The sequence below is a fragment of the Arthrobacter sp. TE12231 genome, from assembly GCF_054062895.1.
On the sequence record NZ_JBSSFS010000001.1, the window covers coordinates 3,774,388 to 4,228,709 of the forward strand.

The window sequence follows — 454,322 nt, forward strand, 5'->3', positions numbered from 1 at the left end:
CCCTGCGCCCAGGTCACGAAGTCCTCCACGGTGGGGTGGTGGCGGATGTGCTGGTAGCGGTCGGTAACCATGGCCCCCCGCCGGTTCCAGCGGCGTCGTCCGATGATGTGGACCTCCTTGGCCAGGAACGCGTTGGCGGTCCTGACCACGGTGCCGATGTTGAGATCGTGCTGCCAGTTCTCGATGGCGATGTGGAAGTTGTGGCGTCGGGAGTCCAGGTCAGCGACGATCGCTTCGTGCTTCCAGTAGCGGTACTTGTCCACCACGTTGCGCCGGTCGCCGTCCGCCAGGAGGTCCGGGTCCCAGTGCTCGCCCTCCGGCAGATCGCCGTCCCAGGGGCCGACGCCAACCTCCGGCTTGGGTTCTGTCTCTGTCGCAGTCGCTGCCGCAGTCTCTGCCGTCGAGTCGGCCGAAGGGTCGGCGTCAGGCGTTGCACCGGCGGCGCGGGGGATCTCAGGTTCAGTCACGCCTCAACATTAGACTGGACTCTGGAAGCGGCACACTTACGGCGGAGGACACCATGGCAGAAGAGCGCGAAGACCAGCTGACAGAGTCAGAAGAGGCACGTTCCCGGGCTTCGATGTACCGCAGCGGCCAGGAAATCGAGTGCTGGCTGACGGACATGGACGGCGTGCTGGTCCACGAGAACCAGCCCATCCCGGGTGCCTCGGAGCTGATCCAGCGTTGGGTGGATACCTCCAAGCGGTTCCTCGTACTGACCAACAACTCGATCTTCACGCCCCGGGACCTCGCGGCCCGGCTGAGCTCCTCCGGCTTGGAAATCCCCGAGGAGAACATCTGGACCTCGGCCCTGGCCACGGCCCAGTTCCTCAAGGACCAGGTCCGCGGCTCGGAGTCGGGGAACCGCGCCTACACGATCGGCGAGGCAGGGCTCACGACGGCGCTCCACGAGGCAGGCTTCATCCTCACCGACCAGAACCCGGACTTCGTGGTGCTCGGCGAGACCCGCACCTACTCCTTTGAAGCCATTACCATGGCGATCCGCCTCATCCTGGCCGGCGCCCGCTTCATCGCCACGAACCCGGACGCCACCGGCCCGTCGAAGGACGGCCCCATGCCCGCCACCGGCGCCATCGCTGCCCTCATCACCAAGGCCACGGGCCGTGAACCGTACATCGTGGGCAAGCCCAACCCGATGATGTTCCGTTCGGCCATGAACCAGATTGACGCCCATTCGGAAACCACGGCCATGATCGGCGACCGCATGGACACCGACATCATCGCAGGCATGGAAGCGGGACTGCACACGGTGCTGGTGCTCAGCGGCATCACGCACCGTGACGACATCGCCGCGTACCCGTTCCGGCCGAACCAGATCCTGAATTCCGTGGCGGACCTCAAGAACCAGATCTGACCCCTTCAGACCACGGCTTTCTTCCCGCCGCCGGTGGGCAGCGGGAAGAAATCGTCCTGGAGTTTTTCGACGATGGGGCGGTAGACGAACGGGCTCCAGCCGGGGCTGGCGTGTTCCGGCTTGGCCCCGTCGGTGCGCAGATTGTCCGAGACCATGTTGGCTTTGAAGGTCAGTGACCACGCGTCCCGGGCGGTCTCGTAGTCCACCGTCTGGTCCCGGGGGTTGCCGATGAAGGCCATCTTCGTGCCCCCGAGCTTGCCGACGAACCTGCCGGCGTCAAAGTGGTAGATGAAGGCGGATTCGGACTGGATCAGCACGCTGGAAGGCGCGATGGGCGACAACTGCTCCAGCGTCTGGTCCAGGATCTGGCTCCAGCTGCGCTCATTCTTGTGCAGCATCCTCTCGCCGAGCTCGTAGCCGCCGCGCAGGACGGTGGGGAAACGGAAGCCGCTCTCGTAGAGCAGCACCACACCCTCGAACCAGCTCTGATCCAGCACGTCATACCGGCTCGCAGGGCTGGAGTCGAGCAGGATGAACGCCACTTCGACGCCGTGGAGCTCGCGCAGCCGGGCGGCCACCTGGGTTGCCACCATGCCGCCGAAGCTGTGGCCGTAGAAATAGAGGGTGGTGAGCTGGTGGGCGCGGACGTGCTCGATCACGGCGATCACCACTTCATCGATGTCCAGCCCCTCGTTGGAATACCCGACGGCGGCCAGCTGGCCCCGCTTGTTCAGCGAACCGCGCAGGGCGTTCAGGATCCACAGTGCTTCTTCCCAGCTCGTCTTGTAGCCGGGGAACAGTATCCAGCTGGCGTGGGGAAAATACCGTTCCGCGACATCGTCCTTCACTTCAAGGATCCGGTTGACGCGCCGCTCCTCCTGCACGCGCTGGGTGAACAGCATGTCGGCCGCCAGCAGTGACGCGGACCCGGCGCCGACCAGGAACGTGCGCCGGGAAAACCGCTTGAGTTCGACGGCGTGGCGGAGCAGGCGGGCCTCGGCAGAACCGGGGCCTCGCGGATGGTTCGGTTCCATCTCTGCCGGCACATCACTACCGTAACCACGCTCCGGCGGGGAAGAGAAACGGCGCCCTTCCGTAGGACTGGAACGCCGTACAGAAGGCCAAACGGAGCGCAGTACTCAGTGACGTTCTGGGCCCCGTTGGCGCCGTCCCGGACCCCGTCGGGACCCCGTCGGCACCGACATCCGGGCCCTTGACCGGCTACGCGGGTTCGGGCTCGCGGCCGACCTCGCGGCGGCTGATTTCCATGCCGATCTCGTCATAGGTCGCCAGGAGTTCGGCGCGGGCCATGCGGGCGGGGTCGTCCAGCAGGCCGAACACGGAGTCACTCGCGGCGAGGAGTTCGTCGTCGGAGAACCGGGTCAACCGCCTGGTGCCCGAGGCGTCCACTGAAGCCATGAGCTCCCCGGACATGTCCAATGTCTGCAACGCGGCGGGGTCATCAAAGCGCGGGGTCAGTTCCAGGGAAACGCCGCTGCCGGACGCCGGTATGCCGGCGGTCTCCGAGCCGGCGCTTCCGCCGTCGATCGCGTTGAGGTCGTTGCGCAGGCCGGCCAGCGCCGACGATTCCACGAACGCGGCGCGGCCGAGGTCGACGCGGATGTGCGCGGTGATGCCCATCCGGCGGACGCGCTGAATGATCTGCATCAGGGAAGGGCGGGAGATCTGCGTGAGGCTCCCCCGGACGTCAATCCGGACGACGTCGGAAACGACATCGAGCTTGACGTGGGCTTGCAGTGACTGGTCCATAGGTACTCCAAAGAAGGATGTCTATGGCCGACGGCTCAACCGCAACCAGCGTATCCGCACCGCTGGTTGGGCACAAGTCATAGGAGACTGCCGGTTTAGCCGGCCTGGCGCCGGCCCGGCTCCTCGTAATGGGTCCGGGTATCGGTTCCGCCCACGGACTGCACGAGCGAGGTGGCGATGTCGCGCAGCTTCACGTTGCCGTTGCTGGAGGCATCCGTGAGGATCCGGACCGCGGTTTGCTGGTCGCAGCGGTTTTGCGCCATGACGATCCCGATCGCCATGTCGATGACGGTCCGGGACTCGAGGGTGGCGCGCAGGTTCGTGGCGCTGTCCGTGTGCAGGGAAAAGCGCACGGCCATGCGCAGGGCTTGGGATATCTGCCGGGTGTAGTCGCGCGCCCGGTCCGCGACGTCACCGTCGAACTTGCGCGGCACGTCCGAGTACAGGTTCAAGGCGGCCTGGGCTTCGCCCTGGAGATGGAACGGCACGGAGAGCACCGAACGCAGCCCGTGCGAGGCCACGGCGTTGGCGTAGTCCGGACCCCAGCGGTCTTCCTCAAAAAGGTCCGGCACGTAGACCTCGCGCTCCTCCTGCGCCGCCGTCAGGCACGGCCCCTGGGCCAGCCGGTACTGGATCTCGTCCACTTCCCGGGCAGACTCACTGCTCCAGCCGATCGTCGCGGCCTTCCGGTCCCGCAACAAGGTGATCCCGCACAGCGCGTCGTCGCCCTCACCGGCCACCTGGTGCGCGGAAAAACGCGCGAGTTCGTTCAGGAACTCTTCAAAGTCCGCACTGTCCAGGATCAGGTTCTGGACCTGGTCGACAGTGCTGATGGACTCAGTCGTCAAATCTTCATTGGGCGGAAGCATGGCGCGTTTCTCCAGAGGCGGGTACCGATGGGGGTATTTAAGAAATGATAAGTCACCCCCAAAGCACGGTCCATACGTGTCCGCCGCCGGTGAAACGCCTAACTCAGGCCCAGTTCGTCCTTGCCGAACGCGAAGAGGTACGGAACACCGGCTTCGGCTTCGATCTTTTCCTTGGCTCCCGTGTCGCGGTCCACGATCACGGCGACGGCCACAACGTTGCCTCCGGCCTTGCGAACGCCCTCGACGGCGGTCAGCGCGGAGCCGCCGGTGGTTGACGTGTCTTCCAGGACCAGGACCCGGCGGCCCTCGACCGAGGGGCCTTCCACCTGGCGGCCCATGCCGTAGGACTTCTGCGCCTTGCGGACGACGAACGCGTCCACCGGACGGCCGGCGTCGACGGCGGCGTGCATGACGGCCGTGCCCACCGGGTCTGCCCCCATGGTGAGCCCGCCGGCGCAATCAAAGTCGATCCCGGCGTCGTCCATCAGGGAGAGCATGACCTGCCCCACCAGCTTGGATGCCTCGTGGTGCAGGGTGATGCGGCGCAAGTCGATGTAGTAGTCCGCCTCCGCGCCGCTGGAGAGGATGACCTTGCCGCGGACGACGGCCAGCTCCTTGATCAGTTCCAGGAGTCGGGCACGGGCAGAGGCAGCGTCGGCTGCGAAGTCACGGGTGGCAGTCATGGGTCCCAGTTTAGTGGCTGGTCCGCCGCGGATTCCCAGCCGGGCGCCCATATGTCGGGGGCCGGGACCTTTTACTCTTGGCGGCACCGGCGCACGGGAGTCCGATGGAACCATGACGGCAGGAACCGAACCATCCATCCGCTGGCCTGCGATCACCAAAGACATCGGCAGTTTCCGGATCCGGCCGAACCTGGTGGATTATGACGCGGCCTGCGCGGCATTTACCTGGGATGAGGGCCGCCGTGCACTGTCCGGGCTCCCCGGGGGCCGCGGCCTCAACATCGCCTACGAGGCCGTGGACCGGCACGCAGCCGGCAGCGGCGCCGGCCGGGAGGCCCTGCGGTTTGTCCGCGCCGATGGCAGCACCCATTCACTGAGCTACGCCGAACTCGCCGAACAGACCAACCGCTTCGCCGGGGTCCTCCGCAGCCTCGGCGTCGGCCGCGGGGAACGGGTGTTCTCCCTCACCGGCCGCGGGCCCGACCTGTATATCGCCGTGCTCGGCACGTTCAAGAACGCGAGCGTGTTCTGCCCGCTGTTCTCCGCGTTCGGCCCCGAGCCCGTGCGGCAGCGCCTCACGCTGGGCTCCGGCCGGGCGCTGGTCACCACGCGGGCGCTGTACCGCAAGAAAATCGCGCAGCTGCGCGGGCAGCTCCCCGACCTGCGCCACGTCCTGCTCATCGACGCCGACGGCGATCCCGAGCCCGGGACCCTGGACCTCGCAGCCCTCATGCGCGAAGCCCCGCCGGACGGGGACATCGCCGCCACCCAGCCGGAGGACATGGCCCTGCTGCACTTCACGTCCGGCACCACCGGCACCCCGAAGGGCGCCATCCACGTGCACGACGCCGTGACCGCCCACCACGCGACCGGCACCTTCGCCCTGGACCTGCACCCCGATGACGTCTACTGGTGCACGGCCGACCCCGGCTGGGTCACGGGAACCTCGTACGGCGTGATCGCGCCCTTGAGCCACGGGGTGACGGCCATCGTGGACGAGGAGGAAATGGACGCGGACCGGTGGTACCGGATCCTCGCCGAACAGGGGGTCACGGTCTGGTACACGGCCCCGACGGCCCTGCGCATGCTCATGAAGGCCGGGGCCGACCACGCCGCGGGACACGACCTCTCCGCCCTGCGCTTCGTCGCCAGCGTCGGCGAGCCGCTCAACCCGGAGGTGGTGGTGTGGGGGCAAGAGGCCTTCGGCCAGCCGGTGCATGACAACTGGTGGCAGACCGAAACAGGCGGCATCATGATTTCCAACTACGCCGCCACCGAGATCCGGCCCGGCTCCATGGGCCGGCCGCTCCCGGGCGTAGAAGCGGCCCTCGTGGTCCGGGACGCGGACGGCAAGGCCGTCATCCGCGACGGCGAAGCCGTGCTGGTCACGGCCCCGGACACCATGGGTGAACTGGCCCTGCGGCCCGGCTGGCCCTCCATGTTCCGCGGCTACTTGCATGAGGAGGAACGCTACCGCCGCTGCTTCGCGGGCGGCTGGTACCTGACCGGGGATCTCGCCAAACGCGACGCCGACGGCTACTACTGGTTTGTGGGCCGGGGCGACGACGTCATCAAATCCTCGGGGCACCTGATCGGCCCGTTCGAGGTGGAGAGTTCCCTCATGGAGCACCCCGCCGTGGCCGAGGCCGGCGTGATCGGTGTCCCGGACCCGGTGGCGGGCGAAGTGGTCAAGGCCTTCGTTGAGCTCCGGAGCGGCTGGGAGCCGTCCGGGGAGCTGGCGCTGGACATCATCGGCTTCGCCCGCAAGCGGCTGGGTCCGGCCGTCGCGCCGCGGCTGCTCGACTTCACCACCGCGCTGCCCAAGACCCGCAGCGGAAAGATACTCCGGCGCCTGCTCAAGGCCCGCGAGCTCGGGCTGCCCGAGGGTGACACCTCCACCATCGAGACTCCCCCGCCGAACGCTACCCCGCCTGACGCGGCTGGCACAGGGCTGGAACCGAAATGACCGGCACCCCAGGCCCGGGCGGGGGCGCCGTGGACGCGGCCCAAGGCCGGCACCTGCTGCTGCAGATGCTGCGCGTCCGCCAGCTCGAAGAGAAATGCGTCGAGCTCTACAGCGCCGCCAAGATCCGCGGCTTCCTGCACGTCTACATTGGCGAGGAGGCCGTTGCCGCCGGTGTCCTGGCGTCCCTGGGACCGGAGGACGCCGTGGTCGCGACGTACCGGGAGCACGGCCACGCGCTGTTGCGGGGCGTCTCGGCCGGGGCGATCCTCGCCGAAATGTACGGCTACGTTGAAGGGTGCTGCCGCGGGCGCGGCGGCTCAATGCACCTCTTCGACGCCGCCACCCGGTTCTTCGGGGGGAACGCGATCGTCGCCGGGGGCCTGCCGCTCGCCGTCGGCCTGGCGCTCGCCGACAAGATGGCGGGACGCTCCAATGTCACGGCGTGCTTCTTCGGCGAAGGTGCGGTGGCCGAAGGCGAATTCCACGAGAGCCTGAACCTGGCGGCCTTGTGGCAGCTGCCTGTGCTGTTCTGCTGCGAGAACAATCTCTATGCCATGGGAACCGCCCTGGCCCGGTCCGAATCTCAGACGGACATCGCCCTCAAGGCCGCCGCATATGAGATCCCGGCGTGGGCCGTGGACGGCATGGATGTCCTGGCCGTCCAGGAGGGCGCACGGCGCGCGGTGGACGCCGTCCGCTCCGGCGGTGGCCCGCATTTCCTGGAGCTGCGGACCTACCGCTTCCGGGCCCACTCGATGTTCGATCCCGAACGCTACCGGGCCAAGGACGAGGTTGCGCGGTGGATGGAGCGGGACCCGATCACGCTGCTGCGGACCGCGCTGGAGTCCGCGGGCCAGCTCTCGGCCGCCGAGTGGGAGCAGCTGCAGGCGGACGCGCAAGCGGAAATCGCGGCCGCCGTCGACTTCGCCGAGGCCGGAACACCGGAGCCGGTGGAGGAACTGACCCGCTTTGTGTACAGCGAGCGCGACACCGGAGACGGTGCCGGCCCCGGCACCGGCACGCAGCCTGCAGGGAAGGAAACCGGCGCGCCATGAAGTCCAGCTACCGCGAAGCGCTCCGCGCGGGCATCCGCGACGCCATGATCCGCGACGAACGCGTGTTCCTGATGGGTGAGGACGTGGGCGCCTACGGCGGCTCGTTCGCGGTCAGCCTGGGCCTGCTGGAGGAGTTCGGCCCGGACCGGATCCGCGACACCCCGCTGTCCGAGTCCGGGTTCGTCGGCGCCGGCATCGGGGCCGCGCTTGGCGGCATGCGCCCGATCGTGGAAATCATGACGGTTAACTTCAGCCTTCTGGCCCTCGACCAGATCGTGAACAACGCCGCCACCTTGCTGCACATGTCCGGCGGGCAGTTCCACGTGCCGCTCGTGATCCGGATGACCACGGGTGCCGGCCGCCAGCTCGGCGCCCAGCACTCGCACAGCCTCGAGGGCTGGTATGCGCATATCCCGGGCCTGCGGATCCTCGCCCCGGCTACCCTCGAAGACGCCCGCGGCATGCTGTGGACTGCGCTTCAGGACCCGGATCCCGTGCTGATCTTCGAGCACGGCTCGCTGTATAACGTCCCCGGGGAACTGGCCGACGACGCCGGACCGGTAGACATCGACACGGCCGCCATCCGGCGCCCCGGCAACGACATCTCGCTGATCACCTACGGCGGGACCCTCCCCGCCGTGCTCGACGCCGCGGAACAGCTCGCGGCCGACGGGATCGATGCCGAGGTCCTGGACCTGCGCACGCTCCGCCCGCTCGACGACGCCGCCATCATGGCATCCGTGACCCGGACCCACCGGGCTGTGGTGGTCGATGAAGGTTGGCGCAGCGGCAGCCTGTCGGCCGAGGTGAGTGCCCGGATCACCGAGCAGGTGTTCTTCGACCTCGATGCGCCGGTGGGCCGGGTCTGCAGCGCCGAGGTGCCGATCCCCTACGCCAAGCACCTCGAGCTGGCCGCCCTGCCTTCCGCGGCACGGGTCGTCGCCGCCGCCAAGGAGACGGTGGACGCCGGTGGGTGACTTCCTCATGCCCTCGCTCGGGGCTGACATGGAGCACGGCAAGCTGGTCGAATGGCTCGTCAAGCCCGGTGACTACGTGCGCCGCGGCGACCTCGTGGCAGTCGTGGACACGGACAAGACCGTCATGGATGTGGAGTCCTTCCAGGAAGGCGTCGTGGCAGACCTCCTGGTGGGCATCGGCGAAACCGTTCCGGTGGGAACCCCGCTGGCCCGGATCACCCAGACCCCCGCCGAGGTGGGGGCACCGGGGCATGAGGCGCCCCCGGCGCGGGCGCCGTCCAAAACCCCCGCTGTCAAGCCTCACGCTCCGGAAGCACCGGCGGCCACGGCCGGTTCCCCGATCGCGCCGCCGGTGCGGCATCTGGCGCACCGGCTGGGCGTGGACACCGGCAGGATCCATGGCACCGGCAAAGCCGGCGCCATCACGCGGGCGGATGTGGAACATGCCAGGGCGGCCCGGCCCGCCAGCGCGGCCAGGGTGCGCTCCACGCCGCGGGCCCGGCGGCTCGCGGCGGAACTCGGGATCGAGCTTTCCGCCGTCACCGGCACCGGCCCGGACGGCGCCGTGACAGTGACCGACGTGCAGGACGCCGCAGCAGCCGTTCCGCCGGCAGGCCCCGCGGAGGCGCGTCCCGAAGCCGGTCCCCCGGGGGCCGTCCTCCCGGAGGCCGCCGTCGCGGTTTCCGGGCCTGAAGCCGCACCCGCTGTACCGGAAGCCGCACCCGCTGCTCCGGAACCGGAAGCGCCGGCTAAAGGGAAGCCGTCGTCGGAGGCCCGCGAGCGCGTGGCAAGCCTGCGCCGCGCCATCGGCGCCCTGATGACGCGTTCGAAGCAGACCATCCCGCACTACTACCTCAGCACCACGCTGGACCTCCGGGCCGGCGTCGAGTGGATGCAGTCCGTCAACGCGCACCGGCCCGTAGCCGCCCGGCTGGTCCCCTCCGCGCTCCTGCTCAAGGCCGCGGCGCTCGCGGCCAAGGAAGTCCCCGAAGTGAATGGCTTCTACGACGGCGGGGGGTTCCGGCCCAGTGCGGCGGTGCACCTGGGCGTTGCGGTGGCCCTGCGACAGGGCGGCCTGGTGGCCCCCGCCATCCACGACGCCGACACCCTGCCCCTGGACGTGCTGATGGAGCAGTTGCGGGATCTTGTCAGCCGGGCCCGGGCGGGGCGTCTGTTGCGCGCCGAGATGGCCGATCCAACCCTGACGGTGACCAACCTCGGAGACCTCGGCGTGGACAGTGTCTACGGCGTGATCTACCCGCCCCAGGTCGCGATGGTGGGTTTCGGCCGCGTGACGGAACAGCCTTGGGCCCAAAACGGGCTCCTCGGGGTCCGGCACGCTGTCATTGCGACGCTCTCGGCGGACCACCGGGTCAGCGACGGGTTGCGCGGCGGCCGCTACCTGGCCCTGATCAACGAGCTGTTGCAAGAGCCCGAGCATCTGTGACACCCAACGCCAGGAAAGCGGAGGAACCATGAACGAACAGGACGCCCGGGCGGCCGTGCACGCCGCGATCGGCGAAGTGGCCCCCGACGTCGACTTCGACGACGTCGACGAGGACGCCCGGCTGCGCCAGGACCTGGAACTCGATTCGCTGGACTTCCTGCGGCTCGTGGAAACCATCGACAAGGCCACCGGCGTGGACATTCCGGAGCGCGACTACCCGGCCGTTGCCACCGTCAAGGGCCTGATCGGCTACCTCGCGGCACGCGGCTAACCCCCAGCGACTGCTCCGTAACCGCCCTTTTGGAGGCTCTAAAGGGCGGTTACGGAGCAATCGACGGCGGCGAGGGTCGACCCATAGGACCTGTCCTACCGCAAGACGACGGTCCGGTTGCCGAGGAGCAGGACCCTGCCCTCGCAGTGCCAACGCACGGCATTGCGCAGGGCGGCGCACTCGGCATCCCTGCCCACCGCCACGAGGTCGTCGGCGGTGTAGGTATGGTCCACGTCGATGACCTGCTGCGAGATGATCGGGCCCTCATCCAGCTCGGCATTGACGTAGTGGGCGGTGGCGCCCACGGTCTTCACCCCACGGTCGTAGGCCTGGTGGTAGGGCTTGGCCCCCTTGAAGCTCGGCAGGAAGGAGTGGTGGATGTTTATGGTCCGTCCCGCGAGTTTGGCTGATAGTCCGTCACTGAGGACCTGCATGTAGCGGGCCAGGACCACGAGTTCCACGTCGAATTCGTCAACGATTTCCAGAAGCCTGGCTTCGGCCTCCGGCTTGGAGTCCTTGGTCACCGGCAGGTGGAAGAACGGGATGTCGTGCCACTGCACCAACCCCTCCTGATCGCGATGATTGGAGACCACGGCGACGATTTCCACGGGGATGTCGCCGGTCCGCGCCCTGAACAGAAGGTCATTGAGACAGTGGCCCATCCTGGACACCATGACCAGGACACGGCGTTTGCGGCCGTGCGGCTCCAATTGCCAGTTCATCTGCCATTTCTCCGCCAGGACCGTAAAGTCGCGGCGCAGCTGCTCGGTGCTGAAGGACTCCGGGGCAGAGGAGAAGTGGACGCGCATGAAGAAGTGCCCTTCCCCGCGGTCTCCGTACTGTTTGTTGTCGATGATGTCGCAGCCGTGGTCCAGCAGGAACCCCGAGATCGCGTGGACGATACCGGGAGACTCCCGGCAGTCGAGAGTGAGCACGTGTTCAGACGTGGCTGTATGTTCCATGGGTTCCTGGGGCGAACCCGTCGTCGGTGTGGTGTTCATTGCTCAGGCTTCCTGTTCCATGTCCCGGGCGAGTTCGGCCTGGAACGTCGCGTAGCGGGCTAGGTGCGTGGGGCGGCGGCGCAGGATGTACCATGCGATGCCGAGCAAAATGAACCAGACCGGGGTGAATAGCAGGGCCGTGAGCGTGTCAGGCTGGGTGGTCAGCGTCCAGAGCACGAAACCGAAGAAAGCGAAGACAACCCAGACCATGGCAATGCCGCCGGGCATCTTGAACTTGGAGGCGTCGTGCAGCTGCGGGCGGCGCCGGCGGAAGGCGATGTAGCTGGCCAGGATGATGGACCACACGAAGACAAAGCAGACAGCGGACACGGTGGTCACCATGTCGAAGGCCTTGCCGATGTCCTGTCCCGCGTACATCAGCACCACGCCGGAGAGCAGCAGTACGCAGGAGAGGAACAGGGCGTTCTGCGGGACCTTCCGCCGGGAGAGCCCGCCGAACACGCCGGGAGCGTCACCTTCCTGGGCCAGTCCGTACACCATGCGTGAAGTGGAGTAGATGCCGGAGTTGGCCGAGGACATCGCCGAGGTCAGGACCACCAGGTTCACCACGGTGGCGGCGGCACCCAGGCCGGCCAGTGAGAACATGGCGATGAAGGGGCTGTGGCCGGCCTGGAACTGGGTCCACGGAATGACGGACATCAGGATGATCAGGGCGCCCACATAGAAGAGCAGCACACGGATGGGAATGGAGTTGATCGCCTTGGGCAGATTCTTCTCCGGGTCCTTGGCCTCGGCAGCCGTGGTGCCCACCAGCTCAATGCCCACAAAAGCGAACACGGCAATCTGGAAACCGGCCACGAAGCCCATGAATTCATTCGGGAAGAAGCCGCCGTGACTCCACAAGTTGCTGAAACTGGCCGGTCCGGCGTCGGAGCTGAACCCGCTGAAAATCATGAACAGACCCACCACGATCAGTGCCGCGATGGCGATAATCTTGATCAGCGCGAACCAGAACTCCGTCTCGCCGAACGCCTTCACCGTGGCCAGATTCAGCAGCAGCAGGATGGCGATGGTAACCAGGCCGGGGATCCACAAAGGTAGCGCCGGCCAGAGTTCCTGCGAGTAGCCCGCAATGGCGATGACATCCGCAATCCCGGTGATCACCCAGCAGAACCAGTAGGTCCAGCCGGTGAAGAAACCTGCCCAGGGGCCCAGTAGGTCCGCGGCAAAGTCGCTGAAGGACTTGTAGTTCAGGTTGCTCAGCAGCAGTTCGCCCATCGCCCGCATGACAAAGAACAGCATGAAGCCGATGATCATGTACACGAAGATGACGGAGGGTCCGGCCGCCGAAATCGTCTTGCCCGAGCCCATGAACAGGCCGGTGCCGATGGCGCCGCCGATCGCAATTAGCTGGATGTGCCTGTTGCTGAGCTGCCGCTCAAGGTGCGGTTCCTGGTGGGAAGTTACGACTCTAGTTGTCACGTGTTGCCCTTCGAATCAATGCCGGCTGAAGTGCTGCTGGGGTTAACGCTTGATCAGGCCCGTCAGGGACCGCGTCAAGGTTGTTGAAGCTGTAGAGATGGATGCCCGCGATGCTGCCGGGCTGGCTTTGCAGACCCGTCACCAGACTCTGGGGCGAGTACCTGTCCCCGCTCAGGAGCTTGCGCGCCAACGGCCCCTTGCGGCTGAGGAACTTCAGGGAACTTCCGACGCCGATCTGCGCGGCGAGGGAAACCAGCTTGGTCCGCGGGACGGCCCCGGCCACCCCGGCCCAGACGGGCAGTTGCACGCCTTCCCGGCGGAGGAGCGCCGCGTAGTCAAGGATTTTCGGCGCGGAGAAGCACATCTGCGTGACGACATGCGTGGCCAGGTGCTGCTTGGCCAGCAGGGCGTCCACGAGGTCCAGGGCACCCACAGCGGGGTGTCCCTCCGGGTAGCCCGCAACGCCTGCCCGCATCACTCCGCCGGTGTACTGCGCGATGTCTTCCAGCACCGGGAGGGCGGACCCGTACGGACCCGCCTGCTGCTTCCGGTCTCCGCCGATCACGAACACCTCACCGATGCCGGCAACATTGCAGTCGCGGAGGATTTCGGTCAGCTCGACACGACCAGGCAGGCTCCGCGCCGCGAGGTGCGGAATGACGGAGTAGCCGTGCAGGCTAAGCTGCACCGCGGCACGCATGGTCCGCTCGATGCCGTGGTGGGGCAGGCACGTGACGGTAAGCGTGGTGCTCAAGGGCACCAGGGCCGTGACCTGCTCCACGATTCCCTCTGAAGGGATGATTTCGATTCTGGTGGGGATCATCGTTAGTCCTCTGCAGGTGTCAGACGCCGGCGTGCGCGGCGAGGATGGAGCTGGCTTCCTGGCGGGTGCTGCCGGAGCTTTCGATGTGGGCGAGTTGGGCCGGGATTTCCCAGCCCTTCTTGCGCATCGCGGTGGCCCAGAGCCGGCCGGCGCGGTAGGAGGAGCGCACCAGGGGTCCGGACATGACGCCCAGGAAGCCGATCTCGTCCGCTTCCTGCTGCAGGTCCACGAATTCCTGCGGCTTGACCCAGCGGTCCACCGGCAGGTGCCGTTCGGACGGGCGCAGATACTGGGTGATCGTGATGAGGTCGCAGCCGGCCTCGTGCAGGTCCCGCAGGGCCTCGGAAATCTCGTCGCGGGTCTCGCCCATGCCCAGGATCAGGTTGGACTTGGTCACCATGCCGTGCTTCCGGCCCTGGGTGATGACGTCCAGGGACCGCTCGTAGCGGAACGCGGGACGGATCCGCTTGAAGATCCGCGGCACGGTTTCGACGTTGTGGGCGAAGACCTCGGGCTTGGAGTCGCAGATCGCCTCGATGTGCTCGGGCTTGCCGGAGAAGTCCGGGATCAGCAGTTCGACGCCGGTGCCCGGGTTCAGCTCGTGGATCTTGCGGACCGTCTCGGCGTAGAGCCAGACGCCCTCGTCGGCGAGGTCATCGCGGGCCACCCCGGTCACGGTGGCATAGCGCAGGGCCATGGACTGCACCGAGCGGGCCACCTTGGTGGGCTCGAAGACGTCCACCGGGGAGGGCTTGCCGGTGTCGATCTGGCAGAAGTCGCAGCGGCGCGTGCATTCGGAGCCGCCGATCAGGAAGGTGGCTTCCTTGTCTTCCCAGCATTCGAAGATGTTGGGGCAGCCGGCCTCTTCACACACCGTGTGGAGGCCTTCCTTCTTGACGAGGTTCTTGAGCTGGACGAACTCGGGGCCCATCTGGACCTTGGCCTTGATCCATTCCGGCTTACGCTCCACCGGTGTGGCCGCATTGCGCTGCTCAATGCGCAGCAATTTCCGGCCATCTGGAAAGGTGGGAGGGGACGACTGAATGGCCATGAAGGAACTCCATAATTCAGGTGGCATTTTGGGTGCCACGATGATTCGGGTTCCTCCCCGCTCTGTATTGGACCTGAGAGTTTCCGCAGACCCTGCTGTTACAGGGTGCCGCTTGCACCGTCGGTGAGTCCGGTGACCGGACTGCTTTCCAGAGTTGCCTCGCCGCGGCGGTACGTGGGCCTGAGAGATTCCTGGGGAGGATTTGCTCCTACGGCGCCTGCTGAACGTACCGGCAGGACTCTCCCGCCGCAGATCAAAAGCATGTATGACTTGTCGTGATACTGATCACACGGTAGCCCTTGACTGGACCGCACGCAAAAATTACGTCACGCGAGTCACATATTTCCTCGCCCGGCCAGCGTCCCTCTGCCATTGTGGGATGGCGGTGAAGCGCCCAATGGGGCAGTATGACCGCCCAGCGCGGCTAGGGCTGCGGCTGCGGTCGGGGTTCGGCGCGCCGGGCGAATGCCGGGGCATGCTCGGGCCGCGGACCAAAGGCAATAAACCGGGGAATGATGGTGCGGACCGCTGGAACGCGCCGGGCCACGAACAGCGCCGCGGCTGGAACTTTTGTCCGCTTCCCGGACATGATCGGGCCGAAGATTGCCCGCTGCATCACCCTCTGGGCAGTCTGCACAATGACGGTGGGCAACCGCCGCCGTCGTTCGACTTTCTTGAGGTCTGCCGTGGTCACATGGCCCCGGAGCAGTGCGGGGGCAAGGGACTCGGCGGCGGCCGCGGCGTCCTGGATCGCGAGGTTGATTCCGACGCCGCCGGCCGGGGACATGGCATGCGCGGCGTCGCCGATGCACAGCATGCCGTTGATGTACCACCGGTGCAGCCGGTTCAGGCGCACGTCCAGCCAGTGGAGGTCATCGAGGGAACGGATGGCGTCAACGCGGTCGGCGAGGTCCGGGCGCAGCGCCGCGACCCGGCGTCGGAATCCCTCGACGCCTTCCGCGCGGATCCGGGCGTCGGTGCCTTTCGCGGCGAGGTAGCCCATTTGGTAGTAGTCATTGCGGAACAAGGCCAACAGCGCCTCGCCGGGTCCGAATGCCGGCACGAGCCCGGCCACCTCGCCTGCTTCGGAAGGGTTCCGGGGCAGCCGGAACCACCAGGTGTCGAAAGGCACCGGAAACTCCTTCGGCGCGAGGCCGGCCTCGGTGCGGAGCACGGAATGGCGTCCGTCCGTCGCGACGACCAGGTCCGCCAAGAGTTCGCCGTGAGTGCCGTCCGGGGTCCGGAAGCGGATTCCGCGGACACGGCCCCCGTTGCGGACCAGCCCGGTGGCGGTGTGGCTCATCAGCAGGGTGAACCCCGGTTCCTCGGCCGCGGCGGCGCCGAGGAAATTCAGGAAATCCCACTGCGGCATCATGGCGATGTAGTTGTACGGCGGCGGCAGCGCATCAAAATCACCCATGGTCACGGGCGGCCCGCCGGGAACCGGAAAAGCAACATTCTTCAGGCGACTCTGCGGCAGCCGGCGGAATTCCTGGCCGAGGCCGAGTTCGTCAATCAGCCGGATGGTGGAGGGGTGCACCGTGTCGCCGCGGAAATCCCGCAGGAAGTCCGCATGCTTCTCCAACACCGTGACCCGCACCCCGGCCCGGGCCAGGAGCAGGCCCAGCATCATCCCCGCAGGCCCGCCGCCCACCACCGCGCATCCGGTCTTCTCCATGGCCCCCACGCTACGCCTGCGACGGGCGCCGCGGGAGTGGTTTTCGCGTCGGTTTTTCGTGTGCGCTACGGCTTCAGACTGGCGCTACGGGGATCCGCGTAGCGCCGGTCCGAAACCGCAGCGGCGGCCCGGCTGGAGGGCTCAGAGCCGGGTCAACAACTACAACGTCATCTGGCGGGCTCAGCACTGGGTCTTGCAGAACTGCGACGACTAGCCGGCCGATAGCCAGCCTCCGCGCGTAGGAACTGCCCCGGCATCTGTCATGGGCCCGGGGCTTTTCTTTACCCGCGAGGGCGGTCGGGGCCCATTCCGGCTCCAGGAATTGCTCGGGGGAGAACAGCAGTGGGCACAGCGCCTGGGGTTCTGATCAGGGTGATGATGACGGCATGGCTCATGGCGCCGCCGGTGTGGTGCCCAAGCGCGCCTCCTCGGCGGCGTGGGTGTGTTACGGGTGCGGGAAAACTGCGGAAACATTGCGTGTAGACTCACGGCACCGCACATGGGGTGCGGAGCAGCATTCTTTGGGGGGAACGTGGCTGAGAAACTCACACATTTGGATGACCGACACGATCGGGTCGTTGAGCACTACGAAATGCCGGCGCTTATCGAGCGGATCCAGAATGTGTTGGATGTCAACGGCGTCCTGACCGTTGCGGACTACCGCAGAGAACTTACGGCAGCCCGCAACGATGCGCAGGAGCACTCGGCCAGCTACGACGCCTAGGACACGTAGGCGAACGGGATATTGCCGACTCCCTGCGGACTGGTGCCATTCAGTCGGCAGAGAGCCTGCTCTAAAACCTCTAGAATCCCAGGTAAAAGGGCTCAGAGCCGGGTGTCGAAGGAGTCGCAGAAGACGTTCTCGTTGAACGTGCCCTGGAACTCCGATTTGCCCTGGATCTTCTCGATGGCAGCCCGGATGGCCTCCGGCGTGCCCGCGTGGGCGTGGATGGCCGTCTTCACCATCGGCACGTCAATGAGGTGGTTGGGCTGATTGAGCGAGACGAACACCGTGGGCACCTCGGTGGCGTACCAGGGGATCTCGGCCGCCATGGGCGTTGACCACTTGATCCGGATGGCCGCCTCCTGGGCGAAGCCTTTCACGTTGGCGAAGACGAACGCGGCGTCGTACTTCTGCGCGTAATCCCCCGTGGCTTCCTCGGAGATGACGGACATGAAGTTCACCCCGGTCTCGCCGGCAATCTGGCGCTGCTCGGCTGTCTTGAAGACATGGACTTCAAAGCCGGCTTTTTCGAGCTCGTCGCGGACCACGTCCAGATAGGCCAGCGGGTCGGCACGGGTGAAGTCCGCGCCGCCCGAGATGCCGTAGAGGCGGATGCGTTTGTGCGTCCGGGGCGTGATGGGCAGGTTGCTGGCAGTGTCCTTTACCAGGGTGACGGTCTTGTCGGCGATCTCCGCGGCAATCGCCCGGTGGGCCTCGCTCCCGATCAGCTGCAGCGCTTCGACCGGCGGGACGAGGGATTCCCGCGCGGCCTTGTGCAGGCCGAGTGAGGCCTTCAGTCCCAGAATCCGGCGCAGGGCGTCCTGCAGCCGTGCTTCCGTGATGACCCCGGACTTGTACCCCTCGAGCATGTACCCGAAGTCCTCGGCCGGGTTCCGGAAGAACAGGAACATGTCGCACCCGGCGGCAATGGTGGCAGGGACGAGCTCGCTGCGCTTCATGGCCTGGGTGAGGCCGATCATCTGGGACGCGTCGGTCAGGACGAGCCCGTTGAAGCCGAGCTCGCCGCGGAGCAGGTCCTGCAGTAGCTCGGGCGCCAGGGTCGCGGGCAGGATGTCCTCCGCCGCCAGCCCGGGGCGGAAATGCCGTGACAAGTCCGGCGCACCGATGTGGCCGACCATGATCGACTGCACCCCGTGCCCGATCATCTCCCGGTACACGTGCCCGTAGGTCCGGTTCCACTCCTCGTAGCCGAAGGTGTTGTAGGAGGTGACCACGTGCTGATCGCGTTCGTCCAGACCATCACCCGGGAAGTGCTTCATGGCGCACACGGTGGGCGATTCGCTGATGCCGTCGAAGTATTCCTTGGCCCGTTCCACCACGATCTCCGGGGTGTTGCCGAAGGCACGGGTGGAGATGACGGTGTTCCGCCAGTTGTAGTGGATGTCCACGATCGGCGCGAAGGCCCAGTTGCAGCCCAGCGCCGCGGTCTCCACACCGGCCACGCGCCCCATCTGGCGGGCGATGTCCTTGTCCGGGTGCGAGCCCGCCTGCAGGTGCGTCGAGACGAACGTCCCGTCGTCGCAGCTTCCGGCTCCCCCCATTTCCGGGTTGGAGGCCACCAGCAGCGGGATGCGGGTCTTGGATTGCGCGTAGCGGATGTGTTCCTGCACGGCGGCGGCGGGGCCGGGCCGGTAGCGCATGCCGCCCACGTGATACTGCTCCAGGACACCGTCGAGGTATTCCTGGGAGTAGTCGTTGTTGTGGTTGATGAACAGCTGCCCGATCTTTTCCTCGAGCGACATCGAGTCGATGGTCGAGTCCACCCATGCAACGGCGGCGTCGTCGAGGTTGAACGGAGCGGCCTTCAGGTCCACAAGGAACCGGGTGGCATCGACCTGCCGGCCGCCGAGGGCCGCTACAGCTTCGTCAACGATCTGCTTCACTGGCGTGGCGATGTCCACTACAACACTCTTTTCGTCGGCCTGGAGTTCTTCGAGGGTTTCCAACTGCGATTCCAGCAGTGAGAGCGGCATGAAGTGCCCCGGACGCGCGGCCATGCGGCTGCTGAGCAGTTCCCGGCTCCCGTGCAGGTGCACGAACACCACGGAGGGATCGCCGCTGCGGATGATGTCCCGGTAGGCGCGCTTGAGCGCGCTGCACGCGATGATCAGGCCAGCGTCCGACGCCGCGAAGCGCCTGCCGATTTCGGCCAGCCACGGTGCCCGGTCGTCGTCGTTCAACGGAGTGCCCGAAGCCATCTTGTCGATGTTCGACTGCGGGTGCAGTGAGTCGCCGTCGAGGAATTCCGCGCCGAGGCGCTCGGCGATGGCCGCGCCCACGGTGCTCTTGCCGCAACTCGTCACACCCATCACCACAATGTGGCGGGGGGCGGAGCCGGCGGGGTTCAGCTCACCAGTCATGAACGGTGCCGTCGACGAGGCGGTTGTAGGGCAGGTAGGCCTGCTGGTACGGGAAGGCCGCCGCGGCTTCCTCGTTGAATTCGACGCCGATGCCGGGCTTGTCGCCCGGGTGCAGGTAGCCGTCCACGAACGTCATGGACTGCTCGAAGACCTCGTTGGTCTTGTCCGAGTGCTGCATGTATTCTTGGATGCCGTAATTGTGGATGGCCAGCCCGACGTGCAGCTGCGCGGCGAACCCGACCGGGGAGATGTCAGTGGGGCCGTGGAAGCCGGACTTGATCTGGTACTGCGCGGCGAAGTCCATGACCTTCTTCAGCGGCGAAATCCCGCCGAAGTGCGTGGACGCGGCCCGGACGTAGTCGATCAGCTGTTCCTTGATGATCGTCTGGTAGTCATACACGGTGTTGAAGATTTCACCGATGGCCAGCGGGGTGGTGGTGTGCTGGCGGACCAGGCGCAGGGCCTCCTGGTTTTCGGCCGGGGTGCAGTCCTCGAGCCAGAAGAGGTCGTAGGGTTCCAGCGCCTTGCCGAGCTTGGCGGCCTGGATCGGGGTCATCCGGTGGTGCCCGTCGTGCAGCAGCGGGATTTCCGGGCCGAACTCGTTGCGCACGGCCTCGAACACGGTGGGCAGGTGGCGCAGGTAGGCGCGGGTGTCCCAGTCCTCTTCCTGCGGGAACGCCCCACGGCCGGCGGGCTCGTAGTCGTACCGCTCCCCCGAGGCCTGTGCCTGCGCGGCGACCCCGTAAACGGCCTTGATGCCGGGGATGGCGGTCTGGATCCGGATGGACTTGTACCCGAGCTCCAGGTGCTCGCGGACGGAATCGAACAGGGAGGGAATGTCCGCGCCGGAGGCGTGGCCGTAGGCGCGCAGCCCGTTCCGGGACGCGCCGCCGAGGAGCTGGTAGACCGGCATCCCGGCCAGCTTGCCCTTGATGTCCCACAGGGCCATGTCGACGGCGGCGATCGCGGCCATCGTGACCGGGCCGCGGCGCCAGTAGGAGCTCCGGTACAGGAACTGCCAGGTGTCCTCGATCCGGTGCGGGTCCTTGCCGATCAGCAGCTGCGCGACGTGCTCCTTCAGGTAGGCGGCCACGGCGAGCTCGCGGCCGTTGAGGGTGGCGTCGCCGATGCCGGTGACGCCGTCTTCTGTGGTGATCCGCAGGGTCACGAAGTTCCGGGAGGGGCTGGTCACGAAGACTTCAGCGGCAATGATTTTCACAACAGGTCCTTGTCTGGGTGGTGGGTGGCTTAGTTGCTGGGGGCCAGCGGTGCGGCATCGGCGGGAACGGTGCCGTCGGCGTCGTTCCGGGAGGTTCCGACGGCGATTCCGACGGCGCTGCCGGCACCGGCGGTGCGGCGGGCCTGGATTTCGGTGAGGATCCGGGCGTGCATGGTGTCGGTGAGCGTGTACTTGGCCATCACGAGCACGGCCAGGATGGTCATGATGGCAGGCAGTGCGCCGGCGGCCAGCTGGATGCCGAAGACGGCGTCGGGGGTCTGGACGGCGCCGGATTTGTAGCCGCCCAGGGCCAGGGCATAGGCCGCGAGCGCTCCCCCGACGGCCTGGCCGGTCTTGCGGGTGAAGGAGAACAAGGCGTAGGTGATGCCCTCGGTCCGGACGCCGGTCTTCCATTCGCCGTATTCGACGGTGTCGGCTTCGAGGGCCCACACCACGATGTTGACCGCGAGGACGCCCACGAGGCTGATGACCAGGCCGCTGAAACCGATCCAGACCTGGCTTGCCGGGGTGAAGAAGACGATGGCGCCCCCAATGACCGTGACCAGCGACGAGAAGATGTAGACGCGCTTCTTGCCGATGTTCCGCACCAGCTTCGGCATGAAGCCGGCCAGCACGAAGGTGAGGACGAGTTGGATGATGGAGAGCGCGGGGTACAGGTCCAGCCGCCCCAGGACATCACGGAGGTAGTAGAGCTGGACCGAAGTCAGGGCCAGGTAGCCGGTCAGGAAGAAGAAGGAGCTCAGGCACAGCATCAGCAGCGGCCGGTTGCCCCTGAGCGTGTCCATGCTCTGCTTGAACGTGACGTTGGGGACGGCGCGGTGGACCCGCTCCTTGGTGGTCAGGACGGTGAACAAGTACAGGGCTGCACCGATGACGACGAAGATCAGGGTGATGGTGGTGAACGTGGCCTGCAGGTTGGCGCCCGGCTTGATCAAAGGGGCCACGAAGATGCCCAGGGCGGAGCCGACCAGCATCCCGCCGATCATCCGGGCCGAGCCCAGCTTGGCGCGCTCGGCCGGGTCCTGGGTCATGGCGCCGGCCAGCGAGCCGTAGGGGATGTTGACCAGGCTGTAGGCCAGGCCCAGGGCGGCGTACGTGACGTAGGCGTAGAGCAGGGTGCCGGATTCGCCGAGCGCCGGGATGGAGAAGGTCGCCACGCTCAGCAGCAGCAGCGGGATGGAGCCGAACATGATGAACGGGCGGAACTTGCCGAACCGCTTGCTGTAGGTCCGGTCCACCACGCGGCCGGCGAAGACGTCGGCGAAAGCGTCGAAGATCCGCACCACCAGCAGCAGGGTGCCGGCGGCCGCGGCCGAAATCCCGGCCACGTCGGTGTAGTACACCAGCAGGAACATGGTGGCGGTGGTGAATGCGAGGTTGTTGGCAGCATCGCCGGCGCCATAGCCGATGATGCTGAGCTTGGAAAGCTTTTTCATAATTGGGCTCCTTTACCCGTTGCCGGACTCAGACCCTGGTCCGGGCCCGGCGAAAAAATGTGCGGTAAGGCCTACGCCTCGGAAGTGTTGTTCGGGGTTCCGGCCAGCGCCGTCCACCGTTTGCGCAGGGCATAGGCGGCGGGCTTGGGCCGCCTGTCCCGGGTGAAGACGCCCTTCTTGTTGCCGTCCACGCGCATGATGCCGTTGGAGGTCTGGAAGTCCGCGAAGTTCCAGACCTGCTCGCCCACCATGGCGTCCACGCGGTCGAAGACCCGGTGGTACATGGCCAAGAACGCGGCCTGGTATTCCTCGCTCCAGGGCTGTTCATAGATCGAGTGGAAACCGGGCATGGTGTCCGGTCCGTACTCGGTCATGATCATGGGCTTGCCGTACTTGGCGTCCCACTCGCGCAGTTCCTTCTCGAGGGACTGCTCGGCTGTTTCGAGGTCGCCGTTGTTGAGGTACCAGCCGTAGTAGCGGTTGAGCAGGACGACGTCGAACAGGTCCCCGAGCAGTTCCTTGTCCGGGGTGTCGAACATGACGTTGACGTAGCCGACCGGCCGGGTGGGGTCCAGCCGGCGGGTCAGTTCCGCGAGGGGCGCGAAGTATTCGCGGGCGCCCTCTTCCGAGCCGTTGGGTTCGTTGGCGATCGACCAGATGACCACGGACGGGTGGTTCTTGTCGCGGGCGACGAGCTCGGAAATCGCCTGCCGGTGGCTGGCGGCGGTGTTGGCGTCCACACCGCCCTCGACGTAGGTCTTCTTGGCAATGCCGCCGAAGACGGCGCCGAAGCCCAGGTGCAGCCCGACGGCGGCGGTTTCGTCGATCACCACGATCCCGTGCCGGTCCGCGAACTCCATGACTTCCTCGGCGTAGGGGTAGTGCGAGGTCCGGAAGGAGTTGGCACCCACCCAGTCCAGGAGCTGGAAGTCGTTGACCATCTGGGCGTTGCTGTGGCCCTTGCCGATGGCCACGTGGTCCTCGTGCATGCCGAAGCCGGTGAAATAGAAGGGCTCGCCGTTGATGAGGAATTCCTTGCCGTGGACTTCCACGGTGCGGACCCCGACGGGCAGGGTGTAGCTGTCCAGCAGCCGGCCGCCGTCGCGGATCTCGGCGGTGAGGCTGTAGAGGTAGGCGGCACCGGGCTTCCAGAGCACGACGTCGGCGATCGTCAGGGTGCCGCGGGCGCCGTCGGCGCGGGCAACCTCTGCGCCGTCGGCGTCCCGGAGGGAAACGGTGACCGTTTCACTGCCGGTTCCGCCGGCGGTGGCGATGGAGTACTCGACGCTGCCGGCCGATGCCTCGAAGCCGGTGACCACGGTGATGTCATCGACGGTCACCGCGGGGGTGCTGAACAGCCAGACGCTGCGGTGCAGTCCGGCGTAGTTGTAGAAGTCGTGGAGGTAGCTCTGCTGGCGGCGGCCGTCCTCCGTGACGGTGATGGTTCCCGGCGGAATCGTGGCCTGGGTGAGCTCGTTGTTGACGGAGATGGTGAGGCGGAAGACCTGCCCGGGCGTCACGTGCTCGGTGATGTCCGCGCTGAACGGCATGTAGCCGCCGGTGTGCTGGGCCACCAGGGTCTCATCAACCCACACCATGCCCTCGTGCGTTGCGGAGTCGAGGCGGACGTGGATGCGCTCCCCGGCCCAGCCGCGCGGTACGCGCACGTCCCGCTGGTACCAGACGTAGCCGACGTGGTCCCTGATGGCTTTGTCCGGGAAGACGTCGTTGTAGCTGGCCGGGACACCCATTTCCAGGTCCGAGTCCAGCGGCGCCCGGAACCATTCGTCCCGGTGGCTGGAGCGGTCAAAGTCCACCTTGAAGCGGTACAGGCCGTCGAGATTGACGATCTCGCGGGTTTCACTGGCCTGGGGCTTGAGCATCGTGGGGAATCCTTACGCGTCGTTGCGGGGCGGGCCTTCCGGTGCGGCTGGCGGTGCCGGTTGCCACCCGGTGGCTTCTTCGTCTGGATGTAATCCTAGTCACTTGGCAATCTTTTGGCAAGCGGTTGCCATAAATTTCTAGTAGACCCGGTCTGCCCCGCGTCCGGCACAGCATTGCCCGGGAACCGGCAAGGGCCGGCGCCCGGGCAGCAGTGCCTGCAGAAGGTCCCCTTACTCCGGGACAGCCGGCCCGGAGAAGGTTCCCCGGAGGTTCTCGACGAGCTCGGCGACGGGACCGCCGGCGGGTGCCGCAGTGTCCACGAGGCCCGGGGACAGCAGGGCGAGCAGGGCGCGGGTGCTCTCCGCGCCGCCAAGCGCGTTGGCCGCGGCTACCTCCGCAGCGAGCGGGTCCTGGAACTGGGCCGCCGAGGCGCTGAAATCCATCCAGGCGGCGATCATGCGGGCAGCCGCTGCGCCGGAATGGCCCCGGGCACGCTCGGCCAGCAGCACGGGAACCGCGCGCATGCGCAGCTTGGTGCTTCCGTCCCTCGCGATCTGGGCCAGGTGGTGCGCGATCCGGCCGTTGCCGAAGCGCTCCAGCAACGCGGCGCGGTACGCGGGAATCTGCAGGTCGGGGCCGTGCAGGTTGGCTTCGGCCTCGTCCCAGAACCGTTCCACGGCGTGCCGGCAGAGCTCGTCCTGCAGGGCCTCGGCCACGGTGGCGTGGCCGCGCAACTGCCCGGCGTAGGTCAGCAGCGAGTGCGCGCCGTTGAGGAGCCAGAGCTTGCGGTTTTCATACGGCTCAATGTCGTCCACGAACACGGCCCCGGCGTCCTGCCAGCGCGGGCGCCCGGCGGGGAAGTCGCCGCTGAGGACCCAGTTGCGGAACGGCTCGGCCACCACGGGCGAGGTGTCCCGGTAGCCGCAGGCGGTCTCGACGGCGGCGATGTCAGACTCCGTGGTCCGCGGCGTGATCCGGTCCACCGAGGTGCTGACAAAGCTGATGTTGGCCTCGATCCAGGCGGCGAGCCCGGCGTCCCAGGCGGCAGCCAGGCCGGTGACGGCCCGGCGCGCGACGGTGCCGTTGCTGGCGAGGTTGTCGCAGCAGACCACGGCCAGGGGTCCGGCCCCGGCGGCGCGGCGGCCGGCGAGGGCGAAGACCAGCCGGCCCAGCGGCGTCGCGGGGCTGCCGGTCCCCCGCGCGAGCACGGCGAGGTCCGTCTCGACGTTGGGGGCCCGGAGGTCCAGCCGGCCGTCGGTGCCAAGCCGATAGGCGGCCTCGGTGATGGTCAGGGTGATGATGGCGGTGGCGGGTGCGGCCACGAGTTCGGCGAGCCGGCCGACGTCGGCCCCGTCCACGGCAGCAACAATGCTGCCGATCACCTCGAAGGAATCCCCCGCGTCGCCGCGCTCCACGAGCGTGAACAGGCCGTCCTGCTCCGCCAGCGCCAGGGCCGCGTCCGGGCGCCGGCCGGTGAAGGAGGCGATCCCCCATTCCGCGGCGTCGCCGGCCCGGTGGGTGTACCACGCCTGGTGTGAGCGGTGGAAGGCGCCGAGGCCCAGGTGGACGATCCGCACCGGGGCCTTGGCCGCGGGACGAAGGCTGCGGTTCAGCCGCGGCAGGTCTGCCGCCGGGTCCCCGGTAACCGCCGCGGCCGCCGGATCTGCCAATCCTGCGGGGCCAGCGGCTCCGGCATTTTCTGTCATGGTCATAGCTTGAAAACCCTTCGCGGGGAGCCGTCGACGAGGTCGACGATGATGTCGTGGGCGCGGTCCTCGCTGATCCGGTGTTCCGCCACGAGGCGGGCCAGGAAGGAGGCCTCGATCCGGCGGGAAGCATTGTGCCGGGCGGGGATGGAGCAGAAGGCGCGGGTGTCGTCGATGAACCCCGAGGACCGGGAGAACCCTGCGGTTTCGGTCACGGCGGACCGGAACCGCAGCATCGCATCCGGTGCGTCCAGGAACCACCACGGGGCGCCGAGGTACACCGAGGGGTAGAAGCCTGCCAGGGGTGCGAGTTCGCGCGAGTAGACCGTCTCGTCCATGGTGAAGAGCACCAGGTGGAAGTCCTTGCTGTTGCCGAAGTCCTGCAGCACGGGCCGGATGGACTCGGTGTAGTCGATTGCAAAGGGGATGTCATGCCCCGTGTCCGCACCGAACTTGCTGAAGGTCTCCGTGTGATGGTTGCGGAAGGACCCCGGGTGGATGGTCATGACCAGGCCGTCCTCCACCGACATCCGGGCCATCTGGTACATCATGTGGGCCTCGAAGTCTTCGCGCTCGGCGGCACTGGCTTCGCCGGAACGGGCCCGCTCGAAGAGCCGTTCCGCTTCTGCGGCGTCCAGCTTGAGGGTGCGCGGGGTGCGCACGCCGTGGTCGGCCGACACAGCGCCATGCTCCACAAAGTAACGACGCCGGTTCTCGAGGGCGGTGAGGTAGCCGGCAAAGCCGCTGCCGCCGTCGCCCGCTGCCGCGATGAGGCGTTCAACGTTGCCGCCCCAGGCGGGGTTGGCCGGGTTCAGGTAGGCGTCGGGCCGGAAAGTCGGGAGCACGCGGCCATGGAAGGTGGCATCCCCTGCCAGGGCCTTGTGGGCCGCCAGGTCATCCAGGGGATCGTCCGTGGTGGCCAGGACCTCGATGTTAAAGTCCTTGAAAAGCTGGCGGGGGCGGAAATCCGCCTCCTGGAGCCGGGCGGAGATGGCGTCGTAGGAGGCATCTGCGGTGGCGGCGCTGATCTCCTGGTCCAGGCCAAAGACGCTGTGGAACTGGTCGCGCAGCCAGTAACCCGAGGCGGTGCCCTCGAAGAGCGGCCATGCCTCGCAGAACGCACGCCACACGCTGCGCGATTCCGGTGCCGCGGCGGACGGGTCCGTCTGGGCGCCGGCCTGCGCGCGCAGCTGTTCGAGCGGCACACCGCTGGCGTGGATCAGGCGGGTGACGTAGTGGTCCGGGCTGACCAGCAACGCCGCCGGATCGGGGAAGGGCGTGTTCTGCTCGAGCACGGCGGCATCGACGTGTCCGTGCGGGGAGATGATCGGAAGGTCCTGGACCCGGCCCAGGAGATCGCGGGCGATGCTTCGCGTTCCGGGATCCGCGGGCAGGAGCCGGTCTGGGTGGGCAGAAATCGACTGTGACATAGCTCAATGGTCGTCCCGCCCCTGCCGCTTGTCAACCGGTTGCCAAAAATTGCCAAAGGATTCCACGGGGCGTTTTCCGCGCCTAGTACGGATCCCCGCGGCGGAAACGGACGTCCGCTGCCAGGATCCCGGCCGCGGATTTCCAAAAGTGGCGCGGCATGCAGAAAGGGCAGCGGATTGCGAGGCGTCGGCGCCTACTTGGCCGCGATCAGCCTGCCGCTGGAACCGCGCAGCACGAGCTCGGTTTCCACCCGCAGCGTCTCCGGGGTTTCCGCGCCGGTGCCGGCGAGGTGGTCCAGGAGGATCGTTGCCGCGCCGGACCCGCATTCGCCCAGCGGGGAGCGCACGGTGGTCAGGGGCGGGGTGGTGAAATCCGCCCCGAAGATATCGTCAAAGCCCACGATGCTGATCTGGTCCGGGACCATGAGTCCGGCGGCCTGGAGTTCCCGCATCAGGCCGATGGCCAGGAGGTCGTTGTACGTCAGCACGGCCGTCGCGCCGCTGGCCAGGACCTCGCGCGCGGACTGCCGGCCGCCGTCGACCGTTGGCTTGCTGGATTCGAGCCGCACGGCTTCCAATCTGGACCATTCACAGGCGGAGCGGACTCCGTCCCAGCGCTGCGTGGACATCCAGGACTGGGACGGCCCGGCCACGTAGGCGACCTTTTTGTGCCCGTTCGCGGCCAGGCTGCGGACGGCCTCGCTGATCCCCTTGTTGACGTCCGGGACGACGCACGGCACACCGTCGACCTCGCGATTGATGACCACCACGGGCTTGTCGCGGGCGAGGGCGCGGATGTCGTCGTCGTCCATGCGCGGGCTGGCGAGGATGAGCCCGTCCACGGTGGCCATCATCCGCCGGGCCGTTGTCAGCTCGGTGACGGCGGACTCGGCCGAATCCGCGAGGACCAGGGTGTAGTCGCGGGCGGTGGCAGTGGCGCCGGCGCCGCGGATGATGTCGAAGAACGTGGGGTTCGTGATGTCGGCGACGATCAGGCCGAAGGTGCTGGTCCGTCCCGTGGGCAAGGCACGCGCGAACGGGTTCACGTGGTAGTTGAGCTCGGCCGCGGCGTCCTCGATGAGTTTCTGCGTCTTGGCGCTGACCCGCCCCGGCTTGCTGAGGGCCCGTGACACCGTGGACGGGTTGACTCCGGCGACCCTGGCGATGTCGTAGATGGTGGCGCTGGATTTCCCGTCCCGGGCGTGCTTCTTGACCGGTGCTGGTGTTGCGGCAACGTCGGGCTTCGCGGGTTCAGTCACCGCCCCATCCTACCGATGAAACCGGGCCCAAGTAGCTCGCAGCAGGGGCCGTTTTGAGCCCGCATAACGGCCCCTGCTGCGAGTCAGTTGGGCTGGGTGCACTAGGCGCGCTCGGGGAACTTCCCTTCCCCGGCGATCCGCTTGTTGAGCTCGGTGAGGAACTCGTCCTCGTCGAAGTCCAGGCCCACTTCGCGGCCCGTCCAGCTGGAGAGGTGGATGGCGTTGGCCAGCCGGACACCCTTGATGCCGTCCGAGCCCGGCGCCAGCAACGGGGTGCCGTCCAGGATGTTGGCGGCGAAGTTTTCCAGGACACCCGCGTGCTGGGCGCCCCAGACGGACTCGAACTCGATGACCTCGGTGCTGTAGTACGCCTCAGGGTTCAGCTCGCCCATGAAGAGCTTCCGGACGTCATCCATGTCCATGCCGTCACTGAGTTCCCGCTCCGGCTTGTGCAGGCGGGTCACGGTGGCCGTTTTGGAGTTTTCGACCACGATCTTGCCCTGGTCGCCCAGGATTTCGAAGCGGTCGGTGCCCACGAGGTCGTGTGTCGCCGTGACGAAGACGCCGGTGGCGCCGTTGCCGTAGTCCACCACTGCGGTCACCTCGTCCTCGACGGCGATGTCACGGCGGAAGCCGTAGGCAACCTTGGAGTAGACAGACTTCGGCACGCCACAGATCCACTGCCACAGATCCAACTGGTGCGGCGCCTGGTTGACCAGCACGCCGCCGCCTTCGCCGCCCCAGGTTGCCCGCCATTCGCTTGAGTTGTAGTAGCCCTGCGGCCGCCACCAGTTGGTGATGATCCAGTTGGTTCGGCGGATCGCGCCGATTTCGCCGTTGTCGACGATTTCCTTGAGCTTCTGGTACAGCGGGTTATTGCGCTGGTTGAACATGATCGCGAAGGACAGTTCCGGCTTGCCGGCGGCAAACTCGTTGAGCTCCTTGACCTGCTTGGTGTAGACGCCGGCGGGCTTCTCCACGAGGGCATGGATGCCGCGCTTGAGCGTCTCGATGCCCATCTCCGGGTGCAGGAAGTGCGGCACGCAGGTGACGACGGCGTCGACGTCGCCGCTGTCCAGCATGGCGATGTAGTCCTCGTAGAACGGAACGTCCGGGTATGTTGCCGAAGCACGTTCCTTCTTCGCCGGATCAATGTCGCAGATGGCGCCGATCACCATATTCGGGACCAGTCCGTCCGCGATGAACTTCGCGTACATGCCGCCCTGCTGGCCCAGGCCGATGATGCCGAGGCGTACTTTCTTACCCATGTGGGGGTTCTCCCTAATCTAGAAAAGGTTCGAGTGGCCCATGGCCACGAGGTTGTCGTAGGAGGTCTGCAGCGCGTCCCACACCGTGCGCCCATAGAGTTCGTCCTGCTCCACGAGCAGGTAACGGGCGCCGGCGGCCTGCGCGGCCGGGATGATGGCGAGGAAATCCAGGTTGCCCTCGCCCACTTCGGCGAACTGGACCACATCCTTGAAATCGGCCATGAAGCCCTTGAAGTCCCCGGTTTCCAGGAAACCAAAGGCGCGCTCGGGCAGCTGGCCGATCCGGTAATCCTTCAGGTGCACCATGGCCGTGCGCCCGGCATACTTTTCCAAGGTGCGGACCGGGTCCAGGCCGCCGCGCTGGACCCAGTGGACATCGATTTCCAGGCCCATGGCCGGTGAGTTGGCGGCGATGATGTCCAACATGGAGGTGCCGTCAAACTTCGCGAACTCGATGTGGTGGTTGTGGTAATACAGGCCGATCCCGTGCCCGGCCAGTCGCTCGGCGTATTCGTTGGCCTGCTTGGCGAAGTCCACCACGGCGCCGATCGACTTCATGGCCGGGAACGGCAGCATGCCGATCCGCAGGAGCTTGGCGTCAAGACGCTGTGCGTCCTCGACAATCTTGTCGAAGTGGTCCTTCAGGGAATCGGCGGCCATGCCCTTGGGGGTTTCCATGGCCACCGAGAGGGCGGCCACGTCCATGCCGAGCTCGGTCTGCGCGCGGTCCAGTTCCACCACGTTCTCCGGCGTCATGGGGATCTGGGAGACCTCGACGGCGTTGTAGCCGATTGCGTTGACCTTCCGGAGCGTCTCGAACGCCCCGAGTTCGGCAAAGCTGTCCTTCAGCATCATCGCCTGCACGCCAATTCTGGCTGTTGTTGTCACGCCTGTTCCTCCATTGCCTGCCGGATCCTCGAAGAGAATCCGGCCGTTGTGTTCGTTTGCCGTTGTGTTCGTTTGTCGTTGTGTCCGTTTGTTGTGGTCTTTGCCTGAAGCGGCCCCTCAGGCGGGGACGCCCGCTTGTTCGTGCTGCATCCGCTGCGCTTCGAGCAGGCGGTGCCGGTCCGCGCGGCGCTGTTCCTGGCGGTCCGGGTCCGGGACCGGGGACGCGAGCAGCAGCCGCTGGGTGTAGGGGTGGTCGGGGTCGGTGGTGACGACGCCGGCCGGGCCTTGTTCGACGATCTCGCCGTGGTACATCACGGCGACGCGGTGGCTGATGTGCCGGACGACGTCGAGGTCGTGCGAGACGAAGAGGTAGGACACGCCGGTGTCCTTCTGGATCTGCAGGAACAGGTCCAGCACCCGGGCCTGGGTGGAGAGGTCCAGCGCGCTGACGGGCTCATCGCAGACAATCAGCTTCGGCGAGAGTGCCAGGGCCCGGGCGATCGCCACGCGCTGGCGCTGCCCGCCGCTGAATTCGCGCGGCAGCCGGTTGATGGCATCGGAGGGCAGGCCCACCTGGTCCAGGAGTTCCTTCACGCGCTTCTTGGCCTGCGCGGCTTCCATGCCCTGCACGCCCAGTGGTTCGGCGAGGATGTCGCCGATTTCCAGTGCGGGGTTCAGCGAGGTGTACGGATCCTGGAAGACCACCTGTAGCTCCCGGCTCAGGACCCGCCGGTCCTTGCGGGTGGCGTGGCTGATGTCCTTGCCTTCGAAGCTGATCTTCCCGGCGGTCACCGGGGCCAGCCCCAGGATGGCGCGGCCCAGGGTGGTCTTGCCGGACCCGGACTCTCCCACCAGTCCCAGGGTTTCGCCCCGGCCGATGGAGATGTTGATGTCCGTCAGGGCGCGGAAGGGCTTGGCCCGGAACTTCTTGCTGGGGTACTCCACCACGAGCTGCTCTACGGTGAGCAGCGGCGCGTTCTCCACGGTGCTCATGCGACGGGCTCCTTCTGCAGGGTGGAAACGAGCGTGGACATGGGTTCCTTGCCTTCGAGCATCGACGCCAAAAGCGTTTGTGTATAGGGTTCCTGCGGATTGCGGAGGATGTCGCGGACGGATCCTTCCTCCACGAGCCGGCCGTTCTGCATGACGGCCACGCGGTCGCAGAGGTCCGCCACCACACCGAAGTTGTGGGTCACCAGGATGACGCCGATGTTCAGGCGCTGCTGGAGTTCGCGCAGCAGGTCCAGGACGTCCGCCTGCACCGTGACATCCAGGGCCGTGGTGGGCTCATCGGCGATCACGAGGTCCGGTTCGCAGCTGATGGCTCCGGCGATCAGCACGCGCTGGGCCATGCCCCCCGAGACTTCGTGCGGGTAGGCGTTGAAGGTCCGGTCCGGGTTGGCGATGCCGACGTCCGTGAGCAGTTTCAGGGCCCGTTTCCTGGCCTCGGCCTTGGAGATCCCGAGGACGCGCACCATGGGCGTCACCAGCTGGTAGCCGATGGTGAAGGCAGGGTCCAGGTTGCTCATGGGCTCCTGTGGAATGTAGGAAATCCGTTTACCGCGCAGCTTGGACAGCCGCTCCTGGCTGACCCGTTCATCGCCCGGGGCAACGGTGTAGTTGCCGTCGAACTGGATGGAGCCGCCCACAATGCGCGCGTTGTCCGGCAGCAGCCCCAGGATGGAGAAGGCGGTCTGGGACTTGCCCGAGCCCGATTCGCCCACAATCCCCAGGATCTCGCCGCGGTCCACGTGGAAGGAGACGTCGTCAACGACTTTCTTGATGGAACCGTCTGCCTGGGGATACCCGACGCCGAGATTGGTCACCTTGACCAGGTGGTGCTCGGTTCCGGCGACGACGGTGGCCACCGGCTTCCGGGACGTCCGCACGGCGGCGGGTGCCGCCGTCGTGCCTTCCGGCGCGGCCTTCTTCTTGCGGTGGTTGATCTTCTCGCCGTCTTCCAGGGCGTCGCGGAGGGCGTTGCCGAGCAAAACCAGGCCGCCGATGGTCAGCGCCATGGCCAGTGCCGGCCAGAAGAGCAGGGTCGGGTTCAGGTAGACGTTCTTGAAGCCCTCGGAGAGCATGACGCCCCAGGTCGCCTTGGTGGGGTCGCCAAGGCCCAAGAACTCCAGGCCGGACTGGATGGCGATGGCCACGCCGGCAATCGCCGCGGTCTGGATGATGATGGGGGCCCGAACCACGGAGAAGATGTGGCGGGCGATGATGCTGAGGTCCGACAGCCCGGAGACGCGTGCGGCGTCAACATAGAGCTCGTTGCGCACCGACTGCACGGCCGTGCGGGTCAGCCGGAAATAGGACGGGCTGATCAGGACGCCGAAGGCGATCATGGACATCCACACCGAGGGGCCGAAGGCAGCACGGATGGTCAGTAGGACGATGAGGCCGGGAAGGCTCATGAGGATGCCGACCACCCAGTTCGAGGCTGCCTCGAACTTCCCGGCGTAGTAGCCGGCGATCAGGCCGGCCGGCAGGCCGATGGCAATGGCCACGCCCGCGCAGAGCAGGGCGGAAAGCAGCGTCAGCTGCGCCCCAAACAGAAGCCGGCTCCAGACATCGCGCCCGGCGCTGTCCGTTCCGAGGATGTTCACGGAGTCCGGAGCGGCGAGGGTCTTGGCAATATTGGCGTAGTTCTGGTCAAAGGGCGCCAGGACGGGCGCCAGGATGGCCAGGACCGCGATCACCGTCAGGATCGCGATGGCAGCGATCCCCAGCGGGTTCCTGAACAGGCGGCGAATGACGGTGGAGCGGACGACGGTGCCGCTCTGACCTGCGCCGGCCTGCCCTGCGCCTGTCTGAACCGGCGGGGCGGCCGGGGCCGGGGCGGCGGCAGCCGCAGTTTCTAAAGAATCGCTCATGACACACGCACCTTCGGGTTGAGCCAGCCATTAAGAATGTCCACCAGCAGGTTCACCACGATGACGACGACCACCGTGTACATCACGACGCCCATCACCACCGGAAGATCCGACTGGCCGGTGGCGGCGACTGCCAGCGGGCCCATGCCGGGCAGGGCGAAGATCTGCTCAATGATCACGACGCCGCCCAGCATGCCGATCAGCTGGAGGCTCAGCACGGTGAGTCCGGCGGGGGCGGCACTGCGCAGGACGTGCTTGAAGAGAATCTCGCGTTCGCTGATGCCCCGGCTGCGCAGGGTGCGGACGTAGTCCCGCTCGAGTTGTTTGATGACGGCGCTGCGGATCTGCTGCGCGCCTCCGGTGACGCCGTTGATCAGCAAGGCGATCACGGGAAGCGCCATGGAATAGACCCACGCGTCGGGTCCGGAGTCAGGCGAGATGGTGCTGGTGGCCGGGAAGAGGCCCAGCTGGATGGCCAGGAGGGTGACCAGGATGACGCCGATCACGAACCCCGGAACGGAGTCGCCGATGATGGCGCCAACCTGGACCACCCGGTCCACCCAGCCGCGCTTGACGGCAGCAAGGACGCCAATGAGGGCGGCGCAGATTGCGATCAGGATCATTGCGGCGAAGACCATGGTCATGGTCACCGGGATCCGGCTGGCCAGGGAGTTGGCCACCGGTTCCGAGCTGAACCAGGAGGCTCCGAGGTTTCCGCTCAAGGCATCGGTCACCCAGGCGAGGTAGCGGGCCACCAGGGGCTGGTCCAGTCCGAGCTCGTGTTCTTTCATCGCCACCTGCTCAGCGGTGGCCTGGTCGCCCAGGATGTTCCTGGCGATGCTCCCGCTGGAGATGTACAGCAGGAAGAAGGTGAGCGCCGAGACAACACCCAGCACCACCAGCCCGCTGCCCAGCCTTTTCGCAATGAACCTGATCATGGCGTCCTACTTGGCGGGTGAGTAGTTGTAGATGGACGGAACGGCCTGCTGGATCTGCGGGGTCACGTTCACCTTGGCGTTGTGGTAGTACATCTGGTTGACCCGGAACAGCGGCGCGAACCACGCCTGCTCCACCACATACTTGTTGACGTCCTGGGCCAGCTTCCCGACATCGGCGCCGCCGTTGCGCACGGCGTCAATCTTGGCGTCGAGCTCCGGCGTCGCGTTCTTGAACGGGTTGTAGAGCCCCTTCGTGGAGACGATCTGGTTGATGGCAACCGTCGGCTCACCCTGGAAGAGCGAGAAGTACATGGTGGTGAACTTCTGGGAAGCCACATCGGACGTGAAGGTGTTGGTCAGCGCGGCGCCCACCTTGAGGGTGATGCCCACGTCTGCCAGCTGCTGCTGGACGACGGAAATCTGGGTTTCGAACCCGGGGACGCTCGGGACTTCCAGGGTGACGCCGTTTTCGTAGCCGGCGTCCTTCAGGAGCTGCTTGGCCTTGGCGGGATCGTAGGTGTAGTAGTTCTCCAGCGCCGGGGTCCAGGCCCCGCTGGCCTTGCCAAACGGCTGCGAGGTCGGCGTGCCCTGTCCCAGCATGACCTGGTCCAAGATGGTCTTGCGGTCGAAGGCGTAGTTGATGGCCTGGCGGACCCTGACGTCCTTCAGCGCCGGGTTCTTGGCACCGTCACGGTCCATCAGGAGCAGCCCCTGCCAGTCAACCTCGTTGGCGGCCAGCTGCATCTTGGCGCCCTCGGCCTGCTTGCCGGTCTTGGGGTCCAGGAGGGTGGCGTCCACCTGGCCGGAGACCAGGGCGTTGGTGCGGGCGGTGAGATCGGTCAGGATCTTGAAGGTCAGCTTGGAGTACTTCTGCAGATCCTTGTTCCAGTAATCCTTGCGTGCCGTGAAGACCGTCTGGGAATCCTTGACGGACGCGGCCTTGTCCATCACGTAAGGTCCGGAGCCGACCGGTTCGGTCTTGATGCCCTCGGTGCCGAGCGCCTTGGGGCTGCCCATCAGGCCGGCGGCCTGGCTCAGGAAGTATTCCAGGGCCGGGTCCGGGGTAGTGAGGTTGATGTCAATGGTGTCGGCGTCCACAACCGTCACATCCTGAACGGAGGACAGCTGCGCCATCTGCGGGCCGTTGGCCGTCTTGAAGTGGTCGATGTTGGCCTTGGCGGCCTCGGCGTCGAACTTGGCGCCGTCGCTGAAGGTGACGTCCGTGCGCAGGTCCACCGTCAGCTTGGTGTTGGTCGCGTTGTACTTCCAGTCCGTCGCCAGCATGGGGCTGAGCTTTCCGTCCGGTTCCCGCAGGATCAGCGTGTCATAGACCGCCTGGTACGGCTGGAGAAGGTGGCCCACGTGCGCCTGGGCGGGATCCCAGGACCGGACGTCCTGGATGGTGCCCAGCGTCAGGGACGTGGCGGGGGTGCCGGCGGCCGCGCCGCCGGCCGCAGCGCCGCCGCCGCCACAGGCTGTGAGCGCGAGGGACGCGCTGAGGATGAGGGCAGCTGCTGCTGCCTTGGGACCGAACTTCATTGTTGGCTCCTATCGCTTGACGAGGTCCGTGTCACGGGACGCTTGCAGCGGCACTGTGGCCTGGACCACAGTGCCGCTTGTGGGTTCAGCGTACGTTGGGTTGCCATATCTGGCAACCGGTTGTCATTAACTTTCGGCTTTGTTGCTTTACAACGCGTTTGAAGGCGCAGCACGACGGCGGAATGGCGCCACTTAGCGGGCATGCGGGGCGCTCCGGAGCTCTTGGGGACCGGCGGTTCCGGGTAGGAGCCCGCGGCCCGCGCCGGGGTGCTCCGGGCGCCCTCTGCTTAGGAGACCTTGGCCTCGGAGCCGGGGTAGGACTGCCGGTACAGTTCCTTCACGATCCGCAGCGACTTCGCCCCTTCGGCGGCGTCAATCCAGAACGGGCCCGGTTGCGCCAGCCCGGCATAGAAGTCCGCGATCAGCAAGGCATGCGAGACGCCCCAGTAGGAGCGCCCGCCCGAGCCGATAGCGCGTTCGCGCACCACCTCGCTGCGCCCGTCGGCGTACGTCACCGTCAGGTCACCGCGCAGGCTCAGTGCTGCCGTTTCGGTGCTGATATCCAGGGTGACGGGTGCGTTGACCGCGTTGGCGAGGGTGGCATAGAAGACGCTGCGCGCGCCGTTGCTGTGGAGGGCGGCGAACTCCGCCGTGTCCTCCACCTCGATGGCTTCTGCGAGGGCGCGGGTCGAGGCGCTGCCGGAGAGCGACACGATGTCCCCCACCAGCCATTGCAGCAGGTCAACGGTGTGGATGGCCTGGTTCATCATGAGGCCTCCGCCGCCACCGCCCCAGCTTCCGCGCCAGGGCCGGCTGAGGTAGTAGTCGGCGTCACGGTGCCACATGACGGTGGCCGAGGCCCCCAGCACGTTGCCCAGCCCACCGGAGTCGAGCAGCCGCCGCATTTCCTGCACCGGGGCGTTGTAGCGGTTTTGGAAGCACAGGCCAATCCGGGCCGTGCTTTCCGCGGCAGCGGCCAGTAGCCGCTCGCCCTCGGCCAGGGTGTGCGCCAGGGGCTTTTCGAGCACCACGTGGATGCCGCGGCGCAGGCAGTCGATCGCGATCGCAGCATGCTCGTGATGCGGGGTGGTGATGTGCACGACGTCCGGGGCGGCCGCCTCCAGCATGTCGCGGTAGTCCTCGAACGCCGGGACCCCGTGAGCCGCCTGCGCCGTGGCGCGGCGCTCCGGATCCGTGTCGCAGACGGCCACCAGTTCGGCGTCGTCCATCCCGGCAAGCGCGTCAAAGTGAACGATCGACACGTCGCCGCAGCCGATGATTGCCGCCTTTGGCATCCGTAGCTCCCTCATTCGTCTAGTGCTTCATCCATTGGCTGATTCATTCGTTGGGTGCTGCTGCGCTCCTGCTAGATGAGGTCGATGTGGTTTGTCGCGGCCAGCCCGGCGAAGGCGCGGGCCGCGGAACCGAAGGCAACCGGGCCGGAGAATCCGCCCAGTTCATGGGCGCTGGCCAGGTGCGGCTCCAAGGAGGCGAAACCGCGGTAGCCGTCGGCTTTCAGGGCCGCGACGGTTTCCTTCAATTCGCCGTCGCCCTCCCCGGCCGGGACCACTTCGCCGGTTCCCGCCAGCGCATCCTTGACTTGGAAGTATTCCAGGTAGGGGCGCAGCATGGCGTAGCCGTCGGTGAACGGCTTGACGCCGACCTGGACGAAGTTCGCGTTATCCCAGGCGAGGCGCAGGGACGGCGAATCGACGGACTTCATGATGTCCAGCACCCGCTCGGGCGTATCGCCGTAAATGCCCTTTTCGTTCTCATGCAGAAGCACGACGCCGGCCTGCGCGGCGAGCGCCGCCAGCGCCGCCATGCGGGTCATCACGTCCTCGCGGATCTCTTCCTGGCTCTGTCCCTCGGCCCGGTAGAAGGAGAAGATGCGGATGTACTTGGTGTCCAGCGTCTTGGCGGCCTCAATGATCCGGCGCAGCCGCTGCACCTCATGCTCAACCGGAAGGGACACCTCCACCTTGCCGATGGGGCTGGCGACGGCGGAGACCTTCAGGCCCTTGGCGTCCAGAACCGCTTTGAGTTCGACGAGCTGCTCCGCCGAAAGCTCGGAAACGTTGGTTCCCCAGGCGCTGCGCACCTCAATGTGCTTGGCGCCGATCGCCAACAGCACTGCTGCCTGGACCTCGGGATTGGGGTCAACCTCGTCGCCAAAGCCGGAGAGGGTGAAGCTGGTTGATGCTGACGCTGTTGTCAATTTGGGCTCCCGATTCAAGTGCCCCGCCACCGGGGCAGGGTGAGTCAGTTCACAGTGATGGTCTCGATGCGAGTCTAACCGGACTGCCAATTCTTGACAACCGATTGCCAAACGTTTGCAACTGTGCCATTCTTTGTTCACGACGCCCCCATAGCACGGCTCACTCGGCACGGTTACCCAGCAACGCGCGCCGTGATCCGCGCCTGGTGGTTTCCGGCAGATTTCCTTGTGTGCTCAAAAACCTAATGCGCGGAAACCCGAACATCACTGCCCAGAGACACTTGCTCAGAGAGGAGCCCCGTGTCGACGCATCCGGACCAGGCCGAGCGGCCCGCAACCATCCATGACATTGCAGCGCTCTGCGGCGTGGCGGCCTCCACCGTTTCCCGGGCGCTCTCGACGCCGGAGCGGGTCAACGTCCGGACCCGCGCGCGGATCGAGGAAGCGGCCGCCATGCTCAACTACACACCCAACAGCCAGGCCAAGGCACTCAGTTCCGGCCGCACCGGCGCCGTAGGGGTCCTGGTACCCGACATCACCAACCCCTTCTACTTCGATCTCATCCGCGGCACGCAGCTCCAGCTCAAGGCCGCCGGGTACACCCAGCTGCTGGTGGACACGGAGGAATCCGATGAGGTGGAAGCCAGCGCCATGGAGCAGCTCCGCAAGGGGGCCGACGGCATCATCGTGGCCGCCTCCCGGCTCAGCGACGAGGTCCTCCTGGCGGCGGCGGCGAAGATCCCGGTGGTTGCGGTCAACCGCGACGTTCCCGGAGTGCCCGCAGTCATCATCGACACCCCCTCCGCGACCAGCCAGGCACTGGACCACCTGATCTCGCTGGGGCACACCCGGGTGGCCTATGTGGCAGGTCCCGTGTCGTCGCAGTCCAGCGAACGGCGGTGGACGGCCTTGTCCGAGGCGGCCGAGGCGCGCGGCGTGGAGGCCCATCGGCTCGGGCCCTTCGCCCCGACAACACAGTCCGGCGCCGCCGCCGCGGATGCCGCCGTGCACAGCCGGGTCAGCGCCTGCATCGCTTTCAACGACCTCATTGCCATCGGGATGCTCCAGCGGCTGCGCGAGCGCGGGATCCGCGTCCCGGAGGACATGAGCATTGTGGGCTGCGACGACATCTTCGGCGCGGACTTCTGCAATCCGCCGCTGACCACCATGGCCTCCCCCATCGAGCAGGCCGGCCGGGTGGCCGTGTCCATGCTGCTGGCCCGGTTGAATCCCCTGGCCGGCGGAGCACGACGCAGCCGCTCGGTCATGCCCACCCACTTGACGGTGCGCGGTTCCACCGGCCCGGCTCCGCAGGATCGATAAGCAAGGCCGGCGATCGACGGCGCCGGAGCCGCACGGCATTCGTGGTTTTCGCGCCGCTTCCGGACGCGTGCACCGATTCCGGCAGTGCGCACCGGGGATCCGCGTGGCGGTTGTCCGAAAGCGCAGCGGCGGTCCGGCAAAGCCGCGCAATTCCGACCCCGGTGCGGCGCCTGACCCGCCGTCCCGGCTGCAACAGTTGAGCGTGGTTGACACCGCTGACTAGGCTGTGAGGCATGCGTGAACTCCAGGCGAAGATCATCGAAGAAATGGGCGTGCAGCCCCGGATCGACCCGGCCGGGGAGGTGCGCAAACGCGTGACGTTCCTGAAGGAATACCTGACGGCCACCCACACCAAGGGGTTTGTCCTGGGCATCTCGGGCGGCCTGGACTCCTCCCTGGCCGGGCGGCTGGCCCAGCTGGCGGTCGAGGAGCTTGAGTCCGAGGGCGTCGAGGCGAATTTCGTAGCCGTCCGGCTCCCCTACGGCGTCCAGCACGACGAGGACGATGCCCAGGCGGCCCTGGACTTCGTGCGCGCCAAGACCGAGTGGACGTTCAACATTTCGGCCGCGGTGGACGGCTTCGAGGACGAGTTCGAGAAGACGGTCGGCACCGGGATTTCCGACTTCCACAAGGGCAACACCAAGGCCAGGACCCGGATGATCGCCCAGTACGCCCTGGCCGGCGAGCACAATTACCTTGTGATCGGCACAGACCACGGTGCCGAATCCGTCACCGGATTCTTCACCAAGTACGGCGACGGCGGGGCCGACATCCTGCCGCTGTTCGGGCTCAACAAGCGCCAGAACCGCGCGCTGCTGGCCGAACTCGGCGCGCCGGCCCGGATCTGGGAAAAAATCCCGACGGCGGACCTTCTGGACGGGACGCCCGGCCGCACGGATGAGGATGAACTCGGCCTGAGCTACGACCTGATCGATGACTACCTCGAGGGCCGCGAAGTGCCGGACGCCGTTGCCGAGCGGATCGAGGGAATGTACCTGCGGACCCGCCACAAGCGCACGGTTCCGGTCACGATTTTCGATACTTGGTGGAAGTAGCCGGCACCCCCAAGGGCTGATGCGGCGCCGGCAGTCACCTGCCGGCGCCGCAGAATCCAGTCTGCCCTATTCCGGCCCCCTACTCCCGGACTTCGACGGTGCCCACCATGCCCATGAAGTCATGCAGGGCGCAGATGTACTTGAACTCGCCGGCCGAATGGAAGGTCACGGTGAAGTGGCTGCCTGGCGGCATCAGCCCGGAGCTCAGGTCCCCGCCGGTGAAGTGAGCGGGGTCGCCGAGCGGCGCGAAGATGTTGGCCGGTTCCTTGCCGAACGTGACGGTGTGCGGGGCTCCCATGCCGTTGTTCACGAATGTCACGCTTTCACCGACCTTGATGCTGATTTCCTGGTGCACAAACCGCATCACCATGGAGGTCCCGTTGTCCGTGCCGGCGATGACCGTGTGGTTGGTGGCTTGGTCGCGGGCCGCGTCCCAGGACTTGTGTCCGTCGCGCAGGATGCGCTGTTCCTGTTTCTTGGCGTGGCGGTCGTACTGCGACTGCGTGTACGGGTAGTCAGTTCCTGCGTCCCGGACATGGACCATGCCTTTCATGGCCATCCCGTGCACCAAACAGTAGTACGTGAATTCACCGGTGTGCGGGAATTTCAGTGTGTACTTCGCGGCTTCCTTAAAACCGCTATTGGACACGTTGGACATGACTCCGGAGCTGAAATATGAGTGCCCGTCGTAGACGTTGCTGCCCTGTTTAGAGATCTCTTGCGGATCCGTGGGGTTGAACGGCTGTGTGGATTCCAGTGATTGGCCGGCGGCCAGGAACGTGACGGTGTGGATCTCGGCGGAGTTGGCCTTCCACGTCACCTTGTCGCCGGCGTTGATGTAAATATGCTCGGGCAGGAATGCCATGCCTTGAATCGCCTGGTCTTCGGATTCGGACCCGACCTGCACGGTCCACGTTCTTGACGGCTTGCTGCCGGTCGCCTGGGCGGCGCCGCTGAGTGCCAGAGGCAGCACCAGTGCCATCCCGGCAGCTATCAGGAGGCGCACAAGGCGCGGCATTGCATGTATTGCGGGGTGAGGAGCCATACGACTCACTCCTTTGGGGGGATTCCAAATGTACGGCCGGGGACCGGCCTGGTGTTCGTTTCACGGCCGACGTCGACCACGGCGCCGGCCGGCGCCGGCGGAGGGCGCGTCCGCCGGACCGTTCCTCCCCGGGACCCCGTGGCGGGGTCGGGGAGTACGGCCGCCGGACCGTGCCCGCTGGCCGGGCACTGGCGATCATATCGGTGCGGGTAACCTCAGCTCACAGAGCGGCAGCTGAAGTCTCCGGATGCAGTTATCATCGTGCTCCGCGGCCCTTGTTTTGTCGAGGCGTCCGGGCCGGCCCATAAAGCACAGCGACACTCCGATGGGTCCTAGCGGGTGCCTTGCAGCTGCGTCGAGATGCGGTGGGCCTCGTCCATGAGCAGCCGTCCCAGCTGCGGGCGACGGTCTTCCCGGAAGCGCGGCTCGATGCCCGTCAGGGAAAGGGCCCATGCGGGGCGGCCCCGCTGGTCGAAGACCGCCGCACCCATCCCCCAGCTTCCTTCCAGGATCAGCCCCGGGTTGACCGCATAGCCGGCCTGCCGCGTGGCTTCGAGGTTCTCACGGACAAGCGCTTCCGTGTGCCCGGCCGCGAAACTGCCCGCGTGGGCTGGCCAATCCGAGAGCAGTTCCTCCTGCTCTTCCGCCGGCAGGAACGCCATGATGGCGGTGCCCGCGGAGGCGACGCCGAGCGGAAACCGCACGCCCTCGTGCAGCACGAAGGACCGGACCGGGAAACTTCCTTCCTCCCGGAGCAGGCAGACCGTTTCGTTGCCGCGGCGGATGGAAAAGAAGGCGCTCTCGCCAGTCTCCTCGGCGAGGCGGCGGAGGCTGGGCCGGGCGATGTCCTCAAGCGGGAAACGGGCCGAGGCCACGGACCCCAGCAGCAAGATCTCCGGACCCAGCACCCAGTTGCCGCCCTGCGGGTCCTGGTCCAGCAGGCCCTCGGACGCCAGAGACGAAAGCAGCCGGTGCACGGTGGGCCGGGTGAGCCCGGATTCCCTGACGAGTTCCACGAGCGGGGAGCCTTCCGGTTTTCTTCCGACTATGCGCAGCAGCGACGCGACGCGGCTGACGACTTGTGCGCCCTGGACAGGTAATGAAGACATGTTCTTTCCTCGGATTTTGCGTTAGACCCACTCAAACTATCCATATTGTGGACGCTCACCAGTGTACCGTCCACACTGTAAAAACGGCATGGATGAGGCCAAAATCATCCATTGACAGCCGTCATTTCGGCACCGTAGGCTCCAACAGCAGGGTAACGGTCCACAAAGTGGATTGCGTCAAGAGCTCAATGAGGAGATGCGATGTCAAAGGTGAAATCCGGAGCGGCCGCGGCGCTGCAGGACGTACTGCGGGACGGCATGACGCTCGCCGTCGGAGGCTTTGGCCTCAGCGGCATCCCGGCTGACCTGATCGAGGCGGTGCGCGATTCGGGCGTCAAAAACTTCACCGTGGTGTCCAACAACATGGGCGTGGACGGCAAGGGCCTCGGCATCCTGATCGAAGCCGGACAGGTCCGCAAGGTGATCGCCTCCTACGTCGGGGAAAACAAACTGTTCGCCGAGCAGTACCTGGCCGGCAAACTGGAGGTGGAGTTCACCCCGCAGGGCACACTTGCGGAGCGCCTCCGTGCCGGCGGCGCCGGCATCCCGGCCTTCTACACGAAGACCGGCGTGGGCACCCTCGTCGCCGAGGGCAAGCCGCTCGCCGAGTTCGACGGCGAAACATATGTTCAGGAACGCGCCATCAAGGCCGATGTCGCCCTGGTGCACGCGCACACCGCTGACACCGACGGCAACCTGATCTACCGCTACACCGCGCAGAACTTCAACCCGGTGGTGGCCACGGCCGGCGCCGTGACTGTCGCCGAAGCCGAGGTGATCGTGGAGCCCGGCCAGCTGGACCCGAACCACATCGTCACCCCAGGCGTGTTCGTCCAGCGCCTCGTCCAGGCCAGCGCCCGCGTCAAGGACATCGAACAGCGGACCGTCCGTCCCCGCACTGTAGCTGCCGAAACCGCCGAAGCCACATCCGTGCCGGCCTGAGCGCCGCCCTACTTTCTTCAGGAGAACCATCATGGCTTGGACCCGGAATGAAATGGCTGCCATCGCGGCCGAAGAATTGAACGACGGCGACTACGTCAACCTTGGCATCGGCATCCCCACGCTGGTGGCCAACAACCTGCCCGAGGGCGTCCGCGTTGTCCTGCAGAGCGAGAACGGGCTGCTCGGCATGGGCCCGTTCCCCTATGAGGGCGACGAAGACGCGGACCTCATCAACGCCGGCAAGCAGACCGTCACCGTCCTGCCCGGCGGCAGCATCTTCGACTCCGCCACATCCTTTGGCATGATCCGCGGCGGCCACGTCAAGGTCGCGATCCTGGGCGCCATGCAGGTCTCCGGGAACGGCGACCTCGCCAACTGGACCATCCCCGGCAAGATGGTCAAGGGCATGGGCGGCGCCATGGACCTCGTCGCCGGCACCCCGCGCGTCGTGGTCCTCACGGAGCACAACACCAAGGACGGCACCGCGAAGATCGTCAAGGAATGCACCCTGCCGCTCACCGGGCTCAGTTGCGTGGACCGCATCATCAGCGACCTCGCGGTGTTTGACCTTGTGAAGAATGAACAAGAAACAGGCGGCGGGCGGCGGCTCACGCTCACCCGCCTCGCCCCCGGCGTCACGGTGGAAGAAATTCGCTCGAAGACCGAAGCCGACTTCGACGTCGCGCCCGAAGCACTTGAAGTAACCGAAGAGACAACAGCATTCGAAGGAGCCACGGCATGAGCCTCAAAGACCAGTTCGGCAAGGACGTCCTGCTCACCGGCTGGGGCCACAGCCGCTTCGGCAAACTCACCGACGAGACCCTCGAGTCCCTCATCGTCCAGGTCGCCACCGAGGCGATCGGCAACGCCGGGATCGAGCCCGGCCAGATCGACGAGATCTACCTGGGCCAGTTCAACTCCGGCATGATGCCGCTGGCCTTCCCGTCCTCGCTGGCACTCCAGGTCTCGGACCAGCTCGCCAACGTCCCCTCCACCAGGGTTGAGAACGCCTGTGCCTCCGGCTCGGCCGCGTTCCAGCAAGGCACCAAGTCCCTCCTGGCCGGCACCGCCAAGACCGTCCTGGTGATCGGCGCCGAAAAGATGACCCAGGCCGGGGCCGACGTCGTGGGCGCGGCCCTGCTCGGCGCCGACTACGACATGGCCGGCAAGACCTCCACCACCGGGTTCACCGGACTCTTCGCCGAGGTCGCCAAGCACTACGAGAAGCGCTACGGGGACGGCAACGGAAAGCTCGGCGACGTCCTGGGCACCATCGCAGCCAAGAACCACCGCAACGGCGTGGACAACCCCTACGCCCAGCTCCGCAAGGACCTCGGCGAGGAGTTCTGCCGCACCGTCTCGGACAAGAACCCGATGGTGGCCGATCCGTTGCGGCGCACCGACTGCTCCCCCGTGTCCGACGGCGCCGCCGCCGTCGTCCTCAGCGTCGCCCCCACCGGGGGCGCCACCGCGCCGGTGCGGCTCGCCGGGTTCGGCCAGGCCAACGACTTCTTCCCGGCCGAGCGCCGGGATCCCACCGAATTCGCCGCCACCCGGGTCTCCTGGCAGCGCGCCCTGGGGATGGCCGGCGTCGGCCTGGAGGACCTCGACTTCGCGGAAGTCCACGACTGCTTCACCATCGCCGAGCTGTTGATGTACGAGGCCATGGGACTGACCGAACGCGGCCAGGGCGCCCGGGCGCTCGAGGAAGGCTGGGTCTTCAAGGACGGCAAGCTTCCCGTCAACGTCTCGGGCGGCCTCAAGGCCAAGGGCCACCCGGTCGGCGCCACCGGCGTCTCGCAGCACGTCATCGCCGCCATGCAGCTCACCGGCACGGCCGGCGCCATGCAGTTGGCCAGCCCGCGTCGGGCCGCGGTGCAGAACATGGGCGGGGTCGGCATCGCCAACTACGTCAGCGTCCTCGAAGCCGTCTAAGAAGAACCAACGCGGGGTCAGATGCAGCCCATTCCTCATGGCTGGATGGACCACATCTGGCCCCGCGTTGCTTGTGGTGGGGGCGCCGGCGGCAGGAATCCGCGGGAAGGGGCGGCCGCTTGTCACCGCTGTCTTTGATGCCGCGGTTCCCATAGGATTTCAGAGGGCTAAATGCATTCCCGGCGACCGCCGGACCACAAGGAGGTGGCGGATGCCGACAGGACCACCCAGTGCGTCAAGCAAGTTCCGCGCGCCCGAGCCTGTTGGCCAGTGGGTTCACCGTGCGCGGCTGACCGAGATGCTCCACTCGGACCGGAAACGGCGGCTCGCGTTGATCCACGCCCCGGCCGGTTTTGGCAAGTCGACCCTTGCCGCCCAATGGATGGAAAGCCTCGCGTCCCAGGGGCTCGTCACCGTCTGGTTGTCCTTGGACCGGGACGACAACAACACCATCTGGTTCCTTTCCCATCTGCTCCAGGCAATCCGCAAAGCCCGGCCCGGACTCGAGGAGGAGCTGCAGCAATTGCTGGAGGAGCGCCCCGACGACGCTGAGCAATACGTGGTTCCCGCCCTCATCAACGCCATCGATGAGGGCGGCGAGGACATCGTCATCACCCTGGATGACTGGCATCTGGTCACGGAGCCCAGAACCAGGGCGGTAGTGGAACGGCTGCTCGATGCCGGCGGCTCACATCTGTCCTTCATCATCACCAGCCGCACCCGCTCAGGCCTGCCACTGGGCCGGCTTATGGTGCGGGACCAGCTGCTCGAAGTGGACGCGGTCGCACTGAGGTTCGATGAAAACGAATCCCAGGACTTCCTGGTCGGCATCAACCGGCTCGATCTGGATGCGGGAGACGTGGCCAGCCTCCACCGGACGACTGAGGGCTGGATCGCCGCGCTGCAACTGGTCTCCCTGTCACTCAGGGACCACCGCGAGGCCTCAGAACTGATCGAACGGCTCTCCGGCAGGCACGCCTCGATCGGTGAATATCTGGCCGAAAACGTCCTCGACACCCTCGACCCCGAAACGCTGGATTTCCTGCTGACGACGTCGGTTCCGGAACGGCTGTGCGCGGGGCTGGCGTCCGCCCTCTCGGGAGTCGAACTGGGCCAGGCGATGCTGGAGAAGATCCAGGCGCAGGATCTTTTCCTGCAGCCCCTCGACGAGGACGGCACGTGGTACCGCTATCACCACCTGTTTGAGGACTACCTGCGCCGACGTCTGGAGCGGGATTACCCGGGCCGGACCAAGGAACTGAACCTGATCGCTGCCCGCTGGTATTCGGAAAACGGATTCCCCAGCGACGCGGTGGACCATGCCCTCGCCGCCGGGGACGTTGAGCTCGCGGTGGAGATCGTCGAATTCCGCGCCATGTGGCTAGTGGAACACTCCAGCATGTCGACCCTGTTGGCTCTCGTCGGCAAGATCCCGGCTGACCATGTGGCCGGGCAAGCCCGGCTCCAGACGGCGATAGCCTGGGCCCATACCCTGCTTCACCAATCCGCAGCGGCGCAGAGTGCCTTGGACCGGGCTGAAGCCGTGATGCCCGCCGATGCGACCCTGACCGAACACGACCGCTTTGAACTGGGCGTCGAAGGGCTCGTTGTGCAGAGTTGCATCGACATGTATGGCGACAGAGTAAACCACGTGGATGAACTGGACGAGAAGTGCTTCGCCCAGGCGGATCTGCTCCGGCCCTGGATCGTGTCGGTGGCAGCGAACGTCTCCACGTTCAAGAAGATCCACGACGGCGATTACCCTCTCGCTTTGGAACAACAGCGCTGGGCCGCGAAGTTCCACGGTCTCACCTCGGGGCCCTTCAGTGGCGTGTACGGACAGTGTTTCGCGGGGCTTGCCGCCTACGCCCTGCTCGATCTGGACAGCGTGGACCAGCACTTCACCGCGGCTGTGGAACTCGGCCGGCGCAAGGCCGGGCGATACTCGCACGCGGCGCGGCTGGCGGGAGCAATGATGGGCCAGCTCCTCTATGAACGCGGCGAACTCGACAAGGCCGAGAAGTTACTGGAGGAAACCCGCGAGCTGGGCTCCGAAGGCGGGGTGGTTGACTTCATGTTGTCCACATACGGGACGCTGGCAAGAATAAAAGCACTTCGGGGGGACACTCCGCGGGCCCGGGAAATACTCGATGAAGGCGATCTGGTGGCCGACAGCCTCGGCCTGGACCGGCTCAAATTGGTCATGAATCTGGAACGCGTGCAGTTGGGCATCAGCCCCCGGACCATCGACGCCGAACCCCACAATGCCGTGCTGGGCGCGGCAGTTGCCCAAGAAGCGGCGGACACTACCGGGCCACGGCTGGAAGGGCTGGCCGAGGCCAGGCACCAGATCCAGCTGGCCACGCAGCTGCGGTCCGCCATGGCTGACGCCGAGCACGAGGGACCGGCCTCCCCCAGGCCACTGGCCACGGTGGAAGGCGCCCGCCGCCTGCTTTCACGGGCCGCAGCCTATTTGGGGCCGAGGGCGGAGCTAAATGCCCGTATCCTGCTGGCGGCCGCTCTGGAACAGGCGGGGAACCGTGAGGAAGCCGAAACGACGCTCTGGCCTGCACTCGAGACGTGTTGCCGGCTGGGCCTGGTCCGGCCCGTCCTCGATGGCGGCTCAGGCTGCCTGGATCTGGTGCGCGCCACCTCGGCCAGGCTGCGGCGGGAGCCCGGCCCGGAGGTGAGGAGCCACGAGTTACCGCGTTTCCTCAGTATCCTCATCCGGCTGGATTCCCAGGCCAAGACGAACCGTGATGCCCGGTGGTCTGCAGAGGCCGTCTCTCCCCCCACGGGCGCGGGCACCACCGTTCCGGAACCGGGCTTGTCGCAGCGCGAACAGATGATCCTGCGTCTTGTCGAGAAGGAAAGGTCCAACCGCGAAATCGCCCAGGAGCTGCATCTGGGCATCAACACCGTCAAGTGGTATCTCAAGAGCCTGTTCAACACTCTCGGCGTCAGTGACCGAAGGGCCTGCGTCATAGAGGCCCGACGGCGGCATCTGCTCCCGCCGAAGTAACCCGACGTCAGTTACCCCAGGGTTTCCAGTCTGGCCAGCACGCCCTCCGGCGATGCGGCGCTGGGGATCTCGCCCAGGTAGAAGTCCCCGGCCGGGAGTTCCGCATCCGACCCCAGCCAGAACCCTGCAGGAATATAGGCGCCAACCGCGGCGTCCCCGTGCAGACGCGCCTGATCGTCGTCGAGCTGCCCCAGCGTCCAACGGTAGTTGCCGGCCAGATTGGCAATCGGAGTGTAGGTCTCCAGCGGAACGTGCACGCCGCGGGAGGCACCGGCAGAGGTTCGGTTGTCCAGCAAGAGTCCCGCGACGGGCAGCCCCGCGAACGCCCGCAGCCAGTCGCTGACATACATGGAGGCATTCTCGGCGTTGTCGGCGTCGAGGGCGCTGGTATCGTCCGCGCCCGAAAAGTGGTGCGTGTCCGTGAGCCACATCATCGGCGACGGGATGCGAAGCACCACAGGCTGGCGGGCTGTCTTGGCGAACAAGGTAACGAAGTCCAGCACCGCCCGGTTGAGGTCCTCGTCGCCCAGCAAAGTCCTCAGCGCGAACCCTGTCCGGGATCTGGCCGCCATGCCGGTCTCAAGCCTGGTGTTGCCGGCGGTCAAATGACCGTACAGCCGGTCCAGGTCCAGGAGCGCCACGTCCGGCCGGAGCAGCCCCTGTGCCTGGGCGAAGAAAGCGGCATACGCCGTGGCGTTGTCCCACGGGACGGGACGGCCACGAAGAATCACGGAAGCTGCGTACTCGTGGTGGTCGAACACCATGGCTTTCGGCCGCCCCGACGGAGGGGAGGCAACAACGTTGGCGAGGGTGGTGGCGGTGGAAGTGGTCATGACGTCTTTCTCCATACTTTGGCTGATATAGGCCTTAAGCGCCGCACCGTCCTGGCTGGGGAGGATGCGGCGCTGAAGGCTTCTGGGGTTGCTGTGTCGCAGCCCGGGACGTGCCGTAACGGGCTAGGACTTACGGTGGACAACTTCCCCGTGCTTCTGCTCGAGCTCGCGGATTCGGTCCTCCAGGGCGCTGATCTTCACTTCCCTGCGATCCGGAAGCATGATCAGCGGCAGCTTGTCGATGGTCGCCTTGACCCGTTCCGGTCCGTTATTCGTGAAGTGCGTGGCGGTGAGCTCCTCCGTGTCGTCGCCCCAGGACCCGTAGTAGAGCAGGTCCTTCGGGGGCTCGGTTTTCACGTAGCCCTCAAGGAACTCCTTGTACGGCTTGCCGCGGGCGATCCGGGCCTGCCGTGAGTCGTGGCGCTGCCGGGTGGTTGCCTCCTGGTCCACCACAAACGTTTCAGGATCCCAGACGACGCCGTAGATGCTGGTGGCGACCTTCGGTGAAATGCGGCCGAGTTCCAGATCCTTGGCCACTGCTTCCGGATCACGTTCCAGAACGTCGCCGTACCCGCCGCCGGAGCCTTGGGCGATCATGTACATCTCGCCGTCCTTGGCGACGTCGAACTGCAACCCCATATGGGAAGTGGTGTATTTACCGCCCTCGTAGGGCTGCTCGTTCATGATGCGCTCCATGGACAAATCGAATTTGCTGGAGTCCTTGCGGATGACGTCGTAGATGTTGATGCCCTTCACCATGGCCAGCGGTGTCGTGCTGCAGCCGTAGCCGCCGAACATTCCCGTGACGGACGAGAACTTGGATCCCGAGGTAACGGTCATGAAGCCCCACATCGGCGTTCCCTCGGCGGCGACGATCATCTCATAGCCCATGCCGCCGCTGTTCTTGCCGAAGCCCTGGTTGTCGCGGACGATCCGCTTGCTGACCAACTGCATGAAAGGAACTTCCTCTTCCATGACTTCCTGTTCGGCAGTGTCAGCCATGGCACAGAACAGCGGTGAGACAGCGTCTTCACCGTCACGGAATGCCTTGGCACCCCCACCCATGCCGTTGAGGTCGGCACACAGGTTTCCTACCTGGTCGCCGTGCTGGGTCAGGCCTCCCCACAGGAAGGTGTTGATCTGGTTGAACCACGGAGCCAGGACATTGGAGAACTTCTCCGGGTTGGAGAACTGCATCTTGGCGAAAGCTGTTTGCAGGGCCGAGAATCCGCGGAACGACGCCTGCAGCGATTGCCCCATCGGAGCATCGTAACCAGCGTCTGCCCACGTGTGTTCATCCGAGATGATGTCGATAGGAGACATCGCCGAGGTGCAGCGGGGCAGGTCAGGCCACCAGAACGCCAGGATTGCCTGCATCATCATCGATTTGACCGAGCACAGCGGGGAGTTAATGGCCCGGTTGAGGATTTCGGGACCCGTGCCCCTCAGGTCCACCGTCATTTTGTCACCCTTGACCGTCACCTTGCAGGCGAACTTGATCAGGATGTTCTCCTTGAGCGTGGAGTCCATGAACTGGTTAAAGGACACGGTCCCGTCCGGCAGTTCACTGATGCGGCGCTTGACTTCCTGCTCCACGTCTTCAACGGTGACCCGCAGGGCAGCGACGAAGGTCTCCACTCCCACTTCGTCGATGATGCTGTCGACGCGTTCCTGGATGCGCTGGACGGCGCCGATCTTGACCTTGAGGTCAGCCAGTTGCAGCTTGGGGTCGCGAACCGAGTGCTGCAGGAATGTCAGCAGGTCCCGGCGCAGATCTCCCTTCTCGACGATCTTGAACGGGGACATCCGGAGTCCGTCGTCGAACGGGGTCTCGGAACCTGACGGCATTCCGCCGGGCTCGCAGGCCCCGTTCTCGCCTTCGTGGATGGTCGCGGCGACCCAGGCAATGATCTTTCCCTCGCGGAAGATCGGCATGATCATGGACTGGTCCGTGTTGTGGACGTTTCCGTACCGGGCGTCATTGTGGATGAACCCATCGCCGGGGTTGATCCCCACCGTCGGCTCGTCCTTCCAATACTTCATGATGTAGCGGATCGGGTGGTGCAGGATCGCCGAGAACGCGATCACGCCGTGGCAGGACAGGTAGGTGACATCCCCTTCGGCGGTGTAGATCGCCGTCGTCAGGTCCCCCCATTTGGCGCCGGGAGCGGCACCCATGGCCTCGCACATTTCGTAGCCCTCATCCAGGGCGCCGGCCAGACGCTTGCGGATGCGGTCCACCTTGATGGGGTCCACGCCCTTGGAGATGCACTCTTCCTCGTAGGCGGAGCGGGAAGTGATCTGGTGGCTTCGCATGATGGCCGGGTCCGGGCCGAGAAAGAGGGTTGTTTCGTCCATGAATTGGTCCACCCACTGCTGCTCCTGGGCAGTCAGCGGCTGGGAAGCGTCGTCGGCTTCGCCGGACGTGCTGGGTTCATTTGCTGTAAGCGTCATTGCTGTCGAGCTCCTTCAATGGGATTAGCTGGAAGGCCTGGATGGGATCCGTGAGGCACGGGATCAGTCTTTGAGGAACCACACGGCTCCCTGGGATGTCGGTTCCAGGCGCCATCCCGGTTCCACCAGATACGTGGTGTTTTCCGTGGTGACGATGGCCGGGCCGTGGATGACGTGTTGGTGGTGGAGGGCCTCGGCGTCGTACACCGGGGTGTCGACGGCCCCGTCGATCTTCACGAAGTGGACCTGCCGGGTGCCGACCGGGCTGGGCATGGTCCTGTCGTGTCCGGAGTCGATCGAATCGAACTTGACCACGTCCCCGTCCACGTAGGATGACACCCGCACGGTCTGGGCACGGATGCCGGCCTCGGGAGCCTGGCTGCCGGCACCGTAGCGCTTGCCATAGATGTCCGAGAACGTCCGGATCAGGTGAAGCACGTCGGCGACGCCGTTCACACGGTTGATGTCGAAAACGACGGCCGTGGTCACCAGCTGATTGCCGTAGCGCATGTCCATTTCGAGGCTGTAGCGGATGTCGGCGGCGTCGTACCCCTGGCGGATCAGGTCTTCCTTGCCCTTGGCTTCCAGCTCCTGGATGACGTTGTTCAGCTCGTCGTAGCTCTGGTAGAGGCTGCGGTCCGTGGGGTTGTAAAGCACCACATGGGAGCCTCGCTCATGGATGTGGAGGGGTTTCATGTTGCCGGCGCCGCAGGCCGAGAACACCGAGGAAAAGGGCGGCGCGAGGATCCTGCGGATGCCGGCGTGATCGGCGATGCCGCAGGCGTGCAGGGGTCCGTTGCCGCCATAGGCCAGCATGGTGAAGTCTTCCGGAAGGTATCCCCGGACCCGCAGCTCTTTGGCCATTCCGATCGCCATCTGCTCGTCGACCGCATTCTTGATGATCTTGGCGACCTGGATGGTATCCATGTTCAGGTCATCAGCGAGGACCTCGTCGATTGCGTAGGCGGAGCGCTTTTTGTTCAGCTTGATGTAGCCGTTGGCGTAATTGTCCGGATCCAGGTACCCCAGGACCAGGTCAGCGTCCGTGACTGTCGGTCGGAGGCCGCCGCGGTCGTAGCACGCCGGGCCTGGATCCGAGCCGGCTGATTCCGGCCCAATCTGTACCGCGTGGTGGATGCGGTCATAACTGGCAATCGAGCCGCCTCCCGCGCCCAGCGTCAGCAAGTGGATCATGGGAACCGATACCAGCCAGCGGCCGATGGTCGGCTGGAAGTCGTAGTGCTTGACTCCGCCTTCCGGGACCAGGCCGATGTCGAAGGACGTGCCGCCCATATCGGTCGAAATCACGTTTCCCAGGCCGGTGCTGTCGGCCAGGTGCTGTGCGGCGCCGACGCCGGCGATGGGGCCGGAATGGATGGTCTGCAGGGCATCAGTCGAGTTGGACTGCGCCATGCCGCCTGAGTTGTGGATGACAAGCATGGGCTTGTCGTAACCGGACGAACGCAGGTTGTTGGACAGCTGCCCCAGCGCGTGGAACATGATCTCGTGCAGGAATGCGTCCACGATCGTCGACGTCGCACGGACGTACTCGCCCTTTCGGCCCGACACCTGGCTTCCCAGCAGGACGGGGATGGCTCCGAGCTCGTGGGCCGGGTACTCGTCCAGGATGATCTCCAGGATCTGCTGCTCATGGACCGGGTTCTCGGTCGAGTTGACCAGGGAGACCACGATCGCTTCCGCACCGGCGTCCACGAGTTCGCGCACCTGGGTGCGGACATCGTCCTCCATCAGCGAAACGACCACCTTGCCGGCGGAGTTGATTCGCTCCTTCACCGAGCGGATCAGGGCGCGGGGAACGAGCGGATCAGGGCGGGTGGCATCAGGCATGTTCTGCTGCTTGGAAGGGTCCAGTCCTTCACCGTAGCCACGGCCGCGGGACAACGGGATGGTGTCCTCGAAGCCGTGGGTGACCAGTGCCCCCACCCGCGGGCCTTTGCCTTCGATCAGGGCGTTGGTGCCGAGCGTCGTGGCATACCGGACGGAATCGACTTCCTTCAGGACGAGGTCCCGGTCCAGCCCGGCGCGTGAGCAGGCGAGGTCGAGTGCTTCGTTGAAGCCTTGGGCCAGGTTGTGGTGCGTTGTGAGCGCCTTTGCTTCAACGTACTGGTCTTCCCAGGCAAAAAAGCAGTCAGTAAATGTGCCGCCGATGTCGACGGAGATTCGTTTCATGACCAGTGGTCTCCTTTATTCCAAGTACTAGCTGAACGAATGGGGGGAATGGTTGTGGGTGTTGTACGAGCCGAGGGCCGGGGTGAAATCAGCAACAGCCTCTTCCCCGGGTCCGTAATTGATGACGACCTCAGGCTTGGTGCCCCGCTTGATCCATGTTTCGCGAAGCGAGTCGATGTCCCACAGCATGTCCACCGTGGGCGGGTGTCCCGGCGGTACGTACTCCGTTTCCAGTTGCGTCCCGCAGCCCGGGCAGTAGAACTCGAGAATCCGGCAGAAAGTGGGGTCCGGAGCGAACGTGAATTCGTACTTCTCCGGGTCCAGGATCGACTGGTGGATTTCCGTGGGGTCCCGGTCGTAGACCAGTGTCCCCTCCTTGTAGTTGCCTCTGGCCTCGCCGAGGTCCTGGTTGCATACCCTGCAGTTCCACCGCTCGGTCTCGAGATCGATGATCAGATATTCCGTCATTGGAATTCGCATAGCGTGTCTCACCTGTTCTTGCTGGTTGTGTGGGGTCACTTCTGGAGGGAGTCTGTGAGCATGAGGTCGCCGGAGACCGTCACGTCGAAGACCCAGCCATGGGGCACGCGGGCCGTGAAGTAGGGGCCTTCGACGATTGCCGGGCCCGACGCCGATGCTCCGGCCGTTTGGCTGTCCAGGTCGAAGACCTGAACCTCGTCCACTTTGTCCACGGCGGAGCGAACCTTTCGGGTGGAGGCGGCGACGGCGGCCGTCGTCGCCACTGATTCGGCCCGCCTGATTGATGCGTGCGGCAGTTCGTACCGGGCGGTCAGGGTCAGCATGGTGTTGTGTTCGCTGGTGCCGGGCTGCGGATCGGAAGCCAGGTACGGCAACTCAGAAACCAACTGCCCCTCGGCATCTTCCAGCACCACGTTCCATTCGAGCCGGCAGTCGTCAATTTCGTGGCCCTCCTGGAACATGTCCCGCGCAGCCCGGGCCAGCAGCATCGCCTTGGTTGCACCGAAGTCCTGCGCGCCCATTCCCGCGACATTCGCCTCATAGGTCTGCGCAACGTCGGAAAAGCCGATTCCGAAGGCTGAGAAGACTGCCGCCATCTTGGGCACCAGGACACGGCGAACGCCGGCGATCCGCGCGGCACCGCAGGCGCTCATGGGTCCGGCACCACCGAATGCGGCCACCGTTGTGGCATCCGCATCCTCGACGTCGGCGGCAAAGGACTGCGCCATGCGTTCGAAGTAGGCTGCTTCCATCCGGATCAGGGCGTCATTCAGGGTGATCCCCAAAGGTTCTGCGATGACTTCGGTGATGACGGCGCGGGAGCGTTCCGCGTCCAGACTGAAGCCTCCATCGAGGTACGTGTCCGGATCGAGCACCCCGAGCAGGAGATTTACGTCCGTGATGGTGGCCTGCTTGCCCCCAAAACCAAAACAAGCAGGGCCAGGGGCGGCTCCGACGCTCTCCGGGCCGACTGTGATGACGCCGTCGCGGACGGCGATGACGGAACTGCCGCCGACGCCGCTGGAGTGGACGTTGCTCATCTCGAAAGACACCGGGACACCCTGGATGGAGCCCCTGCGGTCCGTCGAGATGGTCGAGTTCTTGACCGAGCCGACGTCCGTGGTGGTGCCGCCGACGTCGATCATGAGAACGTGCGCGAGGCCATAGGCCTCCGAGAGGGCCTTGGTTCCTTCCAGCCCGCCGCGGGGGCCGGAGGAGTAAGTCTTCAACGCGACGGACTTGGCCACCCGTGACGAAGCTCCGTCATTGCGGTAGATGAGGAGCGGGTTTTTAACTTTGTGGTCCCGCAGCCGGTGCTCGGTGCTGTAGAGGAACCGCTCCATGGTGGGATGCAGGAAGGAGTTGATGATTCCGGACCACACCCGGCGGGCCTGGACGGTGTCGGGCGTGAATTCCCAGGAGAACAACATGGGTACCGAGCCCAGCAGGTGGCGGGGGAACTTCCGGAGCAGAACGCCTTTGACGGCCTTCTCCTTGTTGCGGTCCGCCATGGCGATGACAAGCCGTGCGGCGCCGTCGGTCGTCAGCCGGTTGACATGCTTCACAATTTCCTGGGCGAGCTCCTCCACGTCCTGTTCAGCGTTGATGACTGCCACCCGCGTGCCAACGAGGTCTTCGAACAGCTCAGCTGCCGCCCCGCTATTGCGGAGCTCGCCGGCCAGCGTGGGGCTGTCTGTGAGGATGCCAATCCGGGGACCCTTGCGCTCCACGAGGGCATTGGTTCCCTGGGTGGTGGAGTACCGGATGTGACGGGTTGAGTGCAGAAGCCCGGGGAGATCCTCTTCGCCGAAGATCTCCTTCGAAGCTTTGGCCATGCCGTCGAAGAGACACTGGGAGAGGTCAAAGGGCGTCGTGAGGGTCTTCGTGAACGAAAAATTCTCACCGTCCCAGACACAAATATCGGTCAGCGTCCCACCGTTGTCGATGTTAATGAGCCGTTCCATTGATACTCCTTTGTATGTTGAGGCGCGGTGACACCAGCGGCGTATTCCTCAACTTGTGACTGTGATCCAAGCCACACCGAGGACTGGTCTCAGTGTGGCTCAGCAGCCGGAGTGGCCCGCAACCACCTGACCGGGTGGACTATGCGGGGCCGGAGCGACTACCCGGGTGGGCGGGCGTGGGCATCACGAATTACGTCAGCGGGCTTGAAGCCCGCCAAAAAGCAACGCGGGGATACGGCCGATGCCGGGCGGCTTAATGGGCCGGTTCTGACCCCGCGTTGCTGGTGGTGCGGGTCGGGTGTCGGGGTCAGGCGTAGTCGTTGTAGAAGCCGCGGCCGCTCTTGATCCCGAGCCAGCCGTTGGCGATGTACTCCTCCAGCATCGGGGCCGACTTGTTCTCCATGCCGGCGAGCTCGCAGTAGTGGTTCTCGATGTCCAGGACGACGTCCAGGCCCACCTCGTCCATGAAACGGAACGGCGTGGTCTCGGATTTGAAGACGTCGGCGAACAGTGCGTCCACGTCCTGGGGGTCCGCGACGCCCTCGGCCACCACCAGGAGGGATTCGCGCTTGATCGCTGCCCAGATCCGGTTGAAGATGAAGCCGGTGCTTTGCCTGCGCACCCGGTGCGGCATCAGCGCGTACTTGGGCAGCTCGGCCATGAGCAGCTCGATGATCCGCGGATCGGTGTGGCCGCTGGACATCAGCTCCACCGAACGCACCGCCGGCGGCATGTAGAAGTGCATGTTCAGGACCCGCTCCGGGCTGCCCACGCCGCCGATGAATTCGGAGGAAGCAAACGAGGACGAGTTGCTGGCCAGCACGGCGTCGGGGGCCGCCAACTGGTCAAGGTCGGCGAAGAGGGCCTGTTTGAGGCCGAGCTTCTCCGGAACCGCCTCGACCACGAGCCACGCATCGCGGAGGGCATCCACCAGGTTGTCCTTCGCGGCGAGCCGGACCGCCGGGTTGCCCCCGAGCTCCTCCACGGCGCGGTGGCGCTGCGTGGCGATGTACTCGATGGCGGCCTTGGCCACGGCGAGGTCCGTGTCGAAGACACGCACCTCGGCACCCTGGAGCGACAGCATCAAGGCGATGCGCCGGCCCAGGGTTCCGCCGCCGATGATCGTGATGGGCCGGTCCGCGATGTTGGCGGGGAGCGTGTAGGTCATGTCGATTCCTTTCAGGAGGCTGCTGACGGCGCAGCGGCCAAGTTGATGCGATTCGTACGGGTGCCCTTGGCGATCAATACAAGGGCAGGGACAGCGGCAAGCACAAGGGCCAAACCGTAGATCAGCGTGGTGTTTTTCATGCCGGCGACCGGGACCAGCAGGCCCGCCGCCACGGCCGGGACGCTGAAGCCGAGATAGCAGATGACGTAGATGCTGGAGAGCATGCCAATGCGCTCGTGCGGGCCGCACAAGGGCAGCGTCATGCGCATCGCACCGAAGTAGCCGCTGCCGAACCCAACGCCGGCGACGGCCGTGCCGCCGAAGTACAGCGGCGCGGAGCCAAGCTGGACCGCCAGCACGGTGAGCAGAATGCCCGAAATCAATGCGATGACGCCGGTAAGCAGGGTTTTCCGGTCCGACCAGCGCCGGACCACGAGGATGGCCAGGGCACCGGGCACGAAGAGCGCGACGAGCGCCAGGCCGCCGACGAGGACCGAGCCATCCTTCGTCATGGCGTGCGCCAGGACGGGCCCCAGCGAGAGGTAGAAACCGGCGAGCGCCCACGTGGCCGCCGCGACAGGCATGGTGGCGGCCATCGTCCGGCGGGCGGATCTGGGAATCCTCGCCTCCGGAACCAAGGAGCGGATGGCGCCCGGCGCCTTGCGGCCCGCACTCGGCAGCCACACGAGGGCCGCGCCCAAGCCGAGGAGCAGCGCGGCCACGAGGAAGTACACGGCCTTGGTGGGCTCGGGCAGGAACCGGACCAGCGACGCCGAGCCGAGCGCCCCGACGGACAAACCCACCGGGGACGCCGCGCTGTTCACTAGAGATCCGCGGCCGTTCCCGCCGGCGCCTTCGAAGGCAAGCAGCGCCGCCCCGGCGGCCCCCATGGCCGCTCCCGTGGCGATCCCCTGCAAGGCCCGGGCGGCGACGAGGACTCCCGGCCCGGAGGCAAAGGCGAAGGTCATCATGGCCGCGACCTGAAGCCCCACCGCGCCCAGCAGGACCGGACGGGTGCCCACGTGGTCCGCGAGGGATCCGACAACCAGCAGCGTCAGGAGCACCGCCACGGCGTAGACGGCAAACACGACCGTCACGGCCGCCGGGCCGAGCCCCCATTCCCGGGCGTAAAACTCGTACAACGGCGACGGAGCAGACGAGGCCCCGATGAAGACCGTCAGGAGGGCCGCGTGCAGCCAGAACGCGGTACGGGTGTTCTTCAAAGCTCTTCCCTACCTACTAAAAGCACAATCTGTGCATTAAGAGTCTAGTATCCTCACGACCACCTAAAGCGAATAATCTGCATTAAGCTGGTGTGATGATGGCTACAGCGACACCCCGGCCCGGCGGACGCAGCGCCCGGGTGCAGCAGGCAGTACACGAAGCTGTCCGCGCCCTGCTGGAGGAGCACGGCGGGGACCGTGCGGCCCTGTCGGTGCCCGTCGTGGCCGAACGCGCCGGCGTGAATTCATCGACCATCTACCGACGCTGGGGAGATCTGCCGCGGCTCCTCGCCGCCGTCGCGTCCAACCGGATGCTGCCCGAGCAGGTGGAGGACACCGGGACCCTGGAAGGGGACATGCAGGCCTGGTTCGTGCCCTACGTCGAGGAGTTCTCCTCGTCGCTCGGCCGCCAAGTGCTGCGGGACATGCTCGCCGACGGCGCGGTGACCCGGGACTACTTCGCCCTGATGCAAGGCCATGTCGAGGAGATCAGGAACCTCGCCCGGGCACGCGGAGAAACCGCGCCGGCGGCGCAGGAGATCATCGACGTCGTGGTGGCCCCGGTGATCTACCGGATCCTGTTCAACCACGAATCCGCCCCGGAACTGCGGGTTCGGGACAGGATCGCCCGGCTGCTGCGCCCCGAGGAGACCTCGGCGGACCAGGAGGACTAAACTCGGTCCCAGCCCACCCACCATCATGCGAGGAGCACCCATGCGCGCCACCATCATCCACGGTCCCGGCGACATCCGAGTCGAAGACCGCGACTACCCCACGGTCCAGCTGCCCACCGACGTCGTCGTGAAGGTCACCGCCTCCTGCGTCTGCGGCTCGGATCTGTGGCCCTATCGCGGGGTCAAGCCCACCCACAAGCCCTCCGCGATCGGACACGAGTTCATCGGCACGGTCGAAAGCGTCGGCGCGGACGTCAAAGACCTCGCCGTGGGCGACTTCGTGATCGCGCCGTTCGTAGTCAGCTGCGGCCAGTGCCCCCAGTGCCTCAACGGCGTCACGGTGGCCTGCGACCACCTGGCCGGCTGGGGCGGCAAGGATGACACCGGCTTGAGGATCGACGGCGCCCAGGGCCAGGCGGTCCGCGTGCCGCTCGCCGAATCCACGCTGGTCAAGGTTCCGGGCGTCACGGATCCGGACGATGCCCTCCGCGCCAGCCTCCTCACGCTCTCCGACGTCATGGCCACCGGCCACCACGCGGCCCTCGCCGCGAAGGCAGGCCCCGACCGGACCGTGGTGGTGGTCGGCGACGGCGCCGTCGGACTCTGCGGCGTGCTCGCCGCCAAGCGCCTCGGCGCGGAGCGGATCATCGCGATGTCACGGCACGCGGACCGTCAGGCGATCGCCCGCGAATTCGGCGCCACGGACATCGTCGCCGAACGCGGGGACGACGGCGTCGCCAAGGTCCGCGAACTGCTCGGCGGCGTACTGGCCGACTCCGTGCTGGAGTGCGTGGGGACCAAGGAATCCATGGACCAGGCGCTGCACAGTGTCCGCCCTGGCGGCGCCCTCGGCTTTGTCGGCGTCCCCACCGGCGGCGCCGAGGCTCCACTGCGCTTCCTGTTCGACACCAACATCTCGATCGCCGGCGGCATGGCCCCGGCACGGACGTACATCCCGGAACTGCTGGCCGACGTGCTGGACGGCACCATCAACCCGGGCCGGGTGTTCGACTCGGTCATGCCCCTCGAGGAGGCACCCGAGGCCTACCGTGCCATGGACGAACGGCGCGCCATCAAGGTCCTGCTGACCCCGTAGCCGGGCTCTCGACGGCGGCGCCCCGGGTCCCTGCGCGGCTGCGTGCCCCTGCTCTTGCGGCTGCCCTTGCACGTGCAGGAGCGAGGGTCTAGCGTGAAGCGCATCAGCATCCGCCGCCGTCGAGGAGCCGTCATGGCCAGGTTTGTGCAGATCATTGAATTCCAAACATCCCGCATCGAGGAGATCGAGCAACTCGGCCGCCCGTCACGAACCGAGGGGTCCACTGCCCCGACCTTCGGACGCATCATGGCCACCGCCGACCGCGACCGCCCCGGTACTTACCTCACCATTGTTGAATTCGAGTCCTACGAGTCGGCCATGGAGAACTCGAACAGGCCCGAAACCTCAGAGTTCGCCGCGAAGATGGCCGCCCTGTGCGACGGCCCGCCGGTCTTCCGCAATCTCGATGTGATGTGGGAGGACACCGGCGAGACCGACGCCGGACAGTAGGCCTGCAGCCTCACTCTGCAGAAAGGCCCTGCCGCCGGAAACGGAGCCGGCAGCCGGCCGTGAATTGAATACGCGGACAGGACGTGGGACAGGGAAATGGGGTCTGCACAGGGCAGAGCGCCGGAAACTCTTGTGGCGGATCTCAGTGAACTGGGTTCCGCTCCCCTGCCGCTCGTGGGCGGCAAGGCCATGAACCTCGGCAGGCTCGCGGCGGCCGGATTCCCCGTGCCGCGCGGCTTCTGCCTCACCACCGTCGCCTACAAGAAGGCCGCCCCGCCGGGACTGGAGGCCCTGGCGGCCCGGCTGGACGCCGAGCTGCCGGGATGGTCCCCCGACGGCGGAACAGCCCACCCGGCTTTGGACCGCCCCGATTTGGACCATCTCCAGCTTGATTTGGGCGAACTGGCGAGGCAGGCCCGGGAAATGATCGTGACCGCCCCAATTCCCGCCGATGTCGATGCCGCGGTCCGCGCCGCCTATGCCTCGCTGGGCAGCGGGGCCGCCGTCGCGGTCAGGTCCTCCGCCACCGCCGAAGACCTGCCCTTCGCCAGCTTCGCCGGACAGCAGGATTCCTTTCTCAACATCTCCGGGGCAGATGCCGTCGTCGAGTCGGTGCGGCGCTGCTGGGCCTCCCTCTGGACCGAACGCGCCGTGGCCTACCGTTCCGCCAACGGCATCAGCCACCGCGACGTCGGGCTCGCCGTCGTCGTCCAGGACGTCGTCCCCGCGGTCACCGCCGGCGTGCTGTTCACCGCCAACCCCGTCACGGGCACCCGGACCGAAACGGTCATCGACGCGAGCGCCGGACCGGGCCAGGCGGTGGTCTCCGGCAGCGTAAACCCGGACCATTTCGTCGTCGAGACGGCCACGGGACGCGTCCTGCTCCGCTCTCCGGACGGGGCTGGGGCCGAGACTGGGGCTGGGGCCGGCCGGGCCCCGAGCCTGGACGACGCCCGGGTCCGCGAACTCACGGCGCTGGGTGACACCGTCCAACGGCTGTTCGGTGCACCGCAGGACGTGGAATGGGTGATCGACGCGGGCAAGATCTGGCTGACCCAGTCGCGGCCCATCACCACGCTGTATCCGTTGCCGGACCCCGCCGCCGCCGAACCACTGGGCACTGAATCGGGGGCCGCCGCTGACACACGCGTTTACCTGTGCGGCACGCTGTTCCAGGGCTTGACCCGGCCACTCACCCCGCTGGGACTCTCCGTGCTCGGCTCAATGCGGAACCGCAAGGGACCGTGGAAGTACGTTAACCCGGGGCTGCGCATGTACGTGGACGTGACGCCCGCGATCCGGAACAAGTACGGCCGCCGCTACCTACTGCGGATGCTCCCGCTGGCCGACGGGAGGACAGGCGCGGTCTTCCCGGCGCTGCTGGAGGATCCACGGTTCGGCCTGCGCCAGCGGCGGCCCCGGCGGAAGCCCGGACCCGGCAGCGCTGCAGCCCGCAGCACGGAAGCAAGGGGCAGCGTGGCCCTGGTGGGCCGGCTGATCCCGGCCCTGCTGCGGGCCGGGGTGCGGCCGGCGGCGGAACTGCGCCGCGCCTTCGACTACGGAAAGCAGCTCGAGGCCGACCTCGTCCTGCCGGAACCCGCCACTGCGTTTGGCCGGCTCGATTACGCCGAGCGCATCCTGGACCGCACCGTGGACGGGCTGATCCTGGCGACGCTGCCCGGGCCCTCCGTTGGTTACATCATGCTGGCGGCCGCCCGCAGACTGTTGCGCGGCATCGCGAAACCGCGGGAACTCGAAGCGGTGCTCCGGGGGCTGCCCAACAACGTCACCACCGAGATGGATCTTGAACTTTGGCATCTCGCCGTTACCATCGGAGCGAATGCCGCGTCCCGTGAGGTATTCCTGGCCCACAGCCCGGAGGAACTGGCCGCCCGGTACGCGGCCGGCACCCTCCCCGCCGTGGCCCAGACCGGCCTGCGCGGGTTCCTGGACCGCTACGGCCACCGCGCCGTGGCGGAAATTGACCTCGGCATGCCCCGGTGGTCGGAGAAGCCGGACCACATCCTCGGCATGATCTCGAACTACCTCCATGTGGAGGACCCCGAACAGGCCCCCGACCGGCAATTTGCCCGCGCGGAAGAACACGCCGAAGCCAGAATCCGCGACCTCGTGGAACGGACCCGGGCGCGCAGCCGGCTCCGGGCCCGGCAGGTGGAGTTCTGCCTGCGCCGGACCCGGCAGTTGTCCGGACTGCGCGAACTGCCGAAGTTCTACATCGTCCTCGCCCTCGCCGAGATGCGCCGCCAGCTCAACAAGGTGGGTGCCGAACTGGCCCGATCCGGTTCGATCGCCGCCGCGGACGATGTCTATTTCCTGGAATTCGACGAGATTCGCGTAGGCCTGCGCGGCGCTGACCTTCACGGCATCGTCGCGGACCGCCGGCGACTGTACGATACGGAACTGCGACGCCGGCGCATCCCGCGCCTGCTGCTGTCCGACGGCACCGACGTCGAGGCCGCCATGCTGGCGAAGTCTCCGGCGTCCGGCGCCCTCGCCGGGACACCGGCCTCGGCAGGCACCGCCACCGGACGGGTCAGGGTCATCATGGACCCCGTGGGCGCCCACCTCGAGCCCGGCGAAATCCTCGTGGCACCATCCACCGATCCCGGCTGGACTCCGCTGTTCATGACCGCCGGCGCCCTGGTCATGGAGATGGGCGGGGTGATCTCGCACGGAGCCGTGGTGGCCCGCGAATACGGTATCCCGGCCGTGGTGGGCGTGCCGGACGCGACCACCCGCTTGCGGACCGGCCAGACAGTCACCGTTGACGGGGCCGCGGGCACCATCGTCGAAGAGCCTTGAACCGGCGGCAGCGGGCAATCATCCAGGCCCCGAACCGGCCATAGCGTGAGGGCAGGCTGGCCTCACAGCTGTAGCACGGGTGTGCCAGATAGAATCGATGCATGACCGCCCCGGCCCGTTGGCCAACGCACCATGATTCATCCTTTCAGGCGGCCCGGCCACGGAGAGCGCAGCACCGCAACACCTTCACTCTGGCCCGCAAGGCCAGGAAGGTCCTGCGCCGGGTTCCGGTGTGGACCTGGCGGGTGCTGATGCGCTGCGTTCGCGCCAGCGAGACCGCCCGCTTCAACGCCGACCCCATTACCGGCGTCGCATATGTCCACGACATCGATTTCGTGGGCGACGGCATCCGGGCTCACCGCCTCGACGTCATCTCCCCGTCCCCTGCCGGCGGCACCGCCGCGGCCGATGCAACCGCGCCCGGCGAGTCCGGCGCCGTGCTCCCCGTTTACGTGTACTTCCACGGCGGCGGCTGGACCTCCGGGGACAAGTCCTCGCTGACCAAGTACTGCGCGAGCCAGGCCGAGGGCGGCATGGTGGTGGTCAACGTGAACTACCGGAAGGCGCCGCGTTTCCACATGGCCCATGTCCTGGCGGATGCGAATGCCGCGCTGGCCTGGGTCCGGCAGAACATCGCCGGCTATGGCGGCGACGCATCGCGGCTCGTACTGGGCGGCGACTCCGCCGGCGGCCAAGTCGCGGCGCTCCTGACCGCTGCAAGCTTCCGTCCGGAACTGGCACGGCACCACGGTCTGCTACCGGCCGTCCCTGCATCCGACTTCAAGGGCCTTGTCCAGCACTGCAGCGTGGTGGACTTTTCCGTCTTCTTCGAAAAGGGCTTCGTGCTGAGCCTGAACTTCGTCAGCATGCTGCTGCCCGCGCTCCGTTCCGGCGGCCAAAACGCGGGCATCGGTGGACGCCTGCGCCGCGGCTTGGGCGGCCTGTTCGGTCTGGGATACGGCACCGGCCACTTGGAGGCCCTCCGCAAGGGCGCGGGTTTCCTCTCGCCGATCGAGTGGCTGGATTCCCGCTTCCCGCCGGTCTTTGTGACCACCTCGGAACGGGACTTCTTCTACGCCGCCAACGTGAACTTCATTGCCCGCTTGCGCGAACATTCCGTCCCCGTGGACAGCCTCATCTACGGCTGGGACAACTCCAACACCGAACACACCTGGCAACAGAACTTCCGCTACCCGGAATCACAGGAGGTTTACCGCCGGCTCCACGCCTTCGTGCGCAAAGTGGCGTGAGCGCCGCCGCTCCTGCCCAATCCGACCCGGCCCGGGCCGGACCGGGCTATGTTTAGTCCATGGTGTCCGCCGACAGCAACGCGCAGAGCGAGCAGGAACCCGAGGGATTCGGATCCGCGCTGGTCGATGAAGCCGCCCGCCGGGACGCCGCGCTGGGCGACGTGGACTGGGCCTCCTTGCCAGAAGGCGCCGTCCGGGGCGCCTTCGAGGCCCCCAGCGGAAGACTCGCGACCATCTCCATGGGCACACCGGGAAACCCCCGGGTGCTCCTGATTCCGGGGGCGACCGGTTCCAAGGAAGACTTTGTGCTGATGCTCCCCGGACTCGCCGCGGCCGGGTACTTCGTCCTGAGTTGCGACATTGCCGGCCAGTTCGAGTCCGCGGCGGCGGGCCCCGAAAACCTCGTGCCTCCCCGCGCCCACTACGACTACGACTTGTTCACCAATGACCTGATCGCCATGCTCGACGCCGAGGCCGGGCCGGCGCACGTCGTCGGGTATTCGTTCGCCGCGATCGTCGCCCAGTTGGCCTTCACCCGGCGCCCGGAAAAGTTCCGGAGCCTCACCCTGATCAGCTGCCCGCCGGAGCCCGGCCAGAGTTTCCGCGGCGTCCAGCGCGTCGGCCGGGTCAGCCGCTGGGTCCACCCTCGGATCGGCGCCGCGCTGATGATCTGGGGCATCCGCATCAACGTCGCGCACGTGGCGCCCAACCGGCTTCGGTTTGTGCGGTACCGCTTCCGGTTCACCCGCCGGAGCTCTGTGAGTGACATCATCGGGCTGATGCAGCATGCACCGGACCTTCGGGCGGCACTGGCCGCCGCGTCGCTGCCGAAGTTCGTCACGGTCGGCGAACATGACCTCTGGCCGCTTGCGCTGCACCGCCGCTTCGCACAGTCCATCGGCGCGCGGATCGCGGTCTACCGGGGCGGGCACAGCCCGAGTGAGACCTCGCCGTACCAAATGAGCCGGGACCTGATCGCGCTTTACGGTTCCGTCTGACGCGAGTGGGTTCGTTCCCATTGCCGCCGGCGCCGGCGGCGCCGGAAAGGTCCCTCCTGCCGGAATTCGATGCCGAACGTCGTCCACGCCATCGACAACCGGCGCCCGACGGAGTGCCAGCTCGCCAGCGGCCGCGCGGAGACCCGCACGCGCAGCCCGGGGTCAGCGATCACCTTCACGTCGGGCGGAATCTGGTAGGAAATGTCGAGATCATCGTGGACCGGCGGTATGCCCCGGTGAACGGAGCCCCGGATCCGGTCCCAGACGTCGGACCGCAGGGCGAAATTCGAGCCAAACAGCGGAGGATGACCCAGCAGCCACCCGATGGCCCAGAAATACCCGGGAATGTAGACGCTCCCGCCCACCCACCGGGCGAACCGGGTCTCGCCATAGAAGTCGCCGGGGCCGGACACGGCGGACAACGGTCCTGCCTTCTCGAGAATTGCTTCAACCCGTTCGAGCCAGTCGGCGGGCGGGATGGAGTCGGTGTCCAGCCGGGCAATCAGCTCGGAGCAGGCTTCATCGAAGCCGTGTGCCGTGCAGGCGGCGATGCCCGGGAGTTCGACGGCGAGCCGCCGCGCCCCCGCAGCGGCGCAGACCTCCGCGGTGTTGTCCGTGCTGGCGTTGTCCACGACGACGATTTCGTCGGCCGGGCGGGTCTGGCCGGCGAGCGCAGCCAGGCACGCGGCGAGCATGCCGGCGTCGTTCCTGGTCGGGATAACCACCGAGATTGTTGTCATCGTGCCCCGACTATAGTCCCGGGACGGGACGAAATGCCCCCGTCGGCCTCTTGCACCATGGCCCCCGGCCCCGTACGTTGGGGGACAGCGGACGAATGTCTCCGCAGCCGTTGGCCTCATGGCCGCCGGAGATCAGCAGCATTTCAGAAGGATAAAGGCATGGCTACAGGCACAGTTAAATGGTTCAACGCCGAAAAGGGTTTTGGCTTCATTGCCCCGGATGACGGGTCGGCCGACGTTTTCGCCCACTACTCGGCAATCGCAACCAGCGGCTACCGCTCGCTGGACGAGAACCAGAAGGTTGAATTCGACGTCACGCAGGGCCCGAAGGGCCCGCAGGCTGAGAACATCCGCCCGCTCTAAGTACACAGGACAAGCCCCGGCCGCCCGGCCGGGACACCGTCCCCGAAGACCACAACAACCCTCCGGAGGATTCCTCCGGAGGGTTGTTTGTGTGCGGGAGCGTTTATGCCCGATGGCAACTATCTGCCTGAGCGTCAGCCGACATGGACCCAGGGGCGCCGCGTGACGTCAGGCTCGGCCTCGCGCAGCACTTCACGGGTTACCGGGGCGATTTCACCTTCGCCGAAGGCCAGGAACCGCATGAGGTTGGTGATGGGGTTACCCTCCGTCCAACGGAAGTAGATGTGCGGCATCAGCCCGGTGACGTCGCGGATGTGCAGCAGTACGGAGGCGATCGTGTTGGGAACCACGGGCCCATGGACTTCCAGGATCTGGTACCCGTGCCGGATCACCCCGCGGACCTCGAGCTCGGTCTCGAAGTCCGAAGAGTCGTCGACCACCACTTCCAGGAACAGGGCCTGGTAGTCCAACGGCAGGTGGCTGACCTCGATGGCCGACGTCAGTTTGTCCCGGTACGCCTCAGCACTGAGCCGCAGCGGTTCGTGGGCGATGATCGCGATGGGCCCGGTTTCGTTGGCAGCCAGGAATTCCAGGGCCGGGGTGTCCATGCGCACATGGGTGGCGTGGAGCTCGAAGGAGCGGCGGATGCGCGAGAGCAGCGAGATGACGATGATCCCGAGGATGAACAGCGCCGCGATCCGGATGCCTTCGGGGCGCTCGAAAATGTTGGCCACCGTGGTGTAAATGAATACGACGGCGATGATCCCGAACCCGATGCTGCGCTTGCGCTGCCGTTTGCTGCGCGCCGAGAAGGTCACGGCGACCGCGGCAGAGGTCATCAGGACGAGGACGCCGGTGGCGTAGGCGCCGCCCTGGGCGTCGACGTCGGCGTCGAAGAGCCAGGTGATCAGGAACCCCACGAGCGTGAACACCAGGACCAGCGGCCGGACGGCGCGGGCCCATTCCGGCGCCATGCCGTACCGGGGCAGATAGCGGGGAACCAGGTTCAGGAGCCCGGCCATGGCGGAGGCGCCGGCAAACCACAGGATGGCAATGGTGCTGATGTCATACACGGTGCCGAAGCCCGCGCCCAGGTATTCGTGGGCCAGATAGGCCAGGGCGCGCCCGTTCGCCTGGCCGCCCGGCTGGAATTCCTGTTCCGGAATGAGCACCACGGTGGTGAAGCTCGTGGTGACGAGGAACGCACTCATGATGACGGCGGCCGTGGTCAGCAGGCGGCGGGCGCCCTTGATCCTGCCCTCGGGGTTCGCCTCGGTGTCCGTGGCGTGGCCGCGGATCTGCGGCATGACCGCGACGCCGGTCTCGAAGCCCGACAGGCCCAGGGCCAGCTTCGGGAAGACCAGCAGCGCGATGCCCACGACCATCAGGGGGTTTCCGTGCTGGGTGGTCAGGGCCAGCCACCAGTTGTCGACCGCCACCGGGTGCGCGATGACCTCGAAGATGGTTGTGATAACCACAATGACGTTCAGGCCGAGATAGAGCCCCACGAGGACGACGGCGACGCCGATCGCTTCCTTGAAACCGCGCAGGAACACCGCGGCGAGCAGGGCGAGCAGGAACAAGGTGACCGGGACGTTCTGGCCCTGCATCCAGGCGGGCGCAAACGGGTTCTCGATGGCGTGCGCGGTCGCGTCAGCTGCGGAGAGCGTCATGGTGATCATGAAGTCGGTGGCCGCGAACCCCAGCAGGACCAGGACCAGGAGTTTTCCGCCCCACCTCGGCAGGAGCCGCTCCAGCATGGCGATGGACCCTTCGCCGCGCGGGCTTTCGCCGGCCACCCGGCGGTACACGGGCAGTGCGCCCAGCAAGGTCACGGCAACCAGGACCAGAGTGGCCAACGGCGAAATCACACCGGCCGCGAGCGCGGCGATGGCGGGCTGGTAGCCCAGCGTGGAGAAGTAGTCCACACCGGTCAGGCACATGACCTGCCACCACGTGTGCTTTTTCAGGTGGCTGTCACTGACGGCCCCCGGCCCCTGGTGGGTTCCCTTGCTGTCCTGCAGCCCGAACAGGAGCCAGTTCCTGAAGTGGTCCCCGGCGCCGGGCCGTGGCGCGGAGGGGTCTGCCGGGGGTCGGCTGAGCGTGGTCATTTTGTCCTTTCCACACGACGCACCGCGCCGCTTCCGTCCGCGACAGTACCAGCCCCCGCAACCGCCGGCGCCGTCCAGCGCCGTCCAGCGGACAATCCTGACGGTTCCTTAACGCGGCGCTTGTGTACCCGGCCTGACTCCCCGCGGCCGCCCTTCCTGCTGGCCCGGACGAGCCGCCGCATTAAGATAACGCAAATTCTGGGGCCGCCTGCATATGGAAAGCATTAAGGCCCGATCCGGTCGGGCTTCGGCGGTGATGTCATGAAACAAGGGGACACTGCGGCCACTGTGGTCGCGGTCAGATCCTCGGCAGGAGCTAAACAAAATGAACACCAAGTCCCGGCGGATGCGGGAAGCATCAGGACTTCCGGCCGGTGCCGGTGGCGCTCGGGATTTCGTCGCCGTCGACGACAGCGGGGATTTCTCCTACCACCGATCGGAGGAGGAACTATTGACGGCGTTTGAATACGTCGGGGAAGCTGCATGCATCATCGACCGCGGCGGCAGCTCTTACCGCCTGGTGCTGGATGGAAATCGTCACCTGTCCGTTGGGCCCGCGCTGGGACCGGTGGAATTCCATTGGCTCCGTCACGCGTGGCTGGACGCTCAAAATGCCCATCCGGACGAGCACCGGCTCCGGCGCTTCTACCCCGTCACGAGCGACGAAGTGGTGTCGGACTTGTTCGAAACCCTTGCCTTGGAACGCCCGAGGGAACCGGCCGAGGGAGCATGGTCTCTGGACATCCACGGCTTTGCCTCGCGGCCGTCCAGCCTCGGGGAACTCGATCGTCTGCTCGCCCGGCAGAAACGGCTGGTGCACGTCCACGTGACGGACCCGTTCGGACACATCTACCGGCCGGCGCGACACCGGAGTCACTGGTATCTGCCGGCATCCGCCGGAGCCATCCTTTACGTCGAAGTCCCGGCCCCGGTCACGGCCCGCTGACCGCGGTGCCCTGCGGGCCGGCCCGGCGTTAAGGATCCGTCAAGATCGTTCCCGGGTCGGGAACGGCGTCCGGCTCCGGTGTTATCGTCGGCACTAAACACGATGGTGGGCATCGCGCGGAGAGGCACAGATGACCACGATGAGCAGACCGCCTTCGGATCCCTCAGCGGTACGGCCGGGAGCCGGGGACAACTTCAGAAGATGGCTGCTTTTCGGCCTGCAGGACGCCAAAGGTGTCCATCAGGGACCCGGCGCAGTGAGCGACTCGCATCTGAAGAAGCATGCGTGGTGGCAGGTCATGTGCCTCACCGGCGTTGATTACTTCTCAACTTTGGGCTACCAGCCGGCCATCGCAGCCTTGGCTGCGGGCGTAATCTCGCCGCTGGCGACCATGGTCCTGGTGGCTGTCACCCTGCTTGGGGCCCTACCGGTTTACCGCCGGGTTGCCGGTGAGAGCCACCGCGGCGAGGGCTCCATCGCCATGCTGGAACGGCTGATGCCGCGCTGGGGCGGGAAGTTGTTCGTGCTGGTCCTGCTGGGGTTCGCGGCCACCGACTTCATGATCACCATGACGCTCTCCGCCGCCGACGCCACCGCACACGCGATCCAGAACCCCCTCGTTCCGGGCTGGATGCAGGGCCAAAACGTGCCGGTCACGCTCTTCCTGCTCGCCCTGTTGGGTGCCGTCTTCCTGCGCGGGTTCAAAGAAGCGATCGGCGTTGCGGTCGTCCTGGTCGGCATCTATCTGAGCCTGAATGTCGTGGTCGTGATCACCACCATCCTGGAATTATTCACTCACCCCGTTGACGTGGCTAACTGGTGGCTCGCCCTGACAACCTCGCACGGGAACCCGTTCATGGTGGTCGGGATCGCCCTGCTCGTCTTCCCCAAGCTGGCCCTTGGCCTGTCCGGCTTCGAAACCGGCGTGGCCGTGATGCCACAGATCCAAGGACGCCCCGGTGACACCGAAGAGAAGCCCGTAGGCCGGATCGAGGGCGCCCGCCGGCTGCTGACAACCGCCGCCGTCATCATGAGCGCCTTCCTCATCACGACCAGCTTCACCACGGTGATCCTGATCCCGGCACAGGAATTCCAGCCCGGCGGCCAGGCCAACGGCCGCGCCCTGGCCTACCTGGCCCACGAATATCTGGGAAACGGATTCGGCACCGTCTACGACATCAGCACGATCGCCATCCTCTGGTTCGCCGGCGCTTCCGCAATGGCCGGGCTCCTGAACCTCGTGCCCCGCTACCTGCCCCGCTACGGCATGGCCCCCGGGTGGGCCCGGGCCGTCCGGCCGCTGGTCCTGGTGTTCACCGCCGTCGGGTTTCTGATCACCTGGCTCTTCAACGCCGACGTCGACGCCCAGGGCGGCGCCTACGCCACCGGCGTCCTGGTCCTGATGACCTCAGCCGCGGTTGCCGTGGCGCTGTCCGCCCGGCGCGGGAAACAGCGCAAACGCACCATCGGGTTCGGCATCATCGCCGTCGTTTTCATATACACCACAGTGGCCAACATCATTGAACGCCCCGAAGGCATCCGGATCGCAGCGTTCTTCATCGTGGGCATCATCGTGATTTCGCTGCTTTCGCGCATCCGGCGTTCTTTCGAGCTCCACGCCACCCATGTCCACATGGACCGGCAGGCTCTGGAGTTCATGTCCTCCAACCTGGAAGGGCCCATAGCGATCATCGCCCACGAACCGCTGCGCCTCAGCGCCGAGGCGTACCGGGACAAACTGACGTCTGCGATCGAGGTCAGCCACCTGCCCGTGGACTACCAGGCATTGTTCCTGGAAGTGACCGTGGACGATTCCTCCGACTTTGAGACGGCTTTGGAGGTCCACGGTGTGACCCGGCACGGCTACCATGTCCTGGAAGTCCACGGACCCGTCGTGCCGAACACCATCGCCTCGGTGCTCCTGCACATCCGGGACGTGACCGGGCTGATGCCGCACATCTACTTCCGCTGGACCGAAGGGAACCCGGTCACGAACCTGCTGCGCTTCCTCGCGTTCGGCGAAGGCGAAATCGCCCCGGTCACCCGCGAAGTGCTCCGCGAAGCAGAACCCGATGTCACCAAACGGCCCTGGGTCCACGTCGGCTGAGCGCCGCGGCCCGGAGGACAAGACGGGCTCCGGCCGCAGCCAAACAGGCCGAGTACGGATGCAGGACGGTCCGGAATTTCCGCGCACATTAAGGCTGCGTCAAGATCCCTCCTCAGGGCGTTAAGAAACCATCAGGAACCGGCCTTCTCCTTCTGGAGAGGAGTTGACTTTCAGTAGCCCCGCAAACGGGGCACAGATGAAAGGAACCTGCTATGGCCGACCTGGCTGTTATCGGAATCCTCATGGTGTCCATGGGGTTCGTCATGTGGATCGGCCACGTCCTGGCCGGGATGGTCGGGGGTGCCGATGACAGGCCGGAGGGTGGACGTTGAGCGCGGACGCGATCATGTGGCTCGTTCTGTTGCTGGCCGGGCTGTGCCTCTTCGGCTACCTCCTGGCGGTCCTGATCCATCCGGAAAAGTGGTGAACGGATCATGACCTTCAACTCCGCATCCTTTGTAGTCCAGGTGGCGGGACTGCTCATTGTCCTCGCAGCCCTGCACAAGCCCTTCGGCATCTATCTGGCCCGGGTTTTCGAGGGCACGACGTCCAGCCGAACCGAGCGTCTTTTCTACCGGCTCGCCGGGATCGACGCCGGCACCGAGCAGAGCTGGTCCGTCTACCTGCGCAGCGTCCTGGCGTTTTCCGCTGTCTCCATCCTGGCCGTGTTCGGCCTGCAGCGGCTGCAGGGCGTCCTGCCCGGCAGCGGTTCCCTGCCCGGCGTCGACCCGTGGGTGGCCATGAACACGGCCATTTCCTTTGTGACCAACACGAACTGGCAGACGTATGTACCGGAGACCACGCTGGGCATCTTCGTGCAGATGACTCTGCTGGCAGTGCAGAACTTCCTCTCGGCCGCGGTCGGCATCGTCGTCGTCGTCGCCCTCATCCGCGGCATCGCCCGAACCAGGACGCAGCGGCTGGGGAACTTCTGGGTGGACCTAGCCCGGACCACTTTCCGGATCCTGCTGCCGATCGCGTTCGTCGCGGCAGTGGTGATGGTCCTCGGCGGCGTGGTGCAGAACTTCTGGCCCACCGACGTCACCAACCAGGCGTCCGGGATCCACCAGACCATTCCCGGCGGCCCGGTCGCGTCCCAGGAAGCCATCAAGGAGCTCGGGACCAACGGCGGCGGCTACTTCAACGCCAACTCCGCCCACCCGTTCGAGAACCCCAATGCCCTCATCAGCTTCTTCGAGGTGTTCCTGCTCCTGCTCATCCCCTCTGCCCTGCCCTACGCCTTCGGCCGGATGGTGGGTGACCAGAAGCAGGGCTACACGGTGGCCGCGGTGATGGGCGCCCTGTGGCTGGCATCGGTTTCCCTGATGGGATGGGCCGTGGCTTCCGGCCAGGGAACCGCGACGGCGGCGGCCGGCGGCCTGGGCGAAGGCTTTGAACAGCGCTTCGGACCGGTGCAAAGCGCGATCTTCGCCACGTCCACCACGCTGACCTCCACCGGCGCCGTCAACGTCGCCCATGATTCCCTGCCCCCGCTGGCCGGCGGTGTGGCCATGGTGAACATGATGCTCGGCGAAGTCGCCCCGGGTGGAACCGGGTCCGGGCTCTACGGGCTGCTGATCCTGTCCATCATTTCCGTCTTCATTGCCGGGCTGATGGTCGGGCGCACCCCGGAGTACCTGGGCAAGAAGATCGGCCCGACGGAAATGAAACTCGCCGCCATGTACATCCTCGTCACCCCGACCGTGGTCTTGGCCCTGGCCGGCATTACCGTCCTGTTGCCGGACGCCATGGCCAACGCCCCGGCCACCGGCCCGCACCAGTTCAGCGAAGTGCTTTACGCCTTCACATCAGGGGCCAACAACAACGGCTCTGCGTTCGGCGGCATCACCACCTCGGGCCCCTACCTCTCAGTCATGATGGGCCTGGCGATGCTGCTGGGCCGATTCCTCCCGATTGTCCTGGTCCTCGCCCTGGCCGGCTCCCTCGCCCGTCAGGGCAAGGTTCCCGCCTCCGCCGGCACCGTCCCCACCCACGGTCTCCTGTTCGGCGGGCTGCTGCTCGGCGTGACAGTGATCCTGACCGCCCTGAGCTACTTCCCGGCCCTTGCCCTGGGCCCCCTCGCAGAAGGACTCCTGAAATGACCCGGTCTAGCACGGCATCAGCCTCGGACCTCGCCGCCCAGACCTACGCCGACGGCAACCCCCTCGGCACCCCCGGCGAGCACAAGCACCACACCAAAGCCCCGGCAAAACTGACGATCACGTCCGTCGCCGCCGCCCTGCCACTTGCGGTCCGGAAACTTTCCCCGCGGCAGATGATCCATTCTCCGGTCATGTTCACCGTGTTGGTGGGGGCCGCCCTGTGCACGGCGATCTCCCTGTACAGGCCGTCGGTGTTCGGCATCGCGGTCACGGCCTGGCTGTGGCTCACCGTGCTCTTCGGCACCCTGTCCGAATCCATCGCCGAGGGCCGGGGCAAGGCACAGGCCGACAGCCTCCGCGCCAGCCGCATAGGCGTCCAGGCCCGGCTCCGGCAGCCCGACGGCAACACCCGGGACATCCCCGGTACGGAGCTGCGACTCAATGACATCGTGATCTGCGAAGCCGGAGACGTCATCCCCTCGGACGGCGAAATCATCGAAGGTCTCGCCAGCGTCGACGAATCGACCATCACGGGTGAATCAGCCCCGGTGATCCGCGAATCCGGCGGTGACCGGTCCTCCGTCACCGGCGGCACGAAGGTCCTCTCGGACCGGATCGTCATCCGCATCACTGCCGAGCCCGGCCAAACGTTCATCGACCGGATGATCAAGCTCGTCGAGGGCGCCGTGCGGCAGAAGACCCCTAACGAAATCGCCCTCCACGTCCTGCTGGTGTCCCTGACCATCGTGTTCCTTGCCGTCACCATGTCCCTGGCCCCGTTTGCCGCCCTGGCCGGCGCCACGCCGTCCCCGATCGTGCTGGTGGCCCTGTTGGTCTGCCTGATCCCCACCACCATCGGGGCGCTGGTCCCGGCGATCGGCATTGCCGGCATGGACCGGCTGGTCCAGCACAACGTGCTGGCCACCTCAGGCCGTGCCGTGGAGACCGCCGGAGACATCACCACACTGCTGCTGGACAAGACCGGCACCATTACCTACGGCAACCGCCGTGCAGTCAATTTCTTCCCCGCCGATCATGTGGACAGGACCCAACTCATCGAAGCGGCCCGGGTCTGCAGCCTGGCCGACGAAACCCCCGAGGGCCGCTCCATTGTGGACCTCGCCGCGGACAAGGGCGTGACCGGGGCCGATCTGGCCGCACTCGAACGCAGCTCCGGCAATTTTGCCGTGGTCCCCTTCAGCGCCAGCACGCGCATGAGCGGACTGGACCTTGACGGCCGGCAGATCCGCAAAGGCGCCGCCTCCACGGTGACGGCCTTCGTTGCCGAATACGGCGGGCACTCCCCGGCGGAAGTCGACCACCGGGTAACGGAAATCTCGGCACAGGGCGGAACGCCCCTGCTCGTCGCCCAGGTGGGAAAGGACGGCCGCGCCGAGATCCTGGGGACCATCCACCTCGCCGACGTCGTCAAACCCGGCATGCATGCCCGCTTCGCCGAACTGCGGCAAATGGGCATCCGGACGGTGATGATCACCGGCGACAACCCCATCACTGCCAAGGCCATCGCCGCCGAGGCCGGGGTCGACGATTTCCTGGCCGAGGCAACCCCGGAGGACAAACTCGCGGTCATCAAGAAGGAGCAGGCGGCAGGGCGGCTGGTGGCCATGACCGGGGACGGTACCAACGACGCCCCGGCCCTGGCCGCGGCGGACGTCGGCGTCGCCATGAACTCCGGCACCCCGGCCGCCAAAGACGCTGCCAACATGGTGGACCTCGACTCCGACCCCACCAAGCTCATCAACATCGTCGGCATCGGCAAACAGCTGCTCATCACCCGCGGCGCCCTGACCACCTTCTCCGTCGCCAATGACGTCGCCAAGTACTTCGCGATCGTTCCGGCCCTCTTCACCGCCGCGTTCCCGGGGCTGGGACTGCTGAACATCATGGGACTCGCCACCCCGTCCTCGGCCATCCTGTCCGCGGTGATCTTCAACGCCCTGATCATCATCGCCCTGGTGCCGCTCGCGCTCCGCGGCGTCAAATACCGTGCCGTCTCCGCCAACCAGGCACTGGGGCGGAACCTGCTGATCTACGGGCTCGGCGGGCTCATCGCCCCCTTCATCGGCATCAAGATCATCGACCTCATGATTTCCCTCATCCCCGGAATCGGCTAGGAACATCCCCATGAACACACTCACCGGCTACCTCCGGCAGGCAGGCACCGCCGTCCGGTTCTTGCTCTTCGCCACCTTGGTCCTCGGCGTGGCCTACCCCCTGGCCGTCTTCGGCGTCGGACAGCTCATCGCCCCGTACCAGGCCAACGGCTCCATCATCAAAGACAGCGCCGGCACCCCGGCCGCGTCGGCCCTGATCGCCCAGGCATCCGCCAACGACGCCGGAGCCCAGGACCCGCGCTGGTTCCATGCCCGGCCCTCGGCCGTGAAATGGGACCCGGCATCGTCCTCGGCCAGCAACCTGGGCCCCAACGACCCCAAACTGGCAGAGGCCATCGCTGCCAACCGCGCGGCCGTCGCGAAGGCCGAAAACGTCCCCGAAGCGGCCGTTCCTGCCGATGCCGTGACCGCCAGCGGCTCCGGACTGGATCCGGACATCTCGCTGGCCTACGCCCGACTCCAGATACCGCGCGTTGCCGCCGCCCACGGGCTCAGCACGGAGACTGTGACCGCCCTCGTCGCACAACAGACCAGCGGCGGCGCCGAGGCATTCCTGGGGCAGCCCGCGGTGAACGTGACGGTCCTGAACCTCGCAGTCGCCGCCGCGTCGCCTGTGTCCGCCTCCAAGTGACAGAATGACGACATGGCACGTGGAACGCTGCGGATCTTCCTGGGGGCCGCGCCCGGCGTAGGTAAGACCTACGAGATGCTGGAGGAAGCCCACCGACTCCGCGAGCGAGGCGAAGATGTGGCGGTAGCGTTCGCGCTCGACCACGGCCGCGCCGACACAAGGGCACTCATGGCCGGCCTCGAGGTCATTCCGCCCCGGCAGCTGCGCTACCGGGGGGCCGAGTTCGAGGAAATGGACCTGGACGCAGTTCTGGCCCGTGCCCCCAAGACCGCGGTAGTGGACGAGTACGCCCACTCCAACGTCCCGGGCAGCCGCAACCAGAAGCGCTGGCAGGACGTGGATGAACTTCTCAACGCCGGGATCAATGTCCTATCAACGGTCAACATCCAGCATCTGGCGTCCCTGGGCGACGTCGTCAGCGCCATCACCGACGTCCGCCAGGCAGAAACCGTGCCGGACGACGTCGTGCGCCGCGCCGACCAGATCGATCTGGTCGACATCCCGCCGGAACTGCTGCGCCAGCGGCTCAGCGACGGAAAAATCTACGCCTCGGATAAGATTGACGCGGCCCTGTCCAACTATTTCCGCCTGGGCAACCTCGGCGCGCTGCGCGAGCTCGCTTTGCTGTGGCTGGCCGACAGGGTGGACGAAGGGCTGGCCAAATACCGGGCCGAACAGGGCATTGAAGCCAGCTGGCCAGCCCGCGAGCGCATCGTGGTGGGCCTGACCGGGGGCCCTGAGGGCGAGGCACTCATCCGCCGCGGGGCCCGTATCCTGACCAGGGTCAGCGGCGGGGACCTTCTGGCCGTCCATGTGCGCGCCGCCGACGGTGTCGCTTCGGAGTCACCACAGGCGCTCGAACGGCAGCGGCGGCTGATCCAGGATCTGGGCGGCAGCTACCATATCGTATCCGGAGAAGACCCTGCGGCCGCACTGCTGGACTTCGCCCGCAGCGTCAACGCCACCCAGATCGTGGTCGGTATTTCGCGCCACAAGAACCTCGCGGGCGTGGTGGGCGGTCTCTTGGGTGGCGGGGTGGGGACGCGGGTGGTGCGGGGCTCCGGAGACATCGATGTCCACATGGTCTCTCACCCCCTCGGCGGCCAGGGCACGGGGGTGCCGCACCCCCGCGATCTCGGCCGGGTTCGGGTGGCAGTAGGCCTGATCTTGGCGGTCCTGTTGCCTGCGCTGCTGCAATTGCTGCTGCTGGCCCTGAACCCGGAGCGCAACGTGGCCACAGCGATGCTGGTCCAACTGACCGGCTCCGTCGTGGTGGCCCTGGTTGGCGGACTATGGCCGGCGATCCTCGCCGCGCTGTGGAGCAGCCTCCTGGTCAACTACTTTTCCACCCCGCCGGTCGGCAACTTAACCATCAGTGATCCGCAGAACTTGTTTGCCCTGCTGGTGTTCGTGGGCGTCTCGGCGGCCGTCGCCGTCGTCGTCGACCTTTCGGCCCGCCGCTCGAAGGAGGCTGCGCGGGCCCGTGCCGAGGCAACGACGCTGGGTGACCTGACCCGCGGCGCCGCCGGGTCGGAGGACACCGTTCAGGCGCTGCTGGAGCAGGCGCTGGGTGTTTTCCAAGTCCGGGGCACTGCCTTGTTCAGCCGCGAGGCTGGCGCCGGGTACGGCGCCGGAAGCACGGCCAGCGGCCGGCCGTGGCGGCTGCTCGCCTCGGCTGGAGAGATCCCGGCTACTGCCGAGAGCGCTCGGGGGGACGCCGCCACCGGCGACAACGTCGAGGAGATTGATGCCGCCACCCGGCTGGTCCTTTACGGACGGATCCTGCCAGCAAGCGACCGGCGCCTCCTGGGGGCCTTCGGCGTCCATTTGGCGGCCCAGCTTGAACGCCAGCAGCTGGTTGTCAGCCGCCGGGAGATGCTGCGCCTTGCCGAGAGCAACACGATGCGCACTTCCATTCTCCGCGCCGTGTCCCACGACCTGCGCACCCCGCTAGCCGGGATCAAACTCGCCGTCGGTGGCCTGCGCCACGACGGCGTCCGCTACACCCCGGAAGAGGAGCAGGAGCTGCTGGCTACCATCGAGGAGTGCTCGGACCGGCTGGACGCCCTGGTGGGGAATCTGCTGGACATGTCCCGGCTCACCTCGGATGCCGTCAATCCCCTCCTCAAACCGGTGCGCTGGTTCGAAGTGATCCCCGGAGCCCTCGGCGCCGTCCCTCCGGGCAGGGTGCGGGTGGACCTGCCCGCCAACATGCCGGAGATCGACGCCGACCCGGGAATGCTGGAACGTGTCATTGCGAACATCGTCGAAAACGCCGTGAAATACGCCCCGGACTCAGATATTGTCCTGGTGGGGACGGCCGGCGGCCTCAGCTCGGCGACACTCGAAGGGCACCCTGCGGGCGAGCTGCGGATCATCGATCATGGTCGCGGCGTCCCGGCGGAGAGTGTCGTCGAGATGTTCCGTCCGTTCCAGCGGCTCGATGACACGCCGCAGGCCACCGGGATCGGACTCGGACTGGCCGTGGCGAAAGGATTCACCGAAGCAATGGGCGGAACGCTGGCCGCGGAAGAGACGCCAGGTGGCGGTTTGACGATGGTCATCCGGCTTCCCCTGTCCACGGGCGTGCCGTTCGACGCACGCCCCGCCCAGGCTCCGCTCGAGCCGCAGTCGGCCGTGGGGCGCCGCCATGCACTGCCGCTCAGGCCTGGACCGGACGCCGGATGACCGCCGTCCTGGTGGTCGATGACGACCCGCACCTGCTGAGGGCACTCCGAATCACGCTGCAGGCCCACGGTTACTCGGTGACCACTGCGGCAGACGGGCGTTCTGCCCTGCTGAGCGCATCCCAGCACCCCTTGGCGCTGGTCATCCTGGATCTCGGTCTGCCGGACATCGACGGCACCACAGTCCTGCGGGAGCTCCGGTCCTGGAGCCAGGTCCCGATTCTGGTGCTCTCAGCCCGCCACGGCTCCGAGGACAAAGTGGAAGCGCTCGACGCCGGCGCGGACGACTACATCACGAAGCCGTTCGGCCTCGACGAGCTGCTGGCCCGGATCCGTGCCCTCCTGCGCCGCAGCGTTGACCAGGAGCAGGCACCCGTGGTGACCGCCGGGGCCTTCACCGTGGACCTGGGCAAACACCGTGTCATCCGCGACGGCCAGGATGTGCGGCTGACCCCCACCGAATGGAACATTCTGGAGGTGCTGGTCCGGAACCCGGAAAAGCTCATCACACAGCAGCAGCTGCTCTCCGAGGTCTGGGGTCCGGCGTACGCCAAGGAAACCAACTATCTCCGGGTCTACATGGCCCAGCTGCGGCGCAAACTCGAACCGGACACCGCCAACCCGCGCCATCTGCTCACCGAGGCCGGCATCGGCTACCGGTTCATGCCCTGAGAGTTTTTCCTGGCTGTGCTTGCTCAGAGCGACTGCTGAGTTTTCGCATGCCGCGGCCGGCAATGGATACTGGGGCAATGACAAATCGCAGCCCGCTCAACTGGGACGATGCCGGCCCGTCGCCGCTGCCGGAGATCCCGGCGCAACTGCAGGCCGTCCTCAACGGAATCCCGGCCATGGTGGGCTACTGGGATACGGAGCTCCGCAACCGCCTGGCCAACGACGCCTACGGCACGTGGTTCGGCATTGAACCCGGTCGGCTGTACGGCATGCATATCGGCGACGTGCTCGGGGAGGCAGTCTTCGAGGCGAACCGGCCGCACATCGAGCTCGTGCTCGCGGGAGAGCCTCAGAAGTTTGACCGGACCCTCGTGGATGCCGCGGGCGAATCGCGCTTCACCGAGGTGACGTACACCCCCGATGCCCGGGACGACGGCGCGGTACGGGGGTTTTTCGTCCAGGTCACGGACATCACGGAGCGGGTGCTGGCCGATCGGCGCAGGCAGCAGGACATGGACCGGTACCGGGCCCTGGCGCGCAGCGTCCCCGGTGTCTTCGTGCTCCTCTTCGACGCTGATCTGCGGTACCTGATCGCCGAAGGGCAGGAACTGGAGACGTTTGGCTACCGCACGGAGGAGCTGGAAGGCCGGCGCATCCAGGACGTGCTCAAGGGCGATCTCGCCAGCGAGCTCGAACCGCGCTACCGTGCGGCCCTCACCGGCCGGGAAGTCTCCTGGAGCCGTCAGATCGGCCACCGCACCTACCGGCTCAAAGCCGGACCGGTGTACTCCGACGACGAGGCCACGGCCGGCATGGTCGTGGCGGTTGACGTCACCGAGCGCCTGCAGCAGCAGCAGGTCTGGGAGGCCCTCCACGAAATAGCGACCGCTGTCGCCCGCAACGCCGCCCCCGCCGACATCTCCGAGCGGGTCGCGGCCATCGTCCTTGAGCTGTTCAATGTGGACTCCGCCGCCGTCGTCCGTTTCACGGGTGCATCGTCGGCGGAAATCGTCGCCATGGCCCCCGCCCTCCCGCCGACGCTGAGCCGCCGGCACATCTTTGCCCCGACTGACGAGTCGGCCACCGTCCGGGTGGCGTTGACGGGCAAGCCTGCCCTCGTTGTTTACGGGCCGGAGGGCGGACCGGCGGCGGAGCAGATGCGCGCCGGCGGCTTCCAGTCCGCGGCGGCGGCGCCGGTCCGGGTCGGGGGAAGCCTGTGGGGCGTGGTGACCCTGACCTCAAAATCCCGCACGGGTGTCACGGAAGCCATGATGGCGCGGCTGGCCCAGTTTGCGGAGCTCGTCGAGATCGCCATCGGCAACTCGGAGGCACGGACCGACCTCGAACTGCAGGCCACCACGGATGCCCTGAGCGGCCTGCCCAACCGGCGGGCCCTGGAACGGCACCTCGCCGAACAGGTTGCGCTGGCCGGGACGCGCGGCACCAGCCTGAGCGCGGTCGTCCTGGATATCGACCACTTCAAAAGGGTCAACGACACCTACGGCCACCTTTTGGGCGATGTCGTCCTGGCCGAGGTCGCGGCGAGGCTCCGGAGGGTCGCCCGGAGCCAGGACATCCTGGCCCGCTTCGGCGGCGAAGAGTTCGTGTGGCTGCTCCCGGAGACGAACGGCGCCGAGGCCCTGCAGGCGGCGGAACGGGCCCGGGAGGCCATCGCGTCCGAGCCGTTCGGGGACGTCGGCTTCCTGACGATCTCCGCCGGCGTCTGCGAGCAGCGCGACGCCGCGGCCGGGACCCTCCTGGACTGCGCGGACCGGGCTCTCTACGAGGCGAAAAACGCCGGCCGCAACCGCACCTCACGCTACGGCCACGCCACCCGGACCGCCCGTGCCGGGGACGGCCCGGGCGGACTCCGCGCCTAGCTCAGCGCTTAAACGAAGGCCGACTTTCCGGTCACGGCCCGGGCCACGATCAGTGAATTGATCTCGTAGCTGCCCTCGTAGGTGTACAGGATCTCGGCGTCGCCAAAGAGCTTGCCCATCTCGTAGTCGCTGCTGATCCCGTTGCCGCCCATGAGCGACCGGCCCATCGCCACCGAGGCCCGCGCCAGCCGCGTGGTGGTGGACTTGGCCATGGCGGCCTGGACCATCTCCAGCTTGCCCTCCTCCTGGATCCTCGCCAGCTGGGCCATCAGGGCCAGCGAGGCGGTGGCGTTGCCCAGGATCTCGGCGAGCTGCTGCTGGATGAGCTGGAAGCGGGCCAGCTCCTTGCCGAACTGCCGGCGCTGCAGCGAATAAGAACGCGCGACGTCGAACGCGGCCAGCTGGATGCCGGCGCCCTGCCAGCCCACCCAAGCGCGCGAATCACGCAGAAGCTCGTTGGCCTTGGAGAAGTCGGTGGCCCCCGGCAGCAGGTTGGCTTCCGGGATGCGGACCTCATCCAGGACGATGTCCGCGTTCTGCATGATGCGCAGGCCGATCTTGTTGGCGATCTTCGTGGCGGTGTACCCGGGCCGGTCCGTTTCCACGATGAAACCCTTGATGTGCTGGTCGGCGACGTCGCGGGCCCAGACGAGGGCGAAGTCCGCGATGGTGCCGGCTCCGATCCAGCGTTTGGCGCCGTTGATGACCCACTCGCCGTTCTCCAGCCGCGCCGTGGTTTCCAGCCCGCCAGCGATGTCCGAACCATGGTCCGGCTCGGTCAGGGCGAACGCCCCGAGCTGGGTGAAGGCGGTGAGGCCGGGAAGCCAGCGGGCCTTCTGCTCCTCGGAGCCAAGCTGATCGATCATGCCGACAATCAGCTCGTTGTGGATGCCCACGAGTGCCGAGAGGGAGACGTCGGCGCGGGCCACCTCGACATACATGAGGCCCTTGAAGAGCTTGGACGTGCCGTCCGTCTGTAACCCGCCCAGGCCGTACTTGCCGAGTTCCGCGAGCAGCCCGAAAGGGAACTCCTCGCGGTTCCAGTAGTCGATCGATGCCGCCCGAATCCGGGACTGCAGGAATTCCCGGACCTCCTGGTAGCGGAGCTGTTCGTCCGGCGGCAGCAGGTCCACGATGTACATGAGGTCGGCGTCGGGAAACGGCGGCTCTGCCGCGGAGGCCGCTGCAACCGTTCCGGCTGGGGCTGATCCGGCTGTGCCTGATTCGGCTGTGTCTGATTCGGCTGTGGCCGACTGTCCGTTGACACGTCCTGATGACTGCACGGGCACGCATCCCTTCGTCATGCGCCGCCAGCAGAGCGACGCCGCTCTTCCAAACCCTTGGATGTCCTAGTATATTGCAGAGTGACGGGGATCACTAGGCGGGCGCCGCGGCGGCCCGGCGGGATCCCAGGCAACGGCGTTGTGCCACGGACCGCCCGGAACGGCTGCGCCAGCGAACTTCGAAAGGTGCACCATGACCGTAACTGAGGAATTCCGGGCCGCCAGAGACCGGCTGCTTGCCCTGCGCGGGGACTATGAGGCCGCCCGCAGCGAATTCCAGTGGCCGCGCTTCGAGGAATTCAACTTCGCGCTGGACTGGTTCGACCAGCTCGCGGCAGACCCGGCCAAGGCGGACAACCCGGCCCTAGTGATTGTCGAGCAGGACGGATCAGCGACGCGGCGCAGCTTCGAAGACCTCGCCCGGCGCTCGTCCCAGGTGGCCAACTGGCTGCGGAGCCAGGGCGTGCGGCGCGGGGACCGGATGATCATCATGCTCGGCAACCAGGTGGAGCTCTGGGAACTCATGCTGGCCGGCATCAAGCTGGGCATCGTCATGATCCCCACCACCACCCTGATGGGGTCCGCGGACCTCCAGGACAGGGTGGAGCGCGGCGGCGCGGCCTGGGCCGCCGTCGGAAGTGCCAACATCGCCAAGTTCGTTGACGTCGCGGGTGACTACACGCTGATCGAAATTGCCGACGCCGCCGCAGAACCGGCCGGACCACAGGACACGGCGCTGCAGTACGCAGACGCCGCCGCGGCCAGTGAGGATTTCACCCCGGACGCCCCCACCCTGGCCGACGAGACCCTCCTGCTCTACTTCACCTCCGGCACCACGTCCAAGGCCAAGCTGGTGGAGCACACGCACACCTCCTACCCGGTGGGTCACCTCTCCACGATGTTCTGGATCGGGATGGAACCGGGCGACGTCCACCTCAACGTCGCCTCCCCGGGCTGGGCAAAGCACGCCTGGTCCAACGTGTTCACGCCCTGGATCGCCGAGGCCTGCGTGTTCATCTACAACTACGAGCGCTTCGACGCCAAGGCCCTCATGGAGCAGATGGACCGCGAGTCGGTGACGAGCTTCTGCGCCCCGCCCACGGTCTGGCGCATGCTCATCCAGGCCGACCTCACGCAGCTGAAGAACCCTCCCACCAAGGTGGTGTCCGCCGGCGAACCGCTCAACGCCGAAGTGATCGACCAGGTCCACCGCGCCTGGGGCCAGACCATCCGGGACGGCTTCGGGCAGACCGAATCGACGGTGCAGATCGCGAACACCCCGGGCCAGCCGATCAAGATCGGCGCCATGGGCAGGCCGCTGCCCGGCTACGACGTCGTGCTCGTGGACCCCGCCACCGGTGAGGAGTCTGACGACGGCGAACTCTGCCTGCGTCTGGACCCCCGCCCCGTGGGGCTCATGAAGGCCTACTACGGCGACCCGGAGAAGACCGCGGAGGCTTTCCGCGACGGCTACTATCACACCGGCGACATGGCCAGCCGGGACGAGCGCGGCATCATCACGTATGTGGGCCGGGGCGACGACGTCTTCAAGTCCTCCGACTACCGGCTGTCCCCGTTCGAGCTGGAGAGCGTGCTGATCGAGCACCCGGCGGTGGCGGAGGCCGCCGTCGTCCCGTCCCCCGACCCGCTCAAGCTGTCCGTGCCGAAGGCGTTTGTGGTCCTGGCCGCCGGGCACCAGCCCGGCCCGGAGCTCGCCGAGGACATCCTGCGGTACTGCCGCGAACACCTGGCCCCGTTCAAGCGGATCCGCCGCCTGGAGTTCGCCGAACTCCCGAAGACCATCTCCGGCAAGATCCGGCGCGTGGAGCTCCGCCACAGCGAGGAAATGCGCCACGGCGGCGGACCCGTTCCGGAGGGCCTGGGCATCGAGTATTCCGAGGCCGATTTCCCGGGACTCAAGGGGCAGAGCTGACCGTGGGAACGCCGCTGCCCCGAGATCCGATCGCCGACGCCCGGCTGAACTGGGAGCGCCACGGCTGGGCCGACGTCGCCGCCCCGATGGCGGCCATCACCGCCATCATGCGGACCCAGCAGATTCTGCTGGGCCGGATCGAAGCCGTGCTCAAGCCGTTCGGGCTCACGTTTGCACGGTATGAGCTGCTGGCATTGCTCAGTTTCGCACGCAGCGGCGCGTTGCCCATGAATAAGGCGAGCGCGCTGCTTCAAGTTCACCCCACCTCGGTCACCAACGCCGTGGACCGGCTCGAGAATGCCGAACTGGTGGTCCGTTCCCCGCATCCGACGGACGGCCGGACCACGCTGATCGAGCTCACCGCGGAGGGCCGCGCCCTGGCCAAACAGGCGACGGCGGTGCTGAACTCCGAGGTCTTCGGCCGCTCGGGCTTCGCAGACCAGGACGTGGACCAGCTGATCCGGATCCTTGGCACGTTCCGCCGGAACGCCGGGGACTTCAGCGATTAGAGGACCGGTCAGCCGCCGACGCCGGCAGGGACGGGCCTGCGGTCGAGATGGATGCCGGCGATCATGCATCGCACGGACCCTCCGGCCAGTTCGATCGTGGGAACGTCCACGGGCAGGAGGGTGCAGCTTCGTTCGATGACGGCCTTCTGCTCCGCCGTCAGGGTTCCCAGGGCCCGACGGGAGAGCGCCAGCACGCGGCCTTCGACGCCTTGCAGCTCGATCGCGTTGCCTGCGAAATTGCTGATCTGGTGGGGGCTCAGCTCGATGACCCTCCGTCCCCCGGCGGCAAGCCGTTCCATCACCTCACGCCGGCGCACCGCCGAGGGGATCAGGTCCGCTCCGACCATTGCGAAGCCCGTCGCCACAGTCATCATCACGTTCGTGTGATAGACGGCAGTGCCGTTTACGTCGACCGCGTCGAACAGCATGGGCTCATAGCCGAAGTTCGTACAGAACCGCTCCAGCGCCACGGGATCGGCGCGGCGGGAACGTGCGGCATAGGCCACACGGGCGCCGTGGTCCAGGACCATGGCTCCCGTTCCCTCCAGAAAGACGCTGTCCATTTCCAGCCCGGAGTAGTCGATGACGTCCTGCACCCGGTAATGGGTCTTCAGGAAGTCCAGGATGTCGCTGCGGCGTTCGTGCCGGCGGTTGGGGGCGTACATCGGGAAGATCCCGATCCGGCCACCCGCATGGGTGGAGAGCCAGTTGTTGGGGAACACACTGTCCGGGCGGGTTTCGTCATGGTCCTCGAAGAGGTGCACCGTGACACCGGCCGCCTCCAGCGCCGCGGCCAGCCCCGTCACCTCGTGACGGGCGGCGGCGGCCAGCGTTTGCCGGTCCCCGGAGTGAGCCTGCGTCTGGAAGGCCGTCTGGAAGGCATTGTCCACTGCCGTCGCCTCGTTTGGCATGAAGTTGTGCGGCCTCACGAGAACGACGGCGGAGGGGGCTTGAACTGACATCGCAGGCTTACGAGCCAACCGGGGAAAGGGCGCCCACGAGGCCGAACAGGTTCTTCGGGTCCTCCGGGCTGGCAACGAGGTCGATCTCCACAAAGAAATCGGTGCCGGCGACGGCGTCGCGCACGAACCGCAGGGCGGAAAAGTCCTCAATGGCAAAGCCGACCGAGTCGAAGATGGTGACCTGTGCATCGCCGGTTCGTCCGGGTGCTTTGTCGGTCAGGACCTGCCAGAACTCCGTGACGCGGAAGTCGGCCGGCATGTGCTGGATCTCCCCTTCGATCCGGGTCTGGGGGGCGTATTCGACGAACACGTCGCCGAGTCCGAGGATCGCCGGTTCAAGCTCGGTCTTCCCGGGGCAGTCCCCGCCGATTGCATTGATGTGGACGCCCGGTTCAATCAGGTCCGCCGTGAGGATGGTGGCGTTGGCCTTGTCCGCGGTGCACGTCGTGATGACGTCGGCTCCCCGCACCGCATCCGCGGCGGATGCGGCGATTGTGATGTCGAAGCCCAGCGGCGCCATGTTGGCCACGAACTTCTTGAGCGCGGCGGGATCCGTGTCCCATACCCGGAGTGTGGAGATCCCCAGGGCACTCCGGAACGCGAGGGCCTGGAACTCGGACTGGCTTCCGCTGCCGATCATCGCCATGACGCGCGAGCCGGCACGGGCGAGCTTCTTGGCCACCATGCCGGACGTCGCTGCGGTGCGCAGCGCTGTCAGGACTGTCATCTCGGTGAGGAACGTGGGATAGCCGTTGTGGACGTCGGCCAGGACGCCAAACGCTGTCACGGTCTGGAAACCGCGTGCGGGGTTGGACGGGTGGCCGTTGACGTACTTGAAACCATAGGTCTCGTGATCGCTCGTGGGCATGAGTTCGATGACGCCGAACGGCGTGTGGCTGGCGATCCGGGGCGTCTTGTCGAACGACTCCCAGCGCCGGAAGTCGTTCTCAACGTACTCGATCATGCCGGAAATGATGGTCTCCGGTCCGCGTCCGGCTGCCCAGCGCACCATGTTGTGGACATCGACAAAGCGCGTCATCGCGCCTCCTCATTCTCTAGTTAGTTGCTGATGCCACAACTCTAGGATTCGGCGATATGCAGTCTCAATTGCCAAACAGCAAGCTTTTTGTTGTGCAACTAATCATAATGACGACGCTGGTTGCATATTTTGTTGGCTGGATCTTCTGGGCCCCGTGATCCCTAGCGCAGCACAGAACTCAGCAGGAGGCTCGTTTCGCTGTTGACAACGCCGTCCACGCCGCGGATCCGGCCCAGGACTTGGTCGAATTCGACAAGACTCTCGGTGCGGAGCTCAGCAACAAGGTCCCACCCTCCGTTGGTGGTGTGCAGTGCCGTGATCTCGGGAAAGCCCCTGAGCTGGCGGATAACCCTGTCTGTCGTCCTGCCTTCCACAGCAATCAAGGCAACGGCGCGGATCGCCAGCGGGTCGAGTTCATCGCGGACTCGGACCGTGAATCCGACGATGGTCCCGGATGCCACAAGCCGCTCCAGCCGGCTGTTGACGGTAGCCCGAGCAACGTCTAGCCGGCGCGCCAGACTGGCCACCGAGGCCCTGCCGTCCTCACGGAGGGCAGAAAGGAGCCGGCGGTCAAGATCATCAAGGGCGGTCATTGTCATAATGTACGTCGAGCTTCACTATTCTGCGACTTCCATCAATGAAAAGTGAAGCCGCTGACCGTTGCGTCGGCATATCGCCCACACCTCGGTCCCGACCTATCGCCCCTATTGCCCGGGATCTGAGCGGAGTATCGTGGATCCGGGCAGGCCGGTCCCGTCCCGTCCCGCAGGAATCCCACAGGAAACAGTGCTCACAAGCGTCATATCGGCGACCGCTTAGGAGGGCCCATGCCTTCAGCTCCCGTCCCCATACCGCAGCCTCCCCCGCGGCCGGTAGTCGGCAACTTGCCCGATATCGACTCCAGCAAGGGCATTCTGGGGCTGGTCGAGGTGGCCGAGCAGTACGGCCCCATCGTCCGCATCCAGTTCTTCAACCGCAGCATCATCGCTCTCTCCTCCCAGGAGCTCGTCAACGAAGTGTGCGACGAATCCCGCTTTGGCAAGGTGCTCGGCGTCGCGCTCCGGGAGGTGCGGCAATTCGCCGGCGATGGCCTGTTCACCGCGGAAACACGGGAGCCCAACTGGCAAAAGGCGCACCGGATCCTGATGCCGGCGTTCGGACCGGCGGCGCTGAAGCGGATGTTCGTGGGCATGGACGACATCGTCGAGCAGCTGCTGCTCAAGTGGGAACGGCTCGGCCCCACGGCCCGGATCGATGTTCCGGACAACACCACCCGCCTGACGCTGGACACGATCGCCCTGTGCTCGTTCAAATACCGGTTCAACAGTCTCTACCGGGAGGAGATGCATCCCTTCGTCGGGGCCATGGTCCGTGCCCTGGTCGAATCCGGGGACCGGGCCCGCAGGCTCCCGGTGCAGAACAAAATCATGCTGCGCCGGCGGCACCAGCTCGAGGAAGACAATGCTCTAATGTTCGAGGTCGCCGAGCAGATGATCAGCGACCGGCGGCGCAATCCCAGCCCTGCGGGCAGCGAGGATATCCTCGACACCATGCTCAACGCCGCTGACCCGGTGACCGGCGAGCGGCTGTCCGATGAGAACATCCGCTACCAGATGGTCACCTTCCTCATCGCCGGCCATGAGACCACCAGCGGCCTGCTGTCCTTCACCCTCTACGAGCTGATGCGGCATCCGGCAGTCCTGGCCAAGGCGCACGCCGTGGTGGACGAGGTCCTGGGCACCGAAAGCGCCAGGTTCGAGCACCTGCCCCGGCTGGGATACCTGGACCAGGTCCTCAAGGAAACCCTCCGGCTTTGGCCCACCGCCCCCGCGTTCAACGTGGCCCCGTTCGAAGACACGACGCTGGGCGGACGCTACGAAGTCCCCGCGGGGCAGCCGATCCTGGTCCTGCTCCCGCGGCTGCACCGGGACAAGGCGGCGTGGGGCGAGGACGCCGCCGTCTTCGACCCGGAGCGGTTCTCGCCCGAGCGGGCCGCGACCATCCCGGCCAATGCCTGGAAACCGTTCGGCAACGGGCAGCGCTCCTGCATCGGGCGGGGCTTTGCCCTGCAGGAGGCCATGCTATTCCTGGCCAAACTCCTGCAGCGCTTCGACATCACCGCGGCGGACCCGGGCTATGAACTGCAGATCAAGCACACGCTGACGATGAAGCCTGAAGGGCTGTTCATCCATGTGCGCCGGCGGGACGTCCGGATCGACGCCGCCAGCCATGCCGCCGTCGAACATGCCCGGCAGGCGGAAACGCCGAGCGCCGCCCCCAACGGCATCCCGATCCGGGTGCTCTACGGTTCGAACGCCGGCACCTCCCAGGACTTCGCCCAGCGCATTGCCAACGACGCCGGACGGCGCGGCTACAGCCCCACCATCGGCCCGCTCGACGAGGCAGCCGGCGGACTGCCGACGGAGGGGCTCGTCGCGATCGTGGCCTCCTCCTACGAGGGGCAGCCGCCGGACAACGCCCGGAAATTCCTGGCCTGGACCGTAGGCCTACCATCGGGCAGCCTCAGCGGGGTGCGGTACACGGTCTTCGGCAACGGCAACAAGGACTGGGCGCGAACGTACCAGCAGGTGCCCAAGGCCATCGATTCCCGGCTCGAGGCCGCCGGCGCCGTGCGCGTCTATCCCCGGGGCGAGGCCAACGCCCGCGGCGACTTCTTCGGCGATTTCGACGAGTGGTATGCGGGATTCTGGCCCGCCGTCGACGCCGCCCTCGGGCAGCGGACCAGCCCACCGGCCGCGCAGCCCCAGCTTGAACTTCAGTTCGTGGGCAACGTCCGGGACCCGCTGCTGCGCCAGAACGGCCTCGCCCTCGGCACCGTCGTCGCCAACCGGGAGCTGGTCGATCTGGCCAAGCCCGGCGCCCGGTCCAAGCGGCATGTCGAGATCGCTTTGCCCGAAGGGATGAGCTACCGGACCGGTGACTATCTGGCCGTGCTGCCGCTGAATCCCAGCGGACTCGTCCAGCGCGCCCTGGCCCGCTTCAACCTCGACTACGACTCGCACGTCCTCTTGAGCATGGAGCGCGGCGACACGTTCCTGCCCACCGGCGCGCCTGTGGCCGTGGGCGAACTGCTGAGCAGCTACGTCGAGCTGGCGGTCCCGGCCACGCGCACGCAGCTCGAGGACCTGGCCGATGTCGCGGCGGATCCGGCACACCGCAGGGAACTTGAGGCCCTGGCACAGGACCGCGAGCGCCATGCGGCCGAGATCCTCGACAAGCGCGTCTCCCTCCTGGATCTGCTGGAAACGTATCCGTCGTGCCAGCTGTCGTTCACCTCGTTTCTGCAGCTGCTGACCCAGCTGACACCCCGGCGGTATTCCATTTCCTCGTCCCCGCTGTGGAGCCCCGACCACGCGACCCTGACGTTCGCCGTCGTCCAGGCGCCCGCCTGGTCGGGTCGAGGCGTCTTCGAAGGCGCCTCCTCGACCTATCTCGCCCAGGCCAGGCCGGGATCACGGATCGCGGTGACCGTCCGTCCCTCGAATGCGGCCTTCCACCCGCCCGCATCCTTGGCGGTCCCGCTCATCATGGTCTGCGCCGGGACCGGGCTGGCGCCGTTCCGCGGCTTCATCCAGGACCGGGCGCTGCGGGCCCAGGCCGACGGTTCGGCGCCGGCACCCGCCCTGCTGTTCTTCGGCTGCCGCGCCCCGGACACGGATTTCCTGTATCACGACGAACTTGCGGCGTGGGCGGACGAAGCTAACCTGGACCTCCGGCCGGTCTTTTCCACCGCACCGGAAGACGGCATGAAATACGTCCAGGACCGGCTCTGGGCCGACCGGGCAGACGTCGTCGAGCTGGTCAAGCAGGGCGCCACGGTCTACGTCTGCGGCGACGGCAAGCACATGGCGCCGCAGGTGCGCGAGACGTGCGTGCAGATCTACCGGGAGGCCACCGGTGCCTCCCTGGCGGACGCCGAGGCGTGGATGGACGAGGTCGAACGCACCCACGGCAGGTACGTGGCCGACATCTTCACCTGATGATGCGCAGCCGCTCCCGCAGCCCGGCTGCGAGTCCGGCTATGGTCAGGAGGTCGAACAGGCCGCCGCCAATTTTCGCGAGACGGCGGCGTTTGACCCCGGCGAGCCGGAGCCGGAGATGTACCCGGGTCCCGGTCCGGGCGCCCGGACCTTCACTCGGCTGCGGTCCAATGCCCGGCGCCGGCCGCAGCACGATCGCCCAGCTGACCGCCAGCGCGCCGCGTTGCGAACGGTGCACCAGGACCTGTGGCGGGTCCACGGCCACGATCTCGAAGGTGGCCCCGGGGCCCCCCAGTCGGCAATGACGTCTCCCACGCTGAGGTCCTGCAGCTCCGGGTCAACGGTCCGGAGGGCCCTGCGCCTGGCGGGGATCAGCGCTTCCGCCCAGCCGGGCAGGTACCAGCCGGAACGTTCCTTGCCCAGCTGGACGATCCACGGCCAGACGGTCTCGGGCGGGGCCGGCAGGTCGAAGGCTCGGTCCATCACCACGTCCGGGGCGGGGACCAGCGCATCGCCCGGCACGAGGGCCCGGACCTCGTCCGGGGACGGACCGACTCCCAGGAATCCGGTGTTCATGCGTGCCTTCCTGCCAGCGCTTAGCGGTGGTTGAACTCCGGCTGCCGCTTCTCAGTGAAGGCCGCCATGCCCTCTTTCTGGTCCTCGGTGGCGAACAGCGAGTGGAACACGCGCCGCTCGAACAGCACGCCCTGGGCCAGGCCGGTCTCGAAGGCCGCGTTCACGGCTTCCTTGGCCACCATCGCCACGGGCTTGGACTTGGAGGCGATCACCGTAGCGGCCTTCAGTGCCTCCTCGACGACGTCGGGGGCCGGGACCACCCGGGACACCAGTCCGGCACGTTCGGCTTCCTCGGCGCCCATGAACCGTCCGGTCAGGATCATGTCCATCGCTTTGGATTTGCCCACCGCGCGGGTGAGGCGCTGCGAGCCGCCCATGCCCGGGAGGACGCCGAGGTTGATTTCCGGCTGGCCGAACTTGGCGTTGTCCCCGGCGATGATGAAATCGCACATCATGGCCAGTTCACAGCCGCCGCCGAGGGCGAACCCGGACACGGCAGCGACCACGGGGATCCGGAGCCGGGTGAAGTCCTCCCAGCCGCGGAACCAGTCCGCCGCGTACATGTCCATGTAGCCCTTGGACTGCATTTCCTTGATGTCCGCGCCGGCGGCGAAGGCCTTGGCGGAGCCGGTCACCACCACCGCTCCCACGTCCGGGTCCTTGTCCATCGCGGTGACGGCCTTCACGAGCTCGTCCATCGTGGCCTTGTTGAGGGCGTTCAGGGCCTCCGGCCGGTTGAGCGTCACGAGGCCCACGCGGCCGCGGCGCTCCACCAGGATGTTCGCGTACTGTTCCGTCATGCGTGTTCCCCTTAGCTGGTTCTGAGCCTGCGTGGCCCTGAGCCTGTCTGACTCCAGATGCTGCTGCCGCCCGGGACTAGTGCCCGGACGCGCCGGATTCTGATTTGTCGCGGATGTCGGTGATGATGCCGGAGAAGTCCCGCCCGGCACCGCCCTCCGCGGCAAAGGTATCGTAAATTTCGGAGGCGAGCGGACCCAGGCGGGCCGCGACGCCGGTGCTCTGGAGCGCGTTGAGCGCCAGTTTGAGGTCCTTGGCCATCAGTGCCCCCGCGAATCCGGGCTGGTAGTCCCGGTTGGCGGGGCTCGTCGGGACCGGCCCCGGCACGGGGCAATTGGTGGTCAGCGCCCAGCACTGTCCCGAGGCTGCGGAGGCGACGTCGAACAGCGCCTGATGGGTCAGCCCGAGCTTCTCGCCCAGCACAAAGGCCTCGCTGACAGCGATCATCGAGACGCCCAGGATCATGTTGTTGCAGATCTTGGCCGCCTGGCCGGCACCGTGCCCGCCGCAGTGGACCACACGCTTGCCCATGACGTCCAGCAGCGGCTTGACGGCCTCGAAATCTTCAGGGAGGGCACCGACCATGAACGTGAGCGTGCCGGCCTCGGCGCCCACCACACCTCCGGAGACGGGGGCGTCGACGGCGTGGTGCCCGGCCGCGACCGCGAGCTCCGCGGCCTCGCGGGCCTCGTCCACGTTAATGGTGGAGCAGTCAAGGAACATGGTGCCCGGCGCCGCGGCCTCCAGCAGACCGGGCTGGCCGCCGGTGCCCCGGTAGGCGTCGAGCAGGTGCTGCCCGCTGGGCAGCATGGTCAGCACGACGGCGGCCCCCGCCGCGGCCTCGACGGCCGTCCCGGCGGTCGGAATGCCGTGTTCCCGGGCGGCGTCCAGGGCCGCCGGGACGACGTCGAACCCGGTCACGCTATAACCGGCCTTGACCAGGTTAACGGCCATCGGGCCGCCCATGTGGCCGAGCCCGAGGAAAGCGATGCGGCCTTCCCGTGGTGTGGTCTCAGGCATTGTTCTTCTCCTTTGAAGAGAGCTTCAGTTCACGGTCGCCCAGCGGCGCAAAATAGGACTCGACGTCCTCGTTCGTCACGTCTGCGAGGGTGGCGGGCTGCCAGTGTGGCGTGCGGTCCTTGTCCACCACCTGCGCCCGGATGCCCTCGCGGAAGTCGGGGCCGGCAAGGAACCGCAGGCCCACCCGGTACTCCTGTTCCAGGGCCTCCGCCAGGGTCAGCCCGCGGACCCGGCGCAGGGATGCCAGCGCCACTTTCACGGCCGTCGGTGATTTGGCTGTAATCGTGTCCGCGGCCTCGGCGGCTGCTTCTCCCCCAATAGTGCGCAGTCGGCGAACGATCTCCCCGGCGTCGTCACTGGAGTAGCAGGCGTCGATCCACCCGCGCTGTCCGGCGAGAACAGACTGCGGAGCCGGTTCGGCGAACCGTGCGACGACGGCGTCCGCCGGTTCGGTTTCGAGCGCCGCCGCCAGCTCCGGCAGCCGGGCCGAAGGCACGAAGTGATCTGCAAGGCCCAGGAACAGCGCGTCCGCCCCGCTCAGGTGGGCGCCGGTCAGGGCCGCGTGCGTGCCGGTCTCCCCCGGTGCGCGGGACAGCAGCAGGGTGCCGCCGACGTCGGGCACGAACCCGATGGTCGTTTCCGGCATGCCCGAGCGGGTGCGTTCGGTGACGATCCGCACCGAACCGTGCGCGGAGATGCCCACCCCGCCGCCGAGGACCAGCCCGTCCATGAAAGCGACGTAGGGCTTGGGGTACTCGGCGATGAGCAGGTTCAGCCGGTATTCCACGGCCCAGAAGTCCGCGGTGGCATCCCCGCCGTCGAGCATGTCCCGGTAGATGGCCACGATGTCGCCGCCCGCGCACAGGCCCCGGTCGCCGCCGCCCCGGACCAGCACCGCCGCGACGGCGTCGTCCTCGGCCCAGACCGTGAGCTGGTCCAGCATCGCGGCAGCCATTCCGGCGGTGAGCGCGTTGACGGCCTTGGGCCGGTTCAGCGTCACGACGCCGAGGCGGCCGCGGCGCTCGAACAGGACGTCGGCAGTCTCGTCGGCCCCCTGGCCAACCATCAGCTGCCTTCCGGCATGACGAAGCTGGCGCCCGTGCGGATGCCGGAGGGCCAGCGGGTGGTGACGGTCTTGGTCTTCGTGTAGAAGCGGAAGGCGTCGGCGCCGTGCTGGTTGAGGTCGCCGAAACCGGAGGCTTTCCAGCCGCCGAAGGTGTAGTAGGCGATCGGCACCGGGATGGGAACGTTGATGCCCACCATGCCCACCTGGACCCGGCTGGCGAAGTCGCGGGCGGCATCGCCATCGCGGGTGAAGATGGCCACGCCGTTGCCGAACTCGTGCTCGCTGCACAGGCGCAGCGCCTCGTCGTAGTCCTCCGCGCGAAGCACGCTGAGCACCGGGCCGAAGATCTCTTCCTTGTAGATCTTCATGTCCTTCGTGACGTTGTCGAACAGTGTGGGACCCACCCAGAAGCCGTTGTCGTAGCCCTCTACCTTCAGGCCGCGTCCGTCAGTGACGAGGCTGGCCCCCTCCTCGACGCCGGAGGCGATGTAGCCTTCGATCCGCTCCTTGGCGGAGGCCGCCACGACGGGGCCGAAGTCGGAATCCTTGGCAAGGCTGTGGCCGACCTTGAGCACGGCGATGCGCTCCTGCAGCTTCGCCACGAGGGCATCGGCGGTCTTCCGGCCGACCGGGACGGCCACCGAAATCGCCATGCAGCGCTCGCCCGCGGAGCCGAAGCCTGCCCCGATGAGGGCGTCCGCGGCCATGTCCAGGTCCGCGTCCGGCATGATCACCATGTGGTTCTTGGCCCCGCCGAAGCACTGGGCGCGCTTGCCGTTCGCCGCGGCGGTCGCGTAGATGTACTGGGCAATGGGCGTGGAGCCGACGAACCCGATGGCCTGGACGCGGGGATCCGCGAGCAGCGCATCCACCGCTTCCTTGTCCCCGTTGACCACGTTGAAGACGCCGTCGGGCAGGCCCGCCTCGGTGAAGAGCTCGGCCAGCCGGAGCGGCACGGAGGGGTCCCGCTCGGAGGGCTTGAGGATGAAGGCGTTGCCGGCGGCGAGGGCCGGGCCGGACTTCCAGAGCGGGATCATGGCCGGGAAGTTGAACGGCGTGATGCCGGCGACGACGCCGAGGGGCTGCCGCATCGAGTGCACGTCGACGCCGGTCCCGGCGCTGTCCGAGAACTCGCCCTTGAGCAGGTGCGGGGCGCCGGCGGCGAATTCCACGACTTCGATGCCGCGCTGGATGTCACCCTTGGCGTCGAGGAAGGTCTTGCCGTGTTCGGAGGACAGCAGGGTGGCGAGCTCGTCCATGTTCTGGTTGACCAGGTCCACGAACTTGAGCAGGATCCGGCCGCGCCGCTGCGGATTCATGGCGGCCCATGCCAGCTGACCCTTCTCCGCGCTGGCAATGACGTTGCCCACCTCCTCGGCGCTGGCCAGCGGCAACCGGGCCTGGACCTCGCCGGTGCAGGGATCGTACACATCGCTGAACCGGCCGGAGGTGCCGTCCACCCGCTGCCCGTCAATGTAATGGGATAGCTCTCGAACCATGACCGAATGCTCCTTTGCATGTGACCTAGATCATCTCTCCAGCCGAATATACTCGGACTTCCTACTAATTTCCAGAGGACCGGTCGGAGGCGGCCGCTTCGTCCGCGGGCCAAGTTCGGTAAGTTAGGGACTGTGAAGATTGCTACCTGGAATGTGAACTCGCTCCGTGCCCGCGCCGACCGCGTGGAGGCTTGGCTTCAGCGCACTGACTGTGACGTCCTGGCCATTCAGGAAACGAAGTGCAAAGACGAGAACTTCCCATGGGAGCTCTTCGAGAACCTGGGCTACGAGGTGGCGCACTTTGGCCTGAGCCAGTGGAACGGCGTCGCCATTGCCTCCCGCGTGGGGCTCGACGACGTCGAACGCACCTTCCTGGACCAGCCGGTGTTCGGCAAGAACGGCAAGGACGCCGTGCAGGAGGCCCGGGCCATCGGCGCCACCTGCGGCGGCGTCCGGGTCTGGAGCCTCTACGTCCCCAACGGCCGCGCCCTCGACGACGAACACATGCCCTACAAGCTCAACTGGCTGGACACACTGAAAAACCATGCCGGAACCTGGGTCAAGGACGACCCCCAGGCACAGATTGCGCTGATGGGCGACTTCAATATTGCGCCTCTGGATGAGGACGTCTGGGACATCGACTACTTCCGCTCCGAGGGCCTCACCCACGTCAGCGAGCCCGAGCGCAATGCCTTCCATGCCTTTGAGGAGGCGGGCTTCCAGGACGTGGTCCGCCCGCACGCCCCGGGGCCCGGCGTCTACACCTACTGGGATTACACGCAACTCCGCTTCCCGAAAAAGGAAGGGATGCGGATCGATTTCATCCTGGCCTCCCCGGCGCTGGCAGCCCGGGTGACCGGTGCGATGATCGACCGCGAGGAACGCAAGGGCAAGGGCGCCTCGGACCACGCCCCGGTGATTGCGGAACTGGCGGACTGATGGCTGCCGCCGAGGGAAGCGTCGTGATCCGATGACGGGGAACATCTACCGCGGACAGGCCGGACTGCCGTTCTCGTCCGCGCTCCGGATCTACGAGCCCCTCGAGGCATTCCCCGCGCAGCAGCAGGAAACCCTGCGGGCAGCCGGCGCCGGGCAGGGATCGCGCGCCGCCGTGGAGAACGCCGAGCTGATGGCGTCCCTGGGCCGGATCACCCGTCCCGACGGGGATCCGTTTCCCACCGGCCGGACCGACCTCGTGCGCGTTGTCCCGGCCCCGGCCAAGCAGGCCTCGGCCGGCGCAGCGCACGACGCCGCGGAGTCCGGCAGCGGCACGGCCACGGCGGACCAGGCCGACCGGCTGTTGTATTGCCCCAGCCAGCTGGTCCTGCGCGCGGGGCTGGCGGCCAATGCGCTGATGGAAGGCATCCACGGGCCCCTGGCCCAGCTCCTGATTCCGGAGGAGCAGCGGGACAAGCATCAGGAGCGCATTGATGAGGTGCGGGCCCACGATGGTGTGAGCCGGGTCCACACCCGGGCGTCCACGTGGGGTATCCCGTTCAGCTGGTTCTGCCTTTTCCAGGAATCGGACCCCACCGACGTCGTGGAGTCCGAGGGTCACATTGTCACGGTCCGTATCCGCGCCGGCATCGGCAAGGCGCTGGAGCGCGTGAGTTATGCGGTGGCGCATCTGGCCATGGCCGCGCCCGATCTCGACATGCTCGAGGACCTGACCCAGCTCACGGAGTGGCTTGAGCTATTCCACCCGGATTCCGTCGTGGAACTCGATTACGGCGCTGTGGCCGACAAGGTCTACCCGGACGATTCGCCGTTGGACGTGCGCCTGGGCATCGAGTGCCTGGCGGAAGGCGACATGACCGGGGCCGCCGCGGCCTACCGACGGCTGGCCTCGCGCTGGGTGCCGATCCGGCAACTGGCCCGCGCGTCCTAGATCCGAGGGACGGCCGCCGTGCCGGCCGGCGCTAGGCGGACAACACTAGGCAGACGGCGCTAGGCGGACGGCTCCGGCCGGCGGTGCGGCGGCGCCGTCGTCCTCCGCACGATCAGGCGGTGCGGCGCGACCGTGGACTGCACGGCCCCGGCGATTCCGTCGAGTTCGTCCAGCAGCATCTTGGTGGCGAGTTCGGCCTGTTCGTCCGGTTGCTGCCCCACCGTCGTGAGCCCCATGGCCTCGGCGAAGTCGTGGTCGTCGATGCCGATGACGGACAATTGCTCCGGCACCTTCACCCCGGCCTTGTTGGCCTCGAAGATGACGCCCATGGCCATCTCGTCCGAGGCGCAGAAGATTGCGGTGGGCTTGGGTCCGCTCCGGGCCCACAGGCGCCGGAACGCCTCCTGGCCGCTGCGAACGGTAAAGTCCCCCCACTCGTCCCATTCCGGCCGAACAGGCAGCCGCGCTTCGCGCATGACGTCCTGGAAGGCCTGGATCCGGACCCGGGGGACGTCGAAGTTGAGGTCGGTTTCGTCGTCGCCGTGCAGGAGCGCGATATCGGTGTGGCCGAGCCCGATCAGGTGCCGGACCGCGGTGGCCGCAGCGGCGTAGTCGTCGATGCCGATGTAGGGGCATTCCTCGACGTGCCCGCCCACGACCACGAGCGGGATATCGATCTTCTGCAGGTGCTCGATTTCCTCATGGGTGAGCGCCATACAGAGGACAAGCAGGGCGTCGATCTGTTTGTAGACCATGGTCTTGCTGAAGAGCCGCTCACGGTGGCTGCCGTGGCCGCCGAGGTTGAAGAGCGAGAGGTTGTACTGGCGGGCGTGCAGCTCGCGGTCTGCGCCCTCGATGGCCTTGGAGAAGAACCAGCGGCTGACGAACGGTGCCAGCACACCGATGGTCTTGGTCCGGCCTGTCGCCAGGCCGGACGCCGAGGACGAGGCAACATAGCCCAGGGATTCGGCGATGCCGAGGATCTTCTCCCGCGTCGCCGGGGAAACGCGGGGCAGTCCGCGGACGGCCCGGGAGACCGTAGCCGTGGAGACGCCGGCGGCGGCAGCGACGTCCTCGATGCTGACGCCGGAGTGGCCGCCGCGCTGCGCCCGTTCTACCCGTGCCACTTGTGTCCCCTTACTGACGGTCCGTGGATCCCTGACGGCTGTCCGCAGACGTGCTGCGCCCCGCCTCCCCCGCGGCAGTTGAATAAAAGTGCTGGCCTCGCGGCCTAGCCGCGCCTGCTGGCTGTCCGGCGCGGCAGGCGCCGGCGCAGCCGGATCATCCCGTAGAGGGCCAGCAGTGCGACGAGCAGGCCCAGGGCCCAGCCGAGGGCGTCCTGGGCGGTCACCTCCATCCAGACGGTGACTACCAGCAGAACCAGGGCCCAGAAGCCGAGGAACCCGATGATGATGTCGAAGTCCTCGCCGGAACGCACCTTTCGACGCGATGCCGGCACATGGCCCTGGTTCTGCTCGTCTGTCACGACGCCGCCCTCACTCGAGGCCATCCTCACTTGACGGCGCCGGCGGTCAGGCCGGCCACGATCTTGCGCTGGAACACCAGCACCAGGATGACCAAGGGGATGGTCACGATGGTGCCCGCCGCCATGATCGCGGTGTACGGGATCTGGTTGGGCTGGGCGCCGGCGAAGCTGGCGATGGCCACAGTAACGGGCTGCGTTGCGTCGCTCGAGAGCTGGCTGGCGATCAGGAATTCATTCCAAGAGGAGATGAACGCCAGGATGGCGGTCGTGAAGATCGCCGGCGCGGCCAGCGGCATGATGACCTTCCGGAAGGCCTGCCCCTGTGTGCAGCCGTCCACCCTCGCCGACTCCTCGAGCTCCCACGGCATCTCCCGGAAGAAGGACGTCATGGTGTAGACGGTCAGCGGCAGCACGAACGAGATGTTCGGGATGATCAGGGCCTGGTAGGTGCCCATCCAGCCGATGTTGGTGAAGAGCTGGAACAGCGGCGTGATGAGAGCGACGCCGGGGAACATGGAGGCCCCCAGGATGAAGCCCAGCACGAGGTACTTGAACTTGAAGTTCAGCCGTGCCAGCGCGTACGCGGCGAACACGCCGATCAGCAGCGACACCACGGTCACGACGGAACCGATGAACAAGCTGTTGAGCAGGGCTTGGCCGAAGTGGTTGCCGAACGAGGTGTCGAATGCGGTCTTGAAGTTGTCCAGCGTCACGTGGGTGGGCAGGATCGAGGTGTCGTAGGTGTAGCCGACGTCGCGGAACGCCGTCACTACCATCCAGTAAGCCGGGGCCAGGCACCAGATGAGGATCACAACCGCACTGATGTAGGTCCGTCCCTGGGCCCACTTCTCGCGGTTCTGCGCGGTCTTCCGGCCCCGGTCCTGCTCTGCGCGCAGCTCGGTTGCGGCGGTCGTCGCGGCGGTCATTTCTTCCCCTTACCTGCGCCGGTCTGCTGCTCCACCACGTTCGCCCCGAGGAAGCGTACAAAGATGAAGGCCACCAGAAAGATGATGATGAATGTGATGGTGGACAAAGCCGCCGCCGCGTTGAAGCCCTGCCTGATCTGGTTGATCACCAGGATGGACAGCGTGGTGGTGTTGTTGGCTCCGCCCGTCAGGATGTACGGGAGGTCGAACATGCGCAGCGCGTCCAGGGTGCGGAACAGGATAGCCACCATGAGCGCCGGCTTCACCAGCGGCAGGGTGATCATCCGGAAACGCTGCCAGGCGGAGGCGCCGTCGACCTTGGCCGCCTCGTACACTTCCGCGGGAATCATCTGCAGGCCGGCCAGAATCAGCAGCGCCATGAAGGGAGTGGTTTTCCAGACGTCGGCGATGATCACGGCCCACCTCGCCGGCCATTCGCTGCCGGTCCACAGGATGGACGTGTTGAAGAGTTTGTTGCCGATGCCTTCGAAGGCGAAGATGAACAGCCACAGCTTGGCCGTAACGGCGGTGGGGATGGCCCACGGCACCAGGACGGCTGCGCGGACCAGGCTGCGGCCACGGAAGGCCCGTGCCATGATGACGGCCATCCAGAAGCCGAGCACGGTCTCGAGTGCCACCGTGACGATGGTGAAGAAGAACGTGGTGGCGGTGGCGGACCAGAACTGCGCACCTAGGGTTCCCGGCGGGCAGTCGACGGTTCCGCCGGACGGAGCCGGGCACTGCTGGAAAATCCAGTTGTAGTAATTCGAGAAGCCGGCCGGGCCACCCTCTACGAAGAGACCCGTGGCGGGGTCCAGACCAGCGTCCTTCTGGAAAGACATCACAATGGCGGTGATGATCGGGTACACGATCACCACTGACAATGCGAGGATGGTCGGCGCCAGGAGCCAGGCGGCCCAGCGCCCCTGCGTCGCGATGCGGTTGTCCTCTCCCACACCCTTGGGTGCGTGGTGGATCGGAGCACCGCCCGACGCCGGTGCCTTGACCGACGTCGGGCCTACTTCAGTTGCCATGATGAACCTACTGTCCCGCGCTAGCGGACTCGATGGACTTCTGCATGTCGGACAGGGCAGCGTCTACGGTCTTCTCGCCCTTGATGGCCGAGTAGGCGTTTTCCTGGATGGCCTTGGTGACGGCCGGGTAGAACGGGGTGACCGGGCGCGGCACGGCGTTCTCGATCGAGGTCTTCAGGACCGGAAGGTACGGCAGCTTGGCGACGAGGTCCTTGTCTTCATAGAGCGCGCCGAGAACCGGGGCGAGCGAACCCTGCGTGGCGAAGAACTTCTGCGTCTCTTCCGTGGTGAGGAACTTCAGGAAGTCCAGCGCCGTGGCCTTGTTCTTCGAGTAGACGCTGATCGCGGCGCTGTGGCCGCCGAGGGACGAGGCGCCCGGACCGTCCTTGCCCGGGAGTGCGGTCATGCCCAGGACGTCCTTGACCTTGGATGAACCTTCCGTGGTGGCCAGGTTGTACACGTAGGGCCAGTTGCGCAGGAACAGCAGCTTGCCGTCCTGGAACGCCTGGCGGCTCTCTTCCTCCTGGAAGGTGATGGCTTCCTTCGGGATGCTGCCGTCGGCGTAGGCCTTGGCCAGGTTGGCCATGCCTGCCTTTGCCTCAGGGGTGAGCAGGCTGGGCTTGCCGTCCGCGTCCAGCACGGCCCCGCCGGCGGAGTTGATCGCCTCGGAGGCGTTGACGGTCAGCCCCTCGTACTTCTTGAACTGGCCCGAGTAGCAGCCCATGTTGTTGGCCTTGGCGATGGAGCACATGCTCATCATCTCGTCCCAGGTCTTCGGGGGCGTGGGAACCAGGTCCTTGCGGTAGTACAGGATGCCGCCGTCGGAAGATTCCGGTGCCGCGTACAGCGTGTTCTTGTAGGACGCGGCGACGACGGTCGGCTTCAGCATGGCCGAGGTATCCAGCGCCATCTTGTCCTTGAGCGGCTGCAGCCAGCCCTTTGCCGCGAATTCGGCGGTCCAGACGACGTCGACGCTGGCAACGTCATAGCCGGCGTCCTTGGCCTGGAAGTGCTGGACGAGGTCGTCGTGCTGCTGGTCCGCCTGGTCGGTCTGCTCCTTGAAGGTGACCTTCTCATTCGGGTGGGCGGCGTTCCACTTTTCGATCAGCGGCCGGACCACGTTGCTGTTGTCCTTGCCCTGGACATACGTGATGGGACCGCGCCCGTCCAGGCCCTGCGAGGCAGCGTCGCTGCCGCCACTGGAACTGCCGCCGCCTCCGCCGCCACAGGCCGAAAGGGTCAGTGCCAAAACGCCTGCTGTGGCGACGGGAAGTAGGAAATTGCGGGTTTTCATACTGGAGTGCTCCTCGCTGAGTACCGGTAAAAACGGCCGTGCAGTTGGTGTGTCGACCATCACAGTAATCAACAGTCTGCGGGGAATGCAAGCGTTTACATGAAACCTTAATACAAAGGAGACTTAGTAGTTCCGCTGGGGCCCCCGGCCCTGGGGGCGGCCAACCCGCCGGTTCGGCCGCCCCGCACGCCCGGTTCAAGCGCCTACCGGGTACGTTGCGTCCGCCTCACGGCGGTTTTATCGGACGCGCTCGGCCCGGCCAAACCGCGACCGCGTCCCGGAGCCGATATGGATCAGGACCGGGGTGCGCTTGCCGATGACGGCGTCGAGCGCTTCCACGAGTGCGGAGACTTCGGCGGCGAGCGCGTGCGGCGCGACGCCCTGGCGCGGCTCAACCCGGATCTTCAGGGCAGGTTCCCCCCGGATCTCGTAGGCGGCGACGGTGACTCCCGCCAGGTCGGGCCGGTCCGCGAGGGCCGCGCGGAGCGCCTGTTCCGCCACTCCGCCGCTGATCCCGACATTGCCCGGGACGCCGCCCGGGTCCTCCTCGGCCGCGATCAGGCTGGTCCGGCCTTTGCCCTGCTGGGCGACCCAGGCGACCATCAGGGCCAGCACCAATACGAGCGCACCGCAGATGGCAAACCACAGCCAGCTCCCCTGGTGGCGGGGGAACTGCGTCCGTTCGAACAGGTCGAGCCAGTATTTCAAGACGCCGCCCGCCCACTCGTGCCACCAGACGCCGACGGCGGGGACGCTCGCGAGCAGCATCAGCAGGACGCCGATGGCGAGCAGCTTGATGCCGAGGATGCCGATCAGGATGCGGTTCAGGACTCTGGGAGTGTTGTTCATGCCCCCACCACCCCTGACGTGGCCACATGGATCCGAACTTCCGGAGTGGGCGAGGGGCCCATGTCCTGCAGCTCCCGCCGCACGGCCTCAAGGACGGCGTCGGGGCGCAGCGGCACACCTGAGGTGGGCCGGACGTTAACCTCTACCCGGTTCCGCGAGACGATCACCATCACCTGGCCCTGTGTCACGTTGGCGGCCAGCCGCGCCCGGCGTGCCAGGGCCGCCGCGATCACTTCATCGTCGACTACGACGCCGGCCCGGCGGTCCGCGAGAAGGTGCCGCGCACGGCGTCCCGGCAGGACGGCATTGAGGAAGAAGAACAGGCCCGCCATGGCCACCACGGCGCCGGAGACGCCGAGCAGGAGCGGCGGAATCCCGGCCGGGAGGGCGACGGCACGCTCGGCCGCGGTCTGCGGATCTATGAGCCACGGCGGTTGCCCGAAGGCACGGACCGCCGTTTCAAGCAGCGCGTACCCGCACACCACAATAACCAGGGCGGCCGCCATCACGGAGACAACGGCACGCGATGAGTGGGTCTCCCGTTTGAGGATCCGTGCCATGCCGGCCGCACCGGAGCCTGGCATTCCGCTCTCCGTCACCGCGCCGGCGCCGTAAGGGCCCGAGCCGACAGTGGCATCCCGGGTATCCTGGCTCAACGCACCCGCCCTCCCCCGTGTACGGTGGCCCCACTGATGCGGATGTCTACCCGACTCAGCTGTGCCCCGGTCAACGCGGTGACCCGGTGCAGGATTTCGGCCTTGGCGGCGACGGCTCGGTCCCAGATGGCGCCGCCGAACCCGGCCACGCGCGCGGGGTCCCGGAGAACCGTGGTGAGGGGCGGGATCCCGATCGGCGTGACCAGCGAGAGCGCCAGCAGCCCGTCATCATCCGACCACTCGGCACGCACGCCCTGGGCCGGTACGCCGAGCGCCTCACCCGCGGCCGCCCGCGCCACGCTCGTCAGGGCCTGGGTGCTGATGCGGTTGTGCCCGGCCACCGCGGCGCCGCGGATCGGCGCCCCAGCCGTGATGCTCATGAGGAAGAACGCCGGCCCGTGAGGGCATCAAACACGCTGCGCAGGTCCAGTTTCCCCGCTGCGGCCCGGCCCAGCAGCGCGCCGATACCCATGAAGAAGAGAGCGCCAAGGAAGCCCCAGGCTCCGAACTGGAAGGACATGAAGGCCACGAAGGCGCCCATGGCGATTCCCACAACCGTCAGATTCACTGGATTGCCTCCCTTACCGGCCGGACCTCGCCGGCGACGGCCGGTTTGGCCGGACCGGGCACATAAACGTCGTTGATCTCGATGTTTACCTCGATCACTTCAAGCCCCACCAGTTCCTCCACGGCGGAGTAGACGGCCGCCCGGATCTGGTCGGCGAGAGCCTGCAGGGGGGTGCCGTAGACCGCGACGAGGTCGATGTCCACGGCGACCTGCGTTTCGCCGACTTCGACGCGGACCCCCGCGCCGTGATCGGCGCTGCCGACGGCGTCGCGAATGGCACCGAGGGCCCGCGACGGTCCGGATCCCAGTGAGTAGACACCGGGTACCGCGCGGGCGGCGATGCCAGCGACCTTGGCGACGGCGGCTTCGGAAATGACCGTGCGTCCGGTGCCCGCCAGCGCGGGCCCGTCCACAGGACTGGCTACTTGACTGGGCGCTTGGCTGGGCGCCGGGCCGGGCGCCGGGCCGGGCGCCCGGCCGGCCATGGGACCCGCCACCGGCTGAGAATCTTGGTATTCCATGGAGCACTCCCCCTTCTCTTTGACACAACCCTAGTCCCTGCCTTGGGCCGTGCGGGGGAATCTTGCCGCGCCCGGTTACCCCGGCCGCCGCGAGGGCCGGAACTGGGAGGTGCGTGGCGACCGCGGCGGCAACGGCGGATCCGGTGGGCCTACTTACAGTTGGTGGCGATCCACTGGGTCACGGGCGCCATGGCGGCCTGGAGCTTTCCGCTGGAGAACACCGTCTGGTCGGTGACACCGGCGATTGCCACGTCCTTGAGGTTGGCGAAATCGGCCTTAAGGCTGTCCGGAACGCGCTCGGCGGTCTCGGCCAGCTCCGCCGTGGACTGTTGCAGCTCCGCCGTCTTGCCCTGGGCGGCCGACAGCGGCAGGAGGGTGGCGCCGGTGGCCTGCTCCGAAATCTTCGTGCACGCCTCGGCGGCGCTGGCGAAACCGCCGAAGGGTCCGGACGTCGCGGTGGGGCTTGGCGTGGCGGACGCGGGCGCCGGGGCCGTGTCTGTGGCGGACGACGGAGCGCTTGCGGATTGCGGTGCCGAGCAGCCGGTGAGGGCCAGAGCGGCGAGGAGGGCGGTTGCGGCGAGAGGACGGGCGATATTCTTCGAAGTCACGTTGCAGAATCACTTTTCGGTTGAGATTGCGCCGCCGGCCCGGACAGGGCTGCCGGCGGCCTTGGTGTTCTTTCCCCAGCGTGCGAGTCTAGCCCGCCCGCCTGAACGGCCCGCAAACGGGCTCCCGCCGTCGGCCTCCCGCCGGCCCATGCGCCGATTGCTCCATAACGGCCCTTTTGACCCCCCAGAAGGGCCGTTATGGAGCAATCGCTAACCCATCGACGAGGGTGAGATGGGGTTAAAGAAGAAAAGCACCAGTTCTAAAAGAACTGATGCTTCCCAGTGGTGGCTCCGACCGGCGTCGATCCGGTGACCTTTCGATTTTCAGTCGAACGCTCTACCAACTGAGCTACAGAGCCTAGGTGACATGTCACCTTGACGGCCGGAATTTCTTCTGGCAATCAGAGCGACCCTGACGGGACTTGAACCCGCGACCTCCGCCGTGACAGGGCGGCGCGCTAACCAACTGCGCTACAGGGCCTTGCTTGTTTACTGCTTGTACTGCGTGTTTCTTGCTCACTGCGGTATCGCTACCGCAATTTTTCAAGGCCTTTAGCCTACCAGACTTTTTCATCCGGTTTGACCACTTCCTTGCGTACCCCCAACGGGATTCGAACCCGTGCCGCCGCCGTGAAAGGGCGGTGTCCTAGGCCGCTAGACGATGGGGGCCAGGACGCCATCCGGTTGAACACTTCTGGGCAAAAATTAAGGGCCGAAGCCTTTCGTTTTTGTCCTTTCGGGTTCCTCCGAACTGGACTATAAAACTATAAGGGCAGACCCCCGGTTTATCCAAAATCGGCCAGGAACAGCCATCGCCGGGGGCCGCGCCGCCCGCCCGTCCGCCTTGGAACGCCTGGCGGGAAAGCCCGCCCGGTCACGCGCGCGGGCCGGCTCAGCTCAGCAGGAGCACCGCGAGGGTGATCATCACGACGGCGATCCCCGCGTCGAGCACCCGCCACGCCGCCCGCCGCCGGAACACGGGCGCCAGGAACCGGGCCCCCGCGCCCAGTGCAGTGAACCATGCGATGCTCCCGAGTCCGGCCCCGGCAGCGAACCACCAGCGCCCGGACTCGCCGTGAGCCGCGGCGAGGGACCCGAGCAGCAACACGGTGTCCAGGTAGACGTGCGGGTTCAGCCACGTGAAGGCCAGGCAGGTGCCCAGTACGGCTCCCCGGGCGCCGCCCGGCCTGTCTCCGGAGTAGTCCATCTGTTCGCCCCGGACCGCACGCCGGGCCGCGAGCGCCCCGTAGGCGAAAAGAAACGCTGCGCCCGCCCAGCGGATCACCACGAGGGCGGCGGGCGCCCGGTCCAGGAGGACGCCGATGCCCGCCACGCCCAGCAGGATCAGGACCAGATCCGACGCTGCGCAGACTGCCACGACCATGGCGACGTGCGAGCGCTGGATGCCCTGGCGGAGGACAAAGGCGTTCTGCGCGCCGATGGCAACGATGAGGGACAGTCCGGCGGAGAGGCCGGAGAACAGAGGAAGGATCACCGTTCCACGGTAGGTGTCCGGCTCGGATGAAACCAGTTAAAGTTTCTTCCCGAACATAAGATGATCTAATGATCGACATTTCCCCTGAACAGGCCCGGACGCTGGCCGCCATTGTCACTCACGGAAGTTTCGACGCCGCGGCCGCCCACTTGTCCGTGACGCCCTCGGCCGTCAGCCAGCGTATCCGCGCCCTCGAGACGGCCGTCGGCAGGCCGGTCCTGACCCGGGCCCGGCCGGCCGGTCTCACGGAGTCCGGCCAGGCTGTGGTGCGGTTCGCGAGGCAGCTTGAGCTGCTGTCGGCCGACCTTGCCGAGGAGCTGCAGCCCGAGGAATTCTCGGGGCGGACGCGCCTGACGCTGGTGATCAACAGCGATTCCTTGCACACCTGGGCGCTGGCCGGTCTCGCGGCGGCCAGCGACAACATCCAGCTGGAGATCGTGCGCGAGGACCAGGAGCACTCGCTGGATCTCCTGCGCGCCGGCGCCGCGGCTGCCGCGATCACGGCTACGGCGACGCCCGTGCCCGGGTGCTCGTCCCGCAAGCTCGGCATCATGCGCTACCTGCCCGTATGCGCGCCGGACTTCAGCCGCCGCTGGTTCGATTCCGGCGTGAGCGCGGCGGCCCTGGCCAAGGCCCCCGTCCTGGTTTACGACCGCAAAGATGATCTGCAGGACCGCTGGCTGCGTCGGTTCAGCCGCACACCGCCCCAGGCACCACGGCACTACGTACCGGCCGCCCAGGAGTTTGGCGATGCCATCCGTTGGGGCATGGGCTGGGGGATGATGCCGGAGATCGAAATCGGCGAAGACCTCCGGAACGGAACGCTCGAGACGCTCACTCCCGGCGCGCATGTGGACGTCGCCCTCTACTGGCAGCAATGGCGGCGCGGCTCGGCGGCGCTGACGGAGGTCGCGGGCGCGGTCCAGGCGGCGGCCCGCGTCCTCCGCTGAAGCCGCCTGCCGTCCCAAGCCATGTACCTTGGCGGCACTTTGGCAGAAGTTTGGCGGAAAACCGTCTAGACGTGACCGATTTCCGCCAGCTGAGGCCGGGGGCGAGAGGCTAGATTTGCAGCATGGCAACAACCGCCGAAACAGGCTCTCCCAGTCCGGACCACACCCAGCCGGCCGGCACGCACGACGTGCCCAACCAGGCGGTCACCCCCGCCCCCGTCCGGGCGGTCGCCTCCGCCACCGTCCAGCCGAAGGGCCCGACCGGCACCCGCCGCCCCGGAACCCCCGGCCAGCCGGCCCCGATCAGCAGGCTCGGCATCGCCGCCGTCGTCGTCACCGTGGTGCTGTGGGCTTCCGCTTTCGTGGGCATCCGGGCCGTGGGCCCGAGCTTCTCCCCCGGCCCCCTGACGCTCGGGCGGCTGGCCGTCGCCGCCGTCGTACTGGGCCTCCTGGTGGTGCCGAAGCTCAGGGGACTGCCCCGGGGCCGCGAATGGTGGCCCATCCTGGCCTACGGCGTCATGTGGTTCGGAGGCTACAACGTGGCGCTCAACGCCGCCGAGCACATGCTCGACGCCGGCACGGCCGCCCTGCTGATCAACGTCAACCCCATCCTGGTCGCCGTGATGGCCGGTGTGATCCTGAAAGAGGGCTTCCCGCGCTGGCTGATCATCGGCAGCCTGATCGCTTTCGGCGGCGTGGCCGTGATCGCCCTCGGTTCCGGCCAGCGGTCGACGGCGGACGTGGCCGGCGTGCTGCTCTGCCTGCTCGCGGCCGCGCTGGCCGCAGTAAGCGTGATCGTGCAAAAACCGGTGCTCCGGAAGTTCCCGGCCGCCCAGGCCACGTGGTTCGGCATTATGGTCGGCGCCATCTGCTGCCTGCCCTTCAGCGGCCAGCTGATCAGTGAACTGCAGGCCGCTTCCCTGCCGGCCACGCTGGGACTGGTGTACCTGGGCATCTTCCCCACCGCGATCGCCTTCACCACGTGGGCCTACGCGCTGTCCCTGATTGACGCCGGACGCCTCGCCGCCACCACCTATCTGGTCCCGGGCACCACGATCCTGATCTCCTGGCTGGTACTGGGCGAGATTCCGACCATCTGGGGCCTGGTGGGCGGCGTGATCTGCCTCGTGGGCGTGGGGCTGACGCGGCGCCGGTCCCGCTAGAGTTTCCCCATGACCCCGTCCCTGCCGCCCGGCCTGCCGATCATTCCAAACAGCGGGGACGACGGTGACGGTCCGGAAGGCGGCCCGTTCCCGATGTCCGAGGACGACTTCGAGGCCGCCGTGAGCGACGCCCTGGACCGGATCCCGCCCGAACTGGCACATACCATGAGCAATGTCGCGATCTTCATCGAGGACGACTACACCCCGCAGCCCGGCGAGGACCCGGACACCGTGCTGCTGGGCCTCTACGAGGGGGTTCCCCTGACCGAGCGGGACTCCTGGTGGGACGCAGGCTCACTGCCGGACCGGATCACGATCTACCGCCAGCCCATCCTGGAGATCTGCGCATCCCGGGAGGACGTGATCGAGGAAGTCACCGTGACAGTCGTGCATGAGATCGCGCACCACTTCGGCATCAGCGACGAACGCCTGCACGAGCTCGGCTGGGGCTAGCCTTAGAGGCATGGGACACGACCACAGCCACTCGCACGGCATCACCGCCACCGGGAAACATCGGAAGCGCCTGATCGCCGTCCTGGCCATCACGCTCGCTGTGGTGCTCGTGCAAACCATTGGCGCCGTCATCTCGGGCTCCCTGGCGCTGCTCGCCGACGCCGGCCACATGCTCTCCGACGCCGCCGGCGTCTTCATCGCCCTGCTGGCCGCATGGATCGCCACCCGGCCCGCCAGCGACCTTCGCACTTACGGATACCAGCGCGCCGAGGTCTTGGCCGCACTGGCAAACGCCCTGGTCCTGATCGTCATCTCGGTGGTGATCTTCACCGAAGCGATCCGCCGGCTCGGCTCGGCCCCGGAGGTCCACACCGACGTCATGCTGTCCGCTGCGATCCTCGGCGCCGTCGCCAACCTGGTTTCCCTGCTGATCCTGCGCGGCGCCCAGAAGGAGAGCCTCAACGTCCGCGGCGCCTACCTGGAGGTCCTGGGCGATCTGCTGGGATCCTTTGCCGTCATCGCGGCGGCGCTGGTCATCATGATCACCGGATACCAGGCAGCAGACACCATCGCCTCGATCCTCATTGCCCTCATGATCCTGCCGCGGGCCTGGCACCTGCTGCGCGACGTCGTGGACGTGCTCCTCGAGGCCACCCCCAAGGGCGTAGACGTCCGCATGATCCGCGAGCACATCCTCTCGGTGGACGGCGTGGTCTCCGTCCACGACATCCACATCTGGACCATCACCTCGGGCGTCCCCGTGTTCTCCGCGCACGTGGTGGTGGAGGACGCCGCGCTCGGCGCCCGTGGCGCCGACCGGGTCTTGGACAAGCTCACCGCCTGCCTGGGCTCCCACTTCGACACGGAACACTGCACCTTCCAGCTGGAACCCGCCACCCATTCGGAGCACGAAGCGCACCAGCACGCCTGAGCGACGGGAGCGCGTTAACCCGGGGCAGGCCGCCGTCGCCGCTGGTGTTCAGGCCGCTGGTCCGGCCGCTGCCCCGGGCGCCGTTTGCTGCATGCGTTCCTCCCTGCGCTGCCCCGGGCCCGGCTGACGCGCCGCCGATAACCTGTCCCCGGCCGGACACACCCCGCGCAAACGTGGCTAAATGACACCAATGTTGTTTATGTTGTTGGTGTGACTCGTGTTGCCAAAGTGGTCTTTGGCACGTAGCCTCATGCCTGCTGGGTGATCCGCAGAGGGGCTTCTTCACGTGCCAAATCCAACCTCGCTCATTCCAGCCTGAGACTTCAGCGAGGTTTGCCCATGAGCTGGACCGGATCCGGTCGCAAGACGGCTGTGCTGTGCACCGCCGTCGTCCTCCTTGGAACGCTCGCGCTCCCGGCGCAGGCCTCTGCACTGACTCTTGGGCAGGCACGCGGATCCCTGCCGGCCACCGGCCGGGTTCCGGCGTCGCCGGAGATCCCCTCGCCGGAAGAGATTGCCGCCGCCAAGTCCAGTGAAAGCGCGACGGCGGCGGAGGTCACCAGGATCGACGGGCTCCTGGCCGATGCCTCGGCCGCCCAGGAAACCAGCCTGGGCGCATCCCTGCAAGCGAACAACGCCTACGGCGAGGCCCTCGTGGAGCTCGCCACCCGGCGTGACGCGGCAACTGTCGCAGCAGCCAGGGCTGCCGCCGCCGAGGCCGAACAGGCCAAGACCCGCAAGCAGGTCGGCCAGCTGGCCGGCGATTTGTACCGCAACGGCGGCCTGAATCCGGCCCTTAGCAGCTTTGTCAGCGGCACCGGGCAGGCGCTCGAAGATGCCGCCACCCTGGAGGCCGTGACGGCCGGACGCGCCCGGGCCTTCCAGTCCGCGGAAACCGCGGCCGCCGCCGCGCAGTCGTTGACGGAGGCCGCGGCAGATGCCAACCGCGCCGCCGACGAGGCGGCCACGACGGCGGAAGCCCGCAAGAGCGACGCCGACCGCGCGACGGCTGCTCAGCGCCAGGCCGTGGCAGATGCCAAAGCCCAGCGGTCCGCCCTGGTGGATCAGCTGGCAAGCCTCAGGAACACCACCGCGGCGCTGGAGTCGGCCCGGGTGGACGCCCTCGACCGGCAGCGCCAGCAGGAACGGCTGGCGGCCCTGACCGCCGCTGCCGGCTCCGCCCCGCAGCCGGGCACCGGCTCCCAGCCTGCTTCAGGTTCCCAGCCGGCCCCGGCATCACCGGGAGGAGGCGGTTCGGCCGCCCCGCAGCCGGCCGCGCCGGCCCCCGCCCCGGTCGAGGTGCCGCCCGCTGCCGCCCCGGAGCCCGCTCCTGCTCCTGCTCCTGCTCCGGAGCCCGTTCAGGCACCGGCACCGGTACCCGTACCGGTTCCTGTGCCCGTCCCGGCACCGGTCCCGGTTCCCGCGCCGATTGCGGGCGGGTCAAACCAGACGGCCATTTCGGTGGCGCTTGGCAAGACCGGATCGCCGTACTTCTACCAGTACGGCGGAACCGGGGCCTACGGGTTTGACTGCTCGGGCCTGGTGCAGAATGCATTCGCCGCGGCCGGCAAGTACCTGCCGCGCACGGCCTCCCAGCAGTTCGCGCAGGCCCCTGTTCACGTACCGCTCTCCCAGGCCCGTCCCGGCGACTTGCTCGTCTGGGGTTCACCTCCGGGGTTCTACCATGTGGCCATCTACCTCGGCGGCGGCCGCGTGGTCCAGGCGCTCAATCCCGACGCCGGCATCACCGTCACCGATGTGGCCGCCATGTCCGGGATGCAGCTCTATGGCTACGCGGCCCGCTACTGAGAGCCGCTACTAGGTCCCGCTAGCCGGGTCCTTCGGTTGGTCCCGCTCGTGGGGCCACGCCCCTGGGCGCCGGGTTTTGAGACGCGAGGGCCTGGTCCCGGAGCTAGGAGAGCACGTCCTTGGTGATGAAACGGCCGTAGGCCAGCGCACCGAAGACGGCGACGTAGCCGGCCTGCAGGACGGCGTTGGCGGCGAAGGAGTCCCAGGAGAGCGGCTGGCGGAGGAGATCGCCAAAGTCCAGCCAGTAGTGGCTGAACAACCAGGGATGCAACCACTCAAGTTGCGGCAGCGCGTCCAGGACCTGCGCAACGACCGAGAGCACCACGGTGGCCGCCATGGCCCCGACCGGAACGTCCGTCAGGGTGGAGATGAAGAGTCCGATCGCGGACAAGCCCAGCAGCGAAACCGCCAGATAGGCGGCGATCAGCAGCAGCCGGACCATGGCCTCGCCGGTACCGATCGTGTCGCCGGAGAGCAGGGTCACGGGTCCCACGGGGAAGAGCGCCGCGCCGATGCCTGCTCCGCCCAGTGCCACGACGAGCGGGGCAACGACCACGAACAGTGCCGCGCCGGCATATTTGATGAGCAACAGGCGGACCCGCCCGGCCGGAGCCACCAGCAGATACCTGAGGGTTCCCTGCCCGGCCTCGCCGGCGATCGTGTCTCCGGCCACCACGCCGACAGTCAGCGGCAGGAACAGCGGAACGGAGACCACCATCGCCGTGACGCCTACGAACAGGCCGTTCTGGGTGATCCTGTCCAGGAAGGCGGGCCCCCGGCCGGCCGGCACGGCCGAGGAGACCCGCACGGCCACGGCAATCAGGATGGGGATGGCCGCCAGCGCGCACAGCATGGCCCACGTCCTGCGGCGGCGGAACAGCAAGCCGAGTTCAGAGGCCAGCAGGCCCCCGGTCACGGACCGGCGTCGGCCCGGCAGGCTCGCCGCCGTAACGTCGGTGGCGGCGTCACCGGCCGCTCCGCTGGGGGCGCCGGCCGGGCTGCCTGATGGAGCCCCCGACGGGCCGCCCGCGGATGAGCCGTTACTGGACAACGTCGAACCCCTCCCCCGTCAACGCCACGAAGCGGTCCTCCAGGCTGACCTGTTCGGTCGCGAAGCCGCGGACCCGGACCCCCGCTGCCACGAGGGCGGCCACCACGGCTTCGGGTTCCACGGCTTGCGGCCCCGCGTCCCCGGCCCCTGCCGTTTCCCGGGCCGCCGGGGCCGGCGCTGCCGCCGGTGCAGGCAGCGGCGCGAAAAGGACCGCGTCGGGCCCCGCGGAAGCGGCGCCGTCGGGACTCACCGTGGCGGTCAGTCCCAGCCCGGCGAGCACGTGTGCCGCGGTGCCGGGGTCCGGCGTCAGCACGCGGATCCGCGCCTGGCCGGCCCGGCGCAGCTCTGCCAGGGTTCCCTGCGCCACTAGGCGTCCCGCGCTCATGATGGCCGCATGTGTGCAGATCTGTTCCACTTCGGCGAGCAGGTGGCTGGAGACGAACACCGTGGCGCCGTCGGCCGCGAGCGAACGCACCAGGCTGCGCACTTCCCGGGTGCCCTGGGGATCCAGTCCGTTGGTGGGTTCGTCCAGCACGAGAAGGTCCCGCGGCGCCAGCAGGGCGTTGGCGATCCCCAGCCGCTGCTTCATGCCCAGTGAATAGGCGCGGACCTTCTTGTCCGCGGCGTGCGTCAGGCCCACCCGGTCCAGGGCCGACTGGACCCGGGCCCGCCGCGTGGCGGCCACCCCGTAGGGATCCGCGGCGTCCATGCGGTGCAGGTTGGCGGCGCCGGAGAGGAAGGGGTAGAAGGCTGGCCCCTCGACCAGGGCGCCGACCCGGGGCAGAACGTCATTGAGTTTCCCGGGCATCTCTTCGCCCAGGACGCGCATGGAGCCGCCGGTGGCCGAGGCCAAGCCCAGCAGGAGCCTGATGGTGGTGGTCTTCCCCGAGCCGTTCGGGCCCAGGAAGCCGAAGACGGCGCCTTTCGGCACGGCGAGATCGACATCGTCGACTGCCAGTTGATGGCCGAACCGCTTGGTCAGGCCCCTGGTCTCAATGCTCAGCTCGGTGCGCAGCTCGGCCGCCGGCCCGGCGGCGCTCACGCGGCCGTCACCGGCAGGTCCCCGGAAACCGGGCCGGTATTCACTTCTGCGCGGCAGCGGCCTGGAGCCGCTCCACAGGCACCGAGCCGGCAAAGATCCGCCCGTCGTCGAGCATCAGGACGTTCACCAGCGCGGTGGACAGGAGCCGGCCGCCCTGGACCGGGACGGTGAGCTGTTGGAGCGGTGCCGCCGCGTCCGACGTCGGCTTCTGCGTTCCCGCCGGGAACTCAACCACCGCGTCCCAGCCGGACCCCGTGACGGCCGGCTTGCGTGCGCTGTCCTTGGCCGGGGGCGTCCCCTTTTCGGAGTCAGTGCCGTGCTTGTGTTCCGGGACCGGGATCTCCTTGACCGTGGCGCCCGGCGGCGGGCTGAACGCGAAGACGGACGCGTCGGGGGCCGCAAGGGTCAGGCTCGTGTAGGCGACGCGGAAGGCGGGATCCGCCTGTCCGCGGGCTTTGACCTCAACGCCCAGCGGCAGGCCGGTCTGGCCGTCCACGGCAACTGCGATGGACGAGACCAGGGTCGCGTCGGACTTCGGCGTGAGCACCAGGTTGTATGCGGGCCGGCCTGCCACCTGGACGTCGGCGCCCACCGTGACGTCAGTGCTGGGGTCGATCTTGGCCAAGAACATTGCGGCGAGCTGGTCCGGGGTGGCCGTGGCGTCCTTGCCGCTGTTGTGGGCGCGGCCGGCGTCGGCCGGGAGCTGGACGTGGGAGGCCGTGTTGTCCTTGGAGTTGTAGAACCACACGTCGTTGCCGTTGCGGACGGCGTTCCGTTCGGCCAACTGGTCCATCACCTGGATGCGGGCGTGGTCCGGGCCGTCGCGATAGACGCGCGCGGTGTGCGGCCCGGTCAGCAGTTCGAGCCAGGCGGTGCTTGAAGAATCCGTGCCGGGACCGGTCTTGGGGAGTTCGGGAAGGCCCAGCTCCGAGGACTGTTCCAGGGTTCCGGAGAGGGCGGGCCCGCTGTGCTGGGCGATCAGCTGCAGCACCTGTTCGGGCGTCTTGGGCGGCAGCGGGTCCCCGGCGCTGGCGGGCAGGGATCCGGCCAGCGCACCGGCGGCGATGACGGCGGGAACTGCCACGGCGGGCAGCCACCGCAGCCACTTGCGAGTCATCGTGACCGCGCCCCAAGAAGAAGTGATTCACAATTCCGCGTCTGAAGAACGCGTGCTCCAGCAGTGCAGCTCATACATCAACAGTACGCCTGGCCCCGGCCGCGCGGTGTCCTACTTCAGCACGTTGATGGTCAGCTCGACGGCGCCGAGCAGGAACGCGAGCACCGAGGTGCCAAGACCGGCGACGAGCAGCAGCCCGGGATGGGCGAGGCCCACCACCACCCGCTTCAGCCGCGGCCTGTCGCGAAGGAACTTCTTGGGCACGGTGCCGGATCCCGGGGCTTGTTTCCAGCCCCGGAGCCGCCGCAGGAACCAGGCACAGCGGATGATGAAGGCCAGCCACAGTACCGAGACCACCAGCGGGATCGCGGCCAGCAGGAGGTTGAAGCCCACCGCGGTGACCTCGCGTTCGGACGCGCCGACGAGCGACTGAAGGGTCGTTGAGATCGAGGCGCTCATGACCACGGACACGCCCCACACGAGGAACGCGGCAATCAAGGCGAGGAAGCGGACAAAGAAGTGGCCCAGCACGGAGTCCCGGCGCGGCTTCAGGTACCGGCGCGGGGTCGCGTGCAGCAAGGCGATGCTGGCCAGCAGGGTCGGCAGCGCGGCCATGCCCACCAGCACATACCAGGACCAGCCGGCCAGGTCCAGGAACTCGTCGGCCACGATCAGGGCCGCCCAGAACCCGGCCCACGCCCAGCCGGCCGTCAGCGGATGCTCCACGAGCCACGCCGGCAGCCATGCATCGCCGTCCAGGGACCGGAGCCGGCCGGGATCTTCCGGGGCGCGCGCCTCCGGCCCGGGGGTTTCGGGCGCAGGGGTTTCGGGCGCAGGGGTTTCGGGCGGTGCGGTCTCGGCTACCGGGGCGCCCGTGCCGGGCATCCCGCTTGCCCCGGGATGCTGGCCCTCCGAACCGCGTGCTTCGCTCATGGCCCCACTGTAGCGAGCAGCGCTACTGTGACGGCGTTACGGTGCCAGCGTCACTGTGACGGAGTCACCGTGCCGGCGGCGCCGTCGACAGTGATGTCGTCGCCCGTGGCGATCCGAGATGTCGCGTCGGGTACACCCACCACCGCAGGGATGCCATATTCCCGCGCGACGACAGCGCCGTGGGAGTTGGGGCCGCCCATTTCCATCACGAGGCCGCCGGCTGTCAGGAACAGCGGCGTCCAGCCGGGATCCGTGGACGGCGCCACGAGGATCTCGCCCGGTTCCAGATGCGCGCCCTGCGGGTCCAAGATCACGCGGGCCCGGGCGCTGACAGTCCCGGCCGAGGCAGGCGTCCCGGAGAGCACCCCCGCCGATCGGTCCGCGTCCCCCGCCCCCCGGCCGCCGGCGTCGGACTGCACGGCTTCGGGCTCGGTGCCATCGGAAAGCAGCACGCGCGGAATGTGCCGCCGGCCCAATTCGGCCACGTACGCCTCCCGGCGCTGCTGCACGATCCCGCGCAGCGCGGCGCCGCCCAGGCCCGCGTGCGCCTCGCCCAGGTCGAGGAAGAAGATATCGTCCGCCGCGTCGATGGTCCCCGCTGCGGCGAGTTCGGCCCCCACCGCCGCGAGTTGTTGCCGGACAGCGCCGAGCGCCTCCACAAGGTGGTACTTGGGCAGTTCACGCAACCCGGCGAACATCCGGGTCCGTCTCAGCGCGGCCCGGACAAGCGCTCCACGCAAGCGGCTGCGCTGCTTCGCCGCAGCCACAAGCCGCTCCACCTGCGCGTCCGCCTCCCGCGCCGCCTTCTCGAATTGCCGGTCCGGGGCGAGGGTCGGGTCGTCCACGCGCAGATAGTTGGCCAGGACGCCGAGGATGTGGGTCGGGTCGTCAGACCAGCGGGGCATGCCGAGGTCGATTTCCGCCACGGCCCGGTGGCCGTACCGGCTCAGGAAGCCGGAGAGCCCGGACTGCACAACGCCGGGAAGCTCCCCTGTCCGGTAGCGCCGTGCCAGCTCGGGCAGTGCGGTCCCACCGAACACCTCCGCCGCTGCGGGGTCCTTCCGGATGGCGGCAGCCAGCGCCCACAGGTCGAGGTCCATTTCGGTGGTCACATTGTTGGGCAGGCCCCGCAGGACGTCCTGCAGTGCCCCGTTCCCCGGGCTTCCCGCGAGTTTCCCGGCCGCGGCCAGCAGCGCGAACCCGAGCGCGGGCAGAGGCATGAGGGCGGGAACCACCGGAAAGACGCTTCGGCCGAGGATCCGCTCAACGTGGTCCAGTCGCTGCGCGGCCGTGGCGGCGGCGGGCACTGTGAGGGCAGCCCTGAGCTGTTCGCCCACACGGTCGGCCCGGCGCAGCGCGTCTTCGGGCCGGAGCAGGCCGCGGACCAGGGTCTCCGGGACTCTCGCCCGCGCCGCTACCGGGGCGACGCGGCGCAGGAGCCGCCACTGCGAGCTCGTGACGACGGAGAACCTGGGATCGGCGAAGAGCTGGCGCAGCACCACCGCCGACCGCGCCTCCATGATGTCGAAGACCCGGGGGACGAACGCGCGCCCGGCCTTGCTCCGGACCACGGGAGTGAGGTCGAAGAAGATGCGTTGTCCGGCCTCCGCGTACGGCGAGGGCCCGTCCCGGGGCACCGGCACCGGGAAATGCGCCGCCTCCGCCACGGAGGATGCAATCAGCCGGATGCCGGCGAGGCCCATCGGCGTCAGCGGCCGGGTCAGGCCCTGGGCCAGGCTAAAGCACAGATAGACGCGGGGCCCCGGCCCGGTCGGCGGCTTGTCCGGCATCGGATAGAGCGTGGTGATGGGCCTGGACTGGGTCAGCCACACGGCACCGTCGCGGCCGATGGCCCATTCGAGGTCCTGCGGCGAGCCGAAATGCACCTCGGCACGGCGGCCCAGGAGTTCCAGCGCGGCCAGCTGGGCATCGTTCAGGCTTGGCCCGGACCCGGCTCCGGGCTGGGCCACCCGCTCGGTTCCGCCGCCGGGGAGGGGCCGGATGAGCAGTCCTTTGTCCCCGATCCGCCGCTCCAGGATCGTTCCCGTGGCACCGTCGATCACGAAGTGGTCCGGGTTGACGGCCCCGGACACCACGGCCTCCCCCAGCCCCGGGCTGGCGTCGATGACCGCCTCGTGCCGTCGCCCGGTGACCGGGTTGGCCGAGAAGAGCACCCCCGCCACGGCCGCGTCCACCATGCGCTGGACCACCACCGCGAGGGACACAGCGGACGGGCTGATTCCCTGCACCGCCCGGTACGTCACCGCGCGGTCGGTCCACAGCGAGGCCCAGCACTGCCGGACGGCGGACAGCACGGAATCCGCGCCGACCACATTCAGGAACGTGTCCTGCTGGCCGGCGAAACTGGCAAAGGGCAGGTCCTCGGCGGTCGCGGAGGACCGCACCGCGACCGCCGTATCGTCGCCCAGCGCCGCATAGGCGGCCCGCACGGCGGCATCGATGCCGGCCGGGACGGCGGCGTCGAGCACTAGTGCCCGGGCCTTTGCGGCGAGCAACGCCAGTCCGGCCAGATCATCGGGGGCGGTTGCGGCGATGGCATGGTGCACGTCCGCCAGCGCCGCGGAGGCCGTGGCGTCCAGATAGGCCCGGGTTGTCAGGCAGAAGCCGGCGGGAACGGGCAAGCCTGCCCGGGCCAGCTCGCCCAGGTTGGCCGCCTTGCCGCCGGCCTCGGCCAGCATGTCCTGGCCAAGACGTTCCAAGGCCAGGACCGGCGCGTCCTGGGCCTTGATCGCGTCTCCGGACGGGTCCGGCCTCCGGGGGTGCTCCATGTGCGGACCGTCCTTCCGGCGTCGAGCCCGTAGCCCCGGGCGGTTAGGAGTCGCCGAGCATCGGGCCGAAGCTGGCTCTGTCCGCCAGCCGGGGGTCGTCGCGGTCCGGCACCACCATGACCGGTCCCTTGGCATGGTGGAGGACGCCGTCGGTTGTGGAGCCCAGCAGCATTCCGGCGAAGCCGCCGCGGCCGCGGGTGCCGAGCACCACGAGTTCCACGTGCCGGCTGGCGCCCACGAGAATGTCGACGGGAGAACCGTCCACGAGCTGGGTCTCGACCTCCAGGCCGGGGAAGTGGCTCCGCACCCAGGCTACGCCGGCGTCGAGCTGGACCTTGATGTCCGCGAACAAGGCATCGCGGTCCATCGGGGTGGGCACCCAGGCCAGTGAGCCGGTGTACTGCGGCACGGCGCACACCAGCCGCAGTCGGGCGGAGAGCCGTTGGGCCTGTGCTGCAGCCTCAAGCACCGCGATGCGGGCCTGGTCGGAGCCGTCGACGCCGGCCACTACGACGTTCTCGACAGGCTGGTGGCCCGACTTCGCCCGTTCGGCCAGGACGTGCTTGTCGTCAGTGATTTCACCCAGGCGGTCCGCGCAGATCAGCGGAACGGTGACGGTAGGGCACTTCGCGTGGGCGGGCAGAGCACTGCTGACGGAGCCGAGCAGCCGGCCAACAAAGCCGCCGCGGCCGCGGGTTCCGAAAACCAGAAGTTCTGCCGTTTCGCTGATGTCCAGCAGTACGCCGGAGGCGTCGCCGTTCTCCACGGACGCGTCGACGTCGATGTTGTAGCCGGCCACCTTGTCCAGGGCGTGCTTGAGGATCGCTTCGGCGCCTTCGCGGATCACGGAGTCGTCCACGGTGGCGTAGCCGCCGTCGAGCCCGGATGCGGCAAAGATCGGAACCGAATAGGCGGTCACGATGTGCAGCGGGCGGCGACGGCGCTCCGCCTCGCGGGCTGCCCACACGAGGGCACAGTGGCTGTGGTCGGAGCCATCCACGCCCACCACGATGCCACGCGGAGGCGCCTGCTCGCCGCCGGTCTCCCCTGCCGGGTCCGGATGCACCTGTTCACGGCCCATGGGGTCCGCCTCCTCGCGATTCTTGCCTGATGTTGCGGCTATTCTGCCAGAAGTACCGGCGCCCGGCGTTCACCGGCGAGGCGGCCCCGAATCTGCGCCCAGGAACCCCTGTTTTTCCTCACTATTCCCCCTAAATTTCGAACACACAAGACGGCCGTCCGGGCGGGTCCGGCGGCCCTCGGCCGAAGGATTTACGCAGAGTTAACACGCTGTTTGCCGGCCTGGTTTCCCGGGCATTCGGGGCCGGATCCCCACGATGGCCGGCATGAAATCCGCGAAAATCCGGGACTTCGGCCAATGTCCTACCTCCCCTATCCATCGGCGCGAATCTTGGGTATCCTTCGAGGCGTTGCTGAACCGAGACCGGCATTACAGAACGCAGCTACTGGGGTTGCTGCGGCCGGAACCAGGTTTCGGTCAGCGTCCGGGGTTTCACCCCGCGACTGGCACCATTTCGAGGAGGAACCCTGCAGTGTCGAGCATGCCTTTGTACGGCGGGATTGAGCGGACTACGGCCGTAGTCATCGGGACGGGTCTGTCCGGGCTGGCTGTGGCCAGCGAGCTCCAGCGCCGCGGCGTCGCGTCCATCATTGTGGACGGCCTGGACCTTCTGGGGTCCGGCCATCCGGCCAACACCTCCTCGCTCCAGCGCTGCGACGCGGCGGATGCCGCGAGCCTGAAGGAGCGCAACGAAATCCTGCGGCACCTGCGCAATTACGCGGCAAGCCACAAGCTCGATGTGCGGAACAACATCCGGGCCCTGCAGCTGGACCACCTTGAGGCCGGGGCCGACGGGGCCCCCACCGAACAGTGGGCAGTCCAGACCCCCGGCGGTGTCCTCCTGGCCGACCACCTCGTCCTGACCCGCTGCGCCCACAGCCAGCTGCGCCGCATGCTCTCGCAACTCGGCATGGCGGCCGGACAGAACCTCATGGCGGCGATGCATGCCCTCGGGATGTACCTCGTGGGGGTCGGCGAGCTCATTACCCCCACGCCCAAGGAGGTCCTGCGCCAGGCCAAGGTGGTGGGGCAGGCGATCTCCGCCAAGGTCTACCCGGACGGCCTCCCCACGCTCCTTCCGGGCGGCTTCGCCCTGGCGGCTCCCGCTTAGCAACGCGGGGCCAGTTATGGCCTATCAGAGGGCGCCGGATGGGTCACAACTGATCCCGCGTTGCTTTTGGTTCAGCTGTCGGCGTCGCTGCCTGAGTCGTCGGCGGTTTCGCTGTCCGCGTCCGGGGTGAGGCGGCGTTTGGCCATCAGGCCCAGGGCCACCAGGATGCCGACCCCCACCGCGACGAAGCCCATGACGCTCCAGGGAAACGGCTGCGATGCATCCGGCACCGGGGCCGGCGCCTGCGTTGCGCCCGGCTGGGCGGTGCCCATCGTTGGGACTGCGGAAGCCGCCGTCGTGCCCGATGCGGCGGCGGTGGCGGTGAATGTGAAGCTGCCCTCGATCGGGTGGCCGTCGGAGCTGGCCACCCGCCACCGCACGGTGTAGAGCCCTGCAGGGGCGCCGGACTTTAGTTTCTGTGAAGCGACGTTGTCCACGATCTCCACGGAACCGTCCGCCCAGTTGGCGCCGGTGGCGTCGTTGACCAGGATCTCCGAGCCCAGGGCCAGCGGATTGTGGTTGAACGTGACGGAGACCTTGTCCGGAGGTGTGGCCACGGTGGCTCCGGAGGCCGGGCTCGTGGACTCCGCGGTATCGTGCGCCGACGCCGGGCCGACGGCTCCCAGCAGGACGGCCGCAAAGACGACGGCGCCCAGCAGGGCACTCAAAAGGTGTCGGACAGGGCGCATGGGCAGGCTACTCCTAGTGTTGTCTTCCTTACAGACTAGGCGAAAACAAAGGGTTGGCCGCGGGGCTCCCAATAGGATTTAGGCAACACCCATCACTCCCGGAGGACTAATGCTCAAGCAGGGCTCTGCACTCGACCGGTATTTCAAGATTTCCGAGCGGGGGTCGAACTTCTCGCGCGAGATCCGCGGAGGGTTCGCCACGTTCTTCGCCATGAGCTACATCGTGGTGCTAAACCCGCTGATCCTCTCCGGGCCCGACTCGACAGGCACGACGCTCGGCTTCCCAGCGGTCGCCGCAACCACCGCCTTCGTGGCGGGCATCCTCACGATCCTCATGGGCGCGTGGGCCAAACATCCCTTTGCCCTGGCAACCGGACTCGGCGTCAACGCGTTCGTCGCCGTCACGGTGGCCACCAACCCCGGGCTGTCCTGGCCGGACATGATGGGCCTGGTGATGCTCTCCGGCATCACCATGCTGATCCTGGTCCTCACCGGCTTCCGGACGGCCGTGTTCAAGGCCGTCCCCGACGGGCTCAAGACCGCGATCGTGGTCGGCATCGGCCTCTTCATCGCCCTGATCGGCCTCGTCAACGCGGGCTTCGTGCGCCGCATCCCGGATGTCGCCGGCACCACCGTTCCGGTCGGCCTGGGCTTCGACGGCAAGCTGCTGGGCTGGCCCACCTTCGTATTCGTCTTCGGCCTGATCCTGACCATCGCCCTGGTGGTGCGCAAGGTCAAGGGCGCCATCCTGATCGGCATCGTCGCCTCGACCATCCTGTCCGTGATCCTGGAATCCACCCTGCACATTGGTCCCAGCTTCGACGGCAAGACCCACAACCCGCAGGGCTGGTCCCTTGTCGCGCCCAAGTTCTCCGAGTGGGCCGCCCCGGACCTGTCTCTGATCGGCAAGGCCAACCCGTTCGGCGCCTTTGAGCACCTCGGCTTCGTCGCCGCCACCCTGCTGGCCTTCGTGATCCTGCTCAGCATCTTCTTCGATGCCATGGGCACCATGGTGGGCCTGGCCACCGAGGCCGGCACGATCGACAAGAACGGCAACATCCCCAACGTTGACCGTGTACTGCAGGTGGACGCCCTCGGCGCGATCATCGGCGGCGGCGCTTCCGTCTCCTCGAACCAGATCTACGTCGAATCCGGCGCCGGCATCGGCGAAGGCGCCCGCACCGGCCTGGCATCCATCGTCACGGGCCTGCTGTTCCTCGTGGCCATGTTCTTCACCCCGCTGATCAACCTCGTGCCATTCGAGGCCGTTGCCCCGGCCCTCGTGATCGTCGGCTTCATGATGGTCTCGCAGGTCGGCAAGATCGACTGGCAGGACTTGGGCATCGCGATCCCGGCGTTCCTGACCTTCACCCTCATGCCGTTCACCTACTCGATCGCCAACGGCCTGGGCGCGGGCTTCATCACCTTCGTGCTGATCCGCCTGTTCCAGGGCCGGGCCCGCGAGGTGCACCCGCTCATGTGGGTTGTGGCTGCCGCGTTCACGCTGTTCTTCGCGATCGGCCCGATCGAGGCGGCCCTCGGCATCCACTAGGGTCCTCCCGCCTTTTCCATGCGCCGAGTTGGCATTTCGCGGCAGTGTTTTTCGAAAACATTGCCGCGAAACGCTAGCTCGGCGCTGCTGTTTGGGCGCCACCGTTTGTCCCCCCGCCAGGCGGGGTTTCCGGGATTCCGGACAGTCCCGGCGCGCAGCGGCTGGTGTTCGGGTGCCGGCTGAGGTGAGCTAGAACCATGGATTCTTCTGCGCTCACTGTTGATGTCCCGCCGCAGCCCTGGACCGGACGCTTCGATGGCGACGGCGCCGAGCACCGGCGCTGGTGGCAGGCCGTGGCCCCCTACGCCCCGCCCGCAAACCCGGCCACGGCCTCCTCCCGGACCCGGCCCGCCGTCATCCTCGGCTTCGGCAGCGATGAGGGCGTGCGCCGCAACAAGGGCCGCACCGGCGCCGCGGCCGCTCCCGCCGCCATCAGGGCCGCCCTGGGTCCGCTCGCCTTCCACCTCGACCGGGACGTGCTCGACGCCGGCGACGTAACCGTGCGCGATGAGTCTCTCGAGGCCGGGCAGGCACGCGCCGGGCAGGCCATCTCCCGGCTCATCGATGCCGGGCAGCTTCCGGTCGTTCTGGGCGGCGGCCACGAAACCGCGTTCGCCAGTTACCTCGGCGTCGCCGGATCGTCTGCCGTGCGCGGGGGCCTGAGAGTGGGCGTCCTGAACCTCGATGCCCACTTCGACCTCCGTGACGAGGCCGTGCCCAGTTCCGGGACGCCGTTCCTGCAGATGGCCCGCGCGGAAGCCGCCGCCGGCCGCGAACTGCGCTACGCCGTCGTCGGCATTTCCGAGCCGAACAACACCCGGGCGCTCTTCCGGACCGCCGCGGAACTCGGCGTGGACTACCTGCTGGACGAGGACTGCTCGGCGGAGGCCGCCCAGGCGTTTGTGGCCGCGTTCCTGGCGCAGGTGGACGCGCTGTACCTCACGATCGATCTGGACGTGCTGCCGGCCTCGGTGGCCCCCGGGGTGAGCGCCCCGGCTGCGTACGGGGTGCCGCTTCTGGTGATTAGTGCCGTGTGCCGGCAGGTCGCGGCGAGCGGGAAGCTCCTGCACCTGGATGTCGCCGAGCTGAACCCCGAGTTTGATATCGACGCCCGCACCGCGAAGGTGGCCGCCCGGCTGGTCAACACGCTGCTGGGGTAGGCGTCAGCCGGCAGCCGCCGGAGGGGGCCCGGACACGAGGGCCTGCCGGAGGAGTGCCTGCGCGGACCAGCGCATCGACGCCATGGCCTGCTCCCGTGAGAGCCCGCCGATGTCCGTCAGCCAGACGAGGGCCTCAATGCCGATCGCGCTGCGCACGGCCAGGGCCAGCGCCCGGATCCCGGGACCTGACAACGTCCCTTGGAGCGGAGCGAGCGCTTCCTCGATCCAGGCGATCGCCCGGCCTTGCCGCAGCGGCAGAGCCTGCGCCGGCTCCGCCGGGTCGCGTTCCAGGGACAGCCTGAGCATGGTGCGCTGCTGCGCCTCCGTGTTGACGATCAGCCTGGTGAACTCCAGCACCACGGCGTCCAGCCGCTCCGCGGGATCCTCGGGGGCGTCCGCCGGCAGCAGGGACTGCCGGACCGTTTCCGGGTGGGCCGCGGCGAGGAGCTCGCGCTGGCTCGGGAAGTACCGGTAGGCCGTGCTCCGGGCGACGCCGGCCGCTGCGGCGGTGCCATCAACAGTCGGGGCTTCCCCCGCCGCCACCGCCTCGCGGGCGGCCGCTACCAGAGCCTCGAACGTGCGGCGCTTCTGGCCCGTCCGGCCTGCGTCCTTGTAGGGGGTTGACATGGAATTCATGGTACTCCAGTCTTGTTATGGGACAAGAGTCCCATAAATTCCTCAGAAGCGATCCCGAAGAGGCGATCCCATGGAAGCGGTCAGCAGCCAGACAACCATCATCCGGACAAAAGGACAGGGCGAGCGCCGCTGGTTCTTCGGCGGAGGAGTTCACACCTGGAAAGCCAGGGCCGGTGAGACCGGCGGGGCGTTCCTGCTCTTCGAGGACCAGATGGCCGGCGGCAAGATGACACCGCTGCACAGCCACCCCGATTCAGACGAGACGATGTTCATCCTCGAGGGCGAGATCCTCATGCACGTCGACGGCGAGAATCACCGGATCGGCGCCGGCGGCCTCGCCGTGGCCCCGCGGGGAGTTCCCCACGCGTTCATGGTGGTGTCCGACTCCGCGCGGATGCTCTGCCTGCACACGCCCGGCTGCTGCGAGGCCTTCTACTGGGATGCGAGCACGCCGCTCTCCCCCGACGACTCTGCCGATGGTTCGTCCGGCGGCTCGGCGGACGGTTCAGCCCCGGCGGGCCCCGTGGACTTCAGCAAGGTACAGGAGTCGGCCCGCAGGAACGGCGGCATCGTGCTGTTGGGACCGCCGCCATTTGCGGCGCGCTAGCCGCGGCCGGGGGCAGAGGCGGCCGCAACCGGGCCTGACAGCGTCCGGTCCCGGCCGTGCCGGGGCCGTCGAATCGCCCTCCCGGAACGCCACCCGGAACGCAGAAAGTCCCCGTCCCCTCCCGGACCGCGAAGTGCGGAGCCGGGGAAGGGCGGGGACTTTCTCGTGCGAGTTAGACGCGGCGCACCTGGACGCCGTCGGACTGCAGGAAGAGCTGCGTCTCGGACGGCCCGGCGGGGACCAGCCAGAGGACGTTGCCGCTCAGTGAGACTTCTTCAACCTCACCGGCCGCAATGACCTGTGCGTGCTTGACGATTTCGACCCGTTCGCCGACCCGGAGGCCGCTCCAGTCGGAAACCGTGGCTGCGGATGCAAGGCGTCTGGACAGTACCGTGCCGCGTGCTTTCATTGAACTTCTACCCCTTTGTATGTGTTCTTTGCCACAACTTCGTTGGTGTGGACTTCCATTTGTACTACAGTTCCCGGGCCCCCGCTGGCCGTGTCGCCAAAGATTTCGGGGGCGCCGGGAAATGTTCAACTGCAGTGCACTTTGTTTCTTCTCAGGCGAGATTTCCAACAGCCGATTCGGCCGCCGCCCGGACCGCACCCGACGCCACCAGGGCGTCCGCCGCTTCGAGCTCCGGCGACAGGAACCTGTCGGTGCCAGGACCGTTGACGACGTCGCGCAGCGCGGCGATCACGGCAGTACCCGCGGGGCCCGGAGTCAGTTCGCCGCCGGAGACCTGGGTGCGGATGTCCAGCGCCCGGGCCGAGGTCACGAGTTCGATCGCCAGAACGCGGCGCAGGTTCTCTACGGCGCGGCGGAGCTTGCGGGCCGCGTGCCACCCCATGGAGACGTGGTCCTCCTGCATCGCCGAGCTCGGGATCGAGTCCACCGACGCCGGGACGGCCAGCCGCTTATTGTCCGACACCAGGCCGGCCTGGGTGTACTGGGCGATCATGAGGCCCGAGTCGACGCCGGGGTCCGAGGCGAGGAAGGCCGGCAGTCCGTGCGAGCGTGCCGGGTCCAGCATCCGGTCGGTCCGGCGCTCGGCAATGGAGCTCAGGTCCGCGACGGCGATGGCCAGGAAGTCCAGCACGTAGGCCACCGGGGCGCCGTGGAAATTGCCGTTGGAGCTGACGCGGCCGTCGGGCAGGACCACCGGGTTGTCGATCGCGGCGGCCAGTTCGCGGGAGGCGACCAGGGCTGCGTGGTCAACCGTGTCGCGGACGGCGCCGGCCACCTGGGGTGCGCAGCGCAGCGAGTAGGCGTCCTGGACCTTGGTGTCGTTGATCCGGTGCGAGGCCACGATCGGCGAGTCGGACAGGACCCGGAGCATGTTGTCCGCGGAGGCTGCCTGGCCCGGGTGCGGCCGGAGCGCGGCGTGCAGCTCGGGCAGGAACACCTGGTCCGTGCCGAGCAGCGCCTCAACGCTGAGCGCAGCGGTGATGTCCGCCGTCGTGAGCAGCTGGCGGATGTCCGCGATGGCCATCAGCAGCATGCCCAGCATGCCCTCGGTACCGTTGACGAGCGCCAGGCCCTCCTTCTCGGCCAGGGTGACGGGTTCAATGCCGTGGGCGGCGAGGAGTTCGGCTACGGGGCGCGCGCCCTTGGCGCCGTACAGCTCGCCATCGGGGCCCATCGCTTCGCCTTCGCCCATCAGGACCAGGGCGCAGTGGGACAGCGGCGCGAGGTCGCCGGAGCAGCCGAGCGAGCCGAATTCGCGGACCACCGGGGTGATGCCGGCGTTCAGGACATCCACCATGGTCTGCAGGACCACGGGGCGGACGCCGGTGCGGCCGGAGGCGAGGGTCTTGGCGCGCAGGAACATGATGCCGCGGACCACTTCGCGTTCCACGGCCGGGCCCATGCCGGCGGCGTGGCTACGGATCAGCGACTTCTGCAGCTGGGTGCGCAGCTCGTTGGGGATGTGCCGGTTGGCCAGCGCGCCGAAGCCGGTGGAGATGCCGTACGCCGGGACCTCGCTGTGGGCGAGGTCGTCGATGTGGGCGCGGACCTTGGCGACGGTGTCCAGGGCTTCCTGCGAGATGGTCACCTTGGCGTCGTGGCGGGCGACGGCAACGACGTCCTCGGGCGTGACGCCGCTGGAGCCGAGGGTGACGGTGAGCGGTTCGTGGGTTGTGAGAGTCATTGAAATCTACCTAAATCTGGTGGTTGAGCCAAGCTCCCCCGTCGATTGCTCCGCATCTGCCCTTTTCAAGGCTCAGAACGGCATTTACGGAGCAATCGACGGGTTTAGCGGCTGGGTTAGCGGGACTCGGTCATGGGGATGCGGACGCCGCGTTCCTTGGCGACCTCGAGGGCGCGGTCGTAGCCGGCGTCGGCGTGGCGGATGACGCCCATACCGGGGTCGTTGGTGAGGAGGCGCGCGAGCTTTTCCGCGGCGAGGTCGGTGCCGTCGGCGACGGAGACCTGACCGGCGTGGATGGAGCGGCCGATGCCGACGCCGCCGCCGTGGTGGATGGAGACCCACGTGGCGCCGGAGGCGGTGTTGAGCAGGGCGTTGAGCAGCGGCCAGTCGGCGATCGCGTCGGAGCCGTCGGCCATGGCCTCGGTTTCGCGGTACGGGGAGGCGACGGAGCCGGAGTCGAGGTGGTCGCGGCCGATCACGATGGGGGCCTTGACCTTGCCTTCCTTGACGAGTTGGTTGAACAGCAGGCCGGCCTTGGCGCGTTCGCCGTAGCCGAGCCAGCAGATGCGGGCCGGGAGGCCTTCGAATTCGACGCGCTCACCGGCGGCGTCGATCCAGCGGTGCAGGTGCTTGTTCTCGGGGAAGAGCTCCTTGATGGCCTTGTCCGTGACCGCGATGTCCTCGGGGTCGCCGGAAAGGGCAACCCAGCGGAACGGGCCGAGGCCTTCGCAGAACAGCGGGCGGATGTAGGCCGGGACGAAGCCGGGGAACTCAAAGGCGCGGTTGTAGCCGCCCTTGCGGGCCTCGTCGCGGATGGAGTTGCCGTAGTCGAAGACCTCGGCGCCGGCATCCTGGAACTCGACCATGGCCTGGACGTGCTTGGCCATGGAAGCCTGGGCCTTCTTCGTGAAGCCTTCCGGGTCCGCCGCGGCCTCGCGGTGCCATTCCTCGACCGTGATGCCCTCGGGCAGGTAGCTCAGGGGATCGTGTGCGGAGGTCTGGTCCGTGACGATGTCCACGGTGAGCTCGCCGGCGTTGTGGCGGCGCAGGATCTCCGGGAAGACCGTGGCGGCGTTGCCGACGTAGCCCACGGACCAGCCGCGGCGCTCTTCCTTGGCCTTGAGGACCTTGGCGATGGCGGCGTCGAGGTCGGTCTCTACCTCGTCGAGGTAGCGCTTGCCGACGCGGCGGCGCAGCCGGGTCTCGTCGACGTCGACAATCAGGCAGGCGCCGTCGTTCAGGGTGACGGCGAGCGGCTGGGCGCCGCCCATGCCGCCGCAGCCACCGGTGAGCGTCAGGGTGCCGGCGAGAGTGCCGTTCTCGTCCCCGGTGAGTTTGCGGGCGATCGCCGCGAAGGTCTCAAAGGTGCCCTGCAGGATGCCCTGGGTGCCGATGTAGATCCAGGACCCGGCGGTCATCTGGCCGTACATCATCAGGCCCTCGGCTTCGAGCCGGCGGAATTCGGGCCAGGTGGCCCAGTCGCCGACGAGGTTGGAGTTGGCCAGCAGGACGCGCGGCGCCCACTCGTTGGTGCGGAAGACGCCGACCGGCTTGCCGGACTGGACCAGAAGGGTCTCGTCCTTTTCCATGGTTTCCAGGGTGCGGGTGATGGCGTCGAACGCGGCCCAGCTTCGGACCGCGCGGCCGGTGCCGCCGTAGACCACGAGGTCATCGGGGCGCTCGGCGACCTCGGGGTCGAGGTTGTTCATGAGCATGCGCAGCGGGGCTTCCGTCTGCCAGCTCTTGGCGGTGAGCTCGGTGCCGCGGGCTGCTTTGACCGGGCGGGCACCGGTGGTGAAATCGGCGGGTGCCATGAGGGGCTCCTTTGTTTCGTGGTGGTGTCTGTGCTGAAGGTGTGTGCTGAAATGTGCTGCTGAATGAATCAGAGGGAATGAGGTTCTGTATCAACTAAAGCCTGTTCGAGGCCGCGTAAACAGGGCTTGCGGACGGGTGCTGTCCGGGATTTCAGACGCCTCCAATGCTCCCCGCTGCCGCATCCCCTCTCCCCCGTTGCGCTATCACTTATGGCGCCTAAAACACCCGAATAGGAGCCATAAGTGATAGCGCAACGGGGGGTTGGCGGGGCGGGTCAGGCGGGGCGGCCGTGGATCCGGATCGAGAGTTCGTCGGCGACCTTCTGGATCCGGGCGGCCAGAGCCGGCCACTGGTCTGCGGGCAGCTTGTCCTCGAGGAAAGTCACGGCGACGGCGGCGGTCGGCCACCCGACGTGGTCCGTCACGGCGGCGGCGATCGAGCCGAAGCCCGGCGTCACCTCACCGTGTTCGGTGGCGTAACCGCGCTGCCGGACCTGGTCCAGATGCGAGGACAGCGCGGAGTACTTCATGATGGGCGACTCGGTTTCGTGCCGGGCCGTGAATGCGGCGGCGTTCGGGTACAGGGCCCGCACCTGGGACTTCGGCAGCGCGGCAAGAATCGCGCGGCCGCTCGCGGTGAGGTGGCTGGGCAGCCGGACCCCGACGTCGGTCACGAGGGACGGGCGGTTTTTGGCCCGCTCTTCCACGATGTAGAGCACGTCGCGGCCGTGCAGCACGGCCAGGTGCGCGCTTTCGCCGATCACATCCACGAGCGAGGCAAGCATGGGCCGGCCCAGCCGGGACAGCGGCTCCTGGCGGGAATAGGCCGAACTGAGTTCGAACGCGCTGATGCCCAGGCCGTAGCGCTGCTCCTCGTGGAGGTGCAGCACAAATCCGTTCGCCTCCATCACGCCGAGCAGGTGGTAGACGCTGGAGCGCGGCAAGCCCAACGCGGTGGCAATGTTCGACGCCGCCATCGGCCCCCGCCTGGAGGCCAGCAGTTTGAGGATGCGCAGTGTGTTTTCCGCCGCCGGCACCTTCGAGGCCACCTTTCCGGCGGCGGCCCGGCGGACGGGCTTGGGTGCAGGCGCGCCGGGAGCGGCGGGGGCGATCACGGTCGCGGCGTCAGGAGCGGTTCCGAGGGTGCTCACGGCGCCTCCCGCGGCGCTGCTTGCCGGGCCGGCCGGGGCATTTCCGGGCGCCGCGGAAGCGGGCAGATGGTTCAGGGTAGGGCTGGTGGCTGGCATGGATCCTCTTCGAAAAACGGTTGGTGTCCGGTATCCCGTACTTAAGCATGCGCCCGGCGGGGCAGGCCCGCCAGACCGTCAGCCGCACGCCCTGTCTGGAATACCGGACAATCCCGCGTTCGACGCATCCGCCCGCCGGCCCCGCCCCGCAACCCTGCCCCGCCTATCCCGCCGAAGGACTACGATCTGGAGCATGAAGCAGACGTGGGAGCCGGCCCAGGACGGCGTCCTGGTTCTTCCTTCCGGCCGGAGCATCCGCGGCCGCGGTCTGCACTATCCGCTGCCCGCCGGCCCGCTTCCCGAATTCGGCCTGTACCTGCTGGGGCAGCAGCCGCCCCCGGTGGAATGGGATTCCAGATGGCTCCTCTGGCCGGACCTGCGGCTGCCCGCGGACCGGCCGGACGCACTTGACGCGTTCCGGGAAGCCTGGCGCCGGGCCGCGACCGAACGGGTTGAAGTGGCCTGCTGGCGCGGCATCGGCCGGACGGGCACCGCACTGGCGTGCATCGCCATCCTCGACGGCGTCCCGCCCGGCCAGGCGGTGTCCTACGTCCGCCGCCAGTACCGGCGCCTGACGGTGGAAACGCCGTGGCAGCGCCTCTACGTGGCCCGCTTCCGCGGGGACACACCGTAGGACGCGCTCAAACAGCAAAGACGGTCACACGGTGACGACGGCCTTCCCGCGGACCTGGCCGTCGCGCAGGTCCCGGATCGCGGCCGGCGCGTCGGCCAGGGCGTAGCACCTGCCGACAACCGGCGTCACCGCGCCGGCCTCGATGAGCCCGGCCAGGAACCGGAGGTCCTCGGCGCGCTCTGTCGACATGACGCCCTTGAGCTGCTGGCCGACGAACGCGGAGAGCAGTGCCGCGCGGAGGGACCGTTCAAATCCGCCCGTGAGCCGCCCGCCGCCTTCCCCGCCGACGATGGCGAGGGTTCCCTTGGGTTTGAGGGCCCGTCGGAGGACGGAGAGCCGGCGGTTGCCGGCGGTGTCGACAATGAGGTCGAACTGCCTGGCCCCGTCCGCGAAGTCGTCGTGCGTGTAGTCAATGACATGGTCCGCGCCGATCGACCGGACCAGATCGGTCTTCGCAGTGCTGCACACCCCTGTCACCTCCGCCCCGAACGCCTTGGCGAGTTGCACCGCGTACGCGCCGACGCCGCCGGCCGCGCCGATGACGAGGACGTCCTGCCCGGGCTGGACCTTGCCGGTGTCCCGGAGCGCCTGGAGGGCCGTGACGGCGGAGATGGGAACGGCGGCGGCCTGCTCGAAACTGAGGTTCTTCGGCTTCAGCGCAAGACGGCTTTCCTTCGCGCACACGTATTCGGCGAAGGATCCCTCGCACGTCCCGTATACCTCGTCGCCGGGCCTGAAGCCGACCACACTCCGGCCGACGGCCTCCACGCGGCCCGCCACGGCCCGGCCCCGGATGCGCGTCTTCGGTTTCGTCAGCCCGTAGCCTGCAACCCGGGTCAGGTACGGCAGGCCGGTCATGAGGTGCCAGACGCCCTGGTCGACGCCGGCGGCCCGGACCCGGATCAGCACGTCGTCGTCGCCGGGGACGGGAACGTCGACGTCGCGCAGCTCCAGCACCTCAACGGAACCGTAGGTGTCCTGAATGATCGCTTTCATGATGCTTCTCCTTCAGAGTCGGGGTACTGGAAGACGTCGTCGAGCGGAACGTTGAGAACATGGGCAATCTGGAACGCCAGCTCCAACGACGGCGAGTAGCGGCCCTGTTCGATCGCGATGACAGTCTGCCGGGTCACGCCGATTCGATCGGCGAGTTCCGCCTGGGTCAGTTCGCCGTTTTCGAACCGCAGGCGCCGGATGGAGTTCGTGACCCTGGTCGGCTTCACCACGTCTGGAAGCCCCGCCGGTAGGCCACGATCTTCGCCACGGAGGCCAGGATCGCCGAGGCCACGAAGGCCAGGTAGATGGCGTTGGCGATCCAGAACTGATTCACCTCGGCCATGGCCATGATGAGCGCCGCCACCGCCCCGATGACCACAAAGGACTGGCCGATATGCTCGCCGAAGCGATAGATCTCCCTGTCCCGCTGGTCCTTCATGCCAGCGCCCTTGGCGGAGAGGCTGCGGATGAGAATGTGGAGGACGATCGACAGGACGATCGAGCTGCCGACCGTCCAGAGCAGCGGCGCCACGTACGGCACGTCCGTGAGCGGCATGCTCCCGGCCAGCCCGAGGACTGCCGCCAGATACACCGCGTAGGCTCCGGCCGCCAGCACCCCCATGATCCAGGCGCTCTTTTCTTCGAATGACATGTGCCGCTCCCGCGCGATGAACCGGATGTAAAACAAACCTGACATGGCAAAAGTAAAGAAAACCTAACATGATGTCAAGAGTTTTCGACTTTCTCGGGTTGCCCGCGCGGAATTTCCCCACCTTTGACCCCACGACGCCGGGACGCGCCGGCGTCACGGCGCCACGCGCCGTCGAGCCCCGGCAAAGGTGGGGAAACCCGGGCGCGGCCCGCCGCATAGTCTGAAATCAAAGACACGAAGTCCCCGTGAGGCTCATCACAGCAGTGCCGGACATGGTCTGCTGGATAGCGATCCCCCTCCCAATGACGAGAAGGTATTCGCATGCAACAAGCCCAAACCGCCACCAAGCCGGCACCTGCAGAGGCAGGCACCGGCGGCGCAGCCACCGCCGTCGGCGCCGCCGTCGATTCCGTACTCAGCAGGGGGCTGAACGTCCGCCACATCCGCTTCATGGCGCTGGGCTCGGCGATCGGCACGGGGCTGTTCTACGGCTCCGCGTCCGCCATCCAGAAGGCCGGCCCCGCCGTCCTGCTGGCGTACATGATCGGCGGCGCCGCGGTCTTCATGGTGATGCGCGCCCTGGGTGAAATGGCGGTGCGGCATCCGGTGTCCGGGTCCTTCGGCCAGTACGCGAGCCGCTACCTGGGCCCGCTCGCCGGGTTCGTGACCGGCTGGACCTACGTCTTCGAGATGGCAATCGTCGCCATCGCGGATGTCACGGCCTTCAGCATCTACATGGGATTCTGGTTCCCCGGCGTGGAGCGCTGGGTCTGGGTCCTGGCCATCATCTTCTTCCTGGCGGCCCTGAACCTGCTCAGCGTCAAGGTCTTCGGCGAACTGGAGTTCTGGTTCTCCCTGATCAAGGTGGCGGCCATCATCGCCATGATCGCCGGCGGCGCCGCGATCATCGTCTTCGGCTTCCAGACCGGCGGCGCCACCGTGGCGCCTGGGCTCGGCAACCTTGTTGATCACGGGGGCCTGTTCCCCAACGGGTTCGAAGGGCTCCTGGCCTCATTCGCGGTAGTGATGTTCGCGTTTGGCGGGGTGGAAACCCTGGGCATCACCGCCGGTGAAGCCGCCGATCCGAAAAAGGTCATCCCCAAGGCCGTCAACACCGTCCCCGTGCGCGTCCTGCTGTTCTACGTGCTGACCCTCGGCGTGCTGATGAGCCTGTTCCCGTGGGACGAGATCGGCAGCAACGGCAGCCCCTTCGTGCAGATCTTCAGCAGCCTGGGCATCCCGGCCGCGCCCCACATCCTCAACGCCGTGGTGATCACGGCGGCGCTCTCGGCCGTCAACAGCGACATCTTCGGCGCCGGCCGGATCCTCTTCGGCCTGGCCCGGCAGGGCCACGCCCCGGCGAGCTTCGGCAAGGTCTCCCGTCACGGGGTGCCGTGGATGACCGTGGTGATGATGACGGGCATCCTGCTCGTGGGGGTCGTCCTGAACGCCGTGATCCCGGAGGACGTGTTCCTGATCATCGCCTCGATCGCTACCTTCGCGACCGTCTGGGTCTGGGCCATGATCCTGGCCTCCCATGTCGCCATGAAACGCGAGATCGCCCGCAAGGGACTGCCGGCGTCGGAGTTCCCGTCCCCCTGGTGGCCCGCCGCATCCGTGCTGACCATCGCCTTCATGGCCCTGGTGATCGTGATCCTGGGCGCCTTCGAGGACACCCGGGTGGCCCTATACGTCGGTGCCGTCTGGCTCTGCCTCCTGGTGCTCGCCTACCGGCTCTGGGTCCGCGGCCACGGCCGGGCCCGGGCCGAACTCACCGACGAAACGGCCCAGCTCCAGCAGGTTCCTGCGGGGCGGTAATCATGTCTCCCCCTCCCGGGCCCCTCCCGGGAGCGCCCCGGGAGGGTTAAGATCAGGCATGGTTCCCGCCCCAAATCTTCTGGCTTTTGCCCTCGCGGCGCTCGTGCTCATCGCCGTCCCGGGGCCCAGCGTGCTGTTCGTGATCGGACGGACGCTGGCCCTGGGACGCAAGGGTGGTCTGTTGAGTGTCGCGGGGAACGCGGGCGGCGAGTTGGTGCAGATCGCCGCGGTGGCCGTGGGCGTCGGGGTGGTGCTGGCCCAGTCGCTCCTGCTCTTTAGCGTGGTGAAGTTTGCCGGCGCCGCCTACCTTGTCTACCTGGGGATCCAGGCCATCCGGCATCGCGGCAGCGGCGCGACGGCGGCAGACCCTGCCAACCCGTCTTCGACGGCCCGGGTGCTCCGCGAGGGATTCATTGTGGGCGCGACCAACCCGAAGTCGATTGTTTTCTTCGTGGCCGTGCTCCCGCAGTTCGTGGACTATTCTGCCGGCGCGATTCCGGTCCAGCTCGCCACGCTGGGGGCGGTCTTCCTGCTGATCGCCCTGGTCTCCGACAGTACGTGGGCCCTCGCGGCGGGAACGGCACGGCACTGGTTCGCCCGGTCGCCCCGGCGGATCGCCGCGCTCAGCACCACCGGCGGCGTGATGATGATCGGCCTGGGCGGCACCCTGGCACTGACGGGCAGCAAGAACTAACTGGGCTGCCCGCAGTTGGAAGCGGGCGGCGCCCGCCGGCGGACTACCGCGCCGACCAACCGCCGTCCATCGTGTAGCTGGCGCCGGTGACCATGCCGGCGTCGTCCGAGGCGAGCCACGCCACCAGCGACGCCACTTCCTCGGGCTCCACGAGCCGCTTGACCGCTGATTCGGTCAGCATGATCTTGGCGAGGACCTCGGACTCCGGAATGCCGTGCACCTTGGCCTGGTCTGCGATCTGCGACTCGACCAGGGGCGTGCGGACGTACCCGGGGTTGATGCAGTTGGACGTGACGCCGTGCGCGCCACCCTCCAGCGCGGTGACCTTGCTCAGGCCTTCCAGGCCGTGCTTGGCCGAGACGTAGGCGCTCTTGAACGGCGAGGCACGGAGGCCGTGAACGGAGGACAGGTTGATGATGCGGCCGAAGTTGTTGGCGTACATGTGCGGCAACGCGGCCCGGATCAGCAGGAACGGCGCCTCGAGCATGAGGGTGATGATGCGCCGGAAGTCGGCCGGATCGAAGTCCTCGATCGGGCTGATGCGCTGGATTCCGGCATTGTTGACCAGGATGTCGCAGTCCAGGCTGAGCGTCTGGAGGGATTCGACGTCGAGCAGGTTGACGGCCCACGAGGTGCCGCCGATCTCGTCGGCGAGGGCCGCGGCGGCGGACTCGTCCACGTCCGCGATCACGACCTTGGCCCCGCGTGCGGCCAGGGCGCGGGCGCTGGCGGCACCGATCCCGCCGGCCCCGCCGGTGACCAGTGCCTTGCGTCCGTTCAGCGTGTTTTCCATTACTCAGCCTTCCATGTCATAAATCTAATGAGGCGGCCGGCCCCAGCATGGCTGGGGCCGGCCCAAACTCAAGCAGCCCGCAAACTCAAGCCGCCAGGTAACTCAAGCAGCTCAGCGTACGGCTGCTACGGACAGGCCCTCGCGTTCGGCGTCGGCCCGGTCCACGTCTTCCAAGGCGATGCCCTTGGTTTCCTTCAGGCTCAGGACTGCCACGGTGGTGATGGCGCAGGCGACCACCAGGTAGACCGCGGTCGGCAGCCAGGAGCCGGTGTCCTTGAGCCACTGGGTGGCCAGGAGAGGCGCCAGCGAACCGGCGAAGATCGAGGTGACCTGCGAGCCCAGGGAGACGCCGGCGTAGCGCATCCGGGTCGGGAACAGCTCCGACATCAGGGCCGGCTGGCCGGCGTACATGAAGGCGTGCAGGCACAGGCCGATGGTGACGGCCAGGACGATGATCACCGGGTTGCGGGTGTCGAACATCGGGAAGGCGAAGAACGGCCAGGTGGCGCCGCTAATGGCACCGACGAGGTAGACGGGCTTGCGGCCCCAGCTGTCCACGAGCCGGCCGATCTGCGGGATGATCAGGAAGTGCACGAGGTGCGCGATCAGCAGGGCGAGCAGCAGGGATGAGGTGTCGTACTTGTCCACTGTCTTGAGGTAGACGATCGAGAAGCTGACCACGAGGTAGTACATGATGTTTTCCGCGAACCGGAGGCCCATGGACTGCAGGATGCCCTTCGGGTACTTGCGGATGACCTCGCGGACGCCGTAGCTGACAGCCTGCTCGCTCTCCAGCTGGGCTTTGGCTTCGAGGAAGATGGGCGATTCGGAGACGTGGGTGCGGATGTAGTAGCCGACGAACACGATCACGGCGGAGAGCCAGAACGCCACGCGCCAGCCCCAGCCGAGGAAGTCGGCGGCGCTGAGCATGTTGGACATGATGAACAGGACCAGGGTGGCCAGCAGGTTGCCCACCGGGACGGCGGCCTGCGGCCAGCTGGACCAGAAGCCGCGGGTCTTGTTGGGGCTGTGCTCGGCGACGAGCAGCACGGCGCCGCCCCATTCGCCGCCCAGGGCGAAGCCCTGGATGAAGCGCAGGAAGACCAGCAGTGCCGGCGCCAGGTATCCGAGGGTGGCGAAGCCCGGGAGGCAGCCCATCAGGAAGGTGGAGACACCGATGATGACGATCGTGAGCTGCAGGGTGGGCTTGCGGCCCAGCTTGTCGCCGATCTGGCCGAAGACGATGCCGCCCAGCGGGCGTGCCACGAAGCCGACGGCGTAAGTCAGAAACGCCTGGATAATGCCGTCCAGCTCATTGCCGGTGGCGGGGAAGAAGTACTTGCCGAACACCAGGGTGGCGGCGGTGGCATAGAGGAAGAATTCGTACCACTCGACGACGGTTCCCACCATCGATGCTGCGACGATCTTCTTGAGCCCGGAACCCTTGGATGCGGGTGCGGCGGGGGATGTTGCAGAGCGTTCGTTTACGCTCATCTGGTTCTCCTTAGTGTCCACGGTGACACGCGCTGTGACGCACAGCACTGAAATGGCTCCATTGAGTATTGCCGCACATCCGCGGCGGTTCAATGGCCAAACGGGCACCCTATGTGTGCAGAATTGCAGATATGAACGCCAATCCTGATGACCTGCTGGTCCTGCTCGCCGTCTCCCGTTCGGCGAAATTCACGACGGCGGCCCAGACTCTCGGACTGAACCACACCACCGTCTCCCGGCGGATCGCGGCGCTGGAGAAGTCGCTCGGCGGCCGGGTGCTCTCGCGCGCGTCGGGCGGTTGGGAACTGACCGAACTCGGCGCCGAGGCCGTGCGGGTGGCCGAGCAGGTCGAAAGCGCCGTCCGGACCCTGGAACAGCCCGGGCACACGCCGGATCCCATCACCGGAGTGGTCCGGATGACGGCCACGGACGGCTTCAGCGCCTACATTGCCGCCCCGGCGGTGGCCCGGCTCCGCCGCCACCATCCCGGCCTCAGCGTCGAGATCATCACAGTGACGCGCCGGGCGCTGCAGCAGCGCTCCGGCCTGGACATCGAGGTGGTGGTCGGAGAGCCGCAGGTGCACCGGGCAGAGGCCGCACAGCTGGGCGAGTACATGCTGGGGATGTATGCCTCCCGGGACTACCTGGCCGAGTACGGGACCCCGGCCACCGTGGAGGAACTGACGGCACATTCGCTCGTTTACTTCGTCGATTCGATGCTGCAGGTGGACGATCTGGATGCCCCGCGGCGGCTGGTGCCGGCGATGCGGGACGGGCTGAGCTCCACCAATGTCTTTGTCCACGTGGAGGCCACGCGCGCCGGCGCCGGGATCGGGTTCCTGCCGTGCTTCGCGGCCGACCTCCATCCGGACCTGGTCCGTCTCCTGCCGGAGGAATTTGCCGAGATGCTCCCCTATTGGATGGTGCTGCGGCCCGATTCGATGCGCCGCCCGGCGGTCGCGGCCCTCGTTCAGGCCCTGCGGGAGCAGACCGCAGCCCACCGCGATGCCCTGCTGGGCCGGGGCGGAACCCCATCGACTGCTCCGTAGGCGCCCTTATGGAGCCCCAAAAGGGCCGTTACGGAGCAGTCGACGGCTGAGGGGGTTCGGACGGCCCTGGCGCCGGGACCTGGCCTGCCGGGTCGTGGCGGACGGCGGCACCGGCCGCGAATGCCCGCACCTTCTCGTCGTTCCAGATGTGGGCCGGCACCGCACCGCCGAGCAGGCGCCGCGCAAGGCCGGGATCGTCGTCGAACGGGAGGTCACTGCCGGCCATGATCATGTTGCCGTAACGCCGCCCCTTGAGCATGGCCGGATCGGCGATGAGCACCGTGTAGGCGAAGGCGTCCGCGATGGTGGCGGCGTCTTCGCGGGCATTCTTGAGGTCCGGGGCGTCGCCGGAATTCACGACGTAGACCCCTCCCGGCGCGAGGACGCGTTTGGCGTGCTCGGTGAATTCCCTCGTGGTGAGGGGGCGCGGGGTCAGTGATCCGGCGAAGACGTCGCGGATGATCAGGTCCCGGGTCTGCGGGGTCAGGCTCTCGGTGACTTCCCGGGCCTCCCCCACCCGCAGGCGCAGCAGCGGGGCTTTGGGCAGGTCAAACCAGCCCCGGACGTAGTCGGCCAGCTTGCCGTCCAGCTCCACCACGACCTGGCGGGCGTCCGGGTAGGCGGCGTGGAAATAGCGGGCCAGTGAACATGCTCCCCCGCCGAGGTGCAGGGCGCGCAGCTTGGGCTTGGACTCGCGGGGCCAGCGCGACTCGACCAAGGCAGAGATCCAGCGCATGTACTCGAAGTCCAGGAACAGCGGGTCCGCGAGGTCAATGTGCGAGCTCATGACGCCATTGATGCGCAGGAGCCAGCCGGTGGAATTGTCCTGGTCCGGGATCAGCTCGCAGTCTCCGGTGTCGATGTAGTACACCCCCGCCACGGGACCGGCCGGACGGGAACCCTTGGGTACGTCCACGACTCCCGGCTCGGCGGCTCCTGCGACCCGGCCCCTGCCCCGCTTGGCCATCAGCTATCCCCCGCATCTTCCATGGTTCAACCCTAGTTCACCGGCATCCCCGGCCACTCCGCCCGGCCGGGTAACCCACATCCGCACCAAAATCAACAAACAAGGGTACTTACTATTTATTAGTAATCATGCTTACTATTTAACTCCAGCATGGCTGGCGTCTGATCAGCAGCCGATCTTTTTGAAAGAGAGCGAAGATGACAGAGAACCCATGGCCCCAGGATGGGAGCCTCGGCACCCCTACGGCTACCCAGCAGACTCCCCTCCGGCAGGCGTCCACGTTTCCGCCCGTCGCCGACGGCGAAATCTACAGCGCGACTCCGGACGGAGGGCCGTTAACGTTGCCCCCGACAACGGCCACCGGTGCTTCCACCACCGACACCACCAGGCATGAGGCCGCGGATTCGGCCCAGAATGTGGCCGAGACGGCTAAGAGCGAAGCCACCCAGGTGGCTGCTGAGGTCAAAACGAACGCCCGACACCTCCTGCACCAAGCGCAATCAGACCTCACTGAACAAGCGGGTGTGCAGCAGCAGAAGGTGGCCCAGGGCCTGCGGTCCGTCTCGACCGAACTTCACTCCATGGCTGCGGCCTCCGAGCAGCCCGGCGTCGCCACCGACCTCGTACGCCAGGCCGCCGAGCGATCCTCCGCCGCGGCAACGTGGCTTGACGGCCGGGATCCCGGTTCGCTCCTGAACGAGGTGAAGTCCTTTGCGCGGCAGAAGCCGGGGACCTTCCTGTTGCTTGCGGCAGGAGCGGGTGTCCTGGCCGGCCGGCTCAGCCGGAGCCTCAGCGCAGGCGCCCCGGAGCCGACCGGCGCTACGGCCGCCGCTCCGTCGGCCACCGGCACTCCAGCGGCGCCGATCAGCCGGGTTCCGGACACCGGAAACGCGGTTCCGCCGCCGCCGGTCCAGATGCCGGCCCCGGAAACGACGACGGCGGGCTTCGCGGACCCTTACCCGCCGAACCCGCTGGATGTTGATCAGGTGGGCGACGGCAAGCGTCAGGACCCTTGGGCCTCCGAGCCCGTCGTGACCGACCCGCTCGGGCAGGATCCGCTCCGCAGTGACCCTCACGGCAGTGACCCCTTCGACGGTGGCCGTCGATGAGCGATATGCCTCCGACCGCCGCGCATGCCAAGGCCGAATCGTCGTCCCTCGGCGACCTATTGGGCGAGGTAACGAGGGACATGTCCATCCTGATGCGGCAGGAAGTCGAGCTCGCCAAGGTCGAACTCAAGCAGTCGGCCGCCCGGGCCGGCAAGGGCGCCGGCATGCTCGCCGGCGCCGGCGTCGCGGGACACTTCGTGCTTCTGTTCCTGTCCCTGGCGCTCTGGTGGGCGCTCGGGAGCCTGATGGGGCTGGGCTGGTCCGCCGTCGTCGTCGCCTTGATCTGGGGCATCGTTGCCGCCGTCCTGGCCACGACCGGCCGCAAGGAACTCAAGGCAATCAACGGCCTGCCTCAGACCTCCGAGACCCTGCAGGAAATCCCGCCCACGCTCAAACCCAACCCCTAGTTCCAGCGAGGAAACACGATGAGTGAAAACCCGGATGTCATCCGAGCAGATATCGAAGCTACCCGCGCACGTCTTGGCACCAACGTCGACGCCGTGGCCGACAAGGTCACGCCGTCGCACATCGTCCAGCGGCAGACTGACAGGGTCAAAGAAAACGTCAAGGACGCAGTCTTCGGAGTGAAGGAGAAAGTCATGGGCACGGCCGACCACACTGTCGGGAGCATGCACGCGGCTGCCGGCAGTGCCGGCGCACACGTGGGTGACGCCGGCACTGCGATCGGGGACGCCCCGGCGCAGGTCAAGACCAAAACCCAGGGCAACCCCCTGGCCGCAGGTCTGATTGCGTTCGGGGCAGGCCTGTTGGTCTCCTCCCTGATCCCGGCGAGCCAGAAGGAACGCGAAGCCGCAGATGCACTGAAGACCGCGGCCGAACCGCTGACCACGGAACTCACCGAGGCCGCCAAACACGTGGCGGAAGGCCTCAGGGAGCCGGTCCAGGCCGCAATGGAAAACGTCAAGGCGACAGCCGCCGACGCCACCGAGCATGTCAAGACCGAGGGCCAGGGGGCAGTTGCTGACGTCAAGGATCGCACCGTCGAGGCCAAGGACAACGTCCAGCGGGCCTGATCCCGTTCGAACCCGGCCGGCCGTCCTGCGCTCACGCGCCGGACGGCCGGCTGATGCACTTAACCCCGAAGGAAGAACTTCCATGTTCAAGAACCCCGCCGCGGCCGCCACTTCAGCCGACGCCGAAACCCCGGAGAGCAGCACCGCCAAGGCCCGGACCGCACCCCCTCCGGACGACTCCCGCAAGCCGGACAGCCCCACCGAGGTGACCAAGCCGTCGTGGAAGTACATCGCGAAGAAGACGCTGCGGGAATTCACCAAGGACCAGTGCCCCGATCTCGCCGCGGCCCTCACCTACTATTCGGTCCTCTCAATCTTCCCCGCGCTCTTGGCGCTCGTGTCCCTGCTCGGCATTTTCGGCCAGGCCGGGAAGACCACGTCGGCGCTCCTGGAGATCGTCCAGGGCTTCGCGCCCGCTGAAACTGTGGACGCCATCCGCCAGCCGGTCGAGCAGCTCAGCAGTTCCTCCACTGCCGGATTTGCACTCGTGATCGGCATTCTCACCGCACTCTGGTCCGCCTCCGGCTATGTCGGGGCGTTTGGCCGGGCTATGAACCGGATCTACGAAATTGACGAGGGCCGGCCGTTCATCAAGCTCCGTGGCACCATGCTCGCCGTCACCGTTGCCACCTTGCTGATCGTCGTCGCCCTCGCCTTCATGCTGGTTCTCAGCGGGCCTGTGGCAGAGTCCGTCGGCAAGGCGATTGGCCTGGGCGGGATCGTCCTCACCGTCTGGAACTTTGCCAAATGGCCGGTAATCCTGCTGCTCGTCGTGCTCGCGATCGCCATCCTGTACTACACCACCCCCAACGTGAAGCAGCCCAAGTTCCGGTGGATGAGCCTGGGGTCCTTCATCGCCCTGATGATCTTCCTGCTGGCTTCCCTGGCCTTCGGGTTCTACGTGGCCAACTTCAGCAGCTACAACAAGACTTATGGCGCTATCGGCGGCGTCATCATCTCGCTGCTGTGGCTCTGGATCCTGAACATGTCACTGCTGTTCGGCGCGGAGTTCGACGCCGAGATGGAACGCGGCCGGCAGCTGCAGGCCGGAATCGAGGCGGAAGAGACCATCCAGCTGCCGCCCAGGGACACCAAGCAGAGCGACAAGCTGCAGGCCCGGGAGGAAGAGGACATCCGGCACGGACGCGAACTGCGCGAGCAGCAGGCCGGCTCGCGGGACCAAAGCCCCTAGCCATTGACGGACCGCCGCGTTCTACTGGGGCTGCACGTATAGCCGGGCGAAGGGGTGCGTCCGCCGAGCCGGGAGGAAGAATGTCGGCACCCGCAGAGCATCAAGGCGGCGTCGTGGCAGTCGGCTACGGCGGATCCGAGGCGGCCCGGCTTGCCGTCCGCTGGGCCGCCGGCTACGCGGCCGCCACCGGGCTCGACGTTCGGGTGGTCCACGCCTGGGTATGGCCGGTCTTCACCAAGAACCTGGGCCCCGTCAAGGGAGTGGCCGGCAGCGGACTGCGGCACTCCGCCGAAGCCATCCTCGCGGAAGGCGTCGAATTGGCCCGCAGCGCCCTCCTGGAGGCAACCGGGGTGGGGGCAGCCGGCGTCGAACCCGCCACTGAACCGGGCACCCGGCCCGGCGTCGAACCCCCTACCGAACCCCGTGAAACAGCGCCCGGCGACGCGGCCGAGGCCGGGCTCGAAGCGGCTGGCATCGAACGATTCACGTCCCTTACCGACCCGGAACACCCCGGTCCCGCCGTCGACGGCGTCATCGAGGCCGGGCTCGCCGCGCCCGTCCTGCGCGACGCCGCCCGGGACGCGCGGCTACTGGTGGTCGGCAGCCGGGGACTTGGCGCCGTCCTGGGCCCCGTGGCGGGTTCGGTCTGCCTTGATTTGGCCGGCTCGGCACACTGCCCCGTCATGGTGATCCGGCGCCCGAGCATCCCCGGCGGCCCCGTCGTGGTGGGGGTCGACGCCTCGCCCCGCAGCCACGCCACTCTGGCCGAGGCCGTCCGGCTGGCCGGAATTCTCGGCGCCCCGCTGCACCTCGTCCATGTGGACACGCTGCGGGGCGGGGCACGGGAGGAACACGGCCGCCATGCCAGGCTCCTCGGCGAAGAGCTGCTGGACCACGCCATCGACGAGGCCCGGGGGTTGGCCCCCGGGCTGGAAGTGTCCGGCGTCCTGTTCGGCAGCCATGCCGCCGCCCGGGAGCTCCTTGCCGCCGCAGCCGACGCCGACGTCCTGGTACTCGGGACCCATAACCCCTCGGCGGGACCCGGCAACACGGTCTCCGCCGTGCTGCACAAGGCGCGCTGCAACGTGCTCGTCAGCCGCTGACCGCCGCTTACGGATCCAAGGGAGCGGCGACGAAGCGCATGGAAACCGCATGAAACAACATCGGGACTGCAGTAAAGGAGGCCGCGGTGCGCGCCTGGCGGGTTGAACGTCCGGGGCCGATTTCCGGCGGACCCCTCGTGGCTGGCGACTGCCCGGATCCCGTGCCCGGGCACGGGGAGGTCTTGCTCAAAGTGCGCGTCTGCGGCGTGTGCCGTACAGACCTGCACCTGGCCGAGGGCGACCTCGAACCCCGGCACCCCGGGACCATCCCGGGCCACGAAGTGGTGGGTGAGGTGATCGGGCTCGGCCCGGGTGCGGCCAGGTTCGGCCTCGGCGAACGGGTGGGGGTGGCCTGGCTGGGCGGCACGTGCGGCGCCTGCCGCTTCTGCGTGCGCGGCCAGGAGAACCTGTGCCTGTCCCCCACGTTTACCGGCTGGGACCGCGACGGCGGGTACGCCGAGCTCGTCACAGTGGCCGAGAACTTCGCCTACCGGATCCCGGAGACGTTCGGCGACGAGCAGGCTGCGCCGCTCCTGTGCGCAGGCATCATCGGCTACCGTGCGCTGAGCCGGGCGGAACTGCCGATCGGCGGCCGGCTGGGCATCTACGGCTTCGGCGGCTCCGCGCACCTGGCGGCCCAGATCGCACTCTACCGGGGTGCCCGCGTGTACGTCATGACCCGGTCCGCGGAGGCCCGCCGGCTGGCCCTGGATCTGGGCGCGACGTTCGCCGGCGGCGCCGAGGAACAGCCACCGGATCCCCTCGACGCCGCGATCCTCTTTGCCCCCGCCGGCGGGCTGGTGCCGGTGGCGCTTCGCGCCCTGGACCGCGGCGGCACGCTCGCCGTCGCCGGCATCCACCTGAGCGACATCCCGCCGCTGCACTACAGCGACGAGCTCTTCAACGAACGCCAGCTGCGCAGCGTCACGGCCAATACCCGGGCCGACGGCGAGGAATTCCTCCGGATCGCCGCCGAGATCCCGCTCCGCCCCACCACCATGGCGTACCCGTTCGAGGCCGCGGATCAGGCCCTGCGGGATCTGGCCGAGGACCGGATCACGGGAGCGGCCGTGCTGCACATGGAGCACACATAGCCCGCACGTGGCGTCAGCCGGACGGCCCGGCGGCGCGAAGGAACTCGTGCTCCCGGCCAGCCCGGATCAGCACCTTCTCCGCGCCGACCCGCACCAGCACCGGGGCGGCGTCCCCCGGGGCCGCGGACACCCTGAGCCGGTCCGGTCCGAGGTGCACCGCCAGCAGCTGGTCACGGTAGCGGACCTGGAATTCCACCCGGTGCAGCTCCGCCGGCAGCCGCGGGGTGAAGTCCAGGGCATCGCGGGTGATCCGGAGTCCGGCGAAGCTGCGCTGGACAACGTCGATCGAGCCCGCCATGGCGCCCAGGTGGATGCCTGTGCTCGTGGTGCCCCCCTGCGTGTCGTCCAGGTCCGTGTCCAGCGCTTCCCGGAACGTGGCCCACGCCCGCTCCGGGTCCCGCTGCGCCAGCACGGAGGCGTGGGTGACCCGGCTGAGCGTGGAACCGTGCGCGGTCCGGGCCAGGTAAAAGTCCACCGTGGCCGCGATGTGCGCCGGCTCGACGTCGTAGCCCATCCGGCGCAGGAACCCCAGGAGCTGGTCCTCGCCCAGGACGTACAGGAGCATCAGGACGTCCGCCTGTTTGGCCAGCCGGTAGTGGTTGGTGCTGTCGCCTTCGGCCTCGAGGATCAGGTCCAGCCGTTCGATGTTCCGGTAGGCGCGGCGGTAGTGGTTCCAGTCGAGTTCCCGGAGTGCGCCGTAGCCGTCGAACTGGCTGATGATGCCGTCGTCGTGGAAGGGGACGAACATGCGCCGGCTCAGGTGCGCCCAGGCGTCGATTTCCGCCCGCGTGATCCCCAGCCGTGACCGCAGCTCCTCCATGTCGAACCCCTGCACGGAGTGCATGATCCAGACGGCTTGGTCGAACACCCAGGCCGCCATGATGTTCGTGTACGCGTTGTCGTCCAGGCCGCCGCCGGGGTTGCCCGGATGGCCGGTGTGATACTCGTCGGGCCCCATGACGCCCTTGATGTGGAAGCGGTCCTCCGCAGCGTCATGCGCTGCCATGGATGCGAACAGCCGGGCGACGTCCACCACAATCTCAGCACCGTGCCGGGTCAGCCAGCCCCGGTCCTGGGTCGCTTCGAAGTACTGCCATGCGTTGTAGGCGACCGCCAGACCCACATGCCGCTGCAGATGGGAGTAGTCAGGCATCCAGTGACCGGAGAGCTTGTTGAACAGGAACTTGGGTGTCTGTTCGGTGCCGTCGCTGCCGCTCTGCCAGGGAAAGAGGGCGCCGCGCAGCCCGGCCTTGCGGGCCGCGTCCCGCGCCGTTCCCAGGCGCCGCCAGCGATAGTCAATCAGTTCGCGGGCCACCGCGGGCAGCCGGGAGTTCAGGACCGGCAGGACGAACAGCTCATCCCAAAAGATGTGGCCCCGGTAGCCTTCGCCGTGGAGCCCGCGGGCCGGGACCCCGGCGTCGAGCTCGGCCGTGTGGGTGGTGAGCGTCTGCAGCAGGTGGAAGACGTGGAGGTTCAGGATCAGCTGCGCCTGGGACGGGGCATCGGATTCGATGATGAACGGCGCCAGGAGGAGGCTCCACGCCGTCTCATGGGCTGCCAGCAGTTCGCCGAAGTCCTGGGGTGCGCGCGCCAGCACGGCGAGCGCGGCCGAGACCGGCGAGGCGATCGCGTGGTCCCGCGACGTCGCGACGGCCACCGTCTTGGTGACCGTGACGGGGACGGCGTCCGTGACCGGCAGGTCGAAGCGGTGTCCGTGCAGGCCCCCGGCCGGCTCGGTAATACCGGCCGGAACCCCGCCGGGCGCCCCGCCGGCTCCGGGTTCCGGCTGCGGCTGTCCGCCGCCGGAAATCCGCGTCCGCAGCGCCAGGGCGATCCCGATCTTGCTCCCGCTCGTCTGCACCTCCACCGTCAGCTGCGAGGCGTCCGGCCCGGCCTCGGAGGAGGACACCGTCACCGCCGTCAGGTGCCGGTTGGCCAGCTGGGCGTCCTCGGGCACGTTGGAGTTGGTGACGCCGGTGTCGCAGCCGCTGCGGACGCTGACGGTTCCGCTCCACCCTACGGCGGTCAGCGTCGTCTCCAGCGCGGCCAGATGGGGCTCGGCCATGGAGACGAGCCGGCGCTGTAGCACCTGAAGCTGCCGCCCGGAGTCGTCCTCCAGAACCGCTTCCCGGGTCAGCAGGGCGCGTTTGAGGTCCAGCGTGCGGCGCTCACTGCGGAGCGTCAGGCCGCCGTCGGACCACCAGTTGCCGTCGCCTATCCTGACATCCAGCGGCAGCCAGTCCGGGATGTTGACCATGTGTTCGTCCACTGTCACCTCGCCCTGGACATTGCTTGTCAGGCTGTTGTAAACGCCTGCGAGGTAAGTGCCGGGATAGTGGACTTCGCCCGCGCGGTGCTCCGGGGCGGCGCCGCGGGTGGCCAGATAGCCGTTGCCGAGGGTGGTCAGCGCCTCCCGGTGCCGTTCGTGGGCCGGGTCGAATCCCTCGTAGACCAGCAGCCACGGGTGCGTGATGACCAGCCCGATGTCCAGTTCGCTGACGTCTTCAACCACGACGTCGGCGCCCGCGGCTTCCAGCGCGGCCCGCCGCCCGGCCCGGTCGAGGCCAACTACGAGCCCGAAGCCTCCGCGCCGCCCCGCTTCCACGCCGGCCGCGGCGGCGGCGATCACCATGGCCCGGGCCGGGGTGATCTCCATTCTGCGGACGGCCTCCAGGACCAAAGCCGGCGCCGGCATTCCGGCGACGTCGTGGTCCAGGGCCGTCTGGCCATCCACGATGTGATCAAAGCCGTCGCCAAGGCCCGCGGCGGCCACGATTGCGGCGGCATTCCGGCTGGAGGTGGCGAGGACGACCGGGATCCGCCCTGCGCGGAGCCGCTCGAGCAGCGCCACGGTACCGGGGAAGACCGGAACGGGACCGCCCGCGAGCATGTTTTCGAAGATCCCGCCCTGGCGCTGCGCGAGTCCGAACGCCGTCCACTCCGCCGGGCCGTCCGCGGGCGAGCCGCGGGGAATGGCGACGCCGCGCGAGGCCAGGAAGGTAGCCACGCCGTCCTCCCAGGTCCGGCCCTCGACGCAGCGTGCGAAGTCGCCGTCCGTGAAGGGCCCGCGCCGCGCGTCGGCGGGAAGCCGGGGGTCCTTCATGATGTCGTCGAAGAGCTGTTTCCAGGCTGCCGCGCGGAGCTCTCCGGTGTCGGTCACGACGTCGTCGAGGTCAAAGATCACGGCGTCGACGGGGGCCAGCGCGGCGGCAACTGTGGGCGACTCCGTCATGGCCCAGTCCTATCAGCGATCGGCGCGCCGCGACAGTGGCGTTCGGCCCGGGATGCGCCCTTAGCCCACGAGTGCGTCGAGGGTGGTGAAGCCATAGCCGGCCTGGCGGATGCGGTTGATCAGCCGGGGCAGGGCATCGGCGTCCAGGGTGGTGCCGTCGTCGGGGTTGGAACCGATATGCATCAGGACAATTTCCCCCGGCTGCAGTGCCGCCAGGACCCGGTCAGCCACGAGTTGCGCTGTCACCCCGCCGCTGGTGCCTTTCCAGCCCAGGGTGTCGACGCTCCAGCGCACCGGAAGGTAGCCGAGGTTGTTGACGGTGGCGATGGTCCTGGCGTCGCGATCGCCGAAGGGAAACCGGAAGAGCGGCCGCGGGTCCGCGCCGGCCGCCCGGATGGCCCGCTCGGCCGATGTAACCTGGTCCGCGATGCCGGCGTCCGGCAGTCCGGTGAATGCCGGATGGGTCATGGAATGGTTGCCCACCCGGTGCCCTCCGGCGACGATCGCCGCCACGCCTCCGGGGTTCGCGGCAGCCCAGCTGCCGGTGAGGAAAAACGTGGCCCGCACGCCCGCGGCGGCGAGGCTTTGCAGGATGCTGGGAAGTCCGGCCGCGTTGGCGCCGGCGTCGAACGTCAGGGCCACCACCCGGCCCGCGCCCGGGATGGTCTCGACATCGCGTCCGGCGAGCGCGGCGGGGAACGGCGCCGCGGGCGGCACGGGAGCAGGAACGGCCGGCACCGGGGGCGGAGCGGTCGGTTCAGGGGCTGGCGGGACGGGAACGGCCGGAGCAGGCACGCTGGTGCCCGGGGCCGGCGAAGCCGCGGTCGGCGAGTCAGGGGACGGGGTCTCGGAGGCGGATCCGGACGCCGGCGAGGTGACGGGCGCAGATGCGGGCGGGGACGCCGTCGGCGCCCCTTGTAGCAGCAGGACCGCGGCGCCGAGCAGCAGCACCGCGGCGGCCACGACGGCCGCGATCAGCCACCACCGGCGCCGGCTGCCAGCACTCGTGGACCCCATGATTCACTGTGGCCCCACGGGTCACCGCCGGTCTAGTGCTGAAAGGCCCCCGCTGCCGTGGCGTCCCCTAGGGCATTGCCGGAATCAGGCCGTCCGCCCGGTACCGGTCGAACAGCCGGAGGAAGGCGTCTTCGGTTCGGCGGTACCCGGTGAAGCCGGCAAGTCGGCTCTTGCTCATATCGGTGACCACTTCGAGGTTCCGGCCCAGGTCACCGTCCGTGTGCCACCAGGAGGCGACTCGTGCGAGGTCGGGTTCCGCCAGCCCGTGGCGGGCGGCGATGCCTGCCCACACGCCTTCCATGCCGCGCATTTGCTGCTCCAGGGGGCGGGGTTCGTTGGCGTAGCCCACTGGCTCGACACCGAAGTAGGCGGCCAGCGCCGGCCACATGCGCCGCCAGCGGAAGACGTCGCCGTTGACGATGTTGTAGGCCTCGTCGCTGACGTTGTCCGCTGTGGCCGCCCAGATCATGTGGTCCGCCAGCAGCCCGCTGTCGGTCATGTCCGTGAGGCTGTTCCACTGCGTCTCGGAGCCCGGGAAGATGAACGGCTGTCCCAGTTCCCTGCAGATGGAGGCCTGGACGGCGAGAGTGAGTCCCATGTTCATGGCGTTTCCGACTGCATGTCCGATCACCGTGTGCGCCCGGTGCACGGACCAGCCAAAGCCCTGCGTGCCGGCGGCTGCCCACAATTCGTCTTCCTGGGCGTAGTAGAAGTTGGGCGTCGGCAGTCTGGGCTCGCTCTCCCGGAACGGGGTGTCCGGCATTTGCCCTGCCGCATAGGCTTCAAACGGGCCCAGATAGTGCTTCAGCCCGGTCATGAGGGCGACGTGCTTCACGGGCTTGCCGCTGAGGCTCGCGAGGACGTTCCGCAGCATGCCCGCGTTTGTCTCGATGTTTTCCTGTTCCGTATTCATCCTGGACCACGCCGTGTAAAACACGTGGGTGGGAGATTCGCCGGCCAGACCCTCGCGCAGATCCTCCACGGAATTCAGGTCCGCGCTCACATGGCGTACGTCGCGGCGGCGCAGCGGGTTGCGGGAGAGCCCCACCACGTCCCACCCCTCGTCAGCCAGCCTGTCCACCAGCGCCGACCCGGCAATTCCGCTGGCCCCCACCACCAGGGCCGACCGCGTTTCGACGGTGTCTGAACTGCTTCGCACGTCATTCCTCCTGGTGTCGCTGATACTGGGCCGCGGCCCGTCGGGCTCGGCTCGCCGCCCGTTTGGTCGGGACGGGTGCTCTTCCAGCCTCTCATGCTGAGTCTGCGTGGCTGCCGGCTGCGGCGCAGTAGGATTCAAGTAGTTCAGGACACGCCGTCGAAGGCAGAAAATCCGTGAAAATCGTTCTCCGGTATCCGCTCGTAGCGGGGACCCTGCTTGTCCTGCTGGCGGTGGTGGCCCTCCTGGCCGCAGGCCAGGAGGGCATTGCCCAGGCCGCCGCGAGCATCTATGCCCTGGCCGTGGCTGCCTACCTCGCCATCGGAATGGTGCGCCGGCTCGCAGGCGGCCAGTGGGGCATCGACATCCTGGCCGTCACCGCAATCGTCGCCACCGTCCTCGTGGGTGAGTACATCGCCTCGATGATCATCGTGCTCATGCTCGCCGGCGGCACGGCGCTCGAGGACTACGCCGCCGGCCGGGCCAAGGGCGAACTGACGGCACTGCTGGAACGCGTCCCGCAGACGGCCCACCGGGAGCGCAACGGCACCTCCGCTGCCGGAACCAACACTGCCGGAAACCACACTGCCGAAGCCCACACGGACGGCCAGCACGAGGACGTGGCGGCCACCGACGTCGACATCGGCGACATCCTGCTGGTCAGGCCCGGTGAGGTGGTCCCGCTGGACGGCGTCCTGCTCTCCGATTCGGGCACGTTCGATGAATCGTCGCTCACGGGGGAAAGCCTGCCGGTGGAGCGGTCCGCCGGGGAAGGGCTCATGAGCGGCTCGTTGAACGGTGAGGCCGCAATCCGGATGCGGGTCACGGCGCGTATGGAGGATTCGCAATACAGCCGGATCGTCGCCCTCGTGAAGGAGGCGGCGGAAAGCAAAGCGCCCATGGTCCGGCTGGCCGACCGCTATGCCGTGCCGTTCACGGCCCTGGCCTACGCGCTGGGTGCCGTGGGCTGGATCATCAGCGGCAGCCCGGCACGGTTCGCCGAGGTCCTCGTGGTGGCCACGCCGTGCCCGCTGCTGATCGCCGCTCCCGTGGCGTTCCTAGGCGGCATGAGTCGCGCCGCGCGCTCCGGCGTCATCGTCAAGTACGCCGGGGTGCTTGAACAGCTGAGCCGGATCAAGACGGTGGCGTTCGACAAGACGGGAACCCTGACCTACGGCCGCCCCGCGTTGGTGGCCGTTCGGACCGCCGGGACCCTCTCGGAAGATGAGGTCCTGGGGTTGGCGGCGTCCGCGGAACAGTACTCCTCCCATGTCCTCGCCGCCTCGGTGATGGACGCAGCCCGTTCCCGGGGGCTGCCTTTTGGCGCTGCCACCGAGGCCACGGAATTCGCCACGCACGGGGTGCGGGCCCGGTTTGACGACCAGGACGTGGTGGTGGGCAAGCCCGCGTTCGTGGCCGAGTGGGCCTCCGGCGTAGCGGAGACGGACCTGGCCAGCGGTGAGCTCGCCATCTACGTCGGTACCGGCGGCGAATTCGTGGGCTCCCTCGTGATGAGCGATCCCATCCGCAAAGAGACCCGCCGCACGCTCAGCGAGCTCAAGGCCCTCGGCGTGAATCGCACGGTCATGCTGACCGGCGATGCGCTCGCCACCGCCCGGCACATCGCGGACGAGGCCGGACTCACCGACGTCCGGGCGGAGTGCCTCCCGCCGGACAAGGTCGAGGCCGTCAGGTCGCTGCCGGACCGTCCGGTCATGATGGTCGGCGACGGCGTCAATGACGCCCCCGTCCTGGCGGTCGCCGACGTCGGAATCGCCATGGGCGCCCGCGGCTCGACGGCGGCCGGCGAGTCGGCCGACGTCGTGATCATCCTAGATGACCTCTCTAAGGTGGCGTCGGCCGTCCGGATCGGACAGCGCACCGTGCAAGTGGCCCTGCAGAGCATCTGGATCGGCATCGGGCTGAGCGTGGCCCTCATGGTGGCCGCGGCCGCGGGGTACGTGCCGGCCATCGCAGGGGCCCTGACGCAGGAGCTCGTGGACCTCGCCACGATCCTGAACGCCTTGCGGTCCCTCGGACCGGGTCGCCACGGCGCCGTCAGCACGGCGCGGGCCAGGGAAGGCGCGCGCCGGGCACCGCTACCGGGCTGAGGCTGTCGCGGCTGACGCTGCCCCGGCTGGCGCTGTCTTCTCCGCCTCCGCGATCCGCGGCACGGTCCTGAGATAGCTGTCCGGGTTCAGGGAGATCGAGTCGATCCCTTCGCGCACCAGGAACGCCGCGAACTCCGGATGGTTGCTGGGACCCTGCCCGCAGATGCCGATCTTGATGCCGCCGGCGTGGGCCTTGCGGATGGCCTCGCTGATCATGACCATCACGGCTTCGTCCCGCTCATCGAAGAGCGCAGCGAGCTGGCCGGAATCGCGGTCCACGCCCAGGACCAGCTGCGTGAGGTCGTTGGAGCCGATCGAGAACCCGTCGAAGCGGGTGGCGAATTTCTCTGCCAGGACCACGTTGGACGGGATTTCACACATCATGTAGACCTGCAGCCCGTTGCTGCCGCGGACCAGACCGTGCTCGGCCATCACGGCAAGGACCTTGTCCGCCTCCTGCGGCGTGCGGCAAAACGGCACCATGACGATCACGTTGGTGAACCCGAGTTTCTCGCGGACCCGCTTGAGCGCGGCGCATTCGAGCGCGAACCCCTCGCGGTAGCGGGCGTCGTAATAGCGCGAGGCACCGCGGAAGCCGAGCATCGGGTTCTCTTCCGGCTCCTCAAAGGCGGCGCCGCCCAGCAGGTGGGCGTATTCGTTGGTCTTGAAGTCGCTGAGCCGGACGATCACGGGGCGCGGGTAGTACGGCGCGGCGATCTTGGCGATGCCCAGCGACAGGGCGTCCACGAAGTACTCGGTCGGGTCCGCGTACCCCTGCGCCAGCTCCCTGATCTGCTGCGCCTCGGCGGGGTCGGTGACCCGTTCCGGATGGACCAGGGCCATGGGATGCACGCGGATCAGGCTGCTGATGATGAATTCCATCCGGGCGAGCCCGACGCCGTCGGCCGGCAGCCGCCACCACTGGAAGGCCGCAGCCGGGCTGGCGATGTTGACCATGACGGCTGTGCGGGTTTCGGGGAGCGCGCCGAGGTCCACGTCTTCTGTTTCGAAGGCCAGGGTGCCGTCGTACACCCGGCCCGTATCGCCCTCGGCGCAGGAGATCGTCACGGGCCGGCCCTCGGCCAGGACAGCCGTGGCATTGACGGTTCCGACGACGGCGGGCACGCCCAGCTCGCGGCTCACGATCGCCGCGTGGCTCGTGGGGCCGCCGTGGTCCGTGACGATCCCGGCCGCCCGCTTCATGATGGGCACCCAGTCGGGGTCGGTCATTTCGGTCACGAGGATGGCGCCGTCGCGGAATGCCGCAATGTCCGCCGCGGTCCGGATGACGCAGGCCGTGCCGTGCGCGATCGAATCGCCGATCGCGGCCCCGGTGGCCAGCACCGTCCCCTGCTCCAGCAGATGGTGGATGGTGAAGTGGGGACCGGTGCGGAGCGACTGGACGGTCTCGGGGCGGGCCTGGACCATGAAGAGTTCCCCGGTCTCGCCGTCGCGGGCCCATTCCATGTCCATGGGCCGGCCGTAGTGGTTTTCGACGCTGACAGCCCAGCGGGCGAGGGCGAGGATCTCGGCGTCGCCCAGCACGAAGGCCCGGCGCTCGGCCGCCGAGGTGTCCATCATCCGGGTGCGGGCGCTCCCGCCGCGGCCGTAGACCATCTTCCGGGCCTTGGAGCCGAGGGATTTCTCGATGATCGGGGTGACGCCTTGCGCGGCCGCGGACTCTGAGAGGAGCGGTTTGAAGACCACATACTTGTCCGGGTTGATGGTGCCTTGGACCACGGTTTCGCCCAGGCCCCAGGCCGCGCTGATGACGGCGGCCCGGGGAAAGCCCGAATCGGTATCGATGGAGAACATCACCCCGGAGGCCCCGACGTCGGAACGCACCATCCGCTGGATGCCGATCGAGAGGGCGACATCCAGGTGGTCAAAGCCTTTGACTTCCCGGTAGCTGATGGCCCGGTCTGTGAAGAGGGAGGCGTAGCAGCGGCGGCAGGCGTCCAGCAGTTCGTGCTCGCCCGCGATGTTCAGGAAGGTCTCCTGCTGTCCGGCGAAGCTCGCGTCCGGGAGGTCCTCGGCGGTCGCGCTGCTGCGGACCGCGACCGAGAGCCGGTCCACGCCGGCGCGCTCCCCCAGGGTCCGGTAGTGGGCGCGGATGGATTCGGCGATGTCCTCGGGGAACTCGCTGGCCAGGAACAGCTCCCGGATGGCCTCGCCGGTGGCGCGCAGCGTGGCGTCCCCGGACCGGTAGGCCGCGATGCGCGACCGCATGGCGGCGTCAATCCCGTTGGCCGCAATGAAGGTGCGGTACGCGGCGGCCGTGGTGGCAAACCCGTCGGGGACCCGGACGCCCTCGCTCTGGAGGTTCCGGATGAGCTCGCCGAGGGAGGCGTTCTTGCCGCCGACCCTCGGGACGTCGCCCATGCCGATCTCGTCAAACCACATCACGGGGGAATCAGCCATGTCAGCACTCCTGTGCGTTGTCGGTGGACCCATACTGCGCGGGACCGGTGTCCCGGGGTCAGGGGCTTTGGACCCGCGTGCCGCCCCCGGCCGTTCCGGGGCCGACCGTTCCGGGGCCGCCGGCCGGTGAACCGGCCCGGCGGTGGCGGACGATCTTGTACAGCCAGTCGGCGATCAGGACGGCGGGGACAGCGGCCAGAGCCACCGCCAGCCCTCCAGGCGTCGGCGGGGCGTGGCCCAGCAGCGCCGCCACCGGACCGAGGAACAGGAACACGCACAGCAGACCCAGCTCCGCGAGCACGGCCCACAGCAACAGCCGGTTGGTGAACCAGCCCAGCCGCCAGGGCGGGACGGTGGCGCTGCGGCAGGCGAAGGCGTTCGCCAACTGGGCCAGGACGACCGTTGTGAAGGCCGCACCGGAGGCCGCCATGAGCACGTCCATGGCCGGCAGTTCCGTGCCGGGCCGCCACCCCGCGCCCAGCAGCACCACCGTGTACGCGGTCATCTCCATCACGGCCTCCACCGGTCCCAGCAGCCCGAACACCCGGAATATGAGGGCCCGGTCCATCAGATGCCGGCGCTCGGGCGGCCGCTTCAGCGTTCCCTTGCTGGGCGCCTCGCTGCCCAGGGCGAGGGCGGGCAGCAGGTCGGTGCCGATGTCCAGGGCAAGGATCTGCAGTACGCCCAGCGCCAGCGGGAAGTGGCCGCCGGACAAGGCCCAGATGATGAAGGGGGTGAGCTCGGCGACGTTGTCCGTCAGGTGGTAGGTCAGGAAGCGCCGGATGTTCGCGTAGGTGGCCCGGCCCTGTTCCACCGCGGCAATGATGGTGGCGAAGTCGTCGTCGAGCAGCACGAGGTCGGCGGCCTCACGGGCGACGTCGGTGCCGCTCAGGCCCATGGCGACCCCGATGTCGGCCTGCTGCAGCGCCGGGCCGTCGTTGACGCCGTCGCCGGTCATGGCCAGGACGTGCCCGCGGCCTTGCAGGAGGCGCGCCACCCGGAGTTTCTGTTCCGGCGTCACTCGGCTGACCACCACTCCGTCACGGTCCAGCAGGGCCGCCAGGACGGCGTCGTCCTCGGGCAGGTCCGGTCCCTGCAGCACGGTTTCGGTGGCGCCGAGCAGCCCGGTCTCCCGGGCGATGGCGGCGGCGGTGAAGGCGTGGTCGCCGGTCACCATGGCCACTTTGATGCCGGCGTCGCGGGCGGCCTGGAGGGCCACCTTCACCTCGGTCCGGGGAGGATCGTGCAGGCCCATCAGGCCCATCAGCGTCAGCCCGGCCTCCGCGTCTTCGAGCCGGAACGTGGCGCCGGGTGCCCCGGGCAGGCTGCGCTGGGCGACGGCGAGCACGCGCAGGCCGCGCGCGGCCATCTCGTCGACCATGCCCAGCGCCCGGCGCGCGCCCGAAGCCCCCGCCCCGGATGGAGCCCACGTGCCGTCTCCGGTGCACAGCGGGATCACCGATTCCGGGGCGCCCTTCACGTAGAGGGTGGTGCCGACGATTGCCGATTCCCGCAGCCGGCGGGGGTCGAACGCGAACCGGTGCGACGGCGTCGGCTGCTCCCGGTGTTCGCCCCGGTCAGCGGGCCCTTCGGCGGGGACGGCCGTGAGGCGGGCGGCGAGCGCGTCGATCGCGGCCTCCATCGGGTCGCCCTCTGCTATCCACCGGTCCTCGTGGAGGACGGCCCGCCCCACCGAGGCGGCGCGCGCCGCGACGCTGAGCTGACGGGCGTCCTCCGTGCCGGTGCCGGTGATATCGGCTTCGGGGCCGTAGCCCTGGCCGTCGATGGTCAGCAGCCCAGCCGGGGTCCAGACCTCGACGACGTTCATCCTGTTCTGTGTCAGGGTGCCTGTCTTGTCGGTACAGATGAACGTGGTGGAGCCGAGGGTCTCCACCGCCTGCAGGTTGCGCACCAGGGCGTTGCGCTTGGCCATGCGCTGCGCACCGACAGCCAGGGAGAGCGTGACCGTGGGAAGCAGGCCTTCGGGAACGAGCGCGACGGCCACCCCGATGGCGAACAGGAAGGCATCTCGCCAGGAAATGCCGACAAGGAGCGAGATGACGAAGAACAGCGCACCGATGCCCAGGGCCATGGAGGCGGTGATGCGGACGATTCTTTGCAGTTCCAGTGCCAGCGGGCTGGTCGGGGCTTCGACGTTGCCCGTCAGGGCCGCGATTTCCGCGAGCCTGGTCTGGCCTCCCGTCACCAGGACCACGCCTTCGGCCTGCCCGTTGACCAGGAACGTGCCGCCGAAAGCGGTGTCGCCCGGGGACTTGACCACGGCCTCGCTTTCGCCTGTCAGCATCGACTCGTCCACCTCGCAGCTGGTGGCAACGGCCAGCCGGAGGTCCGCGGGGACGCGGTCGCCGGCCACAAGCACCACGACGTCGTCGGGAACCAGTTCGGTGGCGTGGACCTTGATGACGCGGCGGTCTCGGCGCACGGACACCATGGCGGGGAGCAGTTCGCGGAGCTTGGCGGCGGCGTGCTGGGCCCGCTCCTGTTGGATGTAGGCGAACACCCCGTTGACCCCGATCACCACGATGATGGCGATCCCCAGTTGTGGCATGCCGGCAATGAATGCGAAGACGGCCGCCACCCAGAGCATGATCGCGAAGAAGTGGGTCAGCTCGGCCAGAAGCCTCCGCCAGCCGGGGACCGATCGGGGTTCGGGCAGTTTGTTGGCGCCGAATTGCTGCAGCCGCCGATCTGCCTCGTCCGCGCTGAGGCCGGCTACGGCTGACAGCGAGTCCTGCCCCGCACCGGGGTTCACGCCCGCGCTCCGCCCCTCACGGACACCGCCGGGCGCCGGCCCTGATCAGGTACCTCATGGGTCGAGCATCCTGCCGGTGGCCCGGGCCGGTAAGGGCCAAAGGTCCGCTGTCCACGGCCGCCGGGCCGGTCCCGCCTGGCTGCCGCCGTCGAAATCGCCGGAATGGTGCGGGCTCGCCGGAACTTTACGGCGATTTGACGCGTATACAGCGAACTCTAGGCTGCCAGGGCGCGTTAGTCGCCGGCGGTGCTCATTCCGAATTCTCTCTGGATCCGCACGCGGGCACCCCGTTCAACCAGGGTGGGGATGAACGTCCTGATCCGGCCCCCGTCCAGGGCCTCGAATTCCTCGCCGACAATCCCGGCGATGTGTACCCGGGGGACGTGCGGGAAACGGGCCGCCAGGCGGTCAACAACCTGGTTGATGCTGGGTTCGTTGGCAGCGTCGGTCACGTTATCAGTGTGGAGGGGCCCGATCCCGGCGTCAATGAGTCCCGGCGTCAACGGGTCCCGGGGTCGGTGAATCGTCAGCCGGCTGGTGGCGGCGGCATCCGGTCCAGACTCCGCAGGTAGGTGCCAAAGCCGTGCGGTGCCCGGGCGTGGGTCCGGCCGGAGGTCACCACCCGGTTGCTGTCCGTCGCCGTGACCGTGAAAGCGCGGCTGCGAAGGCCGTGGACGAGGGCCCGGTCCTCTTCGGATGTGATCCGTGCGAACCCTCCGGCGGCCAGATAGGCGGACGCCCGGACGCCGAAATTCGCACCGTAAATGTGGGGATGGTCCTCATGGAACGGGTGGCGCTCCCGCCACCGCCGGAGCAACTCAGGGTCCATTCCGGCCGGGTCCGGCTCCACGGATCCCAGTACGGCATCGGCACCTGCCTCGGCGAACTCAAGCTGGCGGACCAGCCAGTTCTCCGGCACCCTGGAATCGGCGTCGGTGTTGGCCAGCCAGGTCCGGCCGGCCCAAGCCGGCGGCGTCCAGCGCTGCCCCGGCGGCCGTCGCAGGGGCATTCCGATGCCCGACGCCCGGGCTCCTGCGGCCCGGCTGGCACCGGCGCTGCGGTAGCTGACCTCCAGGGCACCGATGCGCCGGTCTGCGCCGGCAAAACCGGCCACGGTGGCGGCGGATCCGTCCGTGCAGCTGTCCAGCACCACCGTCAATCGGACGTCGACGTCGGGCCGGACCTTGTGCAGGGCGTCCGCGGACTTTTGAAAGGCCCGCAGCGCGTCCTCCAGGTGCTCTTCCTCGTTGTGCGCGGGCATGACGACGGCAACCCGTTCGATGCCGTACCCGCGCGCCAGCGGCAATGCCAGTGCTGCCACCCCGGTCACCGTCCCCGTTCGCGGGCGCCGCGGTCCGGCACGGTGTCCGGCGCAAGAAGCACCTCGAGGACAAAGTCGCGTTCCCGGTAGATCCCGCCGCCGGCCCAGCCCAGCTGGCGCCGGGCCGCGGCGTGGACCGCGTCGCCGTCCAGTTCCCAGCCGGAAACGGGGTGCCGCCAGTGGCACAGCACCAGGGTCCCGCCGGGCCGGAGCGCGTCCTGGATCCGGTTGAGCAGCGCGCCGAGCTCTGCCGGCGAGAGGTAGTACCCCACCTCTGAGACCACGATCAGGTCAAACGCTCCGTCGGGCCACTCGTCAGGGACTGTCAGGTGGCGCGTCTGTGCCGCGGGCAGGTGGGCGAGCCGCCGGGCGGCGTGGTCCAGGGCGGTGCTACTGGCGTCAACGGCCAGGAAACTTCCGCACCGCGGCGCGAGCTCCACGCTCAGCGTTCCAATCGAGCAGCCGATCTCCAACCCGGCCGCGTAGCTGCTCGCGGGCAGCGCGGCAAGCGTCAGGGCACGCTTGCGGTGCTCGTACCAGCTCGAGGTGTACTGCCAGGGATCCTCCTCCCGGGCGTGGACGGCATCGAAGAGTCGCTCTGCGTCGCGCGCGGCGTAGGGGTGCGGGGACCCGCCGTCGGACGGGGCATCCCTGGACGGGACAACTCTGGACGGGACATGCCCGGACGGGGCACTCGCCGGGTACCAGGCGAACGTCTCCCATGGCCGCTCAAAGTGCGCCAGAAAAGCCGCCGGCAGGAGCACCTCATCGCCCGGCAGCCCGGAAAGCGGCTGGACCTGGGATCTGTGCGCCGCCATGGCGGCGGCCTTGGCCTGTTGCTCGGCCGGGGTCAGCGGCAGCCGGAACCAGCCGCGCCACGCCGCAGCGGCGGAGCCCGTGGAGGATGCAGGATCAGCCGGGTCGCCGGTGGAGACGGGAGCGTCCGGTGCGGCCCACAGCCAGTACCAGATGGGGTATTCGAGAAGAGCGCAGCCCTCCGCGGCGCTGAAGTCGGCGGCTACGGATCCGAGGACGTCGTGGTCGGTGTGGCCGTCCGAGCGATAGGGCGCTACAAGAACCACGTCGCCGGCGGCGGCCCCGCACGCGGTTGACACCTCGCTGACCGCCTCGTGGACTGCGGCGCGGATCTGCTCCCGGTGTTCGGCGAGTTTGCCGTCGGGCAGGCCCAGGCACTGCCATTCCCGGCCGCCAAGCAGCTGCGTCATGGCGCCGCCGAACTCCTGCAGCCGGACCGCTGCCAGCTGCTCCGGAGTCGTCGTCGGCGAACCCGGGTGCGAGGACTCCCCTGCCGTGCACAACAGCACCCGGACGGCGGCGCCGACGGCGTGCAGCCGGGCCAGCAGCCCGCCGGCCCCGAGCGTCTCGTCGTCTGGGTGGGCGGCCAGGACAATGAACGCCCGGCCGGCGAGCTCCCCATGATCCAGTGGCAGCTCCGGCAGCTCCGCCGCACCGCCGGTAGCCCATACTGCCTCGCTGGTCCCGGGGTCGTCATGGGTGAAGCTCACCATGGGGCGTTTCCGTTCAGTGAGAGGGCGCCCAGCTGTGCGTCGTCGCGCATGGCGTGGTGCTGGCGGATGTACAGGGCCAGATCCGCCATCCGTTTTCCGTAGCTCTCATCGAAGGCGAGCGGAGCCGGCCCCAGATTCTGGCTCACGAGCGTCTGGATGCGTTCGACGGCGGCGGCCGCGGTTCCCCGCACCCGCAGGGCCTCGCGCCATGCGCCGGCGTCGGAGAGTTCCCCCGCGTCGATCCGGGCGGCGGTCTGCGCCAGGTACCCGGTCAGGGCGGCCAGGGTCCGGTCAATCTCGCCAAGGTGCGCGAGGGCAATCTGGTCCGGTTCCCGTCCGCCGTCGGCAGCTTTCTGTAGGGATGCGGTGAAGCTGCGGGCAACCGCGACGGCGCCGCCCAGCCAGCAGGCGGCCACGCCCATGCCGCCCCAGGCGAAGCCGGGGCGCTGGTAGTACCAGCCGGTTCCTCCCAGCGGCACGGCCGGGACACCATCGAAGTGCACCGTGCCGCTGGGGATTTCCCGCAGGCCCCGGCTGGTCCACTCAGGATCGGCGAAGCTCACACCCTCGGCGTGGAGGTCGACGGCGAACGCGGCGCGGCCGGCGCCCTCGACGTGAGCGGTCAGCACCGCATGGTCAAGTTGTGCGGCCAGCGAGCACCAGGGCTTGGAGCCGTGGAGCCGGAAGCATCCGTCGGCCTCAGTTGCCTCCAGCCGGAGTCCCGGGGCTTCGGCCGCGAACACGCCCCAGGCGCCCTCAAAGCCGATCCCGTTGAAGTCCGGGCAGTCCCGGCCCTCCCCCGCGGCCGCGCCCGCTGCCTGCCGCAGAATCGCGGCGGCGTCCAGGTGCGGTTCCAGGACCCGGCCTGCGGCGACGTCGACGGCGGTCACGGCGGCCAGAATCTCCCACAGGAACGCGGTCCGGCCCTCCCCTGGCTTTGGCGCCGTCTCCGCTGCTGCTTTGGCGAGGTCCAGCAGGGCCGGGACATCGCCGACGGCGGCCTGCGCACCGGTCAGCAAAGGGCCGATCGCGTGCAGGTCCGGGTCAGCGGAACTGATCCTGACCGGGCTGAACGTGGCGGGACTTGTCCTGGAGGGGCCTGTCGTGGCGGGGCCCATCATGACAGGACGGGTCCTGGCGGGGAGGGGCTGGTGGGGGGTCGGGGTCCCGTTCATTTCGGCTGCCTGTTTTCCTTCGGGCTGTGCGATTGTGGGAGGTGAACGTCCGGGCTGCGTATTTCCAGTCCTTCGCGTCAGCGGCTGCCCGCCGGGCCGCCGCCAAGCAATCTAAGCATACTTAGCACTTGGTGTTGGGTGCCCCGGCCACGCCACGGCAGCCTCTTGCCCGGCAGTTTCTCGCACGGCGAGCATCTCGCACGGCCGGCCCTACCTAGCGGACGATCGCGAGGGCGAACCCGTCCCAGCCCTTCGAACCGACGGTCTGCATGACGGTCCCGTCCAGCCGAGCGTCGTCGCCGAGCATCTGCAGCGCACTGATGATTCCCGGGGCGTTCACCGTGTCCATGGACGCGTCCAGCACGGCGCCTTCCCACACGACGTTGTCCATCACGATGGTGGTGCCGGGCCTCCCGAGCCGGATGGCCCAGTCCAGGTAGTGGGGGTTGTTTTCCTTGTCGGCGTCGATAAACACGAAGTCGAAGGGTGGCCCGGCCTCGCTCTCCAGCGCGTGCAGGGTGTCCAGCGCCGCCCCGATCCGGATGTCCACCTTGTGGCCCAGGCCGGCGTTGTCGATGTTGGCGCGCGCGATACGGGCGTGCTTGGGGAGGTACTCGCAGGTGACCAGGCGGCCGTCGGCTGGCAGTCCCTGGGCCATCCAGATGGTGCTGAAGCCGGCCAGAGTGCCGATCTCCAGGACTCGCCGTGCGCCGGAGAGCTGGACCAGCAGCTTCAGGAGTTTGCCGGCGTTGGGTGCCACTTCGATAGGCGGCATGCCCGCCTCGAGGGCGCTGGTCACGGCGCGCTGAAGCGCACTGTCCGGGCGGACCACGACGTCGGCGAGGAAGTTCTCCACGGCAACCCAGCCGGGGGCGGGCTGATGCTCGATCATGCCCCCAGTGTCCCAGCCGGCCCGCCCCGGCGCTACAGTTCCTGGCCTACTGGACCCTGCCCGCCGATGGCGTTTTCCAGCCGCTCGACCTTCCCGGTCAGCTCGCCGCTGTACCCGGGCCGGATGTCCGCCTTGAGGACCAGCGAAACGCGGGAGCCGTAAGCGCCCACGGCGTCGGTGGCCCGTTTGACGACGTCCATGACCTCGTCCCACTCGCCCTCGATCTCGGTGAACATGGAACTCGTCCGGTTGGGCAGCCCGGACTCCCGGACGATCCGCACGGCAGCAGCGACGGCGTCGTGGACCGAGGCGTCACCGGGCGCCTGGCCGCTGGCGGGGTCGCCGGAGGGTGCTACGGAGAATGCGACGAGCATGTGATGGGTCCCTTCACTCGGTCCGGACAGCCGGGGGAATTTTCGGGCTGCCCGGACCAGTCTTTCACGCGCTTCCGTCACCGGGGCGCGCGGATTTGGGGCGGAACTCGTCACATAACGCACTACCCGGCGGTAACCGCTTCGCTCGCCGCGCGCATTGCTAACCTAGGCAAATGAACCGGGCAGTAGACCGCAGGCCGCTTCGCGCCGACGCCGCGCGCAACGTGGACAAAATTATCTCCGCGGCCCGGCAATGCTTCCGCGAGCACGGGCCCGAAGTGCCGCTGCAGACCATCGCCGTCACGGCCGGGGTGGGGCCGGCCACCCTCTTCCGGAACTTTGCGGATAAGGAAGAACTGGTGCTCGCGGCCCTGAACCGGCAGCTCCGGCTCCAGGTCGATCCTGCCATCGACCAGGCCCTGGCCGATCCGGACGCCGCCGCCGGACTTTTCCGGGTCATCGATGCCACCATGCGGGTTGCCAGCGAGGAAGCCAACCTCCTGGGCGCCGTCGCAGGCCGGCGCGGGCTGCTGACCGGGATCACCGGGGGCCTGATCGAATCCATCGCCGTGCTCCTGGGCCGAGGGCAGGGCCAGGGCACCCTACGCAGCGATATTTCCATGACGGACATGATCCGGCTGCTGGCCATGTTGATCGGCGTCGTGGACACGATGGAGCCAGGATCCGACGCGTGGCGGCGTCCCGTGGCGCTGGTCGAGGACGCCATCCGCACGGAGCGGCCGGACCGGGCGCTCCCGCCCCAGGCTCCGCTGCCGGGCACCGCGTTCGACGCCATTCTTGGCTAGCGAAGCATCCCTGGCTAGGTAAGCTCTTGCCTATGGGATGGGAAACCCTCGCCGGGGTCATCGGCGGCGTGCTGGTGATCTACGGGATCCTGTTGCTGCTGCTGTGGGCCTATGCCCGCCGGCACCCCGAGACCGTCACCATGAAGGACGCCCTGCGGCTGCTGCCGGACCTGCTGCGGCTCATCCGACGTCTGCTGGCCGACCGCTCGGTGGCGGTCGGGGTCCGGGTTCGGCTGGCTCTCCTGCTCATCTACCTTGCCTCCCCCATCGATCTCGTTCGAGATTTCATACCGGTGATCGGATACGCGGACGACGTCGTGATCGTGGCACTCGTGCTGCGCTCGGTGGTGGCCCGCGCCGGCGCCGGCGCCGTCCGGCGCCACTGGCCCGGCACCCCGGAAGGCCTGGCCGTCATGCTGCGGCTCGCCGGACTCGGGACGGCCGCCTGACCACCGGAATACCATCGCGCGGGAAGTGGTTGTCGTACATCATGAAAGCGATGACATACAGCCAGTACGGAAACCCGGACGTCCTTGAACTGACGGAACAGCCCCTGCCGAAAGTGGGGCCCGGAATGGTCCTGGTGAAGGTCAAGGCGGCGTCCGTGAACCCGGTCGACTGGAAGATCATGGCGGGCTACCTCGACTCGATGATGGACCTTCAGTTCCCGGCCATTCCAGGCTGGGACGTGGCCGGGGTCGTCGAGTCCGTGGGCATCGACGCCCCGGAGTTCCGGCCCGGCGATGAAGTCATCTCCTACGGCCGCAAGGACTTCGTCCACGGCGGCAGCTTCGCCGAGTACATTGCGTTGCCGGAGCGGCTCCTGGCCCGGAAACCGGAATCCCTGGACTGGGACGAGTCGGCAGGGCTTCCGCTCGCCGGGCTGACTGCCTACCAGGTCCTGACCCGGCTGGGCGTCAAGGCCGCAGACACTGTCCTGATCCACGGCGGCGCCGGCGGCGTGGGCTCGCTGGGAATCCAGATCGCGGCTGCGCTCGGCGCCCGCGTGATTGCGACCGCCTCCGAAAAGAACCATGATTTCCTCCGTGCCCTCGGCGCGGAACCGGTCACCTATGGAGAGGGCCTGGCGGACCGTGTCCGGGCGCTGGCGCCCGGCGGCGCCGACGTCGTTGCCGACTTCGTGGGCGACAACCTTGACACCACCCTGGCGGTCCTCGCCGAGGGCGGACGGCATGCCTCCATCGCGGACAGCGCGGTGGAGCAGCACGGTGGCACGTGGATGTGGGTGAATCCCGTCGGGGCCGACCTGGAGCGCCTGGCGCGGCTGGTGGACGAACGCCGGCTCAAAGTCGAGGTGGCCCGGACGTTCCCGCTGGATCAGGCCGCCGAAGCGTTCCGGCTCAACATGGAGGGCCACACCCGGGGGAAGATCATCGTGAAAGTCGACGACGCCGGCTGACCCGCCGGCGGGCCCGCCCCCGCTGTTTGGTGCTGCCGCCTTCAGGCCCGGGTGCCAAAGTCGGTGGAGTAGGGTCCGGACTCAAACCGGCGCAAGATCTCCTCAGCCACGAGCCGGAGCTTGACGTTGCGGTTGTTCGAGACCTTGCTGAGCAGGGTGAAGGCCTCGGCCTGCGAGCACCGGCTCTGGGCCATGAGGATGCCGGATGCAAGGTTGATGGTGGTGCGCGACTTCATGGCCTGGAGCAGATCGGCGTTCATGTCCTGGACGGTTCCCAGGCGCACGGCCAGGCGCATGGACTTCCCGGCGGTGGCGGCAAACGCCTCGCAACTGGCGGCCGCCCCATCGTCGAAGGCGTCCGGGTCGGCGGCGAGATACGTCAGGGCGGCCGCGGCGCCCTGGTCCAGGGCCACCGGCACGCTGAGGACGCTATGGATACCCCACCGGGCCGCCGTCCGCCGGTAACGGTCCAGCCTCGGCTCCGTCGGGCCGCCGGCCAACAGGGCTGCCCGGCCGGTCTCCAGGACATCCAGGGCCGGCCCCGCCGCGCGCTCCTGGAGCTGCTCCAGTGCCAGCGCCGCGGGATCGCTGCCGGCCAGGACGGCCGGCTGCCGGTCGCGGACAAGTCGGACCGAACTGACCATCCGGCAGCCTGCCACGGATTCACCAAACTCGGCAATTGCGCCGGACAATTCCTGCAGGAACTCGTCGATGCTGGCATTTTCAAGCACCAGATCCTGGAGGTGCTCGGACAGCCGGGCGCCCGGCACTATTCCTCGACCGGTTTTTCTTTGGCCTCGAGAAGGTGGTGCTGCAGCTTCTCTTCAGCTTCCCGGCGACGTCGCGCCATCTCTCGCAGTTCCCTGGTGGATTCAGCCCCTGCGGAAACAAACGGCTCGTGCTGCTTGGAGTGCTGATCTTTGCGTGGCTCCGCAGCCTCCGGGTCGTCATGTTCACTCATGTTCGAATGGTCCCACGCGATACCGGCAGCAAGTAGGGACTAAAGACCATTCCCGCCCCACCCCGCGTCACGTAGGCAAATTCGCGTCAACGGGTTCGCCCGGGCAGACGCAGGCCGGTCCTTGGCACAGCCCAGCGTCCCCGCCAAGCGTCCCCGCCGAGCGTCCCCGACGAGGGTTGCCGCCGAAGGAGTCAGTCCCAGCCAAGCAGCCGCAGGCCGGCGGCCGCGGCGGCACCGGCGATCACCACCACCAGGAACGGTGCCCGGAACCACAACGCAACGGCCGCCGCGGCCAGTGCGCCCAGCCGGGCGTCCAGAGCGAGTGACTGGCCGGAGGCGACGGCGTTGACCACCGTCAGGGATGCCAGCAGCCCGATCGTCATGGTCCCGGCGATCCTGGACATCCGCGGATTGCGGAGCAGGCTGGTCGGCACCAGGTAGCCGAGCAGCTTCCAGGCATACGCCAGCAGGCAGGAGAGGATCAGCCACATCCAGAGGTTCATGCGTTCTCTCCAGTGCGGTCTTCAGGGCGGCCGCCGGAGTGCTCTCCGGAGTGGCCGCTGTGGTGGTGCGTGTGGTGTTCGGCGTAGGGGTCGACGTCGGGCTCAAGGCCTTCGTCGCTGCGGCCATGGCTGAACCAGCCGATTCCGGCCGCCACGACGGCGGCGACGAGGATCGGCACGCCCGGGGGCACGAAAGGCACGGCAAGCACGGTGGCCAGCGCGCAGACCACGGCGATGGCCACCGGTTCCCTGCCTTTGAGCCGCGGCCAAAGCAGGCCCAGGAAGGCTGCCACGGCGGCGCCGTCGAGTCCCCATTGTTTGGGGTCCCCGAGCGCACCGCCGGCCAGCGCGCCGAGGGCCGTGAACAGGTTCCAGAGCACGAACACGCCGATCCCGGCGGTCCAGAATCCGCGCTTCTGCTCTGCCGGGTCCGTTTGTCCCGTGCTGGTGGCGGTCGACTCGTCGATGGTCAGTTGGGCCGCGGCGAACCTGCGCCACCCGCGCGGCTGCAGCAGGGCGTTGATCTGCATCCCGTAGATACCGTTGCGCATGCCCAGCAGCGTCGCGGCGCTCATGGCCGCGACGCCGGACCCGCCGCCGGCTACCACGCCGATGAAGGCGAACTGCGAGCCGCCGCTGAACAGCAGCAGGCTCAACGCCATGGTCTGCCAGAAATCAAGGCCGGAAGTTACAGAGAGCGCGCCGAAGGAGACGCCGTAGAGGCCGGTGGCGATGCTGATCGACAGGCCGATGCGTACTGCCGGTGACTGCAGGATTTTCACCGCCGCCGGTCCCGCCGCGTCAGGGTCCAGGCCCATGCGATCAGGGGCGCTTGAAGCGGGAGGCGCACGGTGTGCAGCCGGCGCCGGCCCGGCGTGCCGTCCGGGCCGTAGGCCTTCCGCAGGGCGTCGACGTGGCCGACCAGGAACGCGGCGAACATCGCCGTCACTCCGACGGCGGCGGCCGGCCGCGTGGCCGGGATCAGGAGCCCGACGGCGGCAGCCGCTTCCAGCAGGCCGCTCGCCGCCACCCATTCCTCACGTGAAAGTACCGCCAGCGGGCCGTTCGACTGCCCGCCGGAATCGTCACGGCACAGCATGTCCGGGACCACCGGGTGGAAGAACTCGGGTTCACGGAAGTGCTTGGCGGCACTGGCGAGCAACAGCGCGCTCATCGCCGCCGCGGATAGCGTCTGGGAGGCCCGGCCGGACCAGCGAAATGGCATGCAACCACTCAACCACAGCGGCCACGCCGGCCGTAATCCGCCGGGGATCCGCGACACTCCGGGCGATTACCGGAGGGGCTGGCTGTCCGCCATGAGTTGGGACAGGACCCGGGCCGGACAGTTCGTGGTGATCTCGTGGATCCCGAGTTCCCTGCACAGCTTGACCTCGTCCTCGGCGTCGACGGTCCACACCCGGAACTTTCGTCCCGAGCCGAGCCAGCGCTGCACGGTGCCGGGGTGCGCGCGGACGTACCCGATGCCAGGGCCGGCAATGCCGGTCTCGGCCGCGTCCAGGATCCGTTCGGCTTCGGCTTGTGCGGCCTTCATGACATTGGCCAGGGCCCCGCCGGTCAGTGCACCCAGGCCCAGTTCCTCACGGATGTCTGCCACGTTGACGTCGTCCACAAGCTGGCACACGGCCTCCGCCGGCGCCGACTCAAGCAGGTGCTTGACGGCGTCGGGGCTGAAGCTCATGAAGGAAATTCTGATGTTGTCCAGCATCGATGTTTCCGGATCCCAGCCCTCGTCCCTCAGGAGTTCCAGGACCCGGTCCTCGAGTCCGAGATGGTAGGGGCTGGGGTGCTTGAACTCAATCGCCAAGCCGATCCCGCGTCCCGCAGCGCGCAGGATTTCAAGCAAGTCCGGCAGGGTCAGGAACTGCTCGGACTTGGCACCATAGGCTTCCGGGATGCGTGCCCCCTTCCAGGAGGAGAAGTCCAGAAGCCGGAGCTCTTCCAGGGTCCGGTCCGCGACCTGCCCGGTGCCGTCCGAGGTACGGTCCAGGGTGGCATCGTGCAACAGCACGGCGTGCTGGTCCCGGGTCAGGTGGACGTCGCACTCCACGCCGTCGGCGCCGTCGGCGATTGCCTGCAGGTACGCGGCCCGGGTGTGCTCGGCGAAGGCTTCGCTGGAGCCCCGGTGGGCATAGACCAGAGGACGGGCGGAGGCGGACACGTCAGTCGTCATGGTGCCACGTTAGCGGACGGCCGGCTCCCCGGCGGGGCTAGGCTGGGCTCATGCAGGTGAATACTGAGCCAACTTCCCTGACCGGTGCCGCGGGACTTCCGGGCGGCGTGCAGCCGGACGGTCCCGCCGGACGGCGTCCCGCTGCGTCCAGTGACGCCGACAAGGCCGCGGCGCTGCGCCGGATGAAGCTCCTGGCGCTCTCGCTCCTGATCGTCATGGCCGTGATCTTCGTCGTCGCGTTCGCCCTGCAGAAGTACTATCCATGGCTCGAATACGTCCGCGCCGCGGCCGAGGGCGGCATGGTGGGGGCCCTGGCCGACTGGTTCGCCGTCACGGCCCTGTTCAAATACCCCATGGGAATCAAGATCCCGCATACCGCGATTATCCCGCGCCGCAAGGACCAGATCGGCGCCTCGCTGGGCGACTTCGTGGAGACCAATTTCCTCTCCGAGCAGGTCGTCCAGGAGAAGCTGGCGTCCGCGGACATTGCCCGCAAGGCCGGCGCCTGGCTGTCCAGCCCGGCCGGCCCGGACCGGGTCGCCAAGGAGGGTGCCGCCGTGATCCGCGGCGCGTTCAAGGTCCTCAACGACGACGACGTCCAGGCCGTGATCGAGGCCATGGTCCGCAAGCACCTGCTTACCCCGCCGTGGGGGCCGCCGGTGGGCCGGCTCGCTGAGCGGGTCTTCGACGACGGGCACCACCACGCCCTGGTGGATCTGCTCGTGGACCGCGCCGTGGACTGGGTGCGGGACAATCAGGAGACGGTCAACAGGCTGGTCACCGACCGCTCCCCGACCTGGGTGCCGTCGTTCGTGGACGGGCTGGTGGGCGACAAAGTGTACGTGGAGATCCTCAAGTTCACCCGCGCCGTGCAGTCCGATCCGCAGCACCAGGTGCGCCTCTCGATCGACAAATACCTCAAGGAACTCGCGCAGGACCTGCAGCACGATCCCGTCATGATCGCCCGGGCCGAGGGCATCAAGGCCCAGGTGCTCGGCGACCCCGAGGTCCGGGAGCTCGCCTCCCGCACCTGGGACACCATCAAGACGGCGCTGCTCACCGCCGTCGATGATCCGCACAGCGAACTGACCATCAAATTCAAGGCGGCCGTCCATGACTTCGGCACCCGGCTGGTGGTCGATCCCGAGCTCGCCGGGAAGGTGAACGCCTGGATCGGCGACGCCGCGGCCTACCTGGTGAAGACCTACCGCTCGGACATCGCCGGAGTTATCACGGACACCGTGGCCCGCTGGGACGCCGAGGAAACCTCCCAGAAGATTGAGCTGCAGGTGGGCAAGGACCTGCAGTTCATCCGCATCAACGGCACGGTGGTGGGTGCCCTGGCCGGGCTGGCCATCTTCACCGTGGCGACCCTGCTGTTCGGCTAGCAAGCGCCTCTGCTGGCACCCCCGGGCGTCGGTTCAGGCGGGGCCGCCTCACCGTGACCGTCAGGGACGGCCGGCTAGGCGAAGCTCTCCAGTTCGACGCCGGCGGCCTCCAGGGCCGTCCGGATCGCCGTGGCCGTCGCGATGGACCCGGGCGTGTCGCCGTGCAGGCACAGCGAGTCCGGCGCCAACCGGAGCACGGTGCCATCGACGGCCTCGACTTCGCCCGTCGTGGCCAGGCGCACCGCCCGCTCGGCGATCCGACCGGCGTCGTCCAGCACGGCACCCTCCTGTGAGCGCGGCACCAGGGTGCCGTCCGGGAGGTAGGCGCGGTCGGCGAAGGCTTCGGAGAACACGGGGTGGCCGGCTTCCTTGGCGATGCCCAGCAGGGCGGAGCCCGGGAAGCCGAGAACGGGCAGTCCGGGATCATAGGCCTGGATGGCGGCGATCACGGCGGACGACTGTTCGGCGTCGCGCACGGTGCGGTCATACAGCGCCCCGTGCATCTTGACGTAGTCCACCGAGGCGCCGACCGCGTGCGCCACGCCGTCGAGGGCGCCGAGCTGGTACAGCACGGCACCGAAGAGATCATCGAAGGTCATGTCCAGGGCGCGGAGGCCGAACCCGGCCAGGTCCGGGTACCCGATGTGGGCCCCCACCCGGACGTCGAGCTCGTACGCGGCCCGGCACGTGTCCAGCATGGTCACGGGGTCGCCGGCGTGCATGCCGCAGGCCACGCTGGCGCTCGTGACAAGCGGGAACATGGCGGCGTCGTCACCCATGGTCCAGGTCCCGAAGGAGTCCCCCAGGTCAGCGTTCAGATCCAAAACGTGCCGCCATCCTTCGTTGAAGCCTTCGCTGAGACGTTCCGGGCGCCGCTGGCCGGCGGCGAGTCGCGGTCATCGTCCGGCGCGTCGTACAGCGCGGCCGGCCCGGAAGTTTGCGCCAGGGCCCGCAGTTCTCCCGGAATCGTGTCCGGTATGGGACCAAACGCTTCCTTGGCGTTGGCGACGACCGCGCGGGCCATCAGCCGGTTGCCGACGCCACCCACGACGGCGCCGACGCCGAAGGGCAGGGCGCGGCCCAACCAGGCCGTGCCCTGCTTTTTCAGCAGGGAGCGCAGGAACATCGTCTGGATCCGCTCGCGCACGGTGCCGAAGCCGGCGAGGGGAACGCGGCGGGTGAAGGCGGCGGTCCAGGCCTGGGACGGGCCCTTGCCCCGGCCGGCTGCCTGTCCGCTCAGCGAGCTCAGCAGCTCGGTGCCTTCCTCGCCCAGCATGATCGCCATGACGAGCGTGCTCGCCCGGTCCGGATCCACCATCCGCACGCCGTGCAGTTCGGCCAGCGCCGTGGAGTACAGGGCGGTGGCCTCCAGGAAGCCGACGGCCGCGGCGGCCGAGAGTCCCAGTGCTGCCGCGGTCCCGACGCCCGGGATCACAGCCGCTCCGCCGACCAGCGCCCCGCCACCGGTGACGGCCAGCAGGTAATCGCGCTCCAGGATCGCGGCGAGCTGCGCCGACGAGGCCTGCGGGTGCCTGCGCTGGAGCCTGCGGATATTGGCCAGCACCAGCGGGCGCTGGACTTCAACAGCGCGCAGGAGCACGTTGTGAAGGCCGGGCCGGGGCTGGCCGGCGGCGTCGAACATCGCGCTGTGGGCTGTTTCCTGGGCAATCTTCATTGCCGGGTTGCTGCGCTTGGCCATGATCGCCTCTCGTCGGAACCGTAAAAGTAAGTTCACTTAACACTAGGGCACGCGCCGGGCAGACTCGGCCCCGGCCCCGCCGGCGGCGGACGGCCCGGGTGGCTAGCGCGGAGTGCGGATGAGCTTCTTGTTGACGAACTCGTCCATGCCGAACCGGCCCAGTTCACGGCCGACGCCGGAGCGCTTGACGCCCCCGAACGGCAGGTCCGCCTGGGTCTGGGCCACGGAGTTGATGAACACCATGCCGGTATCCAGCTGGTCCGCGACCTCCTGTGCCCTGGCCACGTCGGCGCTGAACACCGAGCCGCCCAGGCCGTACGGGGAGCCGTTGGCCAGTTCGATCGCCTCGGCCGCATTCGCCACCTTGTAGATGACCGCGGCGGGACCGAAGAGTTCCTCGGAGAACGCGCGCATGTCCGGCGTCACGTCGGTCAGAACGGTCGGTTCAACGAACGCTCCCGGACCGTCCACGTGGTGTCCGCCCGTCCGGAGGCTGGCGCCCTTGTCCACGGCGTCCTGAATCTGCTCGATGAGGCCGTCGGCAGCGCTTTGGGAGGACAGGGGGCCGAACGTCGTGTCGGCCTGCAGCGGGTCCCCCGGCTTGATCCTGGCCATCCGTGCCGTGAACTTCTCCACAAAGGCGTCGTAGAGGTCCTCCACCACAATGAACCGCTTGGACGCCGTGCACGCCTGCCCGGCGTTACCCATGCGGCCGCCGACGGCCGCCTTGACGGTGGCGTCCAGGTCCTCGGAATCAAGCACGATGAACGGGTCGCTACCGCCGAGTTCCAGGACATACTTTTTCAGGTTCCGCCCGGCCACCTCGGCGACAGCGGAACCGGCCCGCTCGCTCCCGGTGAGCGAAACACCCTGGAGACGGTCATCCGCGATGATTTCCGCGACCTGCTCGTTGGTCAGGAACAGGTTGACGTAAGCGCCGTCCGGGAGACCGGCGTCTTTGAAGATCTGTTCGATCGCCAGGGCGGACTGCGGGCAGCTTCCGGCGTGCTTGAGCAGGATCGTGTTGCCAAGGACCAGGTTCGGAGCGGCAAACCGTGCCACCTGGTAGTAGGGGTAATTCCACGGCATGATGCCTAGCAGCGGTCCCACCGGAGCGGAGCGGACCACGGCCTCGCCGCCGCCCCTGACGTTCAGCGGCTCGTCCTTGAGGAATCCGGGGCCCTCGGTGGCGTAGTAGGAAAAGATATCGGCAACAAGTTTCACTTCACCGCGGGACTGGGCCAGCGGCTTGCCCATTTCGGTGCTGATCAGCCGGGCCAATTCGTCCTGGCGTTCCAGGTACAGCTCGGCGACGCGCGCCAGAATCTTCGCCCTGTCTTCGGCAGGGCCGGAGCGCCAGGCGCGGAAGGCCTCCTGCGAGGCGGCGAGCGCCTGCTCCACCTCGGCTGCGGTTGCAACCGGGAATTCCTTCAGCGTTTCTCCGGTTGCGGGGTTCACTGTCTTGTAGGCAGTCATTGATCCACCATCTCCGTTTCGTGGCTAGTCGAGCCGAATCAGGCGCAGTCCGTCGGGGCGCCGGGACGGCGCCGGCGTCGGTCTCCGCCCAGTGCACGGGGCCAGCCTGCCTCATGAGCAGAACCGGTCCCATTAGGCGGCAACCCCGACGCGGCGCTGACTATTCCGTGAGAGACGACGCTCACGGCACGGCGGCGCAACGCCGCCCGGGCGCAACGCCCGGGCGGCGGCTCAGACCGCGGCCCGCACCACCGGGATCGACGCCGTCGGGAGGCCGCTGGGGAAGATGGTGGGCTCGGGGGCCGCGACCGGGGCCAGCGGAACCCGGACGGGTTCGGTGCCCACGGTGAGCAGTTCCCCGCGCACGTCGACGTCCAGCGGTGCGCCGTCCCGGACGGTCAGGGTGATGGAGCCCTGATCGAGCCCGACGTGCAGGAGCCGGCCCTGGATCTTCAGGCAGAACTCGAGTCCGTCCCATTCGGCGGGCAGGCGCGGGTCGAAGTACGGCACGGCGCCCTGGTCCCGGAGGCCGGCGAAGCCGCTGACCAGCGAGCTCCACACGCCGCCGGTGGAGGCGATGTGCACGCCGTCGATCGTGTTGCCGTGGGTGTCGTCGAGGTCGATGAACAGAGCGTGCGTGAAGTGGTCCAGCGCGGCCTTGCCGTAGCCGACCTCGGCGGCCATGATCCCCTGGACGCAGGCGGACAGGGTGGAGTCGCCGGTGGTGATGGGGTCGTAGAAATCGAAGGCGCGGCGCTTTTCCTCGGCCGTGAAGTCCTGCCACTGCAGGAACATGGCCAGCACGGTGTCGGCCTGTTTCAGGACCTGGTGCCGGTAGATGACCAGCGGGTGGAAGTGCAGCAGGAGCGGGTACTTGGACCGGGGCGTGGTCCAGTCCCACGGCTCCAGGGTCATGAAGTCGTTGTCCTGGGAGTGGACCTGAAGGTCCTCGTCGTAGGGCAGCTGCATCCGGTTCGCGGCCTGTTCCCAGAGCTCGCGTTCGGCGTCGCCGATCTCGGGGTGGTCCAGGGCGGCGGCGGCGCGGAGGTTAAAGCGGGCCATGACGTTGGTGTAGAGGTTGTCGTTGACCACCGCGGTGTATTCGTCCGGGCCGGTGACGCCGTGGATGTGGAAGAGCCCGTCCTTGCCGAAGAAGCCCAGGGACACCCACATCCGGGCGGTTTCGATCAGCAGTTCGGCGCCGAGGGTTTCTTCGAAGGCCCGGTCCCCGCTGGCCCAGATGTACCGGTTGGTCGCGAAGGCGATTGCTGCGGCGATGTGGAACTGGGCAGTACCGGCCGCGTAGTAGGCGCTGGCCTCAAGCCCGTTGATGGTCCGCCACGGGAACAGGGCGCCGTCGACGCTGAGCTCCTTGGCCCGGATCTTGGCCTCGGGCAGGAGGTCGTGGCGGAATTCCAGGACCTGCCGGGCGTTGCCCGGGTTGGTGTAGGTCAGGTAAGGCAGCAGGTACACCTCCTGGTCCCAGAAGTAGTGGCCGTCATAGCCGGAGCCGGACACTCCCTTGGCCGGGATGCCGGCCACATCGGCGCAGGCCGTGGCCTGGGCGAGCTGGAACAGGTTCCAGCGGACGGCCTGCTGAAGCTCGGACTGGCCCGCCACCACGATGTCGCTCGTCGTCCAGTAGGCGCGGTAGTGGGCCTCGCTCTGGGCGAAAATCTCGCTAACCGGCTTGAGGCCGGCTTCGGCGTTGTCCGCGAGGTCCTCGGCGGCCTGGCCCACGGCGTAGCTGACGCTCTTCTCCAGCACGAACGGCTCATCCGCGCTGACGGCGAGGACGTAGCGGACGCTGCTGTCGTCCTGGTCCACCAGGGTGTCGAACGGCTGCACCCCGGCCGAGGTCCAGTGATCCACGGCCATCCCGAGCCGCTGCTTGGATTCCGCGGCCTCCCAGGACAGGCGCAGGGAACCGTCTCCGCCGTCGAGCCGCAACGGCAGCAGCACCCGCCCGGCGTGGCGGCCGGCGCGGCGCGGGTCGTGGGCGGAGTGGTCCTCCACCGGCTGGTCCTGGCGGTTGATCACCGAGGACGTCACGTCCGCGGAGATGTCACGGTCGGCCGCCACCTCGAGGCTGATGCCCAGCGCGCCGCGGGATTCGTAGCCGACGGCGCGGCGCTCGGTGGTGGTCACGGTGGCGCCGGAGCGGCACTGCCACGTGATCCGGCATTCGTAGAGGCCGGTGGCGAAGTCCACGCTGCGGCGGTAGTCCAGCACCGTGGACTCCTCCAGGCTCAGCGGCTCGCCGTCGATGATCACGGTGAAGTTATTGGCGTCCGGGACGTACAGGATCCGCTGCCCGGTCCGGGCGAACCCGTAGGCGTTCTCCGCATGCTTGATGTCCCAGGTCTCGTGGAAGCCGTTGATGAAGCTGCCGGGAAGCTCGGCGTCGGCGGCGGCCCAATGCGCGCCGCGGATCCCCAGATGCCCGTTGCCCAGGCTGAACAGGGTCTCCAGGGTGCCGGCATTGCCGGGAAGGTGGACGGTCTCGACCAGTTGCCAGGGATCGTTGGGGAACCGGGCGCGGTCCGAGGTGATGAGAGCCATGGTTGAGGGGTTCCTTCGGGGGTGAGCGGTGCGGGAGGGTGCTGCGGGCAGGCGGTGCGGGCGGCCGGGAACGGGCGCCGGGCTAGAGCAGTTCGGCGAGGTCGTTGACCACTACCGTGGCGCCGGCGTCGAGCAGGGTCTGCCGGCCGGCGCCGCGGTCGACGCCGATCACCGAGCGGAAGTCTCCTGCGCTGCCGGCCTGGACTCCGGAGACGGCGTCCTCCACCACGACGCACTGATCGCTCGGCAGTCCCAGCAGGCGTGCGGCGTATTCGTAGGTGGCCGGGCTGGGCTTGCCGGGCAGGCCCTCGGTGACCGCGACGACGCCGTCGACCACCACCGGGAAGTAATCGGACAATCCGGCCGCCTTGAGCACGGCCGGGGCGTTGCGGGAGGAGGAGACGACGGCGAGCTTGAGCCCGCGGACCAGTGCGGCGTCGACAAAGCGGACGGAGCCCTCGTACGGCTGGACCCCGCCGGCTTCGACGATGTCGTTGAAGACCTTGTTCTTGCGGTTGCCGAGTCCGTGGACGGTGTCGTGGGCGGGGTCGTCGTCCGCCGGGCCCTCGGGCAGCACAATCCCGCGGGAGGCCAGGAAGTCCCGGACGCCGTCGAACCGCGGCTTGCCGTCGATGTGGTCGAAGTAGTCGCTCTCCCGGTACGGGGCGGCGTCGGGAACGGAGGCCAGGAAACCGTCGAAAAGTTGTTTCCAGGCATGCTCGTGCACCACCGCGGTGGGCGTCAGGACGCCGTCGAGGTCAAAAAGAATGGCGGAAGCGCCGGAAAGCGCACCGGCGAGGCCGGAGGTATCGGGAACTGAAGTCATGGGTCATAGTCCTTTCAGACGGCGGGCATGCAAGACGGCGTTGTTCAAAAACTCTTGAGGTGCCCGGTTCACGGGCGTTGGCTGAGACCGGTTGTTTGAGGTCATCCGGCGCGACGGCGGCCGCTGCCCGTGGTGCTCTGTCAGGGGCACCGGGCCTCCGGCGCCGGGAGCCATCCGGTTGGCCTGATTGGCCTGGTTCAGCGGGTTCAGCCGGTTCAGCCGGTTCAGCCGGTTCAGCGGGGGATTGTGCTCGTGCGCTCTACCAGTTTCGTTTCCAGCAGATGGTTCGACGGCGGCCCGGCCGGTGGCGGATTGGGGAGGCCCGAGCGATGAAGTCTGTCAATCAGCAGGCTGGCCGCGAAAGCGCCCTGGTCGGCCACGGGCTGGGCCATTGTGGTCAGGCCCAGGAACCAACTCATCTGATGATCGTCTATTCCTATGATGGACACGTTTTCCGGCGCTGACAAACCGAACTCCCGCAAGGCCATGAGCGCGCCGAACGCTGTTTCGTCGCAACCGGCGAAGATCGCGGACGGCATCCGGCGTTTCTCCATGAGCTCCACCATGGCCAGCCGGCCGCCCTCGATGCTGGAACCGGCGTCGACCACAAGGTCCGGATCGGCTGTGAGGCCGTGGTCGGAAAGGGCCAGTTCGAAGCCCCGGCGTCGTTCGCTGGCGGTCACGAGGGAGGGCGCGCCGGTTTCGCTGCCGGCGAGGATGGCAAGGTCCGTGTGGCCCAATCCCAGCAGGTGGTTCGTGGCCGCGCGGGCGGCGCCCTCGTTGTCGATGCCCACGTTGTCCCACGGGACGTCGTGCATCCCGACGCTGGCCACGGCGAGGCCCGAAGCCGCGAGAGCGGCCATTTCGGCCTCACCGAGGGCAATGTTGAGCAGCAGGACGCCGTCCACGCGCTGCGCCAGGCCGGCGAGGTCGCCGAAGAGTTTCTGCTGCACAGTGGGCCGGTTCCTGAGGCTGATCAGGACGGTGTCGTAGCCGCCGTCGGCAAAGACTTCCTCGGCAGCTTCCACCGCCCGGGCAAAGAACCAGGCTGTGGCGGTCGGGGCGATGATGGCCACGGAGCCGGTGCTTCCGCCGGCGAGCCGGGATGCTGCGGACGAGGCTTTGTAGCCGAGCTGGGCCGCCGCGTCATTGACCCGCGCCCTGGCGTGTTCGGAGACGTTGGGAAGCTGCCGGAGCGCACGGGAGACGGTGCAGATGGATAGCCCGGAGAGCGCGGCGACGTCCTGGATGGTCACGCGCGAGGTCTTGGCCTGCGGCACGGGCTCAGCCCTTTCTTCCCCCTGAAGTAGTGGGCCCGGTGTTCATGGCCGAGGTCGATTGTAAACGCTTACAAATTTGGCATGCAAGTGGACGATCCGGACTGCCCGACGGATAGTCAGCGGACCGGTCAGCGCAGGTCAGCGGCCTGACCAGCGGCCCGGTCAGCGCAGGACGTAGTGGCGCAGAAACGCGCCGACATCCACGAGTTCGGCCTTCGAAATCGAATGGCCCATGCCGGGGTAGGTCCGGGCCGTGAGCTGGGTGTTCCGGTGGAGCCACTCCTCGGTGTGTTCGGTGGCGGCGTCGTTGATGACGACATCGCCCCTGTCCCGGCCCCAAAAGAACGGCGGCCGGGAGGTAAAGGATTCGCTCATGGCTAGGAGTTCGTTGTCCAGGACAAAGCCCGAGAGGCCCACGACCGCGCGGAACTGTTCCGGCCGGAGCCGCAGAAGCGTACTGGCCATGGCCATGCCCTGCGAAAATCCGAGCAGGCTGACACTGCTGTGCCGGGCCTTGACCGATTCGATCCACGCGAACACCGAGTTCGTGGAGGCGATGACGTCGGCAAAGTCATGCGTGAGGAAGTAGTCCAGCAGGAACCAGCCGTAGTGGTCTCCGATGTCCTTGGGCCCGCGCAGGGCGGCGCAGCTAAACTCCGGCGGCAGGGCACCGAACAGCTTGGCCATGCGGGATTCGTCCGTGCCGTAGCCGTGCAGCATCACCAGCAACGGCGTGCCGGCGCGTTCGTGTTCGGGCTTTGACCAGACGACCGTCTCCATGGGCTCAGCCTATCCAGACCTGCCGCGCGCTCCGGGCGCGGGGTCTGCTCCTGAGGATCGGGTCCGACACTTCCTCGGATATCTGACCTGCAGGGGTTTCCGCTACGAAACCGGATTCTCGCACCCCGGATCCGCGGTGCGGCCTCCCGAAAGCGCAGCGGTGGTCCGGAAACGGTGCGTAAAATTCCCGGCGAGGCGGAGTGCGTTTCATTGAAACAGCCGGGGCGGGGTTGTAGCGTGACGCTGGACAGCATGCTTATCATTCCCCATTCGCCCCACAGGGCACCAAGGAGCACTTCATGAGAATCGGTTCCGCAATCTTCCTCATCGCCCTCGGCGCCATCCTCGCCTGGGCCGTCACCCCGGGGCTGATCCCCAATGTGAACCAGGCCATGATCGGCTACATCCTGATGGTGGTGGGAGTTATCGGACTCATCGCATCACTCGTCCTTGCCTCCCCCGGACGCGGCCGCACCCGCCGCGTCAGCGAAAGCCGCACGGTTGTGGACCCCAACACCGGCGAGACCATCACCCGCAATGAGAGCCGCGACGCCGGCATCTGAGCCCTGCCCGCGCACCCTGCACGGCGCGGAATCCAACGACCCGGAAGCCGGGCCGGACTTCAATGTCGGGCCCGGCTTCCGCCATGTTTCCCACCAAGCAGCCGCCCAGACCGCACATGCCCAACCCTCGGCGCCATCACTGGACATGTCCCCCCGGATCTCCCGCCCGCAGGCCCGGGCCGGGCGCAGCACATGCCCAACCCCGGCGCGAGCAACGGACATACTCCCAAATTGCCCACCGCCAAGCCCGACCACTGGACATGCCCCCCGGCATCTCCAGGCCGCAGGCCAAGCCCGAACGTCAACCCAGAGTGCACACGCCCAATCCTCGGCACCATCACCGGACATGTCCCCCGGAGCCCGGCCCGAGCGCAGCACATGCCCAGCCCCCGGGGCGAAGGGTGGACATAGTCCCATCCTGCCCACCCCTCGGCGCGAGCACTGGACATGTCCCGCGGGGGCCGCGCGTAACTTCTGCGTTCATGTTGTTTTTCATTGACAAACCAACAAGAACAAAGATAAAGTCAAACAATTCCACTTCATGTGATGGGAGTCACTGAAGCCCCAGGAACGCAGAACAAGAACCAAGTCAGATGCAGTACGCAATGGAGGGTAAGTGTTCGCCGAAGAACGCCAGCAGCTGATCGTGGGGCTCATCTACGCCAGCGGCCGGGCCAGCGTCACGGACCTGGCCGAGCGCTTCAGCATCACCACCGAGACCATCCGCCGGGACCTCGCCGCCCTGGAAGCTGCCGGCAGCGTCCGCCGGGTGCACGGCGGCGCGGTCTCCCCGGACCGCTTCAGCACCACGGAAGAAAGCATCCTGGAGCGGACCGTCCAGCGGCAGCCCGAAAAGACCCGCATTGCCGAGGCCGCCCTGGCCCTGATTCCCCAGAGCCTCAGCGGCAGCATCCTGATCGACGCCGGTTCCACCACGGAGGCCCTCGCCGAACTCCTCGCCGCCCGGGCCGCCGGGGCCGCAGCAACGGGCAGCCTCCCGGCGACCGGACCCGAGGCCGAACTCGTCGTCATCACCCACTCCCTGCCCATCGCCTCCCGGCTGTCCGGCGAACCGGGCATCGCCCTGCACCTGCTCGGCGGCAAGGTCCGCGGACTAACCCAGGCCGCGGTCGGCCAATCCACGGTGGAGGCCGCGCGCCGGATCCGGCCGGACATCGCGTTCATCGGCACCAACGGCATCCATGCAGCCTTCGGGCTGAGCACACCCGATCCTGAAGAAGCCGCCGTCAAGGCGGCCTTCGTCCAATCAGCGCGCCGCATTGTGGTGCTGGCTGATTCCTCCAAGCTGGATGCAGAGACGCTGGTCCAGTTCGCCTCGTTGAAAGATCTGGACACCGTGATCACAGACACGCAACCTAGCCGGGAACTCGCCGACGCCCTTGCGGAAGCCGGAGTGGAGGTGGTGGTCGCGTGATTGTCACCCTCACCGCCAACCCCAGCCTGGACCGCACCGTGGCGCTGCCCGGCCCCCTCCTCCGCGGGGAAGTACAGCGGGCCGTCTCCGTCCGCCAGGAATCCGGCGGCAAGGGAGTCAATGTCTCCCGCGCCCTCGTGGCCTCCGGGCTCAAGACCATCGCCGTCCTTCCCGGCGCCGAGGCCGATCCCGTCCTCGCCGGGCTGCGGGATACGGAGGTGCCGTTCGCTGCCCTCCCGATCGGCGAACCGCTGCGCAGCAACGTGGCCCTCACCGAGCCCGGCGGCGTCACCACCAAGATCAACGAACCCGGACCGGTCCTCAGCGAGGACCAGCAGGAGGCCCTGATCAGCCTGTTGCTGGACCACGCCCGCGGTGCCGCCTGGGTTGTCCTGGCCGGCTCGCTCCCACCCGGAGTTCCGGCCGAATTCTACGCCACCGTCATCCGGCGGCTGCGTTCCCTGTTTGATGGCGAGGCCGCACCCCGGGTCGCCGTCGACTCCTCCGGCGAACCTCTCGCCGCAGCGGTCTCCGGCGACGCCTCGGGAATGCCGGACCTCTTGAAACCCAACGCCGAGGAACTGGCGGAACTGGCTGCGGCAGCCGGCTTCGCCACGCACAAATCCGCCGAGGAGCTCGAAGCGGACCCGGAGGCTGCAGCAGCAGCAGCCGCCGCCGTCGTGCGCTCCGGAGTGGGTGCCGTACTGGCCACCCTCGGCTCCAAGGGTGCCGTTCTTGTAACGGCCGACGGCGCGTGGCTGGCCACGCATCCGCCGGTCACCGCGGTCAGCACTGTCGGCGCCGGCGATTCGTCGCTGGCCGGATACCTGCTCGCCTCCAGCCAGGGCGCCGCCCCGGTCGATTGCCTCCGTCAGGCGGTGGCCCATGGTGCCGCCGCCGCTTCCCTGCCGGGCTCCACTGTACCGGCAGTCAACCAAACCACCCCTGATGCCGTAACCATCACGGCCCTCCGGAAGGATTGACAGTGACCCAGCTCATTACCACCGAACTGGTCGAGCTCGACCAGAACCTGGGCAGTTCGCCCGAGGACGTGATCCGGCACCTGGCAGGCAGAGTTGCGGCCAACGGACGCGCCACCGAGGTCGAAGGCCTCTTCGCCGACGCCTTCGCCCGGGAGTCCAAGACCGCCACGGGTGTCCCGGGCGGCATCGCCATCCCGCACTGCCGCTCGACGGCGGTCACCGAGCCCACCCTGGCGATGGCGCGGCTGTCCCAGCCGGTCGACTTCGGTGCCAAGGACGGGCCCGCGGACCTGATCTTCTTCATTGCCGCTCCGGAGGGCGCGGACCAGGAGCACCTGAAGCTGCTGTCGAAGCTGGCCCGGTCCCTGATCAAGAAGGACTTCACGGCCAGCCTGCGCGCCGCGACCTCCCCGGCAGAGATTGTCGAGCTCGTCGAAGCCGCACTGGCGGACAAGCCCTCCGCCCACGCCGCTGCCGCGCCGGCCGCTGCCGCCGCAGGCGCTGGCGCTGGCACTGGCGCTGACGCAGCCACCGGGGCCGCAGCTGGCACTGCCGGGGAAGGCACGGGCACGGCGAAGGCCAAGGGACCCAAGCGCCTTGTCGCGGTGACGGCCTGCCCCACCGGCATCGCCCACACCTACATGGCCGCCGACTCGCTGGTCGCCGCAGCCAAGGAAGTCGGCGTGGACCTGCAGGTGGAAACCCAGGGGGCCTCCGGCGCCAAGGCCCTTGACCCCGCCGTGATCGCCGCCGCCGACGCCGTGATCTTCGCGGTGGACGTGGACGTGCGCGGCAAGGAGCGCTTCGCCGGCATGCCGGTGATCAACGCACCGGTCAAGCGCGGCATCGACGAACCGGACAAGATGGTTGCGGAAGCACTGGCGGCCGCGGACAACCCGCACGCCCGCCGCGTCCCGCACTTCGCTGAAGACCAGGCCGAACACAACGCCGAGGAAAAGGGCGAGCACATCGGCACGAAGCTGAAGAAGGCGCTGCTCACAGGTGTCAGCTACATGATCCCGTTCGTGGCAGGCGGCGGTCTGCTGATCGCCCTCGGCTTCCTGTTGGGCGGCTACACCATCACCGGCTTCGCGGACAAGATCCTGGCAGAGAACAGCCTCTTCAATCTGCCCACCGTGTACCCGGAACTGGCGTGGGGCCCGATGGGCGCGTACCTGGGTGCCGTGTTCTTCAAGATCGGTGCCCTGTCCCTAGGCTTCCTCGTGCCCGCACTGGCCGGCTACATCGCTTACGGCATCGCTGACCGGCCCGGCATCGCCCCGGGCTTCGTGTCCGGCGCCGTAGCCGTCTTCATGGGCGCAGGCTTCCTCGGCGGCATTGTGGGCGGCCTGCTCGCCGGCTACGTGGCGCATTCGATCGGCAAGCTCAACGTGGCCCGCTGGCTGCGCGGCCTGATGCCGGTGGTTATCATCCCGCTCGTGGCGTCGCTCGTTTCATCGGGCATTCTGTTCATTTTCCTCGGCAGGTACGTCGCCGCCGTCACCACCGGGCTCAACAACTTCCTGGCCGGCCTGACCGGCGCCAGCGCCATCGCCCTGGGCATTGTCCTGGGTCTGATGATGTGCTTCGACCTCGGCGGTCCGGTCAACAAGGTGGCTTACTCCTTCGCCGTCGCCGGCCTGGGAGCCGCGTCCATCACCAACCAGGCACCGTGGCAGATCATGGCGGCCGTCATGGCCTCCGGCATGGTCCCGCCGCTGGCCATGGCGCTGGCCTCGACCGTGCTGAACAAGCGACTCTTCAGCCTGGCGGAACAGGAAAACGGCAAGGCCGCCTGGCTGCTGGGAGCCTCGTTCATCTCCGAAGGCGCCATCCCCTTCGCCGCCGCCGACCCGCTCCGCGTCATCCCCGCCAGCATGCTGGGCGGTGCCGTGACCGGTGCCATCTCGATGGCAGCAGGGGTGGGATCGAAGGCCCCGCACGGCGGAATCTTCGTCTTCTTCGCGATCGATCCCTTCCTGATGTTCGTCGTCGCGATCGCGGCCGGTACGGTCGTGAGTGCCTTCGCCGTGATCGGGCTCAAGCGCTGGGCAGTCAAGAAGCCGGTTGATACGGTGGAAACGGTTCCCGTAGCCGCCTAAGCCAGTCCAGGGCGACTTTCCAAGCAGATATTCACAGCTGATAAACACCCAAGCTGACTTCAAGGAGCAGAAATGACCGAACGTAACGCCACCATTGCCAGCCGCGTCGGGCTGCACGCCCGCCCGGCCGCCATCTTCGCCGAGGCTGCGGGCGAGTTCGACCACCTCGAGATCACGATCGCCCGCTTGGGCGAGCCGGAGGACGAGGCCATGGACGCCGCCAGCATCCTGTCGCTGATGAGCCTGGGCGCTTCGCACGGCGAGGTTGTGGTGTTGCGTGCCGAGGGCGAAGGCGCCGACGCCGCCCTGGATCGCCTCGTGCAGATCCTTGAGACGGATCACGACGCCGAATAGCCGCACCGTCCGGCGCCTGCGCCCGGACACCCGGCAGTAACAAGCAGCATCAGAAGGCCCGGCCGCCCCCGACGAGGGGGCGCGCCGGGCCTTCGTGTTCCCGGGCATCGCCGGGGCCCTGTGCGCTATCCGCGATCGTTGTCAGTGGGCTTAGTAAGTGCTTGTCACCGCCTTGCGGCGCGGCTAGTTTGGAATCCGCGGCGGCAGCGTCCGCGGGCCGTCGCGGAATGGTTCCCAGCCGAAGGAGATGATCGCGTGACACGCGTGCAAAAGAGCATCGGGGCGGACGTTGCCGTGCCGGCCACCCGACGCCGGCGGCCGCCGTTCATGGAGATCGCCGCCGGACCGGCCGCTGACGAGACCCGGGGGCGGTAGCCATGCCGACGAAGAGGGGCGGACCCCGCGGTTCAGAGAGCCCGAGCATCAAGGACCCCGAGCTCTACGAGAAGCTGGTCGAGGACGGCGCGTCAAAACAGAAGGCTGCCCGGATCTCCAATGCGGCGGCGAAGCGCGGCCGGTCCGCGGTGGGCCGCAAGGGCGGCAAGGCCGGGGACTACGAGGACTGGACGGTCCCGCAGCTCAAGGAACGGGCCAGGGAGATCGGCCTCAAGGGCTACTCGGCCAAGAAGAAGAGCGAGCTCATCTCCGCCCTGCGGAACTCCTGAGTCTGATGGCCGCGGCATCCCTGTCCACGGCCTCAGGCACCCTTGCGCGCCCTTGCCGCCGTGGTCTTGGATGGCGTCGCTTTGGGAGCCGCCTTAGGCGCCGTGCCCTTCGCAGTGGCGGCCCGGCTTTCGCCGGCGCTGCTTTCAGTGGCGCCGCCTTCTCCGGTCTTCTTGGCGGCAGCCTTGGGGGCGGTCTTGGGGGCGGCAGCCTTGGAGACGGCCCCGGCCGGTGCCTTGGCCGGCGCCTCGACCGCGGTCTTCGACCCGCTCCCGGCGGCCGCCGTTCCACCTCCGCGCTTCTTCTCCAGGCTCCGTTTGAGGGCCTCCATCAGGTCAATCACTTCGCCGGTGCCGGTTTCGGCAGCGGCGGCGCCAAACGTTTCTTCGGTGTCCAGGGACTCCCCCTTCTCCAGCTTCGCGTCGATGAGCTGGCGGAGCTGGAGCTGGTAGTCGTCCGTGAACTGTTCGGGGTCAAAGTCCGCGGCCATCGAATCCACCAGGGCGGCGGACATTTCGCGTTCCTGGGCGGAGATGCGGATCGAGGTTTCGAGGGCCGGGAAGCTGGCCTCGCGTACTTCGTCGGCCCAGAGCAGCGACTGCAGCATCAGGATGTCGCCGCGGATCCGCAGGGCGCCCAGCCTGGTCTTTTCCCGCAGCGCAAACTGGACGATCGCCACCCGGTCGGTGTCCTCGAGGGCCCGGCGCAACAGCACATAGGCCTTGGGCGACTTGGAGTCCGGTTCCAGGTAGTAGCTCTTCTCGAACATGATGGGGTCGAGCTGGTCCGCCGGGACGAACTGCACGACGTCGATCTCGTGGCTGTTCTCCGCGGGGATGGACTTCAGTTCCTCCCGGGTCAGGATCACTGTGCGGCCGTCGTCTTCATAGGCCTTGTCGATGTCCTCGTAGTCGATGATCTTGCTGCAGACCTCGCAGCGGCGCTGGTAGCGGATCCGTCCGCCGTCGGCGTTGTGGACTTGGTGCAGGCTGATGTCGTGGTCCTCAGTGGCGCTGTAGACCTTGACGGGGACGTTGACCAGCCCGAATGCGATCGCGCCCTTCCAGATGGCTCTCATGGGACTAGTGAACACCAGAGCGGTTCGGAGGTGAAGACTGTTGGCTGAGCGAACCACGCAGCCGGACGCGCAGCCGGCCGCCGGGCGGGATGCCCAGCGGGAAAACACGCCCCCGGCAAACGGCCGGCAACGGGTCCTCGTGGAGGGCCGCGAGCTCGTCCTGACCAATCTGGACAAGGTCATGTACCCGGAAACCGGCACCACCAAGGCAGACGTTCTGGCCTACTACGCCGCCGTCGCGCCGGTGCTGATCCCGGCGGTCCGGAACCGGCCGGCCACCCGGAAACGCTGGGTCCACGGCGTGGGAACGGCCGAGGAGCCGGGGCAAGTGTTCTTCCAGAAAAATCTGGACGAATCGGCACCCGGCTGGATTTCCCGGGCGGCCATCAAGCACAAAGAGCACACGAACCAGTACCCCTTGGTCAACGATGCCGCCACCCTCGCCTGGCTCGCCCAGATCGCCGCCCTCGAAATCCATGTCCCCCAGTGGCGGGTGGATTCGCACGGCCGAGCCCTGCCGCCGGACCGGATGGTGCTGGACCTGGACCCCGGCGACGGGGCCGGGCTGGCCGAATGCGCGGAAGTGGCCAAACTGGCCCGCGCCATCCTGCAGGACATCGGCCTGGACCCCGTCCCCGTGACCAGCGGAAGCAAGGGCATCCATCTCTACGCCGCACTCGACGGAACCCGGGGCTCTGAGCAGATCTCGGACTTCGCCCATGAACTGGCCCGCGCCCTGGAAGCGGACCATCCGGACCTGGTGGTCAGCGACATGAAAAAGACCCTTCGCACCGGGAAGGTCCTGGTCGACTGGAGCCAGAACAGCGCGGCGAAGACGACGATCGCGCCCTATTCGCTGCGCGGGCGGCTGCGGCCCACCGTGGCGGCGCCGCGGACCTGGCGGGAGCTCAGCTCCGCGTCCCTGCGCCAGCTGGACTACCACGAGGTCATGAAGCGCGTGCAGTCCGGCAAGGACCCGTTCGCCGCGGTCTCAGGCGGCAGCGCCGCCGATCCCCGGCTTGAGTCCTACCGCGCGAAGCGGGACGCGAACTCCACCCCCGAACCCTTCGCGGCGGACGCCCGCGCCGCCGGCACCGTCGCTGGCGCCGGTCCGCTGCGGGAGTCGTTTGTCATCCAGGAGCACCACGCCAGCCGGCTGCACTACGACTTCCGCCTTGAACGCGACGGCGTGCTGGTGTCCTGGGCGTTGCCCAAGGGCGTCCCCACCAGCAAGGCCACCAACCACCTCGCGGTCCAGACCGAGGACCATCCGCTGGACTACGCGGACTTCGAGGGTGTCATTCCCAAAGGCCAGTACGGCGCCGGGACGGTCAGCGTCTGGGACCGCGGCTACTACGACTGCGAAAAGTGGATCGCCGGCAAGGAGGTCATTGCCACGCTGACCGGCGCGGAAGGCGGCGGCCTCGGCGGCACCCGCAGGTTCGCCCTGATTCACACCGGCCAGGCCGACGACCAGTGGCTCATCCACCTGATGGACCCGGCGGGGCCTCACAAGGGACACCGGACAGCAGCGCCCGCAGACCAAGAGACAGGACAGGACGCCGCGCCCGACGGCGGGCAGGAGGCTGCGCCCGGCGGCTCCCCCGGGCAGCCGGCGGCCCCGGGACTTGATCCGCCACCAGGCCGGGCACAGGTCCCGGACCCTTCACCGGCACCCGATGTCTCCGGCTTCAGCCCCATGCTGGCCAGCGCGGGGACCGCTGCCGACCTCGCCGACAAGGACTGGCAGGTTGAGCTCAAGTGGGATGGCGTCCGGGCCCTGGTCATCGGCGATGCCACGACCGTCAGGCTCGTCAGCCGCAACGGCAACGACATGTCCGCGAGCTACCCGGAACTGACGGACCGGTCCCTCTGGCCGGAACAGGACTTCGTCGCGGACGGCGAGATCATCGCCGTCGGGCGCACGGGCCGGCCGGACTTCGGCCTGCTGCAGGGCCGCATGAAACTGACGAAGGCCGCCGACGTCGCAAAAGCGCAGGACTCGACTCCGGTGCGGCTGATGTTGTTCGATCTCCTCTTCGACGCCGGCGAGGACCTGCGGCCCCTGCCGCTCAGCGAGCGCCGGCTCCGGCTCGAGCGCTTCATCCGCCCCTCCGGCGCCCACATCGAGCTCTCCGGCGTGATCGACGCCGGCGACGCGCACAAAATCAGCGTCAGGCACATCCTGGAAAGCGTCGCTGAGCTGGGACTGGAGGGGGTCATGGCCAAGCGCACGGACGGCCGCTATGTCGGCCAGCGCAGCCGGTCCTGGCTCAAGCTCAAGCTTGAGCGGACCCAGGAAGTGGTGGTGGGCGGCTGGCGGACCGGAAACGGCGAGCGTCGGGAATCCGTGGGCTCGCTGCTGCTGGGGATCCCGGATGGCTCGAAGCTCCGGTACGTGGGGCGCGTGGGCAGCGGCTTCAGCACCCGCGAGCTGAAGGAACTCCGGCAACAACTGGACGCCCTGCCCCGGAAGACATCCCCGTTCCGGGAGGTGCCGGACGCCGATGCCGCAGACGCGCATTGGGTGAGTGCAAAACTCGTCGGCGAGGTCAGCTACGGGGATTGGACCGGGGGCGGGAAGCTGCGGCACCCGGTGTGGCGCGGCTGGCGCCTGGATAAGACGCCAGCCGACGTCGTGGTCGAACCTGTCGCCGGTCCTGCCGCGGGACCTTAGTCGTGGTGGGGCATCTGCGGACGGCTCTGCCGGTGGATTGCCGCGTCGGCCACTTGCTGGCCTTGCCGTCCGCGGGTGGTGTCACGGTCCTTGGGATGACGGTGTTTGCCGCTGCCGTCCGGCCATTGCTGTCCTTGTGCGGCCGCCGGGGGAACGTGGTGCAAGGCCTCCGGTCCGGGAGCCTCATCCATCGACTGCGCCAGATGGCTCGCAACCTCGGGCTCGATTTCTTCTCCGAACTGATGATCCGCCATCGATCTTCCTTTCCGCTGTAAATAACCGCTGTGAAATGAAGTGTTCATCAATCGTAGGACTGCAGGGATGAGATGTCTGTAGCAGGTGCCGGCGGACTTTCCTTCGGCCTGAATCCGGCCCAAGAACAAGCGTTTGCGGGGGGTGGTGAGGAAAATTTTGGCCGCGGCACCGCGGGCAGTGCCGGTTCCCAGTAACCGCGCGGTGAAACAGGGCAAAAGAATATGGACAATTGCCCCCAAATAGAACCTCAAATGCTGGATGATACGGCACCGAACTCGGAAACTCCAGAGAAATCCCGTAAAATTGAAAGCCTGCCCAGAGCGGGGCAGCTACAAGTCGCAAGCAAATGACCTCCATAGGAGTGGCCCAAATGCCCACAGACCGAAGCATGACCGACTCTTCAGCAGGCGTTTTGAACGCCAGCGGAACCAACCAAGTGGCACCCAACGGTGCGAAGAAACCAAAGCTGCGTCGCCGTCGACTCCGTGAGTCCGACGTCAACGTTGTCGACCAGCCGATGCTCAAGAAAGCGCTCGGCGGCACCATCGTGGGTAACACCATGGAATGGTACGACGTCGGCGTGTTCGGCTACCTGATCACCACCATGGGACCGGTGTTCCTGCCGGACGCGGACAAGTCCGTCCAGACCCTGTTCCTGCTGGGAACCTTTGCCGCCACCTTCATCGCCCGCCCCCTCGGCGGCGTCGTGTTCGGCTGGCTCGGCGACAAGGTAGGCCGCCAGAAGGTGCTCGCCGCGACCCTGATGATCATGGCCGCCAGCACCTTCGCCGTCGGGCTCCTGCCCGGCTATGCCCAGATCGGCATCTGGGCCGCGGTCCTGCTGGTCCTGTTCAAGGTCATCCAGGGCTTTTCCACCGGCGGCGAATACGCCGGTGCCACCACCTTCGTCAGCGAGTACGCCCCGGACAAGCGGCGCGGATTCTTCGCCAGCTTCCTGGACATGGGCAGCTACCTCGGCTTCGCCCTTGGCGCGGCACTCGTTTCGGTGCTGCAACTGACCCTCGGCCAGGACACCATGGAGCAGTGGGGCTGGCGCATTCCGTTCCTCCTTGCCGGTCCGCTCGGCCTGATCGCCGTGTACTTCCGGAGCAAGATCGAGGAATCGCCGCAGTTCCAGGCCACCCTGGATGCCCAGGAAAACCTCGCCAAGGACGCCACCGCCTCGGACACGGCAGCCTCCAAGGGGCCCGTGGGCATCGTGAAGGCGTACTGGCGCTCCCTGATCGTGGCGATGATCCTGGTCGCGGCGGCAAACACCGCCGGCTATGCCCTGACCTCCTACATGCCGACGTACCTCACGGAGTCCAAGGGCTACGACGAGCTGCACGGCACGCTGCTGACCATCCCCGTACTGGTCATCATGAGCCTGTGCATCCCGCTGACCGGCAAGCTCTCTGACCGGATCGGCCGCCGCCCCGTGCTGTGGATCGGTGCCATCAGCACGGTTGTCCTGGCTACCCCGGCGTTCCTGCTCATCGGCATCGGCGAAATCTGGTCCACCCTGGCCGGCCTCTCCCTGATTGCCTTCCCGGTGACGTTCTACGTGGCCAACCTGGCCTCTGCCCTGCCGGCCCAGTTCCCGACGGCCAGCCGCTACGGCGCCATGGGCATCGCGTACAACTTCTCCGTGGCCATCTTCGGCGGCACCACGCCGTTCATCGTGGCCGCCCTCATCAATGCAACCGGCAACGACATGATGCCGGCCTACTACCTGATGGCCACCTCGGCGATCGGCGCAGTGGCGATCTACTTCCTCAAGGAGTCCGCCCAGATGCCGCTCCCGGGCTCCATGCCGAGCGTGGACACCCAGGCCGAGGCCCGCGAACTGGTCGCGACGCAGGACGAAAACCCGCTGATCGACCTCGAGCACATGGACATGCCGATGGTCCCGGCCCCGGCCGCAGACTCGGCAGCAGGGCGCGTCGACGCCGGGAAAGTCCCGGCCCGGGCCTAGTCCGGCCCGTCCCAGGCCGGCAGCATTAGTCCGGACTCCGTAACAGCCCCGCCCTTAGAGGCCTGTTCCGTATGCTTACCCGTTGGGGATCCATACGGAACAGGCCTTAGGCGTGTCCGCCCTCCGATCCAGCCCCCGGGGAAACCCCGGAGAACCCGGGGAAACCCCGGAGAAAGCCGAGAGGCAGTCTCATGTCCCTGCAGCGCCACGTGCGTTCGCTGCACAGCCTGGCCCCGGCCAACAAAGACCACGTGTCGGCGTGGCGGGTGGCGATCAGCGTCGCCGTGCCGTCCCTCGCGCTGCTGGCAAGCGGGCGCCCGGAGCTGACCGCCTACGCCGTCTTCGGCGCACTGACCGGTATGTACGGCCGCACCGAGCCCCATCAGCTCCGGTTGCGGCACCAAGGCCAGGCGGCTGTCCTGCTGCTCACCGGCGTAGGAACGGGCGTCCTTCTCTCGGTCCATCACATCCACTCGTGGGCGCTGGTGATCACGGAGGCCGTGTTCGCCGGCGCCGGGTCGCTGTTCGCGGACAGGACCACCCTGAAACCGGCCGGGCCCTTCTTCGGGATCCTGGCGCTGGGGGCGTGCGCGTCCGTTCCCGCCACCGTCCCCTGGCATGCCGCCGTCCTCATCGCCGCCGGGTCGGCCGCGTTCTCGATCGCCGTCGGCTTTGTCGGCTGGTTCCGGGGCCGGACCTGGCAGCGCGGCCGGCGGCGGGATGTCACGGTACTGCGCGGGGAACGCCGCCGGGCCGCGTGGCTTCACGCCGCCCGCTACGTCAGCGCCGTCGGCGCAGCCGGGGCCATCGGTGTCCTCAGCGGCAGCGGCCACCCGCACTGGGCCATGGCCGCCGCCGCGGTGCCGCTTGCCGGGGCGGATCTGCCCAGCAGCGTGTACCGCGGCATCCACAGGATCGTCGGCACACTCCTGGGCCTCGTGGTGGTGGCAGCCGTCTTGTTCCCCTGGCCGGGATCACCGCTGCAGGCCTTCCCCGGCCAGGCAGCTGCCGTCATGGCCTGCCTCGTGATCGTCCTGCAGTTCAGCACGGAGCTGTTCATGACCCGGCACTACGGCCTCGCCATGATCTCCTTCACCCCGGTGATCCTGCTCATCGGACAGCTTGCGGCGCCGGCCGACCCGCAGGTCCTGGTGTCCGAACGGGCCGTCGAGACGCTGGTGGGCGCTGCCGTAGGGATCCTCGTCGTCGTACTGATCCGGCCCAGACTTATCCGGCACGGTCGCGCGGCCGGCCCCGGAGGAACCCGCCGCTCTTACTTCGCGCGGCGCGGCGGTCCGGCGACGAGCCGCGACGGGAGCACCCGCGAAACCGATGTCAGGACCTTGTAGCGCCTGCTGGGAATCGAGACGGCCTTGCCCTTGGCGTTATCGGCCAGGGCCTCGCTGACCACCTGGCGGGCCTCGAGCCACATCCAGCGCGGCGCCACGGTCTTGTCCATCCCCATCCGGTCGTGGAACTCCGTGTGGGTGAAGCCGGGGCACACGGCAGTGACCTGCACCCCGCGCGCCGCGTAGGCCATATTGGCCCAGCGCGAGAAACTCAGCAGCCACGCCTTCGCCGCCGAGTATGTGCCGCGGGGCAGGAAGGCCGCCACGCTGGCGACGTTGATGATCCTGCCGGACTGCCGGGCGAGCATGCCCTGCAGGGCGGCATGGGTCAGCTCCATGGCGGTTTCAACATGAAGTTTCAGGTGCCGCTTCTCCTCGGCAATGTCGTTGTCCTCGAAGGACCGCAGCAACCCGATTCCCGCGTTGTTGACCAGGATTTCCACGGGCCGGGCGGGATCGGCGAGGCGCGCGACGACGGCGGCGATCCCGGCGTCGTCCGTCAGGTCCGCGGCGATCGTCTCCGCCGCGGACCCGTAACGGTTCTCCAGCTCCGCGGCAGTGGCCGCGAGGCGGCCGGCGTCGCGGGCCACGAGCACGACGCGGTGGCCCTGCTCTGCAAGCTGGCGGGCGAACTCGGCGCCGAGGCCCGCTGTTGCGCCCGTGATGAGAGCGGTGCTGCCCGGTGTGGACGCTGTGTGTGGGTTCATAGCGACAGCCTAGCCTCGTGCAGGCTCAGGCCAGGGCCGTGTCCGACGCCAGTTCTTCCTCCTCGGGGCCGTCCCCCTCCGTCAGGTGGCGGTTCTGGAGCTCTTCGGCCGCGAGCTCGTACCAGGTATGCGCGCCAAATGACGGGCTGCTGGTGTCGAGGTGGCGGTAGAGGGCGTCCGCGAGGCGGCACAGCGCGGTGTCGGACAAGGCGCGGACCGTGGCGGCTGGATCGAGCGTGCCTTCGAAGTACTCCGAGAGCGCCAGCCCGTTGATGGTGCCGAAGTCATTGACTCCGCCGGTTTCCGCGGCCAGCGGGCTGTTGGCATCCCCCGTCCCGGAATCGGGTCCGGAACCGAACCCGACGTCGAGCAGTCCGGCCGGTTCGCTGGTGCCGGCCGAGACGGTGACAGGGCCCGCTCGGAAATCGGTCTCGAGTCCGGCGAGGACTTCGGCGTCGGGTCCCACGTGCAGGAGGCAGATGGGCAGAACGGCCGGCTCGTCGAGGGTGAGTCGGACCAGCACGGGCACGGCCGAGTCCCTGGCGTCAGGGGCCTGCAAGGGTCCGCTGTCCGCGAGCCGCCGAAGGTCAAGCAGCACTTCCGGATCCAGGTGGGAGGCGCCGTGGAGGTTGATCACCACCTCGGCTCCCGCTCCGAGTCGGCACGCGCGGCGCACGATATGCAGGAGCGCAGCGGAATCAGACTGGGTAACGCAGCCGGTGACTTCGAGGGTGACATGTGCGGGATCGACGTCCACACGGACAAGCACACGCAGTTTATGGTTCATGGGGTTCTCCAAAGGGACCTGTCCAAGAGCCAACTGCATAACTCTGCTCAAACCTTACGAGGTTGTTGTCCGGCTCACAAGCCGGGCCCGGCGCCCATGGCAGTTCCGGGCCCCTGCCAGCTGGGCCGCCCTGCCCGAGGGGCTAGGCTCCCTCAGGTGCCCGTTCCGGCCAGTCCACGTACTGGTGGTACGTCTCATGCCTGCGCAGATAACGGTACATGAACGGGCAATTGGGGATGATCCGCTTGCCGGAGGCCACCACGTCGTCGAGGGCGAAATGCGCCAGCACTTTCGCGAGCCCCTGGCCCTGGAACTGCGGTGACGTGTCCGTGTGGATGAAGTCGATGTGACCCGGCCGGTCGATGAAGCGCACCTGGACGGCGAGCTTGCCGCCGACGTGGAGCTCGTAGCGGTGCAGCTCGTCGTTGCGGGTGGTGGCAACGTCCGGGCTGAAGGGGTCTTCCGTGGCTGCCGAGTTCTCCGTCATGGTTCGACATTGGCACTTAATGGCGGGTGTGGCAATGGCGGTTCTGGTCCGCCGGACCGTTCGGCCGGCGACATGAGCCGGGCCGGAATCCGTCCCAGCAGCACGACCGCGAGCGCGAAGCACCCGGCGCCGCCGCCCAGGAGCCCCAGCGTGAGCCCGTTGAGCGCCGCTTGGACCGCCGGAACAAAAACGGCGACGGCGGCCAGCAGCACAGCCGCCGCCGGGCGGCTCGGTGACGGGCCGGACGACGTCGGCCGATTCTCCAGCCGGCCGAACAGCGCCACAACCGGCAGCAACAGCGCGATGACGGTCATCAGCACCAGCGGACGCCCCCACCACCATGCCGCGGATCCGCCGGCCGGCTGGGGAAAATCTGTCAGCAGCAACACCCCGGACATCGCCGCCAGCAGGGGCAGGTGCCACAGGTAGACCGTCATGGATCGGCTGCCGGCCACGCCCACCAGCCGGCCCACCCAGGCCAGGGACGCGATTCGGGACAGCACCGGCCGGAAGAGCTGGAGTGCGGCGGCTTGCGAGATCCCCAGGAGCACCAGCGTCAGATTGGGCGGGTTGAGGTTCACCAGCATGTTCCCGGAGTACAGCCCCAGCAGCACGAGAAGTCCCAGCAGCAGGTTGCAGGCGACCATGAGGCCAAACAATGCCAGCCCGCCCGGCTTCGGCCCTCGAGTGTCGGCCACGATGAATCCGAGCTGCTGGACAGCGCACCACACGAACACCATATTGAGGTAGGCAAGTTGCGGCAGCACCCCCCGCAGGCAGTCGACCGTCACCACCAGGGAGATCAGCCCGGCGAGGGCTAGCCAGGGCGCGCGCGCATGCAGGCCCGCCAGCCAGGGAAGGTTGAGTTGCGCGGCGAGGTACGCGGCGAGGAACCACAACGGCATTCCCGCCCCGCTGGTGAGTAACTGGATCACCTGAGGGTCAACCCCCGAAAGCAGGGCCAGCGACAGGCCGGTGAACATAACGGCCAGCAGTACGGCAGCAGGACGGATCAGCCGCAGCAGCCGCATCTGCATGAAATCGAAGGCGCTGCCGCCCCTGGCCCGCAGCCGCCGCCAGGACTGCAGCCCGGTGATTCCGCCGGCCACAAAGAACAGCGGCATGATCTGAAGGACCCACACGACGGGTTCGAACCAGTGCTCATTGCCCAGGGTGTTTTCGCTGGTCACAGTGCCGTCAGCGTGCAGGACGGGACTCACCATCATGGTGTGTCCGACCACCACAAGTGTCAGGCAGAAGAACCTGGCAAGGTCAATCACCGGGTCGCGGACCGGCATCGGGGCCGGGCCGCCGGTTGCCCGCTGCTGTGGAACCATGGCGCCCCCTGGGAAGGCCTGCTGTGTTGCCTCCATTGTCGGCCTTGGGAGGCCTATCGGCGAGGGGTCCTACGGCCCGGTTCCGCACCGGCGATCAGGCGGTGCGGACCCGGGGGCCGGGACGACGACGGGCAGTGGCGTCGCGCACGCCGTGGCGCGCTGCCGGCGGGCTCAGCGCGAGAGCGTCGCGAGCGTCGCGAGGGCGGTGGCCGCGAAACCCCGGGCGGAGGCATCCCACAGGCCCAGCAATGCCTGGAGGTTCTCGCCGTCGGCCCGGTGGGCGGCGGTCTGTTCTTCGAGGACGGCCAGGACGCCGGTGCGCAGCTCGGTGTTGAAGTTGACCTTGCCCACGTTCATGGCCGCGGCCTTGACCAGTTCCGCCGCCGGGATGCCCGAGGCGCCATGCAGGACCAGCGGGATCCGGGTCCGCACGGCGATGTCCTGCAGCACGTCCCAGCGCAGCCGGGGTTCCCCCTTGTACTTTCCATGGACGTTGCCCACGGCCACGGCGAGCAGCTGCGCCCCCGTGCGGGCCACGAAGTCCTCCACCTGGGCGGAGTCGGTGAGGCCGGAGGGGTCCTCCCCTGATGCGCTGCCTGCGCCGTCTGCGGCGCCGGTACCGAAGGCCCGGTCCTCGTCCCCGGCCAGTCCGCCGAGTTCTGCTTCAATCACGACGTCGGCATTGCCCTGCGCGGCGAGGTCCGCTCGGATGCCGCGGACCAGGGCGATGTTCTCCTCGTAAGGCAGCGAGGATCCGTCGACCAGCACCGAGTCGGCGCCCGCGGTGACGGCTTCGGCGATCACCTGGGGATCGGTGGCGTGGTCCAGCTGCACCGCAACCGGTACTCCGGCCGCGTCAGCGAGCCCGCGGAGGGCGGCGATCAGCCGCAGCCCGTTGGGCGTGGCCGCGGTCTTCGGCGCGACAAGCAGGATGGCGCCCCGGCCGGCCTCTTCGGCCGCCGCCACAACGCCGAGCGCGGTGGTGAAGTCGTAGCAGGTGAACGCCGGCACGGCCGAGCCCTGCTGCAGGGCGGCACTGACCAGGGCGTCGAGTCGGGTACGCATCAGGCGCTCAGGCCTCCCACCAGCATCCAGGCCACGAACGTCAGGGCGAACCCTGCCAGTCCCAGCACGGTGGTGAGCACGGTCCAGGTCCTGAGGCCGTCGGCGACGGTCAGGCCGTAGTACCGCACAACGACCCAGAAGCCGGCGTCGGTCACGTGGGACAGGCCGAGGGCGCCGAAACCGATGGCGATCACGATCACGGCAATCTGGGCCGGGGTGTAGCCGCCGCCGGCGACGGCCGAGGAGAGCAGGCCGGCCGTCGTGACGATCGCGACCGTGGCCGAGCCCTGGGCGGCGCGGAGGGCAAGCGAGATGATGAAGCCGAGCAGCAGCAGCGGAACCCCGAGGGTGTCGAGGGACTCGGAGAGCGCCGCCCCGATGCCGCTGACCTGCAGGACGCTGCCGAAGACGCCGCCGGCGGCGACCACCATGAGGATGGAGGCGATCGGGGGCAGGGCGCCTTCGAAGATTTCTCCGGTTTCTGTCAGCGACCACCGGCGGCGGACGGCCAGGAGGAAGAAGCAGAGCGCCACAGCGACGAGGAGGGCGAAGACGGGGTTGCCGACGAAGGCAGAGACGCCGTACCAGAAGTTGTTCTTGTCGATCACGAGGGTGCCGATGGTGCCGAGGAGGATCAGCACGATGGGGGTGGCGATGAGGAAGATGATCAGTCCGGGGCGGGGCGCGGCCATGGCTTTGCTGCCCGGGCCCTCGTGGCCGACGCGGACCAGGGAATCGGAGCCGAACTCGTCCACCTGGGCTTTGACGGTGGGCAGCAGATCGTAGTTCTTGCGGTTCATGATGGACGCAACCCAGTAGGACAGGAAGCCCAGCGGGACACAGATCGTCAGCGAGATCAGGGCGATCAGTCCGATGTCGGCGCCGAGCACGCCGGCACCGGCCACAATGCCCGGGTGCGGCGGCACGGCCACGTGGATGGCCAGCATGATGCCGGCCATGGGCAGGCCGAACTTGACCGGGTGGACGTTGGCGATCTTGGCGAACGCGTAGACGATCGGCACCAGCACGATGATGCCGACTTCGAAGAACACCGGAATCGCGACGAGGAAGCCCACGGCGGTGAGGGCCACGGCCACGCGCCTGGCGCCGAGCTTGGCGGTGAAGTGGTCGGCGAGGGACTGCACGCCGCCGGAGATTTCGATCATGCGCCCCAGGATGGCGCCGAGGGCGATGAGGAGCGCGACCTTGCCCATGGTGCTTCCCACGCCGTTGGCCACCACGGTGAAGACGTCTTTGAGCGGGATCTGCGCGGCGACGGCCACCAGGATGCTGACGGTCAGCAGGGCCACGAAGGCCTGGATCTTGAAGCGGATGATCATGATCAGCAGCAGGGCGACGCCGGCAGCCGCGATGGTCAGCAGCAGCGGAGTTCCCAGCTGCACGGCCGGCTTGATGACGGGCGCGTCGGCGGCGCGCACCATCAGGAAATTGAGCAGGGGGGTCATGAGGGAGTGTCTCCTTTGACAGGAAGGTCGTCGATACGTCGTCGGGAATAGTGGCGGGGAGGGGGCCGGCGACGGCGGAGGGGTCCGCCCTCGCCGGCTGATGAAGGGCTGTCTAGGCGGTGCGCTTGCTGGGTGCGACGACCTTGATGACGGCGGAGTCGTCAGCGGCGGCGAGGCCCTGGGCCTGGCCGAGGAGGTAGAGCTGCTCCGCCGCGGCGGCCACGGGGGCGGCGAGGCCGGCGGCGCGGGTGGCCTTGCCGACAATCCCCATGTCCTTGACGAAGATGTCCAGGCGGCTGAGAACCTCGGCGCCGTCCTCGGTGTAGGCCTCCAGGATGCGCGGGCCGCGGTTGGAGAGCATGAAGGAGCCCGCCGCGCCGGCCTCTAGGGCGGCGAGGGTCTTGGCCTGATCCAGGCCCAGGGCGTCTGCCAGCGCCATTGCCTCGGCAGCGGCGGCGATGTGGACGCCGCAGAGCAGCTGGTTGACGGTCTTGAGAGCCTGGCCGTCGCCGGGCTTCTCACCCACCACGGTCAGGGTGGAGGCGAGGAGCTCCAGGACGGGGCGGGCGGTTTCGAGGGCGGCCGGCTCGGCGCCGACGACGATCAGGAGGTCGCCTTCCCCGGCGCGCTTCGGGCCGCCGGAGAGCGGTGCGTCAACCAGGGCCACGCCGTGCTCGGCGAGGCGGGCAACGGTGGCCGGGATGGCTTCGGTGCCCACGGTGCTGCCAAGGATCACGACGGCGCCCGGCTTCAGGACGGCGGCCACGCCGTGCTCGCCGAAGAGGACGTCGTCCAGCTGTTCGCCGTTGCGCACCGCCAGCAGCAGGGCGTCGGCGCCCTCGGCGGCTTCACGGGCGGAACCGAAGGTGCGGACCCCGGCTTCCTGGGCGAGCGCGAGGCGGGGCTCGGCGATGTCGAAGCCGTGGACGGTCAGCCGGGTGGCGAGGCGCGCGGCCATGGGCAGTCCCATGGCGCCCAGGCCCAGAACGGTGACTTTGTAATCGGTGGTCATGATCTTCTCCATTGAAATTGAAGCGGGGAAAGAGGCGGAAGGAAAGCGGGGGTTCAGAAGGTGCTGCTGAGCTTGCGGGTGACCTGGGCCAGGGACTGGTCGTCGCCGACGTTGCCGGCGAAGACGATGTACGGGATGCCCTTGGCCGGGCCGTCCATCGGCTCCCAGAGGCTCACGATGCCCGGCAGCATGGGCCCGCGGACGATTGCGTGGCGGATTTCCAGGCCGTGCGCGGCGACGTCCGAGGACGTGATGCCGCCCTTGGCGATCACGAAGCGGGGCGGGAAGGTCTTGAGCGTGCGGTTCACCACGGCGACGACGGCGGCGGAGACGGTGCGGGCGATCCGCAGGCTTTCGGCGGCGTCGGAGGTCTTGATCAGCAGCCGGCTGGTGTGGACGATCACGTCGCCGGCGCGGAGGGCAGCGACCACCGTGCCGACGGTTTCGTCGAGGTACGCCCCCGCGTTGTCGCCGAGCAGCTGTTCGACGTCGATCTCCACGATCCGCGCCGCGCTGTGCTGCTCGGTGAGTGCGTTGAGCTGGCGGGTGGTGACGCCGACATGGGAGCCGACGACGATCAGGCCGCCGGCTTCCGACGGCGTGTTGCCGGCATATGCTTCGTCGCCGCTGAGTTCGGTGCGGATTTCCTGGCCGATCCGTGCCCGGACAAAGGGCGGCCCTACGCGGTAGAGCAGTTTCTTGCCGCGGCGCTCTGCTTCTTCCAGGCCCAGGGCCAGGGCGCGGAGATCGTTTTCGGTGACGATGTCCGCCACGATCGGCGTGGAGTCGGTGGCCGGTTCGATGGTGTCGGCAATGGCCTTGGCGGAGATCAGCGGATCATTTGAGGCCCGGATGATGTCCAGATCCAGCACGATCACCGAACCCGCGGGGAACCGGCCCTTCGACTTTTCCTCGACGTACTTGGCCATCTCCGAATTGGCGAAACCGAAGCTGGCGTCCCGGGCGAACTCAGTTTCGGCCACGGGGGTGAGCTGTCCGGCGTCCTCGCCCGTGCCGCGCATGAAGTGCACGCCGCCGATGGTCACGCGGCCGGCATCGGGGAACGCGGGAACAATCACGACGCCGTCCGTCGTCTCGCCGTTGACGGCGGTGACGGTGGCGGCGATGACGTCGGGTTCGAGGGGGTAGTGGCCGCGGAGGGTTGAATCGCTGCGGCTGACGAAGCTAAGCCGCAGGGCCGGATCAGCCGATGCGGCGGCCGCGAGGGCGTTCCGGACGATCTCCTCGTTGCGGGACGCCGCCTCTGCCGGGTCAAGGCTGCGGGTGTTGGTCAGCACGTAGACCGCGCGCTGGCGCTGGCCGTTGACGTCGTAGCCGAACGCCCAGGCGAAGTCCGCCACGTCCCAGCGCGTGAGAACCGGCAGGTTCGCCACGGACTGGGTGCCGGTGGGGTCGTCGTCGAGCACTACCAGGACGCGGGGGGATGCCTCGGACGAGGCCGCCACGCTGTCTGCCACTAGCCGGGCGGGGATCTGTACTTCCGCGGGGAAAGCGGCCAGCACGTCTGCTTCGAGGGGCACTATGCACTCCATTGTGTGGGGATCTATCGGTGAAAAGCTACGGCCCGGGAGGGAACCGGAGTTGAGGCTAAATGTAAGATGTCAGACATCTTATTTCCGAGTGCTAGTGTGGCATATGGCACAACGACGCGCAAGTAGACTTGGCCATCAGGGAACATGCCATGAGAGAAAACATCAGGCAGAGCTTCAGGCAAAGCGGAGTCGCTGGACGGGGAGAATTGGCTAGGAAATCGCTGGTCGGCGTAGTGGCCGATGAACTGCTGGACCGGATCATTGCCGGCGAATTTCCGCCCGGCGCGAGCGTCCCCGGCGAACTGGAGCTCAGCTCGCGGCACGAGGTCAGCCGAATGACCGTCCGCGAGGCCATGAAGACCCTCGAAGCCCAGCGGATTCTCAGCGTGGAACGCGGCCGGGGCACGTTCGTGAACCCGGTAAACCGCTGGGGCTCCCTGGACGCTGTGCTGCGGGCGGCCTCGGAAGGCACCAACGACGCCTCCGCCGCCATTCAGCTCATCGAGCTGCGCCGGATGCTGGAGACGGGCGCCTGCGAGCTGGCCGCCGGACGGATGGCGGATTCGGACATCCAGACCCTCCGCGCGCACGTGGAAAAGATGCGGCTGGCGCACGAGCGCAACGACCTGGCGGCCTTCGTCGAGGCGGACCTGGCCTTCCACGACCTCATCCTGCAGGCGTCGGACAACGTGTTCGTCGCCGTGTTGTTCGAGCCGCTGCACCGCGTCCTGGAGAAGCGGCGGACGGAAACGTCCAAGGTGCCGGACATCCAGGAGCATGCAATCGGACACCACCAGAACATCGCGGATGCCCTGGCCTCACGGGACCCGCACCGCGCCCGCGATGCCATGGACGCGCACATGCAGCAGACCCTGGATGACTTGAAGACCTATGTCCTGGGCGCCGGAACCGCCTGACACCGACGCGCCGGTCCGGGCAGGCCACGGCGGACGCGCCCGGTGGAAGCTCTCAGGCGAGCGAGAGGAACAGCTTCTCCAGTTCGGCCCGGTCCAGGCTGGGGTCCTCCTGTTGCATGCACTGCTGCAGGCCCGTGGCGATGATGGAGAATCCGGCTTTGTCCAGGGCGCTCGATACGGCAGCCAGCTGGGTCACGACGCTCTTGCAGTCACGGCCCTCCTCGATCATCCGGGTGACCGCGGCAAGCTGGCCCTGGGCGCGGCGAAGCCGGTTGATGACAGGCTTCATGTCTGTGGGATCGAGTTCCATTTGTTCCTCCGGGTTCGATGCGTCAGCTTTAATATCATACCCCCCTGAGTATTTGAACGACCTCGTCGCCGCGACGCCGACGCGGTCTCCGGGACAGCCTCCGGAGCTGAGATGGGAGCGTCTCCACGACGGGCCGCTAGGGGCATAAGTACCTTGTGCGGCATGCATTATCGGCGTATTGCTGGTGATGTGAACGCCGCCAGGTTCCCCGAGCCGGGCGCCGGCCATACCGGCGCCAACACCCCCTCCCCGGGGCCATGGCCGCCGGGGAACCAGGGCTCCGCACGGGGGCAGTTCGGTGCCTGGCATTCACAGCCGTGGAGCCGGTACGTCGCCCTGGGGGATTCATTCACGGCAGGCGTCGGCGACCCGGAACCCCTGAGCCCCGGCGGCATGCGCGGGTGGGCCGACCGCATTGCCGAAGAACTCGGCGAGGGTCGCGAGTTCGGCTACGCCAACCTGGCCATCAGCGGCCTGGTCCTTCGCGACATCCTTGACCAGCAACTCGGGCCGGCCTTGAACCTGAAGCCGGACCTCGTCACCCTCTCGGCCGGCGGGAACGATCTCGTGTTCCATCGCGGCGATCCGGACCGGATGGCCGCCGCCCTTGACGATGCCGTGGCCGCGCTCTCCGCCACCGGGGCGACGGTGGTCCTGTTTACCGGCCCGGACTGGGGCGAGACACCCGTGTTTGGGCACATCCGCGGCAAGGTCGCGGTGTTCAACGAGAATATCCGCGTCATCGCCGCCCGGCACGACGGGGTCATCGCCGATCTGTGGGCGCTGCGGCAACTGAGCGATCCACGGATGTGGGACCCTGACCGCCTTCACTTTTCGCCGCTGGGGCACCACACCATTGCCGCCATGGTCCTGGACACGCTCAGCGTGCCGCACCGGCTGCGGCCGCTGGAACCCAAGCCCATGCCGCCCGGCAACTGGCGGGAAACCAGGGCCGGGGACCTCGCCTGGATGGCGCACTACATGTTGCCCTGGATGGTGAGCCGGATCAGGCCGCGGGCCGACACCGTGCCCCGCCAGGCCAAGCGCCCGCTGCCGGGGCCGCCCCCCGGGTCCCGGCCCCCGGGCCCCGCACCCCTAGTCCGGCCGGGTTCCGTGGGCTAGTCTGCAGGAACGGCCCACAGCCGGGCATCGATGGCGATCACGAGGAGCGAAGTTGTCTAATCACACTTACAGCATTTCTGAAATTGTCGGAACCTCGAACGAGGGTGTCGATGCGGCCGTCCGGAACGGCATTGCCGAGGCCGCCAAGACTCTGCGGAACCTTGACTGGTTCGAAGTAAAGGAAATCCGCGGCCACCTTGAGAACGGTCAGGTCGCCGACTGGCAGGTCACCATCAAGCTCGGGTTCCGGCTGGAACGCTGACCCCCGCTTCGGAGTGGCAACGGCGCGCACCGGGCCGCCTTCGGAGCCAACCCGCAACGCGTCAGGGCGGAGGAGGTCAGGACGGAGAGGAACGCTTCATGCGCTATACGCATCTGGGCCGCTCCGGCCTGACAGTCTCGCGCCTGTGCCTGGGCACCATGAACTTTGGCCCGCAGACCGGGGAGGCGGAGGCTTTCGCCATCCTGGACACCGCGCAGGCAGCCGGCATCAATTTCGTCGATACCGCCAATGTGTACGGCGGGTCGAGCCACCGCGGCTGGACCGAGGAAATCCTCGGCCGCTGGTTTGCCCAGGGAGGCGAGCGCCGTGAGCGCACGGTGCTCGCCACCAAGCTGTTCGGCACCATGACGGACAGACCCAACGAGTCCAAGCTCTCGGCGCTCCACATCCGCCGGGCGCTCGACGCCAGCCTGAAACGGCTGCAGACGGACTACATCGATCTCTACCAGTTCCATCACGTGGACCGGAACACGCCGTGGGAGGAGATCTGGCAGGCCGTCGAGGTCGCCGTGCAGCAAGGCAAAATCCTCTACAGCGGCAGCAGCAATTTCGCCGGCTGGCACATTGCCCGCGCGCAGGAAACAGCGGCACGCCGCAACTACAACGGGCTGGTCAGTGAGCAGTCGATCTACAACCTGCTGACCCGGGACGTGGAACGGGAAGTGATTCCTGCCGCGCAGCAGTACGGCCTGGGACTTCTGCCGTGGTCGCCGCTGCATGGCGGCCTGCTGGGCGGGGTGCTGAAGAAGGAGCGCGAAGGCGTCCGCCGCATCGCCGGCCGCGCCCACGAGGCACTCAAGGCACACCAGAAACAGATCCGACGCTACGAGGACTTCGCCGACGAACTGGGCCAGGAGCCTGGCGATGTGGCGCTCGAGTGGCTGCTCCACCAGCCGGCAGTCACCGCTCCGATTATCGGCCCGCGCACGCTCGAGCACCTCGAAGGTTCCATCCGGGCGCAGAAGTTGAAGCTCGACGCCGACGCGCTCAAGCGCCTCGACGAGATCTTCCCGGGACACCGCACGGCACCCGAAGACTACGCCTGGTAGGCCGTGACAGCGCCCGGCACCCTGTGGGCAATGGAACGATTTCCGAATCCGGGATGAATCCCGAGTGAACCTTCCGGCCGTTTTCAGCCGTTTTAGCCGTGTACCGGCGAAACCTGCCGGTAGTCGGGTGGCTCTTTTATACTAAGCATGATTAGTATTAGGGCAGAAGGATGAAGCGCACCCGGCGATCCGGGTGCCTCCTCAATGAAAGAAGAAGGAACGATAAAATGGGTTTTTTCGCATTTCTGATTCTGGGCCTCATCGCCGGCGCAATCGCTAAGGCAATCCTCCCGGGACGTCAGGGCGGTGGCATCGTGATCACCCTGATCCTGGGCGTCGTCGGCGCTCTCCTGGGCGGATTCATCGGCAGTGCACTGTTCGGTGTTGGCATCAACGAGTTCTTCTCGCTGTCGACCTGGCTGCTGGCCATCGGCGGTGCGATCATCGTCCTGCTCGTTTACGGCATGATCAGCAAGCGTTCAGTCCGCTAACACGGAAACTGAACGGAAACCGGTCCCGGGTGATCCCCGGGGCCGGTTTTTTCGCACAATTTTGGCAGGACGCAATGGCGTCACGACCGCATATTTCGGCGGCACGGCCATTTCCCGGGAACCTCCACTTCTTCACGCACGACCGTTCTCATACGTCCCTAAAGAACAGGAGTACAGCATGAAGGGCAAACTTCTTTTCGGCGCCGGACTGGCCGCAGGCTATGTTCTGGGCTCGCGGTCCGGCCGCGAAGCCTACGAAAAGCTCAAGTCCCGGACCACCGACCTCTGGCACAGCAAACCGATCCAGGACAAGCTCACGGCGGCAGCCGAGACGGTCAAGGATAAGGCCCCCGAGGTCGCCGGACAGCTCACCGAGGCCGCCCGCCGTGCAGGGACGGTCATTGGCTCAGCCGTCCACCGCGACGCGGGCCCGGAACTGTCAGTGCCGGTGGCCGCCGATGTCCAATCCGACCCGGCGCTCACTGACCAGGACGGACAGGACTGGTCTGATGAAGGCGGCGCCACCCCTGCCGGTCCCGCCACCAGCGTCGAGGCGGACAAACTGCCCTAGGCAGCTGCAGGGCCGCCGGCAGGAGGGCACCGCCCTCAACCGGGAGGCGCCAGGGTACCGGCCACCACGGTAGCGCCGAGCTCCTCAGAGACCAGCACCCGGGCGGTCAGGCCGTGGCGGCGAAAGATCCCCGCCGTCTGCGCGGCCTGCCGGCGGCTGGTCTCGATGAGCACGTGGCCGCCAGGCGCGAGCCATTGCAGCGCCCCGGCGGCCACCCTGCGCTGCACGTGAAGCCCGTCGGCACCGCCGTCCAGGCAGGTCCGCGGTTCATGCAGGCGCGCTTCCTGGGGCATGGTTTCGATCTCCGCTGATGGCACGTAGGGGGCGTTGACCGCCAACACCCGGACGCGGCCACGGAGTCCTGCCGGGAGCGGAGCATAGAGATCACCCTCGTAGACCTCCCCGCCCAGCGGCCCGACGTTGGTGCGTGCACACGCCACGGCTGCGGGGTCGATGTCGGCGCTGTGGAGTTCGAGTGGGCCGCCGAGCGCCGAAAGCGCGGCCCCGACGGCGCCGGAACCGCAGCAGAGATCGATCACAACGGGTGCCGGGCGGGCGACCCCGAGCGGTTCCAAGCGCCACTCGGTCAAGAGCGCGGCAGCCTCCCGGACGAGGAATTCCGTCCGGCGCCGCGGGACGAACACCCCGGGGCCGACGGCGATGCGGCGTCCGCAGAATTCGGCCCAGCCAAGAATGTGTTCCAGCGGCAGGCCGGCTATCCTCCGGCGTGCCATCGCTTCGAGTGCTTCAGGCGTCGGAGCTGCGTCGAGGAGCAGTCGGGCTTCGTCCTCGGCGAAAACACAGCCGGCGGCCCGGAGCCTGGCTGTGAGGGTGCCGTGCGGGGAATGGTGGCGGATTACTGGCATGGGAGCGCCCTTCGGTCTGATCTCAGACGCCCTCACCGTGAGCTAGCCGCGGCCGGCAGGCCGGCAGCGCCAGGAGGGCACCCTGTCTGGACTTGTGTAAACGGGACCCACCTCCTTTTGCTGCAGTTGCTCGAACTCCCCCATGCTACCCAAGGACAGACCGTCGCGCGGTGATTAATCCGGCGGCATTGAGTCCGGGGTTTGTGACGGCGGTTGACCGCGGCTTCCCGGTCCGGGCTGGCAGGATGTCACCATGGACTCCTTCCCGGCACACGACCTCATCTGGACCGGCTCTTACACGGCAGACTCCGGCGGCAGCGGCACGGGGATCGGCGCAGTGGCCGCGGCGGAGGACGGCACCCTGCGCTGGCTGGGTGTTGCGGCGGCGGCTGACTCTCCGTCCTTCCTGGCTGCCCACCCCTTACTTCCTGTGGTCTACGCCGTTGCCGAGCACGCTCGGACGGTCAGGGCCTACCGCAGGGCCGGCGCGTTTGGCCTGGAGCCGGCCGGCCCGGCGTGGCCGGCCGGCGACGCGGCCTGCCATGTCGCCGTCGAGCCCTCCGGCCGATTCCTGGTGGTCTGCTGCTGGGGCGACGGCCAGGTGCTGTACTACGAGCTCGACGCCGACGGCGGGATCATGGACCGGGCCGCCGCCGCGGGGTCCCGAGATCCCTATCGAGGCGCCTCCGGGGGCGCACAGCGGCCCAGCCGTGCCCATGCCGCGCTCATGCTTGCGGACGGCCGGGTGATGACCACGGACCTCGGTCACGACCTTCTGCGGATCTGGAACGTCCGCCCCGGGCCGGTGCCCGGGCTGGTTCTGGACCACGAGGTGGTCCTGCCTCAGGGCAGCGGTCCCAGGCACCTGGTTCAGCACCCGGGCGGGCATGTCTTTGTGGTGACCGAGTATTCAATTGAGGTGGCCGTGGCGGCAATGTCGCCGGGCTCGGGGGACTTCCGGCTCGGCTTCGTTGGACCGGCCACGGCCGGCGGGGCGCTGCCGGGAGATTCCGCGGCCGAGATCGCGCTGGCGCCCGACGCCGGGCACGCCTACGTGGGCGTGCGCGGCTCGAACCGGATCAGTGCGCTGGAGGTTGAGGCCGGCGGCGCGGCGCTGCGGCCGGTGGCCGATGTGCCCAGCGGCGGGGACTGGCCCCGCCATCACCTGGTCCGCGACGGATGGCTGCACGTGGCCCACGAACGGTCCGGCGACGTCGTGACCTACCCCTTAGACCCGGAAACCGGGCTGCCGGGCTCCCCCTCGGGCCGGCTGCGAGTGGCGTCACCCACCGCGCTGGTGCCGGCCCGGGCCCGGCTCACGCCACGGGAGTGAGCGGCCGGCGTCTGGAAGCGGGAGGAGCCGCCCTCCACCCGCCGGCGAACAGCCCGGCGGCGTAGTCCCGCAGCGGCGGTACAGGCCGCTGCACCATAGCGGCGGCCGCGGCGGAAGCCTCTTCGGCCGAGGGCCGGTCAGCGGCCTCCATGGCCGTCATGGCCGCCAAGAGCGACACCCAGCGCGGTCCCAGTCCCCGCGGAATTGCGGGCCCTCTCAAGGTGCGCGCCACCAGCGACTCCACATGCGTCCCGGGAAATGCCCTGGCCGCCGTCAGGCACTCCAGGAGAACCAGGCCCAGGGCATAGACGTCCGTCGCCGGATCAGCAGGGCCCCCGTTGGCCTGCTGCGGGCTCATGTAGTGCACGGTGCCGGACGACATTCCCGGCTCGAGCACGGTCCCCGCGGGGGCCGCAATGCCGAAGTCCGCAATCCGCACGGGGGACCTGCGCAGGGAACTCAGCAGAATGTTGGCGGGCTTGATGTCCTGGTGGACGAGTCCGAGCGCATGCACGTGGCCGAGCCCGGACAGGGCCGCCGCGGCCCAGCCGGCGACTTCCCCGGGGTCCCCCGGGCCTGCGTGGATCCGTTCCGCCAGATTGCCGCCAAAGGCGAATTCCTCCACCAGGAAGGGGCGGCCGGCCCACGGGCTTCCGTCCGGAACGCGGCCCTCACCTGCGAACGCGACCACGGCCGGATGATCCAGCCCGGACAGGATGCGGGCTTCTTCATGGATCCTGCGCGCGTGCCGGCCGTCGGGTCCCTCGGCCACCTTGACGGCCACGGGGCGCTGGTTCGCGAGATCAGTTCCGCGGAAAACGGTGGCGGTGGCTCCCCTGCCCAGGAGTTCGTGGATCAGGAAGGATCCCGGCTCGCCCGTGGGCCGGCGTGCCGGAAGGACGCTGCCCGCGAGTACCGGGCGGGCCGCCGCCGGAGCGGTCACCGGCTGTGCCAGTAGGCCGCGGCAAGCGACGCGCCACGCTGGTCGACGCCGTCGAGCTGGAAGCCACAGCGGCAGCGCCACAGGGCGGGCAGGGCCGCGGAGTGGCCGGCGGGCTCGAACGAGTAGGAGGCCATCGCACCCGGTTCCGGGGACCGCCATTCCATGGGTGTTCCGCAGTGCCGGGGGGCCTGGCTGTCCGCCGCCCAGGGCCGAACAGTGTGCGCCAACCTCATCTCGGGCAGCGCCATATCCGCGTCGGCCAGGCCCACGTGCCCGGCGGACAGGGAACCGTCGCCGGCTCCCCCGTTGGGAGTTGCGGATTCAGTCACGACGCCTACTCTCATTCGATGGTGAGGAACAAGTAGTAAGCATACATATAACTAGTCCGGCTAACTAGTTTGGCGTACTAGTTTTCGCCAGGGGGCTAGGGCTGGTGCCGCTCTTCACTAATGGCCGAGCTCATCCGCCGTAGGAACGTGATGACAACCCGGGCCTCTTCAGCGCTCATGGACTCGGCAACTTCCATCATCCGGCGGTGCATCTGCCCAAGGGTGGCGCGGACCTCGGAGTCTGTCGCGACCGTCGGCACAATCACGAGCGAGCGCCGGTCGGTGGGGTGCGGCTCGCGCCGGACATGTCCACTGGCAACCAGCCGGTCGATCAGCGAGGTGGTGGACGCGGTGGTGATCCCCAGGACGCGGCTGAGATCCTTGGGGCCGGCCCGCTCGCCGGTGGACTTGGCCCGCAGCAGGTAGCGCAGGGCCAGGAGGTCGGTCTCGCCCATGCCCATCGAATCGCGGGTGGACCGCCGGGTCGCCACCTCCGAGGCCCTGTAGTCGCGGAGGGCCTGCAGGATGGCCGCGGGGGGATCCAGCCTGTCATCGGGGCCATACCAATATCCGGAGGCCGGCGTGCCGTGGGAGTCCATCCGGCAATCCTAGCGGAACTGGTAACTAGCCTGCCGTACAATCCAGGATGCCTCGTTGAAGTGCCGGGCCCCCAAGCCCTTCCTGCCCTGGCGGGCGCGTCCGGGGCCGCGCACGCAAAAATCCCCGGCGTCCTGTTGCCAGGAAACCGGGGATTTTCCACTCTTCACGAGAAAGAGTGGGCCCTGTGGGGATCGAACCCACGACCCACGGATTAAAAGTCCGATGCTCTACCAACTGAGCTAAAGGCCCCAGCCAAAAGCGCCCAAGCCAGCGGACAAATCCGTAGCTGCGGCGCGTTTCAGCCCAGTCCATTTCTGGACGATTAATACTGTACCCCAGACCCGGGCCGGCTTTTCACCGTGGCGGGACCGGCGTCGGCCGTCACCGGGGGGACCGCCGGCCGATCCTCGATTACCCGGCGGCACTGGAGTAGCGTGGTGGCATGAGCGAGCAAGCAGGATCCAGCGCCCCCGGCCCGCGGCACCACAAGCCGAAACCTTTCGCGCCGATCGATTTTGAACCGTTCGCCGGCGGGGCTGATCCCGCCCGCGTTTCGGAGGCGGCCCATCTGGCCGCCCAGGCGCTCGTGCGCCGCGGCCGCGACAGCGATGACCCCAGGGTCACCAAGCGGCTCGTGAAGCTCGCCGACGAGCAGGGCCTGGAAGCGATCGCCGAAATGTGGGCCGAGAGCCCCGCACGCTCACTCCCCGGTGCCCTGTGGCGCCTGTATGCCCTGCGGGCCGCCACGATCCAGGATCCGGAGCGGATTTCCGTGTACTTCAAGGCGGGAAAGGACACGGCCCAGGTGTCCCATGTGGTGGCCGGCGCTGCCGAGCCGCCGGGAGCGGACGAGATGAAATCCATGGCGGACGCCATCCTCTCCGGAGCCTTCGACGGCGACTTCGACGTCGCTCTGGAACGCTCTGCCGCGTTCTGCCGCGTTGTGGCTCTGGGCCAGGCAACCCTGGCCGACGGCGCCGAGCACAGCAACGAGAACCATGCCAGCAAGCTCACCCGCAACTCCCACCTCCTGGTCAAGACGGCGGAGGACCTCGAACACGCCGCCAACGCGTGGCGGCTCGGCGAACTGGACTAGACGACGGCCAGCCGGGTCTGGCTGGGATGCCTGCGATGCCTGCGGACAGAGTTCCGGCGCCGCGACGGGCACGCACGGCGGGGGCAGGCTGTCAATGTTGACTTGATTGAACCTACGTAGAAAACTAAAAGCGGTGCCGAACCGCGAAACCCCCGGGCTTCAACATTTAGCCGCCTAGAGCGGCCTACCGCCGAGAGGCGTATCCGGTTCGGCACCATTTTTATGCCCTTTTGACGGTGACTTTCCCTACGGCTTTGACGGCTGTTTTGCCTGCGGTTCAAACTGCGGCGTTGCCTGCGCAGACATACGCCGCGTCCGGACGGTCCGGGCCGGGGGCGGACGGTAAAGTAATGCGTATGCGCTGGTCTCCGTCAAGTCACACGGCCGGCCGAGTCCACCCGCGAACCTCTCCCCGGAAGACCGGTGACACCACGTGAAGCTGCGCCTGTTCCCGCAGGAATCCGCCGGGCTGAACCTGCTCTCCCAAATGGCGCGCCAGATCGTGCTGGCAACCGGAACCCTGTCGGAGATCCTCGGCGTCCCGGCCAGTGAGCATGCCCGGCTGGTGGAGGACATGCACAACCATGAAGCTAAATCGGCGGAGCTGCACTTTGCGCTCCTGACCCACATGCGGACCAGTTTCGTGAACCCGCTGCCCCGCGAGGACATGTACGCGCTGTCCCGGTATCTCAACGAAGCGATCGAGAAACTCGATGCCGCCGCCGAGCTCGTCTCCCTCTACAAGCTGGAACGGCTGCCCAAACGCGCTGCGGACCAGCTGGAAATCATCAGCCGGCAGGCCGAGCTCACCGTCGACGCCATGCGGAAGCTGAACAACCTGGACGACCTTGAGGACTACTGGATCGAGATCCTGCGCCTGGCCAAACGTGCGGAACGCACGCACAGGGTCTGGGTTGCGGACATGCTCCGCGAGATGAAGTCGACGCAGTACGCGCGCAACCGCGACATCGCGAACCAGCTCGTGGAAGTCACGAAGGACATGCGCCGGATCGCCACCCAAGTAGGCAGCATCATCGTCAAGGAATCCTGACGTGATGATCTTCTTCTTTGCCCTGGTGCTGATCTGCGCCGGGGCGTTCGCGTTCCTCAACGGCTTCAGGGACGCGTCCTCGTCGGTGGCCCTGGCCGTGCGGACGCGGGCGCTGACCCCCACCGTGGCGGTCCTGCTGGCCGCCCTGTTCAACTTCATCGGCGCCGGACTGAGCGCCGCCCTGGCGCTGGCTGTCAGCCAGGCGTGGGTGTCGCTTCCGCCAGGCACGAACGGCCTCACGATCCTGCTGGCCGGGCTGCTCAGCGCCATCCTGTGGGGCATCTGCATGTGGTGGCGCGGGATTCCGACTTCCTCCACGCACGCCCTGGTCGGCGGTCTCGCCGGAGCAGGGGTCGCGAGCGTCGCCGTCGGCGGTCATCCCGTCACCGGTGTTGACGCTTCCCTCGTGTACCAGGTGGCGCTCCCTCTGCTGCTCTCACCGGTGATCGCCTATATCGGGGCGTACCTGCTGGTCTGGCCCGCCAGCTGGGCCGCCCGTTACACGCCGCCCAGCGTGGTCAACTCCCGGTCGCGGCGTGCCCAGGCCATCGCCGCGGGCGCCGTTGCCTTCGGCCACGGGCTGCAGGACGGCCAGCGCACCAGCGCTGTGGTGATCCTCGCGCTGGTAGCGGCCGGGCTCTCCGACGGCGGTTCCGTGCCGGTGTGGGTGGCCGTGCTGACCGCCGTCCTGCTGTCGGCCGGAACGCTGGCCGGGGGCTGGCGGATTTCCTACACGATCGGCTACCGGCTGACCCGGATCGACCCCCTGCGCGGATTTGTCTCGCAGATGTACAGCTCGGTGATGCTGCTCGTGGGCGCGATCGGGTTGCATTGGCCCGTCTCCACAACGCACACCGTGACGTCGGCAGCCCTTGGCGCCGGCGCCAACCAGAGCTTCCCGGGCACCAACCGCAAGCTGGTGATCCGCATCCTGGCGCTATGGGCCCTGACCCCGATTGCCACCGCCGCCGCCGCGTTCGTCCTTCAGCTGGCGCTCTCGCCGCTGGCAGGGCTGTAGGACTCCTCGATTGCTCCGCAGGTGCCCTTTTGAGGGCTAAAAAAAACGGCACCTGCGGAGCAATCGACGAGCGGGTTGGTCTATCCGAAGCGGCCGGAGACGTAGTCCTCGGTGGCCTTCTCGGTGGGGTTGCTGAAGATGGTCGGGGTGTCGCCGAACTCGATCAGCTTGCCCGGCTTGCCGGTACCGGCAATGTTGAAGAAAGCCGTCTTGTCGGACACGCGGGCCGCCTGCTGCATGTTGTGCGTCACGATCACCACCGTGTACTGGTCCTTGAGCTCGTTGATGAGGTCCTCAATGGCGAGCGTCGAGATCGGGTCCAGGGCCGAGCAGGGCTCGTCCATGAGGATCACCTGGGGCTCCACGGCGATGGCACGGGCAATGCACAGGCGCTGCTGCTGGCCGCCGGACAGGCCCGAGCCCGGCTTGGACAGGCGGTCCTTGACCTCGTTCCACAGATTCGCGCCCTGCAGGGAACGCTCCACCAGGACATCAGCCTCGCCCTTGGAGATCTTCTTGTTGTTCAGCTTCACGCCAGCCAGCACATTGTCCCGGATGGACATGGTGGGGAACGGGTTGGGGCGCTGGAACACCATGCCGATCTGGGAGCGGACCGTGACCGGGTCAACACCGGGGCCGTAAAGGTTGTCGCCGTCCAGCAGCACCTCACCTTCAACCCGCGCACCGGGAATGACCTCGTGCATGCGGTTCAGGGTGCGCAGGAAGGTGGACTTGCCGCAGCCCGAGGGGCCGATGAAGGCGGTGACCGACTTGGCGTCGATGTTGATGTTGACGTCTTCGACGGCCAGGAATTTGCCGTAGTAGACGTTCAGGTCCTTGACGTCGATGCGCTTAGACATGGTGTTCCTTCACTTGCTGGAGGTATTGACGGCGGGCGCGGCGCTGGCCTAGCGGCCGGTCTTTGGGGCGAAGAGGCTTGCAACCAGGCGGGCGCCCAGATTGAGCAGCATCACCAGGATGATGAGCACCAAGGCCGCGCCCCAGGCCCGCTCGGAGGACGGGTCCGGGTTGGACGGTGAGGTGGGGTTCAGGATCTGGGTGTAGATGAAGGTAGGCAGCGAGGCCATCCAGCCGCTGAACACGTTGGTGTTGATGGTGGTTGCGAAGCCGGCGGTGACCAGGATCGGCGCGGTTTCGCCGATTACGCGGGCGATGGCGAGGGTGATGCCGGATGCGATGCCGGAGATCGCCGTCGGAAGGACCACCTTGAGGATGGTCCGCCATTTGCGGACGCCAAGGGCATAGGCTGCCTCGCGGAGCTCGTTGGGGACAATCTTCAGCATTTCCTCGCTGGAGCGGACCACCACGGGGATCATCAGCACGGAGAGTGCGACGGCGGCGACGGCACCGGTCTTGGTGCCCGGGCCGACCACGGCGAAGAAGGCGGCCGCGGCGAACAGGCCGGCCACAATCGAGGGGATGCCGGTCATGACGTCCACGAAGAAGGTGATGGCACGGGCCAGAGCGCGGTCCTGCCCGTATTCCACGAGATAAATCGCGGTCAGCAGTCCCACAGGGACCGAGATGAGGGTCGCGAGCACCGTGATCAGCAAAGTGCCCACGATCGCGTGATAGATGCCGCCCAGCAACGGGGCGCCTTGTTCCACGGTCTTGTTGTCGAAGGCGCCGGTAACGCCGTTCATGGAGGTGGTGAGGAAGCCGGGATCCAGGAGCCCGGGGAGCCCGTTCACCAGCACGGTCCAGATCACCGAGACCAGGGGCAGCAGGGCAATCAGGAAGGAACCCACGACGAGGCAGGTCGCCAGCTTGTCCTTGGCCTTGCGCGAGCCTTCCACGACGAGGCTCCAGCCCACCAGGCCGGCGGCGAAGAGGACGGCGGAGACGAGTCCCCAGCCGAAGGCGTTGAATCCGATCAGGGCCAGGATAGCGGCGCCGAGGATTAAGGCAACGGCCAGGACGATATACGGTGCGGTCTTGGGCAGCTGGCCTTTAGTGAGGGCCGAGCGCTTCCGGACCGGGGTCAGGGTGGAGGTCATTTAGTTGGCTCCCGAGAATTCTTTGTGCCGGCTGATGATGCCGCGGGCGATCACATTCACGCCGAGGGTGATGACGAACAGCACCAGGCCGGCGGCGATCAGCGTGTTGACCTTGAGCCCGCTGGCCTCGGGGAAGTTCAGGGCGATTTCGGCGGCGATGGTCTGGTTTCCGGTCTGGATCAGGCTGGCGGTGAGGGCGCCGGAGGAAAGGACCAGCGCGACGGCCATCGTCTCTCCTAGTGCCCGGCCCAGTCCCAGCATCACGGCGCTGATGATTCCGGGCCGGCCGAAGGGCAGCACGGTCATCCGGATCATCTCCCAGCGGGTGGCGCCGAGTGCCAGCGCGGCCTCTTCATGCAGCTTGGGGGTCTGCAGGAAGATCTCGCGGGTCAGGGAGGTGATGATCGGCAGGACCATGACGGCGAGGACGATTCCAGCGGTGAGGATGGTCTTGCCGGTGGCCGAGGCCGGGCCCTGGAAGATCGGCAGCCAGCCCATGTTCTTGGCCAGCCAGTCGTAGGACGGGGAGATTTCCTTGGCGAGGAACGCAACACCCCAGGCGCCATAGACCACGGAGGGGATGGCGGCGAGCAGGTCGACCACGTAGCCGAGGCCGGAGGCGAGGTTGCGCGGGGCGAAGTGCGAGATGAAGAGCGCCACACCGATGGCGAGCGGGGTGGCAATCACCAGGGCGATCACGGCGGCGATGAGGGTGCCGATGACGAGCGGCCAGATATAGGTGAAGAATCCTTCGCCGCCCTGGATCTGGTCGGCCGGAGCCACGAGGGCCGGGATCGCCTGGACGACCAGGAACAGTGCCACGCCGAAGAGCACGGCGAGGATCAGACACCCTGCCGCCAAGGTGGCGGCGGAAAAGACTTTGTCACCGGTGTGGCCTGCGCCCCGGGACTTGGTCAGGGAGGTGGTGGTCACTTCATGGTCCTTCGGTTTGGGTGGGAATCCGGGCTGGGGACGCGTCTGCGCCGGGGTCCGGCAAATCCTGGTTCTTCGAACAAATGCGTCGGTTCCCTGCCCCGTCGCGGCCGCCGGTGGCGGCCGTTTCGGAACAGGGAACCTTCGTCAGGCTGGTGTTTCCACTATGCCTTTGAGCGCAACGTTTCCCTAGGCCTTGCCCTTGACTGCCTCGAGGGCCGTCTTGACCTTGCCCTGGAGTGCCGCGGAGAGCGGTGCCGACTTGGCGGAATCGGCGGCGGCCTTCTGGCCGGCGTCGGACGCTGCGTAGTTCACAAAGGCCTTGACGAGGTCGGCGGTGGCCTTCGTGTCATAGGTGGTGCAGACGATGTGGTAGGACACCAGGACGATCGGGTAGGCGCCCGCAACCGTGGTGGTGCGGTCCAGCTTGATGGCGAGGTCGTTGGCGTTGCGGCCCTCGACCGGCTTGCCCTGGTCAACTGCCTTGGACGCGGCGTCGGCGGAGATCTTGGTGAAGGAGTCGCCGACCTTGACCTGCGCGGTGCCGAGCTTGCCGCTGACTGCGGAGTCGTCGGCGTAGGTCACGGCGCCCGGGGTGTCGGTGACGGTCTTGACGACGCCGGAGGTGCCCTTGGCGTTCTCGCCCTTCAGGCTCGCGGGCCAGACGCCGGCGGCCTTGTCGGTCCAGACGTCGGGGGCGACGGCGGCCAGGTAGTCGGTGAAGTTCGTGGTGGTGCCGGAGTCATCCGAGCGGTTCACCGGGGTGACCTTGAGGTCCGGCAGCTGGACGCCCGGGTTCAGGGCCGCGATGGCGGGGTCGTTCCAGTTGGCCACCTGGCCGCGGAAGATCTTGGCAATGGTGGTGGCGTCGAGCTTCAGGTCCGTAATGCCCGGCACGTTGAACGCCACGGCGATCGGGGAAATGTAGACCGGGATGTCGAGAGCTCCGTCGGGGCCGCACTTGGCCTTGGAGCTGGCGAGCTCGTCGTCTTTGAGGTAAGCATCGGAGCCGGCGAACTGGGCCGAGCCGTCGAGGATCGCCTTGCGTCCGGCGCCGGAACCGTCCGGGGAGTACTGCACGGTGGCACCCGGGTTCGCGGAGGCGAAGTTGGTCTTCCAGACATCCATGGCCGCGCCCTGGGCGGTGGAGCCGACGCCGGTCAGGGTGCCGGTGACAGCGGGACCCGAGGCGGTCGGCGCGGCGGACGTAGCCGCGTTGGTTGCGTTGTCCGAACCGCAAGCGGTCAGCGCGAGCGCGCCAACGGCGATGACAGCGATAGCCGCGTTGCGGCCGAAGCGGAGTGCCTTCACTTAGATGTACCCCTTCCAGGGCTTTGCGTGCCGGGCCGGAGAAGGCCCGCAAGGATGCGTACGGTTTGTACCTTTACCGAAGGTAGGTCGCCCAGATGAAGAGAATTGCGGTCCAAGGTGAACGGCTGGTTAACGACGCCGGACCATTGGTTTACATCTGCCGGGTCACCATTGTGTTCTGTGCGTCACAGTCGTATCGGTGAAACCCCAAAAAGGACCCTTGGGACAGACCCGCCTGCCGGACTGCCGCGCCTGCCCGTTGCGCCCGTGGATTGTGCCGTCCCGGCCCGTGACAAGGCTGTGACCGGGCCGCGACAAGGCCGTGAACGGCCGGGGCGGGGCAGCAAATAGACTGGAGGGCATGGCCTCCGCGACTGGACTCTCCGCAAGCGCACGATTCCTGCGCGGCCGGGTCCGCACCGGCTTTGTCCGGAGCCGGAACTCCCTCATGCCGGCCATCCAGATGACCGCGTGCGCCGTGGGCGCCTACGCGTTCGCCGAATACGTCCTGGGGCATAGCGGGCCGTTGTTCGCTGCCACCTCATCCCTGATTGCCCTCGGTTTCTCCCGCGACCCCAGGCTTCGCCGCGTCATCGAGGTGGGCCTGGGCTGCACCCTCGGGATCGTGGTCGGGGACTTGCTGCTGCACTGGCTGGGCTCCGGGATCTGGCAGGCCGCCGTCGTTCTCCTGTTTTCCATCCTGCTGGCCCGGTTTCTGGACAGCGGGACCATCTTCACCACCCAGCTGGGTCTGCAGTCAGTGCTCGTGGTGCTCCTGCCCGCGCCGGCCGGGGGCCCGTTCACCCGGAGCATCGATGCCGTGGTGGGCGGAGTGTTCGCGCTGCTCGTGACCATCCTCGTGCCCAAGGACCCCCGGCGTGAACCCCGCAATGACGTCAAGAAGCTCCTGCACGAGCTCGCCGAGGTGCTGCGGGAATGCGCCTCGGCGCTGAGCTACAGCGACGCCACCCAGGCCTGGCATGCGCTCATCCGCGGGCGGAACTGCCAGCCCCTCATCGACGCCATGCGGCAGTCGCTGCGCGCTTCCGGCGAGGTGGCCACCCTGGCACCCGCCTACCGGCGGCACCGGGACGAGCTGGACCAGATGGATCAGTCGCTCGACTATATAGATCTCGCGCTTCGCAACAGCCGGGTCTTTGCCCGCCGGCTAACCAGCGCCATCAACCATGCGGCGCTCTCGGACGAGGCCACCCAGAACATCGCCGAGGTCCTGCAGGAGACGGCCGCCGCCGTCGACGAACTGTCGCTGGGCCTGGCCGAGGTGCACGACGGCACCCGCCGCGCCCACCTGCGCACGGCCCGCTCCGAGCTGCGGCAGATCGCCGGGCGCCTGCATCCCCGGATCCTGGACGTTCACCGGCTCGAGGGCGAAACGGTGGTCATGCTGTTCCGGCCGCTCATGGTGGACCTGCTCGAAGCCGCCGGCGTGGATTCCGGAGAAGCCCGGGACATCCTTCCCCCGCTCTAAGTACGGCCCCTCACCCCGGCCGCGCCGTTCGTTGTCGCTGCCCCCGGATAGTGTGGACCAATGGCTACAAAGACTTCCCGGGGGCCGAAGGCACCGGGCTACAAATGCGCCGAATGCGGCTGGACGACCGTCAAGTGGGTGGGCCGCTGCGGCGAGTGCCAGGCGTGGGGCAGCGTCGAGGAGACCGGCACCGCCGTCGCCCGGACGACGGCGGCCACCACGGTCCTTGAACCTGCCCGCCGGATCGCCGACGTCGACGCCACCACGGCGGCCTTCCTGCCCACCGGAGTGGACGAACTCGACCGCGTGCTCGGCGGCGGGCTGGTGCCCGGCGCCGTGATCCTGCTCGCGGGCGAACCCGGGGTGGGCAAGTCCACCCTCCTGCTGGACGTTGCCGCGAAGTTCGCCCGCACCGCGCAGGACGTCCTGTACATCACCGGCGAGGAATCCGCCGCCCAGGTCAAACTCCGCGCGGACCGGATCGACGCCGTCGCCGAATCCTTGTATTTGTCGGCCGAAACGGACCTCGGGCAGGCCCTGGGGCAGGTGGAAAAACTCGAACCGCGACTGCTCGTGGTGGATTCGGTGCAGACCCTGAGCAGCGCCGACGTCGAGGGAAGCGCCGGCGGGGTGTCCCAGGTGCGCGAGGTTGCGGCCTCCCTGATCGCCGCGGCCAAGCGCCGGAACATGACCACGCTGCTGGTAGGACACGTGACCAAGGACGGCTCCATTGCCGGGCCCCGCCTGCTGGAACACCTCGTGGATGTGGTCTGCCAGTTCGAGGGCGAACGGCACTCCCGGCTGCGCCTGCTGCGCGCCGTCAAGAACCGCTACGGACCTACCGACGACGTCGGCTGCTTCGACTTGAACGAGGACGGCATCGAGGGCCTCGCCGATCCCAGCGGCCTGTTCGTCTCGCGGACGAAGGACCCGGTGTCCGGAACCTGTATCACGGTGACGCTCGAGGGCCGCCGGCCGCTGCTCGCCGAAGTCCAGGCGCTGCTCGCCGAGAGCGCCAGCTCGCAGCCCCGCCGCGCCACGAGCGGCCTGGACAGCTCGCGCGTCGCGATGCTGCTCGCCGTCCTGCAGCAGCGCGCGGGCTGCCTGCTGAACAAAGATGACTCCTATGTGGCAACGGTCGGCGGAGTCAAGCTCAGCGAGCCCGCCACGGACCTCGCCGTGGCCTTGGCCGTGGCTTCCGCGAAGGCCAAGAAGCCCCTCCCCCAGCGCCTGATCGCCTTCGGCGAGGTAGGCCTGGCAGGCGAAGTCCGTCCTGTCCCCGGCATTAACCAGCGCATCCAGGAAGCACACCGGCTCGGCTTCACCCATGCCGTGGTGCCGTCCAGCCCCAACGGGCACGGGCCGGTGCCCGCGGGATTCACGGTCCGGGAGGTCGGCCACCTGGCCGAGGCACTGGGGCTGCTGATCAGCTGAAGCCCGGGCAGCCCTGGAACGTGGCGCCTGCAACCGGAGCCTCCGGTTGCAGGCACAAAGACGACTTAGGGCCCTAGCACTGGAGCGCCGGCGGACGCACGATTGGATTGTGGCCAGGGACGGTTGCACGGGATGCGGCCGGCCCGGCCGGCGCGACCGCGGCGAAGGGATGCGTCATGATGTGGGGTTACGGGTACCAGATCGGCTGGATGTGGCTTTGGGGCGTGTTGCTGCTCGCCGGGATTGCGGTGCTGGTCATCCTGGCCATCCGGCTCGTGACAGGCGGGGTTCGCCATGACGGCGGGGGCGTGGCGCCGGGCCCGGGCCAGCATGGTCCCGGGCAGTATCCGCCGCCGGGGCAGGTCACCCCTCCCGGTTCTTTTCCTGCTCCCAACGGACCTGTTTCCCCGCTCCCCGGACGGTCCCAGGCCCGCCTGATCCTTGACGAACGCTTTGCCCGGGGCGAGCTCTCCGCCGAGGAGTACCGCGAGAGCCTGAAGGTGCTGGGTGAGGAGTCCTAGTGCAGCCGCTCAGCCGCCGCAGCGCCCTGCTCCTGGGCGGTCTTGGCGTGGCCGGAGCCGCGGCCGGCGCAGCGGGGCTCGCCTGGACGCTGACGTCCCTCGGCGCGCCGGTTTCCGGGGCTGCCCTGACGCACCCGGCCGAACTTCGCAGCGCTGGCGGCAGCCTCGCGCTCGAGCTGGAGGCGGCCCGGGGTCCCGTGCAGCTTGCCGGCCGCCAGGCCACGGCCCTTGGCTACAACGGGACCAGCCCCGGCCCCACGCTGCGCCTGCGCGCAGGTGACGTGCTCAGCATCCGGCTGACCAACCGCTTGGCTGAACCCACCAACCTTCACGTGCACGGGCTCCATGTGTCCCCGGCGGGGGCTGGGGACAACGTGTTTGTCGCGGTGGACCCCGGCGGCAGCTTTGATTACGAATACCGGCTGCCGGCCGACCACCCGCCCGGCGTCTACTGGTACCACCCCCACCACCACGGCATGGTCGCGGAGCAGATCTTCGGCGGCCTTTTCGGCGCGATCGTCGTCGAGGACGCCGTCCCCCTTCCGGTGTCTATGGACCGCGTCCTGGTGGTGTCCGACACGGACCTGGACGCCGCCGGAAACGTCCGGGACGTTCCGCCATCAGAACGCATGGCCGGCCGGGAAGGCGGGCTGGTGCTCGTCAATGGCCAAAGCAACCCTCTGCTCAGCGCCCTTCCCGGGCAACGGGAGCGGTGGCGGCTGGTCAACGCCTGCGCTGCCCGCTACCTGCGGCTGCAGCTGGACGGTCAGAGCATGCAGCTGCTCGGCATGGACTCCGGGCGCTTCCAGTCGCCGGCAGCCGTGGAGGAGGTGCTCCTGGCGCCGGGGAACCGGGCCGACCTTCTAGTGACGACGATGGCCGGCGAGTCGGTTCTCCGGTCCGCTTACTATGACCGTGGCAGCATGCCCGGCATGATGGGCCGGGGTCCCGCCGGACGGGGCCAGGGGGACCCCTCCCAGGGCGTCTCCCTGGCGACGCTCCAGGTAGCGGGCGAATCCGTCCCCGGCCCCTCCGGGGTGCCGCCCCAGCCTGCCCCCGCGGATCTGCGCCAGGCACCCGTCGCCGCGCACCGGCAATTCCTGCTGGCAGCCGGCATGGGAGGAGGGAGCATGGGCGGAGACGGCACCGGGATGATGGCCTTCACCATCAACGGCCAGGAATTCGACGAGGCCAGGACGGACACCACCGTAGCGGCCGGCACAGTGGAGGAGTGGACCGTGGTCAACACCAGTCCCATGGACCACCCGTTCCACCTGCACGTCTGGCCGATGCAGCTCATCTCGGTCGATGGCGCAGCCCCCGCCTCCCCTGCCTGGCAGGACGTGGTCAATGTGCCCGCGAACGGACGCGTGACCGTCCGGATTGCCTTCAGAGACTTCACCGGACGATCCGCGTATCACTGCCACATCCTGGACCACGAGGACCTCGGGATGATGGGCGCCATCGAGGTCCGCTGAATCACTCGACCTCTTGCGCGAAATACCCCCCCGGGGTATGTTGGGGCGTAGCCATCAATGACTGAGCACCCTTCAGGAGCATGCATCATGGAACACCGGCACACCGGCCCCGGCGTTGACAAGAGTGTCGACCAACACACCCACAGCCACGGCCCGCACGGGACGCCGCACGGTGGCCACGGGGTGCATGCGGCCGCCCCCGCCACGGCAGGCCCCGCCGGGGACAGCCACATGGTGCACAGCCAGGGACAGCATGCCGGGCACAGCGTCGCGATGTTCAGGGACAGGTTCTGGCTGAGCCTGGCCCTGGCCGTTCCGGTGGTCTTCTTCAGCCCCATGTTCGCGGATCTCCTCGGCTACGAGCCGCCCGTCTTTCCCGGCTCGGCCTGGATTCCCCCGGTGTTCGGCACGGCGATCTTCATCTACGGCGGCCAGCCCTTCCTCAAGGGCGGCCTCAGTGAGCTGAGGACGCGCAAGCCGGGAATGATGCTGCTGATCGCGATGGCCATCAGCGTTGCCTTCATCGCCTCCTGGGTGACCAGCCTGGGCCTGGGCGGTTTCGACCTCGACTTCTGGTGGGAGCTGGCGCTACTGGTCCCCATCATGCTGCTGGGCCACTGGATCGAGATGCGCGCCCTCGGCTCCGCCCAAGGCGCACTGGATGCCCTGGCAGCTCTTCTGCCCGACGAAGCCGAACGCGTCACCGGCGCCGGGACGGAGACTGTCAGCGTCTCCGAGCTCCGCGCCGGAGACACCATCCTGGTCCGCCCCGGCGGCCGGATGCCGGCCGACGGTGCGGTCAGCGACGGCCAGGCCGAATTCGACGAATCCATGATCACCGGCGAATCGAAAACTGTTCTGCGAACACCGGGGGATCCCGTGGTGGCCGGCACCATCGCAACGGACAACTCCGTGCGGGTCCGGGTGTCAGCCATCGGCGAGGACACCGCCCTCGCCGGGATCCAGCGTTTGGTGGCCGAGGCGCAGGCATCGTCCTCCCGGGCCCAGGCCCTCGCCGACAGGGCGGCCGCGTTCCTCTTCTACTTCGCCGCCGGAACCGGCCTCCTCACCTTCGTCTTCTGGACCTTGATGGGCAGCGTCACCGACGCCGTCACCCGCACCGTGACCGTCCTCGTGATCGCCTGCCCCCACGCCCTGGGCCTTGCCATCCCGCTCGTCATCGCGATCTCCACCGAGCGGGCAGCCCGGGCGGGCGTCCTGATCAAGAACCGGATGGCGCTGGAGCGGATGCGGACGGTCGACGTCGTGCTCTTCGACAAGACCGGAACCCTGACCCGGGGCGAGCCGGAGCTCAAGGGAGTCGTGAGCGCCGCAGGCGCCGGCACGGCAACCGGCCAGGACGCAGTCCTGGCCCTCGCGGCCGCCGTGGAAGCCGACAGTGAACATCCCGTAGCCCGTTCCATCGTCGCCGCCGCGCGGGAACGGGGGCTGGAGATTCCGACGGCGGACGGGTTCACCTCGCTGACCGGCCGCGGAGTCCGTGCCACGGTCGGTGGCCGCACCGTTTACGTGGGCGGCCCGGCACTGCTCCGGGAACTGGGTCTGCAGGAGCCCCCGGCTTTGGCCGCCGCCACCGGGGCCTGGCTGGAGCGCGGCGCGGCTGTGCTCCACGTGGTGGACGGCGGCACCGTGCTGGGCGCTGTCAGCCTCGAGGATGCCGTACGGCCCGAGTCCCGCCAGGCCGTCCGGGCCCTCCAGGCCCGCGGCATCAAGGTGGCCATGATCACCGGCGACGCCCGGCAGGTCGCGCAGGCCGTCGCCGCCGAACTCGCCATCGACGAAGTGTTTGCCGAGGTCCTGCCCGCGGACAAGGACAAGAAGGTGGCAGAACTACAGGGACGGGGGATGAGAGTGGCCATGGTGGGCGACGGCGTCAACGATTCCCCCGCGCTGGCACGGGCGGAGGTGGGGATTGCGATCGGCGGCGGCACGGATGTGGCCGTGGAATCCGCCGGTGTGGTCCTGGCCGGCAACGACCCCCGGGCCGTGCTGTCGATGCTCGACCTGTCCAAGGCGAGTTACCGGAAGATGTGGCAAAACCTCGTGTGGGCCACCGGGTACAACATCATCTCGGTGCCGCTGGCGGCCGGGGTTCTGGCCTTCGCGGGGATCGTCCTCTCCCCCGCCGCGGGCGCCGTGATGATGTCGGCGTCGACAATTGTGGTGGCCCTGAACGCGCAATTGCTGCGCAGGCTCAAGCTCAATCCGGCTGCGGCCGGCTGAGCGGAAGAAGCCAGGCATGCCGGAGACGAACCCCCGCGATTCATCATTCGGGCGATCCTTTGCCCGCGTGGGCCCGCGGATGGACGCCCGTGGGGCGGCGGAGCACCGTCGGCGCCTCGTGGAAGCGGCGTACGGCGTCGTCGTCGAAATCGGAGCGGGCTACGGGGCCACCTTCCCGTTCTACCCTTCCGCGGTAACGGGCGTGCTGGCCCTCGAACCTGATCCCACGCTCCGGGGGTTGGCCCGCGCTGCTGCCAGCAAGGCGCCGGTGCCCGTCACCGTACAGGACGGCGTGGCGGAAGCGCTGCCGGCGGCGGACGCCTCGGTGGACGTGGTCGTCTCCAGTTTGGTGCTGTGCAGCGTGGCGGACCAGGCGACCGCCCTGGCGGAAGTGGTCCGGGTCCTGCGGCCCGGCGGCGTGCTGCTGTTTTATGAACATGTCCGTTCGGCGCACCGGGTGCTGGGGGCCGCCGAAGACCTGATCACACCGTTGTGGAGCCGCGTGGCAGGCGGATGCCACCCGAATCGGGACACCGCTGCCGCGATCGCCGTGGCCGGCCTCACCGTGGAGGGCCTGGAGCGCTTCGGCTTTTCGGCCCTCCCCGGCAACCCGCGGCTGGCCCACGTCCTTGGGGCGGCGAGCAAAGCCTGAGCCCCCCGCCGGCGTGACGTTCCGTCCAGAGCGGCTCCGTCCCAACCTCCCCGCCCAACGTTCCCAGGCTCAAACGCTCCCGGGCTGAAACGCTCCCGGCCCAACGTTCCCGGGACGGCACGCAAAAGGACGCGCCACGCGAAAGGGACGCCCGCCACTATGGCGGACGCCCCTTTCGGCGATGCTCTCCGGGCGGACCCGGCCTTGGTGGCTAGGCCTTCTTGGGAGGCAGGGCCAGCTTGAAGATCTTGGCCCATGTGGAGCCGACCTGCTTCAGGAGCGGGCCCGTGGTGTACGGCAGTCCGTAACGCCGGCAGATCTCCTGCACCTTGGGCGCCACTTCCCCGTAGCGGTTGGACGGCAGGTCCGGGAACAGGTGGTGCTCGATCTGGTGCGAGAGGTTGCCGGTCATGAGGTGCATGAACTTGGAACCGGAGATGTTGGCCGAGCCGATCATCTGCCGCACGTACCAGTCACCGCGGGTCTCGCCCTCGACCATTTCCTCGGTGAAGGTGTCAGTACCTTCGGGGAAGTGGCCGCAGAAGATCACCGCGTGCGCCCACACATTGCGGACGGCGTTGGCTGTCAGTGTGCCGTAGAGGGCCTGCTTGCCTGAACCGGTGAGCATGGCGACGGCGGGCGTGGCCGCGTAGTCCTTGGTGAACTGCTTGAGAGCCTTGCGGCCGAGGGCCTTCAGGTCCCGGACGAGGGCTTCCTTGGATTTCCTGCCCTCCTTGAAGTCCTGGAGTTCGAGGTCGTAGATCGCGATGCCCCACTCGAAGACGGGGGCCAGGAGCGCGTTGTAGACCGGATTGCCCAGGTTGAACGGCGTCCACTTCTGCTGGGGATCCATGCGCAGCAGGTTGTATCCGACGTCGTTGTCCTTGCCGATCACGTTCGTCCAGCGATGGTGGAGATCGTTGTGGGTGTGCTGCCACGAGCGCGCGGGGGTGACGAAGTCCCACTCCCACGTCGTGGAGTGGATGTCCGGGTCCCGCATCCAGTCCCACTGGCCGTGCAGGATGTTGTGCCCGAGTTCCATGTTTTCCAGGATCTTGGCGAGGCTCAGCAGGGACGTGCCGGCGACCCAGGCGGTCTTGTTCTTGCTGACCAGCAGTGCGGCGCGGCCGGAGATTTCCAGGCCTCGCTGGATTTTGATCATGCGGCGGATGTAGGCGGCGTCGGAGGATCCGCGTTTGGCGAGGATGTCGTCCTTGATGGCGTCAAGTTCGCGGCCCAGCTCCGCTACCTGCTCGTCAGAGAGGTGCGCAGCTGCCGGCGGACGCACCAGCGGACTGCCGGACTCGGCAAGGGCGCCTGGCCGCTTCTTCGCGGCCGTGCGCACCTTTGCTGCCGCGACATCGACGGCTGAACCGCTGGCTGGACCGCCTGCGGCGGGGGTGTTCGCGTCGGGGGTGTCGGCGTCGGATAGATCAGGCGTGTTGGAAACAATCGTCATACGGTAATACTCCTCAGAGGTCGAGGTTAACGGGGCCGGCGGCTGCCGACACGCACGTCTGGATTAGTTGGCCCGGTTCGCCGTGCACTTCGCCTGTGCGAAGGTCGCGGACGTGGCCGGCCCGCAGCGGGATGAGGCAGCTGTGGCAGATGCCCATGCGGCAGCCGCTGGGCATCAGGACTCCGGCGTCCTCGCCGACATCGAGCAGCGGGGTGTCGCCGTCGGCCTCGACTTCGCGGTCGGAGGCCTCGAAGGTGACCAGGCCGCCGTCGTGCCCGGCACCGGCGGCGAGGCTGGTGGTGAAGCGTTCGATGGTCAGGGTGCCCGGCCGGACTGCCGCGGCCGGCGCGGCGTCCTCGGCTTCGGCCTCCCAGAGCGCCTCGGTGTCGTTGAGGAAATCCTCCGGACCGCACGCGTAGGCGGCGCGCTGGCGCCAGTCCGGGCACAACCGGTCCAGATCGGCAGCGGAGGTGAAGTCCAGCCGTCCGCGGTCCCCGGTGAACCAGTGCGTGACGCGGAAGTTGGGGAACTGGTCTGCGAGCTCGGCGAGTTCCTCACGGAAGATGGCGTCCGCGGCGGTGCGGGCCGTGTGGATGAGGACGACGTCGGAGTCGGGACGGTGCGGCACGAGGGTGCGGATCATCGACATCACGGGGGTGATTCCGCTGCCCGCGGTGAGCATGAGCAGCGGGCGCGGGTGTTCCGGCAGGACAAAGTCGCCCTGCGGGGGCGCCAGGAACAGGATGTCGCCGGGTTTGGTGCCGCGGACAAGAGCGCCGGAAACGGCTCCCATGTCGGTAACCGTGATGGCCGGATCCTGCCCGGCGGGGGCGCTGAGCGAATACGACCGCCAGTGGCGGACACCGTCGAGCTCGACGCCGATTCGGGCCCACTGGCCGGCAAGGTGCGCTTGCCAGCCGCGGCCGGGGTGGAAGAAAATGGTGGCGGAATCGGCCGTTTCTGGAACCACCCGGGTGACTACGCCACGCAATTGGCGTGCGGAGAACACAGGGTTGAACAGCGACAGAATGTCTTCTGGAGCTAGGGGGGTGGTCAGTAGAGATGCGGCGCGCGCCAGCTTACGGAGCCGGATCATTCATTAACCATATGTCAGTTTGCGCCATACTTCTTCACCCAAGGCATACGATCGACTGTAGAAAACTATCCCGCCGCAACAACTCGTTGGATTGTCTATGAACGCCTCCCCTGTCCGGGAGCCCACCGGCTCCGCTCCCGCCTACGATCCGCCGTGGCTGGCGCTGCCCCGGGAGGTCAGCGACATGCTGCGGCCCAGGATGCCCGGCATCGTCGAGGCCATCATCGAGGCCGTCCCGCAGCTTGTTCCGGCGTATGCCAGGCCGATTGAGGGGCGGTTCGGCCGCGGCCTGAGGAGGGGTGTGGCCGCGGCGCTGGACCGGTTCCTGCAGCTGCCCGGGACCCGGCTGCCGGCGCTGTCCCAGGAAAGCCGGGATCTGGTGGCCGGGCTGGGCAGCGGGGAATTCCGGCAGGGCCGGAGCATGGACGCCCTGCTGAGCGCCTACCGCATGGGTGCCCGCGTGACCTTCCGGGAAATGTCCCGGGTCTCCGTGGAACACCATCTGGGCCAGGGCGTCGTGGTGGACCTGGGGGAATCGATCCTCGCCTACATCGACGAGCTCTCGGCCGTGAGCGCCGAGGCCTACGCCTTCGAACAGTCCGAACGCGCCGGAGCGGTGGACCGCCGGCGCACCGAACTGCTGGACCTGCTCCTGCTCGGCCAGGCCGACGAGGCGGCCCTGCGCCAGACGGCGGCGATGGCGGACTGGTCCCTGCCCCAGCGCATGGCGGTGGTGACCCTTCCGCTGGACCGGGCAGCCGGGCTGCGGCTGCGGCTCGGCCCAGGAGCCCTGGTGATTGAACGCGAGACCGACGTCGTGGCCCTGGTGCCGGCGCGGAAGTCGCAGTCTGCCCGGGAGGAGCTGGACCGCGCCCTGAAGGGGCGCGGAGCCTCCGTGGGGCCCTCCGGCGGCTGGGAAAAGGTCCCGGATTCACTGCGGCTGGCCGTGCTGGCGGCCGCGGCGCTGCCGCCGCGCGAGGGGCCCGAGGACCCACCGATCTGGGCTGACGAGCACCTGGCGCAGGTGGTTCTCGCAGCGGAGCCCTCGGCGATTACCGAGCTGGCCAACCGCCGACTGGCACCACTGGAAGGACTCCGGCCGGCGCAGCGGGAGCGGCTTGCCGAAACCCTGCTCTCCTGGCTGCGCCACTGGGGCCAGCGGGCCCCCGTGGCCGCCGAACTCGGGATCCATCCTCAGACCGTCGGTTACCGGGCGGCGCAGTTGCGCGAGCTCTTTGGCGACGCCCTCGAGGACCCGACGGCGCGCTTCGAGCTTGAGCTGGCCCTGCACGCCGGCCGGCGGTAGGCCGCTTACCCGGCGAGTTACCCGGCGAGCGCCTGCCGGCTGTGGAGCCGCAGTTCCAGGTCATGCATCACGAGCGCCGCCAGGTCCTCCAGCGCGGAGGTGTCCTCGTCGCTGAACTCGCGGGCTCACGGTCCAGGATGCAGAAGGTGCCCAGGTTGTAGCCGTCCGGAGTGCGCAGCGGCACCCCGGCGTAGAACTGCAGGCCGAAATCGCCCGCCACGAGCGGATTGGACAGCGTCCGGGGATCCTTGGTGGCGTCCTGGACAATCCAGGCATCGCCCTGCAGGACTGCGGAGGCGCACAGTCCGGGATCGCGGCCGATTTCGCTGACGTCCGTGCCGTGGTGGGCCTTGAACCAGATACGGTCATGGTCCACCACGCTGACAATCGCCACGGGCACCGAGAACATGCGTGCGGCGAGCGCCGCGATGCGGTTGAAGGCTCCGTCCGCCGGGGTGTCCAGGATCCGGTACCGCTCGACCGCCTGCATGCGCCCGTCTTCATCGGTCAGCAGAGGAGCCGCGTCCCGGCGGTGGCGCCCGGCGCCGTTGATGACTTCCTGCCGCAGGGCCAGGGACACTTCCCGGGCCGGCGGGCGGGCCGCCGGATCCCTGTCCAGCATGGAGGTCAGCAGGGCCACCCACATGGGCGCGAGCCCTTCGGGGATGTCCGGGTCGTTGAGTAGGCGGGCCAGCGCGGACTGGACCGGCGCGCCGGGGTAGGCCATCTTCCCGGTCAGGCCTTCCAGCAGGACCAGCCCCAGCGAATAGACGTCGCTGGCGGGGCCGGCCGGTTCTCCGGCGGCCTGTTCGGGGCTCAGGTAGGCGGGGGTGCCTGAGCTGTCGTCCGGGTCTCCGTGGTGGCCTTTGCGGATGGTGATCGCCACGCCGAAGTCGCTGAGTTTGGCGCGCGGACGCCGGTCCTCCACGCTGTAGTCCACAAGGAGGATGTTGGCCGGTTTGACGTCCCGGTGGATGATGCCGTGGTGGTGGATGTGTGCCAGTCCGTCGGCGAGATCGTGTCCGATCAGCGCCATGTGGGCTGCGGACAGCGGTCCCTCGGCCGAGCGGCGGCGGAGGTCGGGCCCGCGGACGAGTTCCATCACGAGGTAGCTGAGCTTGCGGTCGGGGTTGCTCAGATCCGTCCCGGCATCGAACAGCGTCACGAGGGCATGGTGGGCCATCCCGGCGAGGATCCGCACTTCGTCGTTTTGCCGGCGGATGCGTTCCTCCTCCACCGCATTTTCGTACACGGCGCCGTCTCTGAAGAGCTTGACTGCCACTTCGCGTCCCAGGACCTCGTCCGTGGCACGGTACACGCTCGACTGGCTGCCCCGGCCAATGAGTTCTTCGATCCGGTAACGCCCGCTCAGCAGGAAACCGGGGTCCATGGTTATTGTCAAAGGTTTACGTGGTCCCTCTAATGGGGCCCGCCGGTGAGTATCGGGCGGATCAGTCCAAAGCCGGAAACCGACCCGGCGCCCGCATCGTTAGCAAGGTTACTTATGATAACGCGGAAACCGGATTCCGGAAGACTCTCCAGGGAACCTTCCGGCACCGGCGCCTTGCCGCTATTTGGCGGGGTTGTGCGTGCCGATCGGAACCAGGGTGAGGTCCGGGTGGTTCTTTTCGATCCGGCGCAGGGCCCAGACGTCGTTGAACAGGGCCAGGTATTCCCCGTCGGACCGCAAAAGAACCTCCGCGCCGGGCACGTTGGCCAGCGCAGGCATCGCATCCGCCGTCGAAATCCGGGCCAGGGAATACGGAAGCCGCTCCAGCCGCATGGGCGCGCTGAAGTCGTGCGCCATGCGGTCTTCAACCACCTCGAACTGCATGGGGCCGACGGCGGCCAGAACGGGCGCCTGGTCGCCGCGGATGTCGGAGCGGAGCACCTGGATGACGCCCTCGTGCTCGAGCTGTTCGATGCCGCGGCGGAACTGCTTGAACCGGCTGGGGTCCTTGGAGCGCGCCACCTGGAAGTGTTCCGGGGCGAACAGCGGGATCGCGGGGAACTCCACGGGCTGGTCCAGGAACAGGCTGTCCCCCACGCGGAGGGAGGAGGCGTTGACGAGGCCCACCACATCGCCCGGGAAGGCTTCATCGATCACCTCGCGTTCGCGGCCGAAAACCTGCTGCGCGTACTTGGTGGCGAAGGACTTTCCCGTCCGGCCCTGGGTGACCACCATGCCGCGCTCGAACATGCCGGAGCAGACCCGGATGAAGGCCACGTGGTCGCGGTGGGCCTTGTTCATGCCGGCCTGGACCTTGAAGACGAACCCGGCGAAGGGGGCATCGACGGGGCGGGGCTCGCCGTCGACGTCGGGCCGCGGCGCGGCCGGCGGGGCGAAGTCGACAAGGGCGTCGAGGATTTCCTTCACGCCGAAGTTGAGGGCTGCAGAGCTGAAGAGGATCGGCGTCGCTTTGCCGGCATGGAAGGCCTCGACGTCGAACGCGAGGTTGGATTCGATGACCAGTCCGGCCTCGTCCACCGCGTTGGACCAGTCGTCGCCCTGGCTGGCGGCGGCCTCGTCCGGGGTGAAGTACTCGGTGAGGGCGATGTTGGCGCCGGCGTTGTTGCGCTTGAACTGCGCGAAACGGTCGTTGCGCAGGTCCCAGACGCCGCGGAAGTCGCCGGAGATGCCCACGGCCCAGGTCAGCGGCATCGGCTGCAGCCCGGTGCGCTCGGTGATCTCGTCCATGAGGGCCAGTGCGTCCAGGCCCGGCCGGTCCCATTTGTTGATGACGGTGATGATGGGCAGGTTCCGCTGCTTGCAGACCTCGAAGAGCTTCATCGTCTGGGTTTCCAGGCCCTTCGCGGCGTCGACCAGCATGACGGCGCAGTCCACGGCTGCCAGCACACGGTAGGTGTCTTCCGAGAAGTCGGCGTGCCCGGGAGTGTCCAGGAGGTTGATGACGGTGTCCCGGTAGGCGAACTGCAGTGCGGCCGAGCTGATGGAGATGCCGCGGTCCTTTTCCATCTGCATCCAGTCCGAGACCGTCTCCTTGCGGTTGGCCTTGCCGCTGGAGGCACCGGCCGTGCCGATCACCTTGGCGTGCAGCGCGAGGGCCTCCGTGAGGGTGGATTTGCCGGCGTCGGGGTGCGAAATGACCGCGAAAGTCCGGCGCCGGGCCGCCTGCTTGTGAATCTCCTGGACTCGGGCGGGGCTGAGGACTTCTTGAGACACGATGCTACTTTCGCTGCGGGTGTGGACGGGTCACGGCGCGGAGAGCCCGCGGTACACCCAAGGATCCAAGTTTATCGCAGGCCGTGGACCCGCACGAAGTGGCGGCCAAACACCTTGTACCAACACCGCGCAGGGCACCACGCGCGGCGGCCGCCCGGCTGCACCAAAGTGCCGCCGCCGACGGGACCCGCGACAGCCATTCCGGGGGCTTCGCGCGCACGTCGCAATGGACCACTTTAAGGCTTGCCTGTGCGGAAGTGGCTCTGCTTTACCCCTATCATGGGGAGAGCGGGGAACTGAGTACTTTTGATCCTGCCGGTGGACCCTGGAAACCGGCGTACCTGCGGGCCAGTGCCCGCACCTTTGAAGGGAAATCTATGGCTCGGAGCCCTGAAGATTCGCTCAAGGCGACTCTGGCCAGAGTGGCACCGGGCACCGCCCTACGAGACGGTCTGGAACGCATTCTCCGCGGACGCACCGGCGCGCTGATTGTGCTCGGCATCGACCGGACCATAGAGTCCATCTGCTCGGGCGGCTTCGAGATCGGTATCGATTTCTCCCCCACGCGGCTGCGCGAACTGGCCAAAATGGACGGCGCCATTGTCTGCGACAAAGATGCCAGCAATATCCTGCGCGCGGCGGTCCAGCTTGTCCCGGACTCGAGCATCGAAACCCAGGAATCGGGCACCCGGCACCGGACCGCGGAGCGGGTGGCCATCCAGACCGGAGTCCCTGTCATTTCGGTCAGCCAGTCGATGCAGATCATCGCACTGTACGTGAACGGGCTGCGGCATGTCCTGGAGGGCTCGGAGAAGGTCCTGGCCCGCGCCAACCAGGCCCTGGCAACCCTGGAACGCTACCGCTCGCGCCTGGACCAGGTGACCAGCTCGCTCTCCGCCCTGGAAATCGAGGCCATGGTGACGGTCCGCGACGTCGCGGTCACGCTGCAGCGCCAGGAAATGGTGCGCAGGATCTCCGAGGAAATCTCCCAGTACGTCCTGGAACTGGGCGAGGACGGCCGCCTGCTCTCGCTGCAGCTCGACGAGCTCACCGTGGGACGAGGCCCGGGCAGCGACGTGATCATCCGCGACTACTCCGGCCCGGCGGCAACCGCCGAGGACATTGAGAAGGCGGTCAAGGCCCTCGTGAGCCTGGGCCCCACCGAGCTGATCGATCTGGGCAAGATCGCCGGGATCGTCGGCTTCGCCGGCGGCGAAGCGAACCTCGACGCCGTCGTGCAGCCGCGCGGCTACCGCCTGCTCTCCGGCCTCAAGGCCGTGCCGAAAGCTGTCGCCGACCGCCTGGTGGACCACTTTGGCGGCCTGCAGTTCCTGATGGCGGCAACGATCGATGACCTCATGACCGTGGATGGGATCGGTGACCAGCGGGCCAGGACCGTCCGGGAGGGCCTGAGCCGCATGGCCGAGGCCAGCCTGCTGGACCGCTTCCTCTAGCCCGCCTCACCTTTCCGACACCCTTCGACGGGAACTAGTTGAGCTGGAATACGGCCTTGTCGCTGGTCTTGTTCGCCAGCCGGGCCGTGAAGACGTAGTAGGCGCCGCCGGCTCCGGGCTTGGCGGCGACGGGTTCGCAGCCCTGCACCGTGCGGTTGCGCTGCCACGGGAAGTTCGCGGTCTCGCTCTTGCCCGGCGCGATGGTCTTCATCAGGTCAGTGCTCTCCGCCTGGCAATCCTTGGACGAGAAGATCCGGTCCGAACCGCTGGTGATCATGTATTCCATCTGCGACGTCCCGATGTTGACCGTGCACGGCACCTTGTTGTTGTTGGTCACTTTGAGGGTTAGCAGCGGCTTCTCCCCCGCGGCATAGACCTGTTGGTCGGTGGCGGCCGTGACGATCAGCAGATTCTGCTCGCAGCCATCGCCCGATGTTGTGGGGGTGGGAGTGGCCGACGGGTCCTCCGAAGCCCCGGGGCTCCCCGACGCTGAGGCTGTTGGCTGGTTCGACGGCGCGGCACCTGCCCCGGACGGCTCGCCCGACGGCGCCGTTCCCGCTCCGGAAGGCTGACCTCCGCCCAGGGCGTTGGAGACGGCGGCAAAGCCGCCGAAGGCGACGGCGAGGACGATTAGCAGGACCACGCCCGCAAACAGCCGGCGTCGGCGGTACACCGGGCTGAGCGGACGCCGTCCGGGCCTTCCGGCGGATTGGCCTCCGCCGGGTCCTTTCGGCCGTGAACCACCCGTTGCTGAACTGCCTTGCCTGACCATTCTTCTAGCCTAGAGAACGCTGCGGGCTATGGCGTCCGACCACGCCGCGGGACCCGCAGCCGTCCGGATCGGTTCGCCGGATCTATTACGCTGAATGGATCGAAACTCTAACCCACACCCCTTCCGTCGATGCCGTGGCGCCACCCGGATCCCGGGCCGCCGGGCCGCTTCCCTCCGGTGAGCTTGCCGCCGGAGGGCTTGCCGTTGCCGCGGATCTGCCCGCCCTCCACACCGCGCTGGATGACTGGTTCGCGTCCAACGCCAGGGAGCTGCCGTGGCGGGCGGCGGAGTGCACGCCTTGGGGCGTGCTGGTCAGCGAGGTCATGCTCCAGCAGACACCGGTGGTCCGGGTCCTGCCGGTCTGGGAGCAGTGGCTGCGCCGCTGGCCGGAGCCGTCCGCCCTCGCCGCGGAGCCCGCGGGGGAAGCCGTCCGGTCCTGGGGCCGGCTGGGGTATCCGCGGCGCGCGCTGCGCCTGCACGCGGCCGCCGTCGCCATCAGGGACAGCCACGCCGGGACGGTCCCCGGCGCCTATACCGAACTCCTGGAACTCCCGGGCGTGGGCAGCTACACAGCAGCCGCCGTTGCCGCCTTCGCCTTTGGGCGCCGGGAAACGGTGGTGGACACCAACATCCGCCGGGTCCATGCACGCCTGGTCTCGGGCTCGGCGCTGCCGTCGCAGGCCCTGACCGCAGCCGAAATGCGGCTGGCGGCATCGCTGCTCCCGGAAGACCCGGCCGCCTCGGTCCGCTGGAACGCCTCCGTCATGGAACTCGGCGCGATGGTCTGCACGGCCCGGGCCCCCAAGTGCGGGCAGTGCCCGGTCCGTGACTCCTGCGCCTGGCTTGCCGCCGGCGAGCCGCCGCCGACGTACACGCCAAAGGGCCAGTCATGGCATGGCACGGACCGGCAGGTGCGCGGCGCTGTGATGGCTGTCCTGCGGGTGGCCGAGGACCCCGTGGCGCCGGAACTGTTCCACCGGGCCCCGGCGGACCTGGGCTTCGAACCGGATGGAATCGGGATTCCGCTCGCGGCCCTGCACCGGCTCAATGCGGCTCCCGAACAGCTGGAACGCGCGCTGGCCGGCCTGCTGGGAGACGGGCTCGCGGAACTGCACCAGGGCGGCTTCCGGCTCCCTGCCTGAGGATCTACGCTGGAGCATGCGCAAGCTGGCGGCCGTGGCCGCTCTGGCCCTCACCGCCGTCCTGGTCACCTCGTGCCGGCCGGAGGCCGTTTGTCCGGCGATCGCGCAGGCGCCGGTGGTGTCGTTGACCGTGGACCGGGAGTACGCCCCGTCCGTGAGGACCATCCACCTGTTGGCCTGCCAGGACGGCCGCTGTAAGGAAGCGGACCTGGAACTGGTCCCGGGGAGCGTCGCCGTGGACCAGGGCTGCAAACCGGGCCCCTCGGGCCTCGACGGCGTCTGTTCGGCCACGTCTTCCCCCGACGGCACCCTGACCGGGATGCTGATGATGGAGACGTTGACCGCCAACCGGATCGAGGTGACGGCCACGGGCACGTCCAACACCGGGGCCCCGCTGCCGGCACGGACTGCGGCTTTCACACCCCGGGTGGCGCATCCGTTTGGAGAGCAGCGCGGAAGCTTCATCACGGCCCACGTGGTGCTCGACGCGGCCGGTCTTCGGCCGTCGCCCTAGCTCATATTCCCCGGACTCCGAGGTGCCCGGCCCGGACATCTCTCCGCGCCCGGGCTACGCCCGGCCGGACAACGGCTACGGCTCGCCGAACCCCGAGCTGACGAGGCGTTCCAGATAGCCCACCGCTTTGGCGGCGTCCGGGCCGCTGGCCTCCACATGCAGGACGGTTCCCTTGCCGGCGGCAAGCATCATGAGCTCCGTCATGGAGGCCCCATCCGCCCCGTTGACGGTGACGTCGGCATCCATGGCGGACAGTCCCCCGGCGATCTTGGCTGCCGGCCGGGCATGCATGCCGGCCTGGTTGACGAGCTCGAAGTCCCCCGTGGCGTCCGGCGGCTGCTGGTGCACGTGTTCAGCCTCCGCGGGGTGGACCGGGGGCCGGTAGACGGCTTCGGCGGCGTCCTTCACCGCCGCTGCGTCGGCCCCCGTCTGTGCCGCCACCGCTGCGGCCACGAGTCCTTCCACCAGGGGTGCGTCCGCGAGCAGCACGGATTCCGGATCCGCCGCGAACTCCGCTGCGGACTCGGCCGTCATCACGGCGGATCCGAGGTCGGTGAGCACCACGACGCCGTCACCGGCGGCCTGTTCGAGGGCCGCCATGACCTTCTCCAGGCTGGTGCCGATCCGGCCGTCGTCGGTGCCTCCAGCGGGGAGGATGAGGACGTCAGGCGCCATTTGCGCGGCGAGTTCGGCGGCGCCGTCCGCGATTTTTGCACTGTGCGAGACGACGACAAGCCGGACTGTCATTCGGCTGCTCCGGCCGCGGCGCGCAGGATCAGTGCGCTGGAGACCGCTCCGGGGTCGCGGTGGCCGATGCTGCGCTCCCCCAGGTAGCTGGCACGGCCCTTGCGGGCGAGCATCGGATCCGTGGAAACGGCCCCTGCCTCGGCCGCTTCCGCCGCAGACACGAGGACTTTCCGGACGTCGCCGTCCCCTGCCGCGGCAGCGGCCGCCTCGATCGCGGGCGTCCACGCGTCCACCATGGTCTTGTCCCCGGACTCTGCCTTTCCACGGGCGACGATTCCGTCGCGGGCGGCCTGCAGGGCCGTGGCCAGTGTGGCGGCGTCGACGTCGGAAGTGTCTCCCAGTGCCGTGGCGGCCCGCAGGAATGCCGTGCCGTACAGCGGGCCGGCGGCCCCGCCGACCTTGGACATCAGCGTCATGGCGGTCAGTTTCAGGGCCGCGCCCGGGGTTTCCGGCGGCGCCTCGGCGAGCTTAACCATTACGGCCTTGAAGCCGCGGTCCATGTTCTCGCCGTGATCCGAGTCTCCGATTGGCCGGTCCAGCTCGATCAGCTCAACCCGGTGCTCCGCCATGGCCTGCGCTGACAGGGTCAGCCAGCGCACGGCCCAGCCGACATCCAGCCCCACGGTCAGACGCCCCAGCGGAGGGCCGCGGTGTGCACGGGAGCGTCCCAGAGCGACGTCATTTCGTCATCGAGGCGCAGGACCGTGATGGAGCAGCCCTGCATCTCAAGGGACGTGATGTAGTTGCCCACGAGCGAGCGGGCCACGGTGACACCCTGCTCCGCCAGCCTCTGCGCGGCCCGGCGGTAAACGATATACAGCTCGCTCGCCGGGGTGCCGCCCATGCCGTTGACGAACAAAAGCACCTTGTCCCCGGAACTCAGTCCGAGGTCGCTGACCACGGGGTCCAGAAGCCGGTCGGTGATGCCGTCGGCGTTTTCCATGGGGATTTTGTGCCGTCCCGGCTCGCCGTGGATGCCGATCCCGATCTCGATCTCGTTTTCCTCGAGCTCGAAACTGGGGACGCCCGCGTGCGGAACGGTGCAGGCGGACAATGCCACGCCCATGCTGCGCACGTTCTGGTTGACGCGGTCACCGATCGCGGCGACGGCGTCCAGGTTATCGCCGCGCTCGGCGGCGGCGCCGGCGATCTTCTCGACCAGGACCGTGCCGCCGACGCCGCGGCGGCCCGCGGTGTACAGCGAGTCCTGCACGGCGACGTCGTCGTTGACCAGGACGGTACGGACCTCGACGCCTTCGGCCTGCGCGAGTTCGGCGGCGGTCTCGAAGTTGAGGACGTCGCCGGTGTAGTTCTTCACGATATGCACAACGCCGGCGCCGGAGTTCACGGCCAGCGTGGCCGGCAGGATCTGGTCGGGCGTGGGCGAAGTGAAGACGGCGCCGGGAACGGCGGCGTCGAGCATGCCCATTCCCACATAGCCGCCGTGCAGCGGCTCGTGTCCGCTGCCGCCGCCGGAGACGAGTCCGACCTTCCCGGCCACCGGCGCGTCCTTGCGCACGATGTACTTGGGGTCGGCAAAAACGGTCACGAGGTCGGCATGTGCAAGCCCGAACCCTTCCACTGACTCGTCGACCACGGCTTTGGGATCATTGATGAGTTTCTTCATGGCGGTGCTCCCTGGATGGTGTCCTGGCTGCTTGCTTAGACCCTACTACCGGGGCACGGCCGGCGGTAGGCTCCCGTTTCCCCTTGTGAGGCTTCCCGCCGGGGCTGCGAGCGCCCGTGCCGGCGAGACGGTGCCGCGGCGGGCTCTTGGGCTCCGACGACGATTCAGACTTGCGTGTCGGCCCATGCCGGAAAGTGCGGCCAGGCATCGCCGCCCAACCAGGAAAACGGCGGCGCGGCGAGACGGCCCTTGCGGGTGCGGGACGCGGCCGGCGGCCCGGAGGCGGATCCGGGGCCGGCCGTTCGTCCGCCTACGGGTGCATCGGCATCGGGCGACAACTGATTCGCAGGTTCCGGCGATGGCTGGTCCGGCGTATCGAGCGAGTGGACCCGCGGCGCTGCCGGGGCGCTGGCGGCTGTCCTGCGCATATCTTTGCTGGGCGAAGCGGAGAAATCGGGAAAAATCACGTCATTATGCAATTTTTTGCCTCCGGAAGTATGGCGGCCCACCCCCTGGGCCGGCATCAGTTTATCCACCAAATTTATTGAATGGAAGCCCCCGTCCTGCGAGGCGCCGCGGGGTGCGGCGGGGTGCGGCGACTGCCCGCCGCCGGCCCTAGAACGCCGGGGCCGGCCCCGGAACTGCCGGGGCAATCGCGTGGCCATGCCGGAACAGATTCTGCGGATCCAATTCTGCTTTGGCTTCGCTGAGCCGGCGGCGGGAGCCTTCCGGCCAGGCCCTGGCGGCGTCGTCGGCGGATTCGACGTGGCCGTGCATGTTCACGGCGGTGCCGCCGGTTCCAAACGGTGCCAGCGTCCGGCGGGCGGCCGCGATGGCTGCCGGGACAACGTCGGCGCTCTCGGGCATCATGACGCCCACCGCGAAGAACGACCACGCGGCGTCCCGCCCGGCCACGTGGTCGCCGTGGCTCGAAGGCGCCACCGGGGCTGCGAGGGCTCCGCCCATCAGCCGGATCTCAGCCAGAAGGAGGGGTGCGTTGCTGTCCGGGCCGGCGACTTCCAGAAGGGCCTCCGCGAGTGCCTCGTCCAGTTCATTTAGCAGCATGCCGCCTTCGCGCACCGGGACGGGATGCTCCGGATCCAGGTGCACCGCATCGACCTGCGTGAATGGCAGCGGACCGGAGAGGTCTGCCAGGACCGGGGCCACGCCGCGCATCGGGTCAAGGAGGCGTTGGCCCTCAGCGGCAGTCCCTTGCCACGCGAACCGCAGGTGCATCACGAAGCGCCCACGCAGTAACTCCGGGATGTCCTCGAGTTCGGGCAGCCGCAGGAAGGCGAGCGAAGCCGAGGCGTCCGCAGGAAGCGCCGGCGCCCATTCACGGAAGGCCGCGAGGACTTCCCGGGCCCGTTCCCCGGGATAGAAGATTCCGCCCGCGTAGAGCTCGCCGGCCGGGAAGAGCCTGAACTCCATGGCGGTGACGATGCCGAAGTTGCCCTTGCCGCCACGCAGGAGCGCAAACAGCCGGGGGTTGTTGTACTGGTCCACGCGTTGCTGGACGCCGTCGGGCGTCACGACCTCAACGGCCAGCACATGGTCTGACGCGAAGCCATACTTTCGGCCGAGCAGCGGCAGCCCTCCGCCCACGGTGTAGCCCACGACGCCGACGTCGGTGGCGGATCCGTGCAGGCCCATCAGCCCGTAGGGTGCGGCGGCGGCCACGACCTCGCGCCAGCGGATGCCGGCGCCGACCCGGGCCGTGCGCTCTTCCGGGTCGATGTCGAGGTCCAGGAGCCTGCGGGTGCTGACCAGGAGCCCGTCCGTGATGGCGTTGGCGGCACCGTGCCCTGTGGCTTGGACCGAAATCGACATGCCGCGTTCGGCGGCCCAACGGACGGCTGCTGCGACGTCGTCGGCGTCGGCAGCGGCGAGGACCAGGTCGGGGGTGTGGCGGGTGGCGAGGTTGAAGGCCGCGGTTTCCTGGTCATAGGCGGAGTCTCCGGGGAGGTAGACGAGTCCGCGGACGCGCAGTTGGAGGGAGGTTCTTTCGTGAGCGGAGGCGTGAGGGCGCATGGGGTACTTTCAGCTAGGCGGATCGCTCCCCAGCGAGCTCTTAGAAGTTTATAGATCGAGTGGATATATCGGAAGATCTACAAATCAGGCATTTTGGGCGCGCCCTACAGCTCCTTGATCATCCGGGTGTTGCCCAGCGTGTTCGGCTTGACCCGCGCCAGGTCCAGGAACTCGGCGACGCCTTCGTCATGGGAGCGCAGGAGCTCGGAATACACCACAGGGTCGACGGCGGTCTGGTCAGCCATGACTTCAAAGCCGTGCTTCTTGAAGAAATCCACTTCAAACGTCAGGCAGAAGACGCGCGACACGCCCAGGTCCCGGGCGTCCTCCAGCAGGCGCTCCACGAGCGCGTGCCCCACGCCCTTGCCGCGCCAGGCATCGGAGGCCGCGAGGGTGCGCACCTCGGCGAGGTCCTCCCACATTACGTGCAGCGCCCCGCAGCCGATCACCTCGCCGTCGTTCCGACTCGGCAATCCGGAATTCCTGCAGGCTTTCGTAGTAGGCCACCGTTTCCTTGGCCATAAGGATCCGCTGTTCGGCCAGCGGCGCAACCAAGGTCTTGATGGCGGCGACGTCGCCGGTGCGGGCAGGGCGGATACGGATCGTCTCAGTCACAGCCCAATCTTACGGGTGCCCCGGGTGCCGGCCCGCGGCCGGCACCCGGGTCGGCGCCGTCAAAGACCCAGTTCGTCAGGGACGGGGAGGTCCTTGTCCAGCAGGTGGCGGGCGAGGAAGTGCTCCACGACGCCGTACCAGACCTTGGCGTGCTGCGGCTGCAGGATCCAGTGGTTCTCGTCCGGGAAGTACAGGAAGCGGTGGTCGGTTTCGCCGTTCGCGTCGGCCGCGAGCTGTGACTTCGCCAGCAGTTCGTACCAGAGCCGGAGCCCCTCGCCGATCGGCACGCGGTAGTCCTTGTCGCCGTGGATGACCAGCATGGGAGTCCGGATGTTGTCGACGTGCAGATGCGGGGAGTTCTCCATCGCCATCTCCGCCGTCATTTCCTTGAGCCAGTACTGCGCAGCGTCCGTGGTGGGCCCGAACTGGTCCAGGGCCCAGAGGCTGGCGTGCGTGATGATGGCCTTGAAGCGGTCCGTGTGCCCGGCTACCCAGTTGGCCATGTAGCCGCCGAAGGACCCGCCCATGGCGGCCGTGCGCTCCTGGTCGATGTCGGGGCGCTGCACGACGGCGTCGGTCACGGCCATCAGGTCCGTGTACGGTGCCTTGCCCCATTCGCCCCAGCCGCGCTGGATGTGGTCCTGGCCGTAGCCGGTGGAGAGGGCCGGGTCCGGCAACAGCACCGCGTAGCCGCGGGCTACCAGCAGCCAGGGGTTCCAACGCCAGGTCCAGGCGTTCCAGGATCCCAGCGGGCCGCCGTGGATCCAGAGCAGCAGCGGGGCCGGATTCACGGCGGACGCGCCCTCCGGAAGGGCCAGGTACGCGGGCACCCGGGCGCCGTCGGCCGCCGTCGTCTCCACTCGTTCGAGCGTCCCCTTGAACTGCGGTCGCTCGGCCGGCGCCGGCAAGCGGACGACGCCGCCGGAGGCGAGGTCGATCCGCACGGGTTCGGCGGGAAATTCGTAGGAGCTGCGCAGGGCGTAGGCGCTATGCCCGTCCGGTGCGACCACGACGTCGGTGTACGCGGCGTCGTCGGCTGTCAGGCGGGACACCTGGGCAGCCTGGCCCGGTCCTGCGACCGGGATCCGGAAGACCGGCGCGGCGCCGTCCTCGTCCGCGGTGACCAGCAAGGCCGATCCGTCCGGCAGCCAGGCGGCGGGGCGGGCCCAGCGGTCCCAGTCGTGGGCAAGGGGCGTCAGCGCGCCCCCGCCTGCCGGTACGGCGACGTCGAGAAGGTGGAGCTTGATCTGCGGGGCCGCAAACGGGGTGGTATCGCTTTCACTGACCACCACGAGGCTCCGGTTGTCCGGGCTGACAGGTCCCGGGTAATAGTGCATCCCGTCCGTGTCCAGCAGCACCGTCCGGGTGCCGGTGGCGACGTCGATCGCCACCAGCACGGAGCGCGAATCGGCGTTCGCCAGCGGCTTCGTGAAGCTGCTGTAAATGGTCCTGCCGTCCGGGCTGATCACCGTCTGGGCGTCCCTGAGCCTGTTGCCGGCGTCGGGCGTCAGGTTGCGGAGCTTCAGCGGCGGCGCGGCGTCGACCGTCGTCGGCTTTCCGGACTCCCGTGGCTCTCCGGGTTCGACGGCGAACAACCGCGGCTGCGCCGGGCCGAGGTCGGCGTCCCAGTAGCGGACGGGGTAGCCGCTGTGCAGGATCGCCGCGACCTTGTTGTCCTTGCGGGCCTTGCGGCGCTCCTCGTCGTCGTCCTCGTCGGTGGAGCCGGCGAGGACCGGGGCCGCGACCGCCAGGGTGTCTGCATCCGCGGCTGCCAGGACGCTGCTGATCCCGCCGGCGCGGGAAAAGGCCACCCGGGCTTCGCCGCCGCCGGACGGGAGCATCCAGAGGGCATTGACGGGGTCGGCCTCGGGGCTCTCCGGATCGGGACGGGCGGAGGTGAAGTAGAGGTCCCCGTTGGCTGCAAACACCGCGCCCGCTTCCCCCTTGGCGCTGCGCGTGATTCGGCGGGCCTGCCTGGACCCATTCGGGTCAACTTCCCACAGCGCGGCGCAGTATTCGGTGCCCTTGGCGTTAAGCGTGGCCACCGTGGTAACCAGCCGCCCGCCGTCGGGGCTCAGTGCCAGACCGCTCACTCGGGGAATTGCGAGGTAATGGTCCAGGTCATGGAAAGGGGTCTCGGGTTGTTCGCTCAGGGTCACTGAGTCCTTGGCAGCCATGCACCGATTCAACACCTCCTGTGGCGTCGATCACAAAAAGTTCACTGAGAGTGAACCGGCCGCTTCAGAGTGCCCGGGTCCTTCCGGGACACACGGGCCGGGTCGGCCTGCCGCCGGAATCGCAGCGTCCTTTCAGGGGGGCTTGGCATGATGGGTCCATGAACCCTGAAAAGTCCCTGCCCAGACGCTCCATGTTGCTCGGTGCGGCCGCCACGGTTGGTGGCGGCCTGGCCCTTTCCGCATGCGCCGCCCAACCCTCGGACAGCGCGGCCCCCTCGACGGCCGCCGACGCATCGGCGCCTGCGGGCACGCCTGTCCGGGTCGGCAAGCTCAGCGAGGTTAAAGTGGGCGCCACTGCCACCGGGACCGCCAACGGAAAGACAGTCGTCATTTTCCGGTCCGCGGATCAGAAGGTCCTGGCTTATGACGCGACGTGCACCCACGCCGGCTGCCCGGTGGCCCCGTCCGGCCAGAATTTCGAATGCCCGTGCCACGGCTCCGCCTTCAAGGGCGCGGACGGAAGTGTCATAACGGGTCCGGCGCGCAGCCCCCTCGCGCCTCTGACCGCCGCCATCGACGGGGACTGGATCACCGTCACCGCCTGACGGCAACCGCAGGGCGCCTGTTGGCGCCCGGCTGGCATCACACAGCAAGAGGCCCCGCCCACTCTCTTTCGGGAGCGGACGGGGCCTCTTGCTGTGTGGCGTTGAGTTATCGCGCCTTTGGAATTGCTGCTTAGACGCTCGGAGCGATCTCCGGGATGCGCGGCTTGGCGTTGCCCGCGAACGTGAACTTCGCGTCGTCGCCTTCGCCTTCGACGTCCACCACCACGATGTCTCCGGCGTGCAGCTCGCCGAAGAGGATCTTCTCGGAGAGCTGGTCCTCGATCTCGCGCTGGATGGTGCGGCGCAGCGGCCGGGCACCCATCGCGGGATCGTAGCCGCGGGTCGCGAGCAGGATCTTGGCCGCGGGCGTGAGCTCGATGCCCATGTCCTTGTCCTTGAGGCGCTTCTCGAGCCGGGCCACGAACATGTCTACGATTTCGATGATCTCGTCCTGGGTCAGCTGCGGGAAGACCACAACGTCGTCAACACGGTTGAGGAACTCGGGGCGGAAGTGCTGCTTGAGCTCCTCGGTGACGCGGGCGCGCATCCGGTTGTAGCCGGTCTGCGTGTCCGTGCCCGACTGGAAGCCGGTGGCAACGCTCTTGGAGATGTCCCGGGTGCCGAGGTTGGTGGTCATGATGATCACGGTGTTCTTGAAGTCCACCACTCGGCCCTGCGAGTCGGTCAGTCGGCCGTCTTCCAGGATCTGCAGCAGCGAGTTGAAGAGATCGGCGTGTGCCTTCTCCACTTCGTCGAACAGGACCACGGAGAACGGACGACGGCGGACCTTCTCGGTCAGCTGCCCTCCCTCTTCGTAGCCCACGTAGCCCGGAGGGGCGCCGAAGAGCCGCGACACGGTGTGCTTCTCCGAGTACTCGGACATGTCCAGCGTGATCAGCGCGTCTTCCTCGCCGAAGAGGAACTCCGCGAGAGCCTTGGCGAGCTCGGTCTTGCCGACGCCGGTGGGTCCGGCGAAGATGAACGAACCGCCCGGACGCTTGGGGTCCTTCAGGCCTGCACGGGTGCGCCGGATCGCCTGGGACAGGGCCTTGATGGCCTCGTTCTGGCCGACCACACGCTTGTGCAGCTCGTCCTCCATCTTCAGCAGGCGCGAGGACTCTTCCTCGGTCAGCTTGAAGACCGGGATGCCGGTGGAGTTCGCAAGCACCTCGGCGATGAGATCCTCATCAACCTCGGAGATGTCGTCCATGCCGCCGGTCTTCCACTGGCGTTCCTTCTCGGCGCGTTCGGCAATGAGCTTCTGCTCCTTGTCACGCAGCGACGCGGCACCTTCGAAGTCCTGCGCGTCAATGGCGGATTCCTTCTCCAGCTTCATGGCGGCGATCTTCTCGTCCATGACTTTGAGCTCCGGCGGAGCGGTCATGCGTCGGATGCGCAGCCGCGCACCGGCCTCGTCGATCAGGTCGATCGCCTTGTCCGGCAGGAAGCGGTCCGAGATGTAGCGCTCGGACAGGGCCGCGGCCGAGGCGAGGGCGCCGTCGGTAATGGTGACGCGGTGGTGCGCCTCGTACCGGTCGCGGAGGCCCTTGAGGATCTCGATCGCGTGTGCAACGGAGGGTTCCTTGACCTGGATCGGCTGGAAGCGGCGCTCCAGCGCTGCATCTTTTTCGATGTGCTTGCGGTATTCGTCCAGCGTGGTGGCACCGATGGTCTGGAGCTCGCCGCGGGCCAGCATGGGCTTCAGGATCGAGGCCGCATCGATGGCGCCTTCGGCGGCACCGGCACCCACTAGGGTGTGGATCTCATCGATGAACAGGATGATGTCGCCGCGGGTGCGAATCTCCTTGAGAACCTTCTTGAGGCGCTCTTCGAAGTCACCGCGGTAGCGGGAGCCGGCCACGAGGGACCCGAGGTCCAGGGTGTACAGCTGCTTGTCCTTGATGGTCTCCGGGACATCGCCACGGACGATCGCCTGGGCGAGGCCTTCGACGACGGCGGTCTTGCCGACGCCGGGCTCGCCGATCAGCACCGGGTTGTTCTTGGTGCGGCGGGAAAGGACCTGCATGACGCGTTCCATTTCCTGCTCGCGGCCGATCACCGGGTCCAGCTTGTTCTCGCGCGCCGCCTGGGTCAGGTTGCGCCCGAACTGGTCCAGGACGACGGAGCCCGCGGGGGTGCCTTCGGCCTGGCTCGAACCGACGCCGGCTCCGGTGGACTCTTTGCCCTGGTAGCCGGACAGCAGCTGGATGACCTGCTGGCGGACCCGGTTGAGGTCGGCGCCGAGCTTGACGAGCACCTGGGCGGCCACACCTTCACCCTCGCGGATGAGGCCGAGGAGGATGTGCTCGGTTCCGATGTAGTTATGGCCCAGCTGCAGGGCCTCGCGCAGCGAGAGCTCCAGGACCTTCTTGGCGCGCGGGGTGAAGGGGATGTGTCCGGACGGGGCCTGCTGGCCCTGGCCGATGATCTCCTGCACCTGCTCGCGGACACCGTCGAGCGAAATGCTCAAGGATTCAAGGGCTTTGGCGGCAACACCTTCACCCTCATGGATCAGACCCAAGAGGATGTGTTCGGTACCAATGTAATTGTGGTTCAGCATGCGTGCCTCTTCTTGGGCAAGCACAACTACGCGACGGGCACGGTCCGTAAATCGCTCAAACATTTCGCCACACTCCTAGCTACGACGTACTTTGATGCTACGTGCCCGGGTTCCAGATTTGGGGCTTGTTCGCCACAGGGGAAACCGAAGGGTTGCGCTCCCCGGCCCGGACGCTGTCCGGATGCCACACGGATCCCGCCTGCGGCCGTTCGGACGAGCGCAGGCGCGGGACCCGGGAAACAGTCCGGCGGCACCCTCGCGGCGGCGCCGGCGGCGCCGGTCGCCCCGCCGGGAGCGCCCGGGCCGCCGTTCTGCACATACCGCCGTCGGCATAGCAATGCCCCCGTCAGATAACGGGGGCATTAGCATTTGATGCGCAGACTTGATAGGGCCATTGATACTGGCCCTGCACGGAGGTCCGGACTAGGAATTAGCCTTTTGGTAGGCTTCCTGAATTTCAGCCTGGATACGTCCGCGGCTGTTTACCGCATAGCCGTTGTCCCGTGCCCACTGACGGATCTGGGCAGAGTCCTGATTCCGTCCGCTTGAAATTTTGGTGCGCGTGGCGCGGCCGCTTGATGTCTTGCGTGCATGCCCCACAAACCGCTCCAACGCGGAACGCAGGTCTGACGCATTGCCGGACGACAGGTCTATTTCATAGCTCACGCCGTCCAGGCCAAACCGGACAGTTTCGTCCGCGGATCCCCCATCCAGATCATCAACGAGGATGATTTTCACTTTCTGTGCCATAAATGACTCTCTTTCCAAAAGGACGAGCGTTTAGAAAAGCAGGATGTATCTGTAAAAAGTATCCTCCGGGTTACAGCAGAGAGTCAAAGCGTATAACTCCGGTCAAAGGAAACCCGCTCACAGCAATAGGGACTATTGCCCCATTCAGGGGAATTAGCCCCTGGCGGGCCCGGATTCCTGTCCCGGGTTTTGAGCTTCCGCTCGAGCGTCCGCTTCGGCCTGAGCGCGGGCTTCTGCCTGGCGCTCCGATTTATCGGCATTGAATATGGATTTCATGGCAAACCAGAAAAGCAGGCCCACCACGATGGGGGGCACCAATACGGCGATGTAGTCCATGCTCAGTGCCCTTCAGGCTTCAACAGGGGGAAGAGGATGGTCTCGCGGATGCCGGCGCCGGTGAAGAGCATGACGAGGCGGTCGATGCCCAGGCCGATCCCGCCCATGGGCGGCGCGCCGTACTCGAGCGCGCGGAGGAAGTCTTCATCCAGCTGCATGGCCTCTACATCGCCCGCGGCGGAGCGGCGGGACTGTTCGGTGAGGCGTTCTCGCTGGATCACAGGGTCGATCAGTTCGGAGAAGGCCGTGCCGCGCTCCATGCCGCCGATGATGAGGTCCCATGCCTCGATCAAGCGGCCGTCCTCGCGGTGATGGCGGGCCAGCGGCTGGGCGGACGGCGGATAGTCGTAGACGAACGTGGGGTTGAGCAGAGTGGGCTCCACCAGCTCGCCGAAGAGTTCGACGACCAGTTTCTCGGCGTCCCAGGCGGCGTCCACCTTGACCTCGTGCTTGGCGGCCAGTTCCAGCAGTTCAGAGACCGTGGTGTCGGGGGTGATTTCCCGGCCGACGAATTCGGAGAGCCCCGGGTAAACCGCCATCCAGGCCCAGTCGCCGTCGAGGTTGATCTCCCCGGCTTCCGTCTGCAGGACCCGGCCCACGCCGGCGGCGTCGGCGGCGTCCAGGATGATCTCCTTGATCCGGTCCGCCATGACGAACTGGTCGGCCCAGGCCTCGTAGGATTCCAAGGTGGTGAACTCGGGGCTGTGGGTGGAGTCGACGCCTTCGTTGCGGAAGACCCGGCCCATGTCATAGACGCGGTCGATCCCGCCGACCACCGTGCGCTTGAGGTAGAGCTCGGTGGCGATGCGCAGGGTCATCTTCTGGTCGAAGGCGTTCATGTGCGTCTCGAAGGGACGGGCCGTGGCGCCGCCGTGAACCAGTTGCAGCATGGGGGTTTCCACCTCGACGTAGCCCTGGCGGTGCAGGGTTTCGCGGATGGAGCGTGTGATCGCGGCGCGGGTGTAAACCATCTCGCGGGCTTCGTCACGGACAATGAGGTCCACGTAGCGCTGGCGGACACGGGTTTCCTCGTTCAGCCCCGCGTGCAGCACGGGCAGCGGGCGCAGCGCCTTCGAGGCCATGGTCCAGGAGTCCGCCATGACAGACAGCTCGCCGCGGCGTGAGGAGATGACCTCGCCGGTGATGAAGACGTGGTCGCCGAGGTCCACGAGGGACTTCCAGTCCGCGAGCGCCTCCTCACCGATGTTGGCCAGGCTCAGCATGACCTGCAGCCGGACCGCCTTGCCGTCCAGGCCGCCCTCCTGGAGGGTAGCGAAGCAGAGCTTGCCCGTGTTGCGGACGAAGACAATGCGGCCGGTCACGCCGACGACGTCGCCGGTGGTTTCGTCGGCCTGCAGGTGGGCGTATTTCTCGCGGATTTCCGTGAGCGAGTGCGTACGCTCGACACCCACCGGATAAGCCTCGACGCCGCGTTCGATCAGCTTGGCGCGCTTCTCCATGCGGATGCGCGTCTGTTCGCTGGCATCGTGCGGCTCGGCGGCGTTGTGCGGGGCAGGGGTGTTTTGGGAAGTCACAATCCCCAAGTTTACCGTCGATTTCCACCCGGTCAGGTCCCGGCAAGTTCGGCCGGGCGTTGACTGCGCAGTCCGGGTGCGGGAATAGACTCAGGGCTGTGGAGACGTGGACCGTGAAGACTGACGACGGCGAGGGGCACCTCGAGCTGCATACGTTCCGGCCGGAGACGCCCGGGCCGGGCGGATCGGCCGCCGCGGGCGCCACAACCGGCGCTGGACCCGGCGCTGGATCCGGCGTCGTCGTCGTGCACGGGACGCTGGTGACCGATGCGCTCTACCGGCCCTTTGCCCGAAAGCTCAGCCGGCTGCTGGGCCGGCCGGTGCACTGCTACAACCGGCGGGGGCGCGCCGGTTCCTCCCCCCAGCCGGCAGACTATTCGGCGGCCACGGAGGTGGCCGACCTGGCAGCGGTGCTGCGCGAGACCGGCGCCAGCGACGTCGTGGCCCACAGCTATGGCGGGTTTGTGGCCCTCCAGGCCGCCCGGAGCCTGCCTATCCGCAGGATGGTGACCTATGACGCGGCCGTCAGCCTTTCGGGGAACCTCAGCCGGCGCTGGCGGCCCGAGCTTGAGCGGTCGGTGGCTGCCGGCAAGCTTGACGAGGCCTGGGCCCATTTGGTGCAGGGCCTGGAGACGGCGGGCCCGGTGTCCCGGCTGCCGCTGGGCGCGTTGCGCATGCTGAGCATCGTCTCGGCGAGGACCAGCCTGGGCGCCGAAATGCGGGAACTGCTGCCCACGGCCGTCGCCGAGATGCGGGCCGTGCTGGATGCCGACGCCGAGGTCGCCGATTTCACCTCCATCACCACCCCCACGCTGATGCTCAGCGGCGGCTGGAGCCCGGCGTACTTCGCCGAGACGGGCCGCCAACTCGCCGCCGCCGTCCCCGCGCTGACCTTCGCCGTCGTTCCCGGGCAGCTCCACGAGGGCCCCATCCGGCCCGGCAACAGGCTGGCCCTGCGGGCAGCGCGGTTCCTGCTCGGCGGGCCCGGTGCTGCGTCCACGGCTACGGGCCGAGGGATAGGCAGCATTACCGGAACAATGGCTGGCGGCATGCCCGGCATCTACGGGCGCATCCCCGGGCGGATCCCCGGCCGAACGCGGCGGCCCGGGCCGGACCGCTGACGGGCCGCTAGCGCGGCCTGCCGTTAGAATCGGGGGCGACCCTTTCGAAAGGACCCCCTTGGCCAAGCTCTATTTCCGCTACGGCGCCATGAACTCCGGCAAATCCACGGGGCTGCTGCAGGCGGCGTTCAACTATGAAGAACGCGGACAGCGGGTGCTTCTGGCCAAGCCGGACGTGGACACCAAGGGCGACGCCGACGTCGTGTCCCGCCTCGGCATGACCCGTTCGGTGGACTTCCTGATCCCCGCCGGCGCGTCAGCCCGCGCCCTCTTTACGGCCCAGGCCCATGGGGACGATCCCGATGCCCTGCTGCAGCACGTGGAGACCTCGCCCGTGGCCTGCCTGCTGGTGGACGAGGCGCAGTTCCTGGAACCGGCGCAGGTGGACGACCTCTTCCGCATTGCGGTCCTGGACAACGTCCCCGTGCTGGCGTACGGCATCCGCACCGACTTCCGGACCCGGGCTTTCCCCGGTTCGCTGCGGCTGCTGGAAATTGCGCACACCCTCGAAGAGCTCAAGACCATCTGCCGCTGCGGACGCAAGGCCATCTTCAACACCCGCCGGATCGGGGACCATGTGGTTTTCGACGGCGACCAGGTGGCGATCGACGGCCAGGACGTCTGGTACGAGTCGCTCTGCGGCGCCTGCTACCTCGAGGTCTCCGGCGGCCGGCTGGGCAACTAGCACCGGGACTTAGTGCACCGTCTACTGCATGGCGGCGTGTGCTCGGCTAGGCTCGGAGCATGACCCGCGAGAACATCAGAACCCCCGACGGCGGAACGATCGAGCTTTTCAGCACGGGCGCCGAGCTTGCCTCGGCGGGCTCGGGCATCGTCGTCGTGCCGGCCTCGATGGTGACGGCCGCCGATTACACGCGTTTCGCGCAGAAGCTCAGCGCATCGCTGGGCCGGCCGGTGCACACCTTCAACCGGCGCGGACGCGGCTCGTCATCCCCGCAGCCGGAGGACTACACCCTGGACGTGGACATCCACGACCTCGACGCCGTCATGAAGCACACGTCCAGCACGGACGTCTTCGGCCACAGCTTCGGCGGTGCGGTGGCCCTGCACGCGGCCCGCACCCTGCCGGTGGAACGCCTGGCGGTCTACGACCCCGCCGTGTCGGTCAACCACAGCGTCACGGCGGACTGGACGCCAGAATACGAGCGGGCGACGGCGGCCGGCGACGACGACCGCGCCCTTGCCGTCCTGCTCAAGGGCTTGGAAACCGGGAGCGCCCTGTCCCGGATGCCGTTGTCCATGCTGACGCTGGCGAACAAGCTTTCGGCGGGCACCCCGATCGGCAAGCAGCTGCGCGACCTTATGCAGACAGGTGTGCGGGAGATCAAGGCGATCATCGCGGCGGACATGCCGGCGGAGCCGTTCCTGGAACTGCCGCTGGAGACGCTGATCATCGTCGGCGAAAAGAGCCCTGCCTACTTCGGTGTGGCCTGCGCCCAGATCCACGACGTCCTCTCCGGATCCAGCTACACGATCCTGCCGGGCATGGGCCACGACGGCGTCAACAAGGCACCGGACAAGCTCATCGCCGAACTCAGCGCGTTCTACGCCGGCTGACTCCCGGCCACCAACACCCACGAAGCAACGCAGCGTCACTTAGCGCCCATCGGACCGTCCGGAATCGGCGCTAAGTGACCCTGCGTTTGTTTATTGCGGCTAGTGGGCGACGGGTTGTGCCACGCCTGCGGTCTTGCGCATCATAGCGGACAGCACGACGGCGCCGAGCGCTATGACGGCCGCCGTCAGGAACGCCGCATGCATGCCGGCCACCATGCCCGAAGCTGCGGCCACGAATGCGTAGATCGAGACCAGGAGCGCAGTGCCGGCGGCGCCGGCCACTTGCTGCAGGGTGCTCATGATGGCCGAGCCGTGGGAGTACAGGTGCGGGGGCAACGGGTTTAGGCCGGTCGTGAAGGCCGGGGTGAATACGAGCGCGAGGCCCAGGCTCAGGGTCACATGCAAGGCAATGATCCACCCCACCGGTGACGCGGCGTCCAGCATGGAGAACTGCCACAGGGACAGCACCATCATGACCGAGCCCGTCACCGTCAGCGGCAGGGGGCCGATCTTGTCGAAAACGCGGCCGATGAAGGGCCCCAGCAGGCCCATGGCCAGGCCGCCCGGAAGCAGCACCAGGCCGGTCTCGAGCGACTTCAGGCCGCGGATTTCCTGCAGGTACAACGGCAGCAGGATTACCGCGCCGAACAATGCGACCATGGCCACGACCAGCAGGAGTACGGACACCGTGAACATCCGGAAGGTAAACGCGCGCAGGTCCAGCAGGGGCCGGTCGCTCTTCTGCAGCTTCAGCTGGCGCAGGACGAACGCTGCCAGGGCCAGCACTCCAACGGCCAGCGCCAGCACGGCGGGCGTGCGGGATCCGGCGTCGCCGCCGCCGATCTGGCTGAGGCCATACACGAGGCCGCCGAACGCCGGGACCGTCAGCACTACCGAGAGGGCATCAAGCCGGGTTTTCTCCGTCTCGCCGATGTTGGTCAGGTACCTGGCCCCGATGGCCAGTGCGGCGAGCGCGATCGGCAGCACGAAGACGAACATGAACCGCCAGGAAAAGTGCTGGAGGATCAGGCCGGAAACCGTGGGGCCCAGTGCTGGCGCCACCGAGATGGCGATGCTGACGTTGCCCATGACGGCGCCGCGGCGTTCCAGCGGCACGAGCGTGAGGATGGTGGTCATGAGCAGCGGCAGCATGATGGCCGTGCCGCCGGCCTGGACGATGCGGGCCAGCAACAGGACTTCGAAGCCCGGGGCGACGGCGGCCAGCAGAGTTCCACCGGAGAACAGCCCCATGGCCAGCAGGAACACGGCACGGGTGGACAGCCGCTGCAGGATGAACCCGGTGGTGGGAATCACGACCGCCATGGTGAGCATGAAACCGGTGGACAGCCACTGCACGGTGGGGGCGTCAACACCGAGGTCCACCATCAGCCGCTGCAGGGCCACGTTCATGATCGTCTCGTTGAGGATCACGACGAACGTGGCCACCAGCAACGTCACGATGATGGTGACGGACTCCCGCGACATCTTGGCCGGCGCGGGAGCTGAGGCGGGCGCGGCCGGCGTCGGTCCCGGGCTGGCGGGACCAGCGCCCGGCGCGGGGGCGCCGGCGTTGTTGGAAGAGACGTCTGTTGACATGGGAATTCCCTCAGGGCGTTGGGTGTGGGTCCGGCGAGCGTCGGCGCTGCTGCAGGTTGCAACAGTCTAAGCCCTGGGCGCATTCCCGTCACCGGAGCAGAATTCCACCGCCGGAAAAGCAACGCGGGGTCACATCCGGCCCCGGCATGGACCGTGTCTGACCCCGCGTTGCTGTTTGCTGGTCCCGCTGGTGTCAGGCGTCCAGCGGCACGTTGTCGATCAGCCGCACCGGACCCACCTTGGCCGCAATGATTGCCAGCGCTTCGCCGCGGAACGGGGTTTCCTTGCAGTTCTCCGCGAGGGGTTCGAGGGTGCGCGGATCCACGACCTCGAAATAGTCCAGTTCCACGAGCGGCTGGGACCGGACCAGGGCCTGCGCGGACTCGACGTCGAGGGGCTGATGGGCGTTGGCGCGCTCCTCGATGAGCCGCAACGCCCGGGAGAGGACCAGGGCGGCCCCGCGCTCGTCCTCGGAGAGGAAGCGGTTGCGGCTGGACAGCGCCAGTCCGTCGGACGAGCGCACAATGGGCACGGGTACGATCTCCACCGGGAAATTCAGGTCCGCCACCATGCGTTGGACCAGGGCCAGCTGCTGGGCGTCCTTCTGGCCAAAGTAGGCGCGGTAGGCCGGCTGGCCTCCGCCGGGAAGCCCGGCGCCCGGAAGGCCATAGTGGAGCAGTTTCGCGACGACGGTCAGCGCGCCGTCGAAGTGTCCGGGCCGGGACGCACCCTCCCACTTTTCACCCAGGGGCCCTGCCGTGATCCGCACGAGGGGCTCCCCGCCGGGGTAGACCTCCTCCACCGCCGGCGCGAACGCCAGGTCAACGCCTTCGGCGTCAAGCAGGGCGAGGTCGGCCTCCAGCGTCCGGGGGTACCGGTCCAGGTCCGCGGCCTCGCCGAATTGCAGCGGGTTGACGAAGATGCTGGCCACGACGACGTCGTTCTGGACGACGGCGGTGCGGGCCAGCTGGGCGTGCCCCTCGTGCAGGGCGCCCATCGTGGGCACCAGCCCCTGGGATGTGCCGCCCTTCTGCGCCAGCAGCCGGGCGCTTGCGGCGCGGAGCTGGGCAGCGGTGGTGACGAGTTGGATTGCCATGTCAGGGTCCTTCCGGGGCGCGGGTCCCGTTCTGGTCGGGGCCGCGGAGCGCCTGTTCGATGCCGTCGAGTTGGTCCGGCTTCAAGAGCCCGCGGCTCCCTGCCCGGCGGGCTGTCGCCCGGGCCATGGCCAGGTACGCCTCCAGAATATCGCCGCCTGAGCCGCCGTCGTACTCGCGGAGGGCACCGGCGTGCGCGGCGACCGTGCCGGTGTCGCCGCGGGCCACGGGCCCGGTCAGGGCCGATTCGCCGGAGGCGAGCGCGTTCTCCAGCGTGGCGCGGAGCAGCGGGCCCAGCATCCGGTCCGGGGCTTCGACGCCGACGTCGCGGAGCAGCTGCGAGGCCTGCGCCACGAGCGTGACCAGATGGTTCGAGCCATGCGCCAGGGCAGCGTGGTACAGGACGCGGTCGGCTTCTGCAATAGCGACGGGTTCGGCACCCATTTCGACGACGAGTGCCTGGGCGATCGGCAGCATCGCGGCGTCGGCCGTGACGCCGAAGGTGCAGTCCAGGAGCCGGGTGAGGTCCAGGCTCATGCCCGTGAACGTCATGGCCGGGTGCAGGGCGAGCGGCACGGCGCCGGCGGCGCGGACCGGGTGCAGGATCCCGACGCCGAAGCGTCCGGAGGTGTGCGCCACGAGCTGGCCGGGCTGCCAGGCGCCCAGCTTGGCAAGGCCGTCCACGAGGGGGCCGAGGGCGTCATCCGGGACGGCGAGCAGGACCAGTTCGGCGCGCTCCACGATGTCCTGCACTTCCAGGATGGGCACGCCCGGCAAGAGTGTTTCGGCGCGTTCGCGGCTGGCGTCCGACACGGCGGACACCCCAATGACGGCGTGCTCGGCTCCGCGCAGCGCCGCCCCCAGGACGGCACCGACCTTCCCTGCACCGATGATTCCGACGCCGAGGCGTCCTGGTTTAGCCATGATGCGGGCCTTCCTGAGTGTCTGGTGCGGGTGATTGCGCGGGCTGCGTGGTTGGTTCCATCCAGTGTTCGCTCGTTTGGCGCTTGCGTGCGGCGCGGGCGCGGGCGGCCTGGGCATCCAGGAGGGCCCGGGCCTCATCGAGGCCGACCTGGATGAGCCGCGGGGCGACCGGGCCCGCGGTGGTGTGCAGGACCAGGTCCGCCACCCGGAACCTGCGGGCGAGCGGCCCCTGCTGCAGCGCCATCGACTGGGTGCGCTGGTGCGGCACCACAACGAGGTTCCGCCACCACCGTCCGGATCTCAGCAGCAGTGCGGTCTCCGTTGCGGTGAAGCCGTTCCGCCGCCAGCCCAGCGGTGCCAGAAGCCGGGCCCGGCGCGGCGTGGTGACGAAGCCGCCGTCGGCGTCCTGCCGGGCCGCTGTTTCCTGTGCTCCGGCGTCCCGTGTTCCGGTTGGGTCCGCGAGTCCGTTGATTCCTGCCGTGAAGACGCCCGCCGGGTCCGCGGTTCCGGGGTCCGGGAGCACAAGGGAGAGGAGTTTCAGGACGTCGGTGAGGGATCCCACCGGCAGGAGGGTGGTCCGGTGGGAGCCTTCCCGGGCGCTTCCGGCCAGGCCGTAGCCGGCCACATTGATCTGGATCCGGTACCAGCCGAACAACCGCCACAGCGGCGGCTGGCTGATCTTCAAGGCCTGGATCCTGCCCGGCGGCACGGTCTGCGCCTGGGTGTCCAGCAGGCCGTAGCGCAGCCGGATGCCGTCCGGGGAAACGGCGGCGGTGAAGTTGTAGCCCTTGTTGAACGAGGACCAGTAGGAGGCGGCGAGTCCGATCACGGCGGGGATCAGGAAAACCGTGAAGCTGCGGTTTTCGGTGATGGCGGACAGCAGCACGGAGGCGACGCCGCCGGCCACGATGGCCAGGCCTTGTTCACTCAGGATCACTGAGCCCATCAGGCGCGCCGGCGGCACGGTCAGGACGGTCCGTTCCGGTGCCTCAACAGCGGCGGCCCCCGGTTGCCCCGGTTCCATCGCCTGCGACGGCGACAGCGTCCCGCCGGAGGCACCGGAGGCACCGGCGAGAATTGTCGCGCGGAGCTGGCGGGCCTCGTCCGCCCGCAGGTAGGCCAGGTGCACAGCGGATTCTCCGGCGTCGGCGACTTCGAACCTGAGTTCCGCCAGGCCGAAAATCCGGGCCAGCAGGGGCTGCACGACGTCGATGGCCTGCACCCGGTCCAGCCGGGCCTGGCGCTGCTGCCTGAACAGGAACCCGGTGTTGACCCGGACGTACCCGTCCGCCACCTGGTAGCGGGTGAAGTACCAGCTCAGGACGAAGCCGAGCACGGTCAGAAGCAGGAGGGTGCCGCCGCCGAGCAACAACCACGGCGCACGGCCGGCGAACCGCTCGTCAAAGACCGGGCCGCCCTGGAGCAGCCGTTCGAAGGAGTCCCGTCCGAAGAAGAAGAACAGCGCGGCCACTGCCACCCAGCCGCGGACGAACGGCGATCCCGGGTGGACACGCAGCCAGCCGGCGTCGGCGGTACGGGTGTCTCCCAAACCGGGGCCGGTTTCCCCCGCGGTACCGGTGTCTCCCGAACCGGGGCCGGTTCCCGGCTCCCGCGCCGCCGGGAGACCCTCCGGTGTCAGCGCCATGCCGTCATGGCCTTCCCGTCACAGCCCGGCCAGACGGGCTTCGCCGCGGGCGGACAGCTGTTCGCGGAGCCGGGCTCCCTCGCCGGCGGGCAGTCCGGGGATCTCAGCGTTGGTCCCGGCGGACGCCGTGTGCAGCTTCAGGGTGCACAGGCCCAGTGGGCGTTCGACGGGTCCCACCGCGATGTCCACATACTGCATCCGCCCATAGGGGACCACGAGGGTGCGCTGGAAAAAGATGCCACGGCGGACCAGGAGGTCATCGTCACGCTCGGCGTAGCCGATCGAGCGCACCTGCCGGGGAATCAGGACGAGCCGCCAGACCGCCAGAAGCAGCCAGACGGCGGGAACGGCAACGGCCAGCCAAAGCGGCGGCCACGTCCAGGCGCCGTTGAGTACCAGCACCAGGGGAAGCGACAGCAGGACCACTGCGATCAGGTTGCCCAGCGCCCACTCCGCGAGGCGCACGGTGACGTACTTCGGTGACACCCTGAGCCAGTCGATGCCCGGCGGGTCAATCGCTTCGGTAGGCATATTCGCCTTCTGCGGAGGGCTTGTTGCGCTTTCCCTGCACCTCGTGCCCGGATTCGGCGTCGCCGTCCTCGGGCGGAATCCGGCAGAACCGCTCGACGACCAGCCCCACGACCACCATGATCAGCCCGCCGCCGGCCATCGCAAGGGCCTGCCAGGTGATGTCCTGGTTGCTGCGCAGGTTCCACAGCCGCAGCTGCTCGATCACGATTCCCGCGTGCCAGCCCAGCAGGACCGTGCCGGTGTAGGCGCAGGCCTGGGCCAGGACCAGGGTCCACGCCGCGAGGATGGGGTTGAGGATTTTCTTCTTCTTGCCGTTGCGCCAGCGCAGCACGCGGATGCCCAGCACGAGGGTGAGCACCACGATCACGCCCATGGTCAGTAGCCCGGTGAGCGGCAGGACGGGGGTGGCCAGGCTGTAGCGGCCGGCCATCACGGTGGCGAACCAGCCCGCCACGGCCAGGACAACAGCAATGGCCAGCAGGAGCAGGGGGTTGGTCAGCTTCACGGCCGGTCCACCCTACGGGGGACGCCGGCGGCGTCTGCGCCTGTGACGTCCGCGGGGGCCGGGGGCCGGAAGCCGTCAAACGGTGCGAGGTCGGCGAAATCGTCGGCTTTGGCGGCGAGCTCGCCCACGCGTTGGCCGTTGAGCTCAGCCGCGGGATCGATCAGTGACCACGGGTAGAGCACGAACGCCCGTTCCGCGGCCCGGGGGTGTGGCAGGGTGAGCTCGGGGTCGGAACTCACCAGGTCACCGTAGGTGATGATGTCCACGTCCAGGGTCCGCGGTCCCCACCGGACCTCACGCACCCGCAGGTGCTTCTGTTCCACGGCGTGGCAGTGCCGCAGCAGTTCTCGAGGCGGCAGGGACGTCTCGACCGCAATCACCATGTTCAGGAAGTCGGGCTGATCCGCCGGGCCGCCCACGGCCTTCGTCTGGACGATCGGCGAGATGGCCAGGAGGCGTACTTCCGGCGGGTCGACGAGATCGGCGACGGCGGCGGACAGCGTGTCGCTGCGCTCACCCAGGTTGCTGCCGAGCGCGATCACCGCGCGGGTGTAGAGCGGGCTCATGTGCGTCTCCGGTGCACGCTGACAGAGACATCGCCGAACTCGACCTCGATCGGGGCCTTCGGCTTGTGCACGGTGATGTCCACGGCGGCCACGCCGAACTTCTGCAGGACGTCGTCGGCAATCCGCACGGCCAGTGCCTCGATCAGGTTCAGCGGCTCTCCCGTGATCCAGTCCCGGATGCAGCCGGCGACTTCGCCGTAATGTGCTGTGTCCAGGACGTCGTCCGACGCTGCAGCCTTGCTGAAGTCAAGGTGCAGCACCGCGTCAACGACGAACGGCTGGCCGTCGCGGCGCTCGAAGTCGAACACTCCATGATGGCCGACGGCGGTGACGCCGCGCAGCGTGATCTGGTCCATGACGCCGGCCGGATCAGTTGGTGCCGGCGGCGGCCGGTGCGGAGTGCGCCGGGGGTGCCATGCGGGCGGCCACCTTGACGGCGTCCAGGCTCGGGCCGACGTCGTGCACCCGCACCGCCCAGGCGCCGCGGAAGGCGCTGATGGCGGTCACGGCGGCGGTGGCGGCATCGCGTTCAACCGGCTGGGCGGCCTTGCCGGCCACGGTCAGGAGGCTGCCGAGGAAGCGTTTGCGGGAGCCGGCCACGAGGACCTTGTGGCCCATGGCCTGCAGGACGTCCAGGCGCTGCAGCAGTTCCCAGTTCTGGACGTCGTTCTTGGCGAAGCCCAGCCCCGGGTCCACGATGATCTGTTCCGGGCTGACGCCTGCGGCGTAGAGCTTGTCGCGGACGCCGGCGAGTTCGGCGACGACGTCCCGGGCGACGTCATCGTAGTCGGTGAGGTCATTCATGGTGCTGGCGTCGCCGCGGCGGTGCGTCAGGATATAGGGCGCCTTGGTCCGGGCGGCCAGTTCAGCCATTTCCGGTTCGAGGGTCAGGCCGGAGACGTCGTTGATGATCGCGGCGCCGGCTTTCAGGGCGGCGGCCGCCGTCGCGGCGTGGGTGGTGTCGATGCTGACCAGGGCGCCGGCCTTGACCAGGGCCTCGATAACCGGCAGCACGCGGCGCTGTTCCTCGTCCACGCCGACCGCCGTGGCGCCCGGACGGGTGGATTCGCCGCCGACGTCGATGATGTCCGCCCCGGCGTAGAACATCCGCAGGCCCGCCGCGATCGCGGTGTCCGGCGTCGCGTAGTCGCCGCCGTCGCTGAAGGAATCGGGGGTGACGTTCAGGATTCCCATGACGAGTGTCCGGTCCGTGGGCAGGTCCTGGAACTTCGCCGCCGGGCGCGGCTTGCGCAGGATGGGCAGGGGCGAGGTTGCGGGACCGGTCCCTGGGGCTGCAGCTAGGGAGTCCATAGTCTGTTTACTTACCTTCCGAGTATGAGGCTCATGGCTTCGGCGCGGGTGGCCGGGTCGTGCAGTTGCCCGCGCACTGCGCTGGTGACGGTCTTGGCACCGGGCTTGCGGATGCCCCGCATGGACATGCACAGGTGCTCGCATTCGACGACGACGATCGCGCCGCGCGGTTTGAGGTGGGTGACGAGGGCTTCGACGATCTGGGTGGTCAGGCGTTCCTGGACCTGGGGGCGCCGGGCGAACATGTCCACCACGCGGGCCAGCTTGCTCAGTCCCGTGACCTTGCCGTCGTGCGAGGGGATGTAGCCCACATGCGCCACCCCGTGGAACGGCACCAGGTGGTGCTCGCACGTGGAGTAGAACGGGATGTCCTTGACCAGCACGAGTTCCTCGTGGTCGAGGTCGAACGTGGTGGCCAGGATCTCCGCGGGGTCGTGGTGCAGGCCGGCGAACATTTCGGCATAGGCCTTGGCCACCCGCTTCGGGGTGTCCAGGAGTCCGCCGCGGTCCGGGTCCTCGCCGATGGCCAGCAGGATTTCCCGCACGGCCGCCTCGATCCTCGGGCGGTCCACTTTGGTGCTTGGATGCTGGGCTTCCCCGTCCCCCGCCGAAGGGTCAGCGGGGGCGGGAACGTCGTCGTCGAAGTTAGAAGTCACAGAAGAAGCCTAGCTGGGAAGGCCGTCAGTCCCGATATCGGTAACGCCGCCGGCTCCTCCTTCGAAGGACTCCTGTCCCGGGACACCCTGGGCGTGCGGCGGCAGGGCGTCCAGCGGCTCTTCGAGCCGGGCCTGGGTTGCTTCCTCCTGCGCTTCGCGTTCGGCCTTCTCCCGGCGGGATTCCACCGGGCCGGCGGACAGGATCGGACGGGTCTCCTTGGAGAGCCAGACCTCGCGGAAATCGCGCTTGCGGATGTGGGTGAAGACCTGGGCGATTTCGGCCTGGTTCAAGGTTTCGCGTTCCAGCAGTTCCAGCGCCAACTGGTCCAGTACGTCCCGGTTTTCGGTGAGGATCGCGTAGGCCTCGTCGTGGGCGCCCTCGATGAGGCGGCGGACCTCCTCGTCGACGATGTAGGCGATCTGGTCCGAGTAGTTGCGCTCGTGGCCGGCGTCGCGGCCCAGGAAGGGCTCGCCGCCGCCCTGGCCGAGGCGCACCGCGCCGACGCGTTCGCTCATGCCGAACTCGGTGACCATCTTGCGGGCGATCCCGGTGGCCTTCTCGATGTCGTTGGACGCGCCGGTGGACGGGTCGTGGAAGACGAGTTCCTCGGCCACACGGCCGCCCATGGCGTACGCCATCTGGTCGAGCAGCTCATTGCGGGTGATGGAGTACTTGTCGTTTTCCGGGACCACCATGGTGTAGCCCAGGGCACGGCCGCGGGGCAGGATGGTGATCTTGGTGACCGGGGCGGAGTTCCGCAGGGCTGCCGCGACGAGGGCGTGGCCGCCTTCGTGGTAGGCGGTGACTTTGCGCTCGTGTTCCTTCATGACCCGGCTGCGCTTCTGCGGGCCTGCCATGACGCGGTCAATCGCCTCGTCCAGCGCGCGGTCATCGATCAGGTTGGCGTTGGAGCGCGCCGTCAGCAGCGCGGCCTCGTTCAGGACGTTGGCCAGGTCCGCGCCCGTGTAACCCGGGGTCTTCTTGGCGACAGCCTTGAGGTCGACGCCGGGAGCCATCGGCTTGCCCTTGGCGTGCACCTGCAGGATCTGGTCGCGGCCGATCAGGTCGGGGGCCTCTACCGAGATCTGCCGGTCGAAGCGGCCAGGACGCAGCAGGGCCGGGTCCAGGACGTCGGGCCGGTTGGTGGCGGCAATCAGGATGACGTTGGTTTTGACGTCGAAGCCGTCCATTTCAACCAGCAGCTGGTTGAGGGTCTGCTCGCGCTCGTCGTTGCCACCGCCGATGCCGGCACCGCGGTGCCGGCCGACGGCGTCGATCTCATCGACGAAGATGATGGCCGGCGCGTTGGACTTGGCCTGTTCGAACAGGTCGCGGACGCGGGAGGCGCCCACGCCGACGAACATTTCCACGAAATCGGAACCGGAGATGGAGAAGAAGGGCACGCCGGCCTCGCCAGCGACGGCGCGGGCCAGGAGGGTCTTGCCGGTGCCCGGAGGGCCGTAGAGCAGCACGCCCTTGGGGATCTTGGCGCCGACGGCCTGGAACTTGGCCGGCTCCTGCAGGAATTCCTTGATCTCCTCAAGTTCCTCGACGGCCTCATCGGCGCCGGCGACATCACTGAAGGTCACCTGGGGCATGTCCTTGTTGACGAGCTTCGCCTTGGACTTGCCGAACTGCATGACTTTGGACCCGCCGCCCTGCATCCGGGAAAGCAGGAACCAGAACAGGACACCAAGGAGCAGCACGGGCACCAGCAGGGAGAAGAGCCCCGAGAACCAGTTGTTCTCGATCGGCTGGTCCGTGAAACCGCCCGACGGCTTTGCATCAGTGACCGCCTTGACGACGTCCTGGGCGCGGGCGTTGACGAAGTAGAACTGGACGTTCTTACCCTTGTCCTGGCCGTCGACCTGCAGGTTGTCCTTCAGGACCAAGTCCACGCGGTTCTCGGCGTCGAAAATCTTGGCCTGTTCAACCTTGCCGGCGGAATTCAGCAGTTCAAGGCCCTTGTCGGTGTCAATCCGGCTTGCGCCGCCCGGCGCCAGGGTGGCGAAGGCAAGCAGCAGCATGGCCACCACGACGACAATCCAGATCCCCGGGCCCTTGAAGAAACTCTTAGCTTTCATCTGTTCGGGGCTGGCCCCGTCCCTCCTGGTAGTGCTGCACGGCGACCGTTCTGCGCGCGTGTGGTGCTGCGTCAGGTTCTAGCTATACACCGTCGCACTAACTCACGCACGGTGAAGTGCAAAAGTTCCCTGTGGGCGTAGCGGGACGCGGCGTCCTGCCGCCCGGTCCCGGGCGGGGGCGTCTCCGCGTGAACGATCTATTCGTATACGTGCGGCGCCAGGGTGCCGACGAAGTCCAGGTTGCGGTACTTCTCGGCGTAGTCCAGGCCATATCCGACGACGAACTCGTTGGGAATGTCATAGCCGACGTACTTGACGTCGATCTTGACCTTCGCGGCCGTCGGCTTGCGGAACGCGGTGCAGATTTCCACCGAAGCGGTGCCGCGGGATTCCAGGTTGGTCTTGAGCCAGGAGAGCGTGAGGCCGGAGTCGATGATGTCCTCGACAATCAGGACGTCTTTGCCCATGAGGTCGGTGTCGAGGTCCTTCAGGATGCGGACCACGCCGGAGGACTGGGTGCCGGAGCCGTACGAGGACACGGCCATCCAGTCCATGGAGACGTGGCTGTGCAGTGCGCGGGCGAGGTCTGCCATGACCATCACGGCGCCCTTGAGCACGCCGACGATCAGCAGATCGCGGCCCTCGTAGTCCTTGTCGATCTGCGCCGCGAGTTCGGTGATCCGTTGCTGGATCTGTTCCTTGGTGTAGAGAACGTGCTTGAGGTCTGCCTGGACGTCGTTTGAATCCACCAATGGCTCCTGTGTAGATGCGGGGTGCGACTATTTTCGGGGCGGCTGTTGAGGCCGGAATACAAGCTTCCCACAGCGGGCGGCTTCGCGGGGAACGCCGCCGGCGGCGGACGGCTGCTCCGCCAGGAGCTGCGAGAGCGAGAGCCGGAAGACGCTGACCGAACCGGGAAGCTCCACCGGGCCGGCCGATCCCTGCCGGCGCAGCAGCGCTTCGGCGGCAAGCAGTCGCTGGTAGCTGGGCTGTTGACCGCCGACGGCGGCGGCGGCCTTGGCGATCACCCGGAACCTCACGGCCGGGGCCAGGTCCCGCAGTGCAGCCTCCGGAAGGCTGATTTCCTGCCCGTCCTGCTCCCGCAGCCGGTCAAAGGTGTCGTTCGCCACGTCCTCCAGATAGTCGGCGTCGAGCTGCAGGATCGCGGCCGTGCGGGCGAGGGATTCGGCGACGCCGGGGCCGAGCTTGTCTTCTAGCAGGGGCAGCACCTCAACCCGGGTCCGGGAGCGGGCGTAGGCGGGATCCGTGTTGGACGGGTCGTGCCAGGGTTCCAGGCCCTCCGCCTGGCAGATCTCCAGGGTGTCCGCGCGCCGCAGGCCCAGGAAGGGGCGCAGGAGCCGGCCCCGGGAGGGCCGCATCCCGGCGAGCGACCGGGTGCCGGAGCCCCGCGCCAGGCCAAGCAGCACTTGCTCGGCCTGGTCATCGAGGGTGTGGCCGAGCAGGATCACGCCGGCGCCGGCCTCGTCCGCTGCGGCGTCCAGGGCCGCGTGCCGGGCGTCCCGGGCGGCCGCCTCCGGGCCCATGCCGGTGGCGGCGACGTCGACTGTGCGGATCTGCACGGGAGAGAGCCCGAGGTCCTCGAGGGTCCGGGCGGTGGTTGCGGCGACCGCGGCGGAGCCGGGCTGAAGCTGGTGGTCCACCACGACGGCGCCCACGGACACGGGGTGGCCATCCACATGGCCCCGGCGGCCGAAATAGGCGGCGACGGCCGCGAGGGCCAGCGAGTCAGGACCTCCGCTGCAGGCGACCAAGACACGCTCCGGGTAGCCCGCGGCGGCAAGCGCGTCCTGCAGCATTTTCCGCGCGGTGCCGACCACCGGCGCAAGGCGGCCGGGCCGGCGTCGTCCGCTGGACACCGACGACGAACCGGCGGGATTACGGGCTGTCATGACCGCTAGAGGCCCATCCGGTTGAGCCAGAGCCTGGAGTCGTGGATCTCGGCTTCGGTGGGGAGCCGGTCAGCGGACTCCCAGACTTTGTTGAAGCCTTCCATGCCGACGGCGTCCACTACTTCCCGGACGAATTTGGAGCCGTCACTGTACTGGCGCATCTTCGCGTCGAGGCCGAGCAGGCTGCGGATGAACTTCTCGATCATGCCGCGATCCTTGCCGCGGGCGTTGAAGCGCTGCCGGATGGTCTTCACCGAGGGCACGATGCTGGCGTCCACGGCGTCCATGACCACGTTGGCGTGGCCCTCGAGCAGGCTCATGAGCGCGGTCAGGCGGGACAGGGCGGCCTGTTCCTCCGGGTTCTGGAGCAGGTCCAGGATGGCGCCCCGGCCGGGGGCCGCGCCGGGTGCGGCGCGGTCCTTCAATGACTTCGCGGCCGCGGAGGCCCGTTCCATCAGGGAATCGACGTTGCCGAGCAGCTGGCCGCTGAGGTTCTCGATCTCGTCGAGCATGTGGTGCCGGAGCCACGGGGCGGCAGCGAACTGCACCCGGTGGGTCTGTTCGTGGAGGCAGACCCAGAGCCGGAAGTCGGCGGGGGTGACGTTCAGTTCACGTTCCACGGAGATGATGTTCGGCGCCACGAGCAGCAGGCGGCCGGCAGCGGGGGCCGTGGAGCTCTCGGCGAGCGCGGAGAAGGGGTCGTACTGGCCCAGGACCTTGCTGGAGAGAAACGCAAGGATAGCCCCGAGCTGGCTGCCGGTGATGGCGCCGCTGACGCTCGCGGCCCCGGGGTTGAGGGTTCCGCGGCCCTCGAGCATCTTTTCCATGGCCGGCCCGAGCATGACGGCGAAGCTCTGCGTGTTGGCTTTGGCCCAGGAGGCGCGGTCCACCACCAGGACCTCGGAATCGCGCAGGTCCCGGGCGGCATCGAGGCCGGTGATGTCGTGCACGTGCGGCACGGAAATGTCCGCCATGAGCCGCAGGTTCTCAACGGCGGCGCCGATCTCGGCAGGGCTCAGGACGGGACCGGCCGGTGTCAGCCGCGCGGCCGTCGAGGCGGCAAGCTCCCAGTTGATCAGATCCTGGGCCTGGACCGGTGTGCCGCCTGAGGTCTGGCTGTGCGGCTTGCTGTTTGTCGTGCCTGAGTTTGTCGTGCCTGAGTTTGTCTTGCCTGATGGCTCGCTCGCAGAGGACTCCATGGGGTCCATCAGATCACAGGGTCCCGACAATCCGCCTTAATTTTCGCTGACCGGCGAACCGGCCGGCGAACCCGGCAGTTGAACCGGCCGGGCGCAGGTTCAGGGCGGCACTCCGCCGGTCAGCGGCAGCCACAGCCGGCCAGGACGGAGGCGGAGCGGTCCAGGGCGGCCTTGTTCGCGGCGCCGGGGGTCAGCCCGTTGCCCACGAAGGAGAAGACCAGCAGCCGGCCGTCGGTGTCCACGACGTACCCGCTGAGCGCGATGACCGTGTTCAACGTGCCTGTTTTGGCGCGCACCAGCCCGGCCCCGGCGGCCGTCGCGGCGTCCGTGTACCGGCCCCCCAGGGTGCCGGTGAGCCCGGCGACCGGGAAGCCTGCGAGGGCGGCGCGCAGCCTGGTGTCCGTGCCGGAGGTCATGGCCCGGACCACGTCCGTGAGTTGCCGGGCCGAGACCTGGTCGGCCGGGGCCAGGCCGGAGACATCCGCGGCCCGGAGGGCATCCGTGGAAACGCCCAGGTCCTTGACCTGCTGCAGCACGGCGGCGATGGCGTCGTCGCCGCTGCCGGGCCGGCCGGCGCCGAGGGCGGTCATCCGTCCCATCACCTCGGCGAGGTAGTTGTCCGAGGTCTGCAGCATGAGGTCCACCTGCTGCCCCACCGTGGCGGACTGGACCTCGGCCAGGACTTTCGCGTGGGCGCTGTCCGGCGTGGCAGCGGCCTGAACGCGGGCGACGCCCGGTGCCACGGTCAGCCCCGCGGACGCGGCGGCCGCCGTGAGCCGGGCGGCGAAGGCCTCGGCGGCGGTCATGGCGGCGTCCTGCGGGCGGGGTCCGGTGGTTTTGGCGGGATCGAACCGGGCTGAGTTCAGTGCCAGCGGATACACCGGGGCCATTTCGCCGGCGGCGACGTCCTCGGGACTCCAGGCCTGTCGGAGCGGCGGGCCGGTGAAGAGGGAGTCATCGAGCAGGACGCGCACGGTGCCGGTGGCTGCGCCGCCGCCGTCGCCGCTGCCGGCGGCACCGTCCTGGAGTGCCCGGACGGTGGCCTGGGCGAGCGTGGCCAGCCCGGCACGGCCGAGGACCGCCCCGGGATCGGATTCGCCCGCCCCCAGGAGTACGTCTCCGCCGCCGGCCAGCACCACCGACCCGGGCGTGGGCCCTGCCAAAACCCGGGTGCTGAAGCGGTGGTCGGGGCCCATGACGCGCAGGGCCGCGCTGGCTGTGAGGAGCTTCATGTTCGACGCCGGAATGCGGGCCTCGTCGGCGGACCGGTCAAAGAGCACCTGCCCGCTGGCGGCGTCCTGGACGATCCCGGTGAAGGTGCCGCCGCCGTCGGTCTTCAGGGTCTCGTTGAGCCGGTCCGAGAGGGCGGCGCCGGCGGGAACGGGTGCGGTATCAGTGAGGGGACCGATCCCGTCTGATCCGTTGGAATCGCTCAGTGTGGCGGGGACCTGCTGCCAGGGCGGGGCTGCCCGGGATGCGTCCGGGGACCGGTCCGGGCCGAGGAAAGCCGGGGCGACGGCGATGCCGGCCGGCAGTGCCACGGCCGCCACCAGGAGGGCCTGGAGCAGCAGTACGAGGATCCCCCGACGCCTGCCGGGCACCGGCCTGGTGCCCTCGGGGCTGGTTCTCGGTTTCATGCTGCTGCTGGTCCTTATAGTCCTGAAATGTCCCCACTAGTTCCTGAAACCAGCGCCTCTCGCTATATCCTCAATAGTAGTCGGCGGCACCGACAGCCTTTATGCACGTGCCGCGCACCCCCTGAAGTCGTCAAGGAGCATTCCATGAAGCATGACGTGACTATCGAGATCCCCAAGGGATCGCGCGTCAAGTACGAAGTCGACCACGAGACCGGCCGCGTCCGCCTGGACCGCGTCCTTTTCACGTCGATGCAGTACCCCACCCACTACGGTTTCTTCGAGAACACCCTGGGCGAGGACGGAGATCCGCTGGATGCGCTGGTGCTCCTGCAGGACTTCGACCTCTACCCCGGCGTGATCGTCGAGTCCCGCCCGATCGGCGTCTTCAACATGACCGACGACGGCGGCGGCGACGCCAAGGTCCTCTGCGTGCCGACCGATGCGCGCTTTGACCACATCAAGGAAATCAGCGACGTCAGCGAGTTCCTGATCAGGGAAATCGAGCACTTCTTCACCCGCTACAAGGACCTGGAGCCGGGCAAGTGGGTCAAGGCCGAGGGCTGGGGCGACCGCGCCGCCGCCGAGGCCGAGCTCGAGGCCTCCATCAAGCGCTACGTTCCGGCTGCCGGACACTAGTCGTTTCCGCACTGCAACGCGGGGTCACATACTGCCGTTCCGGAGCTCCGGAACGGGCGGTGCGTGACCCCGCGTTTTTTCATGGCGTGCGGGCACGCCGGTGAGGACCCTCGGCGTCGACCTCGCGGCGGCTGCCAAGAAGACGGCCGTGGCCGTCATCGAATGGGCCGACGGCGCCGCACACCTGGCGCATCTGTCCCTGGACGTCGGCGACAAAGAGATCGTCAGGCTCTTCGGCAGCAGCGATATGACCGGGATTGACTGCCCCCTGGGCTGGCCGGACGCCTTCCTTCCCTTCCTTGCGGGGCACCTGGCTTTCGACGCCGGGCCGGTGCTCGGCTACGACGGGATCGAGGGCCGCCGCCTGCTCGCCTACCGGGACACCGACCGGTTCGTCACGGCCAGAACCGGGCTGATTCCGCTCAGCGTGTCCGCCGACCGATTGGCCCACCCGGCCATGCGGTGCGCCGTGATCCAGGCCAAGATCGCCCGGGACGCGGGGCCGCAGGCCCGGGACGGCTCCGGCCGCCTCGCCGAGGTCTATCCCGCGGCATCCCTGAAACTCTGGGGGATCCAGGCCCGCGGCTACAAGGGACGCGGGGCCCCGGAAGCGGAGAAGCTGTCCTCGGCGCTGGCGGATCTGACCCTGAAAGCCCCGTGGCTGGACCTGGCGGGGTACCGGCATGACCTTGCCGCCTCCGATGACATGTTTGATGCCGTCATCGCCTCGCTGACGGCACGGGCCGTCCGCCGGGGGCAAACACTGCGCCCCGGGCCCGGCGATGCCGCGGCAGCCTTGAGCGAGGGCTGGATCCACCTGCCGTCCGGGCATCTTTCCGGGCTCGCGGGCGGCTAGCCGCCTCTGTTACGGCCCCGGCATGGCGGCCCTGCCGGCAACTTGCCCCCGAACTGCCACCGGGTAGTGTGTGATCCAGAATGTTCACGCTGACCATCAATCAAACCGACAGCCGGCGCGACGGCGACCGCGTGCCGCAGCTCCTGAAGGACCTGCGGCACATCCCGGCGCGCCTTGATTTCGACCGCTCCGTGGAGGACGAGGTCCAGGGCATCGTGGACTGTCCGCATCAGGCGGTGGAGGCGGCCATGATCGCCCTGCGCAGCGGCAGCTGGTATGTGGGCATCGGGGTGGGCCCGGTGAACGAACCCCTGCCGAACCAGATCAAAGACGCCTCCGGCCACGGGCTGATCTATGCCCGGCGCGCCGTGGACCGCCTGCGGAACGGCAAGGACCGCATCCGGGTGGCCGTGGAGGGCCCGCTGGCGGACCTCGCCGCGGAAGCCGAGGCCGTGCTGCGCCTCCTGGGCCACATTGTGCACGACCGCAGCCACGCCGAATGGCGGGTCCTGGATCTGCTCACTCCGGGAGTCCGCGGCCAGCAGAAGGCCGTCGCTGAGGAACTCGGGATCACCACGCAGGCCGTCAGCAAGGCCGTGGCCCGGTCCCAGTGGAACGAAGAACACGCGGCACGTCCCGCGGCGGCCCGGCTCCTGGGCCTCATCCTCGACGTCCGCTAGCCCGACATCCGCTGGCCGCGGCGGTCCGGGCTCCCGGACCGCCCGGCAGGGCGTCTAAAGGAGGCTGCGCAGTACGTGCGCGGCGCCGTCGTCGTAAACCGACTTCGTCACCTCATCGGCCGCGGCAATCACTTCCACCGGGGCCTGCCCCATGGCCACGCCGCGGCGCGCCCAGGTCAGCATCTCGATGTCGTTGCGGCCGTCGCCGACGGCGATTGTGCGGTGTGCTTCGATGCTGAGCCGGCCGCGGAGGTGTTCCAGCGCGCTGGCCTTCGTGACGCCGGCGGCGGCAATGTCCAGCCACGCCGTCCAGCCCACCGAATAGGTCACGCCGGCAAGCCCGATGTGGCGGATCGCGGCGTTGAACTCCTCCGGGGTGTTCTCCGAGCTGAAGACCACCACGCGGACGGCGGTTGCCTCCAGCATGGTCTGGAAGTCGACGCCGACCGCCTCGACGCCGAAGCTGGCGTCCTGAAAGCGCTCGGTGGACAGGAAGTTGCCGGATTCGTCCTCGAGGGCGTACTTGGCCGAGGGCAGCCGCTTGCGCAGGGCGCGGAGGGCCGGACCGGGGTCGAAGGTTGCCTTGTGGATTACCTCGTAGCCGTCGGACAGTCCGGAGTCGACGCGCAAGATCACGCCGCCGTTGGAGCAGACCGCGTAACCGTTCTCGATCCCGATGTGCTCGATGACCGGCAGCGTGGCGTTGAGCGAGCGGCCCGTGGCGATCGTGACGTGGTGGCCCGCGGCCACGACGGCCTGGGCGGCCTCGCGGACCGGGACCGACATGTGGCCGTCGTGATCCACCAGGGTGCCGTCGACGTCCAAGGCGACCATCATCTTATCGCCGGGGCTCTTCGGGGCCGTGTTATTCCGGGCCTCGGTGTTCTGCATGTTGTCCTCGTGTGTGGTGCGCCGGTCATCGTTGCCGGCGACTGAGGATTCAGTCATGGTTGTCATCTCACAAGTAGAGCAGAGAGCCCCGACTGCCGCTAGGACTCAGGCCACAGCAGGGCGTGAATTTGCGGTAAACACCCACAGCCTGTCCACAGTGTGAATGTTTACCCGGCGGCGGACGGAGGCCCTTCTGGTAGTTAGGGGTCGGTGGTTAGAGAACGGGGAAGACCGTCATGCCGCCGAGGTACTTCTGCAGGGCGGCGGGGACGTTGACAGAGCCGTCGGGGTTCTGGTGGTGCTCCAGGATGGCGACGATCCAGCGCGTGGTGGCCAGGGTTCCGTTGAGCGTGGCCACGGCCCGGGTGCCCTTGGGCGCACCGTCCTCGTTCAGGACACGCTCGCGGATGTTCAGTCGGCGGGCCTGGAAGGTGGTGCAGTTGGACGTCGAGGTCAGTTCCCGGTACGCGCCCTGGGTGGGGACCCAGGCTTCGCAGTCGTACTTCCGGGCCGCGGAATTGCCCAGGTCCCCGGCAGCCGTGTCAATCACGCGGTACGGGAGCTCGCACTTGGCCAGCATTTCCTCTTCCCACGCCAGGAGGCGGGCGTGCTCGGCAGCCGCCTCTTCGACCGTGGTGTAGATGAACATTTCCACCTTGTTGAACTGGTGGACCCGGATGATGCCGCGGGTGTCCTTGCCGTGCGAGCCAGCCTCGCGGCGGTAGCAGGAGCTCTGGCCCGCGTAGCGGATGGGACCGTCCGACAGGTCCAGGATCTCGTCGGCGTGGTAGCCGGCGAGGGCCACTTCGGAGGTGCCCACAAGGTAGAGGTCGTCTTCGGCGAGACGGTAGATCTCGGCGTCGTGCTTGACGTCAAAGCCCGTGCCCTGCATGGTTTCCGGGCGGACCAGGGTGGGCGTGATCATGGGGACGAACCCGGCCTCGATCGCCTGGTCCATGGCCATCTGGAGCAGCGCCATTTCCAGCCGGGCGCCGACGCCGCGCAGGAAGTAGAAGCGTGAACCGGACACCTTCGCCCCGCGTTCCATGTCGATGGCCCCAATCAGCTCGCCGATCTCCAAGTGGTCCCGGGGCTCGAAGTCGGGGAATTCGCGTGGCGTGCCGACGGTCTTGACAACGATGTAGTCGTCCTCGCCGCCGGCCGGGACGCCGTCCTCGATCAGGTTGGGGATGGTGCGGAGCAGCTCCTCCTGGGCGGCCTGGGCGACATCGGCCTCGGCCGATGCGGCCTTGACGGAGGCGGCAAGGACCTTGACCTCGGCGAGGAGGGCCTGCTTTTCCTCGCCCTTGGCCTGCGCGACCTTCTTGCCGAACACGTTCTGTTCGGCCCGCAGGTTCTCGAACCGGATCAGCGCCGCGCGCCTGGCCGAATCCGCGGCGATGATCGCGTCCACCGCGGATTCGTCGGCGCCGCGGGCGCGCTGGCTGGCACGGAACTTGTCCGGGTTTTCGCTGAGGTCTTTTACGTCGATCACCAGACAAGAGTATCCAATCCGGCCGGCGTTACCGGGCAAGCAGTTCACGGGGCGCTGGCGGGATACTGTTGGATCACAATGCGCGACTGGCTGCTCTACCTCGTCATCGCTGGGGTTCTGGCGTTTGCCGCCTCCAGTTGGTGGGGGGTGCGCCGGCTGAGGGCCAAGCACACCCGCAGTGCCGTGTGGGAGCAAACCCACAGCCCGGACCTGGGGCGGCAGAAGGTTGCCGTGGTCCTGAATCCCATCAAGGCCCGTTCGGCAGAGGCGCGGGCACTCATTAAAGCGGCGTGCGCCGAGGCCGGCTGGGAGCCGCCCGGCATCTTTGAAACCACCGCCGAGGACCCCGGATTCTCGCAGGCGCGGGCGGCGGTGGCCAGCGGGGCCGACGTCGTCCTGGCCTGCGGCGGGGACGGGACGGTGCGCGTCGTGGCCGAGGTCCTTGCCGGGACGGACACCGCCATGGGCCTGATTCCGCTCGGCACCGGCAACCTCCTGGCCCGCAACGTGCATCTGGAGGTCAACGACCTCCAGGGCAACGTGCAGGCGGCCCTGTTCGGTCACCAGCGGTTCATCGATACGGCGCGGATGACCGTTGAGAATGCGCGGACCGGGGAGTCAGCGGAGCACACTTTCCTGGTGATCGCGGGCATGGGCATGGACGCCGAGGTGGTCAGTGATACCAATGACGGTTTGAAGAAGGCCGTGGGCTGGCTGGCGTATACGGAAGCCGGGGTGCGGCACCTCCCGGGGCGCCGCAAGAAGGTCTCGATTGGGCTGGATGACCAGCCTGAGCAGTCGCGGAAGATCCGCAGTGTGTTGTTCGCGAACTGTGGCCTGATTCCCGGGGGAATCGACTTTATCCCGCAGGCCATGATCGATGACGGGATGCTCGACGTCGTGGTGATGAGCCCGCGCAGTGCAATCGGCTGGCTGGCGATGTACACAAAGATCGTGCTGAAGCACAAGAAGGATCTGCCGGTCATGACGTATTACCGTTCCGGCAAGATCACCATCCGGTGCTCCGAACCCATGCCTACCCAGATCGACGGCGATCCTTCCGGCGAGGCCACGACGGTCACCGTACAGGTGGCCCCGGGATCCCTGCTGGTCCGGGTCAAGGACGGGGCGGGAGGCGACTAGGCCCGCGCCGGTTAGTCTGACGGCGGCTCCTCTGAGGGGGACTAGGCGCTGGCGGCCTTCTTGGCGTCTGCGGCCTTCTTCGCATCTGCTGCAGCTTTGGCGGCCCTGGCCTCGGACTGCTCGCGGATCATTGCCTGCTCTTCTTCAAAGCGCAGACGGTCCGCGCGGTCGGCGTCGTCGCCGTCCCAGTCCTGGTTGTCAGCTGTCGGCTTGGGATTGACAATCATTCCCTGGCCGTCATTGTCTGTGCTGGTTCCTGACATGACCCGCTCCCTCCGGTAGAGGACTTCCCCAATATGGATCAGGCAAGCATACGCACAGTTGGGAAGCGGTGGAAGTGCACCGGAAGGCATTTGCCTACGCTCTGGGCGAAGCCCCCGGGGTATATTCCGCCACGGCAGATGCGCCACTCAGTATGTCTCTGACCCATGCATGCGCGGCCCGGAATGCTTGGTCCGAGGTATGCGGCGCCACGATGCTGCGGTGGCCGTCCGCACGCTGGTAAGAGCCTAGGAAGCGAGTGGCCGGGCTGATCCGGTGGAGACCCGCGAGCGCGTCCGCCACCCGGGCGTCGGCCACGTGGCCGTCGGCATCAATGCTGAAGAAGTAATGGCCCAGATACTGCCCGGTGGGGCGGGATTCGATCCGGCTCAGGTTGACACCGCGTGTGGCGAACTGGTCCAGGATCTCCATCAGCGCACCGGGCCGGTCCTCGGGCAGTGGGACCACCACCGTGGTCTTGTCCGCTCCCGTGCGGGCGGGCAGTTCGCCCGGGCGGCCCACCAGCACGAACCGGGTGACGGCGCCGGGGTTGTCGCCGATGTTTTCGGCAAGAACGGACAGGCCCGGCTGTTCCTGGGCCACGATCGGGGCGCAGATCGCGGCATCGTAGTGGACGCCGTCGGCGTCCAGCAGGCCCATGGCGGCCGCGGCGGTGGAGGACCCCGGAATGTATTCCGCATTGGGAATATTGGCGTCCACCCAGAGCCTGCACTGGGCCCAGGCATGGCCGTGGGTGGAGACGCGCCGGATGTCCCCGATCTCCACGCCCGGCCTGGCCACTAGGACGAAGCTGATGGGCACCAGGGCCTCCCGGAGGATCCTGAGTTCCTGGCCGGTGGCGATGGCGTCGAGGGTCGCAGTGACGCCGCCCTCGACGGAGTTCTCGATCGGCACCATGGCCGCATCGGCGGAGCCATCCCGCACTTTGTCCAGCGCCGTGTTGACATTCGAGGACGGAATGCGGATGGCGTGCGCCGCGTCCGGAACCTGCATCAGGGCCGCCTCGGTGAAGGTCCCCTCGGGGCCGAGGAATGTGTACGTGACGGTTGGTGCGGGCATCGGCTTTTCCTTCTTCGGTTACAGGATGACTGGCTTGAGGCCGTTGTCGGACACGAGCGGCATGCCGGTCTCTACCCACTGGTCCATGCCGCCGGCCACGTTCAGCGCGGAATATCCCATGCCGACGAGCCACTGGGCGGCCCGGTGGGAGCGGCCACCTGTACGGCAAATGACATAGACGTCCTCGTCCGGGTCGAGCTCCTCGAGCCGGGCCGGCAGCTGGTCCAGGGGAATGTGCAGGGCGCCCTCGGCGTGGCCCGCGACCCATTCGTAGTCCTCGCGGACATCAAGGATCTTGGCGCCGTCGGGGATGCCAGACACGCTGACGGTGTGGAAGTCGCTCATGTTCGCCCTTTCCGCAGATTTCAAGGTCCGTTCCCAGCGTATCCCCCGCCGCTGGCCGAGCGCCCCCGCAGTCGGCACGTTACGCTTCTGGAGAGCGCAAAGGAGACCCCATGGCTGCCAAACACCCCGCGGAGCGGTCTGTCCGCGGTTCCCGCCGCGGGACATGCCCTCCCCTCGCCGCCAGGGTTGGGCATGATGCCCCAGTGCCCGTACGCAGTCCCCAACAACGGACATGCCCTCCCCTCGTCATGACGACTGGCCATGTCCCCAGTCCCGTCCTTCCCTCCCAAAGGACATGCCCTCCCCTCGCCGCCAGGGTTGGGCATGATGCCACAGTGCCCGTACGCAGTCCCCAACAATGGACATGTCCTCCCCTCGTCGGAGCGGCCGCAGGGCACACCATGCCTGCCGAACGGTTCCGGGACGGCCTGGAGCCCCGTTTCCTTGGCTGAAATCCACGAGCTCTCTGCCGTTCAACTACGGGATGCACTCCGTTCCGGGGAGCTCTCCGCCCGGCAGGCCACGGATCATTTCCTGGACCGCATCGAAGCCCAAAACGCGCACCTCGGGGCCTTCATCACCGTCACTGCCGATCAGGCCCGGAAGGATGCCGCAGCCGCAGACCAGCTCCATGCCCTCCGAAGCCATGCCCCGAGCGACGGCGGCCTGCCGCCGCTGCACGGCATGCCGCTCGCATTCAAGGACCTGACAGATGTGGCAGGGGTGATCACCACGCATGGGAGCGCCGCTCTGGAGCACAAACCGGCGCTGACGGACGGCGCACTCCCCGCCGTGCTCAAGACCGCGGGGGTGGTGTCGCTGGGCAAAACGCAGGTCCCGGAATTCGGCCTGACAGCCTACAGCGAGAACCGGATCGCCCCGCCGTCGCGCAATCCGTATGCCCTCAGCCGCAGTTCAGGCGGATCCTCGGGCGGCAGCGCTGCCGCCGTGGCCGCGGGGCTGCTGCCGTTTGCCCCCGGATCCGACGGCGGCGGCTCCGTGCGGATTCCGGCCGCCGCCTGCGGACTCGTCGGGTTGAAACCCGGCCGCGGGCTCGTGCCGGCCGGGGAAAGCTCAGGCGATCCGGCCCAGCTTGTGGTTGCCGGCCCGCTCGCCCGCTCCGCCGCCGATGCCGCCCTGATGCTCGATGCCCTTGTGCCCGGCCCGGCGGATGCCAGCTACCTCGAATTGACCGCCCGGGAGCCGGACCGGCTGCGGATCGGCGTCAGCCTGGACAGCCCGTGGCAGACGATTTTCCCATTCACCCCGGACCGCGAGGCGCTCGATGCGCTGGCCGACGGCGTCGCACGGCTGGAGGCGTCCGGCCACGAGACCTCGGAGGCGGCGATCCGCTATGACAACCGCTACCCGGATGGCTTCACCACTGCCTGGACCGCCGGCGTCGGCAGCGCGCGAGTAGCACCCCAGCGCGAGGCGCTCCTGACCCCGCTCACCAGGACGTTCCGGCGGCGCGCGCAGCAGCGCAGTACGTCCAAGCTCAATGAATGCCTCGGGTTCCTGCGGCAGTTCCAGCGGGACACGATCGCCCAGTATGCCCGCTGGGACCTCATCGTGACCCCGGCCCTGGCGCAGACGCCCCGGCCGGTGGGCTGGTTCACCGGCGCGGCCCACGGCGACGGCTACTGGCCGGCCGCTGAATGGGCGGGCGACGCCGACGGCGACTACCGCAAGCAATGCGAATACGCGCCGTGGTCCTCCATGGTGAACGTCTGCGGCCTGCCGGCCATCACGATCCCGGTGCACTGGACCGGCGGCGCTCCGGGTTCCGGCCTGCCGATGGGCATTCAGCTGATCGGGCCGATGGGCTCCGAGGGGCTGCTGCTGCAGGTGGCCGCCCAGCTGGGTTTCTAGGCCGGGGTTATTCGTGTCCGTGCGAGGACGCTGACCGCGCCAGATCCCCGCCGTCGTGTACCGACCCGGTGGTGGTCCGGATCGCGATGCCGTCCAGGTTCGGCAGAGCGTGGCCGAGGCGGTGCCTGGCATCCGCGGCGATCTGTTCGGCTGCGGAGACCGGCATGTCTGCGACCTGGATGCTGGCGTTGCCCTGGAGGCGGTGGCCGATCCAACGCAGTTGCAGCGCCGGGACGGCGTCCACGCCGGGGGTGGAGGCCAGGGCCGACCGTGCCCTGTCAACAAGGTCCGGTTCAATGCCGTCCATCAGGCGCCGGCCGATGCTGCGGACCGTTCCCCACAACAGGATGACAATGGCTGCCGCGATCAGCAGCCCAACGATCGGGTCGGCCAGCGGGAACCCGGCCCACACGCCGATCACGCCCAGCACCACGGCAAGCGACGTGAAACCGTCCATCCGGGCGTGGACACCGTCGGCCACCAGTGCGGCGGAGCCGATCTTCCGGCCGATCCGGATCCGGTAGATGGCCACGGCTTCGTTGCCGGCGAAGCCCACCAGCCCCGCTGCCGCAACCCACCACAGGTTCTGCAGCGGCTGGGGATTCAACAGCCGGTCGATCGACTGCCATGCGGCGACGACGGCGGAGAGCGCGACGACCACAACGATGAAGAGCCCGGCCAGGTCCTCGGCACGCCCGAAGCCGTAGGTATAACGGCGGGTCGCCGGCCGGCGGGCCAGCAGGAACGCGATCCACAGCGGCACAGCCGTCATGGCGTCGGAGAAGTTATGGATCGTGTCCGCGAGGAGTGCCACCGAACCGCTCATCAGCACCACGATGAATTGAAGGACAGTCGTGCCAAGAAGCATGAAGAGGCTGATCTTCACCGCCCTGACGCCGTGTTCACTCGCCTCAAGGGCGTCGTCGACAGAGTCCGCGGCGTCGTGGGTGTGCGGGACGAACAATCCGTACAGGAAGCCTTTGATCCCCGTCGGATGCTCATGGGAATGGCCGTGCCCATGGTCATGATCATCGTGGCCGTCGTGCCCGTGGCTGTGGCTGTGGCTGTGGTGGGCATGGTCGTGGTCATGGCCGTCGTGCCCATGGTCATGATCATCGTGGCCGTGGTCCTCGGACCCGTGATCATGGCTGCCGGCGTCCGGCTGTGCGTGGACGGGCGCTGTCGCCCCGGGACGGTGGAGGTCATGGGGTTCGGTCACGATAGGTCCGCGCTTTCGGGGTGGTGGTGGCGGGGGGTTCCCCCCAGTGAGTGTTCGGCCTGGAAGATGGCGTCGGTAACGAGCTGGCGGGCGTGCTCGTTCTCCAGGCGGTAGAAGACGCGTGTTCCGTCTTGCCTGGTGGTCACCAGGCGCGCGAGGCGCATCTTTGCCAGGTGCTGGGAAACGGCCGCCGGAGATTTGTGGACGATCTCGGCCAGCTGGTTGACCGGCAGTTCGCCCTCGCGCAGGGCAAGAATAATCCGGACACGCGTGGCGTCGGCGAGCATGGCAAAAATCTCAACGGCGAGTTCGACATACTGGCTGTCCGGCTCCCGCCCGCATATCTGCTTATCTGCATCCATACGCAGATTATTTCACACTTGTTGCCCAGGGCATCGACCAGCCGGGCCCGGGTCGATGGGCCTGAGGAGTTCGCCGGCAGCGCACGGGCAGCACAGCGGCGTCCGGCACTTCTCCAGGCGCCCGTGGACATGTCCGGCCGTGGTGAGGGGCGTGGGACATGTCCGGCGCCGGCCCGGGGACATGCTCCTCGATCGCGGCGAGACTTGGGCACAATGCCATCATGTCCACGCGCGGGTGCCAGGAATGGGCATGTCCCCCCACGGGCCGTTCAGGAGATCCGCGGTTCAGCAAATCCCCGGCTCAGCAGATCCGCGACTCCGCGCCTGCCTGATCTTCAGTTCCCCGGTTCCGCGAACTGCCGCACCCACACCCGCTACCGCTACCCGCGGAAGTAGCCCGCGACGTCGGCGATGATCTGCACCGAGCCGCTCGACGTATTCGTAATTTTGACGTTGCCGTCCGGCCCCACGGGAACCACGGCGAGGTCAGCGACGATCTGTCCTGGCAAATAGAACAGGCTTGAGACTTTCGGGGTGGAGGACCCCGAGGCGAATGCGGTGAGGAGTCCGTAGGACTTGCCCGCTGTAGCCGTCACGTTGACCACCACGGCGGCCACGGTGGTGGGTATCCCCTTGACGCCGCGCACATGGAAAGTGACCGACCCTCCCGCCGGGACAGCTCCTGAAGAGAGCCGCGTGTCCAGGAACCGGGTGGGCGCCAGGGCTCCGAAGGCGCCGGCCTGGACCGGTTTGCCGGACAGGTAATACCCCTCGACGTCGGCAATGACCTGCGCCGACCCGGACGACGTGTTCGAGACTGTTACCTTCCCGTCGGTCCCGAGCGGGACCACGACGAGGTTGGACACGGTCTGCCCCGCCGAGTAGTTCAGAGTGGACGAGCTCGGTTTCGAGGACCCCGCGGCGTATGCGGTCAGGAAGCCGTACGACTTTGTCTCGGTCGCCGTGAGGTTCAGGACCACCGCCGAGGCATTCGTGGGGATCCCCGACTTCCCGCCAGCCATGAAGGACACCGAGCTTCCGCCGGAAACGGCCCCGGAAGACTTCCGCGTGTCCAGCAGCCGGGCGGGCGCCACGGCACTGAACGTCCCGGGCGACGACGGCGTGCCGGCATGGAAATACGCGGACACACTCACAATCAGATGCACGGAGCCTGACGAGGAGTTGGTGAGCGTCAGCCGGCCGTCCGTGCCGACGGGCACCGTAGCGAGGTTCGAGACGGTCTGCCCGGCAACGTAGTTCAGATTCGAGGTCCCGGGTTTGGCCGTCCCCGAGGCATAGGCGGTGATGACCCCGTGCGACGTCGGCGACGTCGCAGTCAGGTTGATGACAACCGCGGACACGCTGGTCGGCACACCCCTTACGCCGGCTACCCGGAAGGAAACCGACCCGCCCGCGGCCACGCGCCCCGGCCAGATCCTGGTATCGAGGAATCGCGTCGGGTCCATCGCTATGGCCCGGCCCGCACAGTTCGGCACAGTGAGCGCGGGGGTGGCGACCGCGGACGCCTGGGTGTTCGCGGCCGCCTGCCGGTACGCGGCCAGGTATGCCCGTCCCAGATATTCGATACCCACCCGGGAGAAATGGGTCGTGTCCCCCGAATTTAGGGCACAGGCCAGCGAGGGCGCGAAGCCGGTGTAGGCGACGCGGCCCGGCGTTTGGTAGTGACTCGCGTCCACATTGGCCCTGCCCGGCGTGGCCGCGATGCCCTCCGGAGACATGCGCCCGAGGACGAACGGCAGCTTCGGGGCCGACAGCCGGTCCCGGAAGAACGCAATGAGCTGGTCCAGCTTGGCGCTGTAGGCCGAAGTGCTTGTGGAGGAATTGCTCTCGCCCTGATGCCAGAGAATGCCCTTGAGCTCCACCGCATAGCCGGCCGCCTTCGCCGCCGCGAGGCCGCTCAACGTCTGCTTAACGGCCAGTGTCGGCAGATCGTAGTCCGGGGCCGAAGCCGCACCGACGGACCAGGTCAGTGTCCCCGGCGCGCTGGTGAATCCGGTGTCGCCGTGCGCCGCCGGGATGATGAGGACCCCGACGTCGGCGGGCTGGGTCTTCAGGTATTCCCTGGCCATCGTTGTGGCGGGGGAAAGGCCGCTGGGGGTGTCGTGCATGTCCAGCGGGACCGAGGCGGCCCGGAAGGTGCGGGTCTTAGCTCCGAACTGGAAGATGCGCGGGTCTTCGACGTCTGTCGCGCCATCGATAGGAAGACCTCGCCCGGACATGTTCGACTGTCCTACCGCGAGAAACACGTGCAGAGTGGTGATGGCCGTTGCAGCCCGCGCCGGCACGACGCCCGCCGCCATCAGGGCGAAGACCGCGAGACCGATCAGGACACGGTGGAGGCTCGGCGCCGTGGGCCGCGTCGGGGGCCTGCCGCCCGGGTGCCGGGGTTGCCGTAGCCCAGAGGCCGCCGTTGAGGAAGGTAATGTCCGCACCGGCGGCCGCGCCGCGTTCGGGGGACGACAAAGCTTGCCCCAACCAGCCATGGACCACACTCTTGCCGAGCCACCTTGGGGTTTTCTTGCCCCCGCCAAATGGACGCTGGCTCCGGCCGGCGTCTATCGTTCACTCAAAACCGACGAAGCCGCGAAAGAGGATCGATGAAGATCACCGGTGCAGTACTTGAGGAAATCGGCCGCCCGCGCCCCTTCACGGAATCCCGGCCGATCAGCATTTGCGAGCTGGATCTGGCCGCTCCCGGGCCCACCGAGATCCTCGTCCGGCTGGAGGCCGCCGGGATCTGCCACTCGGACCTGAGCGTTGTCGATGGCAACCGGGTCCGGCCGGTGCCCATGCTGCTGGGCCACGAGGCGGCGGGCCGGATCGTCGAGGTGGGGTCCGGCGTCGGGGATCTGCAGCCCGGTCAGCGCGTAGTCATGTCCTTCCTGCCCCGGTGCGAGAGCTGCGCGAACTGCGCCGAGGACGGCCGGCTGCCCTGCGCGGCCGGCTCGAAGAGCAACAACGACGGAACCCTGCTGCACGGGTCCCGGCACTTGAGCCGGGGCGGGGAGCCCGTCCACCACCACTTGGGCGTCTCGGGATTCGCTACATACGCCGTGGTGGACCGCGCTTCGGCCGTGCCGGTGGACGACGACATCCCGGCAGACATTGCGGCGGTCCTGGGCTGCGCCGTGCTGACCGGCGGCGGCGCCGTGCTCAACGCGGCCCGGCCCCGGCCGGAGGACAGCATCATGATCGTCGGTCTGGGCGGGGTGGGCATGGCGGCCCTCATCACCGCCGTCTCCCAAGGAATCTCGCGGATCATCGCCGTGGACACGCTGGAGCAGAAACTCGACCACGCCCGCCGCCTCGGCGCCCACGAAACGTACACGCCGCAGCAGGTCCTCGACGGCGGGGTTAAAGCCAGATTCGTGATCGAGTGCGCCGGCAATCCGCGCGCCTTCGAAACCGCCTTCGCCGCCACCTCCCCCGGCGGCACCACCGTGACGGCCGGGCTGCCCTCCCCCGACGCCCGCGCCCAGCTGCCGCCTCTGACAATCACCGCAGAGGCAAGGACGATCGTGGGGAGCTACCTTGGCTCCGCCGTCCCGTCGCGGGACATCCCGAAATACGCCCAGCTGTGGCGGGACGGGAAGCTGCCGGTCGAGGAACTGATCTCGGACCGCATCGCTCTGGCCGATATCAACCGGGCCATGGACCAGCTCGCAGACGGGCACGCCATCCGGCAGATCATCATGTTCGACGCCGGCGGTCCCGCCTGACGGCCGGCTCCGGGCCAAGCCGGAGCCCTGACCGGGGGGCGTGAGGCGGCGTCCACACGACCGAACAGCGGGAAAATAGGGGCGAAACACCGTCGGGGTTACTTGCCCCGGGGCGCCGCGAATGTGACAATCGCGCGTCATAATGTCAGCATTAAGTAAATGAGCACAACTCATTTAGAAACTCGCCCCGCTACAACGCCGGGCGATACCTCGTTTTTTGGCCACCCAAAGATGCTGGCCAGCCTCTTCTCCGTAGAAATGTGGGAGCGCTTCTCCTTCTACGGCATGCAGGGAATCCTGCTCTACTACATGTACTTCTCGGTCGAGAAGGGCGGCCTCGGGATTGAGCAGGGCCTGGCCGCCAGCCTCGTCGGCGCGTACGGCGGCGGCGTCTACCTCTCCACGATCCTGGGCGCGTGGCTCGCTGACCGGCTGTTCGGCTCCGAGAAGGTGTTGTTCGGCTCGGCCATCATGATCATGGGCGGCCACATCGCGCTGGCCCTCGTGCCCGGCGTCCCCGGCCTGATCGCCGGCCTGGTGCTGGTGGGCGTCGGTTCCGGCGGGCTCAAGGCCAATGCCACCGCCCTTGTCGGCAGCCTGTACGGCGAGAAGGACGAACGCCGCGATGCCGGGTTCTCCATCTTCTACATGGGCATCAACGCCGGCGCGCTGATCGGCCCCCTCGTCACCGGCTGGCTGCAGGAAAGCCAAGGCTTCCACTGGGGCTTCGGCGCTGCCGCCGTCGGTATGGCTGTGGGCCTGACCGTCTACGCGCTGGGACGCAACAAGCTCCCCGCGCAGACCCAGCGGGTTGCGCATCCCCTCCCTGCCGCGCAGCGCAAGCAGTATGGACTGATCTTCGTCGGCATCGCCGCGGTCATCGCCGCGCTGTTCATCTCGGGCACCGTGAACGCCGAGAACCTGGCCACGTCCATGGCGTACGCCGCCATCGGCGCGTCGGTGGTCTACTTCACCCTGATCTTCCGGAGCAAGAAGGTCACCGCCACCGAACGCGGACGGGTGGCAGCGTTCATCCCGCTGTACATCGCCTCGGCCGCGTTCTGGGCCCTGTTCCAGCAGCAGTTCACCTTCATCGCGGTGTACTCGGAGGAGAAGCTGGACCGCAACTTCTTCGGCTGGGAAATGCCTGCCGCCTGGGTCCAGTCCATCAACCCGGTGTTCATCATCATCTTCGCCGGCGTCATGGCGGCCCTGTGGACACGGCTCGGCCGCAAGCAGCCGGGATCGGCGCTGAAGTTCTCCATCGGCCTGTTCGTGATGGGCCTGGCCTTCCTGGCCTTCATTCCGCTCTCCGGCGACAGCAAGACTCCGCTGCTGGCTCTGGCGGGAATCCTGCTGCTGTTCACGCTGGCGGAATTGTTCCTGTCCCCCATCGGGCTGTCCGTCACGACCAAGCTGGCGCCGAAGGCCTTCCACACCCAGATGGTGGCGCTGTTCTTCCTGTCCGTGTCCCTGGGCACCACGCTGGCCGGCATCCTGTCCGGCCTGTACAACCCGAATGACGAGCTGCCGTACTTCATCGGTGTGGGCGGAACGGCCATCCTGCTGGCCGTAGGCATGGCGGCTGCCTCGCCGGCCATCAAGAAGCTCATGGGCGGCGTACGCTGACCCGATGAGCTCCGCGCATCGCGTCCCGGTTGCAGCGCGCGTCTACGTCCCCGCCCCAGGTGAGGCGTCCGACGTCGAACTCATGCCGGCGGGCGATGTCACCGACGGTGTGGTGCGGGTTGGCGGAACCATCCGCCGCCCGCACCAGCCGCAGTCCCTGGCCGTGGCCGGGTACCTCGATTGGCTGGAAGACGCCGGCTTTGAGGGCTCTCCCCGATTCCTGGGCCAGGATGATCAGGGCCGGGACGTCGTGACCTTCGTGCCCGGACAATGCGCCGCCCTGCCGGAAGCCTGGGCACAGTCCGCGGACCTTCTGGCCTCGGTGGGCCGCCTGGTGCGGCGGCTCCACACGGCGTCGGCGGGCTACGTGCCGCGGGACCATCCGTTTCCGCGCAGTCCGTTTCCGCGCAGTCCGCTCCGGCCGAACCCCACTGAGGCTTCCGGGCTCATCTGCCATCTGGACGTAACGCCGCAGAACGTGGTGGTCCGGGACGGCCTGGCCGCCGGTTTGGTGGATTTCGACCTCGCCGGACCGTCCACGGCCTTCCACGATTCGCTCAACACCGCCATGCACTGGGTGCCGCTCCGCCACCCGTCCGACGCATGGCCCGGCTGGGAGGATCAGGATCCGTTCCGCCGGCTGCGCCTCGTCGCCGACGCCTACGGCTGGTCCGAGGAGGAACGACGCCGGGTGCCAGGTGCCGGGATCGACGCCGCGGAGCTGAGCTACGAACGGATGCGGCACAACGCCGCGACGCTGGGCGGCGGCTGGGCCCGGATGTGGCAGGACGGCGTGGGCGGGCTCATCAATCGACGGCGGGGCTGGCTTGAGGCCAATGCCCGCCCGCTGGTGGCCGCGCTGACACTCTGAGCCTCCGGCGGCAGCCGCGGCCGCCGGCCCGGGTACGGCGCAACCGGCGCGGGACGCCGTCCTTAGACTCCGTAGCCGCGACTGCGCGCACTGCCGATGACCAGTCCGAAGATGACCATCACCAGCACCGTGACGGCGATCGCCACATACCCCATCACGAGACCGGCGATCGCCATGCCCCGGCCGGCCGGTTCGCGGCGCAGGGCCAGGTGTCCCAGGATGACCGCAGCCAGCTGCGGGAGCAGGAAGAACCCGAATCCCACCAGTGCGGCGATGCCGCAGCACATGCTGGCAATGCTCAGGCCTTTCGGCGCTGCCGGCACGCTGTAGTAGGCGGGCTGCCCGTAGGCGTTCGCGCTGCCCGGCTGGGCGTACGGCGACTGCTGGCCGTACTGCTGGGCCGGTTGACCGTAAGCCCCCTGGCCGGGCGCATACGGCGTCGTGCCGGACTGGCCGTAGATCGGCGGGTACGGGCTGGAGAACTGGCCTTGATCCTGTGCGGGCTGGCCGTAGTGCTCCTGCCCGGGCTGCCGGCCCGCGGAGGGCTCTTGCGGGTAGTCCGGCTGTTGCGGCGGCTCGGGCTGCGCGAACTGGTGCGTCGCCGGTTGGCCGGCCTCCTGGCCGGTCGCCTGGCCGGAGTCCTGGCTGACGGGGGCTGCCTGCTGCGGCGGAACGTCCGGCTGGTGCTCCGGAAGACGCAGCGTCGGCTGGTAGCCCTCGGGCATCCCGTCTTTGCCTTGCCCGTCTTTGCTCTCGTCTTTACCCTGTTGTGGCTGTTCAGTCATGGCGCGTCCCCTCAAGAAGTCCCTGGATCCAGACTACCGCCGGAGGGTTGCGTTGGGGCCGGCCCGGTCTGCGGCTTTCTTGCGTCACAGGAGCGGGTTTGGCGCGAAAGCGTGTTGCACCCCGCCGTCGTCTGGCATGCTGGTGCCATGGCTAGCCGCGCGGGCACAGTTGCCCAACCCCAAGACCTTGTTGACCTCACTGCGCTTTTGGATGCGTACTACGACGTTTCGCCGGATCTCACGGACCCGGGCCAGCGGGTGGCCTTCGGCACCTCCGGGCACCGTGGTTCGAGCTTGAAGGCGTCCTTCAACGAACCCCATATCCTCGCCATCACGCAGGCGATCGTGGAATACCGTGCGGGCCAGGGCATTACCGGGCCCCTCTACATGGCGAAGGACACCCACGGCCTGAGCGAACCGGCCCAAAACTCCGCCCTCGAGGTGCTGGCCGCCAACGGCGTGCACGTCCTCATCGACGCCCGCCACGGCTACACACCCACCCCTGCACTGAGCCACGCCATCCTCACGCACAACCGCAAGGCCGGCCCGGGCGCACCGCAGGCGGACGGGATTGTGGTGACCCCCAGCCACAACCCTCCCGGCGACGGCGGATTCAAGTACAACCCCCCGCACGGCGGCCCTGCGGACACCGACGCCACCGGCTGGATCGCCAACCGCGCCAACGAGCTCCTGGAAAACGGCCTGCGCGGCGTCAAGCGGATCCCCGTGGCCGACGCCCTTGCCGCCGGGACCACCGGAAAGTTCGACTTCCTCAGCAGCTACGTGGATGACCTCCCCTCCGTCCTGGACCTCAACGCCATCCGTGAGGCCGGCGTCCGGATCGGCGCGGACCCCATGGGCGGGGCGTCGGTGGACTACTGGGGCGAGATCGCCGAACGCCACCACCTGAACCTCACGGTGGTGAACCCGACCGTTGACCCGCAGTGGGCCTTCATGACCCTGGACTGGGACGAGAAGATCCGGATGGACTGCTCCTCGCCGTTCGCGATGGCGTCGCTGATCGGCCGGATGTCCGACGGGGCGAGGTTCGACGTCGCCACCGGCAACGACGCCGACGCCGACCGCCATGGCATCGTCACACCGTTTGTTGACGGTCAGGGCGGGCTGATGAACCCGAACCACTACCTCGCCGTCGCCATCGACTACCTGTACCGGCACCGCACCGGCTGGAACCCGCAGTCCGTGATCGGCAAGACCCTGGTGTCCTCCTCGATGATCGACCGCGTGGCCGCGAGCCTGGGCCGCAAGCTCGTGGAGGTTCCCGTGGGCTTCAAGTGGTTCGTCCCGGGCCTGCTGTCCGGCGAAGGGGCCTTCGGCGGCGAGGAATCCGCGGGCGCGTCCTTCAATAAGATGGACGGCAGTGTTTGGACCACCGACAAGGACGGAATCCTGCTGGCCCTGCTGGCCTCGGAGATCACGGCCGTCACCGGCAAGTCGCCGTCGCAGCTCTACAAGGGCCTCACGGACCAGTTCGGCGACCCCGTCTATGCCCGGATCGATGCCGCCGCCACGCGCGAACAGAAGGCCGCACTGGGCAAGCTGTCGTCGTCGGACGTCACCGCCACCGAACTCGCCGGCGAAACGATCACCGCCAAACTGACCGAGGCGCCGGGCAACGGCGCGGCGATCGGCGGCCTGAAGGTGGTCACCGAAAACGCCTGGTTCGCGGCGCGGCCCTCCGGTACGGAGGACGTGTACAAGATTTACGCCGAATCCTTCAAGGGCGCCGAGCACCTCAAGCAGGTCCAGGCCGAGGCGAAGGCCCTGGTGGACGGGGTTATTTCGTAGTTCCGCCGACCGCGGCCACCACGGCGCGGTCCCTGCCAAGCGTCTTTGCCTGGTAGAGGGCCGCGTCGGCCGAGGCCACTACAGCGTCGAGGCCGCCCGGTCCGGCATCGGTGGATGCAATGCCGTAGCTCACTGTCGGCAGCCGGGGAATGACTTCCGAGCCGGATTCCTGAAGCCGGAGGCTGATGTCGGAGGTGATTTCCCGGGCCTGTTCCGGCGTGACGCCTGGGAGCAGGAGGATGAATTCCTCGCCGCCGTAGCGGCCCACGAGATCGGTGGAGCGGACGGTGCCGGCGCAGGCTCCGGCGAACGCCTGCAGGGCGGAGTCCCCGGCCGAGTGGCCGAACTGGTCGTTGATCGTCTTGAAGTGATCCAGGTCCGCGAGGATCAGCGAGGCCGTGGTTCCGGTGCGCCGCAACCGGCGCAGTTCGTTGCCCGCGAGGTCAAGGAACGCTGAGCGGTTCAGCAGGCCGGTGAGGCCGTCCACGGTGGCGCGTGCCCGGAGGTCGCGAGTCTGTTGTTCATAGCTCAGCTCGGCCATCGTGAACGAGGCCACCACCAGCGTGACCGTCGAGAACACGGTCATGGGCGCGGAACCGAAGAACGAGGTGAAGACCGCCCCGCCCGGCCCGTCCGTCAAAAAGGCGATGAAGCGGCCCAGGTAGAAGACGGCCAGGATGCCGGCGCCCACGGCGAGGGGCCGGTGCACGCGCGAGTAGTCGCGCTCAAGCAGGAACAGCTCCCGGGATCCCATGCCGATCAGCACGGCCATCAAGGCCAGGTACACCGGGCCTCCCGCCCAGATGTTTGTGGCCGGGTGGTCGAACACCGACACGACGCCGACGACGCCGGGACCGGCCGCGAGCTGCCAGGGCCGGGGTGAGGGTGCCCGCAGCGAGCGGGCGCCAGCCCAGATGCTGGCCGCGCCGGCGACCAGCAGGACGTTGCCGGCGGGGTTGGACCAGGCCTGGTACACCGTCCCGTCCAGCAGGTACGCGGCGTTGCCGACAAGGAACAGCAGGAGGGCCATGCACCACCAGCCGCTGTAGGCGGAGCGGGTCCGCCGGAAGGTAATGAAGTAGAAGAGCATGAGCAGCGTGAGGTCGACCAGCGCCAAGGCAACCCGCAGTGTGGCGGTGTCAAGCATCATCTAGTGGCCCCCCGGTCCGCTGTAATTTGCCCGCAATGCGTCACTTCACCGTCGAATAACCGCCGAAGTTGACCCAAGTATGGCACCCGTCGTCGGGAAAGCCTCGTGGTGGCCACGATATGACGTGCGGATTCTTGTTGCCGCCGTCCCGGGGCTTATGCCGGGCCGTCGGTCCACAGCGTGAGGATCCGCCGGGTGGAGTGCCCGCCGCCGGGCGCCATGTCCACGAGTGCTATCCGGTCCAGCGCGACGGCGTCGCCCTCGCGAAGCCGTTTGTCGCCGTGGTGGGAGACATGCGGACGGTACCCTGCCAGGGTATAGGCGGGTGTAGGGATCCTGCCGGGCAGCTGCTCCACGATCCCGACCAGGGCATTGTGCAGGGCCTGCAGGTGCTCGTTGGGTTCGATCAGGTTGACCGGGATGGACCCTGCCCGCCCGAACCGCGCTTCCCCGCCTACCCTCACCCGGCAGCCCAGCGCCGCGGCCACGGGGTCCGCCATAAGCGCGGAGATCTTCGCGGCGAGCGGATCGCCGGAGCCGGGTGGCGTCTCGATTTGTGCGCCGGCCGCTGTCTGGGGTTCGACGACGTCGAACTTCACCAGGGTGATGTGCAGCGGCCAGTCGTCACGGGGAAACTCGAGTCCCTCGACAACCGGTTCCACGAAGGCCACCGCGATCAGGTTCCGCATGGGAAAAGTGTGCCACGCCCGGCGGTCGGAGCGGCGCCCGGGTCCTGACCGGGGTCGGCGACGTCGCGAACGCCCCGTGCCGGAGGCTGCGGTGCGGACTAAAATAGGAAGTGGCCCCGGATGCAGGCCATGCGCTGAACCGCAGAAATGCGTCCCGTGTGCCTCCGGCCTGTCCCCCATGGTGCCGGAGGCACCTCCGCGGAAGAACAGTGCCGGAGGCACCTCCGCGCAAGAACAGTGCCGGAGGCACCTCCGCGGGACAGTGCCGGAGGTGCTTAGACAGTCCTTAGACGGTGCGGACGACGTCCTCGTAGGCGAACTTCGGCTTGGCCGCACCCCAGGCGTCCGCACCGGGCTGGCCGATGTTGACCACCAGGAAACTCTTCTGGCTGCCGTCGGGGAAGAATGCGGCGTCGATGGCGGCGAAATCCGCGCCCGTCATGGGACCGGCGGCGAGGCCCAGGGAGCGGACCGCGAGGATGAAGTAGCCAGCCTGCAGGTGGGCGTTGTTGTTGCCCGTGGCCGCGGCAAGGTCAGGCGCGGCGTCGTACATGGCTTTGGGGGCGTTGTAGCCGGGGAGGAAGTTGTCCCACTGGTCCTGCCAGGCGGTGTCGTAGCTCAGGACTGCGACGAGGGGCGCCGATGCCGTCTTGGCGCGGTTTCCGGCGGAAAGTGCGTCCACAAGCGTGGCCCGGGCTTCATCCGAGCGCACGTACGTGACGCGCAGCGGCTGTGAATTGAAGGCGGTGGGACCGAACTTCGTCAGTTCGTAGATGGCACGGGCCTGATCGTCGGTAACGTCGCCGGTGAAGGCGTTCGCCGTGCGGGCCTCGGCAAAGATGGCGTCCACCGCTGCGGCGTCGATTACTGCTTCTTCATGGGCGATCGTCATTCGCGTCCCTTTCGCTGGGCCGGCGCACCGTCAGGCTGCTGGCGTCTCCTGCTGTCCATAGTTGCAACTTCAACTAGCAGCGCTTGCTTCCCGCTGCGCCCTGTGATGTCCGGCACAGCAATGCAGGGTGCGCAGCCGCGTTGCAAGGCCTATCAAGGCAGACAGGAGCCTGACACGGCCTCTTAACGAGCGGTGATCTCTCCGGCGAGATGGCCGAAAGCGAGGCCCGCGTGCACCCGGACTGCATCAACCAGGCAATCGTCGTCCGCATAAAACCCGGGGCTATGGTTCGGGAACAGCCCGCGGCCACCCTTCACCGGCCTTAGCTGGTCGCCGTCGATCCGTGTGTCCTGGACCCCGTAGCTGAGGTACGCGCCGCCGTAGGCGTTGACGAACTCCGACACATCGTCATAGCCAAGCGTCACGGGCACCTCGACGATCCTCTCCCGGCCGACAATCCTGCCAAGGGCGGGCAGGATTGCATCAATCCACTCCCTCTGGTTGATGACTCCCGGAACAGATTGCAGGAACTCAACATCGGCCGTGCAGCCGAAGGCCTCCGCTTGGTGCCTGGCCAGCCGGCGCATCCCCTGCTGGACTACACCCATGTCGGCGTCGACAGTGCAGCGTATGGTTCCGAACAGGGTGACAGTCTGCCCGATGATGTTGAACCGGCCGACGTCCTGGACGTGGCCAATGCTGACGGATGTCGCGTGCTGCGCGGGAACCTGCCGGTAAAGCTCGCCGACTCCGGTCTTCCCCGGTCTTCCCCGGAGTATGGCCGGACTTCCCGGAAAACGCAACGGTCGCCGATGGCCACTCCCCATATCCGCGCCCGGACCTGTCGCGGCGCCCGACGGCGCCGGACGCGCCCGGCCTGCGCGGTAAAGTTGCCTGGAAGATTCCTTCCGCTCCGGCCCCACATTCTCTGAAAGGCTCCCGGCAATGAGCATGCTCGGCACCAAATGGAAGCTCCACGGCACCGGCAAGTCCGTCCGCCCCGGTGAGGTCGTCAAGCCGGATGAGCGGCTCACCTGGCCGCTGACCATCGGGATCGGCATGCAGCACGTAGTGGCCATGTTCGGCGCCACCTTCCTGGTCCCGATCCTCACGGGCATGCCGCCGGCCACCACCTTGTTCTTCTCCGGCATCGGCACCCTGCTGTTCCTGGTCATCACCCAGGGACGCGTTCCGAGCTACCTCGGGTCAAGCTTCGCGTTCATCGCACCGATCCTGGCCTCGCAACAGCAGTTCGGCATTCCCGGGGCGCTGGGCGGCGTCGTGCTGGCCGGTGCGGCCCTCGCCGTCGTCGGCGCCGTGGTGCAGAAGTTCGGCGCCGGCTGGATCAACCGGCTCATGCCGCCGATCGTGACCGGCGCGATCGTCGCCCTGATCGGCCTGAACCTGGCGCCAGCCGCGAAGAGCAACTTCGACAAAGCCCCCGTCACCGCCTTCATCACGCTGGCCGTCATCATTGTGGTCAGCGTGCTGTTCCGCGGCATCCTGGGCCGGCTGAGCATCCTGGTGGGCGTCGTGGTGGGCTACCTCGTCGCGATGATCCGGGGCGAAGTCGACTTCGCCAAGGTGGACGGCGCCACGTGGGTTGGCCTGCCGCACTTCCAGACCCCGGAATTCCACTTCGGCGTCGTGGGCCTCTTCGTGCCTGTCGTGCTGGTGCTGGTGGCGGAGAACATCGGTCATGTGAAGTCCGTGTCCGCCATGACGGGCCAGAACCTCGACGGCGTGTCCGGCCGGGCACTGCTGGCCGACGGCGCCGCCACCATGCTGGCCGGGTTTGGCGGCGGGTCCGGCACCACCACCTACGCCGAGAACATCGGCGTCATGGCTGCCACCAAGGTGTACTCCACCGCGGCGTACTGGGTGGCGGGCATCTTCGCCGTGGTGCTGAGCTTCTCACCGAAGTTTGGCGAACTCATCGCCACTGTCCCCGCCGGCGTCCTGGGCGGCGCAGCCACAATGCTGTACGGCATGATCGGCGTGCTGGGCGTCAAGATCTGGGTCCAGAACAAGGTGAACTTCTCCAACTCGATCAACCTGACCACGGCCGCCGTGGCGCTGATCATCGGCATCGCGAACTACACGTGGACCGTCGGCGACCTGACGTTCAACGGCATCGCGCTCGGCTCGGCCGCCGCGCTGGTGATCTACCACGGCATGAAGGCGATCGCGAAGGCACGCGGCACGGTGGCGGAGCCGGAAACGGAGGATCCGGCGTCCGTTGCGACGGCGGCGGTGAAGGCCGCTGCGAAGCGCGCACCGAAGAAGCGCCGCTAGCGGCATCCCCCGTTACCGCCCGCCCCGCCAAAGCCAACAGGCCGGGGCCGGGCCACCGTGTGGTGGCCCGGCCCCGGCCCGGCTGGTTGTGGCGGCGGCCGGTTTAGCCGGCGTCGAACGGTTCCTCGTCGTCGCTGCCCTTCTCCGGCGACTTCTCCTTCGGCAGGTCCGTGCCGGAACCATCGGGCAGCCCGGCCGCATCCTGGCCGGACTCCGAGGAGAAGGGCCGCCCGGCGTCGGGCTTTTCGGTGTTGGAGGCATCCATTTCGGCGTCAGCCGAGGGGACCGCGGCGTCGCCGCTCCTGGCACCGGATCCGGGCTCGGTAGTGGTGTTTTCTGAACTCACGTGTTCCTCCGCTCCGCCGGAGCGTCCTGCTCCGGACTCTCTTGCACTTGTCTTGCACTTGTCTTGGTCTTCTGCGCCGAACTGGCTCAGGCCCGGCGCTCCGGCCGGATGCGTCCCGCCGTCGGGGTACAGCTCAGAGGCCCTTGCCACCGGTGACGGGCAGGACGGCGCCGGAAATGTAGGAGCCGTGGTCCGAGGCGAGCAGCACATAGGCAGGCGCGAGCTCCGCGGGCTGGCCTGCGCGCTGCAGGGGTGTGTCCTGGCCGAACGACGGGAGCTTGTCCGGCCATGCGGTCGCAGGGATGAGCGGCGTCCAGATGGGCCCCGGGGCCACGGCGTTGACCCTGATCCCCTTCGGCCCGAGTTCCTGCGCCAGCGCCTTGGTGAAGGCCACCTGAGCGGCCTTGGTCATGGCGTAGTCGATGAGTTCCGGCGAAGGCTTGAATGCCTGGATGGAGGCCGTCGTGATGATCGAGGCGCCGGCGTTGAGGTGCGGGACGGCGGCGCGGGCCGTCCAGATCAGCGAGTACAGATTGGTCTTGAACACGCGGTCGAACTCCTCTGTGGGCAGCGACTCGAAGCTGTCCCGGTTCTTCTGGTAGGCCGCGTTCAGCACCAGCACGTCCAGCCGGCCGAATTCGGTCAGCGTGTCGTTCACGATCTTCGCCGCGAAGTCCTCGCTGCGGCCGTCGCCTGGGAGCAGCACGGCCTTCCGGCCGGCCTTCCGTATCCACGCGGCGGTGTCCTGCGCGTCTTCTTCCTCTTCCGGCAGGTACGAGATGGCGACGTCGGCGCCCTCCCGGGCGAAGGCGATCGCCACTGCCTTGCCGATCCCGGAGTCGCCGCCCGTGATCAGGGCAGCCTTGCCACTGAGCGCGTCGCTGCCGCGGTAGCTTTCCTCGCCGTGGTCCGGCTTCGGCTCCATGGGCGCCGTGAGGCCTGGCTGTTCTTGCACCTGCTCCGGGAAGGACCCGGAGTAGTAGCCGGTGCGGGGGTCCTTCGGCTGGTCCTGCTGTTTCTGTGCGGCGCTGCTTGAGTCACTCATAGTCCACCTACCCAACGTGTCGGTTTTCCAGGGAAGCTCCTCGGACCGGCGCTGACCGGCCGCTTGGAAACTATCCCGGCGAAGTACGCAGTTTCTACCCTAACCGCAAAGTAGTCAGCAAACTTACTACCAACTTGTTTTTGGCAACTCTCAAGCCTAGGTTGAGGGTGGGGCGCACGCCGCGCCCCGTTGACAAGGATTTCAGCGTTCCTGGGGAGTCCAGGGATTTCAGTTTGCGCGGAGGAACAGTCATGACAGGCCCGGCGGCGCCGCAGGATGACGGCAGGGACGAATCTCGGGCTGAGCGGATGGACCGCAATTGGGTGGAACTGCTGCAGGAACTGCGGGTACTCCAGACCGGGGTCCAGGTTCTCGCCGGCTTCCTCCTGACGCTGCCGTTCCAGGCTCGTTTCGAGACGCTGGATGGATACCAAACCGGGCTGTACCTCGCCAACGTCATCGTGGCCGCTCTCACCACGGCCTCGATCCTGTTACCGGTGAGCCTGCACCGCCGGCTCTTCCGGCAAGGGCTGAAGGCTACCCTCGTGGCCAGCGCCGACACCATCGCGAAGGTGTCATTGGGCGGCGTCATGCTGCTGAGCGTGGGAACCACGTCCCTCATTTTCGATCTCACGTTGGGCCGGGCGGCCGGCGTCATGGCCGGCGTCGGCCTGCTGGCTGTCCTACTGCTGCTGATGGTCTTTGTCCCTGCCGCACTCCGCCGGAGGGGCCTGAAAGAGAAGCCACAATGACAGACGTTTCACAGGCGCGGCGCGCCGCAGGCACGGGAGGAACCATGGGCAAGTGGGTCAAGGAACGCGGGCTGCTGCTGGCCAACGCTGCGCTATTCATCGCCTTCTTCGGCGGCATGGTCCTCAGCGGGGCAGCCAGTTACAGCGAGGACCAACTGGCCCACGGCCAGCCGGCGGTGAGCGTCCTGCAGTACCTGGGCACGGGGGCCTTCGTGGAGGCGACGTTTGAGAACTGGGAGTCGGAATTCCTGCAAATGGGCATGTATGTCCTGCTGACAGTCTTCCTGTTCCAGAAAGGGTCCTCGGAGTCCAAGCCCATGGGCCGCGCCGCCCCGCAAGACGAGGATCCCCGGCCGGCCAAGCTCAGGCCGTCCACGCCCTGGCCCGTCCGGCGCGGCGGGTGGGTCCTGAAACTTTACGAACACTCCCTGTCGATCATGTTCCTGCTGCTCTTCCTGATGTCGTTTGTTCTGCACGCAGTCGGCGGCAGCGCCGATTACAACGACGATCAGCAAGCCCACGGCCAGCCGACGGTCACGGTGCTGGGCTACCTCGCCACGAGCCGATTCTGGTTTGAGTCGTTCCAGAACTGGCAGAGCGAATTCCTGGCGGTCGCCGTACTGGTGGGCGCGTCGGTCTATCTGCGGGAGAAGGGATCCCCCGAGTCCAAGCCGGTGGCCGAACCCCACTACGAGACGGGCGCCTGACCCCCGCGGCCATCGGTCAGCGGGTTGCGGACCCGGCGTTCGGCGCTTTCTCCGCTGCTGCTTTCGTCGCCCCTGCTGTCGGAGCCGCTGTCAGGCCCCTTCGAGGACCTGGCTGGTGGCCCAGGCAAGATATTTTGCGGCGTTGGCGACAGCGTCGTCGGGGCTCGCGGCGACATCCAGCAGCTGGGCCGCGGCCACCACGCCGTGCCGGGCAAGGTCCTCCGGGGTGACGAGAATCCGGCCGGCCACCACGATCACCGGTATGCCGCGGGCTTGGGCGGCATCGGCCAGCGCGATGGGCGCTTTCCCGGTCAGCGACTGGCTGTCCATGGAGCCTTCCCCGGTGATGACCAGATCGGCCACCGCGAGTTTTCCGGCCAGCCCGGTGAGGCCGGCCACGAGCTCGAATCCGCCCTCCAGGGCGGCGTTGCTGAAGGCCAGGAACGACGCCGGGAAGCCGCCGGCCGCACCGGCTCCGGGGACGTTGACGTCCCGGCCGGTGGACTCGTGCAGGACCGAGGCCCAGTTGCGCAGGCCAGCGTCGAGCAGCTCCACCGCATCCGCGTCGGCGCCCTTTTGCGGGCCGAACACGTGCGCGGCACCGTCGCTGCCGAACAGCGGGTTCCGCACATCGACGGCGATCCTGAACTTCACGGCGGACAGCCGCGGATCCAGCCCGCTGACATCCACCGTCACGACGTCGGCAAGCGACCCGCCGCCGAGGGGCACCACGTTGCCGGCGGCGTCCAGCGGCTTGAGGCCGAGCGCCCGGAGTGCGCCGCTGCCGCCGTCGCTCATGGCCGAACCGCCCACGCCCAGCACGATTTCCGTGGCCCCTGCGTCCAGGGCGGCGGCGATCAGCTGGCCGCAGCCGTAGCTGTGGGCCCGCAGGGCGTTGGCCGGCGTCGGTTCCATGTGCGCCAGGCCGGATGCCTGCGCCGTTTCAATCACCGCAGTGGCCCCGCCGAAGGCGTCCTTGCGGATAGCCCACGCGGCACCGATCGGAGCCAGGATCGGGCCCACGACGGCGTTGAGCCTTTCCTCGTAGCCTGCCGCGACGGCCGCCTCCAGGGTCCCTTCGCCGCCGTCGGCCACCGGAAACTGGATGGCTTCGGCGTCGGGATAGACGCGCAGGGCGCCTTCAGCGATGGCGGAGGCGGCTTCGGCGGCGGTCAGAGAGCCCTTGAACTTGTCCGGGGCGATGAGGATACGCATGGCACTATCCTGCCAGTCCGGAGGGCCCGGCACGCTGACAGGACGCGGTGTTTAGGCCCAGGTCCCGCGCTCCGTGAGGACCGTCTTGAGCAGGTCGGCGCGGTCCGTGACGATCCCGTCGACGCCAAGATCGAGCAAACGGTGCATTTCCGCCGGTTCGTTGACGGTCCAGACGTGCACCTGCAGCCCGTGCCGGTGCGCCCGCCGGACAAAGCCGGGCGTCACCACGGTCACCGCGCCGTAGCGGACCGGTACCTGGAGCGCATGGACCCCCTGCAGGGCCCGACGCGCCACGAAGCCCATCAGCGTCGCCGGCAGTACCGGGCCCAGCAGGACGAACACGGCGTTGGACACTGTGCCCGCAGAGCCCGCGGCCGGCCGGCTCAGCTGCCGAAGCACGGCGCGGCGCCGCCGGTCCGAGAAGCTGGCTACCAGCACGCGGTCGTGCAGCGCGTGGCGTTCGATTGCCGAGGCCAGGGCGTCGACGGAATTCCAATCCTTGACGTCGATGTTGAGCCGGACGTCGGGAAAGGCCGCGATGAGTTCCTCAAACAGCGGGATCGGTTCAGTTCCGCCGATCCTGGCCCGGGCCACGGCCGCGGCGGGCAAGTCGGCGATACGGCCGCGTTCCTGGGTGACCCGGTCCAGAGTCTTGTCGTGGAAGAGCACCAGCACGCCGTCGGCGGTGGTGTGGACGTCGGTCTCCAGGTGCCGGAATCCGAGGTCGACGGCGGCGCGGAACGCGGCCATCGAGTTCTCCAGCCCGTCCAGGGAGAAGCCGCGGTGGGCCATCGCGAGGGGCGCCCGGGCTATGTCCTGGTCCCCCGGCACGGCGTGCTCCGGGCCGCCGCCGCGGGTGCCGTCGGAGTTCCCGCCGGGGGCAAAGTAGGGGTGCGGGTTCGTCACTCCTGAAGCGTACCCGAGCCCCGATCCGGCCGCGCGGGACCCCGATCCGGAGCGGGCTGAGCGGAACGCGGCATGGGCGACCCGGCGTTAGCGGAAGCTGGCGTCAGGAGTCGTGCGGCCGGATTTCGACGCCGTCGCCGCAGTGCAGGAGCGTCCGGCCGCGGCCGCCGTCGAGGTCCACCCAGACGACGCTGTGGTCGGCCGTCACGGCGTCCACCAGGCCGCCGGTCTCGAAACCCGGGGCCAGCCGAACGCTGACGCGGTCGCCCTGGCGCAACTGCCGCCAGTGCCGGTCCGGCTCCGCCGGATGCAGAGGTTGGTCGTCCGTTTTGTTGACGCGGTACTTGGCCATGATTTCCCCACTATCGGTCAAACGATCTGTCGCGAGCCTTCAGCCTAGGAGGCCAAGGTGAACGCCAGTTGACCGACCGCTGGGAATCCGGTGACCGGGACGTCACCGCGGGGGTGCTGTTCGGGAGTGGAACTCAGGGAAGCCGGAGGCCGAGTTCCGCGAGCTTGGCCTCAAGGATCTGGGCGACGCCGTCGTCGTCGAAGTGCGGCGCCTGCTGGCCAGCGGCGCGGATTGCCTCAGGGTGGCCGCTGGCCATGGCGTAACCGTCCCCGGCCCAGCGGAGCATCTCGATGTCGTTGGGCATGTCCCCGAACGCCACCACGTCTGCGGGGCCGATGCCCAGTGAGGCGGCGTATTCGGCGAGGGTCACGGCCTTGTTGACGCCGGGCAGGGACAGTTCGAGCAGGGCCATGTTCGGCGCCGAGTGCGTCGCGGCGGCCAAATGGGCGACGGCGGGGGTCACCTCGGCGAGGAAGTCGTCGGCGGTGCCCTCGCGAACGATGGCCATGAACTTCACCACGGAGTCGTCGGCCGTGAGGGTGCTGTGCAGCGGGGCGGGCGTGAATTCGGCCAGCAGCGGGCTTGTGCCGGAGTTGAGGAAGCCCGGTTCCAGGTGGAAGCCGGTCAGGGTTTCGGCGGCGAACAGTGCCGTCGGGCGCAGGCGCCGGATGATGCGGCGGGCCTCGAACACTGCGTCCAGCTCCAGCGCACGGGCTGAGAGCATGCGGTCCGCCTCAAGGTCCCAGACCACGGCGCCGTTGGAGCAGATGACGGTGCCGGCATGCCCCAGCTGGTCCTGCAGGGGGTGGAGCCAGCGCGGCGGGCGGCCCGTGACGAAGACGAGTTCCACCCCTGCGTCGCGGCAGGCGTGGAACGCGCGGACGGTCCGGTCGCTGATTTTTCCGTAATGGCCGAGGATCGTTCCGTCGATGTCGCTTGCTACGAGCCGCATACAGCAAGTCTACGTTGGCCGCGGCGGCCCCGATCCCGCCTGCCGGACGTGGAACTGCGCGGGCCCGTGCGCCGGGGTCGCCGGAAAGTGTCGAGTTCGCCGGAACGTTCCGGCGAACTCGAGCGTCTCCGGCGAATTCGACGGCGGCGCGGCCCTCTAGTGCTGTTCGTAGTGCCCGGTCAGCCTGGCCCGGCCCAGGGTGTGGCTGAATAGGGCAAAGCCGAGGCTGGCCGGGCTGCCGTGCCCGCCGACGTCGAGCTTTTCGACGTCCACGGCATGGACCACGATCAGGTAGCGGTGCGGACCGTGTCCCTTGGGCGGGGCGGCGCCGACGTAGCCGGTGAATCCGGCGTCGTTCTTCAGCTGGAGCGCGCCGGGCGGAAGGGCCGCGCCGTCGCGGGAACCGGCACCCGCGGGCAATGACGTGACATCGGCCGGGATGTTGAGCACGGCCCAGTGCCAAAAACCGCTGGCCGTGGGGGCGTCCGGGTCGAAGACCGTCACCGCGTAGCTCTTGGTGCCGGCGGGGGCGCCGCTCCAGCTCAGCTGCGGGGACTCGTCCTTGCCGCCGGCGCCCATGACGCCGCTTCGCTGCGCGGGAGGAAGCGTGTCGCCGTCGTGGAAGGATGCGCTGCTGACGTCGAAAGCGGGGACGTCGGGCAGCGGCGCGTAAGGATCGTGGGCTGTCATGGCTGCCTTTCCTGAACTGGTTGCTGTTCGGTACTGCCTGCTGTTCGGGTACTGCCTGCTATGCGTTGCCGGTCCCCACGCCACCAAGCTCCATCCGGGCCAGCTCGGCGCGTGTGGGCGGGTTGGCGCCGGCGCGGGACACGGTCACGGCGGCGGCGCGGGAGGCGTGGGCCAGGAGATCGCGGAGGCTTTCGGCGGAGAGTTCGCGCAGCGCCTTGCGGTTCTGTGCCCCGTCCAGGCCCAGGTCCACCACTCCGGACAGCAGCGCTGCCATGAAGGAATCGCCGGCACCGACGGTGTCCGCGACTAACACTGCGGGGGCGGCGAACTGCGCAGCGCCGGCGGCGTTGATGCCCCAGGGGCCCTTGCCGCCGCGGGTCACCACCACCATGGCCGGCCCCTCCGAGCCGCCCAGCGCCAGCCAGCGGCGGGCCGAGTCCAACGGGTCCGTTCCGGGGTAGAGCCATTCAAGGTCCTCATCGGAGGCCTTCACCACGTCCGCGAGGGCCACAAACTTTTCGACCTGCCCGCGGGCATAGTCCACGTCCGGGATGATGCTGGGGCGGCAATTGGGGTCAAAGCTGATCGTGGCGGACGGGTGGGCATGCTCGACGGCGGCAAGCACCTCGGCCGCGCCGGGCGCCAGCATCGTGGCGATGGAGCCGGTGTGCAGGAGCGTGGTTCCCTGCAGGAGGAACGGGAGGCGCGCCGCGACGCCGGGGAGCTCCCAGGCGAGGTCGAAGGTGTAGGTGGCGGCGCCGGCGTCGTCAATCAGTGCGGCGGCCACGCTGGTGGGAAGCTCGTCGGGTGCCAGCGGCAGCAGCACGGAACTCGACTTCAGGTGCGCCGCCAGGGCTTCGCCGTAGGCATCCCGGCCGTAGCGGCCAATGAACTGGACCGGATGGTCCAGCCTCGCCAGCCCCACCGCCACATTGAGGGGGCTGCCGCCGACATGGGCCTGGACGCCGGAGGAACGCTGGACGACATCAACCAGCCCCTCGCCAATAACTGTGAGCATGGTCATACTCTGCCAGAGATTCGGGTCCGGTGCCGTGTGTTGCCCCACCTGCCCGCGGGCCGCCCCGCGTGTCCGGGGCGCGGCTGCGCAGCCCGGCCCGCCGGGCCGCGCATCCACCCGGCCGCTCAGGCTCAGGCGGCGGCGGTGTCCACGGCGATCCCGGCGGGACCGGCGTCGGCGAACCTGGCGTCGATGTGGACCACGTCCCGGCCGGCGCGCTGGAGGAGGCTCGCGGCGACCCCTGCGCGATACCCGGACGTGCAGTGCACCCAGAGCTTCCCGGCAGGGACGTCCTCAAGGCGCAGCAGCAGTTCATGTAGCGGGATGTTGACCGCGCCCACCACCCGGGACGCCGCGAATTCATCGGCACGGCGCACGTCCAGGACGGTGTCCCCGGCGGCCCGGCCGGTCAGCACACCGCCCCAGTCCACGCGGGGGTACGACGCGAGGGCGGCCTGCGGCGCAAGGGCATGCGGGTCGGTTCCGACGGCGGCGTCCGGGGATTCGATGCCGATCCGGGAGAGGTCGCGGATGGCCTTCTCGATATCCTCCTGCGAGCCCACGAGGGTCAGCGGTTCACCCCACGGCAACACCCAGCCCAGGTAGGTGGTGAAACTGGATCCCGTGCCGTATTCGAAGCTGACGCTGCCCTGGAGGTGGCTGCTGGCGAAGGCCACACGATGCCGCAGATCCACCACCCACTCGCCGCCGTCCAGTCGCCGGGCGAGCTCGGCGGCGTCGAGCGATTCGGGGACTGCCAGATCGGCGGGGCCCGGTCCGCGGACGTTGGCCGGGCTCATGTGGGCGTAGTAAGAGGGGTGGTCCGTGAGGTTGGCGATGAGCTGGCGGACGAAGTGGTCCTCGTCGGGGTCCGTCAGGGCATGGTTGGCGGCGAGCTGCTCGCCGATCGTGGAAGACCGGGCACCGGAGGCCGGCCCGGAGGAGCAGAACGAGCCGAACCCGTGGGTCGGGAACAGCGCGGCGTCGTGCCCGGACTCCGCGACGAGGCGCCGGACCGAGGCGTACTGATCGTGGGTCAGGCCGACGGTGTCCGCCGCGGCAACGAGGTCCGTGCGCCCGACCGAACCGTAGAGCAGGCTCCCGCCCGAGAAGACGGCCTGCTTCACGCCGTCGTCCACGATGTACGACATATGGGTGTGCGTGTGGCCCGGGGTGGCGACCGCCTTGACGGTGAGCGCGCCTACGCGGACCGTCTGGCCGTCGGTGACGGGCGTGCGCTCGAACGCCACGGGATCGGTGGCGTTCACCAGGTAGTCGGCGCCGTGCGCGCGGGCCAGGATGAGGCCGCCGGTGATGTAGTCGTTGTGCAGGTGGGTCTCGGCCACGTGGGTGATGGTGACCCCGGCGTCGCGGGCTGCGGCTTCGATGCGGTCCGTGTCACGCTGCGGGTCGATCGCCAACGCCACCGAGCCGTCGTGGACCAGGTAGCTGCGGTCCCCGAGCTGCGGGGTCTCGATGACAATGACTTCCATGGCCCCTCCCGGGCTGTCAGCCCCGGTTGACGGGGTGTCCCTCATCCTGCCACTGCATGATTCCGCCGGTGACGTTGACGGCGTCGTACCCCTGGTCTTCCAGGTATGTGGTGGCCTGGGCGCTGCGGCCCCCGGCGGCGCACATGACGTAGATGGTGCCGCTGGCCGGAACCTCGTCGATGGACTGCACAAACCGCGAGAGCGGGATGCTCCTGGCCCCGGGGACGCGGACCGCCGCGAATTCGTCGTCCTCGCGGACATCGACGATTTCAGTGGCTTCGCCCAGGGCGGCCAGGTCCTTGACGGAAATGCTCTTCATGCCTGTTCCTTTCGAGGGCGCCGGTGGCCCGGCGCGCTTAATCCAGCTCAATAATGATACCCCTTGGGGTATCATACGTGCTCCGGGCGTCGCCTTCGGCCCCACCGCCAAATCTACTCCCCCGACTAGCCTGCAGCGCTAGCCTGCCGGATGGCCCTGCTGATAGACGTCGGGGATGCCGTCGTGGTCCGAGTCGATCCTTTCTTCCTCTTCCGCGCGGCGGTAGTGCGTGTTGCGGATCCGGAGTACCGCGCTGGCCAGCAGCGCGGCGAGCAGCGAGGCCGCGAGGATTCCGACCTTTGCGTGGTCGTCGTGGACAGTGCCTTGCCCGAAGCTCAGCTCGGCCACCAGCAGCGACACCGTGAAACCGATCCCGGCCAGGATCGACAGGCCGAAGACGTCGATCCATTTGAAGGAGCCGTCCAGCCGGGCGCGGGTGGCTTTGGTGATGAGCCACGTGGTGCCCAGGATGCCGGCAGGTTTTCCGAGCACGAGGGCCAGGATAATGCCGACCGCAACGGGATCGGTCAGGGCGGCGCCGAGGCCCTGCAGGCCGCCGATGGCCACACCGGCGGAAAAGAATGCGAAGACCGGGACAGCGACGCCGGCCGAGATCGGGCGGAACCGGTGTTCGAAGATCTCCGCGAGGCCGGGGCCGGCCTCGGGACCGCCGCTGGCCCGGGAGCGAATCACAGGAACGGCAAAGCCGAGCAGGACACCGGCCACGGTGGCGTGGATGCCGGACGCATGGACCAGCGCCCACGTTGCGGCGCCGAGCGGCAGCAGGATCACCCAGGCGGCCAGCCCGTGGGTGCCGAAGAACCGCCGGTATTTCTGCACCAGGAATGTGTAGAGGCCGAGCGGGAGCAGAGCCAACAGAAGCGGGAGCGGGTGGAGTTCGCTCGTGTAGAAGACCGCGATGATGGTGATGGCGAGAAGATCGTCCACGACGGCCAGGGTCAGCAGGAAGATGCGCAACGCGCTGGGAAGGTGCGAACCGATGAGCGCCAGCACGGCGACCGCGAACGCGATGTCCGTGGCGGTGGGGATCGCCCAGCCCCGCAGGGTCTCGGCGTCCGCAACGTTGACGGCCGCGTAGATGAGCGCGGGAACGGCCACGCCGCCCACGGCCGCAGCCACCGGCACCACGGATTTGCTCAGCTGCCGCAGGTCGCCCGCGACGAACTCCCGTTTGAGTTCGAGCCCGACCAGGAAGAAGAAGACCGCCAGCAGCCCGTCGGCGGCCCAGGCTCCCAGGCTCAGGTCCAGGTGCCAGGGCTCGTAGCCGATAGTGAAATCGCGCAGCGCGAAGTAGCTTTCCGACGCCGGCGAGTTGGCCCAGATCAGGGCCGCCACCGCCGCGGCGACCAGAAGCGCGCCGCCGACGGTTTCCTTGCGGAGGATTTCGCCGATGCGCAGCGCTTCCGCGTAGCTGCCGCGGGCGAAGACGGTGAGGCGAGGAGGTGCGGGAGAAGGGGGCAGGTCGCTCATGGGGTCCTCAAAGTGGGGTCGACGAAACTATGCCGACCAGACTTCCCGGCGCACCTGGGCTCCAGTCTATGCGCTTTCGGCCCCCTGGGGGCGGCGGCCGGTCTGAGCCGCCGCCGCACAAATCCACCACCCGCCCTCGCAGCCCGGATGTCAGGCCAGCATCTGCTGCACCAGTTCGCGGCACTTCCGGTAGGCGGGCGCCTTGGGATCAATGAGCGCGAAGTGGTCGCCCGGCACCTTGAGCAGCTGCACCGGCGCACCGGCCGCCTTGGCCGCTCCGGCGTAGGTCTCGGACTGGCTGAACGGCACAGTGTCGTCTTCAGTGCCGTGGACGGCATAGATCGGCACGCTCAACGGCACCGCACTCATGGGGTCCGCGTATTTATGCCGTTTGGGGTATTTCTCCGACGAGCCGCCGAGGAAATTGCTGACCGCGCCGTTGCTGAGGTTGAGCCGCTCGGCGGCCGCCAGGTTCAGCACCCCTGACTGGCTCACGACGCCGGTCAGGTGCACCGCGCCGCCGTCGTCGGCCCTGCGCGCCAGCTGACGGTCCGCGTCCGGGGCGCCGAGTCCGGAGAGCCGGCTGCGTCCCGCCGCCCAGACTGCAAGGTGGCCGCCGGCCGAGTGTCCCAGGGCCACCACCCGGTCCAGGCCGAGCCCGTGCTCGTCCGCGAGCTCGCCGAGCTTGTCGATTCCGGCCAGGACGTCGGCAAAGGTGTTAGGCCAGCCTCCGCCGTTGCCGGCCCGCCGGTACTCCAGGTTCCAGGCGGCCATGCCGTGCGTGGCGAGGTCCTTGGCCAGGGGTTCGCCGAGTTCCGCACCATACTGCGAACGCCAGTAGCCGCCATGGATCACCACCACCACGCCCTTGGGCGCGGCCACGTCCGGGAGGAAAAGCTCGCCCCACTGGCTGGGGTCCTCGCCATAGTGATACTTCTGCCTCTTCACAGCGTCCTCCTTGGGGCCCGGTGAACAGGCGGCGGAGACTGCCCCCAGCGTCACCGTCGCTGCGGCCGCGATCCAAGTCCGCCGCCGCACATCAGCCATGTGCTGAGCCTACAGTGGACGCCGCGCGGCCCCGCGCAGGTCGGGCTCCTGCATGCCGCCCGGAGGCGCCGGCGTCGGGGGTGGCTGCGACCCGGCCGCGGGAGTGCCTGCCGCCCGACGTCGGGGGTGCGCCGTAAGCTGGACGCATGGCGAGCAACTGGGAGCGTTTGGACCCGAGCCTGCGCGATTCCGTGCAGGAAAACGTGGAATTGTACGAGCGGGTCCGGCCTGCGCTGAAACTAGTTACCCGGGAGGTCCTGCTCACTCTGCGGACCATGTTCAAGGACACCGAGGTCATGCCGCTGTTCGTCACCGGACGCACCAAGACCGTCGAATCCTTCCGCGAGAAGATTTCCCGCACGGAAAAACCGCTGGAGCCGGGCGGGCCGCTGGTGCTGAAGTTCCCGGACCCCTTCCGGACCCTGAACGACATGGTGGGCATCCGCGTGATCACCAAGCTGCCGGCGGAAAACGCGGTGGCGGCCAACCTCATTAAGCGCCAGCGCCAGCTCTTCGACTGCCGCGGAGACCGCGAAAAGGACATCGGCTCGATCGAGTCCGGCACCTACGGCTACTCCAGCCGGCACCTGATCCTGCGGACCATCCAAAACGAGGCGGTCAAGGACTACCAGCAGGTCTTCAACCCGGATGTCCCGCCGAACGGCAGCTACTTCTTCGAATGCCAGATCCGCACGGTGTTCGCCCACGCCTGGAGCGAGATCGAGCACGACATTCGCTTCAAGGCCGAGGACCCCCGGGCCTGGACCCCGCACTTCGACCGCCAGTTCACCGCCACGGCAGCCATGCTGGAAACCGTGGAAAGCGCCTTTTCGGACCTGCACGAGCGCTATGAGGAGGTCCGCAGTTACTGGGATGTGGAGGGCGAGGGTGCCGCACCGCTGACGCCCAACCGGATCCGCGACGTCTGGCGGACTCTGCTGCCGCACGTGGACCGGAAGGTCGACGACGACTGGGGCTGGGCTGCGGAACTCATGGCAGCCCATGGGCTCAACCAGACCATGCAGCTCGCCGGTCTTCTCAGCGCCAACCGGATCACCGAGGTCCGCCAGGCCCTGGACCACCGCTACTCCCCCGGCCCGGACCGGCTGCTCGATGACCTGCTGCTGTGGCAGTACGGCACCGAACACATCGAGCTCACCGCCGAGCCGGCCGACGCCGTCCCCCACCCCCGGCGCGACAGCCTGCTGCGGCGGCTCAAGCAGATCGAACGCTACCGGCTCACGCAGGGGTAGTGGCGGCCTCGCGCAGGGTGGGTGCGGCGGCGTTACACAGCGGCATTACCCAGGGGCGGCCCGGTGCACGCGATCAGGCCGCGCTCAGGCCGCGCTCAGCCCTCGAACGCCGCCCGGAACGCGGCCAGGGCGGCATCGCCTGCAGCCAGTCCTTGCCCGCCGACGGCGCCGGCTTCAAGGCCGATGACGCCGGAGTAGCCGGCTTCCCTCAGCGCCGCCGCAACAGCGCGGTAGTTGATTTCCCCGGTGCCGGGTTCGAACCGGCCCGGGACGTCGGCCACCTGGATCTCCCCCGTCCACGGCAGCGCAGCCCTGACGAGTTCGATCAGGTTCCCTTCCCCGATCTGGGCATGGTACAGATCCAGCATCATCTTCACGTGGGGATGGTCGACCGCCGAGACCAGGGTGAGGGTGTCCTTGGCCCGGGCCAGCGGGATGCCGGGGTGGTCCAGGATGGTGTTGAGGTTCTCGAGCGCAAACGTCACACCGTGCTTCTCGCCCAGGACTGCCAGGCGTTCGAGGGTCCGGAGGCCGGTCAGCCACATTTGGCCCGTGGACCGGTACGTTGGCCGGACGGCGCGGCCGCCTTCCCCGAGCTCGGCCGGGTGGACCACCATCCGCTCGACTCCGAGTTCCAGCGCGGTGGGAATCAGCTTTTCGGCCGAAGCCACCACCTCGTCGGCGCTTTCGGGGTCGATCAGGCTGCCGCCGAAGTAGCCGCTCATCGAGGAGAAGCGTGCACCAGTCGCGGCGAGGGCGGAAATGTCCCGCCCGCGCGTATCCCAGAGTTCCACCTCGAAGCCTTGACCGTGGATCCGCCGCACCCTCTCGATGAGGTCCAGCTCGCCATAGACCATCTCGGCGCAAACGGCCAGGCGGAAGCTCATTCTCCCTGCCCTACGGCGTGGAGCGCGGGCTCGGCGGCCCGCAGTTCGGCGATCGAGGAAACCTCCACGGGAAGCCCGGTCTCGTTCGAGCGGATCGCCGCGAGTGCCACGGCCAGGGCGTTGCGGGCGTCGGTGCCGCCGGGGCCCGGGGTTCCGGGGGCCGCCTGGTTCCCGCGGCGCGCCTTGACGGCGTCGACGAAGTGGGCCAGCTCCGCAGTGTAGGCATCATGGAAAAGATCCACGTTCAGCCGCACGGTGGAGGAGGCGATGCCGGCCGCGGTGTAGCTCGTCGCGCTGGACGCCTGGGGCCCGCCGGCAGTAACCATGCCCGCCGAGCCAAAGACTTCGCCGCGCACGTCGTAGCCGTACAGGGCGTTGAAATTGGCCTCGGCCACCGCGATGGCACCGTTGCTGTACGTCACCGTCACCACCGCCGTGTCCAGCAGTCCGCCTGCTTTCCGCTCAGGGGCGACCAGCGCGTCGGCGACCGCGTGGACCCGGACCGGCACGGCGCCCGGGTTCAGCCAGTTCAGGGTGTCGAAATCGTGGATCAGGGTTTCCAGGAAGATGGTTCCCGGCGCAATCCGCTCGGGGGCGGCAAGGCCTGCCACGGTGCCCGGATCCCGCGTCAGCGACCGGAGCAGCTGGGGGACTCCCACGGCGCCGTCGTCGATCAGATTCCGTGCCGCGGCGAAGTCGTTTGCATAGCGCCGGTTGAAGCCGAACTGAACAATGACGCCGGCAGCATCGGCTGCATCAAGGGCACCGTCCAACTCCTCAATAATCCGGCCACCCGGCTTCTCGCAGAACACGTCCTTCCCGGCCCGGGCCGCAGCAGCAATCAGGTCCGAATGGAACCGGGCCGGCGCCGCGATGAGGACCGCGTCAATGTCCGGATCATTCATCACGTCTGCCGGGTCCGTGCTGATTTTGCGCACTCCCAGCCGGCCAGCGAGGGCTTCGACCGCGGGGAGGGCGGGATCGGCAATGGCCTCCAGACGGGCACCCGGAATCCGGTGCGCCACGGACTCTGCGTGGAACTTGCCAATCCAGCCGGCGCCGATGAGTCCGACGCGGACGGGCCGGTCGTCGCTGACCGGGTGCTGCAGATAGCTCATGAAAACTCCTAGCCTGGGTTGTAGATCGTTCTAGTAGAACCATGATGTACCTGCTGCCGGTGAATGTCTAGAACGTTCTATAGACTGGTTGAAAGCAAGGAGCAAGAATGACCGAACAGCAGCGCCGCCCCACGCTCATGGACGTCGCCGAGGCCGCCGGCGTCTCACGTGCCCTGGTGTCCATCGTGATGCGCGGCGCCCCGGGCGCGGCCGAGTCCACCCGGAAGAAGGTGCTCGAAGCGGCCCGGGAACTCGGCTACCGGCCGGACAGCCGGGCCCGGCTGTTGCGCAGCGCGCGGACCAGGCTTCTCGGGTTGAGCTTCTTCACGTCAGAGCCGTTCCACGCCGAGATCGTCGACGCCGCCTATGCCGGCGCCGCGGAACGGGGCTACGAAATCGCCTTGAGCGCCGTCGCCAGCGGCCGGCCGGAAACGCGTGCGGCGGAGGCTCTCCTGGATATGGGATGCGAGGCGCTGATCCTCATCTCCCCGACACTGGGCAGCCAGGAGCTCGCCGGGTTTGCACGCCGGGCACCGGTGGTGAGCCTCCTGCGCGACGACGTCGGAGACCAAGTGGACTCCGTCAGCAGCGACAACCACGCCGGCATCCGGCTGGCCGTTGAACACCTCGCCGCCTTGGGTCATCGAAGAATTGTCCATGTCGACGGCGAGGCGGCGGTCTCGGCCGACCAGCGCCGGGATGCCTTTCGCACCGAAATGCTCCGCCGGGGGCTGGAGCCTTTCGTGGTTCCGGGCGGCCTCACCGAGGAAGACGGACTCAGGGCCTGTGCATCGCTCCGGGGCAACCCCCCGTCCGCCGTGATCGCCTTCAATGACAGGTCGGCCCTCGGGGTGATCGAGGGCCTCCGGACCGCAGGGCTGCGCGTGCCGGCGGACGTATCAGTGGTCGGCTATGACGACAGCCAGTTTGCCCGGCTCAGCTACGTGCAACTGACTTCTGTCAGCCAGGACGCGCCCCTCCTCGCCACTGCCGCCGTGGACAGGGCAGTCGAGCGGCTGGCAGGAGCCGACGCCCCGGCTCACCTGGTCAGGACACCGCATCTGGTGGTCCGCAACACCACCGGACCGGCGCGCCCAAGCTGACCCGCCGCCGAATCTCCCCACCCTTAGAGGCACGACGCCGCCAATCGCCGGCGGTTCGGCGCAACACGCCGGAAGGAACTTCCGAAGGCGGGGAAACTCCGACGCCAGCAAGCCGCCACTGCCGGCCTGCTAGTGCCCGGCGCCGAGCTTTCCGGCGAGCCGCTCGCGCATCGCCAGGCTGGCGTCGTTGAGGCCCACCACTTCGACGCTCTTGCCGTGCTGGCGGTACTTCTCGGTAATGGCATCCAGTGCGGCGATCGTGGAGGCATCCCAGAGATGGGAGTCGCGCATGTCAATAACCACGCGGTCAGGGTCCAGGGCGTACTCGAACTGGGTGTAGAGGTCGTTCGAGGAGGCGAAGAACAGTTCGCCGTCCACCTTGTAGGTGGCGAGTTGGCCGCCATCGCCCTCCGCCAGGGACCGCTCCACGGTGACGAAGTGCGCCACCCGCCGGGCAAACAGGACCATGGCGACCAGGACGCCGACGCCGACGCCGATCGCCAGGTTGTGCGTGGCCACGGTGACGGCGACAGTGGCGACCATGACGAGCGTTTCGCTCTTGGGCAGCGCCTTGAGCGTGGAGGGCCTGATGCTGTGCCAGTCGAAAGTGGCAACGGAAACGAAGATCATGACGGCCACGAGCGCGGCCATCGGGATCAGCGACACGATGCCGCCGAGAGCCACCACGAGGATGAGCAGGAAGACGCCGGCCAGGAAGGTGGAGATCCGGGTGCGGGCGCCGGAGGCCTTGACGTTGATCATGGTCTGGCCGATCATCGCGCAGCCGCCCATGCCGCCAAAGAAGCCGGTGACAATGTTGGCCACGCCCTGGCCCCAGGCCTCGCGGGTTTTGGGCGAGCGGGTGTCGGTGATGTCGTCCACGAGCTTCGCCGTCATGAGGGATTCGAGCAGCCCCACGAAGGCCATGGCCAGCGCGAAGGGGAAAATCACCTGCAGCGTTTCGAACGTGACCGGCACACCGGGAAGGGACAGGGAGGGCAGCGAGTCCGGAAGCGCACCCTTGTCCCCCACGGTGGGAACGGCGACGGCGGCCAGGACGGTGATGAGTGTCAGGACAATGATGGCCACCAGAGGCGCCGGAACGGCTTTGGTCAGCCCGGGCAGGCCGAAGACGATCAGCAGGCCTGCCGCGGTGAGCGGATAGACCAGCCACGGGACGCCGATCAGCTCGGGCACCTGGGAGAGGAAGATCAGGATCGCCAGGGCGTTGACGAAGCCCACCATCACGGAGCGCGGGATGAAGCGCATCAGCCTTGCCACCCCGGACAGGCCCAGGATGATCTGGAAAAGGCCGGCCAGGATCACCGCCGCGACAAGGTAGTCCAGCCCGTGGGACTTCACGAGCGGGGCGATCACCAGGGCGACGGCGCCGGTGGCCGCCGAGATCATCGCGGGGCGCCCGCCGACGAAGGAGATGGTGACGGCCATGGTGAAGGAGGCGAAGAGTCCGATCCGCGGGTCCACTCCGGCGATGATCGAGAAGGCGATCGCCTCCGGGATGAGGGCCAGGGCCACCACAAGGCCGCCGAGCACTTCGGTTTTGAGCCGGCGAGGGGACCTCAAGGCGCCCCGGACGGATTGCAGTTGCTCGGGCGTGAAGGCCGGGGCATCTGCGGCAGTTTTGACGGCCATTGCTGGCTCCGTTCGTGGTCAAGAAGGCACAGTCAGCCTTCGGATTTCAAGGATTGTGGGGCGCCGCGCCGCGCCGGAGGGAGTGGGGAGTTCGCCGTCCTGGGCTCACCCACTCATGAAACCCTACCCAAGTAGCCCCGCCGGGGGCGGAATGGCTATAAATCTGACATATTTGTCCACCAGGTGGTCACGAAGTAGCCAGTCCGCGGACGGCGGTGGCACCATGCTTGGATGCTTGAGGCAACTAAAACTCCGAATTCCTCCCGGGACGCGGGCACCGCCGCCGCCGTCCCCCTCAATCCCGCCCTCGCGGCCGAGGCAAAGATCGCGCGCATCGCGGTGACGATCTTCCCCATCCTCGTCGTGGCGGCCGGCGTTGCCGGCTTCCTGCTCCCCGGAGCCTTCAAACCCCTGGCGCCCAGTGTGCCGTTCCTGCTGGGCATCATCATGTTCTGCATGGGCCTGACCCTGACCCCGCCCGATTTCGCCTCGGTGGCCAAGCGTCCCTGGGCGGTGGCCCTGGGAATCGTGGCCCACTATGTCATCATGCCGGGTGCCGGCTGGCTGATCGCCGTCGCCCTGCACCTCGAACCGGAGCTGGCTGTGGGCCTGATCCTGGTGGGCTGCGCGCCGTCGGGCACCGCCTCCAATGTGATGGCGTTCCTCGCCAAGGGCGATGTGGCCCTGTCCGTGGCCGTCGCGTCCGTGTCCACCCTGATTGCCCCGATCGTCACGCCGCTGCTGGTCTTGTTCCTGGCCGGCTCGTACCTGAGCATCGACGCCGGCGGCATGGTCCAGGACATCCTCAAGACCGTCCTCCTGCCCGTTGTCGCAGGCCTGCTGGCCCGCCTCTTCCTCAAGAAGGTCGTGGCCCAGGTTCTGCCGGCACTGCCGTGGGCGTCCGCCGTCGTGATTTCGCTGATCGTGGCGATCGTGGTGGCCGGAAGCGCCAGCAAGATCGTCGCCGCGGGCGGCATCGTGTTCCTAGCTGTGGTTCTGCACAACGGCTTCGGGCTCGGCCTGGGGTACCTGGCCGGCAAGGTGGGGCGCCTTGACGACCGGGCGCGCAGGGCCCTCGCCTTTGAGGTCGGGATGCAGAACTCCGGCCTCGCCGCAACCCTCGCCACGGCGCACTTTAGCCCGCTGGCCGCGCTGCCGTCCGCTGTCTTCTCCCTGTGGCACAACATCTCCGGCGCCATCGTGGCGGCGTGGCTGGCCCGGCGCCCCATCCGGGACGCCGCAGCACCGGAGACCACCGTGCCGGAAGCCGCCGCGCTGAACGCCTAAAGGCGGGGCTAGCTTTACTGCAAGCTCCGCAGCCGGCCGAGCAGCGCAGTGACGGCGCGCTCGGCCAGGGCCTCCGGGCTTTCGGATCCCGCAGGCACGACGTCGTATCCCGCCGGAACATCCGGGATGCCGTCTCGGTTGGCGTCAAGGGCGCCGGCGCCGGCGTCGTCGGTGATGAGCACCTGGGCCACGCCGCGGGCGGCGAGTTCCGCCATGGCTGCGGAGTCTTCGGCGGTCTCGGAGGCGCCCGTGCGGATCACGCCGTCGGCGCCGCCGGCGAGCATGAACTGCCGCCAGCCCCCGCCCAGCAGGACGACCGTCTGGTAGCCGTGCTCCGGCAGGATGGCGGCCAGCAGCGTGGCGAGGGCGCGGTCCCGGGGGTTCTCGAGGTCCGCGATGGCCACGGCCACCAGCTCCGTCCGGCCCCGCCGCATGCCGCGGGCGCTCCGGTTGGCCACGTAGCCAAGTTCGCGGACCGCGGCATGCACCCGGTCCTGGGTGGCCTCGCTGATCCGGGTGGTGCCGCCGGACCGGCCGGACAGCACGTAGGAGACGGTGGTGACGGAGACCCCGGCCGTCTCTGCGACGTCGCGGATGGTGGGCTTGGATCCATGCCGCACTGATGACTCCCGGCTGCTTCTCCGCCGTTTCGTGGCGGCTCCTGAATGCTTCGTCCTAGGGGTAGACCCCATGTGGAACTCTAGCCCGAAGCAACGCTCCCCGGCCCATGGCAGGCTGCGCCACGAGCAAGCAACGCGGAGTCACTTAGTGCCCATCCCGAGGCCCTAGACGGGCGCTAAGTGACTCCACGTTGGGGTTCACCCTGGGGTTTCGGTTGGGGAGGTCCTTGGTGAATGCGAGCGGCCCGATGCTTTCGGGATCGGCGGAGAGGTCGAACTGAGCCTCGTAGCCGGTATTCAGGTAGAGGTGTTTCGCCTCGGGCTGACGGGGGCCGGTGGTCAGGTAGACCCTGCGGTAGCCACGGCGGGCGGCCAACGCCTCCAGCTCGGCGAGGACGAAGCGGGCAAGTCCCCGGCGGCGATGTGCCGAATGCGTCCAGATCCGCTTGAATTCTGCCGTCTTCGGGTCGTGCCGGCGGAAGGCGCCGCCGGCCACGGATTCGCCGTTCTCGCGCACAATCAGAAGGGCCCCGCCGGGCGCGGCGAATTCCTCGGCCGGGTAGCGGTTCAGTTCCTCCGCTGCGCCTCCCTTGCCAAAGAGGTTGCCGTAACGGGTGTCGTATTCGAGCGCGAGTTCGTCCAGGAGGGGTCGGACCCGGGGGTCGCTCATGGGGAGGTTCAGGACTGTCAGGGCTGACTTGTTCGACGGCGGAGTCTCCTCCGGCGGGGTCGGCGGGGTGTCCGCGTTGTCCGCGGGCAAGTCGCGCAAGGGTGAGTCGTCCGGTGGTGACGGAGTCATGGCCGGTCCTTTCCGCGGGCGGCGGCCTGCGGCACCGCGTGGTGGTTGCTGCCGTGGTTGCCCGTATGACCGGCCAGCAGGTTCAGGATGCGCCGGGCCAGGGCGTCGTTTTCGCGGAACGGCGCGGCGTTGCTCTTGGGCCGCGCGAAGCCCCCCGCGCCCCAGCCGGAGGTGCCGGGCCCGACGCCGAACAGCCTCTCGCGCCGCTCCCCGACCGGGCTGATGAGCTCGTTGTGGGCGGACACCAACAGACGCCCCGTCGCGTGGGTGCCGTCCGCGGTCAGGAGCTGCTGTTCGGTGCCGAGCCCGGAGGTGTGCAGCTGGCGCAGCAGCGGATTTGCGGAGCGGACCACCGACGGCTCCGGAAGCCGGGCCTCGATCAGGGCCGCCGCTGACACCGTGATCCTGGACTGCGCCGAGGTGGCAACGAACCGGCCCGAGTACTCCGCGGCCTCGATTTCCAGCCCCGGACCCAGGAACTGCAGCAGTCCGGCCCGGTGGATCGCCAGCATCTCCCGGAGCCTGCGCGGCGGTGGCCCGGAATCGACGAAGCTGAAGAAGCCGTGCCACCAGCCCTGGACCTCGCGCTGCGACCGCGCGTTCAACCGCTCGGACGGAACCAGCCGGCCAAGGTCCATATAGGCCTTGAGCAGGGAGATGAACAGGGCCATCGTCTCCGAATGGTCCGGCCCGGTCCGCAGCTCAAGATCGCGGCCGATGTGAGCGGCCACCGCGGCCTGGACTTCCGCAAGACCAGCAAGAACGCGGCCCTCGAAGGGACGGTCCAGCCGCTCAAGGTCCAGGTGGAGCTCCGCGTCGGGGACGGATTCGACAACGAGACGGTGGCGCTCCCGGCTGTACCAGTCCGCGGCGGAGAAGCGCTCGGCGAATTCCTCCCAGCCGGTCCGGACCCGCTCGGGGTAACCGGTGAATAGCTCGCGGTAGTACGCATAGCCGGCGTCCTTGGCGATCAAAGGCCAGAGCTGGGCGCGGAAGTCCAGCTCGCCGGATGCCTCCAGCAGCGCCTCGACGGCCCCGGCGGTGAAGAACTTGGGCTCTCCCGCAGCGTCACCGCGCAGGGTGGAGGTGATTTTGGAGTGGTAGGGCACGCCGCGGCGGGATCCGGCCCACAACCGCGGCTCGGCACCGGAGGGCAGGTAGCGCAGGCCGCCGTCGGGCAGTTCCTCGAAGCGGCCGCCGCGGCCCTCCATGAGCAGCACCAGCAGGTCCACGAACGCCAGGCCCATGCCGGAGACAATGACGTCCTGCCCGGGGGCGATCGGTGAGTAATCGACGTCGGTGGTGTAGCTGGGCGCCGCGTGGAACGCGCCGTGCCGGGCGGCAAAGCCGGCCCAGGCGGCAGACTCGCGGTCCGGGAGCGAATCGGTGTGCCCCAGGGAGGCCACCACGACGTCGGCGTGCAGCGCCGCGCCGCCGGCCAGCCGGACGCCGTACCCGTCCACGCCAGGGTCGCCCTGCTCCGGGTCTAACTGTCCCGGGTCGACCCGTTCCGGGCCCCCCTGTGAGGGTTCGACGGCGGACGCCGTGTCCCGGTGCACCGTCACGGTGGTCTCCGGTCCGAGGGCAGCAACGGCGCGGCGGAAGAACCATTCGAGGTAGACGCTCTGCAGCTGCCGGGTGGGGAAGGTGGCGCCGGTGAGGGAACCGAGCTGGGCCCGGAGTCTCTCCGGGAGCTCCGGCACGTCCGCGATCGAGCCGTCCAGGACCCCGGCGGCCCATTCGGCCAGTCCCGGACCATCGACGGCAGGTCCCTCGCACTGGACCGAGGCGTCCGTGAACATCGTGACGTCTGCCGCGGTGGAATTGAGCATCAGCCCGGCGTCCTGCTCGTAGCGCCAGATCCGGCCGGACCCCGGCGTGTGGGGTTCCACAACATGGACGTGAAGCGGGCCGGCGAAGAGTTCCTGCCGGTTGGCGGCCAGGCGTTCCAGCAACCCGGCCGTGCGAGGGCCGCCGCCGATGAGGACCACGGACGGGGAATTCGCTGGCATGAGGGCCTCCTGGGTCTGGTTCGGAGCCCTCATGCTAGGCACCCGAAACGGGGCCGGTCGAGGCGCCGGTCACGGCCGTTCACCCCGCGTAACGCGGCGCAAATCGAGGCAATAATTCGTCGTGTGACGCCGTGCGAACCCGCGTGAACGCATGCAACTTGGCGCCTTGCCCGCCGTTTTCGCGCGGCCCTAGATTGGCAGCCAACCGAACCCCCACACCAACTGGAAGAAGCGAGGTGGCGCATGAGTTCAACAGCAACCCCGGTGGCGCAGTCCGCCCCGGAGCCGGCGTCCCCCGGTGCCGGAACCACACCCGACACCACACCCGCCGGATCCTCCGGACCCGCCATCCTGGAACACGACGTCCCGCAACCCGCCGCCCCGACACCCGCCGATCAGCCCGGCACTGGGTCAACGGCCCGCAAGGCCGCCACCGATTACGCCGACTACCGGCTGGTCCCGGCCCGGCACCCGTGGCGCTGGGTCGGTACGGCCGTCGTCGCCTTCGGCGTCGCCGGCATCGCCTGGTCCCTGGCCACGAATCCCCGCTGGGAGTGGGGCGTGGTAGCGCAATGGTTCACCGCGCAGTCGATCGTGAACGGCCTGCTGGAGACCCTCAAGCTGACCGCGATCTCGGGCGCGCTCGGCTTCATCCTGGGCTTCATCCTGGCTCTGATGCGGCTCTCCGCGTCCCCGTTGCTGGTCTCCGTGTCCTGGACGTTCTCCTGGATTTTCCGCTCGACGCCGCTGCTGGTGCAGATGCTGCTCTGGTACAACCTGGGCTACCTCTACGAGAAAATCAGCTTAGGGCTCCCCTTCACGGACGTGCGCTTCTTCGAGGCGCAGACCACCACCCTGATCAGCCAGTTCGCCGCGGCCGTCCTCGGCCTCACCCTGAACCAGGCCGCCTATTCGGCCGAGATCATCCGCGGCGGCATCCTTTCCGTGGACCAGGGCCAGCTGGAGGCCGCCGCGGCGCTGGGCATTCCGGCCTGGCGGCGCTCCACCAGGATCGTCCTGCCGCAGGCCATGCGCGCCATCCTGCCCACGGCCTTCAACGAGGTCATCGGCCTGGTCAAGGGCACCTCGATCGTCTACGTCCTGGCCTACTCCGAGCTCTTCTACACGGTCCAGGTGATCTACAACCGGACCCAGCAGGTCCTGCCGCTGCTGCTCGTGGCCACGCTCTGGTACATCGTCATCACCTCGGTCCTGAGCGTCTTCCAGTACTACATCGAGCGCCACTACTCCAAGGGCGCGGTCCGCACACTGCCCCTGACCCCGCTGCAGAAGGCCCGCAAGTTCCTCGCCACCCACGCACCCGCAACAAGGGAAACCACCCAAGAAAGAGGCACCCGATGAGCACCTCGGTCCTTCCGGCCGCCGGAGCCCTGGAAACGACCGCAGCCCGGGAATCCACCCGGGGCCTCGTTGAGATCACGAAGGTCCGCAAGTCCTTCGGCGCCACGGAAGTCCTCAAGGGCATCTCGCTGACGGTCGAGCCCGGCGGAGTCGCCGTAATCGTCGGACCCTCCGGGTCCGGCAAGTCCACCCTCCTGCGCACCATCAACCACCTGGAAAAGGTCGACGCCGGGTTCATCGCCATCGACGGCACCCTGGTGGGCTACGAGGTCCGGGGCCGCAAGCTGCACGAGCTCCGCGAGAAGGAGATCCTCAGGCAGCGCACCGAAATCGGCATGGTGTTCCAGAACTTCAACCTGTTCCCGCACCTGACCGCACTGGAGAACGTCACCGAGGCGCCCGTCGTCGCACCCCGTGCCGGCAAACCCCGGCTCTCCAAAGCCGAGGCCCGCGAACGGGGGCTGGAACTGCTGGACCGGGTGGGGTTGAAGGACCGCGCCGGCGCCTACCCCCGCCAGCTGTCCGGCGGCCAGCAGCAGCGCGTCGCGATCGCCCGGGCGCTGGCCCTGGACCCGAAGATCCTGCTCTTCGACGAGCCCACCTCGGCGCTGGACCCGGAACTGGTCAACGAGGTGCTGGACGTCATTCGCGAGCTCGCCAACTCCGGCACCACGCTGATCATCGTCACGCATGAGATGGGCTTCGCCCGCGACGTTGCAGACACGGTCGTGTTCATGGACCAGGGCCAGATCGTGGAGCAAGACACACCCGAACAGATTTTCACCAACCCGCAGGAAGACCGCACCCGGAGTTTCTTCTCCAAGGTGATCGAGCCCGCTTTCAACATCTAAGGAAACCCATGGCAATCCGTCCCGCCCTCCGCACCGTCCGCCGTCGAAAGCCCGCGGCGCTTCCCGCCGTCGTCCTCCTCGGAGCCCTGTCCGGCACGCTGGCCCTGACCTCCTGCTCCGATCCCGGCGCTTCCGCCGCGTCAGGCGGGCAGCCCGCGACGACGGCGGCGCGCAACGGCGTCGTCTACAACACCTCGCCGGACCAGCAGCGTATCCGGGTCGGGAAGGACGCGGCCGCGGCCGCGGAGGTCCCCGCGCTGATCGGCAAGGACGGCAAGCTCACCGTCGCCACGACGGCGGGCGCGATCCCGCTGTCCTTCCACGCCACCGACGACAAGACCCCGATCGGGGTGGAGGTGGACCTGGCCCAACTGGTCGCCGACAAGCTGGGCCTGGAGCTGGATGTCCAGGTCACTTCCTGGGAGAACTGGCCCCTGAAGACGCAGTCCGGCGACTTCGAGGCCGTGTTCTCCAATGTGGGCATCAACGCCGCCCGCGTGAAGCTCTTCGACTTCTCCAGCTACCGCGCCGCGTACATGGGCTTCGAGGCCAAGAAGAGCTCCAGCTACAACATCAGGGGTTCCGATGACATCTCCGGCCTCAAGATCTCCGTGGGCTCCGGCACCAACCAGGAGAAGATCCTGATCGCCTGGAACAAGGAGCTGGAGGCCAAGGGCAAGGCCCCGGCGGTGCTGCAGTACTACTCCTCCGATGCCGACACCATCCTGGCCCTGTCCTCCGGACGCACGGATCTGAACCTGGCGCCCTATCCGTCCGTCACCTACCGGGAAAACACCCGCGACGACCTCAAGGTGGTGGGCAAGGTCAACGCCGGCTGGCCGTCCGAGACCCTGGTCGCGGCCACCACGCTCAAGGGCAACGGCCTGGCCCCGGCCATCACGGACGCACTGAACTCCGCGATCAAGGACGGCTCCTACGCCAAGGTCCTGGACCGCTGGGGACTCTCCGAGGAAGCCCTTCCCGAGTCCAAGACCTTCACCGAGGCAAACTTCGGGACGGGCCCCGCAGGGAAGACAGAGACAGGGAAAACACAGTGAGGTTCCAGGTCCTCGACATCATCCCGCACCTGAAAAACCCCGTCACCGGGGAGATCGTCTCCACCGCGGACCGGCTCAACCAGGTGGTGGAAACGGCGCGCCGGGCCGAGGAACTCGGCTACGACAGCTTCTCGGTCGGCGAACGACATGCGGGCGAGTTCATCTCCTCCTCCCCCACCACGGTGCTCGCCGCCATCGCCGCAGTCACTTCCAGGATCCGGCTGCAAAGCGGCGTGACCGTGCTCTCCGTACTGGATCCGGTACGGGTCGCCGAGGACTATGCCACGATCGATCAGCTCAGCCGCGGCCGGCTGGAACTCGTGATCGGCAAGGGCAATGAAGTGCTGCAGTATCCCTTATTCGGCCTGGACCTCGCGGATCAGTGGGAGCTCCTCGCCGAGAAGTATGGCCTGTTGCACCGGCTGTGGACCGAGGAGAATGTCACATGGTCCGGCCGCTTCCGGGCCGCCCTGACCGAGCCCACCACGACGACGCCCCGTCCGTTCTCCGGCGCGCCGCGGGTGTGGCACGGTTCGGCCACCAGCCTGACCTCTGCGGCCCTGGCGGCGCAGTGGGGCGACCCGCTGTTCACGGCCAACGCGATCCAGCCGCGCGAAAACTACAAGGTGCTGATCGACCACTATCGCGAGGAATACGAACGCCACGGCCACGATCCCCGCCACCAGTACCTGGGCTCCGGCTCCGGCGCGGGCGGGGTGTTCATCGCGGACACCACGCAGGAGGCCAAGCGGCAGTTCGGCCCGGTCTACGAGGCCCTTACGACCGGCCGGAACGTTCCCGGGAACAACTCCCCGTACCGCGACATCGACCACGCCGTGGCCGAGGGACCGGCCCTGGTGGGCAGCCCGGAGCAGGTGATCGACAAGATCCTCAGCTACCACTCGCTCTACGGCCATGACCTCCAGTCCATCTCCCTGCCCACCACGCTGCCCTTCGACCAGCAGCTGGAGATTCTGGAGCGGTTCGCGCTCGAGGTCATTCCGGTCGTGCGTGCCGCCGCGCCCACCACACTCTGGGGCTCCGGGGACCCCTACGCGGGGCGTCCCGAGTCCGGCCCCGCCGGCACAACAGGTGCCGAACCCGATGCCGCGGTCCGCGTCGCAGCCGACCACAACACCCACAGGAGCTCGCATGTCTACACCCGCTGATACGTCAGCGCACGCTGAAACCGCCGGCCGCTCCCGGGACGCCGGCACCACGGACGCCGGAAGCACGCCCGACCGGGCGTTCGAGGCCGCGTGGGCTGACTGGCATGCGGTGCACGAACGTCACCGCGCCGATCCCCACGGCTTCCTCGCCGTCACCCATCTGCACTGGCTCGACGCCTCGCCCGCCCGCCTGGACGGCGCGCCCGGCACGTGGAGCATAGAGGACGACGTCGTCCGCCTGGTTTTGGGGGCAGGCGAACGCGTCCTCCGGGACGGGCAGGAGCTGAACCCGGACGCCACCGGCGCCACCGTGTTCCTCGGCCCGATCTCCGAGCGCGAAGGGCTCAACCTGCGGGTGGAGGATGCCGGAGCCGGACACACGGTGATCGAGCTCGCCAAGCGCGGTGGCCGCTATGTGGTGCGGCCGCGGCATCCCCTCAATCCGCTGCTCACGGGTTACCGCGGCACGCCTGCCTACGCACCCGATCCAAAATATTCCATTCAAGGAATATTCGTCCCGTTCGCCGAACCGCGCCCCACTACGGTGGGCGCGGCGGTCGAGGGAATCCACCACGTCTATGCGGCACCGGGCGAGATCCGCTTCCGGCTGCACGGTGAGGACCTAAGCCTCACCGCCTTCAACGGCCACGCCCCGGGCACGCTGTCCGTGCTGTTCACGGACGCAACGTCGGGCAAGTCCACCTACGCTGCCAACCGCTCGCTCACCGTGCCGGCGCCGGGCCCCGACGGGACAGTTTCTCTGGACCTTAACCGGGCCGTGAACCTGCCGTGCGCCTACACCGACCTCGCCACGTGCCCGCTGCCCCCGGCCGAGAACCGCCTTCCGGTGGCAGTTGAAGCCGGCGAACAGATCCCCTACGAACGTCAGGACGCATCATGAGCACTCCTCCCCCCAATGACCAGCCGCGGGGCCGCGGCCTCCTGCTGCTGGAGCTCGACGGCGCCGGCAGCCACCCGGCCGCGTGGCGGGCTTCCCGCCCGGTGCCCGGCGCCGTGCTGTCCCCGGACCGCCTCCGCGGCGCCGTGCTCGCCGCCGAGTCTGCCGGGTTCCACGCCGCGACGCTTTCCGACCCCGGCCTGCCCGACTCCGCCCTGCCAGGGCAGCCCGGCCCGGATGATACCGCCCGGCTCAACGCCCTGCAGCGTGCCGCGTTCGCCGGTCCCGTGACGCGGTCCCTCGCGCTCATCCCGGAAGCGGACACTGTCTACACCGAGCCGTTCCACATCGCCACCCAGCTGGCCAGCCTGGACTACGTCTCAGGCGGACGGGCCGGCTGGCTCGTGGCGGCGTCGCCCAGCGCGGCCGATGCCGCCGCCGTCGGACGGGACACGGTGCGCGGGGTGGGTCTCTCCCGGGAGGCCGCCGATTCGATCGAGGTCAGCCGCCGGCTCTGGGACTCCTGGGAGGACGACGCCGTGATCCGTGACGTCTCCACCGGGCGCTACCTCGACGTCGACAAGCTGCACTACATCGACGTCGACAACGGCAACTATTCCGTGAAGGGTCCGTCGATCATTCCGCGGCCCCTTCAGGGCCAGCTGCCCGTGTTGGCACCGGCCGGCCTTCTCACCCCGGAGGCCGTCGCGGCCGGGGCGGCCGATGCGCTCCTCGTCTCGGCCCCGGCACCCGAGCTCCTCGCCGCCGAGCTCGCGGGGACGCGGGCAGGACTGGCCGGCGGCAGGAGTGAGCCTGCGCTGATTGCCGAGCTCGACGTCGTGCTGGACTCCCGCGGCCAGGCCGCCGCGGACAGGCTTGCCGTACTGAACGGCCACACCGCGTGGGAGAGCCCGCGGGCGCGGTTCGTCGGGACGGCCGCCGAGCTGACCGAGCTGCTCACTGAGGTGCTGGCGTGGGCCGACGGCGTCCGCCTGCACCCCGCCGTGCTGGACACGGATGTTGAGGAACTCTCGCGGCTGGTCCTGCCGGAGCTGCGCCGCCGCGGGCTCCTGGCGCCCAACACTCCGGACGCCACCTTCCGCGAGCAGCTCGGGCTGGCCCGGCCCGCCAGCCGATACGCAGCCACCAGCACTCCGGCGGGCGCCGCGGGCAGCATCTCAACGACCGCCGCCGGCGCGGAAAACTAAGGAGCCCATCATGAGCCACAGCACCTCCACCGAATTCACCCCGTCCGGGCAACTCCAGCTGGGCGTCTTCTTCCAGGGCGTTAACACCGGAACCGTCTGGAAAACAGCCGAATCCGGGTCCCAGACGGACTTCGAATCGTTCCGTCGCATCGCCCAGACCGCCGAGCGCGGCCTGTTCGCGGCGTTCTTCCTCGGCGAGGGCCTGCGGCTGCGCGAGCACCTCGGCCGCCCGCACGCACTCGACGTCACCGGCCGGCCCGACGCGCAGACGGCCCTGGCCGCCCTCGCCGCCGTGACCACAAACATCGGCCTGGTCGCAACCCAGAACACCACGTACAACGACCCCGCAGACCTGGCACACCGGCTCTCCACACTGGACCTGCTCTCGGGCGGCCGGGCGGCCTGGAACATCGTGACCACGGACAATGCCTGGACCGGCGCCAACTTCCGGCGCGGCGGCTATCTGGACCACGCGGACCGGTACACGCACGCCGAGGCCTTCGTCGAAACCGCCAAACGGATCTGGGACGCGTGGGACGACGCCGCCATCGCGGCCTCGGCTTCCTCGGCCCGCTGGTCGGCGGAGGGCGCGGTCCGGCGCGTGCGCCACACCGGCCGGCACTACTCCGTGGACGTCACCCCGCGGCTGCCGCGCAGCGCCCAATACCGGCCGGTGCTGTTCCAGGCCGGGGATTCCCCGGAGGGCCGGGACTTCGCCGCCCGCCAGGCGGACGTCATCTTCTCCGCGCACCCGCAGCTCGAGGACGCCTTGGACTTCCGTCGCGACATCGTGGAGCGCACACTCCGGGCCGGCCGGGGTGCCAATGACGTAAAGATCATCCCCGCCAGCGAGTTCATTCTCGCCGCCACGCCGCAGGAAGCCCTCGAGAAGAAAGCCTGGGTCCGCAGCCTGCAGATCGGCCCGCAGCAGGCCATCGCCTACCTCGAGCAGTTCTGGGGCCGGGAGCTGCAGGGCTACGACCCCGACGGCCCGCTGCCGGAGATCGACCCCGTGGTGGAGGAAACCTCGGAAACCCGCGGCAGCGGCTTCCACGGCGCCAAGGCCCGCCAGCTCGCGGACCAGTGGCGGGCCGAGGCCAAGGAGAAGGGCCTGTCCATCCGCCAGTTCGTGTCGGCCAAAACCAGCCGGGGCGACTCGACCTTCACCGGCTCCTACACCGAGGTGGCGGACCGGCTGGCCGAGTACGCCCGGACCGGCGCCGTCGACGGCTTCAACATCTCCCCGTGGCTCATTCCCACCGGACTCGATGACATCGTCAACCACCTCGTCCCGGAACTGCAGGAGCGCGGGGTGTACCCGACGCAGTACGCTGGCGGCACGCTGCGGGAAAACCTGGGCCTGGCCACGCCGGTCCGCACGGACGCCGCCGTCGAGGCCAGCCCGGTCACGGCCTAAGGGCCCGCGCCCCTACCATCAGGCAGACACAAGTAATCCCCGCCGGAGACGTTCCCGGCGGGGGATTACTTGTCACCATCGATTGCTCCGTAGCCGCCGTTTTCAGCCCGCAGAAGGGCGGTTACGGAGCAATCGACGCTTGGGGCGGCCTTACTTCTTCGGCAGGCCCGCCGGGTTCAGCTCCGACGTCGTGACGGCCTCGGCGGAGAGCCCCGAGCGGTCCAGGATCTTGGCGTAGATGCCGTCCTGGATCAGGTGGTTCAGTCCGGCCTGGGCCGCGGCGGCGAAGCCGTTGTCCTTCTTGGTGGTGACGGCGATGCTCGCCTTCAGCGGCCAGCCGCCGTCCACGAGCCCCACCAGCTTGGTCTTGGCGTCCGTGGCGGCTTTGTAGGCTGCCGTGGCGTTGGGACCGAAGGTTAGGTCCGCGCGGCCGGACTGGAGCGCCAGCTGGGAGGCGGAGTCGTCGTCGTAATACTGGAAGTCCACGGGCTTGAGGCCGTTCTTCTTGTTCTCCTCATCCCAGCGCAGTAGGATCGCTTCCTGGTTGGTGCCGGAGCCGACGATGACGCGTTTGCCCGCGACATCCGGTGCCGACTCGACCTTGGTGATGCCACTGTCCGCCGTGGCGTAGAAGCCCAGTTTGTCCTCGCGATAGCTTGCGAAGTCGAACTTGAGCTTGCGCTCCTCCGTGACGGTGACGTTGGAGAGCACGGCCTCATACTTCCCGGATTCGACGCCGAGCGGCCAGTCGGCCCACGCGGTCGGAACGATGTCCGCCTCCAGCCCCAGGGACTCGGCCAGTGCGACGGCGATGTCCACCTCGTTGCCCACCGGCGTCTTGTTGTCGGTCGCGTAGACGGCCAGCGGCGCCGCGAACGGGCTCACGGCCACGGTCAGCTTCCCGTCCTTCTTGATGGCGTCCGGGACAAGCTTGGCTGCCGCGGCGTCCACTGTGACCTTGATGCGGTCCTGCTGCGGCGAGAGGTTGAACTGCTTGACACCGGAGGAGGACGACGGCGCCGCCGTGGTGCCGCTGGCAGCTGCGGCACCGGGATCGGAGCAGGCCGCAAGACCCAGGAGGGTGCTGGCCGCTAGGGCGACAGTGACACCCGATTTGAATGCAAGACTGGACATGTTTTCCCCTTGAGAGTAATTGTCGGTGGTGCTGGTGCCAGCAACTATCCGGGGCCTACAAAAGCCGGTCAAAGCGCCGTGAAACCGGGTGAAACCAAGGGATACAGGCGGTAACAGCCGTTCATCCGGAGTCCGCTGGCGGGGCCTGGAAGGGCCCAGTGTTACCGCACATTGCACTTCGTGACGCGGCGGGACGGAATTGTTCACGGCGGGGCTCAACTGGCCTAGCCTGCATAGAAGACCGGCAGAAAGACAACGCGACACAGGAGGGGTGAACTTGTCAGTGAGCACGCCGCGCATTGCGCACCGGACCACGCACCGGACCACGCACCGGCTCAGCATCAACGCCCCGGCGGACCTGGTCTTCAGCATGCTGCGGGACGCCTCGCACTGGCCGTACCTCGACGGACTGACGGTCTATTCGGAGCGCGTCAGCGGCGACGACACCACGCACGAGCTCCGAACGTCGGTGGTGTCCAACGGCTCGCTCAGTTCAAGCCACTGCTGGCGCGTCTTTAATGCCGCCCGCCACCGCGCGGAGTTCCAGCAACTGAATCTGGAAGCACCGCTCCAGCAGCTCAGCGGCGACTGGGAGATCCGGCAGGCGGACGGGCTCACGATGGTCACGCTCAATCACGCGTTCGAGGTCGACGACGAGCACCTCGCCGAGCGGATCAACGGGATTATCGAGGACTACGGCCGACGCGAACTCGAGGCTCTCCGGGTCAGCTGCGAACGGCTGTCGCTCCTGCTGCAGCACCACGCCCCGCAGGGACAGCCCGCGATACAGCCCGAAACACATCCCGCAGAGCAGCCCGCGCCCCAATTCACAGCCCAATTCGCGACAGGGGAGGCCTGAATGGCAGAGGACAGGTTTACGACCGAACGGGACAGCTTCGGCCGGCTCCTCGCTGATCGTGAAGTCTGGCGGCAGGCCACCAGCATCGCGGCCGCCGGCGAACTGACCGCCCGCTGGCTCGAGGGCAACAGCCAGTACCAGCCGGGGGTCTTCTCGCCCGGGTTCGACGACGAGACCACGGCCATCGCCGGCGAGCTCGCCCGCCTCAACCGGAACGGGCTCTTCACCAAGGAATCACAGCCGGGTGTGGAGGTCGAAGGACTCGCGCAGCGGGCCTACGTGACGGCGTTCTGCAACCCGGAGACGGCGTCGGCTTTGCTGGCGTTGTCCACCCGGACCGAACTGGTGACGGTCGTCCACGCCCCCGGGGAGGCCAGCACCGCTTCCATCCCCGTGACCGTGCAGGACGACGCCGTCGTGACCGTGCTCGGTAGCAGCGAAGAACCGGTGGGAGAAGACCAGCTCAGGGACTGGGCGGCCGAGACCAACGAGACCCTGGCCCTCGTCCTGGCGGATGCCTGGTACGTGGAAATTTTCGACCCCTTCTGGGGCAGGAACGATGTCCTGCTGCCCGCCGTGTTTGAGGCGCTGCAGTCCGGATAGTCCGCCTGAACGGGCGTCGCTGCGCGGCCACCCGGCGCCGCCAGCCGGCCTCCGTGCGTGCCGGCCTCCGTGCGGGAGAGGTTACATGTCGGCGGCATCCCAGCCGATGCTGGCGGCCTCGTCCAGGGTGCGGGACTCGAAGTGCTCGAGCATGTCCTTCATTGCCTCGACGCTCTGCTTGAACAGGGCAGAATCCCGCCACTGCTCTATCTGTTCCAGGGAATCCCAGGGACCGGTGCTGATGAACCGGTTCTTGACGTCACGGTCGTGCATGAGCACGGCTTTGGCGTTGGGAAAATCTTCCTTGGTTTTCCGGGCCAGATCCCGCCAGGCCTGCACAAAATCGTTCTCGCGGCCGGGATGCACCAGCCAAATTCCGAGCGTGTAAACAGACACGTCGACCACCTCCATGCTCCGTACAGGGTTGATACGGCGATTATGTTCCTGTCCCCCGCACGGCGGTAGGGCCGGATTGCCCGAGGCGTCGCTGCCGCCCGTCAACGAACCGTTGTATGGGTGGGGGCGGAAGGCCTAGCATGTGGGCAGAGCCCCGCTCTGGGGCCAGCCTCGGACCATCCATCGTCGGGTAGCGGGCACACCTGCGGAGGCCAAGATCCTGGGCATCACAGGATAGGGAAAACCATGAGCAAATATCTGTTCGAAGCAAACTACGTGGGCGACGGCATCAAGGGCCTCATGCGTGAAGGCGGCACGAAGCGGCGTGATGCGGTGGTCGAAGCCCTCAAGTCGGTGGGCGGCACCCTCGAATGCTTCTACTACGCCTTCGGGGACACCGACGTCCTCGGGGTCTTCGACATCCCCGATCAGGCCAGCGCCGCCGCCCTGTCGCTCATGATCAATTCCACCGGTGCCGTGAGCCTGACCCTCAAGCCGCTCATGACGCTGGAGGATCTTGACGCAGCAGCCAGCAAGACGCCGTCGTACCGGCCGCCGGGGCAGTAGATCAGCACTGCGGTCCCGCCGCGGCCACCCCGGGACCCGCCCGCGGCGTTGCGGGTCCCAGGTCCAGTAGGCTCGGGGCATGTCACTGAGCAGGTCGCTGGGCAAGCTGCGCGGCGGGGGAAGACATTGGATGCGGGGCGTGGCGCTGCTGTTGGCTGTGGCCGGCGCGGCAACGGCTCTGGCGGCGTGTGAGTACTCGGACGACGTGGGAGATACGACGGCGGCGCCCACCAGGACGCGCCGCGCGGCGCCTCCGCCGCCGTCTCCTGTGGGTCCGGAACTCGCCATGGCGGAGACCCGCAACCTTCACGACCTCGGGGCCGTGCTCGGCGCCCGGCCGGACGGGATCGTCCTGGAAGGCGCTGGCGGGCTCGGCGGCGCCGGGGTGCGCAAGTCGGTCAAGGCTTTACCGAAGGGGACGTACACGGTGACGGCCGGCTGCGTCGGCGCGCCCACCGGCAACATTTCGATTACCCAGGACGGCCTCCGGGACGGCGGGAAGCTCGAGCTGGCTCTCGACTGCGGAAAGGCGACGCAGGCACAGGTGGACCTTGCCGCGGGGCCGGTCTACGCCCAGGCCTATCGGCGCACGACCGGGCCCGGCGCCGGCGAAGTGGCAGGTTTCTGGATGGTCCCGGCCACCCCGGGATCGTAGCTGGATCCCGGCCGGGACCATCCGCGTCACGTCGTCCGCGACAAGACCATTTACTCAAAACCACCGGCTCAAAACCACCGATGATTGGGCGTGCGGTTGCGGGGCCCCTCGGGTGGGTGGAGGGACCCCGCAATGGCAGCGCCGGTGTTTGGAACTGGGTGCTACGTGGCGCTGTTGTATTCCTCGTCGGTGACGAGGTCGCCCCATTCGGACTCCGGCTGGTCGCTGTCGGGACCGACGCCTTCCCACATGGCAAGGTGCGTCATGAAATGATCCGGTGCGGCGCCGTGCCAGTGCCATTCGCCTGGCGGGGTGTAGATGGTGTCGCCGGGCCGTATCACGGTCACTTCGCCGCCGCGGGCCTGGACCAGGCCGATGCCTTCGGTGACGTGCAGGGTCTGCCCGACGGCGTGCGAGTGCCAGGCCGTGCGGGCGCAAGGGGAAAAGTGAACCGCGTTGACGCGCATGCGGGACGGCTCGGGCTGCGGGGCCGCGATGACGTCAAACCAGACGTCGCCGGTGAACATGTGCCCCGGACCCTTGACGCTCGGCTTCTTGGCTTGGATTTCCACTGGCACTTCCTCTAGTTCAGGGTGGCGGTATCGATCACGAAGCGGTAGCGGACGTCCGAGGCGAGGACGCGCTCGTAGGCGTCGTTGATCTTGCCGGCCGGGATCACCTCGATCTCGGCACCCAGGCCGTGCTCGGCGCAGAAGTTGAGCATCTCCTGGGTTTCACGGATGCCGCCGATCATCGAGCCGGCGAAGGAACGGCGGCCGCCGATGAGGGCGAATGCGTTCACCGGGAGCGGCTCAGCGGGGGCGCCGACGTTGACCAGGGCGCCGTCGAGGGCCAGAAGCTGCAGGTAGGAGCTGATGTCGATCGATGCGCTGACCGTGTTGATGATCAGGTCGAAGCTGCCGGCGAGCTCGGTGAAGGTGTTCTCGTCGCTCGTGGCGTAGTAGTGGTCGGCGCCCAGGCGCAACCCGTCTTCCTGCTTCTTCAGCGACTGGGAGAGGACCGTGACCTCGGCGCCCATGGCGTGGGCGATCTTGACGGCCATGTGGCCAAGCCCGCCCAGGCCGACGACCGCGACCTTCTTGCCGGGGCCGGCGCCCCAGTGGTGCAGCGGCGAGTAGGTGGTGATCCCGGCGCACAGAAGCGGCGCGGCGACGTCGAGCTCGATGCCCTCGGGGATGGTGACCACGAAGTCCTCGGTCACCACCACGTGGGTGGAGTAGCCGCCCTGGGTGATGGTGCCGTCACGGTCGACGGCGCCGTAGGTGCCGGTGTTGCCGGAGAGGCAGTACTGCTCCTCGCCGGCCTGGCAGTTGACGCACTCGCCGCAGGAATTGACCATGCAGCCGACGCCGACCCGGTCTCCGACAGCGTGCTTGGTGACGGCGGAGCCGATCTCGGCGACAATTCCGGCGATTTCGTGGCCCGGGACCAGCGGGTAGGACTGGGGTCCCCAGTCGCCGCGGACGGTGTGGATGTCCGAGTGGCAGATCCCGGCGAACTTGATCTCGATCAGGACATCATGCGGGCCCACATCGCGGCGCTCAATCGTGGTGGGGACGAGCGGCTCGGTCGCGGAGGGTGATGCGTAAGCGTTGACGGTGAGCAATGAATCTCCTGCTTGTTGGTCTTTGGGGGGTGGTTCCGTCGTTGGGGGTTGTTCAACGGAACACCATCCATCAAACCGTGGATCGCGCCCCCAAGGGAGTCCCTGCTGATAGGGGTACTGGCAGGGTCTCCCTCAGAGGCCCGTAGCGCCTAACGTTGATGGCATGGATAATCGAGACGCGGTCCGCGAGTTCCTTGCCTCGCGCCGGGCGAAGATCACGCCCGAGCAGTCGGGGCTGCCGGTCTACGGGGCCAAACGCCGGGTGCCTGGGCTGCGCCGCGGGGAAGTCGCCATGCTGGCCGGCGTCAGCGTCGAGTATTACACCCGTTTGGAGCGGGGAAACCTGTCCGGGGTGTCGGAGGGTGTGCTGGAAGCCGTGGCCAGGGCTCTGAAGCTCGACGACGCCGAACGGTCCCACCTCTTCGATCTGGCCCGGGCGGCGGCCCCGGGGAGCCGGGCCCGACGTCGTCCCCGTCCTGCGGAGTCCGTGCGCCGGAGCGTTCAGCTGTCGCTGAACGCCATCACCAGCGCGCCGGCCTTTGTGCGGAACGGGCGCATGGACATCCTCGCGGCCAATCCGCTGGGCTACGCCCTGTATTCGGAGATGTATGCGGGCGCCGCCCGCCCGGCCAACCATGCCCGGTTCATCTTCCTGGACGCCCGCTCGCACAGCTTCTACCCGGACTGGGAGCGTGCGGCGAATGACACCGTCGCTATCCTGCGGACCGAGGCCGGCCGGGACCCCTATGACCGCGGGCTGACCGACCTCGTCGGCGAGCTCTCGACCAGGAGCGAGGAATTCCGCACCCTGTGGGCAGCGCACAATGTGCGCGAGCACTACACCGGGGTCAAGAACCTGCACCACCCGGTGGTCGGGGACCTTCACCTGATGTATGAGGCGATGGATGTCTCGGCCGACGCCGGGCTGTCCCTGCTGATCTACACGGCCGAGCCAGGCTCGGCGTCGGAGGACGCGCTGCGGCTCCTGGCCAGCTGGGCCGCGACCAACCGGCAGGTCAAGGAAGCCGAGGCCGCCGCCGCTGTAGACAAGGTGTAGGTGCGGACAAGGCTTAGCGGCCCGGACACTGCTGACGAACGCTGACCGCGACCCGGCCGCGGCTGTCACGTCAGGGCCGAAATGCCGTCCGTGTATCCGTCGGGCCGGCTGACGCTGGCGGCGAAGTTGCTCAGCCAGGCCATGGCGTCGTCCCGGGACGTGAAGAACTCGTGGGGATACCGGGTGTGCCGGCTCATTGCCGCCGCGACTACTCGGTCCACAGTGCTGGATCCGAGCACCGCAATCGCCACAACACCCGCAGTCTGCGCGAACTCGTACCTGGCCGCCGCGCTGATCTCCACGTCGGTCATTTCAGAGAGCATCGGCATCGGGATTCCCCCGCTGATCTGCTCGACGGCCCGCATGGCGTCCCTGGCGTCGTGGACGTCAACAATGGAGCCGGGCAACCAGACCGATGTGATGATGCCCGCGCTGACGCTCAGCACGTTCTTCCCATTAGCAGCGGCTATATGTCCTGACATCATCGTGACCATTCTAGGCCCGGCCCTCGTGCGCCAAGGCTATGCGGCCCGGTGCGCGTGGCGGACCGCAACGGTGCATGGCCGGGGCCGCCCTGCGCCTGCCTAAAGGGGACATGTCCTCCGGCGCTACCCAGACTTCCTGCTTTGCCAAGCAATGAACAGGTTCATCGCCGCGCACCCGGAACGGACGTGTCCCGCGGCCAACTTGGGACATGCCCCGCGCTAGGCCTGAGCGATGGACATAGTGGGCTTATGTCCATCGCCGGGCGTCAGGGGAGGGCATGTCCCGTGGATTGAGGCTCCCCTGGCCCGGGAAGCCTCCCGTGGGCGCGGGCGTCAGACCTTCCGGTGGATCGACTTATAGCTCAGATAGGCGTTCAAGCCCTCGACGCCGTATTCGGTGCCGAGGCCGGAGTCGTGCCGTCCGCCGAAGGGTGCGGCATGGTTGGAGGCGAAGAAGTTGATGCCCACCGATCCTGTGTCCATCCGGTCCGCGACGGCCAGCGCAGCCTCCGGATCCGTCCCGAACACCAGGCCGCCCAGGCCGAACTCGGTGTTGTTGGCCAGCTCAACCGCCTCATCGACACTGCCGTCGGCGTCGTCGTACTGCAGGATGCAGATCACCGGGCCGAAGATCTCCTCGCGGGAGATCCGCATGTCCGGCGTGACGTCGGCAAACACGGTGGGCTCCACGAAATACCCGCCTTCGAGGCCGCCGCCGAGGGTCGCCGCCCGGCCTCCGGTGGTGGCCCGGGCGCCTTCGGCCAGCCCCGACTCCACGTACTCCAGCACGGTCCGGTACTGCGATTCCGTGGCGCACGGCCCGAAGACGGTCCCGGGATCCAGCGGATCCCCCTGCTTGCCGGCGGCGATCGTGGCGGTGACCATGTCCACCACTTCCTCGTATCGGCTGGCCGGGGCAAGGATCCGGGTGGAGATATAGCAGGTCTGCCCGGTGTTGCGCATGGAGGAGCGGATCAGGACCTTGGACATGGCGTCCAGATCCGCGTCCGGCATCACGATCGCGCTCGACTTCCCCCCGAGTTCCAGGGTGACGGGACGCAGCAGCTCCCCGCAGGCGGCGGCGATCTTCCGGCCCACCGGCGTGGAGCCCGTGAAGGCCACCTTGTCCACGCCAGGGTGTTTGACCAGTGCGTCGCCCAGCCGGCCGGAACCGGTGACGAGGTTGACCACGCCGGCCGGAACTCCGGCGGCGGCCACGGCGTCGATGATCACCCGGAGGGACAACGGGGTGGGCGACGCCGGTTTGATCACCACGGTGCAACCGGCCAGCAGTGCGGGGGCCAGCTTGATGACCACGAGGTTGATGGGGAAGTTCCAGGGCGCGATCAGCGCGCACACACCGATGGGATCGCGCCGGACCACGGATTCGCCACCGCCGCGCGGGAAGGCGCGCACATCATCACGCTCGAGATAGCCGGCGAGGGTCGCGAAGTACCGGAAGATGCCCGCGGCGTTCGCTGCCGCGCCGGAGGATTCGGAGACGGGCGAGCCGTTCTCCCGGGTGTTGGTGAGCGAGAGCTCGTCGGCGCGTTTCTCCACTTCCTCGGCGATGCGCACCAGATAGGCCGCCCGCTCGGAGGGCGCGAGCCGCGGCCACTCGCCCTGGAAGGCGCGTTGGGCGGAGCCGACGGCGGCGTCCACGTCCTCCGGAGTGCCGTCCGGGACGGAGCCCCATACTTCGCCGGTGGCCGGGTCGGTGACCGGGTTGCGGCCGGTGCCCCGGGCCGGCGTCCAGGCCCCGTCGATGAAGATGCTGTCCACGTGGGTGTGCGGCAGGGTCAGTGCAGCGCGTGCGGCCAGTGCGGGAGCGTCATGGGTAGCCGCAGTCATCGGATCACCGCCGTCTTGAGCAGGGCGGTGGAGCGGGCCAGGTCCGCGACGGCCATGTCGTGCGCCGCCTGGGTAATGAGTTCGGGCACGATTTCCGTGGCCAGCCTGTCCGTGTAGGTGGCCGGGTCCATCCCGAACCAGGAGGATGCCAGGGCGATCCCGGCGTGGTCGAAGCGCCACAGCCTGTCCGCGTCGCGCATCAGCGCGTCCTCCAGCGAGTGGGCCGCGGGGCGGGTGTCGTGGCCGTCGATGATGTCGCAGACCCGCTCCACAAACTCGGCGGAGTAGCCCAGGCCCGGGAGCACGCGTCGGGCGACGTCGCAGCCCTGTTTTTCGTGTTCATAGCGGATCGCGGCCTTGCGCCAGTCGCCGGCGAAGCCTTCGGAGATGATCCGCGATTCGTCCACGTGGGCCCAGCCGGTGTCGTGCAGCAGCGTGGCCACGCGTACGAGCTCGGCGTCGGCATCGGGGTAGGCCCGGCAGAGCCGCTCGGCGAAGGCGAGGGAGATCGGTAGGTGGATGTCGTTGCCGCGGGTGCGGGTCTCGTGCACCACGGCACGCCACAGCGGGTCGAGTTCCTCCAGCGCGGCCGGCGTCGTGGCGATCGGGGCGGTGTCCACCGGTCCCGGCGCAGGGACGGGCCGGACCGGGTAGGCGGCGGCAAAATCCGCAGTCGCGGAATCAACAGCCGCGGGATTGGCGTCGGCCCGGTGGGCGGCGGCAGCGGCAGCAGCAGTCCCGGCTGCGCGGCCGGCGTCGGCAACCGGGGTCTTGGGGGTGGTCATAATGCTCCTTCGGGGGCGGCCAGCCGCAGGGCTAGCTGTCCGTCGTGATCGTCTTGAGGGGTGTGGCCGGATCGGCGGCAGCCTCGGCGGGGATGTTCTGGCCCTTGGCCAGGGCGTTCTTGACGGCCATGAAGTCCAGCGGCGCATTGACGCAGTCCGCGGCGATGATCCGGCCTTGGCGGTAGTAGAGGACGCTGAATTTCCCGCGCTCCGCGTCGCGCCGCAGCACGGTCTGGTCGTAGCCATTGCAGAGGCCGGCGATCTGGAGTTTGAGGTCGGCCTGATTGGACCAGAACCACGGGATGCCGGCGTATTCCTCGCGCCGGCCGGTGAGCGAGTAGGCCGCCACCTTGGCGTGTTCGATCGCGTTGTTGACGCTTTCCAGCCGGATCCGCTCCCCCGGCGCCGAGCCGGGCACCGGATTGGGCATGTTGGCGCAGTCGCCGATCGCCACCGTGGTGCCGTCCGAGGCCAGCGCGAAGCGGTCCACGACGATCCCGTTGTCCACGGCCAGGCCGAGCTGTTCGGCCAGCTGGGTGTTGGGGATGACGCCGATCCCGATCAGCACGATCTGTGCGGGCAGCACGGTGCCGTCCTGGAGTTCGACGCCGGCCACCGCCCGGTGACCGTCCGCTGGCGCGTCGTTCGCGGTGAAGCGTTTGGCGCTCGTGGCGAGCCGAATGTCCAGGCCGCGGGCGCGGTGTGCCTGCAGGAAGTACTCGGCGGTTTCCTCGCCGACGGCGCGGCCCACCAGCCGCGGGCCGAATTCGAGCACGGTGACGTTCTTGCCCATCTTCTGCAGGCTGGACGCGGCTTCGAGGCCGATGAAACCGCCACCGATCACCACGACATCGTGAGCGTCCCCTACCCGGGCCTTGAGGGCCAGGGCGTCGTCGGCGTTGCGTAGGTACAGCACGCCGTCGAGGTCCCCGCCCTCGATTTCCAGCTTCCGGGCCCGGGCGCCCACGGTAAGGGCCAGGCGTTTGAAGGGGAACTGCCCGCCCGAGGAGGAATAGGCAACGCCGGAGCCGTCCGCTTCCTTATCGATCTTGACGATGTATTCGCCCTTGATCAGGTCCACGTTGTGTTCGGCCCAGTAGTCGTTGGACCGGAAGATCAGCGATTCGCTCTCCACCGTGCCCTGCAGGAACTCCTTGGACAGGGCCGGGCGCTGGTAGGGGCGGTGGTCCTCGTCGCCGAGCAGGGTGATGTGCTCGTCGAAGCCGAGGGCCCGCAGCGATACCGCGAGCTGGACGCCGGACTGGCTCGCCCCGATGATGAGCAACCCGGTGCGGGCAGGGGTGCCCGACGGCGTTTCGTCCTCAGCTGCCGCCGCGGGGGCGGCCTGCTCAACCGCGTTGGTGCCCATGGCTATACCTGGGTTTCCGGGGTGGTGACGAACAGTTCGAACTCATCGGTGAGGCGGAGCTGGCACGACAGCCGCGAGTTGTCCTCGCGGTCCACGGCGGTGCCGTAGAGCATCTCGTCCTCCATGTCCTCCATCGCCGGGAGCTGTGAGAGGCAGTCCTCGCGGACGAAGACGTGGCAGGTGGCGCAGGACAGCGAGCCGCCGCATTCGGCGACGATGCCGGGGACGCCGTTGCGCACCGCGGTCTCCATGACGGAGTCGCCGGCGTTGCCCTGGACGTCGCGGACGGCGCCCTCGGCGTCGGTGAAATGAACCGTTGGCATTGGTCCTCCTTGGGGACGAACTTGGGGTTGAAGTCGGGAAGTTGGCAAAAAAGGGCAGAGTCAGATGAACTGGCGGCCGCCGTCGACCACCATGGTCTGGCCCGTGTAGTAGGAGCTGTCCGGCCCGGCCAGGAAGAGCGCCGCGCCAACGATGTCCTCCGGCTGGCTGGCCCGCTTGATGGCGCCCCGGTCCACCCCGTAGTTCTCGGCGTTCTCCATTAGCCCGTAGCTGGCCTCGGTGAGGGTGAAGCCGGGGGCGATCGCGTTGACCGTGATCCCCCGGCGGCCCAGTTCCTTGGCCATCACCCGGGTCAGGGCCACCACGCCGCCCTTGGAGGCGACGTAGTGGAGCCACTGTTCCGAGCCGCTGAAGATCGTGGCGCTGGAGAGGTTGATGACGCGGCCGCCCTCGGGCAGGTACGGGCTGGCCGCCCGGGTCACGAGCCAGGGCCCCTTGAGGTTCACGTTCATTACCAGGTCCCACTCGGCCGGATCGATGTCCTCGAACGGGCTGCGGGTCACCCCCGCATACACGGCGGCGTTGTTCAGCACGACGTCGATGCTCCCGTTGCCGAAGTCCGCGCAGCTTTTCGCGAGGGCCTCTGTGGAGTCGAGGCTGGTGACGTCGGCGTGGAAGGCCGCCGCCTCGGCCCCGGTGTCCAGGACCAGCTTGGCCGTTTCCTCCGCGCCGTCGAGGTTCACGTCCGCCACCGCCACGCGGTAGCCGCGGCGGCCGAAGCCGAGCGCGAACGCCCGGCCCAAGCCGCCGGCGGCGCCGGTGATCAGGACGGTGCGGGCAGGCCCGCCCGCACCGTCATATTCCGCAGCAGGCATGTTCGAGTCATTCATCCGCTGGTCAGACATGGCTGTGGCTGTGGGCCCCGGGCCCGGCGACCTGGAGCTCCGGTTCCCCGGTATCGGGAATCAGCGCGTCGAGGATCTGGACTGTGCCCTTGGTCCCGTCCACCCGCAGCCGCTGGCCGGTCTTGATGGTGGTGGACGCCGATCCGGTCCCGGTCACGGCCGGGAGGCCGTATTCGCGGCAGACGATGGCCGCGTGGCTCATCATGCCGCCGATGTCCGTGACGGTGGCCTTGATCTTGCCGAAGATCGGGCCCCAGGACGGCGCGGTGACGGTGGCGACGAGGATTTCTCCCTGCTGCACCTCGGAGAGCTGGTCCGCGTCGGTGACAACGCGGGCCAGGCCTTCCACGACGCCGGGCGAGGCCGCCATGCCGCGCAGGCCGCCGCCTTCGACCGCTTCTCCGGCGCCCAGCCACTGCTGGACCTGCTCGGTGGTGATGCCCCAGAGCATCCGGGTGAAGGGTTCGGTGATGGATTCCGGCGGGGTGTTCAGCGCCGGGGCCGGCCGGGCGGTCTTGAGCGCGTCCACGATTCCGCGGCGTCGCTCGATCTCCTCCGGCCAGTAGTCGGGGCCGATCGGCTTGGCGCCGACGCCCCAGCCGGTGACGAGGTCGAACAGGGCGTCACGGACCTCGTTGCGGCCCAGATAGAGGAGGTCGTCCGGTTCGGTCCAGAAGCCCTCGGCCTGCATCATGCGGCTGAGTTCACGGATCTTGCGCCAGAAGACGCCCATGGTCCAGTGCTCGATGTAGAAGTTGTGGTTCTCCACGTACGGGTAGGCGGTGGCGGCGAGCCCGCGCTTGGCGTCGAAGAGGGCCTGGTTTTCGCCTTCCAGGAGGTCCCGGTATTCCTCGATGATGCGGTCGCGTTCGGTAATCAGCGCCTCGACCGGGCGCATGATTTCCTGGCCGTCGTCCACCCGGCGGATGTAGTCCGCGATGTAGCCGAGCGGGATTTCCTGGTGTTCGTTCCAGTACTTGTCGTGGCCGTAGAAGCCGTTGCCCACGGTGAAGTTGAACCACGGGTCCTTCGCGCCCTCGTACTGGGCCATCCAGCGGTCCCCGCCGGGGGCGGCGGCGACGGCTCCCAGGGTGGCGTCGACGTCGTCGGTGTTACCAAAGTGGGACTGCAGCCCGAGTTCGACGGCGAGCTTGGCGAGCTGCTTGAGCTCGTCATCCGGGCGGAAGAGCTCCATGTCCACGCCCTGCACCATGGTGGCGATGGACTGGTCCGGGATGTTGGGGAACACCTGCTTGCAGAAGTTGAAGAAGTCCAGGTAGGCGATGTAGCCGAGGTTGAGGAACTCGAAGTGGTACTGCCAGTTCTGGTAGGCCAACTGGATCAGCCGGTCGTAGCTTTCCAGCAGCTTCTCGGAGCCGTCCTTGCCCTTGCCGGAGAGGATGTCCTCCATGGGGACCATGTCCGGGAGCCTCGGGAAGGAGATGGTTTCCATCTCATCGATGGTGCCCTTGACCTTGACGTGCCACTGCTTGAGGAGCTGCTCCCAGTTCTGGAAGTAGTGGCCCACGCGCTGCTCGAACAGGGGCACGCGGGCGGCGATCTGGTCCGCCGGGACCGGGATGGGCGACATGTAGAGGTAGCCCAGGTGGATGCGGAACTCGATGCCGTTGGCGTTGGGGATCATCAGGTGCCGGGCGTTGTACTGGCCCAGGCACTTAACCGCGAACTCGCCGCCGATCGTCTCGAAGGGCTTGAACACGGTAGGCCAGTGCTGGCTGTCGCAGAACCAGAACTTGGCGTCCTCCTGCTCCCTGAGCTTGTCCTGGAAGACCAGATAGTACGGGTAGATCTTTTCCCAGCCCTCGGCGCCGGCGGGAACCGGAAGCTCGGAGGGCTTGGGGAAGGACTTCAGGGACATGGCGGTCCTTTCAATACGGGCTCAGCATTGAGCCTGGGTGACGGAGCGGACTAGCGGGTCAAAACGTCTAGAAGGAGGGCTTGAGCAGCGAAGCGGTGATGCTGCCGAGGCTGAATCCTGAAGCCGACGGCGCGTTGCCGGCCGGCGGCGTCGTGGCAGCGGGTGAGGCGGCGGGTGCGGGGCTGAGTCCGCTGAAGTAGCCGCCGGCAACGGTCGAGGACGGGACAACTGGCTTGGAAGAGTGCACCGTTTCCGGGCGGGACTGCAGCAGGAGCAGGTTTTCGCCGTCCGGCAGATCAGCGTCGAGGGCCCATTCGATGTCCTGCGGGCACTTGTAGTGCTTCTCCGCACGCTTGGCCATCTGCGCGACGGCGGTGAGCTCGGCATCGGTGAGGCTGCGGCGGCCGCGGCGTTCGGCATCGACCTCACGCTCCACCAGACGGCCGGCCGCGGCATCCGGGACGAGTTCGGCGTGTTTGTCGCCGAGGTGCTCGGAGACGACGGCCAGGGTGACTTTGTCCAGCATGATGTTATCCGGCGTGACCTGGCCCGAAACCACCATCTCCCCGACCCCGTAGGAGGAGTCGATGGTGATCTTGGAGCGGTCGCCGTTGGTGGGGTCCATGGTGATCGCGACGCCGGAAACGCGCGCGTTGACCATCTTCTGCACCACCACCGCCATAGAGAGGCCCTCGTTGGGAATGTTGTTCTTAAGCCGGTAAATGATGGCGCGGGAGGTGAACAACGAGGCCCAGCACTGGCGGATGTGCTCGGTGACCGCCTTGACGCCGTCGAGCCAGAGATAGGTGTCCTGCTGGCCTGCGAAGGAGGCGTCCGGGAGGTCCTCCGCGGTGGCGCTGGAGCGGACGGCCACCGGGACCGGCGCCTCGAAGCGGGCCATCAGGGACTCGTACGCGGTGACGGTGAGTTCGCGCAGGGCCTGCGGCACCTGGCGGGAGCGGATGTCCTCGCGGATGGCGGCGGCGACCTTGTCCACCTGGGCCATGTCCTCGGGGTCCAGGCCGGCGAGGAGCTCGTGGATGTCCCGGGTGATGCCGGCTTCCTCCATGAAGGCGTCGAACTGGGCGGTGGTGACCACGAAGCCGGGCGGGACGGGCATGCCGGCGGAGGTCATGGTGACCAGCGAGGCGCCCTTGCCGCCGAGGTTTTCGAGCTTCGGTTCAATGCCGCCGTCGAAGAACTGGATGTATTCGTTGCTGTGCATATTTCTCAGGCCTTCCAGCTGACGGGGACGGTCTCGGGGACGCGGAAGGAGAGGTTCTCGCGGAAGGCGATGGCTTCCGGGTTCTCCAGCTGCAGCTCCGGGGCGAGCCGGGCTACTTCCTCGAGCGCGATTTTGGCCTGGAGCTTGGCGAGCATGTTGCCCAGGCAGTAGTGGATGCCGAACCCGAAGGAGAGGTGCTCGCGGGCGTTGGGCCGGGTGATGTCAAAGTCCTCGCCGGCGTCAAACTTCGTGTCGTCCCGGTTGGCCGAGCCCATCAGGAGCAGCAGCTGGGCGCCTTCCTTGATCGCGACGCCGCCGACTTCGGTGTCCTTGAGGGCCTTGCGGCGCCAGCCGACGATCGAGCCCGCGTAGCGCAGGACCTCGTCGATGGCGGCGGGGATCTTCTTGGGATCCTCCACAAGCTGCTGCCACTGCTCGGGGCGGGCCAGGAGTTCGCGGAGGGCGTTGGAGATCAGGGTGGTGGTGGTCTCGTGGCCGGCGAAGAGCAGGCTGTAGAGGACCGAAGCGATCTCGTGGTCGGAGATTTCGGCGCCTTCCTGTTGCGCCTTGACCAGGTCCGCGGTGAGGTTATCGCCGCCTGACTCGTGGGCCACCCGGACCAGGCGAAGGCATTCCTGCCAGTACTCCACGAGGTTGTGGGCGTGCGGGATCTGTTCCTCGTCGCTGAGGTCGCCCCAGGTCATGGCGGCACGGGAATCGCTCCAGCGCTTGAAGGTGTCCACCTGGGAGACGTCGGCGCCGATCAGGGTCAGGATGGTGATGGTGGGGACGTCGTAGGCGAGGTCCTTGACCATGTCGCCGCGGTGTTCCGGCCGCGCGAGCATCGTTTCGAGCAGCTCGACGACGTTCTGCCGGATGAAGGGCTCCAGGGCCTTGTAGCGGCGGGGCGTGAAGGCCTTCTGGACCACGGCGCGGATGCGGGTGTGCTCCGGCGGGCGGCGGGCGGAGAGGCCCGAGTAGGCGGTGAAGCCGCCGTCGTCCATGATCTTCTTGGCCGCGGCGCCGCGTTCACGGACGGGCGCCTGGGCGTTTTCACTGGAGAAGGTCTCCCAGTCCTCAAAGACGGCTTTGATGTCGTCATAGCGGGAGACGACATAGAGGCCGATTCGCTCATCGAACATGACGGGCTGCTCGGCCCGGAGTTCGGCGTAGGCGGGGAAGGGATTCTTCATCTGGAACGGCTCGTAGCCGTGGTGCCCGGCGGGGGCTTCGGCGCCGTGCCCGAAGGGACAGCGGCCGGCCGTTTCAGTCGACGATGACATCTGGGCTCCTTGGTTTTCGGTCCCGCCGGCAGCGCCACTGCATGCCGCGGGTTCTTATTCACCAGTGTGGCCCCGATCACGCCGGAATGGCAGGGTTCACTTCCACTGAGCGGAAGCTAGTTGATACAGGGCCTGTTCCTGCCAGGGATCCCGGCCTAGTCCGTTCCCGCAACATTGCTGCCCAGCAGCGTTTCCAGCGGGATCCGGGCGGTGGCGCGCTCGATCTGCGCCGCGATGCCCCTCAGGACCGGCAGGTGGCGGGTCATCGTGGCGGCCTGGTTGGTGGGCAGCACCAGCCCGATCGCGGCGCCGATCCTGCCGGTATGGAAGACCGGGACGGCGATCGAGCAGGAACCCAGCCGAACCTCCTCGAGGGTGGTGGCGTAGCCCTGCTCCCGGATCTGGGCGAGTTCGGCCGCCAGCTTCTGCGGGTCAACGTGGGTGTGCGCGGTGTGCCGCTCGAGCTGCCGGTTCAGGTAGGCGTCGCGGACCCAGTCCTCCTCGAAGGCCAGGATGACTTTGCCGACGGCGGTCGCGTGCATGGGCAGGCGGCCGCCGACGCGGGAGGCCCGCGGCACCCGCTTGGAGCCGTAGACGCGGTCGATGTAGAGCACCTCGTGGCCGGCCCGGACCGCCAGGTGCGCGGTTTCGCCGGTGAGCGAGAAGAGGTCCTGAACGTACGGCCGGGCCGCGTCGCGGAGCTGGCGGCCGGTGTTCTGGGCGAGCTCCCAGAGGCGGATGCCGAGCTGGTAGCGGCCGTTGGGCTCCCGCGAGAGAAGGCCCCAGTCAGTGAGCTCGTTGACCAGCCGGTGCGCCGTACTAAGCGGGAGCCCGGTTTTTTCGGCGATGTCCGTCAGGCTGAGGGCTCCCCGGGACTTTTCGAAGGCTTCCAGGATGGAGAGGACCTTCGAGGTCACCGTCCTGCCGGGTTCGCGGCTGCCGCCGGCCATCGTGACCTCCTCGTCGGGGATGAGCGTGGATCCGAGTCTAGAACGGAGCGACGGAGTCTGCATGCCGGGGAGTTCGCTAGGCGGTCCGCGCCGCCCGGCTAGCATGCATCGATGAATATCAATATACTGATGAATGTGACGCACTCGTTCGCAAGCCGCATCCCCTTGGGACAGCTGCCTCAATGAGGACGGCACAGGGTTTCGGCACTGGATCGAACCACCGCAAGAGCCAAGGAGAACTGCATGCCTGCCATCCGAATCTATGAATCCGCTCTCTGCTGCGACACCGGCGTCTGCGGCCCCGACGTCGACCAGTCCCTGGTGGACGTGACCGCAAACGTGCGCCACCTTCAGGGCCTCGGCGCCGACATCGCGCGGCACAATCTGGCCAGCGACCCGACGGCCTTCGCTACGGATGAGACGGTCCGCGGCTACATGCACACCGTCGGATCCAAGGGCCTGCCGCTCACTGTCGTAGACGGCGTCACCGTCGCCACCGGCGCCTACCCGAGCAGGGCGCAGTTGCTGACGTTTGCCGGACTCGGCGTAGCGGCAGAAGAGCCGACCCCGCGCCCGGAGTTAGGCCTCACCGAAAAGAAGTCCGGCGGCTGCTGCGGCGGCTCCACGAGCTGCTGCTAAGTTCCGGCGTGAAGTTCCTTGAGAACCTGCCCCGGTTTGTATTTTTCACGGGAAAGGGCGGCGTCGGCAAGACCTCAGTGGCCTGCGCGACCGCCCTGACCCTGGCAAGAGCGGGAAGGCACGTGCTTCTGGTCAGCACCGACCCCGCGTCGAATGTGGGTCAGGTCTTTGGTGTGACCATCGGAAATAACGTCACGCCCATCCAGGAGGTGCCGGGACTCTCCGCACTGGAAATCGACCCGGAGCAGGCCGCCGAAGCCTACCGTGAGCGGATCATCGCACCCGTGCGCGGCCTCCTGCCGGAGACCGAACTGGCCAGCATTGCTGAAGGCCTGTCGGGCTCGTGCACCACGGAGATCGCCTCGTTCGACGAGTTCACCAACCTGCTCGCCGACGACCTGGCCTACGCGGAGTATGACCACATCGTCTTCGACACCGCCCCGACGGGCCACGCGATCCGGCTGCTGCAACTGCCCGGTTCATGGACCGACTTCCTCGAGACGGGAAAGGGAGATCCGTCGTGCCTGGGCCCCCGCTCAGGGCTCGAGAAGCACAAGCAGGTGTACGCCAAGGCCGTGCAGGCTCTCACCGACCCGGCCCGGACACGCCTTGTCCTGGTCAGCCGCGCGCAGACATCATCCCTGACGGAGATCGAACGAACCTATCTGGAACTGGGCGAGATCGGCATCGGCGGGGGTTACGTCGTCCTCAACGGCGTCCTGCCGCCCGCTGCCGGCGAGGAGGAACTCGCGCAGGCCCTGCGCGCCCGGGAAGCTGCCGCCGTCGCCGCCATGCCCGGCTCGGTTGCCGCCCTTCCGCGCGACGTTCTGGATCTGAAGCCGGGCAACATGGTCGGCATTCCGGCCCTCGAGACCTTGTTCGCGGCCGCCGGGGCCGGCATGCCGCCCGGCGCGGCGGCGGACGCCGAGGTCGAAGATGCCCCGCTGGCTGCCCTGGTGAACGAAGTGGAGCTCGACGGCCACGGTCTCGTGATGTGCATGGGGAAGGGCGGGGTCGGGAAGACCACCGTCGCTGCCGCCATCGCCGTCGCCCTCGCGAAACGGGGACACCCGGTCCACCTGACCACGACAGATCCGGCTGCCCATCTGACCGAAACGTTGCAGGTATCCACCCCGGGCCTGAAAGTCTCCCGCATTGATCCGGATGCGGCCATCCAGGAATATCGAAGCCACGTGATGGAGACCAAGGGCCGGAGCCTGGACGACGAAGGCCGCGCGGCGCTGGCCGAGGACCTCATGTCCCCGTGCACGGACGAGGTGGCCGTGTTCCGGCAGTTCTCCAGGGTGGTCCAGGAATCCCGCCGCCACTTCGTGGTGATCGACACGGCGCCGACCGGCCACACACTGCTGCTCCTGGACGCCACGGGGTCGTACCACCGCGAGATCTCCCGCCAGGTCGGCGACACGATGGGGTTCATGACACCGCTCATGCGGCTTCAGGATCCGGCACAGACCAAGGTTGTCCTCGTCACCCTGGCTGAGACGACACCTGTGCTCGAAGCCGAGGTTCTGCAGGATGATCTGGAAAGGGCGGGCATCCATCCGTGGGCCTGGGTCATCAACAACTCGATCGCAGCCGCACACCCGCAGTCGCCGTTCCTGCGGGCCCGCGCCGCGAGCGAGATCGAACAGATCGCGAAGGTGCACACGTTGGCAGACCGGGTCGCCCTCATTCCCATGCTGCCCGAAGAGCCTGTGGGTGAAGACAGGTTGTCGGCGCTGACCGCTCTCAGCACCCAGTCTGCCTGACCCGCCGCAACGGCCCCGCCGCACCGTGCGCGGCGGCGCCGTTGCCTTCCCGGCTAGCCGCCCCGGCGCTCGGCCAGCAGGGCTTCGATGTCCTGGGCGGTGGCGTCCAGCCTGGCAAGCGTGTCACGCTGGATCGCCCGCAGGTACTCAGCATCCGACTCGCCGTCCTGCACCCAGTCCTCATCGCCGGGGGCGTCCATCGCCTGGCGCGTGTTGGCGGTTGCTGCCTTGATGTTCTCCAACATGGCACGCAGCCGGTCCTCGGTGGTGGGAGTCCTGGCATTCATGGTGTCCTCCTGGGTCGCGGCCGCAATGTCAGCTCTTGGGGACTACCTTTGCCCCCGTCGTGCCCCCAGCGCAAGAACTAAAGGGCCTGTGTGCGCCGTTCGATCAGGACCGTGTCCCCCCACTGGCCGGCGGCAGGGCCGCGGGCCATCCGGGCAATCTTTTCCCGCCGCCCCACAACCCTGAAACCATGCGCGAGGTGCAGCTTCAAGCTCGGTTCGTTCTCAGGAAAGATGCTCGCCTGGATGGTCCAGATGCCGCGCTCTTCCGTCGAGGCGATGAGGGACCGGAGGAGGACTGATCCTATCCGTTGGCCGCGGGCGGCCTCGGACACGTAAATGGAGTGTTCCACGACGCCGGAGTACACAGGACGGGTGGAAACGGCGGAGACCGCCGCCCAGCCGAGGACGCCGCCGTCGACCGCCTGCGCCACGAGGCGGTGGTCCGTTAGCCGCGAATCATCGAAACTGGGCCAGTCCGATTCCCTCGCCGTAGATCCGTTGAACCTCGGGCCAGTCTGATTCCTGCATCGGACGGATCGTGAGGTCGGGCTCCGAATTGCGACTCACAGGGAGGCCAGGATGCCGGCCGTCTGCTCGATGGCGCCCGGAACGAGGGAGTAGTAGGCCCAGGTGCCGCGCTTCTCGCGGTGCAGCAGGCCGGCGTCGACCAGGATCTTCAGGTGGTGGGACACGGTGGGCTGCCCCAGGTCCAGTGGCTCGGTGAGATCGCAGACGCAGGCCTCCCCGGCTCCGGCAGCCTTGACGATGGAGAGCAGCCGCAGCCGGTTCGGATCGGCCAGGGCCTTGAAGACCAGGGCTTTCTGCTTCGCCTCCTCGGCACCCAAGGCAGGCACTCCTGCCGGGGCGCAGCAGGATTCATCCGCGGCCGGCTCAAGTATAGGCAGGGAGTTCATGTACCCATTATGCCCTGATATTGACAATCATCAATGTTAGGTGGAGCCCTCGGGAGGGGCTGGGGCGCATGCCCCGTTGGGGTGCAGACGCAGACGGATCGGCCCGCCAGGGGCGGCGACGGCTAGGATCTGGCCGATTCGGAACTGCGCGGGAGAACGGCGTCGTCCGCGGTGCGGGCCGCGGAGGGGAACAGGAGCAGGAGGAGGCCAAGGCCGACTGCCGTGCCGACCAGCTGCGCCACGACGAAGCCGGGAACGGAGGCCGGTGCGATGCCGGCGAAGGTGTCGCTGAAGATGCGGCCGACTGTGACCGCCGGGTTCGCGAATGACGTCGAGGACGTGAACCAGTACGCGGCCCCAATATAGGCGCCCACCGCCGGCGCGGCGAGCACGCCGCGCGAGGTGGCTGCGAGGGCGAAGATCAGCAGGATCAGACCCGCGGTAGCGATAACCTCGCCCAGCAGATGCCCTGGGGTTGCGCGCTCCTTGGCAGAGATGGACGTGCCCACCTCGAACATGGCGTTCGCGACCACACTGCCCATGACCGCACCCACGGTCTGGGCAACCGCATAGGTGACAAGCTCGGGAAGGGTCAGCCCGGCGCCGCTGCGTCGACCCAGGATCCAGTCGGCGAGGGAGACCACAGGATTGAAATGCGCGCCGCTCACGGGTCCGAGCACCAGAATCAGCACCGTCAGGCCCAGCACCGTGGCCGTGCTGTTCTGGAGCAACTGAAGGCCAACGTCCCCGGGGGAGAGTTGCTGCGCGGCGATTCCGGAACCGACGACGATCATCACGAGCAAGCTGGTGCCGAGCAGTTCAGCGACGGCACGACGCCACAGCGGCGGTTGGTGGGAAGACATGGCAACAGCTTGACCCAAAGAATTAACTCAGTCAAAATTGAATCAATGACTATTGAGGCAATCAAGGATCTTCGGGTGCGGGCAGCCAAACATGCCGCCCTCGCCGATCCCGCGCGGCTGCGCATCGTTGACCTGCTGACCCTGGGCGACTTCTCCCCCACGGAACTGCAGGCAGAGCTGGGGATGCCGTCGAATCTGCTGTCCCACCACCTGCGCGCCCTGGAAGATGCAGGACTGGCAACCCGCCACCGCTCCGAGGCCGACAGGCGCCGCAGCTACATCCGGCTTGCCGCCGGCGCCTTGGAGGGCCTGGTGCCCGGCGCGGAACACGGGGCCCGCCGCGTCCTGTTCGTCTGCACGAAAAACAGTGCACGGTCCCAGTTGGCCGCCGCACTGTGGCAGCAGGTCAGCGAAATCCCGTCCGCGTCGGCAGGAACGCATCCCGCGGACCGCATCGCCCCGGGTGCCATCGAAGTCGCCCGGCGTCACGGCGTGGACCTCGCCGACCTTCCTCCGCGCAACCTGGAGCAGATGGCAGGGGACGGGGACTTCGTCGTGACCGTCTGCGACAATGCCCATGAGGAGCTGCCCGGACTGGGCGGCGTGCACTGGTCAGTGCCGGATCCGCTGCGCCTGGGCACCGAGGAAGCCTTCGAAAACGCCTTCAATGACATCGCCCACCGGATCAATGACCTCGCGCCGCGCGTGCTCGCCGCCTGATTACCCGACCCTGACCGCCCACTCCTTCCCGCTGCGGACAAGGGGGATGTCCCGGCGGTCCATCCAACGCCGGCCGGGATGCCCGACGGGGGTGGTGAAGGCGACTTTGCAAATATTGACAATCATCAATCTATAGTCCGATACTTTCTGCATCGATTATCATCAATGTTCTGCTGAGCGCTGCACGTGTCGGGCACAGGACCTCAACCGGACCGCGACGCCCCCGTCACCCAACTGATTCCAGGAGAAACCCCGTGAGCACCGAAACCGCCAAGAAGCCCTCCGTCCTGTTCGTCTGCGTCCACAACGCAGGCCGCTCCCAAATGGCCGCAGCGTTCCTCACCGCCCTCGGCCAGGGCCGGATTGAGGTCCGCTCCGCCGGTTCCGCCCCGGCGGACAAGGTCAACCCCGCAGCCGTCGAGGCCATGGCGGAACTTGGCATCGACATGTCCGCCGAAATCCCGAAGGTCCTCACCACCGAGGCCGTGAAGGAATCCGACGTCGTGATCACCATGGGCTGCGGCGACACCTGCCCGATCTTCCCCGGCAAGCGCTACGAGGACTGGGAGCTCGAAGACCCGGCCGGCCAGGGCGTCGCAGCCGTCCGGCCGATCCGCGACGAGATCAAGGGGCGCATCGAGGACCTGATCGCCTCCCTCGCCCCCGCCAAGTAACCGGCCCCAAGGAGGACCGCCATGAGCGCCGACGTCGTCACCGCCGACATCGTTAGTACAGAACAGCTGATCATCATCGGATCCGGCCCTGCCGGCTACACCGCTGCCATCTACGCCGCCCGCGCCGGCCTCAAGCCGCTGGTCATCGCCGGAGCCGTCACCGCCGGCGGTGCCCTCATGAACACCACCGAGGTGGAGAACTTCCCCGGCTTCCCGGCCGGCATCCAGGGTCCGGAGCTCATGGACGGGCTCCAGCAGCAGGCCGAGAAATTCGGCGCGGAGGTCGTGTTCGACGACGTGACCGAGGTCCGGCTCACCGGTCACCTCAAGCGCGTGGTCACCGCTGCGGGGCAGGCCCATGAAGCGCCCGCGGTCATCCTCGCCACCGGGTCCGCCTACAAGGAGCTCGGCCTGCCGGAGGAGAAGAGGTTCAGCGGCCACGGCGTCTCCTGGTGCGCCACGTGTGACGGTTTCTTCTTCCGTGACCAGGACATCATCGTGGTCGGCGGCGGCGACTCGGCGATGGAGGAAGCGACGTTCCTGACCCGCTTCGGCAAGACCGTGACCGTCGTCGTGCGCAAAAACGAGCTGCGGGCCTCCAGGATCATGGCCCAGCGCGCCAAGGACAACCCTAAAATCCGTTTCGCCTGGAACTCCGCCGTCACCGGGATCCACGGCGACGGAAAGGTCACCGGCGTCACCCTGACCGATACCGTCACCGGGAAGACACGTGAGCAGGCGGCCACGGGGATCTTCGTCGCGATCGGCCACGTGCCCCGAACCGAACTGCTGGCCGGCCAGGTGGACCTCGATGCCGAGGGCTACATCAAGGTCGACTCCCCGACCACAGTCACCAACCTGACCGGAGTCTTCGCCTGCGGGGATGCCGTCGACCACCGCTACCGCCAGGCCATCACCGCCGCCGGCACCGGTTGCGCCGCCGCCCTTGACGCGGAACGCTATCTCGCCGCGCTCGAGGACGCGGACAGCATCGCCACCGCCCTGGTGGAGGACCCCACCCACTCTTGAACTGCACCACGCAGCACTCCGCCTCCCGGCCTGCCCAACTAGCTCGCAGCAGGGGCCGTTTTGAGCCCTCAAAACGGCCTTAAGTGAGAGCTAGTTGGGTGCCGGACCGCAACCCCACCGGATGAAACAGAGGACACCATGGTTGTAACCACTACGCTTCCCGTAGCTGTCATCGGAGCCGGGCCCATCGGTCTCGCCGCGGCAGCGCACCTGCTCGAGCGCGGCCTGCAGCCGCTCATCTTCGAGGCCGGCCCGACGGCGGGCGCCGCCATCGAGCAGTGGCGCCACATCCGGCTCTTCTCTCCGTGGCAGTACAACACCGACGCCGCCGCCGTCCGCCTGCTCGCCCGTACCGGCTGGGAAGCACCTGAGCCGACGGCGCTGCCCACCGGAGGGGACCTCATCGACCAGTACCTCACCCCGCTCGCCGCGCTCCCGGCGGTCGCGTCCCGACTGCACACCGGCGCCCGCGTCGTGGCAGTGACCCGGCAGGACATGGACAAGACCCACAGCCGGAACCGCGACACCGCCCCCTTCGTGGTCCGGGTCGAACACGCCGACGGCGAAGTCCGCGACTACCAGGCCGCAGCTGTCATGGACGCCTCCGGCACGTGGTCCACCCGGAACCCGCTCGGAACCTCGGGCCTGCCCGCCGTGGGAGAAGCTGCCGTGGCCAACCACGTCTCCTCACCCCTGCCGGACGTCTTGGGACGCGACCGTGAGACGTTCGCCCGGCGCCGGGCCGTCGTCGTCGGAGCTGGGCACTCGGCAGCCAACACCCTCCTCAACCTCGCCGAGCTCGCAGCCCAGGTGCCCGGGATGAAGATCGTCTGGGCGATCCGCGGCGCCTCCGCGGCCAAGGTCTACGGCGGTGGCGACGCCGATGGGCTGGCCGCCCGCGGCCAACTCGGCAGCCGGCTCCGCAGCCTCGTCGAGTCCGGTGCCGTGGAACTTCACACCGGCTTCGGGATCGCCTCCCTTGCAGCGTCCGACGGCACGGTCACCTTGACCTCCACGGACGGCCGCACCCTGGAGGCCGACGTCGTCGTTCCGGCCACCGGTTTCCGCCCCGACCTGGGCATCCTCCGGGAACTCCGGCTGGAACTGGACCCGGGCGTCGAGGCCCCGCGTGACCTCGGCCCGCTGATCGACCCCGAATTCCACTCGTGCGGCACCGTGGAACCGCATGGAGCCAAGATGCTCGCCCACCCCGAGCAGGACTTCTACATCGTCGGCATGAAGTCCTACGGCCGCGCCCCGACCTTCCTGCTCGCCACCGGCTACGAGCAGGTCCGCTCCGTCGCCGCGGCCTTGGCCGGGGACCGGGAAGCGGCCGACGCCGTCCAGCTCGAACTCCCCGAGACCGGCGTCTGCTCCTCGGACATCGGCACCAGCTGCGACGTCCCGGCTGCCACTGCGGGGTTCGTGGCTGAAACCTCCGGCGGATGCTGCGGAGCCCCTGAGCCTGTGCTGGTCGGGTTCCCCACCGGGCTGGCCCACGGCCGCTCCGGCGAGAACTGACCTCGTTCAGCTGCAGGACAATACCGAGGTCCTGCAACGGATTAGTGCGCGGCTGGCAGACCCGGCCGGCCTGCCCGTCGCGGCCGTGCGGATCATCGGTGATGAGATCCATGACCGGGTCAAGACACTGACAGCAGCACTGCTCAACAACCCAGGCTCAGACAAGGAAGAATTAGACACATGACCCAAACCGCGAAAAAGCCCAGCATCCTGTTCGTCTGCAGCAAGAACGGCGGCAAGTCCCAGCTCGCTGCCGGGCTCATGAAGCAGCTCGCCGGCGACGGGATCACCGTCCATTCCGCAGGCACCAAGCCGGGTGCGTCATTGAACGCCCAGGCCGCGGAGTCCCTGGCCGAACTTGGGATCGACATCACGGGTGAACACCCCAAACCGGTCACCGACGCGGTCCTGGACGCCGTGGATGCCGTGATCGTCCTGGGCACCGAAGCCAAACTGGAACCCCGCGACGGCACCCGTTTCGAGGTCTGGGAAACGGACGAACCCGCCGAGCGCGGTATCGAGGGCATGGACCGCATGCGCCTGGTCCGGGACGATATCAAGGCCCGGGTCCGGAAGCTGCATGCGGAGCTCACTGGGAACTAGGCCATGCCCGTCCCGGCGCTATCCCGCACACTGGCCCCCGAGGGTGTGCATTCCCGTGCCGGATGAGGCCTGGCCGGACGGTCCGATCGTGCTCTGCGTCGAGTGGATGTTTCCGGAGCATCTGGTCCGCACGGCCGCTGATCTCGCGAGCGGGCTGGGACAGCACCTTGTCTGCGCCTTTGTAGACCCCTCCAGTTTCCTGACGGAATGGGAGCCGGACGGCATCCGGACGGCGCATTCACTCGACCCGGTGGTGAAAGAAGAGACCGATTTTCCGTCCGGGCAGCTGCTGCGGAACCTTGAAGCGGTCCTCGGACAGCCCGGGGAGTCGTGGTCCTTCCGCGTCCTCAACGGAGACGTCGCCAAGGCCCTTGGCCGTCTGGCGGACAACGTCGGCGCATCCTTGCTGGTCGTGGGCGCCGAGCGACCTGGTGCCTTGGCGTGGATAGACAGGCTCCTCGAAGGATCGGTTGCCGCGGCCCTGGTCAGCCGCCGGGAGTGGCCGGTCCTCATCATTCCGGACGCCACCGCGTAGCCCCGCCCGCGTCCGTTCCGCAGCGGGAAACGGGGGTCACCGGATGATGCGACCATCGTGGATGACAGTCCTCGGCCTGTTCTGGTCCCAGAGAACTTCCGGGTCCGCAAAGGGGTCGCCATCCAGGATCACGGCATCGCCTGCCATCCCGGAGCTGATGCCCCCGATGCTTGGATCCTGAAGGAGTTCCGCGTTTACTGAGGTCAGTGACCTCAGCGTCTCCAGGACGCCTGCCGCCTCAATCTGAAGCCGAATGCCGACGAGCTGATCGTCCTCGAGGTCCCCCATCAGGTCGGATCCGAAGCCGACTTTGACTCCGGCCTGCAGGGCCAGTTCCACAGCGACCTTCCCGGCCTCAAGTACCTCGGCGTTCTTGGCCTGGGATACGGGGTTCAGACCCAGATCTGCTCCCCTTCTGCTCATGGCATCGTAGGCGGCAAGCGTCGGCACCAGGAAGCTCCCGCGCTCGGCCATCAGCTGCGCGGTGTCCCGGTCCAGGAGATTCCCGTGTTCTATGGAACGTACCCCGTTTTCCACTGCATGCCTGATTGCCTCGGGCGAATACGCATGGGCCGCCACGTAGCTCTTGCGCCGGGTGGCCTCGTCCACCACCGCCCGGACTTCTTCCGCTGAATACTGCGGCAGCCGGATGGGATCCGTCAGGGACACGACCCCTCCGGAGGCCATGATCTTGATGGCGTGGCTTCCCGTGCGGAACCGTTCACGGACTGCCTTGCGCAGATTGTCCACTCCGTCCACTACGGCACACATGTGACCGTGATCGAAGCAGACGTCCAGGTCCGCGGACCGAGGATCGCCATGGCCGCCGGTCTGGCTGAGTGCAGGGCCCGTGTAGTAGTACCTCGGCGCCGTGACCAGGCCGCTATGGATGGCGCGGGCCAGCCCCCTGTCCCCGCCAGCCACATCGCGCACGGTAGTGAATCCCCGCCGCACTGCGGCGCCCAACCGGCGCGCCCCCACCAAGGCTGCGTAGCTCAGGAGCGAGCGCTCAACCTCAAGGCCGCCCAGTCCCACGGCGTACGCGTGAAAATGTGCATCGATGAGACCGGGCACCACCACCCTGCCGCCGGCGTCAATCACCTCACCTTCGGGGATGACGTCGCCGATCTCCTGAATAAGCCCGTCCCGGAACACGATGGATCCTCGCGCCAGCTCGGGCGAATGTCCGTCAAAGATCCGGGCATTCTGGATGGTCAGAGAGGGTGCGTTGGTCATGGTGACAACTCCTCGGGAGGGACGTTGGTGGTTGCGGCAACTCGTCGGATCGGCGCCCTAGGTGCCGGCCGGCTCAGTGGAACCGCGCACGATCAGTGAACTTTGGAGGATCAGCTGGGGCTCTTCCAGGCCGTTGCCCTCCATGAGCCGGCGGAGCTGTTCGCCGGCCTTGGCCCCCAGGGCGTCGCCGGGCAGGTGGACGCTGGTCAGACCCGGGCTGGACGTGGCCGAGTACGGCAGGTCGTCGAAGCCTGCCACGGCCAGTTCCTGCGGAATGCGGACACCGGCCACCCGGGCTTCCTGCAGCACCCCGTAGGCATGGGTGTCGGTGGCGCAGACGACGGCGGTCACGCCATCCCGCTGCCAGGCCGGCCACGCCGCGGCGAACGCTGACGCGGCCGCGCCCACGTCAATGGTGGTGCCGATGACATGGTCCGGTGCCACGGTGATGCCCAGTGCGGCGGACTCGGCCAGGAACGCCGCCCGGCGGATCTCGAAGGTCGCGGTGCCGGTCACGCTGTCCACGTACGCCGCCCGTTCGTGTCCGGCGTCCGCCAGGTGACGGGCCAGCAGGCGGGCTCCATGGCCGACGTCGAGGTTCACCGAGGGGGCGAAGGACTCCAGGCCCGGGGCGTCCAGCAGGACCAGCGGTCCCGCGACGGACAGCTCGTCCAGGAACGCCGCGCTGGGCGCGTCCACCAGCAGCCCGGCCGGCCGCAGGGCCAGCAGCCGGCGGACGTCGTCGACGCGCGGAAACTCCCCGGCGTCCGTGACGGAGAGCAGCAGCTGGTAGTCGGCGCCCAGAGAGCCGCGGACGCCGGCAATGACCTTGGCGAAGAACGGGTTGGAGATGTCCGGGGCCACGAGAATGACGATCGAACTGATGCCCTTGGCCAGGGAACTGCCGATGCTGTCGACCACGTAGCCGAGTTCGGCAATGGCTTCCTGGACCCGCGAAATGTTGTCCTCCGACACCCTCCCCCGCGTTTTTCCGTTGGCCACGAGGGAGACCGTTGCGGTGGAGACCCCGGCCCGCGCGGCCACCATGGCCGCAGTGACGCGCGGGGTGCGCCCCCGAAGTTCTTGCACGCGATCGCCGGATTCCATACCTCGATCGTATCCGGGCGCGGCGGGATGTATGCGCCGCAATACATCAAGCGCTTGACGTAATGAACGTTAAGCGCTTGACGTATCTCCCGGCAGAGTGCCAAACTCTCACTGAACGCTTTAGTGCACCGCCCCGGCGGACCCCCAACGACGTGGAGATATACGTGGATCCCATCACCTTGAAACCGGAACGTCGGAAGATCATCCTGGACTGCGACCCGGGACATGACGACGCCGTGGCCATGCTGCTGGCTCACGGCAACCCGGACATTGAGCTCCTGGCCGTCACAACGGTCGTCGGCAACCAGACCCTCGAGCGGGTCACCCGCAACGCCCTCTCGGTCGGCACGATTGCCGGCATCACCGGTGTCCCCTTCGCCGCCGGCTGCGATCGGCCGCTGGTCCGCAGCATCGAAACCGCCCCGGACATCCACGGCGAGAGCGGCATGGACGGCCCCGCCCAGCCAGAATCGAGCATCGAACTGGACCCCCGCCACGCCGTCGACCTCATCATCGACACCGTCATGGCGCACGAGCCCGGCACCGTGACCCTGGTGCCCACGGCCGGACTGACCAACATCGCCATGGCGGCCCGCAAGGAACCGCGCATCGTGGAACGCGTGAAGGAAGTCGTTCTCATGGGCGGCGGCTACCACGTGGGCAACTGGAGTGCCGTGTCCGAATTCAACATCATCATCGACCCCGAGGCCGCACACATCGTCTTCAACGAGCCCTGGCCGGTGGTCATGGTGGGCCTGGACCTCACGCACCAGGCCCTGGCGACCCCCGAGGTCGTGGAAAAGATCGCTGCCGTGGGCACCCGGCCCGCCCAGTTCGTGCTGGAACTGATGGAGTTCTTCACCAAGACGTACAAGGACGCCCAGGGCTTTGACTACCCTCCCGTCCACGACCCCTGCGCGGTGGCCTACGTCATCGATCCCACCGTCATGACCACCCGCAAAGTGCCGGTGAACATCGAACTGCAGGGCCAGCTGACGCTCGGCATGACCGTGGCCGATTTCCGGGCCCCGGCGCCGGCGGACTGCCACACCTCCGTGGCCGTGGAACTCGACCACGGGAAATTCTGGGACCTCGTCACGGACGCCCTGGTGCGCATCGGCGACGTCGACCCGTCCGCCGCCGTCAGCGTCGACGCAGGAGCAGCCAACTCATGAGCACCCTGACCTACGAACCCAAGACCACGCGGCGAAGCGTCACTGCGCTCACGGCCGCACTGCTGACCGCCTGCGTTGCCTTCCAGCTCAACGCCTCCATGCTCAGCCCCGCCCTGGTCACGATGGGCACCGAACTGCACACGGACCAGGCCGTGATCGGCCTGTCCCAGACCTGGTTCTTCACCGCCGCAGCACTGTTCTCCCTCTTCCTGCCACGCCTGAGCGACATTGTGGGACGCAAGAAAATCCTGCTGGGCATGATGGTGATGATGGCCGTCGGCTCCCTGATCGCAGCCATGGCCCCGGACATCACGTGGCTCTTCGTCGGCCGCATCGTCCAGGGGGTCAGCGGCCCCACCGTGCCGCTGTGCCTGATCATGCTGCGCTCGGCCGTCAGCGACCCGCGCAAGTACGGCGCCCTGATGGGCCTCATCACCGCCGTCAACGGCGGGGTTGCCGGCGTGGACTCGTTTGTGGGCGGCTACTTCGCCGAACACTTCGGGTTCCGCAGCATATTCTGGCTCATGGTCGCCCTGGCAGTCCTGGCCGCGGCTCTCGTCGCTGTCCTGGCCGGCGAAAGCAAGCCGGCAGTCGGCACCAAAATGGACTGGCCCGGCGTGTTCTTCATCGTGATCGCGGTCGGCGCCCTGCTGACCGCCCTCAACGAAGCCTCGAAACTGGTCAGCGCATTTTCTGCCGGCACACTCACCCTGGCCATCGCCTTGGTCGCCGTGGCCGCGATCGCCTTCTGCGGTTTCTGGATCGTGGAAAAGCGGACCCCGCAGCCGATGGTGGAAACCGCGCACCTGCGCCGGCGCTCCACCTGGGCGCCCTTGTTGACCACCACCCTGACGATGACCGGCGTCTTCGCGGTCATCAACGGGATCGTTCCCGCCTACGTGCAGGCCACTGCCCCCGGCTTCGGCGTGGGCCCCACCGAGATGTCGCTGATCATCCTCACCCCCTATGCCCTGCTGGGCTGGATCGTCGGCCCGATCACCGGCCGGCTGGCCCCGGTTCTTGGCTACACCAAGGTTCTGCGGATCGGCATGGCCGGCAGCGTCGTGGCCCTGGCCATCATTGCCTTCTTCGGCCTCAGCAGCCTGCCCATGATGATTGCCGGAACAGCGTTGCTGGGCATCATGTACGCGGGCACAGTCAACATCATGCTCAACGGCCTGGGCGTTGTCCTCTCCCCCGAAGGCAACCCCGGCTTCCTCCCCGGCATGAACGCCGGCGCGTTCAACCTGGGTGCGGGCCTGAGCTTTCTGGTCCTCCCGGCGGCGCTCGTGGCCTCCTCCGCGTTGGGCGACGCCCAGGCTTCCTACCTGACCGCGATCGCGGTGGGCCTTATCATCACCGTGGCGGCATTTGCTGCTTCACTGCTGATTCCCAAGCCCGTGGAAGCTGAGGCGAAGTGACCATCGCGACCCCTGCCCCGATCGTCGTCGTCGGCTCGCTGAACGCGGACCTGACCATCTACTGCGAGCGGCTACCGCTTCCCGGCGAAACGGTGCACGGGAACGGTTTTGCGGTGAATCCGGGAGGCAAGAGCGCCAACCAGGCCGTCGCCGCGAGCAAGCTCGGCGGCCGGGTCGTCCTGATCGGCGCGGTCGGCGACGACGCCAACGGCACCATGCTCCTGGCCTCCACCGCCGGGGCGGGCGTGGATGTCTCCCGCGTCCGCCGCTCCCCCGAGGCGGCCACCGGCGTCGCCGTCATCTCCGTGGACGCGAACGGTGAGAACAACATCATCATCTCGGCCGGTGCCAACGGCACGCTGGCGCCGGAGGATGTTGCCGGCTCAGCCGACGTGTTCGAGCGCGCATCGGTGGTGTGCCTGTGCCTCGAGGTTGGCCTCGACACCGTTGAAGCGGCGGCCCGGTTGGGGCACGACGCCGGCGCAACAGTCCTGCTCAACCTGTCGCCTTACGCCGAGATCCCCGCGAGTCTCGCCGGCCTCTGCGACGTTCTGCTCGTGAATGCGCACGAGGCGTCGCTGTTCCTGGGCGGCACCGCCGTGCCCGACGCCGGCGCGGGCACGGCGGCGTGGGCGCCGGTCCGGAGCAGGTTTGCCGATCGCGGACTGCAGCGCGTTGTGGTCACCTTGGGCGCTGACGGCTCCGTGGTCCTGGACTCGGGTGCCGGCGCCGGGGGCCACGTCACCCGGATTGAACCCACCAGGGTCAACGCCACGGACACCACCGGCGCCGGCGACGCCTTCACGGGGGCCGTCGCGGCACGCTTGGCTGCCGGGGAATCGCTCCCGGCCGCTGCCGCCTTCGCCTCGGTTGCCGCCGCCCTGGCAGCGACCAGGAAAGGGACGCAAACGGCCTACCCGGAAGTGGCGGACGTCGAGGCAATGCTGGCGTAGCGGCCGCCCAGCTGGCTGGGAGCGCCACAGGGCCGGGGCCGCTTGGCCGAGCAACCAGCGGCTGCACAGCACAGCCCTTTCAAACTAGGGCGCTGTTGCACTTACCCCAGAAAGGCCCACAATGGTTCGATCGGATAGGAGTATCTGCCGGGCGATGGCGGCCGCGACTTACTGGAGCGTCAGTGGCGAGCGTCTTGACCTTTTCGGCCGGAAAGCAAGCGAACTTGTACCGACTAATGATGGGGCTCCTCGGCATGATCACTTTGCGCAAACACGTCCTCCCCTCAGTCCTCGCGGTGATTCTGCTCTCGACGTCGGCCTGCACCTCCGAGACCGCGGCCGGCACCCCGACCGGCAGCGCGAGCAGCAAGCCCGCCAAATCCGCCAGTGCTGCGCCTTCCCGGCCCGCTGTTCCGCCGCTGGATCCGGTGAGTCCTGTGGACGCGCGTACGGTGCTGGCCGCGTTCAAGTCCCGGGGCATGGTGGACCACCTGAAGGCCCTGCAGCAGGTTGCTGATGCCAATGGCGGCAACCGTGCCTCGGGCACTTCCGGGTATGAGGAATCGGCCCGCTACATCGAGGAGCAGTTGCGGGCTGCCGGGTACTCACCGGTCCGGCAGACCTTCAGCTTCAAAGGGGAGGGACGGGGCAAGCCGAAGGTGGAGTCGTTCAACATCCTGGCCGACACGGAGGGCAGCGCCGAGCGCACCGTGGTGGTGGGCGCGCATCTGGATTCCGTGAAGGACGGTCCGGGAATTGACGATAACGGCAGCGGGGTGGCAGCGGTCCTTGAGACCGCCCGGTGGATGAAGGAGTCCGGGATTACGCCGGCCAATAGGGTCCGGTTTGCGTTCTGGGGCGGGGAGGAGGACGGCCTCTACGGGTCCCAGCACTACGTCGATTCGCTGAGCACGCAGGAGCGCAGCCAGACCCCGGCATACCTGAATGTGGACATGGTGGCCTCGCCCAACGGTGTGCGGTCCGTGCACGACGGCGACGGTACCGATTTCGGCCACGCCGGGCCGGCCGGGTCCAAGGCGATCGAGGACATCTTCTTCCGCTTCTTCAAGGAGAACTCGCTCCCCGCCGAAACCACGCCCTTCGATGGCGGTTCCGACTACGACGCCTTCCTGACGGCCGGCATTCCGGGCGGCGGGCTGTTCACCGGCGATGAGAAGAAGAAAACCCAGGCCCAGGTCCAGGCCTACGGCGGCGAGGCCGGCAAGCATCTGGATCCCTGCTACCACGAGGCCTGCGACACCATCGCGAACACCAACCCGGATCTGCTCAAGGACATGTCCGGCGCCCTCGCCTACGCCACCGCGGCCTACGCGATGGCCAAGCCCGCGTAAGCGCAGAGAGGTCCCCGGCACGGCCACCTCGTGCTGAGGGGCCGCGCCGAGGACCTGTGCTTCCTGACTGCGACAAGTTCCATAAGTTTCGGCTCCGGGTCGCGCTGGCGTTCCCTCCGCCTGCCTGCCGCGCTAGAGGGCCGCGCGGGTGGTGTCCGGGACCGGAAGGTCGGTCGCCTGGGGCATGACAACCTCTATGGTCAAGTCGCTGACGGCGGGAACGTCGAGGAACTTGCGGTGGAACCGCGGGCCGAGGATGGCGTAGGACGCGGCGCTGGCCAGTCCCCCGGCGAGCCAGGACAGGTCCCATCCGCCCAGGGCGACGGCGATGGGTCCCTGCATTGCCGGCACCAGCCCATACATGAACAGCCACGTGGCGTAGATGCCGATGAGCAGAGAGGCGATGCCGGCCGGATTCACGCCCGGCAGGCGTTTGGTGCCGATGGCGTCGAAGAGCCTGTCAGGGTTGCCGGGCCAGCGCTTTTCGATCCAGAAGTAGTGGACCAGCATGACTCCGCCCCAGGCGGCCACCCAGGCGACCAGCCCGATCAGCCAGGCGTCCAGTACGGAGGCAAAATCTTCCTGGAAGATGAAGAAGATTACGGCGGCAAGTGAGAAGACGCCGACGAACAGGTTCAACTTGCGCCTGCTGATGGAGATGTCCAGTGCCTGAGTGGCCACGGAGAAGGTGTAGATGTTCAGGATGTTGGTCGCGATGGGGCCGTGCAGCACCATGAGCAGCACGGGCAGGGCCAGCGCGCCGAAGTTCAGCACGATGAGTTTTCCGGGGTCGATTTCGCCGGTGTTGGTGGCCAGGCTGGCCCCCAGGATGCCCAGCCAGACGACGGGGATGAACTGGCCCAGCACCGAGGCGAGGTAGACCTTACGCTTGGGCACCGAGGTGCTGACGAAGCGGGAGTAATCTGCGGCGTAGGTGAACCAGGTGATGCCCCAGCCGATGCCGATGGCCGTCATGACGGCGCTCATCGCGGCGATGCGTTCGGAGCCTTCCAGGATGTGACCTGCCGGGCCGGCGTAGGTCCAGTTGATCTGCATGCCGAACCAGGCCACTGCCGACATCACGGTCAGGATGATGATGGTCGGCGGGACGGTCCATTTCTCGAACGCGGCGATCGCCTTGTAGCCGAACCAGGCAATGGCCACCTGGGCCGCCATGATGAAGGTGGCGATGCCGATCTTCCACGCATAGTTGTGGGCCTCCGGGTCAACCCAGCCCAAGGTTCCGAACAGCGCCATGACCAGGTCCAGGATGATCCAGGTGTTGACTGCGCACCAGCCGATCACCAGAAGGGCCTGGATGGCCGCCGGCAGGTAGTTTCCGCGCCGCCCGAAGGCTGCGCGGGCCAGCACCATGCCGGTCGCTCCCGTCTTTTGGCCCAGAAGGACAAAGCACCCGAAGAGCAGCATGCCGATCAGGTTTCCAAGGACAAGAACGGTGACGGTGTCCGCGAACCCCAGCCCGAGCTGGATGCCGAGCGCACCGAGCACCCAGTTGATCGGGGCGAGGTTGGCGCCGGCCCAGATCCAGAACTGGCCGGACACCTTGCGGGTGCGCTCTGATTCGGGGATGGGGTGAAGCCACGCTTCGTGGTCTTCGCTGGCCGCTGGTGCGGTGCCGGCCGAAACCAAGGGGGATTTTTCACGCATTGGAGCCTCCGTGAGCGATTGGGGTGCTTCAAGATTATGTGGCACATGCCACATCCGCCTATATATGATGTGTCTAGTTAATGGTTGCTTTACGCGACGGAGTGTCATGTCAATACGTCTTCAAGATGTCCTGCACCACCCGACGCTGGCGGCCGCCGATCCCGTCGTCCGGGCGGCCAGCAGCAGAGCTGCCCGGACCCAGCTCCGGTGGGTGCACTCGAGCGAGATTCTGGACATCGCTCCCCTGCTCGACGGCGGTGAGCTTCTGCTGACGGGAGGCGAGGCCCTCGCTCTCGCCTCTGAGGACCGGCGGGTCGCTTACATCCACCAGCTGGCAGAGCGGGGAGTGGCGGCCTTGGCCATCGAAACCGGCGTCGCTCTTCCTTCGCTCCCGTCCTTGATGGTGTCAGCCGCCGAGGCAGCCGGGCTTCCTCTGATCGAGCTCCGCAAGGTGGTGCCGTTTGTCAGTGTTATGCAGGCCATCAACTCGTCCCTGGTCAGCGAGTCGGTGTCCCAATTGCGGCGGGCAGACGAAGCCAGTCACGCGATGGCCGTTGAGCTGGCACATGGCGGCAGCCTGGACCGGATTCTGGCCGTACTCGCCGGAATCACGCACGCCGAGGTGGCCCTCGCTTCCCTTACAGGTGTGACCCTGGCCAGTGCAGCGCCAGAGAACACCGTTGTCGGCGACACAGTCGGCGGCTCTATCCCCGCGCCGCAAGAACATGCTCGTCTGATCCGGATCGATGTGCCCGTGCGCGGAATCCTTGCGGCTCAGCTGGTGCTCCGGGTCCCGGCGGACGAGGATGAGAACCTCGCGCGGACTGCCGGCAAACGTTCCGTGGATATCCTGGCCCTGGCCATGCTGCAGCGGATGTCGCCCGGGCTGCGGGAGGTTGCAGGAGCTGCCTTGATCCGGGCGGTGGATTCCGGCAGCCAGCCGTGGAGGCTTCAACAGCTGGCCTCGGCAGCAGGAATTCCGGCCTCCGCGCCGCTCGCGGCTGTGGTGGTCCGCTCGGATCTCTCGCAACAGTTGCGTTCGTCGGTGGAGCAGCTTCTGGCACGGGCGGCACGGTTCCATGCGAGCTATGTCGACAACGCCGAGCTTCTCGCAATAGTCGGCTTGGCAGGGGATGCCCCGGAAGAGAGCCGGCAGAGGCTCCTGGCCGCCCTGCTGGAGCTTCCGGCCATAGATGGAATGCAGGCCGCGGTGGGACCACTGGCGACCGGAATCTCGGACGCTCCCTGGTCGCTGTCCGAAGCCAAGCTCACCCTGGAATTGGCCGCCTCGCGGGAAAAATCCGGTCCCGGCGGCGGGCCCCATCCGGTGGTCGACGCGGAGGCATTCGCAGTGGAACGTCTTTCCGTCCAGTCTCTGGATCCCGATCAGCGGCGCACCTTCGTGCGCCAGCAACTGGGCGCGCTCCTGGATCATGATGCGCAACGCCATTCGCGACTTCTCGACACACTGGCGGTGTGGATGGATTCCGGGTGCAACACGGCCCACGCAGCCCGGGAGCTGCACGTGGAGCGGCAGTCCATGCACCAGCGGCTGCGGCGGATCTTCGATCTATGCGGCGGCGACCCCCGCACCACGGGCCGGCTGGCTGCACTGCATCTGGCGGCCAGGCTGGCCCGGCTCAGTTGAAGCTGGTGCGGAAGCGGGTGCGGTTGTGCGGGCGCGTTAGTTCTTGCTCTGGGGCGCGCGTCCGCCCAGGCGTGTGGTGACCTTGTGGGCCGCGGCGGCGCATGCTTCCCCCAGGCTCTGCAGCCTTTCCCGTGAAACGCGGAACCGGGGTGCCGAGATCAGGACGGCCGCCACGATGTCACCGCGGTGGTCGTAGACGGGGGCGGCAACGCCCACTTCGTCGATCGATGATTCGCCGTAGTTGATGGCCCACCCGCGGCCCGTCACATCCTTGAGCTTGATCTGGTAGCCGTCCAGGCCGGCGTCGTCGAGTCCCGGATAGCTGATCGCTCCGCTGCGCAGCAGCGTCCGGACACGTTCTGACTGCTCGGCGGACAGGAAGACTTGAACGGAGGCGCTCATGGCGTCCGTGTACCGGGCACCCAGCGGGGTGGTGTGTTTGATCTGGTGGTGGCTGGCGATCTGTTCCACGCACATCGATTCGGCGCCGTTCCACACCATGAGGGCGCTGGTTTCGCCGGTCTGTTCGGTGAGTTCGCGCAGGACCGGGTAGGCCACGCGCCGTTCTTCCAGCTCGGCCAGCAGCGGTCCGGCGACGGCGATCAGTCCCAGCCCCAGCCGGAAGCGGCGGCTCTCCGGGTCCCGTTCCACCAGGTGTTCCTGTTCGAAGGTGGCCAGGATCCGGGAAACGGTGCTCTTGTGCAGGCCGACCCGGTTGGCGATCTCGGTGACGCCGAGCAGTGGCTCGTCGGCGGTGAATGTTCGCAGCACGGCGATGGCGTTGACTATGACGGAGGTGCCCTTGGTGTCGCCGTTGCCGGTGGTTTCGGGAGAGTCTGCTGGGGTCATGGTGTCTACCATCATTCCGTATGAGGGCCGGGAAGCGGCGCCACGGTGGATGTGGCGCCGCTTCTGCTGTCGGCCCCCTTTTTTGGGGGGTGTGGTGCGGTTAGGCGCCGATGATGTTGTATTCGGGGCCGAAGGGGAACTTCGTGATGTTCTCGGCTCCGTCCTGGCCGACCACGAGGATGTCGTGCTCGCGGTAGCCGCCGGCGCCGGGCTGGCCGTCCAGGACGGTGATCATGGGCTCCATGGAGACCACCATGCCGGGCTCCAGCACGGTGTCGATGTCCTCGCGGAGTTCCAGTCCGGCTTCCCGGCCGTAGTAGTGGCTCAGGACGCCGAAGGAGTGGCCGTAGCCGAACGTCCGGTTGGCCAGCAGGCCGTGGCCGACGTAGATCTCGTTCAGCTCGGCGGCGATGTCCTTGCAGACAGCTCCGGGCTTGATGAGCTCAAGGCCGCGCTTGTGGACTTCCACGTTGATGTTCCAGAGCTCGAGGGAGCGGGCGTCGGGTTCGCCGTAGAACAGGGTGCGTTCCAGTGCGGTGTAGTAGCCGGAGGTCATCGGGAAGCAGTTCAGGGACAGGATGTCGTGTTCCTGGATCTTGCGGGTGGTGGCCCAGTTGTGGGCGCCGTCGGTGTTGATGCCGGACTGGAACCATACCCAGGTGTCACGGATTTCCGAATCCGGGAAGGTCCGGGCGATTTCGTGAACCATGGCCTCGGTGCCGATCAGGGCGACCTCGTACTCGGTGATGCCGGCGGTGATGGCGTTGCGGATGGCCTCGCCGCCCAGGTCCCCGATCCGGGCACCGTGCTTGATGACCTCGATCTCCTCGGCCGACTTGATCATCCGCTGGCGCATGGCGGCCTGGGCGACGTCCACCAGGGTGGCCCCGGCGAAGGCCGCCTGGATCTTGTTGCGGTTGTCCAGCGGGAGCGAATCGTCTTCGACGCCGAGCCTGCGGGGGTTGATGCCGCGGGTGCGCAGGGCCTCCTGGATGGCGAAGATGTAGTTGTCCCGGCGCCAGTCCGTGTAGACCACGTTGTCGCCGTAGCTGCGGCGCCACGGCATGCCGGCGTCGATGTTGGCCGTGACGGTCACGGTGTCGTCCTTGGTGACCACCATGGCGTAGGAGCGGCCGAAGTACGTGAAGAGGAAATCGGAGTAGTACTTGATGGAGTGGTAGCTGGTCAGGACGACGGCGTCCAGGTCCTTCTCTGCCATGATCCGGCGCAATCCGCCGAGCCGGCGCTCAAATTCAGCATTGGAGAAGGTCAGCTTCTCCTTCTGCCCGTTGTGCAGAACTTTCAGACGCTCCAGCTCGGCGATGGACGAAGCGTTGTCGGACGTGGTGATGCTCATTATGGTGGTGCCTTTCTGCAGTGCTGTTCTTTAGAGGGGAAATTTAGAGGCCGGCCGGGGCTACTCGTGGCGCAGCGGTTCCTTGCTGGTTTCACGGGAGAGCACGACGGCAATCAGGGAGACTGCCGCGGCGCCGGCCAGGTACCAGGCCGGAGCCAGGGCGTTGGCCGTCGCGGCGATCAGGAGGGTCGCCATGAAGGGTGCGGTGCCGCCGAAGAGGGCGTTGGAGAGATTGAAGCTGACGGCGAAGCCGCTGTAGCGGACGCGGGTGGGGAACATTTCCGCCAGGAAGCTCGGGAGTGTGCCGTCATTGAGCGTGAGCATGCCGCCCAGCAGGATCTGGACCAGGACGATCACCAGGAAGTTCCCCGTGCCCAGCAGGGCGAAGGCCGGAACGGTCAGCACCATGAAGCTCAGGGATGCTGAAATGAGGACTTTCTTCCGGCCGTAGCGGTCCGAGAGCATTCCGGTCAGGAAGATGAACCCGATGTAGGTCACCAGCGCGATGGTGGTGGCCAGGAAGGATTCGGCTGCGCCGAGGCCAAGTTCCGAGGACAGGTACGTGGGCATGTAGCTGAGGATCACGTAGAAGCCGACGGCGTTGAGCAGCACGGCTCCGACCGCCTTGAGCAGCAGCCGCCAGTGCTTCCGGAACAGGCTGGAGACCGGCGCCTTGATGGCGTGGTCCTCTTCCGCCAGTTCGCGGAACACCGGGGTGTCTTCGAGCTTGGTGCGGATGTAGCGTCCGATCAGGCCCATCGGGGCTGCGAGCAGGAACGGCAGGCGCCACCCCCAGCTCTGCATGGCCTCGGCGCTGAGCAGGACGGTCAGCAGGCCCGCGAGCAGGGAGCCAAGCAGCAGGCCTGCGGCCGTGCTGGCCGGGACCACCGCGGCGTACAGGCCGCGCTTGTTGGCCGGGGCGTACTCCACCAGGAAGGCGGATGCGCCGGCGTATTCGCCCGAGGCGGAGAAGCCCTGGACGACGCGCACCACCAGGAGCAGGATCGGGGCCCAGATCCCGATGGAGTTGAACCCCGGGATGAGGGCGATGCAGAACGTCGCTCCAGACATGATCAGGATTGACAGCGAAAGCGCTGTCTTGCGCCCCACGCGGTCGCCGATATGGCCCCAAACGAAGCCGCCGAGCGGCCGGACCAGGAACGAGATCGCGAACAGGGCGAACGTCAGCAAGAGCGCGGTCTGGGGACTGGATTCGGGGAAGAAGACCGCCGCGATGGTTGCGGCCAGGTAGCCGTAGACGGCGTAGTCAAACCATTCGACGAAGTTGCCGATGAAGCTGGCGGCGACCACGCGCCGTCGGGTGTCCCGGCTAACTCCGTCACCGTTGCCGGATGCGGCTTGACCGCCCGGGGCGGTTCCGCCGCTCAAGGCGTTGTGTCCGGAGGAAGTACTGCCATGCCCGTTATTCGACTCCGGGCTGGTCGCTCCCGCAAGAGTGGCGGGGGAAGAAGATTCGTTACTCATGTGTCCACCAAAGGGTTTTGGAGTTGCAATCAGTGCAACGCTGTTGCATCAGATTAGGCGTGACCTATGACACAGTCAATGGGTTTTTGTTTCGAGCGCGTGAATTAATTCAAGACAGACTTATTGACCACCCCTCTGAACACCCTGCCCGAGTGCGAATCACAGTTGCGCTCAGTGAGACGTAGTTGCATTGAAAGCGCAGGTCAGGTGCCAGCTTGGGAAAAGCTTGAGCCCTGCGGCAACGCCGTTCCCTCCGGGGCGACGCGGTGGCAGACTGGGTGGACTATCGAGTGACTGGGGGGATCCACGTCAGGAGATCGTCATGGGCATCCGGTTACACATGCACACTGCGGGGCGGCGGCCGGAGGCCACGCCATGATGGCCGGATGGGCCTACCTCATGGCGGCAATCATGACAGTCGACTCGCTCCTACTGGGATTGCTCCTGCTGAACCTGAAGTGGCCGAAGCGCTGGAAGAAGAACGGCTAAAGTTCCCCAAGTCCGTCCCGACACACGAATGCACCGCGGCGACGTGTCGCACTGCGGTGCATTCATGATGCTGCATCGGATCGCGCTCGGCCGGGCGGCCGATTCCCGCTACCCTGAAACGGCCGCCCCGACGGGTTCGCGGACCAACTCGCGGGCGAGGTCGGCGGCCAGGTCTTCGACCACCTGCCCGTACAGCAGTTCGCCCTTGGCGGCGCTGGATCCGGCGGCTGAGGAAAGGCAGCCGGTGGCCGGCGTGCGCTCCGGCACCACAGGGAGCCTGTCGAAGCGCGGCAGGACAGCAGCCGGGCCGTCCACCAAGCGGTCCATGGCAACCCGGGCCGATTCGAGGTGGAGCATGAGCGAAGTTTCCAGGACCCCCCCGTGTTCGATGTCCCACCCCGGGAATCCGTCCGGGTAGACCTCCGTCAGCGTGTCCTGGCTGACAAAGTCCCAGTAGGAGAGCAGCAGCACGCTCTGCTCTGCCCCGGGCTTTAGCCCCAGATCTTCCAGGGCCAGGTCGATCCCCTCATACAGGAACTGGTAGTTTTCGAAGTGGCCGTTGACGAAGACCACGTGCCTGACGCCCTGGTTGAGGAAGGACTTGACCAGGTTGCGCGCCACCCCGATGAGCGTGGCACCATCCAGGCTGGTGGTACCGGAGAGGTGGTTGCCGCCCCCGGATTTCTGCTGCGACTTGTACCCGTACGCGATGGGCTGGGCAACGAGTGCATCCAGGCGCCTGGCGACCCCCTCCGCGAAGTGTGACGACAGAAGGGTGTCAGTTCCCAGCGGCAGGTGCGGCCCGTGCTGCTCCAGGGACCCGACAGGAATGAGGACGACCGCGTCCCCGGAGGCCAGCGCTCCCCGGTATGCGAAGGCGTCCAGGTCTTCGAGAAATACTGACGTGTCCATGTTGGTGGTGCTCCTCGTTCATGGTGTGCCGGGAAGCGGCGCCACGGTGGATGTGGCGCCGCTTCTGCTGTCGGCCCCCTTTTTTGGGGGGTGTGGTGCGGTTAGGCGCCGATGATGTTGTATTCGGGGCCGAAGGGGAACTTCGTGATGTTCTCGGCTCCGTCCTGGCCGACCACGAGGATGTCGTGCTCGCGGTAGCCGCCGGCGCCGGGCTGGCCGTCCAGGACGGTGATCATGGGCTCCATGGAGACCACCATGCCGGGCTCCAGCACGGTGTCGATGTCCTCGCGGAGTTCCAGTCCGGCTTCCCGGCCGTAGTAGTGGCTCAGGACGCCGAAGGAGTGGCCGTAGCCGAACGTCCGGTTGGCCAGCAGGCCGTGGCCGACGTAGATCTCGTTCAGCTCGGCGGCGATGTCCTTGCAGACAGCTCCGGGCTTGATGAGCTCAAGGCCGCGCTTGTGGACTTCCACGTTGATGTTCCAGAGCTCGAGGGAGCGGGCGTCGGGTTCGCCGTAGAACAGGGTGCGTTCCAGTGCGGTGTAGTAGCCGGAGGTCATCGGGAAGCAGTTCAGGGACAGGATGTCGTGTTCCTGGATCTTGCGGGTGGTGGCCCAGTTGTGGGCGCCGTCGGTGTTGATGCCGGACTGGAACCATACCCAGGTGTCACGGATTTCCGAATCCGGGAAGGTCCGGGCGATTTCGTGAACCATGGCCTCGGTGCCGATCAGGGCGACCTCGTACTCGGTGATGCCGGCGGTGATGGCGTTGCGGATGGCCTCGCCGCCCAGGTCCCCGATCCGGGCACCGTGCTTGATGACCTCGATCTCCTCGGCCGACTTGATCATCCGCTGGCGCATGGCGGCCTGGGCGACGTCCACCAGGGTGGCCCCGGCGAAGGCCGCCTGGATCTTGTTGCGGTTGTCCAGCGGGAGCGAATCGTCTTCGACGCCGAGCCTGCGGGGGTTGATGCCGCGGGTGCGCAGGGCCTCCTGGATGGCGAAGATGTAGTTGTCCCGGCGCCAGTCCGTGTAGACCACGTTGTCGCCGTAGCTGCGGCGCCACGGCATGCCGGCGTCGATGTTGGCCGTGACGGTCACGGTGTCGTCCTTGGTGACCACCATGGCGTAGGAGCGGCCGAAGTACGTGAAGAGGAAATCGGAGTAGTACTTGATGGAGTGGTAGCTGGTCAGGACGACGGCGTCCAGGTCCTTCTCTGCCATGATCCGGCGCAATCCGCCGAGCCGGCGCTCAAATTCAGCATTGGAGAAGGTCAGCTTCTCCTTCTGCCCGTTGTGCAGAACTTTCAGACGCTCCAGCTCGGAAATGTTTGATGCAGGGGCGGTGGTGGAGATTGTCACTGGTTATTCCTTTACGTGTGGATGGACTTTAGGGTTGGCGTTTCCGGTTTTCAGGCGACCCGGGCCGGCTCCTGGACCGGGTGCTTGTCTTCGCAAGCGTCGCCGTGCTCGGCCAGCACTGCTTCTTCCTTCAGGTCGAGTCGGATGCCCAGGGGCACACCGGCCCGGATGCGCTTGCGGAAGCGCGGGTAGCCGAGGGCGAAATAGAGGACGGATGAGGTGACGGTTCCGGCGAGCCAGGAGAAGTCGACGCCGCCCATGGCCGTCGCGATGGGACCCTGCAGGGCCGGGACTCCGCCGTACATGAACATCCAGGTCATCAGGATGCCGGCGAAGAACGCGATGAATGCCGACGGGTTCACTGCCTTCAGCGCGGTCGTCTTCGAATCCGTGAACAGGTAGGAGAAGTCCTTGTGGTGGCGCTCGAAGATGAAGTAGTGGACCGCCATGATGCCACCCCAAGTGGCCACCCAGGCCACAATGGCGCCGAGCCAGGAGTCAAGGATCATTGCGAAGTCCTCCGCGAACATGAAGCCGATGACCGCGAACATGGACAGCACCCCCACAATGATCGACAGCTTGCGCCGGGAAATCTTGACGTCCAGCGCCTGGAAGGCGACGCCGAAGGTGTACAGGTTGATGATGTTGGTGGCAATTGGTCCATGGATGACCAAGAGGATGACCGGGATGGCCAGGCTGCCGAAGTTGGAGACAATCAGCTCACCGGGATCGGCCTGTCCGTTCTTGGTGGCGAGGCTGGCGCCGAGGATGCCGAGCCAGACGACGGGCAGGAACTGGCCAAGCACGCTGACCATGAACAACTTGGCAGGCTTGACCTTGCGACTGACGAAACGGGAGTAGTCCGGCGCGTAGGTAAACCACCCGATCCCCCAGCCGATGCCAATGACGGTCATGATCGAGGACATTGCCGCGATACGCGGCAGGCCCTCCAACACGGCTCCGGCCGGCCCGGCGTAGCTCCAGTTGATGTCGAGCTGCGTCCAAGCCACGATCGACATGCCGACCAGGACCAGGATGGTGGGCGGCATGGTGATCCGCTCGAACTTGGAGATGGCACGGTATCCGCGGTAGCAGATGGCCACCTGGACGGTCATGATGACTGCGGCGACGATGATGCGCACCATGATGTTGCGTTCGTGGGGGTCGACCCAGCCGATCATGCCGAAGAGTGCAAGGATCAGGTCCAGGATGACCCAGGTGTTGACTGCTGACCAGCCGATGGCGATGGTGGCCTGGATTGCGGCTGGCAGGTAGGCCCCGCGGCGGCCAAACGCGCCGCGGGCGAGCAGCATGCCGGTGGCCCCGGTCCGCTGGCCGAGGATAACAAAGAACCCGAAGCCGGCCATGCCGATGAGATTACCGACGATCAGCACCAGAAGAGTGTCGCCCAGGCCAAGGCCGAGCTGGATGCCAAGGGCTCCGAGGATCCAGTTGATGGGAGCGACATTGGCCCCGGCCCAGATCCAGAACTGTCCGGAAAGTTTGGTGGTCCGTGCGGATTCCGGGATGGGCTGCAAGACGTCTTCAACCTCGACGGTCGCCGCCTCGTGCGAGCCTTGTTGAGCTTGGTTCATGCTGTGTCTCAATTCACTACGTTGAAATGCAGAACGGGAGTTCATTCAGCTTATGGGTGACCTACGCCACAAAATAGAGACATTATGCTTACACTTAACGCGTAACAGACGACTAAATGTCACCCCAAGACATCGCGTAGTAAAAGGGCCCAAATGATTACGCTTGCAGAAGTACTCGCTTCCGCGCCCATGCTTGCCGCCGACCCGCTGCTCCGCAGCAACGTGCCCGGGACGCTGGAGAGGGCTGTCCGGTGGGTGCATTCCAGCGAGGTGCTCGAGATTGCCCCGCTCCTGCGCGGAGGGGAACTGCTGCTCTCCGGCGGGGAGACGCTGCTGGCGCTGGGCCCTAAGGAGCAGGAGGACTACATCCGCAGCCTTTCAGCACGGCACGTCGCGGCCCTGGCGTTGCAGACCGCCGGTCAGCCCGCCGCTTTGCCGGAGCAGCTGATATCCGCGGCGGACCGGAGCGGCCTGCCTCTGATCGAACTGCGCTCGGTGGCACCCTTTGTGGACATCGCCGAGGCCGTCAACCGGCTGGTGGTCAATGAGCAGGCGGCCGCCCACCTGGTGGTCGACGACGTCTCCCGGCAGATCGCGCGCCAGATCACCGACCGGGGCCCCCACCTTCCGACCATTCTCGAGCTGCTGGCCACCGCACTGGAAGCGGAGGTTTCCCTCGTGGCCCCCGACGGAGTCCTCCTTGGCCACGCAGGCAATGCCGTCGACGACGCGGGCTCCCGGGCCATGGCCGGGATCGTGGTGGGCGGACAGCTTGCGGCACAGTTAACGCTCCGCTCCCGGTCGGATGATCCGCTGCTCCTGGAGCTCGCGGCCGACCGCCTGTCCGGCATTCTGGCGCTGGCCCTCGCACAGGCATTCCGTCCCACCCCGGCCCAAGTGGCCGACGCGCGGCTGCTGGAATCCGTGATCGAGGGCGGCGACGCCGCGACCATCCGGCACCTGTGGCTGCAGGCAGGGCTCCAGCCCGGTCAGGCAGCGGTCATGGCTGTCTTCCGCACAGAGAGCAGGGACGCCAATTTCTCCGCCGTGGAACGTGCGCTGCACATGCGTGGAGTGCACGTGAAGTCCCACTTGTGGGACGGCGAACGCGCGGTGCTGCTCGCCCTGCCGCGGACAGGCGCAAGAGCGGCGCGTGAAGCGCTGATCCGGGCCGCGCGGGACGCCGCGGCCGGCTCGGACACCTGCGGCGCCTTCGGACCAAACGTGAGCGAGGACTTCCGCGCGCACGACTCCTACGTCGAGGCGCAGGAAGCCATGCGGCTTGGGATGCCTGCGGCGGGCGAGGTTGCTGATGCCATGGACCTCCTGGGCCGCCGCATCCTGGCCGCGGTCCCGGACCCGGCATTCATGGACTCTTATGTGGAGTCGGCGCTGGGGGAAGTGCTGGAGTGGGACCGAAAGCATGGCACTGCCTTAATGGCCACCCTGCTGTGCTGGCTCGATTCCGGGTGCAATACGACGGCGTCGGCCGCTTCCTTGAACATTGAACGCCAGACGATGCACAAGCGGCTGAGCAAAATCCAGGCGCTCTTGGGCGGCGACGACCTGCGCACTTCCGGCAGGTTGCTTGGCATCCACATAGCTGCGGCGGCGGCCGCAGCGGGGCCGGCACCACGCCAGCCGGGACGGACTCCCTAGAGCACCTTGCGGATGGTCTCTTCGAAACTCGTGACGTGGTGCAGGGCGAGCTCGGCCGCCTTGTCCGCCTCCCCGGCAGCCACCGCCTTGAGCAGCTCCACGTGCTCGGTGATGTGGCCGCTGACTGAGGGCACCTTGTCCAGAACCAGGCACCAGATGCGGGTCGCCAGGTTGTCGTAGCGGATCAGCGTGTCTTCGAGATGGGGATTGCCGGCGGCGCGGTAAATCAGCCGGTGCACGGTGAGGTCGTAGCGCATGAGGTCCCGGGACTCCCCCGGACTCGGGTCCAGCTCCGCGATGACATCGGCGACATGCAGCAGTTCCCGGCGCATGGCAACACTGGCCCGGGCGGCCGCACGGCGTGCCGCCAGCGGTTCCAGCAATTCCCGGATCTCCGAGACGTCGGCCAGCTCTGTGAAATCCACACTGGTGGCAAATGTTCCCCGGCGCGGATAGGAAACCACCAGGTGGTCCACCTCCAGCCGCTTGATCGCCTCGCGCACCGGCGTGCGGCCGAACCCGAGCTCGATCGCGAGCTGGCCGTCATTGATGGGCTCACCCGGCCGGATCTCGAGCATGATCAGCTTGTCGCGCAGCTGCCGGTAGGCGGCCTCCGCCTGGGATATGGCCTCGTCCTCTGCGGGCGGCAGGGCAGGAAGTGCATTCACGGCGCGGCTCCGTTCCTGGATTCTAAGCGGAAGCCCGGTTCCACTTGGCTTCAGCTATTGACTCTGTTGTGATCCCGATCATACCATTGACCCCACACTGATATATCAGTCACAGCAACAATGGTATTTCAAAGGAGCATCCGTGGTTGAGCAATTGAACGAGCGACTTTCCGCAGTCGATCCCGAGGTCGAACAGGCGGTGGCAAGGGAGCTGGAACGCCAGCAGTCCACCCTGGAGATGATTGCATCCGAGAACTTCGCCCCCGCCTCGGTCATGGAGGCACAGGGCTCGGTCCTGACCAACAAGTACGCCGAGGGCTACCCGGGCAAGCGCTACTACGGCGGCTGCGAACACGTCGATGTGATCGAACAGCTCGCCATCGACCGGGTGAAGGCCCTGTTCGGCGCAGAGGCGGCGAACGTGCAGCCCCATTCCGGCGCGCAGGCCAATGCGGCCGCCATGTTCGCCCTTCTGGAACCGGGCGACACCATCATGGGACTCGCCCTGGCCCACGGCGGCCACCTCACCCACGGCATGCGCATCAACTTCTCCGGCAAGCTCTACAACGTGGTCCCGTATCACGTGAGCGAGCACAACCACCTGGTCGACATGGCCGAGGTCGAGGCCCTGGCACTCGAGCACCGGCCCAAGATGATCGTTGCCGGGTGGTCCGCCTACTCACGGCAACTGGATTTCGCGGAGTTCCGGCGCATCGCCGACCTCGTGGGCGCCTACCTGATGGTCGACATGGCACACTTCGCCGGCCTCGTGGCCGCGGGGCTGCACCCGAACCCCGTCCCCTACGCCGACGTCGTCACCACCACCACGCACAAGACCCTCGGCGGCCCGCGCGGCGGGGTCATCCTGAGCAAGGAGGAGTATGCGCGCAAGATCAACAGCGCCGTGTTCCCCGGCCAGCAGGGCGGCCCGCTGGAACACGTGATCGCGGCCAAGGCCGTGGCCTTCAAGATCGCGGCGTCCGCCGCGTTCAAGGAACGCCAGAACCGCACGCTCGAAGGGGCCAGGATTCTCGCCTCCCGGCTCCTGAAGGACGACGTCGCGGCCGCCGGGATCTCGGTGGTCAACGGCGGCACCGATGTGCACCTGGTCCTGGTGGACCTGCGGCACTCGGAACTGGACGGACAGCAGGCCGAGGACCGGCTGCACCGGATCGGCATCACCGTCAACCGCAACGCCGTCCCGTTCGACCCCCGCCCGCCGATGGTCTCCTCCGGGCTGCGGATCGGCACACCCGCCCTGGCCACCCGCGGCTTCGGTGCCGAGGAGTTCACCGAAGTGGCGGACATCATCGCCTCCGCCCTGACCGCACAGGCCCCGGAGAACGAACTCAGCGACGAAACCGTCGCCGAACTGCGCGGGCGCGTCAGCGCCCTGGCCGCAAAATTCCCCCTCTACCCGCACCTTGGCACCAGCGCAGCGGCAACCGGGCTTGAAGCAGAACTGATTGGAGCAGCACAATGACCACCGAACACCTTCCGGAGCACCCGGACTTCCTCTGGCGCAATCCGGAACCCAAGTCCTCCTACGACGCCGTGATTGTGGGCGGCGGCGGCCACGGGCTGGCCACGGCGTACTACCTGGCCAAGAACCACGGGATGACCAACATCGCCATCCTGGAAAAAGGCTGGCTCGCCGGCGGCAACATGGCCCGGAACACCACCATCATCCGCTCCAACTACCTCTGGGACGAGAGCGCGGCGATCTACGAGCACGCCCTAAAGCTGTGGGAGATCCTGCCGGAAGAACTCGAGTACGACTTCCTGTTTAGCCAGCGCGGGGTCATGAACCTGGCCCACACCCTGGGCGACGTCCGCGAAAGCATCCGCCGGGTCGGGGCCAACAAGCTCAACGGCGTCGACGCCGAGTGGCTGGACCCGCAGCAGGTCAAGGAACTCTGCCCCATCCTGAACATCAACGACAACATCCGCTACCCGGTCATGGGTGCCACTTACCAGCCGCGCGCCGGGATCGCGAAGCACGACCACGTCGCGTGGGCGTTCGCCCGCAAATGCGACGAGCTCGGCGTCGACATCATCCAGAACTGCGAGGTCACGGGCTTCCTCAAGGACGGCAACAAGGTGGTGGGCGTCAAGACCAACCGCGGCACCATCCACACCGAAAAGGTCGGTCTCTGCGCCGCAGGGCACAGCTCAGTGCTGGCGGAAATGGCCGGATTCCGGCTCCCTATCCAATCCCATCCGCTCCAGGCGCTCGTCTCCGAACTCCATGAGCCCGTCCACCCGACGGTGGTCATGTCGAACCACGTGCACGTCTACGTCTCCCAGGCACACAAGGGCGAGCTCGTCATGGGGGCCGGCGTGGACTCCTACAACGGCTACGGCCAGCGCGGCTCATTCCACGTGATCGAACACCAGATGGCCGCCGCCGTCGAACTCTTTCCGATCTTCGCCCGGGCCCACGTGCTCCGGACCTGGGGCGGGATCGTCGACACCACCATGGACGCCTCCCCGATCGTGGGCACCACCCCGGTGGAAAACATGTTCGTCAACTGCGGCTGGGGAACCGGCGGGTTCAAGGGCACACCGGCCGCCGGGCTGACCTTCGCGCACACCATCGCCACCGGAACACCGCACCAACTCAACAAGCCCTTTGCCCTCGAGCGCTTCGAAACCGGCGCCCTGATCGATGAACACGGCGCCGCCGCCGTGGCCCACTAGAAAGAGGTACGGACATGCTCCTGATTTCCTGCCCCAACTGCGGCCCCCGGGATGAGACCGAATTCCACTACGGCGGCCAGGCCCACGTGCCCTACCCCGAAAACCCGGCAGAGCTCACCGACCGCGAATGGGCCGAGTACCTGTTCTACCGCGACAACACGAAGGGCGCTTTCGCCGAGCGCTGGCAGCACAGCACCGGCTGCCGTCAGTGGTTCAACACGCTCCGTGACACCGTCACCTACGACATCCAGGCCGTGTACCCGATGGGCCAGCCACGTCCCGACAGGGAAAACGCAGCCAAGGAAAACGCAACCGCCGGAACCACAGCCCCCACCGTCATCCCCGCTTCCCCGGAAGGAACACTCAAATGACCGCTCAGCCGCAGCCCGCGCGTCTTGGCACCGGCGGACGCATCGACCGCAGCGTCACCTGGCGCTTCACCCTGGACGGCCGCGCGTACACCGGCCACCCCGGCGACACCCTCGCCTCCGCCCTGCTGGCCAACGGCCGGCACCGGGCTGGTGACTCCCTGTACGAGGGACGGCCCCGCGGCATCATGTCCGCCGGCGTCGAGGAATCCAACGCCCTGGTCAAGATCGCCGCCCGGTTCCCGGGCCACGTCGCCGAATCCATGCTCCCCGCCACCACGGTGTCCCTCGTGGACGGACTCAGCGCCGAACTGCTTAGCGGCCTCGGCAAGCTCGACCCGGCCGAGGACCACGCCGAATACGACAAGAAGTACGTCCACACCGACGTACTCGTGGTCGGCGGAGGCCCGGCGGGCCTCGCCGCGGCACGCGAAGCCGTCCGCTCCGGCGCCCGGGTCATCCTGATCGACGACCAGCCCGAACTCGGCGGAGCGTTGCTGTCCGGTTCCACCGATCCGGCCCTCACGGACACCATCGAAGGCCAGCCCGCGCTGGAATGGGTGGCCAATGTTGAAGCCGAACTGATCTCCGCGGCCGAGTGCACCGTGCTGAACCGCACCACGGCGTTCGGCTCCTACGACTCCAACTACGTCATCGCGGCCCAGAACCGGACGGACCACCTCCTGACCCCGGCCGCGCCCGGCGTGTCCCGCCAGCGGATTTGGCACATCCGCGCCAAGCAGGTCGTCCTGGCTCCCGGCGCCCACGAACGGCCCCTGGTCTTTGAGAACAACGACCGCCCCGGCATCATGCTCGCCTCCGCGGTCCGCAGCTACCTCAACCGCTACGCCGTCGCCGCCGGGTCCCGGGTGGTCATCAGCACCACCAACGACAGCGCCTACGCCCTGGCCGCGGACCTCCGCGCCGCCGGCATCACGGTCGAGGCCGTCGTCGACGCCCGTCCGCAGCTGAGCGAAACCGCCGCGGCAGCCGCCGCGGCCGGAACACGGGTGCTGATCGGCAGCGCCGTCGCCAACACCACCGGGCAGGAGCGCCTCCTCGGCGTCACCGTCCGGAGCATCAACGACGCCGGGGAGCTCACCTCGGGCGTCGAACAGCTTGCATGCGATCTGCTGGCCGTCTCCGGCGGCTGGTCACCGGTGGTGCACCTGCACTCCCAGCGCCAGGGCAAACTCCGCTGGGACGAGGACCTCGCGGCGTTCGTCCCCAACAGTGTGGTTCCCAACCAGCAGGTGGCCGGCTCCGGCCGCGGCAGCTTCGAGCTCGAGGACTGCGTGGCCGAGGGCATCTCCGCCGGGGCCGCGGCCGGCATCTCCGCCGGCTTTAGCTCCGCCGTCGAGCCCGTCGCCCCTGCGGCGCCGCGCGCGTCCGCCCCGACCCGCCAGCTCTGGCTGGTTCCCGGGCAGAAGGGCGGCCCGGAGGACTGGCACCACCACTTCGTCGACTTCCAGCGCGACCAGTCGGTAGCCGACGTCCTGCGCTCCACCGGGGCCGGCATGCGCTCGGTGGAACACGTGAAGCGCTACACCTCGATCAGCACCGCCAACGACCAAGGCAAGACCTCCGGCGTGAACGCGATCGGCGTCATCGCCGCTGCGCTGAAGCACGGCGGCGGGGAAACGGCGGGCATTGGGGAAATCGGCACCACCGCGTACCGGGCCCCGTTCACCCCCGTGGCGTTCGCAGCCTTGGCCGGCCGCCAGCGCGGCGAACTCTTCGACCCCGCCCGCCTGACCTCCATCCACCCCTGGCATGTCGCCCAGGGAGCGCTCTTCGAGGACGTCGGGCAGTGGAAGCGGCCGTGGTACTACCCGCAGGATGGCGAGGACATGGACACCGCGGTCCTGCGCGAATGCGCGGCCGTCCGGGAGTCCGTGGGTTTCATGGACGCCACCACGCTGGGCAAGATCGAGATCCGCGGCAAGGACGCGGGCGAGTTCCTGAACCGCATCTACACCAACGCGTTCAAGAAGCTCGCCCCGGGCTCGGCCCGCTACGGCGTCATGTGCACCCCGGACGGGATGATCTTCGACGACGGCGTCACCTTGCGCCTGGACGAGGACCGCTTCTTCATGACCACCACCACCGGCGGCGCCGCCAAGGTGCTGGACTGGCTGGAGGAATGGCTGCAGACCGAATGGCCGGAACTGGACGTGCACTGCACCTCGGTTACGGAGCAGTGGTCCACCATCGCCGTCGTCGGTCCGAAATCCCGCGCCGTCGTGGCGAAGCTGGCACCGGAACTGGCGGCCGACGGCGGCCTGGACGCCGAGGCCTTCCCGTTCATGACCTTCAAGGAAACCACCCTCGCCTCCGGCGTCCGGGCCCGGATCTGCCGGATCTCGTTCTCCGGTGAACTGGCCTACGAAATCAACGTCCCGTCCTGGTACGGGCTGAGCACCTGGGAAGCCGTGGCAGCGGCCGGCGCGGAGTTCAACATCACCCCGTACGGCACCGAAACCATGCACGTGCTGCGTGCCGAGAAGGGCTACCCGATCGTCGGCCAGGACACCGACGGGACCGTGACCCCGCAGGACGCCGGCATGGAATGGGTGGTCTCCAAGGTCAAGGACTTCATCGGCAAGCGCTCCTACACCCGCACGGACGCCGCCCGCACCGACCGGAAACACCTGGTCAGCGTCCTTCCCGTGGACGGCACCATCCGCCTCCCCGAAGGCACCCAGCTCGTGGAACAGGGCATCACCGTCAACCCTGCCTACGGCCCCGTCCCTATGGAGGGGTTCGTGACCTCGAGCTACCACAGCGCCGCGCTGGGCCGGTCGTTTGCCCTGGCCCTGATCAAGAACGGCCGCAACCGCATCGGCGAAACCCTGGTGGCTGCCGCCGGAGACGAACTCGTGGACGTTGTCGTCGCAGAAACCGTACTTTTTGACTCTGAAGGGACCCGCAAAGATGGCTGACACAGCAGCACTCGAAAATTCCAAGAAGATCCAGACCCTCCGGAAGAGTCCGGCAGCGCTCCTGGCCGCAGCTTTTGAAGCGGGATCGGTTACAGGTGTCGTGGAGCTGCGCGAGGTGCCGTTCCTGACCATGGCGGGGCTCCGGATCAATCCGGCCGGCGACGCCGGGCAGCAGCTGGGCGCCCTCACCGGCGGCCTGCCGGCCGCTTCCGGGGAGGTCCGCAGCAGCGGCGACACCGCGGTACTGTGGCTGGGTCCGGCAGAATTCCTGCTCGTGGCGCCCGCCGAATCCCACGAAAGCCTGGGCGGCGAGCTCCCCCGGACGCTCACCGAAGCACTGGGCGACGGCGAAGGCCAGGTGGTGGATCTCTCCGCCAACCGCACCACGCTGGAGCTCTCCGGTCCGCGGGCCCGGGCCGTGCTGGAAAAGGGCTGCGCCCTGGACCTGCACCCACGTGTCCTGAAGGCCGGGACGGCCCTATCCACGGAAATCGGCGGCATCCCCGCCATTCTGTGGAAGACCGGGGAGGAGACCTACCGGATCTTCCCGCGGGCATCCTTTGCGGAGTTCCTGGGCCGCTGGCTCCTGGACGCCATGCGCGAATTTGCGACTCCTGAGGTCCCCTGATGGCGCTCAGCGTCCTGGACCTGTTTTCTGTTGGCATCGGGCCGTCCTCCTCCCACACGGTCGGCCCGATGCGGGCAGCCAAGCGTTTTGCCGACGGACTGAAAAGCGACGGGCACCTGAGCTCGACGACGCGGGTGCAGGCCGAACTGTTCGGTTCGCTCGGTGCCACAGGCCGGGGGCACGGTTCGGACAAGGCCGTGGTCCTGGGCCTGCAGGGCCAGGACCCGGAGACCGTGGACACCGGCACTGCCGATGACCAGGTGGCGGCCGCGGCCCTGGATGCGGAGCTGCGGATCGGCGGGGACCACCGGGTGGACTTCAACTGGGACGAGGACGTGGTCCTGCACCGCCGCAAGTCGCTGCCGGCCCACCCCAACGGCATGACCTTCCGGGCGCTGGACCACTCCGGGGCGGTGCTGAAGGAACGCAGCTACTACTCAATCGGCGGCGGTTTCGTCGTTGACGGCACCGCCCAGGGCGCCGACCAGGTGGTGGCCGACGACACCGTGCTGCCCTACCCCTTCAGCACGGCCGACGAGCTGCTGGAGATCTGCCGGCGCGAGCACATGTCCATCTCCGACGTCATGCTCGCCAACGAACTCGTCTGGCGCAGTGAGGCCGAGCTCCGGGAGAAGCTCCTGGCGCTGTGGGCGGTCATGCGCCAATGCGTGGACAACGGCTGCGCTGCCGAGGGAATCCTGCCCGGCGGGCTGAACGTCAAACGGCGTGCCCCGTCCCTGTTCCGGACGCTGGCGGCTACCGCCGTTAGCGCCGAGACAGACGCCCGGACCCCGTCCCTGGCTCAGGTGCCCGCCGACCCGCTGCTCGCCATGGAATGGGTGAACCTGTTCGCCCTGGCGGTCAACGAAGAGAACGCCGCGGGCGGCAGGATCGTCACGGCCCCCACCAACGGCGCCGCCGGAATCGTGCCCGCCGTGCTGCACTATTACGTCAAGTTCGTCCACGGAGCCGACGACGACGGCGTCATCCGCTTCCTCCTGGCGGCGGCCGCCGTCGGGATCCTGTTCAAGATCAATGCCTCGATCTCCGGGGCAGAGGTCGGCTGCCAGGGTGAAGTGGGATCGGCGTGTTCCATGGCGGCAGCGGGATTGTGTGAAGTGCTAGGCGGTACCCCGGAACAGGTGGAAAACGCCGCCGAAGTCGGGATCGAACACAATCTCGGCCTGACCTGCGATCCCGTCGGCGGGCTGGTGCAGATCCCCTGCATCGAACGCAACGCCATCGCCAGTGTCAAAGCCATCAACGCCGCCCGCCTGTGCCTCCACGGCGACGGCAGCCACAAAGTCTCGCTGGACAAGGCGATCAAGACCATGCGTGAAACAGGAGCGGACATGAAGACCAAGTACAAGGAGACCTCCCGCGGAGGCCTCGCCGTGAACGTCGTGGAGTGCTGAACCGTGGATACATCAAATAGCAGCGCGCCTGAATACGTTCTGACACTCGATTGCCCGGAAACGCGCGGCATCGTCCACGCCGTGTCGGGATTCCTGCTGGAACAGGGCTGCGACATCCTGGAAAGTAAGCAATTCGATTCGCAGCCGGACGACCACTTCTTCATGCGGATCCACTTTGCCTCGGCCGGGGATCCGGCCACCCTGGAGTCGCTGAGCGACGCTTTCGTGCCGGTAGCCGAAAAATTCGGCATGCACTGGGAGCTGCGCCGGCAGGGCACCAAGCGGCGGGTCCTGATCATGGTCTCGAAATTCGAGCACTGCCTCAACGATCTGCTGTTCCGGGCCCGCATCGGCGAGCTGCCCATCGACATCGTCGGCGTCGCCTCGAACCATCCGGACCACCGGGGCATCGTGGAATGGCACGGGATCCCTTTTTCCCACATTCCCGTCACGGCGGAGACCAAGGCGGTGGCCGAGGACGAAGTCTTGAAACTGGTGGACGGCCTGGACGTCGAGCTCGTGGTGCTGGCCCGTTACATGCAGGTCCTCAGCGACAACCTCACGCGCCGGCTGGATGGCCGCGCCATCAACATCCATCACTCCTTCCTTCCCAGCTTCAAGGGCGCGAAGCCCTACCATCAGGCGCACGCCCGGGGTGTGAAGACAGTCGGCGCCACCGCCCACTACGTCAACGCGGAGCTGGACGAAGGACCGATCATCGCCCAGCAGGTCGTGGAGGTGGATCACACCTACGGGCCCGATGAACTCGTGGCTGCCGGCCGCGATACCGAGTGCAAGGCCCTCTCCAATGCCGTCCGCTGGCACTGCGAGGGACGCGTCTTCCTCCAGGGCAACCGAACAGTCGTGCTGCGTTAAATTCCGCGCCGGCCTCCGGTTCGCGGCCGCCCGGTGGCTCCTGGCCTGCCCCCTCGCCTGCGGGGGCAGGCCAGGAGCGTGCGGGGGGCAGGTCAGGAGCGGCCGGCCGCGACGTTGTCCGTCATCAGCGCGCACATCTGGCGCAGCAGCGACGCGCGCTCCTCGGCCGACACGGCGTTCTGCGGGAGCCCGACCTTGAAGCCCGTGATCGGCAGTTCGCCGGCGGAGCGCAGGCACCGGGCGATTTCCCGGGCGTTGAGCAGGGAACTCACCGGCGCTCCGTCGACCTCGACGGCGGGGAGGTGGGCATCAACCCATGGATAGCCGAATTCCGTCGCTTCGCCGGAGCAGCCGGAGAACATCAGGCCGCTGAGAACCCCCGCGTCGCGGGCATAGGCTATGTGCTCCGAGGCCGTGCGGCTCTGCCGGGTCTCGATCACGGACCGCGCCCAGTTCACGAGCATGCCAATCCCGTACCCCCGGTCTTTGAGCGAACGGACGACGTCGACCTCCGCCTGGATGGAGAGGAACCCCTTTTCGGGATCCCGCCCCTGCCGGGGAGCGTCGCAGTGTTCCACCACGAGGGACGTGCCGGACCAGTCCCAGTCCAGGATCTCCGCCAGGGACTCCGCGAAGGCCGGCGCCGCGCCCCGCCACGGCGGCGCGGAGTGCAGCGCCACCGCCTCCACTTGATGTCCTTGATCCCGCAGCCCGGTGACGTACTCCCTGACGCCCGCCGTGAAGTCGATGGCCGCCCGCCGCCCGTCCGGGTCCACCGATGCGAGGCCGAAGTGCCGGTCCAGGCCCACCCTTTGCATGGTTCCCGGAATCGCCGTGACCACGGCCGACCACCCGGCGGGAGCTCCGGCCGGCCAGGGATCGCCGCCGGTTGCCCGGTAGGGAACCTCAAGGCCGCGGATAGCCGGGATCTGCGCTATCGCTTCGAAAAACTGCCTCTGTGTGAAGTCCTCCGGCTGGGCGGGATAGGCGCCGACGATCAGTGACATGATTCTCTCCTTTGGTTGGAACGCGGACCGGGTCTGGCTCCGGAACTCACCGCAAGGCGACGTCACGGCCGGCCGGAGGCTCTCTCACGGGCCTTCCCGCAGTCGCGTCCGTCACCGCTTGACGGGCTGGTGTGATGGCCCTTACAGTTTTCCCTACAAGCATCGGACGTCCTACATCCGATAAATATACTCGAATGGTGAGGCAACTTATGAGCAAGACAACCAAGAACTTGCCGCTGGTCAATGACGCCAGCCGCCGGAGCTTCCTCAAGCTGTCGGGCGCGCTGGGCGTGGCCGCGGCTTTCACCACTTCCCTGTCTGCGTGCGGCGGGGCCGCCAGCACGACGGCGGGAGCGGCAGCCAACACCGCTCCGATCAACAAGGACCTCATTATCGAGGCAGGCATCTCCTACGCCCTGTCCACCGGCTTTGACCCGCTGTCCAGCTCCGGGGCAACCCCGCTCGCCGCCAACCTGCACGTCTACGAGGGCCTGGTGGAACTCCACCCCGCCACCCGCGAGCCGTACAACGCCCTCGCCGCCGCCGACCCCAAAATGGTCAACCCCACCACCTACCAGGCGACCCTGCGCGACGCCGCCAAGTTCCACAACGGCACCCCGGTCACCGCCGAGGACGTCGTCTTCTCCTTCACCCGCGTCATGGACCCGGCCAACAAGTCGCTGTTTTCGCAGTTCATCCCGTTCATCAAGGACGTCAAGGCCATTGACGCCAAGACTGTCGAGTTCTCGCTGAAGTACGCCTTCCCGGCCTTCCCCTCGCGCATTTCAGTCGTCAAGATCGTGCCCAAGGCACTCGCCAACTTCCCGCTGGGCTCCGACCAGCTCAAGGCGTTCGACGCCAAGCCCGTCGGCTCCGGCCCGTACAAGCTGATCTCCGCCGTCAAGGACGACAAGATCGTGTTCGAGGCGAACCCCGACTACAACGGACCGATGCCCGCCCTCGCCAAGGGCATGACCTGGCTGCTGCTCTCCGACGCCGCCGCCCGCGTCACGGCGATGCAGTCCGGCCGCGTACAGGCGATCGAGGACGTCCCGTACCTGGACATCGAGGGGCTGAAGTCCAAGGCCACGGTGGAATCCGTACAGTCCTTCGGCATGCTGTTCCTGATGTTCAACTGCGCCAAGGCCCCGTTCGACAACAAGCTGGTCCGCCAGGCCCTGCACTTCGGCCTGGACAAGGACTCCATCATCAAGAAGGCCCTCTTCGGCAACGCCAAAGCCTCCAGCTCCTACTTCCAGGAAGGGCACCCCGACTACGTCAAGGCCAAGAACGTCTACGGCTACGACCCCCAGAAGGCCGCGGACCTGCTGAAGCAGGCCGGCGTCACCAACCTGGAATTCGAGCTCCTGACCACCGATACGGCATGGGTGAAGGATGTGGCCCCGCTGATGCTCGAATCCTGGAACAAGATCCCCGGCGTCAAGGTCACGCTGAAGAACCTCCAGTCCGGCGCGTTGTACACGGACCGGGTTGGCAAGGCCGATTTCTCCGTCGTCGCCGCCCCGGGCGATCCGTCGGTCTTCGGAAACGACGCCGATCTGCTGCTGAGCTGGTTCTACGCCGGCGACACCTGGATGAAGGGCCGGGCCTACTGGGCGGCCACGCCGGAACGCGCCACGCTCGTTGACCTCATGGCGAAGGCCGGCCAGTCAGCCCCGGCAGATGCGAAGAAATTGACCGGCGATATTGTGGATCTGGTATCCGAAGAGCTCCCGCTCTACCCGGTCTTCCACCGACAGCTTCCCAGCGCCTGGGATGCCAAGAAGCTCAGCGGCTTCAAGCCGCTGCCCACCACGGGTGTCGGCTTCGTCGGCGTCGGCCGCACCGCCTGATTCCTCCCCCACCGCCGGTCCGGACGGGTCCCCCACCCGTCCGGACCGGCATGTTTTGCCACCCGTGCCGGCTGAGGCCGGGACAACCTTCCACGAATTCCGGAGACAACATTGGTCACAATATTGCGCCTGCTGGGCCGCAGGCTTGCGGCGCTGCCCCTGATGATCCTGGGCATTACCCTGCTGGTGTTCCTTGTCCTGCAGGCCGCCCCCGGTGACCAGGCGAGCAGCGCCCTCGGCGACGGAGCCAGCGAGGAAGCCAAGGAACAGTACCGCCAGAGCAACGGGCTCAATGATCCCCTGGTCCTGCAGTATTTCCGGTTCCTGGGCAAGCTGCTCCAGTTCGACCTCGGCGTCACCACGCCGCCGGCGAAATCAGTGGCGGCCATGATCGCGGCGGCCTTCCCGCTGACCCTTCAGCTGACCTTCCTCGGCGTGCTGATCGCCGTCGTGGTGTCCCTGCCGCTCGGGATCGCCGGCGCACTGTACCGGGACAAGTGGCCGGACCAGATGGTCCGGGTCTTCTCGATCGCCGCCGTCGCAACGCCGTCGTTCTGGCTCGGCATCCTGCTGATCCAGTGGTTCGCGCTCGGCACCGACCCCGCCTTTCCCTCCGGCGGCATCGCGGCGCCGGAATCGGGCTTCGGCGGGTGGCTGAACTCAATGACGCTCCCGGCCCTGGCCCTCGGCATTCCGGTCGCGGCCTCGCTGATCCGCGTGGTCCGCACCTCGATGGTCGAGGAACTGGACCGCGACTACGTCCGCACCGCCGTCGGCAACGGCGTCCCTTACTGGGAGGTCGTTTCGCGGAACGTGCTCCGCAATGCCCTGGTCACCCCGGTGACTGTGCTGGGGCTGCGGGTCGGCTATCTCCTGGGCGGCGCCGTCGTCATCGAAATGATCTTTGCCCTGCCCGGCATGGGCCAGCTGATCCTCAACGGCATCACCAACCTCGACGTCAACCTGGTGCAGGGCGTCGTCCTGACCATCTCCGTCACCTTCGTGCTGGTGAACATCGCCGTCGACCTTCTGTACCTGCTCATCAACCCTCGAATCAGGACGGTCTGACCCATGCGCAGCAAACTCGCTGAACGCCTCAGCGCCCCGGGAGTCCGCTTCAAGGCCCTCCCGTGGAGCTCCCGGCTCGCCCTCGTCTTCCTGGTGGTCATCACTCTTGCCGCCGTCTTCGCGCCTGTCATCGCCCCGCACGATCCGCTGGAATCCTTCATTCCGGCGACCCCGCCCGGCGGGGAAAACCTGTTCGGCACCGACCGGCTGGGCCGCGACATCTTCTCGCGCCTGCTCTACGGTGCCCAGTCCTCCCTGATGATCGGCCTGGGCGCGGTCTCGCTGGCCGTCCTCGCCGGCGCCCTGCTCGGCTCCCTCGCCGCGACCTCAAGCAAGGGCGTCAACGAGGGCATCATGCGCCTCATGGACATCCTCATGGCCTTCCCCGGCATCGCCCTGGCCGCCGTGCTGCTGGCCGTCTTCGGCAACACCGTGCCCACCATCATCGTGGCCATCGCCGTGATCTACACGCCCCAGCTCGCCCGGGTGGTGCGCGCCAACGTGCTCTCCCAGTACGGCGAAGACTATGTCCGGGCCGCCCGGGTGATCGGCGCCGGCCGCTCGTACATCCTGCTCAAGCACATCGTCCGCAACACCGCGCCCCCGGTCTTGGTGTTCGCCACGGTGATGGTCGCGGACGCGATCATCCTGGAGGCCTCGCTGTCCTTCCTTGGCGCCGGCGTCCAGGACCCCGCACCGTCGTGGGGCAACGTGATCTCCTACGGCCGCAACCTCGTCCTCTCCGGTGGCTGGTGGGCCACCACCTTCGCCGGCCTGACCATCCTGCTCACGGTCCTCGCCCTCAACATCCTGGCCGAAGGGCTCACCGATGCCATGGTCAACCCGAAGCTCCGCAAGGCTCCCGTCGTGAAGGATGACGACGGCTTCTCCTCCCCCGTCGCCGCCGTCGACGCCGAGATCGGCACGTCCGTGGCCCAAGGCTCCGTGGCGGAGCAGCATGAGCTCGACGGCGTCCGCGACGCCGCCGGCGACGCGGTCCCGGAGGCCGGTTTTCCGCAGGGACAAAACGTGGACCACGCCCTGCCGGGCGGCCTGCGGGACCGCGCACTGGACGGCGTACTGGACGGCACACTGGACAGGGAACTGAATCTGCTGACGGCCGTCGAGGCCGCCCGCACGGACCGCCTCCCCCAGGTCCCGGACGCGGCCCGCACCGTCCTGGAGGTCAAGAACCTGTCCATCCGCTTCCCGGGCCGCTTCGGCGACACCGCGATCGTGGACAACGTCTCCTTCAGCGTCCGAGAGGGCGAAACCATGGGCCTGGTCGGCGAATCCGGCTGCGGCAAGTCCATCACCTCGCTGGCCATCATGGGCCTGCTGCCCAAGACGGCCAGGATCTCCGGCTCCATCACCTTCGACGGCAAGGAGCTGCTGGATCCAGCCACCGGCAACAGCAGTGACAAGGCCTACGAGGGCCTGCGCGGCCAGCAGATCGCCATGGTCTACCAGGACGCGCTGAGCTCGCTCAACCCCTCGATGAAGATCAAGGACCAGCTGCAGCAGCTCACTCGCCGCGGCGGCCGCAAGACCCCCGCCGAACTCCTGGAACTGGTCAAGCTCGATCCCGTCCGCACGCTCGCCAGCTACCCGCACGAGCTCTCCGGCGGCCAGCGCCAGCGCGTCCTGATCGCCATGGCCCTGTCCCGCTCGCCGCGGATCGTCGTCGCGGACGAGCCCACCACCGCGCTGGACGTGACCGTGCAGCAGCAGGTCGTGGAACTGCTCAACGAGCTGCGCGAGCAGCTGGGCTTCGCCATGGTGTTCGTCAGCCACGACCTCGCGCTGGTGGCCTCGCTCGCGCACCGCATCACCGTGATGTATGCCGGGCAGGTTGTGGAATCCGCGCAGGCATCCGCGCTGCTGCAAAACCGCCAGCACGAATACACCCGCGGACTTCTCGGCGCCGTACTCTCCATCGAGGCCGACGCCGAGCGGCTGCACCAGATCCCCGGTACCGTGCCCTCGCCCCGGGACTTCGCCGCCGGCGACCGGTTCGCCGCCCGCTCACTGCGGCCCGACGCCGACCCGGACCAGCGGCTCGTCCTGACGCCCGTTCACGAAGACAGCGACCACTACTGGGCCAGCCACCTCAAGGAGGACGCCAAGTGAGCACATCAACCGGCAAGCCCGTGATTGAACTCAAGAACGTCAAAGTCCACCACCGGGCCCGCACCGGCGGCCTGTTCCGCCCCAACATCGTCAAGGCCGTCAACGGAGTGGACTTCACCATCAGCCGCGGCGAGACCGTGGGGATCGTGGGCGAATCCGGTTGCGGCAAGTCCACCCTGGCGTCCGTACTGGTGGGGCTGCAGGTGCCCACCTCGGGTGAGGTGCTGTTCCACGGCAAGCCCGCCATCAAGCGCAATGCCGCCCTGCGCAGGGAATTCGGCCGCGCCGTGTCGGTGGTCTTCCAGGACCCGTCGACGGCACTGAACCCCCGGATGACCATCCAGGACATCCTCACCGACCCCCTCCAGATCCACGGGATCGGCACCGCGGCCACCCGGGCCGCAAAGGTCAAGGACCTCCTGGCCCTCGTCGGACTGCCATATTCCGCCGCCGAGGTCACGCCCTCGCAGGTCTCCGGCGGCCAGCGCCAGCGCGTGGCCATCGCCCGGGCCCTGGCCCTGGATCCGGACATCATCGTGGCGGACGAGCCGACCTCGGCGCTGGACGTCTCCGTGCGGGCACAGGTGCTGAACCTGCTCTCAGATCTGAAGACCCAACTGAACCTCGGCATGGTTTTCATCTCCCACGACATCCAGACCGTCCGCTATGTCTCGGACCGGATCTGCGTCATGTACTTCGGCGAAATCGTGGAAGAGGGCCCCGCCGGACAGGTCTTCGACAACCCGAGCAACGACTACACCAAGAAACTGCTCGGCGCCGCGCCCAGCCTGCTGCACCCCTGATTCCTTCCCCTTTTCCCCGTTTCAACAACCATCATTGGAGTTACCTGTGTCTACCCAATTCCAGGGCGTTATTCCCCCGGTCGTCACCCCCCGCCACGCCGACGGCAGCATCGACACCGATTCGCTGAAGAACCTCACGCGGCACCTGATCGACGGCGGCGTGTCCGGCCTCTTTGTCCTGGGCTCCTCCGGCGAAGTCCCCTACCTGAGCAACGCCGAGCGCGAACTCGTCGTCAGCACCATCGCGGCTGAGAATGCTGCTGCTGGCGCAGCGAGCGTGCCGCTGATCGTCGGCGCCAACGAGCAGACCACCAACCGCGTCATCGAGGAGGCCCGGAAGGTGATCGACCTCGGCGCCGACGCGATCGTCGTGACCTCGATGTACTACGCGATCGGCAACGCGGAGGAGACGGAAACCCACTTCCGTACCATCCATGACGCCGTCAGCACGCCGATCTTCGCCTACGACGTCCCGGTCCGCACCCACTTCAAGCTCCCCACGGACCTGCTGGTGCGGCTCGGCCGGGACGGCGTGATCGCCGGCGTCAAGGACTCCTCCGGTGACGACGTCGGCTTCCGCCAACTCCTGCTGGCAGCCCGCGACATCCCCAACTTCGACATCTTCACCGGCCACGAGGTCGTAGTGGATGGCGCCCTCCTCGGCGGAGCCCAGGGCGTCGTCCCGGGCCTGGGCAACGTGGACCCCCGCGGCTACCGGAACCTCATGGATGCCGCGGCCGCCGGCGACTGGGCCAAGGCCGCCGCCGAGCAGGACCGCCTCGCCGACCTCTTCGAGATCGTTTACACCCCCAACGGCAGGGTCTCCGGCGGCGCGGCCGGGCTCGGCGCCTTCAAGACCGCCCTCCAGCTCATGGGCATCATCGAGTCCAACACCATGAGCACGCCCATGCCGTCCCTGAACGAGGACGAGACGACCGCCATCAAGGTCATCCTCGAACGCAACGGCCTGGTCTAGGCACCGGCCGCCACGCCCGCACGGACACAGGACTGAGGAGGAACATGGCGCACGCTATCGGGATTGACCTGGGCGGCACCAAGACGGCGGCCGGGGTGGTCTCCGCGGACGGCGAACTGCTGTTCTCGGAGACCACTCCGACGCTCAGCCGCGCCGGCGGCGAGGCCGTCCTGGACGCCACCGCGGCTCTGGTGGCCGGGCTCAGGTTGCGGGCGGCGGCGGATGGATTCTCCATCACCGGAGTGGGGGTCGGCTCGGCAGGCGTGATCGACGCCGGTCGGGGTGTGGTGGTCTCGGCAACGGACGCCATCCACGGCTGGGCCGGGACCCCTCTCACGGAAGGCCTGGCACGGCGGCTGGGGATCCCCCCGGGCGCGGTCCGTGCGGTCAACGACGTCCATGCCCACGCGCTCGGCGAGGCCTGGCGAGGGGCGGCGGCCGGGACGGCGAGCTCGCTGCTGATCGCCTTCGGAACCGGCGTTGGCGCCAGCCTGGTGCTCGACGGCCGGCCGGTCCTCGGCCACCGGTACGTCGGCGGTCACGTCGGGCACATCGCCTCCCCTTACGCGTATGCCGACGGCGGCGCACTGCCCTGTTCCTGCGGCGGTGAAGGTCACGTGGAGGCCGCGGCCTCCGGTCCGGCCATCCATGCGGCGTTCCTGCGCCTGGGCGGATCCCCCGCCGTCCCGGACACCCGGGCGGTGTTCGCGCTGGCGCACGACGGCGACCCTGCGGCCCGCCACGCTGTCCGCACCGCCGCCGAGGCCGCCGGCCAGGCGGCCGGGGGCCTGGCCAACGTCCTGGACCCCGAAGTCCTGGTGATCTCCGGCGGACTGGCCGACGCCGGCGACCTCTGGTGGAATCCCATGAAAGCCGCCCTGCGCCGGGAACTGCTGGACCCGTTGGTCCGCGTGCCGGTGCTCCGGGCCACGCTGGAAAACTCCGCAGCCATCGTCGGTGCCGCACAGCTAGTCTTCAACTGACCGTTCCCATCCGCTCACACCGGACCGCCGAGAAACACAGAAACCAGGCACCATGATCCTGACCCCCACGGGCCTCGAATCCCTCCGCTCCCAGCTCATCGTTTCCTGCCAGGCCTACCCCGGCGAGCCCATGCGGGATCCCCGCACCACTGCGCAGATGGCGGCATCGGCCGTCATCGGCGGTGCCGCGGCCGTCCGGGTCCAGGGGCTGGCCGACGTCCAGCACACCCGCGCCGCCGTCGAGGTCCCGGTTATCGGGCTTTGGAAGGACGGCCACGACGGCGTCTTCATCACCCCGACGCTGCGGCATGCCCTCGCCGTGGCCAACGCCGGCGCCCACGTAGTGGCGATCGACGGCACCCGCCGGCACCGTCCGGACGGGCTGAGCCTGGCCGCCACAGTTGCCGGGTTCCGCGCAGACTCCCACGCCCTCGTCATGGCGGACTGCGCCTCCTACGATGACGCCGCAGCCGCCGTCGACGCCGGCGCGGACCTGATCGGCACCACGCTGGCCGGTTACGACGGTCAACGCCCGAAAACCCACGGCCCCGACCTCGAACTGCTGGAGCAGATCGCCGCCGCCGGCCTTGGGAAGCCGCTCATCGCCGAAGGCCGCATCCACACCCCGGACCAGGCCCGCCAGGCGCTCGACGCCGGCGCCTACGCGGTCGTCGTCGGCACCGCCATCACCCACCCGGCCACCATCAGCGGCTGGTTCGCCACCGCACTGCACTCCTGAGGACTGTCCCGATGCCGGAATCCCGCGACCCCGCCACTGCTCCCGCCTACCTCCTCCGTGGCGCCCTCCTCAGCAACGGTGCCGCTACCGCGGACGCCGTGGTGGCAGTGTCCGGCGGCCGGATCGCCTACGCCGGACCCGGCAGCGGCTTTGACGCCGCGCAATTCCCGGGCGCGGCGGAGCTCCCGCTGCCGCCCGGCACGTCACTGCTTCCCGGGCTCGTGGACATCCACTGCCACGGGGCGGCAGGCGGCGGATTCCCCACCGGGGACAGCCAGGCCTGCCGGGAGGCCGTGGACTTCCTGCACCGCAGCGGGACCACCAGCCTGCTCGCAAGCCTCGTCACCGCCTCCGGCGAGGAGCTGCTGCGGTCGCTCGGCAGCCTCAAGGTCCTGGCGGCCGAGGGACTCATCGCAGGCGTCCATTCCGAGGGCCCGTTCCTCTCCACCGCCCGCTGCGGCGCCCAGAATCCGCTCTGGCTCCGGGACCCCGATCCTGAACTCCTCGGGCACATGCTTCAGGCCGCGGGCGGAACCCTGCGGACCATGACGTACGCCCCCGAACTGCCCGGCGCCAGTGAACTGCTCCGGATGCTCGCGGACCACGGCGTCACCCCCTCGCTGGGCCACACCGACGCCGACGCCCGGCTGGCGGCCGCCTCACTGACGGAAGCCGCCGACCTCATTGGCAGGGCCGCAGCGGGCGGGCGGTTCGGTCCGCAGGCCCGGCCCACGGTGACGCACCTGTTTAACGGCATGCCGCCGCTGCATCACCGGAGCCCCGGGCCGGCCGGCGCGAGCCTGCGGCTGGCGGCCGCCGGCACCGTCGTGGTCGAACTGATCGGCGACGGCGTCCACCTCGACCCGGAGACGGTCCGGATGGTGTTCGAGGTGGTTGGGGCCGCGAATATCGCGCTGGTGACGGACTCCATGGCGGCCACAGGACTGCCCGACGGCGACTACGAACTGGGACCCTCCGCGGTGGTGGTGCACGACGGCGTAGCCACCCTGAGAAGCAACGGCGCCCTCGCCGGGGGCACGGCGACCCTGCTGGAGGTTGTCCGTACCACCATCGCGGCAGGGGTGGATCCTGCGGAGGCCGTTCTGGCGGCGACCCTGGTCCCTGCCAGCGTCCTGGGCCTGGAAAACGAGATCGGCGCCCTCCGGACAGGAATGCGCGCCGATATCCTCGCCGTCGACGCGGATTTCGAACTGGTGAGGGTCCTGCGCGGCGGCCGGATTCTGGACGCGTCCGTCTGACCGGGTGCGGATGCCGCCGCGCAGGGTGGCATTCGGTCTTAGGCGACGGCTGCCCCGGCACGCACCTTGACTATTCCGGGCCCGCGGAGGGATCCCGCCGGGACGTCCGTAAGCCGGGCGGCCGCGGCCTCGTCAGCCACCACCGTGACATGCGGGTGCAACTGCAGTACCGAGGCCGGGCACTCGGGCGAAACGGGACCGGCAAGTGCCTCGCGGAGGATGTCGGCCTTGTCCGCCCCGTTGACCACCAGCAGTAGCTGCCGGGCTTCAAGGATGGTTCCCAGGCCCTGAGTGATGCACCGCTCCGGGACGTCGTCAGGGCTGTCAAAATAGCGGGCATTCGCCTGGCGCGTGCGCTCGGTCAGCAGTTCCACCCGGGTCCGGGAATCCAGGGCCGAACCCGGTTCGTTGAAGGCCAGGTGCCCGTTGTGTCCGATCCCCAGGATCTGGACGTCTATTCCGCCGGCCTTGGCGATCGCACGGTCATAGTCACGCGCAGCGACGTCGGGGTTCTCGGCGCCGCCGTCGGGAACGAAGACGTTGGCGGGGACAAGGTGCAGCCGTTCGGTCACTTCGCGGCGAACCACCTCGGCGTAGCTCTCCGGATGGCCCGCCGGCAGCCCGACGTACTCGTCCAGCGCGAAGCCGCGGATACCGGACATGTCCAGCCCATGGCCGGCAAGGGCCACATACACCGGCAGCGGCGAGCCGCCGGTGGCCACGCCGAGAACGGCGTCGGGACGGCTGCGGATCACGGCGGCCAGGATGCCGGCAGCAACGGCCCCGGTTCCCTCGGCGTCGGGCACTACAAAGATTTCCATCATGAGTGGCGCTTTCTGTGGTTCCTAATGCGTCGCGGCCCGCCTGCACGAGCTGGCCGGCGGTCCGGCTAACGGGCAGCGACGTCTTTGAGTTTTTGGCGGATGCCGTCGAAGTGGCGCTGCAGGCGCTCGGAGGCCAGGGTCTTGTTCTTCTCGGCGACGGCCTCGTAAATTTCCCGGTGCATACGGGCCTGCTCCGGGAGGTTGACCGGGCCGGTTCCCAGGGTCTGGTGGATCTGGCGGTACACCTTCCAGAACACGTCCATGAGGTTGATCAGGAGCTCGTTGTTCAGGGGCGCATAGAGGCCGCGGTGGAATTCCGCGTCCAGTTCGGCCAGCGCTTCCCCGGCAGCCGCGGCTGCTTCCATCTGCTCCAGGGTGCCGCGGAGCTGGCCGAGGTGCTCGTCGGTCATGAGGTCGATCGCGGAGCCAATGAGGCCCGATTCGAGCGCCTGCCGCACGTCGATGAGCTCCATCGCTTCCTCGCCCCTGTGGCGCAGCGACAGCCGCCCGCGGAAGGCCAGGCCATCGGTGAGTGCGGTGAAGTTGTTCGGTGCCACGAACATGCCAAAGCCGTGGCGGATCTCGATCACGCCCAGCGCCTGAAGGACCTTCAGCGACTCCCGCACAGTGTTGCGCCCGACGCCCAGAACCGCGGAGAGCTCGCTTTCGGTGGGCAGTGCATCCCCAACGTCCAGCCCTTGTTCTAGGATGAGGTCCATAATGCGTGTCTGCAGCGCATGGGACCTGATTTGAGCGCTGAAACGGGCCGGCGACACTACTCGGGATTCGATGCTCACGACACTCTCCTTCTGGCCGCAGCCGGGACCGGCCACTCCTACCTCCAGCGTACAGGAGATGGGACGTCCAATGTCCTTTTGTTGCCGCGAGTGGAAAGAATTTTCCCGCGAGTGCCTGCGGAGGCCACTGCGCGGCACGTTGGTGGCGGGTTCCGACCCGAATTCCGGAGCCCGCCACCCTGGCACCCTTTGGGGCTGCCAGACCCAGAGCCCTTGACCCTTAGAGCTTTTGGCCCTTCGGCGTGATCTGGAGCCTGTCGAAGGTGACTTGCCGGCCGAGCGAATCGAGCACCACCACGTCGTCGCGGCCGTTCTTCAGCTCGTCCGGCAGAATGATGTCAACGGTGTTGTCCTTCCCCGGGAACATCCAGCCAAGCCTGTAGAGGCTCTTGTTGAGGTAGACGTAGTACCACTGACCGTGCTCAAGGTTCCGGAGGGTCATTTTCTGCCCGGTCCGGTACTTTGCGTCGGTGCCCAGGTCCGTCGGGGCAGCCAGACCGTCGAGATCCTGGGTTCGGAGGCCCGGCGTGGCCTCGGGCCGCGCAGGCTGTGCGAGCAGGGCGAGTGCCCCCCGCGTGACCTTGAGTTCGACACTCTTTGCCCCGTTCCTGGCAGTTGCGGTGAAGGTCGCGGCGGACAGTTCGCCGGCAGCGACGTCTGCGGCCGTCAGGATGTAGTCCTGGCTCCTGGTGACGGTGGAGCCGGAGGCGAATACCGGTTCGGACATGCCCATCTCCGGCGCCTCCAACGCGGTCAGCCCGACGTTTCCGGCATTGCCGAGGGTATAGGTGAAGGTGACTTTCTCTCCGGGAGTGGCGTAGCCGTCGTCGTTCGAATCCTCCCAGGAGGCCGTGGCAGTGCCTTCGAGCAGGGCGTTCCTGGCAATCAGGTCCACCTCGCCGCCGTCGACGTCGAGTACCCGCGGGCTCTGTCCGGCTGCCGTAAGCGTCCACGACGTGCGGGGCACGAAGAAGCCCTGGTCCACTTCGGCCTGGGTCACGGTGTGCCGCGGCGTGGTGCAGCTGTATTTTCCGGCCGGCGCCAGGTTGCGCCACCGGCAGTTGCCGGCGCCTTCAGGGACCAGCGGTGAGAAGTTTCCGGCAGTCGGCGTAACCGTGGTGGTCAGCGGACCGCTGTTTACGACCGCAAACGTGTAGGGCACCTGCTCCCCGGCAGTGTAGGGCTGCAGTGTCAGATCCCTGCCGGCGTCGCTGCGCTGCCCGGTAATGTCGGCCGCGGGCAATCCGTCGCGCAGCGGGACTGCGGAGCCGTTGAACACCACCGTCTGCGTCAGGGTCGGCGTGGCGGATGCTGTCACCGTGAACGTCGCCTGGGGTGTGAAGTAGCCGCGTGAGATGTCCTCGGCCGTCACGGTGTGCCTGGCCGTGGTGCAGCTGTAGCTGGAGCCGGCCGGGAGGTTGTTGTACCGGCAGTTCGGCGCGGTCGGCGGGAGATAGCCTGCCTCGAAACTGCCGGCGGCGGGGACGGCATTCGAGGTCACGGTGCCGGTGTTTTTGACAGTGAACGAATAGGACAGCACGTCGCCGGCGGCGTAGGGCGAGTTGATGACATCGCGGTCCGGGGCCGTGCCGGTGATGCCCAGCCCGATCTGCTGGGCCTGGGGCGCCGTCGCAACGAACGCAGACTGGGCAACCCTACCGTCGGCCGCGGTGAACGCTGCGGTGAGATTCTGCGCACCCGCAGCCCCGGCCGGGGCGGTCAGGTTCACGCTGACCGTGGCAAAGGTGCCGGGAGCGACGTCGGGAACCGGCACGGTGGTTGCAGACCAGCCCGCGGGGGTGAGAATGGTGGCGGACGCTCCGGAGAGCACGGCGCTCTCCTGGTTTGTCACCGTGACGGCGACAGCCTTGGTTGCGCCGGGGGTCACGGTCTGTGCGGCGACGCCGGGAGGAGCGCAGACGTAGTTGAGCCACTCATCGTTGAACTTCGCGAAGGGAATGTTGTCGGTGTAGTTGGCCTCGTAAAGCACGCCGAACTGTCCGCCCTCCAGACGGGTGACGGTGGAGTAGGCCGAGAATCCGGAGCGGAGGGTGCGCACGCCGGGCCATGTCGCCCCGTCGTCGCAGGAGACCCTGGCGGAGACGTTTTCCCGCGCTGTCTTGGAATTGGCGTTTGTGAAGATCAGCTTCCTGGCGTCGGCAGATCCCGCCGGGGCATCGGGGAACATCCGGGCGATCGAGCCGTTGTTGGCCGGGTCCGGCAGTTCGGTGTCCTGGCTGACGGGACCGTAAGTGGCGCCGCCGTCGTCGGAGACGGCAACTTTTCGATACCCTCCGTTGGCACTGTCACGGGAGTTGAGCATGACCCGGCCGTCCGAAAGCTCAACCGTCTTGTTCTCGTCCATCGCGGCGCCCACCGGGGTGCCCTTCTGCCACGTGGCGCCGTGGTCGTCGGAGAAGACACTGTAGGCCTGGAATGCCTGCGTGCCATTGGCCTGCTGGACCTGTCCGGAGTACTGCTGGATGAGGCGTCCCTTGTGGATTCCGTATTTCAGTTGGATCCCCTCGCCCGAGGCAGCGAAGTTGGCACGGACGTCGCCCGGCTGGGGGTTCGTCCGGCTCGTCCCGGGCTTGGTCACGTTGGTGATGAGTCGAGGGGAGCTCCAGGTCTGCCCGCCATCGTCCGACTCCACAACCGCCGACGAGATCACCGAGCGGTCGGCGTCGTCATTGCCAAAGACGCTGGCACCGAAACCCTGGTCCTTAGAGTAGACGAAGAACGCGAAGACTTTTCCGGCTTCAGAGTCGTAAACGTACGACGGATCGCTGTAGCCAAACTTCAGGCCTGTCGCGTCACCGATATGACCGGCGGCAATTACTTGAAGCGGGCCCCACGTCTGCCCGCCGTCGGTACTGCGCCGCTGCACGATTGAGTTTGGGTTTGGCGCATCGGCCGAGCTCCCGGGCCGGGCGTCCCATGCCGCCAGAACTACCCCGCCGCCGAGGTAGGTCAGCGCAGGGATCCGGTAGAAGAAATTGCTGGAAGTGCGATCTGCGGCGAGATTCGATTCGGAGAACGCGCCAGGACCGTCGGTCGGCGTCGTTGGCGGGATTGGAGCGGCGCTTGCCGACACACCGGATCCGGCGACCAGGCACAATCCAAGGATGCCGGCGACGGCACATGCCCCTGGCCGGGGAACGCGGGCTTTCGTGCGTGACTTCACATCTAACCTCTCATTGGTAGGGAGACTTGTCAGCGCTCAACGAACCGGAACATCAGTGCATCCCACATTCGATATAGAACGTCCTACAACCATAATGTGTAGTGCTCACATATCCATCGTGTGGGGGAAACTGGTGATCGGACGTAGGATCACCTTCGGACCGTACGCCTCACATCTGGAGACCTCATGCCCCTCTTCGACATGCCGTTGGATCAGCTGCGCAACTACACCTCATCCGCCGTCGAACCCGAAGACTTCGACGACTTCTGGGACCGGACCATTGCCGAGGCCCGCCAATTCCCGCTGGACGCCGTCTATGCCCCGGCAGAGAACCACCTGAGCGTCATTGACAGTTTTGACGTCTCCTTCACGGGCTTCGGCGGGGCCCGGATCAAGGGCTGGCTGCACCTGCCGGCAAACCGCGACGCCGGGAGGGCGTTGCCTGTGGTGGTGCAGTACGTCGGCTATTCGGGCGGCCGCGGGCTGGTCCAGCAGGACACAAAGTGGGCGCAGGCCGGGTATGCGCACTTCATCATGGACACCAGAGGCCAGGGCTACGGCGGCAGCCTGGGCGAGAGCGCGGATCCGCACCCGTCGGCCGGAGACGTTGCCTACGCCGGGCTGATGACGCGCGGCCTCTCCTCCCGGGAGGACTACTACTACCGCCGCGTCTTCGTCGACGCCTTCCGGGCCATCGAAGCCGTGCAGAACCATCCCGAGGTGGATGCCTCGAAGGTGCTGCTGGCCGGCCTGAGCCAGGGCGGAGGCTTGGCCATCGCGGCCGCCGGGTTGGCGGCCGGGCGCCTTGACGGCGTGCTGTGCACCATGGCCGATGTGCCGTTCCTGCAGGACTTTCCGCGCGCTGTCGACATCGCCCCGCGCGGGCCCTACCCGGAAGTCGCCGGCTTCCTGGCCCGTCACCGGGACCGTTACGAGCCCGCGCTTGCGGTCCTGAACTATTTCGACGGCGTGCACCTGGGCCGGCGTGCCACGGCGCCGGCGCTGTTCTCGGCGGCGCTGATGGACGACGTCTGCCCGCCGTCGACAGTCTTTGCAGCGTACAACGCCTATGGCACGGGCGCGCCGGCAGGGCCGGGCGCGCGTTTGGGTGAGGCAGCGGGTGCGGCAGCCCCGCGGGCTGTCCCGGCGAAGGCCATTGAGGTGTACCGCTTCAACAATCACGAGGGCGGCCAGGAACACCACTGGGTCAGCCAGCTCCGCTACGTCGCGGAACTTCTGGGCCGCTAAGTGCTTGTCTTGCTAGCAGCTCCCGGCCAGCCGCCCGGGAGCTGGCTGGCGGGGGTTATTCCCGGGTGATGGGGAGTTTGGTCGCTTTGGACTCGGCCAGGGCGCGCTCCGGTACAGGCGTGCGGACTTCGAGGACTCCGTCTTTGTAGGTGGCTTTGATGTCTTCCTCTTTCACGTCCGCGGGCAGCGGCAGGGTGCGGAGGAAAGAGCCGTACCGGAACTCGGACCGGTAGCTGTCCTTGCCCTTCTCTTCCTTTTCTTCCTTGCGCTCGGCGCGGATCTGGAGGGCTCCGTCAACCACCGAGACGTCGATGTCCTTGTCCGGATCCAGCCCGGGCGCTTCGGCCCGGATAACAAGGGTGTTGCCGTCAAGGAACTCCTCGACGCGGATCGGCATCGGCCGGTTTTCTTCCTGGAAGAACCGGTCCATGAAGTCCATCAGATCCGACGGTGACCTGCGGAACGCGTCAAAGGGGCTGGTGCGGGATGTGTCCGGCCAGCGGTGGAACGGTGACCACTTGTGCAAATCAGACATGACAGACCCTCCGGAGAGTTGTGGTTGGTTGCCCAAAACGGCTGGTACCTCCAGTAGACGCCCGCGGACCGGGTCCGGGCAGGGACTAAAGACCCGCGCCAGGTGCCGGCAGCACTGCCCGGACTCAGCCGACGGGGCAAGAAACCGCCAGCCTGCAAAATGCTGCCCTGCGCGTCGGGCCGCCGCGGCTGCGGAAGCATCGCGCCGTCCGGATTGTTGTTCTGATAGTGGCAAGAAAAAATCCGCCGGAAAGGAGTCCGCCATGATTCGCATCGCTATCGTGCTCGGGAGTACCCGGCCCGGACGCCTCGGACAGTCCGTCTGCGACTGGGTAGCTTCACGGGCAGCGGAACGCGGCGATGCCACCTTTGAGGTCCTCGACGTCGCCAATTTCCGCCTCCCGATCCTCGACGAGCCACTGCCGCCCTCCTTCGGCCGGTACAGCCACCCGCACACCAAGGCCTGGTCCGAGGCTGTCGACGGATTCGACGGTTACATCTTCGTCACCGGCGAGTACAACCATTCAATCCCCGGGGCACTGAAAAACGCCTTGGATTACTTGTACAGGGAGTGGAACAACAAGGCAGCCGGGTTCGTCAGCTACGGAAGCAGCGGCGGCATCCGCGCCGTCGAACACCTGCGGGGAGTTGCCGGCGAGCTGCAGATGGCAGACGTCCGGGCGCAGGTGGCACTACCCTTTGCCACAGAGTTCGAGAACTACCGCACCCTGATCCCTACCGCGGCCGCGGAGAAGACTCTGCAGATCCTGTTTAATCAGGTCATCGCCTGGGCCGGCGCCCTGAAGGTCCTCCGCCCGGACCAGTCCCACGGCAATGAACCCGGCATTGCCGCCTGAGCATCTGCGGGTTCGCCCTGCGCCTAGGCCGGGCTCTCCACCCTCCGCCGCCGTCGACGGACAGGCGGAGCGTCCACAGCGCGGGGCACTGGGGCCAGCGGTGGGCTGGTCTGGGGCACTTCCGGGTCCTGGCCGGAATCGGCACCCAGGACATGGACCGTGCTGCCGGCGGGTTCGCGCACAGGGCCACCCGCGACGCTCCGAAGATAGTCCAGGGCTCCCTCTTCACTAAACCCGTAGTCCCGCACCAGCGTCCTTAAAGCCAGGCCGGCCAGCACCCGGGAGAGCTGCGCCGAGGATAGCTCGGCACTCCCCGCGTACCTGAGCATCATCTGCTGGACCAGATTCAGGGCCCGGGACACCTGGCGGGCCAGCCGCACCGCTGCAGTGATGTCCGCACTCGTGAAAACATGCGGCCACGGGGCATAGAGGTTCACCGCTGCACGGAAACTCTCCGCGGGGACCAGCGGAACGGATACGAGCGACCGGACGCCCTCGGCAGCTGCGGTGCTGGCATACCCGGGCCAGCGGCGCTCCAAGGAGGTGTCCCCCATGACCACAAATTCTCCGCTACGAACCGCCTCGCGGGCCGGGCCGTCGTCGAACGAGCGCTGCGCTTCGTCCGCCGCCCGCGACAGTGCACTGCCCGCGATGAGCGTGCTGGTTTCCCCGGACCGGAGAAGTGTGATTGCCCAGCTGATCCCACGGCCGGGACCGCCGATGTCGTGGACGAGCCCCGTGACGACTTCGCCGAGGAAGGCACCGATATCCGGATCGTTGAAATGCATGTCCCAGAACGCGGCATGCGGATCCCGCCTGCTGTCTGGTGCAGTTCCTTGGGTCATGGTCCACGCTCGAGATCGAAGCACGCAGTTCGTTGCTGAACCGATGAAAACAGCATACGTCCGCACGGGCACCGCGGCGCCACCCAATCTGTCAGCGCCCAAGATCCCCTTCAACGGCCGCGCCGCGGCGGCCCAGGACAGCACTTGCGTGCCGCCCTGGACCGCCTGCCCCGGCTTCAACACCAGTCGCGGACGACCCCTTCCGCCGTGGCACCACCATTCTTACCCGCGGCCGACCGGTCCCAAAAGAGCCATTGTGCCCTGCCCGGGCTTTGGTTGGGCGCCCATCCATTTCACCCCCGGCGGATGAGGTCCATGCCCGCGTCGGGGCACAGGATGAAATATGGCCTCCGATGCGCGGAGGCGACACCCAGCGGGGAGAGGATCTTCCAATGTCGAAACCCCACCCAATTCTCTTCGGATCCATCGCACTCGGGACCGCCGTCGCACTGCTCACCGGATGCAGCCCCGCCAGCACACCCGCGGGCACTTCCAGCGCGCCCGCGTCCGCCTCAAGCCCGCCGCCGAGCACGTCACAGGTCTGCGCTGCGGCCGATGCCCATGCCGCCGCGCTGACAAATTTCAAGGACACACTGAAGCCTGATGCCACGCTGGAGCAGGTCCGCACGGCCCAGGAGCAAGTCACGAAGACCTATGATGACCTCGTCAAGGCCACCGCGGACCTCGCCCAACAACGGGCGGACGCCGTCAAGGCGGCCGAAGCCAAGTTCAACGACGCCGTCAAAGCTGTGCCTGACGACGCAACTTTGACCCAGGCGACCAATTCCCTCCGCGACGATGCCGCAAACGTCCAGGCCGCGATTGTTGACCTCCGGACTGAGGTCAAGTGCTAATGCGCTGACGTCGCGGGGCAGACGTCATTGGCCTGGCGGTCAGGCGGGCGAAAAGTCCACGGGGATACAGGAACGGCAGGCTGCGTTGAGACTGCAGCCTGCCGTTCAAACGGTGTTGATTACTTTGTCGGGGCCACGGATCAGCCGATGCGCGTGCGGGAGCGCAGGACGGGCGCGAAGAACGCGGCGAGCTCCGCCGTCGCCGTCAGCGGCAGGACGTTGGCCACGTACTGGTCCGGGCGCACCACCACGATGACGCCGCCGCGGTCGACGCCGCGCAGCTCGAAGATGTCCGACGCCGGATCGGTGCCGTAGACCTTCTCAAGGTACGGGAGCTTGAACGGCCCGACCTCAGGCTTGAACACCGCCGGCACCGCGCCAATGTCGATTCCCGTGTGGTCCTGCTGGTAGATGACCTTGACGTCGAACCAGGCGTCGGCGTCGGCGCCCTCCGGCGTGGCGGCAAGCGGCGATTCCGGCGCGTTGGCCAGCCACGCGGCCAAGTCCGTGGTGGGCGACGGGGAGCCGGCCGCTGCCCCGTCGGCGAAGACGTAGATGCGCCAGCGGCCGTCCGCCGTGGCCTGGTGACCGAGCTGGACCGGATTGGTGTCGCAGACGCGCACAACCGGGGCGGACTTGAAACGCTTGCCCACAGGAAAGCCGGTCGCCAGGTTCTGGTGCGCCGCCTCGGCGACGATCATCGACGGCGAGTACTCGGTCATGAAGCCGGCGGGGAACTCGGCCGTGCGCACGTAGAAGTCCTCGAGTTCGGAGGGGTTCTCAAACTCCTCGGGCTTCTTGGCCATGAGCGTCGACCACACCTTGTCGAAGTCAATGAGGTCCTTCGCGACAACCTGGCGCTCGGCTGAGTAGGTGGAGAGCAGGCTGACCGGGCTGCGGCCCTCAAGCACGTGGCCGAGCTTCCAGCCGATGTTGAAGCCGTCCTGCATGGAGACGTTCATGCCCTGGCCGGCCTTGGCGCTGTGCGTGTGGCAGGCGTCGCCGGTGATGAACACGCGCGGCGTGCGGGTGCCGAGCTCCTCCGGGAGGACGTCGTCGAACCGGTCGGTGAGGCGGTGGCCGACCTCGTACACACTGTGCCAGGCCACGTTGCGCACGTCGAGCGTGTACGGGTGGATGATCGCGTTGGCCTTGGCAATGATCTGCTCGATGGTGGTCTTGCGGACGGCCCCGTTGTCATCCTCGGCGACCTCGCCGAGATCCACGTACATGCGGAAGAGGTGCCCGCCCTCGCGCGGGATGAGCAGGATGCTGCCACCGTCATGGGACTGGATGGCGCATTTGAGGCGGATGTCTGGGAAGTCGGTGGAGGCGAGCACGTCCATGACGCCCCACGCGTGGTTGGCCTGGTCGCCGGCAAGCGTGCAGCCGATCGAGTCCCGCACCTTGCTCCGCGCGCCGTCGGCTCCGACAACATACTTCGCCCGGACGGTGCGCGTCCGGCCCTCGTCGGGTCCGGCGGTGTGGACGAGGGTCACGGTGACGGGGTACTCCCCTTCACCGGCGACCTCAAGGCCGACGAACTCGTAGCCGTAGTCCGGCGTCATGCGGGTGGGCGAATTCGCCATGAACTCGCCGAAGTAATCCAGGACGCGGGCCTGATTCACAATGAGATGCGGAAACTCGCTGATTCCGCCCGGGTCATCGAGGGTGCGGGCGCTGCGGACAATGTTCGCGGGGTTCCGGGGGTCCGGCTTCCAGAAGGCCATCTCGGTGATGCGGTAGGCCTCGGCGATGATCCGCTCCGCGAAGCCGAAGGCCTGGAAGGTCTCGACGCTCCGGGCCTGGATGCCGTCGGCCTGGCCGATGGCGAGCCTTCCGCCGCGGCGCTCCACGATCCGGGTCGTGACGCCGGGGAACTGGGACAGCTGGGCGGCTGCGACGATGCCCGCGGGTCCGGTGCCGACGATGAGCACGTCGACCTCGTCTGGAAGTTGCGTGGGCCGGTCGATGCCGACGCCGGCGGCCGGCTGGACTCGCGGGTCACCGGATACGTAACCGTGGTGGTGGAAATGCACGGGCTTTCCTCACTTCGTTGTGTGGCGGTCAATCGCTGCTTATTGTGTTCGATATCAGAACTTCGTGTTCGATAATCGAAATGCACCTTTGATCAAAAACTGTACGGCAGATATGACATGGGTTACAAGTGTCTTGAAAACTCCCGGAAAACAGGGGGTTGACGCGCCCCGGGCTGCCGGGTGATAGTTATCGTATACGATTTCGTACTCGATGAGGAGTAAATCTTGGAACAGGTCACCGACCACATCCTGGCCGCGGCCCGCAAGGTCATCGCGGTGCATGTCAACTACCCCAGCCGGGCAGCCCAGCGCGGCCGCACCCCAGAGCAGCCGTCCTACTTCCTGAAGCCGTCCTCCTCCCTGGCTGTCGGTTCGGCAGGAGCCCCGTCAACCGTGGAACGCCCGGCCGGCTGCGAGCTCCTCGGCTATGAGGGCGAGATCGCCTTGATCATCGGCAAGCCCGCCCGCCGCGTGGGCATCGAGAATGCCTGGAGCCACGTCGAGTGGGTCACGGCCAGCAACGACCTCGGCGTCTATGACCTCCGCTACGCGGACAAGGGCTCCAACCTCCGGTCCAAGGGCGGCGACGGCTTCACCCCCGTAGGTCCGGCCCTGATTGCCGCCGACACAGTCGACCCGGCCAAGCTGCGGGTCCGCACCTGGCACAACGGCGACCTCGTGCAGGACGACACCACCGCGGAGCTGCTTTTCCCCTTCGCCCGGCTCGTCGCCGACCTCTCCCAGCTCCTCACCCTCGAAGAGGGGGACATCATCCTCACCGGCACCCCCGCCGGGGCGTCGGTGGCGAAGCCGGGCGACGTCGTCGAGGTGGAAGTCAGCAGCGCTGACTTGACCACCGGCCGGCTGGTCACCCGGGTGGCGGAAGGCACGACGCCGTTCGCGGACTTCGGCGCCCGGCCCAGGACTGATGATCTCCAGCGGGAGGAAGCCTACGGTTCGCGTGAAGCGGCCGGCCTGCCGGCCCCGGCGGCCATCCTGTCCCCGGAGCTGAAGGCGAAGCTGGAAAGCGTGTCCACGGCCACCTTGTCCTCGCAGTTGCGCAAGCGCGGCCTGAACAACGTCAGTATCGACGGCCTGACCTCGACGCGGCCGGACCGGCGGATCGTCGGCCTGGCCCGCACGCTGCGCTACGTCCCCAACCGCGAGGACCTCTTCAAGGCCCACGGCGGCGGCTTCAACGCCCAGAAGAAGGCCATCGATTCGGTCAACGAGGGCGAAATCCTGGTCATGGAGGCCCGCGGCGAAAAGGGCACCGGCACCATCGGCGACATCCTGGCCCTGCGCGCCCAGGTCCGCGGCGCCGCGGCCGTCATCACCGACGGCGGCGTACGTGACTTCTCCGCCGTGGCCGCCATGGACATGCCCACCTACTATGCCAACCCGCACCCGGCCGTCCTGGGCCGCCGGCACATCCCGTGGGACACGGACATCACCATCGCTTGCGGCGGCACCACCGTGCAGCCCGGGGACATCATCGTGGCCGATGCCGACGGCATCCTGGTGATCCCGCCAGCCCTGGCCGAAGAGCTCGCGGACGATTCCATCGCCCAGGAACGCGAGGAAGTCTTCATTTTCGAGATGGTGCAGCAGGGCCACAGCGTGGACGGCCTCTACCCGCTCAACGCCGCATGGCGCGCCCGGTACCAGGAATGGGAAGCAGGCAAACCCAATGACTGAGACGGCCAGCGCAGCAGGCGCGGGGGCAGCCACCGTGTCCTCAAACGGGATACCCGGGAGCAAGTCCGAGCAGGCCTACGCGACCGTCAAGGCCCGGATCGTGGAGGGCACCTACTCCCCCGGCTACCGGCTGGTGCTCGCGAAGATCGCCGAGGACCTGGGCATCAGCGTGGTCCCGGTCCGCGAAGCCATCCGCCGGCTCGAAGCCGAGGGCCTGGTGACCTTCGAACGGAACGTCGGCGCCACCGTCTCCGGGATCGACCCCACCGAGTACCTCTACACGATGCAAACCCTCAGCATCGTCGAGGGCGCCGCCACGGCCCTATCGGCTCCGCTGATCGGGGCGGGGGACGTGGCCCGCGCCCGGGCGGTGAACGCCGAAATGCGGGAGTGTCTCGAGCACTTCGACCCCGTCCGGTTCACCCGGCTGAACCAGGACTTCCACAGCGTCCTGTTCGAGCACTGCCCCAACCCACACATCCTGGACCTCGTTCACCGGGGCTGGAACCGGCTCGCGTCCCTGCGGTCCTCAACCTTCCGCTTCGTCCCGGGACGGGCCCACGACTCCGTCGACGAGCACGAAGCTCTGCTGCAGCTCATCGAGTCCGGCGCCAGCCCGGATGAGATCGAGAAGGCCGCCCGCCTCCACCGCAGCGCCACCCTGGACGCGTACCTTGCCCAAAGCAACGCGGGGTCACTCAGCGCCCATTAAGCGGCCCAACATGGGCCGTAGATGACCCCGCGTTGCACTCTCAGTTAGTTAGGAAGACAACAATGACGTTCCCTGCCGCAGAAACCCGGACCCATTACGTTCCGCAGGACCTTCCCACCCACATCCAGCACTACATCAACGGCGAATTCGTTGATTCCGTGGGCGGGGCGACTTTCGATGTCCTGGACCCGGTGTCCAACACCAACTACGCCACCGCCGCCGCCGGGCAGAAGGAGGACATCGACCTCGCCGTCGCCGCCGCCCGCGAAGCGTTCACCAACGGCCCCTGGCCGAAGATGAAGCCGCGGGAGCGGGCCCGCGTCCTGAACCGGATCGCCGACGCCGTCGAAGCCCAGGAGGCACGCCTCGCCGAGCTCGAGACCTTCGACACCGGCCTGCCGATCACCCAGGCCAAGGGCCAGGCGCTCCGCGCGGCCGAGAACTTCCGCTTCTTCGCGGACCTGATCGTGGCCCAGTTCGACGACGCCATGAAGGTCCCCGGCGCCCAGATCAACTACGTCAACCGCAAGCCGATCGGCGTCGCGGGCCTCATCACGCCGTGGAACACGCCCTTCATGCTCGAGTCCTGGAAGCTCGCCCCGGCGCTGGCCACCGGCAACACCGTGGTGCTCAAGCCGGCCGAATTCACACCCCTGTCCGCCTCGCTGTGGGCGACGATCTTCAAGGACGCCGGGCTCCCGGACGGCGTGTTCAACCTGGTCAATGGCCTGGGCGAGGAAGCCGGCGACGCGCTCGTGAAGCACCCGGACGTGCCGCTGATCTCCTTCACCGGCGAGACCACCACGGGCCAGACGATCTTCCGCAACGCCGCGGCCAACCTCAAGGGCCTGTCCATGGAGCTCGGCGGCAAGTCCCCGTGCATCGTGTTCGCCGACGCCGACCTCGACGCCGCGATCGACTCGGCCCTGTTCGGCGTCTTCTCGCTCAACGGGGAACGCTGCACCGCCGGCTCCCGCATCCTGGTGGAGCGCGCCGTGTACGAGGAATTCTGCGAGAAGTACGCCGCCCGGGCCAAGAACATCGTGGTCGGTGACCCGCACGACCCCAAGACCGAGGTCGGCGCCCTGGTCCACCCGGAGCACTACGCCAAGGTGGCCTCCTACGTCGAGATCGGCAAGTCCGAAGGCCGGCTGCTGGCCGGCGGCGGCCGCCCGGACCACCTCCCGGAGGGCAACTACATCGCCCCCACGGTGTTCGCCGACGTCGCCCCGGACGCGCGGATCTTCCAGGAGGAGATCTTCGGCCCCGTCGTCGCCATCACCCCGTTCGACACCGACGACGAAGCCCTGGCCCTGGCGAACAACACCAGGTACGGGCTCGCGGCCTACATCTGGACCCAGAACCTGACCCGCGCGCACAACTTCTCCCAGAACGTCGAGGCCGGCATGGTCTGGCTCAACAGCCACAACGTCCGCGACCTCCGCACTCCTTTCGGCGGCGTCAAGGCCTCGGGTCTGGGCCACGAGGGCGGCTACCGCTCCATCGACTTCTACACTGACCAGCAGGCCGTCCACATCACCCTGGGCCCTGTTCATACCCCGAAATTCGGCGCCTAAACTTTCACGCCAGCGCCAAGCAGACCCCTTTCAAAGAAGAGAGAACACCATGACCAACTTCGTCCCCACCCCCACGGTCCCGGCTCCGGACATCGTCCGCTGCGCCTACATGGAAATCGTCGTCACCGACCTCGCCAAATCCCGCGCCTTCTACGTGGACCTCCTTGGCCTGCACGTCACCGAGGAAGACGAGAACGCCATCTACCTGCGTTCGCTTGAGGAGTTCATCCACCACAACCTGGTGCTCCGCAAGGGACCCATCGCCGCCGTCGCGGCCTTCGCCTACCGGGTGAAGTCCCCCGCCGAGGTGGACGCCGCCGAGGCCTACTACAAGGAACTGGGCTGCCGCACCGAACGCCGCAAGGACGGCTTCACCAAGGGCATCGGCGACTCCGTACGCGTCGAGGACCCGCTGGGCTTCCCCTACGAGTTCTTTTACGAGGTGGAGCACGTGGAGCGCCTCACCCAGCGCTATGACCTCTACTCCGCCGGGGAGCTCGTGCGCCTGGACCACTTCAACCAGGTCACCCCCGACGTCCCGCGCGGCCGCAAGTACCTCGAGGACCTCGGCTTCCGCGTCTCCGAAGACATCCAGGACTCCGACGGCGTCACCTACGCGGCCTGGATGCACCGCAAGCAGACCGTGCACGACACCGCCCTGACCGGCGGCAACGGCCCGCGCATGCACCACGTCGCGTTCGCCACCCACGAGAAGCACAACATCATCCAGATCTGCGACAAGATGGGCGCCCTGCGGATCTCCGACAGGATCGAGCGCGGCCCCGGCCGGCACGGCGTCTCCAACGCCTTCTACCTCTACATCCTGGACCCGGACGGCCACCGCGTGGAGATCTACACCCAGGACTACTACACCGGCGACCCGGACAACCCCACCATCACCTGGGACGTGCACGACAACCAGCGCCGCGACTGGTGGGGCAACCCCGTGGTCCCGTCCTGGTACACCGAGGCCTCCCTGGTCCTGGACCTCGACGGCAACCCCCAGCCCGTCATTGTCCGCGAGGAAAAGAGCGAGATGGCCGTGACCGTGGGGGCCGACGGGTTCTCCTACACCCGCAAGGACGAGGACGGCCACGCCGGGGAGAAGACCGGGTTCAAGCTCGGCGCCCAGCTCTAAACGCGGCTGTAAACCCCGAACCGGGCCGCCGGTCCCGCCTCCGACAGGCGCGGGACCGGCCGCCGGCCGTCCCCCACACCGCCCGACCACCTGAGGAGCACCCGAATGCTTGACTCCGCGACCATCGAGGCCATCGCAGACGAACTGCTGGAAGCCGGCCGCAGCCGGACCCCTGTCCCCCGCCTGACCGCCCGCTACCCGGGCATGACGGTGGAGGACTCCTACGCCGTCCAGCAGCTGTGGCGGCGCCGCAACGAGGCCGCCGGGCGCAGGCTCGTGGGCCGCAAAATCGGGCTCACGTCCAAAGCCATGCAGGCCGCGACCGGCATCACCGAGCCGGACTACGGCGCCATCTTCGATGACATGGTCCTGGAAACCGGCTGCTCCGTGGGCTGGGACCGCTACACCCACCCCCGTGTGGAAGTGGAACTGGCGTTCGTGCTGAAGAAGGACCTCGCCGGCCCCGGTTGCACCATATTCGACGTCCTGAACGCCACCGACTACGTGGTCCCGGCCCTGGAGATCCTGGACTCCCGGATCGAAATGGAGGGCCGGACCATAGTGGACACCATCGCCGACAACGCCGCCATGGGTGCCATGGTAGTCGGCGGCCGCCCGGTAAAGCCCGACGCCGTCGACCTCCGCTGGGTTTCCGCCATCCTCTACAAGAACCAGACCGTCGAGGAAACCGGCGTCGCCGCCGGCGTCCTGGACCACCCCGCCAACGGGGTGCACTGGCTGGCCAACAAAATCGCCGCCCACGGAGACGGCATGAAAGCCGGCGACATCATCCTCGCCGGCTCCTTCACCCGGCCCCTCTGGGTGTACAAGGGAGATACCGTCCACGCCGACTACGGACCCCTGGGAGTCGTAACATGCCGCTTCGAGTAAAACCAGATGAAACCTTCCGGGACGCCCTGCGCAACCAAACCGGCGCTGCCGGCCGCCCCCTGGCCGGAATGTGGGTCTGTTCCGGCAGCCCCCTGATCGCGGAACTCTGCGCCGGCTCCGGGCTGGACTGGCTCCTGATCGACGCCGAGCACAGCCCCAACGGACTCGAATCCATCCTCGCCCAGCTGCAGGCCGCGCACGGCTACCCGGTCCAGGTCCTGGTCCGGCCGCCCGTGAACGACACCGTGGTCATCAAGCAGTACCTGGACCTGGGCGTGCAGAACCTGCTGATCCCCATGGTGAACTCGGCCGCCGACGCCGAAGCCGCCGTGGCCGCCACCCGCTACCCGCCCCACGGGGTCCGCGGCGTCGGGTCCGCCCTAGCCAGGGCCGCGCGCTGGAACCGGATCCCCGACTACCTCGCCCGCGCCTCCGACACCATCAGCGTCACCGTGCAGATCGAATCCGAAGCCGCGGTCGCGGCCGTGGAGGAGATCCTGGCGGTGGACGGGGTGGACGCGATCTTCCTGGGCCCCTCCGACCTCGCCGCCTCCCTGGGACTGCTCGGCCAGCAGGAACACCCCCGAGTGCGCGCCGCCGTCGAACACTGCATTGCCGCCGCCACAGCGGCCGGAAAACCCGCCGGCGTAAACGCCTTCAACCCGCCCACGGCCCGCGCCTACCTGGCCGCCGGTGCCGCCTTCGTGCTGGTGGGCGCCGACGTCGCCCTGCTGGCCCGCGCCTCCGAAGCCCTTGCGGCCCAATACATCCCGCCGGACCCGGTGATTGGCCCTGCCGAAACCCCGACCAGCTACTGACTCCCTTTAGGACCTCCTCATGACTGTTTCCGCGATCACCCCTGCCATCTCACCCGAGCGCGAGGCGTTTCTGCTCGCTTCCGTGCCTACCGGCCTGCTGATTAACGGCCAGTGGCGTGACGCGTCCGACGGCGGCACGTTCGACGTCCACGACCCCGCCACCGGCGAGGTCCTCGCCACGCTCGCCTCCGCGACGAGCGAGGACGCCCTCGCCGCGCTCGACGCCGCCGACAAGGCCCAGGCCGCCTGGGCCCGGACGGCACCCCGTGAACGCGCCGAAATCCTGCGCCGCGCCTTTGACCTGGTGACCGAGCGCGCCGAGGACTTCGCCCTGCTCATGACCCTGGAAATGGGCAAGCCGCTGGCCGAGGCCCGCGGCGAGGTGGCCTACGGCGCCGAGTTCCTGCGCTGGTTCTCCGAGGAGACGGTCCGCGACTACGGCCGCTACCTCACCACCCCCGAAGGCAGGAACAAGATCCTGGTGCAGAAAAAGCCCGTGGGGCCGTGCCTGCTCATCACGCCCTGGAACTTCCCCCTCGCGATGGCCACCCGCAAGGTCGCGCCCGCCGTCGCCGCCGGCTGCACCATGGTCCTTAAACCGGCCAAGCTCACTCCGTTGACCGCCCAGCTCTTCGCGAAGACCATGCTCGACGCCGGCCTGCCCGCCGGGGTCCTGAACGTTGTGGCCTCCTCCAGCGCCGCCGGGATCTCCGGGCCGCTGCTCGCCGATTCCCGGCTCCGGAAGGTCTCCTTCACCGGTTCCACCCCGGTGGGCAAGCGCCTCATGGCCGACGCCGCCCAAAATGTGCTGCGCACCTCGATGGAGCTCGGCGGCAACGCCCCGTTCATCGTCTTCGAGGACGCCGACCTCGACGCCGCGGTCGAGGGCGCGATGGCCGCGAAGATGCGGAACATGGGCGAGGCCTGCACCGCCGCCAACCGCTTCCTCGTCCAGGAATCCGTAGCCGCCGAGTTCACCCGCAAGTTCGCCGCCGCCATGGGCGCCCTGACCACCGGCCGCGGCACCGACCCGGACACCACGGTGGGCCCGCTGATCGACGCCGGCGCCCGCGACGACGTCCACGCCCTGGTGACCGCCGCCGTCGACGCCGGGGCAACCGCGCTCACCGGCGGCTCCCCCGTGGACGGTCCCGGCTACTTCTACCGGCCCACCGTGCTCGCCAACGTCCCAAACGACGCCGCGATCCTGGGCCAGGAAATCTTCGGGCCCGTGGCGCCCGTGACCACCTTCGGCACGGAAGAGGACGCCATCCGGCTGGCCAACGCCACCGAATACGGGCTGGCCTCCTACCTCTACAGCCGGGACTTCAACCGGCTCCTGCGCGTCGCGGAACAGATCGAATTCGGCATGGTCGGCTTCAACGCCGGCGTCATCTCCAACGCCGCCGCTCCCTTCGGCGGCGTCAAACAATCCGGCCTGGGCCGCGAGGGCGGCACCGAAGGCATCGCCGAATACACCACCACCCAATACATCGGCATCGCCGACCCCTGGGCTGCCAAGGGATGACGCGGGGCAGCCATTACCGGCCCCTTTAGGGATTTACGGACAGCCTGGCCACGGCGGCAATGTCCGCCGGGGTAGTTCGACAGCACCCGCCAACGAGCCGGGCGCCAAGTTCACGCCAGATGGGGGTTCCTTCCGCAAGGCTTGAGGGCTGTTTACTAGCGGGTCCCGCTAGGGGGTGCGCCGTCGCGGCCGGCCGCCATGTCTTGGTGACTGCGTCGTAGCTTTCGCCCGAATTTGGATAGGCGATGAGGGGCGTATCGGTGGCTTTGCCCAGTGCCTCCAAAGAAGGCGAGACCAGCTCCAGCGGCACACAGTTCACGCCGATTGCCGCCACGAGCGGCTGCTCTCTGCACAGCAGAGCCACGTGAGCCAGCGGCGTACCGTCGCTGATGTGCCCTCCGTCCCGCAGCGTGAAGGAGAGCCAGGATTCGACGTCGAACTCCCCTATGAGTGTCAACAGGGCCTCGGCCTCATCCAATGAAGGCAGCGTCTCACAGGCAAGGAGGTCCACTCCCGCCTCCACCAGTGCCGCGATCCGAGGCCGGTGGAACTCCAGGAACTCGTTTCGGCCGAGAACGTAGTCACCCCGGTATTCGGATCCGTCCGCGAGGTACGCGCCGTAGGGCCCGACCGATCCTGCAATCAGCAGGGGGCCCGAATCCGGGTTTTCGGCCAGATACTCGCGGCGCGCCTCGTCGGCCAGGCGCACACTCAATGCCACCCGTTCCAGGGCCTCTTCCTCGCCAATGCCGCGCCGTGCAAAACCCAGGGGTGTGGCCTGATAGCTCGCTGTGATGGCGACGGCGGCTCCGGCGCGGAAGTAATCGCGGTGTACGCGTTTGATGAGCTGGGGTTGCTCCAGAAGGACTTTCGCCGACCACAAGGGGTCTCCCAGGTCGCAGCCATGCGCTTCAAGCTCGGTGGCGAGTGCACCGTCCACCGTCAGGTTCGCTCCGGCGTCGAGCATGCGTGAAAGCTTGCTATCAGTGGGCATCGTTAGGGCTCCAAGCGGTTCGGGTCGTTCTTGCCTGCCGGCCGGGCGTGCACCTCATGGTCCGGCAATGAAACGTAGCACAAGGCAGCGACCTCCGTCCGAATGATGTGCGTAATAAGCATTTTTTAATGCTTGTAATGACCATCACTCTATGCCACCATGGCTGTCAAACACGTTTTGCGACCCGCTCAGGAAGAGGCTTCCCGTGAAAATTGAAATGAAATCAGTCCGCAAGCTGCGCGTGCATTGGCCCATAGCGCCGGAAACCTTCTCGCGGCTCGCGACTGGCGACGTGGAAGCCTTCACGGATGAAGCGGGCATCGCGGCCCTGCTACAGGCTTTGTCGGATTCCCCCGACTTAGGGGACTTTGGCAACTACCGGCATGTCTTCGAATCCGGCCTGGGTTTCGAGGGATTCACCTGCACGGAAGGCGCCAACCCTACTTTGGGGCAAGTGGGCCAGCGGACAATTTCGCCTACCTTTGTCTGCACGACGTATTTCGATGCCGCGCTCGATGACGCTGCCGTGGAACGGTTCCTGGAGCACATCGTGGAGATCCACCCCTGGGAAGTACCGGTCATCGAACTGGCAGGACCCATCAGCGTCTCCAGCACTGCCCTTCCGGCAGTCCTTGAGTGCGAGGCCGCATCATGATTGAAGCAGCAACGACCGGACTTTGGGACGGCTTGCAGTCGCTGCTCGCAGGCAGGTTCTTTACCGACCTCACGCACGCCTTTCACCCCGGCCAGCCGCATTTCCCGGCATTCCCCGATGAAACCCGGGAGACCGTTTTCGATCTCGACAGGGGCGACGGGTTCACCGCTCACCGTTATTCGATCATCGGCCAATGGGGAACACACGTTGACCCTCCCTCGCATTTCATCCGCGGGGGACGAACCCTGGACCAGATCCCTGTCGAGGAGATGGTCCTTCCGCTGGTCGTCCTGGACATCACCGCTCGGGTCACCGCCAATGCCGACGCCACCCCCACGATCGAGGACGTTCAGGCGTGGGAGCGCCGCAATGGTGCCATCGCGCCCGGGTCCTTTGTGGCATTGCGGACAGGGTGGAGTCACCGTTGGCCCGACACTGGCGCCATGGCAAACAGGGATGAGGAGGGTGTCAGCCACACGCCGGGGTGGTCGCAGGAAGTCCTCTCTTTCCTGATCGAGGAGCGCTCGGTGACTGCCGTCGGGCATGAACAGACGGACACGGACCCGGGGAGTGCGACGTCCCGCCAGGATTTCAGCCTGGAGACGTATGTCCTGGCGCAGAACCGGTGGCAGATCGAGCTGATGGCAAATCTGGAGGGACTTCCGGAAGCGGGCGCAGCCCTCGTTGCGAGCTGGCCGAAGCCGCTGCAAGGCAGCGGTTTTCCGGCCCGAGTCTTCGCCATCCACTAGGACACGTTCGTCCAGTGACTAGAATCGGTTCCATGTCTAAGACGTCCAGCATGGGCCGGGGAATCATGGCTGTCCTAGCGGTGGGCGCCCGCAGCGCAGGAGGCCTGCCCGGCGGAACGGTCGCTGACATAGCAGCCGACCTGGGTAAGGACCGCAGCCAGGTTTCGCGCAGCCTGCGGACCGCCGAGCAGGAGGGATTTCTGGCACGCGGAGAACACCGGTCCTACACCCTGGATTGGTCGCTGCTGACAGACGCACAGCTATTGACAGACCAACGGCTGCAGACCGATGGTGTGACCGCCCTGGAAGGCCTGGCGGGTGAAACTGATGAGGGATGCTTCCTTGGCATTCTGCGCGGCGACAGTACGGTCACCATCGGTGAGCGTGTTCCGGAAAGTAGCAACATGGTCGGTTCCTGGCTTGGCCGGCCCTACCCGGCCTTTTGCAGTGATGCCGGCCAGGCACTGCTGTGGGAAGCGTCGGACGCCGAGGTCCAAACCATATTCTCCGGCGTTCCCTTTGTGCGCTATGGCCCCAATACTCCCCTTGACGTCGAGGACTTCCTGACACGACTGCGCGGTGCGCGGCACCGGGGGTATTCCATTGTCGATGAGGAAGCCGAGCCAGGGCTGTACTCCCTGGCCGTTCCGATTCACGATTTCAAAGGCGACGTGGTGGCAGCGCTTCAGGTCGTGGGCCCAAAGGCACGCTTGGAGCCAAAGCGGGAGTTCTGCGCCACAGCTCTCAGGTCTTGGGGAAAGTGGCTCGAGTCGGCGCTGGGCCATGCGGTACCGGAGAACCACCTTTAGCCGGCACGGTCCTTCCGGCCCGCGGCGCCCCGGATGCGGCCCTCGCAGGATCCCAGCCGTTCGGCCGCGGCCGTGAGGGCCTTGACAATGTCATCGATGCCGGATGCGATCTCAGCCCGGCTGCCCAGGACGCTGAGCGCGGCAAGAATGGATCCCTCAGCAGTGCGGACCGGGACAGCGAGTTCGTAGACTCCGTGCTCGAATTCTTCCTCCGCGACAATGAAGCCCCGGGCCCTGTCCCGTTCCATCAGTTCGGCGACTTCCTGGGGCGAATGTGCCGCTCCCGGACCGCCCACTCCGATGAAGTTGACGTCCTGGAGGAGGGTTTGAACGGCTGGCTGCTGCTCGTCCCACAGCAGCGCCCGGCCGGACCCGGTACACCATACGGGCGTCACCATGCCGGGTTTCACGAAGCTTCCGGGGACCGCGTCATTGCTGGAGGCACGCAGGAGAATGACTCGGAAGCCCTCGCGGACGGAAACTCTCGCTCTCAGGCCGAAAGAAGCCACCAAGGCCTCAAGTTCGGTTCTTGATTCGCGGACCCAGCCGGCATTCAGCGCTGCGGCAAGGCCGAAAAAGCGCGGGCCGGTTCGGAAAGGTCCGCGTTCGACACGTTCCAGCAGTCCCAGCTCGCACAATTCCTGCGTCAGCCGGGAGACACGGCTTTGTTCCATGTCCAGCTCGGATGCGAGCTGGGAAACGCCGAGAAGCCGCCTGCCCCACTTCTCCCGGTCTGCGACCAGCCGAACTATTCGAAGCCCTTGGGCCATGGACGACGCTTCCGAGGAAGAATCCATGCTCCATGCCCCTTCCGCCCGATAACTACGCCTATTCTCACATGTGTTCGTCGTTGACCAGGACGCGGTTTCCTTGTGCCCACACGGTGTAGAGGTCCGCGAGTATCGCTGAGTTCGCTGCTTCCAGTTCAGCGGGAGCGATTTCTGCGCTTCCCTGCCGCCCGAACAGCACGACTTCGTCTCCAGGGGAAACGTCCGCCACGTCGGTGACGTCGACAACCATGGAATTCATCGAAACGACGTCGACAATGGCGGCGCGGCGTCCGCGGACGAGCACGCCGCCTTGGCGGGCCAGTGCCCGCCGGTAGCCGTCTCCGTATCCTGCTGTAACTGTCGCCAGTTTGGAATCCCGGTTCAGGGTACGGGTTAGCCCGTAGCCGACCTTAGTTCCGGCTGCGTAGCTGTTGATGGACGCGATCCGGGCCTTGAAGGCCAGGCACCGTTGGAAGTGCCCTGCTCTCGGATCCGAATCGCCGTAGAGGACTGCCCCGGCACGGACCATGTCCAGCCACGAGCCGCGTACGTGCAGGGCGGCGTAGGAATTGGCGCAGTGGAGCAGCACGCCCTCCCGCGGAGTCCCGGTCAGGCGGAGCAGCGTTAACGCTTGGCTTTTAAATCGCTCAAGAGCTGTTTCAATATGGCCGTTGTCGTCCTTGGGGAAATGGGTCATGATCCCGGCCAGTTGAAGTCCAGGGTGGCTCACGATCGCGACCGCAGAGGCGCGCCCAAGTGCGGACGAGACATCGAGGCTGTGCCTGCTGATGCCGGAAGAGTTGATATCGAGGTGGATGCGGACCAGCTTCCCGGCTTCGGCAGCGATCTTATGCATCTCCCACGCGCTCTGCGGGTCGGCAACGAGTTCTTCGATGTCGTGCCGCAGACCGGCCTTGATCTCTTGCGGCGCCGCGGCCCGGACACGCAGGATCCGTCCCGTAAAACCGCAGCGGCGTGCGATGGCAGCCTCTTCGTTGCTTCCCACTCCCACGAAGGGAACGCCCAGACGAACAAGGGACGGCAGCAATAGCCCAGCTCCGTGCCCGTAGGCATTGGACTTGACCACTGCACACAGGAGCGCAGTGTCATCGATCATGGTCAGGAGGTTCCGGACGTTTGACTCGAAAGCGGCGGCGTCAATCTCCAGCCAGCTGCCGGCGTCCTGGCCCGAACTGCGCATGTGGTGCATCAGGTCTTGTGAAGTCATGGTTTATCCGTTGAACAGCTTCACGGCCGGGGACGAGAGTCCCCGGCCGCGAAGCTGAGTAGGCGTTGGTTGATGATGGCGTCAGGACAGCTGGTCGGTGCGCGTCTTGCGTCCGTATTTGAAGTAGAAGAAGGCGTAGCAGGCGCCAACAAATGCAACACCGAAATAGAGGGCTGCTACCTGGTTCGGGTCAAAGGCGATGCCGACGAGGGAAATGAGGCAAAGCGAGAAGGCCAGGATCGGCACCAGCGGGAACAGCGGGGCCTTGTACGGAAGGGCAGCCACATCGCCGCCGTTCTTGACGAAGGACCTCCTGTGGAAAAAGTGCGAGGCGGTGATGGACATCCAGACCCCGACGACGGCGAAACCCGCCACAGAGACGAGAGCCAGATATACCGTTTCGGGCGCCACGACGCTGCTGATCAGTGACGCCAGGCCGCCGAGCATGCTCACCGATAGCGCGGTCATGGGGATCCCCCGCCGCGTCAGCTTCTTCAGCGCCCGGGGGGCGTGCCCCTCGTCGGCAAGGGAGTAGAGCATCCGCGCGCAGGAGAAGAGCCCGCTGTTTCCGGCCGAAAGGAGTGCAGTGATGATGACGAAGTTCATGATGTCGGCGGCAAAGGGAATGCCGATGGATGAGAAGACCGTCACGAACGGGCTCTCATCCAGTCCCACCTCCGCGAAAGGGATGGTGGCGGCGATGACAGCGATTGCCCCGACGAAGAAGATCAGCAGACGGATCACTGTGCTGCGCATCGCTTTGGGGATGCTGGTGGCGGGATCGGCCGTTTCGCCCGCTGCCACGCCGATGAGTTCAGAGCCGGAGAAGGCGTAGAAAACTGCCAGCGCAGTGACCAGGACACCGGCGAAACCATTGGGGAAGAGACCGCCGGAGGTGTTGAAGTTCTCAAACAGGAAAGGGTGGTTTGCCCCCTCGCTGAGCGGGTGGAAGCCGAGCAGCGCCGCGCCGCCGAAAACGATGAGGACCAGGATGGCGCCCACCTTCACGATGGCGAACCAGAACTCGGACTCGCCAAAGAACTTCGACGAAACTGCGTTGAAGCCGAAGAGGACCGCGGCGAAGATGACGCACCAGACCCAGACGTCAACACCCGGGAACCACCGCTGCATGAGGAGACCGGAGGCCGTGAACTCCGATCCGATGGCCACTGCCCAGCACAGCCAGTAGAGCCAGGCGGTGGTGAAACCGGTGGCCGGCCCGATCGACCTCGCCGCGTAGATATGGAAGGCGCCTGAGACAGGATAAGCGATGGCCAGTTCGCCGAGGCACGCCATCACCAGGTACACAACAAAGGCGCCGATGAGATAGGCGATGACAGCCCCGAGGGGCCCGGCCTGGGAAATGGTGTAGCCCGAGCTCAGGAACAGCCCGGAGCCGATCACCCCGCCCATGGCGATCATGACCAGATGCCGCGCCCCCATGGACCGCCGGAGCCCGGAGTCGGTCGACGGTGGAATCGTGGGCTGTGGTTCTAGCTGGACGGACGATGAGGGTTCCATGGTTTCTCCCGGATGAGTGGACAGGTCTGATGCGAAGGGTGCGCCCGACGCCCCGGCGTGCGGGACAGGCCGCCTCGAGCTGCGCAGCACCGATAGTGATGAAAGTAACACGAAAACCACTTTTTGGTCATTAAAAACATTTAAACATGCCTATGTTGCACGCAGATTACCTCGAGGTGTAGATGCCGAATCGGCAGTCAGATGGTCAATTCGCCCTGTTTTTCGGTCACAATCACATGCACTGACGGACATGGAATGCAGACAGCATTGGAGGACCGATGTAACTGATTGAAGGAGCACCATGACCACCTACGACATTGCGCTGATCGGCTTTGGCGGCGTTAACAGGACGCTGGCCGAACTGATCGCAACACGCGGCGAGACACTTCACACCGATCTGGGCTTCGGCCTGCGGGTCGTGGCCATCACCGACCTGCGCCTGGGCTCCCTGGTCCAGCCCGAGGGCATCGACCTCTCCATCGCCCTCAAATTGGACGGCGGCAGCGAAACCTTCGCCAAGTACGGCGGATCCACGGACACCAATAACGAATCAGTTATCCGCAGCTGCACCGCTGACATCATCTGCGAGGCCACGTTCACGAATCCCGACGACGGTGAGCCAGCAGTTTCGCACGTGCGGTGGGCACTCGAATCCGGCAAGAGCGTCTGCACGACGAACAAGGGCCCCGTTGCCCTCCGCGGCGCCGAGCTGACCGCCCTGGCCGAACAGAACGGCGTGCACTTCGAGTTCGAGGGTGCCGTCATGAGCGGCACCCCCGTCATCCGCCTCGCCAAGAAGATGTTCGAGGGGCTGAAGCTGAACGGCTTCGAAGGCATCCTCAACGGCACCAGCAACTATGTGCTCGGACGGATGGAGGCCGGACTGGACCTCGACGCTGCCATCGGTGAGGCACAGGACCTCGGCTACGCCGAGGCAAACCCCGCAGCAGACATCGAGGGGTACGACGTTCAGCTCAAGGTCCTCATCCTTGCCAATGAGCTGCTCGATGCAGGCATAGAACTCAAAGACGTCCAGCGACAGGGGATTTCGGCCGTGACGCCGGAGAATATCCGGAAGGCAGCCAGCGAGGGACGCCGGTGGAAGCTCGTCGGTGCAGCGCGGCGGAACCCGGACGGGTCAGTGACGGCAGGCGTATCCCCCGTAGCACTCCCCCTCGACCATGGGCTGGCTGGGGTTTCCGGCGCGACCAATGCCGTGTCGTTCGACACCGACCTTCTGGGCGCGGTGACGGTCTCAGGACCGGGGGCCGGCCGTGTGGAGACCGCCTACGCTCTGCTCTCTGACATCATCGCCATGCACGCAGCCAGGACGGGAGTAGTTGCAAATGCCTGAATCCACACTGTGTTCGACGGAAACCGCGCTGCCGCAGTTCCGCGATGTGACGAGCCCCTTTGACGGCAGAGTGGTCGGCGCGGTTTCGCTGACCGAATCCTCTGCCGGCAAAGCCGTGATCGAAACGGCTCGCATCGGCGCCCGGAAAGCACGGGCACTGTCCCGCAACGCACGCGGGAAGATACTGGACGGCGCCGCAACGGAGATTGAGAGGCGCAACGAGGAGTTCGCGCAAACCATTGTGTCCGAAGCCGGTAAAACAATCCGTCAGGCCCGGAAGGAAGTCCTGCGCGCAGTCAACACGCTCCGCCTCTCCGCTGCCGAAGCACGCCGGAACGCAGGCGAAGTCATCCCTTTTGACTCGTACGAGGGCTCGGAGGACCGCACCGGGTGGTACTCGCGCGAGCCCTTGGGCATCATTGCCGCGATCACTCCGTTCAACGACCCCCTCAACCTGGTGGCGCACAAAGTCGGGCCCGCAATCGCGGGAGGAAACGCCGTGATCCTCAAACCCTCGGCCCTGACGCCACTATCGGCCCAGATGCTCACGGACGCCCTCGTGAACTCCGGGCTCCCGACGGAAGCCCTCACGATTGTTCATGGCGACCGGGAAGTGGCCGAAACAATCATCAGGTCCCGGGACGTAAGAATGGTGTCCTTCACCGGGGGGTTCTCCACGGGTGAGAGTATCGCCCGCACCGCGGGCCTGAAGAAGCTTTCCATGGACCTTGGCGGAAACGCTCCCGTGATCGTCCTGGACGACGCCCACATCGAGAACGCAGTGGAATCCTGCGTCTCCGGAGCGTTTTGGGCCGCCGGGCAGAACTGTGTGGGAGTGCAGCGGATCCTGGTAGCCGCCCCGGTGTACAGCGCGTTCCGCCAGCGCTTCCTGGAGGCAACGGCACAGTTGGTTACCGGAGATCCACTGGATGAACTGACGGATGTCGGGCCGATGATCAGCCCCGCTGCCGTGCACGGGTTGCAGTCCAAGCTTGACGAGGCCCTCGACGCCGGCGCTGTCCTTCTCGCAGGCAATGTCACGGACGGCAATGTGCTTCACCCGACCGTTCTGGAAGCCGTCCCGGAAGACAGCCGGTTGTGGACGGAGGAAGTTTTCGGGCCGGTGGTCATGCTTCGAAAATTCAACACCTTCGAAGAGGCCATCGGCGTCGCCAACGCCATCGATTTCAGTCTCCACGCCGGCATATTCACCGACTCCCTGGCCAGGGCCATGGAGGCAGCCCACCGCCTCGAAGCGGGCGGCGTCATGATCAACGATTCCTCGGACTACCGGTTCGACGGCATGCCGTTCGGCGGCGCGAAGTACGGGAGCATGGGCAGGGAGGGCGTCCATTTCGCGTATGAGGAGATGACCCAGCCAAAGGTCATCTGCATCAAGAAATGATCGAAGCGGAGGGGCGCGGCCGGCCCTTGCGCCCCTCCACTTCCTCCGAGTAAGCAGCACCCAACTACGCCACCACCCACACTTTCACGCAGAGGATCGAAACCCATGACCACCCGCATCGAGACGGATTCGCTCGGGAACGTTCCCGTGCCGGCCACAGCCTATTGGGGGGCACACACTGCCCGCGCCTTGGAGAACTTCACCATCAGCGGCATTCCCGTCTCCCGCCACCCCCATCTGGTGCGTGCCCTGGCGATGATCAAGAACGCTGCGGCGCAGGCCAACTGCGAACTCGGCATCCTCAACCCGCGTGAAGCGACAGCGATCCGCGAAGCATGCCAGGAAATCCAGGAGGGACATCACCACGAACAATTCTGCGTGGACGTCATCCAGGGCGGTGCAGGCACCAGCACGAACATGAATGCCAACGAGGTGATCGCGAACCTTGCGCTGGAAAAACTGGGCCACCGCCGCGGTGAATACCAGCACCTGCACCCCATTGACCACGTCAACCGGTGCCAATCCACAAATGACACCTATCCCACGGCGATCAAGCTGGCACTGAGTTTCGCTACTGCAGAACTCAACCGGGAGTTGGGGAAACTTGCCGAATCCGCCCGCAACAAGGGCGCCGAATTCGCCGACGTCGTGAAGATGGGCAGAACACAGCTCCAGGACGCCGTCCCGATGACCCTTGGGCAGGAGTTCAATGCCTTCGCCGCGACGCTGGAAGAAGACCGCTGCAGGCTAATGGAATCCACAGCGCTGATGCTCGAGTGCAGCCTCGGTGCCACCGCCATCGGGACGGGCATCACCGCCGAACCTGGATATCAACAACTCGTCCTTCGGGCACTGTCCGAAGTGTCCGGCGTCCCGGTCTTTCCCGCTGCTGATCTCATCGAAGCCACGTCCGACGTCGGCGTTTTCATGCACATGTCAGGCATGCTGAAACGCACGGCCATCAAGCTCTCCAAAATCAGCAGCGACCTCCGGCTGCTGTCGAGCGGTCCACAGAACGGCTTCGGCGAAATTATCCTGCCTCCGCGCCAGGCCGGGTCATCAATCATGCCGGGAAAGGTCAACCCTGTCATCCCGGAGACCATGAACCAGATTGCCTTCGCAGTGGCCGGAGCTGACACCACCGTGACGATGGCTGCAGACAACGGCCAGCTCCAGCTCAATGCCTTCGAACCTGTCATTGCCCATGTCCTTCTTCAGAGCATTTCGTGGCTCGAACAAGGATCACGCGTTCTCCGTCGGTACTGCATGGAAGGCATTGAAGCGAACACCGGACGCCTCGCCCGCCAGGCGGCCGCCTCAGTAGGCCTCGCAACAGCTTTGATACCGGCCATCGGGTATGCCGCCGCTGCAGCGGTGGCCAAGGAAGCCCTCCAGGACGGGTCCGCCATCCTGGACATCGTCACCAGCAGGAACCTCATGGACCGGGACGCAGCTCAGTTACTGCTTGAATCCGCCGTGCTGCCTGTCAGAACTGCGGACATGTCCGGCGTCTGATCACTTCACTCGCTGGCGCGGACCCCTCCGGTCCCGCGCCTGATGAAACTCGAAAGCGTCATGGCCGTCACCGTGTCCGTCACGCCGGGAATTGCCGCGATCTGCTCCCAGATCTCCTGAACCCTTTCCAGCGACCGGGCCTCGACCCGGACCAACAGGTCAAAGTCACCGCTCACGACATCACACAGAACCACCTCCGGAATCGACCGCAGGACGGTGATGACGTCCGACCCCCGCACCCGGTCCTTCCTGTAAACCATCAGGAAGGCGGACACCGGACCCTGGCCCGGCGGCCCGGCAACAATCGTGTACCCCTGGATATACCCCTGCCGCTCCATCCGTTCGATCCGCTGGCGAACGGCATTCCTCGACAGGAGGACCTTGGTCGCCAGCTCCGCATGGCTCATGCGGGCGTTCTTAGTGAGCTCCGCAAGAATCCTCTGATCAATCTGATCAAGACTCACTCGATCCACGCCTACCCTTCACCGCAACAATCCCCCGGGCACTACCGGAACGGAACCAATATCAAGACCGAAAGCCCGCGAAAAAATGACACCTCTGCACCAGGCCCGTCCCTCTCTCACTGGCGTTAGCTGCATCTTGTTCGACATGGACGGCACGCTCCTGGATTCAGCTCCCGGCGTGACAGCAAGTGCTGCCCAGGCCCTGGCAGCTGTAGGTGCGCCAATCCCGGCGATGGACACTCTGCGCCGGTTCGTCGGCCCGCCGATGATCGAGTCCTTCAGAACAGTCTCACAGTTGGACGAAGAAACCGCCCAAAAGGCCCTCCAACATTACCGCAAAGCGTATGCCGCTCATGGCGCTGAACAGTCCAGTCCATACGACGGGATCAAAGACTTGCTTGAGCACCTGCACACGGCCGGTATTCCTATGGCCGTAGCCACTTCCAAGGTGGAAGACCAAGCAGTACGACTTGCACGACGGTTTGGGATTGAGCGCCACTTCATCAACGTATGCGGGGCGTCAGACTCCGATGGAAGAGCGAGCAAGGCTGAGGTCATCGCCGAATTGCTGCTCCGGCTCCAACGCGAAGGCGTGGACATCTCCCGTCCCGCAATGGTCGGAGACCGAAGCTACGACGTCGCGGGGGCAGCCAAACACGGCATCCCCACGATATTCGCACTCTGGGGGTATGGGGAGGCCGGGGAAGCATCACAAGCGGCCGCCGTCGCTGCCTCCCCCGAGGCCCTGCTGCCACTGCTCCTGAAACACGACCACACATGGAGGGCGCTCGTAGTGCGAGGCTTGGCAACGAGCGGATCGCCGGTTACAGGCTCCGGTGGTGTTCGATCAGCCAGCGGGCCATTTGCTGCGCCCGCTTGGAAGCCAGAATGTCGCCTTCGGTCGCCGAGATGATGGCGCCCTTCATCAGGATGTGCCAGGAACGGGCAAATTCCTCGGGGCGGTTCAGCCCGGCTTCCTCGGCCAGAGCCTGGATGTGGTCCCTGATCCTGCTGAGGTATCCGATGCTTGCCATCCCCAAGGGGTGCCCCGGTCCCATCTCCAACAGGACGTTGATAAACGTGCACGCCTCGAAGTCTTCCCGCTTGAACCAGTCCCCGAATACGTCAAAGACGGCCAGTAGCCGTTCCTCGGCAGTGGTGCCGCGGCGCCTGGCCTCGGCCACGATGAGGTCCACGGTCCACACCTGGTCGCGCAGCTCCAGGAAGGCAAGCACCAGAGCGTCCTTGGATGGAAAGTGCCGGTAGAACGTTGCTTTGGAGACGCCTGAGCTGTCGATCAGCTCGTTAACCCCGACGTCGCGGATGCCGCGGCGGGAGAACAGTTCGTAGGCGGTGGAGAGAATGCGGTCCACTGGATCATCGCGACCGGCCATCGCCGCGGCGGGCAACAACGTGGGACTGGCAGCTTCGTTGGCGGTCATTGTGGAAGAAATTTTACACCGGACCCGCGGAGCGGACTTGTGTGTCGTAAGTCGGGCTTCCATCGTCCAAAGAGTCGACCCCCGGCCTCATGCGGTACAAGGCCGGGTAAATACCCGGACGTCCCTCCCGTGGACGGCACGGGAGAATCCGGGGTTCAGCAAGGGCTCAGCCCGGCCGGGGTGGCTCCCGCTCCCGGGGCTCGGCGCCACCGCATCATCATCTGGTGATTCCGGGCAACGGCCCGCCCGCCAAGAAAATGTGCGGCGGAAGGGATACGGATGCGTGGCAGCCGGGCACGGGCCCCGGATGCTCCATCAGCGGCCGGGCCCTCCTGCCGGACTCGGTTCTGTGCAGCTGCCCCCGAAGGAACCTGGACCGCCGCGGGTTCCTTTACGCCGTCGTCTCCCGGTGCCGGGATTTCACAAACCAGCCCCATTCCGGCGTACTCACGTACGGCGGCGATTCCTGCCACTGCGGACGGCTTGTCGGGGAATGATCTGGAGAGCGCCATCACCGTCCCGTCCGGGGCAGTCAAACGAAATCGATAGGAAGCATCGGAGCCGGTAAACAGTTCGAACATTCCTGCCATTGAACCCTCCTGAAAGTTGGGATCATTCTGCTCCGGTGACGCCGTTGTCACCGGAGGCAGCCTGAATCCACCTGTAGGACGCCGGCCGCTAGCAGAGGGCCGGATCGGATTGATGAATTCATGAAAGTCTGAACTACCCCCGCCGTCTGCGCAAGGGGCGCCCACACACCTGCCGCCGGCGGCGACACGACGGTACTCCGACGCTACGATGTATGTGCGAGCGGGCCCGCCAGAACGAGTGGGAGACAGACTTTTCTGTCTCGCGTGTGCTAATTTCCTCGGACCAGGTCCGGCACGGGCCTTGGGCCGTGAGTATTGGATGCGAAGGAGAAGGCCCCCATGGCGGACGGATTGCCTGCAAGCCTTGTCCTGTCCGATGTGAAGGCCGACCTCTTCAAGGCGATGGGGCACCCTGCACGGGTCCAGCTCCTGGAAATGCTTGCTGACGGCCCAGTGGCCGTCAGCACGCTGCGCCACAACACCGGCCTCGAACCCTCCAATCTGTCCCAGCATCTCGGTGTGCTGCGCCGCCAGCACCTGATTCTCCCGACCCGGCGGGACGGGCGGCTGTTTTATGAGCTTGCCTGCCCCGAAGTGAACACCTTGCTGGGCGACGCCCGCTCCTTGCTCGGAACCCTCCTTCGCACCGCCCGGTTGAGCCTCCCTCACGGCGAAACCTCAACGGACGACGCGATCCTGTAGATACCGGCGTGCCGAGACGAGCGGCCGCTCCGCGGTTTCGACACAGACGCGAGACAGACTGGTCCAACGTTCGATATCCTTTCCTGACCGCCGGGTGCGGCCCGTCATCGGGCACGAATCGCTTCCCGGCTCAACTGCAATGAGGCAGAGACGGGACTGGAGGACAACCGGTGATCGATAGTGAAATCCTGGCTGTGGAAGCGGCTGCCGCCCGGCTTGAGACGTCCAGAACCAGCGAGGAGAACGCGGCCAACCTGCAGTCCGCCGTCGCCGCGGCAGTCACACACGGCAAGTCCATAAGGGACGTGGCCGCCGCCGCACACCTCACGGCACTGGAGGTCCTGGACGCCGCCGACGCAGTCACCTACCCGGGACCGGCGTCGCAGGCGCCGAATATGACGCAGTGAGCGTCACCCGCCCCACACATATTCGGAACGCCGGAACGCATACTGCCTTCCCGGGCCTCTCATCCGGGCCGGGCGTTGCCGCCGTTGCGCCCGGACGGCCGGCACCCGGACAATGGTGCTCATGACCCTCGTGACCCTGCTGGCCTTTGGCGGGCTGTGCCTCCTGCTCTCCGTCACCCCCGGCCCGGATACGTTCCTGGTGCTGCGGATCTCGCTGCAGAGTGCCGGGGCCGGCCTTGCCGCCGCGCTCGGCTCGGCCGTGGCATCCATGGTCTGGGCCGCGCTGGTGGGCGTGGGGCTCGCCGCCGTCCTGGAGGAATCCGCGGAAGTGTTCCGCTGGCTGAAGATCGCGGGCGGGCTGTACCTGCTGTACTTGGGAATTTCTTCGCTGATCCGGGCCCGCCGCACAAAGTCCTCCGCGACGGCCGGCCGCACTCCCCGCCGAAGCTACAGCCGGCGGGCAGGGTTCGGCGCCGGCGGCCTCTCCACGCTGCTCAACCCGAAGGTGGGCCTGTTCTACCTCGCCGTCGTGCCGCAGTTCATTCCGCACGGCGGCAACACGCTGGACACCGCCATGGTGTTGGGTGCCATCGAAAGCGCCATCGGGTTCCTCTATCTGGCGGCCGTATCCATCGCGGCGGCGAAGGCCATGGCCTGGCTGCAGCGCCCCCGGGTGAGCAGTTGGCTCGAACGCGGCAGCAGCGGCATCATCGCCGCGCTCGGCCTGGGCGTGCTGGCATCCAGCGCCAGCTCGTAGCCGTGCCGGAAGTGCGTGCCGGGGGTTTGAGGTGACGTTGGCTAAAGGCAGTACCGACAGGACGTTGCTGGACAAGACCTTCAGGGTCAGCCTGATTCTCAAAGGCCTTGACGGACTCTTGGAACTCGTGGGAGGAATTCTTCTGCTGCTGGTCTCCCCCGCGCAGATCGGCGCCTGGGTCCGGTTACTGACACAGCACGAACTCTCCGAAGATCCGCATGATCTGGTTGCCACCACCTTGGTGCACTGGGCCGGGACCATGACCGTCTCGGCGACCCTCTTCGGCGCCATCTACCTGCTGTTGCACGGAGCGGTGAAGGTGGTCCTGGTCTGGGCGGTGCTCAAGGATAAAATGTGGGCTTACCCGTGGATGATTGCCTTCCTGATGGCCTTCATCCTCTACCAAAGTTATGAACTCCTGGTTGCCTTCTCCTGGGGGCTAGCCCTCCTGACAGCCTTCGATATCTTCATCGTCTGGCTCACCTGGCGCGAATACAGGGCCCACCGCACCCGCAACGCGAACACCCCCGCCGGCAACGCTGCGCGCCAGGCATAACACTGGCTGATCTAGATCCAGTCCCGCCTCTTGAACCCCAGATACAGGAACACTGATCCGGCGACCATCAATGCGGTGGACAACCAGAGACCGTAATCGCTCTGGAAGCCGAAAAACGGCACGTTCTGCCCGAAGAACCCCGTGACCGCGGTGGGTACGGCGATGATCGCAGCCCAACTGGTGACCTTTTTCATGACCAGGTTCATCTGGTTCCCCTGAATACTGATGTGGGTCTCCAGAATGGTCGTGACCAAGTCACGGAGCGACTCCGTCCATTCCGTGGCCCGCAGTACGTGGTCGTAGACGTCCTGCAGGAACGGCTGCATGGCGGGGCTGCAGCCGACGAGGTCGTCCCGCCGGAGGAGGGTGTTGAGGACTTCGCGCATGGGCAGGACCACCCGGCGGAGCCGGACCAGGTTCTTGCGCAGCTCGAAGGTCTTTCGCTGCAGGTCGTGGTCGGGTGAGTGGTCATCGAAGAGCGATTCTTCAAGGGCGTCGATGTAGCCGTCCAGTTCCTGCACGGCGTCGAAGTGCCCGTCGACGATCATGTCCAGGAGGCCCCAGAACAGGAAAGGCACCCCGTGTGCGGCCAGGTCCGTCTCGGCATCCCAGTGCGCCATCAGTTTGTCCGTATCAAACCCTGGCCCGTGCACGGTCGCGAGGGCGTTCCGGGTCACGAATGCCGAGACCTCGGCAATGTCCACTTCCCCGCTGCCGGGCCGCAGCCCCGCCTGATAGGCCGAGAGGAACAGGTGGTTGGCGTAGCGATCCAGCTTGGGCCGCTGGAAATCATGGACGGCATCCTCAACGGCGAGGCGGTGAAACCCGTACACCGTCTCGACACCCAGAAGGTCATCCGCCGTCGGGTCCGTGAAATCGATCCACAGCACCACGTCGTCCTGGTGCGCCAGGGCCTCGATCTCGTGGGCGCTGACGTCGTCGCGTTCAAGTTTTCCTTCGCGGTACAGCCGTATGAATACCATCCGCGTCATGCTACGGGAGCTGCCTCCGAACATCCTCAACGTCGTAAACACGCCGGCTCAGCGCGCCCGGGCCTGTCCGGGGAGTGGGGCCGGTGTCTATTCTGTTTATGGACCGGCGTGACATACCGTCCGCAGGAACGGGCACCGGAGGCACGCCGGATCCGGCGCGGGAGTATGTGTTCGCCGGGAAGGGAATCCGGGTCTGATGAACCGAAGACGAGCGTTCCTTTGCATCGCCGTGGTCCTGCTTGTGATCCTTGGGGCCGGCGTCAGCCAACCGGACGGGCCGGCCGGCCGTCTTTCGCCTGTCCGCCACGTGTTTGTGATTGTGCTTGAGAACGCTTCCTACGCGCAGTCGTTCGGGCCGAATTCGCGCCTTCCGTATCTGGCCCAAACGCTTCGCGGCCAGGGCGTTTTGCTGGACCAGTACTACGGGACCGCGCACTACAGCCTGGGAAATTACCTGGCCATGCTGGGCGGTGTCGCTCCGAGCCCCGACATCCAGATGGACTGCACGGCCTACACGGACATGGTGCACCCGTCCGCGGAACGCTTCGGGCAGGTCAAGTCCGACGCCGGCTGCATCTTTCCGGCGTCGGTGCCCACCCTGGCGGGCCAGCTCGCGGCACGGAACCTGACCTGGAAGGGCTACATGGAGGACATGGGCAACGTCCCGGGGCGGGAAGAAGCCGTCTGCGGGAAGCCCTCCCTGGGTCCCGGATCCACGGACCTGACGCAGGAAGCCACGGCCGGGGATGCCTACACGGCCCGTCACAACCCGTTCCTGTATTTCGCGTCAGTGGCAGGAACCGCGGCGTGCGCCGCGAATGTCGGGTCCCTGGCCCGGCTGCCCCAGGATCTGACGGCCGTCTCAACCACCCCCAACCTGTCGTTCATCTCCCCCAGCCTGTGCAATGACGGACATAACCAGAACTGCGACGGCCAGCCTGCCGGTCCCGCGGCGGAGGATGCCTGGCTGCGCACCTGGGTGTCCCTGATCTCGGCATCTCCCGCCTTTCAGGAAAGCGGTGCCATCATCATCGTCAACGATGAGGCCGACGGCGACACCAGCGCCTGCTGTAACGAGCCCTCCGGCCCCAACGTTGCCGCGCCCGGCCTGCCGCCGTCGGCCGCGAAGGATGGCACGTTTGCGGCCGGGCCCGGCAACGGCAAGGGCGGCGGACGCATCGGCGCGCTGGTGCTCTCGCCCTTCGTCCGTCCCGGGACGACGAGCTCCACACCGTATAACCACTACTCGCTCCTGAAAAGCATCGAAGACCTGTTCGCGCTGCCCTACCTCGGCTATGCAGGAACTCCCGGGCTCGCCGGATTCGGGGCTGACGTATGGACCGACGGGCGCGACGCCGGTCGCTGACCATGCGAACGGCCCGCGTGAGGCGGTCCCCGGCCGCGCAGCATGGGGCTTTGGCAACGGCTGCAGCTATGGCCCCCGGCCTGCGGCAGTGCCAGTATGTTGAGAGTCACGCTCAATGATGGCGCCCCGGCTCCCGGCAGAAAGGTGCTCGGTCATGACCTACATCAACAACCTCGGCGATGTGGGACAAGGCGACGTCGCCATGGCCGGCGGCAAAGGCGTCGGCTTGGGCGGCCTCGTTCAGGCCGGGCTGCCGGTTCCCCCGGGGTTCGTGCTGAACACCGCAGCCTACGCGGATTTTGTGGAAGCCAATCGCCTTCAGGCCGGCATCCGTGAGCTCGACTCGCTGTCACCGCTGGCATCGCCACAGGATTACGAGGATGCCTCGAACCGGATCCGCGCCCTGTTCGCCGGCGGAACCATGCCGGCCGCTATCGCAACTGAGCTCGGTGCCGCCTACCGGCTGATCGGCGACGGGGATGCAGCCGTGGCGGTGCGCTCCTCCGCCACGGCCGAGGACCTCCCCTCCGCCAGCTTCGCGGGGCAACAGGAAACCTACCTCAACGTCGTCGGGGCGGAAGCCCTGGCCGCGGCCGTGACCGATTGTTGGGCCTCCCTGTGGACGGCGCGCGCCATGGCCTACCGGGCCCGCGAAGGCATCGGACCGGACGCGGTGCGCCTCGCCGTCGTGGTCCAGCGGATGGTCGAGGCCGACGCCGCCGGGGTGATGTTCACCGCCAATCCGGCCAACGGGCGCCGCGACCAGATCTTGATCAGCGCCGCGTGGGGCCTGGGCGAATCCGTGGTCAGCGGCACGGTCACCACCGATGACGTCGTCGTCGAAGCGGGCTCTGGCCGTGTGCTCTCGCGCCGGACCGCCGACAAGGAAGTCATGACCGTCGTCGCGGACCACGGCACCCGGGAGCAGCCTGTGCCGGCGGGCCGCCGTCGTCAGCCCGTACTCGACGACCAGGCCGCGGCCGAGCTGGCCGGCTACGGAACCCGGATCGCGGATCATTTCGGGGCCCCGCAGGACATCGAGTGGGCACGGGCCGGTGGCGAGTTCTTCCTCCTGCAATCCCGCCCGATCACCGCACTGCCGGAACCGGCAGCTGATGCTCCGGACACGTGGCCGGTGCCCTATCCGAAGGGGCTCTACTTCCGGGCGAGCATCGTGGAACAGCTGCCTGACCCGCTCTCACCGCTGTTCGCCGATCTCATTGACGGCTCGGTGTCCCGGTCGCTGAGGGCCTTGATGGCCGGCGCCATCGGCAAGAACGTCATTGGGGAGGACGACGTCGGACTGCCCACTATTAATGGCTACGCCTATTACTACTACCGCACCTCGGCAATGTTGCGCGTGACGGCCATGTCGCTGGCTGCGATGCGCGCGCTGATCCGCGGCACGGCGCACATGGGAGTGGCCGGCTGGCGGGAGTATTCGCATCCCCGCTACGAACGGGTGATCAAGGACTGGTCGGCGAAGCCCCTCGGGGGGCTCTCCGGGGAGGAATTGTTGGAGGGTGTGCAGACGTTGCTGGACGCCGGCACCGTCTACTACACGGCGGTGCAGTCAATCATTCCGGTCGCCGCGACAAGCGAAATCTCCTTCCGGGCCTACTACGACAAGTTAGTTCGGCGCAACGGAGACGCCCCGGCCCAGACGTTCCTCCTCGGCTACGACAGCGAACCCATCCGGGCCGAGAAGTCGCTGTACGACCTCGCAGCCTGGGTCCGGGGTGTTCCGGGCCTCGCCCCGGCGATCCTCAACGCACCGACGCCGGCCCTGGTCGAGTCGCAGCGCACCGGGGTGCCGCCGGCCGCCATGGACCAGGCACTCTGGGGGCAATGGCGTCCCCGCTTCCAGGACCACCTCGGCCGGTACGGCCATGCAGTCTACAATCTGGACTTCGTCTGCCCGGTGCCCGCAGATGATCCCTCGCCGCTGCTGGAGACGGTGAAGTTCTACCTGCGGGGACAGGGCACGGACCCGCATGAGCGCCAGCGGTTGTTGGCCGCCCGCCGGGAAGAGGAAACCGGCCAAACGGCCGCCCGGCTTGGGCCGCGGCGCCGGGCCGCGTTCCTCCGGCTGCTCCGGTGGGCGCAGAATGCCGCCCCGATCCGCGAGGACGCCCTGGCCGACGTCGGACTGGCCTGGCCGCTGCTGCGGCGGATGCTGCTCGAACTCGGCCAACGGCTGGTTGGCTCCACCGTCATCGCCGAGCCCGGCGACGTCTTCTGGCTCCGCCACCGGGAGCTGCGAAGCGCCGTCGAGTTCGGCCTCGCCGCGCCGGGCGCACCGGCGGCCGTGGCCATTACCGGGGCAGACCGGCCCGTCCGGGCGGCCGCCATCGAGGAGCGCAGGATGCTCTGGCGGGGCCAGGCCAAGGCCTCCGCCCCGCAACTGCTGCCCGAGAGCCGGTGGATGGAGCGGGCCTTCGGGTCCATGATGCCGGCAGCCTCACAACAGCAGCCGGGCGACGTCATCAAAGGCACCGGCGCCAGCTCGGGCCGGGTCAGTGCTCCCGCCCGCGTCCTGCGAGGACCCGAGGATTTCGCGACGATGGTTCCCGGCGACGTCCTGGTCGCCCGCATCACCACTCCCGCGTGGACCTCGCTGTTCGCGATGGCCTCCGCCGTGGTCACCGACGTCGGCGGCCCGTTGAGCCACAGTTCGATCGTCGCCCGGGAGTACGGCATCCCGGCCGTGCTCGGCACCGGCGTGGCCACCCAGAGGCTGACCAGCGGCCAGCGGATCCGGGTCGACGGCGATGCCGGCACTGTCACGATCGAGCGGGGGCCTCGCCCAGCGGACGGTGGATCCGCCTAAGCCCTGCGCAACTGCTCCGCCCGCTCACATCCCGCCGCCACCCTCGCGTGGCTTCGGGCCGCATCATGTCCGAGATTCGACACCGGCGCCCGGGCCGCGGCGCAACCTGCCGTTCACCACCCCGCCCGCATCGACGATCTGCGCCACCGCGGCCGCCCAGGCGGCAGGCAACACTGACCAGCACGAGGGCAACGCCCAATGGGAATCACCTCACGATGAAGGTGGCAACCGATAACGGCGACGAAGGCGACGGCGCCAAAATCCTCACCTGCGAAGCCGCCGTTACCCCCGCCAAATAGGGCAATCCGGCGGCGGCCGGACCGCGACACCGCGGATCCCGGCCCATCCGTGGCGACCGACACTAAGCAGGCTTTCTTTGGCCTCGTGCCGTTTACCGCGGATTCATGACGAGCCCCTACCGTCGGCGATGAATGCGAAGCCGGCCTTTGACGGCCGGTACCCCTGAACCGGAACGATTGGATAACCCATGCCTCATCCAGCACAACGTTTTACCCGAAAGCGCGTCGCCGCCGCCACGGGCGCTGCAGCCCTGGCGGCCACGGCGCTGACAGCCGGAGCGATCGGCTTCGGCGCAGGGCCGGCTTCTGCCGGCGAAAATCACAGCGGCACCGCGACGCCGATCAAGCACGTGGTGGTGATCTTCCAGGAGAACGTCTCGTTCGACCACTACTTCGCCACCTACCCCCAAGCCGCCAACACCCCGGGTGAAGCCCAGCAAGGCACGGGCACCGCAGCAGCTTCCTTCACCGCCGCGAAGAACACGCCCAAGGACATCAACACTTTGGCTACAGCGGGCCTCCTGGCACCGAACAATCCCAACGCGGTGCAGCCGGCCCGGCTCTCGCCGATGCAGGCCGTCACCTGCGACCAGGACCATGGGTACACTGCCGAGCAGAAGGCGTACAACGGCGGCGCGATGGACCAGTTTGTCCAGTTCACCAGCCGGGACTCCTGCGGCACCAACCAGTACGGCCGCCCCGGGCTGACCATGGACTACTACGACGGCAACACCGTCACCGGCATTTGGAACTACGCCCAGAACTACGCCATGAGCGACAACCACTTCAGCACCGTCTTCGGGCCATCCACTCCGGGCGCGCTGAACCTGGTCTCGGGCCAGACCCACGGGGCCACGGAATACACCGCCGCCGGGCAACCCGTGGCCACACCGGCAGCCGGAAGCAGCACTGTCCGCCAGCCTGACGCGAACGGCGTCGGGACTGTCATCAACGATCCGGACCCGGTCTACGACGACTGCTCGAACAATAGCCACGCCAAAACCAACAACCTGGCCGGCATGACCGGCAGGAACATCGGGGACCTTCTCAGCGCCAAGGGCACATCCTGGGGCTGGTTCCAGGGCGGCTTCACACCGACCACTGCCGCTACAGGGACCACGCCGGCGTCGTGCCTGTCCAGCCACACGAACGCCGCCGGAGCCAGCGTCGTTGACTACTCCCCGCACCACCAGCCGTTCCAGTACTACGCCTCGACCGCCAACCCGCACCACCTGGCGCCGGCGTCGGACGCGGAAATCGGCCACAACGGCCAGGCGAACCACCAGTACGACCTCACCGCTTTCAACAAGGTGGTCAACACCGACAACATGCCCGCCGTGTCCTTCCTGAAGGCGGGAATGTACCAGGACGGCCACGCCGCCTATTCTGACCCGGTCGACGAGCAGAACTTCATCACCAACACCGTGAACCAGATCCAGAACTCCAAGAACTGGGAGAACACGGCCGTCGTACTCGCCTACGACGACTCGGACGGCTGGTACGACCACGCCGTCGCCAAGGTGAAGAACTCCTCAAACTCCGCCGACGACGCCGCCTGGTGCCAGACCGCTGCGGCCAGCGGGATCCCGATGGCCAGCGGTTACGCTGACCGCTGCGGCCCCGGCCCCCGCCAGCCGCTCGTGGTCATTTCACCGTATGCGAAGAAGAACTATGTGGACCACACCCAGACGGACCAGGCCTCGATCCTGCGCTTCATCGAAGACAACTGGCACACCGGCCAAATCGGCGACGCCTCCGCGGACGCGACAGCCGGCTCGGTGAACGCCATGTTCAACTTCGACAGGCAGCGCACCGACAAAGTCCTGCTCAACGAACAAACCGGCGCCGTCGCCTCCATCACCAAGACAGAGGACGGCAACAACTCCGGCCACGACGACGGCGGCAACAACCGCGGCAGCAACTCCGGGGAGTAACTGCCCGCAGCGGACCGGTCCGTGGCCGCCAGGAAAACATCACTCCAGGAAACGCCATCCGGCCGGCAGCCGGGTGGCGTTTCCGGTACCTCCTCCAGCTGGCAGCCGGCCGGAGGGACGGCCACTAGAATTGGCCGGTCCCTGTGCTTTGTTCCGGCCCTGCAGACGCCCGGCCACCGACGGAAAGACCCCATGACGACCACTTCTGACCACGCCGTACCGGCCCAGGTTGACCTTAAGCAGGCCGCAGCCCCGGACCGCAAACCCCTGGTCCGCTGGCTGCTCGCCAACCAGGTCGCACCGGCCGGCCCCGAAGCAGAGGAAGATCACAAGCCCAACGCCTGGTGGAAGGTCATGTGCCTGACCGGCGTCGACTACTTCTCCACCCTGTCCTACCTACCAGGCATCGCGGCCCTGGCCGCCGGCGCCCTGTCCCCGCTGGCGACCCTGCTGATCGTGGCACTGACCCTGCTGGGCATGCTGCCCATGTACCGCCGCGTCGCGCAGGAGAGCCCGCACGGGCAGGGGTCCGTTGCCATGCTGGAGAAGCTACTGCCGTTCTGGCGCGGCAAGTTCTTCGTCCTGCTGTTGCTCGGGTTCGTCGCGACCTCGTGGATCATCACCATCACCCTGTCGGGCGCCGACGCCACAGTGCACCTGCTGGAGAATCCGATGATCCCGCAAGGCCTGAAGGGCAGTGCCGTCGTCATCACGGTGATCCTGCTGCTGATCCTGGGCGGGGTATTCCTTCTTGGCTTCAATGAGGCCGTCGGCGTCGCCATCCCGCTAGTGGCTGTCTACCTCCTCCTGAACGCCGCCGTCGTCGCCGCCGGGTTCGCGCACGTCTTCTCGGACCCCTCCCTGATCGCCGGCTGGCAGGACCGGCTGCTCTCCAGTGCCGGCGGCGGGCCGATGAGCCTCATTGGTCCGGCAGTCATCGCCTTCCCGTTGCTGGTTTTGGGGCTCTCCGGCTTCGAGACCGGCGTGTCCATGATGCCGCTGATCAAAGCCACCGGGAACACCCCGGAGGACGTCATGGCCTCCAGGGTCAAGAACACCCGCAAACTCCTCACCACGGCGGCGGCCATCATGAGCGTCTATCTGATGTCCACCAGCTTCCTCACCACGGTCATGATCCCGGCCAAGGAATTCCAGGACGGCGGACAGGCCAACGGCCGCGCCTTGGCGTTCCTCGCCCACGACCTGTTCGGCGCCGGATTCGGCACCGTCTACGATATTTCCAGCGCCCTGATTCTCTGGTTCGCCGGCGCTTCCGCCATGGCCGGGCTCATCAACATCGTGCCCCGCTACCTCCCCGCGTACGGCATGGCACCGGAATGGGGCCGGGCCGTCCGCCCGGTCGTGATCGTCTACACCGTGCTGAGCGTCGGCATCACCATCGCCTTCAACGCCGACGTCAACGCCCAGGCCGGCGCCTACGCCACCGGCATCCTGGCCATGATGGTCTCCGGTGCGGTCGCCGTGACAGTCTCAGCGGTCCGCCGGCACAGCCGTGCCGGGACCCTGGGATTCGGCGCGCTGACCCTGGTCCTGCTGTACGCACTGGTCGCCAACGTCATCGAAAAGCCCGACGGCATTGCGATTTCGGCATTCTTCATCGCCGGCATCATCATCGTCTCGCTGATCTCGCGGGTGAAGCGCACCACCGAACTGCGCCTGGAAACCATCGAGTTCGACGAGGCAGCCCGGCAGTTCATCACCGACTCGATCGCCTTCGACGGCCAGCTGAACGTCATTGCCAACAAGCGCCAGGCAGGCGACAAGGCCGAGTACGCCGACAAGGAGTACGAGCAGCGCGGCCTGAACCCGGTCCCGGGTCCGGCGGACGTCATCTTCCTGGAGGTGGAGATCTCCGACCCGTCGGCGTTCAGCCACACGCTCCGGGTCGAAGGTATCGAAGTGGGCGGCTACCGGGTATTGCGGGTGAAGTCGCCGGCGGTGCCGAACGCGATCGCAGCGGTCCTTCTGGCCATGCGCGACTCGACCGCCACCAAGCCCCAATGCTATTTCGAGTGGTCGGAAGGGAACCCGATCAGTCACCTGATGCGGTACCTGTTCCTGGGCCAGGGCGACACGGCCCCGCTGGTGCGTGAGATCCTCCGCGAGGTCGAACACGACCCGGCCCTCCGCCCGGGCATCCACGTCGGCTGATGGCCGCCGGGTGGGCCGCCGCACCCACCCGTCTGTTCCTGCGCCGGACTGGGGCTCGACGCCGGATTAGGGCTCGACGTGCATCTTCGCGGCTTCCTCAAGTTCGGTTGCCTGGGTCTTTGCCAGGCGCCATTCCGCAGCAGTGTCGATGCGGCGGGTGAGTGCCCAGTAGAGGACGGCCGAGACCGGCAGGCCAATGAACAGGGAGATGTCAGCGCCACCCATTGCCTCGGCCGCGGGTCCGACGAAGAGTTTTCCGGCGGAGAAGAAGGGAATCATGACCAAGAAGCCCACGAGGTAAGACGTGATTCCGGGCCAGCCCCAGCGTCCGTAAATGCCGTGAGGATGGAAGATCTCCGCGATGGCATAGTGGCCCTTGCGGACGACGAAGTAGTCCGTAAGGTTCACCGCTGTCCACGGGATGAAGAAGTACAGCACCAGCAGCAGGAAGTCGTTGAAGTTGGCGAGGAAGTCCGCGGATGCGAAGTTGGCGAAGACGAGTGAGATGGCCGCGGTGATCACGATCGTGACGACGCGGATTTTGACGGTGGGCCGGATGCGGCGCAGGCTGTCGATGGACGAGATCAGGGTCAGGGACCCGCCATACATGTTCAATGCCGTGACCGACAGGAGCCCAAGGGAAGCGATGAACAATGCGATCGCCCCGAACCCCGGGAACAACTTGTTGGCAGTGTCCTGGATCGAGGTGATGGTATCGAACTCCGTGCCGGCTGCCGCGGCAATGAATGATCCCAGGAACATGACCCAGATACCGCCCAGGGCACTCCCCCAGAACGTCCACTGGAACGTCCCGCGCCCGGATTCCGGGGGCAGGTAGCGGGAATAGTCCGAGACGTAAATGGCCCAGGAAATTTGGTAGCCGGCCGCCACGCCCAGTTGTCCCAGGAAGGGGACGAGATGGAAATCGGCCAGATTGAACGCGCCGCCGGGCAGGTCAAGGTGGGTGAGGACAGCCACCGTCAGCAGCGCCAGCATGATGATGGTCAGGTAGGTCAGATAGCGTTCGAAGCCGTGGATCAGGTCATAGCCGAACAGTGCGACGGCGGCGGCGATAATCGTGATGACCCAGAACCAGAGGGTTGCGTTTCCGATGTGAAGGGACCCGGTCACGGCCTCGCCGGCCAGGACGGTGTTGAAGACATTGAATCCCGCGTACTGCAGGTAGGCGAAGAGCCACACCAGCAGGGCCCCCACGTACCCGAACTGTGGACGGGACTGGATCATCTGGGGCAACCCGAGCTGCGGACCCTGAGAGGAGTGCGCCGCCATGAACAAGGTGCCCACCAGCACGCCGATGGCGATGGCGATCAATGACCAGATCAGGTTCCCTCCGGTCGTGATGCTGATCAGACCCACCGCGAGCGTGGCGATCTGGGCGTTGCTCATGAACCAGAGCGGCCCAATGTGCGAGACCTTTCCATGCCTCTCGTTGAGCGGAACATAGTCAATCGACCGGACCTCGAGTCCTCCGCCCGCCGCCTGACCTGTGGCTGTACTCATGACATGTCTCCTGGATGGTGCGATGCCGTCAGCATCGGTGCGGGATCGAAGGCTGCGGCCGGAACCTGCGGGGCCGCCCTAAGGGTATGAAGAGAATCACGTGCAGATCGCGGGCAAGAGTAAACTCGAATCGTGTCGTTCCCCTGGTAGGGATGACAGAATCGTGGTCGCCATATCGTGCGAATGTCAAGAGCTGTCGGAGGGCACTATTGGGCTCAACGGCAGGCATCGTCGGGTCTCTTGCCCCACAGACCGGCGGGCGGCCGGAAGCGGATCGGGCGATGCGAGCCGATCCCGCCGTCGGCCGTCCCCCATAGCCGTCCGTTCAAAGGTAACCGCCGATGTCGAACCTTGCTGTTGCAGCCGTCCAGGCCCCGGGGCGCCCGATTGGCGGGCCCTTCCGCGGCTTCGCCGATGAAGCCGCGCGCGTTCTGGCGGAATACCCCGAAACGCAGCTGATGGTTTTCCCCGAACTCCACCTCTTCAGCGACGGAGTCCCGGACAGGCAACGAACCGAAGCGCTCCAGGAGGCCGCGCAGCCGCTCGACGGGCCGCTCGTTAATGAGTTGAGGCAACTCGCCGGAGACCTCAAGCTCTGGCTGGTCCCCGGGAGCATCTGCGAACGCGGGCCGCATGGACAGCTGTTCAACACGTCCCTGGTGCTCTCCCCCGAGGGTGCCCTGGCGGCAAGCTACCGGAAGATCTTCCCCTGGCGCCCGTTCGAACCCTACGACCCCGGAGACACTTTTGTGACGGTCGATCTACCCGGATTCGGCAGGGCCGGCCTGTCCATCTGCTACGACGCCTGGTTCCCCGAGGTCACCCGCCAGCTGGCCTGGATGGGAGCCGACGTCATCATCAATGTCGTCAAGACCACCACCCCGGACCGGGCCCAGGAGCTGATCCTCGCCCGCGCCAACGCAATCGTCAACCAGGTGTTCATGATCAGCGTCAACTGCGCCGGGCCCACCGGCCAGGGACGCAGCATCATCGTGGACCCCGAGGGCGCCGTCCTGTCCGAAGCTCCGGACGACTCCCCCTGCGTGCTCTCCGCAGCGCTGGACATGGGGCACCCGGGGCGGGTCCGTTCAGAAGGTACTGCAGGATTGAACCGGATGTGGTCGCAGTTCCGGACCGATGACCCTCCCATCGAGCTCCCCATCTATGGCGGCAGAATCACCCCAGCTACCTGGACACCGGAAGCCCACACGAAGCACCAGCCGTAGCCTGGCTCGCCTGCCGCTGGAAGTTCGGATACGACGAGGCCGACGCAGTCGAAGTGTGGACCGGTCCGTGGACCGCCGACGACGAGTACGCCATCAACACGTGGGATTCCATGCTGGCCCGCTCCGTGCGCACCGGCGGCCGCTGGCTTCCGGCCATGGGCAACAGCGACGCCGACAGCGCCCCGCAAGGTCAGGGCATACACGAAAGCGGCGGCCGGTCCCGTGTGTGTTGGACCGGCCGCCGCCGAAGGAGATCAGTTGAGCCTCAGGCCTTGGCCTTCCGCTTCACCCAGCCCCAAACAGCCGTGGCCACGAGCAGCACCAAGCCGATGATGGCCAGCCAAAGCAGGCCCTTCACGGCGAAGCCAAGGATCGAAAGAAGGAGCCAAATGATAAGTAGTGTGATTATTAGTCCCATGCCGTAAAGCCTAAGCCACGCCAGAGGTCGCGGATGGCATTTTGGGCAGGGCGCTGGCCAGCTCCACCGCGGACATCGGCTCCTGGCAGTGGCGGTAGGCGTCGTCGCGGCGTACGGAGCCGCCACTGTCCCCGTCCCATCCCGGGATGGCTGCGAGGAAGGCCGCAGTCGTAGCCACCACATGCGAGTTGCCGCACTGGGTGCAGCTGATGGCGGCGGCAAGGGTCTCCTGCCGCGGATTCATCATGGTGACGGAGTCCGCGGTCAGGTGCCGGTCGGTGTCGCAGCTCGCGCACCAGGGCCGGCGGCCCCGGGGCTGATGGGCGTCCCGGGGCAGGTAAGTGCTGGATGTGATTGACATCCGGCTCAGACCAGGACCGGGTAGCTGGCCAGGATGTAGTCCGCCGCGGCCGGGCCTTTCATGCGGAGGCCGGTGCCCTTGGGGTGGACCTGTTTCTTCTTCATGGCCGCCCAGAATGCGTCTTCGGAGCGGGGCGCGGCCTGGCTCAGGAAGCACCAGCTGGTGTACAGCCCGTAGAGCGGGTCCCGGCCCAGGGCGCGATCGGATGCAGGGTCACGGGTGGTGGCTTCCTGCAGGAATTGGTCATAGTGAGAAGTTGCCATATGTGGCTCGATTCCTCGCGGTGCAGTCTGTGCCGCCGTGTGGCTACAGCAGCTGGACTTCAAGGCCGTGCACGCGGCGTCGAAGCATGATCCCGGGCTGCTGCGTAGCCGCAGATCCGGGGATAGAAGGTTATCGGGCCGGAAATCCACGTGCCGCGGAGGTCAGCCAAGCAACTTTTCTACAATGTAGACTGTATGCGTAGACTACATATTAAGCAACCTGTCTATTTTCCTGGCAGTGTGACTTGTCCCCGACCCGAACGGACCACCATGTCGCCCGAAGCGAACCCGGCGCCCCCAGCGGCAACCGGCAAGAAGAAGCGGCTCAGTCGTGAGATTGTTCTGTCCGCGGCGCTGGCCCTGGTGGACGCTGAAGGACTCGACGCCCTCACCATGCGCAGGCTCGGCCAGGAACTGGGACGGGATCCCATGGGCCTGTACCGCTACGCCGAAAACCGCGCAGCACTGCTGGACGGAGTCTCAGAACTCGTCCTGAATGAACTGGCCATCTTTCCCGATGATCCCGACTGGCAGGCGCAGCTCCGCCGCATCGCCCACGACCTGCGGCTCCTGGCGCTCCGGCACCCCAATGTTGTGCCCCTCCTCGTGACCCGGCCCCTATCAACGCCCTTGGGCCTCAGGCCACTTGGGACACTGCGGCCGCTGGAGCAGATCCTGTCCCTGCTGATCGACGCCGGATTCGCGCCCGCCGATGCACTGCACGTCTACCGCGCCTACTACGGATTCCTTTACGGGCACATCCTCAACGAACTGCAGGAATTCATCGTTGACCCCGACGAAAACGAAGCGCTTCTCCGCCTGGGCCTACACCGCCTGCCACCGAAGGACTTCCCTCACCTCCGCGCCCTCGCCCCGGTCCTCGCCGACTACGACGGGATGGCTGAACTGGATGAAGGAATCACCATCCTGCTCTCAGGCCTGGCCGCGCGCCTCTCGCTGCCGGAAGCTCCGGCCAAACTCTGACGGTCGAGAAACCCTAAGCGCCGGCGCCGGCATCAATCCTGACGTTTCCGGCGCCCGCAAGGGCCCGCAGCTCGCGAAGGATCTCCAGCTGTTGACTGTTGATGGCCATCAGCAGGTCGATCTCCTCCTTGGACTTCACGTTGGTGTCGCGGTCGTGCTGGGCCATCGCTGCGGCAATCGCGTCCTGCCGCTTGGCCGCGATCAGAAGAATCGCTCCCTGCAGCCCCGCCAGCATCGAAAGAAAGAGATTCAACAGAATATACGGATACGGATCCCAGGCGTTGTTCGCCAGCGCCCAGCTGTTGACTGCCGCCCACACGATCATGAAGCCGATGAAACCGCCGACGAACGGCCAGCTGCCCATCCCGTTCCGCATGACATCCGCAGCCCGTTGGCCCCGCGTCAAGGATTCCTTATGGGTTTCGTGCCAAGTCTTTCGCTTATCGATCATGCCCCACCCTAACGCCGGGACTCCGATGTGGGCCCGGCGGGCCGCGGCGTCAGCCCCCGGTGGCCGCGCCGAGGGTGACGTCAGTGCTGTGCTGCCCGCCGTCGCGGTCGAAAGTGGCCTTGACGGTGGCCCCGGCGGCCTGTTCCCGCGCTGCCGCCGTGAGCTCGGAAGCATCAGTCACAGTCCGGCCGCCCAGCTCGGTGATCACGTCGCCGGCTTTCAAGCCGGCCTTGTCCGCCGCGGAGCCCGGGGTCACGGCAGCCACCTCTGCCCCGGTCGTGAATCCCGACGAGGTTCCCGCGGCCTTGTCCTGCACCGAGAGGCCGAGCTGGCCGTGCGTGGCCGTGCCCGTGCCGATGATCTCCTGGGCGACGCGTTTCGCGTTGTTGACCGGGATGGAGAAGCCGACGCCGATGTTCCCCGACTGGGCTGAGAAGGAGGACGTGGATCCGGCCGAGGCGATGGCCACGTTGACTCCGATGATCTCGCCGCTGGTGTTCACCAAGGCGCCGCCGGAGTTTCCCGGGTTGATGGCCGCATCCGTTTGGATGACGTTGATGCTGATGGAATCCTGCGCGGCACCGGAGGACCCGCTCTGCGAGCCGGGCGCGGCCGAGGAAGCGGTCTCGATGGTGCGGTTTGCTGCCGAAACGACGCCGTCCGTCACCGTTCCGCTCAGCCCCAGGGGTGCTCCGATAGCAATGGCGGTGTCACCGACCTTGACCTTGCCGGAGTCGCCCAGGGATGCCGCCACCAGCCCCGGGGCAGTGATGTGGACGATGGCCAGGTCCGAGAGCGGATCCGTTCCGACAATGGTCCCGGGGTAGACCTTGCCGTCGTTCGTCCGAACCTCGATGGCCGCGTTCGCGGCCTGTCCGTCCAGGGTGACCACGTGGGTATTGGTCAGAATATTGCCGGACGTGTCCAGAATGATGCCCGATCCGGTACCGCCGGAAGTGCCGGAGCTGGCGCTGATAGTCACCACACTGGGCGAGGCCTTCTGCGCGGCCGCTGTCACGGCGTTGACGCTCTCGGGATTGTTGACAATCACCGGCGTGTATTGGGTCGATTGGGTGGTGCCGGCGGCCGGGGCTGCGGTGTTCCAGATCGACGTCGCCGCTGCAGCCACACCCCCGCCCAAGGCACCCGCGGCCACCAGGCAGGCAACGAACACGCCGGTGCCAACCCGCCTCCCGGGTTTCCGGCCGGTTGCCGCGACTGCTCCTGCCCGGGGCGCCTCCGGCCGTGCCGGGTCTGCACCGGCTCGTGCGTTGTCGCTGTGCGTGAGATGGTCGTGCTCGCTCATGGGTCATCCTGATCTCGTCGTTATTGCCTGTGTCGACCTCCCGCCTGACCTGCGGGCGAACGTGTGCTCATGTCTTCTGTGAACGTCCACTGCCGGCCGGGGCCGCCAGGGGACGCCGGCTGGCATTCGTGGGCTTGGGGCGGACGCACCCCCGATGCTGCGTCCGCCCCCGGAGTCCCGGTCAAGCTGTGTCCCCATCCTCAAACCCGGGACTGTCGACTGTCTGTCGCGCCGCTGTGAACAGACTGTGAGCCTTTTCGCCGGCGACGACTGACAGGCCGCTGCACAGCCAGGGCAAAGGTTCCCCTCAGCCCCCGACAATTCCGTGGCAGGAAAGTGGTTACAGGAACACCGCTCCAAGGAGGACCCCGATGATCGTCTACCGCCCCATCCCGCCGCTGACGGCCGGCGGCACCGGACTCAAGGCGGCGCTGGTCGCCATGGCCTTGACCGCCGTCCTCGGCACCACCTGGCAGGTCCCCGGCGACAAGTCGGGGACACAGGAGAGCCCGCGGAAGGGCTGAGCAGACGATCATCCAGCTAAATTGGCCGTTGACCGGCGACAGTCTCCGATATATCGTTAACTATCGCCGAAGGATCGGCGATCATCTGAGGAACGCACCTCAAACGGAAGGACGATGCCGGTATGAAAGGCATTCACGACGACAAATTCACGGACGGCGGACCCGCCCAGGGACGCTTCGGGCGCGGCAGAAGCCGCCGCGGACCCCACGGACACGGCGGTTTCGGGCCGGGCCGCGGGTTTGGGCCAGGATTCGGACCCGGTCCCGGGCCGGGCTTTGGACCCGGCTTTGGCCCCGGCGGTTCACGTCGGGCCAACAAGGGCGATGTTCGTTCGGCGATTCTCTCCCTCCTGGCCGAATCACCATCCAACGGCTACGGCCTGATCAAGACAATCGCGGAGAGGACGTCCGGGGCCTGGCGTCCAAGCCCGGGCTCCGTCTACCCGACGCTGCAGCAGCTCGTTGATGAAGAACTCATCGCGCCCGTCAGTGAAGGCCGGCGCACGGAATTCACTCTCACCGATGCGGGCAAGGCCTATGTAGCCGACCACGCCGAGGAGCTGGACAATGCGTGGAGCACCGATTCCCAGGGATCCGGACCGGCATTTCACCAGAGCGTAGGAAAGCTCATGGGCGTCATCCACCAGTTCCGCTTCTCGGCCACCGAGGAACAGCGCAATGCCGCGATGGAGAAAATCGACGAAACCCGCCGCGCGCTGTACCACATCCTCGCCGACTAGACCCATTCCGGAGCCTTCGTCGGGAGGAACCGGCGCGAAGAGCTCATGCCGCGGGGAACCCATGGAGAGGCAGATCGGCGATGCCGCCTGAGAGCCTGAGTCCGGACAGCGCGGGCCCTGACAGCACGGGCCCGCCGGTGCCCGGAATGGCGCCCGGGGCTCCGCCTCCGCGGCGTGCGGTTGACCTATTGCGGGCGCTGCGGGTGCGGAACTTTGCGCTCTTTTGGACGGGGCAGCTCATCTCCGGCACGGGCACTTGGATGCAGATGGTGGCGATGGCCTGGCTTGTGCTGGACATCAGCGGGTCACCGGCAGTGCTGGGTCTGGTGACCACGTTGCAGTTCCTGCCGCTGCTGCTGTTCGTGCTGCCGGCGGGAGTCCTGGCCGATCGCTTCCCGAAGCGCACAATAATGCTGGCAGCCCAGGCCCTCGCCACGGTGCAGGCGCTTGTCCTTGGCTTTCTCGCCCTGACCGGGTCCCCGCAAATCTGGCAACTGGCCCTCCTGGCGTTCATCCTTGGAGTCTCCAACGCGTTCAACAATCCCGCACAGCAGGCGTTTGTCCCCGAGATGGTGGGCCTCACGCTGGTGCCGGATGCCGTGGCCATGAACAGTGTGCAGTTCAATTCCAGCCGGATGATCGGCTTCGCCCTTGGCGGGCTGGCGGTGGCCCAGCTTTCGGCCGCGGCGGTCTTTTTCATGAATGCGGCCAGCTTTGCCGCGGCACTGACCGCGTTGCTGGTCCTGCGCACCGGCGAGCTTCGCCTCTCCCGGAGCAAACCGGCCCGTCACGGCGCCCTGCGCGAGGGCCTGCAGTATGTCCTCCACACCCCCGCCGTCCTCTTTGTCCTTGGGGCTTTGGCCGTGGTGGGGACATTCGGCTACAACTGGCCGGTGGCAGCGCCGTTGCTGGCCCGCGACGTGCTGAACGTGGCGTCCGTCGGCTTCGGCGCGCTCATGTCGGCGTTCGGTGCCGGTTCCCTGGTAGCCGGCATCGGCTTGGTCGTTGTAGGCGGCAGCAACGATCGCCGGATGATCGTCTCGGGCGCTGTCCTTGCAGTGATTTTGATCCTCCTGGGCATCTCACAGTCCTACCCGGTGAGTCTGGGGCTCATGGCCCTGGCCGGCCTCAGCGGCACGGTGTTCACGACCACTGTCAACACCCGTCTCCAAGGACTCACGCCGGACCGGCTCCGCGGCCGGGTCATGAGCCTGTTCGTGCTGCTGCTGGCCGGCACCACCCCGTTCGGTTCGGCCCTGCTGGGGCTGGGCGCGGAAGCCTTCGGCATCTCGTCCGCCATCATCGGATTCGGCGCCGTCACTCTGGCAGGACTGGCCATGCTGCTCGTCCTTCGCGCTCGAAGGGACGGGCCTGCCGCGGCAAGACATCGGCCCTCCTGAGTGCCCGGGCATTGCCGGTCAGGACTCCAGGACCAGCAACTGGGCCTTGTCCGCGCGATACGTGGCGACCCTGCTCAGTCCCGCGAGTCCCCTTCGGACGGCCTGGTCATTGCGGTGTGCGGATTGGCTGGGGCCGGTTCGATCGGGCGTTTTCCGGTTGCACTCCAGCGGGTGAGGAAGTCGAGCTGCTCCTGGGCATGGCTTCCGGGTTCGGCGGTGTAGGCGATGAGGGTCAGGCCCTCGCCGGGGAGCTCGAGTGCGTCGCCGGTGAGTTCGATGTCTCCAACGAGCGGGTTGTGAAGGGTCTTGCGGGCTGAGCGGTGGAAGCGGACGTTGTGCCGTGCCCATCGTGTCGAGAATTCCGTGCTTCCAGTGGCGAGGTCCCCGATGAGGTTACTCAAGGCTCTGTCGTGTGGGTTGCGTCCGGATTCGGTGCGGAGGGCGGCGGCAAGATCATCCGCAAGGGTGGCCCATTCAACGAAGAAGTCCTGCGACCGCGGGTCGAGGAACATGAACCGTGCGAGGTTCAGCGGCAGCGTCGCAGGGCTAAGGATGTCCGTGTACAGGGTGAAGCACAGGCTGTTCGCGGCCACGATATCCATCCTGGCGTTGCGGACGTAGGCCGGCGTCCCCGTCATCCCAGCCAGGATCCGTTCCACACTCGGGCGCACTTCTGTCCGCAGCCGGCGCGCGGCCGGGGCCTCCGATGGCGCGGAGGCCCTGGCCAGGTCCAGCAGGTGGGTTCGCTCAGCCTCGTCGAGCTGGAGGGTGCGTGCGAGGGATTCGAGGACGGAGTCGGACACGCCTCGAAGGTTTCCCCGTTCGAGGCGGGCGTAGTACTCCGTGCTGACGCCGGCAAGCATCGCGACTTCCTCGCGTTTGAGCCCGGGCACCCTTCTGGCCCCGCCGTAGGCGGGTATCCCGGCCTGGGCCGGCGTGATGCGTGACCGCCGGCTCGTCAGGAACTCGCGGACGTCCTTGCTGTTGTCCATGGCTACTACGTTACGAGGCCCTTTGTGGCTCTAACAGGAACTGACAGTACACCGCACAACAGACACTCCCGCGTGCACGCGAGGGCTGGTTCCCTTGAATCAGTTCCGTTTCTGCCTCGCCGTCTTCGGCGCCGTTCTCGCCGGGCAGAGCAACTACAGCAAATGCGGCAGCGAAGATCCCCAAGCAAACGACACATGACCACAGGAATACAGGAATCCCGGATGAAGCTCACACCTCCCACCCCCGCGGCCAAGGGCCCGACGTCGAGGTTTACCGGAGACGTCTTCGTCAACGCGCTGCACAACGGCGAGGCCCCCTCCAGACTCGTGGCTGCAATGGTCCGGTTTACCCCGGGCGCCCGCACAAACTGGCACTCCCACCCCCTCGGCCAGACCCTGCACTGCACCGACGGGACCGGGCTCGTCGGCACCCGCGACGGCACAGTCATCGCCATGCGCCCCGGGGACACGGTCCACACCCCGCCCGGCGAGGAACACTGGCACGGCGCCACCAGGGACAACATGATGTGCCACCTGGCCATGGTCGAGCATCACGACAGGCAGAGCGCCACCTGGCTTGAACCCGTCACCGACCAGGACTACGAAACAGCCCACACCCAAACAAAGGAAACCCCATGAAAACCGTGACCCTCAACAACGGCGTCCAGATGCCGATCCTGGGCTTCGGAGTCTTCCAGATCCCCGACGGCGAAACCCAGGCCGCCGTCGAAGCCGCCCTCGCGGCCGGTTACCGCCACCTGGACACGGCGGCCTCCTACGGCAACGAGGAAGCCGTGGGCGCAGCGATCAAGGCAAGCGGAATCGCGCGCGAGGAACTCTTCGTCACCACCAAGCTCTGGATCCAGCACGCCCCGACCGGCAACGTTCAAGAGGACACGAAGCGGGCCTTCGGAAACTCACTCCGCCGGCTCGGCCTGGACTACCTCGACCTGTACCTGATCCACCAGCCGCTCGGGGACTACTACAGCGAGTGGCGGGCCATGCAGGACATCAACAAGGAAGGCCTGGCCCGTGCTATCGGCGTGTCCAACTTCCACCCGGACCGGCTGGTTGATCTCATCGACCACAACGAGATCGTCCCGGCCGTCAACCAGATCGAGACCCACCCCTTCCACCAGCGCGCCGCCGATCAGGCGCTGATGCGCGAACGCGGCGTCCAGATCGAATCCTGGGGCCCCTTCGCAGAAGGCAAGAACAACCTCTTCACCAATCCGGTCCTCAGCGCCATCGCCGAGGCACACGGCAAGTCCGTCGCCCGGGTCGTGCTCCGCTGGCTCATCCAGCGCGAGGTCGTCGTCATCCCCAAATCCGTCCGTCCCGATCGGATGGCCGAAAACCTCGACGTGTTCAACTTCGAACTCACGGAGGAGCAGATGAGCCAGATCGCCACCCTGGACACCGGCGCCAGCCTCTTCTTCGACCACCGCGACCCCGCCATGGTGAGCTGGCTGGGAGGCCGCAGGATCGACTGACCCTGCTCCTTCAGAGCGGACAAGCCCGCCAGCTTCATCTCCGCTCGGCGGCTACCAACCTGCTCTTCACATCTCCCGAAAGGACTCCATTATGAGCGATTCAAACCAGACCCGGGCCCAGCAACTCATCGGCGACTTCGCCCCCAAACTCGTTGACCTCACAGACCGTGTGCTCTTCGGCGATATCTGGGAACGAATCGAACTCTCCCCGCGGGACCGCAGCCTCGTCACGGTCGCCAGCCTCATCACCAGCGGCAGCACCGAACAGCTCCGCGGACACCTCGTCCGGGCCAAGTCCAACGGCCTGACCGAGACCGAACTCAAAGAGGCCATCATCCATCTGGCCTTCTACGCCGGCTGGCCCAAGGCGATGTCCGCCATCACGGTGGCCAAGGAAATCTTCGCCGCCCCGTGAACGCGTCTCCGGGCGTGGTCGCGCCCTGGAAAGGAGCCGGACGGGCATGGCGCCCGCAGTGGAGTGGGAGCAGTATGAGGGAATGAATCCGCCCAGCGCCGGGACCTGCTCAGAAGCGACTACGCAGTCTCCATGATCTCCGGTAGCACCATGAGTCGAAAGGAACGGGAAATGCGCCAGACAGGTGCCGCCATCGCCTTCTATGCGCTCAGTATTGTGCTGCTACCGGTCTCGCTACTCGGCTATGCGATCTGGGTGGTCAAGCTCCGGGCCGCGAAACCGTCCGGTGTGTCGACCAGTGCGCAAGCCCCGCTCTCGGCCAGGTGGGCGATGCACAATTTCGGCGTGCGCGAAGACCAGGCCGCGAACCGGCTGTTGCCCGTCCTGCCCGGCGTGCCCTGGCTGGGCATGCGGCTGGCATTCTGGCCGACGGTCTTGGCGCACCGCGTCACCGGATACGTCCCGAAGACCTTCCGTTACCCCTTCGAGGGCAATGTCCCTCCCCAGGCCGAGGCGTCGGCCAGGGTCACGTTCTTCGACAGCGCCGTGGACCGCTTCCTTCCCGCGATCGACCAGCTGGTCATCCTCGGCGCCGGTTTCGACACGCGTCCGTACCGACTCCCGCAGGACACGCCCGTCAGCTCCTTCGAGGTCGATGCCCCGAAGACACAGGCGGTCAAACGCGCCATGCTGGACAAGGCAGGGATCGACGCACGCAAGGTCACGTTCGTACCTGCTGACTTCGAGAAGGATGACTGGCTCGCCAAACTTGCCGACGCTGGGTTCGACCCCGGGCGCCCGGTGCTGTTCCTCTGGGAAGGCGTGACAATGTACCTCGAGCAGGCAGCGATCGAGGACACGCTGAGCAAGGTCGCGGGCTGCGCCCGGGGCAGCCTGCTCGCCTTCGACTACTTCACGACCGAGACTCTCGAATCAACCATGCTGTACTGGCGGTACGGGAGGGCGGCGGCCAAAGCAGTGGGCGAGCCGTTGAAGTTCGGTGTGGACAGCACACCGCCGTCGCGGGAGCGCCTGTCCGAACTTCTCCGATCCTGCGGGTTGGCGATCTTCGAACAGCATGTGCTCGGTCGTGAGACCACGAAGAAGCGCGCCTGGGGTGGCTTCGCGATTGCCGTGGTGCAGTGAAGCCGATGCCGAACGCGGCCGACAGCGGGGACGAGCCCGGACTGAGGCGTCAGGCGCGGAGGGATGCCAAGGCGTGGGAGAGGGGCATGGCTAACGCGGGACCGTGGCCCGGAAGAATGACCGACGCTTCTACGCCGTCGAGGACATGGGTCGCGGACAGCACGGTGCCCGGCTCGGTATGGAACATCGGATGGAGCATCTGCGGGCCTCTTTGCCGCGTCAGGGGGTGCCCAGTGATCAAGGAGTCGCCGGTGGCGATCACCCCGGCGCCGCGGAAATAGATGGAGGCGTTGCCCGGCGTGTGGCCGGCAACCAGAATCGCCTCAGGGCTGCCCGGGAGTTCCCGGAGCTGCTCCGCCGTCCAGGCCCGGGCCTCGGTGGCTGGATCGGCGTTCAGCGCGCCGGCGCGGATCGCGTGACTCATCCAGCGCAGGACGCGCGGACGCCAGGCGCGGAGGACAACCTGTCCCAGGCCGACCTGGTGCTTTTCGTGTCCCTGGACGTGTGCCAGCTCTTCGGGACTGCACAGGATCGGGGTCCCGAACGTTCGGGAAAACAGGGCCGCCGACCCGGTGTGGTCGACGTGACCATGCGTGATGAGGATGGCGCGGGCCTTGGCCGGCTTCAGCCCGGCGTAATCGATGGATTTCAGGACGAAGTCCGTGTCGCCGGGGTAGCCGCTGTCAACGAGGATGAAACCGGACTCGTCCCGGACGATGATCCAGTTGGATGCCGGGCCTTCGACAAAGAAGAAGCCGGGAGCCGGTTCGGAAACCTGCGATGAGGGCTGCCATGCGGTGTGGCCGGAATGCGCAAAAGGGTCGGGCAAAGGACTGTACTCCTGAAGATGGTGATCAGATGACGCTTTGTACAGCCTGCCGGGCATCCGCCAGATGGGCTTGGTAGACATATGATGCCAATCGGTTCAGGCAAACTCAAATCCACAAGTCGTGATCCTTGACCCTTGGCGGCACGGTTTTGACAAAAAATATGACATAAGCCCCAAATGGTGGAAGATGGCCCCCTGGTCATGCCAATTGGTTGCGTCATAATGGGCGGCGGCAACGACCCTATATGAGCGACGGGCGCAGGAGTCATGAACACGTTAGGCGACACGCGAGGCCGATGGGTCCTGGTGGACTATCTCAACAAGGAGCAGCCCGGTCTCCTGAGCATCGGTGCGGTGAACTACTCAGGGTCCAGTGTCCGCAAGAACCTCGATCCGCTGGGCCGCGAACTGCTGATGGACCGGATCAAAGCCGTCGCTGAGACCGGACGGCAAATCCACGACCCAGTCCATCATCGGGGCATCAATTACCGTGTTCTCGCAGTGCCGATTAGCTCTCCGATGACGAACACGGTTCTTGCAGTTCTGGCCGTCTACACTGCGGCGGGAGACAACCCGCCACCGCGCCCGCCGATCGGCGCCCTGGAGTGGACGATCTCCTCCACCGGGCACATTGAAACGTCCTGGAATGATGACCTCTTCGCCATCTACGAGATCGATCGTTCCGGGGAGAGCCCCACCGGGGACATGAACCAATGGGTCAGCGAACTGATCTCCCCTGAGGACAGAACCCGGATGAAGGTGACCATCGACGCGGCCATCACTTCGATGAACGCACAACGCTACCTGGTGCCGTACAAGATCATCACCAGATTCTCGTCTGCTTTGCCCGGGATCAAGAACCTCGAGGTGTCCGGTCGGGTCATCCCTGACGAACAACGGCAGGGCAAGTGGCTGCGTGCCATCACACGTGAGGTTCAGGAGGCCACCCCGTCCCCGATCACGCCTGGTTTCGGGGACTTCCAGTCCAGCAGCCTGCTACGCGCCGTCTTCGAACTCGCCGAGGAGCGGGTGCTGATGGCCGTCGACACCGCCTGCTGGCAGACCTTCATGACGTCCGGCTCTTGGCAGCGGTTCGGCATCCAGTCACCGAGATTCGGCTACCTCCCCCACGTCATCCATCCGGACGATTACCGCGCCTTTAGGGACACCGTTGAAAAGGCTCAGCCCGCCATCCGCGCGACAGTGCGCCTCCTGCACACAGACAGCACGTACAGGCCGTACACCGTTTGCGCCAGCAGCGGCCAAAGTGGACACGGCGACACTGACCGCTACGCCGTTGTGGCCTTGTCCCGCCTTACAGGGCCGTAGGGCCCCATGAGGGTTCGGGTGTAACCTGCTCAAAACCTCTGGCCGAGTGAAGGAGCTGGTGTGGACACACGAAAGCTGAAGTATTTCTTGGCCGTCGTTGACCACGACGGATTCAACCGCGCCGCAGAGCATCTGCTCATCGCCCAGCCGTCTCTTTCCCAGACCATCGCCGCCTTAGAGAAGGAACTGGGCGTGCCGCTTTTCCACCGGATCGGCCGCCGGGCAGTTCTGAGTGAGGCGGGCAAGGAACTCGTCGGGCCGGCACGTCTGGTGATGCGGGACCTTGATGCGGCGCAGTCCGCGGTCCAGGCGCTGCGGGGCGTGCGGAGCGGACGGCTGGACATTATCACCATGCCGTCGCCCGGCATCGAGCCGCTGACGTCCATGATCGCCGGG

General features: G+C 67.5%; 413 protein-coding genes, 4 tRNA genes, 1 pseudogene and 1 riboswitch (2 of these 419 only partly in view). Of the genes and pseudogenes, 183 read left to right on the forward strand and 235 right to left on the reverse strand.

Features of this window, described 5'->3' with window-relative positions; all coding sequences use genetic code 11:
• Positions 1-323, reverse strand: the 5' portion of a protein-coding gene (locus ACVWYS_RS16885; RefSeq protein ID WP_344360849.1) for a TrmH family RNA methyltransferase. 256 nt of this gene lie to the left of the window's left edge; only the first 323 of its 579 coding nucleotides appear in the window; its start codon is at positions 321-323; its stop codon lies beyond the left edge, outside the window.
• A gap of 197 nt (positions 324-520) precedes the next feature.
• On the opposite strand from ACVWYS_RS16885, the gene ACVWYS_RS16890 reads away from it, so the two are divergent.
• Complete coding sequence (locus ACVWYS_RS16890) at positions 521-1,375, forward strand: HAD-IIA family hydrolase (RefSeq protein ID WP_091256758.1); 855 nt, start codon at positions 521-523, stop codon at positions 1,373-1,375.
• Between the two features lie 5 nt (positions 1,376-1,380).
• Here the strand turns inward: ACVWYS_RS16890 and ACVWYS_RS16895 are convergent, their stop codons facing one another.
• From ACVWYS_RS16895 to pyrE, 4 genes are all read right to left on the reverse strand, one after another.
• Positions 1,381-2,421, reverse strand: coding sequence for a thioesterase domain-containing protein (locus ACVWYS_RS16895; RefSeq protein ID WP_456507621.1), 1,041 nt, complete (start codon positions 2,419-2,421; stop codon positions 1,381-1,383).
• 175 nt (positions 2,422-2,596) lie between these two features.
• Positions 2,597-3,145, reverse strand: a complete 549-nt coding sequence (locus ACVWYS_RS16900) for a hypothetical protein (RefSeq protein WP_456507622.1) — start codon at positions 3,143-3,145, stop codon at positions 2,597-2,599.
• A 95-nt stretch (positions 3,146-3,240) separates the two neighbouring features.
• Positions 3,241-4,014, reverse strand: a complete 774-nt coding sequence (locus tag ACVWYS_RS16905) for a GAF and ANTAR domain-containing protein (RefSeq protein ID WP_116768771.1) — start codon at positions 4,012-4,014, stop codon at positions 3,241-3,243.
• A gap of 98 nt (positions 4,015-4,112) precedes the next feature.
• Complete coding sequence (gene pyrE, locus ACVWYS_RS16910) at positions 4,113-4,697, reverse strand: orotate phosphoribosyltransferase (protein ID WP_456507623.1); 585 nt, start codon at positions 4,695-4,697, stop codon at positions 4,113-4,115.
• Positions 4,698-4,809: 112 nt separating this feature from the next.
• On the opposite strand from pyrE, the gene acsA reads away from it, so the two are divergent.
• The 5 genes from acsA to ACVWYS_RS16935 are packed head-to-tail and all read left to right on the forward strand — an operon-like array spanning position 4,810 to position 10,413.
• A complete protein-coding gene (acsA, locus tag ACVWYS_RS16915) occupies positions 4,810-6,663 on the forward strand; it encodes an acetate--CoA ligase (RefSeq protein WP_456507624.1) in 1,854 nt (617 codons plus the stop codon).
• Complete coding sequence (pdhA, locus tag ACVWYS_RS16920; RefSeq protein ID WP_116768774.1) at positions 6,660-7,718, forward strand: pyruvate dehydrogenase (acetyl-transferring) E1 component subunit alpha; 1,059 nt, start codon at positions 6,660-6,662, stop codon at positions 7,716-7,718. The genes acsA and pdhA overlap by 4 nt, the downstream gene beginning before the upstream one ends.
• Positions 7,715-8,695: an alpha-ketoacid dehydrogenase subunit beta gene (locus tag ACVWYS_RS16925; protein WP_116768775.1), complete on the forward strand. Its 981-nt coding sequence runs from the start codon at positions 7,715-7,717 to the stop codon at positions 8,693-8,695. The genes pdhA and ACVWYS_RS16925 overlap by 4 nt, the downstream gene beginning before the upstream one ends.
• A complete protein-coding gene (locus ACVWYS_RS16930; protein ID WP_456510110.1) occupies positions 8,688-10,142 on the forward strand; it encodes a 2-oxo acid dehydrogenase subunit E2 in 1,455 nt (484 codons plus the stop codon). Before ACVWYS_RS16925 ends, ACVWYS_RS16930 begins: the two co-directional genes overlap by 8 nt.
• Positions 10,143-10,170: 28 nt before the next feature.
• Positions 10,171-10,413, forward strand: a complete 243-nt coding sequence (locus tag ACVWYS_RS16935) for an acyl carrier protein (RefSeq protein WP_116768777.1) — start codon at positions 10,171-10,173, stop codon at positions 10,411-10,413.
• 95 nt (positions 10,414-10,508) lie between these two features.
• On the opposite strand, the gene purU (ACVWYS_RS16940) is transcribed toward ACVWYS_RS16935, so the two are convergent.
• The 5 genes from purU (ACVWYS_RS16940) to ACVWYS_RS16960 all read right to left on the reverse strand — a co-directional run bounded on the left by purU (ACVWYS_RS16940) (position 10,509) and on the right by ACVWYS_RS16960 (position 16,409).
• Positions 10,509-11,375 (reverse strand): formyltetrahydrofolate deformylase, encoded by an 867-nt coding sequence (gene purU / locus ACVWYS_RS16940; RefSeq protein ID WP_202615959.1) that lies wholly within the window; start codon positions 11,373-11,375, stop codon positions 10,509-10,511.
• Between the two features lie 42 nt (positions 11,376-11,417).
• Positions 11,418-12,857: a D-serine/D-alanine/glycine transporter gene (cycA, locus tag ACVWYS_RS16945; protein WP_116768779.1), complete on the reverse strand. Its 1,440-nt coding sequence runs from the start codon at positions 12,855-12,857 to the stop codon at positions 11,418-11,420.
• Positions 12,847-13,680, reverse strand: a complete 834-nt coding sequence (locus tag ACVWYS_RS16950; RefSeq protein ID WP_116768780.1) for a methylenetetrahydrofolate reductase — start codon at positions 13,678-13,680, stop codon at positions 12,847-12,849. Before ACVWYS_RS16950 ends, cycA begins: the two co-directional genes overlap by 11 nt.
• A 19-nt stretch (positions 13,681-13,699) precedes the next feature.
• Positions 13,700-14,731 carry a lipoyl synthase gene (lipA, locus tag ACVWYS_RS16955; RefSeq protein WP_456507625.1) on the reverse strand — a complete coding sequence of 344 codons (1,032 nt, stop codon included), beginning with the start codon at positions 14,729-14,731 and terminating at the stop codon, positions 13,700-13,702.
• Between the two features lie 158 nt (positions 14,732-14,889).
• Positions 14,890-14,987, reverse strand: a riboswitch (glycine riboswitch).
• A 168-nt stretch (positions 14,988-15,155) separates the two neighbouring features.
• Positions 15,156-16,409 (reverse strand): FAD-dependent oxidoreductase, encoded by a 1,254-nt coding sequence (locus ACVWYS_RS16960; protein ID WP_456507626.1) that lies wholly within the window; start codon positions 16,407-16,409, stop codon positions 15,156-15,158.
• A gap of 532 nt (positions 16,410-16,941) precedes the next feature.
• Between ACVWYS_RS16960 and ACVWYS_RS16965 the strand changes: the two genes are divergently transcribed.
• Complete coding sequence (locus ACVWYS_RS16965; protein ID WP_456510111.1) at positions 16,942-17,133, forward strand: hypothetical protein; 192 nt, start codon at positions 16,942-16,944, stop codon at positions 17,131-17,133.
• Between the two features lie 101 nt (positions 17,134-17,234).
• Here the strand turns inward: ACVWYS_RS16965 and ACVWYS_RS16970 are convergent, their stop codons facing one another.
• The 15 genes from ACVWYS_RS16970 to ACVWYS_RS17040 all read right to left on the reverse strand — a co-directional run bounded on the left by ACVWYS_RS16970 (position 17,235) and on the right by ACVWYS_RS17040 (position 38,196).
• On the reverse strand, positions 17,235-19,514 hold the full coding sequence (locus ACVWYS_RS16970) for a gluconokinase, GntK/IdnK-type (protein WP_456507628.1): 2,280 nt from the start codon (positions 19,512-19,514) through the stop codon (positions 17,235-17,237).
• A complete protein-coding gene (gene manD, locus ACVWYS_RS16975) occupies positions 19,504-20,733 on the reverse strand; it encodes a D-mannonate dehydratase ManD (protein ID WP_344361038.1) in 1,230 nt (409 codons plus the stop codon). Before manD ends, ACVWYS_RS16970 begins: the two co-directional genes overlap by 11 nt.
• Before the next feature lie 29 nt (positions 20,734-20,762).
• Positions 20,763-22,190 carry a glucuronide transporter gene (gene uidB, locus ACVWYS_RS16980; protein ID WP_456507629.1) on the reverse strand — a complete coding sequence of 476 codons (1,428 nt, stop codon included), beginning with the start codon at positions 22,188-22,190 and terminating at the stop codon, positions 20,763-20,765.
• A gap of 71 nt (positions 22,191-22,261) precedes the next feature.
• Positions 22,262-24,073 carry a beta-glucuronidase gene (gene uidA, locus ACVWYS_RS16985; protein WP_456507630.1) on the reverse strand — a complete coding sequence of 604 codons (1,812 nt, stop codon included), beginning with the start codon at positions 24,071-24,073 and terminating at the stop codon, positions 22,262-22,264.
• 231 nt (positions 24,074-24,304) lie between these two features.
• Entirely contained in the window at positions 24,305-25,780 is a 1,476-nt protein-coding gene (locus tag ACVWYS_RS16990; protein WP_456510300.1) for a mannitol dehydrogenase family protein, read from the reverse strand.
• 2 nt (positions 25,781-25,782) lie between these two features.
• Positions 25,783-27,210, reverse strand: a complete 1,428-nt coding sequence (uxaC, locus tag ACVWYS_RS16995) for a glucuronate isomerase (RefSeq protein ID WP_456507631.1) — start codon at positions 27,208-27,210, stop codon at positions 25,783-25,785.
• A gap of 194 nt (positions 27,211-27,404) precedes the next feature.
• Positions 27,405-28,469 (reverse strand): LacI family DNA-binding transcriptional regulator, encoded by a 1,065-nt coding sequence (locus ACVWYS_RS17000; protein WP_456507632.1) that lies wholly within the window; start codon positions 28,467-28,469, stop codon positions 27,405-27,407.
• 101 nt (positions 28,470-28,570) lie between these two features.
• Positions 28,571-29,737: a Gfo/Idh/MocA family protein gene (locus ACVWYS_RS17005; RefSeq protein ID WP_344361052.1), complete on the reverse strand. Its 1,167-nt coding sequence runs from the start codon at positions 29,735-29,737 to the stop codon at positions 28,571-28,573.
• A gap of 18 nt (positions 29,738-29,755) precedes the next feature.
• Complete coding sequence (locus ACVWYS_RS17010; protein WP_456507633.1) at positions 29,756-30,625, reverse strand: sugar phosphate isomerase/epimerase family protein; 870 nt, start codon at positions 30,623-30,625, stop codon at positions 29,756-29,758.
• Positions 30,626-30,742: 117 nt separating this feature from the next.
• Positions 30,743-31,618 (reverse strand): ATP-binding cassette domain-containing protein, encoded by an 876-nt coding sequence (locus ACVWYS_RS17015; RefSeq protein WP_456510112.1) that lies wholly within the window; start codon positions 31,616-31,618, stop codon positions 30,743-30,745.
• Positions 31,615-33,501, reverse strand: coding sequence for a dipeptide/oligopeptide/nickel ABC transporter permease/ATP-binding protein (locus ACVWYS_RS17020; protein ID WP_456510113.1), 1,887 nt, complete (start codon positions 33,499-33,501; stop codon positions 31,615-31,617). The genes ACVWYS_RS17015 and ACVWYS_RS17020 overlap by 4 nt, the downstream gene beginning before the upstream one ends.
• A complete protein-coding gene (locus ACVWYS_RS17025) occupies positions 33,498-34,439 on the reverse strand; it encodes an ABC transporter permease (protein WP_344361061.1) in 942 nt (313 codons plus the stop codon). Before ACVWYS_RS17025 ends, ACVWYS_RS17020 begins: the two co-directional genes overlap by 4 nt.
• 6 nt (positions 34,440-34,445) lie before the next feature.
• On the reverse strand, positions 34,446-35,978 hold the full coding sequence (locus ACVWYS_RS17030; RefSeq protein WP_456510114.1) for an ABC transporter substrate-binding protein: 1,533 nt from the start codon (positions 35,976-35,978) through the stop codon (positions 34,446-34,448).
• A 287-nt stretch (positions 35,979-36,265) separates the two neighbouring features.
• On the reverse strand, positions 36,266-37,273 hold the full coding sequence (locus ACVWYS_RS17035) for a Gfo/Idh/MocA family protein (protein WP_344361066.1): 1,008 nt from the start codon (positions 37,271-37,273) through the stop codon (positions 36,266-36,268).
• Between the two features lie 71 nt (positions 37,274-37,344).
• The gene (locus ACVWYS_RS17040; protein WP_456510115.1) at positions 37,345-38,196 is read right to left on the reverse strand and encodes a sugar phosphate isomerase/epimerase family protein; all 852 of its coding nucleotides are present in this window, start codon (positions 38,194-38,196) and stop codon (positions 37,345-37,347) included.
• Positions 38,197-38,496: 300 nt separating this feature from the next.
• Here ACVWYS_RS17040 and ACVWYS_RS17045 point away from each other — a divergent pair, with 300 nt between their 5' ends.
• Positions 38,497-39,519, forward strand: a complete 1,023-nt coding sequence (locus tag ACVWYS_RS17045) for a LacI family DNA-binding transcriptional regulator (protein ID WP_116765614.1) — start codon at positions 38,497-38,499, stop codon at positions 39,517-39,519.
• Positions 39,520-39,752: 233 nt separating this feature from the next.
• Positions 39,753-40,574: an ammonia-dependent NAD(+) synthetase gene (gene nadE, locus ACVWYS_RS17050; protein ID WP_344361072.1), complete on the forward strand. Its 822-nt coding sequence runs from the start codon at positions 39,753-39,755 to the stop codon at positions 40,572-40,574.
• Between the two features lie 79 nt (positions 40,575-40,653).
• On the opposite strand, the gene ACVWYS_RS17055 is transcribed toward nadE, so the two are convergent.
• Entirely contained in the window at positions 40,654-41,619 is a 966-nt protein-coding gene (locus ACVWYS_RS17055) for a plastocyanin/azurin family copper-binding protein (protein WP_456507636.1), read from the reverse strand.
• Between the two features lie 332 nt (positions 41,620-41,951).
• Positions 41,952-42,728, reverse strand: coding sequence for an IclR family transcriptional regulator (locus ACVWYS_RS17060; protein WP_116765611.1), 777 nt, complete (start codon positions 42,726-42,728; stop codon positions 41,952-41,954).
• 201 nt (positions 42,729-42,929) lie between these two features.
• On the opposite strand from ACVWYS_RS17060, the gene ACVWYS_RS17065 reads away from it, so the two are divergent.
• From ACVWYS_RS17065 to ACVWYS_RS17080, 4 genes are all read left to right on the forward strand, one after another.
• Complete coding sequence (locus tag ACVWYS_RS17065; protein ID WP_456510116.1) at positions 42,930-43,670, forward strand: CoA transferase subunit A; 741 nt, start codon at positions 42,930-42,932, stop codon at positions 43,668-43,670.
• Between the two features lie 31 nt (positions 43,671-43,701).
• Positions 43,702-44,412: a CoA transferase subunit B gene (locus ACVWYS_RS17070; RefSeq protein ID WP_456507638.1), complete on the forward strand. Its 711-nt coding sequence runs from the start codon at positions 43,702-43,704 to the stop codon at positions 44,410-44,412.
• Positions 44,409-45,605: an acetyl-CoA acetyltransferase gene (locus tag ACVWYS_RS17075; RefSeq protein WP_344361084.1), complete on the forward strand. Its 1,197-nt coding sequence runs from the start codon at positions 44,409-44,411 to the stop codon at positions 45,603-45,605. Before ACVWYS_RS17070 ends, ACVWYS_RS17075 begins: the two co-directional genes overlap by 4 nt.
• 211 nt (positions 45,606-45,816) lie before the next feature.
• Positions 45,817-48,627 carry a LuxR C-terminal-related transcriptional regulator gene (locus ACVWYS_RS17080; protein WP_344361086.1) on the forward strand — a complete coding sequence of 937 codons (2,811 nt, stop codon included), beginning with the start codon at positions 45,817-45,819 and terminating at the stop codon, positions 48,625-48,627.
• A gap of 11 nt (positions 48,628-48,638) precedes the next feature.
• Here the strand turns inward: ACVWYS_RS17080 and ACVWYS_RS17085 are convergent, their stop codons facing one another.
• The 7 genes from ACVWYS_RS17085 to ACVWYS_RS17115 form a co-directional block, all read right to left on the reverse strand.
• Positions 48,639-49,460: a hypothetical protein gene (locus ACVWYS_RS17085; protein ID WP_456507641.1), complete on the reverse strand. Its 822-nt coding sequence runs from the start codon at positions 49,458-49,460 to the stop codon at positions 48,639-48,641.
• A gap of 123 nt (positions 49,461-49,583) precedes the next feature.
• Positions 49,584-51,914, reverse strand: a complete 2,331-nt coding sequence (locus ACVWYS_RS17090; protein WP_456507642.1) for a hydantoinase B/oxoprolinase family protein — start codon at positions 51,912-51,914, stop codon at positions 49,584-49,586.
• A 63-nt stretch (positions 51,915-51,977) separates the two neighbouring features.
• Positions 51,978-54,104 (reverse strand): hydantoinase/oxoprolinase family protein, encoded by a 2,127-nt coding sequence (locus ACVWYS_RS17095; RefSeq protein WP_116765604.1) that lies wholly within the window; start codon positions 54,102-54,104, stop codon positions 51,978-51,980.
• 27 nt (positions 54,105-54,131) lie between these two features.
• Entirely contained in the window at positions 54,132-54,584 is a 453-nt protein-coding gene (locus tag ACVWYS_RS17100) for an acetone carboxylase subunit gamma (RefSeq protein ID WP_116765603.1), read from the reverse strand.
• Positions 54,585-54,619: 35 nt separating this feature from the next.
• Positions 54,620-56,548 (reverse strand): hydantoinase/oxoprolinase family protein, encoded by a 1,929-nt coding sequence (locus ACVWYS_RS17105; RefSeq protein ID WP_456507643.1) that lies wholly within the window; start codon positions 56,546-56,548, stop codon positions 54,620-54,622.
• Positions 56,549-56,855: 307 nt separating this feature from the next.
• A complete protein-coding gene (locus tag ACVWYS_RS17110) occupies positions 56,856-57,716 on the reverse strand; it encodes a 3-hydroxyacyl-CoA dehydrogenase family protein (RefSeq protein WP_116765601.1) in 861 nt (286 codons plus the stop codon).
• 11 nt (positions 57,717-57,727) lie between these two features.
• Positions 57,728-58,939 carry an MFS transporter gene (locus tag ACVWYS_RS17115; RefSeq protein WP_161958191.1) on the reverse strand — a complete coding sequence of 404 codons (1,212 nt, stop codon included), beginning with the start codon at positions 58,937-58,939 and terminating at the stop codon, positions 57,728-57,730.
• A 95-nt stretch (positions 58,940-59,034) separates the two neighbouring features.
• Between ACVWYS_RS17115 and ACVWYS_RS17120 the strand changes: the two genes are divergently transcribed.
• The 6 genes from ACVWYS_RS17120 to ACVWYS_RS17145 all read left to right on the forward strand — a co-directional run bounded on the left by ACVWYS_RS17120 (position 59,035) and on the right by ACVWYS_RS17145 (position 66,230).
• Positions 59,035-59,613 carry a TetR/AcrR family transcriptional regulator gene (locus ACVWYS_RS17120; protein ID WP_344361107.1) on the forward strand — a complete coding sequence of 193 codons (579 nt, stop codon included), beginning with the start codon at positions 59,035-59,037 and terminating at the stop codon, positions 59,611-59,613.
• Positions 59,614-59,653: 40 nt separating this feature from the next.
• On the forward strand, positions 59,654-60,709 hold the full coding sequence (locus tag ACVWYS_RS17125; protein WP_456507644.1) for a zinc-dependent alcohol dehydrogenase family protein: 1,056 nt from the start codon (positions 59,654-59,656) through the stop codon (positions 60,707-60,709).
• A gap of 93 nt (positions 60,710-60,802) precedes the next feature.
• Positions 60,803-61,159, forward strand: coding sequence for a hypothetical protein (locus ACVWYS_RS17130; RefSeq protein ID WP_254788175.1), 357 nt, complete (start codon positions 60,803-60,805; stop codon positions 61,157-61,159).
• Positions 61,160-61,255: 96 nt separating this feature from the next.
• Entirely contained in the window at positions 61,256-63,982 is a 2,727-nt protein-coding gene (locus ACVWYS_RS17135; protein WP_456507645.1) for a PEP/pyruvate-binding domain-containing protein, read from the forward strand.
• 101 nt (positions 63,983-64,083) lie between these two features.
• The gene (locus ACVWYS_RS17140) at positions 64,084-65,232 is read left to right on the forward strand and encodes an alpha/beta hydrolase (RefSeq protein WP_456507646.1); all 1,149 of its coding nucleotides are present in this window, start codon (positions 64,084-64,086) and stop codon (positions 65,230-65,232) included.
• A 59-nt stretch (positions 65,233-65,291) separates the two neighbouring features.
• Positions 65,292-66,230, forward strand: coding sequence for an alpha/beta fold hydrolase (locus tag ACVWYS_RS17145; protein WP_456507647.1), 939 nt, complete (start codon positions 65,292-65,294; stop codon positions 66,228-66,230).
• On the opposite strand, the gene ACVWYS_RS17150 is transcribed toward ACVWYS_RS17145, so the two are convergent.
• The gene (locus ACVWYS_RS17150; protein WP_456507648.1) at positions 66,215-66,970 is read right to left on the reverse strand and encodes a glycosyltransferase family 2 protein; all 756 of its coding nucleotides are present in this window, start codon (positions 66,968-66,970) and stop codon (positions 66,215-66,217) included. The genes ACVWYS_RS17145 and ACVWYS_RS17150 overlap by 16 nt on opposite strands.
• A gap of 159 nt (positions 66,971-67,129) precedes the next feature.
• Between ACVWYS_RS17150 and ACVWYS_RS17155 the strand changes: the two genes are divergently transcribed.
• Positions 67,130-67,333 (forward strand): cold-shock protein, encoded by a 204-nt coding sequence (locus tag ACVWYS_RS17155; protein WP_009357211.1) that lies wholly within the window; start codon positions 67,130-67,132, stop codon positions 67,331-67,333.
• A 134-nt stretch (positions 67,334-67,467) separates the two neighbouring features.
• Here the strand turns inward: ACVWYS_RS17155 and ACVWYS_RS17160 are convergent, their stop codons facing one another.
• On the reverse strand, positions 67,468-69,444 hold the full coding sequence (locus ACVWYS_RS17160; RefSeq protein WP_456507649.1) for an amino acid transporter: 1,977 nt from the start codon (positions 69,442-69,444) through the stop codon (positions 67,468-67,470).
• Between the two features lie 325 nt (positions 69,445-69,769).
• Here ACVWYS_RS17160 and ACVWYS_RS17165 point away from each other — a divergent pair, with 325 nt between their 5' ends.
• The 9 genes from ACVWYS_RS17165 (at position 69,770) to ACVWYS_RS17205 (ending at position 82,604) form a co-directional block, all read left to right on the forward strand.
• Positions 69,770-70,390 carry a hypothetical protein gene (locus ACVWYS_RS17165; RefSeq protein WP_344361130.1) on the forward strand — a complete coding sequence of 207 codons (621 nt, stop codon included), beginning with the start codon at positions 69,770-69,772 and terminating at the stop codon, positions 70,388-70,390.
• Between the two features lie 130 nt (positions 70,391-70,520).
• Complete coding sequence (locus tag ACVWYS_RS17170) at positions 70,521-72,497, forward strand: APC family permease (protein WP_344361132.1); 1,977 nt, start codon at positions 70,521-70,523, stop codon at positions 72,495-72,497.
• Positions 72,498-72,825: 328 nt separating this feature from the next.
• Complete coding sequence (locus ACVWYS_RS17175) at positions 72,826-72,924, forward strand: potassium-transporting ATPase subunit F (protein ID WP_344361134.1); 99 nt, start codon at positions 72,826-72,828, stop codon at positions 72,922-72,924.
• Positions 72,925-72,931: 7 nt separating this feature from the next.
• A complete protein-coding gene (gene kdpA, locus ACVWYS_RS17180; RefSeq protein WP_344361137.1) occupies positions 72,932-74,599 on the forward strand; it encodes a potassium-transporting ATPase subunit KdpA in 1,668 nt (555 codons plus the stop codon).
• Positions 74,596-76,734 (forward strand): potassium-transporting ATPase subunit KdpB, encoded by a 2,139-nt coding sequence (gene kdpB, locus ACVWYS_RS17185; RefSeq protein ID WP_456510117.1) that lies wholly within the window; start codon positions 74,596-74,598, stop codon positions 76,732-76,734. Before kdpA ends, kdpB begins: the two co-directional genes overlap by 4 nt.
• Positions 76,735-76,744: 10 nt before the next feature.
• On the forward strand, positions 76,745-77,365 hold the full coding sequence (gene kdpC, locus ACVWYS_RS17190; protein WP_344361142.1) for a K(+)-transporting ATPase subunit C: 621 nt from the start codon (positions 76,745-76,747) through the stop codon (positions 77,363-77,365).
• Between the two features lie 12 nt (positions 77,366-77,377).
• The gene (locus ACVWYS_RS17195) at positions 77,378-80,053 is read left to right on the forward strand and encodes a DUF4118 domain-containing protein (RefSeq protein ID WP_456507650.1); all 2,676 of its coding nucleotides are present in this window, start codon (positions 77,378-77,380) and stop codon (positions 80,051-80,053) included.
• Positions 80,050-80,724 carry a response regulator gene (locus tag ACVWYS_RS17200; RefSeq protein WP_344361148.1) on the forward strand — a complete coding sequence of 225 codons (675 nt, stop codon included), beginning with the start codon at positions 80,050-80,052 and terminating at the stop codon, positions 80,722-80,724. Before ACVWYS_RS17195 ends, ACVWYS_RS17200 begins: the two co-directional genes overlap by 4 nt.
• 77 nt (positions 80,725-80,801) lie before the next feature.
• Positions 80,802-82,604, forward strand: coding sequence for a diguanylate cyclase (locus ACVWYS_RS17205; protein WP_456510118.1), 1,803 nt, complete (start codon positions 80,802-80,804; stop codon positions 82,602-82,604).
• 8 nt (positions 82,605-82,612) lie between these two features.
• Here ACVWYS_RS17205 and ACVWYS_RS17210 read toward each other — a convergent pair whose 3' ends face one another.
• Complete coding sequence (locus tag ACVWYS_RS17210; RefSeq protein ID WP_456509088.1) at positions 82,613-83,746, reverse strand: acyl-CoA dehydrogenase family protein; 1,134 nt, start codon at positions 83,744-83,746, stop codon at positions 82,613-82,615.
• A gap of 334 nt (positions 83,747-84,080) precedes the next feature.
• Here ACVWYS_RS17210 and ACVWYS_RS17215 point away from each other — a divergent pair, with 334 nt between their 5' ends.
• On the forward strand, positions 84,081-85,820 hold the full coding sequence (locus tag ACVWYS_RS17215) for an AMP-binding protein (protein ID WP_456510119.1): 1,740 nt from the start codon (positions 84,081-84,083) through the stop codon (positions 85,818-85,820).
• A 2-nt stretch (positions 85,821-85,822) separates the two neighbouring features.
• On the forward strand, positions 85,823-86,329 hold the full coding sequence (locus tag ACVWYS_RS17220; RefSeq protein WP_091250456.1) for a MarR family winged helix-turn-helix transcriptional regulator: 507 nt from the start codon (positions 85,823-85,825) through the stop codon (positions 86,327-86,329).
• Between the two features lie 8 nt (positions 86,330-86,337).
• Here the strand turns inward: ACVWYS_RS17220 and ctlX are convergent, their stop codons facing one another.
• From ctlX to ACVWYS_RS17235, 3 genes are all read right to left on the reverse strand, one after another.
• Positions 86,338-87,291, reverse strand: a complete 954-nt coding sequence (gene ctlX, locus ACVWYS_RS17225; protein ID WP_456510120.1) for a citrulline utilization hydrolase CtlX — start codon at positions 87,289-87,291, stop codon at positions 86,338-86,340.
• A gap of 7 nt (positions 87,292-87,298) precedes the next feature.
• The gene (locus ACVWYS_RS17230) at positions 87,299-88,330 is read right to left on the reverse strand and encodes an ornithine cyclodeaminase (RefSeq protein WP_456510121.1); all 1,032 of its coding nucleotides are present in this window, start codon (positions 88,328-88,330) and stop codon (positions 87,299-87,301) included.
• 161 nt (positions 88,331-88,491) lie between these two features.
• The gene (locus ACVWYS_RS17235; RefSeq protein ID WP_116765654.1) at positions 88,492-88,923 is read right to left on the reverse strand and encodes an Lrp/AsnC family transcriptional regulator; all 432 of its coding nucleotides are present in this window, start codon (positions 88,921-88,923) and stop codon (positions 88,492-88,494) included.
• 234 nt (positions 88,924-89,157) lie between these two features.
• On the opposite strand from ACVWYS_RS17235, the gene ACVWYS_RS17240 reads away from it, so the two are divergent.
• Positions 89,158-92,331, forward strand: coding sequence for a bifunctional cytochrome P450/NADPH--P450 reductase (locus ACVWYS_RS17240; RefSeq protein WP_456510122.1), 3,174 nt, complete (start codon positions 89,158-89,160; stop codon positions 92,329-92,331).
• A gap of 45 nt (positions 92,332-92,376) precedes the next feature.
• Here ACVWYS_RS17240 and ACVWYS_RS17245 read toward each other — a convergent pair whose 3' ends face one another.
• From ACVWYS_RS17245 to ACVWYS_RS17265, 5 genes are all read right to left on the reverse strand, one after another.
• Positions 92,377-92,907, reverse strand: coding sequence for a hypothetical protein (locus tag ACVWYS_RS17245; RefSeq protein ID WP_456510123.1), 531 nt, complete (start codon positions 92,905-92,907; stop codon positions 92,377-92,379).
• 20 nt (positions 92,908-92,927) lie between these two features.
• On the reverse strand, positions 92,928-93,707 hold the full coding sequence (locus ACVWYS_RS17250) for an enoyl-CoA hydratase (RefSeq protein ID WP_456510124.1): 780 nt from the start codon (positions 93,705-93,707) through the stop codon (positions 92,928-92,930).
• Positions 93,708-93,783: 76 nt separating this feature from the next.
• Entirely contained in the window at positions 93,784-94,725 is a 942-nt protein-coding gene (gene mmsB / locus ACVWYS_RS17255) for a 3-hydroxyisobutyrate dehydrogenase (protein WP_456510125.1), read from the reverse strand.
• On the reverse strand, positions 94,718-95,791 hold the full coding sequence (locus ACVWYS_RS17260) for an enoyl-CoA hydratase/isomerase family protein (RefSeq protein ID WP_456510126.1): 1,074 nt from the start codon (positions 95,789-95,791) through the stop codon (positions 94,718-94,720). Before ACVWYS_RS17260 ends, mmsB begins: the two co-directional genes overlap by 8 nt.
• The gene (locus ACVWYS_RS17265; RefSeq protein ID WP_116765575.1) at positions 95,791-97,290 is read right to left on the reverse strand and encodes a CoA-acylating methylmalonate-semialdehyde dehydrogenase; all 1,500 of its coding nucleotides are present in this window, start codon (positions 97,288-97,290) and stop codon (positions 95,791-95,793) included. The genes ACVWYS_RS17260 and ACVWYS_RS17265 overlap by 1 nt, the downstream gene beginning before the upstream one ends.
• A gap of 132 nt (positions 97,291-97,422) precedes the next feature.
• Between ACVWYS_RS17265 and ACVWYS_RS17270 the strand changes: the two genes are divergently transcribed.
• Entirely contained in the window at positions 97,423-98,229 is an 807-nt protein-coding gene (locus tag ACVWYS_RS17270; protein WP_456510127.1) for an exodeoxyribonuclease III, read from the forward strand.
• Between the two features lie 31 nt (positions 98,230-98,260).
• A complete protein-coding gene (locus ACVWYS_RS17275) occupies positions 98,261-99,178 on the forward strand; it encodes a hypothetical protein (protein WP_456507654.1) in 918 nt (305 codons plus the stop codon).
• Positions 99,179-99,237: 59 nt separating this feature from the next.
• Here the strand turns inward: ACVWYS_RS17275 and ACVWYS_RS17280 are convergent, their stop codons facing one another.
• The 15 genes from ACVWYS_RS17280 to ACVWYS_RS17350 form a co-directional block, all read right to left on the reverse strand.
• On the reverse strand, positions 99,238-100,305 hold the full coding sequence (locus ACVWYS_RS17280) for a LacI family DNA-binding transcriptional regulator (RefSeq protein WP_116765572.1): 1,068 nt from the start codon (positions 100,303-100,305) through the stop codon (positions 99,238-99,240).
• Between the two features lie 104 nt (positions 100,306-100,409).
• Positions 100,410-100,664, reverse strand: a complete 255-nt coding sequence (locus ACVWYS_RS17285) for a hypothetical protein (protein ID WP_202615757.1) — start codon at positions 100,662-100,664, stop codon at positions 100,410-100,412.
• A 26-nt stretch (positions 100,665-100,690) separates the two neighbouring features.
• On the reverse strand, positions 100,691-101,590 hold the full coding sequence (locus ACVWYS_RS17290; RefSeq protein ID WP_116765570.1) for a carbohydrate ABC transporter permease: 900 nt from the start codon (positions 101,588-101,590) through the stop codon (positions 100,691-100,693).
• Positions 101,587-102,624 carry a carbohydrate ABC transporter permease gene (locus ACVWYS_RS17295; RefSeq protein WP_116765569.1) on the reverse strand — a complete coding sequence of 346 codons (1,038 nt, stop codon included), beginning with the start codon at positions 102,622-102,624 and terminating at the stop codon, positions 101,587-101,589. Before ACVWYS_RS17295 ends, ACVWYS_RS17290 begins: the two co-directional genes overlap by 4 nt.
• 7 nt (positions 102,625-102,631) lie before the next feature.
• On the reverse strand, positions 102,632-103,918 hold the full coding sequence (locus tag ACVWYS_RS17300; RefSeq protein WP_116765568.1) for an ABC transporter substrate-binding protein: 1,287 nt from the start codon (positions 103,916-103,918) through the stop codon (positions 102,632-102,634).
• A 237-nt stretch (positions 103,919-104,155) separates the two neighbouring features.
• Positions 104,156-104,767: an Asp23/Gls24 family envelope stress response protein gene (locus ACVWYS_RS17305; protein ID WP_344361199.1), complete on the reverse strand. Its 612-nt coding sequence runs from the start codon at positions 104,765-104,767 to the stop codon at positions 104,156-104,158.
• Positions 104,764-105,351 (reverse strand): DUF6286 domain-containing protein, encoded by a 588-nt coding sequence (locus ACVWYS_RS17310; RefSeq protein WP_237563280.1) that lies wholly within the window; start codon positions 105,349-105,351, stop codon positions 104,764-104,766. The genes ACVWYS_RS17305 and ACVWYS_RS17310 overlap by 4 nt, the downstream gene beginning before the upstream one ends.
• A 68-nt stretch (positions 105,352-105,419) precedes the next feature.
• Positions 105,420-105,803: a hypothetical protein gene (locus ACVWYS_RS17315; protein WP_116765565.1), complete on the reverse strand. Its 384-nt coding sequence runs from the start codon at positions 105,801-105,803 to the stop codon at positions 105,420-105,422.
• A complete protein-coding gene (locus tag ACVWYS_RS17320) occupies positions 105,800-105,991 on the reverse strand; it encodes a hypothetical protein (RefSeq protein WP_116765564.1) in 192 nt (63 codons plus the stop codon). The genes ACVWYS_RS17315 and ACVWYS_RS17320 overlap by 4 nt, the downstream gene beginning before the upstream one ends.
• Positions 105,988-106,512: an Asp23/Gls24 family envelope stress response protein gene (locus ACVWYS_RS17325; RefSeq protein ID WP_456510128.1), complete on the reverse strand. Its 525-nt coding sequence runs from the start codon at positions 106,510-106,512 to the stop codon at positions 105,988-105,990. Before ACVWYS_RS17325 ends, ACVWYS_RS17320 begins: the two co-directional genes overlap by 4 nt.
• Positions 106,513-106,661: 149 nt before the next feature.
• A complete protein-coding gene (locus tag ACVWYS_RS17330; protein WP_456510129.1) occupies positions 106,662-107,120 on the reverse strand; it encodes a hypothetical protein in 459 nt (152 codons plus the stop codon).
• Between the two features lie 283 nt (positions 107,121-107,403).
• Positions 107,404-107,479: transfer RNA gene (locus tag ACVWYS_RS17335), tRNA-Phe, on the reverse strand.
• Positions 107,480-107,527: 48 nt separating this feature from the next.
• A tRNA-Asp gene (locus ACVWYS_RS17340) sits at positions 107,528-107,601 on the reverse strand.
• Positions 107,602-107,716: 115 nt separating this feature from the next.
• Positions 107,717-107,789: transfer RNA gene (locus tag ACVWYS_RS17345), tRNA-Glu, on the reverse strand.
• Positions 107,790-108,012: 223 nt separating this feature from the next.
• A complete protein-coding gene (locus tag ACVWYS_RS17350) occupies positions 108,013-108,615 on the reverse strand; it encodes a LysE/ArgO family amino acid transporter (protein WP_456507657.1) in 603 nt (200 codons plus the stop codon).
• 68 nt (positions 108,616-108,683) lie between these two features.
• Between ACVWYS_RS17350 and ACVWYS_RS17355 the strand changes: the two genes are divergently transcribed.
• The 5 genes from ACVWYS_RS17355 to ACVWYS_RS17375 all read left to right on the forward strand — a co-directional run bounded on the left by ACVWYS_RS17355 (position 108,684) and on the right by ACVWYS_RS17375 (position 113,921).
• Positions 108,684-109,565, forward strand: a complete 882-nt coding sequence (locus ACVWYS_RS17355) for an ArgP/LysG family DNA-binding transcriptional regulator (RefSeq protein WP_456510130.1) — start codon at positions 108,684-108,686, stop codon at positions 109,563-109,565.
• Between the two features lie 122 nt (positions 109,566-109,687).
• A complete protein-coding gene (locus ACVWYS_RS17360) occupies positions 109,688-110,728 on the forward strand; it encodes a DMT family transporter (protein WP_456510131.1) in 1,041 nt (346 codons plus the stop codon).
• 9 nt (positions 110,729-110,737) lie between these two features.
• Entirely contained in the window at positions 110,738-111,181 is a 444-nt protein-coding gene (locus ACVWYS_RS17365; protein WP_456510132.1) for a metallopeptidase family protein, read from the forward strand.
• 10 nt (positions 111,182-111,191) lie between these two features.
• Positions 111,192-112,112, forward strand: a complete 921-nt coding sequence (locus tag ACVWYS_RS17370; RefSeq protein ID WP_456510133.1) for a cation diffusion facilitator family transporter — start codon at positions 111,192-111,194, stop codon at positions 112,110-112,112.
• Between the two features lie 339 nt (positions 112,113-112,451).
• Entirely contained in the window at positions 112,452-113,921 is a 1,470-nt protein-coding gene (locus ACVWYS_RS17375; RefSeq protein WP_456510134.1) for a C40 family peptidase, read from the forward strand.
• A gap of 103 nt (positions 113,922-114,024) precedes the next feature.
• Here the strand turns inward: ACVWYS_RS17375 and ACVWYS_RS17380 are convergent, their stop codons facing one another.
• From ACVWYS_RS17380 to ACVWYS_RS17405, 6 genes are all read right to left on the reverse strand, one after another.
• Positions 114,025-114,858 carry an ABC transporter permease gene (locus tag ACVWYS_RS17380; RefSeq protein WP_456510301.1) on the reverse strand — a complete coding sequence of 278 codons (834 nt, stop codon included), beginning with the start codon at positions 114,856-114,858 and terminating at the stop codon, positions 114,025-114,027.
• A gap of 103 nt (positions 114,859-114,961) precedes the next feature.
• Positions 114,962-116,014, reverse strand: coding sequence for an ABC transporter ATP-binding protein (locus tag ACVWYS_RS17385; protein WP_456510135.1), 1,053 nt, complete (start codon positions 116,012-116,014; stop codon positions 114,962-114,964).
• Positions 116,015-116,054: 40 nt separating this feature from the next.
• Positions 116,055-117,131 carry a LolA family protein gene (locus ACVWYS_RS17390; protein ID WP_456510136.1) on the reverse strand — a complete coding sequence of 359 codons (1,077 nt, stop codon included), beginning with the start codon at positions 117,129-117,131 and terminating at the stop codon, positions 116,055-116,057.
• 111 nt (positions 117,132-117,242) lie between these two features.
• Positions 117,243-118,064: a hypothetical protein gene (locus tag ACVWYS_RS17395; protein ID WP_456510137.1), complete on the reverse strand. Its 822-nt coding sequence runs from the start codon at positions 118,062-118,064 to the stop codon at positions 117,243-117,245.
• A 50-nt stretch (positions 118,065-118,114) separates the two neighbouring features.
• Positions 118,115-120,853: a PEP/pyruvate-binding domain-containing protein gene (locus ACVWYS_RS17400; protein ID WP_456510138.1), complete on the reverse strand. Its 2,739-nt coding sequence runs from the start codon at positions 120,851-120,853 to the stop codon at positions 118,115-118,117.
• 43 nt (positions 120,854-120,896) lie between these two features.
• Positions 120,897-121,934, reverse strand: a complete 1,038-nt coding sequence (locus tag ACVWYS_RS17405; RefSeq protein WP_344361229.1) for a universal stress protein — start codon at positions 121,932-121,934, stop codon at positions 120,897-120,899.
• 481 nt (positions 121,935-122,415) lie between these two features.
• On the opposite strand from ACVWYS_RS17405, the gene ACVWYS_RS17410 reads away from it, so the two are divergent.
• Positions 122,416-123,045, forward strand: a complete 630-nt coding sequence (locus ACVWYS_RS17410; RefSeq protein ID WP_116765549.1) for an NAD(P)/FAD-dependent oxidoreductase — start codon at positions 122,416-122,418, stop codon at positions 123,043-123,045.
• A 71-nt stretch (positions 123,046-123,116) separates the two neighbouring features.
• Here the strand turns inward: ACVWYS_RS17410 and ACVWYS_RS17415 are convergent, their stop codons facing one another.
• Positions 123,117-123,734, reverse strand: a complete 618-nt coding sequence (locus ACVWYS_RS17415; protein WP_116765548.1) for a copper resistance CopC family protein — start codon at positions 123,732-123,734, stop codon at positions 123,117-123,119.
• 109 nt (positions 123,735-123,843) lie between these two features.
• Here ACVWYS_RS17415 and ACVWYS_RS17420 point away from each other — a divergent pair, with 109 nt between their 5' ends.
• Positions 123,844-125,286, forward strand: a complete 1,443-nt coding sequence (locus tag ACVWYS_RS17420) for an NCS2 family permease (RefSeq protein ID WP_116765547.1) — start codon at positions 123,844-123,846, stop codon at positions 125,284-125,286.
• A 197-nt stretch (positions 125,287-125,483) separates the two neighbouring features.
• Entirely contained in the window at positions 125,484-126,446 is a 963-nt protein-coding gene (gene hutG, locus ACVWYS_RS17425) for a formimidoylglutamase (protein ID WP_456510139.1), read from the forward strand.
• A 3-nt stretch (positions 126,447-126,449) separates the two neighbouring features.
• On the opposite strand, the gene ACVWYS_RS17430 is transcribed toward hutG, so the two are convergent.
• Complete coding sequence (locus ACVWYS_RS17430) at positions 126,450-127,073, reverse strand: TetR/AcrR family transcriptional regulator (RefSeq protein ID WP_344361235.1); 624 nt, start codon at positions 127,071-127,073, stop codon at positions 126,450-126,452.
• 79 nt (positions 127,074-127,152) lie between these two features.
• Here ACVWYS_RS17430 and ACVWYS_RS17435 point away from each other — a divergent pair, with 79 nt between their 5' ends.
• A complete protein-coding gene (locus ACVWYS_RS17435; protein WP_344361238.1) occupies positions 127,153-127,689 on the forward strand; it encodes a cupin domain-containing protein in 537 nt (178 codons plus the stop codon).
• A gap of 172 nt (positions 127,690-127,861) precedes the next feature.
• Here ACVWYS_RS17435 and ACVWYS_RS17440 read toward each other — a convergent pair whose 3' ends face one another.
• From ACVWYS_RS17440 to ACVWYS_RS17455, 4 genes are all read right to left on the reverse strand, one after another.
• Positions 127,862-128,098 (reverse strand): hypothetical protein, encoded by a 237-nt coding sequence (locus ACVWYS_RS17440; RefSeq protein WP_091250330.1) that lies wholly within the window; start codon positions 128,096-128,098, stop codon positions 127,862-127,864.
• 151 nt (positions 128,099-128,249) lie between these two features.
• Positions 128,250-129,842, reverse strand: a complete 1,593-nt coding sequence (gene hutH, locus ACVWYS_RS17445; RefSeq protein ID WP_456507669.1) for a histidine ammonia-lyase — start codon at positions 129,840-129,842, stop codon at positions 128,250-128,252.
• Positions 129,843-129,958: 116 nt separating this feature from the next.
• Entirely contained in the window at positions 129,959-131,656 is a 1,698-nt protein-coding gene (hutU, locus tag ACVWYS_RS17450; RefSeq protein WP_116765542.1) for a urocanate hydratase, read from the reverse strand.
• 275 nt (positions 131,657-131,931) lie between these two features.
• Positions 131,932-132,903, reverse strand: coding sequence for an IclR family transcriptional regulator (locus ACVWYS_RS17455; protein WP_344361246.1), 972 nt, complete (start codon positions 132,901-132,903; stop codon positions 131,932-131,934).
• A 193-nt stretch (positions 132,904-133,096) separates the two neighbouring features.
• On the opposite strand from ACVWYS_RS17455, the gene ACVWYS_RS17460 reads away from it, so the two are divergent.
• Positions 133,097-133,537 (forward strand): protein-tyrosine phosphatase family protein, encoded by a 441-nt coding sequence (locus tag ACVWYS_RS17460; protein ID WP_456507670.1) that lies wholly within the window; start codon positions 133,097-133,099, stop codon positions 133,535-133,537.
• Positions 133,538-133,561: 24 nt separating this feature from the next.
• Here ACVWYS_RS17460 and ACVWYS_RS17465 read toward each other — a convergent pair whose 3' ends face one another.
• From ACVWYS_RS17465 to ACVWYS_RS17475, 3 genes are read right to left on the reverse strand one after another with little or no spacing between them, the layout of a single operon-like run.
• A complete protein-coding gene (locus ACVWYS_RS17465) occupies positions 133,562-134,533 on the reverse strand; it encodes an NAD(P)-dependent alcohol dehydrogenase (RefSeq protein WP_456507671.1) in 972 nt (323 codons plus the stop codon).
• Positions 134,530-134,763 carry a helix-turn-helix transcriptional regulator gene (locus ACVWYS_RS17470; RefSeq protein ID WP_456507672.1) on the reverse strand — a complete coding sequence of 78 codons (234 nt, stop codon included), beginning with the start codon at positions 134,761-134,763 and terminating at the stop codon, positions 134,530-134,532. The genes ACVWYS_RS17465 and ACVWYS_RS17470 overlap by 4 nt, the downstream gene beginning before the upstream one ends.
• Positions 134,757-135,230, reverse strand: coding sequence for a hypothetical protein (locus tag ACVWYS_RS17475; protein WP_456507673.1), 474 nt, complete (start codon positions 135,228-135,230; stop codon positions 134,757-134,759). The genes ACVWYS_RS17470 and ACVWYS_RS17475 overlap by 7 nt, the downstream gene beginning before the upstream one ends.
• A 276-nt stretch (positions 135,231-135,506) precedes the next feature.
• Here ACVWYS_RS17475 and ACVWYS_RS17480 point away from each other — a divergent pair, with 276 nt between their 5' ends.
• Positions 135,507-137,003 carry an amino acid permease gene (locus ACVWYS_RS17480; protein ID WP_116765536.1) on the forward strand — a complete coding sequence of 499 codons (1,497 nt, stop codon included), beginning with the start codon at positions 135,507-135,509 and terminating at the stop codon, positions 137,001-137,003.
• A gap of 58 nt (positions 137,004-137,061) precedes the next feature.
• Complete coding sequence (locus ACVWYS_RS17485) at positions 137,062-137,697, forward strand: LysE family translocator (RefSeq protein ID WP_456507674.1); 636 nt, start codon at positions 137,062-137,064, stop codon at positions 137,695-137,697.
• 43 nt (positions 137,698-137,740) lie between these two features.
• Here ACVWYS_RS17485 and ACVWYS_RS17490 read toward each other — a convergent pair whose 3' ends face one another.
• Positions 137,741-138,490, reverse strand: a complete 750-nt coding sequence (locus ACVWYS_RS17490) for a 3-hydroxybutyrate dehydrogenase (protein ID WP_091250311.1) — start codon at positions 138,488-138,490, stop codon at positions 137,741-137,743.
• A gap of 111 nt (positions 138,491-138,601) precedes the next feature.
• Positions 138,602-139,984: an MFS transporter gene (locus tag ACVWYS_RS17495; RefSeq protein ID WP_116765533.1), complete on the reverse strand. Its 1,383-nt coding sequence runs from the start codon at positions 139,982-139,984 to the stop codon at positions 138,602-138,604.
• Between the two features lie 131 nt (positions 139,985-140,115).
• Here ACVWYS_RS17495 and ACVWYS_RS17500 point away from each other — a divergent pair, with 131 nt between their 5' ends.
• Positions 140,116-141,033, forward strand: a complete 918-nt coding sequence (locus ACVWYS_RS17500) for a LysR family transcriptional regulator (protein ID WP_344361266.1) — start codon at positions 140,116-140,118, stop codon at positions 141,031-141,033.
• Between the two features lie 28 nt (positions 141,034-141,061).
• Here the strand turns inward: ACVWYS_RS17500 and ACVWYS_RS17505 are convergent, their stop codons facing one another.
• Entirely contained in the window at positions 141,062-142,000 is a 939-nt protein-coding gene (locus tag ACVWYS_RS17505) for a spermidine synthase (RefSeq protein WP_456507675.1), read from the reverse strand.
• Positions 142,001-142,197: 197 nt separating this feature from the next.
• Between ACVWYS_RS17505 and ACVWYS_RS17510 the strand changes: the two genes are divergently transcribed.
• The 6 genes from ACVWYS_RS17510 (at position 142,198) to ACVWYS_RS17535 (ending at position 147,532) form a co-directional block, all read left to right on the forward strand.
• Positions 142,198-143,109, forward strand: coding sequence for a hypothetical protein (locus ACVWYS_RS17510; RefSeq protein ID WP_456510140.1), 912 nt, complete (start codon positions 142,198-142,200; stop codon positions 143,107-143,109).
• A 5-nt stretch (positions 143,110-143,114) separates the two neighbouring features.
• Complete coding sequence (locus tag ACVWYS_RS17515; protein WP_116765529.1) at positions 143,115-143,516, forward strand: phage holin family protein; 402 nt, start codon at positions 143,115-143,117, stop codon at positions 143,514-143,516.
• A gap of 18 nt (positions 143,517-143,534) precedes the next feature.
• Positions 143,535-144,143 (forward strand): DUF3618 domain-containing protein, encoded by a 609-nt coding sequence (locus ACVWYS_RS17520; RefSeq protein ID WP_456507677.1) that lies wholly within the window; start codon positions 143,535-143,537, stop codon positions 144,141-144,143.
• An 82-nt stretch (positions 144,144-144,225) separates the two neighbouring features.
• Positions 144,226-145,335, forward strand: coding sequence for a YihY/virulence factor BrkB family protein (locus tag ACVWYS_RS17525; RefSeq protein ID WP_456510141.1), 1,110 nt, complete (start codon positions 144,226-144,228; stop codon positions 145,333-145,335).
• An 80-nt stretch (positions 145,336-145,415) separates the two neighbouring features.
• Positions 145,416-146,438 (forward strand): universal stress protein, encoded by a 1,023-nt coding sequence (locus tag ACVWYS_RS17530; RefSeq protein WP_456507679.1) that lies wholly within the window; start codon positions 145,416-145,418, stop codon positions 146,436-146,438.
• 86 nt (positions 146,439-146,524) lie between these two features.
• The gene (locus ACVWYS_RS17535; protein WP_344361279.1) at positions 146,525-147,532 is read left to right on the forward strand and encodes a zinc-dependent alcohol dehydrogenase family protein; all 1,008 of its coding nucleotides are present in this window, start codon (positions 146,525-146,527) and stop codon (positions 147,530-147,532) included.
• Positions 147,533-147,545: 13 nt separating this feature from the next.
• Here ACVWYS_RS17535 and ACVWYS_RS17540 read toward each other — a convergent pair whose 3' ends face one another.
• From ACVWYS_RS17540 to ACVWYS_RS17550, 3 genes are all read right to left on the reverse strand, one after another.
• Positions 147,546-150,764, reverse strand: a complete 3,219-nt coding sequence (locus ACVWYS_RS17540; RefSeq protein WP_456510142.1) for an HAD family hydrolase — start codon at positions 150,762-150,764, stop codon at positions 147,546-147,548.
• 60 nt (positions 150,765-150,824) lie between these two features.
• Positions 150,825-151,781, reverse strand: a complete 957-nt coding sequence (locus ACVWYS_RS17545; protein ID WP_456507681.1) for a polysaccharide deacetylase family protein — start codon at positions 151,779-151,781, stop codon at positions 150,825-150,827.
• Positions 151,782-151,848: 67 nt separating this feature from the next.
• Positions 151,849-152,940: an SDR family oxidoreductase gene (locus ACVWYS_RS17550; RefSeq protein ID WP_456507682.1), complete on the reverse strand. Its 1,092-nt coding sequence runs from the start codon at positions 152,938-152,940 to the stop codon at positions 151,849-151,851.
• A 173-nt stretch (positions 152,941-153,113) separates the two neighbouring features.
• Between ACVWYS_RS17550 and ACVWYS_RS17555 the strand changes: the two genes are divergently transcribed.
• A complete protein-coding gene (locus tag ACVWYS_RS17555; protein WP_456510143.1) occupies positions 153,114-155,048 on the forward strand; it encodes a heavy metal translocating P-type ATPase in 1,935 nt (644 codons plus the stop codon).
• Here ACVWYS_RS17555 and ppsA read toward each other — a convergent pair.
• The 8 genes from ppsA to ACVWYS_RS17595 all read right to left on the reverse strand — a co-directional run bounded on the left by ppsA (position 155,037) and on the right by ACVWYS_RS17595 (position 165,533).
• A complete protein-coding gene (gene ppsA, locus ACVWYS_RS17560; protein ID WP_456507684.1) occupies positions 155,037-157,469 on the reverse strand; it encodes a phosphoenolpyruvate synthase in 2,433 nt (810 codons plus the stop codon). The genes ACVWYS_RS17555 and ppsA overlap by 12 nt on opposite strands.
• Before the next feature lie 58 nt (positions 157,470-157,527).
• Positions 157,528-160,242 carry a cation-translocating P-type ATPase gene (locus ACVWYS_RS17565; protein WP_456510144.1) on the reverse strand — a complete coding sequence of 905 codons (2,715 nt, stop codon included), beginning with the start codon at positions 160,240-160,242 and terminating at the stop codon, positions 157,528-157,530.
• Positions 160,243-160,475: 233 nt separating this feature from the next.
• A complete protein-coding gene (locus ACVWYS_RS17570; protein ID WP_456510145.1) occupies positions 160,476-160,694 on the reverse strand; it encodes a three-helix bundle dimerization domain-containing protein in 219 nt (72 codons plus the stop codon).
• A 74-nt stretch (positions 160,695-160,768) separates the two neighbouring features.
• Positions 160,769-161,572: a glycosyltransferase gene (locus tag ACVWYS_RS17575; protein WP_456510146.1), complete on the reverse strand. Its 804-nt coding sequence runs from the start codon at positions 161,570-161,572 to the stop codon at positions 160,769-160,771.
• A complete protein-coding gene (locus tag ACVWYS_RS17580) occupies positions 161,569-163,092 on the reverse strand; it encodes a PIG-L family deacetylase (protein WP_456510147.1) in 1,524 nt (507 codons plus the stop codon). Before ACVWYS_RS17580 ends, ACVWYS_RS17575 begins: the two co-directional genes overlap by 4 nt.
• Entirely contained in the window at positions 163,086-164,210 is a 1,125-nt protein-coding gene (locus tag ACVWYS_RS17585; RefSeq protein ID WP_456510302.1) for an acyl-CoA dehydrogenase family protein, read from the reverse strand. Before ACVWYS_RS17585 ends, ACVWYS_RS17580 begins: the two co-directional genes overlap by 7 nt.
• Positions 164,211-164,481: 271 nt before the next feature.
• Positions 164,482-165,159, reverse strand: coding sequence for an O-methyltransferase (locus tag ACVWYS_RS17590; protein ID WP_344361302.1), 678 nt, complete (start codon positions 165,157-165,159; stop codon positions 164,482-164,484).
• A 32-nt stretch (positions 165,160-165,191) separates the two neighbouring features.
• The gene (locus tag ACVWYS_RS17595; RefSeq protein ID WP_344361304.1) at positions 165,192-165,533 is read right to left on the reverse strand and encodes a thiamine-binding protein; all 342 of its coding nucleotides are present in this window, start codon (positions 165,531-165,533) and stop codon (positions 165,192-165,194) included.
• 173 nt (positions 165,534-165,706) lie between these two features.
• Between ACVWYS_RS17595 and ACVWYS_RS17600 the strand changes: the two genes are divergently transcribed.
• The 3 genes from ACVWYS_RS17600 to ACVWYS_RS17610 are packed head-to-tail and all read left to right on the forward strand — an operon-like array spanning position 165,707 to position 167,759.
• Entirely contained in the window at positions 165,707-166,339 is a 633-nt protein-coding gene (locus ACVWYS_RS17600) for a TetR/AcrR family transcriptional regulator (RefSeq protein ID WP_116765515.1), read from the forward strand.
• A 32-nt stretch (positions 166,340-166,371) separates the two neighbouring features.
• A complete protein-coding gene (locus ACVWYS_RS17605; RefSeq protein WP_456510148.1) occupies positions 166,372-166,788 on the forward strand; it encodes a YkvA family protein in 417 nt (138 codons plus the stop codon).
• 41 nt (positions 166,789-166,829) lie between these two features.
• Positions 166,830-167,759, forward strand: coding sequence for an NADP-dependent oxidoreductase (locus ACVWYS_RS17610; protein ID WP_116765513.1), 930 nt, complete (start codon positions 166,830-166,832; stop codon positions 167,757-167,759).
• A gap of 41 nt (positions 167,760-167,800) precedes the next feature.
• On the opposite strand, the gene ACVWYS_RS17615 is transcribed toward ACVWYS_RS17610, so the two are convergent.
• From ACVWYS_RS17615 to ACVWYS_RS17640, 6 genes are all read right to left on the reverse strand, one after another.
• Positions 167,801-168,529 carry a GAF and ANTAR domain-containing protein gene (locus ACVWYS_RS17615; RefSeq protein ID WP_456507691.1) on the reverse strand — a complete coding sequence of 243 codons (729 nt, stop codon included), beginning with the start codon at positions 168,527-168,529 and terminating at the stop codon, positions 167,801-167,803.
• Positions 168,529-168,720 (reverse strand): hypothetical protein, encoded by a 192-nt coding sequence (locus ACVWYS_RS17620; RefSeq protein WP_091250248.1) that lies wholly within the window; start codon positions 168,718-168,720, stop codon positions 168,529-168,531. The genes ACVWYS_RS17615 and ACVWYS_RS17620 overlap by 1 nt, the downstream gene beginning before the upstream one ends.
• A gap of 191 nt (positions 168,721-168,911) precedes the next feature.
• Complete coding sequence (locus ACVWYS_RS17625) at positions 168,912-169,223, reverse strand: AzlD domain-containing protein (RefSeq protein WP_456510149.1); 312 nt, start codon at positions 169,221-169,223, stop codon at positions 168,912-168,914.
• The gene (locus tag ACVWYS_RS17630) at positions 169,220-170,041 is read right to left on the reverse strand and encodes an AzlC family ABC transporter permease (RefSeq protein ID WP_456510150.1); all 822 of its coding nucleotides are present in this window, start codon (positions 170,039-170,041) and stop codon (positions 169,220-169,222) included. The genes ACVWYS_RS17625 and ACVWYS_RS17630 overlap by 4 nt, the downstream gene beginning before the upstream one ends.
• Positions 170,002-170,448, reverse strand: coding sequence for a DoxX family protein (locus ACVWYS_RS17635; RefSeq protein WP_344361320.1), 447 nt, complete (start codon positions 170,446-170,448; stop codon positions 170,002-170,004). The genes ACVWYS_RS17630 and ACVWYS_RS17635 overlap by 40 nt, the downstream gene beginning before the upstream one ends.
• 66 nt (positions 170,449-170,514) lie before the next feature.
• Positions 170,515-171,414 carry a glycerophosphodiester phosphodiesterase gene (locus tag ACVWYS_RS17640; protein ID WP_456510151.1) on the reverse strand — a complete coding sequence of 300 codons (900 nt, stop codon included), beginning with the start codon at positions 171,412-171,414 and terminating at the stop codon, positions 170,515-170,517.
• A 50-nt stretch (positions 171,415-171,464) separates the two neighbouring features.
• Between ACVWYS_RS17640 and ACVWYS_RS17645 the strand changes: the two genes are divergently transcribed.
• The gene (locus tag ACVWYS_RS17645) at positions 171,465-172,802 is read left to right on the forward strand and encodes a DUF445 domain-containing protein (RefSeq protein ID WP_456507692.1); all 1,338 of its coding nucleotides are present in this window, start codon (positions 171,465-171,467) and stop codon (positions 172,800-172,802) included.
• 74 nt (positions 172,803-172,876) lie between these two features.
• On the opposite strand, the gene ACVWYS_RS17650 is transcribed toward ACVWYS_RS17645, so the two are convergent.
• The 7 genes from ACVWYS_RS17650 to ACVWYS_RS17680 all read right to left on the reverse strand — a co-directional run bounded on the left by ACVWYS_RS17650 (position 172,877) and on the right by ACVWYS_RS17680 (position 181,425).
• Positions 172,877-173,626: a LamB/YcsF family protein gene (locus tag ACVWYS_RS17650; RefSeq protein ID WP_344361325.1), complete on the reverse strand. Its 750-nt coding sequence runs from the start codon at positions 173,624-173,626 to the stop codon at positions 172,877-172,879.
• Entirely contained in the window at positions 173,617-174,501 is an 885-nt protein-coding gene (locus ACVWYS_RS17655; protein WP_456507693.1) for a hypothetical protein, read from the reverse strand. Before ACVWYS_RS17655 ends, ACVWYS_RS17650 begins: the two co-directional genes overlap by 10 nt.
• A 102-nt stretch (positions 174,502-174,603) precedes the next feature.
• A complete protein-coding gene (locus tag ACVWYS_RS17660) occupies positions 174,604-175,977 on the reverse strand; it encodes an NAD-dependent succinate-semialdehyde dehydrogenase (protein ID WP_344361329.1) in 1,374 nt (457 codons plus the stop codon).
• A gap of 231 nt (positions 175,978-176,208) precedes the next feature.
• A complete protein-coding gene (locus ACVWYS_RS17665; protein WP_344361331.1) occupies positions 176,209-178,539 on the reverse strand; it encodes a glycoside hydrolase family 65 protein in 2,331 nt (776 codons plus the stop codon).
• 82 nt (positions 178,540-178,621) lie between these two features.
• The gene (locus ACVWYS_RS17670) at positions 178,622-179,365 is read right to left on the reverse strand and encodes an HAD family hydrolase (protein ID WP_116765498.1); all 744 of its coding nucleotides are present in this window, start codon (positions 179,363-179,365) and stop codon (positions 178,622-178,624) included.
• A gap of 233 nt (positions 179,366-179,598) precedes the next feature.
• Positions 179,599-180,645, reverse strand: coding sequence for a LacI family DNA-binding transcriptional regulator (locus ACVWYS_RS17675; RefSeq protein ID WP_456507694.1), 1,047 nt, complete (start codon positions 180,643-180,645; stop codon positions 179,599-179,601).
• A gap of 162 nt (positions 180,646-180,807) precedes the next feature.
• A complete protein-coding gene (locus tag ACVWYS_RS17680) occupies positions 180,808-181,425 on the reverse strand; it encodes an alpha/beta hydrolase (RefSeq protein ID WP_456507695.1) in 618 nt (205 codons plus the stop codon).
• A gap of 299 nt (positions 181,426-181,724) precedes the next feature.
• On the opposite strand from ACVWYS_RS17680, the gene ACVWYS_RS17685 reads away from it, so the two are divergent.
• The 6 genes from ACVWYS_RS17685 to ACVWYS_RS17710 all read left to right on the forward strand — a co-directional run bounded on the left by ACVWYS_RS17685 (position 181,725) and on the right by ACVWYS_RS17710 (position 187,527).
• Entirely contained in the window at positions 181,725-181,988 is a 264-nt protein-coding gene (locus tag ACVWYS_RS17685; RefSeq protein WP_091250195.1) for a DUF6458 family protein, read from the forward strand.
• A gap of 616 nt (positions 181,989-182,604) precedes the next feature.
• On the forward strand, positions 182,605-183,423 hold the full coding sequence (locus tag ACVWYS_RS17690; protein ID WP_091250192.1) for a DeoR/GlpR family DNA-binding transcription regulator: 819 nt from the start codon (positions 182,605-182,607) through the stop codon (positions 183,421-183,423).
• On the forward strand, positions 183,420-184,406 hold the full coding sequence (locus tag ACVWYS_RS17695) for a 1-phosphofructokinase family hexose kinase (protein ID WP_344361341.1): 987 nt from the start codon (positions 183,420-183,422) through the stop codon (positions 184,404-184,406). Before ACVWYS_RS17690 ends, ACVWYS_RS17695 begins: the two co-directional genes overlap by 4 nt.
• Positions 184,407-184,408: 2 nt before the next feature.
• A complete protein-coding gene (locus ACVWYS_RS17700) occupies positions 184,409-186,508 on the forward strand; it encodes a PTS fructose transporter subunit IIABC (RefSeq protein ID WP_344361343.1) in 2,100 nt (699 codons plus the stop codon).
• A gap of 72 nt (positions 186,509-186,580) precedes the next feature.
• The gene (locus ACVWYS_RS17705) at positions 186,581-186,862 is read left to right on the forward strand and encodes an HPr family phosphocarrier protein (RefSeq protein ID WP_091250185.1); all 282 of its coding nucleotides are present in this window, start codon (positions 186,581-186,583) and stop codon (positions 186,860-186,862) included.
• Positions 186,863-187,239: 377 nt separating this feature from the next.
• The gene (locus ACVWYS_RS17710; RefSeq protein ID WP_456510152.1) at positions 187,240-187,527 is read left to right on the forward strand and encodes a DUF7218 family protein; all 288 of its coding nucleotides are present in this window, start codon (positions 187,240-187,242) and stop codon (positions 187,525-187,527) included.
• A gap of 32 nt (positions 187,528-187,559) precedes the next feature.
• On the opposite strand, the gene ku is transcribed toward ACVWYS_RS17710, so the two are convergent.
• Entirely contained in the window at positions 187,560-188,603 is a 1,044-nt protein-coding gene (ku, locus tag ACVWYS_RS17715) for a non-homologous end joining protein Ku (protein ID WP_456510153.1), read from the reverse strand.
• A gap of 181 nt (positions 188,604-188,784) precedes the next feature.
• Here ku and ACVWYS_RS17720 point away from each other — a divergent pair, with 181 nt between their 5' ends.
• Positions 188,785-191,280, forward strand: a complete 2,496-nt coding sequence (locus tag ACVWYS_RS17720; protein ID WP_456510303.1) for an ATP-dependent DNA ligase — start codon at positions 188,785-188,787, stop codon at positions 191,278-191,280.
• On the opposite strand, the gene ACVWYS_RS17725 is transcribed toward ACVWYS_RS17720, so the two are convergent.
• Positions 191,277-191,534 (reverse strand): hypothetical protein, encoded by a 258-nt coding sequence (locus ACVWYS_RS17725; RefSeq protein WP_091250178.1) that lies wholly within the window; start codon positions 191,532-191,534, stop codon positions 191,277-191,279. The two genes, ACVWYS_RS17720 and ACVWYS_RS17725, sit on opposite strands and share 4 nt — an antisense overlap.
• A gap of 371 nt (positions 191,535-191,905) precedes the next feature.
• Here ACVWYS_RS17725 and ACVWYS_RS17730 point away from each other — a divergent pair, with 371 nt between their 5' ends.
• Positions 191,906-193,510, forward strand: coding sequence for an MFS transporter (locus ACVWYS_RS17730; protein WP_344361356.1), 1,605 nt, complete (start codon positions 191,906-191,908; stop codon positions 193,508-193,510).
• Positions 193,511-193,701: 191 nt separating this feature from the next.
• Positions 193,702-194,859, forward strand: coding sequence for an FUSC family protein (locus ACVWYS_RS17735; RefSeq protein WP_456510154.1), 1,158 nt, complete (start codon positions 193,702-193,704; stop codon positions 194,857-194,859).
• Here the strand turns inward: ACVWYS_RS17735 and ACVWYS_RS17740 are convergent.
• The 8 genes from ACVWYS_RS17740 to ACVWYS_RS17775 all read right to left on the reverse strand — a co-directional run bounded on the left by ACVWYS_RS17740 (position 194,784) and on the right by ACVWYS_RS17775 (position 203,261).
• A complete protein-coding gene (locus ACVWYS_RS17740) occupies positions 194,784-195,566 on the reverse strand; it encodes an SDR family NAD(P)-dependent oxidoreductase (protein ID WP_344361362.1) in 783 nt (260 codons plus the stop codon). The genes ACVWYS_RS17735 and ACVWYS_RS17740 overlap by 76 nt on opposite strands.
• A gap of 25 nt (positions 195,567-195,591) precedes the next feature.
• Positions 195,592-196,353 carry a hypothetical protein gene (locus tag ACVWYS_RS17745; RefSeq protein ID WP_456510155.1) on the reverse strand — a complete coding sequence of 254 codons (762 nt, stop codon included), beginning with the start codon at positions 196,351-196,353 and terminating at the stop codon, positions 195,592-195,594.
• A 142-nt stretch (positions 196,354-196,495) separates the two neighbouring features.
• On the reverse strand, positions 196,496-196,840 hold the full coding sequence (locus ACVWYS_RS17750) for a GNAT family N-acetyltransferase (RefSeq protein ID WP_091250164.1): 345 nt from the start codon (positions 196,838-196,840) through the stop codon (positions 196,496-196,498).
• On the reverse strand, positions 196,837-198,177 hold the full coding sequence (locus ACVWYS_RS17755) for an acyltransferase family protein (protein WP_456510156.1): 1,341 nt from the start codon (positions 198,175-198,177) through the stop codon (positions 196,837-196,839). Before ACVWYS_RS17755 ends, ACVWYS_RS17750 begins: the two co-directional genes overlap by 4 nt.
• A 171-nt stretch (positions 198,178-198,348) precedes the next feature.
• Entirely contained in the window at positions 198,349-199,242 is an 894-nt protein-coding gene (locus ACVWYS_RS17760; RefSeq protein WP_456510157.1) for a class II fructose-bisphosphate aldolase, read from the reverse strand.
• Positions 199,242-200,708 carry a GntP family transporter gene (locus tag ACVWYS_RS17765; RefSeq protein WP_456510158.1) on the reverse strand — a complete coding sequence of 489 codons (1,467 nt, stop codon included), beginning with the start codon at positions 200,706-200,708 and terminating at the stop codon, positions 199,242-199,244. Before ACVWYS_RS17765 ends, ACVWYS_RS17760 begins: the two co-directional genes overlap by 1 nt.
• A gap of 112 nt (positions 200,709-200,820) precedes the next feature.
• Positions 200,821-201,720, reverse strand: coding sequence for an NAD(P)-dependent oxidoreductase (locus tag ACVWYS_RS17770; RefSeq protein ID WP_344361373.1), 900 nt, complete (start codon positions 201,718-201,720; stop codon positions 200,821-200,823).
• A 53-nt stretch (positions 201,721-201,773) separates the two neighbouring features.
• Positions 201,774-203,261 (reverse strand): four-carbon acid sugar kinase family protein, encoded by a 1,488-nt coding sequence (locus ACVWYS_RS17775; RefSeq protein ID WP_456510159.1) that lies wholly within the window; start codon positions 203,259-203,261, stop codon positions 201,774-201,776.
• Between the two features lie 218 nt (positions 203,262-203,479).
• Here ACVWYS_RS17775 and ACVWYS_RS17780 point away from each other — a divergent pair, with 218 nt between their 5' ends.
• Positions 203,480-204,190 (forward strand): FadR/GntR family transcriptional regulator, encoded by a 711-nt coding sequence (locus ACVWYS_RS17780; RefSeq protein ID WP_456510160.1) that lies wholly within the window; start codon positions 203,480-203,482, stop codon positions 204,188-204,190.
• 52 nt (positions 204,191-204,242) lie between these two features.
• On the opposite strand, the gene ACVWYS_RS17785 is transcribed toward ACVWYS_RS17780, so the two are convergent.
• Entirely contained in the window at positions 204,243-204,500 is a 258-nt protein-coding gene (locus ACVWYS_RS17785) for a metal-sensitive transcriptional regulator (protein WP_018774886.1), read from the reverse strand.
• A 162-nt stretch (positions 204,501-204,662) separates the two neighbouring features.
• Here ACVWYS_RS17785 and ACVWYS_RS17790 point away from each other — a divergent pair, with 162 nt between their 5' ends.
• The 5 genes from ACVWYS_RS17790 (at position 204,663) to ACVWYS_RS17810 (ending at position 208,016) form a co-directional block, all read left to right on the forward strand.
• Positions 204,663-205,622, forward strand: a complete 960-nt coding sequence (locus ACVWYS_RS17790; RefSeq protein WP_456510161.1) for an SGNH/GDSL hydrolase family protein — start codon at positions 204,663-204,665, stop codon at positions 205,620-205,622.
• A 52-nt stretch (positions 205,623-205,674) separates the two neighbouring features.
• Positions 205,675-205,884, forward strand: a complete 210-nt coding sequence (locus tag ACVWYS_RS17795) for a dodecin (RefSeq protein ID WP_011690139.1) — start codon at positions 205,675-205,677, stop codon at positions 205,882-205,884.
• Positions 205,885-205,982: 98 nt separating this feature from the next.
• Entirely contained in the window at positions 205,983-206,954 is a 972-nt protein-coding gene (locus ACVWYS_RS17800; protein WP_456510162.1) for an aldo/keto reductase, read from the forward strand.
• Positions 206,955-207,181: 227 nt separating this feature from the next.
• The gene (locus ACVWYS_RS17805) at positions 207,182-207,445 is read left to right on the forward strand and encodes a GlsB/YeaQ/YmgE family stress response membrane protein (protein ID WP_091250134.1); all 264 of its coding nucleotides are present in this window, start codon (positions 207,182-207,184) and stop codon (positions 207,443-207,445) included.
• A gap of 178 nt (positions 207,446-207,623) precedes the next feature.
• Positions 207,624-208,016, forward strand: coding sequence for a hypothetical protein (locus ACVWYS_RS17810; protein ID WP_456510163.1), 393 nt, complete (start codon positions 207,624-207,626; stop codon positions 208,014-208,016).
• 35 nt (positions 208,017-208,051) lie between these two features.
• Here the strand turns inward: ACVWYS_RS17810 and ACVWYS_RS17815 are convergent, their stop codons facing one another.
• Complete coding sequence (locus ACVWYS_RS17815) at positions 208,052-208,882, reverse strand: putative protein N(5)-glutamine methyltransferase (RefSeq protein ID WP_456510164.1); 831 nt, start codon at positions 208,880-208,882, stop codon at positions 208,052-208,054.
• Positions 208,883-209,135: 253 nt separating this feature from the next.
• On the opposite strand from ACVWYS_RS17815, the gene ACVWYS_RS17820 reads away from it, so the two are divergent.
• On the forward strand, positions 209,136-210,215 hold the full coding sequence (locus ACVWYS_RS17820) for a lactonase family protein (RefSeq protein WP_456510165.1): 1,080 nt from the start codon (positions 209,136-209,138) through the stop codon (positions 210,213-210,215).
• Here the strand turns inward: ACVWYS_RS17820 and ACVWYS_RS17825 are convergent.
• From ACVWYS_RS17825 to ACVWYS_RS17840, 4 genes are all read right to left on the reverse strand, one after another.
• Positions 210,199-211,158 carry a serine/threonine-protein kinase gene (locus tag ACVWYS_RS17825; RefSeq protein ID WP_456510166.1) on the reverse strand — a complete coding sequence of 320 codons (960 nt, stop codon included), beginning with the start codon at positions 211,156-211,158 and terminating at the stop codon, positions 210,199-210,201. The genes ACVWYS_RS17820 and ACVWYS_RS17825 overlap by 17 nt on opposite strands.
• Positions 211,155-211,487, reverse strand: coding sequence for a hypothetical protein (locus tag ACVWYS_RS17830; protein WP_456507707.1), 333 nt, complete (start codon positions 211,485-211,487; stop codon positions 211,155-211,157). Before ACVWYS_RS17830 ends, ACVWYS_RS17825 begins: the two co-directional genes overlap by 4 nt.
• A gap of 95 nt (positions 211,488-211,582) precedes the next feature.
• Complete coding sequence (locus ACVWYS_RS17835) at positions 211,583-212,086, reverse strand: MarR family winged helix-turn-helix transcriptional regulator (protein WP_344361411.1); 504 nt, start codon at positions 212,084-212,086, stop codon at positions 211,583-211,585.
• 177 nt (positions 212,087-212,263) lie between these two features.
• Positions 212,264-212,336, reverse strand: a tRNA-Lys gene (locus ACVWYS_RS17840).
• A 193-nt stretch (positions 212,337-212,529) separates the two neighbouring features.
• On the opposite strand from ACVWYS_RS17840, the gene ACVWYS_RS17845 reads away from it, so the two are divergent.
• The 3 genes from ACVWYS_RS17845 to ACVWYS_RS17855 all read left to right on the forward strand — a co-directional run bounded on the left by ACVWYS_RS17845 (position 212,530) and on the right by ACVWYS_RS17855 (position 215,252).
• On the forward strand, positions 212,530-213,183 hold the full coding sequence (locus tag ACVWYS_RS17845) for a hypothetical protein (RefSeq protein WP_456510167.1): 654 nt from the start codon (positions 212,530-212,532) through the stop codon (positions 213,181-213,183).
• A 433-nt stretch (positions 213,184-213,616) separates the two neighbouring features.
• On the forward strand, positions 213,617-214,234 hold the full coding sequence (locus tag ACVWYS_RS17850; RefSeq protein WP_116765472.1) for a DUF47 domain-containing protein: 618 nt from the start codon (positions 213,617-213,619) through the stop codon (positions 214,232-214,234).
• A gap of 4 nt (positions 214,235-214,238) precedes the next feature.
• The gene (locus ACVWYS_RS17855) at positions 214,239-215,252 is read left to right on the forward strand and encodes an anion permease (protein WP_456510304.1); all 1,014 of its coding nucleotides are present in this window, start codon (positions 214,239-214,241) and stop codon (positions 215,250-215,252) included.
• An 80-nt stretch (positions 215,253-215,332) separates the two neighbouring features.
• Here ACVWYS_RS17855 and pstB read toward each other — a convergent pair whose 3' ends face one another.
• The 4 genes from pstB to pstS form a co-directional block, all read right to left on the reverse strand.
• Positions 215,333-216,112, reverse strand: coding sequence for a phosphate ABC transporter ATP-binding protein PstB (gene pstB, locus ACVWYS_RS17860; RefSeq protein ID WP_091250115.1), 780 nt, complete (start codon positions 216,110-216,112; stop codon positions 215,333-215,335).
• A 48-nt stretch (positions 216,113-216,160) separates the two neighbouring features.
• Positions 216,161-217,270, reverse strand: coding sequence for a phosphate ABC transporter permease PstA (gene pstA, locus ACVWYS_RS17865; protein WP_456510168.1), 1,110 nt, complete (start codon positions 217,268-217,270; stop codon positions 216,161-216,163).
• The gene (gene pstC, locus ACVWYS_RS17870) at positions 217,271-218,203 is read right to left on the reverse strand and encodes a phosphate ABC transporter permease subunit PstC (RefSeq protein ID WP_091250109.1); all 933 of its coding nucleotides are present in this window, start codon (positions 218,201-218,203) and stop codon (positions 217,271-217,273) included. It abuts the gene before it with no gap.
• A 189-nt stretch (positions 218,204-218,392) separates the two neighbouring features.
• Complete coding sequence (pstS, locus tag ACVWYS_RS17875) at positions 218,393-219,514, reverse strand: phosphate ABC transporter substrate-binding protein PstS (protein ID WP_456510169.1); 1,122 nt, start codon at positions 219,512-219,514, stop codon at positions 218,393-218,395.
• Between the two features lie 361 nt (positions 219,515-219,875).
• Here pstS and ACVWYS_RS17880 point away from each other — a divergent pair, with 361 nt between their 5' ends.
• The 6 genes from ACVWYS_RS17880 (at position 219,876) to ACVWYS_RS17905 (ending at position 227,332) form a co-directional block, all read left to right on the forward strand.
• A complete protein-coding gene (locus ACVWYS_RS17880) occupies positions 219,876-221,003 on the forward strand; it encodes an FUSC family protein (RefSeq protein WP_116765469.1) in 1,128 nt (375 codons plus the stop codon).
• Between the two features lie 60 nt (positions 221,004-221,063).
• Positions 221,064-222,437 (forward strand): DNA repair protein RadA, encoded by a 1,374-nt coding sequence (gene radA / locus ACVWYS_RS17885; RefSeq protein ID WP_116765468.1) that lies wholly within the window; start codon positions 221,064-221,066, stop codon positions 222,435-222,437.
• A 176-nt stretch (positions 222,438-222,613) separates the two neighbouring features.
• A complete protein-coding gene (locus ACVWYS_RS17890; RefSeq protein ID WP_344361428.1) occupies positions 222,614-222,958 on the forward strand; it encodes an SHOCT domain-containing protein in 345 nt (114 codons plus the stop codon).
• A complete protein-coding gene (locus tag ACVWYS_RS17895; RefSeq protein ID WP_456510170.1) occupies positions 222,958-224,436 on the forward strand; it encodes a multicopper oxidase family protein in 1,479 nt (492 codons plus the stop codon). The genes ACVWYS_RS17890 and ACVWYS_RS17895 overlap by 1 nt, the downstream gene beginning before the upstream one ends.
• Positions 224,437-224,523: 87 nt before the next feature.
• Positions 224,524-226,680, forward strand: a complete 2,157-nt coding sequence (locus ACVWYS_RS17900) for a heavy metal translocating P-type ATPase (protein ID WP_456510171.1) — start codon at positions 224,524-224,526, stop codon at positions 226,678-226,680.
• Positions 226,681-226,696: 16 nt separating this feature from the next.
• Entirely contained in the window at positions 226,697-227,332 is a 636-nt protein-coding gene (locus tag ACVWYS_RS17905) for a class I SAM-dependent methyltransferase (RefSeq protein WP_456507713.1), read from the forward strand.
• A 211-nt stretch (positions 227,333-227,543) separates the two neighbouring features.
• Here the strand turns inward: ACVWYS_RS17905 and ACVWYS_RS17910 are convergent, their stop codons facing one another.
• Together ACVWYS_RS17910 and ACVWYS_RS17915 are read right to left on the reverse strand one after the other, a co-directional pair.
• The gene (locus tag ACVWYS_RS17910) at positions 227,544-228,791 is read right to left on the reverse strand and encodes a fatty acid desaturase family protein (RefSeq protein ID WP_456510172.1); all 1,248 of its coding nucleotides are present in this window, start codon (positions 228,789-228,791) and stop codon (positions 227,544-227,546) included.
• A 13-nt stretch (positions 228,792-228,804) separates the two neighbouring features.
• Positions 228,805-229,887, reverse strand: a complete 1,083-nt coding sequence (locus ACVWYS_RS17915; RefSeq protein ID WP_116765465.1) for a ferredoxin reductase — start codon at positions 229,885-229,887, stop codon at positions 228,805-228,807.
• Between the two features lie 97 nt (positions 229,888-229,984).
• Here ACVWYS_RS17915 and ACVWYS_RS17920 point away from each other — a divergent pair, with 97 nt between their 5' ends.
• Positions 229,985-231,193: a PucR family transcriptional regulator gene (locus ACVWYS_RS17920; RefSeq protein ID WP_456510173.1), complete on the forward strand. Its 1,209-nt coding sequence runs from the start codon at positions 229,985-229,987 to the stop codon at positions 231,191-231,193.
• A gap of 67 nt (positions 231,194-231,260) precedes the next feature.
• Here ACVWYS_RS17920 and ACVWYS_RS17925 read toward each other — a convergent pair whose 3' ends face one another.
• Complete coding sequence (locus ACVWYS_RS17925; protein WP_456510174.1) at positions 231,261-232,583, reverse strand: protein kinase domain-containing protein; 1,323 nt, start codon at positions 232,581-232,583, stop codon at positions 231,261-231,263.
• Positions 232,584-232,763: 180 nt separating this feature from the next.
• Complete coding sequence (locus ACVWYS_RS17930) at positions 232,764-234,377, reverse strand: peptide chain release factor 3 (RefSeq protein ID WP_456507717.1); 1,614 nt, start codon at positions 234,375-234,377, stop codon at positions 232,764-232,766.
• Positions 234,378-234,754: 377 nt separating this feature from the next.
• Between ACVWYS_RS17930 and disA the strand changes: the two genes are divergently transcribed.
• Positions 234,755-235,831 carry a DNA integrity scanning diadenylate cyclase DisA gene (disA, locus tag ACVWYS_RS17935; protein ID WP_091250080.1) on the forward strand — a complete coding sequence of 359 codons (1,077 nt, stop codon included), beginning with the start codon at positions 234,755-234,757 and terminating at the stop codon, positions 235,829-235,831.
• 34 nt (positions 235,832-235,865) lie between these two features.
• Here the strand turns inward: disA and ACVWYS_RS17940 are convergent, their stop codons facing one another.
• Positions 235,866-236,603 carry a hypothetical protein gene (locus tag ACVWYS_RS17940; RefSeq protein ID WP_425547106.1) on the reverse strand — a complete coding sequence of 246 codons (738 nt, stop codon included), beginning with the start codon at positions 236,601-236,603 and terminating at the stop codon, positions 235,866-235,868.
• Between the two features lie 305 nt (positions 236,604-236,908).
• Between ACVWYS_RS17940 and ACVWYS_RS17945 the strand changes: the two genes are divergently transcribed.
• Both ACVWYS_RS17945 and ACVWYS_RS17950 read left to right on the forward strand, forming a co-directional pair.
• Positions 236,909-237,745, forward strand: a complete 837-nt coding sequence (locus ACVWYS_RS17945; RefSeq protein ID WP_337189807.1) for an HhH-GPD family protein — start codon at positions 236,909-236,911, stop codon at positions 237,743-237,745.
• A 16-nt stretch (positions 237,746-237,761) separates the two neighbouring features.
• Entirely contained in the window at positions 237,762-238,259 is a 498-nt protein-coding gene (locus ACVWYS_RS17950) for a hypothetical protein (protein WP_456510175.1), read from the forward strand.
• 75 nt (positions 238,260-238,334) lie between these two features.
• Here ACVWYS_RS17950 and dhaM read toward each other — a convergent pair whose 3' ends face one another.
• The 7 genes and pseudogenes from dhaM to ACVWYS_RS17985 all read right to left on the reverse strand — a co-directional run bounded on the left by dhaM (position 238,335) and on the right by ACVWYS_RS17985 (position 245,456).
• On the reverse strand, positions 238,335-239,006 hold the full coding sequence (dhaM, locus tag ACVWYS_RS17955) for a dihydroxyacetone kinase phosphoryl donor subunit DhaM (protein ID WP_456507720.1): 672 nt from the start codon (positions 239,004-239,006) through the stop codon (positions 238,335-238,337).
• On the reverse strand, positions 239,003-239,629 hold the full coding sequence (gene dhaL, locus ACVWYS_RS17960) for a dihydroxyacetone kinase subunit DhaL (protein ID WP_091250073.1): 627 nt from the start codon (positions 239,627-239,629) through the stop codon (positions 239,003-239,005). Before dhaL ends, dhaM begins: the two co-directional genes overlap by 4 nt.
• Positions 239,630-239,631: 2 nt before the next feature.
• Positions 239,632-240,633: a dihydroxyacetone kinase subunit DhaK gene (gene dhaK, locus ACVWYS_RS17965; protein WP_116765459.1), complete on the reverse strand. Its 1,002-nt coding sequence runs from the start codon at positions 240,631-240,633 to the stop codon at positions 239,632-239,634.
• A 164-nt stretch (positions 240,634-240,797) separates the two neighbouring features.
• Complete coding sequence (locus ACVWYS_RS17970) at positions 240,798-241,169, reverse strand: hypothetical protein (RefSeq protein ID WP_344361463.1); 372 nt, start codon at positions 241,167-241,169, stop codon at positions 240,798-240,800.
• A gap of 79 nt (positions 241,170-241,248) precedes the next feature.
• A complete protein-coding gene (locus ACVWYS_RS17975; protein WP_456510176.1) occupies positions 241,249-242,664 on the reverse strand; it encodes an FAD-binding oxidoreductase in 1,416 nt (471 codons plus the stop codon).
• 104 nt (positions 242,665-242,768) lie between these two features.
• A pseudogene (locus ACVWYS_RS17980) lies at positions 242,769-243,279 on the reverse strand (amino-acid N-acetyltransferase).
• Positions 243,280-243,338: 59 nt separating this feature from the next.
• A complete protein-coding gene (locus ACVWYS_RS17985) occupies positions 243,339-245,456 on the reverse strand; it encodes an alpha/beta fold hydrolase (protein ID WP_456510177.1) in 2,118 nt (705 codons plus the stop codon).
• A 158-nt stretch (positions 245,457-245,614) separates the two neighbouring features.
• Between ACVWYS_RS17985 and ACVWYS_RS17990 the strand changes: the two genes are divergently transcribed.
• Positions 245,615-246,061, forward strand: coding sequence for a QcrA and Rieske domain-containing protein (locus ACVWYS_RS17990; protein ID WP_161958189.1), 447 nt, complete (start codon positions 245,615-245,617; stop codon positions 246,059-246,061).
• A gap of 130 nt (positions 246,062-246,191) precedes the next feature.
• Here the strand turns inward: ACVWYS_RS17990 and ACVWYS_RS17995 are convergent, their stop codons facing one another.
• The 4 genes from ACVWYS_RS17995 to lysS all read right to left on the reverse strand — a co-directional run bounded on the left by ACVWYS_RS17995 (position 246,192) and on the right by lysS (position 251,242).
• Positions 246,192-248,684, reverse strand: coding sequence for an ATP-dependent Clp protease ATP-binding subunit (locus ACVWYS_RS17995; protein WP_116765455.1), 2,493 nt, complete (start codon positions 248,682-248,684; stop codon positions 246,192-246,194).
• A 360-nt stretch (positions 248,685-249,044) separates the two neighbouring features.
• Positions 249,045-249,371 carry a histone-like nucleoid-structuring protein Lsr2 gene (locus tag ACVWYS_RS18000; RefSeq protein ID WP_091255487.1) on the reverse strand — a complete coding sequence of 109 codons (327 nt, stop codon included), beginning with the start codon at positions 249,369-249,371 and terminating at the stop codon, positions 249,045-249,047.
• 153 nt (positions 249,372-249,524) lie between these two features.
• On the reverse strand, positions 249,525-249,707 hold the full coding sequence (locus ACVWYS_RS18005) for a hypothetical protein (protein ID WP_344361475.1): 183 nt from the start codon (positions 249,705-249,707) through the stop codon (positions 249,525-249,527).
• A gap of 2 nt (positions 249,708-249,709) precedes the next feature.
• Entirely contained in the window at positions 249,710-251,242 is a 1,533-nt protein-coding gene (lysS, locus tag ACVWYS_RS18010; protein WP_344361478.1) for a lysine--tRNA ligase, read from the reverse strand.
• A 98-nt stretch (positions 251,243-251,340) separates the two neighbouring features.
• Here lysS and ACVWYS_RS18015 point away from each other — a divergent pair, with 98 nt between their 5' ends.
• From ACVWYS_RS18015 to ACVWYS_RS18025, 3 genes are read left to right on the forward strand one after another with little or no spacing between them, the layout of a single operon-like run.
• The gene (locus tag ACVWYS_RS18015) at positions 251,341-252,363 is read left to right on the forward strand and encodes an alpha/beta fold hydrolase (RefSeq protein ID WP_456510178.1); all 1,023 of its coding nucleotides are present in this window, start codon (positions 251,341-251,343) and stop codon (positions 252,361-252,363) included.
• Between the two features lie 58 nt (positions 252,364-252,421).
• The gene (locus ACVWYS_RS18020) at positions 252,422-253,048 is read left to right on the forward strand and encodes a thymidine kinase (protein ID WP_456507726.1); all 627 of its coding nucleotides are present in this window, start codon (positions 252,422-252,424) and stop codon (positions 253,046-253,048) included.
• Between the two features lie 59 nt (positions 253,049-253,107).
• The gene (locus ACVWYS_RS18025) at positions 253,108-253,941 is read left to right on the forward strand and encodes an alpha/beta fold hydrolase (RefSeq protein WP_091255496.1); all 834 of its coding nucleotides are present in this window, start codon (positions 253,108-253,110) and stop codon (positions 253,939-253,941) included.
• A 99-nt stretch (positions 253,942-254,040) separates the two neighbouring features.
• On the opposite strand, the gene ACVWYS_RS18030 is transcribed toward ACVWYS_RS18025, so the two are convergent.
• From ACVWYS_RS18030 to dacB, 15 genes are all read right to left on the reverse strand, one after another.
• Positions 254,041-255,537, reverse strand: coding sequence for a DHA2 family efflux MFS transporter permease subunit (locus ACVWYS_RS18030; RefSeq protein WP_456510179.1), 1,497 nt, complete (start codon positions 255,535-255,537; stop codon positions 254,041-254,043).
• Positions 255,538-255,730: 193 nt separating this feature from the next.
• Complete coding sequence (gene panC / locus ACVWYS_RS18035) at positions 255,731-256,633, reverse strand: pantoate--beta-alanine ligase (protein WP_344361488.1); 903 nt, start codon at positions 256,631-256,633, stop codon at positions 255,731-255,733.
• 1 nt (position 256,634) lies between these two features.
• Positions 256,635-257,555 carry a Rossmann-like and DUF2520 domain-containing protein gene (locus ACVWYS_RS18040; RefSeq protein WP_116765448.1) on the reverse strand — a complete coding sequence of 307 codons (921 nt, stop codon included), beginning with the start codon at positions 257,553-257,555 and terminating at the stop codon, positions 256,635-256,637.
• A complete protein-coding gene (locus ACVWYS_RS18045) occupies positions 257,548-259,200 on the reverse strand; it encodes a PH domain-containing protein (protein WP_456510180.1) in 1,653 nt (550 codons plus the stop codon). The genes ACVWYS_RS18040 and ACVWYS_RS18045 overlap by 8 nt, the downstream gene beginning before the upstream one ends.
• A gap of 18 nt (positions 259,201-259,218) precedes the next feature.
• Complete coding sequence (locus ACVWYS_RS18050; RefSeq protein ID WP_344361496.1) at positions 259,219-259,731, reverse strand: PH domain-containing protein; 513 nt, start codon at positions 259,729-259,731, stop codon at positions 259,219-259,221.
• Positions 259,712-260,236, reverse strand: coding sequence for a DUF3180 domain-containing protein (locus ACVWYS_RS18055; protein ID WP_116765445.1), 525 nt, complete (start codon positions 260,234-260,236; stop codon positions 259,712-259,714). Before ACVWYS_RS18055 ends, ACVWYS_RS18050 begins: the two co-directional genes overlap by 20 nt.
• Positions 260,233-260,802: a 2-amino-4-hydroxy-6-hydroxymethyldihydropteridine diphosphokinase gene (gene folK / locus ACVWYS_RS18060; RefSeq protein WP_456510181.1), complete on the reverse strand. Its 570-nt coding sequence runs from the start codon at positions 260,800-260,802 to the stop codon at positions 260,233-260,235. Before folK ends, ACVWYS_RS18055 begins: the two co-directional genes overlap by 4 nt.
• Positions 260,799-261,158, reverse strand: coding sequence for a dihydroneopterin aldolase (folB, locus tag ACVWYS_RS18065; RefSeq protein ID WP_456510182.1), 360 nt, complete (start codon positions 261,156-261,158; stop codon positions 260,799-260,801). The genes folK and folB overlap by 4 nt, the downstream gene beginning before the upstream one ends.
• A gap of 13 nt (positions 261,159-261,171) precedes the next feature.
• Complete coding sequence (gene folP / locus ACVWYS_RS18070) at positions 261,172-262,113, reverse strand: dihydropteroate synthase (protein ID WP_116765442.1); 942 nt, start codon at positions 262,111-262,113, stop codon at positions 261,172-261,174.
• A gap of 11 nt (positions 262,114-262,124) precedes the next feature.
• Positions 262,125-262,769, reverse strand: coding sequence for a GTP cyclohydrolase I FolE (gene folE / locus ACVWYS_RS18075; RefSeq protein ID WP_425547107.1), 645 nt, complete (start codon positions 262,767-262,769; stop codon positions 262,125-262,127).
• A 9-nt stretch (positions 262,770-262,778) separates the two neighbouring features.
• Complete coding sequence (gene ftsH, locus ACVWYS_RS18080) at positions 262,779-264,854, reverse strand: ATP-dependent zinc metalloprotease FtsH (RefSeq protein WP_344361503.1); 2,076 nt, start codon at positions 264,852-264,854, stop codon at positions 262,779-262,781.
• Between the two features lie 197 nt (positions 264,855-265,051).
• Entirely contained in the window at positions 265,052-265,603 is a 552-nt protein-coding gene (gene hpt, locus ACVWYS_RS18085; protein WP_091255514.1) for a hypoxanthine phosphoribosyltransferase, read from the reverse strand.
• Between the two features lie 30 nt (positions 265,604-265,633).
• Positions 265,634-266,671 carry a tRNA lysidine(34) synthetase TilS gene (tilS, locus tag ACVWYS_RS18090; protein ID WP_344361741.1) on the reverse strand — a complete coding sequence of 346 codons (1,038 nt, stop codon included), beginning with the start codon at positions 266,669-266,671 and terminating at the stop codon, positions 265,634-265,636.
• A gap of 98 nt (positions 266,672-266,769) precedes the next feature.
• Positions 266,770-267,963, reverse strand: a complete 1,194-nt coding sequence (locus tag ACVWYS_RS18095; RefSeq protein WP_456510183.1) for a zinc-dependent metalloprotease — start codon at positions 267,961-267,963, stop codon at positions 266,770-266,772.
• Positions 267,964-268,082: 119 nt separating this feature from the next.
• A complete protein-coding gene (gene dacB / locus ACVWYS_RS18100) occupies positions 268,083-269,600 on the reverse strand; it encodes a D-alanyl-D-alanine carboxypeptidase/D-alanyl-D-alanine endopeptidase (protein ID WP_456510184.1) in 1,518 nt (505 codons plus the stop codon).
• Positions 269,601-269,744: 144 nt separating this feature from the next.
• On the opposite strand from dacB, the gene ACVWYS_RS18105 reads away from it, so the two are divergent.
• From ACVWYS_RS18105 to ACVWYS_RS18115, 3 genes are all read left to right on the forward strand, one after another.
• Positions 269,745-270,236: an inorganic diphosphatase gene (locus tag ACVWYS_RS18105; protein WP_091255519.1), complete on the forward strand. Its 492-nt coding sequence runs from the start codon at positions 269,745-269,747 to the stop codon at positions 270,234-270,236.
• Positions 270,237-270,336: 100 nt separating this feature from the next.
• Entirely contained in the window at positions 270,337-271,092 is a 756-nt protein-coding gene (locus ACVWYS_RS18110; RefSeq protein WP_456510185.1) for a DUF429 domain-containing protein, read from the forward strand.
• A gap of 80 nt (positions 271,093-271,172) precedes the next feature.
• The gene (locus tag ACVWYS_RS18115) at positions 271,173-271,772 is read left to right on the forward strand and encodes a MarR family transcriptional regulator (protein WP_116765436.1); all 600 of its coding nucleotides are present in this window, start codon (positions 271,173-271,175) and stop codon (positions 271,770-271,772) included.
• Between the two features lie 54 nt (positions 271,773-271,826).
• Here the strand turns inward: ACVWYS_RS18115 and ACVWYS_RS18120 are convergent, their stop codons facing one another.
• Together ACVWYS_RS18120 and serS are read right to left on the reverse strand one after the other, a co-directional pair.
• The gene (locus ACVWYS_RS18120) at positions 271,827-272,729 is read right to left on the reverse strand and encodes an HAD family hydrolase (protein ID WP_456510186.1); all 903 of its coding nucleotides are present in this window, start codon (positions 272,727-272,729) and stop codon (positions 271,827-271,829) included.
• 148 nt (positions 272,730-272,877) lie between these two features.
• Positions 272,878-274,158: a serine--tRNA ligase gene (gene serS / locus ACVWYS_RS18125; protein WP_344361519.1), complete on the reverse strand. Its 1,281-nt coding sequence runs from the start codon at positions 274,156-274,158 to the stop codon at positions 272,878-272,880.
• Between the two features lie 78 nt (positions 274,159-274,236).
• On the opposite strand from serS, the gene ACVWYS_RS18130 reads away from it, so the two are divergent.
• Entirely contained in the window at positions 274,237-275,301 is a 1,065-nt protein-coding gene (locus ACVWYS_RS18130) for a diacylglycerol/lipid kinase family protein (protein WP_344361521.1), read from the forward strand.
• A 41-nt stretch (positions 275,302-275,342) separates the two neighbouring features.
• On the opposite strand, the gene ACVWYS_RS18135 is transcribed toward ACVWYS_RS18130, so the two are convergent.
• From ACVWYS_RS18135 to ACVWYS_RS18145, 3 genes are all read right to left on the reverse strand, one after another.
• The gene (locus tag ACVWYS_RS18135) at positions 275,343-275,564 is read right to left on the reverse strand and encodes a hypothetical protein (RefSeq protein WP_091255530.1); all 222 of its coding nucleotides are present in this window, start codon (positions 275,562-275,564) and stop codon (positions 275,343-275,345) included.
• A gap of 94 nt (positions 275,565-275,658) precedes the next feature.
• Entirely contained in the window at positions 275,659-276,642 is a 984-nt protein-coding gene (pheA, locus tag ACVWYS_RS18140) for a prephenate dehydratase (protein ID WP_344361524.1), read from the reverse strand.
• A gap of 18 nt (positions 276,643-276,660) precedes the next feature.
• Positions 276,661-276,987, reverse strand: a complete 327-nt coding sequence (locus ACVWYS_RS18145) for a rhodanese-like domain-containing protein (protein ID WP_116765432.1) — start codon at positions 276,985-276,987, stop codon at positions 276,661-276,663.
• Between the two features lie 444 nt (positions 276,988-277,431).
• Between ACVWYS_RS18145 and ACVWYS_RS18150 the strand changes: the two genes are divergently transcribed.
• Positions 277,432-278,859: an amidase gene (locus tag ACVWYS_RS18150; RefSeq protein ID WP_456510187.1), complete on the forward strand. Its 1,428-nt coding sequence runs from the start codon at positions 277,432-277,434 to the stop codon at positions 278,857-278,859.
• A 7-nt stretch (positions 278,860-278,866) separates the two neighbouring features.
• On the opposite strand, the gene ACVWYS_RS18155 is transcribed toward ACVWYS_RS18150, so the two are convergent.
• The 3 genes from ACVWYS_RS18155 to ACVWYS_RS18165 form a co-directional block, all read right to left on the reverse strand.
• Entirely contained in the window at positions 278,867-280,078 is a 1,212-nt protein-coding gene (locus tag ACVWYS_RS18155; protein WP_456510188.1) for a cation diffusion facilitator family transporter, read from the reverse strand.
• Positions 280,075-280,440 carry an ArsR/SmtB family transcription factor gene (locus ACVWYS_RS18160; protein ID WP_091255538.1) on the reverse strand — a complete coding sequence of 122 codons (366 nt, stop codon included), beginning with the start codon at positions 280,438-280,440 and terminating at the stop codon, positions 280,075-280,077. Before ACVWYS_RS18160 ends, ACVWYS_RS18155 begins: the two co-directional genes overlap by 4 nt.
• Before the next feature lie 380 nt (positions 280,441-280,820).
• On the reverse strand, positions 280,821-282,944 hold the full coding sequence (locus ACVWYS_RS18165; protein ID WP_456510189.1) for a sialate O-acetylesterase: 2,124 nt from the start codon (positions 282,942-282,944) through the stop codon (positions 280,821-280,823).
• A gap of 114 nt (positions 282,945-283,058) precedes the next feature.
• On the opposite strand from ACVWYS_RS18165, the gene ACVWYS_RS18170 reads away from it, so the two are divergent.
• The 3 genes from ACVWYS_RS18170 to ACVWYS_RS18180 all read left to right on the forward strand — a co-directional run bounded on the left by ACVWYS_RS18170 (position 283,059) and on the right by ACVWYS_RS18180 (position 286,680).
• Positions 283,059-284,180 (forward strand): alcohol dehydrogenase catalytic domain-containing protein, encoded by a 1,122-nt coding sequence (locus ACVWYS_RS18170; protein WP_456510190.1) that lies wholly within the window; start codon positions 283,059-283,061, stop codon positions 284,178-284,180.
• 159 nt (positions 284,181-284,339) lie between these two features.
• A complete protein-coding gene (locus ACVWYS_RS18175) occupies positions 284,340-285,809 on the forward strand; it encodes a peptide MFS transporter (RefSeq protein ID WP_456510191.1) in 1,470 nt (489 codons plus the stop codon).
• A gap of 4 nt (positions 285,810-285,813) precedes the next feature.
• The gene (locus ACVWYS_RS18180; RefSeq protein ID WP_456510192.1) at positions 285,814-286,680 is read left to right on the forward strand and encodes a phosphotransferase; all 867 of its coding nucleotides are present in this window, start codon (positions 285,814-285,816) and stop codon (positions 286,678-286,680) included.
• 62 nt (positions 286,681-286,742) lie between these two features.
• Here the strand turns inward: ACVWYS_RS18180 and ACVWYS_RS18185 are convergent, their stop codons facing one another.
• Positions 286,743-287,465: a DUF4190 domain-containing protein gene (locus tag ACVWYS_RS18185; protein ID WP_456510193.1), complete on the reverse strand. Its 723-nt coding sequence runs from the start codon at positions 287,463-287,465 to the stop codon at positions 286,743-286,745.
• Positions 287,466-287,612: 147 nt separating this feature from the next.
• Between ACVWYS_RS18185 and pgm the strand changes: the two genes are divergently transcribed.
• Positions 287,613-289,274: a phosphoglucomutase (alpha-D-glucose-1,6-bisphosphate-dependent) gene (pgm, locus tag ACVWYS_RS18190; RefSeq protein ID WP_456510194.1), complete on the forward strand. Its 1,662-nt coding sequence runs from the start codon at positions 287,613-287,615 to the stop codon at positions 289,272-289,274.
• On the opposite strand, the gene ACVWYS_RS18195 is transcribed toward pgm, so the two are convergent.
• The 4 genes from ACVWYS_RS18195 to ACVWYS_RS18210 all read right to left on the reverse strand — a co-directional run bounded on the left by ACVWYS_RS18195 (position 289,264) and on the right by ACVWYS_RS18210 (position 292,958).
• Positions 289,264-290,424, reverse strand: a complete 1,161-nt coding sequence (locus tag ACVWYS_RS18195; protein ID WP_456510195.1) for a GGDEF domain-containing protein — start codon at positions 290,422-290,424, stop codon at positions 289,264-289,266. The two genes, pgm and ACVWYS_RS18195, sit on opposite strands and share 11 nt — an antisense overlap.
• Before the next feature lie 155 nt (positions 290,425-290,579).
• Positions 290,580-291,113 carry a 2'-5' RNA ligase family protein gene (locus ACVWYS_RS18200; protein WP_456510196.1) on the reverse strand — a complete coding sequence of 178 codons (534 nt, stop codon included), beginning with the start codon at positions 291,111-291,113 and terminating at the stop codon, positions 290,580-290,582.
• A 286-nt stretch (positions 291,114-291,399) separates the two neighbouring features.
• Entirely contained in the window at positions 291,400-292,005 is a 606-nt protein-coding gene (locus ACVWYS_RS18205; RefSeq protein WP_116765422.1) for a malonic semialdehyde reductase, read from the reverse strand.
• Between the two features lie 182 nt (positions 292,006-292,187).
• On the reverse strand, positions 292,188-292,958 hold the full coding sequence (locus ACVWYS_RS18210; RefSeq protein WP_456510197.1) for a hypothetical protein: 771 nt from the start codon (positions 292,956-292,958) through the stop codon (positions 292,188-292,190).
• Between ACVWYS_RS18210 and ACVWYS_RS18215 the strand changes: the two genes are divergently transcribed.
• On the forward strand, positions 292,951-294,300 hold the full coding sequence (locus ACVWYS_RS18215) for a uracil-xanthine permease family protein (protein ID WP_456510198.1): 1,350 nt from the start codon (positions 292,951-292,953) through the stop codon (positions 294,298-294,300). The two genes, ACVWYS_RS18210 and ACVWYS_RS18215, sit on opposite strands and share 8 nt — an antisense overlap.
• Positions 294,301-294,403: 103 nt before the next feature.
• On the opposite strand, the gene ACVWYS_RS18220 is transcribed toward ACVWYS_RS18215, so the two are convergent.
• Together ACVWYS_RS18220 and ACVWYS_RS18225 are read right to left on the reverse strand one after the other, a co-directional pair.
• The gene (locus tag ACVWYS_RS18220) at positions 294,404-294,646 is read right to left on the reverse strand and encodes a hypothetical protein (protein ID WP_175460614.1); all 243 of its coding nucleotides are present in this window, start codon (positions 294,644-294,646) and stop codon (positions 294,404-294,406) included.
• A 133-nt stretch (positions 294,647-294,779) separates the two neighbouring features.
• On the reverse strand, positions 294,780-295,691 hold the full coding sequence (locus tag ACVWYS_RS18225; protein WP_456510199.1) for an SDR family oxidoreductase: 912 nt from the start codon (positions 295,689-295,691) through the stop codon (positions 294,780-294,782).
• A 251-nt stretch (positions 295,692-295,942) separates the two neighbouring features.
• On the opposite strand from ACVWYS_RS18225, the gene ACVWYS_RS18230 reads away from it, so the two are divergent.
• Positions 295,943-296,443, forward strand: coding sequence for a DUF6328 family protein (locus ACVWYS_RS18230; protein WP_456507749.1), 501 nt, complete (start codon positions 295,943-295,945; stop codon positions 296,441-296,443).
• The gene (locus ACVWYS_RS18235) at positions 296,440-297,150 is read left to right on the forward strand and encodes a DUF6766 family protein (RefSeq protein ID WP_456510200.1); all 711 of its coding nucleotides are present in this window, start codon (positions 296,440-296,442) and stop codon (positions 297,148-297,150) included. The genes ACVWYS_RS18230 and ACVWYS_RS18235 overlap by 4 nt, the downstream gene beginning before the upstream one ends.
• A gap of 90 nt (positions 297,151-297,240) precedes the next feature.
• Here ACVWYS_RS18235 and ACVWYS_RS18240 read toward each other — a convergent pair whose 3' ends face one another.
• The 10 genes from ACVWYS_RS18240 to ACVWYS_RS18285 form a co-directional block, all read right to left on the reverse strand.
• On the reverse strand, positions 297,241-298,365 hold the full coding sequence (locus tag ACVWYS_RS18240; protein WP_456510201.1) for a glycerate kinase: 1,125 nt from the start codon (positions 298,363-298,365) through the stop codon (positions 297,241-297,243).
• A gap of 51 nt (positions 298,366-298,416) precedes the next feature.
• Positions 298,417-299,271, reverse strand: a complete 855-nt coding sequence (locus tag ACVWYS_RS18245) for a glycerophosphodiester phosphodiesterase (protein ID WP_456510202.1) — start codon at positions 299,269-299,271, stop codon at positions 298,417-298,419.
• Positions 299,272-299,374: 103 nt separating this feature from the next.
• The gene (locus ACVWYS_RS18250) at positions 299,375-299,623 is read right to left on the reverse strand and encodes a hypothetical protein (RefSeq protein ID WP_116765418.1); all 249 of its coding nucleotides are present in this window, start codon (positions 299,621-299,623) and stop codon (positions 299,375-299,377) included.
• A gap of 133 nt (positions 299,624-299,756) precedes the next feature.
• Entirely contained in the window at positions 299,757-300,575 is an 819-nt protein-coding gene (locus ACVWYS_RS18255) for an HAD family hydrolase (RefSeq protein ID WP_456510203.1), read from the reverse strand.
• 156 nt (positions 300,576-300,731) lie between these two features.
• Positions 300,732-301,265, reverse strand: a complete 534-nt coding sequence (locus ACVWYS_RS18260) for a YbhB/YbcL family Raf kinase inhibitor-like protein (RefSeq protein WP_456510204.1) — start codon at positions 301,263-301,265, stop codon at positions 300,732-300,734.
• Between the two features lie 58 nt (positions 301,266-301,323).
• Positions 301,324-302,283, reverse strand: a complete 960-nt coding sequence (locus ACVWYS_RS18265) for a carbohydrate kinase family protein (RefSeq protein ID WP_456510205.1) — start codon at positions 302,281-302,283, stop codon at positions 301,324-301,326.
• Between the two features lie 131 nt (positions 302,284-302,414).
• Positions 302,415-303,776, reverse strand: coding sequence for an MBL fold metallo-hydrolase (locus ACVWYS_RS18270; protein WP_456510206.1), 1,362 nt, complete (start codon positions 303,774-303,776; stop codon positions 302,415-302,417).
• A 16-nt stretch (positions 303,777-303,792) separates the two neighbouring features.
• Positions 303,793-304,095, reverse strand: a complete 303-nt coding sequence (locus ACVWYS_RS18275; protein WP_456510207.1) for a rhodanese-like domain-containing protein — start codon at positions 304,093-304,095, stop codon at positions 303,793-303,795.
• A 138-nt stretch (positions 304,096-304,233) separates the two neighbouring features.
• Positions 304,234-305,586, reverse strand: coding sequence for a Na+/H+ antiporter NhaA (nhaA, locus tag ACVWYS_RS18280; RefSeq protein ID WP_344361591.1), 1,353 nt, complete (start codon positions 305,584-305,586; stop codon positions 304,234-304,236).
• A 150-nt stretch (positions 305,587-305,736) separates the two neighbouring features.
• Entirely contained in the window at positions 305,737-306,534 is a 798-nt protein-coding gene (locus tag ACVWYS_RS18285; protein WP_116765413.1) for an alpha/beta hydrolase, read from the reverse strand.
• A 245-nt stretch (positions 306,535-306,779) separates the two neighbouring features.
• Here ACVWYS_RS18285 and ACVWYS_RS18290 point away from each other — a divergent pair, with 245 nt between their 5' ends.
• Positions 306,780-307,886 (forward strand): GTP pyrophosphokinase, encoded by a 1,107-nt coding sequence (locus ACVWYS_RS18290; protein ID WP_116765412.1) that lies wholly within the window; start codon positions 306,780-306,782, stop codon positions 307,884-307,886.
• A 95-nt stretch (positions 307,887-307,981) separates the two neighbouring features.
• Here ACVWYS_RS18290 and ACVWYS_RS18295 read toward each other — a convergent pair whose 3' ends face one another.
• Together ACVWYS_RS18295 and ACVWYS_RS18300 are read right to left on the reverse strand one after the other, a co-directional pair.
• Positions 307,982-308,773 carry a TIM barrel protein gene (locus ACVWYS_RS18295; protein WP_456507758.1) on the reverse strand — a complete coding sequence of 264 codons (792 nt, stop codon included), beginning with the start codon at positions 308,771-308,773 and terminating at the stop codon, positions 307,982-307,984.
• Positions 308,770-309,891, reverse strand: coding sequence for a Gfo/Idh/MocA family oxidoreductase (locus ACVWYS_RS18300; RefSeq protein WP_456507759.1), 1,122 nt, complete (start codon positions 309,889-309,891; stop codon positions 308,770-308,772). The genes ACVWYS_RS18295 and ACVWYS_RS18300 overlap by 4 nt, the downstream gene beginning before the upstream one ends.
• Before the next feature lie 107 nt (positions 309,892-309,998).
• Between ACVWYS_RS18300 and ACVWYS_RS18305 the strand changes: the two genes are divergently transcribed.
• On the forward strand, positions 309,999-310,994 hold the full coding sequence (locus ACVWYS_RS18305) for a LacI family DNA-binding transcriptional regulator (protein WP_456507760.1): 996 nt from the start codon (positions 309,999-310,001) through the stop codon (positions 310,992-310,994).
• Positions 310,995-311,123: 129 nt separating this feature from the next.
• On the opposite strand, the gene ACVWYS_RS18310 is transcribed toward ACVWYS_RS18305, so the two are convergent.
• On the reverse strand, positions 311,124-312,647 hold the full coding sequence (locus ACVWYS_RS18310; RefSeq protein WP_456507761.1) for a SulP family inorganic anion transporter: 1,524 nt from the start codon (positions 312,645-312,647) through the stop codon (positions 311,124-311,126).
• A gap of 231 nt (positions 312,648-312,878) precedes the next feature.
• Here ACVWYS_RS18310 and ACVWYS_RS18315 point away from each other — a divergent pair, with 231 nt between their 5' ends.
• On the forward strand, positions 312,879-313,934 hold the full coding sequence (locus tag ACVWYS_RS18315; protein WP_456510208.1) for a bile acid:sodium symporter family protein: 1,056 nt from the start codon (positions 312,879-312,881) through the stop codon (positions 313,932-313,934).
• 14 nt (positions 313,935-313,948) lie between these two features.
• Here the strand turns inward: ACVWYS_RS18315 and ACVWYS_RS18320 are convergent, their stop codons facing one another.
• From ACVWYS_RS18320 to ACVWYS_RS18330, 3 genes are all read right to left on the reverse strand, one after another.
• Positions 313,949-314,554 (reverse strand): LacI family DNA-binding transcriptional regulator, encoded by a 606-nt coding sequence (locus ACVWYS_RS18320; RefSeq protein WP_456510209.1) that lies wholly within the window; start codon positions 314,552-314,554, stop codon positions 313,949-313,951.
• 145 nt (positions 314,555-314,699) lie between these two features.
• Positions 314,700-315,224: a GNAT family N-acetyltransferase gene (locus ACVWYS_RS18325; protein WP_456510305.1), complete on the reverse strand. Its 525-nt coding sequence runs from the start codon at positions 315,222-315,224 to the stop codon at positions 314,700-314,702.
• A 125-nt stretch (positions 315,225-315,349) separates the two neighbouring features.
• Positions 315,350-317,365, reverse strand: coding sequence for an FAD/NAD(P)-binding protein (locus ACVWYS_RS18330; protein ID WP_456510210.1), 2,016 nt, complete (start codon positions 317,363-317,365; stop codon positions 315,350-315,352).
• 243 nt (positions 317,366-317,608) lie between these two features.
• On the opposite strand from ACVWYS_RS18330, the gene ACVWYS_RS18335 reads away from it, so the two are divergent.
• The 7 genes from ACVWYS_RS18335 to ACVWYS_RS18365 are packed head-to-tail and all read left to right on the forward strand — an operon-like array spanning position 317,609 to position 325,328.
• Positions 317,609-318,727 carry an ABC transporter permease subunit gene (locus ACVWYS_RS18335; RefSeq protein WP_456510211.1) on the forward strand — a complete coding sequence of 373 codons (1,119 nt, stop codon included), beginning with the start codon at positions 317,609-317,611 and terminating at the stop codon, positions 318,725-318,727.
• The gene (locus tag ACVWYS_RS18340) at positions 318,724-319,578 is read left to right on the forward strand and encodes an amino acid ABC transporter ATP-binding protein (RefSeq protein ID WP_456510212.1); all 855 of its coding nucleotides are present in this window, start codon (positions 318,724-318,726) and stop codon (positions 319,576-319,578) included. The genes ACVWYS_RS18335 and ACVWYS_RS18340 overlap by 4 nt, the downstream gene beginning before the upstream one ends.
• Positions 319,579-319,586: 8 nt before the next feature.
• Positions 319,587-320,636 (forward strand): ABC transporter substrate-binding protein, encoded by a 1,050-nt coding sequence (locus ACVWYS_RS18345; RefSeq protein ID WP_456510213.1) that lies wholly within the window; start codon positions 319,587-319,589, stop codon positions 320,634-320,636.
• The gene (locus ACVWYS_RS18350) at positions 320,633-321,805 is read left to right on the forward strand and encodes an LLM class flavin-dependent oxidoreductase (protein WP_456510214.1); all 1,173 of its coding nucleotides are present in this window, start codon (positions 320,633-320,635) and stop codon (positions 321,803-321,805) included. Before ACVWYS_RS18345 ends, ACVWYS_RS18350 begins: the two co-directional genes overlap by 4 nt.
• Positions 321,789-322,706 carry a DUF1684 domain-containing protein gene (locus tag ACVWYS_RS18355; protein WP_456510215.1) on the forward strand — a complete coding sequence of 306 codons (918 nt, stop codon included), beginning with the start codon at positions 321,789-321,791 and terminating at the stop codon, positions 322,704-322,706. The genes ACVWYS_RS18350 and ACVWYS_RS18355 overlap by 17 nt, the downstream gene beginning before the upstream one ends.
• Positions 322,703-323,911 carry an LLM class flavin-dependent oxidoreductase gene (locus ACVWYS_RS18360; RefSeq protein WP_456510216.1) on the forward strand — a complete coding sequence of 403 codons (1,209 nt, stop codon included), beginning with the start codon at positions 322,703-322,705 and terminating at the stop codon, positions 323,909-323,911. Before ACVWYS_RS18355 ends, ACVWYS_RS18360 begins: the two co-directional genes overlap by 4 nt.
• 10 nt (positions 323,912-323,921) lie before the next feature.
• On the forward strand, positions 323,922-325,328 hold the full coding sequence (locus tag ACVWYS_RS18365; RefSeq protein WP_456510217.1) for an NtaA/DmoA family FMN-dependent monooxygenase: 1,407 nt from the start codon (positions 323,922-323,924) through the stop codon (positions 325,326-325,328).
• Between the two features lie 150 nt (positions 325,329-325,478).
• Here ACVWYS_RS18365 and ACVWYS_RS18370 read toward each other — a convergent pair whose 3' ends face one another.
• Complete coding sequence (locus tag ACVWYS_RS18370) at positions 325,479-326,462, reverse strand: ABC transporter substrate-binding protein (protein ID WP_456510218.1); 984 nt, start codon at positions 326,460-326,462, stop codon at positions 325,479-325,481.
• A gap of 283 nt (positions 326,463-326,745) precedes the next feature.
• On the opposite strand from ACVWYS_RS18370, the gene ACVWYS_RS18375 reads away from it, so the two are divergent.
• Complete coding sequence (locus tag ACVWYS_RS18375) at positions 326,746-327,321, forward strand: SRPBCC family protein (RefSeq protein ID WP_456510219.1); 576 nt, start codon at positions 326,746-326,748, stop codon at positions 327,319-327,321.
• Positions 327,322-327,924 carry a DUF6919 domain-containing protein gene (locus tag ACVWYS_RS18380; RefSeq protein WP_456510220.1) on the forward strand — a complete coding sequence of 201 codons (603 nt, stop codon included), beginning with the start codon at positions 327,322-327,324 and terminating at the stop codon, positions 327,922-327,924.
• A gap of 81 nt (positions 327,925-328,005) precedes the next feature.
• Here the strand turns inward: ACVWYS_RS18380 and ACVWYS_RS18385 are convergent, their stop codons facing one another.
• Positions 328,006-328,320: an antibiotic biosynthesis monooxygenase gene (locus ACVWYS_RS18385; protein ID WP_456510221.1), complete on the reverse strand. Its 315-nt coding sequence runs from the start codon at positions 328,318-328,320 to the stop codon at positions 328,006-328,008.
• 246 nt (positions 328,321-328,566) lie between these two features.
• Here ACVWYS_RS18385 and ACVWYS_RS18390 point away from each other — a divergent pair, with 246 nt between their 5' ends.
• The gene (locus tag ACVWYS_RS18390; RefSeq protein ID WP_091255222.1) at positions 328,567-328,887 is read left to right on the forward strand and encodes a GYD domain-containing protein; all 321 of its coding nucleotides are present in this window, start codon (positions 328,567-328,569) and stop codon (positions 328,885-328,887) included.
• A 79-nt stretch (positions 328,888-328,966) separates the two neighbouring features.
• Positions 328,967-329,542, forward strand: coding sequence for a hypothetical protein (locus ACVWYS_RS18395; protein ID WP_456510222.1), 576 nt, complete (start codon positions 328,967-328,969; stop codon positions 329,540-329,542).
• Between the two features lie 161 nt (positions 329,543-329,703).
• Here ACVWYS_RS18395 and ACVWYS_RS18400 read toward each other — a convergent pair whose 3' ends face one another.
• A complete protein-coding gene (locus ACVWYS_RS18400) occupies positions 329,704-330,114 on the reverse strand; it encodes a (R)-mandelonitrile lyase (RefSeq protein WP_456507773.1) in 411 nt (136 codons plus the stop codon).
• Positions 330,115-330,125: 11 nt separating this feature from the next.
• The gene (locus ACVWYS_RS18405; protein WP_116765391.1) at positions 330,126-331,169 is read right to left on the reverse strand and encodes an NAD(P)-dependent alcohol dehydrogenase; all 1,044 of its coding nucleotides are present in this window, start codon (positions 331,167-331,169) and stop codon (positions 330,126-330,128) included.
• A 163-nt stretch (positions 331,170-331,332) separates the two neighbouring features.
• Here ACVWYS_RS18405 and ACVWYS_RS18410 point away from each other — a divergent pair, with 163 nt between their 5' ends.
• Positions 331,333-332,226, forward strand: coding sequence for a helix-turn-helix transcriptional regulator (locus ACVWYS_RS18410; RefSeq protein WP_456510223.1), 894 nt, complete (start codon positions 331,333-331,335; stop codon positions 332,224-332,226).
• Between the two features lie 65 nt (positions 332,227-332,291).
• Here the strand turns inward: ACVWYS_RS18410 and ACVWYS_RS18415 are convergent, their stop codons facing one another.
• From ACVWYS_RS18415 to ACVWYS_RS18460, 10 genes are all read right to left on the reverse strand, one after another.
• Positions 332,292-332,711, reverse strand: a complete 420-nt coding sequence (locus ACVWYS_RS18415) for a DUF7793 family protein (protein WP_202615748.1) — start codon at positions 332,709-332,711, stop codon at positions 332,292-332,294.
• Between the two features lie 333 nt (positions 332,712-333,044).
• Positions 333,045-334,562, reverse strand: coding sequence for an aldehyde dehydrogenase family protein (locus tag ACVWYS_RS18420; protein ID WP_456510224.1), 1,518 nt, complete (start codon positions 334,560-334,562; stop codon positions 333,045-333,047).
• Positions 334,559-335,347, reverse strand: coding sequence for an HD domain-containing protein (locus ACVWYS_RS18425; RefSeq protein ID WP_456510225.1), 789 nt, complete (start codon positions 335,345-335,347; stop codon positions 334,559-334,561). Before ACVWYS_RS18425 ends, ACVWYS_RS18420 begins: the two co-directional genes overlap by 4 nt.
• Before the next feature lie 31 nt (positions 335,348-335,378).
• Positions 335,379-336,716, reverse strand: coding sequence for an NAD(P)/FAD-dependent oxidoreductase (locus ACVWYS_RS18430; RefSeq protein ID WP_456510226.1), 1,338 nt, complete (start codon positions 336,714-336,716; stop codon positions 335,379-335,381).
• Between the two features lie 2 nt (positions 336,717-336,718).
• Positions 336,719-337,039, reverse strand: coding sequence for a 2Fe-2S iron-sulfur cluster-binding protein (locus tag ACVWYS_RS18435; RefSeq protein WP_116765386.1), 321 nt, complete (start codon positions 337,037-337,039; stop codon positions 336,719-336,721).
• A 60-nt stretch (positions 337,040-337,099) separates the two neighbouring features.
• Positions 337,100-337,873 carry an SDR family NAD(P)-dependent oxidoreductase gene (locus ACVWYS_RS18440; RefSeq protein ID WP_456510227.1) on the reverse strand — a complete coding sequence of 258 codons (774 nt, stop codon included), beginning with the start codon at positions 337,871-337,873 and terminating at the stop codon, positions 337,100-337,102.
• A 22-nt stretch (positions 337,874-337,895) separates the two neighbouring features.
• Positions 337,896-339,782 carry a PEP-utilizing enzyme gene (locus tag ACVWYS_RS18445; protein ID WP_456510228.1) on the reverse strand — a complete coding sequence of 629 codons (1,887 nt, stop codon included), beginning with the start codon at positions 339,780-339,782 and terminating at the stop codon, positions 337,896-337,898.
• A 67-nt stretch (positions 339,783-339,849) separates the two neighbouring features.
• Entirely contained in the window at positions 339,850-341,007 is a 1,158-nt protein-coding gene (locus ACVWYS_RS18450) for a PEP/pyruvate-binding domain-containing protein (protein WP_456510229.1), read from the reverse strand.
• 5 nt (positions 341,008-341,012) lie between these two features.
• Positions 341,013-342,290, reverse strand: a complete 1,278-nt coding sequence (locus ACVWYS_RS18455; protein ID WP_116765383.1) for a cytochrome P450 — start codon at positions 342,288-342,290, stop codon at positions 341,013-341,015.
• Between the two features lie 155 nt (positions 342,291-342,445).
• Positions 342,446-343,240 (reverse strand): IclR family transcriptional regulator, encoded by a 795-nt coding sequence (locus ACVWYS_RS18460; protein WP_456510306.1) that lies wholly within the window; start codon positions 343,238-343,240, stop codon positions 342,446-342,448.
• A 243-nt stretch (positions 343,241-343,483) separates the two neighbouring features.
• Between ACVWYS_RS18460 and arsD the strand changes: the two genes are divergently transcribed.
• Both arsD and arsA read left to right on the forward strand, forming a co-directional pair.
• Complete coding sequence (arsD, locus tag ACVWYS_RS18465; RefSeq protein ID WP_456510230.1) at positions 343,484-343,879, forward strand: arsenite efflux transporter metallochaperone ArsD; 396 nt, start codon at positions 343,484-343,486, stop codon at positions 343,877-343,879.
• Between the two features lie 8 nt (positions 343,880-343,887).
• A complete protein-coding gene (gene arsA / locus ACVWYS_RS18470; RefSeq protein WP_456510231.1) occupies positions 343,888-345,648 on the forward strand; it encodes an arsenical pump-driving ATPase in 1,761 nt (586 codons plus the stop codon).
• Between the two features lie 53 nt (positions 345,649-345,701).
• Here the strand turns inward: arsA and ACVWYS_RS18475 are convergent, their stop codons facing one another.
• The 4 genes from ACVWYS_RS18475 to ACVWYS_RS18490 form a co-directional block, all read right to left on the reverse strand.
• Complete coding sequence (locus ACVWYS_RS18475; protein ID WP_456510232.1) at positions 345,702-345,935, reverse strand: hypothetical protein; 234 nt, start codon at positions 345,933-345,935, stop codon at positions 345,702-345,704.
• Positions 345,936-346,012: 77 nt separating this feature from the next.
• Positions 346,013-346,366, reverse strand: coding sequence for an N-acetyltransferase family protein (locus ACVWYS_RS18480; RefSeq protein ID WP_456510233.1), 354 nt, complete (start codon positions 346,364-346,366; stop codon positions 346,013-346,015).
• A gap of 132 nt (positions 346,367-346,498) precedes the next feature.
• Positions 346,499-346,849, reverse strand: coding sequence for an ArsR/SmtB family transcription factor (locus ACVWYS_RS18485; protein WP_456510234.1), 351 nt, complete (start codon positions 346,847-346,849; stop codon positions 346,499-346,501).
• Between the two features lie 122 nt (positions 346,850-346,971).
• On the reverse strand, positions 346,972-347,712 hold the full coding sequence (locus ACVWYS_RS18490; protein ID WP_456510235.1) for an aquaporin: 741 nt from the start codon (positions 347,710-347,712) through the stop codon (positions 346,972-346,974).
• A 45-nt stretch (positions 347,713-347,757) separates the two neighbouring features.
• Here ACVWYS_RS18490 and ACVWYS_RS18495 point away from each other — a divergent pair, with 45 nt between their 5' ends.
• The 6 genes from ACVWYS_RS18495 to ACVWYS_RS18520 all read left to right on the forward strand — a co-directional run bounded on the left by ACVWYS_RS18495 (position 347,758) and on the right by ACVWYS_RS18520 (position 352,794).
• On the forward strand, positions 347,758-348,432 hold the full coding sequence (locus ACVWYS_RS18495; protein ID WP_456510236.1) for an arsenate reductase/protein-tyrosine-phosphatase family protein: 675 nt from the start codon (positions 347,758-347,760) through the stop codon (positions 348,430-348,432).
• Positions 348,433-348,686: 254 nt separating this feature from the next.
• Positions 348,687-349,106, forward strand: coding sequence for an arsenate reductase ArsC (locus ACVWYS_RS18500; RefSeq protein WP_344361686.1), 420 nt, complete (start codon positions 348,687-348,689; stop codon positions 349,104-349,106).
• A 21-nt stretch (positions 349,107-349,127) separates the two neighbouring features.
• Positions 349,128-350,135, forward strand: coding sequence for a thioredoxin-disulfide reductase (gene trxB / locus ACVWYS_RS18505; RefSeq protein ID WP_456510237.1), 1,008 nt, complete (start codon positions 349,128-349,130; stop codon positions 350,133-350,135).
• Between the two features lie 138 nt (positions 350,136-350,273).
• A complete protein-coding gene (locus ACVWYS_RS18510; protein ID WP_456510238.1) occupies positions 350,274-351,656 on the forward strand; it encodes an FAD-dependent oxidoreductase in 1,383 nt (460 codons plus the stop codon).
• Positions 351,657-351,836: 180 nt separating this feature from the next.
• Positions 351,837-352,259: an arsenate-mycothiol transferase ArsC gene (locus ACVWYS_RS18515; protein WP_344361693.1), complete on the forward strand. Its 423-nt coding sequence runs from the start codon at positions 351,837-351,839 to the stop codon at positions 352,257-352,259.
• A 55-nt stretch (positions 352,260-352,314) separates the two neighbouring features.
• Positions 352,315-352,794 carry a universal stress protein gene (locus tag ACVWYS_RS18520; protein WP_456510239.1) on the forward strand — a complete coding sequence of 160 codons (480 nt, stop codon included), beginning with the start codon at positions 352,315-352,317 and terminating at the stop codon, positions 352,792-352,794.
• Between the two features lie 36 nt (positions 352,795-352,830).
• Here the strand turns inward: ACVWYS_RS18520 and ACVWYS_RS18525 are convergent, their stop codons facing one another.
• Positions 352,831-354,030 carry a metal-dependent hydrolase family protein gene (locus ACVWYS_RS18525; RefSeq protein ID WP_344361698.1) on the reverse strand — a complete coding sequence of 400 codons (1,200 nt, stop codon included), beginning with the start codon at positions 354,028-354,030 and terminating at the stop codon, positions 352,831-352,833.
• Positions 354,031-354,087: 57 nt separating this feature from the next.
• Positions 354,088-355,137: a LacI family DNA-binding transcriptional regulator gene (locus ACVWYS_RS18530; RefSeq protein WP_456507787.1), complete on the reverse strand. Its 1,050-nt coding sequence runs from the start codon at positions 355,135-355,137 to the stop codon at positions 354,088-354,090.
• Between the two features lie 152 nt (positions 355,138-355,289).
• Between ACVWYS_RS18530 and uriH the strand changes: the two genes are divergently transcribed.
• The 4 genes from uriH (at position 355,290) to ACVWYS_RS18550 (ending at position 360,038) form a co-directional block, all read left to right on the forward strand.
• Positions 355,290-356,312: a uridine-preferring nucleoside hydrolase UriH gene (gene uriH / locus ACVWYS_RS18535; protein WP_456510240.1), complete on the forward strand. Its 1,023-nt coding sequence runs from the start codon at positions 355,290-355,292 to the stop codon at positions 356,310-356,312.
• Positions 356,309-357,733: a uridine transporter UriT gene (gene uriT / locus ACVWYS_RS18540; protein ID WP_456507789.1), complete on the forward strand. Its 1,425-nt coding sequence runs from the start codon at positions 356,309-356,311 to the stop codon at positions 357,731-357,733. Before uriH ends, uriT begins: the two co-directional genes overlap by 4 nt.
• Positions 357,730-358,686, forward strand: coding sequence for a ribokinase (locus tag ACVWYS_RS18545; RefSeq protein WP_456510241.1), 957 nt, complete (start codon positions 357,730-357,732; stop codon positions 358,684-358,686). The genes uriT and ACVWYS_RS18545 overlap by 4 nt, the downstream gene beginning before the upstream one ends.
• A 254-nt stretch (positions 358,687-358,940) precedes the next feature.
• On the forward strand, positions 358,941-360,038 hold the full coding sequence (locus ACVWYS_RS18550; RefSeq protein WP_344361712.1) for a M20/M25/M40 family metallo-hydrolase: 1,098 nt from the start codon (positions 358,941-358,943) through the stop codon (positions 360,036-360,038).
• A gap of 132 nt (positions 360,039-360,170) precedes the next feature.
• Here ACVWYS_RS18550 and ACVWYS_RS18555 read toward each other — a convergent pair whose 3' ends face one another.
• Positions 360,171-361,706, reverse strand: a complete 1,536-nt coding sequence (locus ACVWYS_RS18555) for a purine-cytosine permease family protein (protein ID WP_456510242.1) — start codon at positions 361,704-361,706, stop codon at positions 360,171-360,173.
• 106 nt (positions 361,707-361,812) lie between these two features.
• On the opposite strand from ACVWYS_RS18555, the gene ACVWYS_RS18560 reads away from it, so the two are divergent.
• Positions 361,813-363,354 (forward strand): PucR family transcriptional regulator, encoded by a 1,542-nt coding sequence (locus ACVWYS_RS18560; RefSeq protein WP_344361718.1) that lies wholly within the window; start codon positions 361,813-361,815, stop codon positions 363,352-363,354.
• 36 nt (positions 363,355-363,390) lie between these two features.
• On the opposite strand, the gene ACVWYS_RS18565 is transcribed toward ACVWYS_RS18560, so the two are convergent.
• The 6 genes from ACVWYS_RS18565 to ACVWYS_RS18590 all read right to left on the reverse strand — a co-directional run bounded on the left by ACVWYS_RS18565 (position 363,391) and on the right by ACVWYS_RS18590 (position 371,399).
• Positions 363,391-364,203 carry an IclR family transcriptional regulator gene (locus ACVWYS_RS18565; protein ID WP_456510243.1) on the reverse strand — a complete coding sequence of 271 codons (813 nt, stop codon included), beginning with the start codon at positions 364,201-364,203 and terminating at the stop codon, positions 363,391-363,393.
• Positions 364,204-364,303: 100 nt separating this feature from the next.
• Positions 364,304-365,560 (reverse strand): aminopeptidase P family protein, encoded by a 1,257-nt coding sequence (locus ACVWYS_RS18570; RefSeq protein WP_116765361.1) that lies wholly within the window; start codon positions 365,558-365,560, stop codon positions 364,304-364,306.
• Between the two features lie 60 nt (positions 365,561-365,620).
• Positions 365,621-367,045: an MFS transporter gene (locus ACVWYS_RS18575; RefSeq protein WP_202615747.1), complete on the reverse strand. Its 1,425-nt coding sequence runs from the start codon at positions 367,043-367,045 to the stop codon at positions 365,621-365,623.
• A gap of 597 nt (positions 367,046-367,642) precedes the next feature.
• Positions 367,643-368,446, reverse strand: a complete 804-nt coding sequence (locus tag ACVWYS_RS18580) for a creatininase (RefSeq protein ID WP_344363794.1) — start codon at positions 368,444-368,446, stop codon at positions 367,643-367,645.
• Between the two features lie 101 nt (positions 368,447-368,547).
• Entirely contained in the window at positions 368,548-369,804 is a 1,257-nt protein-coding gene (locus tag ACVWYS_RS18585) for an aminopeptidase P family protein (RefSeq protein ID WP_456507795.1), read from the reverse strand.
• A gap of 50 nt (positions 369,805-369,854) precedes the next feature.
• A complete protein-coding gene (locus ACVWYS_RS18590) occupies positions 369,855-371,399 on the reverse strand; it encodes a purine-cytosine permease family protein (RefSeq protein WP_116766464.1) in 1,545 nt (514 codons plus the stop codon).
• 153 nt (positions 371,400-371,552) lie between these two features.
• Here ACVWYS_RS18590 and ACVWYS_RS18595 point away from each other — a divergent pair, with 153 nt between their 5' ends.
• On the forward strand, positions 371,553-373,058 hold the full coding sequence (locus ACVWYS_RS18595; protein ID WP_344365279.1) for a PucR family transcriptional regulator: 1,506 nt from the start codon (positions 371,553-371,555) through the stop codon (positions 373,056-373,058).
• Here the strand turns inward: ACVWYS_RS18595 and ACVWYS_RS18600 are convergent.
• Positions 373,055-373,726, reverse strand: a complete 672-nt coding sequence (locus ACVWYS_RS18600; protein WP_116766462.1) for a GntR family transcriptional regulator — start codon at positions 373,724-373,726, stop codon at positions 373,055-373,057. The genes ACVWYS_RS18595 and ACVWYS_RS18600 overlap by 4 nt on opposite strands.
• A 142-nt stretch (positions 373,727-373,868) precedes the next feature.
• On the opposite strand from ACVWYS_RS18600, the gene glyA reads away from it, so the two are divergent.
• The 7 genes from glyA to purU (ACVWYS_RS18635) are packed head-to-tail and all read left to right on the forward strand — an operon-like array spanning position 373,869 to position 382,655.
• Positions 373,869-375,209, forward strand: coding sequence for a serine hydroxymethyltransferase (glyA, locus tag ACVWYS_RS18605; protein WP_456510244.1), 1,341 nt, complete (start codon positions 373,869-373,871; stop codon positions 375,207-375,209).
• Positions 375,206-376,426, forward strand: a complete 1,221-nt coding sequence (locus tag ACVWYS_RS18610) for a sarcosine oxidase subunit beta family protein (protein ID WP_344365271.1) — start codon at positions 375,206-375,208, stop codon at positions 376,424-376,426. Before glyA ends, ACVWYS_RS18610 begins: the two co-directional genes overlap by 4 nt.
• Before the next feature lie 14 nt (positions 376,427-376,440).
• The gene (locus tag ACVWYS_RS18615; RefSeq protein ID WP_344365269.1) at positions 376,441-376,797 is read left to right on the forward strand and encodes a sarcosine oxidase subunit delta; all 357 of its coding nucleotides are present in this window, start codon (positions 376,441-376,443) and stop codon (positions 376,795-376,797) included.
• On the forward strand, positions 376,794-379,736 hold the full coding sequence (locus tag ACVWYS_RS18620) for a sarcosine oxidase subunit alpha family protein (RefSeq protein ID WP_456510245.1): 2,943 nt from the start codon (positions 376,794-376,796) through the stop codon (positions 379,734-379,736). Before ACVWYS_RS18615 ends, ACVWYS_RS18620 begins: the two co-directional genes overlap by 4 nt.
• Positions 379,729-380,364, forward strand: a complete 636-nt coding sequence (locus tag ACVWYS_RS18625; protein WP_456510246.1) for a sarcosine oxidase subunit gamma — start codon at positions 379,729-379,731, stop codon at positions 380,362-380,364. The genes ACVWYS_RS18620 and ACVWYS_RS18625 overlap by 8 nt, the downstream gene beginning before the upstream one ends.
• Complete coding sequence (locus ACVWYS_RS18630; protein WP_456510247.1) at positions 380,364-381,779, forward strand: L-serine ammonia-lyase; 1,416 nt, start codon at positions 380,364-380,366, stop codon at positions 381,777-381,779. The genes ACVWYS_RS18625 and ACVWYS_RS18630 overlap by 1 nt, the downstream gene beginning before the upstream one ends.
• Before the next feature lie 3 nt (positions 381,780-381,782).
• The gene (gene purU, locus ACVWYS_RS18635) at positions 381,783-382,655 is read left to right on the forward strand and encodes a formyltetrahydrofolate deformylase (protein WP_456510248.1); all 873 of its coding nucleotides are present in this window, start codon (positions 381,783-381,785) and stop codon (positions 382,653-382,655) included.
• A gap of 92 nt (positions 382,656-382,747) precedes the next feature.
• Here the strand turns inward: purU (ACVWYS_RS18635) and ACVWYS_RS18640 are convergent, their stop codons facing one another.
• Positions 382,748-383,662 (reverse strand): DUF4862 family protein, encoded by a 915-nt coding sequence (locus ACVWYS_RS18640; protein WP_456510249.1) that lies wholly within the window; start codon positions 383,660-383,662, stop codon positions 382,748-382,750.
• A gap of 209 nt (positions 383,663-383,871) precedes the next feature.
• Between ACVWYS_RS18640 and ACVWYS_RS18645 the strand changes: the two genes are divergently transcribed.
• The 8 genes from ACVWYS_RS18645 (at position 383,872) to ACVWYS_RS18680 (ending at position 393,473) form a co-directional block, all read left to right on the forward strand.
• The gene (locus ACVWYS_RS18645) at positions 383,872-385,515 is read left to right on the forward strand and encodes an ABC transporter substrate-binding protein (protein WP_344365252.1); all 1,644 of its coding nucleotides are present in this window, start codon (positions 383,872-383,874) and stop codon (positions 385,513-385,515) included.
• Positions 385,516-385,626: 111 nt separating this feature from the next.
• Positions 385,627-386,583 carry an ABC transporter permease gene (locus tag ACVWYS_RS18650; RefSeq protein WP_344365249.1) on the forward strand — a complete coding sequence of 319 codons (957 nt, stop codon included), beginning with the start codon at positions 385,627-385,629 and terminating at the stop codon, positions 386,581-386,583.
• A gap of 3 nt (positions 386,584-386,586) precedes the next feature.
• Positions 386,587-388,713, forward strand: coding sequence for a dipeptide/oligopeptide/nickel ABC transporter permease/ATP-binding protein (locus tag ACVWYS_RS18655; RefSeq protein ID WP_456510250.1), 2,127 nt, complete (start codon positions 386,587-386,589; stop codon positions 388,711-388,713).
• The gene (locus tag ACVWYS_RS18660; protein ID WP_456510251.1) at positions 388,710-389,516 is read left to right on the forward strand and encodes an ATP-binding cassette domain-containing protein; all 807 of its coding nucleotides are present in this window, start codon (positions 388,710-388,712) and stop codon (positions 389,514-389,516) included. The genes ACVWYS_RS18655 and ACVWYS_RS18660 overlap by 4 nt, the downstream gene beginning before the upstream one ends.
• Before the next feature lie 46 nt (positions 389,517-389,562).
• Entirely contained in the window at positions 389,563-390,492 is a 930-nt protein-coding gene (locus ACVWYS_RS18665; RefSeq protein WP_344365244.1) for a dihydrodipicolinate synthase family protein, read from the forward strand.
• A gap of 44 nt (positions 390,493-390,536) precedes the next feature.
• Positions 390,537-391,475: an ROK family protein gene (locus ACVWYS_RS18670; protein WP_456510252.1), complete on the forward strand. Its 939-nt coding sequence runs from the start codon at positions 390,537-390,539 to the stop codon at positions 391,473-391,475.
• 52 nt (positions 391,476-391,527) lie between these two features.
• Positions 391,528-392,214 (forward strand): N-acetylmannosamine-6-phosphate 2-epimerase, encoded by a 687-nt coding sequence (locus ACVWYS_RS18675; protein WP_116766447.1) that lies wholly within the window; start codon positions 391,528-391,530, stop codon positions 392,212-392,214.
• Positions 392,215-392,225: 11 nt separating this feature from the next.
• Positions 392,226-393,473, forward strand: a complete 1,248-nt coding sequence (locus tag ACVWYS_RS18680) for an N-acetylglucosamine-6-phosphate deacetylase (protein WP_456510253.1) — start codon at positions 392,226-392,228, stop codon at positions 393,471-393,473.
• A gap of 38 nt (positions 393,474-393,511) precedes the next feature.
• On the opposite strand, the gene ACVWYS_RS18685 is transcribed toward ACVWYS_RS18680, so the two are convergent.
• The 3 genes from ACVWYS_RS18685 to ACVWYS_RS18695 form a co-directional block, all read right to left on the reverse strand.
• A complete protein-coding gene (locus ACVWYS_RS18685; RefSeq protein ID WP_456510307.1) occupies positions 393,512-394,294 on the reverse strand; it encodes a glucosamine-6-phosphate deaminase in 783 nt (260 codons plus the stop codon).
• A gap of 68 nt (positions 394,295-394,362) precedes the next feature.
• On the reverse strand, positions 394,363-395,016 hold the full coding sequence (locus tag ACVWYS_RS18690; protein WP_456510254.1) for a FadR/GntR family transcriptional regulator: 654 nt from the start codon (positions 395,014-395,016) through the stop codon (positions 394,363-394,365).
• 298 nt (positions 395,017-395,314) lie between these two features.
• The gene (locus ACVWYS_RS18695; protein ID WP_456510255.1) at positions 395,315-398,278 is read right to left on the reverse strand and encodes an exo-alpha-sialidase; all 2,964 of its coding nucleotides are present in this window, start codon (positions 398,276-398,278) and stop codon (positions 395,315-395,317) included.
• Between the two features lie 186 nt (positions 398,279-398,464).
• Here ACVWYS_RS18695 and ACVWYS_RS18700 point away from each other — a divergent pair, with 186 nt between their 5' ends.
• On the forward strand, positions 398,465-399,526 hold the full coding sequence (locus tag ACVWYS_RS18700) for an acetylxylan esterase (protein ID WP_456507811.1): 1,062 nt from the start codon (positions 398,465-398,467) through the stop codon (positions 399,524-399,526).
• A gap of 55 nt (positions 399,527-399,581) precedes the next feature.
• Here the strand turns inward: ACVWYS_RS18700 and ACVWYS_RS18705 are convergent, their stop codons facing one another.
• A complete protein-coding gene (locus ACVWYS_RS18705; RefSeq protein WP_344365229.1) occupies positions 399,582-400,061 on the reverse strand; it encodes an Hsp20/alpha crystallin family protein in 480 nt (159 codons plus the stop codon).
• A gap of 262 nt (positions 400,062-400,323) precedes the next feature.
• Here ACVWYS_RS18705 and ACVWYS_RS18710 point away from each other — a divergent pair, with 262 nt between their 5' ends.
• Positions 400,324-400,917: an NADPH-dependent FMN reductase gene (locus tag ACVWYS_RS18710; protein WP_456507813.1), complete on the forward strand. Its 594-nt coding sequence runs from the start codon at positions 400,324-400,326 to the stop codon at positions 400,915-400,917.
• A 23-nt stretch (positions 400,918-400,940) separates the two neighbouring features.
• Here ACVWYS_RS18710 and ACVWYS_RS18715 read toward each other — a convergent pair whose 3' ends face one another.
• Positions 400,941-401,762: a GAF domain-containing protein gene (locus ACVWYS_RS18715; RefSeq protein WP_456507814.1), complete on the reverse strand. Its 822-nt coding sequence runs from the start codon at positions 401,760-401,762 to the stop codon at positions 400,941-400,943.
• A 392-nt stretch (positions 401,763-402,154) separates the two neighbouring features.
• Between ACVWYS_RS18715 and ACVWYS_RS18720 the strand changes: the two genes are divergently transcribed.
• A complete protein-coding gene (locus ACVWYS_RS18720) occupies positions 402,155-402,616 on the forward strand; it encodes a hypothetical protein (protein WP_344365222.1) in 462 nt (153 codons plus the stop codon).
• A 140-nt stretch (positions 402,617-402,756) separates the two neighbouring features.
• Here ACVWYS_RS18720 and ACVWYS_RS18725 read toward each other — a convergent pair whose 3' ends face one another.
• On the reverse strand, positions 402,757-404,655 hold the full coding sequence (locus tag ACVWYS_RS18725; RefSeq protein ID WP_456507815.1) for an FAD-binding monooxygenase: 1,899 nt from the start codon (positions 404,653-404,655) through the stop codon (positions 402,757-402,759).
• Positions 404,656-404,880: 225 nt separating this feature from the next.
• Between ACVWYS_RS18725 and ACVWYS_RS18730 the strand changes: the two genes are divergently transcribed.
• The 7 genes from ACVWYS_RS18730 (at position 404,881) to ACVWYS_RS18760 (ending at position 413,017) form a co-directional block, all read left to right on the forward strand.
• Positions 404,881-406,353: a fumarylacetoacetate hydrolase family protein gene (locus tag ACVWYS_RS18730; RefSeq protein WP_456507816.1), complete on the forward strand. Its 1,473-nt coding sequence runs from the start codon at positions 404,881-404,883 to the stop codon at positions 406,351-406,353.
• A complete protein-coding gene (locus ACVWYS_RS18735) occupies positions 406,346-407,065 on the forward strand; it encodes a GntR family transcriptional regulator (RefSeq protein ID WP_456507817.1) in 720 nt (239 codons plus the stop codon). The genes ACVWYS_RS18730 and ACVWYS_RS18735 overlap by 8 nt, the downstream gene beginning before the upstream one ends.
• A gap of 62 nt (positions 407,066-407,127) precedes the next feature.
• Positions 407,128-408,642, forward strand: coding sequence for a 5-carboxymethyl-2-hydroxymuconate semialdehyde dehydrogenase (gene hpaE, locus ACVWYS_RS18740; protein WP_456507818.1), 1,515 nt, complete (start codon positions 407,128-407,130; stop codon positions 408,640-408,642).
• 49 nt (positions 408,643-408,691) lie between these two features.
• Positions 408,692-409,780, forward strand: coding sequence for a 3,4-dihydroxyphenylacetate 2,3-dioxygenase (hpaD, locus tag ACVWYS_RS18745; RefSeq protein ID WP_116766435.1), 1,089 nt, complete (start codon positions 408,692-408,694; stop codon positions 409,778-409,780).
• Positions 409,781-409,885: 105 nt separating this feature from the next.
• Positions 409,886-410,671 (forward strand): 2-oxo-hept-4-ene-1,7-dioate hydratase, encoded by a 786-nt coding sequence (hpaH, locus tag ACVWYS_RS18750; RefSeq protein WP_456507819.1) that lies wholly within the window; start codon positions 409,886-409,888, stop codon positions 410,669-410,671.
• The gene (locus tag ACVWYS_RS18755) at positions 410,656-411,489 is read left to right on the forward strand and encodes an HpcH/HpaI aldolase family protein (protein WP_456507820.1); all 834 of its coding nucleotides are present in this window, start codon (positions 410,656-410,658) and stop codon (positions 411,487-411,489) included. The genes hpaH and ACVWYS_RS18755 overlap by 16 nt, the downstream gene beginning before the upstream one ends.
• Before the next feature lie 19 nt (positions 411,490-411,508).
• Positions 411,509-413,017 (forward strand): NAD-dependent succinate-semialdehyde dehydrogenase, encoded by a 1,509-nt coding sequence (locus ACVWYS_RS18760; RefSeq protein WP_456507821.1) that lies wholly within the window; start codon positions 411,509-411,511, stop codon positions 413,015-413,017.
• A 25-nt stretch (positions 413,018-413,042) separates the two neighbouring features.
• On the opposite strand, the gene mmuM is transcribed toward ACVWYS_RS18760, so the two are convergent.
• Positions 413,043-414,011 (reverse strand): homocysteine S-methyltransferase, encoded by a 969-nt coding sequence (mmuM, locus tag ACVWYS_RS18765; RefSeq protein ID WP_456507822.1) that lies wholly within the window; start codon positions 414,009-414,011, stop codon positions 413,043-413,045.
• Positions 414,012-414,216: 205 nt separating this feature from the next.
• Here mmuM and ACVWYS_RS18770 point away from each other — a divergent pair, with 205 nt between their 5' ends.
• From ACVWYS_RS18770 to ACVWYS_RS18780, 3 genes are read left to right on the forward strand one after another with little or no spacing between them, the layout of a single operon-like run.
• The gene (locus tag ACVWYS_RS18770; protein WP_116766431.1) at positions 414,217-414,666 is read left to right on the forward strand and encodes a hypothetical protein; all 450 of its coding nucleotides are present in this window, start codon (positions 414,217-414,219) and stop codon (positions 414,664-414,666) included.
• Positions 414,663-415,415 carry a cyclase family protein gene (locus ACVWYS_RS18775; protein ID WP_456507823.1) on the forward strand — a complete coding sequence of 251 codons (753 nt, stop codon included), beginning with the start codon at positions 414,663-414,665 and terminating at the stop codon, positions 415,413-415,415. The genes ACVWYS_RS18770 and ACVWYS_RS18775 overlap by 4 nt, the downstream gene beginning before the upstream one ends.
• A gap of 32 nt (positions 415,416-415,447) precedes the next feature.
• A complete protein-coding gene (locus tag ACVWYS_RS18780) occupies positions 415,448-416,224 on the forward strand; it encodes an IclR family transcriptional regulator (protein ID WP_456510256.1) in 777 nt (258 codons plus the stop codon).
• On the opposite strand, the gene ACVWYS_RS18785 is transcribed toward ACVWYS_RS18780, so the two are convergent.
• The 3 genes from ACVWYS_RS18785 to ACVWYS_RS18795 all read right to left on the reverse strand — a co-directional run bounded on the left by ACVWYS_RS18785 (position 416,221) and on the right by ACVWYS_RS18795 (position 419,743).
• Positions 416,221-417,021 (reverse strand): IclR family transcriptional regulator, encoded by an 801-nt coding sequence (locus tag ACVWYS_RS18785; RefSeq protein WP_456507825.1) that lies wholly within the window; start codon positions 417,019-417,021, stop codon positions 416,221-416,223. The two genes, ACVWYS_RS18780 and ACVWYS_RS18785, sit on opposite strands and share 4 nt — an antisense overlap.
• Before the next feature lie 37 nt (positions 417,022-417,058).
• Positions 417,059-418,222 (reverse strand): alanine racemase, encoded by a 1,164-nt coding sequence (gene alr / locus ACVWYS_RS18790; protein ID WP_456507826.1) that lies wholly within the window; start codon positions 418,220-418,222, stop codon positions 417,059-417,061.
• Positions 418,223-418,303: 81 nt separating this feature from the next.
• Positions 418,304-419,743 carry an amino acid permease gene (locus ACVWYS_RS18795; protein WP_344365182.1) on the reverse strand — a complete coding sequence of 480 codons (1,440 nt, stop codon included), beginning with the start codon at positions 419,741-419,743 and terminating at the stop codon, positions 418,304-418,306.
• Between the two features lie 301 nt (positions 419,744-420,044).
• On the opposite strand from ACVWYS_RS18795, the gene ACVWYS_RS18800 reads away from it, so the two are divergent.
• The 3 genes from ACVWYS_RS18800 (at position 420,045) to ACVWYS_RS18810 (ending at position 424,017) form a co-directional block, all read left to right on the forward strand.
• The gene (locus ACVWYS_RS18800) at positions 420,045-421,097 is read left to right on the forward strand and encodes a homoserine dehydrogenase (RefSeq protein WP_456507827.1); all 1,053 of its coding nucleotides are present in this window, start codon (positions 420,045-420,047) and stop codon (positions 421,095-421,097) included.
• Positions 421,090-422,502 (forward strand): aldehyde dehydrogenase family protein, encoded by a 1,413-nt coding sequence (locus tag ACVWYS_RS18805; RefSeq protein ID WP_456507828.1) that lies wholly within the window; start codon positions 421,090-421,092, stop codon positions 422,500-422,502. Before ACVWYS_RS18800 ends, ACVWYS_RS18805 begins: the two co-directional genes overlap by 8 nt.
• 105 nt (positions 422,503-422,607) lie before the next feature.
• Positions 422,608-424,017 (forward strand): aspartate ammonia-lyase, encoded by a 1,410-nt coding sequence (locus ACVWYS_RS18810; RefSeq protein ID WP_456507829.1) that lies wholly within the window; start codon positions 422,608-422,610, stop codon positions 424,015-424,017.
• A 5-nt stretch (positions 424,018-424,022) separates the two neighbouring features.
• Here the strand turns inward: ACVWYS_RS18810 and ACVWYS_RS18815 are convergent, their stop codons facing one another.
• Entirely contained in the window at positions 424,023-424,490 is a 468-nt protein-coding gene (locus ACVWYS_RS18815) for an Lrp/AsnC family transcriptional regulator (protein ID WP_091248751.1), read from the reverse strand.
• Positions 424,491-424,566: 76 nt separating this feature from the next.
• Here ACVWYS_RS18815 and ACVWYS_RS18820 point away from each other — a divergent pair, with 76 nt between their 5' ends.
• On the forward strand, positions 424,567-425,394 hold the full coding sequence (locus ACVWYS_RS18820; RefSeq protein WP_456507830.1) for an HAD hydrolase-like protein: 828 nt from the start codon (positions 424,567-424,569) through the stop codon (positions 425,392-425,394).
• Here the strand turns inward: ACVWYS_RS18820 and ACVWYS_RS18825 are convergent.
• Both ACVWYS_RS18825 and ACVWYS_RS18830 read right to left on the reverse strand, forming a co-directional pair.
• Positions 425,306-425,923 carry a TetR/AcrR family transcriptional regulator gene (locus tag ACVWYS_RS18825; protein WP_456507831.1) on the reverse strand — a complete coding sequence of 206 codons (618 nt, stop codon included), beginning with the start codon at positions 425,921-425,923 and terminating at the stop codon, positions 425,306-425,308. The two genes, ACVWYS_RS18820 and ACVWYS_RS18825, sit on opposite strands and share 89 nt — an antisense overlap.
• 155 nt (positions 425,924-426,078) lie before the next feature.
• A complete protein-coding gene (locus ACVWYS_RS18830) occupies positions 426,079-426,513 on the reverse strand; it encodes a YegP family protein (RefSeq protein WP_456507832.1) in 435 nt (144 codons plus the stop codon).
• A 339-nt stretch (positions 426,514-426,852) separates the two neighbouring features.
• On the opposite strand from ACVWYS_RS18830, the gene ACVWYS_RS18835 reads away from it, so the two are divergent.
• The 4 genes from ACVWYS_RS18835 (at position 426,853) to ACVWYS_RS18850 (ending at position 428,935) form a co-directional block, all read left to right on the forward strand.
• Positions 426,853-427,215, forward strand: coding sequence for an ArsR/SmtB family transcription factor (locus tag ACVWYS_RS18835; protein WP_456507833.1), 363 nt, complete (start codon positions 426,853-426,855; stop codon positions 427,213-427,215).
• A 170-nt stretch (positions 427,216-427,385) separates the two neighbouring features.
• Complete coding sequence (locus ACVWYS_RS18840) at positions 427,386-427,622, forward strand: hypothetical protein (RefSeq protein ID WP_456507834.1); 237 nt, start codon at positions 427,386-427,388, stop codon at positions 427,620-427,622.
• Positions 427,623-427,743: 121 nt separating this feature from the next.
• Positions 427,744-428,379, forward strand: a complete 636-nt coding sequence (locus ACVWYS_RS18845; RefSeq protein WP_456507835.1) for a LysE family translocator — start codon at positions 427,744-427,746, stop codon at positions 428,377-428,379.
• Between the two features lie 37 nt (positions 428,380-428,416).
• On the forward strand, positions 428,417-428,935 hold the full coding sequence (locus ACVWYS_RS18850; protein ID WP_456507836.1) for a DUF2127 domain-containing protein: 519 nt from the start codon (positions 428,417-428,419) through the stop codon (positions 428,933-428,935).
• Positions 428,936-428,946: 11 nt separating this feature from the next.
• On the opposite strand, the gene ACVWYS_RS18855 is transcribed toward ACVWYS_RS18850, so the two are convergent.
• On the reverse strand, positions 428,947-429,918 hold the full coding sequence (locus tag ACVWYS_RS18855) for a magnesium transporter CorA family protein (RefSeq protein WP_456507837.1): 972 nt from the start codon (positions 429,916-429,918) through the stop codon (positions 428,947-428,949).
• Between the two features lie 205 nt (positions 429,919-430,123).
• Here ACVWYS_RS18855 and ACVWYS_RS18860 point away from each other — a divergent pair, with 205 nt between their 5' ends.
• From ACVWYS_RS18860 to ACVWYS_RS18875, 4 genes are all read left to right on the forward strand, one after another.
• The gene (locus tag ACVWYS_RS18860) at positions 430,124-431,293 is read left to right on the forward strand and encodes an alkaline phosphatase family protein (RefSeq protein ID WP_344365154.1); all 1,170 of its coding nucleotides are present in this window, start codon (positions 430,124-430,126) and stop codon (positions 431,291-431,293) included.
• A 154-nt stretch (positions 431,294-431,447) separates the two neighbouring features.
• Positions 431,448-434,123 (forward strand): PEP/pyruvate-binding domain-containing protein, encoded by a 2,676-nt coding sequence (locus ACVWYS_RS18865; protein ID WP_456507838.1) that lies wholly within the window; start codon positions 431,448-431,450, stop codon positions 434,121-434,123.
• 487 nt (positions 434,124-434,610) lie between these two features.
• The gene (locus ACVWYS_RS18870) at positions 434,611-436,356 is read left to right on the forward strand and encodes a phospholipase C (protein WP_456507839.1); all 1,746 of its coding nucleotides are present in this window, start codon (positions 434,611-434,613) and stop codon (positions 436,354-436,356) included.
• A gap of 192 nt (positions 436,357-436,548) precedes the next feature.
• Positions 436,549-438,528: an APC family permease gene (locus ACVWYS_RS18875; protein ID WP_344365145.1), complete on the forward strand. Its 1,980-nt coding sequence runs from the start codon at positions 436,549-436,551 to the stop codon at positions 438,526-438,528.
• A gap of 66 nt (positions 438,529-438,594) precedes the next feature.
• Here ACVWYS_RS18875 and ACVWYS_RS18880 read toward each other — a convergent pair whose 3' ends face one another.
• Entirely contained in the window at positions 438,595-440,049 is a 1,455-nt protein-coding gene (locus ACVWYS_RS18880; RefSeq protein WP_344365143.1) for a purine-cytosine permease family protein, read from the reverse strand.
• A 341-nt stretch (positions 440,050-440,390) separates the two neighbouring features.
• Here ACVWYS_RS18880 and ACVWYS_RS18885 point away from each other — a divergent pair, with 341 nt between their 5' ends.
• Positions 440,391-441,275 (forward strand): carbon-nitrogen hydrolase family protein, encoded by an 885-nt coding sequence (locus ACVWYS_RS18885; RefSeq protein WP_344365140.1) that lies wholly within the window; start codon positions 440,391-440,393, stop codon positions 441,273-441,275.
• A 265-nt stretch (positions 441,276-441,540) separates the two neighbouring features.
• Here the strand turns inward: ACVWYS_RS18885 and ACVWYS_RS18890 are convergent, their stop codons facing one another.
• Genes ACVWYS_RS18890 through ACVWYS_RS18900 form a run of 3 tightly spaced genes read right to left on the reverse strand, consistent with a single transcriptional unit; the run spans position 441,541 to position 442,317 of the window.
• Positions 441,541-441,693: an LPXTG cell wall anchor domain-containing protein gene (locus ACVWYS_RS18890; protein ID WP_116766408.1), complete on the reverse strand. Its 153-nt coding sequence runs from the start codon at positions 441,691-441,693 to the stop codon at positions 441,541-441,543.
• A gap of 10 nt (positions 441,694-441,703) precedes the next feature.
• Positions 441,704-442,054 carry a hypothetical protein gene (locus tag ACVWYS_RS18895; RefSeq protein WP_456507840.1) on the reverse strand — a complete coding sequence of 117 codons (351 nt, stop codon included), beginning with the start codon at positions 442,052-442,054 and terminating at the stop codon, positions 441,704-441,706.
• 5 nt (positions 442,055-442,059) lie between these two features.
• Entirely contained in the window at positions 442,060-442,317 is a 258-nt protein-coding gene (locus ACVWYS_RS18900; RefSeq protein ID WP_091248726.1) for a hypothetical protein, read from the reverse strand.
• 270 nt (positions 442,318-442,587) lie between these two features.
• Here ACVWYS_RS18900 and ACVWYS_RS18905 point away from each other — a divergent pair, with 270 nt between their 5' ends.
• The gene (locus ACVWYS_RS18905) at positions 442,588-443,301 is read left to right on the forward strand and encodes a TetR/AcrR family transcriptional regulator C-terminal domain-containing protein (protein WP_456507841.1); all 714 of its coding nucleotides are present in this window, start codon (positions 442,588-442,590) and stop codon (positions 443,299-443,301) included.
• A gap of 13 nt (positions 443,302-443,314) precedes the next feature.
• Here ACVWYS_RS18905 and ACVWYS_RS18910 read toward each other — a convergent pair whose 3' ends face one another.
• Both ACVWYS_RS18910 and ACVWYS_RS18915 read right to left on the reverse strand, forming a co-directional pair.
• On the reverse strand, positions 443,315-443,752 hold the full coding sequence (locus ACVWYS_RS18910) for a DUF1003 domain-containing protein (protein WP_456507842.1): 438 nt from the start codon (positions 443,750-443,752) through the stop codon (positions 443,315-443,317).
• Between the two features lie 49 nt (positions 443,753-443,801).
• Positions 443,802-445,058 (reverse strand): S1C family serine protease, encoded by a 1,257-nt coding sequence (locus tag ACVWYS_RS18915; RefSeq protein ID WP_456507843.1) that lies wholly within the window; start codon positions 445,056-445,058, stop codon positions 443,802-443,804.
• A gap of 371 nt (positions 445,059-445,429) precedes the next feature.
• Between ACVWYS_RS18915 and ACVWYS_RS18920 the strand changes: the two genes are divergently transcribed.
• From ACVWYS_RS18920 to ACVWYS_RS18930, 3 genes are all read left to right on the forward strand, one after another.
• Positions 445,430-445,582 carry a hypothetical protein gene (locus ACVWYS_RS18920; RefSeq protein ID WP_344365128.1) on the forward strand — a complete coding sequence of 51 codons (153 nt, stop codon included), beginning with the start codon at positions 445,430-445,432 and terminating at the stop codon, positions 445,580-445,582.
• 122 nt (positions 445,583-445,704) lie between these two features.
• The gene (locus ACVWYS_RS18925) at positions 445,705-446,322 is read left to right on the forward strand and encodes a PadR family transcriptional regulator (RefSeq protein ID WP_344365125.1); all 618 of its coding nucleotides are present in this window, start codon (positions 445,705-445,707) and stop codon (positions 446,320-446,322) included.
• A gap of 203 nt (positions 446,323-446,525) precedes the next feature.
• Entirely contained in the window at positions 446,526-447,722 is a 1,197-nt protein-coding gene (locus ACVWYS_RS18930; RefSeq protein WP_344365122.1) for an MFS transporter, read from the forward strand.
• Between the two features lie 74 nt (positions 447,723-447,796).
• Here ACVWYS_RS18930 and ACVWYS_RS18935 read toward each other — a convergent pair whose 3' ends face one another.
• Positions 447,797-448,714: a helix-turn-helix transcriptional regulator gene (locus ACVWYS_RS18935; protein ID WP_344365120.1), complete on the reverse strand. Its 918-nt coding sequence runs from the start codon at positions 448,712-448,714 to the stop codon at positions 447,797-447,799.
• Between the two features lie 195 nt (positions 448,715-448,909).
• Between ACVWYS_RS18935 and ACVWYS_RS18940 the strand changes: the two genes are divergently transcribed.
• From ACVWYS_RS18940 to ACVWYS_RS18955, 4 genes are all read left to right on the forward strand, one after another.
• The gene (locus tag ACVWYS_RS18940) at positions 448,910-449,353 is read left to right on the forward strand and encodes a (R)-mandelonitrile lyase (RefSeq protein WP_456507844.1); all 444 of its coding nucleotides are present in this window, start codon (positions 448,910-448,912) and stop codon (positions 449,351-449,353) included.
• Entirely contained in the window at positions 449,350-450,207 is an 858-nt protein-coding gene (locus ACVWYS_RS18945; RefSeq protein ID WP_456507845.1) for an aldo/keto reductase, read from the forward strand. The genes ACVWYS_RS18940 and ACVWYS_RS18945 overlap by 4 nt, the downstream gene beginning before the upstream one ends.
• A gap of 91 nt (positions 450,208-450,298) precedes the next feature.
• Positions 450,299-450,622: a carboxymuconolactone decarboxylase family protein gene (locus ACVWYS_RS18950; RefSeq protein ID WP_456507846.1), complete on the forward strand. Its 324-nt coding sequence runs from the start codon at positions 450,299-450,301 to the stop codon at positions 450,620-450,622.
• A 171-nt stretch (positions 450,623-450,793) separates the two neighbouring features.
• Positions 450,794-451,768 carry a class I SAM-dependent methyltransferase gene (locus ACVWYS_RS18955; protein WP_456507847.1) on the forward strand — a complete coding sequence of 325 codons (975 nt, stop codon included), beginning with the start codon at positions 450,794-450,796 and terminating at the stop codon, positions 451,766-451,768.
• 49 nt (positions 451,769-451,817) lie between these two features.
• Here ACVWYS_RS18955 and ACVWYS_RS18960 read toward each other — a convergent pair whose 3' ends face one another.
• A complete protein-coding gene (locus tag ACVWYS_RS18960) occupies positions 451,818-452,597 on the reverse strand; it encodes an MBL fold metallo-hydrolase (protein WP_237563360.1) in 780 nt (259 codons plus the stop codon).
• 267 nt (positions 452,598-452,864) lie between these two features.
• On the opposite strand from ACVWYS_RS18960, the gene ACVWYS_RS18965 reads away from it, so the two are divergent.
• Positions 452,865-453,926 (forward strand): hypothetical protein, encoded by a 1,062-nt coding sequence (locus ACVWYS_RS18965; RefSeq protein ID WP_456507848.1) that lies wholly within the window; start codon positions 452,865-452,867, stop codon positions 453,924-453,926.
• A gap of 60 nt (positions 453,927-453,986) precedes the next feature.
• Positions 453,987-454,322: the 5' portion of a LysR family transcriptional regulator gene (locus ACVWYS_RS18970; RefSeq protein ID WP_116766395.1), read on the forward strand. Its footprint extends 549 nt past the window's final position; 336 of the gene's 885 nt are visible here — the first part of the coding sequence; the start codon lies at positions 453,987-453,989; its stop codon lies off the right edge, out of view.

Bases quoted from the DNA above. Each gene is read 5' to 3' on its own strand.
- ACVWYS_RS18910 (WP_456507842.1), bottom strand. From the start codon at position 443,752: ATGATCGATAAGCGAAAGACTTGGCACGAAACCCATAAGGAATCCTTG.
- ACVWYS_RS18775 (WP_456507823.1), top strand. From the start codon at position 414,663: ATGATTGAAGCAGCAACGACCGGACTTTGGGACGGCTTGCAGTCGCTG.
- mmsB (WP_456510125.1), bottom strand. From the start codon at position 94,725: ATGCCTGAGACCACACCACGGGAAGGCCGCATCGCTTTCCTCGGGCTC.
- ACVWYS_RS18365 (WP_456510217.1), top strand. From the start codon at position 323,922: ATGAGCCACAGCACCTCCACCGAATTCACCCCGTCCGGGCAACTCCAG.
- ACVWYS_RS17915 (WP_116765465.1), bottom strand. From the start codon at position 229,887: ATGATCCGGCTCCGTAAGCTGGCGCGCGCCGCATCTCTACTGACCACC.
- ACVWYS_RS17820 (WP_456510165.1), top strand. From the start codon at position 209,136: ATGGACTCCTTCCCGGCACACGACCTCATCTGGACCGGCTCTTACACG.
- ACVWYS_RS18450 (WP_456510229.1), bottom strand. From the start codon at position 341,007: ATGCACAGCAACGAATACATCCAGTTCTTCGACGGCGGCATTGAACCG.
- pgm (WP_456510194.1), top strand. From the start codon at position 287,613: ATGGCTAGCCGCGCGGGCACAGTTGCCCAACCCCAAGACCTTGTTGAC.
- ACVWYS_RS16970 (WP_456507628.1), bottom strand. From the start codon at position 19,514: ATGACTGGTGAGCTGAACCCCGCCGGCTCCGCCCCCCGCCACATTGTG.
- ACVWYS_RS18425 (WP_456510225.1), bottom strand. From the start codon at position 335,347: ATGACCACCCCCAAGACCCCGGTTGCCGACGCCGGCCGCGCAGCCGGG.
- ACVWYS_RS18715 (WP_456507814.1), bottom strand. From the start codon at position 401,762: ATGACCCAAGGAACTGCACCAGACAGCAGGCGGGATCCGCATGCCGCG.
- ACVWYS_RS18445 (WP_456510228.1), bottom strand. From the start codon at position 339,782: ATGTCCCTGAAGTCCTTCCCCAAGCCCTCCGAGCTTCCGGTTCCCGCC.
- ACVWYS_RS18700 (WP_456507811.1), top strand. From the start codon at position 398,465: ATGCCCCTCTTCGACATGCCGTTGGATCAGCTGCGCAACTACACCTCA.
- ACVWYS_RS18570 (WP_116765361.1), bottom strand. From the start codon at position 365,560: ATGAGCATCACCACGTCCGACAACGCTTCGTCCATCGCCGAGCTGGAG.
- ACVWYS_RS18720 (WP_344365222.1), top strand. From the start codon at position 402,155: ATGTCGAAACCCCACCCAATTCTCTTCGGATCCATCGCACTCGGGACC.
- nadE (WP_344361072.1), top strand. From the start codon at position 39,753: ATGCGTGAACTCCAGGCGAAGATCATCGAAGAAATGGGCGTGCAGCCC.
- ACVWYS_RS18475 (WP_456510232.1), bottom strand. From the start codon at position 345,935: ATGAATGCCAGGACTCCCACCACCGAGGACCGGCTGCGTGCCATGTTG.
- ACVWYS_RS17950 (WP_456510175.1), top strand. From the start codon at position 237,762: ATGCGCAAGCTGGCGGCCGTGGCCGCTCTGGCCCTCACCGCCGTCCTG.
- ACVWYS_RS18550 (WP_344361712.1), top strand. From the start codon at position 358,941: ATGATCACTTTGCGCAAACACGTCCTCCCCTCAGTCCTCGCGGTGATT.
- ACVWYS_RS18380 (WP_456510220.1), top strand. From the start codon at position 327,322: ATGGCAGAGGACAGGTTTACGACCGAACGGGACAGCTTCGGCCGGCTC.
- ACVWYS_RS18120 (WP_456510186.1), bottom strand. From the start codon at position 272,729: ATGACAACCATGACTGAATCCTCAGTCGCCGGCAACGATGACCGGCGC.
- ACVWYS_RS17410 (WP_116765549.1), top strand. From the start codon at position 122,416: ATGCCTTTGTACGGCGGGATTGAGCGGACTACGGCCGTAGTCATCGGG.
- ACVWYS_RS18755 (WP_456507820.1), top strand. From the start codon at position 410,656: ATGCCGCTTCGAGTAAAACCAGATGAAACCTTCCGGGACGCCCTGCGC.
- ACVWYS_RS18095 (WP_456510183.1), bottom strand. From the start codon at position 267,963: ATGGAGTCCTCTGCGAGCGAGCCATCAGGCAAGACAAACTCAGGCACG.
- ACVWYS_RS17260 (WP_456510126.1), bottom strand. From the start codon at position 95,791: ATGGTTGGCCAGGGGGCCGACGAGACTGCCGACGTCCTGTTCGAGCGC.
- ACVWYS_RS17195 (WP_456507650.1), top strand. From the start codon at position 77,378: ATGGCACGTGGAACGCTGCGGATCTTCCTGGGGGCCGCGCCCGGCGTA.
- ACVWYS_RS17245 (WP_456510123.1), bottom strand. From the start codon at position 92,907: ATGAACACCGGATTCCTGGGAGTCGGTCCGTCCCCGGACGAGGTCCGG.
- ACVWYS_RS17275 (WP_456507654.1), top strand. From the start codon at position 98,261: ATGACGGGGAACATCTACCGCGGACAGGCCGGACTGCCGTTCTCGTCC.
- ACVWYS_RS17215 (WP_456510119.1), top strand. From the start codon at position 84,081: ATGACCGTAACTGAGGAATTCCGGGCCGCCAGAGACCGGCTGCTTGCC.
- ACVWYS_RS18640 (WP_456510249.1), bottom strand. From the start codon at position 383,662: ATGTCACTGATCGTCGGCGCCTATCCCGCCCAGCCGGAGGACTTCACA.
- ACVWYS_RS18490 (WP_456510235.1), bottom strand. From the start codon at position 347,712: ATGTCTTCCCACCAACCGCCGCTGTGGCGTCGTGCCGTCGCTGAACTG.
- folK (WP_456510181.1), bottom strand. From the start codon at position 260,802: ATGAGCCCGCTCTACACCCGCGCGGTGATCGCGCTCGGCAGCAACCTG.
- ACVWYS_RS17740 (WP_344361362.1), bottom strand. From the start codon at position 195,566: ATGAACCCACACACAGCGTCCACACCGGGCAGCACCGCTCTCATCACG.
- ACVWYS_RS18355 (WP_456510215.1), top strand. From the start codon at position 321,789: ATGTCTACACCCGCTGATACGTCAGCGCACGCTGAAACCGCCGGCCGC.
- ACVWYS_RS18315 (WP_456510208.1), top strand. From the start codon at position 312,879: ATGCTTGAGGCAACTAAAACTCCGAATTCCTCCCGGGACGCGGGCACC.
- ACVWYS_RS18940 (WP_456507844.1), top strand. From the start codon at position 448,910: ATGACCACAGGAATACAGGAATCCCGGATGAAGCTCACACCTCCCACC.
- pstB (WP_091250115.1), bottom strand. From the start codon at position 216,112: ATGTCTAAGCGCATCGACGTCAAGGACCTGAACGTCTACTACGGCAAA.
- ACVWYS_RS18045 (WP_456510180.1), bottom strand. From the start codon at position 259,200: ATGGCGCTGACACCGGAGGGTCTCCCGGCGGCGCGGGAGCCGGGAACC.
- ACVWYS_RS18415 (WP_202615748.1), bottom strand. From the start codon at position 332,711: ATGATGTCAGGACATATAGCCGCTGCTAATGGGAAGAACGTGCTGAGC.
- ACVWYS_RS17390 (WP_456510136.1), bottom strand. From the start codon at position 117,131: ATGACTCGCAAGTGGCTGCGGTGGCTGCCCGCCGTGGCAGTTCCCGCC.
- hutU (WP_116765542.1), bottom strand. From the start codon at position 131,656: ATGGCACCCGCCGATTTCACCACCGGTGCCCGCCCGGTCAAAGCAGCC.
- ACVWYS_RS18250 (WP_116765418.1), bottom strand. From the start codon at position 299,623: ATGGCCAAGTACCGCGTCAACAAAACGGACGACCAACCTCTGCATCCG.
- ACVWYS_RS18830 (WP_456507832.1), bottom strand. From the start codon at position 426,513: ATGGCAGGAATGTTCGAACTGTTTACCGGCTCCGATGCTTCCTATCGA.
- ACVWYS_RS17400 (WP_456510138.1), bottom strand. From the start codon at position 120,853: ATGGAGCACCCCCGGAGGCCGGACCCGTCCGGAGACGCGATCAAGGCC.
- ACVWYS_RS17140 (WP_456507646.1), top strand. From the start codon at position 64,084: ATGACCGCCCCGGCCCGTTGGCCAACGCACCATGATTCATCCTTTCAG.
- ACVWYS_RS18935 (WP_344365120.1), bottom strand. From the start codon at position 448,714: ATGGACAACAGCAAGGACGTCCGCGAGTTCCTGACGAGCCGGCGGTCA.
- ACVWYS_RS18305 (WP_456507760.1), top strand. From the start codon at position 309,999: ATGACCGAACAGCAGCGCCGCCCCACGCTCATGGACGTCGCCGAGGCC.
- ACVWYS_RS18225 (WP_456510199.1), bottom strand. From the start codon at position 295,691: ATGAGTGACTCAAGCAGCGCCGCACAGAAACAGCAGGACCAGCCGAAG.
- ACVWYS_RS18835 (WP_456507833.1), top strand. From the start codon at position 426,853: ATGGCGGACGGATTGCCTGCAAGCCTTGTCCTGTCCGATGTGAAGGCC.
- pheA (WP_344361524.1), bottom strand. From the start codon at position 276,642: ATGCCCGCACCAACCGTCACGTACACATTCCTCGGCCCCGAGGGGACC.
- ACVWYS_RS18825 (WP_456507831.1), bottom strand. From the start codon at position 425,923: ATGACCGCCAACGAAGCTGCCAGTCCCACGTTGTTGCCCGCCGCGGCG.
- ACVWYS_RS17395 (WP_456510137.1), bottom strand. From the start codon at position 118,064: ATGAGCGAAGCACGCGGTTCGGAGGGCCAGCATCCCGGGGCAAGCGGG.
- ACVWYS_RS17085 (WP_456507641.1), bottom strand. From the start codon at position 49,460: ATGACCACTTCCACCGCCACCACCCTCGCCAACGTTGTTGCCTCCCCT.
- ACVWYS_RS17015 (WP_456510112.1), bottom strand. From the start codon at position 31,618: ATGAGCACCGTGGAGAACGCGCCGCTGCTCACCGTAGAGCAGCTCGTG.
- ACVWYS_RS17510 (WP_456510140.1), top strand. From the start codon at position 142,198: ATGACAGAGAACCCATGGCCCCAGGATGGGAGCCTCGGCACCCCTACG.
- ACVWYS_RS17490 (WP_091250311.1), bottom strand. From the start codon at position 138,490: ATGGAAAACACGCTGAACGGACGCAAGGCACTGGTCACCGGCGGGGCC.
- ACVWYS_RS17080 (WP_344361086.1), top strand. From the start codon at position 45,817: ATGCCGACAGGACCACCCAGTGCGTCAAGCAAGTTCCGCGCGCCCGAG.
- ACVWYS_RS17540 (WP_456510142.1), bottom strand. From the start codon at position 150,764: ATGACGGAGTCGCCCACAGTTGCCGCCGCGCTGGCCCCCGTCGACGCC.
- ACVWYS_RS18160 (WP_091255538.1), bottom strand. From the start codon at position 280,440: ATGGATGCAGATAAGCAGATATGCGGGCGGGAGCCGGACAGCCAGTAT.
- ACVWYS_RS18360 (WP_456510216.1), top strand. From the start codon at position 322,703: ATGAGCACTCCTCCCCCCAATGACCAGCCGCGGGGCCGCGGCCTCCTG.
- hpaE (WP_456507818.1), top strand. From the start codon at position 407,128: ATGACGTTCCCTGCCGCAGAAACCCGGACCCATTACGTTCCGCAGGAC.
- ACVWYS_RS17625 (WP_456510149.1), bottom strand. From the start codon at position 169,223: ATGAACCTCTGGATGTGGCTGATCCTCTCCTGCCTGCTGGCGTATGCC.
- dacB (WP_456510184.1), bottom strand. From the start codon at position 269,600: ATGAAACCGAGAACCAGCCCCGAGGGCACCAGGCCGGTGCCCGGCAGG.
- ACVWYS_RS17065 (WP_456510116.1), top strand. From the start codon at position 42,930: ATGTCAAAGGTGAAATCCGGAGCGGCCGCGGCGCTGCAGGACGTACTG.
- kdpB (WP_456510117.1), top strand. From the start codon at position 74,596: ATGACCCGGTCTAGCACGGCATCAGCCTCGGACCTCGCCGCCCAGACC.
- ACVWYS_RS17730 (WP_344361356.1), top strand. From the start codon at position 191,906: ATGCCCACAGACCGAAGCATGACCGACTCTTCAGCAGGCGTTTTGAAC.
- ACVWYS_RS18670 (WP_456510252.1), top strand. From the start codon at position 390,537: ATGGCGCACGCTATCGGGATTGACCTGGGCGGCACCAAGACGGCGGCC.
- ACVWYS_RS18810 (WP_456507829.1), top strand. From the start codon at position 422,608: ATGACCACCCGCATCGAGACGGATTCGCTCGGGAACGTTCCCGTGCCG.
- ACVWYS_RS17030 (WP_456510114.1), bottom strand. From the start codon at position 35,978: ATGAAGTTCGGTCCCAAGGCAGCAGCAGCTGCCCTCATCCTCAGCGCG.
- ACVWYS_RS17205 (WP_456510118.1), top strand. From the start codon at position 80,802: ATGACAAATCGCAGCCCGCTCAACTGGGACGATGCCGGCCCGTCGCCG.
- ACVWYS_RS17890 (WP_344361428.1), top strand. From the start codon at position 222,614: ATGATGTGGGGTTACGGGTACCAGATCGGCTGGATGTGGCTTTGGGGC.
- ACVWYS_RS17720 (WP_456510303.1), top strand. From the start codon at position 188,785: ATGTACCCGGAAACCGGCACCACCAAGGCAGACGTTCTGGCCTACTAC.
- ACVWYS_RS17090 (WP_456507642.1), bottom strand. From the start codon at position 51,914: ATGACGCTTACAGCAAATGAACCCAGCACGTCCGGCGAAGCCGACGAC.
- ACVWYS_RS17405 (WP_344361229.1), bottom strand. From the start codon at position 121,934: ATGGGCCGTGAACAGGTGCATCCGGACCCGGCAGGGGAGACCGGCGGC.
- ACVWYS_RS17590 (WP_344361302.1), bottom strand. From the start codon at position 165,159: ATGATCGAGCATCAGCCCGCCCCCGGCTGGGTTGCCGTGGAGAACTTC.
- ACVWYS_RS17545 (WP_456507681.1), bottom strand. From the start codon at position 151,781: ATGGGGTCCACGAGTGCTGGCAGCCGGCGCCGGTGGTGGCTGATCGCG.
- ACVWYS_RS17095 (WP_116765604.1), bottom strand. From the start codon at position 54,104: ATGAAACGAATCTCCGTCGACATCGGCGGCACATTTACTGACTGCTTT.
- ACVWYS_RS16900 (WP_456507622.1), bottom strand. From the start codon at position 3,145: ATGGACCAGTCACTGCAAGCCCACGTCAAGCTCGATGTCGTTTCCGAC.
- ACVWYS_RS17925 (WP_456510174.1), bottom strand. From the start codon at position 232,583: ATGGACCCCGGTTTCCTGCTGAGCGGGCGTTACCGGATCGAAGAACTC.
- ACVWYS_RS18955 (WP_456507847.1), top strand. From the start codon at position 450,794: ATGCGCCAGACAGGTGCCGCCATCGCCTTCTATGCGCTCAGTATTGTG.
- disA (WP_091250080.1), top strand. From the start codon at position 234,755: ATGGCTCGGAGCCCTGAAGATTCGCTCAAGGCGACTCTGGCCAGAGTG.
- ACVWYS_RS18420 (WP_456510224.1), bottom strand. From the start codon at position 334,562: ATGACTGCGGCTACCCATGACGCTCCCGCACTGGCCGCACGCGCTGCA.
- hpaH (WP_456507819.1), top strand. From the start codon at position 409,886: ATGCTTGACTCCGCGACCATCGAGGCCATCGCAGACGAACTGCTGGAA.
- ACVWYS_RS18435 (WP_116765386.1), bottom strand. From the start codon at position 337,039: ATGCCAACGGTTCATTTCACCGACGCCGAGGGCGCCGTCCGCGACGTC.
- ACVWYS_RS18205 (WP_116765422.1), bottom strand. From the start codon at position 292,005: ATGACGATCGCCCATGAAGAAGCAGTAATCGACGCCGCAGCGGTGGAC.
- folP (WP_116765442.1), bottom strand. From the start codon at position 262,113: ATGGACTCCCTAGCTGCAGCCCCAGGGACCGGTCCCGCAACCTCGCCC.
- ACVWYS_RS18030 (WP_456510179.1), bottom strand. From the start codon at position 255,537: ATGTCAACAGACGTCTCTTCCAACAACGCCGGCGCCCCCGCGCCGGGC.
- ACVWYS_RS18530 (WP_456507787.1), bottom strand. From the start codon at position 355,137: ATGGAATCCGGCGATCGCGTGCAAGAACTTCGGGGGCGCACCCCGCGC.
- ACVWYS_RS18890 (WP_116766408.1), bottom strand. From the start codon at position 441,693: ATGGGACTAATAATCACACTACTTATCATTTGGCTCCTTCTTTCGATC.
- ACVWYS_RS18000 (WP_091255487.1), bottom strand. From the start codon at position 249,371: ATGGCACAGAAAGTGAAAATCATCCTCGTTGATGATCTGGATGGGGGA.
- ACVWYS_RS18615 (WP_344365269.1), top strand. From the start codon at position 376,441: ATGCTCCTGATTTCCTGCCCCAACTGCGGCCCCCGGGATGAGACCGAA.
- ACVWYS_RS18050 (WP_344361496.1), bottom strand. From the start codon at position 259,731: ATGCCTACCGAAGCGATTGACCCGCCGGGCATCGACTGGCTCAGGGTG.
- ACVWYS_RS17975 (WP_456510176.1), bottom strand. From the start codon at position 242,664: ATGCGCCCTCACGCCTCCGCTCACGAAAGAACCTCCCTCCAACTGCGC.
- arsD (WP_456510230.1), top strand. From the start codon at position 343,484: ATGCCTGCCATCCGAATCTATGAATCCGCTCTCTGCTGCGACACCGGC.
- ACVWYS_RS18870 (WP_456507839.1), top strand. From the start codon at position 434,611: ATGCCTCATCCAGCACAACGTTTTACCCGAAAGCGCGTCGCCGCCGCC.
- tilS (WP_344361741.1), bottom strand. From the start codon at position 266,671: ATGCTGCAGGACGCGCTTGCCGCCGCGGGCTACCCGGAGCGTGTCTTG.
- ACVWYS_RS16905 (WP_116768771.1), bottom strand. From the start codon at position 4,014: ATGCTTCCGCCCAATGAAGATTTGACGACTGAGTCCATCAGCACTGTC.
- ACVWYS_RS18690 (WP_456510254.1), bottom strand. From the start codon at position 395,016: ATGGACCTCATCCTAGAACAAGGGCTGGACGTTGGGGATGCACTGCCC.
- ACVWYS_RS18895 (WP_456507840.1), bottom strand. From the start codon at position 442,054: ATGTCAATCACATCCAGCACTTACCTGCCCCGGGACGCCCATCAGCCC.
- ACVWYS_RS18275 (WP_456510207.1), bottom strand. From the start codon at position 304,095: ATGAAGAGCATTTCCGTCAAGGACCTGGCCGCCCTGGGCGAAGCCACT.
- ACVWYS_RS18525 (WP_344361698.1), bottom strand. From the start codon at position 354,030: ATGACCAACGCACCCTCTCTGACCATCCAGAATGCCCGGATCTTTGAC.
- ACVWYS_RS18200 (WP_456510196.1), bottom strand. From the start codon at position 291,113: ATGCGGAACCTGATCGCGGTGGCCTTCGTGGAACCGGTTGTCGAGGGA.
- ACVWYS_RS18485 (WP_456510234.1), bottom strand. From the start codon at position 346,849: ATGAACTCCCTGCCTATACTTGAGCCGGCCGCGGATGAATCCTGCTGC.
- ACVWYS_RS18290 (WP_116765412.1), top strand. From the start codon at position 306,780: ATGGCGAGCAACTGGGAGCGTTTGGACCCGAGCCTGCGCGATTCCGTG.
- ACVWYS_RS17600 (WP_116765515.1), top strand. From the start codon at position 165,707: ATGAACCGGGCAGTAGACCGCAGGCCGCTTCGCGCCGACGCCGCGCGC.
- ACVWYS_RS18710 (WP_456507813.1), top strand. From the start codon at position 400,324: ATGATTCGCATCGCTATCGTGCTCGGGAGTACCCGGCCCGGACGCCTC.
- ACVWYS_RS17460 (WP_456507670.1), top strand. From the start codon at position 133,097: ATGAAGCAGACGTGGGAGCCGGCCCAGGACGGCGTCCTGGTTCTTCCT.
- ACVWYS_RS18130 (WP_344361521.1), top strand. From the start codon at position 274,237: ATGCGCGACTGGCTGCTCTACCTCGTCATCGCTGGGGTTCTGGCGTTT.
- ACVWYS_RS17160 (WP_456507649.1), bottom strand. From the start codon at position 69,444: ATGACCACGCTCAGCCGACCCCCGGCAGACCCCTCCGCGCCACGGCCC.
- ACVWYS_RS17120 (WP_344361107.1), top strand. From the start codon at position 59,035: ATGATGGCTACAGCGACACCCCGGCCCGGCGGACGCAGCGCCCGGGTG.
- ACVWYS_RS18340 (WP_456510212.1), top strand. From the start codon at position 318,724: ATGAGCACCTCGGTCCTTCCGGCCGCCGGAGCCCTGGAAACGACCGCA.
- ACVWYS_RS18510 (WP_456510238.1), top strand. From the start codon at position 350,274: ATGGTTGTAACCACTACGCTTCCCGTAGCTGTCATCGGAGCCGGGCCC.
- ACVWYS_RS17760 (WP_456510157.1), bottom strand. From the start codon at position 199,242: ATGCGTACCCGACTCGACGCCCTGGTCAGTGCCGCCCTGCAGCAGGGC.
- ACVWYS_RS17755 (WP_456510156.1), bottom strand. From the start codon at position 198,177: ATGGTTCCACAGCAGCGGGCAACCGGCGGCCCGGCCCCGATGCCGGTC.
- ACVWYS_RS18865 (WP_456507838.1), top strand. From the start codon at position 431,448: ATGACCTACATCAACAACCTCGGCGATGTGGGACAAGGCGACGTCGCC.
- ACVWYS_RS17620 (WP_091250248.1), bottom strand. From the start codon at position 168,720: ATGAGTGAACATGACGACCCGGAGGCTGCGGAGCCACGCAAAGATCAG.
- ACVWYS_RS18185 (WP_456510193.1), bottom strand. From the start codon at position 287,465: ATGACTGAACAGCCACAACAGGGTAAAGACGAGAGCAAAGACGGGCAA.
- ACVWYS_RS18175 (WP_456510191.1), top strand. From the start codon at position 284,340: ATGAGCACAACTCATTTAGAAACTCGCCCCGCTACAACGCCGGGCGAT.
- ACVWYS_RS17250 (WP_456510124.1), bottom strand. From the start codon at position 93,707: ATGACGGAACAGTACGCGAACATCCTGGTGGAGCGCCGCGGCCGCGTG.
- ACVWYS_RS18440 (WP_456510227.1), bottom strand. From the start codon at position 337,873: ATGCCTGCTGCGGAATATGACGGTGCGGGCGGGCCTGCCCGCACCGTC.
- ACVWYS_RS17310 (WP_237563280.1), bottom strand. From the start codon at position 105,351: ATGCCAGGCTCCGGTGCGGCCGGCATGGCACGGATCCTCAAACGGGAG.
- ppsA (WP_456507684.1), bottom strand. From the start codon at position 157,469: ATGGCTGATTCCCCCGTGATGTGGTTTGACGAGATCGGCATGGGCGAC.
- acsA (WP_456507624.1), top strand. From the start codon at position 4,810: ATGACGGCAGGAACCGAACCATCCATCCGCTGGCCTGCGATCACCAAA.
- ACVWYS_RS17845 (WP_456510167.1), top strand. From the start codon at position 212,530: ATGAGCGAGCAAGCAGGATCCAGCGCCCCCGGCCCGCGGCACCACAAG.
- ACVWYS_RS17210 (WP_456509088.1), bottom strand. From the start codon at position 83,746: ATGTACATCGTGGACCTGCTGCCGCCGGACGAACAGCTCCGCTACCAG.
- radA (WP_116765468.1), top strand. From the start codon at position 221,064: ATGGCTACAAAGACTTCCCGGGGGCCGAAGGCACCGGGCTACAAATGC.
- ACVWYS_RS18900 (WP_091248726.1), bottom strand. From the start codon at position 442,317: ATGGCAACTTCTCACTATGACCAATTCCTGCAGGAAGCCACCACCCGT.
- ACVWYS_RS16890 (WP_091256758.1), top strand. From the start codon at position 521: ATGGCAGAAGAGCGCGAAGACCAGCTGACAGAGTCAGAAGAGGCACGT.
- ACVWYS_RS17315 (WP_116765565.1), bottom strand. From the start codon at position 105,803: ATGAGCATCACGGCTGGGGCGCCGATCCGCGGCGCCGCGGTGGCCGGG.
- ACVWYS_RS18855 (WP_456507837.1), bottom strand. From the start codon at position 429,918: ATGGTATTCATACGGCTGTACCGCGAAGGAAAACTTGAACGCGACGAC.
- ACVWYS_RS17595 (WP_344361304.1), bottom strand. From the start codon at position 165,533: ATGCTCGTCGCATTCTCCGTAGCACCCTCCGGCGACCCCGCCAGCGGC.
- ACVWYS_RS18180 (WP_456510192.1), top strand. From the start codon at position 285,814: ATGAGCTCCGCGCATCGCGTCCCGGTTGCAGCGCGCGTCTACGTCCCC.
- ACVWYS_RS17905 (WP_456507713.1), top strand. From the start codon at position 226,697: ATGCCGGAGACGAACCCCCGCGATTCATCATTCGGGCGATCCTTTGCC.
- alr (WP_456507826.1), bottom strand. From the start codon at position 418,222: ATGACTTCACAAGACCTGATGCACCACATGCGCAGTTCGGGCCAGGAC.
- ACVWYS_RS18950 (WP_456507846.1), top strand. From the start codon at position 450,299: ATGAGCGATTCAAACCAGACCCGGGCCCAGCAACTCATCGGCGACTTC.
- ACVWYS_RS17495 (WP_116765533.1), bottom strand. From the start codon at position 139,984: ATGAGCGTAAACGAACGCTCTGCAACATCCCCCGCCGCACCCGCATCC.
- ACVWYS_RS17505 (WP_456507675.1), bottom strand. From the start codon at position 142,000: ATGGCCAAGCGGGGCAGGGGCCGGGTCGCAGGAGCCGCCGAGCCGGGA.
- ACVWYS_RS18515 (WP_344361693.1), top strand. From the start codon at position 351,837: ATGACCCAAACCGCGAAAAAGCCCAGCATCCTGTTCGTCTGCAGCAAG.
- ACVWYS_RS18795 (WP_344365182.1), bottom strand. From the start codon at position 419,743: ATGGAACCCTCATCGTCCGTCCAGCTAGAACCACAGCCCACGATTCCA.
- ACVWYS_RS18215 (WP_456510198.1), top strand. From the start codon at position 292,951: ATGAGCATGCTCGGCACCAAATGGAAGCTCCACGGCACCGGCAAGTCC.
- ACVWYS_RS18410 (WP_456510223.1), top strand. From the start codon at position 331,333: ATGGATAATCGAGACGCGGTCCGCGAGTTCCTTGCCTCGCGCCGGGCG.
- ACVWYS_RS17440 (WP_091250330.1), bottom strand. From the start codon at position 128,098: ATGAAAGCACGCGGCACGGTACTGTCCAGACGCCTTGCATCCGCAGCC.
- ACVWYS_RS18270 (WP_456510206.1), bottom strand. From the start codon at position 303,776: ATGGAAGTCATTGTCATCGAGACCCCGCAGCTCGGGGACCGCAGCTAC.
- ACVWYS_RS18390 (WP_091255222.1), top strand. From the start codon at position 328,567: ATGAGCAAATATCTGTTCGAAGCAAACTACGTGGGCGACGGCATCAAG.
- ACVWYS_RS18115 (WP_116765436.1), top strand. From the start codon at position 271,173: ATGTTCACGCTGACCATCAATCAAACCGACAGCCGGCGCGACGGCGAC.
- ACVWYS_RS18310 (WP_456507761.1), bottom strand. From the start codon at position 312,647: ATGGCCGTCAAAACTGCCGCAGATGCCCCGGCCTTCACGCCCGAGCAA.
- ACVWYS_RS18925 (WP_344365125.1), top strand. From the start codon at position 445,705: ATGAAAGGCATTCACGACGACAAATTCACGGACGGCGGACCCGCCCAG.
- ACVWYS_RS17910 (WP_456510172.1), bottom strand. From the start codon at position 228,791: ATGACGATTGTTTCCAACACGCCTGATCTATCCGACGCCGACACCCCC.
- ACVWYS_RS18860 (WP_344365154.1), top strand. From the start codon at position 430,124: ATGAACCGAAGACGAGCGTTCCTTTGCATCGCCGTGGTCCTGCTTGTG.
- ACVWYS_RS16960 (WP_456507626.1), bottom strand. From the start codon at position 16,409: ATGGAGAAGACCGGATGCGCGGTGGTGGGCGGCGGGCCTGCGGGGATG.
- ACVWYS_RS16990 (WP_456510300.1), bottom strand. From the start codon at position 25,780: ATGACAGAAAATGCCGGAGCCGCTGGCCCCGCAGGATTGGCAGATCCG.
- ACVWYS_RS18785 (WP_456507825.1), bottom strand. From the start codon at position 417,021: ATGGATTCTTCCTCGGAAGCGTCGTCCATGGCCCAAGGGCTTCGAATA.
- ACVWYS_RS17815 (WP_456510164.1), bottom strand. From the start codon at position 208,882: ATGCCAGTAATCCGCCACCATTCCCCGCACGGCACCCTCACAGCCAGG.
- ACVWYS_RS18625 (WP_456510246.1), top strand. From the start codon at position 379,729: ATGGCTGACACAGCAGCACTCGAAAATTCCAAGAAGATCCAGACCCTC.
- ACVWYS_RS17465 (WP_456507671.1), bottom strand. From the start codon at position 134,533: ATGAAAGCGATCATTCAGGACACCTACGGTTCCGTTGAGGTGCTGGAG.
- ACVWYS_RS18330 (WP_456510210.1), bottom strand. From the start codon at position 317,365: ATGCCAGCGAATTCCCCGTCCGTGGTCCTCATCGGCGGCGGCCCTCGC.
- ACVWYS_RS17920 (WP_456510173.1), top strand. From the start codon at position 229,985: ATGAACGCCTCCCCTGTCCGGGAGCCCACCGGCTCCGCTCCCGCCTAC.
- ACVWYS_RS18735 (WP_456507817.1), top strand. From the start codon at position 406,346: ATGACTGAGACGGCCAGCGCAGCAGGCGCGGGGGCAGCCACCGTGTCC.
- ACVWYS_RS17900 (WP_456510171.1), top strand. From the start codon at position 224,524: ATGGAACACCGGCACACCGGCCCCGGCGTTGACAAGAGTGTCGACCAA.
- ACVWYS_RS17585 (WP_456510302.1), bottom strand. From the start codon at position 164,210: ATGGGCCCCGCCACGACAGGCCCCTCCAGGACAAGTCCCGCCACGTTC.
- ACVWYS_RS17295 (WP_116765569.1), bottom strand. From the start codon at position 102,624: ATGGCAACTGAAGTAGGCCCGACGTCGGTCAAGGCACCGGCGTCGGGC.
- ACVWYS_RS17640 (WP_456510151.1), bottom strand. From the start codon at position 171,414: ATGACGACTGACGTGTCCGCCTCCGCCCGTCCTCTGGTCTATGCCCAC.
- ACVWYS_RS18680 (WP_456510253.1), top strand. From the start codon at position 392,226: ATGCCGGAATCCCGCGACCCCGCCACTGCTCCCGCCTACCTCCTCCGT.
- ACVWYS_RS17855 (WP_456510304.1), top strand. From the start codon at position 214,239: ATGATCTTCTTCTTTGCCCTGGTGCTGATCTGCGCCGGGGCGTTCGCG.
- ACVWYS_RS18300 (WP_456507759.1), bottom strand. From the start codon at position 309,891: ATGAGCTATCTGCAGCACCCGGTCAGCGACGACCGGCCCGTCCGCGTC.
- ACVWYS_RS17035 (WP_344361066.1), bottom strand. From the start codon at position 37,273: ATGCCAAAGGCGGCAATCATCGGCTGCGGCGACGTGTCGATCGTTCAC.
- ACVWYS_RS17475 (WP_456507673.1), bottom strand. From the start codon at position 135,230: ATGTCAGGTTTGTTTTACATCCGGTTCATCGCGCGGGAGCGGCACATG.
- ACVWYS_RS18335 (WP_456510211.1), top strand. From the start codon at position 317,609: ATGAGTTCAACAGCAACCCCGGTGGCGCAGTCCGCCCCGGAGCCGGCG.
- ku (WP_456510153.1), bottom strand. From the start codon at position 188,603: ATGAGAGCCATCTGGAAGGGCGCGATCGCATTCGGGCTGGTCAACGTC.
- ctlX (WP_456510120.1), bottom strand. From the start codon at position 87,291: ATGTCAGTTCAAGCCCCCTCCGCCGTCGTTCTCGTGAGGCCGCACAAC.
- panC (WP_344361488.1), bottom strand. From the start codon at position 256,633: ATGGCAATCCAACTCGTCACCACCGCTGCCCAGCTCCGCGCCGCAAGC.
- ACVWYS_RS17430 (WP_344361235.1), bottom strand. From the start codon at position 127,073: ATGTCAACCCCCTACAAGGACGCAGGCCGGACGGGCCAGAAGCGCCGC.
- pdhA (WP_116768774.1), top strand. From the start codon at position 6,660: ATGACCGGCACCCCAGGCCCGGGCGGGGGCGCCGTGGACGCGGCCCAA.
- ACVWYS_RS18620 (WP_456510245.1), top strand. From the start codon at position 376,794: ATGACCGCTCAGCCGCAGCCCGCGCGTCTTGGCACCGGCGGACGCATC.
- dhaM (WP_456507720.1), bottom strand. From the start codon at position 239,006: ATGACAGTCCGGCTTGTCGTCGTCTCGCACAGTGCAAAAATCGCGGAC.
- pstA (WP_456510168.1), bottom strand. From the start codon at position 217,270: ATGACCTCCACCCTGACCCCGGTCCGGAAGCGCTCGGCCCTCACTAAA.
- ACVWYS_RS18590 (WP_116766464.1), bottom strand. From the start codon at position 371,399: ATGAACCAAGCTCAACAAGGCTCGCACGAGGCGGCGACCGTCGAGGTT.
- uriT (WP_456507789.1), top strand. From the start codon at position 356,309: ATGAGCACCCTGACCTACGAACCCAAGACCACGCGGCGAAGCGTCACT.
- ACVWYS_RS18105 (WP_091255519.1), top strand. From the start codon at position 269,745: ATGAAGCATGACGTGACTATCGAGATCCCCAAGGGATCGCGCGTCAAG.
- ACVWYS_RS17880 (WP_116765469.1), top strand. From the start codon at position 219,876: ATGGCCTCCGCGACTGGACTCTCCGCAAGCGCACGATTCCTGCGCGGC.
- hutH (WP_456507669.1), bottom strand. From the start codon at position 129,842: ATGACTCTCACAACCCACGAACCGCTCACCGTCACCCTCGGCTCCAGC.
- ACVWYS_RS17325 (WP_456510128.1), bottom strand. From the start codon at position 106,512: ATGGAATACCAAGATTCTCAGCCGGTGGCGGGTCCCATGGCCGGCCGG.
- ACVWYS_RS17610 (WP_116765513.1), top strand. From the start codon at position 166,830: ATGAAAGCGATGACATACAGCCAGTACGGAAACCCGGACGTCCTTGAA.
- uxaC (WP_456507631.1), bottom strand. From the start codon at position 27,210: ATGTCACAGTCGATTTCTGCCCACCCAGACCGGCTCCTGCCCGCGGAT.
- ACVWYS_RS18295 (WP_456507758.1), bottom strand. From the start codon at position 308,773: ATGAGCTTCCGCCTGGCCGTTTGCGCCGAGATGGTCTATGGCGAGCTG.
- ACVWYS_RS18905 (WP_456507841.1), top strand. From the start codon at position 442,588: ATGTCGCCCGAAGCGAACCCGGCGCCCCCAGCGGCAACCGGCAAGAAG.
- ACVWYS_RS17480 (WP_116765536.1), top strand. From the start codon at position 135,507: ATGCAACAAGCCCAAACCGCCACCAAGCCGGCACCTGCAGAGGCAGGC.
- ACVWYS_RS18630 (WP_456510247.1), top strand. From the start codon at position 380,364: ATGGCGCTCAGCGTCCTGGACCTGTTTTCTGTTGGCATCGGGCCGTCC.
- ACVWYS_RS17305 (WP_344361199.1), bottom strand. From the start codon at position 104,767: ATGAACAACACTCCCAGAGTCCTGAACCGCATCCTGATCGGCATCCTC.
- ACVWYS_RS17705 (WP_091250185.1), top strand. From the start codon at position 186,581: ATGACCGAACGTAACGCCACCATTGCCAGCCGCGTCGGGCTGCACGCC.
- ACVWYS_RS17150 (WP_456507648.1), bottom strand. From the start codon at position 66,970: ATGACAACAATCTCGGTGGTTATCCCGACCAGGAACGACGCCGGCATG.
- ACVWYS_RS18260 (WP_456510204.1), bottom strand. From the start codon at position 301,265: ATGACAGCCCACGATCCTTACGCGCCGCTGCCCGACGTCCCCGCTTTC.
- ACVWYS_RS18875 (WP_344365145.1), top strand. From the start codon at position 436,549: ATGACGACCACTTCTGACCACGCCGTACCGGCCCAGGTTGACCTTAAG.
- ACVWYS_RS18005 (WP_344361475.1), bottom strand. From the start codon at position 249,707: ATGGACTACATCGCCGTATTGGTGCCCCCCATCGTGGTGGGCCTGCTT.
- ACVWYS_RS16950 (WP_116768780.1), bottom strand. From the start codon at position 13,680: ATGATCCCCACCAGAATCGAAATCATCCCTTCAGAGGGAATCGTGGAG.
- ACVWYS_RS18235 (WP_456510200.1), top strand. From the start codon at position 296,440: ATGACAGACGTTTCACAGGCGCGGCGCGCCGCAGGCACGGGAGGAACC.
- ACVWYS_RS17995 (WP_116765455.1), bottom strand. From the start codon at position 248,684: ATGTTTGAGCGATTTACGGACCGTGCCCGTCGCGTAGTTGTGCTTGCC.
- ACVWYS_RS17055 (WP_456507636.1), bottom strand. From the start codon at position 41,619: ATGGCTCCTCACCCCGCAATACATGCAATGCCGCGCCTTGTGCGCCTC.
- ACVWYS_RS17785 (WP_018774886.1), bottom strand. From the start codon at position 204,500: ATGGAACTCGATCCCACAGACATGAAGCCTGTCATCAACCGGCTTCGC.
- ACVWYS_RS18675 (WP_116766447.1), top strand. From the start codon at position 391,528: ATGATCCTGACCCCCACGGGCCTCGAATCCCTCCGCTCCCAGCTCATC.
- ACVWYS_RS17990 (WP_161958189.1), top strand. From the start codon at position 245,615: ATGAACCCTGAAAAGTCCCTGCCCAGACGCTCCATGTTGCTCGGTGCG.
- ACVWYS_RS17125 (WP_456507644.1), top strand. From the start codon at position 59,654: ATGCGCGCCACCATCATCCACGGTCCCGGCGACATCCGAGTCGAAGAC.
- ACVWYS_RS17635 (WP_344361320.1), bottom strand. From the start codon at position 170,448: ATGCCATTTCGCTGGTCCGGCCGGGCCTCCCAGACGCTATCCGCGGCG.
- ACVWYS_RS18705 (WP_344365229.1), bottom strand. From the start codon at position 400,061: ATGTCTGATTTGCACAAGTGGTCACCGTTCCACCGCTGGCCGGACACA.
- ACVWYS_RS17790 (WP_456510161.1), top strand. From the start codon at position 204,663: ATGCATTATCGGCGTATTGCTGGTGATGTGAACGCCGCCAGGTTCCCC.
- purU (WP_202615959.1), bottom strand. From the start codon at position 11,375: ATGGAACATACAGCCACGTCTGAACACGTGCTCACTCTCGACTGCCGG.
- ACVWYS_RS17435 (WP_344361238.1), top strand. From the start codon at position 127,153: ATGGAAGCGGTCAGCAGCCAGACAACCATCATCCGGACAAAAGGACAG.
- ACVWYS_RS18780 (WP_456510256.1), top strand. From the start codon at position 415,448: ATGTCTAAGACGTCCAGCATGGGCCGGGGAATCATGGCTGTCCTAGCG.
- ACVWYS_RS18645 (WP_344365252.1), top strand. From the start codon at position 383,872: ATGAGCAAGACAACCAAGAACTTGCCGCTGGTCAATGACGCCAGCCGC.
- kdpC (WP_344361142.1), top strand. From the start codon at position 76,745: ATGAACACACTCACCGGCTACCTCCGGCAGGCAGGCACCGCCGTCCGG.
- ACVWYS_RS18845 (WP_456507835.1), top strand. From the start codon at position 427,744: ATGACCCTCGTGACCCTGCTGGCCTTTGGCGGGCTGTGCCTCCTGCTC.
- ACVWYS_RS17660 (WP_344361329.1), bottom strand. From the start codon at position 175,977: ATGACTGCCTACAAGACAGTGAACCCCGCAACCGGAGAAACGCTGAAG.
- ACVWYS_RS18455 (WP_116765383.1), bottom strand. From the start codon at position 342,290: ATGTCATCGTCGACTGAAACGGCCGGCCGCTGTCCCTTCGGGCACGGC.
- ACVWYS_RS18920 (WP_344365128.1), top strand. From the start codon at position 445,430: ATGATCGTCTACCGCCCCATCCCGCCGCTGACGGCCGGCGGCACCGGA.
- ACVWYS_RS17685 (WP_091250195.1), top strand. From the start codon at position 181,725: ATGAGAATCGGTTCCGCAATCTTCCTCATCGCCCTCGGCGCCATCCTC.
- ACVWYS_RS18820 (WP_456507830.1), top strand. From the start codon at position 424,567: ATGACACCTCTGCACCAGGCCCGTCCCTCTCTCACTGGCGTTAGCTGC.
- ACVWYS_RS18395 (WP_456510222.1), top strand. From the start codon at position 328,967: ATGTCACTGAGCAGGTCGCTGGGCAAGCTGCGCGGCGGGGGAAGACAT.
- ACVWYS_RS18965 (WP_456507848.1), top strand. From the start codon at position 452,865: ATGAACACGTTAGGCGACACGCGAGGCCGATGGGTCCTGGTGGACTAT.
- ACVWYS_RS17300 (WP_116765568.1), bottom strand. From the start codon at position 103,918: ATGAAAACCCGCAATTTCCTACTTCCCGTCGCCACAGCAGGCGTTTTG.
- pyrE (WP_456507623.1), bottom strand. From the start codon at position 4,697: ATGACTGCCACCCGTGACTTCGCAGCCGACGCTGCCTCTGCCCGTGCC.
- ACVWYS_RS17750 (WP_091250164.1), bottom strand. From the start codon at position 196,840: ATGACGGAGAACTCGGCAGCCACGGAAGACCCCTTCAGCCCGGACGTT.
- ACVWYS_RS17770 (WP_344361373.1), bottom strand. From the start codon at position 201,720: ATGACCACCGATTACAAAGTCACCGTTCTGGGCCTGGGCGCCATGGGA.
- ACVWYS_RS17370 (WP_456510133.1), top strand. From the start codon at position 111,192: ATGGGACACGACCACAGCCACTCGCACGGCATCACCGCCACCGGGAAA.
- ACVWYS_RS18170 (WP_456510190.1), top strand. From the start codon at position 283,059: ATGAAGATCACCGGTGCAGTACTTGAGGAAATCGGCCGCCCGCGCCCC.
- ACVWYS_RS17530 (WP_456507679.1), top strand. From the start codon at position 145,416: ATGTCGGCACCCGCAGAGCATCAAGGCGGCGTCGTGGCAGTCGGCTAC.
- ACVWYS_RS17710 (WP_456510152.1), top strand. From the start codon at position 187,240: ATGCCGACGAAGAGGGGCGGACCCCGCGGTTCAGAGAGCCCGAGCATC.
- ACVWYS_RS17100 (WP_116765603.1), bottom strand. From the start codon at position 54,584: ATGCGAATTCCAATGACGGAATATCTGATCATCGATCTCGAGACCGAG.
- ftsH (WP_344361503.1), bottom strand. From the start codon at position 264,854: ATGAAAGCTAAGAGTTTCTTCAAGGGCCCGGGGATCTGGATTGTCGTC.
- ACVWYS_RS17665 (WP_344361331.1), bottom strand. From the start codon at position 178,539: ATGGCTCTCATCACCTCGGACCGCGCCCGGTTCCCCAACGATCCCTGG.
- ACVWYS_RS17420 (WP_116765547.1), top strand. From the start codon at position 123,844: ATGCTCAAGCAGGGCTCTGCACTCGACCGGTATTTCAAGATTTCCGAG.
- ACVWYS_RS17810 (WP_456510163.1), top strand. From the start codon at position 207,624: ATGAAGGGCAAACTTCTTTTCGGCGCCGGACTGGCCGCAGGCTATGTT.
- ACVWYS_RS17515 (WP_116765529.1), top strand. From the start codon at position 143,115: ATGCCTCCGACCGCCGCGCATGCCAAGGCCGAATCGTCGTCCCTCGGC.
- ACVWYS_RS18040 (WP_116765448.1), bottom strand. From the start codon at position 257,555: ATGGCTAAACCAGGACGCCTCGGCGTCGGAATCATCGGTGCAGGGAAG.
- ACVWYS_RS17525 (WP_456510141.1), top strand. From the start codon at position 144,226: ATGTTCAAGAACCCCGCCGCGGCCGCCACTTCAGCCGACGCCGAAACC.
- ACVWYS_RS18240 (WP_456510201.1), bottom strand. From the start codon at position 298,365: ATGCGTATCCTCATCGCCCCGGACAAGTTCAAGGGCTCTCTGACCGCC.
- ACVWYS_RS18165 (WP_456510189.1), bottom strand. From the start codon at position 282,944: ATGGCTGGTTGGGGCAAGCTTTGTCGTCCCCCGAACGCGGCGCGGCCG.
- ACVWYS_RS17500 (WP_344361266.1), top strand. From the start codon at position 140,116: ATGAACGCCAATCCTGATGACCTGCTGGTCCTGCTCGCCGTCTCCCGT.
- ACVWYS_RS18265 (WP_456510205.1), bottom strand. From the start codon at position 302,283: ATGCTCACAGTTATTGGCGAGGGGCTGGTTGATGTCGTCCAGCGTTCC.
- ACVWYS_RS17110 (WP_116765601.1), bottom strand. From the start codon at position 57,716: ATGACCTACACGCTCCCCGCCAACATCGCGGACCGGCCCATCACGATC.
- ACVWYS_RS18460 (WP_456510306.1), bottom strand. From the start codon at position 343,240: ATGGCCGGCGGCAGCCGCGAACCCGGCAGGACGGTGACCTCGAAGGTC.
- ACVWYS_RS17630 (WP_456510150.1), bottom strand. From the start codon at position 170,041: ATGGGCCTGGACCCTGACGCGGCGGGACCGGCGGCGGTGAAAATCCTG.
- ACVWYS_RS18565 (WP_456510243.1), bottom strand. From the start codon at position 364,203: ATGACCCCAGCAGACTCTCCCGAAACCACCGGCAACGGCGACACCAAG.
- ACVWYS_RS18800 (WP_456507827.1), top strand. From the start codon at position 420,045: ATGACCACCTACGACATTGCGCTGATCGGCTTTGGCGGCGTTAACAGG.
- ACVWYS_RS18210 (WP_456510197.1), bottom strand. From the start codon at position 292,958: ATGCTCATTGCCGGGAGCCTTTCAGAGAATGTGGGGCCGGAGCGGAAG.
- ACVWYS_RS17735 (WP_456510154.1), top strand. From the start codon at position 193,702: ATGTCCCTGCAGCGCCACGTGCGTTCGCTGCACAGCCTGGCCCCGGCC.
- ACVWYS_RS17765 (WP_456510158.1), bottom strand. From the start codon at position 200,708: ATGACCCCCCTGCTCAATTTCCTGATGGTGCGCGCCGCCGACGCGCCC.
- ACVWYS_RS17655 (WP_456507693.1), bottom strand. From the start codon at position 174,501: ATGGCCAAGCGCAGCAACCCGGCAATGAAGATTGCCCAGGAAACAGCC.
- ACVWYS_RS18560 (WP_344361718.1), top strand. From the start codon at position 361,813: ATGTCAATACGTCTTCAAGATGTCCTGCACCACCCGACGCTGGCGGCC.
- ACVWYS_RS17240 (WP_456510122.1), top strand. From the start codon at position 89,158: ATGCCTTCAGCTCCCGTCCCCATACCGCAGCCTCCCCCGCGGCCGGTA.
- ACVWYS_RS18580 (WP_344363794.1), bottom strand. From the start codon at position 368,446: ATGGACACGTCAGTATTTCTCGAAGACCTGGACGCCTTCGCATACCGG.
- ACVWYS_RS17670 (WP_116765498.1), bottom strand. From the start codon at position 179,365: ATGACTTCAGTTCCCGATACCTCCGGCCTCGCCGGTGCGCTTTCCGGC.
- ACVWYS_RS18555 (WP_456510242.1), bottom strand. From the start codon at position 361,706: ATGCGTGAAAAATCCCCCTTGGTTTCGGCCGGCACCGCACCAGCGGCC.
- ACVWYS_RS17165 (WP_344361130.1), top strand. From the start codon at position 69,770: ATGAACACCAAGTCCCGGCGGATGCGGGAAGCATCAGGACTTCCGGCC.
- ACVWYS_RS18595 (WP_344365279.1), top strand. From the start codon at position 371,553: ATGATTACGCTTGCAGAAGTACTCGCTTCCGCGCCCATGCTTGCCGCC.
- ACVWYS_RS17060 (WP_116765611.1), bottom strand. From the start codon at position 42,728: ATGTCTTCATTACCTGTCCAGGGCGCACAAGTCGTCAGCCGCGTCGCG.
- lipA (WP_456507625.1), bottom strand. From the start codon at position 14,731: ATGGCCATTCAGTCGTCCCCTCCCACCTTTCCAGATGGCCGGAAATTG.
- ACVWYS_RS17985 (WP_456510177.1), bottom strand. From the start codon at position 245,456: ATGGCTGCCAAGGACTCAGTGACCCTGAGCGAACAACCCGAGACCCCT.
- ACVWYS_RS17170 (WP_344361132.1), top strand. From the start codon at position 70,521: ATGACCACGATGAGCAGACCGCCTTCGGATCCCTCAGCGGTACGGCCG.
- ACVWYS_RS17835 (WP_344361411.1), bottom strand. From the start codon at position 212,086: ATGGACTCCCACGGCACGCCGGCCTCCGGATATTGGTATGGCCCCGAT.
- trxB (WP_456510237.1), top strand. From the start codon at position 349,128: ATGAGCGCCGACGTCGTCACCGCCGACATCGTTAGTACAGAACAGCTG.
- ACVWYS_RS17025 (WP_344361061.1), bottom strand. From the start codon at position 34,439: ATGATCAGGTTCATTGCGAAAAGGCTGGGCAGCGGGCTGGTGGTGCTG.
- ACVWYS_RS17155 (WP_009357211.1), top strand. From the start codon at position 67,130: ATGGCTACAGGCACAGTTAAATGGTTCAACGCCGAAAAGGGTTTTGGC.
- ACVWYS_RS17645 (WP_456507692.1), top strand. From the start codon at position 171,465: ATGCAGGTGAATACTGAGCCAACTTCCCTGACCGGTGCCGCGGGACTT.
- ACVWYS_RS17680 (WP_456507695.1), bottom strand. From the start codon at position 181,425: ATGGAGACGGTCGTCTGGTCAAAGCCCGAACACGAACGCGCCGGCACG.
- ACVWYS_RS18885 (WP_344365140.1), top strand. From the start codon at position 440,391: ATGTCGAACCTTGCTGTTGCAGCCGTCCAGGCCCCGGGGCGCCCGATT.
- ACVWYS_RS16935 (WP_116768777.1), top strand. From the start codon at position 10,171: ATGAACGAACAGGACGCCCGGGCGGCCGTGCACGCCGCGATCGGCGAA.
- ACVWYS_RS18655 (WP_456510250.1), top strand. From the start codon at position 386,587: ATGCGCAGCAAACTCGCTGAACGCCTCAGCGCCCCGGGAGTCCGCTTC.
- ACVWYS_RS17745 (WP_456510155.1), bottom strand. From the start codon at position 196,353: ATGAACCATAAACTGCGTGTGCTTGTCCGTGTGGACGTCGATCCCGCA.
- ACVWYS_RS17005 (WP_344361052.1), bottom strand. From the start codon at position 29,737: ATGGGTAAGAAAGTACGCCTCGGCATCATCGGCCTGGGCCAGCAGGGC.
- ACVWYS_RS17105 (WP_456507643.1), bottom strand. From the start codon at position 56,548: ATGGAACGGCTCATTAACATCGACAACGGTGGGACGCTGACCGATATT.
- ACVWYS_RS17290 (WP_116765570.1), bottom strand. From the start codon at position 101,590: ATGACCGCCGCGACGACCGCCGCAACCGAGCTGCGCGCAGAGCAGGAC.
- hpaD (WP_116766435.1), top strand. From the start codon at position 408,692: ATGACCAACTTCGTCCCCACCCCCACGGTCCCGGCTCCGGACATCGTC.
- ACVWYS_RS17520 (WP_456507677.1), top strand. From the start codon at position 143,535: ATGAGTGAAAACCCGGATGTCATCCGAGCAGATATCGAAGCTACCCGC.
- ACVWYS_RS17230 (WP_456510121.1), bottom strand. From the start codon at position 88,330: ATGACGCGCTTTGTCGATGTCCACAACATGGTGCGCTGGGCAGCCGGA.
- ACVWYS_RS18430 (WP_456510226.1), bottom strand. From the start codon at position 336,716: ATGGGCACCAACGCGGTTGAGCAGGCCGCCCCCGCGGCGGCAGCTGAG.
- ACVWYS_RS18760 (WP_456507821.1), top strand. From the start codon at position 411,509: ATGACTGTTTCCGCGATCACCCCTGCCATCTCACCCGAGCGCGAGGCG.
- kdpA (WP_344361137.1), top strand. From the start codon at position 72,932: ATGACCTTCAACTCCGCATCCTTTGTAGTCCAGGTGGCGGGACTGCTC.
- ACVWYS_RS17265 (WP_116765575.1), bottom strand. From the start codon at position 97,290: ATGGTTCGAGAGCTATCCCATTACATTGACGGGCAGCGGGTGGACGGC.
- nhaA (WP_344361591.1), bottom strand. From the start codon at position 305,586: ATGAGCGACCTGCCCCCTTCTCCCGCACCTCCTCGCCTCACCGTCTTC.
- ACVWYS_RS18945 (WP_456507845.1), top strand. From the start codon at position 449,350: ATGAAAACCGTGACCCTCAACAACGGCGTCCAGATGCCGATCCTGGGC.
- ACVWYS_RS17365 (WP_456510132.1), top strand. From the start codon at position 110,738: ATGACCCCGTCCCTGCCGCCCGGCCTGCCGATCATTCCAAACAGCGGG.
- ACVWYS_RS17020 (WP_456510113.1), bottom strand. From the start codon at position 33,501: ATGAGCGATTCTTTAGAAACTGCGGCTGCCGCCGCCCCGGCCCCGGCC.
- ACVWYS_RS18370 (WP_456510218.1), bottom strand. From the start codon at position 326,462: ATGTCCAGTCTTGCATTCAAATCGGGTGTCACTGTCGCCCTAGCGGCC.
- ACVWYS_RS17455 (WP_344361246.1), bottom strand. From the start codon at position 132,903: ATGCCAGCCACCAGCCCTACCCTGAACCATCTGCCCGCTTCCGCGGCG.
- dhaK (WP_116765459.1), bottom strand. From the start codon at position 240,633: ATGAAGAAACTCATCAATGATCCCAAAGCCGTGGTCGACGAGTCAGTG.
- folB (WP_456510182.1), bottom strand. From the start codon at position 261,158: ATGGACCAGATCACGCTGCGCGGCGTCACCGCCGTCGGCCATCATGGA.
- ACVWYS_RS18195 (WP_456510195.1), bottom strand. From the start codon at position 290,424: ATGATGCTTGACACCGCCACACTGCGGGTTGCCTTGGCGCTGGTCGAC.
- ACVWYS_RS17580 (WP_456510147.1), bottom strand. From the start codon at position 163,092: ATGGTGAGCTTCACCCATGACGACCCCGGGACCAGCGAGGCAGTATGG.
- ACVWYS_RS17805 (WP_091250134.1), top strand. From the start codon at position 207,182: ATGGGTTTTTTCGCATTTCTGATTCTGGGCCTCATCGCCGGCGCAATC.
- ACVWYS_RS18255 (WP_456510203.1), bottom strand. From the start codon at position 300,575: ATGCGGCTCGTAGCAAGCGACATCGACGGAACGATCCTCGGCCATTAC.
- ACVWYS_RS17375 (WP_456510134.1), top strand. From the start codon at position 112,452: ATGAGCTGGACCGGATCCGGTCGCAAGACGGCTGTGCTGTGCACCGCC.
- mmuM (WP_456507822.1), bottom strand. From the start codon at position 414,011: ATGCCCACTGATAGCAAGCTTTCACGCATGCTCGACGCCGGAGCGAAC.
- ACVWYS_RS17725 (WP_091250178.1), bottom strand. From the start codon at position 191,534: ATGGCGGATCATCAGTTCGGAGAAGAAATCGAGCCCGAGGTTGCGAGC.
- ACVWYS_RS18345 (WP_456510213.1), top strand. From the start codon at position 319,587: ATGGCAATCCGTCCCGCCCTCCGCACCGTCCGCCGTCGAAAGCCCGCG.
- ACVWYS_RS16925 (WP_116768775.1), top strand. From the start codon at position 7,715: ATGAAGTCCAGCTACCGCGAAGCGCTCCGCGCGGGCATCCGCGACGCC.
- ACVWYS_RS18805 (WP_456507828.1), top strand. From the start codon at position 421,090: ATGCCTGAATCCACACTGTGTTCGACGGAAACCGCGCTGCCGCAGTTC.
- ACVWYS_RS17800 (WP_456510162.1), top strand. From the start codon at position 205,983: ATGCGCTATACGCATCTGGGCCGCTCCGGCCTGACAGTCTCGCGCCTG.
- ACVWYS_RS18610 (WP_344365271.1), top strand. From the start codon at position 375,206: ATGACCACCGAACACCTTCCGGAGCACCCGGACTTCCTCTGGCGCAAT.
- ACVWYS_RS17070 (WP_456507638.1), top strand. From the start codon at position 43,702: ATGGCTTGGACCCGGAATGAAATGGCTGCCATCGCGGCCGAAGAATTG.
- ACVWYS_RS17075 (WP_344361084.1), top strand. From the start codon at position 44,409: ATGAGCCTCAAAGACCAGTTCGGCAAGGACGTCCTGCTCACCGGCTGG.
- ACVWYS_RS18685 (WP_456510307.1), bottom strand. From the start codon at position 394,294: ATGGAAATCTTTGTAGTGCCCGACGCCGAGGGAACCGGGGCCGTTGCT.
- ACVWYS_RS17355 (WP_456510130.1), top strand. From the start codon at position 108,684: ATGATCGACATTTCCCCTGAACAGGCCCGGACGCTGGCCGCCATTGTC.
- ACVWYS_RS17145 (WP_456507647.1), top strand. From the start codon at position 65,292: ATGGTGTCCGCCGACAGCAACGCGCAGAGCGAGCAGGAACCCGAGGGA.
- ACVWYS_RS18915 (WP_456507843.1), bottom strand. From the start codon at position 445,058: ATGAGCGAGCACGACCATCTCACGCACAGCGACAACGCACGAGCCGGT.
- ACVWYS_RS17360 (WP_456510131.1), top strand. From the start codon at position 109,688: ATGGCAACAACCGCCGAAACAGGCTCTCCCAGTCCGGACCACACCCAG.
- ACVWYS_RS18230 (WP_456507749.1), top strand. From the start codon at position 295,943: ATGACAGGCCCGGCGGCGCCGCAGGATGACGGCAGGGACGAATCTCGG.
- ACVWYS_RS17415 (WP_116765548.1), bottom strand. From the start codon at position 123,734: ATGCGCCCTGTCCGACACCTTTTGAGTGCCCTGCTGGGCGCCGTCGTC.
- uidB (WP_456507629.1), bottom strand. From the start codon at position 22,190: ATGAAAAAGCTTTCCAAGCTCAGCATCATCGGCTATGGCGCCGGCGAT.
- uidA (WP_456507630.1), bottom strand. From the start codon at position 24,073: ATGCTCAAGCCCCAGGCCAGTGAAACCCGCGAGATCGTCAATCTCGAC.
- ACVWYS_RS18145 (WP_116765432.1), bottom strand. From the start codon at position 276,987: ATGAGCGACTTCCACACCGTCAGCGTGTCTGGCATCCCCGACGGCGCC.
- ACVWYS_RS17485 (WP_456507674.1), top strand. From the start codon at position 137,062: ATGGTTCCCGCCCCAAATCTTCTGGCTTTTGCCCTCGCGGCGCTCGTG.
- ACVWYS_RS18575 (WP_202615747.1), bottom strand. From the start codon at position 367,045: ATGAGTAACGAATCTTCTTCCCCCGCCACTCTTGCGGGAGCGACCAGC.
- ACVWYS_RS18880 (WP_344365143.1), bottom strand. From the start codon at position 440,049: ATGAGTACAGCCACAGGTCAGGCGGCGGGCGGAGGACTCGAGGTCCGG.
- ACVWYS_RS17235 (WP_116765654.1), bottom strand. From the start codon at position 88,923: ATGACCGCCCTTGATGATCTTGACCGCCGGCTCCTTTCTGCCCTCCGT.
- ACVWYS_RS17135 (WP_456507645.1), top strand. From the start codon at position 61,256: ATGGGGTCTGCACAGGGCAGAGCGCCGGAAACTCTTGTGGCGGATCTC.
- hutG (WP_456510139.1), top strand. From the start codon at position 125,484: ATGGATTCTTCTGCGCTCACTGTTGATGTCCCGCCGCAGCCCTGGACC.
- ACVWYS_RS18135 (WP_091255530.1), bottom strand. From the start codon at position 275,564: ATGTCAGGAACCAGCACAGACAATGACGGCCAGGGAATGATTGTCAAT.
- ACVWYS_RS18025 (WP_091255496.1), top strand. From the start codon at position 253,108: ATGACCCGCGAGAACATCAGAACCCCCGACGGCGGAACGATCGAGCTT.
- ACVWYS_RS18325 (WP_456510305.1), bottom strand. From the start codon at position 315,224: ATGAGCGACCCCCGGGTCCGACCCCTCCTGGACGAACTCGCGCTCGAA.
- ACVWYS_RS17200 (WP_344361148.1), top strand. From the start codon at position 80,050: ATGACCGCCGTCCTGGTGGTCGATGACGACCCGCACCTGCTGAGGGCA.
- ACVWYS_RS17940 (WP_425547106.1), bottom strand. From the start codon at position 236,603: ATGGTCAGGCAAGGCAGTTCAGCAACGGGTGGTTCACGGCCGAAAGGA.
- ACVWYS_RS18495 (WP_456510236.1), top strand. From the start codon at position 347,758: ATGACTATTGAGGCAATCAAGGATCTTCGGGTGCGGGCAGCCAAACAT.
- ACVWYS_RS17605 (WP_456510148.1), top strand. From the start codon at position 166,372: ATGGGATGGGAAACCCTCGCCGGGGTCATCGGCGGCGTGCTGGTGATC.